General features: G+C 48.3%; 305 protein-coding genes and 1 tRNA gene (2 of these 306 only partly in view). 148 read left to right on the top strand and 158 right to left on the bottom strand.

All coding sequences use genetic code 11. From position 1 onward, the window contains the following. The 10 genes from ACO08K_RS17230 to ACO08K_RS17185 all read left to right on the top strand — a co-directional run. Positions 1-588: the final stretch of a hypothetical protein gene (locus ACO08K_RS17230; RefSeq protein ID WP_421797655.1), read on the top strand. The gene continues 738 nt to the left of window position 1, outside the view; 588 of the gene's 1,326 nt are visible here — the last part of the coding sequence; its start codon lies beyond the left edge, outside the window; it ends in the stop codon at positions 586-588. A 313-nt stretch (positions 589-901) separates the two neighbouring features. Beyond that, positions 902-3,016, top strand: coding sequence for a hypothetical protein (locus tag ACO08K_RS17225; RefSeq protein WP_421797654.1), 2,115 nt, complete (start codon positions 902-904; stop codon positions 3,014-3,016). Between the two features lie 27 nt (positions 3,017-3,043). Beyond that, entirely contained in the window at positions 3,044-3,970 is a 927-nt protein-coding gene (locus ACO08K_RS17220; protein ID WP_421797653.1) for a hypothetical protein, read from the top strand. Positions 3,971-4,092: 122 nt separating this feature from the next. Further along, a complete protein-coding gene (locus ACO08K_RS17215) occupies positions 4,093-4,965 on the top strand; it encodes an OmpA family protein (RefSeq protein ID WP_421797652.1) in 873 nt (290 codons plus the stop codon). Between the two features lie 137 nt (positions 4,966-5,102). Next, positions 5,103-6,173, top strand: a complete 1,071-nt coding sequence (locus tag ACO08K_RS17210) for a fatty acid desaturase family protein (protein WP_421797651.1) — start codon at positions 5,103-5,105, stop codon at positions 6,171-6,173. 26 nt (positions 6,174-6,199) lie between these two features. Then, positions 6,200-6,931, top strand: a complete 732-nt coding sequence (locus ACO08K_RS17205) for a protein phosphatase 2C domain-containing protein (protein ID WP_421797650.1) — start codon at positions 6,200-6,202, stop codon at positions 6,929-6,931. An 11-nt stretch (positions 6,932-6,942) separates the two neighbouring features. Next, positions 6,943-7,449 carry a hypothetical protein gene (locus tag ACO08K_RS17200; RefSeq protein ID WP_421797649.1) on the top strand — a complete coding sequence of 169 codons (507 nt, stop codon included), beginning with the start codon at positions 6,943-6,945 and terminating at the stop codon, positions 7,447-7,449. A 36-nt stretch (positions 7,450-7,485) separates the two neighbouring features. Continuing rightward, positions 7,486-8,040, top strand: a complete 555-nt coding sequence (locus ACO08K_RS17195; RefSeq protein WP_421797648.1) for an NADAR family protein — start codon at positions 7,486-7,488, stop codon at positions 8,038-8,040. 14 nt (positions 8,041-8,054) lie between these two features. After that, positions 8,055-8,258 carry a hypothetical protein gene (locus tag ACO08K_RS17190; protein WP_421797647.1) on the top strand — a complete coding sequence of 68 codons (204 nt, stop codon included), beginning with the start codon at positions 8,055-8,057 and terminating at the stop codon, positions 8,256-8,258. A 163-nt stretch (positions 8,259-8,421) separates the two neighbouring features. After that, complete coding sequence (locus ACO08K_RS17185) at positions 8,422-8,982, top strand: hypothetical protein (RefSeq protein WP_421797646.1); 561 nt, start codon at positions 8,422-8,424, stop codon at positions 8,980-8,982. Positions 8,983-9,073: 91 nt separating this feature from the next. Here ACO08K_RS17185 and ACO08K_RS17180 read toward each other — a convergent pair whose 3' ends face one another. From ACO08K_RS17180 to ACO08K_RS17170, 3 genes are all read right to left on the bottom strand, one after another. After that, positions 9,074-9,829 (bottom strand): hypothetical protein, encoded by a 756-nt coding sequence (locus ACO08K_RS17180; protein ID WP_421797645.1) that lies wholly within the window; start codon positions 9,827-9,829, stop codon positions 9,074-9,076. 268 nt (positions 9,830-10,097) lie between these two features. After that, on the bottom strand, positions 10,098-11,120 hold the full coding sequence (locus ACO08K_RS17175; RefSeq protein WP_421797644.1) for a S41 family peptidase: 1,023 nt from the start codon (positions 11,118-11,120) through the stop codon (positions 10,098-10,100). Positions 11,121-11,125: 5 nt separating this feature from the next. Further along, entirely contained in the window at positions 11,126-12,001 is an 876-nt protein-coding gene (locus tag ACO08K_RS17170; RefSeq protein ID WP_421797643.1) for a hypothetical protein, read from the bottom strand. Between the two features lie 145 nt (positions 12,002-12,146). On the opposite strand from ACO08K_RS17170, the gene ACO08K_RS17165 reads away from it, so the two are divergent. After that, a complete protein-coding gene (locus ACO08K_RS17165; RefSeq protein WP_421797642.1) occupies positions 12,147-13,535 on the top strand; it encodes an inorganic phosphate transporter in 1,389 nt (462 codons plus the stop codon). 114 nt (positions 13,536-13,649) lie between these two features. Here ACO08K_RS17165 and ACO08K_RS17160 read toward each other — a convergent pair whose 3' ends face one another. Further along, on the bottom strand, positions 13,650-14,135 hold the full coding sequence (locus tag ACO08K_RS17160; RefSeq protein WP_421797641.1) for a CBS domain-containing protein: 486 nt from the start codon (positions 14,133-14,135) through the stop codon (positions 13,650-13,652). Positions 14,136-14,438: 303 nt separating this feature from the next. Here ACO08K_RS17160 and ACO08K_RS17155 point away from each other — a divergent pair, with 303 nt between their 5' ends. The 3 genes from ACO08K_RS17155 to ACO08K_RS17145 all read left to right on the top strand — a co-directional run bounded on the left by ACO08K_RS17155 (position 14,439) and on the right by ACO08K_RS17145 (position 18,729). Continuing rightward, positions 14,439-17,021, top strand: coding sequence for a BamA/OMP85 family outer membrane protein (locus ACO08K_RS17155; RefSeq protein WP_421797640.1), 2,583 nt, complete (start codon positions 14,439-14,441; stop codon positions 17,019-17,021). A gap of 102 nt (positions 17,022-17,123) precedes the next feature. Continuing rightward, complete coding sequence (locus ACO08K_RS17150) at positions 17,124-17,909, top strand: 5-oxoprolinase subunit PxpA (RefSeq protein ID WP_421797639.1); 786 nt, start codon at positions 17,124-17,126, stop codon at positions 17,907-17,909. Positions 17,910-18,027: 118 nt separating this feature from the next. After that, a complete protein-coding gene (locus ACO08K_RS17145; RefSeq protein ID WP_421797638.1) occupies positions 18,028-18,729 on the top strand; it encodes a Crp/Fnr family transcriptional regulator in 702 nt (233 codons plus the stop codon). A 28-nt stretch (positions 18,730-18,757) separates the two neighbouring features. Here the strand turns inward: ACO08K_RS17145 and ACO08K_RS17140 are convergent, their stop codons facing one another. Beyond that, positions 18,758-19,396 carry an RNA polymerase sigma-70 factor gene (locus ACO08K_RS17140; RefSeq protein WP_421797637.1) on the bottom strand — a complete coding sequence of 213 codons (639 nt, stop codon included), beginning with the start codon at positions 19,394-19,396 and terminating at the stop codon, positions 18,758-18,760. Between the two features lie 247 nt (positions 19,397-19,643). Here ACO08K_RS17140 and ACO08K_RS17135 point away from each other — a divergent pair, with 247 nt between their 5' ends. The 21 genes from ACO08K_RS17135 (at position 19,644) to ACO08K_RS17035 (ending at position 53,448) form a co-directional block, all read left to right on the top strand. Beyond that, positions 19,644-20,651, top strand: a complete 1,008-nt coding sequence (locus tag ACO08K_RS17135) for a FecR family protein (protein WP_421797636.1) — start codon at positions 19,644-19,646, stop codon at positions 20,649-20,651. A 51-nt stretch (positions 20,652-20,702) separates the two neighbouring features. Further along, on the top strand, positions 20,703-24,131 hold the full coding sequence (locus ACO08K_RS17130) for a SusC/RagA family TonB-linked outer membrane protein (RefSeq protein WP_421797635.1): 3,429 nt from the start codon (positions 20,703-20,705) through the stop codon (positions 24,129-24,131). Positions 24,132-24,150: 19 nt separating this feature from the next. Then, complete coding sequence (locus ACO08K_RS17125; RefSeq protein ID WP_421797634.1) at positions 24,151-26,031, top strand: RagB/SusD family nutrient uptake outer membrane protein; 1,881 nt, start codon at positions 24,151-24,153, stop codon at positions 26,029-26,031. 275 nt (positions 26,032-26,306) lie between these two features. Further along, a complete protein-coding gene (locus ACO08K_RS17120) occupies positions 26,307-27,677 on the top strand; it encodes a 3-keto-disaccharide hydrolase (RefSeq protein WP_421797633.1) in 1,371 nt (456 codons plus the stop codon). A 197-nt stretch (positions 27,678-27,874) separates the two neighbouring features. Then, positions 27,875-30,217: a GH92 family glycosyl hydrolase gene (locus ACO08K_RS17115; RefSeq protein ID WP_421798319.1), complete on the top strand. Its 2,343-nt coding sequence runs from the start codon at positions 27,875-27,877 to the stop codon at positions 30,215-30,217. A gap of 152 nt (positions 30,218-30,369) precedes the next feature. Further along, positions 30,370-31,404: a glycosylase gene (locus tag ACO08K_RS17110; RefSeq protein ID WP_421797632.1), complete on the top strand. Its 1,035-nt coding sequence runs from the start codon at positions 30,370-30,372 to the stop codon at positions 31,402-31,404. A 12-nt stretch (positions 31,405-31,416) separates the two neighbouring features. Next, complete coding sequence (locus ACO08K_RS17105; protein WP_421797631.1) at positions 31,417-33,120, top strand: hypothetical protein; 1,704 nt, start codon at positions 31,417-31,419, stop codon at positions 33,118-33,120. A 117-nt stretch (positions 33,121-33,237) separates the two neighbouring features. Then, positions 33,238-35,235, top strand: a complete 1,998-nt coding sequence (locus tag ACO08K_RS17100; protein WP_421797630.1) for an NPCBM/NEW2 domain-containing protein — start codon at positions 33,238-33,240, stop codon at positions 35,233-35,235. A gap of 253 nt (positions 35,236-35,488) precedes the next feature. Continuing rightward, positions 35,489-37,420: a hypothetical protein gene (locus tag ACO08K_RS17095; RefSeq protein ID WP_421797629.1), complete on the top strand. Its 1,932-nt coding sequence runs from the start codon at positions 35,489-35,491 to the stop codon at positions 37,418-37,420. An 8-nt stretch (positions 37,421-37,428) separates the two neighbouring features. After that, positions 37,429-39,450: an NPCBM/NEW2 domain-containing protein gene (locus ACO08K_RS17090; RefSeq protein ID WP_421797628.1), complete on the top strand. Its 2,022-nt coding sequence runs from the start codon at positions 37,429-37,431 to the stop codon at positions 39,448-39,450. Positions 39,451-39,456: 6 nt separating this feature from the next. After that, positions 39,457-40,497: an NAD(P)-dependent alcohol dehydrogenase gene (locus ACO08K_RS17085; RefSeq protein WP_421797626.1), complete on the top strand. Its 1,041-nt coding sequence runs from the start codon at positions 39,457-39,459 to the stop codon at positions 40,495-40,497. 21 nt (positions 40,498-40,518) lie between these two features. After that, on the top strand, positions 40,519-41,844 hold the full coding sequence (locus tag ACO08K_RS17080; RefSeq protein WP_421797624.1) for a Gfo/Idh/MocA family protein: 1,326 nt from the start codon (positions 40,519-40,521) through the stop codon (positions 41,842-41,844). Between the two features lie 266 nt (positions 41,845-42,110). Further along, positions 42,111-43,706: a glycoside hydrolase family 28 protein gene (locus ACO08K_RS17075; RefSeq protein WP_421797623.1), complete on the top strand. Its 1,596-nt coding sequence runs from the start codon at positions 42,111-42,113 to the stop codon at positions 43,704-43,706. A gap of 139 nt (positions 43,707-43,845) precedes the next feature. Next, a complete protein-coding gene (locus ACO08K_RS17070) occupies positions 43,846-45,792 on the top strand; it encodes a histidinol-phosphatase (protein WP_421797621.1) in 1,947 nt (648 codons plus the stop codon). A gap of 60 nt (positions 45,793-45,852) precedes the next feature. Further along, the gene (locus tag ACO08K_RS17065; protein WP_421797620.1) at positions 45,853-46,938 is read left to right on the top strand and encodes a mannose-1-phosphate guanylyltransferase; all 1,086 of its coding nucleotides are present in this window, start codon (positions 45,853-45,855) and stop codon (positions 46,936-46,938) included. A 24-nt stretch (positions 46,939-46,962) separates the two neighbouring features. Further along, entirely contained in the window at positions 46,963-47,193 is a 231-nt protein-coding gene (locus ACO08K_RS17060; protein WP_421797619.1) for a hypothetical protein, read from the top strand. Between the two features lie 599 nt (positions 47,194-47,792). Next, positions 47,793-49,004, top strand: coding sequence for a glycosyltransferase family 4 protein (locus ACO08K_RS17055; RefSeq protein WP_421797618.1), 1,212 nt, complete (start codon positions 47,793-47,795; stop codon positions 49,002-49,004). Further along, complete coding sequence (locus tag ACO08K_RS17050) at positions 48,961-49,725, top strand: class I SAM-dependent methyltransferase (RefSeq protein WP_421797617.1); 765 nt, start codon at positions 48,961-48,963, stop codon at positions 49,723-49,725. The genes ACO08K_RS17055 and ACO08K_RS17050 overlap by 44 nt, the downstream gene beginning before the upstream one ends. A gap of 9 nt (positions 49,726-49,734) precedes the next feature. Beyond that, positions 49,735-51,006 carry a hypothetical protein gene (locus ACO08K_RS17045; RefSeq protein WP_421797616.1) on the top strand — a complete coding sequence of 424 codons (1,272 nt, stop codon included), beginning with the start codon at positions 49,735-49,737 and terminating at the stop codon, positions 51,004-51,006. Positions 51,007-51,156: 150 nt separating this feature from the next. Continuing rightward, positions 51,157-52,119, top strand: coding sequence for an AAA family ATPase (locus tag ACO08K_RS17040; protein WP_421797615.1), 963 nt, complete (start codon positions 51,157-51,159; stop codon positions 52,117-52,119). A 240-nt stretch (positions 52,120-52,359) separates the two neighbouring features. Beyond that, on the top strand, positions 52,360-53,448 hold the full coding sequence (locus ACO08K_RS17035) for a DUF4837 family protein (RefSeq protein WP_421797614.1): 1,089 nt from the start codon (positions 52,360-52,362) through the stop codon (positions 53,446-53,448). A 119-nt stretch (positions 53,449-53,567) separates the two neighbouring features. Here the strand turns inward: ACO08K_RS17035 and ACO08K_RS17030 are convergent, their stop codons facing one another. After that, positions 53,568-54,260 carry a head GIN domain-containing protein gene (locus ACO08K_RS17030; protein ID WP_421797613.1) on the bottom strand — a complete coding sequence of 231 codons (693 nt, stop codon included), beginning with the start codon at positions 54,258-54,260 and terminating at the stop codon, positions 53,568-53,570. Positions 54,261-54,459: 199 nt separating this feature from the next. On the opposite strand from ACO08K_RS17030, the gene ACO08K_RS17025 reads away from it, so the two are divergent. Further along, entirely contained in the window at positions 54,460-56,010 is a 1,551-nt protein-coding gene (locus ACO08K_RS17025) for a glycine--tRNA ligase (protein ID WP_421797612.1), read from the top strand. A gap of 313 nt (positions 56,011-56,323) precedes the next feature. After that, the gene (locus ACO08K_RS17020) at positions 56,324-58,576 is read left to right on the top strand and encodes a DUF5723 family protein (RefSeq protein ID WP_421797611.1); all 2,253 of its coding nucleotides are present in this window, start codon (positions 56,324-56,326) and stop codon (positions 58,574-58,576) included. A gap of 62 nt (positions 58,577-58,638) precedes the next feature. Here ACO08K_RS17020 and rocD read toward each other — a convergent pair whose 3' ends face one another. The 5 genes from rocD to ACO08K_RS16995 all read right to left on the bottom strand — a co-directional run bounded on the left by rocD (position 58,639) and on the right by ACO08K_RS16995 (position 67,032). After that, positions 58,639-59,874 (bottom strand): ornithine--oxo-acid transaminase, encoded by a 1,236-nt coding sequence (gene rocD, locus ACO08K_RS17015; RefSeq protein WP_421797610.1) that lies wholly within the window; start codon positions 59,872-59,874, stop codon positions 58,639-58,641. Between the two features lie 185 nt (positions 59,875-60,059). Then, on the bottom strand, positions 60,060-61,850 hold the full coding sequence (locus tag ACO08K_RS17010; protein WP_421797609.1) for a SulP family inorganic anion transporter: 1,791 nt from the start codon (positions 61,848-61,850) through the stop codon (positions 60,060-60,062). Beyond that, entirely contained in the window at positions 61,850-64,714 is a 2,865-nt protein-coding gene (locus ACO08K_RS17005; protein WP_421797608.1) for a molybdopterin-dependent oxidoreductase, read from the bottom strand. Before ACO08K_RS17005 ends, ACO08K_RS17010 begins: the two co-directional genes overlap by 1 nt. A gap of 104 nt (positions 64,715-64,818) precedes the next feature. Beyond that, positions 64,819-66,462 (bottom strand): 4Fe-4S dicluster domain-containing protein, encoded by a 1,644-nt coding sequence (locus ACO08K_RS17000; RefSeq protein ID WP_421797607.1) that lies wholly within the window; start codon positions 66,460-66,462, stop codon positions 64,819-64,821. Between the two features lie 237 nt (positions 66,463-66,699). Further along, positions 66,700-67,032, bottom strand: a complete 333-nt coding sequence (locus ACO08K_RS16995; RefSeq protein WP_421797606.1) for a rhodanese-like domain-containing protein — start codon at positions 67,030-67,032, stop codon at positions 66,700-66,702. Between the two features lie 420 nt (positions 67,033-67,452). Here ACO08K_RS16995 and ACO08K_RS16990 point away from each other — a divergent pair, with 420 nt between their 5' ends. The 4 genes from ACO08K_RS16990 (at position 67,453) to ACO08K_RS16975 (ending at position 71,944) form a co-directional block, all read left to right on the top strand. Continuing rightward, complete coding sequence (locus tag ACO08K_RS16990) at positions 67,453-68,517, top strand: c-type cytochrome (protein WP_421797605.1); 1,065 nt, start codon at positions 67,453-67,455, stop codon at positions 68,515-68,517. A 205-nt stretch (positions 68,518-68,722) separates the two neighbouring features. Next, positions 68,723-70,411 (top strand): bifunctional metallophosphatase/5'-nucleotidase, encoded by a 1,689-nt coding sequence (locus tag ACO08K_RS16985; protein ID WP_421797604.1) that lies wholly within the window; start codon positions 68,723-68,725, stop codon positions 70,409-70,411. A 19-nt stretch (positions 70,412-70,430) separates the two neighbouring features. Then, a complete protein-coding gene (locus ACO08K_RS16980) occupies positions 70,431-70,868 on the top strand; it encodes a DsrE family protein (protein WP_421797603.1) in 438 nt (145 codons plus the stop codon). Positions 70,869-71,182: 314 nt separating this feature from the next. Continuing rightward, the gene (locus ACO08K_RS16975) at positions 71,183-71,944 is read left to right on the top strand and encodes a hypothetical protein (RefSeq protein WP_421797602.1); all 762 of its coding nucleotides are present in this window, start codon (positions 71,183-71,185) and stop codon (positions 71,942-71,944) included. Positions 71,945-72,041: 97 nt separating this feature from the next. On the opposite strand, the gene ACO08K_RS16970 is transcribed toward ACO08K_RS16975, so the two are convergent. Together ACO08K_RS16970 and tsaE are read right to left on the bottom strand one after the other, a co-directional pair. Beyond that, on the bottom strand, positions 72,042-73,286 hold the full coding sequence (locus ACO08K_RS16970; protein ID WP_421797601.1) for an alanine dehydrogenase: 1,245 nt from the start codon (positions 73,284-73,286) through the stop codon (positions 72,042-72,044). 65 nt (positions 73,287-73,351) lie between these two features. Continuing rightward, on the bottom strand, positions 73,352-73,780 hold the full coding sequence (gene tsaE, locus ACO08K_RS16965) for a tRNA (adenosine(37)-N6)-threonylcarbamoyltransferase complex ATPase subunit type 1 TsaE (RefSeq protein WP_421797600.1): 429 nt from the start codon (positions 73,778-73,780) through the stop codon (positions 73,352-73,354). A 207-nt stretch (positions 73,781-73,987) separates the two neighbouring features. On the opposite strand from tsaE, the gene gyrB reads away from it, so the two are divergent. Then, positions 73,988-75,952: a DNA topoisomerase (ATP-hydrolyzing) subunit B gene (gene gyrB / locus ACO08K_RS16960; RefSeq protein ID WP_421797599.1), complete on the top strand. Its 1,965-nt coding sequence runs from the start codon at positions 73,988-73,990 to the stop codon at positions 75,950-75,952. A 105-nt stretch (positions 75,953-76,057) separates the two neighbouring features. On the opposite strand, the gene ACO08K_RS16955 is transcribed toward gyrB, so the two are convergent. After that, on the bottom strand, positions 76,058-76,801 hold the full coding sequence (locus ACO08K_RS16955; protein WP_421797598.1) for a hypothetical protein: 744 nt from the start codon (positions 76,799-76,801) through the stop codon (positions 76,058-76,060). Between the two features lie 188 nt (positions 76,802-76,989). Here ACO08K_RS16955 and recO point away from each other — a divergent pair, with 188 nt between their 5' ends. Continuing rightward, positions 76,990-77,715, top strand: a complete 726-nt coding sequence (recO, locus tag ACO08K_RS16950; RefSeq protein ID WP_421797597.1) for a DNA repair protein RecO — start codon at positions 76,990-76,992, stop codon at positions 77,713-77,715. A gap of 84 nt (positions 77,716-77,799) precedes the next feature. Here recO and ACO08K_RS16945 read toward each other — a convergent pair whose 3' ends face one another. The 9 genes from ACO08K_RS16945 to deoC all read right to left on the bottom strand — a co-directional run bounded on the left by ACO08K_RS16945 (position 77,800) and on the right by deoC (position 86,690). Then, positions 77,800-78,492 (bottom strand): LytR/AlgR family response regulator transcription factor, encoded by a 693-nt coding sequence (locus tag ACO08K_RS16945; RefSeq protein ID WP_421797596.1) that lies wholly within the window; start codon positions 78,490-78,492, stop codon positions 77,800-77,802. Then, on the bottom strand, positions 78,471-79,538 hold the full coding sequence (locus ACO08K_RS16940; RefSeq protein WP_421797595.1) for a sensor histidine kinase: 1,068 nt from the start codon (positions 79,536-79,538) through the stop codon (positions 78,471-78,473). Before ACO08K_RS16940 ends, ACO08K_RS16945 begins: the two co-directional genes overlap by 22 nt. A 1-nt stretch (position 79,539) precedes the next feature. Continuing rightward, positions 79,540-80,325, bottom strand: a complete 786-nt coding sequence (locus ACO08K_RS16935) for an ABC transporter permease (protein ID WP_421797594.1) — start codon at positions 80,323-80,325, stop codon at positions 79,540-79,542. 4 nt (positions 80,326-80,329) lie between these two features. After that, a complete protein-coding gene (locus ACO08K_RS16930) occupies positions 80,330-81,235 on the bottom strand; it encodes an ABC transporter ATP-binding protein (RefSeq protein WP_421797593.1) in 906 nt (301 codons plus the stop codon). A 109-nt stretch (positions 81,236-81,344) separates the two neighbouring features. Then, on the bottom strand, positions 81,345-82,880 hold the full coding sequence (gene dnaB / locus ACO08K_RS16925; protein WP_421797592.1) for a replicative DNA helicase: 1,536 nt from the start codon (positions 82,878-82,880) through the stop codon (positions 81,345-81,347). Positions 82,881-82,987: 107 nt separating this feature from the next. Continuing rightward, on the bottom strand, positions 82,988-84,121 hold the full coding sequence (tgt, locus tag ACO08K_RS16920) for a tRNA guanosine(34) transglycosylase Tgt (protein ID WP_421797591.1): 1,134 nt from the start codon (positions 84,119-84,121) through the stop codon (positions 82,988-82,990). Positions 84,122-84,123: 2 nt separating this feature from the next. Next, positions 84,124-85,521 (bottom strand): rod shape-determining protein RodA, encoded by a 1,398-nt coding sequence (rodA, locus tag ACO08K_RS16915; RefSeq protein WP_421797590.1) that lies wholly within the window; start codon positions 85,519-85,521, stop codon positions 84,124-84,126. A gap of 13 nt (positions 85,522-85,534) precedes the next feature. Continuing rightward, positions 85,535-85,942, bottom strand: coding sequence for an SPOR domain-containing protein (locus tag ACO08K_RS16910; protein WP_421797589.1), 408 nt, complete (start codon positions 85,940-85,942; stop codon positions 85,535-85,537). Between the two features lie 73 nt (positions 85,943-86,015). Further along, complete coding sequence (deoC, locus tag ACO08K_RS16905; protein ID WP_421797588.1) at positions 86,016-86,690, bottom strand: deoxyribose-phosphate aldolase; 675 nt, start codon at positions 86,688-86,690, stop codon at positions 86,016-86,018. A 139-nt stretch (positions 86,691-86,829) separates the two neighbouring features. On the opposite strand from deoC, the gene ftcD reads away from it, so the two are divergent. Then, positions 86,830-87,846 (top strand): glutamate formimidoyltransferase, encoded by a 1,017-nt coding sequence (gene ftcD / locus ACO08K_RS16900; protein ID WP_421797587.1) that lies wholly within the window; start codon positions 86,830-86,832, stop codon positions 87,844-87,846. 23 nt (positions 87,847-87,869) lie between these two features. Here the strand turns inward: ftcD and ACO08K_RS16895 are convergent, their stop codons facing one another. After that, positions 87,870-88,187 carry a hypothetical protein gene (locus tag ACO08K_RS16895; protein ID WP_421797586.1) on the bottom strand — a complete coding sequence of 106 codons (318 nt, stop codon included), beginning with the start codon at positions 88,185-88,187 and terminating at the stop codon, positions 87,870-87,872. Between the two features lie 165 nt (positions 88,188-88,352). Further along, a complete protein-coding gene (locus ACO08K_RS16890) occupies positions 88,353-89,804 on the bottom strand; it encodes a hypothetical protein (protein WP_421797585.1) in 1,452 nt (483 codons plus the stop codon). Positions 89,805-89,946: 142 nt separating this feature from the next. Here ACO08K_RS16890 and ACO08K_RS16885 point away from each other — a divergent pair, with 142 nt between their 5' ends. Next, entirely contained in the window at positions 89,947-92,424 is a 2,478-nt protein-coding gene (locus ACO08K_RS16885; RefSeq protein WP_421797584.1) for a T9SS type A sorting domain-containing protein, read from the top strand. A gap of 42 nt (positions 92,425-92,466) precedes the next feature. After that, on the top strand, positions 92,467-93,048 hold the full coding sequence (locus ACO08K_RS16880; protein WP_421797583.1) for a hypothetical protein: 582 nt from the start codon (positions 92,467-92,469) through the stop codon (positions 93,046-93,048). Between the two features lie 97 nt (positions 93,049-93,145). On the opposite strand, the gene ACO08K_RS16875 is transcribed toward ACO08K_RS16880, so the two are convergent. From ACO08K_RS16875 to glgX, 3 genes are all read right to left on the bottom strand, one after another. Then, positions 93,146-93,715, bottom strand: coding sequence for a CAP domain-containing protein (locus ACO08K_RS16875; protein ID WP_421797582.1), 570 nt, complete (start codon positions 93,713-93,715; stop codon positions 93,146-93,148). Positions 93,716-93,754: 39 nt separating this feature from the next. Further along, positions 93,755-94,654 (bottom strand): lysophospholipid acyltransferase family protein, encoded by a 900-nt coding sequence (locus ACO08K_RS16870; RefSeq protein ID WP_421797581.1) that lies wholly within the window; start codon positions 94,652-94,654, stop codon positions 93,755-93,757. A gap of 101 nt (positions 94,655-94,755) precedes the next feature. Then, entirely contained in the window at positions 94,756-96,861 is a 2,106-nt protein-coding gene (gene glgX, locus ACO08K_RS16865; protein ID WP_421797580.1) for a glycogen debranching protein GlgX, read from the bottom strand. Positions 96,862-97,160: 299 nt separating this feature from the next. On the opposite strand from glgX, the gene ACO08K_RS16860 reads away from it, so the two are divergent. The 3 genes from ACO08K_RS16860 (at position 97,161) to ACO08K_RS16850 (ending at position 100,964) form a co-directional block, all read left to right on the top strand. Then, entirely contained in the window at positions 97,161-98,432 is a 1,272-nt protein-coding gene (locus tag ACO08K_RS16860; protein WP_421797579.1) for an FAD-dependent oxidoreductase, read from the top strand. 165 nt (positions 98,433-98,597) lie between these two features. Then, positions 98,598-99,566: a polyprenyl synthetase family protein gene (locus ACO08K_RS16855; RefSeq protein ID WP_421797578.1), complete on the top strand. Its 969-nt coding sequence runs from the start codon at positions 98,598-98,600 to the stop codon at positions 99,564-99,566. Positions 99,567-99,638: 72 nt separating this feature from the next. Beyond that, positions 99,639-100,964, top strand: coding sequence for a Gfo/Idh/MocA family protein (locus ACO08K_RS16850; RefSeq protein WP_421797577.1), 1,326 nt, complete (start codon positions 99,639-99,641; stop codon positions 100,962-100,964). Positions 100,965-101,051: 87 nt separating this feature from the next. On the opposite strand, the gene ACO08K_RS16845 is transcribed toward ACO08K_RS16850, so the two are convergent. The 3 genes from ACO08K_RS16845 to ACO08K_RS16835 form a co-directional block, all read right to left on the bottom strand. After that, positions 101,052-102,218: a lactonase family protein gene (locus ACO08K_RS16845; RefSeq protein WP_421797576.1), complete on the bottom strand. Its 1,167-nt coding sequence runs from the start codon at positions 102,216-102,218 to the stop codon at positions 101,052-101,054. A gap of 97 nt (positions 102,219-102,315) precedes the next feature. After that, complete coding sequence (locus tag ACO08K_RS16840; RefSeq protein WP_421797575.1) at positions 102,316-104,586, bottom strand: aconitate hydratase; 2,271 nt, start codon at positions 104,584-104,586, stop codon at positions 102,316-102,318. 259 nt (positions 104,587-104,845) lie between these two features. Continuing rightward, complete coding sequence (locus tag ACO08K_RS16835; protein ID WP_421797574.1) at positions 104,846-105,241, bottom strand: DUF5684 domain-containing protein; 396 nt, start codon at positions 105,239-105,241, stop codon at positions 104,846-104,848. Between the two features lie 315 nt (positions 105,242-105,556). Between ACO08K_RS16835 and ACO08K_RS16830 the strand changes: the two genes are divergently transcribed. Further along, the gene (locus ACO08K_RS16830) at positions 105,557-106,435 is read left to right on the top strand and encodes a hydroxypyruvate isomerase family protein (RefSeq protein WP_421797573.1); all 879 of its coding nucleotides are present in this window, start codon (positions 105,557-105,559) and stop codon (positions 106,433-106,435) included. A 132-nt stretch (positions 106,436-106,567) separates the two neighbouring features. Here the strand turns inward: ACO08K_RS16830 and ACO08K_RS16825 are convergent, their stop codons facing one another. Both ACO08K_RS16825 and ACO08K_RS16820 read right to left on the bottom strand, forming a co-directional pair. Then, on the bottom strand, positions 106,568-107,449 hold the full coding sequence (locus tag ACO08K_RS16825; RefSeq protein ID WP_421797572.1) for a helix-turn-helix domain-containing protein: 882 nt from the start codon (positions 107,447-107,449) through the stop codon (positions 106,568-106,570). 94 nt (positions 107,450-107,543) lie between these two features. Continuing rightward, positions 107,544-109,970, bottom strand: coding sequence for a zinc-dependent metalloprotease (locus tag ACO08K_RS16820; RefSeq protein WP_421797571.1), 2,427 nt, complete (start codon positions 109,968-109,970; stop codon positions 107,544-107,546). A gap of 218 nt (positions 109,971-110,188) precedes the next feature. On the opposite strand from ACO08K_RS16820, the gene ACO08K_RS16815 reads away from it, so the two are divergent. After that, positions 110,189-111,172 carry a DUF1028 domain-containing protein gene (locus tag ACO08K_RS16815; RefSeq protein ID WP_421797570.1) on the top strand — a complete coding sequence of 328 codons (984 nt, stop codon included), beginning with the start codon at positions 110,189-110,191 and terminating at the stop codon, positions 111,170-111,172. Between the two features lie 45 nt (positions 111,173-111,217). Then, the gene (locus ACO08K_RS16810) at positions 111,218-112,723 is read left to right on the top strand and encodes a DUF3500 domain-containing protein (protein WP_421797569.1); all 1,506 of its coding nucleotides are present in this window, start codon (positions 111,218-111,220) and stop codon (positions 112,721-112,723) included. A gap of 20 nt (positions 112,724-112,743) precedes the next feature. Here the strand turns inward: ACO08K_RS16810 and ACO08K_RS16805 are convergent, their stop codons facing one another. The 10 genes from ACO08K_RS16805 to lspA all read right to left on the bottom strand — a co-directional run bounded on the left by ACO08K_RS16805 (position 112,744) and on the right by lspA (position 122,153). Then, positions 112,744-113,607: a restriction endonuclease gene (locus ACO08K_RS16805; protein ID WP_421797568.1), complete on the bottom strand. Its 864-nt coding sequence runs from the start codon at positions 113,605-113,607 to the stop codon at positions 112,744-112,746. Between the two features lie 16 nt (positions 113,608-113,623). Then, entirely contained in the window at positions 113,624-113,911 is a 288-nt protein-coding gene (locus ACO08K_RS16800) for a DUF2442 domain-containing protein (RefSeq protein ID WP_421797567.1), read from the bottom strand. A gap of 10 nt (positions 113,912-113,921) precedes the next feature. Next, positions 113,922-114,161, bottom strand: a complete 240-nt coding sequence (locus ACO08K_RS16795) for a DUF4160 domain-containing protein (protein ID WP_421797566.1) — start codon at positions 114,159-114,161, stop codon at positions 113,922-113,924. A 143-nt stretch (positions 114,162-114,304) separates the two neighbouring features. After that, the gene (locus ACO08K_RS16790; RefSeq protein ID WP_421797565.1) at positions 114,305-116,122 is read right to left on the bottom strand and encodes an ABC transporter ATP-binding protein; all 1,818 of its coding nucleotides are present in this window, start codon (positions 116,120-116,122) and stop codon (positions 114,305-114,307) included. 97 nt (positions 116,123-116,219) lie between these two features. Continuing rightward, positions 116,220-117,560 carry an acetyl-CoA carboxylase biotin carboxylase subunit gene (gene accC / locus ACO08K_RS16785; protein WP_421797564.1) on the bottom strand — a complete coding sequence of 447 codons (1,341 nt, stop codon included), beginning with the start codon at positions 117,558-117,560 and terminating at the stop codon, positions 116,220-116,222. Between the two features lie 5 nt (positions 117,561-117,565). Continuing rightward, complete coding sequence (gene accB / locus ACO08K_RS16780; protein WP_421797563.1) at positions 117,566-118,096, bottom strand: acetyl-CoA carboxylase biotin carboxyl carrier protein; 531 nt, start codon at positions 118,094-118,096, stop codon at positions 117,566-117,568. A 6-nt stretch (positions 118,097-118,102) separates the two neighbouring features. Next, positions 118,103-118,669: an elongation factor P gene (efp, locus tag ACO08K_RS16775; protein ID WP_421797562.1), complete on the bottom strand. Its 567-nt coding sequence runs from the start codon at positions 118,667-118,669 to the stop codon at positions 118,103-118,105. 75 nt (positions 118,670-118,744) lie between these two features. Further along, entirely contained in the window at positions 118,745-119,773 is a 1,029-nt protein-coding gene (locus ACO08K_RS16770; RefSeq protein ID WP_421797561.1) for a beta-ketoacyl-ACP synthase III, read from the bottom strand. A gap of 70 nt (positions 119,774-119,843) precedes the next feature. Beyond that, entirely contained in the window at positions 119,844-121,355 is a 1,512-nt protein-coding gene (locus ACO08K_RS16765; protein WP_421797560.1) for a sodium:solute symporter, read from the bottom strand. A 195-nt stretch (positions 121,356-121,550) separates the two neighbouring features. Next, positions 121,551-122,153, bottom strand: a complete 603-nt coding sequence (gene lspA, locus ACO08K_RS16760) for a signal peptidase II (RefSeq protein ID WP_421797559.1) — start codon at positions 122,151-122,153, stop codon at positions 121,551-121,553. A 728-nt stretch (positions 122,154-122,881) separates the two neighbouring features. Between lspA and metH the strand changes: the two genes are divergently transcribed. Continuing rightward, positions 122,882-126,562, top strand: a complete 3,681-nt coding sequence (gene metH / locus ACO08K_RS16755; RefSeq protein ID WP_421797558.1) for a methionine synthase — start codon at positions 122,882-122,884, stop codon at positions 126,560-126,562. A 134-nt stretch (positions 126,563-126,696) separates the two neighbouring features. Here the strand turns inward: metH and ACO08K_RS16750 are convergent, their stop codons facing one another. The 11 genes from ACO08K_RS16750 to ACO08K_RS16700 all read right to left on the bottom strand — a co-directional run bounded on the left by ACO08K_RS16750 (position 126,697) and on the right by ACO08K_RS16700 (position 186,668). Continuing rightward, on the bottom strand, positions 126,697-131,349 hold the full coding sequence (locus ACO08K_RS16750) for a T9SS type A sorting domain-containing protein (protein ID WP_421797557.1): 4,653 nt from the start codon (positions 131,347-131,349) through the stop codon (positions 126,697-126,699). A 362-nt stretch (positions 131,350-131,711) separates the two neighbouring features. After that, positions 131,712-135,791 carry a hybrid sensor histidine kinase/response regulator transcription factor gene (locus tag ACO08K_RS16745; protein WP_421798318.1) on the bottom strand — a complete coding sequence of 1,360 codons (4,080 nt, stop codon included), beginning with the start codon at positions 135,789-135,791 and terminating at the stop codon, positions 131,712-131,714. Between the two features lie 75 nt (positions 135,792-135,866). Then, a complete protein-coding gene (locus ACO08K_RS16740; RefSeq protein WP_421797556.1) occupies positions 135,867-136,286 on the bottom strand; it encodes a hypothetical protein in 420 nt (139 codons plus the stop codon). A 273-nt stretch (positions 136,287-136,559) separates the two neighbouring features. Beyond that, positions 136,560-158,066, bottom strand: a complete 21,507-nt coding sequence (locus ACO08K_RS16735; RefSeq protein ID WP_421797555.1) for a hypothetical protein — start codon at positions 158,064-158,066, stop codon at positions 136,560-136,562. Positions 158,067-158,068: 2 nt separating this feature from the next. After that, positions 158,069-163,972 (bottom strand): beta strand repeat-containing protein, encoded by a 5,904-nt coding sequence (locus ACO08K_RS16730; RefSeq protein ID WP_421797554.1) that lies wholly within the window; start codon positions 163,970-163,972, stop codon positions 158,069-158,071. Between the two features lie 250 nt (positions 163,973-164,222). Beyond that, on the bottom strand, positions 164,223-164,831 hold the full coding sequence (locus ACO08K_RS16725; RefSeq protein WP_421797553.1) for a hypothetical protein: 609 nt from the start codon (positions 164,829-164,831) through the stop codon (positions 164,223-164,225). 355 nt (positions 164,832-165,186) lie between these two features. Next, positions 165,187-181,017 (bottom strand): SdrD B-like domain-containing protein, encoded by a 15,831-nt coding sequence (locus tag ACO08K_RS16720; RefSeq protein WP_421797552.1) that lies wholly within the window; start codon positions 181,015-181,017, stop codon positions 165,187-165,189. A 452-nt stretch (positions 181,018-181,469) separates the two neighbouring features. Then, a complete protein-coding gene (locus tag ACO08K_RS16715) occupies positions 181,470-181,880 on the bottom strand; it encodes a hypothetical protein (protein WP_421797551.1) in 411 nt (136 codons plus the stop codon). 317 nt (positions 181,881-182,197) lie between these two features. Then, positions 182,198-183,700, bottom strand: coding sequence for a hypothetical protein (locus ACO08K_RS16710; protein WP_421797550.1), 1,503 nt, complete (start codon positions 183,698-183,700; stop codon positions 182,198-182,200). Between the two features lie 320 nt (positions 183,701-184,020). Beyond that, positions 184,021-185,559, bottom strand: coding sequence for an alpha/beta hydrolase family protein (locus ACO08K_RS16705; RefSeq protein WP_421797549.1), 1,539 nt, complete (start codon positions 185,557-185,559; stop codon positions 184,021-184,023). Between the two features lie 38 nt (positions 185,560-185,597). Then, positions 185,598-186,668, bottom strand: a complete 1,071-nt coding sequence (locus ACO08K_RS16700) for a hypothetical protein (RefSeq protein ID WP_421797548.1) — start codon at positions 186,666-186,668, stop codon at positions 185,598-185,600. Between the two features lie 183 nt (positions 186,669-186,851). On the opposite strand from ACO08K_RS16700, the gene ACO08K_RS16695 reads away from it, so the two are divergent. Both ACO08K_RS16695 and ACO08K_RS16690 read left to right on the top strand, forming a co-directional pair. Continuing rightward, positions 186,852-187,379 (top strand): RBBP9/YdeN family alpha/beta hydrolase, encoded by a 528-nt coding sequence (locus ACO08K_RS16695; protein WP_421797547.1) that lies wholly within the window; start codon positions 186,852-186,854, stop codon positions 187,377-187,379. 31 nt (positions 187,380-187,410) lie between these two features. Then, complete coding sequence (locus tag ACO08K_RS16690) at positions 187,411-188,010, top strand: REP-associated tyrosine transposase (protein ID WP_421797546.1); 600 nt, start codon at positions 187,411-187,413, stop codon at positions 188,008-188,010. A gap of 87 nt (positions 188,011-188,097) precedes the next feature. Here the strand turns inward: ACO08K_RS16690 and ACO08K_RS16685 are convergent, their stop codons facing one another. The 10 genes from ACO08K_RS16685 to ACO08K_RS16640 form a co-directional block, all read right to left on the bottom strand. Then, the gene (locus tag ACO08K_RS16685; protein ID WP_421797545.1) at positions 188,098-188,520 is read right to left on the bottom strand and encodes an rRNA adenine methyltransferase; all 423 of its coding nucleotides are present in this window, start codon (positions 188,518-188,520) and stop codon (positions 188,098-188,100) included. Positions 188,521-188,560: 40 nt separating this feature from the next. After that, a complete protein-coding gene (locus ACO08K_RS16680) occupies positions 188,561-189,865 on the bottom strand; it encodes a glucarate dehydratase family protein (protein WP_421797544.1) in 1,305 nt (434 codons plus the stop codon). A gap of 109 nt (positions 189,866-189,974) precedes the next feature. Then, on the bottom strand, positions 189,975-191,306 hold the full coding sequence (locus tag ACO08K_RS16675) for a membrane dipeptidase (RefSeq protein WP_421797543.1): 1,332 nt from the start codon (positions 191,304-191,306) through the stop codon (positions 189,975-189,977). A gap of 118 nt (positions 191,307-191,424) precedes the next feature. Next, positions 191,425-192,195, bottom strand: a complete 771-nt coding sequence (locus ACO08K_RS16670) for a class I SAM-dependent methyltransferase (RefSeq protein WP_421797542.1) — start codon at positions 192,193-192,195, stop codon at positions 191,425-191,427. Positions 192,196-192,712: 517 nt separating this feature from the next. Continuing rightward, positions 192,713-225,103 (bottom strand): SdrD B-like domain-containing protein, encoded by a 32,391-nt coding sequence (locus ACO08K_RS16665; RefSeq protein WP_421797541.1) that lies wholly within the window; start codon positions 225,101-225,103, stop codon positions 192,713-192,715. Positions 225,104-225,651: 548 nt separating this feature from the next. After that, positions 225,652-226,431 carry a uroporphyrinogen-III synthase gene (locus ACO08K_RS16660; RefSeq protein ID WP_421797540.1) on the bottom strand — a complete coding sequence of 260 codons (780 nt, stop codon included), beginning with the start codon at positions 226,429-226,431 and terminating at the stop codon, positions 225,652-225,654. 37 nt (positions 226,432-226,468) lie between these two features. Next, positions 226,469-227,446 carry a DUF4271 domain-containing protein gene (locus ACO08K_RS16655; RefSeq protein ID WP_421797539.1) on the bottom strand — a complete coding sequence of 326 codons (978 nt, stop codon included), beginning with the start codon at positions 227,444-227,446 and terminating at the stop codon, positions 226,469-226,471. Between the two features lie 159 nt (positions 227,447-227,605). Continuing rightward, a complete protein-coding gene (locus ACO08K_RS16650; protein ID WP_421797538.1) occupies positions 227,606-228,040 on the bottom strand; it encodes a DUF1573 domain-containing protein in 435 nt (144 codons plus the stop codon). Between the two features lie 117 nt (positions 228,041-228,157). Continuing rightward, positions 228,158-229,558 (bottom strand): M20/M25/M40 family metallo-hydrolase, encoded by a 1,401-nt coding sequence (locus tag ACO08K_RS16645; RefSeq protein WP_421797537.1) that lies wholly within the window; start codon positions 229,556-229,558, stop codon positions 228,158-228,160. Between the two features lie 698 nt (positions 229,559-230,256). After that, positions 230,257-232,638: a M1 family metallopeptidase gene (locus ACO08K_RS16640; RefSeq protein WP_421797536.1), complete on the bottom strand. Its 2,382-nt coding sequence runs from the start codon at positions 232,636-232,638 to the stop codon at positions 230,257-230,259. Between the two features lie 451 nt (positions 232,639-233,089). On the opposite strand from ACO08K_RS16640, the gene ACO08K_RS16635 reads away from it, so the two are divergent. From ACO08K_RS16635 to ACO08K_RS16600, 8 genes are all read left to right on the top strand, one after another. Beyond that, on the top strand, positions 233,090-233,674 hold the full coding sequence (locus ACO08K_RS16635) for a DUF1990 family protein (RefSeq protein WP_421797535.1): 585 nt from the start codon (positions 233,090-233,092) through the stop codon (positions 233,672-233,674). Next, positions 233,664-234,584: a YndJ family transporter gene (locus ACO08K_RS16630; protein ID WP_421797534.1), complete on the top strand. Its 921-nt coding sequence runs from the start codon at positions 233,664-233,666 to the stop codon at positions 234,582-234,584. Before ACO08K_RS16635 ends, ACO08K_RS16630 begins: the two co-directional genes overlap by 11 nt. Before the next feature lie 417 nt (positions 234,585-235,001). Beyond that, a complete protein-coding gene (locus ACO08K_RS16625) occupies positions 235,002-235,874 on the top strand; it encodes a hypothetical protein (RefSeq protein WP_421797533.1) in 873 nt (290 codons plus the stop codon). A 19-nt stretch (positions 235,875-235,893) separates the two neighbouring features. Next, positions 235,894-236,808: a hypothetical protein gene (locus tag ACO08K_RS16620; protein ID WP_421797532.1), complete on the top strand. Its 915-nt coding sequence runs from the start codon at positions 235,894-235,896 to the stop codon at positions 236,806-236,808. A gap of 62 nt (positions 236,809-236,870) precedes the next feature. Then, complete coding sequence (locus ACO08K_RS16615; protein ID WP_421797531.1) at positions 236,871-238,061, top strand: adenylosuccinate synthetase; 1,191 nt, start codon at positions 236,871-236,873, stop codon at positions 238,059-238,061. Positions 238,062-238,097: 36 nt separating this feature from the next. Beyond that, positions 238,098-239,147, top strand: a complete 1,050-nt coding sequence (gene rlmN / locus ACO08K_RS16610) for a 23S rRNA (adenine(2503)-C(2))-methyltransferase RlmN (protein ID WP_421797530.1) — start codon at positions 238,098-238,100, stop codon at positions 239,145-239,147. A gap of 82 nt (positions 239,148-239,229) precedes the next feature. Further along, complete coding sequence (locus tag ACO08K_RS16605) at positions 239,230-239,811, top strand: sigma-70 family RNA polymerase sigma factor (protein WP_421797529.1); 582 nt, start codon at positions 239,230-239,232, stop codon at positions 239,809-239,811. A 316-nt stretch (positions 239,812-240,127) separates the two neighbouring features. After that, on the top strand, positions 240,128-240,376 hold the full coding sequence (locus ACO08K_RS16600; protein WP_320030476.1) for a hypothetical protein: 249 nt from the start codon (positions 240,128-240,130) through the stop codon (positions 240,374-240,376). Between the two features lie 28 nt (positions 240,377-240,404). Here ACO08K_RS16600 and nadC read toward each other — a convergent pair whose 3' ends face one another. Continuing rightward, complete coding sequence (nadC, locus tag ACO08K_RS16595; RefSeq protein ID WP_421797528.1) at positions 240,405-241,253, bottom strand: carboxylating nicotinate-nucleotide diphosphorylase; 849 nt, start codon at positions 241,251-241,253, stop codon at positions 240,405-240,407. Positions 241,254-241,372: 119 nt separating this feature from the next. Next, positions 241,373-242,299 (bottom strand): sugar phosphate isomerase/epimerase family protein, encoded by a 927-nt coding sequence (locus tag ACO08K_RS16590; protein ID WP_421797527.1) that lies wholly within the window; start codon positions 242,297-242,299, stop codon positions 241,373-241,375. 236 nt (positions 242,300-242,535) lie between these two features. Here ACO08K_RS16590 and ACO08K_RS16585 point away from each other — a divergent pair, with 236 nt between their 5' ends. From ACO08K_RS16585 to ACO08K_RS16575, 3 genes are read left to right on the top strand one after another with little or no spacing between them, the layout of a single operon-like run. Next, complete coding sequence (locus ACO08K_RS16585) at positions 242,536-243,738, top strand: aspartyl protease family protein (protein ID WP_421797526.1); 1,203 nt, start codon at positions 242,536-242,538, stop codon at positions 243,736-243,738. 52 nt (positions 243,739-243,790) lie between these two features. Further along, the gene (locus ACO08K_RS16580) at positions 243,791-244,339 is read left to right on the top strand and encodes a hypothetical protein (protein WP_421797525.1); all 549 of its coding nucleotides are present in this window, start codon (positions 243,791-243,793) and stop codon (positions 244,337-244,339) included. Positions 244,340-244,349: 10 nt separating this feature from the next. Further along, positions 244,350-244,868 carry a hypothetical protein gene (locus ACO08K_RS16575; RefSeq protein ID WP_421797524.1) on the top strand — a complete coding sequence of 173 codons (519 nt, stop codon included), beginning with the start codon at positions 244,350-244,352 and terminating at the stop codon, positions 244,866-244,868. On the opposite strand, the gene ACO08K_RS16570 is transcribed toward ACO08K_RS16575, so the two are convergent. The 6 genes from ACO08K_RS16570 to lgt all read right to left on the bottom strand — a co-directional run bounded on the left by ACO08K_RS16570 (position 244,845) and on the right by lgt (position 252,062). Continuing rightward, complete coding sequence (locus tag ACO08K_RS16570) at positions 244,845-245,819, bottom strand: biotin-dependent carboxyltransferase family protein (RefSeq protein WP_421797523.1); 975 nt, start codon at positions 245,817-245,819, stop codon at positions 244,845-244,847. The two genes, ACO08K_RS16575 and ACO08K_RS16570, sit on opposite strands and share 24 nt — an antisense overlap. Before the next feature lie 8 nt (positions 245,820-245,827). Then, on the bottom strand, positions 245,828-246,961 hold the full coding sequence (gene bshA, locus ACO08K_RS16565; protein ID WP_421797522.1) for an N-acetyl-alpha-D-glucosaminyl L-malate synthase BshA: 1,134 nt from the start codon (positions 246,959-246,961) through the stop codon (positions 245,828-245,830). 111 nt (positions 246,962-247,072) lie between these two features. Beyond that, positions 247,073-249,160, bottom strand: a complete 2,088-nt coding sequence (locus tag ACO08K_RS16560; protein ID WP_421797521.1) for a molybdopterin-dependent oxidoreductase — start codon at positions 249,158-249,160, stop codon at positions 247,073-247,075. 40 nt (positions 249,161-249,200) lie between these two features. Continuing rightward, positions 249,201-249,887, bottom strand: a complete 687-nt coding sequence (locus ACO08K_RS16555) for a response regulator transcription factor (RefSeq protein ID WP_421797520.1) — start codon at positions 249,885-249,887, stop codon at positions 249,201-249,203. Further along, positions 249,862-251,181, bottom strand: coding sequence for a sensor histidine kinase (locus ACO08K_RS16550; protein ID WP_421797519.1), 1,320 nt, complete (start codon positions 251,179-251,181; stop codon positions 249,862-249,864). Before ACO08K_RS16550 ends, ACO08K_RS16555 begins: the two co-directional genes overlap by 26 nt. A gap of 80 nt (positions 251,182-251,261) precedes the next feature. Continuing rightward, positions 251,262-252,062, bottom strand: coding sequence for a prolipoprotein diacylglyceryl transferase (gene lgt, locus ACO08K_RS16545; RefSeq protein ID WP_421797518.1), 801 nt, complete (start codon positions 252,060-252,062; stop codon positions 251,262-251,264). Positions 252,063-252,211: 149 nt separating this feature from the next. Here lgt and ACO08K_RS16540 point away from each other — a divergent pair, with 149 nt between their 5' ends. The 4 genes from ACO08K_RS16540 (at position 252,212) to ACO08K_RS16525 (ending at position 255,683) form a co-directional block, all read left to right on the top strand. After that, the gene (locus ACO08K_RS16540) at positions 252,212-252,700 is read left to right on the top strand and encodes an RNA polymerase sigma factor (protein ID WP_421797517.1); all 489 of its coding nucleotides are present in this window, start codon (positions 252,212-252,214) and stop codon (positions 252,698-252,700) included. A gap of 5 nt (positions 252,701-252,705) precedes the next feature. Continuing rightward, a complete protein-coding gene (locus tag ACO08K_RS16535) occupies positions 252,706-253,326 on the top strand; it encodes a hypothetical protein (protein ID WP_421797516.1) in 621 nt (206 codons plus the stop codon). A 58-nt stretch (positions 253,327-253,384) separates the two neighbouring features. After that, entirely contained in the window at positions 253,385-254,293 is a 909-nt protein-coding gene (locus ACO08K_RS16530) for a serine aminopeptidase domain-containing protein (protein ID WP_421797515.1), read from the top strand. Positions 254,294-254,549: 256 nt separating this feature from the next. Beyond that, entirely contained in the window at positions 254,550-255,683 is a 1,134-nt protein-coding gene (locus tag ACO08K_RS16525) for a pyridoxal phosphate-dependent aminotransferase (RefSeq protein WP_421797514.1), read from the top strand. Positions 255,684-255,928: 245 nt separating this feature from the next. Here ACO08K_RS16525 and ACO08K_RS16520 read toward each other — a convergent pair whose 3' ends face one another. Beyond that, on the bottom strand, positions 255,929-256,405 hold the full coding sequence (locus tag ACO08K_RS16520; protein WP_421797513.1) for a nuclear transport factor 2 family protein: 477 nt from the start codon (positions 256,403-256,405) through the stop codon (positions 255,929-255,931). A gap of 150 nt (positions 256,406-256,555) precedes the next feature. Here ACO08K_RS16520 and ACO08K_RS16515 point away from each other — a divergent pair, with 150 nt between their 5' ends. Together ACO08K_RS16515 and ACO08K_RS16510 are read left to right on the top strand one after the other, a co-directional pair. Continuing rightward, positions 256,556-257,428, top strand: coding sequence for a helix-turn-helix transcriptional regulator (locus tag ACO08K_RS16515; protein WP_421797512.1), 873 nt, complete (start codon positions 256,556-256,558; stop codon positions 257,426-257,428). 73 nt (positions 257,429-257,501) lie between these two features. After that, positions 257,502-257,903: a nuclear transport factor 2 family protein gene (locus ACO08K_RS16510; protein ID WP_421797511.1), complete on the top strand. Its 402-nt coding sequence runs from the start codon at positions 257,502-257,504 to the stop codon at positions 257,901-257,903. A 112-nt stretch (positions 257,904-258,015) separates the two neighbouring features. On the opposite strand, the gene ACO08K_RS16505 is transcribed toward ACO08K_RS16510, so the two are convergent. The 9 genes from ACO08K_RS16505 to ACO08K_RS16465 form a co-directional block, all read right to left on the bottom strand. Then, the gene (locus ACO08K_RS16505; RefSeq protein ID WP_421797510.1) at positions 258,016-258,690 is read right to left on the bottom strand and encodes a carbonic anhydrase family protein; all 675 of its coding nucleotides are present in this window, start codon (positions 258,688-258,690) and stop codon (positions 258,016-258,018) included. Between the two features lie 16 nt (positions 258,691-258,706). After that, positions 258,707-260,278 (bottom strand): SulP family inorganic anion transporter, encoded by a 1,572-nt coding sequence (locus ACO08K_RS16500; RefSeq protein WP_421797509.1) that lies wholly within the window; start codon positions 260,276-260,278, stop codon positions 258,707-258,709. 110 nt (positions 260,279-260,388) lie between these two features. Then, entirely contained in the window at positions 260,389-260,727 is a 339-nt protein-coding gene (locus ACO08K_RS16495; RefSeq protein ID WP_421797508.1) for a hypothetical protein, read from the bottom strand. A 159-nt stretch (positions 260,728-260,886) separates the two neighbouring features. Beyond that, positions 260,887-261,300, bottom strand: a complete 414-nt coding sequence (locus tag ACO08K_RS16490) for a cytochrome B (protein WP_421797507.1) — start codon at positions 261,298-261,300, stop codon at positions 260,887-260,889. Between the two features lie 106 nt (positions 261,301-261,406). Continuing rightward, the gene (gene mnmG, locus ACO08K_RS16485; protein ID WP_421797506.1) at positions 261,407-263,272 is read right to left on the bottom strand and encodes a tRNA uridine-5-carboxymethylaminomethyl(34) synthesis enzyme MnmG; all 1,866 of its coding nucleotides are present in this window, start codon (positions 263,270-263,272) and stop codon (positions 261,407-261,409) included. A 95-nt stretch (positions 263,273-263,367) separates the two neighbouring features. Continuing rightward, positions 263,368-265,557, bottom strand: a complete 2,190-nt coding sequence (locus tag ACO08K_RS16480) for a DNA/RNA helicase domain-containing protein (RefSeq protein WP_421797505.1) — start codon at positions 265,555-265,557, stop codon at positions 263,368-263,370. Next, positions 265,554-265,883, bottom strand: a complete 330-nt coding sequence (locus tag ACO08K_RS16475; protein WP_421797504.1) for a nucleotide pyrophosphohydrolase — start codon at positions 265,881-265,883, stop codon at positions 265,554-265,556. The genes ACO08K_RS16480 and ACO08K_RS16475 overlap by 4 nt, the downstream gene beginning before the upstream one ends. After that, on the bottom strand, positions 265,880-267,769 hold the full coding sequence (locus ACO08K_RS16470; protein WP_421797503.1) for a tetratricopeptide repeat protein: 1,890 nt from the start codon (positions 267,767-267,769) through the stop codon (positions 265,880-265,882). The genes ACO08K_RS16475 and ACO08K_RS16470 overlap by 4 nt, the downstream gene beginning before the upstream one ends. A 204-nt stretch (positions 267,770-267,973) precedes the next feature. Beyond that, positions 267,974-268,600: a Uma2 family endonuclease gene (locus ACO08K_RS16465; protein WP_421797502.1), complete on the bottom strand. Its 627-nt coding sequence runs from the start codon at positions 268,598-268,600 to the stop codon at positions 267,974-267,976. Positions 268,601-268,727: 127 nt separating this feature from the next. On the opposite strand from ACO08K_RS16465, the gene ACO08K_RS16460 reads away from it, so the two are divergent. Beyond that, positions 268,728-269,537, top strand: coding sequence for an alpha/beta hydrolase (locus tag ACO08K_RS16460; protein WP_421797501.1), 810 nt, complete (start codon positions 268,728-268,730; stop codon positions 269,535-269,537). A 374-nt stretch (positions 269,538-269,911) separates the two neighbouring features. Here the strand turns inward: ACO08K_RS16460 and ACO08K_RS16455 are convergent, their stop codons facing one another. Then, a complete protein-coding gene (locus ACO08K_RS16455) occupies positions 269,912-271,402 on the bottom strand; it encodes a hypothetical protein (RefSeq protein ID WP_421797500.1) in 1,491 nt (496 codons plus the stop codon). A 115-nt stretch (positions 271,403-271,517) separates the two neighbouring features. Here ACO08K_RS16455 and ACO08K_RS16450 point away from each other — a divergent pair, with 115 nt between their 5' ends. The 10 genes from ACO08K_RS16450 to ACO08K_RS16405 all read left to right on the top strand — a co-directional run bounded on the left by ACO08K_RS16450 (position 271,518) and on the right by ACO08K_RS16405 (position 285,029). Beyond that, positions 271,518-272,150 carry a hypothetical protein gene (locus ACO08K_RS16450; protein ID WP_421797499.1) on the top strand — a complete coding sequence of 211 codons (633 nt, stop codon included), beginning with the start codon at positions 271,518-271,520 and terminating at the stop codon, positions 272,148-272,150. Between the two features lie 186 nt (positions 272,151-272,336). Further along, on the top strand, positions 272,337-273,770 hold the full coding sequence (locus ACO08K_RS16445; protein ID WP_421797498.1) for an AAA family ATPase: 1,434 nt from the start codon (positions 272,337-272,339) through the stop codon (positions 273,768-273,770). A gap of 120 nt (positions 273,771-273,890) precedes the next feature. After that, on the top strand, positions 273,891-274,382 hold the full coding sequence (locus tag ACO08K_RS16440; protein ID WP_421797497.1) for a TlpA family protein disulfide reductase: 492 nt from the start codon (positions 273,891-273,893) through the stop codon (positions 274,380-274,382). A gap of 29 nt (positions 274,383-274,411) precedes the next feature. Next, positions 274,412-274,861 carry a peptide-methionine (R)-S-oxide reductase MsrB gene (gene msrB, locus ACO08K_RS16435; protein WP_421797496.1) on the top strand — a complete coding sequence of 150 codons (450 nt, stop codon included), beginning with the start codon at positions 274,412-274,414 and terminating at the stop codon, positions 274,859-274,861. A 72-nt stretch (positions 274,862-274,933) separates the two neighbouring features. Further along, positions 274,934-276,496, top strand: coding sequence for an arylsulfatase (locus tag ACO08K_RS16430; protein WP_421797495.1), 1,563 nt, complete (start codon positions 274,934-274,936; stop codon positions 276,494-276,496). 2 nt (positions 276,497-276,498) lie between these two features. Beyond that, the gene (locus ACO08K_RS16425) at positions 276,499-278,799 is read left to right on the top strand and encodes an alpha-L-rhamnosidase C-terminal domain-containing protein (RefSeq protein ID WP_421797494.1); all 2,301 of its coding nucleotides are present in this window, start codon (positions 276,499-276,501) and stop codon (positions 278,797-278,799) included. Between the two features lie 87 nt (positions 278,800-278,886). Next, positions 278,887-280,212, top strand: a complete 1,326-nt coding sequence (locus ACO08K_RS16420; protein WP_421797493.1) for a Gfo/Idh/MocA family protein — start codon at positions 278,887-278,889, stop codon at positions 280,210-280,212. Positions 280,213-280,346: 134 nt separating this feature from the next. After that, positions 280,347-281,861: a sulfatase family protein gene (locus ACO08K_RS16415; RefSeq protein ID WP_421797492.1), complete on the top strand. Its 1,515-nt coding sequence runs from the start codon at positions 280,347-280,349 to the stop codon at positions 281,859-281,861. 13 nt (positions 281,862-281,874) lie between these two features. Continuing rightward, on the top strand, positions 281,875-283,950 hold the full coding sequence (locus tag ACO08K_RS16410; RefSeq protein ID WP_421797491.1) for an alpha/beta fold hydrolase: 2,076 nt from the start codon (positions 281,875-281,877) through the stop codon (positions 283,948-283,950). 41 nt (positions 283,951-283,991) lie between these two features. Next, positions 283,992-285,029: a uroporphyrinogen decarboxylase family protein gene (locus tag ACO08K_RS16405; protein ID WP_421797490.1), complete on the top strand. Its 1,038-nt coding sequence runs from the start codon at positions 283,992-283,994 to the stop codon at positions 285,027-285,029. A 27-nt stretch (positions 285,030-285,056) separates the two neighbouring features. Here ACO08K_RS16405 and ACO08K_RS16400 read toward each other — a convergent pair whose 3' ends face one another. Further along, on the bottom strand, positions 285,057-286,778 hold the full coding sequence (locus tag ACO08K_RS16400; protein WP_421798317.1) for an ABC transporter ATP-binding protein: 1,722 nt from the start codon (positions 286,776-286,778) through the stop codon (positions 285,057-285,059). Positions 286,779-287,028: 250 nt separating this feature from the next. Here ACO08K_RS16400 and ACO08K_RS16395 point away from each other — a divergent pair, with 250 nt between their 5' ends. From ACO08K_RS16395 to proB, 3 genes are all read left to right on the top strand, one after another. Beyond that, the gene (locus ACO08K_RS16395; protein ID WP_421797489.1) at positions 287,029-288,054 is read left to right on the top strand and encodes a DUF3089 domain-containing protein; all 1,026 of its coding nucleotides are present in this window, start codon (positions 287,029-287,031) and stop codon (positions 288,052-288,054) included. A gap of 7 nt (positions 288,055-288,061) precedes the next feature. Further along, positions 288,062-289,264, top strand: a complete 1,203-nt coding sequence (locus tag ACO08K_RS16390; protein ID WP_421797488.1) for a sensor histidine kinase — start codon at positions 288,062-288,064, stop codon at positions 289,262-289,264. Between the two features lie 93 nt (positions 289,265-289,357). Next, entirely contained in the window at positions 289,358-290,437 is a 1,080-nt protein-coding gene (gene proB, locus ACO08K_RS16385) for a glutamate 5-kinase (protein ID WP_421797487.1), read from the top strand. A gap of 154 nt (positions 290,438-290,591) precedes the next feature. Here proB and ACO08K_RS16380 read toward each other — a convergent pair whose 3' ends face one another. Then, entirely contained in the window at positions 290,592-291,332 is a 741-nt protein-coding gene (locus ACO08K_RS16380; protein ID WP_421797486.1) for a hypothetical protein, read from the bottom strand. A gap of 295 nt (positions 291,333-291,627) precedes the next feature. Here ACO08K_RS16380 and secA point away from each other — a divergent pair, with 295 nt between their 5' ends. Further along, entirely contained in the window at positions 291,628-294,951 is a 3,324-nt protein-coding gene (secA, locus tag ACO08K_RS16375; RefSeq protein ID WP_421797485.1) for a preprotein translocase subunit SecA, read from the top strand. A gap of 93 nt (positions 294,952-295,044) precedes the next feature. After that, positions 295,045-297,447, top strand: a complete 2,403-nt coding sequence (lon, locus tag ACO08K_RS16370) for an endopeptidase La (RefSeq protein ID WP_421797484.1) — start codon at positions 295,045-295,047, stop codon at positions 297,445-297,447. A 115-nt stretch (positions 297,448-297,562) separates the two neighbouring features. Here lon and ACO08K_RS16365 read toward each other — a convergent pair whose 3' ends face one another. Beyond that, positions 297,563-299,326, bottom strand: a complete 1,764-nt coding sequence (locus tag ACO08K_RS16365) for a D-arabinono-1,4-lactone oxidase (RefSeq protein ID WP_421797483.1) — start codon at positions 299,324-299,326, stop codon at positions 297,563-297,565. Between the two features lie 290 nt (positions 299,327-299,616). Between ACO08K_RS16365 and ACO08K_RS16360 the strand changes: the two genes are divergently transcribed. From ACO08K_RS16360 to ACO08K_RS16345, 4 genes are all read left to right on the top strand, one after another. Next, positions 299,617-300,945, top strand: a complete 1,329-nt coding sequence (locus ACO08K_RS16360) for an MFS transporter (RefSeq protein ID WP_421797482.1) — start codon at positions 299,617-299,619, stop codon at positions 300,943-300,945. Then, positions 300,942-303,239 carry a pyridoxal phosphate-dependent decarboxylase family protein gene (locus tag ACO08K_RS16355; RefSeq protein WP_421797481.1) on the top strand — a complete coding sequence of 766 codons (2,298 nt, stop codon included), beginning with the start codon at positions 300,942-300,944 and terminating at the stop codon, positions 303,237-303,239. Before ACO08K_RS16360 ends, ACO08K_RS16355 begins: the two co-directional genes overlap by 4 nt. 240 nt (positions 303,240-303,479) lie before the next feature. Beyond that, entirely contained in the window at positions 303,480-304,436 is a 957-nt protein-coding gene (gene metF / locus ACO08K_RS16350) for a methylenetetrahydrofolate reductase [NAD(P)H] (protein ID WP_421797480.1), read from the top strand. 294 nt (positions 304,437-304,730) lie between these two features. Next, a complete protein-coding gene (locus ACO08K_RS16345; RefSeq protein ID WP_421797479.1) occupies positions 304,731-307,253 on the top strand; it encodes a M14 family metallopeptidase in 2,523 nt (840 codons plus the stop codon). Between the two features lie 111 nt (positions 307,254-307,364). Here the strand turns inward: ACO08K_RS16345 and ACO08K_RS16340 are convergent, their stop codons facing one another. The 3 genes from ACO08K_RS16340 to ACO08K_RS16330 form a co-directional block, all read right to left on the bottom strand. Further along, complete coding sequence (locus ACO08K_RS16340) at positions 307,365-308,969, bottom strand: DUF1501 domain-containing protein (RefSeq protein WP_421797478.1); 1,605 nt, start codon at positions 308,967-308,969, stop codon at positions 307,365-307,367. 32 nt (positions 308,970-309,001) lie between these two features. After that, positions 309,002-310,453, bottom strand: coding sequence for a DUF1800 domain-containing protein (locus ACO08K_RS16335; RefSeq protein ID WP_421797477.1), 1,452 nt, complete (start codon positions 310,451-310,453; stop codon positions 309,002-309,004). A gap of 194 nt (positions 310,454-310,647) precedes the next feature. Further along, a complete protein-coding gene (locus tag ACO08K_RS16330) occupies positions 310,648-313,800 on the bottom strand; it encodes a ligand-binding sensor domain-containing protein (protein WP_421797476.1) in 3,153 nt (1,050 codons plus the stop codon). Positions 313,801-313,995: 195 nt separating this feature from the next. Between ACO08K_RS16330 and ACO08K_RS16325 the strand changes: the two genes are divergently transcribed. Genes ACO08K_RS16325 through ACO08K_RS16315 form a run of 3 tightly spaced genes read left to right on the top strand, consistent with a single transcriptional unit; the run spans position 313,996 to position 316,788 of the window. Next, entirely contained in the window at positions 313,996-315,213 is a 1,218-nt protein-coding gene (locus ACO08K_RS16325) for a Pycsar system effector family protein (protein ID WP_421797475.1), read from the top strand. A gap of 12 nt (positions 315,214-315,225) precedes the next feature. Beyond that, positions 315,226-316,503, top strand: a complete 1,278-nt coding sequence (locus ACO08K_RS16320) for an amidohydrolase family protein (protein ID WP_421797474.1) — start codon at positions 315,226-315,228, stop codon at positions 316,501-316,503. A 6-nt stretch (positions 316,504-316,509) separates the two neighbouring features. Next, positions 316,510-316,788: a hypothetical protein gene (locus ACO08K_RS16315; protein ID WP_421797473.1), complete on the top strand. Its 279-nt coding sequence runs from the start codon at positions 316,510-316,512 to the stop codon at positions 316,786-316,788. A 6-nt stretch (positions 316,789-316,794) separates the two neighbouring features. On the opposite strand, the gene ACO08K_RS16310 is transcribed toward ACO08K_RS16315, so the two are convergent. The 4 genes from ACO08K_RS16310 to ACO08K_RS16295 form a co-directional block, all read right to left on the bottom strand. Next, positions 316,795-318,444: a T9SS type A sorting domain-containing protein gene (locus ACO08K_RS16310; protein ID WP_421797472.1), complete on the bottom strand. Its 1,650-nt coding sequence runs from the start codon at positions 318,442-318,444 to the stop codon at positions 316,795-316,797. 74 nt (positions 318,445-318,518) lie between these two features. Further along, positions 318,519-320,327, bottom strand: a complete 1,809-nt coding sequence (gene uvrC / locus ACO08K_RS16305; RefSeq protein ID WP_421797471.1) for an excinuclease ABC subunit UvrC — start codon at positions 320,325-320,327, stop codon at positions 318,519-318,521. Continuing rightward, a complete protein-coding gene (locus tag ACO08K_RS16300) occupies positions 320,327-321,709 on the bottom strand; it encodes an N-acetylmuramoyl-L-alanine amidase (protein WP_421797470.1) in 1,383 nt (460 codons plus the stop codon). Before ACO08K_RS16300 ends, uvrC begins: the two co-directional genes overlap by 1 nt. 36 nt (positions 321,710-321,745) lie before the next feature. Next, on the bottom strand, positions 321,746-322,822 hold the full coding sequence (locus ACO08K_RS16295; protein WP_421797469.1) for a potassium channel family protein: 1,077 nt from the start codon (positions 322,820-322,822) through the stop codon (positions 321,746-321,748). A 129-nt stretch (positions 322,823-322,951) separates the two neighbouring features. Here ACO08K_RS16295 and ACO08K_RS16290 point away from each other — a divergent pair, with 129 nt between their 5' ends. Continuing rightward, positions 322,952-324,046 carry an amidohydrolase family protein gene (locus ACO08K_RS16290; RefSeq protein WP_421797468.1) on the top strand — a complete coding sequence of 365 codons (1,095 nt, stop codon included), beginning with the start codon at positions 322,952-322,954 and terminating at the stop codon, positions 324,044-324,046. 68 nt (positions 324,047-324,114) lie between these two features. Here the strand turns inward: ACO08K_RS16290 and ACO08K_RS16285 are convergent, their stop codons facing one another. The 3 genes from ACO08K_RS16285 to ACO08K_RS16275 all read right to left on the bottom strand — a co-directional run bounded on the left by ACO08K_RS16285 (position 324,115) and on the right by ACO08K_RS16275 (position 326,971). After that, on the bottom strand, positions 324,115-325,008 hold the full coding sequence (locus ACO08K_RS16285; protein ID WP_421797467.1) for an energy transducer TonB: 894 nt from the start codon (positions 325,006-325,008) through the stop codon (positions 324,115-324,117). 263 nt (positions 325,009-325,271) lie between these two features. Continuing rightward, on the bottom strand, positions 325,272-326,312 hold the full coding sequence (locus ACO08K_RS16280; protein ID WP_421797466.1) for an acyltransferase family protein: 1,041 nt from the start codon (positions 326,310-326,312) through the stop codon (positions 325,272-325,274). Then, positions 326,312-326,971: a peptidylprolyl isomerase gene (locus ACO08K_RS16275; protein WP_421797465.1), complete on the bottom strand. Its 660-nt coding sequence runs from the start codon at positions 326,969-326,971 to the stop codon at positions 326,312-326,314. The genes ACO08K_RS16280 and ACO08K_RS16275 overlap by 1 nt, the downstream gene beginning before the upstream one ends. A 213-nt stretch (positions 326,972-327,184) precedes the next feature. On the opposite strand from ACO08K_RS16275, the gene ACO08K_RS16270 reads away from it, so the two are divergent. Together ACO08K_RS16270 and ACO08K_RS16265 are read left to right on the top strand one after the other, a co-directional pair. Beyond that, entirely contained in the window at positions 327,185-328,006 is an 822-nt protein-coding gene (locus ACO08K_RS16270; RefSeq protein WP_421797464.1) for a purine-nucleoside phosphorylase, read from the top strand. A 264-nt stretch (positions 328,007-328,270) separates the two neighbouring features. Further along, complete coding sequence (locus tag ACO08K_RS16265; RefSeq protein WP_421797463.1) at positions 328,271-330,712, top strand: TonB-dependent receptor domain-containing protein; 2,442 nt, start codon at positions 328,271-328,273, stop codon at positions 330,710-330,712. 272 nt (positions 330,713-330,984) lie between these two features. Here ACO08K_RS16265 and ACO08K_RS16260 read toward each other — a convergent pair whose 3' ends face one another. After that, positions 330,985-331,719 (bottom strand): T9SS type A sorting domain-containing protein, encoded by a 735-nt coding sequence (locus ACO08K_RS16260; protein ID WP_421797462.1) that lies wholly within the window; start codon positions 331,717-331,719, stop codon positions 330,985-330,987. Between the two features lie 228 nt (positions 331,720-331,947). On the opposite strand from ACO08K_RS16260, the gene ACO08K_RS16255 reads away from it, so the two are divergent. Both ACO08K_RS16255 and ACO08K_RS16250 read left to right on the top strand, forming a co-directional pair. Next, positions 331,948-333,297, top strand: a complete 1,350-nt coding sequence (locus ACO08K_RS16255) for an NAD(P)/FAD-dependent oxidoreductase (RefSeq protein WP_421797461.1) — start codon at positions 331,948-331,950, stop codon at positions 333,295-333,297. 3 nt (positions 333,298-333,300) lie between these two features. Then, on the top strand, positions 333,301-334,875 hold the full coding sequence (locus ACO08K_RS16250) for a 4Fe-4S dicluster domain-containing protein (RefSeq protein WP_421797460.1): 1,575 nt from the start codon (positions 333,301-333,303) through the stop codon (positions 334,873-334,875). A 22-nt stretch (positions 334,876-334,897) separates the two neighbouring features. Here ACO08K_RS16250 and ACO08K_RS16245 read toward each other — a convergent pair whose 3' ends face one another. Further along, positions 334,898-335,959, bottom strand: coding sequence for a gliding motility-associated C-terminal domain-containing protein (locus ACO08K_RS16245; RefSeq protein WP_421797459.1), 1,062 nt, complete (start codon positions 335,957-335,959; stop codon positions 334,898-334,900). 120 nt (positions 335,960-336,079) lie between these two features. Further along, positions 336,080-336,532, bottom strand: coding sequence for an Imm44 family immunity protein (locus tag ACO08K_RS16240; protein WP_421797458.1), 453 nt, complete (start codon positions 336,530-336,532; stop codon positions 336,080-336,082). Positions 336,533-336,921: 389 nt separating this feature from the next. Here ACO08K_RS16240 and ACO08K_RS16235 point away from each other — a divergent pair, with 389 nt between their 5' ends. Beyond that, positions 336,922-337,230, top strand: a complete 309-nt coding sequence (locus ACO08K_RS16235) for a DUF4365 domain-containing protein (protein WP_421797457.1) — start codon at positions 336,922-336,924, stop codon at positions 337,228-337,230. Positions 337,231-337,323: 93 nt separating this feature from the next. Further along, positions 337,324-338,466, top strand: coding sequence for a tetratricopeptide repeat protein (locus ACO08K_RS16230; protein ID WP_421797456.1), 1,143 nt, complete (start codon positions 337,324-337,326; stop codon positions 338,464-338,466). A 75-nt stretch (positions 338,467-338,541) separates the two neighbouring features. On the opposite strand, the gene ACO08K_RS16225 is transcribed toward ACO08K_RS16230, so the two are convergent. From ACO08K_RS16225 to rplM, 10 genes are all read right to left on the bottom strand, one after another. Further along, a complete protein-coding gene (locus ACO08K_RS16225) occupies positions 338,542-339,054 on the bottom strand; it encodes a hypothetical protein (protein WP_421797455.1) in 513 nt (170 codons plus the stop codon). Further along, complete coding sequence (locus ACO08K_RS16220; RefSeq protein ID WP_421797454.1) at positions 339,051-340,109, bottom strand: helix-turn-helix domain-containing protein; 1,059 nt, start codon at positions 340,107-340,109, stop codon at positions 339,051-339,053. The genes ACO08K_RS16225 and ACO08K_RS16220 overlap by 4 nt, the downstream gene beginning before the upstream one ends. A 121-nt stretch (positions 340,110-340,230) precedes the next feature. After that, complete coding sequence (locus ACO08K_RS16215) at positions 340,231-340,869, bottom strand: gluconate 2-dehydrogenase subunit 3 family protein (RefSeq protein WP_421797453.1); 639 nt, start codon at positions 340,867-340,869, stop codon at positions 340,231-340,233. 4 nt (positions 340,870-340,873) lie between these two features. Then, on the bottom strand, positions 340,874-342,610 hold the full coding sequence (locus ACO08K_RS16210) for a GMC oxidoreductase (RefSeq protein WP_421797452.1): 1,737 nt from the start codon (positions 342,608-342,610) through the stop codon (positions 340,874-340,876). Between the two features lie 67 nt (positions 342,611-342,677). Further along, positions 342,678-344,105, bottom strand: a complete 1,428-nt coding sequence (locus ACO08K_RS16205; protein ID WP_421797451.1) for a PQQ-dependent sugar dehydrogenase — start codon at positions 344,103-344,105, stop codon at positions 342,678-342,680. A 362-nt stretch (positions 344,106-344,467) separates the two neighbouring features. Next, positions 344,468-345,181: a UMP kinase gene (gene pyrH / locus ACO08K_RS16200; protein ID WP_421797450.1), complete on the bottom strand. Its 714-nt coding sequence runs from the start codon at positions 345,179-345,181 to the stop codon at positions 344,468-344,470. 138 nt (positions 345,182-345,319) lie between these two features. Further along, positions 345,320-346,150, bottom strand: a complete 831-nt coding sequence (tsf, locus tag ACO08K_RS16195) for a translation elongation factor Ts (protein WP_421797449.1) — start codon at positions 346,148-346,150, stop codon at positions 345,320-345,322. 140 nt (positions 346,151-346,290) lie between these two features. Next, a complete protein-coding gene (gene rpsB, locus ACO08K_RS16190) occupies positions 346,291-347,010 on the bottom strand; it encodes a 30S ribosomal protein S2 (protein ID WP_421797448.1) in 720 nt (239 codons plus the stop codon). Between the two features lie 52 nt (positions 347,011-347,062). Next, positions 347,063-347,455 carry a 30S ribosomal protein S9 gene (gene rpsI / locus ACO08K_RS16185; RefSeq protein ID WP_421797447.1) on the bottom strand — a complete coding sequence of 131 codons (393 nt, stop codon included), beginning with the start codon at positions 347,453-347,455 and terminating at the stop codon, positions 347,063-347,065. Between the two features lie 39 nt (positions 347,456-347,494). Beyond that, the gene (rplM, locus tag ACO08K_RS16180) at positions 347,495-347,944 is read right to left on the bottom strand and encodes a 50S ribosomal protein L13 (protein ID WP_421797446.1); all 450 of its coding nucleotides are present in this window, start codon (positions 347,942-347,944) and stop codon (positions 347,495-347,497) included. 284 nt (positions 347,945-348,228) lie between these two features. Here rplM and ACO08K_RS16175 point away from each other — a divergent pair, with 284 nt between their 5' ends. The 4 genes from ACO08K_RS16175 (at position 348,229) to ACO08K_RS16160 (ending at position 351,614) form a co-directional block, all read left to right on the top strand. Then, positions 348,229-349,083: an outer membrane protein assembly factor BamD gene (locus ACO08K_RS16175; protein WP_421797445.1), complete on the top strand. Its 855-nt coding sequence runs from the start codon at positions 348,229-348,231 to the stop codon at positions 349,081-349,083. Further along, complete coding sequence (locus ACO08K_RS16170; protein WP_421797444.1) at positions 349,043-349,387, top strand: DNA-directed RNA polymerase subunit omega; 345 nt, start codon at positions 349,043-349,045, stop codon at positions 349,385-349,387. Before ACO08K_RS16175 ends, ACO08K_RS16170 begins: the two co-directional genes overlap by 41 nt. A gap of 89 nt (positions 349,388-349,476) precedes the next feature. Beyond that, on the top strand, positions 349,477-350,673 hold the full coding sequence (coaBC, locus tag ACO08K_RS16165; RefSeq protein WP_421797443.1) for a bifunctional phosphopantothenoylcysteine decarboxylase/phosphopantothenate--cysteine ligase CoaBC: 1,197 nt from the start codon (positions 349,477-349,479) through the stop codon (positions 350,671-350,673). Positions 350,674-350,684: 11 nt separating this feature from the next. Then, positions 350,685-351,614, top strand: coding sequence for a DUF4835 family protein (locus ACO08K_RS16160; protein WP_421797442.1), 930 nt, complete (start codon positions 350,685-350,687; stop codon positions 351,612-351,614). 132 nt (positions 351,615-351,746) lie between these two features. Here the strand turns inward: ACO08K_RS16160 and ACO08K_RS16155 are convergent, their stop codons facing one another. Next, complete coding sequence (locus ACO08K_RS16155) at positions 351,747-352,472, bottom strand: hypothetical protein (RefSeq protein ID WP_421797441.1); 726 nt, start codon at positions 352,470-352,472, stop codon at positions 351,747-351,749. Between the two features lie 204 nt (positions 352,473-352,676). Here ACO08K_RS16155 and ACO08K_RS16150 point away from each other — a divergent pair, with 204 nt between their 5' ends. From ACO08K_RS16150 to ACO08K_RS16125, 6 genes are all read left to right on the top strand, one after another. Continuing rightward, positions 352,677-353,594: an ABC transporter ATP-binding protein gene (locus tag ACO08K_RS16150; RefSeq protein WP_421797440.1), complete on the top strand. Its 918-nt coding sequence runs from the start codon at positions 352,677-352,679 to the stop codon at positions 353,592-353,594. Positions 353,595-353,624: 30 nt separating this feature from the next. Next, positions 353,625-354,941, top strand: a complete 1,317-nt coding sequence (locus ACO08K_RS16145; RefSeq protein ID WP_421797439.1) for an ABC transporter permease — start codon at positions 353,625-353,627, stop codon at positions 354,939-354,941. Positions 354,942-355,144: 203 nt separating this feature from the next. Next, positions 355,145-355,744 (top strand): RNA polymerase sigma factor, encoded by a 600-nt coding sequence (locus ACO08K_RS16140; protein WP_421797438.1) that lies wholly within the window; start codon positions 355,145-355,147, stop codon positions 355,742-355,744. A gap of 8 nt (positions 355,745-355,752) precedes the next feature. Further along, complete coding sequence (locus ACO08K_RS16135; protein ID WP_421797437.1) at positions 355,753-356,046, top strand: hypothetical protein; 294 nt, start codon at positions 355,753-355,755, stop codon at positions 356,044-356,046. A gap of 30 nt (positions 356,047-356,076) precedes the next feature. Next, complete coding sequence (locus tag ACO08K_RS16130; RefSeq protein ID WP_421797436.1) at positions 356,077-356,928, top strand: mechanosensitive ion channel family protein; 852 nt, start codon at positions 356,077-356,079, stop codon at positions 356,926-356,928. Positions 356,929-356,943: 15 nt separating this feature from the next. Beyond that, positions 356,944-357,978, top strand: coding sequence for a DUF3078 domain-containing protein (locus tag ACO08K_RS16125; protein WP_421797435.1), 1,035 nt, complete (start codon positions 356,944-356,946; stop codon positions 357,976-357,978). Positions 357,979-358,351: 373 nt separating this feature from the next. Here the strand turns inward: ACO08K_RS16125 and ACO08K_RS16120 are convergent, their stop codons facing one another. Further along, a complete protein-coding gene (locus tag ACO08K_RS16120) occupies positions 358,352-358,900 on the bottom strand; it encodes a fasciclin domain-containing protein (protein WP_421797434.1) in 549 nt (182 codons plus the stop codon). Positions 358,901-359,089: 189 nt separating this feature from the next. Between ACO08K_RS16120 and ACO08K_RS16115 the strand changes: the two genes are divergently transcribed. Further along, positions 359,090-360,007 carry a UDP-3-O-(3-hydroxymyristoyl)glucosamine N-acyltransferase gene (locus ACO08K_RS16115; RefSeq protein ID WP_421797433.1) on the top strand — a complete coding sequence of 306 codons (918 nt, stop codon included), beginning with the start codon at positions 359,090-359,092 and terminating at the stop codon, positions 360,005-360,007. 5 nt (positions 360,008-360,012) lie between these two features. Here ACO08K_RS16115 and ACO08K_RS16110 read toward each other — a convergent pair whose 3' ends face one another. Further along, on the bottom strand, positions 360,013-360,549 hold the full coding sequence (locus tag ACO08K_RS16110) for a hypothetical protein (protein ID WP_421797432.1): 537 nt from the start codon (positions 360,547-360,549) through the stop codon (positions 360,013-360,015). A 287-nt stretch (positions 360,550-360,836) separates the two neighbouring features. On the opposite strand from ACO08K_RS16110, the gene ACO08K_RS16105 reads away from it, so the two are divergent. Further along, positions 360,837-362,732, top strand: coding sequence for a CBS domain-containing protein (locus ACO08K_RS16105; protein WP_421797431.1), 1,896 nt, complete (start codon positions 360,837-360,839; stop codon positions 362,730-362,732). A 139-nt stretch (positions 362,733-362,871) separates the two neighbouring features. Here the strand turns inward: ACO08K_RS16105 and ACO08K_RS16100 are convergent, their stop codons facing one another. Continuing rightward, positions 362,872-365,955: a DUF2723 domain-containing protein gene (locus ACO08K_RS16100; protein WP_421797430.1), complete on the bottom strand. Its 3,084-nt coding sequence runs from the start codon at positions 365,953-365,955 to the stop codon at positions 362,872-362,874. A 238-nt stretch (positions 365,956-366,193) separates the two neighbouring features. Between ACO08K_RS16100 and ACO08K_RS16095 the strand changes: the two genes are divergently transcribed. The 7 genes from ACO08K_RS16095 to ACO08K_RS16065 all read left to right on the top strand — a co-directional run bounded on the left by ACO08K_RS16095 (position 366,194) and on the right by ACO08K_RS16065 (position 371,281). Further along, positions 366,194-366,385 (top strand): hypothetical protein, encoded by a 192-nt coding sequence (locus ACO08K_RS16095; protein WP_421797429.1) that lies wholly within the window; start codon positions 366,194-366,196, stop codon positions 366,383-366,385. After that, positions 366,369-367,079 carry an RluA family pseudouridine synthase gene (locus tag ACO08K_RS16090; protein WP_421797428.1) on the top strand — a complete coding sequence of 237 codons (711 nt, stop codon included), beginning with the start codon at positions 366,369-366,371 and terminating at the stop codon, positions 367,077-367,079. The genes ACO08K_RS16095 and ACO08K_RS16090 overlap by 17 nt, the downstream gene beginning before the upstream one ends. A 330-nt stretch (positions 367,080-367,409) precedes the next feature. Then, positions 367,410-369,080 (top strand): amino acid permease, encoded by a 1,671-nt coding sequence (locus tag ACO08K_RS16085; protein WP_421797427.1) that lies wholly within the window; start codon positions 367,410-367,412, stop codon positions 369,078-369,080. A 102-nt stretch (positions 369,081-369,182) separates the two neighbouring features. Further along, the gene (locus ACO08K_RS16080) at positions 369,183-369,719 is read left to right on the top strand and encodes a hypothetical protein (protein WP_421797426.1); all 537 of its coding nucleotides are present in this window, start codon (positions 369,183-369,185) and stop codon (positions 369,717-369,719) included. A 94-nt stretch (positions 369,720-369,813) separates the two neighbouring features. Continuing rightward, positions 369,814-370,578, top strand: a complete 765-nt coding sequence (locus ACO08K_RS16075; RefSeq protein ID WP_421797425.1) for an AraC family transcriptional regulator — start codon at positions 369,814-369,816, stop codon at positions 370,576-370,578. Continuing rightward, positions 370,579-370,929: a hypothetical protein gene (locus ACO08K_RS16070; protein WP_421797424.1), complete on the top strand. Its 351-nt coding sequence runs from the start codon at positions 370,579-370,581 to the stop codon at positions 370,927-370,929. It abuts the gene before it with no gap. 106 nt (positions 370,930-371,035) lie between these two features. Next, positions 371,036-371,281 (top strand): hypothetical protein, encoded by a 246-nt coding sequence (locus ACO08K_RS16065; RefSeq protein WP_421797423.1) that lies wholly within the window; start codon positions 371,036-371,038, stop codon positions 371,279-371,281. 69 nt (positions 371,282-371,350) lie between these two features. Here ACO08K_RS16065 and ACO08K_RS16060 read toward each other — a convergent pair whose 3' ends face one another. From ACO08K_RS16060 to ACO08K_RS16020, 9 genes are all read right to left on the bottom strand, one after another. Further along, positions 371,351-372,988 (bottom strand): S41 family peptidase, encoded by a 1,638-nt coding sequence (locus ACO08K_RS16060; protein ID WP_421797422.1) that lies wholly within the window; start codon positions 372,986-372,988, stop codon positions 371,351-371,353. 75 nt (positions 372,989-373,063) lie between these two features. After that, entirely contained in the window at positions 373,064-373,807 is a 744-nt protein-coding gene (locus tag ACO08K_RS16055) for a hypothetical protein (protein ID WP_421797421.1), read from the bottom strand. A gap of 113 nt (positions 373,808-373,920) precedes the next feature. Continuing rightward, entirely contained in the window at positions 373,921-374,343 is a 423-nt protein-coding gene (locus ACO08K_RS16050) for a YkvA family protein (RefSeq protein ID WP_421797420.1), read from the bottom strand. A gap of 458 nt (positions 374,344-374,801) precedes the next feature. Next, positions 374,802-375,908, bottom strand: coding sequence for a T9SS type A sorting domain-containing protein (locus ACO08K_RS16045; protein ID WP_421797419.1), 1,107 nt, complete (start codon positions 375,906-375,908; stop codon positions 374,802-374,804). 227 nt (positions 375,909-376,135) lie between these two features. Continuing rightward, entirely contained in the window at positions 376,136-377,545 is a 1,410-nt protein-coding gene (locus ACO08K_RS16040) for an MBL fold metallo-hydrolase RNA specificity domain-containing protein (RefSeq protein WP_421797418.1), read from the bottom strand. Positions 377,546-377,732: 187 nt separating this feature from the next. After that, a complete protein-coding gene (locus ACO08K_RS16035; RefSeq protein WP_421797417.1) occupies positions 377,733-378,860 on the bottom strand; it encodes a hypothetical protein in 1,128 nt (375 codons plus the stop codon). Continuing rightward, the gene (locus ACO08K_RS16030; protein WP_421797416.1) at positions 378,841-379,395 is read right to left on the bottom strand and encodes a hypothetical protein; all 555 of its coding nucleotides are present in this window, start codon (positions 379,393-379,395) and stop codon (positions 378,841-378,843) included. Before ACO08K_RS16030 ends, ACO08K_RS16035 begins: the two co-directional genes overlap by 20 nt. A gap of 83 nt (positions 379,396-379,478) precedes the next feature. Next, positions 379,479-380,084 carry an RNA polymerase sigma factor gene (locus ACO08K_RS16025; protein WP_421797415.1) on the bottom strand — a complete coding sequence of 202 codons (606 nt, stop codon included), beginning with the start codon at positions 380,082-380,084 and terminating at the stop codon, positions 379,479-379,481. Positions 380,085-380,223: 139 nt separating this feature from the next. Next, positions 380,224-382,287, bottom strand: a complete 2,064-nt coding sequence (locus ACO08K_RS16020; protein WP_421797414.1) for an alkaline phosphatase D family protein — start codon at positions 382,285-382,287, stop codon at positions 380,224-380,226. Positions 382,288-382,486: 199 nt separating this feature from the next. On the opposite strand from ACO08K_RS16020, the gene ACO08K_RS16015 reads away from it, so the two are divergent. Continuing rightward, positions 382,487-383,284, top strand: coding sequence for a TIGR00266 family protein (locus ACO08K_RS16015; protein WP_421797413.1), 798 nt, complete (start codon positions 382,487-382,489; stop codon positions 383,282-383,284). A 94-nt stretch (positions 383,285-383,378) separates the two neighbouring features. Here the strand turns inward: ACO08K_RS16015 and ppgK are convergent, their stop codons facing one another. The 7 genes from ppgK to ACO08K_RS15980 all read right to left on the bottom strand — a co-directional run bounded on the left by ppgK (position 383,379) and on the right by ACO08K_RS15980 (position 389,895). Then, on the bottom strand, positions 383,379-384,116 hold the full coding sequence (ppgK, locus tag ACO08K_RS16010; protein ID WP_421797412.1) for a polyphosphate--glucose phosphotransferase: 738 nt from the start codon (positions 384,114-384,116) through the stop codon (positions 383,379-383,381). A gap of 79 nt (positions 384,117-384,195) precedes the next feature. Then, complete coding sequence (locus tag ACO08K_RS16005) at positions 384,196-385,083, bottom strand: peptidylprolyl isomerase (RefSeq protein WP_421797411.1); 888 nt, start codon at positions 385,081-385,083, stop codon at positions 384,196-384,198. 130 nt (positions 385,084-385,213) lie between these two features. Beyond that, positions 385,214-385,579 (bottom strand): hypothetical protein, encoded by a 366-nt coding sequence (locus tag ACO08K_RS16000; protein ID WP_421797410.1) that lies wholly within the window; start codon positions 385,577-385,579, stop codon positions 385,214-385,216. Positions 385,580-385,667: 88 nt separating this feature from the next. After that, the gene (locus ACO08K_RS15995; protein ID WP_421797409.1) at positions 385,668-386,912 is read right to left on the bottom strand and encodes an FtsX-like permease family protein; all 1,245 of its coding nucleotides are present in this window, start codon (positions 386,910-386,912) and stop codon (positions 385,668-385,670) included. Between the two features lie 167 nt (positions 386,913-387,079). Then, on the bottom strand, positions 387,080-387,874 hold the full coding sequence (locus ACO08K_RS15990; RefSeq protein ID WP_421797408.1) for an alpha/beta hydrolase: 795 nt from the start codon (positions 387,872-387,874) through the stop codon (positions 387,080-387,082). A 99-nt stretch (positions 387,875-387,973) separates the two neighbouring features. After that, on the bottom strand, positions 387,974-389,080 hold the full coding sequence (locus ACO08K_RS15985; RefSeq protein WP_421797407.1) for an alcohol dehydrogenase catalytic domain-containing protein: 1,107 nt from the start codon (positions 389,078-389,080) through the stop codon (positions 387,974-387,976). Next, on the bottom strand, positions 389,080-389,895 hold the full coding sequence (locus ACO08K_RS15980) for a phytanoyl-CoA dioxygenase family protein (RefSeq protein WP_421797406.1): 816 nt from the start codon (positions 389,893-389,895) through the stop codon (positions 389,080-389,082). The genes ACO08K_RS15985 and ACO08K_RS15980 overlap by 1 nt, the downstream gene beginning before the upstream one ends. 139 nt (positions 389,896-390,034) lie before the next feature. Here ACO08K_RS15980 and ACO08K_RS15975 point away from each other — a divergent pair, with 139 nt between their 5' ends. Then, entirely contained in the window at positions 390,035-390,919 is an 885-nt protein-coding gene (locus ACO08K_RS15975; RefSeq protein ID WP_421797405.1) for an AraC family transcriptional regulator, read from the top strand. On the opposite strand, the gene ACO08K_RS15970 is transcribed toward ACO08K_RS15975, so the two are convergent. Continuing rightward, complete coding sequence (locus ACO08K_RS15970; RefSeq protein WP_421797404.1) at positions 390,908-392,674, bottom strand: leucine-rich repeat domain-containing protein; 1,767 nt, start codon at positions 392,672-392,674, stop codon at positions 390,908-390,910. The genes ACO08K_RS15975 and ACO08K_RS15970 overlap by 12 nt on opposite strands. A 225-nt stretch (positions 392,675-392,899) precedes the next feature. Between ACO08K_RS15970 and ACO08K_RS15965 the strand changes: the two genes are divergently transcribed. Then, positions 392,900-397,630: a two-component regulator propeller domain-containing protein gene (locus ACO08K_RS15965; protein WP_421797403.1), complete on the top strand. Its 4,731-nt coding sequence runs from the start codon at positions 392,900-392,902 to the stop codon at positions 397,628-397,630. Positions 397,631-397,681: 51 nt separating this feature from the next. Here the strand turns inward: ACO08K_RS15965 and ACO08K_RS15960 are convergent, their stop codons facing one another. Next, on the bottom strand, positions 397,682-398,761 hold the full coding sequence (locus ACO08K_RS15960) for an ATP-grasp domain-containing protein (protein ID WP_421797402.1): 1,080 nt from the start codon (positions 398,759-398,761) through the stop codon (positions 397,682-397,684). 338 nt (positions 398,762-399,099) lie between these two features. On the opposite strand from ACO08K_RS15960, the gene pyk reads away from it, so the two are divergent. The 6 genes from pyk (at position 399,100) to hflX (ending at position 406,802) form a co-directional block, all read left to right on the top strand. Then, positions 399,100-400,545, top strand: coding sequence for a pyruvate kinase (gene pyk / locus ACO08K_RS15955; protein WP_421797401.1), 1,446 nt, complete (start codon positions 399,100-399,102; stop codon positions 400,543-400,545). 145 nt (positions 400,546-400,690) lie between these two features. Then, positions 400,691-401,698 carry a sugar phosphate nucleotidyltransferase gene (locus ACO08K_RS15950; protein ID WP_421797400.1) on the top strand — a complete coding sequence of 336 codons (1,008 nt, stop codon included), beginning with the start codon at positions 400,691-400,693 and terminating at the stop codon, positions 401,696-401,698. Positions 401,699-401,718: 20 nt separating this feature from the next. Continuing rightward, positions 401,719-403,407: a tetratricopeptide repeat protein gene (locus tag ACO08K_RS15945; RefSeq protein ID WP_421797399.1), complete on the top strand. Its 1,689-nt coding sequence runs from the start codon at positions 401,719-401,721 to the stop codon at positions 403,405-403,407. Next, a complete protein-coding gene (locus ACO08K_RS15940) occupies positions 403,400-404,218 on the top strand; it encodes a DUF4292 domain-containing protein (protein ID WP_421797398.1) in 819 nt (272 codons plus the stop codon). The genes ACO08K_RS15945 and ACO08K_RS15940 overlap by 8 nt, the downstream gene beginning before the upstream one ends. After that, entirely contained in the window at positions 404,163-405,506 is a 1,344-nt protein-coding gene (locus ACO08K_RS15935) for a murein hydrolase activator EnvC family protein (RefSeq protein WP_421797397.1), read from the top strand. Before ACO08K_RS15940 ends, ACO08K_RS15935 begins: the two co-directional genes overlap by 56 nt. Before the next feature lie 81 nt (positions 405,507-405,587). Next, a complete protein-coding gene (gene hflX, locus ACO08K_RS15930; RefSeq protein ID WP_421797396.1) occupies positions 405,588-406,802 on the top strand; it encodes a GTPase HflX in 1,215 nt (404 codons plus the stop codon). A 39-nt stretch (positions 406,803-406,841) separates the two neighbouring features. On the opposite strand, the gene ACO08K_RS15925 is transcribed toward hflX, so the two are convergent. Genes ACO08K_RS15925 through ACO08K_RS15915 form a run of 3 tightly spaced genes read right to left on the bottom strand, consistent with a single transcriptional unit; the run spans position 406,842 to position 409,905 of the window. Then, positions 406,842-408,407 (bottom strand): TIM barrel protein, encoded by a 1,566-nt coding sequence (locus ACO08K_RS15925; RefSeq protein ID WP_421797395.1) that lies wholly within the window; start codon positions 408,405-408,407, stop codon positions 406,842-406,844. 30 nt (positions 408,408-408,437) lie between these two features. Further along, entirely contained in the window at positions 408,438-409,433 is a 996-nt protein-coding gene (gene mgrA / locus ACO08K_RS15920) for an L-glyceraldehyde 3-phosphate reductase (RefSeq protein ID WP_421797394.1), read from the bottom strand. A 37-nt stretch (positions 409,434-409,470) separates the two neighbouring features. Further along, entirely contained in the window at positions 409,471-409,905 is a 435-nt protein-coding gene (locus ACO08K_RS15915; RefSeq protein WP_421797393.1) for a GlcG/HbpS family heme-binding protein, read from the bottom strand. A gap of 169 nt (positions 409,906-410,074) precedes the next feature. On the opposite strand from ACO08K_RS15915, the gene ACO08K_RS15910 reads away from it, so the two are divergent. From ACO08K_RS15910 to ACO08K_RS15890, 5 genes are all read left to right on the top strand, one after another. Then, positions 410,075-411,088, top strand: coding sequence for a LacI family DNA-binding transcriptional regulator (locus ACO08K_RS15910; protein WP_421797392.1), 1,014 nt, complete (start codon positions 410,075-410,077; stop codon positions 411,086-411,088). A 103-nt stretch (positions 411,089-411,191) separates the two neighbouring features. After that, entirely contained in the window at positions 411,192-411,473 is a 282-nt protein-coding gene (locus tag ACO08K_RS15905) for a GNAT family N-acetyltransferase (protein ID WP_421797391.1), read from the top strand. A 188-nt stretch (positions 411,474-411,661) separates the two neighbouring features. Next, entirely contained in the window at positions 411,662-413,563 is a 1,902-nt protein-coding gene (locus tag ACO08K_RS15900) for a DUF5050 domain-containing protein (protein WP_421797390.1), read from the top strand. A gap of 17 nt (positions 413,564-413,580) precedes the next feature. Continuing rightward, entirely contained in the window at positions 413,581-414,756 is a 1,176-nt protein-coding gene (nagA, locus tag ACO08K_RS15895) for an N-acetylglucosamine-6-phosphate deacetylase (protein WP_421797389.1), read from the top strand. Between the two features lie 290 nt (positions 414,757-415,046). Further along, positions 415,047-416,600 carry a YifB family Mg chelatase-like AAA ATPase gene (locus tag ACO08K_RS15890; RefSeq protein WP_421797388.1) on the top strand — a complete coding sequence of 518 codons (1,554 nt, stop codon included), beginning with the start codon at positions 415,047-415,049 and terminating at the stop codon, positions 416,598-416,600. Positions 416,601-416,725: 125 nt separating this feature from the next. Here ACO08K_RS15890 and ACO08K_RS15885 read toward each other — a convergent pair whose 3' ends face one another. The 3 genes from ACO08K_RS15885 to ACO08K_RS15875 form a co-directional block, all read right to left on the bottom strand. After that, the gene (locus tag ACO08K_RS15885; RefSeq protein ID WP_421797387.1) at positions 416,726-417,967 is read right to left on the bottom strand and encodes a 3-phosphoshikimate 1-carboxyvinyltransferase; all 1,242 of its coding nucleotides are present in this window, start codon (positions 417,965-417,967) and stop codon (positions 416,726-416,728) included. Between the two features lie 126 nt (positions 417,968-418,093). Next, positions 418,094-418,501, bottom strand: coding sequence for an OsmC family protein (locus ACO08K_RS15880; RefSeq protein WP_421797386.1), 408 nt, complete (start codon positions 418,499-418,501; stop codon positions 418,094-418,096). Positions 418,502-418,563: 62 nt separating this feature from the next. Next, entirely contained in the window at positions 418,564-419,583 is a 1,020-nt protein-coding gene (locus ACO08K_RS15875) for a PhoH family protein (RefSeq protein WP_421797385.1), read from the bottom strand. A gap of 196 nt (positions 419,584-419,779) precedes the next feature. On the opposite strand from ACO08K_RS15875, the gene ACO08K_RS15870 reads away from it, so the two are divergent. Next, positions 419,780-420,550 carry an SAM hydrolase/SAM-dependent halogenase family protein gene (locus tag ACO08K_RS15870; RefSeq protein ID WP_421797384.1) on the top strand — a complete coding sequence of 257 codons (771 nt, stop codon included), beginning with the start codon at positions 419,780-419,782 and terminating at the stop codon, positions 420,548-420,550. 5 nt (positions 420,551-420,555) lie between these two features. Then, a complete protein-coding gene (locus tag ACO08K_RS15865; RefSeq protein ID WP_421797383.1) occupies positions 420,556-420,849 on the top strand; it encodes a putative quinol monooxygenase in 294 nt (97 codons plus the stop codon). Positions 420,850-420,862: 13 nt separating this feature from the next. Here the strand turns inward: ACO08K_RS15865 and ACO08K_RS15860 are convergent, their stop codons facing one another. From ACO08K_RS15860 to paaE, 6 genes are all read right to left on the bottom strand, one after another. Then, positions 420,863-421,990, bottom strand: a complete 1,128-nt coding sequence (locus tag ACO08K_RS15860) for a 3-hydroxyacyl-CoA dehydrogenase NAD-binding domain-containing protein (RefSeq protein WP_421797382.1) — start codon at positions 421,988-421,990, stop codon at positions 420,863-420,865. A 4-nt stretch (positions 421,991-421,994) separates the two neighbouring features. Further along, complete coding sequence (gene paaD, locus ACO08K_RS15855; protein ID WP_421797381.1) at positions 421,995-422,495, bottom strand: 1,2-phenylacetyl-CoA epoxidase subunit PaaD; 501 nt, start codon at positions 422,493-422,495, stop codon at positions 421,995-421,997. A gap of 1 nt (position 422,496) precedes the next feature. Further along, positions 422,497-423,279, bottom strand: a complete 783-nt coding sequence (gene paaC, locus ACO08K_RS15850; protein WP_421797380.1) for a 1,2-phenylacetyl-CoA epoxidase subunit PaaC — start codon at positions 423,277-423,279, stop codon at positions 422,497-422,499. Between the two features lie 51 nt (positions 423,280-423,330). Continuing rightward, a complete protein-coding gene (gene paaB / locus ACO08K_RS15845) occupies positions 423,331-423,615 on the bottom strand; it encodes a 1,2-phenylacetyl-CoA epoxidase subunit PaaB (RefSeq protein WP_320028914.1) in 285 nt (94 codons plus the stop codon). Between the two features lie 67 nt (positions 423,616-423,682). Then, positions 423,683-424,630: a 1,2-phenylacetyl-CoA epoxidase subunit PaaA gene (gene paaA, locus ACO08K_RS15840; RefSeq protein WP_421797379.1), complete on the bottom strand. Its 948-nt coding sequence runs from the start codon at positions 424,628-424,630 to the stop codon at positions 423,683-423,685. 6 nt (positions 424,631-424,636) lie between these two features. Further along, entirely contained in the window at positions 424,637-425,701 is a 1,065-nt protein-coding gene (paaE, locus tag ACO08K_RS15835) for a 1,2-phenylacetyl-CoA epoxidase subunit PaaE (RefSeq protein ID WP_421797378.1), read from the bottom strand. Positions 425,702-425,847: 146 nt separating this feature from the next. Between paaE and aroB the strand changes: the two genes are divergently transcribed. The 5 genes from aroB to ACO08K_RS15810 all read left to right on the top strand — a co-directional run bounded on the left by aroB (position 425,848) and on the right by ACO08K_RS15810 (position 433,453). Continuing rightward, positions 425,848-426,912, top strand: coding sequence for a 3-dehydroquinate synthase (gene aroB / locus ACO08K_RS15830; protein WP_421797377.1), 1,065 nt, complete (start codon positions 425,848-425,850; stop codon positions 426,910-426,912). A gap of 39 nt (positions 426,913-426,951) precedes the next feature. Beyond that, a complete protein-coding gene (locus tag ACO08K_RS15825; protein ID WP_421797376.1) occupies positions 426,952-429,519 on the top strand; it encodes a transglycosylase domain-containing protein in 2,568 nt (855 codons plus the stop codon). 139 nt (positions 429,520-429,658) lie between these two features. After that, complete coding sequence (locus ACO08K_RS15820; protein ID WP_421797375.1) at positions 429,659-431,680, top strand: peptidylprolyl isomerase; 2,022 nt, start codon at positions 429,659-429,661, stop codon at positions 431,678-431,680. Between the two features lie 75 nt (positions 431,681-431,755). Next, entirely contained in the window at positions 431,756-432,889 is a 1,134-nt protein-coding gene (gcvT, locus tag ACO08K_RS15815; RefSeq protein WP_421797374.1) for a glycine cleavage system aminomethyltransferase GcvT, read from the top strand. Positions 432,890-432,952: 63 nt separating this feature from the next. After that, the gene (locus ACO08K_RS15810) at positions 432,953-433,453 is read left to right on the top strand and encodes a GbsR/MarR family transcriptional regulator (RefSeq protein WP_421797373.1); all 501 of its coding nucleotides are present in this window, start codon (positions 432,953-432,955) and stop codon (positions 433,451-433,453) included. Between the two features lie 64 nt (positions 433,454-433,517). Here ACO08K_RS15810 and ACO08K_RS15805 read toward each other — a convergent pair whose 3' ends face one another. The 7 genes from ACO08K_RS15805 to ACO08K_RS15775 all read right to left on the bottom strand — a co-directional run bounded on the left by ACO08K_RS15805 (position 433,518) and on the right by ACO08K_RS15775 (position 448,990). Beyond that, positions 433,518-435,095 (bottom strand): DUF1501 domain-containing protein, encoded by a 1,578-nt coding sequence (locus ACO08K_RS15805; protein ID WP_421797372.1) that lies wholly within the window; start codon positions 435,093-435,095, stop codon positions 433,518-433,520. 24 nt (positions 435,096-435,119) lie between these two features. Further along, on the bottom strand, positions 435,120-436,808 hold the full coding sequence (locus ACO08K_RS15800; protein ID WP_421797371.1) for a DUF1800 domain-containing protein: 1,689 nt from the start codon (positions 436,806-436,808) through the stop codon (positions 435,120-435,122). A gap of 62 nt (positions 436,809-436,870) precedes the next feature. After that, positions 436,871-437,092 (bottom strand): heavy-metal-associated domain-containing protein, encoded by a 222-nt coding sequence (locus tag ACO08K_RS15795; RefSeq protein WP_421797370.1) that lies wholly within the window; start codon positions 437,090-437,092, stop codon positions 436,871-436,873. Positions 437,093-437,159: 67 nt separating this feature from the next. After that, positions 437,160-437,798 (bottom strand): hypothetical protein, encoded by a 639-nt coding sequence (locus ACO08K_RS15790; protein ID WP_421797369.1) that lies wholly within the window; start codon positions 437,796-437,798, stop codon positions 437,160-437,162. Positions 437,799-437,924: 126 nt separating this feature from the next. After that, positions 437,925-445,325, bottom strand: coding sequence for a PKD domain-containing protein (locus ACO08K_RS15785; RefSeq protein ID WP_421797368.1), 7,401 nt, complete (start codon positions 445,323-445,325; stop codon positions 437,925-437,927). A gap of 24 nt (positions 445,326-445,349) precedes the next feature. Further along, positions 445,350-447,818, bottom strand: a complete 2,469-nt coding sequence (locus tag ACO08K_RS15780) for a hypothetical protein (RefSeq protein WP_421797367.1) — start codon at positions 447,816-447,818, stop codon at positions 445,350-445,352. 68 nt (positions 447,819-447,886) lie between these two features. After that, complete coding sequence (locus tag ACO08K_RS15775) at positions 447,887-448,990, bottom strand: PorP/SprF family type IX secretion system membrane protein (RefSeq protein WP_421797366.1); 1,104 nt, start codon at positions 448,988-448,990, stop codon at positions 447,887-447,889. A gap of 503 nt (positions 448,991-449,493) precedes the next feature. Here ACO08K_RS15775 and ACO08K_RS15770 point away from each other — a divergent pair. After that, the gene (locus ACO08K_RS15770) at positions 449,494-450,498 is read left to right on the top strand and encodes a hypothetical protein (RefSeq protein ID WP_421797365.1); all 1,005 of its coding nucleotides are present in this window, start codon (positions 449,494-449,496) and stop codon (positions 450,496-450,498) included. A 120-nt stretch (positions 450,499-450,618) separates the two neighbouring features. On the opposite strand, the gene hisF is transcribed toward ACO08K_RS15770, so the two are convergent. The 8 genes from hisF to ACO08K_RS15730 all read right to left on the bottom strand — a co-directional run bounded on the left by hisF (position 450,619) and on the right by ACO08K_RS15730 (position 457,570). Next, a complete protein-coding gene (gene hisF / locus ACO08K_RS15765) occupies positions 450,619-451,371 on the bottom strand; it encodes an imidazole glycerol phosphate synthase subunit HisF (RefSeq protein WP_421797364.1) in 753 nt (250 codons plus the stop codon). 5 nt (positions 451,372-451,376) lie between these two features. After that, positions 451,377-452,096: a 1-(5-phosphoribosyl)-5-[(5-phosphoribosylamino)methylideneamino]imidazole-4-carboxamide isomerase gene (gene hisA, locus ACO08K_RS15760; protein ID WP_421797363.1), complete on the bottom strand. Its 720-nt coding sequence runs from the start codon at positions 452,094-452,096 to the stop codon at positions 451,377-451,379. Positions 452,097-452,151: 55 nt separating this feature from the next. Next, positions 452,152-452,766, bottom strand: coding sequence for an imidazole glycerol phosphate synthase subunit HisH (hisH, locus tag ACO08K_RS15755; protein WP_421797362.1), 615 nt, complete (start codon positions 452,764-452,766; stop codon positions 452,152-452,154). A 123-nt stretch (positions 452,767-452,889) separates the two neighbouring features. Beyond that, entirely contained in the window at positions 452,890-454,026 is a 1,137-nt protein-coding gene (gene hisB, locus ACO08K_RS15750) for a bifunctional histidinol-phosphatase/imidazoleglycerol-phosphate dehydratase HisB (protein WP_421797361.1), read from the bottom strand. Further along, on the bottom strand, positions 454,023-455,057 hold the full coding sequence (gene hisC, locus ACO08K_RS15745) for a histidinol-phosphate transaminase (protein WP_421797360.1): 1,035 nt from the start codon (positions 455,055-455,057) through the stop codon (positions 454,023-454,025). Before hisC ends, hisB begins: the two co-directional genes overlap by 4 nt. 5 nt (positions 455,058-455,062) lie before the next feature. After that, positions 455,063-456,355: a histidinol dehydrogenase gene (gene hisD, locus ACO08K_RS15740; RefSeq protein WP_421797359.1), complete on the bottom strand. Its 1,293-nt coding sequence runs from the start codon at positions 456,353-456,355 to the stop codon at positions 455,063-455,065. Positions 456,356-456,414: 59 nt separating this feature from the next. Next, positions 456,415-457,275 (bottom strand): ATP phosphoribosyltransferase, encoded by an 861-nt coding sequence (gene hisG, locus ACO08K_RS15735; protein WP_421797358.1) that lies wholly within the window; start codon positions 457,273-457,275, stop codon positions 456,415-456,417. 219 nt (positions 457,276-457,494) lie between these two features. After that, positions 457,495-457,570, bottom strand: a tRNA-Phe gene (locus ACO08K_RS15730). A gap of 177 nt (positions 457,571-457,747) precedes the next feature. Here ACO08K_RS15730 and ACO08K_RS15725 point away from each other — a divergent pair. The 5 genes from ACO08K_RS15725 to ACO08K_RS15705 form a co-directional block, all read left to right on the top strand. Continuing rightward, entirely contained in the window at positions 457,748-458,179 is a 432-nt protein-coding gene (locus ACO08K_RS15725) for a hypothetical protein (protein ID WP_421797357.1), read from the top strand. Then, positions 458,180-458,518 carry a CidA/LrgA family protein gene (locus tag ACO08K_RS15720; protein ID WP_421797356.1) on the top strand — a complete coding sequence of 113 codons (339 nt, stop codon included), beginning with the start codon at positions 458,180-458,182 and terminating at the stop codon, positions 458,516-458,518. After that, entirely contained in the window at positions 458,515-459,201 is a 687-nt protein-coding gene (locus ACO08K_RS15715; protein ID WP_421797355.1) for an LrgB family protein, read from the top strand. The genes ACO08K_RS15720 and ACO08K_RS15715 overlap by 4 nt, the downstream gene beginning before the upstream one ends. A gap of 83 nt (positions 459,202-459,284) precedes the next feature. Continuing rightward, a complete protein-coding gene (locus tag ACO08K_RS15710; protein ID WP_421797354.1) occupies positions 459,285-460,325 on the top strand; it encodes a quinone-dependent dihydroorotate dehydrogenase in 1,041 nt (346 codons plus the stop codon). A gap of 173 nt (positions 460,326-460,498) precedes the next feature. Continuing rightward, on the top strand, positions 460,499-461,373 hold the 5' portion of the coding sequence (locus ACO08K_RS15705; protein WP_421797353.1) for an acetylxylan esterase. 403 nt of this gene lie beyond the right edge of the window; the window shows 875 of its 1,278 coding nt (coding positions 1-875); the start codon lies at positions 460,499-460,501; the stop codon falls past the right edge of the window.

Below are 461,373 nucleotides of genomic sequence, written 5' to 3'. Positions count from 1 at the left end.
CTCTACGATCAAGCCATCAGCCTGACTCGTGATATCCATTCCGATTATGAAAAAGCTGGCGTACTCAAGAGTATGATTGAAAAAGGCAAGCTGGAAGGGGAGAACTATCAAAAATTGCTGGATGTGGTCACCTTGATTCATTCAGACTATGAAAAAGCAGGCGTTGCCATGCGTTTGATCGATAAAGGAATCCCCAATAAACAAGCCTATGATCAATTGATCAAGGTGAGTAGTCAGATCAATTCGGACTACGAGCAGGCCCGGGTGCTCAAACGTTTGTTGGATCAGCCCATTCCTGCCGGGGTTGATTTCGAGCAGGTTTTGGGCTTGCTGAACAACATTGCTTCGGATTACGAAAAAGCAGGCGTAATGAAAAAAATCAGCAACAAGGAACTGAGTCCCGATCAGTGGGTGAGCCTCATCCAGGCCACTAGTGGAGTGTCTTCCAATTATGAAAAATCGGGTATTCTCGTGCAGATTGCCCGCTTAATGCCCAAAAACGAAAAAACCGAAGAAGCCTATCGGCAGGCCGCCAAAACAGTGTCCTCCGATTATGAATTTGGCAAAGTGATGCGGGCTTTGGAATAAACCCTCCGAATTTCGGACCTGTTGAGACGCACGGCCGTGCGTCTTTTTAATCCATACCTACACGTACGGCTGTGCGTCTTTCAACCCATACCTAACAGCACCTAGAGACGCACGGCCGTGCGTCTCTACCCTCTCTATCTCATTTTTTGGTAAAAGTCCATTCTCCTCAGTGCCAATACCCTGAAAGTTTGTACCTTCATCCACGCTCATGCGTCCCATATGAAAAATATCACCTATTCCGTCAACGTTAAAGATCTGATTTGCCTTTCAACTGCGTAAGACAAATGTGATCCCACAACAAAACCGATTGACCATGCAGCAGCGCTACCTTATTTGTACCATTGTATTGATTTTAGGGGCAGTAGGACTTTTTGCGCAGGAAACACTCTCCGATAGAAAAAAGCAAGCCACCAATTTTTACTACCTCAATAAGTACCAATCCGCCCAAAGTGTACTACTGGGCATCAAAAAAAGCCGCCAGGAAGACAAGGAGACCAAACTCCTGCTAGCCTTGTGTTATTATCACCTCAACCAGCTCAAAGAAGCGGAACCCATGTTAAAGCACATTCTGGAAACGGAGCGTTCACCCTTTCCCGAAACCTGGCTCTATCTGGGGAAAATTTACCACGATCGCCACGAGTTTAACAAAGCCATTGAGTATTACAAACTCTACCTCAAGGCGATTCCAAATAACCATGCCAATCGCACTACCATTCGGGAAGACATTCGGCGTTGTGCTACTGGTCTGGCCTTACAATACAAAACTCCCCGCGCCATTGTAGAAAACCTGGGCAATACCGTCAATACGCCTTACGACGAGTTTGCTCCCATTATGAGCCCTAATTTTACCGACCGGATCTATTTTTCTTCGGTACGCCCCGGCAACATGGGTGGCTCGCGCAATAATTTTGGACAGCCTGACGAAGTGATGGGCCGTTTTTACAGTGACATTTTTACTTCTCAGGTCAACAAGGGCATCTGGACTCCACCTCAGGCCATGCACCACTTGTTGAATAGTCCCAAACACGAAGTACTCCACGATTTCAGTGCCAATGGCAAAGCGCTTTTTTACTTCAAAGGAAACTCCTACACCCAGGGTGAAATCCTGATCGATACCTTCCGGGTGGGTAGCCGCACCTTGTCTTCAGATCCTTTCATTGGGCCGGTTGAAGCCACGGCGGGGCTGAGTTCCGCTCAATTCATAGGAGACACCATGGTCATTTTTGCCAGCCAACGCCCTGGAGGTTATGGTGGCCTGGATTTGTACAAAACGGTTTGGATGCGGGGTCGTTGGAGCGCCCCGGTTAATCTGGGACCAGACATCAACACCGCTTCTGATGAAACAACCCCCTTCCTTTCCCGCAATGGGCAGGTATTGTACTTCAGTTCCAACCGACCCGATCAAAGTATGGGTGGTTTTGATGTATTCCGTTGTTTGTTGATTCCACAAATCAACCGCTGGACCAATGCCGACAACCTGGGGGTACCCGTCAACTCAGCGGGGGATGACACCCATTTTCGCTTGTCTCGCGATGGTTATACCGCGTATTTCGCCTCCTCACGCAAGGACGGGCTGGGCGAGCGGGACATTTACGCCGCCTATTTCTTTGATTACCTACACGAAATGTCGGCACCGATAAGTGCTCCGGCACCGGTGTATGTACAAACTTCGGCACCACCCAAAATGCCTCGTACCAATCCTGATGGTAGCCTGGCCGAGCCCAACCCAAGCGAAGAAGTTGTACCCCGGGGAAGCCTTAACCTCGTACCTTTTTACTTCAACCAGGACGGCCAATGGACGCAAGGCCCTGATGCCAAACAATTGGACGAATTGGTGGAAGTATTGAAAAAAAATGCACAACTCAAATTGGTCATTACCGCCGCTTCCCGGCAGGAAATGGCGGTGAGTTCTCGCTTATATGGTGGGCTAAAAAGTGCCGAAAATCTGGCACAGTACCTCATTGGCAAAGGGGTTTCACCCACCGCTTTACAACTGCATAGCATACCGCCACCACCCGATTTTACCAGCAATTTTAAAACCCTCACCTTTCAGTTGAGCAGCCTGGGCGAATCGGCCCTCAGCAGCAAAACCGAACCCTGGTTGAGTGGATATACTGAAGACAGCGGACTGGTGTTTCGCATTCAAGTTGGTCAAAGTACCAGCGTATTGCAGAATCCGCTGTTGAGCCAGGATAGATATGCGATGGGTGAAAAATCCCTGTCAAATGGCACCTATTTTTATACCATTGGCCGATATAATAGCTACACTGAGGCAAAAACTGCTTTTAACAAGCTCAGTAACCAAACGGGTTTTGCTACCTTTGAGCTCGTTCCTTTCGTCAACGGCATCAGATTGAGTCGCGAAACTGCGGGCAGCCTGAGCAAAATGTATCCTGATGTTTTGACCTGGCTGGAGACGAAAAACTAAATAGCTAACCAACGAGCAGCAGCAACTATGGAGAACAGCCAAAACAACGGTTCAAAGCGGATTTTACTGATTGTAGCTTTAATTTTAGGACTTGGTGCCCTGGGCGCAGGTGCATGGGGATTCTCGCAACAAAAAGCCAAAGCGAGTCTGCAAGCCGAAAACGAAACCATGAGCCAGGAATTGAGCAGCCTCAATGAACTCAAAGAAGACCTGGCCACTGAAGTAGATAGCCTGGAAAGCGCCTACCAAGCCTTGGCTGGTGAAAATGAGACCCTGCAAGGCTCACTCGCCGATGCCCAAAGTGCCCTGGCGCGTAAAGACGCAGAAATCAAAGCCAACCGCAGCAATCGCCTCAATGAGGTGAACGGCCTGAAGGGCGAGATCCAGCAATTATTGGCCGAAAAAGCCAATCTTGAACAAGTCATCGGTGACCTGCAAGCCGAAAATCAGGAGCTCAAGGAACGTACCGGCCAATTGGAGCGCGACCTGAGCAGTGCCCGCACCGAAAACACCTCGCTGGGCAACCTCAACAAAACCATGCAAAGCGAGCTCAAACGTTTGACCCTGGCCAACTTCAAGGCCTCTGGGTTTCAGGTAGAAGTGGAAGCCCGCAAGCCCAAGGCAACGGCTGCTTCAGGTAAAGCACGCAGAGTTAAAGTGTCATTCGATTTGATCGATGTACCCCAGGAATACCAGGGCCTTCGCCCCGTGTACATGGTCATTACCGACGACAAAGGTGTCCCCATCCAGGGTTCCAATATTCAGGAAAAAGCCACAGTCAATGGTGCTAGCATGGACATTATGGCAGTAAAAGCCAAAGACGTCAACATCACCGCCACCCAACGCCTGAGTTTCAGCCACGAGCTGGAAGAAAAATTGCGCGATGGGTTTTACCGCGTTTCGGTGTTTACGGATATTGGGATGTTGGGCGCCTCTAGTTTTAGACTACAATAAGAAAGATGAAAGATGAGAGATGAAAGAGGCTACCGCAGGGACATGGACAAGGTCATTGTCAATAACGCTGCGGTAGCCTCTTTTATCTCTCATCTCTCATCTCTAATAACTTGTTTTTTCCAATGCGAACCATATACCTCCTCGCCCTTCTCTCCCTACTCTCCGCTTGTGGCATTTCCAATAAAAAAGTGCTGGAGATGGAGCAATCCTATAAAACGGAGATTGGCACCCTCAATGAACAACTGCGCAACAGCCGGGACGAGATCACCCGCATGCAACTGCAAATTGCCGAACGCAAAGGGGAGAACAATGCCCTACTGGCCACCCAGGACAAATACCTCAAGCGCCTGGATGAGTTGGAGGAAGAACTGGACAAAGCCCAAAACCAGGCTTTGAGCAAAGAATCTTCGCTCAGTGACGCATTGAAAAGCAAGAACGAACAGATCAGCAAATTGGAAAACCAGGTTGCTTCCATTCGGGAGGTGTTGAAACAGGAGCAGGAAACCTTGCAGGTTATTGCCAAAGAGTTTCAGGATTCCCTAGCCAAATTCCCGGTGGCCCAGTACAGTGTAGAAGTGCGGAATGGAAAAATAGTGATCGCCCTTACCGAGGCTTTGTTGTTCAAAACGGGGGTCAGCAATCGCATCGAACCCGCTGGCTTAGCCGCACTAAAAACACTGGGAACTTTGTTGAATGCCAACCCGGTTTTGTCCATCCATGTACTTGGTCATACCGACAACCTGGCTGCCTCTCGCAAAAACCTGGACAGCTGGGATTTCACTGCATTGCGAGCTGCTACGGTAGTACGCAACCTGGTAGATAGTCAGGAGCTTGGCCCCAATCGCATCGTTGCCGGGGGGCGGGGAGAGTTTGACCCCAGCACATCCAACGAAACTTCAGAAGGGCAATCGCGCAACCGCCGCATCGAATTCCTGCTCTTCTTCCCAGTCGAAAACCTTCCCCGCAAGATTAGCCAACTGGCTGAGCGAAAGTGACTTTAATCACTTTTGCGCATCACAATAAATAAGCAGCTTTAACAAATTAAGCGCTGAAATGTATTTACCTTTGTTTTTCAAACGATTTCTAAAGCCCAATCCAATCATCATTTAGTCATCAGTTTCGCATCAACTCAATGAAAAAAGTCACTTTTAGTCCTTCGGGAAAATTTTATGCCATTCTGCGCGAAGAAGTTCAGCAGTATTTTGCCAAACAACAAATCAGCCCCAAAGGGGATGCTCGACTTTATACCAAGACCATCATTCTTTTTGCTTCCTGGCTTTATTTGTACGTGCAATTGGTTTTTTTTACGCCTCAATCCATCATTTTAGGGGTATTGCTTTGCCTCCTGTTCGGTTTCAACTGGGCTTTATTGGGCTTTAATGTTTGCCACGATGCCTGCCACAGCAGCTATTCGAACAACAATACGGTCAACAATATCCTGGGCTACACCTTCAATTTTTTGGGGGCCAATGCTTTCTTTTGGAAGACCAAACACAACATCGTCCACCATACCTTCACCAATATTGACGGCATTGATGCGGACATCATCCAAACCAAACTGCTCCGCCTGGCGCCTTCGCAGCACAAAATGGGTATCCACCGTTTCCAGCACCTGTATTGCCTGGTGTTGTACGCTATATCTTACCTGGGATGGGTGTTTATGAACGATTTCCAAAAATATTTCAGCAAAAAAGTCCACGTTACCAACATCAATGGATTTGATGTCAAGGAGCATTTGGTATTCTGGTTGTCCAAGGTCATGTACGTGCTGATCTATCTGGTCATTCCAATTCTGTTTGTACCCAAATTTGTGACCTTTTTGCTGGGGTACCTCATCGCCTCGATGGCTTGCGGCGTTGTACTGGCGATGGTGTTCCAATTGGCGCACGTGGTGGAAATCACTGAATTTGAAGACGCTACCGAGCACGATCTGACCATTGAAAATGAATGGGCCATCCACCAATTGTGTACTACCGCCAATTTTGCGCCAAAAAATAAAATCGTCAGCTGGATTTGTGGCGGCCTCAACTTCCAGGTTGAGCACCACCTTTTTCCCAACATCAGCCACGTACACTACCCGAAATTGCACCAGATTGTCCAAAACGTGTGTGCACAACACGGCGTGGATTACAAGTGTTATGCCTCTATGGGTGAAGCTCTGGTTTCACATTTTAGGAGAATGAAGTACCTCGGGGTGGTTTAATTCCGAAAAAAAGCCAAAATTGGGGCATGAAAATGTCCCAAACCCTGTGCATTGGCCAACACCACACCAACCATTGTGAAGACTACATTCTGAGTGCCCCACTAGGTACGACACGCCACTTGTATGCCATATTGGATGGTTGCACCATGGGCAACGAGAGTTATTTTGCGGCCACTTTGTGTGGCAAAATTTTGAAAAAAATCGCGCTGGAACGAAGTTACCTCGAACTCAAACAGCCTGCCCAGCCTGAGCTACAACTGGAGGTAAAAACGATAGTCCAACGTTTGTTTCAGGAACTCAAACTGATCAAAAACCAACTGCTGCTTGACAAATATGACTTGCTCAGCACCCTGATTTCATTGATTTGGGACGAACTGCAAAATGCCGGGCATGTCCTCGTTATTGGGGATGGTCTGGTGTTTCAGAATGGTCAGGTGCACAGCTTTGACCAGGGCAACCAACCGGATTATTTAGGCTACCACCTGGAGGAGGATTTTGAGGCCTGGTTTGCCCAGCAAAATCAACAACTGCATATCCCCGATTTTCAAGACTTGAGCATTTGTAGCGATGGCATTTTGAGCTTCGCACCTTTTGACAATGGGGTTTATCCAAATGCACCTGATCCCGTCTATTTTTTATTGGAAAGCCGACAACACGAGGAAAAAATAAAGATGCTGGACAAAAAAGTGAGTATTTTGGAAAAGGAATATGGGGTCAAACCGACGGACGATTTGGCAATTATTCGATTGATGAAATAAACTGAAAAGACATGGCTGAAACCTCACCACTTGCTGAAGCTGACCTTGCACTACTGAAAGGCCGTATCAAACAAGATGAACAAGCTACTGCAGCCCAAATACTTGCTTTTTTTTCATTCATCATTCTAATTATTTTTCTACCTGGCAGAGGGAATGACCCTTCACTGTATCAAACTTATGGTTTTTTATGGCCTTTTGTGGTTTCGTTCAGTGCGATGAGTGTTTTTTTTCTTTATTGGAAGTATAAGGTCCAGAAACAGTTAAATGACGATTTAAAACTTGGGGTAAAAACCATTGAGCCATTTCTGATCATTAAAAAGGAAAAATCGTTTGCAAATAAAGGATATTACATTTGGCTGGATTCAGCTGAGAAGAGTTTTGAAAAAATCACTTTCCTGCTCGAAGACGCCCCCAAAATTGATCAGGCCACCCATTTGGTGATTGAATATGCACCAAAATCAAAAACCATTTTTAATAAAGTCCTGATTACGGAGATCGAAGATGAAGAAGGAACCTGAAGGCCCGGATTTAAGTTATGGATAAAAAATACAACAATGACTCAATACAACCTGCCCTGGCTTCTTGAAAAAATCCAAATGGGGGAAACCCCTAAATTCCTCTTTTTTTGGGGCCACCAACCTGGAAAAGACGGCCAGATTACCGCTTCCTGTTTTAGCCAGTGGTGGGATTCTTCTCCCTTTGTAGTAGATGGTGTCACCTACGCCAGCGCCGAACACTGGATGATGGCGCAAAAAGCACTGCTCTTTGATGACCAGGCTACTTTTGACAAAATCATCCTGGCCAAAACGCCTGCCGAGGCCAAAAAGCTGGGCCGTGCTGTACAGAACTTTGAACAGGCGAAGTGGGAGGAAAAGCGTTCTGAATTGGTGACGGCAGGCAATGTGCACAAATTTGGACAAGACTCCGACTTAAAAACTTTTTTGCTCAATACCCAGGATCGGGTACTTGTTGAAGCAAGTCCGCTTGACCCCATTTGGGGCATAGGCCTGGCGGCCAGCGACCCTAAAGCGCAAGATCCTGAGCAGTGGGAGGGCTTGAATTTGTTGGGTTTTGCGTTGATGGCAGCAAGGGATATTTTGAGGGGGTAGTTATAGATTGGAAAATGAAAGAACAACAAATCAATTCAGCCAAACAGGCCTTATTGGGAACGGCCATCGGCGACGCTTTTGGAAATAAAAGCATGACAATGGACTTGAAACTTGTAAAAGGATTAGACTTGAGGAAAAATGATACAATTTTAGAGTCAACGACCTGCGGCAGCGCCGCCAAAACGTCTGTAGCGTTTAGACCGCAGGAGGCTTTTTAGGTGCAGAGCACCGGAACAAAAGGCAACTGTTTCGGTACTACGTACCTTTAAACGATCTTCGTTCCTTGAGCTACAGACGTTTTGGCGGCGCTGCCGCTGGTCGCTATGCCTAAAATCTCCCAATTGATTGATAATCGCATCGCATCAAATCTACGGAGCGAACATGAAGCTTTTCAAAAAACTACTCTTTGGCCTATTGGCCTTAACCATCCTCACCTTTCTGCTCCGCAACTGGTTGTTTTGGCAATTGTTCAGTTATCAGTCAGTGGGGGATAGACCAACTTATGCCATCGAAAACCCGGAGTTGCGTACCTACATCGAAAGCGAATTGCCAGCCAATTCCGTAAAATCGCCCCGAGTCATCTTAAAAAAGGCCTTACAGCTTAGCGCCAAACAACTCCACTTCAGCGCAGCGCGCAACCACAACGACCCCAATCTGCTCATCGACAGCCACAGTGCCCACTGTGTAGGCTACGCTGCCTTTACCACCACGATTTGTAATGAACTGCTGCAACATTACCAATTGAATGCTGAGTGGAAAGCTGAGGCGAGAGTAGGTCAAATCCATTTTTTAGGCATCAATGTTCACCCTTATTTCCAGTCCGCTTTTTTCAAAGACCACGATTTTGTAGTGCTTAGGAACCTGAAAACGGGCGAGGAACTGGCCGCAGATCCGACGGTGTATGATTATTTGGGGTTTGGGATGGTACGGGTGAGAAGGTGATTTGTTTTTCGTAACTATGTTTACCGTAACCGTGGTTACGAAAAATGATCGTCAAAAACTACTATGAATTTATTTCCCGAACTACCTTGCCTCACTCCTCCTCCCTCCATTTCCCAGTCAAGCGTTTTTTATCAATCCAATCCACGAAAGTATTGGAATACACCCGATTTCCCCGGTACACCAGTTTAAGCCGGCATAAGGTTTTGTAATCTCCTTGATAACGCATGAGCTTGGCAACTAGTACCCAGCCTGGCTCCAAAACAACATCTCGATGGCCAGTACCACAAAAATATTGGACAGGATATTCAATGTCTATCCATTCACCCTCAGGGTTTTGGGCTTGTCGGACAGTACACCACAACTCGCTAAAAATTCCCGTTTGAATTAAAGAATCCGAATGGTTGCTTACAATCACTGGGAATGCGCTGTAATGGCGAATGGAATCCCAAATTGGGTCATGGTCAGGGTACTTGGAAAAATGGCCCGTGGCTGCTCGCAGAGCCAGATTTATTGAAGTATCGACGAAAATGGTCAATAAGTTTTCAAATGACATCGCCCAATTTCTGAGTGGACTGTAATCCCTAGCCTGGGCACCCCAATGTCTGGGGATGGGATCTTGCCGCAATACAAAACTATCTGTTGCCTCCCCGATGTAGAAAACTGGGTAATAGGCCATCGTTCTTTCCTGGGAATAAAAATGCAGTTTTTTAGTAAGAGCAGTAGAATCAACAAGCACCAGATCTCCGCTTCGTTGGGTATTGAGCACAGCTTTGTAAGGTTCTTGGCCTTCCAGTAGGATGCATAGCAATAATGGGAAACAAATGTTCAGGTTCAGGATTGTTTGCATAAGCAGTTCATTTATCCAATAACCTTCAGCATCCCACAAAAGCGACATTTTTTTACACAAAGGACACCAAGACACACAAAGGTCATAAAGCTAGATGTTGACAAGGCTTTGTTTGGTGTGCTTTGTGTTCATTTTTTGATAGGCCAGTTTTAGGGCTTTTCTTGGAATCTCTAAACTCCACACCGATCCAGAGCCTTACCTCCCGAAAGTTTTCCACTTTCGGGAGGTTCAAAGCAACGAGCTCATCCCCCAAATTTATCCAGCAAACTTACCTCAACAACCCAATCGCCCTTTCCAAAATGCTATCCACCCCCTTCGCCTCATCCGCCGGGTCCAGATCCACTTTTACATCCGGCACCACTCCGTTTTCAATCTGCTGATTGTCGGGTGTGAGCAACAAGGTGGTGGAGAAAGTATAGGCCCAGCCATTCAACAACTGCCCGGAATACGGCGCGCCACCGCCGCCGCCCGTTTGGTCGCCCAGGATGGTGACATTGTTGAGGGTGGACATGGCGGAGCTGAAAAAATTAGCGGCGCTGTACACCTTGCGGTTGGTCAGCACGATGACTTTACCGAAGAACTTGTTGCCTTTGCTGTCTGGTTTGATCAGGTAGGGAAAAAATTTGCTGAACTCATCCCGGCCAGGGCCTACTTTGTAGCGCACGGCACCCACCTTGGTTTCAGTATCCAAAAAGCCCTTCATGATTGCGTCCACGTTGCCCAGGCTACCGCCCGTATTGTCGCGGATGTCGATGATCCAACCCTTGGCTTTACCGTAATATTTGTACAACTCGCTCATGGATTCGCCCGAAACCACATCACTAAAACTCGAATACCGAATGTACGCCACCGAGCTATCCGCCAGCCACTGCGTCCTGAAGGGGAGAATGATGCGGCGGTTTTCCTGCAGGTAATTGCGGTCGATGATGTTGGCATTGTAGTTGGGTGGGTAATTGAAGTACCAACTGCGGTTGCTGGCCGCGTTGAAGGGCGCAATAAGGGAGACGTGCCCATCCTTCAATTCATTGAGCATGGCGCTGAGTACGTTGAAAAGTGCTTCGTCCGTGGTTTTTTCATTGACTTGGGGCCGGTATTTCTGGTACACCGCCTGCCAATCGATGTTTTTGTACTCAAAAAAAGTGTATTTGGCATTTACTTCGCGCCAGAGCAATTCAAAGTTTTCGACGGGATTATCCGCCGGGTCGGGTTCGATGAGCAATTCCGAACAAGCTGAAAAACTGAGGAACAACCCTAGCAACAATAGAACTGGGTATGATTTATGGATACACATGGTGATTAATATTTGAGGATTCTGGAAATGGTAATGGTTTGCATGGCCGACTGTAAAGGGTTCGGTTTTTTGAACTGGTCGTACTGGAAGCTGTAGCTGATCCGGTAGGGAACCCGCTCGACCACCTGTTTTTTGTGTTTGCGGTTGCGGTACAAGTCCAGACTGGCCTTGTATATCCAGCCAAAGCGGCGGTTGAGGGTGCCCAATTGGAAGATACTTACCTCTTTATCAGTTTCACCAATGATCGGCCCGGTGAAGGTGTACAGCGGGCGCACAAAACCACTCGCCAAGGGTAGACTCAACTGCTGGGTAAGGATGAATTCCCGGCGGCCAGGTTTAAATTTGTAGGCCAAGCGCCCAGTAACCCCCAGGTCCAAACCCGCGTCGTAGCCCAATACGTTGTTCACATTTTGCAGGGCGAAGCGCACATTGCCAAAACCCTGCGCCCAGGGACCTACATAGCCTTGCCAGCCTTTTTTTTCCAAAACCGGAAACTGCCAGCTGTATTGCCCCGAAAAATTGAGGAGCATGAGGGTGAACTCAGTTGACGGATCAGTAGCAAGTCCAGAAAATAACCCGGTACTGTATTCTTTCAGGGCCTGCGGGGTATAGTAGAGGCGGTTGTAACCGAACTTGAACCCAGTGCCGACCAGCCGCAAAGGCGAGACAAAGGCATCGCGCAGCACGATCGAGCCTAACTCCACCGTTCGAATGCGGTAATCGAAATAAGTCTCGGCGTGGGTGGGGTCCACTTCAATTTTTTCGAACAAAGGTGTCCGAAAGACGGCGCTTTTTTCCTCCTGAGCGTTCAGCGGCCGCGAAAACAGGAGTATTACGCTCCAGCTAGCACAAAAAATGGCCAGGGTTTTGGATTTAAACATCTTGTCAATGTAAATTTTAGGTTAATATTTTATCAACAGTTCTAAAACGTAAACATGCCCACTTTGGTCGTACAAAATTAGTGTTATCTTTCAGCGATTTTTTAAATCAGCTGCCAATGTGTGCATTGGCCTCTAATCCAGACACATGAACGTCTTTGACCTCTCTGTTTTAAGCTCCGGAGGAGCAGCTCTGTTGATCTTCTTCCTCATTGCCGTTCTGGCATTTGAATTTGTCAACGGATTTCACGATACCGCCAATGCAGTTGCTACGGTAATTTATACCCACTCTTTGCAGCCCACCGTTGCGGTGGTTTGGTCGGGTATCTTTAATTTTCTCGGAGTAATTACGGGTGGTGTGGGCGTGGCGATGGGTATCGTCAAGCTGTTACCCGTCAACGACATGATGGTGATGCCATTTTTTGAAAGCGCGAGTATCATTGCGGCGGTACTGTTGGCTGCCATCATCTGGAATTTGGGCACCTGGTATTTTGGCATACCTTCTTCCAGTTCTCATACCATGATTGGTGCATTATTGGGCGTAGGTATTGTGTTTTTTTGGATACACGGTGGCGATGGAGTCAATTGGGGAAAAGCCCAGGAAATTGCACTGGCTTTGTTGTTCTCACCTTTCTTTGGGTGTTTTGCAGCAATGTTTTTGATGTGGTTTTTTGCCAAGTTGATCAAAAATAAAGAAATTTTTCATGAGCCAGAACGGGGAAAAGCCCCTCCAATGTGGATTCGGGCTATCCTGATCACCACCTGTACACTGGTGAGCTTTTTCCATGGTTCCAACGATGGTCAGAAGGGTGTGGGCTTATTCATGATCGTCTTGATGATATTTTTGCCAGCTCAATTTGCATTGCATCGAGATTTTGACGCGACTGGACTGCTGACAACGGTGAATAAAGTGGAACAGACCGTAGGCGACGCCATGCAAAAACAAAAATCCAAGCGCAAAAATGAAGCTGCGCAAGAAGTATTAGAGGCTACTGCTGACCTGAAAGTATTGTTGAGTCAGGGCGCGCAAAACCGTCCAGGTATTCGCCAAGAACTTCAAAAATTGAACAAACACCTCAAAACTACCACTACGGTTAGATCTTTTTTCAATCATCAGGATCGAGAGGAGATGAAACATATCGCTGATGACCTTGCCAAAAATTATGAGTTTGCGCCACGCTGGGTTGTATTACTGATTTCTCTGGCGCTAGGCTTAGGTACAATGATTGGTTGGAAAAGAATTGTAGTCACGATTGGTGAAAAAATCGGGAAATCTCACCTGACTTATGCTCAGGGCGCTACGGCCGAGTTGGTGGCCTCGGCGACGATTGCGATGAGTACCATTTTTCATGCTCCAGTAAGTACAACCCACGTACTTTCCTCCGCAGTGGCTGGTACCATGATTGCCAAAAATGGCCGTAAAAACCTGCAAAAATCGACGCTCATCACCATCCTTTCAGCCTGGATTCTCACCCTTCCGGTGACGATTTTGCTGTCGGGAGGTTTATATGCACTATTTAGATATATTTTTCAGTAAGTGAATAATAAGTGATGAATGATGAGTTATGAATGATGAATCTTTGGACTTTCATTCCTTTAGGTTTGATCTCCTCCCATATAAATTCATCACTCATCACTCATCATTCATCATTTATCCCACAATCCCTTCAGTCACCCCGCCCTCATGATGTTGGCTATCCAAAATTTGTTTGGGGGAAACGGGCTCGGTCGCTAGTGCCTTGATGATGTCGTAGGTCGTTAGAATACCTATCAACTCATCGTTTTCTACAACTGGTATAGCGTGGAAGCGATTGACCAAAAAGATCTCCAGGGCCACATTGATGCGGTCATTGGGGTCCAATTTGGCCAAACCTTTGGTCATAATTTCTTCAGCTGAGTAAGACCGCAGCCTTGCGTAGTTCACAAAACGATCTTCTTCATTGGGGGAAAATCCCTGCATAAAATGCATAAAGTCCGTTTTGCTGATGATCCCAATCAACTCCTTGTAGCGCACTACCGGAATGTGGTGGATATTGTGATCGTCAAAAATATCTTTGACAATACTCAGTTTGTCAGAAGGAGCAACGGTGATCAAGTGGCTGCTCATGATGCTTTTAACGGGTGCCAGGACGTTCATAATCAGGACTTTTGTGATTTAATACCGCTAAATTACCCCCTTCAAAAAATCATGGCGTTGATTATACTCAACCTTCTGGAATGATTTTGGTCAATAGGCTTACCAAGTTTTGATAAAAAAGGTGGCGGCATACAACCCAAGTTTCGCTCTCGGCCTCTATTATCCTCAGAACAATCATTTTTTTTGCACGATATTAAAGGGCTGCGAAAAGACAATTTTTTAAAACCTTTACCTATTGTAGCAAAAAAGGAATAATGACGTACTTTTGCGCTCGTTATTGAAAAAAGAAAGAACTGAGGACTAATGAGATACATTCAGTGTAGTATGCTGGCGCTATTGCGCATCACCCGAAACAACGTTTTGCTCCTTGCTGTGGCCATGTTTCCCTTGTGCCTGATGGCCCAGGAAGTACGCGACAGCTTGCCCGTAGTTGACTATTCCACACCAGTCAACTACGAAATTGGCGGTGTGCGGGTCACTGGCGCTCAATTCAGTGATGCCAACGCCATCACCAGTATTTCTGGACTGAAAGTTGGAGCCAAGATTCGTATTCCTGGCCCCAGCATCCCCAAAGCCATCAAAGCCCTGCTCCAGTTGCGCTTGTTCACCAATGTGCAAATCCTGCAGGAAAAAACCATCGGAGACGTAGTTTTCCTCGAAATTCAGGTACAGGAGCGCCCCCGCTTGTCCTTGTACAGCTACAAAGGCGTAGGCAAAGGCCAACACGAAACCCTCAACGAGATCGTGAACCAACACATCACCAAAGGAGGTATTGTAACCGAAAACATGAAATCCAATGCGGCCCGTGCATTGGAGAAAAACTTCATCAAAAAAGGTTGGCTGGATGCGCACGTTGATGTAACCGAAATTGCGGACACTGCCCGCTTGAACTCGGTCAAATTGACTTTCGACATCAACCTGGAGGAAAAAGTAAGAATCAAGGACATCTCCTTTATTGGCGTCACCAATGTTAAGGAGAAGAAGCTTTTGAAAAAAATGGACAAAACCAAGGAGAAAAAACGCTTCCTGGCTGGCTCCAAATTCATTGGCGATGAATATGCCGACGACAAAAAAGAAATTGTCAAATATTTCAATACCGTAGGTTACCGGGATGCACGCGTCATTGGTGATAGCATGTGGCGCGACGACAAAGGGGAAATGCACATCCAAATCAAAGTCAATGAAGGCAATCGCTACTACTTCCGTAACCTGACCTGGAAGGGGAACTCGATTTACGGAAATGAGCAGTTGGATCAAATCCTGGGCATCAAAAAAGGTGACATTTACAACAACGAACTATTGGAAAACCGCCTGCGCTTCAGCCAGGACGGTCGCGATGTAAGTACCCTTTATATGGACAATGGGTATTTGTTCTTCAACGTAGAACCTACGGAAGTATCCGTTGAAAACGACTCCATTGACCTCGAACTCCGCATTTTTGAAGGCCCACAAGCCACCATCGATAAAGTCATCATCAAGGGCAATGACCGGACCCACGAACACGTAATCCGCCGTGAATTGCGCACCTTGCCCGGAGAGAAATTTAGTCGTTCTGAAATCATTCGTTCACAACGGCAAATTTTGGCCCTCAACTACTTCAACCCTGAAAAACTGGGCATCAATACCCCGGTCAACGCAGAGCGAGGTACGGTAGACATCGAATACACCGTGGAAGAACGCCCGGCGGATCAGCTGGAACTCTCCGCAGGTTGGGGCGGTGCCCGGCGGGTGATCGGTACCCTGGGGGTATCCTTCAACAACTTCTCGATGCGCAACGTCTTCAACAAGGAGGCCTGGCGCCCATTGCCTACTGGCGACGGTCAACGCCTTTCTATTCGGGCACAAACCAATGGCCAGTTTTACCAGTCGTACAACGTATCTTTCACGGAACCCTGGCTGGGGGGCAAAAAGCCCAACTCTTTCACCATGGGGGGCTTTTTCAACCGTTTTGCCTATCCACTCTTTGATGGAACTGGTGGTAGCCAAAGTTTGAACATCGTACAGGGATCGCTGAGCTTGGGTACTCGTTTGAAATGGCCTGACGACAACTTCGTAACCAGCACAGCTGTCAATATCCAGTCGCTGCGGCTGAATCAGTGGACCCAGGGCTTGTTCCGCACCGACCAGGGCGAAATCGTCTCTACGGGTAACTTCAACAACTTCAGTATTCGTCAGAACATCGTGCGTTCCACGATCAACGACCCAACCTTCCCACGGGATGGTTCCAGCATCTCCCTGATCATTCAAGCTACCCCACCCTATTCTTTGTTTGCAGACAAAGACAAAAACTACGGTGAACTCTCTGCCAATGAGCGCTTCCGTTATTTGGAATACCACAAATGGCGCTTTGATGTAGACTGGTATACCACCATTGTAGGCAAACTGGTGCTCAAAACCTCTTCACGGATTGGTATCCTGGGCTACTACAACCGTAAAATCGGTACTTCGCCCTTTGAACGCTTTCAGGTGGGGGGTGATGGTTTGAACAACCAGCAATTCGGTTTCCAAGGGGTTGACATCATTTCTTCGCGGGGTTATGAAATTGCCGACTTCGAAAACAACGCTGACCCATCGGGCTCTGGCCAAACGCCAACTCCAATTTTCAACAAATTCACCCTGGAGTTGCGCTATCCTTTGTCGCTCAACCCCAGTTCGACCATCTATGTGCACACCTTCTTGCAGGGAACCAACACCTGGAAAAACTTGCGGGATTACAACCCCTTCGACCTGAAACGTTCTGCGGGTATGGGTCTGCGGGTATTCCTGCCCATGTTTGGTATCCTTGGTTTCGACTACGGTCTGGGCTTCGACAAACCCAACGTTACGAACCTGTTTGCGAAAGGGGTGGCGAACTTTAACATCGTACTTGGTTTCGAACCAGAATAATTCGATTTCGGATTGATGATTTCGGATTTCGGCAGGAGCATCGCAATTGATGCAGCATTGATTTTTTGTGCAATGACATTATCTTTAAAAAAATTTGCTCAAATGTCTGGCAGTCCAATCCGAAATCCGAAATCCGCAACCGGCAATCTCTCAGTTGACCTCAACTGCGATCTCGGCGAGGGGTATCCTGCCGACGCCGCCTTAATGCCGCTCATCACCTCGGCCAACATTGCCTGTGGTTACCATGCCGGGGATAAGGACACCATGCGGCGCACCATTGGTTTGGCGCTGGAGCATGGGGTTGCCATTGGAGCCCACCCAGGGTTTGAAGATAAAGCCAATTTTGGGCGTACAGCTATGTCCCTTTCACCGCAAGCGGTTTATCAATTGGTGCAGGAACAAATCCTGGACCTGGCCAATTTGGCTTACTCCGAAGGAGCTTATTTACAACACGTCAAACCCCACGGGGCCTTGTACAATCTGGCCGCTCAATCCCTTGAGTGGGCCTCCGCCATCGCCGAAGCAGTACGGGATTTTAATGCCGATCTCCTCTTATTCGGGCTGAGTGGTAGTTTTTCCATCAAAATTGCTCAAACACTCGGCTTACGCACCGCCAGCGAGGTGTTTGCCGACCGGAGTTATCAGGCTGATGGTTCCCTGACCCCACGCAATCAACCCAATGCCTTGATTGAAGACACCGAGGCTTGTATTGCGCAAGTCCTTCAAATGGTAGAAGAAAGGCAAGTCACTTCGCTTTCCGGGCAGAACATTCCCCTTACAGCAGATACGATCTGTCTCCACGGCGACGGTATACACGCAATCTCCTTTGCGCAAGCCATACGACATGCATTAGAGGCAAAAAAAATCGTTATCCAGGCACCTTACTAAATTAGGAGCTTTAAACCATTTCAAAGTTTTACTATTTTATTAAGTGTAAAATTCTCTGTAACTTAGGGCTTCTCTAATTTAGGTAGTCGAACTATTTTGGTCCTTTAATGAGCAAACGATGAGCAACGAAGCATCATTTTGGTATTTAGAAAACATTGACGTTACTGGTATTTTTTGCCCTCAGAAGATCCGACGTGGGGATTTGGAAGCGCATTTCCACCGCTGTTACAAGCGGGGCGAATACATCTATTTGCCCGATGAAATGTCGGATCGGGTGTTTTTTCTCACCGATGGCCGGGTTAAAATTGGCACCTATGGTGACTCTGGAAAAGAAATCACCAAAGCCATTCTTGGTAAAGGAGACGTATTTGGCGAACTATCCCTCGTCGGTGAGGACAAACGCCGCGATTTTGCCTACACCATGGAAGAGGCAACGGTTTGTGTGGTCAATGTAGATGAGATGAAGTTGTTGATGCGCGACCACAATGCGCTAGGTTTGTTCATCATGAAAATTATGGGTTCCCGGGTTCTGGAAATGGAAAAACGACTGGAATCGCTGGTGTTTAAAGACTCCCGTACCCGCATTATTGAATATTTGTTGGAAAGTGCCGAGAAAAATGGGCGGCGGGTAGGTTTTGAAACCGAAGTCCGCAAATTCATCACCCACCAGGAAATTGCCAACCTTACCGCAACTTCCCGGCAAACGGTGACCACTCTGCTCAATGATCTGCGGGATCGGAATATCCTGACCTTTGACAGAAGGAGGTTGTTGATCCGGGATATGGAGAAGTTGAAAGGGGAGGCACTACAGGTGAGTTAGTGAGCAGGCAATACCGGATTTCATTTATTTACAACCCCGGCATCCACTCCTCCTTCAATTCACTGCGCAACTTGCTCAGTGCCCGACTGATTAGTCGTTCCACAGCACTAACCGTAATGCCCAGTTCCTCAGCCACCTGAGCGTATTTTTTTCCCTCCAGTCGATTGAGCTGGAAGGCTTTCCGGCATTGGGGCGGAAGCTCCTGAATAACCCGGTCTAGTTTTTGGCACAACTCGGTATAGTGTAATATATCGTCAGCTTGTAGTACAGGAGTCGTTGTGTAATCGGGCTCGAAGGTTTCTGTTTGGTTCAACTCGTATTTGATGTAATTGTAGCTGCGGTAGCGCACCGCCTGGTACAGGTAAGCGCGGTAGGAGTTGTTGATTTTTTCAAAAACCTGTTGCTGCCAAAAATTGGCAAAAACTTCATTGACAATATCTTCGGCTGCTTCTTTGGAATACACGAAGCGCATGGCGTGGTTACAAAGGTTGTTGTAATAGCGCTTGAACAACACCTCACAGCCTTTTCGGGCGTCCTGGGCAAAAATTCTTTGCAAAAAAACTTCGTCACTAATCAGTTTGGGTTCCGCAAACAATTCAGCATCTGCTTTTAATGCAGACAATCTGGTCTCCTTGTCTTTGACTTCGAATTTTGATAGCTTCTCCATGCTGTGAGTGTATTGACTCCCTTATTCAATAGTAGACATAATTTTGGAGTTTTACCCCACATACTACACTAATGTTTTTTGACTTTAGGTCAATAAAAAATAATATTCTGAAAAAAAACCGGCTCATTTAATTTTTTTTCGCCTTCAATGTGGGGTAAAAACCCCTGAATTTGTCTGATACCTTGATGATGCATCTGGCACCTCGATAAACCTCAAGTTGATTTTTTACCATTTCCCGCGAAGCCTTATGAAAGAAATGATGATTCAAAAAATACTGTTCGATTATTTCGATGGAAGAGCAACTTCTCTCGAGCGGAAACTGATTGAGGATTGGTTAAAGGAAGACGTTGAAAATGAAACCTTGTATTACCAGTACCTGGATGAATGGGAAAGCCAAAACCCCCAATATTTTTCCGATGATCAGGAAGCCTGGCAAAAATTCCAAACCGTACTCAGCACCCCCTTGCCCAATGACCAGGAACAACCCACAACCAAAAATAATGCTGTTAAATATGCTACGGTTCGCAGCCTGCGCAAATTTTGGTACGTGGCTGCCTCACTGGCGATATTGATGACTGCGAGCCTATTTTTTTTGCAAAAAACCATCTTGTACCGTACGTACCAAACGCCCTTCGCTAAAACCCAACAACTGATCCTTTCGGACGGCACCGAAGTAGTACTCAATGCCAACTCAACCTTATACGTACCGAGATGGGGGCAATTTAAACGAAACCGCAGAGTGCTCTTGGACGGAGAAGCTGAATTTCACGTCACGCATACCATCGACAATCAGCGCTTTGTTGTCAAAACCAGCAGTGATTTTGAAGTAGAGGTTTTTGGGACAAAATTTGTGCTATACGCCCGCGAGCAGGCCAAAAAAGTAATCTTGAATGAAGGCAAGGTACAGGTCAAATATCAAGGCGGGAAAAAACAAGTTATGAAACCCGGTGATGTCGTGATCCTGACCACCGGCGCCCAAAACCTGGACTTGTCCAAAACCGATGACACCAAAAAATACAGCGCCTGGAAGGATCATCAATTCTACTTTGATGACACCCCACTTGCCCAGGCATCCATTACCATCAAGGAGCATTTTGGATTGCAGCTGGCCTTTGACACGCCAGCATTGGCCGAACGCCGCCTGTCAGGCTATTTCAAAGCCGCAAAATCCACCGAGTTTTTTCAAGCACTATCAGTCCTGCTGAATGTAGATGTACGGCAGCAAGGAGATACCATATACCTTTCAACCAAATAATGGACTTTATGCACACTTCAGTACATAAAGTCTAAAAAACTCACAGGTCGTATGAAACAATATTTTACCAAACACACGTCATTAAGCATACTCTTGCTCTTGCTTTTGGCTTGCCATCCATTACTGATGGCACAAAGTTTGGCTTATGTGCAGCAAAATAAGCCAGACCTGGAAGCAAAAAACAGCCCAAGTTCCAACCTCATCCGTTTGAAAGATGCCCTGAATGAATTGAGCCAGGAATACCAGGTCAGTATTTTATTTGAAGATGTGACCGTAAAAGGTTTGCAGGCAACGGTGGACAAAATCAAAGGGGGAAAACTCGAAAGTAAACTCGAAAAACTGCTCAAGCCCCACCGGCTGACCTTCCAAAAGGTCAATAAAAATGCCTACGTAGTGGTAGCTCCTGTCCAGAAAAATGAAAAATCGAGCACCAGGGAAACGCGAAAAACAGAAAGCAACAGCGTGCCGACTTTGCTAAAAAACACACCGGAAAGAAACAGCCTCTTGAGTGTGGTCAGCCCCCTGCAATCAGCACCCCTGTCGGTAACCATCCCCGACAAAACCATCACAGGCAAAGTGATCGATGACACGGGAGAGGCCCTGCCAGGTACCAACGTGTTGGTCAAAGGCACGACCATTGGCGACATCACCGACGTCAATGGTGAATTCCGGGTAGATGTGCCCAACGAAAACAGCATTCTGGTGTTCAGTTTTACCGGCTTTATTACCCAGGAAATTGTGGTGGGCAACCAGACGACGATCAACGTCACCCTGAAACAAGACGACTTGCTACTGAACGAGGTAGTTGTCGTAGGCTACGGTGAAATCAAAAAGTCCGATTTAACGGGAGCCGTGGCCTCCGTACAAACCAAGGATATTGTGCGGGGCAACCCCATCATCGCGGCTAAAGCCATTCAGGGACAAGTGGCCGGAGCAACGGTAACCAAGCTCAACAACAAACCCGGCACTGGCTACAGCATCACCATCCGGGGGGAAAACACCATCAACAACTCTACCGAACCCCTCATTGTCATCGATGGCTTGATGGGCGGCAACATCAACAACCTCAACCCCAACGACATCCAGTCGATGGATATCCTCAAAGACGCGTCCTCTACGGCCATTTACGGCTCACGTGGGGCCAACGGGGTAATCATCATTACGACCAAAAAAGGCGTTTCCGGAAAACCCAGAATCAGCTATGACAGCTACGTTGGGGTGAAAAATCCAGCCCACCTGCCTGAGTTGATGAATACCGCGCAGTTTTACAAATCCATTTACACCGACCGGGTTTTGGAAGGCGCAACTGGAGCCAGCTTTACGGCTGCCGAAAGAGCGAACATCGACGCGAACCACACCACCGATTGGGTCGACCTGGTTACTGGTCCGGGCATGCAGATGAGCCAGAACCTGAGCATCTCGGGTGGTACCGAAAAAACGACCTATCGCTTTTCAGGTGGTTTTTTGAATGAAGATGGCAACGTACTGTACACTGGATTCAAAAGATACAACCTCAATGCTGGCCTGGACAGCAAAATCGGCAAATACTTCAAGGTTGGCTTCACTTCCTATGTGAGCTATGGCGACATCAATGTAGGTTCCGGCGAATCCCTCCGCAACGCCTACCGAGCTCGCCCTACCGGTACCGTATATTACAAAGACGTGGCCAATCCATCTGAAAACTCCGACATCGATGTGAACGGCTATGCCTTTTGGATGGGCATCAACGACAAACAAGTGGGTAACCCCTTATTGGATATCGACCCCACGGTTTCAAAGTTGCAAACCACCAATGCCTCCATCATCAGCAATACCTACGTTGAGGTGACGCCGCTCAAAGGTTTGAGCATCCGCTCCTCTATTTCTGCTTCCTATACCTCTGAAAGAGCAGGGGATTTTCGAGGTCGCTGGTCCAAATCACAAATTGGTGCCAAACCAAGGGCACAATTCGACAACCGAACCCTGGCCAATTATACCCTGGACAACATCATCAACTACAATGTAGAATTCGGTCGGCACAAAATCAACCTGACCGGCTTGCAGAGTGCTTTTTACCAAAGGAATGAAGCTTATTCTATTTTTGTACGGGACCTTCCTTATGATTCGGACTGGTATGCCCTGGGTACTGCCGCAACCATCGGTAGCATTGGTAGCTCGCTGGTTGAGCGCTCGATTTTGTCGTACATGGGCCGGGTAAACTACTCTTTCAACGACAAATATTTGTTGACCCTGACGGGCCGCTCCGATGGTGCTTCTCAACTTTCTGAAGGCAACAAGTGGGCGTTCTTCCCCTCAGTAGCAGTGGCCTGGCGTTTGGGCGATGAGCCATTCATCAACAACCTGAATGTCTTTTCTAATCTGAAATTGCGTCTGAGCTATGGTGAGGTAGGCAACTCTACCGTGAACCCTTACAGCACTCAGGCCGGCTTGTTGAATACGGGCTATGACTTTGATGGTACTGCGGCTTTTGGCTTTGCTCCAGCGAATTTGGGCAACAAAGACTTGCGTTGGGAACGCAGTAACGAATTGAACCTGGGCATCGACTTTGGTTTCTTTAAAAACCGCATCTCCGCATCCCTGGAATTGTACAACCGTAAAACGGTGGATTTGATCCTAAATCAAAAAATACCTACGGTAACGGGTTTCTCCCAGGTGATCGCCAACGTGGGCCAGATTGAGAACAAAGGGGTGGAGCTCACCCTCAGAACAACCAATGTGGCGACCAAAAACTTCAATTGGAACACCACCTTCGCCTTTACCAAAAACAACAACAAACTGCTGCAATTGTATGGCGATGGCCAGAAGGTGGACAAAGGAAACCGCCTGTTCGTAGGGTATCCCATCCGTGCCAATTTTGACTACGAATTTGATGGAATCTGGCAAACCGTAGACAAGGACCTCGCCGCGAAGTACAAACAAGTGCCCGGTTCCGTAAGAGTGGTTGACCAAAACAACGACGGTGTCATTTCTTCCTCCGATGCCATCGACGACCGCGTTTATTTGGGCACCCAGCTGCCCAATTGGATCCTTGGGGTGACCAACCGCCTTAATTTTAAGCAATTTGACTTTTCATTTTTCGTCTACTACCGCGATGGGGTGCAGTACAACAACAGCACCTTGTCAGGCACCTTTGGTGAAGTATCGGGTACCCGTTATAACCGCCTGGCCTCCCTGGATTATTGGAGAAGCGACAACCCTTCCAATACCTATTTTGGGGTAGTTGCGGCCAACCCTTACCGCAGTGCGATCAACTACCAGGACGCCAGCTTCCTGCGCATTTCCGACATCACACTGGGTTATACCTTGCCACAAGCAGTAATGGACAAGTTAAAAATGGCCAGTGCCCGTTTTTACGGCCAGGTGATCAACCCCTACGTGACGTCAAAATTCACAGGTTTTGACCCCGAATTCAACTCAGCCATTTTCCAGGACGATGTTCCGTCGATGACTTTACTTTTTGGCGTAAACATCAGTTTCTAATCGTTTAACTCTGTATCCAATGAAATCAACAATAATAACTCGTTTCACTTTTTCGGCAATCACTGCGCTATGCCTGATTGCTACAGGCTGTGATGAAGATTTTTTGGTTGAAAAACCCGTTACAACCCTGACCACGGATGTGTACTACAAAACCGAGGCGGGTTTTGAAGACCTGGTGCGCTCTTGTTACTCTTTGCTGCGCAACATTCACCAGAACCGGACCCTTGTGTTGAATGGTACCGACATTTTTACTGCGGGCGGATATGGCGACCCTAAATTTGCCACACCCACCGTAAACACCGGGCCAATTGAGCAATACGATGTGCGTTTCAACGCTTCTTTGGGTGAGCTACAAAGTCTTTGGACCCTTTTATACACCGAGATTGGGCGTACCAATACCGCCATCACTCGTGCCGAAGGCATTACTACCATGGCCGCTGCCCTGAAAGATGCCCGGGTTTCAGAAGCCAAGTTTTTGAGAGCTCTTTGCTATTTCTACCTCGTTCAGCACTGGGGCGATGTCCCCATGCCATTGACTGAAATAGTGAGTCCAACCAAGGAGGCAACCCGGGTGCCTTCAGCAGATGTGTACAAACAAATCATCACCGACTTGCTCGACGCGGAAGCCAAACTTCCGGTTACCGCCACCAATTATGGTCGGATTACGAAAGGGGCGGCTCAGTTTTTGTTGGCTCGGGTTTATTTGACCCGTGGCTGGAATTTCAAAAACTCCCTGGGTGGCTCTCCTGCTGATTTTGATTTGGCGCTGCAATATGCCGACAAAGTAATTGACGTATATCCTTTGGCTACCAATTACAATCAACTGTTCCCAACGCGTTCGGAGAACCCACTGAAACAATACACCGGGGCCCAGAACGACAAAAATCCGGAGATCATTTTTGCAGTGCAGTACAATGCTGATGTGTTGACGAACAAAACCGATCCGGCATTTACCGTTGACGCAGCAGGTGGAAACAACTTACACTCCGTATTCAATGGCAGTGGCGAAGGATTTCCAGGCTCCAAAGGTAGAACGAGTGATTACAACCGCTCCCTGGGATTCCACAATACTACCCCGGCCATGTACCGCTTGTATGACCCCGAGAATGATTCGCGCTACGACCACAACTTTTTGGAGGTAGGCTATGCCATGCAAGCCGTTGCTGGCTTCAAACCCTTACCAACTGTGAATCCCAACCTAAAAATCGACATCAAGGCTGGTGATACCGTGGTCTACTATCGCCCCTGGAATAAACCTGCTACTACATTGGCCGAAAGAGGTGTAGACATGGGCGGCCAAAAGAAATATTCCGTTGTCAACCCTGAAGAATGGGGCGGTGGATACGGGTTCATCAACGGCAGTGCCGTAAACGTGAGCGGATTTCCATCAGGTGAACCCCACATGTGGAAATTCTGGCAGCCAGGTATTCCCTACGGTGATGCCTTTGGCACCTTCAATGAAGCAGTATTCCGCTCCGCTGAAGCCTACCTGATCGCTGCCGAGGCCATCGTCAAAGGCGCGAAAGGTGGCAAATTGGGCGGCGCCGAAGTTTACTACAATCGGGTACTCGACCGTGCACTGGGTGCAAAAAAAGGCAATGATCCTAAATGTGCACTGGTTCCGGAAAATGTTAAGTCGCTGGAAACTGTATCCTACCGCGCTACTGCTGCCAACATTACCATCGACCTGATCCTGGACGAACGTGCCCGCGAACTCATGGGTGAATATTCCCGCTGGTTTGACCTGAAAAGAACGGGCAAATTGGTTGAACGGGTGAAAAAATACAATCCCTGGGCAGCCAAAAGTGGTACCATCAATGATGTACACTATTTGCGCCCCATTCCTCAGGCAGAGATCGATTTGTCTTTCCCAGCCATGACCCAGAACGCGGGGTATTGATGTTGTTAACGATTGGTCGATATTAAATCGAATGCGACATTTTGTGTAGTTTTAGAACCCCGAAGGGGTGACATGATTATAGAAAAATTGAAGGAATATTTGTTTTCAAGAGAAACCCCGAAGGGGTGGCATTTTTAAGGTTGTTAATCATACCACCCCTTCGGGGTTTCTCTTTGAAAATCATTGACATTTTTAATGCTATAATCATGTCACCCCTTCGGGGTTTTAATTCAAAAAATCCGCCGCCATTACTCGATCTCCAAAACCACTGCTCCATGAAGCAAGTACTTCTACTCATAGGTTTCTTTACCTGCGCCCTTGTCTCTTTTTCCCAAACCCAATGGAAATCCCTCTTCAACGGTACCGACTTAAAAGGTTGGGCCAAACGCAATGGCAACGCCGAATACAAAATCATCGATAAAGCCATCGTCGGAGTCTCCCAACTCAATACCCCGAACACCTTTTTGTGTACCGAAGCAACCTATGGCGATTTCGTCCTGGAATTGGAAGTGAAGGTAGAAGTTGGCCTCAATTCAGGCATTCAAATCCGCAGCCTTAGCGACCCCGCCATCATGAATGGCCGGGTACACGGCTACCAGGTGGAAATTGACCCCGCCGAACGCGCCTGGAGTGGCGGCCTTTACGACGAAGCCCGCAATGGCTGGTTATATCCCCTGTCGATCAATCCCCAGGGGCAAAAAGCCTTTAAAAATGGCCAATGGAACAAATACCACATCGAAGCCATCGGCCCTTCCCTCAAAACCTGGATCAACGGCATTCCTTGCGCCAATGTATTAGACAATCAAACTGCCAGGGGCTTCATCGCTCTGCAAGTGCACGCCATCAAACGGGAAGAACAAAATGGCCTGACCGTCCAATGGCGCGACATCCGCATTGCGACCGAAAACCTGGCCGCCTACACCTGGAAAGGAGGCGAAGAAGCGCCCGAAGTCAACTACTTACCCAACCAGTTGTCTGAATTGGAAAAAAGGACGGGATGGCGTTTGCTCTGGGATGGTAAAAGCACCGCAGGTTGGCGCAAATTCAACACCGATGCCTTTCCTCAAAAAGGTTGGGCAGTAGAAGATGGGGTGCTCAAAGTGCTCAGCTCGCACCAGGACAGCACCAGCAAAGGTGGCGACCTGATCAGCAATGAAAGCTTTTCAAACTTTGAACTGGAACTGGACTTTAAAATCACCAAAGGGGCCAATAGTGGGGTGAAATACTTTGTACAGGAAGACCGCAAAAGTAAAGCTACAGCTGGTCTAGGGCCTGAGTTTCAAATCCTCGACGATCAAAATCACGCCGACGCCAAGGCCGGAGTGGGTGGCAACCGCACCACCGGATCACTATACGACTTGATTGCCGCCGAAAATCTCTCCGAAGGCAGCACCGAAAAACGCATGAACCCTCCCGGCAAGTGGAACAAACTGCGCATTGTTTCCAAAGATGGCCACGTTGAGCATTGGTTGAACAACCTGAAAATGGTGGAATACGATCGGCATTCCCAGGTTTTTCGCAACTTGATTGCCAAGAGCAAATACGCGCCGCATCCCAACTTTGCGCAAGCTCCATCTGGTCATATTCTATTGCAAGATCATCATGATGAGGTGCATTTCCGCAGCATTAAAATCCGGGAATTCTGATCCCAATCCAAATTAAAATGAAACGCACAATCTCTAAGATGTCCTTAGGTGGCTAAGGTGGTTCAAAAATAGACCACGAAGTAGTCAGAATGTTTTATTTGAACCACCTTAGACACCTAAGAGCACCTCAGAGGTTAAATAAGCTTAAAATCGTGAAGAGATTTTTTCCTTTAGCAACAAGCCTATTTTTCTTGACTGTGGTTTTTTTTCAACCGCTAATGGTTTTGGCCCAAAATGCCCCCAAAGCCCCCGTCGACCTCGTCTACCCCCTCGTTGACGCGGCCAATTCCCGGTGGTTCTTTTTCAACTCCGCCAGTCGCCCCTTCGGCATGGTCAATCTGAGTCCCGACAATGCCATCAACGCCGACTGGGGGGCCGGGTACCGCTACAATCTGGACAGCATCAAATGTTTCAGCCACATCCACTGTTGGCAACTATCCGGCATTCCTGTACTGCCCACCACTGGTACCTTCAAAGGCCATTTGGGTGCCAATCAATACGGATCCAAATTTTCACACGATAAAGAAGTCATCAAGGTTGGCTACCACAAAGTAGTCCTGGATGCCTACAACATCACCGCTGAATTGACTTCCACCACCCGGGTGGGTTTTCACCAATACACCTTCCCCAAATCCGAACAAAGCCATATCCTTTTTGATTTCTCCGCTTTTTTAGGCCCTTCCGATACGGAAAAGGGCTTTGTTAAAAAAGTCAGCAATCAGGAAATTGAAGGGTATGCGGTGATGGCACCCACCATCCGCCGCCCCAAAACTGTGGCCGTCTTTTTTGTAGCCGTTTTTGACAAACCATTCGATACGTTTAAGGGCTGGCGAAACGGAAAATTGGAGGATATTGGCGACCGCATTGAAGGGGCACGCACTGGGGCCTACCTCAGCTTTACCACCCAGGCTGGTGAAGTCCGCAAAATGAAAGTAGCCATTTCTTACGTCAGCGAGGAACAGGCTCGCCTCAACCTCAAGGCCGAACTGCCCCACTGGGACTTCAATAAAACCGTGCAAGACAGCCGCAGCGAATGGAACCAATGGCTGAGTCGCATCGAAATTGAAGGAGGGACTGAAAAAGAACGCAGCCGTTTTTACACCGACTTGTGGCATGCCTTGCTTGGCCGCCGCATCATCAACGATGTAAACGGGAAGTACTGCGACATGACTGGCCCACAACGCCGCATTGGTCAAATCCCACTCGACGCCCAGGGCAAACCCAAATACAACCACCACAACTCCGACTCTTTCTGGGGCGCACAGTGGACGATCAATAGCCTTTGGCACCTGATGTACCCCGAAGTAACCGAGTCCTTTGTCAACTCCATGGTGATGATGTACCAGGACGGTGGGCTCATTCCCCGTGGTCCTGCTGGTGGCAACTACACCTACGTGATGACCGGGGCTGCCACCACACCCTTCATCGTCAGTGCCTACCTGAAAGGCATTCGCGGCTTTGACATCGAAAAGGCTTACGAAGGGCTCCGCAAAAACCACTTCCCCGGAGGCATGATGAGCAAAGCGGGTTACGAACACAATACCTTCAAAGGTGGGGGCATCGAGTACTACATCGAACGTGGCTATATACCGCACCCTTTGAGTGAAACCCGCTATGGATTCCACCAGGATGGTTCCACCCAAACCCTGGAGTACGCCTATCAGGATTACGGCCTGGCGCAAATGGCCAAAGCCTTGGGTAAAATGGACGACTACAACCTCTTCATGAAACGGGCAGAGAACTACAAAAACATCTGGAACCCCGAAATCGGCTGGATGTGGAACCGCACCCTGGAGGGCAAATGGGGCGAACCCGTCGACATCCTGACTTACGATCACGGTTGGGAGGAAGGTACCGCTGCCCAATACGTCTGGTTTGTACCCCACGACGTGCAAGGTCTGGTCAACTTGATGGGCAGCCGGGAAACTTTCACCCAGCGATTGAACGAATCTTTTGAAAAAGCCCAAAAACACGACTTCGTATCCGGCAAATCCCACGACAAAGAAACCCAGGAGGAATTGCGCCGCGTTTACATCAACTACGGCAACCAACCCAGCATCCAAACCGCCTATTTGTTCAATTATTCCGGCGCACCCTGGCTGACCCAATACTGGTCGCGGCAGGTCGTGGAAAAAGTATACAGCGACTTATCGCCCCAACTGGGATACAGCGGCGACGAAGACCAGGGCCTCATGGGCAGCCTGGCTGTGTTGATGAAAACGGGCCTTTTTTCAGTCAACGGTGGTACTTCGGCAAAGCCATTTTATGAAATCGGTAGCCCCATTTTTAACAAAATCACCTTGCACCTCAACCCCAAATATTACCCGGGTGGAAAGTTTGTCATCGAAGCGAAAAACAATGCGCCTCAGAACTACTACATCCAGTCGGCAACCTTGAATGGGAAAGCGCTGAACCAGTCCTGGTTGTTGCACGAAACCCTGGTGAAGGGCGGAAAGATGACGCTGCAACTTGGCCCCAAACCCAATAAATCCTGGGGAAGTAAACCGGAACAAGCCCCTCCTTCGATGACCGCTAAATAAGCGCTAAGGTGCCTCTTAAGTGCCTTTGGTTTCTTAGGTGGTGAAAAAGAAAAAACCTGCGAAGCAGGGAATTATTTCACCACCTAAGAAACCAAAGACACTTAAGAGGCACCTTAGGATGAAATGCTGGAGCTGAGAAAAATTCTTGCCCTATGAAAAATAGCCTACTCATTTTATTGCTCTTTTTCAGCATTAAACTTGCTGCCCAACCCAAGGTAGTACCCCAGGAAGTAATGGAAAAAACCTACCAGGAAATCCAAACCCCCTACAAATACGGCATTGTATTCAAACACCGCGATTCCACCAAACTGATCGACAGCCCCACCATTTTTCGCAAAAACAACCGCTGGTACATGACCTACATCGTGTTTGACGGCCAGGGTTACGAAACATGGCTGGCACAAAGCAAAGATTTACGCCACTGGCAGGAAAAAGGCCGGATCCTCTCTTTTACCGAAAAGACTTGGGATGCCAATCAAAAAGCGGGCTACCTGGCCCTGGTCAATACCAAATGGGCTGGAGATTATGGGGTAGAAAAATTTAGAGGCAAATATTGGATGTCTTATCTGGGTGGCAATTCCAAGGGCTACGAAGCCGGTGAGTTGGGCGTGGGCATGGCGCACAGCCAAACCCTGAATCCACCCACAGAATGGACGCGACTTGCCCATCCAGTACTCCAGTCCAAAGACAATGACGCCCGCTGGTTTGAAAAAAAAGTCATTTACAAAAGCCTCATCATCCGGGACAAGCAAAAATTGACTGGCCACCCCTTTGTGATGTACTACAACGCCAAGGGCGACACCGCCAACTACGAAAGCATCGGTATGGCCGTTTCAGACGACCTGCTCAATTGGAAACGCCTGGGCGACCAGCCCATCATTACCCGCTATAAAGGCATATGTGGGGATGCCCAAATTGCCCGGATTGGAGAGGTTTACGTCCTGTTCTACTTCGGGGCCTTCTGGAAACCTGGCGCTTTTGAACGTTTTGCCTCCTCCTACGACCTTGTCAATTGGACCGACTGGAACGGCCCCGACCTGATCGCTCCTTCCGAATCCTACGACCAGCAATACGCCCACAAACCCTGGGTCATCAAGTGGAAAAATACCGTGTATCACTTTTACAATGCCGTGGGCAAACAAGGCCGGGTACTGGCCTTAGCCACTTCAAAGCCCTTAAAAGGCTAAAATTTTCAAAAGATGAAACGAAGAACTTTTGTCCATATCGGAGCTACTACGCTGGGCGCTTTGCCCCTGCAAGGCTTCTCAAAGCTTGACATTACCTCCCCAGCCAAACCTCAGTGGATCATCGATCTGATCAAGCTGAATGACCGGGGTTTTGATGGGCTGTTTGCCGCACAAATAGTAGATACCAACAAAAAGGCTTATGGGGCCATCAAAGACGGCGACGAAATCCCCAACGTACAATCCAGCGGGCATTTTATTGCCAAAGCCGCTATCGCCCTGGCCAATCCTGAATCGCAATACTACCAATCTGCTGATTTGTTAAAAAAGGTGGGCTTGGCTGCCCAATATTTGCTCCGGGCGCAGCACGCGGATGGCACCATCGACTTGCTGAGCACCAATTTTCACTCACCGCCCGATACCGCTTTTAGTGTGGAAAAACTGGCGCCCGCTTATGTCTTCCTCAAAACTTCCCAAACCAAAGGCGTTGAACCCGTTTTGACCGCCCTCAAAACCTTTTTGCAACGTGCTGGCGAATCGCTCATCGTAGGGGGCATTCACACCCCCAATCACCGCTGGGTGGTTTCGGCGGCTTTGGTCAAATTGAACGAGCTGTGGCCCGATCCCCGCTACATCAAACGGGTGGAGCAATGGCTGCTGGAACACATCGACCTCGATCCCGATGGGCAATACACCGAAAAAAGTACCGGTGGCTACACCCCTCTGGTCAACCGGGTTTTGATCACCATCGCCAAAGGTTTGAACAAACCCGAAATCTTCGACGCCGTGCGCAAAAACCTCAACATGACCATGTACTACGTGCACCCCAACGGCGAGGTAGTCACCGAGGCATCGAATCGGCAGGACAAAGGAACCATTGGCACTTTGGAAAATTATTACTTCTCCTACCGCTATCTGGCTTTGCTGGATAAAAATGGGGAATACGCCGCGATGTGCCGCTTGATCGAAAAAACCTGTTTCCCCAAAATGGTCGGTTCTTTGGATGCCTACCTGGAAGACCCCAATTTTTGGCGGGAATTACCTGCTAGCAAACCTTTGCCCGACAGCTACGCCAAAGCCTTTCCCCATTCGGGCGTAGTGCGCATTCGGCGCGGCAATTGGGATGCCACCCTTTTGTCCAACAATGCTGGCTTTTTGACTTTTCACAAAGGCAATGCGGTATTGCAAGCGTTGCGCGTCGCTGCGTCTTTTTTTGGCAAAGGCCAATTTCAATCCGCGGAAATCAAACAGGAAGGTGAGGCCTGGGTTTTGCGCAGCAAATTGGATGGCCCCTACTACCAACCTTACCCCGTTGATCAGATTGACCCTACTGGAAACCTGGACAAAATGCCCCGCAGCAATCGCCAAAAAAGTGAAGTGCAATACCTGGATTATACGGTCAAAGTCACTGAACTCAAGGACGGCATTGCCGTCGATTTTGACCTAAGTGGGACGGATGGGGTGCCCGTTTCACTGGAACTCATCTTCCGCCCTGGCGGCGAGTTCAGTGCGGTAAAAGCCCATGCTTCCAAACCCAAAGCGTTTTTGCTGAGTGCGCCCACTGGTACATACACCCAAGGTGGAGACAGCATCCAATTTGGTTCTGGACTGGTCGAGCACCAGGCGGTGCAATTGCGGGGAGCGCTACCTGCAATGGATGCACCCACGGTGTACGTGACGGGTTTTACACCCTTTAAACACCGCATTACGTTAACCTGATTTTCACAATCTAATCTAGCGCATATGGCTCCCGTAGAGACGCACGGCCGTGCGTCTCTACAAGCCGAAAGTTGCCGAAAACAAACGATTCCATCCACTATTTATGGATTTGAAAAAATGAAAACCAATCTAATCGTAATCTGTCTCTTTATAATTACTAACCTTCTCTTGGGCCAAAGTACCCGCCCCATCTGGCTCGACGACCTCCCCATCAAATCCTTCTCCGAAGGTATCCCTGCCGTATTGGGCAAAACCAATGCCGCAGGCGACCCTCTGCGCATTGCTGGAACCACCTACCCGCACGGAGTCGGCGTAAACTCCACCAGCATCCTGGCTTTTTTCCTGGATGGCCATGCCCAATCTTTTTCGGCATTGGTTGGCGTTGACGACTTGGGCAATAAAGATTTGCCCCACAAATTCTACATCATCGGCGACCGCAAAATCCTCTTTGAAAGCCGGGAATTGAAATGGGGCGAAGCCGCCCAAAAAGTGGAAGTCGACCTGAGGGGCATCAAACGCCTGGGATTACTCGTAAAAGTCAACGATCAGGGGATGACCCGCACCTACAGCAACTGGGCCAATGCTCAAATCCTGATGCAAGGCGAACACCTGCCGCGTACCATGCCCAATACCGCTGAGCGCTACATCCTGACTCCACCTGCACCCCAGACTCCACGCATCAACTCACCCAAAGTTTTTGGAGCGCGACCCGGCAATCCTTTTATGTACACCATTGCCGCCAGCGGGCAAAGACCGATGACTTTTTCGGCCAAAAAATTACCCCGAGGTCTTGCCTTAGACCCTCAAACGGGCATCATCACCGGAACTGTCACCCAACGCGGCACCTATCCAGTGACGCTTGGGGCAAAAAACAAATTGGGCTCAGCCCAACAAACCTTGACCATCAAAATCGGCGACACCATTGCTCTCACCCCGCCCATTGGCTGGAATGGCTGGAACTCCTGGGCGCGCAACATCGACCAAGGCAAAGTGATCGCCTCCGCCGACGCCATGGTCAAAATAGGCCTGAACCAACACGGCTGGACCTACATCAACATCGATGATGCCTGGCAAGGCCAGCGTGGCGGACCGTTCAACGCCATCCAACCCAATGAAAAATTCCCGGATTTTAAGGGTATGGTGGACTACATCCATAGCCTGGGCCTCAAGGTGGGTGTTTATTCTACACCCATGATCACCAGCTACGCAGGTTACGTGGGGGGCTCCTCCAATTTTGAAAAAGGTGAATTGCCCGACTCGATTGTGCAAAACAAACGCGCTTACCGCTACGTCGGGAAATACCGTTTTGAAAACAATGACGCCCGCCAATTCGCCGCCTGGGGCATCGATTACCTGAAGTACGACTGGCGCATCGAAGTTGAGTCAGCAGAACGGATGTCGGAAGCCATCAAAAAATCGGGGCGAGATATTTTTTACAGCATTTCCAATTCAGCCCCTTTTGCCAATGCCAAAGACTGGATGCGCTTGTGTAACTCTTGGCGGACTGGCCCGGATATTCGCGATTCCTGGCACAGCCTTTTTGTATCGGCCTTTACCCTCGACAAATGGAGCCCCTACGGCGGCCCCGGCCACTGGAACGACCCCGACATGATGATCCTGGGCAACGTGACCACAGGCTCCCCCATGCACCCTTCGCGTCTGACTCCGGACGAGCAGTACAGCCATGTGAGTTTGTTCAGCCTGCTTTCGGCGCCCTTGCTCATCGGTTGCCCCATCGAACAATTGGACGCTTTTACCCTGAACTTGCTGACCAACGACGAAGTCATTGCCATCAATCAGGATCCGCTGGGTAAACCCGCTCGCCTGATTGCTACCGAAAATGGGGTGCAAATTTGGCTCAAATCGCTTGCCGATGGCTCCCATGCCCTGGGGTTATTCAATGTCGGCGACTTCGGCCAAACCCCTCAATCCTACTTCCGTTGGGATGACGAACAGCCTGTGAACTTTACCCTCGATTTGACCAAGCTAGGCTTGAATGGAAAATACCAACTGCGGGATGTGTGGCGGCAAAAAGACCTTGGGGCATTTAGTGGAAAGTTTCCGACTACGATCCGGCACCACGGAGTTTTGATGCTGAAGATAATTGCTAATTGAGCGCCCGAAGAGGTATAAACTCAACGATTTTTTGATTTGGCTGCGCCAAATTTTTTATAACCGCGACGGCACGACGACGCGACGATTTTTGCGCTTCGCGCTCTGTGGACGACGCAAAGCGTCGTATTGAGGCGGTAGCCATAACGTCGTGTCGTCGCGTCGTCGCGGTTACAAAAAAGCAGCGAAGCTGCTTCAAAGAGTTACACCGTGTTTCGAAGTCAAACTTCACCTTTTAATCAGAACAATTTCAGCGATGGGTAAATTTTCAAATTTGTTGATTGTACTGAGCATCTGCCTGGCTACCCAGGCCTATGGCCAGACCAACTTTGCCGTGCCCCCTTTACCCGACCCCGCCGAACGGATGGCCAACCTGAAACGCGAATGGACCGCCCTGCAACAAAGCCCCCCACAACTAGCCGTGCGGGACTGCTTTCTGTTTTTGCTCGATGCCCTGGATACCCAATTCCTGGAACCACAACAAGTGGAGTGGGTATTAAAACTGGTGCAAACCCGGATGGTTTCCAATCCCGCCGCGGGCAGAAGTTATGGCAACATCTTTTGGGGCTGGCACGAAACCGGAATCGACGTTGGCGACGGCAACAACATCGAATTTTGTATGCAGTACGGCTTACCCATCAAATTGCTTTTTAACGATCGCCTCTCGCCAGCTGCCCGAAAAACCCTCGACGAAATTTTCACCCTCGGCCTCAAAGGCGCCCGAAACCAGGTCGTACGCATTTCCTACACCAACATCTACTTAATGAAAATCTGGAATTTTGTGGCGTTTGGGCAAGTGTACCAGCAGCACGAGATTCTGGAAGAAGGCCGAAGGTATTTTGACCTTTGGCTGAATCACCTGGCGCGTTACGGCAACCGGGAGTACGACAGCCCGACCTATTGCGGAGTTGACCTCGAATCCCTCTTGCTGCTTTGCCGTTTTTCCACCGATGCCGATATTCAGGCCAAGGCCAGAGCGGCGCTGCGGTTTTTTCTCGACGACCTCTCGGCGCATTATCTGCCTCGGGCGGGCATCCTGGGTGGGGCGCACAGTCGCGACTACAACCGGGTGTTCAGTCGGGATTTGTTGGAGGAAAAATACTTCAATCCCCTGCTGGGCGGGCCCAATCGTAATGTGCATTTGTTTCACGAGTTGTGCTTGTCCACCTTGAAAGAAATTGGCCTTTCCACGGAGCAAAAAGGGTCGATGCAGCGCAAAAACCGCTTCATCGTCCAACGCTGGGATAGCCTGGCCCATACCTTCGCCTGTGATTTTGTGGGTGATAAATTCTCAATGGGTTCCTCCAATCAAGCCTATAGCCCCGACGACAAACCCTTCGTGATTTACCTCAACAGCAAACGAATCCCCGAAATGCCCAATATCGCTTTTGTGATGGAAGGCCGCAACGACCATTACGGTACCTGGTCGGCGGAAGGCATGGGTGAAAAAATGCGCCACCTGATCCCGGCGAATTACCCCTCAAATGGTGGCTGGGGCAAAGCCCGGCACCTGATGCCTTTTATGCAATCCGCCCAAAACAAGGGCGAGATGGTCATGCTGGTATCCGGCAACAAAGACCACAATTGCATCTTCGAATACCTGAACTCCACCATTATTTTGCCCAATACTTTTGATGAAATCTGGCTGGGCAATCAGCCAACTGTTGTGCCAGCACCAGGTGCCAAAACCGATTTTGACGGCACTCAAACCCTGTTCGCCCGCTTCGAAGACGTGGTGATTGCTTTCCGCTTCCTGTGGTCGAATGCGGAGCAAGGTGCTAGGCCAGCCTTGTACAACGATGGTTTCCAATTCATCGCCACCCGCGAAAAATTCCCGCTGGAACACAATGCTGCCTTACGCATCACCCTCCAGCACCCCGACAATGGGAAAGCCGATGTGGCCATGTGGTGGAAAGTGGCGGAAGGCATCAAAACCGATCGTGCTTTTGCCGCTTTTCGGCAGGAGGTTTTGCAAGCTGAGGTGGCGGTGAAAGCGGAAAATGGCCTGTTGGATGTGGCGGTGATGACCAAGGCAGGCAAACTGGGCCTTCGTGCCGATTTGCCCAACAAAAAACGCCTGGCCTATTACAATCCCCAGCCTTTGCCCGCGGATTTTCTGCTGAACATTGATGGCGTAGAAATTGGAAAACCCATTTTGGAACAATACAAGTCAGTGGTGAAAAAATGAGCACACTTATGCACACAAGAAATTTCAATTTGCTGTTTTGTTTGTTGGGACTGGTGATCAGCTGTCAAGTTTTTGCCCAGTCCAGCACTACCGTTTGGCTCGATGACTTACCCATCCAGACTTTTTCCGAAGGTTTGCGCCCGGTGGAAGCCAAGGCAAGTTATGCCAAAGACACCATTCGGATCCAGGCTCAGCGCTTTTTGCGCGGCATCGGAGGGCAATCGCCGATGATTCTGGCTTTTTACCTCAATAAAAAAGCTGCTCGTTTCACTGCCTTGATCGGCCCCGATGACAGTGGCAACCAGGACATTCCTTTGAGTTTTTACGTAGTGGCCGACCACAAAGTGCTCTTTGAAAAGCTCGACATGAAACACGGCGACGCCCCAGTAAGTGTAGATGTCGACCTCCGCGGCGTCGAGCGCTTTGGACTATTGGTGACCGACCGGATAGGAGGTTCCAACAACAAAAGAACTTACGCCAATTGGGCAAACGCCAAACTGGAAATGTTGGACGGCAGCAAACCTGGATACATTCCCAATGAGGATGAAAAATACATTTTAACACCAGCTCCCGGCAAAAAGCCACGCATCAATTCTGCTAAAATATTCGGTGCTAAGTCGGGCAACCCAGTTTTGTACACCATTGCCGCCACGGGTGAAAGACCCCTGCTTTTTTCAGCTACCCCTTTGCCCAAAGGTTTAAAACTCGATGCCAAAACTGGCATCATCTCTGGCCGTGTTGCCCAACGTGGCACGTACGAACTGGCCTTGAGCGCGAAAAACAAATACGGCAAAACCCAACAAAAACTCCTGCTCAAAATCGGAGATACCATCGCGCTCACCCCGCCCATCGGTTGGAATGGCTGGAATTCCTGGGCACGGAACATCGACCAGGGCAAAGTCATTGCCTCCGCGGAAGCCATGGTCAGCAAGGGTTTGCGCGACCACGGCTGGACTTACATCAACATCGACGACGCCTGGCAAGGCATCCGCAGCGGGCCCGACACCGCTTTGCAAGCCAATGAAAAATTCCCGGACATCAAAGGCATGATGGATCGTATTCATGCACTGGGTTTAAAAGTGGGCTTGTATTCCACCCCTTACATTGCCAGTTATGCTGGTTTCATTGGGGCTTCATCGGATTATCCGGCGGGTGGGGAAACCCAAAAACTGTTTGTCCCCAGCCGTCAACCCTACAGCCGGATTGCCAAGTACCGCTTTGAGCGCAACGACGCCCGGCAAATGGCTGCCTGGGGAACCGATTTCCTCAAATACGACTGGCGAATCGATGTGGTTTCGGCGGAACGGATGTCGGAAGCTTTAAAAAAATCGGGTCGGGATATTGTTTTTAGCATTTCCAACAATGCCCCTTTCGACAAGGTCAAAGACTGGAATCGGGTCACCAATATGTACCGCACCGGCCCCGACATCAAGGACAGTTGGACCAGTTTGTACCACACTTCTTTTACCCTGGATCGCTGGGCCCCATACTCTGGCCCCGGCCACTGGCTCGACCCAGACATGATGATCCTGGGCGAGGTTTCCATTGGCCCGATGATGCACCCGACCCGTTTGACACCAGACGAGCAGTACAGCCACGTGAGCATCTTCAGTTTGTTGGCCGCACCCATGCTGATTGGTTGCCCGATTGAACAATTGGACGCTTTTACCCTTAACTTACTGAGCAACGACGAGGTAATTGCCATCAATCAGGACCCATTGGGCAAGGCAGCGCGATTGGTTTTGGAAGAAGACGATGTACAGGTCTGGCTGAAACCACTGGAGGATGGCTCTTTTGCCGTAGGCTTATTCAATATTGCGGGTTATGGCAAAACGCCGGAATCCTACTTTCGCTGGGGCGATGAGCCGCAAAAAGTATTCACCCTCCACTTCGATAAGATTGGTCTTAAAGGCAGATATTTGATACGGGATGTTTGGCGGCAAAAAGATGTCGCGGAATATACCGGATCATTCCAGGCAGATATTCCTTATCATGGGGTTATGCTGCACAAATTTACACCCATCAAATAATTCAACATGCAAGTAAATGGTTATGGTGCCCTGAGCAAAACAGCTCCCATTGCACCCATTGATTTTGAGAGAAGAGAAGTCGGCGCGGACGATATTTTGGTCGATATCATGTATTGTGGGGTATGTCACTCCGACATCCACATGGCCAGAAGCGAGTGGGGCCCCTCGGTTTATCCGATTGTACCTGGGCATGAAATCGTTGGTCGAGTATCCGCAATTGGCAACAATGTCACCAAATTCAAAGTGGGAGATCTGGCTGGTGTAGCGGTTTTTGTTGATTCTTGCCGTACTTGCCCTTCCTGCCAAAGCGGAATGGAGCAGTATTGCGATGAAGGCATGACGCCGACCTACAATGGGTTTTACCGAGACGGGGTTACGCCGACTTTTGGTGGGTATTCTTCAAAGTATGTCATTGATGAAAAATACGCCCTGCACATTCCCTTTACCGATCAGTTGGAAGCAGTCGCGCCCTTGTTGTGTGCCGGGATCACGACGTATTCTCCACTGCGTTTTGCCGGAGTAGGCAAAGGGCACAAAGTAGCGGTACTGGGCCTGGGCGGATTGGGGCACATGGCCGTTAAATTTGCCGCATCCTTTGGGGCCGAAGTAACCATGTTGAGTACTTCTCCCTCCAAAGAAGCCGATGCCAGACGCTTGGGCGCGCAGCATTTTGTACTGACTACGGATGAAGCACAAATGAAACCGCTGAAAAATCATTTTGACTTCATTTTGAACACCGTTTCAGCCGTTCACGACCTAAACAGCTTTCTCGATTTGCTCAAAGTAGAGGGCAAAATGCTCCTGGTCGGCATCCCGCCTGAAGACCATAGTGTAGCTGCGGAAAAGCTCATTTCGAAACGCCGCAGTATTGTCGGCTCCATGATTGGAGGCATCCAGGAAACCCAGGAAATGCTGGACTACTGCGCCGAGCACAACATCGTTTCAGATGTGGAGGTCATCGCGATGAAAGACATCAATGAAGCCTACGACCGCATCCTTAAATCCGATGTGAAATACCGCTTTGTGATTGACATGAAAACCCTTTAGAAACACCAATTAACCAACATCATGAAAACACGCAGGACTTTTATCAAAAATACCGCCACGGCCCTAGGCGGCCTCGGGCTCATGGAGTTTTTACCCCTGGAAGCCATTGTTTCCATGCGCAAAGCCGTGGCTCCAAGTGATAAAATCAACGTTGGCCTCATCGGGCTTAGAAACCAGGGCTTCGGCAACGTTCGGGCCTTTCTGAAAGTTAACGAAGTCAACCTCATGGCCATTTGCGACATCGACGATGCCCAACTGGCCAAACGCAAAGAAGACCTGGGCAAAGCTGGCGTCAGCAACTTGCTGGAGTACAAAGACTACCGCAAGATGCTCGACAACAAAGACCTCGACGCGGTCATCGTCGCCACCCCCGACCATTGGCATTGCCTGCAACTCACCGATTCCCTTTCGGCGGGCAAACACGTGTACGTGGAAAAACCGGTAGCCAACTCCATCGGCGAAGCCAAAGCGATGATCCGCGCCACCGAAGCCTCGGGCAAAGTGGTGCAAGTCAACCAATGGCAACGCAGCCAAAAGCACTTCAAGGACGCGATTGCCTTTGTCAAATCCGGCCAACTCGGTCCCATCATCAACACCAAAACCTGGATGTATCGGGGTACTCAGCCCTTGCCCGTGGTGCCGAATAGCCCCGTACCCGAAGGTGTGGACTACAAAATGTGGCTCGGCCCCGCGCAAATGCGCGACTTCAACGCCAACCGCTTCCACTACGAGTTCCGCTGGTTTTGGGACTACGCAGGTGGCCTGATGTGCGACTGGGGGGTGCACCTGCTCGACATCATGCTTTGGGGCATGGGCGTAAACGAACCGCTATCGGTATCGGCAGTAGGTGGCAAACGCCTCTTCCCCACCGATGCCCGCGAAACGCCCGATTACATCCATGTCACCTACGATTTTGGCACCTTCACCAATACCTGGGAACACTACATGGGCACTGGGGCGGGCCAGTACGGCAAGGGCCACGGGATCGCCTTCATCGGCACCAAAGGCACCCTGGTGGTGACCAGAAACGGCTGGGAGGTCATCCCCGAAAAGGATGGCGAAAAGTTCCGCATGGAAGGGGTCGCCTTGCAAAACCGGGTGGACAATGGCCTGGAACTCCACGCCCAAAACTTCGTCGACGTGATGAAAAGTGGCAAACTGGCTGATCTCGCTTGCCCCATACACGCGGGCGCTACCGTGGCCGTCAATGCGCACATGGGCAACGTGGCTTATCGCACGGGGGAGAAAATTTATTGGGATGCGGCGAAGGCTAAATTCAACAGTAAAAAGGCGAATGCCTTGATTTTGCCGACGTATCACAATGGGTTTGATTTCCCGAAGGTGTGAGGTTGGTCGTGCCGTAGCAAGTTTTGATCAAATACGAGGACAAAACTTGAAGGATAATGTACCATTTTGCACAACCGACCAGCGGCATTAGCCGCCCAACGTCTGTAGCACATAGGTCTACCTATTTTGGGTAAAGGTGCAGCGCACCGCAACAATGGCCTTGAATGGTTTCGGTGCGCTGCACCTTTATTTGACACTCGTGCTTTACGTCTACAGACGTTTCGCGGCTAATGCCGCTGGTCGGCTACTTCTAAAATTCAACCATCATGTTCCTGAAAAACCTACCACTCTATCTCTTCTTCCCGGTGCTTTTGTTGTTGTCCAGCACGGCAATTGCCCAAACCAAATCCCTTAAAATCACCTCCTTTGGCGCCATCGCCGACGGCATCACCAACAACGCCACCACCATTCAAAAAGCCATCGATAAAGTGTCCAAATCGGGCGGCGGCAAGGTCATCGTTCCCCCCGGAAATTTCATGACGGGTACCATTTGGTTAAAATCGGGCGTGACACTGCACCTCGAACTCGGTGCCCGCCTACTCGGCCCTACCAAGCGCAACGATTACGCCGTAGTACCCGACCGCCCCGCCGTGGTCATGGCCGAAAACCAGCAGCACATCGGCATCAGTGGTCAGGGCATCATTGACGGGCAGGGGCAGGAGTTGATGTTGGACATTTTTAAAAAACTGCGCAGCGGTGAAATGGTGCAAGACACCATCTGGAGGGTAAAGCGCCCCGGCGGCCGCGCAATGGTCTTGAATTTCAAATCTTGCAGCGACATCCACATTTCCGGGGTCACGCTCAAAAACGCCACTGATTGGGTGCAGGACTACCGGGAATGTTCCAACCTGGTCATCGACGGCATCACGGTCCAAAGCACCGCCTACTGGAACAACGACGGCCTCGACATCACCGATTCCAAAAACGTGCGCATCAGCAATTGTTTCATCAATTCTACCGACGACGCAATCTGCCTCAAATCCGAAAACCCTGCGCTGGGTTGTGAGAACGTCTACATCGAAAACTGCACCCTGCGCTCCAGTGCCAATGCACTCAAGTTTGGTACGCGTAGCGACGGTGGTTTCCGCAAGGTCACCGTGCGCAACCTGACCATTTTCGACACCTACCGCTCGGCGATTGCCCTGGAGTCGGTTGATGGCGGCGATTTGACGGGCATCGACATTCAACACATCAATGCCAAAAATACGGGCAACGCCATCTTTATCCGCTTGGGCCAGCGCACGGAAGGCAAGGCGAGCACACTCAAAGGGGTGTACATCGCTCACGTCAAAGTGGAAGTTCCCCTCTACAAACCCGACCAAGGTTACCCCATCGAAGGGCCGCCCGACCACCTGCGCCCGGGCGAAGACAAAATGCCCAAACGCCCCTCGCATTTCCACATTTATGGCCATCCTTTTTTGCCCTACAACCTGATTCCTTCTTCCATTGTGGGCCTGCCTGGCCACCCCGTACAGGATGTGACCCTGGAAGACATCGAGATCACCTACGGCGGCCGCGCGAAAAAGGAAATCGCCCAGATCCCCCTGGACAAAATCACAAGCATACCGGAAAATCCCAAGGCCTACCCCGAATTTTCGATGTTTGGGGAGCTACCCGCCTGGGGCTTTTACCTGCGCCATGCGGAAGGCATCAAAATCAAGGGCATGAAATTGAGGTATGTGGACGATGATTTTCGGCCTGCGCTGGTGCTGGATGACGTGAACAATTCGGAGTTTGATGGGGTGGAGGTACTGACGGCGAAGGAGATGCCGGTGGTGCTGTTGAATCGGAGTGAGGTGGTGTTGAAGGGGTTGAAAATGCCGGTTGGGGAAGAGATGGGGGTGAGGAGGAGTGGGTATTAGTAATAATCCATTTGCCGGATTCCCAACCCTATAAACAACCAAATTCCACGCTTTATGAATGTGGTCTCCAAAAAATACCAGCCACAGGGAGCACCTTCCGAGCCTCCTCCGTATTTTACCCCCACCAAACACCAAACCAATGAAAAACCACTTCATCCTTTTCTGCCTACTCTGCATAACCCTAGCCCCCCTCCAGGCCCAAACCTGGCTCAAGGGCAACCTCCACACCCACTCCCTCTGGAGCGACGGCGATGATTACCCCGAAATGATCATGGCCTGGTACAAGGCTTCCGGTTACCATTTTGTTGGGTTATCTGACCACAATACCCTGCAAGAAGGCGAGCAGTGGCGCTGGGTTCCGCGGGCACCCGAACGGCGGCGGGCCTTTGACCGCTACCTGCACACCTACGGCAGCGATTGGGTGGTGTATGAAAAACGCGGCAAAGACTCCCTGCGGGTGCGCCTGAAAACCTTCAAAGAATACGTGCCCTTGTTTGAAGAAAAAGGGCGTTTTCTCATTTTACCCAGCGAAGAATTATCGGCCAGCTACGCGGGTAAACCCTTGCACCTCAACGCTACCAATATCAAAGGTTTTGTACACGTCCAGCGCGGCAACAGTGTACGTGAGGTACTGCAAAGCAACATCGACGCGGTGATGGCGCAACGCCGCATCAGCGGACAACCCATGTTTCCCCACATCAACCACCCCAATTTCCACTTCGCCATCAGTCCCGCCGATATGCTGGCCCTGAAACACGAGCGCTTTTTTGAGGTGTTCAATGGCCACCCCGCTGTGTTCAATTATGGCGATAGTACCCACCTGGGCATGGAGCCACTTTGGGACCAGATCAACCTGCACTACGCACAAATCGGACAACCCTTGATGTATGGCCTGGCCACCGACGATAGCCACAATTACCATTTTTTTGGTTTGCAATACGCCAACACGGGCCGGGGTTGGGTGATGGTGCGGGCCGATTCCCTGCACGGAGGAGCCATTGTAGAAGCGATGGAAGCCGGACAGTTTTATGCCAGCACCGGAGTTGAACTAGCCGACCTGCAACAGTCGCCAAAAGCCATCGCCCTGCGGGTCAAAACCGAGCCCAATGTGAAATACACCGTTCAGTTCATTGGCATCAAAAAAGGCAAACAAGCTTCCGAAATCCTGCGCGAAGTGACCATAACTCATGGCGACACCAGCCTGATTCGTTACACCTTGCAGGGCGACGAATGGTTTGTCCGCGCCAAAATCAGCTCGAACAAGGAAAAATTCAACCCTTATTTCCCCAACGACAAAGAAGTGGCCTGGACTCAGCCCGTTGCCCCTACGTTTTGGCCAACTATCAGCAATGTATCTGCTTTGCCCAATGCTCACGCCCACAACGATTACGAGCATAACCGCCCATTATGGGATGCTTTGGAACAAGGGTTTACCAGTGTGGAAGCCGATGTGTATCTGATGCAGGATTCCTTGTACGTAGCGCACAATCGCCCCTATTACCGCGATCCGGCCCGTGGCCTGGAGCAATTGTACCTGCGCCCCTTGCGGCAGCGCATCCGGCAAAACGGAGGAAAAGTTTATCCCGATTTCAGCCAAACTTTTTATCTGTTTGTCGACATCAAAACCGGAGCAGAGGACACCTACACTGCCCTCGACAAAACCTTCCAGCGCTATCGCGACATCCTGAAAGCTTGTACTCGCAAAAACTGCAATCCCGCACCCGTGCAAATTGTGCTTTCCGGCAATCGACCCATTGAAACCATGAGCAAACAAGCGGAAAGGCTGGCTGGACTGGATGGCCGCCCCGGCGACCTCGGCAAAAAGATTTCGCCCCAACTCATGCCCATCATCAGCGACAACTACCGCAATCATTTCAAATGGTTGGGGCAAGGAGAAATGCCCGCCGATGAAAAAACCAAATTGTTGGACATGGTCAAAAAAGTCCATGCGGAAGGTAAAAAGCTGCGTTTTTGGGCTTCGCCCGAGAATGAACAAGTGTGGCAAACCCTGCGCAGTGCCGGGGTAGACCTGATCAATACCGATCGTTTGGAAGAATTGCGCAAGTTTTTGAGCACAAGCAAATAAAAGGCACACTACCACAACAATTTTCTCCGTTATTTTGCTCTACTAAACTTAGTACAATAAATGCCCAATAACAACAACTACGTAGCCATCATGGCAGGGGGCGTTGGCTCCCGTTTTTGGCCCGCGAGCCGTACCGCTCGCCCGAAACAATTTCTGGATATCCTGGGAATCGGCAAATCGCTGCTGCGCATGACCTTTGAGCGCTTCTTGGCCCTTTGTCCGGCGGAAAATATATTCATCGTCACCAATGGCATTTACCGCGATTTGGTCAAGGAACACCTGCCAGAATTGAGCGACAACCAAATCCTCTGTGAACCTTCGCGCAACAATACCGGCCCTTGTATTGCCTATACCGCTTTGAAGTTACAGGTTTTGAACCCCGAAGCAAACCTGGTGGTGGCCCCTTCGGATCACATCATTTTGCAGGAGCTCAACTTTATCCAGGCTTTACAAACCGCATTGGATTTTACAGAAAAAAACAATGCCCTGTTGACCCTGGGTATTCAACCCACCCGCCCGGATACGGGGTATGGCTACATCAATTTTGATAAAAAGGCCACAGAAGGGAATGTACATCAGGTATTGAGGTTTACCGAAAAACCACCTCTGGAGCAAGCCCAGGCTTTTTTAGCCAGTGGTGATTATTTGTGGAATGCGGGCATTTTTATCTGGAAAGTCAAAAACCTGATCGAAGCATTTGGGCAACATGCTAACGAAATCCTGGACGTATTGTGGGCTGAGCCCGAGCATTACAATACTCCTGGTGAACAAGCGTACATCGATCGTGTTTACCCCAACACACTGAGTATTTCCATCGACTACGCCATCATGGAAAAAGCCAACAATGTGTATACTATTCCCTCCAGTTTTGGTTGGTCGGATTTGGGTACCTGGGCTTCTTTACATGCCGAGGCAACGCAAGATGCCCAGCAGAACGTCATTAATCTGGGACCCAATTTGTTGTACAATGTCAACAACTGCTTGTTGCGGGCACCAAAGGACAAACTGGTGGTCATCAAAGACCTGGAAGACTATATTGTGGTTGATGAAGGTGACATTTTGCTCATCCATCCGAAGGCCAAAGAACAGGAGATCAAGAAGATAACTGAAGCAATTGGCAAGCAATTTGGTGAAAGTTTCCTTTAAACAACTTCCCATTGGCCTTGGAACTTGCGCTGGCAAAACGGCTACGTATTGGTATTTGATCTTTCTGGTAAACTGGTCAAAAAGCAAGATATTGAAGTATTCCCCGGTAGATTGATTGATTTGGCGATGTCCAAGCAGGTACCCGGATTGTATCAGGTAAAAATATTGTTAAAAGACATCAAACCCTTGGTGGTCTCTTACTACTTCATTTACATTATTTTATTTTTTTCATATATAAAAGATGCTGTTTTTTAGATAGATTGGGGTGTTTAAAAAATAGGGTGAATAGTCAGGGCAGTAAAAACCGTGTCTGCAAAATTCAGCATTTTTTTACTTCGACTATTGATGTTTCATAAAAAAGTGCGTATAATTGCTGGACTATTTAACTGATAAAACAACGATGATTGAATTCCTTTAGACATCACACTGTTTAATTTACCTTGATGAATCTACTGCCCCAATTGTTAAATTTCACACTTCCCTCTATACTCTTTTTTCTAGAACACTTCAAATAAATTTTCATACGCAATTTATTGATAACGAATTGCGTAGGCTCTTGGCGTTTTATGCAAAATACTAATTAGTCTACTGGCTTCCAGGGCTTCTTATGTAATATACTGCATAAAATCATGCCATCATTCGAGCCATTTCGTATTGCCTAAAGGATTAACACTCCTTGATGGCTTGTATTTCTTTTGTTTTAATTCATCCTCCTTTAGAAACTACCTTCATTTGTTGCCAGCAATGCCTGTCTAACAACTTATAAGGTATTGGTTTTTTAATCACTTTCTTAAGAGCCCGTAAAAAAATTATGATAATTTTTTACAGGCTCTTAAGCTAAAATAAATCCCTGTATGCAGGGAGCGATACTTAGTATTATGAGCACAAAACAAGCTCAACAAATAATCCCTAAAGTAATCCTGATTGCAAACTCTGGTTGGAATGTTTACAATTTTAGGATGAACTTGATCGAAAGCTTGACCTTGCGAGGTTATTCAGTAACGGTATTGGCTCCTGAGGATGAGTATTTCCATTTGATCCACCAAAGTGGACTTTGTGATTTGATTCCTTTGATCCATTTGAAGTCGACGGGTACCAATCCAGCGCAAGATTTAATGCTCCTGCGAGAATTGCAGCACCTTCTCAAACGAGAAAAGCCTGATGCCATTCTTACTTTTACCCTTAAGCCAAATATTTTTGGTAGTCTGGTTGCCAAACGTTTGAACATTCCAGTTATTCCAACCGTAACCGGATTAGGGTATTCTTTTTTGCGCAAGAACTGGCTCAATTGGGTCGTTCAACAGATGTATGCCCGAGTTTTTCGGGGCCTGGATAAAGTGTTTTTTCACAACCAATCCGACTACGAACTACTTAAAAATCTTCGAATCTTACAGCCTGGCCAAGGGGTCGTTGTAGGCGGTTCCGGGGTAGATACCAATTATTTTCAGGTCAGTGCAGTGCCTAACCCAAAACCTTTTGTTTTTCTCTTCCTGGGCCGTTTGTTGTACGACAAAGGGCTCGCAGAATTTGCCCTGGCGGCAGAACAAATTCAACGCAATACCCCCAACGTGAGGTTCTGTGTTGCTGGCAGCCATCAGCCAGAGCACCCGGCTGCCATTCCTGCAGAAGAATTTCAACGTTGGGTGAACCGAGGGGTTATTGAGTATATTGGACAAGTGGAAGATGTCCGTCCTTTGATCAGCAAAGCTCAGGTGGTGGTGTTGCCTTCGTACCGCGAGGGAATGCCCCGAGCTATTTTGGAGGCCATGTCGATGGGCCGTCCGGTAATCGCTACCGATGTACCCGGCTGCCGGGACGCTGTACAACACGGCTGGAATGGTTGGTTGAGTAAACCGCGCAGTGTGGAACACCTGGAGCAATGTTTGCGTCATGCCATGCGACAAAACCAGGAAACGCTACAAGAAATGGGCAGCAATGGGCGCGAGCGGGTGCTGGATTTTTTTGATTTGCACCGGGTTCAACAACAGTATCTGAACAGAATACAAACCATACATAGCTTCTATGCCAAAGCCTCCACAGTTGGAAAGCGTACGCCAGTACTTTGATGGATTGGCAGCACATTATTCAAGGCGTTACTCTACTCAGCGACCCTATTTGTCGTATTGGTTTCATGAGCGCTGCGATCAGGCATTAGGGAAAAAAAACTATACCAATAAGCGAATTTTAGACGTAGGTGCAGGCAATGGGGCCTTGTATACCCTCCTCCAGCAAAATTTTTCCACCTTTAATTATTGCGCTACGGATACGTCTTCCGCAATGTTGGCAGAAAGTACGATTCCCAATGAGCAACGTTGGGTTGGGACTTTGCATAACTGGGAAAGTGCACCAGCGCAATTTGACCATATTTTTATGCTGGGGCTGGTGTCTTATCTGGAACCAGAAGATTTTTTTAATCACTTGGACTGGGCTCAAAAACATTTGGCGCTAGGTGGAAGTTTGTGCATCAGTTTTACCAATCGGGCGTCCTGGGATTATCAATGGAGGCGAGCACTCAAACCTCTGCTTCGCCTGATGCCGGGCCAGGGTGTTGTCCAGCAAGTATTTTCGGTTGAGGCGCATAAGTTAGAAACAATTTCCGGCGATCTAAGTCACCTGGGCTGGAGGATTGATCAGGTCGGGTACATTGCCGCCAGCATTCCATTTTTGCAGCATTTTTCGGAAGTTTGGGCCGCAAAAACCGGAAGATGGCTCAATAGAAGGGTTCGTTCCAAATGGTGGCGAAGGCGCTCATGTCCAGAGTTTGTGCTACATTTAGAACGAGTTTAAATTCGAGGAATGCGAACCATGCCTAAAGCGGGAATCTTGCAAATTGCCTACTATTTCCCACCGATCAAAGCAGTGGGTACCTTGCGCAATGACCGCTTTGCCCAAACAGCCCAGCTCCATTGGCCAAAGGTACATGTGTTGAGTACCAGCCATGCTCATGTTTTTGACCATGAAACGGGTCAAGCTACCGACGTGACCATTTTACGTGTACCCAGTTATGATTTTCGCTGGTTGATCTGGTTTTTGCGGCGCAAAAAATCAACTCATTTTTCCCCACAATTGAAGCAGCAGCCGGGTGTCTCTTGGATACGCCGGGCTGTGGACAGTTTTCCACTCAACATCATCCTGGGGGACGGTGGTTTTTTTTACCTGCTCATCGGCTACTGGCGCGCTGCAACTTTGATCAAAAAAGGCGAAATATCCCACTTGTATTCCTCTTTTCGCCCCATGTCCGATCATTTTTTGGCTTATTTGCTGGTTCAGCGTTTCCCCTTTTTGATTTGGATAGCCGATTTTCGGGATGTACCAGTAGATCCCCTGTTGCAAAATGTGTGGTGGCCTGGTTTCCAACATTGGATCCTTCGCAAACTTTTAGGTCGTGCACAATATTTGACCACGGTTTCAGAGGGTTTGGCGCAACACCTGCGCACCCATTATGGACGACCGGTACAAGTCATACTCAATGCGCCGATGCGCCAGCAAGGTCTGGAAGTACAAGCTCAAAATTTTGAACAATTTACCATCGTGTACACCGGATCACTGTATCCGCAACAACAAAGTGCAGGGCCATTGTTTCAGGCCATTAAAAACCTGCTTGATGAGGGCGTACTAAAAGAATCAGCGTTTAAGCTACTGGTTTGTGGCAAAGATGGAGCACTGTGGCAAAGTTGGGCGATGGAGTTTGGCCTGGCAAATATACTGGAAGATCAGGGCATGCTCAGTCAGGCAGAATCCCTTTCATTGCAACATGGGGCTCATGTGAACCTTTTACTGAGCTGGAATAGCCCCGGCCTCCAGGGTATCCTCAGCGCCAAGGTGTTTGAATACTTACAGGCCAAAAGGCCTATTTTGACCATTGTCAATGGTAGTACGGACCTTGAGTTGGAAAGCCTGATCCATACCTATTCCCCAGGAAGTTTGCTTGTTTATCCAGATCAATCACTTCATACGCTGATTGGTTTTTTAAAGAAGCATTATCAAGATTGGCAACAAGGGAAAAATGATTATTTAAGTTTACCTGATGCTCCGAGTTGGGAAAATGAAATAAAAAAGGCGTTTTAAAGCTGAGTTTTTGTCGAAAAGGCATTATTTATCGAGTCAAATCCGCTATTTAGCGACCTCAGCGCTTTTTTTTACCCTCAACCTATGCAAGATTTCAACAAAGCAGTATTTTCGTTCGTTCTTGGTGAGAATACTTAAAGTTTTAGCTTAATGGAATATAAATCCGACGTTGAAGCCGTTGACGCAATGGCACAATCTTATAAGGATCTGAAGAAAGAGATTGGCAAAGTGATTGTAGGACAAGATGACGTGGTGAAAGCCGTAATCATCGCCCTGTTTAGCAATGGACACAGCCTGTTGGTAGGGGTGCCAGGATTGGCCAAAACCCTGCTGGTAAGCACGATCGCCGAAGTACTTGACCTCGACTTCAAACGTATCCAATTTACTCCCGACTTGATGCCTTCGGACATCACTGGTTCGGAAATCCTGGACGAGGATCGCCACTTCAAATTCAACCGTGGCCCTCTGTTTTCCAACATCGTTTTGGCTGACGAAATCAACCGTACGCCGCCTAAAACCCAGGCTGCGCTTTTGGAAGCCATGCAAGAAAGATCGGTGACGGTGAGTGGTACCCGCCATGAACTACCAAAACCATTCTTCGTGTTGGCGACCCAGAACCCCATCGAACAGGAAGGTACCTACCCCCTGCCCGAAGCCCAGCTGGACCGTTTTATGTTCAACGTTACCCTGGACTATCCTTCCTACGAAGAGGAACTGGATGTAGTACGCGGCACTACGACAGCTCAAAACATCCAGCTGAACCATATTCTGACGGGTGCTCAGATTTTGAGCTTCCAACAGTTGATCCGCAAAATTCCAATTGCTGACAACGTATTGCGCTATGCCGTAAGTCTGGCGACCAAAACCCGCCCCAAAACTCCGATGGCAACGGATATGGTCAACAACTACATCTCCTGGGGTGCAGGGCCCCGTGCCTCACAATACCTGGTATTGGGTGCCAAGTGCCATGCAGCTATCAGTGGGAAATACTCACCAGACATCGAAGATGTTCAAACCATCGCCAATTACGTACTGCGCCACCGGATTGTGCGCAATTACAAGGCGGAAGCGGAAGGCATCAGTGAGGAGCATGTGATTAAAAGTCTGTTTTAAGAGTTGAGAAGTTGAGGAGTTGAGGCTACCGCAGAGGCTTAGACCGTGTCAACTTCTAAGTCGTTGCGGTAGCATCAACTTCTCAACTTCTCAACTCCTCAACCCCTCAACTACGCTTTCAAGTATTATGACGCCATAATTTTTCTGTAATTGATTTTAAAACGGCGCGGAGCTTTTCTGCGCCGTTTTGCATTTTAATCCAGCCAAATCCGTACATTTCCGTTTTGAAATTAGTCCGTCATGGCTCGTAGAAGATTTTGGGAACTGCTGCTTTTTTTGGGATTGTGCCATTTCCTTGGCTCAGGTTGTGTCAAAGATAGCCCTGAAAAACCTTTACCACCAGCTTTGGGGAAACTCAATGAGTTGACCATTGTGATGGATACTGTCTGGTGGCAGGGAAAAATTGGCAGCGAGGTAAGGGCGCGCTTTTCGGCAGCTTTTCCCTTTGTGACTCCGGCAGAACCCTGGTTCAAAACGCAGTATTTCTCTCCGAAACGTTTTTTGACCAATCCGAGTTTTTTGGCTCAACGCAACTGCCTGATCATCATCCGCAAATACTCTTCCAATGCTCAGGAGCAAGCTTTGGCCAAAATCATCGAAAGCCGACTCAGTCAGGAGCAACTCAAACAATGGCGAGACAATCAGGTTTTTGCCATGGACAAAGTTTGGTCGAATCCACAGCGGGTGATGGTTGTAGCTGTTAATGATGAAAAACAAGCCTTGCAACTTTGGGAGCAATATTATCCCACCATTTATCAAAAAATTCGGGAAAACGAGGCTCATTTGCACGAATCAACCTTGTTTAAAAAGAAACAGGACGATGCCATCAATCGCAAACTCTGGGAAAACCATAAAGTAGACCTGGATTTGCCCCGTGGAACCCAGATCGTTAGCAGTACCGACTCAGTTTCCTGGTTGCAATATCCTTATCCCGATGGTGGAGCCTTGTGGATCCTCATTCGCCGTACTACCGTGGCTGAACTGGCCAGATCCGCTCAGGCTCCTGAAGCAACGCTACAAGGCGTTTTGCGGCGAACGCCTGCGCCTGCGGCGATGTACGGAGGAGGAGGTATTCGCCTGGAAGAAAAAAATCCACCCCTGTTCGCCTCGACCATCCGTTACCAAAAAACAATCCCCGCCACGGAATGGCGAGGATTGTGGTTGCTCGGTACCAGGACCGGATCCTTCATTTGCCAGTTGCCCAACTTCCCACCAGACGCTCCGGTCTTATTGGCGGGTTTTGTAGAAGGTACTTTATCCAATAAGGTGGAAAAATTATTGGAATTGCAATTCTTGTTGCAGCGGCAAAGGACGGAGATGAAACCGTAAGAAAGAGATGAAAGATAAGAGATGAAAGAGGCTACCGCAGCATTTTTGACAAGAATCTTGTCTAAGTCCCTGCGGTAGCCTCTTTCATCTCTCATCTTTCATCTCTCATCTCTCATTACTTACCTCATCTTCCGCACATCGCCCCCCAAAAATTGCTTCACCCGTTTTTCTTTGGGTTCGTTTTCGTATAAAATTTCGCCTCCGACGTTGGCCGCGGCTTCTAATAAGTCGGTTACCTGGACTTCGGCGCGGCCACCGGTGCTGGTTTTAACCGTAGCTTTTTCACCAATCAAATCCGAACAGCGGCATACGCCACCGGTGCTGGCATTGATGTCCTGATTTGTGGCAGTGCCTTTCAGGTTCAACTGGCCACCTTCCGAAGCAGTGGCATCCAGGCTTTTGACGTTGAGGCTCAAATCCATTTGACCACCTGCGGCCACACTGGCTGAAAACAAATCTGCGCTGAGGGTTTCTTTACAATCCACTTTTGCTCCGGCGCTGGCCCTCACGCCACGCAAACTTTTGTAGGTCACATAGGCTTTGACAATTTCGTTTTTGTACAAAAAGCCATTCAAAACCTGAATGCGCAGCACGCCTTTGACCACTTTTATTTCAATTTCTTTTTCAGGAATACCGTCAATGTACAGCACTACCTTGTTGGCATCCCCTGCTTCCAGGTGCATGGTGATGCTCCCAATGGCGCTGACCTGGTCAAAATTTTCCACCTGCACTTCCTTTTGAGCGTGTACCTGAGTCGTAAAAGCCAAACAGTACAATCCCAGCAGTAGTCCGATTTGCATCAATCGTTTCATATTCTTTTGTTTTTTTGAATTCGTGATTGGGTGATACTCCTGTAATAGGATGCTAAGAACGCCCGCTGCCCCTATTTTAGCACCCAGATAAAATATAAACAGGGCTGTAAACCAAAAAAATCGGGTTTTACCCGGCAACAAACCCGAATTTTTGCCATTTTTGCACCCTAATTCAGTATTACTCAAACAAGCATTTACAATGACCCAGCAAGCGGATCTGTTCAAGAAGTTGGTTGCACACAGCAAAGAGTACGGTTTTATCTTTCAATCGAGCGAAATTTACGATGGTCTTGCTGCCGTGTATGATTACGGTCCCTATGGTGTAGAACTCAAAAATAACATCAAGGATTACTGGTGGGCGGCAATGGTGCAGATGCACGACAACATCGTCGGACTGGATGCTGCCATCTTTATGCACCCCAAAACCTGGAAGGCTTCCGGGCACGTGGATGCTTTCAACGATCCTTTGGTAGACAACAAAGACAGCAAAAAACGCTTCCGCGCCGATGTGTTGATCGAGGAAGAAATTGATAAAATATTGGGCAAGGCGGATAAAGAAGTTGAAAAAGCCAAGAAAAAATTTGGCGATTCCTTCGACGAAGCCCTTTACCGCACCACCAACCCACGGGTACTTGAATATACCCAAAAAGCCCAGGCAGTAACCGATCGGCTCACCGCAGCGATGTCGAAAGGAGACATGGCCGAGATGAAAACCATTATCGAGGATTTGGACATCACCGACCCCGATACCGGCTCGCGCAACTGGACGGATGTACGCCAGTTCAACCTCATGTTCAATACCCAATTGGGCAATATTGCTGGGGAAGAAGGCAAACTCTACCTGCGCCCGGAAACTGCGCAGGGCATTTTTGTAAACTTTTTGAATGTACAAAAATCGACGCGTCAGAAAGTTCCTTTTGGCATCGCCCAAATTGGCAAAGCTTTCCGCAATGAAATTGTAGCCCGGCAGTTCATTTTCCGCATGCGCGAATTTGAACAAATGGAGATGCAGTTCTTCATTCGCCCTGGCGAAGAAATGAAGTGGTACGACTACTGGAAACAAACCCGGATGAACTGGCACCGCAAAATCGGTACCCCTGAGTCCAAACTGCGTTTCAAAGACCACGACAACCTGGCTCACTACGCCAACGCTGCGGTAGACATTCAGTACGAATTTCCTTTTGGTTTTAAAGAATTGGAGGGAATCCACTCCCGCACCAATTTTGACCTTAGCAGTCATCAAGAACTTTCTGGAAAAAAATTACAATATTTTGACCCAGAGCTCAATGAAAATTACGTACCTTATGTGCTCGAAACATCGGTTGGCGCCGACCGAATGTTCCTCGCCATGATGAGTGAATCACTCCAAGAAGAAACCGTACCAGATGCTGATGGCAATGACTCGACCCGGGTGGTAATGAAATTGCATCCAGCTTTGGCACCTATCAAGGTTGCAGTGTTGCCCTTGTTGAAAAATCGTGAAGAACTGGTAAAGGCAAGCACCGATGTATTCAACAAGTTGAAGTTCTCCTTCCAGTGTCAGTACGACGAAAAAGACGCCATTGGTCGTCGTTATCGCCGTCAGGATGCCATTGGTACACCTTATTGTGTGACCATTGATTTTGAGACCTTGGAAAACAATACTGTGACCATCCGTGAACGCGATAGTCTTAAACAAGAACGTGTCCACATTGATAAGATTGAAGAGATTGTTCGCCAGCGAGTTGATATGAAAACGTTGTTGGGGTAACCCTACGTGGTTACCCAACAAGGGCGGTCACAGAGGATCGCCCCTACGGAAAACCGCTGCACAATTCAATGTCGCAGCGGTTTTTTTTATATACAAAATCTTGTGACGTTCTTTTGACTTGAAGAACAGGCGAATCCAGTAAATTCCTCGTTAAACTAAAATGCGTAGTAGTGGGGCAAAAATAAGTTTTCATTTTTTTCTGAGTCAAAGGATTAGATAAGGCATTTGAAATGAAACGTTTACTTATCTAATCCTTTGACAAAATGGAATACTTGTTTTTCAGCGCCCCGCAGCATCCAAAAACCGAGCATTCATGAGTAACTTTACAAAACAACCTTCGATGCAAGCTACCCCCAGCCTACGGATTCGTTCCTTATTTTCCTTTTCCCAACCGCTTTGGTTGGCTTGCAGCTTCTGGCTGCTCGCCAATCCAATTTTTGCCCAGCGCAACCTTACTTTGTCCCAATTGACCTTTGCTCCACAGTCTTATCTGGTCAACCCTGGACGAATTCCGCTGTCTAAATACAACATTGGTCTGCCCCTGATGAGCGGGGCCAATGGGGCAGTGAGCAGTTCTGGCTTCCGTTTGGGTGATTTCCGGGAGGGCAGCAGCAATGTTGAAGGTGGCCCCGACAACCCCTACAAAAGATTCCTGGACAACCTGGATCAGCAGAATTACGCCCAAATGGACGTCAGCGTGAACTTACTGGATTTGGGCTTCCGCATTGGTTCCCGCAATTACATCAATGTTTTTGCCAACGAAACCATGAACGCCTTGATGAAGTACCCTCGGCCACTGGCTGAAATGTTGTTCAATGTAGGCAACAGCAAAATTGTCAACCGCACCTACGACATTCAGGATTTTCAGTACAACGTATTGCAGTATCGCTCTATTGGCATTGGTTACACCCGCCAAATCAACAAAAAACTTTCCATTGGGTTTCGGGCAAAGTCTCTGATGGGCATCAGCCAAATCCAAACCAACAATGACTCGATGCGCTTTGTCAGCGATGCCGATGATCGTTTTTTTGGCGTTTTGGGCAACCTGAGTTTTATGAGCTCGGGGGTTCAGAATTTGAAGCCCTACTATTCCATCCTGGGCAATTTGAATTTTGGCAGCTTGGCCACCCAAGCGCTCCAACGGAATCCATCCAACTACTTGCAGAATACGGGCAACAATGGCTTTGCTTTTGATCTTGGCCTGCAATACAATGTCAACAAGGAACTAGATTTATACGCCAGTTTGCTCAATGTAGGCAGCATCACCTGGAAAAATGACGTCACCATCAACCCGCTGGCCGACGACAACATCGAATTCCCTACCCAGGATCTGGATTACTTCAATTCCGAGGTATTGGAATTTGTGGATAGCCTGGGGCGTAAGGCAACCATCGACACTACCTTCAAAACCCGTTTGCCCGCCATGTTGTACGTAGGTGGCAGCTATTTTGTGACGCCCAATACGTCTATTGATGTGGTGCTCAATCCACGTTTTTACCTGGGGGAGGTGGATTTTGGCTTTGGAGTAGGCATTACCACCCGGGTAAATAAAATCTTACAGTTTGGAGGGAATATCTCCTCATTCAACAAATCAACCATCAACTTCGGTGCAGGCGCCGCACTAAACCTTGGGCCTGCCCAGATATATTTGGCTTCAGACAACATCATCCCCATCTTTGCTTTTAGCAGTTCCAAAACCGCTCATTTCAACTTGGGGCTCACCTTCAACTTTGGCCGCCAAACCCGCGACGAACGCTATGCGGAGTTAAACCCAAAGAAAAAAACTGACCCCAAGAAAAAGGAAGAACCTAAAGAATTACTGGCCAGTACCAAACCCAAAGAAAACGATAAAAAATCCAACAACCCGCCGGGTACCACTTCTCGGGCACCAAGTGAATTACCTCCTTCGGTCTCATTGGTGGGCACCGTTTTTAATGGGATAAGTAAAGAACAATTGACGGGAGTCGCGCTGGAGGTATACATTCAAAACAATGATGGTACTGAGGCATTGCTCACCAAGCGCACCTTTGGCAACGGCATTATTTTGCTCTCATTGAGACGTGAAAACAACCACCGATTGGTACTCCGTAAGAATGGTTTTTCACCCAATGAGACCATCATCAGCACCGATGAAATGGGCGGACAGCTGCAATTGAAAAAAGAATTTGAACTCAGTACCGGCGTTCAGGCACCGCCAACTATTGTTGCTCCGGTAACAGAGGAGGAGGAAGTAAGGGTGCCCGAGCGGGTACTCATCCCCGAGCGCAAGGTCGAAACGCCGCCTGTTGAAGAAAAACCTGCTCCAGTGGTTGAAACAACTCCGCCACCTAGTACTTCCAAACCATCCGTGAGTGTGTCCACTCGCCCTGGACGGGTGATCGTTTACCGGGTTTTGGAAAATTCTACCATCCGTCAAAACCCGGATGAACGAAGCCTGGAACTTTTACCCGTAGTGATTGGCCACCGTTTGGAATTGTTGGAAAAATCCAATGATGACTGGTGGAAAGTGCGTTTCCGAGATTTCGTGGGGTATTTGCCTGCGCGGATTTTGGAGTTGGAAGAGTAATAATTTGTAGTAATAGACTTGTGGTAATTGACTTACCACAAGTCTATTGATCAATCTTCGTGCTAAAATGACAGCAGGGTCTCCCGTATAATCCCCACACAATCCCACAACTGCTCCTCCGTGATCACCAATGGTGGTGCCAAGCGAATTTTGTTGCCATGTGTGGGTTTGGCCAACAAACCCTTATCCCGGAATTGCAAACAGATTTTCCAGGCCAAATCCGAATCTTCGTCGGTATTGATCACGATGGCATTCAGCAAGCCCTGGCCCCGGACAAGGGTAAGCAGATCCGTTTCTTTCCGTAGCTCATTCAGTGCTCCCCGAAACATTTCTCCGAGCTGCTGGGCATTGTCTGCCAGTTTTTCATCCAAGACCACTTGTAATGCTTCCCGAGCAACCGCACAAGCGAGCGGGTTACCCCCATAAGTAGAGCCATGCTCACCCGGACGAATACACAACATGATTTCATCATTGGCCAATACTGCCGACACAGGCAATACCCCACCTGAAAGTGCCTTGCCCAGAATCAGGATGTCTGGCTTGATGCCATAGTGGTCTAGTGCAAGCATTTTGCCCGTGCGTGCAATCCCCGTCTGGATTTCGTCACCGATGAATAGCACTTGCTTTTCCCGACACATGCGGAAAGCCGCAGATAGATAGCCTGGGTCAGGAACCACTACTCCGGCTTCCCCTTGAATGGGTTCAATCAACAAGCCTGCTACATGGGGATCCTCCAACGCAGCCTCCAATGCTGCCAGGTTGTTGTACTCTACCATTTCCCAGCCCGGCATGTAAGGGCCAAAGCCTCCCCGGCTGGAAGGATCGGTCGAGCCAGAAATAACGGAAAGGGTACGCCCGTGGAAGTTACCGGTAGCAAAGAGGATTTTGGCCTGATTGCCGGGCACCCCTTTTACTTCGTAAGCCCACTTGCGACAAAGTTTGAGGGCAGTTTCAACGGCCTCTACCCCTGTGTTCATGGGCAGCACTTTATCGTAGCCAAATAGTTTGGTAATGTATTCTTCGTAAGGCCCCAATTCGGAATTGTAAAAAGCCCGGGAGATCAAGGTGAGTTTTTGGGCCTGGGTGGTCAAAGCCTCAATGATTCTGGGATGGCAATGCCCCTGATTGACCGCCGAATAAGCTGAAAGGAAGTCATAATACTGCTTTCCATCAACATCCCACACGTGTACTCCCCGCCCCCGTTCGATGACGGCCTCCAGTGGGTGGTAATTGTGTGCACCATATTGTTCTTCCTTGGCAATGAGGAACTCACTGCGGGTTGCGGTCATTGTTGCCATAGCTGAAATGCTTTGTGGGTTGAGAGAATTGAACCAGAAATCGGTTATAAAATTAAGGCATTGACTTTTTTTGATTTCAATTTACGTTAAATTGACTACAATAATGACTTTTTGAGTTAAAATAACTTTATCCGCTTTTATAAAATCTTGTTATGTAGTAATTTGACATAAGGAATATTTCATATTCATCTTGCTGGTTCTGTTTTGAGCAATTCCATTGGTTGTTCCGCTGCTTCAGCTTTGATGCGACACTCCCGGAAAACCCGCTTTTCACAAGTCCGACAAGCCTCATCCGGGATCAGGGTATAGATGTATTCAATGGCATCTTTTTTGGCAATAAAAAAGTGATTTTCGCCAATTAAGGCCTTAAATCCACTGTGGATCAATACGTCCTGCGCCACCACTTTAAGGTTGGACAGATACAGCCCTCCCTCTCTTGCCTTCCAACGTTCGGCTTCTTCATACAACCAATGCGCGCCCGATAAACCAATAAAGTTGACCCCTTCGCACAAGATGAGGCAATACTTGTGTTTACCCTCGCGTACCTGATCAAAAAAATCCGAGATATGATCTACTGCACCATAAAAAATGGGGCCGTCCAGGCGGATGATTTTGATTTGGGAACATTCCCGTAATTCCGGCTTACGCTTGATGTACGTAAGGCTGTTGTCTGGCTTGGTAGGATCAGGGGCCATTGTAGCAATATGCGGGGTAGAAACCTTGTACAAAAAGAAGGCCAGCGAAACCATAATGCCCAGAAAGATGGCGTATTCCAATGAGAACAAAAGGGTGGCAATAAACGTGATCACAAAAACACTTGCCTCCAGGCTACTGGCCCGAAAGATGCGTTTGATTTCGTCAGTATCAATCAAATTAATCGATACCAGTAGAATAATTCCGCCCATACCAGCAATGGGCAAATAGCTGGCCAAGGGAGAAATGAACAGCAAGATCACCAGTAAAATCAGGGATGCAAACACCGCTGAGAGTGGCGTGCGGGCGCCCGCCTGGTAATTGACCCCTGAACGGGTAAAAGACCCGGAACTGGCGTATGCTGAAAAAAAACTCCCCACGATGTTCGACAAGCCCTGCCCCACGAACTCCCGGTTGCTGTCAATTCGTTGCCCCGACTGGCTCCCGATGTTTTTTCCAATGGCAATGGCTGAAATGAGTCCAATCATGGCCACCGCAAAAGCACTGGGAAAAAGTGTAGAAAACTCCGAGATCGAAAAACTGGGCCAACTCATCGGAGGCAAGGCATGGTCGATGTCTGCTACAAAATGAATGCCTATTTCCTCCCCTCCAAAAGCCACTGCACACAAGCTACCCATGATCAAACCGCCGATGAGATTGGGCCATTTGGGCTTCCACAATTTGAGTGCTACGGCACTACAAAAACTAATCACCGCCACCGAAAAAACCTGAAAATTGAACTCGTGAATTTTTTCAAAAAAAACGTAGACAACTTCAAAAGCATTCAGGCCATTTTTAATGCTTACCCCCGAAATATTTTTCAATTGGCTGATCATGATCAACAGCGCTGCTCCGGTTGAAAACGCCGTGATGACCGTACTGGAGACAAAGTTGACAAAAATGCCCAGGCGGGCCAGGCCAAAACCCAATTGAATAATGCCTACAAAGAGGGTGATGGAAAAAGCCAGGGTGACATATTCATTGGTTCCCGGCACTGCAAGCTGGCTCAAGGCAGCAAAAACAACCAGTGAATTGGCCGTGGTCGGCCCCGATACCATGTGCATGGAAGAACCAAAAAGCCCGGCAATAATCGGTGGAATAATGGCGGTATACAAGCCATAAACTGGCGGCAATCCCGCAATCATGGCAAAAGCCAAACCCTGTGGCAATACAATAATGGAGCCCGTTAACCCAGCCAAAAAATCGGCTCTCAGCGTCCGGCGGTTGACCTGTTTGAACCAGTTTGGGTAAGGATTAATCGTGTTCCAGTATGACTTTGCCATTATTTGATGTAAAAAGTTTCTTCAGCTGGTCGTAGTGCCCGTTTAATCCAGAGGGGCCTGCGCAGGCCCTTGGGTCCGGGGGCAGGTCGCGCCATTTCCATCCATTTTTTGTACACTTCGAAGGACTTCTTCGTGTCTACAAAAATGTCGCCATATTCATCTCCTGCCTGCGCCCGTTCAATGCGTACTTTCTGGTGCCAACAGTGCATGCCCGAAATTGGGTCGGGGTGTACGGGGAAGGTGATGTTTTGGTGCACTCCGCCATCACTCCAAAAAATGCGCGAACTATCGGCATCTTTACTGGTAAAGGGTTGTATGCCCTGAATTTGTTTCATTTTCCAGGCACCATTACCATCGGTTTCAATGTTCACTACCGCGGTAGCCCAACGGTTGCCTGCCGGATCGCTCAGTCGCCGCCAGCGCCCCAGGTGGTGCGAGCAAGCGACTACTCCGGGTTTCATGCCTTCCGTCACCCATACCTTGTCCACAAAATAACCAATTTCAGTATTGATGCGCAACAAATCGCCGGTTTCAACGCCAAATTTTGCGGCGTCTTCGGTATGCATCCAAATCGGATTGTGGTTGCTGAGTTCGTACAGCCATTTGGCGTTGCCGGAGCGGGAGTGGATCAAAGTTGGGATGCGGAAAGTGGGCACCAGCGGGTACTCTCCTTTTTCCCGATCCATCGTTTCCTCGTGGATATGGCTCTTGATGTACACCGGGATGGCGTATTCAGGCCATTTCCAGTCGACCATGGTTTGGCTAAAAAACTCGTTTTTGCCCGAGGGCGTTGGGAAGCCTTCCACGGGTTTGCCCTGGTGCATCAGGCCGACAGTTTTGCCCTTTTTCTGAATGGTTTGGGTCAAAGGATTCACCTCTGTACCTTCCAATTCTTTGGCACTGAGTTCGCGGAGGTTCTTTTCGTATACGGAGGGCTCTACCAGAAAAGCACCATACTTGCGCATGTAATCCAGCGCGCTAAGCCCCTCTTTGGCTGCCGCTTCAGGCAAGCCCTTGGTATGCTCAAAAATGTATTGATAATATTCGTCTACAGTGATTTTTTCACCAGGCCGATAAGGTGAAATGAAGTGTTCCTTGATGCCCAATGAGCCATCAGGGTCGATGCGCCAGGAAAGTTCGATCCAAAATTCATCTTCTTCCCAAACTTCGCCAGGGTTTGATTCATAAGTAAAGTTTACAGGCTTACCGTCGCGTCGGGCTTTTTCCCGCAAGACGGGTTGGCGGAAGGCAATCCATACTCCAGCGTGGGTTTCATAGGTATTCAAATCATGCCGCTCGGAGGCCAAGCCCATTGGCAGCACGTAATCCGCAAAAAAAGCGGTTTCGCTCCAGATTGGGGTCAGGGCAGCGTGCAGGCCAAACTGCTTTTCATCGCTAAAACTCTCAATCCAAGAAAAGCCATCTGGGTAGGTCCAAACGGGGTTGAACACCCTGGAAAAATACACATCCATAAAGCCTCGGCCTTCTTTAAGCATGTGGGGCAAGAGGAAGGACATTTCAAAAAAGGCCAGGGGATATTCTTTGGGGAAATGCAACTCGTTCCAAAACTTCTGGGCAGGTGGATGGTCAAAAAAATGGGGATGGTACTTGTTCCAGGTATTCGGAGAAGTCCCCCCTTCGGTGCCCACTGCCCCCATCAGCACATTCAAAAAATGCAAACAACGCGCCACCGCCCAGCCCCCCAGATTGCCCGAGCCCGCCGAACGCCAGTTGTGGGTAGCAAAACGGGTACCCGCTTCGGCAATCACTTTGGCTACTTCCCGGGTGGTGGTTGCAGGTACACCCGTTTCGGCTTCAGCGTATTCGGGGGTGTATTCAGCGTAAACTTCTTTCAGGGTTTCAATAAAGTTTTCAAAGGTACATTCCTTGTCGGGGTATGCTGCTTTGAGGTATTCGTCCCAATTGACCCAGTTTTCGACATAATCCCGATTGTACCAGCCGTTGATGATCAATTCTCTGGCCAAAGACAACAATATTGCAGCCTCTGAACCGGGATAAGTTGGCAACCAATAATCCGCCATACTCGCGGTATTGGACAAACGGGGATCCATCACAATCAACTTGGCCCCCTTCATTTTTGCCTCAATAATGCGTTGGGCATGGGGGTTAAAATAATGCCCACTTTCTAGGTGCGCCGATAGCAGCAACATCGCTTTGGCGTTGGCGTGATCGGGAGAAGGGCGGTCGTGCCCATACCAGATGGCGTAGCCAAAACGGGCACCCGAGGAACAAATGTTGGTATGGCTGTTGTGTCCATCCACTCCCCAGGCTTGCAGTACCCGATCCATGTAGCCCTCGTGGCCAGGCCGGCCTACGTGGTAGGCAATTTCGTTGTTTCGGCCTTCTTGCAAGGCTTTGCGCATGCGTCCAGCGATGTCATCCAGCACCTCATCCCAGCTTACGCGATCCCATTTGCCTTCACCTCTTTTGCCACTGCGTTTGAGGGGGTAGAGAATACGGTCAGGGTCGTTGATTTGGTTGATGGTAGCCGGGCCCTTGGCGCAATTGCGGCCCCGGCTGCCAGGGTGCCAGGGATTGCCTTCAAACTTGCGCACCTCGTTGGTCTCCTTGTCGATGTAACTCAACAAGCCACAAGCACTCTCGCAATTGAAGCAGGTGGTAGGTACTATGGAATAAGTCTTTTTTTGCTTTTTGGGCCAGGCTTTGGCCTCGTATTCGGTCCAATTGTCCCATTGGTCGGGGGGCGGAAATTTGGTCAGGTCGCCGGGCTCAGTCAGGCTGTTTACCTTGGGCGCATAGTCCTCTTCCTGGTGCAAATTGGGGATGAGCCCGATGCCTTCAGCAATGCGTTCGATGAGGGAAGGTTTATGTTTGTAGGCCATATTGGTTGGAGTTGAGAAGGTTGAGGGAGGTCGATGAAGGTTGAGGCTACCGCAGCGACTTGGACAAGGTCTTTGTCAAAAACGCTGCAGGAGCCTCGACTTTCTCAACTTAGTGGTATCCGTTGTGGTGCTTCCACCCAAATTTTTTCCGTATAAAAAATACCAATCAAACTGAGCACAGCTGCTCCGAGATTGGCCCAAAAGTCGCCACCTGCCAGATTGATCAACAGTACGGGGACAAAAATGCCCAGGCCAATGCTGACGAACCAAAACAACTTGCGGTACTGCCCTTTCAAGATCATTTTGACCACCAGTTTGGCATCCTGGGTTGGGTGCGTTATGCTCAGTTCCAGGAAAACCAAAATCAGGTTGAGCAGCAGGGTAAAACTGAGGATAGCCCCCATTCGACCCGCCCAACTTATTGCTTGCTGATCCAAAGAAGCGAGCACCAACAGTACCGCTGCGCCAGCTGCAAAAGAGTGCCCCAACATGTGCAGTACCAGCATAGGGCTTTGCCAAAAATCCCGGCCTTTGGCTTGGGCAAATAAGAAGGCGGTATACACAGCAGTCACCAAAGCAGCCAATCCGGCAAACCACATCAGGCTTGCCATAACGATATTGGACACTTGGATTTTTAACATAAAAATGGCCAGCAAAGCGGTCAGCAGGCCACCGTACAGACTCAGAGCATATCCACCTTTGACCAACCATGAACGCCACTGCGGCCGCAAAATCACGTATAAAAACCGCATGGGCTGGTCCAGATCTTTAACCAACAAAGCAGTAGTTGCCAAAAGAAAAAACAGGGCTGTACCAAGCATCACCACGAATTGCTGGGTGGTGATCACATCGGTTTCACCGAGTATCCAGAATAAAAATGGAATCAAAAACACACCCGCTGCAACCGCTTTAGTGGTCACGTAACTCCATACTTCCCAGCCCCACATGATGCCTTTACTTGGCGCATCATAATATCGTTTTGCTTCGCTGCCCATCAGTGCTTCAACTGATTTGACTGCTTGTCCACGTTGTTTTAATTCTGAAGTTTCGTAAGTATTGCCTTGAGCCTCCAGCACAGTAGCGATGAGATCGCTACCATTGTAGGCCATTTTTTCGGTGTTCTTGGCGTAATGGCCTACCCCACGTGCCTGGGCACTTACCCCCATCGTTGCCCCTTTGTCGACTGCGGTGGGAATGAGGTTGTGGTCGTCGCCATTGATGTAAAACAGGTTGGGGCGGGTGCCTTTGGACACTTTGCGGGCAGTGACTTGTTCGCGAGACAATAGTTGGGCGATTTCCGAAAGGGGATCTTCCATATCGCCAGAAATGATAGCATGCTCTGGGCAAACATTCACACAGGCAGGTTCCAGGCCCACATCCACACGGTGGGCGCAGTAGTTGCATTTGGCGGCGGTGCGGCTTTCGGGATCGATGTACAGGGCATCGTAAGGGCAGGCTTGCATACAGGATTTGCAACCGATGCAGCGGTTTTTGTCAAAATCCACGATTCCATCTTCCCGAAAATGCAGGGCTTCCACTGGGCAAATTTCCACACAGGGGGCATCTGTGCAGTGGTTGCAACGCATAACGGAGAAGACGCGCCGGGTATTGGGAAAAAGCCCTTTTTCAACCTGTTTGACCCAGGTCCGGAATACCCCGACGGGTACTTCGTGCTCCTGCTTGCAGGCTGTGGTGCAGGCGTGGCAACCAATACATTTGCGGTTATCGATGACAAATCCGAACTTCATGGCATCTGGTTTAGGAGTTCATCAATTTACTTCAAATAAACCAGCAAATTCAAATTTTTACGTGTGCACGATTCTTTGATGCACTTCTTGTGCTGACCTGAAGCGCTGATAACAAATATAATTTTAATTTTTCAAAACATGAAAAAATGTTCATGTATTCATAAAAAATAAGCCCGGAATTGAAATAAAACTCCGAGCCAATCTTTGAAAATAAAACCCAACCAAATCTTGTGATACCTACATGCCAGTTATCCCACCCGACAAATTGTACAACTTGGTAAATCCACGCCCTGCCATAATGTTGCAGGCCTGCCCACTCCGATTGCCACTGCGGCAATAAACGAGATAAGTTTTCTCTTTGTCCAGCTTATCGATATTGGCCAGAAAACTGCGCGAAAAAATGTCAATGTTCATTGAACCAGGCAGTTTTCCACCAGCAACTTCTGCAGGTGTACGTACGTCCAGGATTATCGCATCCGTAGTATTTTCGGCAATTTTTAAAAACTCCTCGGCTTTAATATTTTGGTACTTGCTGTTCGCTGTACCAAAAAGAGATTGAAAAAGACTCATTGTGGTCAATTTTTGATGGTGTTCAACTAATGGTACAAAACTCGGAGGCTTTGACAAGCTGTTCTGTGAAACAGATCACTTTGCAAAAAAAATCGCCAGCGCTATTTTGTAGATTAAGGTTTATTCAAAATAAAATTTCAGCTCTTTGTGACCAGCGTCACATTTCTTTCAAGCCCAAGCGAATACTTTTAACAAAAATTTCATCCACCTCTTTTGACCCAAACAAACCTACTGCTTAAAAAAAAGCGCTGTACACGCCATGCAGCTCCTAGTAGTGGGGCAAAAATAAGTGCTCATTTTTCTTGAGCCAAGAATTAGATAAGGCACTTAAAATGAATCGCTTACTCATCTAATCCTTTGGCAAAATGAGCACTTATTTTTTATCGCCCTACTGAATTTTTGATCGCACAAAATGGTTTTATGAAAAACGAAGGAAAAGATTCATTCGACCGAGGGATGTTACAAACCATCCAGCTTTTGACCAATGCTGTATCCATCCTATTTGTAGGCATGATTTTAATGACCCTGGTTTTTGTGTTTAACGATGATCTGATGACTTTTTTTGATCGGGTGACCACTCCTAACCCAAAGGTGGAAATGCCTGATGAGAAACTTGTATTGGCCAGTGCTGCAAGCAGTACCTTTTGGACTGCGCCCAAATTGAGTGAAATCAGCGACTCTAAACAGCGTGAACAGGTCAATTATGGTCGACAACTGATTGCCCATACTGCCAGATACTTGGGGCCAAAAGGTTCAGTCAAAGCCATGAGCAATGGCATGAACTGCCAAAACTGTCACCTGGATGCGGGCACCAAAGTTTTTGGCAACAACTATGGCTCGGTCGCCTCTACCTACCCAAAGATGCGTGCCAGAAGTGGTAGTGTCGAAAACATTTACAAACGGGTGAACGACTGCTTTCAACGCAGCCTCAATGGCATGGAACTCGACACGCTCGGTAAGGAGATGCAAGCCATCAAAGCCTATATTGAATTTTTGGGCAAAGAAGTCCCCAAAGGTGAAAAAGCAGAAGGCTCGGGGCTCAAAGAACTTTCTTTTCTCGATCGGGCTGCTGACCCGGCCAAAGGCAAGCTGGTCTATGTCGACAAATGTCAAAGCTGCCATCAGGCCAACGGCGCTGGTCTGAAAAATACGCCCCGTAACGAATACGTATACCCGCCCTTGTGGGGAAAAAACAGCTACAACGACGGGGCCGGATTGTACCGCGTTAGCAATTTTGCCAAATACGCCAAGTACAACATGCCGCTTGGAGTGAGTCACACCTCAGCCCAGTTGAGCGACGAAGAAGCCTGGGATGTGGCCGCCTTTGTCAACTCCCAAAGTCGCCCCCACAAAGATGTGCCGCAAGACTGGCCGGATATTTCCAAAAAGCCCGTTGATCATCCTTTTGGCCCTTACACGGATGGATTTTCAGAACAGCAACACAAATTTGGGCCTTTTCAACCCATATTAAAGCAGAAAAATTAACTTCCCGATTTGGGTTTTGAATAGGAAGTCGAACGCTTCATTTCAAGTGAGCTTCCTATTCAAAACCCTCTAAAAAAATCGGGAAGTAATTTTTTGCGTCATACAAAGCGGCAGCTCAGCCTAAGCCAGGTAAAACCAAATAATCATTTTTTAACGCAACCCTAAATGCCCTCCAGACGAGGCAGGGTCTACAATCAACCGCATTATGTTGGAGCAAAGCAGAAGAAAATTTTTACGGCAAGTAGGTGCCTTGAGCGCGGGGGCGGGCTTGATTGGGGCCACGCCAATTGCTGTTCAGGCAGCAGAATCTACAAAAAGCGACTTGCCCGAAGCCGATAAACCGTTCACCATCAGCATCCTGCAAACCACCGATGTGCACTGTCAGGTACATCCACACGATGAGTTGTTTTGGGAAAACAACCAGATCACTTTTCGCAAAACTGGTGGTTATGCCCAATTGGCAACTTACCTGAAAAAAGAGCGCAAGAAGAACTCCTACACCTTTGTGTTGGATACGGGCGACATGTTTCAGGGCAGTGAGCTGTCCATCAAAACGACCGGAAAAGCAATGGTTCCCATTTTGAACCAGTTGGAATACGACCTGTATCTGCCAGGAAACTGGGAGGTGATTTACCATAAAAAAATGATGCAAACGCTGCTGGGCTCGCTCAATGCACCCAAGGTTTGCGCCAATATGTACCACGACCTCGGCGACAAAAAAAAGGGTGAACTGATTTTTCAACCCTATCATATCTGGAATGTGGCGGGGGTAAAAATAGGCTTTTTGGGGTATACCGACCCCCTCGTTCCCTTGCGCCAGTCGCCGATCTACAGCAAAGGGATCCTTTATACGCAACCTGAAGAAAACCTGGCTCACTACGTAGACGTGTTGCGCAATCAGGAGCAATGCGCTTATGTGCTCATCATTGCACATCTGGGGCTCTCACAGCAGATTGCGCTGGCCAACAAGCCAGAATGTGAGGGTGTCGACTACATCCTGGGGGGTGACACTCACGAACGGGTGCGCAAGCCCATCCAGTGCAAGTACTCAAAAGTGGTGGAACCAGGTGCTTTTGGCTCCTTTGTTGGCAGGTTGGAACTCACGATCCAAAATGGAAAAGTGATTGCGGATCAATACAGCCTGGATGAGGTTGATGCCAACAAGTACAAGGCGGATAAAGAAATGAACGCCTTGGTAAAAGCCAATGAGCAGCCTTTTTATGATGATATTTATAAAGTGGTGGGCTACAGTACCATTCCACTCTACCGGTATTTTGTGGTGGAAAATCCTATCGATACCATGGTACTCGATTCCTTGAAGTGGAAATTGCCAGAGGTAGATGTGGTGTTGTCGAATGGATTCCGCTTTTGCCCGCCCCGGGCTACACCTGACCAAACGGGAAATATCCCGATCACCAATGGCTACATTTATGATATGCTCCCCGTAGATAGTACGGTGCGCACCGCAAAGGTGAGTGGGCAACAAATCATCAATTGGCTGGAGAGTGAGCTGAACAATGTTTTTGCCAAAGATGCTTCCCAGCGTTTCGGTGGTTGGTTGATTAAATTTAAAGGGATGGAAATCTCTTTCAATGCTTTTGCGGACAAAGGCAAACGGGTTCAGACGGTGGAGATCGGCGACAAGCCACTGGATTTGAATAAGATGTACAGCATTTGCGCCTGCGAGCGGGAAGGAGACCCCATGGACATGCTTTGCCGCATCAGGAATGTGGTAGACGCTCAAAATACGCCTTACACCTTGCATTCGGTCATGCGGGAGTACCTCAGCAAACATTCGCCAGTAACGCCGACGCCGCCACTGAATGCAAAAATATTGGATGCCCCCCAAACCCTCTTGACTCAGGTCAGTGGTGTGGATTATCAATTTACCTAAAGAAATAAATACCGTGTTGATGAAAAAAATATGCTTGCTCCTGCTATTACTGCCTGCCTTACAATTTGTACAGGCGCAAAACCACCAAACCCTCAGCGACGAGGGTTACCAAGACAATAAAATTGTGTTTCAAGTAGTGACTCAGGATACCGTAGCGCATAAAGCCTTGATGAAACAGCTGAACAACATCCGCTCCGTAGCACCCAACACGCCTATCGAAGTAGTCTGTCATGGCCCGGGATTGTACATGCTGGTTACCGAACGCTGTGTCATCCAAAAACAGATCAAAGAACAGGCCGCCAAAGGCATCAGCTTTGTAGCTTGCGAATTTTCCCTCAAAGAACGGAATGTATCCAAGGATGCCGTGGTGCCAGAAGCCGACTTCGTGCGCTCGGGGGCACTGGAGATTGCCAATAAGCAACGCCTGGGCTGGAGCTACTTGAAAGCAGGGTTTTGATATTGGAGGCTGCGCACATGCTTTTAACGTCCAACAAAAGTATGTGCGCAGTCAACAAACAGCTCTCTACGATTTTTAGTGCCATAGGTTTCATTTTAGCCTACTTCTTCGACGAATATTTTAGCTCTTGTCAAAAGCCCGACGCTGGTTCTTTTTTCACTCAAATTACGCCGCTTAAAAATTAGGGATATTCCTTATTTGACTATCTTAGCCATCAATTCCACCAAGAGCCGAATTCAAGTTATCTCCACTACCAAGCGCATGTCTCTTCGCGCCTTTGTCATTTTTCCCAATACTATAATAATTTTTCAGCAATGAAAGTAGTGAATGTAACCGTACGTGGTGGCAACACCACAGAAGACGCAACGGGGGTATCTTTCTCCGTATTGCCCTACGAAGTAGTCGTACAAATCCCCGGTAGCCGCGAGTCGGTGCTGAGTGTGCCCATTGTAGACAATCCTTTGCTCAATCGCCAGTCCTACAGTTTTGCGGTGGACGGCTTTGAGATCGATCTCGAAGTTCAGGAAATTTATGACGAATGTGGTGATGGTGTGGATTTGGAAGAACTAAACGCCTACGAAGAGGCCGAAGCCCAAGCTGCGTTGGATGAGGTGCTGGGGGAGCCAGAATTGGAAGAAGCTTTTGCACCAGAAGTAGAACTTAGCCCTGATAACGGATTGGATACCGGGTATCAGGAAGAAGTGGAAAATGCTGCTGCAGAAGCCGTACTTGAGGCCTCGGAATTAACAGGGGAGCCTGAAGACAGCAGCATTGAAGCCATTGCAGCGGAGCCTGAGACAGTAGCAGCAATTGAAGCAGCCGAACCCGAAGCCCTTGCCGAAATACCTGATATCATCGAAATTACATCTTCCAAGCAGGAAGCTCCAGTGGAGGAGGAGGCCGAAACGGCCTTTTTTCAGCGTGATGAAGGAGGATCTGAGCCTATTATGGATGCAGATGAAGCTTTGGTTCCGGTAGCAGAAGAGCAAGAAAACAACGCAGAGGATTTGAAAGTGCTTTTAGCGCAGACCCAGGAGTTGTTGAAGAAGTATGATTTGAATAGTGTGGAGCATTGAGGTAATGCCTACAAGGCATATATTTAGCCACGAAGGCACTAAGATTCAAAGAACGAAGTCTTTTTGATCCAGGTTTTGCGTCTTAGTGCTTTTGTAGTTAAAAATGCGACGTAATCAACAAATCCAGGTTCGTGTACTTGATTTGAAAACGTTCGCTCAAATATTCATTGCACAAACAGCCTTTGTAAGTGTATACCCCGTGCCGCAAGCCCGGATTGCTGAACAACAAATGCTCAATGCTATTCGTAGAACCTGAGCGCAACAAAATGGAAGTCAGAATATTGCTAATCGCCATCGACGCCGTACGCGGCACCTGGGAGGCAATATTTGGCACACAATAATGGATGATCCCGTGTTCGATAAAAGTCGGTTTATCCAGTGATGTCACCCGGGAAGTTTCAAAACAGCCACCCTGATCGATGCTCACATCTACGATCACCGCCCCTGGGCGCATCCTCGATACCATCTCTTCACTTACGATTACCGGTGCACGACCACTTTTGGAATGGATCGCTCCGATGGCCACATCCGCTGTAAGCAGTTCTTCACGTAAGTAAAAAGGGTCGATAGAGGAGGTATACAATTGGCGGCCCACCTGGTTTTGCAGGCGTTTGAGCTTGTAGATGTTGTTGTCAAAAATCCGCACTTCTGCACCAAGCCCCAAAGCTACCCGGGTTGCGTTTTCAGCAACAATCCCTGCACCTAAAATGACCACTTTGGCACTGGGCACCCCGGAAATTCCTCCCAATAGGATACCCTTACCCCCGCCGGTGCTGGTCAACAATTCCGCCGCTGTCAACATGGCCCGAATGCCTGCCATTTCGCTCATGGTGCGCACCACCGGGAAGTTATCCAGATCGTCCTTGATGTATTCCATAGCCAGGGCGATGACCCTTTTTTGGCGAAGCTTGTTGATGTATTCTCCGGAAATGATCGGCAAGTGGAGCGGCGAAATGAGGATCTGATTGGGGTGCATCAACTCAATTTCTGCCAGGGTCGGCGGGGCTACTTTCAACAATATTTTGGCACGGAACACCTCTTCCTTGCTATGGGCTATTTCTGCCCCGGCTTCTGAAAACTGGTGGTCGGTGAAATGCGCTTTCTCCCCTGCACCAGCTTCAACCACTACCCGGTGGCCATACCCGGTCAGAATCGCTACCGAAGAAGGGACCAGCGCTACCCGGTTTTCCTGGAGCGTACTTTCTTTAGAGATACCAATGAACAACTTCTCCGACTTTTGCTGTACGTCCAGCGTTTCCGGTTGGGTCTGGTATTGGAAGTCTGTTAAAGACTTGGGTATAGCGATGGCCGTTCCGCCATTTCCTTCTTTTCCACCACTCATAGTTCAGGAAGTAAACCGAGTTGAGACCCAGCTGATAATTGCCTGGCTTTACCTCGCTTTTGTTTTTACAAAATTAGCATTTTTCGTTGGGAATCACTTAGCATTTCGAAATGAATCCGCAAGGTATCTTCAGGCAACAAGGGTTCGACGATTTCCGGCCATTCCACAAAACAGTAATTGTCGCTGTACAAATAGTCCTCTACCCCTATGTCCAAAGCCTCTTCAATGCTGCGCAAACGGTATAAATCCAAATGATAAGCCGAACGCGTTTCACCACTCAATGCCTCCGTGTAGATGTATTCATTGACCAGCGCGAAAGTGGGACTACTCACTACTTGAGTAACCCCCAGGTGCTTACAGATGTTTTGAATAAAGGTCGTTTTTCCTGCTCCCACTTCACCCGTAAAGGCAAAAACCCGCCGCTCAGGAAAATTTTCCAGCAGTTTTTGACTGTAGTGGGGAAGCGCTGCCAAACTTTCAATCTGCCACTCCATCTATCTATTTTTTGGTCTTGCACAAAAATAAGTAATTATTAAACACCTCATTTCAACCATTAGAAAGCAATGAAAAAGAATCAAGAATATCTGACACATAAATAAAACACATAATTAATTGATTTTCTTTTATTTAAAATTGTAGAAATCCGAATTTTTGTTCATTTTTTTCTTCTAAATCCCGTAGTTTTTCCGTATCTTTGCAGGATGGATATGGTAAAAGAGACGCAAGAGAATCTACAGGATTCAAATAGCGCCGATGATTACGGCGCGGATAACATCCAGGCACTCGAAGGTTTAGAGGCCGTCCGCAAAAGGCCTGGAATGTACATTGGTAGCACCGATACAAAGGGATTGCACCACTTGGTTTGGGAGGTTGTCGACAACTCTATCGACGAGCACCTCGCAGGTCATTGTAGCCACATCGAAGTGATTGTACACACCGATAACTCGGTTACGGTAAAGGACAATGGCCGGGGTATTCCCACGGGCATGCACCACAAGTTGCAAAAATCAGCATTGGAGGTGGTCATGACCGTGTTGCACGCTGGTGGAAAATTTGACAAAAACACCTACAAGGTATCAGGTGGTTTGCACGGCGTGGGGGTTTCCTGCGTTAACGCACTTTCTGATCACCTGAGGGCTGAAGTGCACCGGGAAGGCAAAATTTTTGTACAGGAATTTGCCAAAGGTAAACCACAAGGCGATGTAAAAGTAATTGGTGAATCTGATAGAACAGGTACCACCATCACCTTTACACCGGATGCGACCATCTTTGAAACCCTCATTTACGAGTACGAGATATTGGTACGCAGGGTCAAAGAATTGTCTTTCCTGAACAAGGGTTTGCACATTAGCTTGTTGGATGAAAGAACGGGTAAAAGTGAATCATTCTTCTCCGAAGGTGGTTTGCAGGAGTTTGTACGGTATCTGGATGGCGCGAAAAAGCCATTGATCGAACAACCCATCTACGTGATGACACGCCGGGACGATGTAGAAGTGGAAGTAGCCATGATCTACAACGAGTCTTACCAGGAGAACATTTATTCTTACGTCAACAACATCCACACCCGGGAAGGGGGTACGCACGTGCGTGGCTTCCGTTCGGCTCTGGCAAGGGTGTTCAAGCAATACGGGGAAGATTCCGGGGCTTTTAAAAAGCTGAAGGAAGAAATCTCTGGCGAAGACTTCCGCGAAGGTTTGACCGCGGTGGTGTCGGTAAAAGTCCCCGAACCACAGTTCAAAGGCCAGACCAAAGGTGAATTGGGCAACTCCGAAGTTACCTCTATCGTCTCTCAATGTGTAGGTGACGTGCTGAAAAACTTCGTAGAGGAAAACCCACGTGAAGCCCGACGCATTGTCGACAAGGTCATCCTGGCGGCTACCGCACGGCACGCTGCGCGCAAAGCCCGTGAGATGGTTCAGCGCAAGAACGTACTTGCGGGGGGAGGTTTGCCCGGTAAATTGGCGGACTGCTCCTCCAAGGACCCACACGAAAGTGAGGTTTTCCTGGTCGAGGGCGACTCGGCGGGTGGTACCGCCAAACAAGGCCGCAACCGCCACATCCAGGCTATTTTGCCACTACGGGGTAAAATCCTGAACGTGGAAAAGGCCATGGAGCACAAAATTTACGAAAACGAGGAAATCAAAAACATTTTCACCGCTTTGGGCGTAAGCATCGAAGAGGATGACAATGGAGATCGTGTCCTCAACATCAATAAGCTGCGCTACCACAAAGTGGTCATCATGACGGATGCCGACGTGGACGGTAGCCACATTACCACTTTGATCCTGACCTTCTTCTTCCGCTACATGAAGCCCTTGATTGAAAACAGCAACATTTACATTGCTGCACCACCATTGTATTTGATCAAAAAGGGTAAAAATGAGCGTTACTGCTGGAATGAGGAAGAGCGCCGCGCTACGATTGAAGAATTTGGCGGCAACAATGAAAGCAGTGTAAAAGTACAACGCTATAAGGGTTTGGGTGAGATGAACGCCGAGCAGTTGTGGGAAACTACCATGGACCCCGAGCGCCGTATGTTGCGCCTGGTTACCATCGACGACGCCATGGAAGCCGACCGCGTATTCTCGATGCTGATGGGTGATGAAGTACCACCACGTCGTCAGTTTATTGAGGAAAATGCGAAATACGCGAATGTAGACGCGTAACCGTAGAGACGCACGGCGGAGTCTCTGTTCTCATTTTAAAGCAACAGAGACTCCGCCGTGCGTCCTTATAATTTTCCTATAACCGAGCCGCACGGCCGTGCGGCTCTACAGTTTATTAAAGAACATATTCTTCACTTCCTTATTGACCACCAAGCTTCCTTTGGTGACTACCAGTTGTTCCACTACCATTTCGTCGGCACTGATCAAACGCACCTTTGCGTATTCCAGCGTATCGCTATCTTCTGGCATCAAGATGATGAAGTCGCTACACTTGGACAGCATCCAACGGCCAGCTTCACGTACTTTAGCGGAGGTGTTGATGACGCCCCAAGACAAGGCATAAGTTCCATCTGGATTGAAGCGCAATTGTGGCACTTGGCTATTTGCTGCGGTGGCTGCAATGGTGTTTTCCCAGGAACCAAATAATGTTTGTTGTATTTTGGTCCATTGGACAGGGTTCACCCGATTGCCGGTGCTCAAGTGGATCACTGTACGCATTTCGGAATCGAAGGGCAACAAATCCAATCCACGTAAGGTTTGTACTGCGGAATAACGAAAAGTACTTCCTGTGTAATCCCGGAAAGAAATGACTGGCGTTTCGCGTTGCAAATCGACCGTCCAGGTGTAGCGGGCCATGGCAGGCCATTCGGCATGGGTATTGTTGATGACAGTCGCTACTCCGTTATCGTTAAATTCCATCATTAATCCAAAGCCGGTCCATTCATTCGCGTCGGTCTCCCGCCAGGTATTGGTAATTAAATTGCTGCGCAATTGTTCGGTAGTTAAGGGACCAGCCCAAGCAGTGTTCAACAAACAAGTCAGCAGCAGAGCAGAGAACAGGGTTTTCATGACAATAGGTTTTTAAAGTCGGGTAGAAAAATTTAAAATTTTATTTCTCCCAAGGACAAAATTATGGGCAAAAGGATGCCTGTGTCAACTAGAAATCGATGACTTTCTTGAAACTTTAGATTAAATTTAACATTTGGAGATAAATTGATGTTTTACTCCTGCTGTCAACTGCTCTAAATCCACCGCGCATGCTTATCGAAACCCGTGGTATTGTTTTTCGCACCCTGAAATATTCTGAAAGTAGCCTGATTGTCGACATTTTCACGGAGGCAAAAGGCTTGCAGAGTTACATTGTTAATGGGGTGCGGAGTCAAAGATCCAAGCAGAATGCCAGTATCTATCAGGTCATGACTTTGGTGGATATGGTAGCGGGTGTACGGGAGGACAAAGGGCTCAGCCGGATCAAAGAGATCAAGTCGGCTTTTGTATACCGCGCGATCCCCTTTGATGTGCGCAAGAGTGCAGTAGGTTTGTTCATGGCTGAAATCGCCCGCAAAACCATTCGTGAAGCCGAAGCGAATCCAGAATTATTTAATTTCTTGTACCAAACTTTTCAGTTTCTGGATCAAACCCAACAGCCCATTGCCAATTTACATTTGCATTTTTTAGTGGAGCTCAGTGCTTACCTGGGTTTTATGCCGGGAGGAGACTTGACTTTGGACACCCCGGTATTCGATCTTCAAGAAGGTGTTTTTTCTGATAATTCTCCCGCTGCTGCCTATTGCCTGGATCTGGAACTGAGCAAGGCTTTTTATGCTCTGTTGAACAGCAACTATACGGAATGCCATCTTTTGCGCTTGCCTGCCGGGCAGCGGCGACAGTTGTTGAGCAAATTATTGGATTATTATCGACTGCATTTGGAGCATTTACCAGAGATTCATTCGCATCAGATTTTGCAGGAGGTGTTGGGGTAAGGCGTCAACATCTAACTTTGTGTCCTTTGTGTCCTCTTTTTTTCTTTGTGATAATAAAATGCAGCTTTGGTAAAAAGCTCAGAACTACTCCTTCCCTTGTATCAGTCTCCAAAACCCCTTCTTATACGTCTCCGAAACCGGCACATACTTCTCCCCAATCTTAATCACCTCTTTTTCAATAGACTCAATTTTATCAATCGCCACCATGTAGGATTTGTGTACCCGACAAACCTGATGGCTCGGGATTTCGCGCTCCAACTCCCCAAAAGTTTGTAAAGTCATGATCCGTTTATTCAGGGTATAGATGCAGCGGTAATCGCGCATCCCCTCGATGTACAAAATCTCGTCCAGCATCACCTTTTCCAAACGGTACTCGGTTTTGACAAAAATGAATTTTTTATCCGGCAGGGCTTCAGGTTTCATCAGGTTGTTGCGCACTTTATCCACTGCCTGCACAAACCGTTCAAAACCGAAAGGTTTCAACAAATAATCACATACATTCAAGTCAAAACCCTTGATGGCATAATCCGGATAGGCCGTAGTGATCACCACCTGGCTATTAATTTTGGAAGTCTCCAAAAGCCGAATACCCGATACTTCTCCTAGGTTAATGTCCAAAAAAATCAGGTCAACAACTTCAGTTTGTAAAAAAACCAGCGCATCGGTAGCATTGTCAAAGGTGGAGAGCAGGCTCAAAAAAGGCAGTTTTTGCACATAGCCTTTGGTACGTTCAAGTGCCAGCGGTTCGTCTTCAACTATGATGCAGCGGATTTCCATGTTTGGTGCAGGGTTAATTTGACATGGTAAGTATCGCCATTTTTTGAGACTTCCAGCTGGTGTTTTTTCGGGTAAAGGGACAACAACCTTTTTTGGATCAACGAAATACCCAGTCCGCCATACTCCTGGGGGTACTGAGCACCTTCTTTGTATTTGTTGGTACAGTCAAAAACAAGTTGATTGTCGGTAATGGCAATGTGAATTTTCACCGCGTTTTCCTTTTCGCGTAGCGCCGAGTGTTTGAAGGCATTTTCCACCAGCGGGATAAACAACATGGGCTCAATCAGCCGATCGTGCACCTCTCCCTCCACCACATACTCCACATAATTGGGCGTAGCCGTGCGGATGCGCTGCAAATCGATGTATTTTTCAATGTAGGCCAATTCTTTGGACAAGGGAATTTTTTCCGTTTTGGTTTCATACAACATGAAGCGCATGATGTCCGACAACTTGTTCAGGTAAGTAGAGGCCCGCCCTGCATCCTTCCCGATCAGGACATCGATGTTGTTGAGGGTATTGAACAAAAAATGGGGGTTGATTTGAGACTTCACGAGGGCCAATTCCATTTCAAAGTTCTTTTGCATCAAACTTTCTTTGAGTTTGGTTTCGTTGTACCAACTGATGAATCCCTTGATGACCAGTCCCACTCCGCCATTCAAAAGGGAGATGATGGTCAAGGCCATCGTGATTGCTCCTCCGGAATTGAGTCCATCGTTAAAAAAGGAAAAATCCGGAAACAATATTGACATGATCGCTGCACTCAATACCCCACAACCAATGGCCGCGGCAAATCCAACCAAAAAAAAGGCTAGAATTTTTCCCCGCTGCAAAAATTGTGGAAACAGCCAGGTGTAAAAAGTATAAAAGCCCAGAACTGCCGGAATGGTGCCAAAAGCGCTAATGAAATAGACAAAACGCCAGGTTTGTAAAGGGGTATTGTTTCCTGAACGGGTTGCGGCAGCCACCAAGAGGATGATCAGTGCCCACAGCAAACCGTACAAGAACCAATACCCTACATGCAACAAGGCGATGATTGATCTGTGCATGTTATCCCTTTTCTTTTTTGGTAAGATAAAGAATATAACTAAGCAGGCTGAATCCAGCGAAATAAATCAAAGCTAGATAGTGGATGTCGAGGATGTTACTCTTGAAACGCATTTTACCCTGCAATTGCAAAAAATGGATTGCTCCATACGTGTATGGAAAAAGGTATACATAGCGCCAGGAAAGCGCGATGATGGCCCCAACAACCAGTGCAACCCCGGCACCCAAGGATACCATGAAGTTTTTGAACTGGATGCTCAACAAGTACTGCAAAGCCACAATGGGCAGGGCCAACACATAAAATGAAGCATTGATTTGGATGAATTTGACCCAGGGAAAAACCTCAGAGGGGTACTGAATATGCCCGTAATACCAGGCAGGAATGGCCCCAGCCAGATACATACCCAGGCCAAACAGCACAAACAATTGTAACATCAAAAGCAATACCACGGTGTACTTGGCAAAAAAAACGATGGTCAAACTTTGGGGCGTGGTATGTACCTGTTTCCAGGCGTTGTTTTTGTACTCCAATTGAGCGATTAAACTGGTGGCCAAAACAATCCCCATGGGTATAAGCAGGATCGACATGGATTCCCAGCCGTTGATGAGCCATTTTTCCCAAAAGGGTGTTGTCTCATAAATTTTACCCAACCGTTTGATGTAAACGAGGTGTACCAAAGTCAGGATTGCCGGGATAAAAATACCACCGACCAGGACCAGCCAAAATGCCGCACTGCGTTTGGTTTTCATCCATTCACTTTGAATGCTATTTAGCAGAATCGTTGCCATGTTTTTAGTTGTTTACCAATTCCATAAAAATACTTTCCAGATCATTTTTTTCTACCGCCAGGTGGTACACGTCGATGCCATTTTGCACAAGGTGGCGGTTGAGTTGGGCAATTTGCTCCGGGGGCAGCAGGGGCAACTGGAGTTTGCCATTTTGTTGCTGTGCTTCTGGTTGTAGACTTTGAAGCAATTGTAAGGAGCGGGTATTGTCGTTGGTGATAAGGCTTACGCGAGAGCTTTCCTGCTGTTTGTGTATCAAATCGGGCAAGGTGCCTTCGAATAAGAGCTGCCCTTTGTGGATGATGCCTACATGAGTAACCAGTTTTTCAATCTCGGCCAGCAGGTGACTAGAAATCAAGATGGTGATTTGATGTTCCTGATTGAGTCGTTTGAGCAACTCGCGCATTTCGATGATGCCATTGGGGTCGAGACCATTGGTGGGTTCATCCAGGATGAGTAAGTCGGGTTGGTTGAGCAAAGCAATGGCAATACTCAGGCGCTGCTTCATGCCCAGGGAAAACTGGCTGACTTTTTTATTGGCGGTATTGGGCAAACCGACCAGTTCCAACACCTCCTGGATGCGCGCTTTGGAACACTGGTAGATTTTTTGCAGCAGCAGGAGGTTTTCGGCGGCAGTCAAATGCCCGTACAAGGAAGGGGTCTCAATCAGCGAGCCTAACTTGCGCAGGATGGCCACCCGGTTTTGGGCCAGGCTTTGGCCAAAGATGTGGATTTCCCCTTTTTGTTTTTTGAGTAGGCCTAAAATCAGGCGCAGCGTCGTGGTTTTGCCGGCGCCATTGGGACCCAAAAAACCGTAAATGCTACCTGTAGGCACCTGGAGATTGATGTCGTCCAGGATGTTTTTGCCCGGGGCAAATTGGTGGCTTAAGTGGGTGGTTTCGATACAGTACATGATTGCTTGGTTGTGATGAACCAAAAATACTGCCTCTAAAAATCCTCCACCCAAACGATTGGCAAATCGAGAGGCTTTGTCTGCAAAATGGGTGTTTTATCCTGTGAAATCAGAATGGAATATCCTCCTCATCGTTGAAACGTGAGGGCATGGTAATGATGTTGCTGGGCAGTGGGTTGCTGAACACGTCGCTGGGGAAACTGCCAAAGTCAGGGTCGTCCAGGTTGCTGAAGCGTGCAAATTCGCCGGTGAATTTTAGTCGCACCGTATCCTGGGCCCCATGGCGGTTTTTGGCGATGATGATTTCGGCGATGCCTTTGAGGGATTGGCCTTGTTCGTCTTCGAGGATCTGATAATATTCTGGTCTATATATAAATGTCACCATATCAGCATCTTGCTCAATACTCCCGCTCTCTCTCAAGTCCGACAACTGCGGCCGCTTACTCCCGCCCCGCGTTTCCACCGCCCGGCTCAACTGCGACAGAGCGATTACGGGTACACTCAATTCCTTCGCCAGGCCTTTGAGCGCACGCGAGATGGCGGAAACTTCCTGTTCGCGGTTACCCCCTTTGCTTCCTTCGCCGCCACCACTCATCAACTGCAAGTAGTCGATGATGATCATTTGGATGTCGTATTGCATCTTCATCCGGCGGCATTTGGCGCGGAGTTCAAAGATGTTGATCCCTGGTGTATCGTCGATGTATACAGGCGCATCGCTGATGCGCTCGATGGCCTCCTTGAGGCGCTTCCATTCGTCTTCTTCGAGTTGGCCGTTGCGCATTTTATGGAGCGGCACTTCCGATTCCATAGAAATCAAACGTTGTGCCAACTGGATCGAGGCCATTTCCAGGGAAAATACGGCTACCCCTTTTTGGTAGTCCAAGGCGGCATTTTTAGCCAAAGAAAGTACCAAAGAGGTCTTACCCATACCGGGGCGTGCCGCCATGATGATCAAGTCAGAAGGTTGCCAGCCCGAGGTAATCCGGTCCAAATCCACAAACCCTGTGGGGACCCCGGTAAGACCATCTTCCTTACCCTTGAGTTCCTCCATTTGTTTGAGGGTCTTGGCTGCCAGGGAACTCATGGTATCATAGCTGCGGCTCATGTTTTTTTCAGCAATGGAAAAGAGCCCTTGCTCGGCATCATCCAGGAGGTCAAATACATCGGTGGTATCTTCGTAAGCATTGCGGATGATGTCGTTGGAAACCCGGATCAATTCCCGCTGGATGAACTTTTGGGCGATGAGTCGCCCGTGGTATTCGATGTTGGCCGAAGAAGCTACTTTGTTGGTCAATTCCACCAGGTAATAAGGGCCACCAATGGCTTCAAGGTGGGCCGTTTTTTTGAGCTCCTCAGTAACGGTAAGCAAGTCAATCGGTTGTGAGCGTTCGAACAAACGCAGCATGGCCCGGTAAATCAACTGATGTGCATCCAGGTAAAAACTTTCGGGCTGGAGAATGTCCAATACAGCAGTCAAGGCATCCTTATCAATCATCAAGGCCCCCAATACGGCTTCTTCCAGAGGAATGGCCTGTGGCGGCACTTTGCCGTAGACAAAAGTCGATAAGTCCTCGTTTTTTCCACGGGGTTTCCGACCTGTCAAGCCTACATTTTTTTTGATCGATGGATCTTTGGGTTCTGCCATGATGGTGATATTCGCTGCTTACGGACAAACGACAAACTTAAAGCTTTTATCGCGGAAAAACCAGTGTGTGGAAAACTTAAAGTTTTTATTATTTGAGCAAAAAAATACTATAACCTTGCCTCCAATCTCGGCACCATTCCTTCTTTCCATTCCCTAAAATCACCCGCCTGAATGTGCGCCCGTGCCTCGCCCACCAGCCACAAGAAAAAGGACAAATTGTGCAGCGTTGCAATCTGCATCCCCAAAATTTCATTGCTGTGGATCAAGTGCCGCAGGTAAGCTTTGGAGTAAAAGCGGCTGCTGTGGCAGGGACTATTCGCATCGATGGGTGAAAAATCGTCTTTCCACTTGGCATTGCGCATGTTCAGGATACCGTCGGCGGTGTAAAGCAGGCCATGGCGGGCGTTGCGGCTGGGCAAAACACAATCGAACATATCGATGCCCAGGGCGATACTCTCCAGAATATTGACCGGAGTACCCACACCCATCAGGTAACGTGGCTTATCGGCTGGCAAAATGCCACAAACCAACTCGGTCATGGCGTACATGTCTTCAGCAGGCTCACCTACTGAAAGGCCACCGATGGCATTGGCAGGTCGGTTGAAAGAAGCGATCGCCTCGGCGGATTGGATGCGCAAATCGGGGTAAGTGCTGCCTTGTACGATGGGGAACAAGGTTTGTTCGTACCCATACAAACCCTCCGTGCTGTCAAAGCGGGCACAACAACGCGCCAGCCAGCGGTGCGTCATTTCCATCGACTTTTTGGCGTAGCCGTATTCACAAGGGTAAGGGGTACATTCATCAAAAGCCATGATGATGTCGGCACCAATGATGCGTTGAATGTCGATGGCCCGTTCAGGGGAGAAAAAATGTGGTGAGCCATCGATATGGGAACGAAAAGTGACTCCGTCTTCTTTGATTTTGCGGGTATTGCCCAAAGAATACACCTGGTACCCTCCACTATCGGTGAGGATGGGGTGGTTCCAGCCATTAAATTTGTGTAAACCGCCTACTTGCTGCAAAATATCGATCCCTGGCCTCAAATAAAGGTGGTAAGTATTGCCCAGAATGATTTGTGCCTTTATCTCTTGCTCCAATTCGTGTTGGTGCACGGCTTTAACTGTACCTGCGGTACCCACGGGCATAAAGATGGGGGTTTGAATGGCCCCATGCGCCGTTTGAATGAGTCCGGCCCGCGCCGAAGATTGTGGGTCTTTATGTTGGATGTCGAATGAAAACATAACTATAAACGGTAACGATCCCGGTCCATCTTTAAAACAATGGCCATCATGGCTGAAAAAGCCAACAAAGATGAACCACCTCTACTGATGAACGGGAGAGGAATACCGATCATGGGCGTCACCCCGATGGTCATTCCGATGTTGATGAAAAAGTGGATGAACAATATGCCAACAAAGCAATAAGTATATACCCTGGCGAAATTGGAGCGCTGTCGCTCAGCAATCACCGTCAAGCGCAACATCAGGACCAAAAACAGCCCGATGATCCCAATCGCCCCGATAAACCCTTGCTCCTCACCCACCGTACAAAAAATAAAGTCGGTAGGTTGTTCTGGCACATAACTGTAACGGGTCATACTGCCCTGCAAAAACCCTTTACCCAATAAACCGCCCGAAGTAATGGCCGTTTTGGATTGCATGAAGTTGTACATCGACTTACAATCGGCACAAGTTTCGGGTTTTAACCACACCAGAATCCGGTCAGCCTGATGGGGTTTGAGTACTTTAAACACCGCATAGTTGGCCGAAAAGCACATGCCAACTGCCAAAACAATGGCCAATGCAGCGGTCCCTACCTCTCGCACGCCCTTGCGGCTGGCGTAGATCAAACCCCAGATCAAATATGCTGAAGCCAGCACGGCCAAACTATACAATCCTTTATCAAACCACCAGGCGCTTACGGCAGCAATAAAAACGCCTGAGATGATCCTTTGAGAGAGAATTTGTTCTTTGTATAAGGTACTCAAGTACCACAAACCTAAGCTCATGATAACAATGGAAACGATCACAGGGTCGAACATCAAACCTAAAAGCAGGATGGCTAAAATCGCAAAGCCTCCAATGTAATAGTTGGGCGACAACCCTTCACGGTACATTGCTATCAAAAAGGAACTAAACACAATGGCCGAGCCAAGGTCACCTTGCAGCAAAATCAAACCCATCGGGATCAACAACATCCCAAATGCAATAATCTGGCTGCGGAAACTTTTTAAATTGGTACTGGGCGTACTCAAGAACGAAGCCATTGCCAATGCAGCGGTCAATTTGGCAAGCTCGGAAGGCTGAAATGACATACCCCCAATGATATACCAGGAACGGTTACCATGAATCTCCGTACCAAAAAATGGCACACCAAGTAGCAAAACCATGGAGATGGTATACAAAGGATAGGCCAGGAGCTGCCAGATTTTCCAGTCAAGGGTAAGGATAACGCCAAAAGCCACGGCCGAAATGACCATCCAGATCAACTGCCTACCCACCGAAGAGCGCATGAATCCATACTTCTCGTACTCGATATAGGTGGAGGCATAAATCATCAATACCCCAAAGACAACCAGCGTCAAATAAACGGAAAAAGCAACCCAATCGATTGTTTTTGTCCCGGTGAATTTACCCAGCATAACTCAAGTTCTTCTAATATCCAATGAAATCAATGGGACTAATTTGACTGTCTTGCACCAAGTAAGATCCAGGATAGGGGCCTTTCAATAGTTGTTGCAAACTCATTGCTTGTAGTTTGCTGTGATAGGCACCTACCCGCAACAAATAATAAGGCCGTTCGTGCAGCCAGGTCACGGGTACAAACGGATATTGGGCTTTGAAATTGTTCAAGGTTTCATCCAGCTTAGGCCGGTCGGTAGTTGCTAAAATTTGCAATCGCCACCCATTGATGTAAGGTCTTTGCTTATTGCCCTCTACATACTGGCTCATCAAGTTACTAATGGCTGGATCTTCTTTGATTTGGATGTTTTGCAGCCCCTGTGCTTTCGCTGCACCGAAGCTCATTATCAGCATGAACAAAGCAATAAGGATGCGTTGCATGTCTTTTTTTTGCAAAAGTACAAAAACTTAGGGCGAAAAAAATAAGTGTTTCATTTTGCCCAAGGGGCTAAGGCTAGTAAGCCCCTTCGCCAGTCTCTCCTTTGACAATGGCAACACCCGATGAAGTCCCAATCCGGGTAGCCCCCGCCTCGATCATGGCCTTGGCGTCGGCAAAGTTGCGAATCCCCCCTGATGCTTTGATGGCGATTTTGTGTTGGAGCAATTCACCCATGCGCTTTACTACTTCAATGGTAGCGCCACCACCATTGAATCCAGTGGAGGTTTTGGCAAAATCTGGTCCCAACTCCGCCATCACGGCACAAGCTTGCTCCAATTCCGCAGGGGTAAGCATCGCCGTTTCGAGGATGATTTTAATTTTTTTGCCCTTCATACGGCTAGCAGTGATCAGGCTGTCTACATCGCTGCGCACGTGCGACCACAATTGATTTTTCACTGCACACAAATTGATGACAGCATCTATTTCATCCGCACCATCATCGATGGCACGTTTGATTTCTTCTACTTTTGCAATGGTACTGGAATAACCAAGTGGAAAGCCAACTACGGTCGCAACCTGAATTTTTTCGGGCGCATCTTCCAACCAACGCGCAGCGTCGTGCACATAATAAGGTGGAATACATACGGCGGCAAAACCGTATTCCCGCGCCTCAGCACAGAGTTGGCGAATATTGTCCAGGGTCGAATCCGGTTTCAGTAGCGTGTGGTCGATGTATGCGGCAACGTTCATTTCAGGATGTATAATTTGTCCGGTGAATTTGTTAAAGTAGGGGTATGGGGCAATATTAATTTGGCGAAAGATAGGTCAAATTAACTTATATAAACAGATATTTAACATTTAATTTGAGTCCACCCAAATCCTGCTGGATATGCAACAAGTCTATGAACAACCACTGTTAGAATGTGTACCCAACTTCAGTGAAGGCCGCAATCCTGAACGGATCGAAACAATTGCTGCTTCTATCCGCCAGGTGGAAGGAGTAAATCTTTTGCATGTTGATCCAGGGTTTGATGCCAATCGTACGGTGATGACTTTTGTTGGTGCTCCCCTTGCAGTTGTTGAGGCCGCTTTTCAGGCTATCAAAACCGCCGCACAGGTCATCGACATGCGCCAGCACCAGGGTGCTCACCCCCGGATTGGGGCAACGGACGTATGCCCGCTGGTCCCCATCAATGGCTTGTCGATGCCAGAAGTAGTAAACCTGGCCCAGCAATTGGGGCAAAGGGTTGGAGCTGAACTGAGCATTCCCGTGTATTTGTACGAATACGCAGCGACCGCGCCCCATCGACGCAATTTGGCCCATATCCGCCAGGGCGAATACGAGGGCTTGGCGACCAAAATTGTGCAGCCAGAATGGTATCCTGACTACGGGCCGACCGAAGGGCCATTCCCCGCCGGGGCTACCGTATTGGGTGCCCGTAAATTTTTGATCGCCTACAACGTCAATCTGAACACCAAAGATCAAAAAGTTGCCCAACGCATTGCCGAAAAAGTAAGGGAAAGTGGCTATGTTCAGCGCGACGAGAATGGGATCAAGCAGCGCTTTCCTGGCCGCTGCCCGGGGGTGAAAGCAATCGGGTGGTACATGCCCGCTTACGGCAAAGCCCAAGTATCGATGAACATCACCGACCTGGATCAAACTCCACTACATCTCGCTTTTGAGGCTTGTCGCGAGGAAGCCCAGCGGCTTGGTTTTGAAGTTACTGGTTCTGAGTTGATTGGTTTGGCACCGCGCCGGGTATTTCTGGAAGCTGGGCAATATTTCGCCCCTTACGAAACCGACCCGGATCGTTTGATTGAAGTGACTATAGCTCATTTGGGCCTACGGGAACTTGGAGGATTTGAACGAGGTCAAAGAATCTTGGAAGATCGATTTAAAAAATAGAGGGAAAAAAACAAGATCCAAGGTTACCAAGAAAAAAACTTAAGACTTCCTAAAGAATTTTTTTTGGTTTCCAGCTTTGTTCCGGAGCTGGCGGTGATTTTGAAAGAACTCATCTTGGTCTTGTCTGCATAGTGCAGCCATACAAAATAGGTTCCTGCTTTTAAATCGGCAATTGGGAACTGCAGGCTATGTTTGCCGAGTTCCAATGTCCATTGCTGTTCATAACAAGGCTTTCCCAGCTTGTCCTGTACAATTAAGCTAACTATCTGTGGTTTGTCATTCTTCACGTCTAGTAAAGCTCGTCCTTCTTCTGGCTGAATGTAGATTTCTCCTACTTCCATCACGTGTTTTTTTATTTGTGACGAAAAAACTGGTAAAAGGTCATGCTTTTTGGGAAAAAGAAGAAATGGTTAAGAATATAAATGTGTAACAAATATAAAAAATGATATTTGCATTGATTCGGGAAACAGTAAAACTACAAGACCCTAATTACAGCACACAAGTTATCAATGTTTTGTTGCAAATGAAAAATTTTGCTCAAATACTTCTTCCAACCATTGTTTGTTGGCTAGTGGTTGCAAGGCTTCGAGGTCATTTTCCAATTGTTTTTTAAATTTTCCCGCGTCTCTAATATTCATAGCGGCATAGTATAACTGGCTCAACCGCTGTAAAATATGTAAAAAATTGAGGCTGGATTTTTTTTGATAATCTGACAATTGCCGATTGCGTTGCACAAAACGACGCGTAGCATTGATGAGCGCCAGCAGCGCTTCATGTTCGGCCAATAAATAATAAGTTTTGAGTTGAATCAACTTGGCAGAAAGGTGATAAAAGGCATCTGTAAATTCTACATTGTGCAATTTACGCAAAGCGGAATGGTAATCTTTTTTTTCAAAATATAAATTAACCAGATTGTATGTGTAAACATTTTGGCGTAGATCGGGGGCCAGGTAGTGCTGGTAATCTTCGATAAAACGTTCGGTCCATTCGTAATCCCTGGTGCGGATACCTGCAGTAATAATGTTGGTAAAAGTCCATTGGGTGAGGGTGCCATTTTTAAAAATGATTGCTTCGTCCAGGAGCAGTTTATACAATAGCAGGATTTCCTGATAGTACTTGGTTTCTCCAGAATTGATGCGCAACACTGCAAAATTGAGCACGTAGGTATACAAGAGGCGAAGCTCTTGCTGTGGAATCAGTTTAAGATGGGTTTGTAACAAATTTTTGAGTTGCAAATAAGCTCCCTCGTCATTGCGCGTAAACATATTGAAAGCCGCCAGATAGAGCTGAAAAGCAGGGAAACTGGCCAATTCCTGCGGATGATCCTGGTACCAATGGATGATGTCATCAATAAAAGCACAGTGATAATTTGCCTTTACTGCAGTGCTGCGACTGGCCATATCACAGGCGATTTTTATTTTTTCGAGTTGATAATACCGATCCAGGGCATCACTACGCGATTGCAGGTGAGGAGTATAGGTTCTTTTTTCCTGGCTCATCAAGTGCTGATCCTGCAAGTCCTGTAGTTGATAGGCAGCATACCAATAATTGCTGTCTTGCCAGCTCTGAGCCTCTTGCAGTTGAGCATAACGTTCCAAGTGCATGACACAGGGCTCCAAGCATTCCTGATCGAGCAAGGTGCGAATCAGCAATTGTTTTTGCAGCACCTTTTCCCGGGTGTAGCGACTTTGGGCTAAAAAATCGTAAAACAGGTACAACAAGTCAGAAACAAGGTTATTGTATTTCAATTCATTGTAAGCTTCTTGAGGAAAACATAGGATATACACTTCTCGCTTATCTACTGCCTTTTTGGTCTTTATACATTGCTCAATCACTTCTATTAAGGCTTGCAGGTTTTTATTTTGGTTAAAAAAAACCGAGTGCACGTACAAAACAAATTGCTTTCGTTCTTTTGCAGGGAAATTTTGGTACAAATCGAGGAAACGGTTCTTTTTCATTCTTCTATAATTATTTTAATATAAAACTGATTTACAAAGTTTTAATTGTTTATTACTATTTTTTTGTGCTATAATTTCATTTTTTTGTCCTTTACCGCCAAACACTTTGCCCCTAACTTTGTCCCAACAAAAGAAAGATCTCATGCAACGTTTTTATGCATTATTCACCTTCCTGGTTTTGTTCGCCGTACAATTGAGTGCCCAAAGCGCCGATTGTCTGAACATTTACCTGACCCGAACCGATACCAGCAGCAATGATACTGTGTTGCTGGACGTCAGAGTGCGCAACTATGCAAACACGATTGGGCTGCAATACACTACCCAGTGGGACACCAGTGTGTTGCAATTGCTGGATGTGCGCAACTTTGGCCTTCCCGAATTGAAAAAAAGCAATTTCAGCTTTGGCTCACCAAACATCAGTAAGGGGCTACTGAGCCTTTCCTGGACTCGGTTGGACAGCTTTTATCTTCCCGACGGCGCCCGTTTGTATTCCTTACTCTTTGTAGTGAAAAACAAAACTGCAGCAACCACTACCGTAAGTTTTAGCAATGCTCCTGTACCTAGTGAAGTAGTATACCGGAACAATCGATCCCAAGCAATCACAGGTTTGATTGGCCTTAAGCTCAATTTAAAAAGCCATTCTGCTCCAAACCCATTGCGCTTTACCCAAATTTGTTCGGCTATGAATAGCTGCAAGGATTCATTGGCTAGTGCAAGCGTAAGTGTAAGTGGAGGTGTGCCGCCTTACCGATATTTTTGGACGGGCAAAGGCATGACTTTTCAAACAGCGAACATCAGTAGTGCCCTTCCGGGTGACTATCAGTTGTGGGTAAGCGACCAGAATCGGGATACCATTCCCGCTTTGGTAGCGGTGTCCGTCAACGCTCCTGGCTCTGGAGCAATCTATCTTTACTCCAGGGTCGTTTGTGACGACAGCAGCAAACAAAGCGCCACCATTATCGTAAGTAGTATAGATGTGCCCGGTGGATATGTCTTTCAGTGGAGCAATGGGTTTAAACAAACCAGCGTCAACTCCAGCTCCATCCGCATGGCCAAAGACAGCCTGTATAGCTTAACCGTTACGGATTCCAATGGCTGCATCGGTTCATTGTTCGGCTTGAGCGCCACCAACTGCTATCCGGTACCGCAGGACACCATTCCGCAGGACACCATTGTATATCCTGATCCCTTCAAACCCCGTCTGCTTGTGCAAAGCACGATAGCCAGCACTGGTGAGGTTTTTTGTACTCCGGTTATTGCAGACAATTTTAAACAATTGTATGGCCTACAATTTGGGCTGCGTTGGGACCCTCAGGCGCTTAGCTTCCAAAGGATCAATTACACCATGCCCAACATCATTGACATCAACACCCTTGGATTAGGCAATGTGACCAATGGAGAATTGCGATTTGTAAAAGTGTTCAGTCCAAGTGCAATCGCTTTTTCAGGAGAGACCTTGTTTGAGGTTTGTTTCACGCCCAAATTCAGTGGCGATTCTACTCAAATAACCTTTGGTCCCGGCACCTTACCTCCTTTAGCAGTGGATGCCCAACAAAACCTCATTCCCTTCCTGACCTACGGTGGAGCAGTCATTACTGCGCCAAGCATCTGGCCTGGCGACGCTGATGGCAACGGAGTTGTAGATCAATTCGACCTCTTACCACTGGGCCTCGCGTATGGTACCCGTGGAACTGCCCGCCCCAATGCCCAAATCACCTGGGAGCGCCACAATACCCAGAAATGGGGGACTACCCTCATCAACACCAATATTGACCTCGCTTTTGTGGACGCCGACGGCAATGGCCAGATCGACGCAGCGGATACCACTGCCCTGGCCCGCAACTGGCAGCGCGAGCACGGCGATGGTTTGCCCAAGTTGTATCAACCCGAAATTCGCGGTAGTGGTGCGTCCTTATTCATCGACGCAGACACAGTACTGAGCGGCCCAGGGCAATGGTTCCCACTCGAATTGGGTACAGCAGATAAAGTGGCTGAAAACGTTTATGGGCTTGCTTTCAGCGTCAGTTACGACCCTGCCCAAGTGCAGGAAACCGAACTGAGTTTTAGCGCAGAAAGCTCCTGGCTGGGCACTCTGGGACAAAACCTGATTGCCTTTCAGCGCAACAACCCTGTTGAAGGCCGCATTGATGTTGCTTTAACCCGTACAGATGGCCGCAACGTAAGTGGTTATGGCCGCATCGGCAAAGTAAAAATAACCATCGAGGATGTCATTTTGAACCTGCGGGAGGAAGAAAACCCTAAAATTCAGTTGGGCATCGAGAATGTTCGATTGATCAATAACGCTGATCAAATCATCCCGGTGACGCCTTTGCCCAGTACGCCAACGGCTAAAAAAGGACTTAGCACCTCGGTTTATGATCCGTACCTGGATGCACGTATTCGGGTATATCCCCAACCTGCTCGTGATCAATTGTTTCTCGACTATGGTGATTTACCCTTGCGCAGCGTGCAGCTTTTGCAGATAGATGGAAAAGCGCTGAGTGGCGTTTTGGTGCCTCAACGCAGCCTGAGCCTGGCTGGTATTCCCAACGGGATTTACCTCCTGAAAGTGGTCGCTGAAAGCGGCGTGGTTATGAAAAAAGTGTTGGTGGCTCGTTGAGGCACCACACATTATTTTAATCAACATTTAGCATAAGGTATTATGAAAACAATATTGAGCTTTATCATCTCTTTTTCCCTATTGAGTACTGTATCTGCACAGGTGGATTCCAGTAGAATCATTAGCGGAAGCCTGCAATGTTTCAATTTTTGGCCAGTTTCAGGCCAAACCGTGGTTTTGACCGATACACTAAATGGCCAAACCTTGGAACAAGCAGTAGATTCCTCTGGTTTTTTTACTTTCCGAAATGTTCCAACGGGTCGTACCTATCAGCTGAGTCTCAAAAACAGTTTGCCAACCATCGATACCTTTCGTGCTGTTTCGGTGCTGGATATGGTCAAAATGAATCATCACATTCTTGGTATTCGCCAGCTTGAAGGCCTTGCTTTAAGCGCCGCTGATATGAACCAGTCTTTTGGAGTAACCACCTTTGACATAGTGCTGGTCATGCGCGCACTGCAAGGCAAAGGGGGTGCACTCTCTGGAATTCGACATGCGACCCTATTGCAAGGCAATGGCAAAATATATTCCCATAACATTATCCCAAATTTCAGTACCAGCCTTTGGGGACTGCAACTTGTTTATTTCATCAAAGGTGATGTGGATGGATCGGGTTGTCCCTGATTGTGTTAATCCCTGATTTTATGCAGGGGCTGTTCTTAGCAAAAGAGCGGCCCCTGTTTTGTCAAAGTTGCTTGCAGTTGCCTCAACTTCTCAACTTTTACTGGCATTTTTTAGCCTCACCGGCCGGGTCAACTTCGCGCCCAAACCACACCACAGCGTAGTTTCCATACAAACCAACCCCACAGGCATTCCAGCTTAGTTTTTTCCAAATGTCGCGGTTGATCATCATGTTGTTGTGGGGCGTACTTTTTTTCCAACCTGCTATGGCTGCGTTTGCATTTGCACCATCGCTCTGCCAGTAAGAAATTTCAAAACCATCGCCCTTGTACTTGCTCAGTTCCCGGGGTTTGTCCCACATACATTTGGCCTGAGCGTGATCGTTGGTATAGCAGCAAGCCGTCCACTCCCCTTTGTCCGACCAACTGTGCAGGTTGCAATTGCCTTTGACGGGTTGGTTGTCCTGCAAGTCTTTAGCATGGGCCTGAGCTACAATGGTCATAGAAGCAGAGAGGGGAATTTTAGGCAGTTTGTACAGCTTGCGGTAAGCATTGAGTTGCTCGTAAATTTTGAATTCTTCGGCAGAGAGGCAGACCTCCGGTTGGGTTTTTTCAGGGGTAACAAACACCAGGGTCAGTGCCACCACAACATAGAGCAAGAGACTTTGCATAGGGATTTTTTTGCAAGCTAAAACGATAAATACAGGCGATTAATTATCCGCTTGTTGAAGCCCATGTAGCGGCACATCATCCGGGCGGGTACGTTTCCAACGACGGTGTGTCCATAGCCAGTATTCTGGCCGTTCCAGGATGATCTTTTCCAGAATCCGAGTATGCGCCTCAGTGATTTCCCCTTCAGGCATGGTTTGTGAGTCGGTACAAACCAGTTCCGCATTCACCTTCAAATACCCACGTTTTAGCCGAGTAACCTTGAGGAAGATAACTGGACAATTGTACTGCTTTGCATACCGCTCTGTACCCCAAAATATTGGAGTTTCCTGGCTTAAAAACATCGTCCAGTAGGCATTACGCTCATTGGAAGGTGCTTGATCCGTTCCAAAAATGGTAGCAATAGTACGCTGATGATTTTCAGCATAAAAGTTTTTTACATCCCTAGTAGGCACCATTTCCATACCAAAGCGACTACGGGATTTCTGCAGTTTATCGTTCAAAAATTTATTCTTCAATGGGTGGTAAATGGCCACTCCCGTATGAGGAATTTGATAACAAATGGACATTGCAGCCAATTCCCAATTGCAATAATGCCCACCTGCAATGATGACCTGTTGGCCGTTTTGGGCAAAACGATCAAACACATCGATGTCGTTCACAATGCAGCGTTCCAACAATTCGGCTTTTGGCATGGAGAACAAACGAATGGTTTCAACCATCAAATCAAAAAAGAAACGGTAAAATTCGTCAGCCATGCCCTTAATTTCATTGGCACTTTTATTGGGGAATGAATTGCGCAAATTGCTCAACACTACTTTTTTACGGTAGCCCATGCCACGGTATAAAAAAAGATACAAAAAATCGGAAAGCCGATAAAGCACCGCCAAGGGCAGTTTGGACAAGGGCAACAGAACCAAATAGTATAAAATCCGACTCATGTGTTCGTGGTATTTTTGAGCGCTTATTTAATTTTTTTGTTCGGGTTATAAACAAGCCAAAAAAACTTAAATAAGCTTGAGGCAAAAATAGGTTTAATTGCTCATTCATCCCTCACCAAGCGGTCATAAGTCAATTCTTGCCCAAAGGAATTGACTGGGGCAAAAGCACCCTTGGACTGCAACACCAATACCGAACGTGCTGCCACTTCGTAAATGCTTTTACTCAAAGGTTTTTTTGGAGGGATACTGTTGATGTCCTCCGGGCTCTGCAAAGCGGTATCCACCAAACGGTACCAGCCCTTACTTTGGGGGCTGGAAGGTGGCGGCAATTCAAAATCCAGCGGCTCCCAATAAGCATTCAGGATTACATAAATTTCTTCCTCGTAATCCGGATTGTGTAGAGAGAAAGCCAAACTGCGCGAATCTTCACCCCAATCGGGTTCCCCAGGCATGGTCCCATGCCAACGTACGGTGGTATGGTGACTGTTAAGGAAGTGGGACTCCTGAAAATAAGGCGAACTCATGTTGATCTGGATCATCTCTTTTACAAAACGCAAGAGATCGGCTTCTTTTTCTACCTGAGTCCAGTCAAACCAGCTGGTTGGATTGTCCTGGCAGTAAGCGTTGTTGTTGCCGCCTTGGCTGCGCCGCACTTCATCCCCCATCAGGATCATGGGGGTTCCCTGAGCCAGGAGGAGGATAGCAAAGCAGTTTTTGATTTGCCGCAAACGCAGGGCGTTTATCTCCGGATTGTCAGTGGGGCCTTCCTCTCCACAGTTCCAGCTGCGGTTGTCGTTGTGTCCATCCCGGTTGCCCTCACCGTTGGCCAGATTGTGTTTCTGATTGTAACTCACCAGGTCATTCAGGGTAAAACCATCGTGACAGGTGGTGAAATTGATGCTGCGGTTGGGGTTGCGCTCCTCGGTGCGGAACAGATCAGGACTGGCCGACAAGCATTGCACAGTAGCCTCAGCATAACCAGGATCTCCCTTGATAAAAGACCGGACCCGGTCGCGAAATTTTCCGTTCCATTCTGCCCAACGGTCACCCACAAAATTGCCGACCTGATACAATTCCACATCCCACGCCTCGGCAATGAGCTTGCTGGAGGCCAAAACCGGATCGGATTCTATTTCCCACAAAAGAGGGGGATTGGCCATAGGCCGACCATCACTATCGCGACTTAATACGGAAGCCAGGTCAAAACGAAACCCATCTACCCGCATCACACCCGCCCAGTAACGCAAGCAGTGCCGGATCATCCGCCGCACCACGGAGTGATTGCCATTGATGGTATTACCAGTACCGCTGAAATTTTTGTAGTGCTTTTTATCGTCAGACAACATGTAATAGGTGCGATTGCCCAGGCCTTTCAAGGAAAAAGTGGGGCCATTTTCATCACCCTCGGCGGTATGGTTGAACACCACATCCAGAATCACTTCGATGCCCGCTTTGTGCAGCGCTTTGACCATATCCCGAAACTCGTCCAGCGCACCCAGTGGGTCTTGACCAACCGCGTAGCCGTTGTGGGGGGCAAAAAATGAGATTGGACTGTAGCCCCAATAATTGAGTCGTCCTGCGGGCGCATCATACAAATCAAACTGTTGGATGGGCAAAAGTTCAACTGCAGTGATCCCTAATGATTGCAAATACGGGATTTTTTCAATCAAGCCCCGATAGGTGCCCCGCATTTCAGTAGGCAAACCCGAAGAAGGATCTTTGGTAAATCCACCCACGTGCAATTCGTAAATAATCGTCCGCTCAAACGTGTGATTGGGCGGCGTATCGTCTTCCCAATCGTAGAGGTAAGGGTCCACCACAACTCCTTTTAGGGCAGTTGCACAATTGTCACCAGCGTGGCGGGCTTTTTCCCGATCCCAGGTATCGGTGACCACCGCCAGAGCATAGGGGTCGAGCAATACTTTTTGGCTATCAAAACGCATCCCAATTTCGGGATTGTATGGTCCGTATACCCGATAAGCATACACTTGCCCATGCTCAAGGCCAGGGACAAAGCAATGCCAGTAGTAAAAAGTTTTGTTGAACTTGGGCGAAAGGGTAATGATTTGCTTCGGTCGGTGATGATCCTTTGCATCAAACAGCAGAAGTTCCACTGCTGTCGCATTTCGAGCGTACAAGCTAAAATTAACACCTTCAGGATGTACAGTAGCACCCAAAGGGTAACTTTTGCCGGGTAGGACTTGCATGAGTGGTCTTATTTGCGAGCGTAAAAGTACAGTCTTTACCGGGATCTTAGCTGCCTCTTTACTAAGTTATTTTCAGCTTGTGTGACCGAGGTCACGGATTGGGCTTTTCATTAGGGGTAATTTTATACTACAAACGCAAGAAGCACTTCATTCACGCACACAGGGGCGATAAAAAAATAAATTGTTCATTTTGCCATAGGATTAGATGAGTAAACGTTTCATTTCAAGTGTCTTATCTAATCCTATGGCTCCAAAAAATGAACATTTATTTTTGCCCCACTATACAACACATTGGCTTTATGGAAAAGCATCATCAAATCGTCATCATCGGTGCCGGAACAGCAGGAGTTACCGTGGCTGCGCAACTTTTGCGGAAAGACCGCAAACTGGACATTGCACTGATCGACCCAGCTCAAAAACACTATTATCAGGCCGCCTGGACCCTCGTTGGGGCTGGCACCTACAACTATAAAGCAACCGAACGCGACATGGCGTCGGTGATTCCATCCGGCGCAACCTGGATCCAACAAGGGGTACAGGAACTTGATCCCGATGCCAATAAAGTGACATTGCAGGACGGCAGTATTGTAACTTACGACTACCTGGTGGCTTGCCCTGGCATCCAGATGAACCTCAATGCAGTGGAGGGCCTAGCCGAAACCATCAATAAAAACAACGTTTGTAGCAACTATGTCAACCCGAACTACACCTGGGAAGTATTACAAAACTTTCAAGGTGGTACGGCTCTTTTCGTATCGCCAGCTACTGCAATCAAATGTGGCGGCGCGCCCCAAAAAATTATGTACCTGGCCGACGATTACTTCCGTCGTACCAAGAAGCGTGATAAAACCGACATCACCTTTATCACTCCCGGCAGTGTTATTTTCGGCACAGAGCCATTCAAAAGTACCATTATGGAGGTGGTCAAACGCAAGGATATACAACTGCGCTTTTTCCATGCACTGACCAAAGTAGACGGCCCTAACCACAAGGCAACCTTCAAAATCATGGCCCATCAGGACGAACCAGACGTATTGTACTACCAGCACCGGCCTTTACGGGAAAAAGTAGTTGCAGAAGCGGAAGTGGAGATCGAGTTTGATATGTTGCACCTGGCTCCCCCTCAATCAGCTCCTGATTTTATCCAACGCTCCAAAATTGCAGCAGCGGATGGGCCACAAAAAGGCTGGATCAACGTAAATCAATACACTTTGCAGCACAATGTGTATGCCAATGTATTTGCTTTGGGTGATGCCGCAGGCTTGCCTACCGCCAAAACGGGCGCCGCGGTGCGCAAACAGGCACCAGTTTTGGTCGAAAACCTGATGCACGTCATCCGTCATGATGGTGCAGCGATGCAGCCCGATTACCATGGGTATTCTTCCTGTCCGATTGTGACTGGGTATGGCAAAATGGTATTGGCAGAGTTTGACTACGACAACAAACGGGCGAGTGATCCCATGATCACCAGGTTTTTTGATACTTCCAAAGAGCTGTTTGCCATGTGGATTCTGAAAAAATACGGCCTGCCCTTTATGTACTGGAACTTGATGTTGAAGGGTAAGGCTTAAAAATGATATCATTAATTCATTCTTGCGATAGCACTTGAATTTCCCACAGTGGGGTTCAAGTGCTATTCATCTTTTGGAGCAGGCAGGTCTTTTTATCTATATCCTTGCACTCTTCCAGCTTTTGTTTACCTTTATCCCAGTACTTTATCTTCCGTACTTTGGGATATGTCGCTGGATACCATCAAGAAGCCAATCGATCAGGAACTCACCAAGTTTGAGCAACACTTCAAACAATCCATGCGCAGCTCAGTTCCGCTGCTGGACAAGATCACTTATTATATCGTGCGGCGCAAAGGCAAGCAGGTACGTCCGATGTTTGTCTTTTTGGCGGCCAAGATTTGTGGCGAAATCGGCGAGCCGACCTTCGTAGCAGCTTCTTTGATCGAACTACTGCACACTGCCACCCTCGTGCACGACGATGTGGTAGATGACTCGATGGAACGCCGGGGCTTTTTTTCCGTAAATGCCCTTTGGAAAAATAAAATTGCAGTGTTGGTTGGCGATTTTTTGCTTTCCCAGGGCCTCTTGCTCGCTGTCCGCAACCAACAATTCAGGGTATTGGAAATCGTATCCAATGCCGTTAAAGCCATGAGTGAAGGCGAATTGCTGCAAATTGAAAAAGCCCGCCGCCTCGACATCAAGGAAGAAATTTACTACGAAATCATTCGCCAAAAAACCGCCTCGCTGATTTCTTCTGCCTGCGAAGCTGGTGCCGCTTCTACCACTACCGACGACGACGCCATCGAACGGATGCGTATTTTTGGGGAAAAAATTGGCCTGGCCTTCCAAATCAAAGATGACCTCTTCGACTTTGGCACCGACGACGTCGGCAAACCCCTCGGCATCGACATCAAGGAAAAAAAGATGACGCTGCCCCTCATCTATGCGCTCAATCAGACAGATGCCAATACCCGTCGCCACATCATTGGCCTGGTGCGTCGCCACAGCGAAAACCCGGAAAAAGTTAAAGAAGTGATCGATTTTGTCCGCCAAAGCGGCGGCATTCAATACACAGAGCAGGTGATGCTGAAATTTCGCCAGGAGGCTTTTGAGATTCTGGATGGTTTCCCGGAATCAGAGTCAAGAACGGCATTGAGGGAGTTGGTGATTTTTGTGACCGAGCGGAAGAAGTAGCTGAAAAATGAAGTGCTTATTTTCTGGAAATAGAATGGGTTTAATTTTTTCCTACATCAAATCCAAAAAGCCATGTCCAAGCGTCGCGATTTTATGAAAAATACGGCTCTAGCCGGAGCGGGGATCCTGCTCGCCCCCGAATTGTTTCCCTTCAAGGGCTTTTCACCCAATGAAAAAGTCGTTATCGGTGCCGTTGGCACCAACAGCCGGGGTTTCTTTCTGGCGCGTATGTTTGCCAAAATGCCCAACGTGGAAGTGGGTTTCGTTTGTGATGTTGACGAAAAGGTATTGGAAAAAACCATCGCTGAGATTGAAAAAGTCAGCGGAAAGAAACCAAAGGGGTACAAAGATGTGCGCAAAATGCTGGAGGAAAAAGACCTTGATGCCATTTTTATCGCAGCTCCCGACCATTGGCACGCGCCAGCAGCCTTGATGGCGCTCCAGGCGGGCAAACACGTGTACGTAGAGAAACCTTGTTCCCACAACCCCGCAGAAGGTGAAATCCTGGTGCAAGCCATGGCCAAATACGGCAAACTCGCCCAAATGGGCAGCCAACGCCGCTCCTTCCCCAAGGTACAGGAGGCCATGAAAGCCTTGAAGGACGGCATCATCGGACGGCCTTACTTCGCCCGGGGTTGGTATGCCAACAACCGCAAGCCGATTGGTGTTGGCAAAAAAGTAGCAGCACCTGCTCATCTGGATTTTGAGCTTTGGCAAGGCCCGGCACCACGCCGCGAATACCAGGACAACCTTGTGCATTACAACTGGCACTGGTTTTGGCACTGGGGTACTGGTGAAGCGCTCAACAACGGCACCCATGAGCTGGACGTGATGCGCTGGGGCATGGGCCTGGATTATCCGGTAAAAGTGGTTTCTGCTGGTGGCCGTTTTGCCTACAAAGACGACTGGGAAACACCCGATACCCAAACCATCACCTTCGAATTTGCCAACAACACTTCCATCACCTGGGAGGGGCGGAGTTGTAATGGTTTCAACAGCGAAGGGGTCGGCCGTGGCGTCATTTTTTATGGCGACAAAGGTACCATGACCATTCCCGGCGGCGACGACTACAAGGTATACGACCTGGAGAACAAACTGATCAAAGACGTTAAAACTGAACTGCAAGAGGCCCAACGCACCAATACCATGGGCATGGGAGAACTGCTGGACAGCCTGCACCTCAATAATTTTGTCGAAAGCATCCGGGGTAAAGAAAAGCTCAATTGCCCCATCATCGAAGGCCACAAGTCAACCCTCCTACCCCAACTTGGCAATATCGCCCTGCGCAATGGCGGCGTCCTGAACTGCGACTCCAGCAATGGCCACATCCTCAAAAACAAAACGGCCATGAAGCTGTGGGGAAGGGAGTATGAGAAGGGCTGGGAGATGAAACTTTAATTTTAATGATGAATGATAAGTGATGAACGATGAATTGTTCACCATTTGCGGTTTTACAATTCATCGTTCATCACTTATCATTCATCACTACTGGAACTGTACACACACCGGCGTAAACACCTTCTCTTCCTTCCGGTATTTAAGCTCACCATCCTTGCCGATGCTCAGAATAACAATGTTGTCGGAGTTCTGGTTGGCGGCGTATAAGAAGCGAGCGTCGGGCGAAATGGCAAAGTTGCGGGGTACTTCACCCTGGGTGGAGGCGTGACCAATCAAGCTGAGCGCGCCAGTATTGGGGTCGATGCGGTATCCCACGATGCTGTTGTGCCCACGATTGGCGGCGTATAAAAACTGGCCGTTGGACGTGATGTGCAAATCGGAACAGGTATTATCGCCTTTAAAATCGGCGGGTAGGGTGCTGATGCTTTGCACCGTATCCAGTTTACCCGTGTTTTTATCCCAATTCATTAAGGTTACGGTGCAGCTGAGTTCGTTGACCACGTAGGCTTTGGGCAAGGTGGGGTGGAAGGTAAAATGGCGAGGCCCGCTGGTCGGATGCACCTTGGTCGCTCCGATTTTGGTCAACGGCTTTTGGGGCGTATCGTAATTGATTTTATAAGTGTAGATGTTGTCAGTGCCCAGGTCTGGCACATACAAATATTGCTCATCAGGCGAGAGGTTGACACTGTGCGGATGTGGGGCATCTTGCCGGGAATGCGGCCCCTTACCCTGGTATGCTTCGTGAAAAGTAGCCGCTTCGAGCCCACCATTTGCCGCAACGGGATACACGGCGATCACTCCTACATAGTTGGCAACAAATACGTAACGGCTTTTGCTATCCGTACTGACGTGGCAAGGCGCAAAGGCAAAGGTGGGTTGTTGGTTGATTTTTTCGAGGTGATCATCAGCCCGGCGATAAGCCACTACCCTGCCTGCTTCATCTACATCGGAACCAATTTCTTCCACGGCATACAAGTATTTGCCATTGGCACTGAGGGTCAAAAAAGAAGGATTGACGATGCCATCCTGCACGCCAATTTTGTCCAGATAGCCCGTAGCACTATCCAATTGGTACAAATAAATGCCTTCACCCTTGCCATCCACGTGCCCTTCCTTTTTGGAATAGGTGCCAATGAACGCGGCGTAGGTTTTGGCGGCTTTGGTGTTGCTGTTTTGTGTCGTTTTGCTTCCAGATTCACAACCTAGCAAAACGCCCAGCGCCAGCAGGAATGTGCAAAGTTTTAAGTACTGCATGTTTTTATTTGTTTGCAGAAAGATAGAATTAAAATGGAAAAGCCCCCCAGTTTCCTGAGAGGCTTTCCCTATATATTCGCTTAGATGGAATGAGTGCTTACGCCACGCCCATTTCCTGACGAATTTTATTCAAGGCTGAACCTGCGCGCAACCAGTCGATTTGTTGCTCGTTGTAGGTATGCAGCAGTTCGATGCTTTCAGAAGTACCATCCGAGTGGTTCAGAACCATGGTGATGGATTTTCCGGGTGCCATGGTTTCGAAGCCTTCGATATCGATGGAATCATCCTGGCGGATTTTTTCGTAATCTTCTGGATTAGCGAAAGTCAGTGCCAGCATGCCCTGCTTTTTCAGGTTGGTTTCGTGGATACGTGCGAAAGATTTAACCACTACCGCTTTCACACCCAGGAAGCGAGGCTGCATCGCCGCGTGCTCGCGAGAAGAACCTTCACCGTAGTTTTCTTCCCCGAATACCACCGTGCTAACGCCAGCGTCGCGGTAAGCCAAACCGGAATCAGGTACCGCATGGTATTCATTGGTCACCAGGTTCAACACCTTATTGGTTTCGCCGTTGAAGTAGTTTATGGCACTGATGAAGGTATTTTTAGAGATGTTCTGCAAGTGTCCGCGGAACTCCAACCAAGGACCAGCCATCGAAATGTGGTCAGTGGTACACTTCCCTTTGGCCTTGATCAAAATGCGCATCCCTTTTACCTGATCATTGGTGATTGGCTTAAATGGAGTGAGCAATTGCAAACGGCTGGAAGTAGGCGATACACTAATCACCACCTGGCTGGAATCAGCAGCAGGGGCCTGGTAGCCAGCATCCTCTACCGCAAAACCTTTAGCTGGCAATTCTGCTCCACTTGGTGGATCAAGTTTTACAGCTACACCATCCTCGTTGATCAAGGTATCGGTCAGTGGGTTAAAAGTCAGGTCGCCCGCAATGGCAAATGCAGTTACGATTTCTGGTGAAGCCACAAAAGAACGGGTTTGTGGGTTACCATCGTTGCGCTTAGAGAAGTTGCGGTTGAAGGAAGTGATGATCGAGTTGGCACGGGTTGGATCATCGGTATGGCGCGACCATTGACCGATACAAGGACCACAAGCGTTGGCCATTACTACCCCGCCAATTTCTTCAAAAGTAGCCAATTGACCATCGCGGTTAACGGTGTAACGGATTTGTTCCGAACCCGGAGTGATGGTGAATTCTGCTTTGGCCACCAGTTTTTTGGCTTTTGCCTGCCGCGCCACTGAAGCAGCACGGTCCAAATCCTCGTAAGAAGAGTTGGTACAAGAGCCAATCAAACCTACTTCCAATTTTTGTGGATAGCCATTGTCTCTTACCGCTTTCGCAAACTCAGAAATTGGCCAGGCCAAATCTGGAGTGTAAGGGCCGTTGACGTGTGGCTCCAGGGTATTCAAGTCAATTTCGATCACCTGATCGAAGTATTTTTCAGGATTGGCGTAGCACTCAGCGTCGCCAGTCAGGTATTCTTTTACTGAATCACACAAATCGGCTACATCATCACGCTCGGTAGCGCGGAAGTAACGAGCCATGGATTCGTCGTAGCCAAAGGTAGAAGTGGTTGCACCAATTTCTGCGCCCATGTTGCAGATGGTACCTTTACCCGTACAAGACATCGACTGTGCGCCTTCGCCAAAATATTCCACGATTGCACCCGTACCACCTTTTACAGTCAGGATACCGGCTACTTTCAGGATTACATCTTTAGGAGAAGCCCACCCGCTCAGTTTGCCGGTCAGTTTCACACCGATTTGCTTGGGCATCTTGAGCTCCCAAGGCATACCTACCATCACGTCTACCGCATCGGCACCACCTACACCGATGGCCAACATGCCCAAACCACCTGCATTAGGCGTGTGAGAGTCGGTACCGATCATCATCCCGCCTGGGAATGCGTAGTTTTCGAGTACAGTTTGGTGAATGATCCCCGCACCTGGTTTCCAGAAACCAATGCCGTATTTGTTGGATACGCCGGAGAGGAAGTCGTATACTTCGGAGTTGACGTCAACTGCCGTTTTGAGGTCGGTATTTGCGCCATCTTTGGCCAAGATCAAGTGATCACAGTGTACAGTACTGGGTACAGCTGTTTTGCTGCGGCCACACATCATAAACTGCAACAAAGCCATTTGTGCCGTTGCATCCTGCATGGCTACCCGGTCTGGAGCAAAGAAAACGTAATCCTTGCCACGGGCATAACTCTGCAACGGAGAATCGGCGTGTAAGTGGGCGTAGAGTATTTTTTCGGTGAGCGTCAGGGGACGTCCCAACGCTTGCTTAGCCGCATTTACTCTTGCGGGAAGCGACTCATAATGAGCCTTCAGCATGTCGAGATCAAATGGCATGGCTGCTGATGAGTTTTTATGGTAGTGAAACAAAAGTAATCTTTGGTAAAGAAGGGAAACGTAACTTTATTTCATTTCCCTCCCTAAGGGCGGTGCAAAAGTACAATTTTCTCCGAATCTTTGATGGTTCAGCCCAATTATATACACGTTTTTGCAGGATTTTGTTCGGCCTTTAAAAAGAAAGAGGTAGTACAGCCATTGCGATTTCGCCAGCCATACTACCTCTAAGAAAAAGATTCAAAAGTTTATTCAGCAAAAATTAAATTGGATCATCCAGTAAGTCATCGTTAGAGTCAACGCGGGCAGCTGCAGGTGCACCATTCAGCCCAATAAATTGGGTGTCCTTGCTAAAAGCCAACATTGGTAGGAAAATAAAGGGCAAAAGAAGACAACCAATGGTATAACCTTCACTTTTCCCAAAACTTTTCACAAACAGGTTCAATGCCCAGATACCCCAGATCATGCCTACATAGGGGATAATCATCAACAGTATCCACCACCAAGGTTTGCCAACAATTTCCAACAGGGTCAGTTGGTTGTAAATGGGAACAATGGATGCCCAGCCAGGCTTACCAGCCATTTCATACAGTTTCCACATACTCGCAATCAGTAATACTACCACTCCGAGTACGAATAAGATTCCAATAAATGCCATAGCAGTTGAGGGTTTTAAGTGCCTAGATTTAATTCGGGTTAAGGCTTTACCCGTGCATACTCTAATGGATTTTCTGCTACCTCCTTTATTTCGTCAATTTTTATACAAACTTATCTAATGTGTTTTTAGTTCCTTATAACGTGCCATAAATCAGGCTTTAAGTACTCTGCTAATTTAACCAATGTCCATGAAATTTCAAATTATTTTTTTGTTGCCCTTTAAACATTCTTTTGACCTTTCATTTGCTTAATTTGCCCAAACATTGGGTTAGCCCCATTTTATTTCAACTTTGTTCCAAACTATAAATCAAAAAGCATGAATCGACGAGAAGCCATCAACACGGGTTTGCTGAGTTTGGCAGCCTTACAAGCCCCGGCTATGGGTGCCATGTTGGGGAGCAATCAACAAAATGAAAACAACATGGATACTAAAGCACCTTTCCAGCACTCCGTATGCAAGTGGTGTTTCAATGACCTTTCACTAGATGCCATGGCCGAAAAGGTCAAAGACATGGGCATTACTTCCATTGAATTGGTTGGCGTAAATGATTGGCCCATTCTGAAAAAGCACGGCATGACCTGCGCCATAGGCAACGCCCCTTTCATCAGTCTTACGGATGGCTTCAACGACATCAACAACCACGCCAAGTACCAGAGCATGTTCCCCGAACTGCTGCAAAAAGCGGCGGACGCAGGCATCCCCAACATCATTGTTTTTTCGGGCAATCGCCGTGGAAAAAGTGACGCTGAGGGGCTGGAAAACTGTGCGAAGGGGTTGGATCCCATCGTTAAACAAGCGGAGAAACTGGGCGTAAACATCGTGATGGAACTACTCAACAGCAAGGTGAACCACAAGGATTACCAATGCGACAAAACGGAATGGGGGGTAGCATTGCTTGAGAAAATGGGGAACCCCAACATGAAGTTGCTTTACGACATCTACCACATGCAAATCATGGAGGGTGACGTTATTGCCACTATCAAAAAATACAACAAGTACTTTGGCCATTACCATACTGCGGGAGTACCTGGAAGACACGAAATCGACGATAGCCAGGAGTTGAATTACCCTGCAATCATGAAAGCGATTGCGGCAACGGGTTTTAAAGGTTTTGTGGCGCAGGAATTTATTCCGGTTGCTCAAGATAAATTAGACAGTTTGCGCAAAGCGGTGGCGCTTTGTGATGTTGCTTAAAAATAAAAGGGGAGCATCGGCGCTCCCCTTTACAAAACCATTACTGTAAATTCTGTTTCATACATTATTAGGTGCAAAATTGGCGAATATTCGCCCTACAGGATTGTATATTTTGGACAAATAAGAATCAGCTTAATAAATTTTGACCTCATAATGGAGCAAGTGCTCAAGCGATAAAAAATGCTGAAAATCGCGATGCTGCGCTTCTTTTTCAACTGGCCGAATACTTTCCCGGTAAGCCATCGGGGTTTTTAGGGCAAATCGTTTGAACTCCCGGATAAAATGCGCCTGATCGTAATACCCCAAATGATACCCTATTTCGGTACAAGTCCATTCTGGCTTGGCAATGAGCAACTCAAGAGCCCGTTCAAAACGCTGGATTTGGGCAAAGTGTTTAGGCGGTATACCAATCACTTCATTAAAGCCCCGGGATAGGGCTTTGTAATTGCTGTTCAATTGTTCAGCCACATCGGCAATGTCTGCATCCACATGTTGAGTAGCCAACAATCGGGTGCCCGCCTGAATAAAATGGAACTTTTGCAGGCGAGAGGCAATGAGTTTTTTTTGCAAAAAACGCTCCACTCGTTCCACCCGTGTTTCAAAGTCGGGCAAATGATAGAGCTCCTCCGCCAGGAATTGAATGTCGGAGCCAAAAACAAGCGCCATGTCTAAACTGACATTGGCCAAAGTGGCAAAATCAAAATTGACAAAGGGATAAAGCCCTCCGGGCAAAAATTTGATGCCGAAAATATGGTTGTCTGATTGGTGTTTGTAAAAATTATGCCCCGTATGTAAGGTTTCCAATTGGGGTGTATTCAGGGCAGTAAAAGTTCCATTTTCCTCCAAAGATCGGAAATAAGGTGAGCCGAGAGAAAAAGTGAGATTGAGGTAATTTTCAGGCAAAACACATTCTGTATCGTAGGCAATGGTTTGGTTGGGAGGGCTATATTTTTCCCAAAAATGTGCCACGAAATTTGAAAGGGAATGGGAAGGTTTTTTGTACTGTATCAGCATTTCCTTGCGATCAAGGATGCTAAGTTAAGCGTTTTGGTGCTTTGGGGCGCTTATTGGAGCAAATTAAAATGTCCAATAAGCGCCTTATCTCATTTTATTCCCAGTCACAACCAATCGGTGCTCCATCCGGCATCGCCGGGCCAGCAGGCACTTTAAAAGTAGCCGGATCAGCACGGAAGGTGCGCAATTGCTCCCGAAGGTACTCATTGTGTGCCCGCTGGTTGACGTCGCCCAAGGCGCGGGTGTTCAAATCTTCCTCCAACTTGCGGATGCGCAGCAAAGCATGGGCCGCCACTTGTTGGTTGATCTCCTTATCGCCAGCCAGGTTGAGGAGGTGATGCAACAGTGACTTTTCCACCACACGGTTCAGCTCTTGCAGGTAAGTATTCGGACTACGGTCCTTCTGGGTTGCTGAAAACAGAGCATCAAACAAATCAGCCAGGTTCATCCGCTTGTTGTCGCGGGCACTGTGCTCAATCAAGCGGGCCAACCTTTGAGGATGCAACAACAAATCCAGGGTATGTTCCACCGAACTTTCGGCAGCAGCAAGGGGGTCAAAAGTCAAGCCCGTGTTTACTTTGAACAACTCGCGATCGCGGCGGTACCCACTTGGCTGAGGTGGAATCAGGGCAATCACTCTCTCCGGAATTGCCAAAAACTGCGGATCGAGGGTAGCAATCAAGGCATTGAGGGCATCACGCTGCGCGGCATCGTCGATCATTTGATTGGTTGCCTGCCCGTCGCCACGTACGGCATAAGTATAGTTCACTCCAGCCACCAGCTTGGCCGTTGCTTCCACCTGATAGCGGTGAGCGAGGTAAACGGGAACGAGGACACTTTCCAAAGTACCCATCGGTGCCCCTACGGGAATATTTTTTTCCGAAAAACCACTCAAGGCTTTTTGGCGGAGCTGCATGATGCGGCGCAATTCTTCAGGTGCAGATTTGCCTTCATCCCAAAGGTGGGAAGCTGGATGAGCACCACCGGGTGCGCGCGAATCTTCGTCGGTGATGTACTGGAAGCCCATTTTGATGTTGTCTTCCAGGATTTTTTTCAGCCCGGCTGCTTCGTCCACACCATCGGGAAAGTCCTGATAGCCATAGGTGATGCTGCGTTTGTCCCAGTCACCAATTCCTACGGCGTAAGCTTTGGAGAAGTCAACTTTGCCTTGATTGTCCAGGGTAATCAGCGGATGCGGATAATCCATCACTGAGGAGCGGTCTTTTACGCTGGCTGCAAAGTTGTGCGCCAACCCCAGGGTATGCCCTACTTCATGAGCTGACAATTGCCGCAAACGCGCCAGGGCCATTTCTTTCAGACGTGGATCTGGGTTCGTACCATTTTCATACGCTTCGATCATACCTTGCGCAATCAGGAAATCCTGCCGCACCCGCAGTGAGCCCAGCAACACATGTCCTTTGATGATCTCACCCGTACGTGGGTCAGTCACCGAACTGCCGTAGCTCCAGCCCCGGGTAGAGCGATGTACCCAGTTGATGAGGTTGTAACGCACGTCCATGGGATCGGCGCCTTCGGGGAGTACTTCCACCCGAAAGGCATTGCGGTAGCCCGCAGCTTCATATGCTTGGTTCCACCAGCGGGCGCCTTCGAGCAGGGCCGATTTGATGGGTTCCGGTGCACCACGATCCAGGTAATAGATGATGGGTTCGACGGGATCGCTGATTGCAGCCTTGGGATCTTTTTTCTCCAGGCGGTGGCGGGTAATGAAACGTTTAAACACAGGTTGCTCGATCGGCGTAGCGTAATCGCGGTAACCCGTCATAAAGTAGCCCGCACGTGGGTCGTAGATACGGGGCTTGTAGTTGGCATCGGGGAGTTCGATCAAGCTGTGGTGCATACGCACAGTAACTGCGTCCGGGCTAGGGGTTACGGAACGAATCCACTCTCCTTGTGGGTCGCCCGAGAAGGTGATGATGGCTTCAAACTCGCTGTTTTTGGGAAAGTTTTTGGTGCGTTCCAGGAAAATAGCGGAACGGGTAGCGTCCACATTGTAGCTGCCCTGGCGAGCCGTACGCAGGCGGTTGGCTACGCCGTGGGCGTCGCGCAGGAGGAAAGGAGTGAAGTCCACCAGCACTTTGCCGTTTTCTTCAGCTTCCACTTTGAAGCCCCAGAGGGTGGAACTGGCAAAAGCCTCGGCCACTGAGCGGGCTTCGTCAGGGTTGTTGCTGATGGCGCGATAGTCGTAATTGGGCTGTATCATCAGCACTTTGGGGCCAATGCGTGTAAAGCGCACGATGCGATCGCTGCCCAGTTGGTTGCGGTCCAGGCCGATGTCATTGGAGCCCACCCCGGCGGAAAGGCCATTGACGTAGAGGATTTCCTGGTCCCACTTGTCGATTTCAAGCCAGATTTTGCCGTCTTTTTCATCCCAATAAAAATTGAAATAGCCGGTATAGGCTTTGCTATTTTTGGTTTTGTCGGTGATCGTGGGCGTTTTGTCCTGGCCCCAGGTGGTGATGGAGGCCAACGCCAACAGGAGTAGTAGGGCGTATCGTTGCATGTTTCGTCGCTTGGTTTGGTGAGTGATGGGTAAAAATAGGAAATAAATGCACCTTGAAAAACTGCCAAATGCCGATCCGCAGATTTTTATACCTAATTGGTTTTAGTCGCCCAATTCAAACGATTTTGGTAAGTGAAATGACGCGGTTTTGGCGCAAACTTATTTTGATCCTTGTTGTTCTTCTGCTTTTGCTACATTTCACCCTAAATCCATACACCATGAGAAACCTACTATTTTTTTTATTCCTATTCACCAGTAGCCTTGTGCATGCCCAATTTTTCAAACAAGACAATGGCCTGGCACATACCTTCTCCATCGTAGCCCGCGATGAAAAAACGGGGGAAATGGCTGTTGGGGTGCAAAGCCATTGGTTCAGCGTGGGTACCTCCGTTTCCTGGGCTGAAGCGGGCGTAGGTGCTGTTGCTACGCAATCTTTTACCAATAAGTCTTTCGGCATTCGGGGTTTGGCATTGCTCAAGGCGGGAAAGACTGCTCAGGAAGCACTTGATATTTTGTTGTCTGACGACCCCGGCAGAGAAGTCCGTCAGGTGGCCATCGTGGACAGCAAAGGCAATGCGGCCAATTTCACTGGCAAAAATTGTATAGATTTTGCCGGGGATTTGAAAGGAAAGGGCTACGCCGTCCAGGCCAATATGATGCTGAACAACGAAGTTCCCGCCGCCATGGCCAAAGCGTATGAAGCCAATATGAATCTGCCCTTGGCCGAACGGGTTTTGGCGACCCTCAAAGCCGCGCAAAAAGTAGGCGGAGATATCCGGGGCAAACAATCGGCGGTCATTTTGGTGGTCAAGGGAGAAGCGACGGGCAAACCTTGGGATGACAACCACCTGGTGGATCTGCGGGTAGATGATCATACTGCTCCCTTGGTCGAGTTGGAGCGCCTCCTGACCCTGCACCGCGCCTACGAACACATGAACAACGGCGACTTGGCTACAGAAAAGAACGACATGCCCCTGGCGATGAAAGAATACGAAGCGGCCATGAAGATGTTCCCTAATAACCTGGAGATGCAATACTGGACGGCGATTACGCTGGCGAACAATGGGAATGTGGCCAAAGCGGCTAAAATGCTCAAAGGAGTTTATGCTAAAGATCCCCTGTGGCGAGAATTGACGAAACGATTGCCGAAGGCGGGGGTGTTGACGGTGAAGGCGGAGGAGATGGGGGTATTGGTGAAATAAAGGAGGTTTCTGGTTTTTTGCTTATTTTCACAAAAATTGACCTCCATGAAAAAAGCGATTTACCTGCTCTTGTTCCTCTCTTGGCCGCTTGTTGCCGTTTATGCACAATCAAATCCAGATAAAGGAGGATATACCCTTTCTTTTAGGCTTCACCTTTCAGAAGTACCTAGCCCCGATTCTGTTGCCGTTGCTTGTTTGCTGTTTCCCTCGCCAGAAACCAGGCCAATCAAAATGAATGGCCCCAACTCCGATGGTTACTACAACGTAGAGGTCTCCTTTCCCGATTCGGCCAGGGGCAAAACTTTGTTGTATCGGTATCGATCGGGTAGTCAATTCGATATTCGCCGCAACTTCAAATTTGATAAAAATGGGCCTCAAATTTTGATGGACCGCTGGGGTTATCTGGATGGCCTGGCGGGTAAGGTCAAACCAGCTCAACCCATTGTAGTGTTCCAAGCCAACACCGCACCAGAGACGGCAGAACTGGCCAAGCCGTTTGTAGGCATTACCAATACTGGAAAACCAATTGAGCATTTGTTTCCCATCAAGAGAAGCGGGGCAAGTACGAAGCCCATTAAAAAAGCAGTAACTGCATTTCTCGACGCCCTCAGTCCTACGCAAAGGTCAAAATGTACCTTCCCCATCGAATCAAATGAATGGCGACGCTGGCACAACATCGAATTTTACCAAAGAACGGGTATTGGCTTGGAAGAACTGAATGCCCAGCAGAAAGAACTGGCCTTTGGTATTTTGAAAGAAAGCCTCAGCACCAAAGGGCTGGAAAAGTCGAGGTCTATCATGAAAATGGAGGCCCATTTGGCCACTTTACGGCCCGACAACAAACTATTGGGTGGCGAAAAGTACTGGTTCACGTTTATGGGTACCCCCTCCGCGAAGGGGCCCTGGGGTTGGCAAATTGACGGGCATCATTTGGTCATCAATTATTTTGTATTGGGAAGCCAGATCGTGATGACGCCTACGTTTATGGGTTCAGAACCCACTTACGCTTTATCAGAACCCAACAAAGGGCTGCGGACGTATGAGACTGAAGAGCGCAAGGGTTTGAATTTTTATCAGTCGCTCAATGCGGAACAAAAAGCCAAAGCCCGACTCTGGGACAAAAAAGAGATGGATTTCAACCGGACCGAAGCCTTTCGAGACAATGAAATCATTCCCTTTACAGGCATCTCTGCGCAAGAACTAACGGCTTCTCAACAGGAGGACTTGCTCGATTTGATCGCCGAGTACGTCGGTGACATGAGGGATGAACATGCTAAAATCAAGATGGCGGAAGTGCGCTTGCATCTAAAGGAGACTTATTTCACCTGGGTGCAAGGCGAAAAAATGGAGGACCCGTTTTATTACCGCATCCACAGTCCGGTTATCCTGATTGAATTTGACCACCAAACTCCGGTGGCCATCTGGGACCGTTCCAAACCTAGGCCCGGCCCGGTTAAAACACATATTCATACGGTGGTGCGTACGCCGAATGGGAATGATTATGGGAAGGATTTATTGCGGGAGCATTTGGAGGAGAAGCATAGGGAGTAGGAAATATTTAAAACCACATATTAACCATGACTAATGTTGACCTTGAAGGGTAAAGCATTTTTTAGAAAAACATGCGTCTTTCTAAGGTTCCTTTTTTCATACAATGGTAATGAATTGCACACATAAAAAAATATCGAATCTGAAAATTTTATAAAACCCGTAATCTCAATGAACGGATAGTTTGCGGTTTTGATAATTCTTATTTTTGCATCTTGACCAAATTTGCACTCTGCATCATAAAATTCAACTTTGTCAATCTTTTGATTGTAAATATTTAATATGTTTTTTTCTTGGATTCTGCTCAACTCTTCAATTGAAAAATTAGGATCATCAGACTTCCAAAAATTAACGTAGGCAAATTCCCCCGATGCTAAGGCTTCTTCAAAAGTCAATCCTCTTTTGTAAAGATGGCACACCGCAGGTATGTCCCTTTTTTTGCCATCTACAATCCAACCAAATGGAGCTAAAATTAGCGCCATGTTATCCCCGGCATAAGGCATTGCGCTTTCTGCATGCATATAGTCATATAATTCGTTAAGACTAAAAATATCTAACTCTACTCCTTTTGGGTTATTAAAAGCTCTATGAATAGCACTTTTTGTATATCCAAGATCAGAAATTATGATCCCATAATCAGCACCAATATCATCAATCATGGAGATAAATGATTCAACAGTCTTGATATTTATCTTTTTGTTATAATGTTTGCAGTCTACAACTATAGTGGAATCTCCTACTTTAGTATTAATCTTTATGAAAATATCTATTTGCCTTGATCTATTGGAGTATCTCCCTTTTATCTTGTAGTTTTTAGTTATATAATCATGCCTATGTTGAGTACTTAATATTTCAAAAACTTGATCTTCATAATCTTTCCAATCCATTTTATTTTTTTTGACCTTAAAAAGCAGGCACCTTTTCGACTAGTTCACTCACCTTAGATACCTCCACACCCTTTATCCAAAGTTCGTACTCACTTAAATCAATTTCATCGTTCCAAATTACGCCATACCCACCATTAGCGATGTGGGCTTTATTAAACAGTTGTTCATCTTGCAATACCTTGAAAGGCTCTGATTGTAAGCGTTCAGCGAGAGAGTATACTTTGATATCACCTGTGTCGAAAATGACAAAAAGGCGATAATTAGCAAGCGGTTCGAGGTATTTAATACGTGGATAACTTTCCATGGCGGATGCTTTAATCGATGTTTTGAATGTCTTGGGTATCCCACATATCCTTTAACTTGGACTGGCGAGATTTTGCCCATTTTTTTACTTCCTTTTGGTCTTTTGAGCCAAGATCACCCTTGAACATTTCCAGGTCATTTATGTCAAATAAACCTTCACGTTCGTTATTACTAGCATGAAAATGTGGTGGAGGGTGATCCCCAAAGAACATTCTTAGAATGATTCCTTTGATTTTCCCAATAACTGGCATCTTTATGAAGGTTTAGATCAAGATAAAATTAATAACCTGAATATGCAAATTTAACTCAAATCAAGTCACAAGGCAAGCTAAACACCAAATTCTGGATTACAAACTAGTGCGCTCACTGCGTCGGGCAAGCGCAATACCTGCCCCTACGCCATCGCCTGCAATTCCACCAATTTCCGGTACTCCCCATTTTTCTCCAATAACTCCGCATGACTCCCCCGTTCCACAATCTGGCCGGCACGCATCACGATGATTTCGTCGGCATGCTGTACCGTAGACAAGCGGTGGGCAATAACCATACTGGTGCGGTCTTTCATTAGATTCAACAGGGCTTCCTGAACCAGTTTTTCCGATTCTGAGTCGAGGGCAGAGGTGGCCTCGTCGAGGATGAGGATGGGCGGGTTTTTGAGTACTGCCCGGGCGATGGTCAGGCGTTGGCGTTGGCCACCGCTGAGTTTGCTGCCGCGGTCGCCGATGTTGGTTTGGTAGCCGTTTTCGGTGGCGAGGATGAAGTTGTGGGCGTTGGCGATTTTGGCTGCGCGTTCCACATCTTCGGGGCTAATGTTTTCCATGCCGAACACGATGTTGTTGTAAATCGTGTCGTTGAACAGAATGGCCTCCTGGGAAACGATGCCCAATTGCTGGCGCAAATCGCGCAAAGAGATGTCTTTGATGTTGATGCCATCGATAAAAATACCGCCTTCGCTCACGTCGTAAAAGCGGGGCAGCAAGTCGGCCATGGTGGATTTGCCTGCGCCTGAAGCACCCACCAGGGCAATGAGTTTTCCTTTGTGGATATTGAGGTTGATGTTTTTCAGCACAGGTTCGTCACCCCGGTAGTTGAAACTAACGTTGCGGTATTCGATGGATTTTTCAAATTGCGTAAAAGCTTGAGCATCGGGTTTTTCTTCAACAACAATGGGCGCGTGGAGAATGTGTTCCACCCTCTGCATGGCCGCGATGCCCCTTTGCACGTCGTACAAGCCACGGGAAAAAGCTTTGGCTGGGTTCAACACACTAAAAAAGGCATACAAAAAGGAGATAAAGGTACTGGCTTCGATGCTGCCTTTAAAAACCATCCGTGCCCCAAACCACAGCAAAACCGACACTACCGCAATACCCAAAAACTCGGACAAAGGTGAGGCCAAATCCCGCCGCCACAACATGCGGGTCTGCATGCGGCGGTAGTCGTTGTTTTCGCGGTTGAATTTGTTTTCCTGGTATTTTTCGGCATTAAAACCCTTGATGATCCGCAGGCCGGAAATTGCTTCTTCTACGATCGACACAATGCTACCCAAACGCTCCTGGACCTTGGAAGAACTTTTGCGCAGCGTCCGCCCTATTCCCCCGATGATCACTGCCGAAAACAGCATGAGCACAAACACAAAGCCCGTCAAAGTAGGGCTCACGTAAAGCATAAAAATCAAACTCAGGATGATGATGATGGGCTCGCGAAAAAGGGACTCCAGGGCATTGAGGATGCTCCATTCGATTTCCTGTACATCGGCGGTGATGCGCGACATAAGGTCTCCCTTGCGCTCTTCCGAAAAGTAGCCGAGGGGCAGGATCATAATTTTGCTGAACAGCTGTGCCCGGATGTCCCGCACAATGCCATTGCGCGCTGGGGCCATAAAAAACATGGCGAGGTAATTGAACAGGTTTTTACCCAAAAAAACCAATAGAATCACTGCACAAATCCGAATCAAGGCAGCTTCCTGTCCCTGCGTCTGAATCAAATGGCTGATCTGGTAATTGAGTTGCGCCTTTAGCCCATCGGCAGTCCAACTCCAGACCGGTTCAGGCAATGTCTGGACGTTTTTTTGGAAAATAATGTCGAGTAGTGGAATCAGTAATGGAATGCTGGCTACGTTGAACACGGCCATCAGGAGATTGCTCAAAACACTCAGCGCAACGTTGGCGCGGTACTTGTGCAGGAAGGAAAGTAAACGCCAGAAACTCTTCATTTCATAAATGATAAACGATGAGTGATGAGTGATGAATTAGGCTAAGAGGGCACTCTATTCATCACTCATCATTCATCACTCATCATTAAATAAAAAATCAGTCCTTAAAGTTGAAATCATTCAAAAAGCTCGTATTGAAATCGCCCTTGCGGAAGTTTTCGTCTTTCATCAACTTCTGATGGAAGGGCACTGTCGTCTTTGGTCCTTCAATGATGAACTCGTCCAGGGCGCGCTCCATTTTGCGGATGCACTCCTCGCGGGTGCGGGCGCGGCAGATGAGTTTGGCAATCATTGAATCGTAGTAGGGGGGAATGGTATAACCCGCATAAACGTGGGTATCTACCCTTACCCCATGCCCTTTAGAGCTATGGAAAGAGGTGATTTTGCCGGGACTTGGCCGGAAATCAAAATTCGGATCTTCCGCGTTGATGCGGCACTCCATGGCGTGCATCTGTGGGTAACGGTTGCCTCCGGTAATTTTTTCACCCGCTGCAATTTTGATTTGTTCTTTGATCAAGTCAAAATCGATCACCTCTTCAGTCACGGGGTGTTCCACCTGAATCCGGGTGTTCATCTCCATGAAGTAGAAGTTGCGGTATTTGTCCACCAGAAACTCAATGGTACCTACCCCTTCGTAATTGATGGCTTCACCTGCTTTAACGGCAGCATTGCCCATTTTTTCGCGCAGTTCATCGGTCATGAAAGGCGAAGGACATTCTTCCACCAATTTTTGGTGCCGACGTTGGATGGAGCAATCGCGTTCCGAAAGATGCACGACCTTGCCGTATTGGTCACCAGCAATCTGAAATTCGATGTGGCGTGGCTCTTCCACATATTTCTCCATGTAAATGCCATCATTGGAGAAGGACGCTTTGGCCTCCATACGGGCGGTATTCCAGGCGGATTCGAAGTCTTCTTCTTTCCAAACGATGCGCATACCCTTACCCCCACCACCGGCAGTAGCTTTGAGGATAACGGGGTATCCCACTTCTTTGGCTTGCTTTTTCCCTGCAGGAACATCTTGCAACAAACCGCCGGAGCCTGGCACTACAGGTACACCTGCTGCAATCATGGTTTCTTTGGCGGTAATCTTGTCCCCCATTTTGCGGATCTGCGAGGGAGTTGGGCCAATGAATTTGATGCCGTACTCCAGGCAGACCTCAGCAAAATCGGCATTTTCAGCCAAAAAACCGTAACCTGGATGGACTGCATCTGCATTGGTGATCTCTACCGCAGCCATGATGCGAGGAATACTCAAGTAGGATTCCGATGATTGGGGCGGACCAATACAAACCGCTTCATCGGCAAACCGCACGTGCAGGCTTTCCCGGTCGGCAGTAGAGTATACTGCTACCGTTTTAATGCCCATTTCTCGGCAGGTGCGGATGATACGCAGTGCAATTTCACCGCGATTGGCTATGAGGATCTTGTTGAACATTCTTTTTATTTCGGATCTACCAAGAAAAGAACCTGATCGTACTCAACGGGTTGAGCATCATCTACCAGCACCTTAACCACGGTACCACTCAGATCAGACTCAATCTCGTTGAACAGTTTCATTGCCTCTACAATACAAACCACGGAGCCTGCACTGATGCTATCGCCAACTTTGACAAAAGCTGGCTTATCCGGACCTGCTGAACGGTAGAACGTTCCAACAATAGGCGATTTAATGGCTTTGTAGCGGCTCTCATCTCCTCCGGCAGCTGGTGCGGCGCTAGGCGCAGGGGCAGCTGCTGCTTGTGGCGTAGGAGTAGCTACTGGCGTAGGTGTTTCCACGCTGGCTGGCGTAGACGCAGCCGGAATAGCAGTTGGCAAGGTGGCTTGAAGTGAAGGCACCAGGATTTGCTGCCCGCCTTTGCCAAAGTATTTGGTGCGGATTTGCAGTTCGAACTCACCGTCTTTCATTTTGAACTCGGAGAGCTCCAGCCGGCTGACCAGCTTCAGTAGTTCTTGAATCTCCTTTGCATCCATGAGTTGCTATTGTTTAATACGTTCCATATAAGCCCCGGTCTGGGTGTCGATCTTGATTAGGTCACCTTCGTTAATGAACAAAGGTACGCGTACTTCTGCCCCTGTTTCTACCGTAGCAGGCTTAAATGCGTTGGTAGCGGTATCCCCTTTCAAGCCTGGCTCGGTGTATGTAACCTGCATAATCACCGTTTGGGGCAGTTCCATGGTCAATAATTCGTTTTTGGCAGCGTGGTACAAAATGTCCACTTCCATTCCTTCCTTAATCAGGTCAGGACGGTCAATCATCTTCTTACTTAGAACAATTTGATCAAAGTCCTCATTGTTCATGAAGTTTAACCCAGACTCATCTTCATAAAGGTACTGAAATTTACGACGTTCAACTCTAACTTCGTCAATTTTAGCACCAGCAGGAAAAGTGTTGTCCACTACTTTTCCGTTGGTCATACTTTTAAGCTTGGTGCGCACGAATGCTGCACCGCGGGCTGGTTTGACGTGCTGAAACTCCACGACAGACCAGGTGTCCTTTTCCCAATCTATACAAAGTCCGTTGCGGATATCGGATGTCGAAGCCATGAAAGTTTTATTTTTAAGTTAACGTTTTATATTTTTTCTCCCACGAAGCTCCCACGAATAAATTCGTGGGTTGGATCATATGTTCCCTCCCACGGATGAATCCGTGGGAGGGGTATCGTAGGCCCACTTGATGTAGATGGCACCCCAGGTGAAGCCACCACCAAAGGCAGTTAGGATGATGTTGTCGCCTTTTTTGAGTTGACTTTCCCATTCCCATAAACACAAAGGCAGGGTTCCTGCCGTGGTGTTGCCGTATTTTTGGATGTTGATCATGACCCGTTCCATCGGAAACTTGGCCATGTCGGATACCGTTTCAATGATTCTACGATTGGCCTGATGGGGTACCAACCAGGCAATATCATCAGCCACAAGCTTGTTGCGTTCCATGATGCGCAGCACCACATCCGACATTCCCGAAACCGCTGCTTTGAACACTGGTTTACCGTTTTGGTAGACGAAGTGTTCACGATTAACGACCGTATCAATGGTAGCTGGATGGCGAGAACCACCTGCTTTTTGGTACAGGTAGTGTTGACCAATCCCGTCGCTATGGTGTAAGGAATCCATTACACCAACTTCTTCCTCAGTAGGTTCCAACAAAACGGCCCCTCCACCATCTCCAAAGATGATACAGGTAGTTCGATCTGTATAGTCGATGATAGAAGACATTTTATCTGCACCGACCACAATGACTTTTTTGTGTGAACCCGATTCCACAAACTTACTAGCAGTGGTAAGCGCATACAAAAAGCCTGAACAGGCGGCATTGATGTCGTAGCAAAAAGCATTTTTGATGCCCACTGCATCAGCAATGATATTGGCAGTATCTGGAAATGGCATATCGGCGGTTACCGTAGCACAGATCAAGAGGTCAATTTCTTCGGGGAGGGTATTGGTTTTGGCCAATAGCCCTTTAACGGCGTTGATGCCGATGATTGATGTGCCCTGCCCCTCGCCTTTGAGGATGCGGCGTTCGTGGATTCCCGTACGGGAGGTGATCCACTCGCTGGTGGTATCCACCAGATTCTCTAGCTCTTGATTGGTCAGTACGTACTCAGGAACCCAGCCCTGCACGCCTGTAATCGCAGCACGAATTTTAGACATAGCGTTGGATTTGAATCCAGTTGGCAATTTGCGAGCGCAAAAATATCAATAATCTTTTGCTTGTTAACATTTAATTTAAAACCGCAGTGCTTTTACGGTAGGAAATCAGCCAGAGCCCCAGCATAGTCAAGAGTCCATTGACGGCGATGTTGAGGAATCCGAACTTGAAACCATACAGTTTTTCGGCGTACACGTCGATGGTATAGGTCAAAACCGGGGCAATGATACAAACCAGCACAACCCACTGATCGCGCACGGCCCGTTTGGTCAGTATCCCAAACATGAATAAACCAAGCAATGGGCCATAAGTATATCCCGCAATTTTGAACAAACTACTGATGACCGCATCATTGTTCAGCCATTTAAATACGATGATTTGCACCAAAGTCAAAAGCGAAAAGCCAACGTGAACCCATACCCGGGTCTTTTCTTTTTGCTGTTCAGAAACATTGGACTTGTCAAAATTGAGGAAGTCAATGCAAAAAGAAGTAGTTAGGGCCGTTAATGCCGAATCTGCACTGGCGTAGGTACAGGCAATGATACCCAACATAAAGCAGATGGCAGTGGCCACCGACATATGGTTCAGGGCCAGAGTGGGATAAACCAGGTCAGAATTGAGTTTACCACTGGCATTCATTGGCAATTGAATCCCTTCCTTAGCAGCGTAGAGGTACAACATTGCCCCTAAGGAAAGAAACAGGATATTGACCAAAAGGAAAATGGAAGTAAAAGTCAACATGTTTTTTTGAGCATCCTTGATGTTCTTACAACTCAGGTTTTTTTGCATCAAATCCTGATCCAGTCCCGTCATAGCAATCGCGATCAGGGCTCCACTGATGAACTGTTTAAAAAAGTTGTTGGGGTCACCGATGCCACTGTCGAAGAAAAAGACCCGCCCGTATTCACTCCGGCTGATTTCCCCAAACATTTCTATCACATTCCAACCCAATGCACTACTGATGGTATAAACACTGAGTGCGAGTGCGGATAGCAAAAAGATGGTTTGTAGGGTATCTGTGTAAATAATGGTGGCCACCCCACCTTTAAATGTATACACCCAAATCAACCCAATGGTGATAACCACCGTCAGCCAGAAGGGGATACCCATCGGGCCAGTCACAAACATGTCCACCACATTTGCCGCCAAAAACAGGCGAAAAGAAGAACCAATCGTGCGGGAAATCAAAAAATAGGCTGCGCCGGTTTTGTAGGAGTAAAAACCCAGGCGCTCTTCCAAATAGGTATAAATGGAAGTCAATTGTAAACGATAATATAAAGGCAGCAACACAGTAGCAATGATGAAATACCCAAAAAGATTTCCCATCACCAACTGTAGGTAAGAAAAAGCCTGGTTGTTGCCCCCTGCCCCTACTACACCCGGAATAGAAATAAAAGTAACTCCCGAAATGGAAGTGCCAATCATACCAATAGCGACCAAAATCCAGGGTGCCTTGCGCCCCGCCAGAAAGAAGGAGCTATTGTCGGCGTTGCGGCTGGTGCGCCAGGCTACCACAATGAGCATCGCGAAGTACGCAATGATCAGGGTAGCAATCAATCCGGGAGAGAGTACGGCTGCGAACATATGTGAAGGGTCGTTGGGGCAGCCCTTGCGGTTGCCCTTTTTTATAAATTAATTATTCTTGAGCACCTTCTTTCTTAGGGGCGATAAAAAAATAAGTGCTCATTTTGCGAAAGGATTAGATAAGCAAACGATTCATTTCAAGTGTCTTATCTAATCCTTTCGCTCAAGAAAAATGAGCACTTTTTTTTGCCCCCACTACTTAGTCGGTGACTGATCGGCATCTTCAGCAGGTTCTTCCTGAGCAGCCGATTCTTCCACTTCGGTTGCTGCTGCTTCGGCAATTTCCGCTGCTGCTACGGGTGTTGTTGCTGCTTCTACAGGTGCCTGTTTTTGGAACAAAAAAGGAACCATCAAAAACAAACCTAGCATAATGGACATATCGGCCACATTAAAGATGCCTGTACGCAGGGTGCCGAAGCCCATGTTCATAAAGTCGACCACCCGGCCTTCCATGATGCGGTCGTAGATATTGCTCAAGCCGCCACCCAAGATAAATCCAAAAGCGGCCTGTTGCACGATGTGCAGGTTTTTGGCAGTCAGTACATGGAAAAAAATGTACAGTAAAACCAAAACAGGTACCACCGCCAATACCCAATAGCGCAAGTTGTCGTTCATGTCAGAACCCAAACTTAAAAATGCACCGGTATTTTCGGCATACACCAGGCGGAATATGTCATTGAGGTAGGACTTCATGGGTTGCTCCTTCAGAGTATTAACCGCCCATATCTTCGTGAGTCGATCCAATACCGTAGCCAATAGTCCGGGAATCAACAGTACGATGAGTCTTTTTTGCCACATGTCTTATACTTTCTGTTCGTTAGCGTTCAACGCTGGTTAATCTTGAATGGGGTGAAGATAAGCAGGGTCGTTGAAAAATTTAAAAAATACTTGATTATCGCAAAATGAGATATAAGGCGTTTTCAAAAAAATCGCTTTTTTTTACGAAAATGAAAAATTTTGAGAAATTTCTTTAAAAAATTAGCATAAATGTAGAGATGTTTTTAACTTTGCTTCATCAAAGCGAACGAGCTTAGCGATTTTGGGCAGCAAAGATGCAAAGAATCGTGAGAAAAACAAATTTCTTTGGCCATACTCTTTGCCAAGGAACAACATTGTGAGGTGATGAAATTTTTGGCAGCCATGCCCTCTTGTCTCGGGGGTAGGGAGTCCGGAACAAACGTAGCATAGGGCCAGGAAACGACCCAGGGGTTGACCACCATTCTGTGCTATGGCTAACCGCCCTGTGAAGGTTCGAGTCCTTCCCTCACAGCAGAATACAGAAAAGCACTATCGATTGAGTTCGGTGGTGCTTTTTTGTTTGGGGGAAATTGATCTATTATTCTGCCATCTACATGGCCTGGGTCAACAATTTGCCTAAAGAGAGCAGCCACATAGGGCTGCGGCTACATTAACTGGTCCATATCATCAAATAAATCTCTATTTTTGCAACCCAAAATCAATCCTGAGGTGTTTGAATAACCCAAACCCCTGTTACTGATTTTAGTAAGCACAAAAACGGAGAAAAGATGAAGCCAGACATTAAAGAACTCCTCAAGCAGCGCATTCTCGTCATTGATGGCGCGATGGGTACCATGATTCAGCGGTACAAGCTCAGCGAAGCGGATTATCGGGGCGAGCGTTTTGCCAATTTTCACCGCGATGTGAAGGGAAACAACGATCTATTGTCCATCACCCAGCCACAGATCATTGAGGAGATCCACCGGGCTTACCTGGAGGCGGGGGCAGACATCATCGAAACAAATACTTTTTCCAGTACTTCGATTGCTCAGGCTGACTACGATATGCAGCCTTATGTATACGATCTCAACTATTATTCGGCAGTAGTTGCTAAAAAAGCCGCTGATGATTTCACCCAAAAGGACCCCAGCAAACCTCGCTATGTAGCCGGGTCGATGGGGCCAACCAACCGTACAGCTTCCCTCTCCCCCGATGTGAACAATCCTGGTTATCGGGCGGTCACCTTTAAAGAGTTAAAAACCGCTTTTTACGAACAGGCAAAAGGTTTGGTGGAAGGTGGTGCAGATCTATTGCTGCTCGAAACCATCATTGATACCCTCAACGTCAAGGCAGCCCTTTTCGCCATTGAGGAATTGTTCGATGATTTGGGTTACCGCGTGCCCGTGATGGTATCGGGCACCATTACGGATGCCAGTGGGCGGATTCTTTCAGGACAAACGGCGGAAGCGTTCTGGATTTCGGTGAGCCATATCCCACTGCTAAGTGTCGGGTTGAACTGTGCACTCGGCGCCGAAGAAATGCGTCCACACGTAGAAGCCCTTTCCAACATCGCCGATGTTTTTGTGAGCGCTTATCCCAATGCGGGTTTGCCCAACGAGTTTGGCCAATACGACCAAACCGCAGAAGAAATGCAAACCTATATCCGCGATTTTGCGGCAAGTGGTTTTGTGAACATGATCGGCGGTTGTTGTGGTACTACCCCTGAGCACATTCGGGCTATGGCCGAAGCCGTGAAAGGTTTGCCTCCCCGGCAGATTCCTCAAGTGCCAGGGTATACCATGCTGAGTGGCCTGGAGCCCCTGATTATCCGGCCTGAGACCAACTTTGTCAATGTCGGTGAACGTACCAATGTGACGGGCTCCCGTCAGTTTGCCCGCTTGATTCGGGATGGCAAATACAACGATGCCCTGGTCGTAGCCCAGCAGCAAGTGGAGGCTGGGGCCCAAATGATCGACATCAACATGGACGAGGGCATGCTGGATTCCGAAAAAGCCATTGTGGAGTTTCTGAACCTGGTAATGTCGGAGCCCGAAATTGCCAAATTGCCCATCATGATTGACTCCTCCAAGTTCAGCGTGATTGAGGCGGGTTTGCAATGTGTACAGGGCAAATGTGTGGTCAACTCCATTTCAATGAAAGAGGGCGAGGCAGAGTTTATCCGCCAGGCCAAGCTGGTGCGGCGCTACGGCGCAGCAGCGGTAGTGATGGCTTTTGATGAACAAGGCCAGGCTGATACGATCGAGCGCAAAGTAGACATTTGTGAACGCGCTTATAAAATCCTGACCCAGCAGGTTGGGTTCAAACCTCAAGACATCATTTTTGACCCAAATATTTTTGCGGTAGCTACCGGGATTGAAGAGCACAACGATTACGCCATCTATTTCATTGAAGCTACCCGTCTGATCAAACAACGTTGCCCCGGAGCCAAGGTCAGTGGTGGCGTGAGCAATATTTCCTTCTCTTACCGGGGCAATGATCCCGTGCGCGAGGCGATGCATTCCGCGTTCCTGTACCACGCCATTCAGGCGGGTATGGACATGGGGATTGTGAACGCCGGGATGATTGAGATTTATGAGAACATTCCCAAGGATCTCCTGGAGCGGGTAGAAGATGTGCTGTTCAATCGGCGGGAGGACGCAACCGAGCGCCTCACCGAATTTGCAGAGAGTATCAAAAATGATGGCGGTAAAATCATTCAAAAGGACCTGGCTTGGCGCGAAGGTAGCCTGCAAGACCGGATTACTCATGCCTTGGTTAAAGGGATTACCGACTTTGTTGATGAAGATACTGAAGAGGCTCGAAAGTTATATCCCAACGCATTGGGGGTGATCGAAGGCCCATTGATGAACGGGATGAATGTGGTGGGTGACCTGTTTGGTGCAGGTAAAATGTTTTTGCCCCAGGTAGTCAAAAGTGCCCGGGTGATGAAAAAGGCTGTTGCCTACCTCACTCCTTATATTGAAGAAGAAAAAGCAGCCAGTGGCGGTAGCTCCAAAGGCAAAATCCTCATGGCTACGGTAAAAGGTGACGTACATGACATTGGCAAAAACATCGTAGGGGTAGTATTGGCCTGCAATAATTTTGACATTGTGGATATGGGCGTGATGGTTCCGGCCGAAAAAATCCTCAAAGCGGCCAAAGAAGAAAATGTTGACATCATTGGGTTAAGTGGTTTGATTACCCCGTCACTGGACGAGATGGTGCACATGGCCAAAGAAATGGAACGCCTGGGCTTTACCATTCCCTTGATGGTCGGAGGAGCAACCACTTCCAAAACACATACAGCTGTCAAAATTGAGCCTCAGTATTCCGGGCCAGTTATCCATGTACTGGATGCTTCGCGGAGTGTAGGCGTGGCTGCGGCTTTGTTGAGTGAAGACCAGGATTACCGAAACAACCTCATCATCGATACCCGCCAGGATTACGAACGCATTCGGGAGCAACGCGCCGGTAGGCAGTCTTCCAAAGCATTTATCGACCTGGCTCAAGCACGGGAAAACAAAGTGACTATTGATTGGCAACAATACACTCCTCCTGTTCCTAAAAAACAAGGAATTACGGTTTTTGACAATTACGATCTGGAAGAATTGAGTCAATACATCGATTGGACCCCCTTCTTCAGCAGTTGGCAGTTGGCGGGTAAATTCCCGGCCATTCTCAAGGACGAAATTGTAGGTGTTGAAGCTCAGAAACTCTACAATGACGCTCGAAGTTTGCTACGTCGAATCATTGACGAAAAATGGCTGAGTGCCCGGGCAGTAATTGGTCTATTCCCGGCCAATGCTGTCAATCATGACGACATTGAAGTATACGAAAGCGACGATCGACAAGAGGTAAAGGCAGTACTCCATCAGTTGCGTCAGCAGTTGCGCAAAGCAGCAGGGCAACCCAACTTCTGCCTGGCCGACTTTGTGGCCCCTAAAGGTACTGCACAGGATTATGTGGGAGCCTTTGCCGTTACTGCTGGAATTGGGATTGAGAAATGGGTGGCTAAATTTGAAGCTGAACTCGACGATTACAACGCCATCATGCTCAAAGCCCTGGCTGATCGCTTGGCTGAAGCCCTGGCTGAGCGCATGCATGAGCGTGTTCGCAAAGAGTTTTGGGGTTATGATGATCGGGAAAGTTTATCTCCGGACGAGCTGATCAAAGAAGTTTATCGTGGTATTCGTCCGGCACCAGGTTATCCAGCTTGCCCGGAACATACGGAAAAACGTACGCTCTGGCAATTGTTGGATGTGGAAAACAACACCGGAATGATCCTCACTGAAAGTTGTGCCATGTATCCCGCAGCTTCGGTAAGTGGCTGGTATTTGGGTCACCCCGACTCCAAGTATTTTGGATTAGGGCAAATTGGGAAAGATCAGATTGTGGATTACGCACAGCGCAAGGCGATGAGTGTTGAAGAAGTAGAACGCTGGTTATCTCCTGTTTTGAATTACCAATAGGCTCAGCATTCTGATAAAACACCATTAAAAACGAAGAGGCTGCCCATCTTAGATGAGCAGCCTCTTTTAGTTATAATCCTTTATAAGAGTAGTAGAGACGCAAGATCTTGCGTCTCTACTATCACCCCTATGGGTTATTCAACAATAATCATCTTCTTGGTAGCAGTGAAGTCATCAGCTTCCAGGGTGTAGTACAACACACCAGTAGCGTTCAAATCAGCAGCTTTCAAAGTGATTTGGTTGAAACCTTTAGCATAATCAGCACGAACGGTCTTCAACACACGGCCAGTCACATCGCTAACAGTCAGGGTAGCAGCAGCAGCCTTTGGCAGGTTGAAGCTGATCACTGTTTCTGCATTGAATGGGTTTGGCGTGTTTTGCTTCAGTTCGAAACCTTGAGCAGCTACATCAGCACCTTTGAACTTCAGGGCAACATTCAGTTGCTCGTTGTTCTGGTTGTAAGCTTCAGCAGAAACTACGCGGTTCAGGCTCAAAGCGTTGCTCAATTGAGCATCAGCTTTTGCACGCAACACCAAAGTGAACAGTGCACCTTGCTTAGCTTCACCGTTCCAGGAAGTAGTGATTACACCTTCGTTGGTGAATACACCAAAGTTTTCTGCTTTTGCAACACCGTAAACGATGTCAACCAGCTCAACTTTGCTCTTGTCCAGGTTCAATGAGAACTGGTAGCCTTGGATGTCTTTCAACTCAGCAGCATTGAATTCAACACTGTATTCCTGACCAGCCTTCAGGGCAGCATCAGCAGCATTGATGTCCAATGTTCCAGCAGTACGAGCTTCTGCAGCAGCAGCAGCACTTACCGTTGCACTGGCGTTAACGTCACCCACTTTAACAGCTACGAAGTTTGCAGTTACGTTAGCAGCGATGTCGTTGATGTTCACAACTTCTGGGAACGCAGCAGCCCATGGGTTGCTTGGCGTTGGGAAGCTGTAAGCAGCATCTACGAATCTCCAGGAAGTGTTGTTCTGGAAAGTTTGATCGATGTTCAGGATCAACTTACGCAGGGCAATCAAGTCCAGAGTAGTGATTGACTTAGAGTTGTTCACGTCAGCAGCAATCATTTTGTATGGGCTGTTCAAAGCCTGTACATTCAAGATGTGCTTTTGGATCAATACCAGGTCAAAAGTAGATACACCATTCAGGTGGTTTTTGTCCAATTGTGGAGTTACCGTGAAGTCAGCTCCTTTGCTCAGGTTAACGAAAGAGTAACCACCGTTAGCCGTAGAAGTAGCAGCCTGAGAAGCAGCACCACTCAAAGTGATGGTTGCACCTTGCAGGTTAGCATTGCCTTCAGTTGCGATAGTACCTGCGATTGCAGCAGCAGAACCAACTGTTGGGCAAACGCCACGGTTGTCCTGAACTTCAACATAAGTTACGCAGAAGTCATCCTTACCTGCTTCATCCCATGCGTGCAATTCAACCAGGATTACTTTGCCTTTGTCTGCACAAGTCAGGTTCAAACCAGTTTGAGTAGAAACTACTGGCTGACCTACGCGGTTCAGCGAGTACTTGGTAACCAGTTTCAAACCATCTTTGGTTTCTGGGCCTTGGCCGTTGCAATCGTAAATCTTAGAAGCAACGAAGTCAGATGCCCATACTGCCATCATACCACCACCGTTGCCGTCAGACATCAGTTCAGTGCTCAAGCCGTTGATACAGATTGGTGCTGGACCTTTGCAGTCTTCAACTGTGAATGGAATGCGGGTTGCAACACTCAAGTTACCACACTCGTCACGTACAACTACGATCAGGTCATGCTTGCCTTGTGGCAAGTTAGCAACGTTGATCTCGAACTGGCCGTTGCCCAAATCTTTGGTGCTCCAGCGTGGAGTAGAGTACAGGATCATTTTGCTGGCATCCAAAGTCTGACCAGGAGCAATCATCAGGTACTGAGTTTCCAGGGTCACTTTGTCAGAACAGTTGTCCTTACCAGTGATCACCATTTTCAGGTTGGCCAAACAATCGCCACCCTCACGGATGCAGAATTTGCCTGGGTCACCAGTTACAACTGGACGAGTGTCATCGTATACCTTGATGATCTGAGTATAGATGAAGCTGTGGTAGAACTCACCAGCTACACCGCAATATGGTGGAGTGAAGCGGATGTCAGTAGAAGGACTTACGGTCAAGTCCTTAGAAATGTAGAACTCTTCAACGCCATCACGACGGTTGTCTTCGCGGTCACGAACCAATACATAGATTGGGTCTTTGCCATAGTTGCCAAATACGTCACGAGGAATGATCGAGATGTTGGTTTGCAGCAGTGGGTCACCACAACGGTCGTCGTAAGTACACCAGTTGATTACAGAGTAAGTACGGAACAACTTGTAGCACTCATCGTCAGATGCATCGTAACGCTTGTCGCTTACGTTTACAGCCAAGATGTCACAAGCCAATTCGTCGGTGATAACGGTATCAATGATTGGCGTTTTGCAATCGGTAGATACGTCTTTAGGGAAGCAGATGTTGTATTCGTGTACTGGCAGAATGTTGATGCGTTGCTTGCAAGTTACGCTGATTGGGCCTTTAACTGTTTCTTTGGTCAAAGTCCAGATCCGGTCGATCCAGCCATAGCCACACTTCAATTTCTTCTCAGTAGTGTAAACAGTATCCAGAGCAGCACAATCGTTGCCAGAAGGAATGATTACATCACCGAATGCAGCAGCAGATGTTTTGATATCATCGATCAAAGCCAGGTTTTTGTCATCGCAATAAACGGTAACATCCCATGGAGCCAAACAAGTTGGAGCCACTTTGTCTTCGATCAACACATCATCCCAGCAGTAGTTGGTGTTGCCATAGATGTCAGCACCCCACAATTCGATCGTTACGCGCTCTGCCAAATCGCAGCAGAAGAACTCAACGATGTCTTGTAGTGGAGTCATCAACTTGCCACCCTTCAGGATGAAAGTTTCGCCGAAGTCAGCCAAATCGCCGTCGCCGTTGCTGTCAAAACCGTCAGCTTTGGTCCAGTCGCCATCAGCTGGCAGAGGGTCCAATTTGCCGTTGTTGTTGGTGTCGTATCCTTTAGCAATGAAGCTAGCTGCACAAGCAGTTGGTACGTTGCGACGTACTGCAATCCAAGCCAGTTTGCAGTTGTCCCAAGAACCTTCGTCGATGTCGTCAGCGCTAACTTGTGCATAACCGTTGGTGTAACCATTGGCGTTGCTCAAAGTGATGTGCAGGTCATCGTCACACTTCATTACAGGTGCAATCTTGTCCTTCACGTCAAACAGGAAGCAGCAAGTAGAGGCATTGTAGCAACCATCGAAAGCGTCGATCACCATCAGGTGACGACCTACTGGAAGGCCGATCATCATGCCGTTCATTACAGCATACTCCACTTTGTCCCAGCAGATGTCTTCTTTGTCGCAAGCGCCCAATTGGTAAGCATCGTGGTCACCGCGCAGGTCAGCACCATCCTTGCGTGCATTATCACAGAAAGGATCTTCTGGTCCTTCGTAAACCAAAATACCTTTTACATAACGATCTTTGGTGTAAACACTTACACTTACATTACCCAGTGCACAGTTGTCCTTGATGGTTACACCAAAGGCAGTTTTGATGCCAGCAACAGTTACTGGAATGGCTGCAGTGCAATCCATTGGGCCAGTAGAAATGTCGTAAGGAGCACCATGTGCATACTCACAAGTTGGAGCAGTGAAATCACCGATTTTGATCAGGATGTGGAAAGTATCTACGATACCACCTGCACACCAGTCAAATACATACAGTTCACGATCGATTTTCACACCTTTGCCACCACAGATTGGGAACTCAGTGTCTTTGATCGATACAGAATAGTTGCACTCAACCTGGTCGATGAACAAACAACGTGGGTTAGAAGGAGGATTGTTGAAGTAGCTGCATACATATGGAGTTACATCTTCCTTCTTGATCAGGCTCTTGTCTGGAGTACAAGAGTTGTACTCAACAACATGATCGTACTTGCCTTCTGGATTCTCATCCTTGAACACAAAATCGCTCAGGTCTGGACGAGTGAAGTGGATTTTCTGTGTGTAGTCAGAACGCATGCCGTTGCAATCAGTAGCTACCCACTCGCGAGAGATCGTAGCATAGATGCCGCCATTAACCTTCATGTCATCACAGTTGTAGAAAACCACTTTGTCGCTCCACTTCAGGGTTACCCGGCAACCACAGTTGTAGCAGTTGTCTTTGAAGTAAGCATAACCCAGGTTTTTGATGTTGTCAGAGGTCAAACCTGGAGGAATCAAGCCCAATTGGCAGTTGTCACCAGTTCCAGCAACACCTTCAGCGTTGTTGATGGTTTGGCTACCCGTTGCAGCAGGACGTGGAGAGCTAAATGCACCTACGTTACCAATCGTCAAACGATTGTTCAACACGTAGTTTACATCGTAGCAATCCAAAGTGAAATCAGCAGGAGCACACACCAGAGCTGGTGCAGTCTTGTCTTCTGCAGTTACTTTACCCCAGCAAATTACAGTTGCATCTGGAGAGGAGCTTGAGAACAAGCCGTAAGTCCAAACACCAGCACAGTCGATAACTGCACCGTTGCTTTGGTTGTTGTCCATAACACGTACCACTGCGCCGGTGCAAGAACCGTCGGATACCAGGTTACGGGTAAGAGTGAATTGGCAATTGGCATCCAAGGTAACTGTCACATTGTAACAACCGCAATTGGTTGACTGTGCAGTCAGGTTGGAACCAAAAACCAGAGAAGCCAAAACCATCAAGCATGCGCTTGCTGTTCTGGTCATCCAGCTAGTAAAGGTCGTTTGTTTCATAAGAAAATGATTGATTAGAAACAATTAAGTCTTAATTAAGTAGGTTGAACTTGTACTCAACATTAGGTCAACGACAAATTTACAAACATTCCTCCAAATTCCAGTCATCTTTTGTCATTCTTAATTTTAAGAAGCCTTTTTTTGACTTAAAAATGAGCTTTTTAAAAAAAAAGTGCCAGTAATAAGGGTACTACTGGCACAACAAATATTATTGACTCCTTCTATTTTTCTTTATGGGCTCAAGGGTTTTTCTTGCTCAAAGATGGGAGAAAAAGGCAAAATCGAGGTTTGCTGACGTTGCAATTGGGTTTGCTGACGTTGCATTTTGAGCAATTGTGGGTTCCTTTAAGGAAAATTCGGCTTTAAATTTCACTAGGTGACTTTCCAAAATGTTCTTTAAAGGCGGTGGAAAAGTATTTGACATTGCGGAAGCCTACCCTTTGAGCAATGTCCGAAATTTTGCCTCCCTCTGTTTTAAGCAATTGCCAGGCATGCTCCAGTCGGGATTTGCGGATGAATTCAGTACTGGACAAACCCGTCAGGGCAATAATCTTGCGGTGCAATTGAGAGCGGCTGATGAACATCAAGCGGGCCAGGTCTTCGACATTCAGGTTTTCATTTTCCAGTTCCTGACTGATAATTTGTTCAAGGCGTTGTAAAAAATCCTGGTCCAGGGCATTTAAGTTTGTTTGTGTCCCAAGGTCTTTTATTTGTTGATCTACTTCGACCCCATTCGAAGAGTGTTTAAATCGAAGTTGTAATTTGCGGCGATTTTCTAAAATAGTATCAATCCAGGCTTTCAATTCTTCAGTATTGAAGGGCTTGGGGAGATAGGCTTCTGCTCCATGTTTTAGCCCTTTGATCCGATTTTCCAGGCTGGATTTTGCGGTGAGCAGTAGAAGTGGGATATGACTGGTTGTTTGTTCATTTTTTAATAGTTGTAGTAATTCCAATCCATCTACATATGGCATCACCAAATCCGAAATAATTACATCTGGAATGTGTTTACAGGCCATCTCAAAAGCGATTTTTCCGTTGATGGCACTGATTACTTCATATTCTCCATGCAGGGTTTGTACCAGGAATTCGCGAAGATCATCGTTGTCTTCTGCTACAAGAATCAATGTGCGTTCTGGTGGAGAAGCCTCATGTTGAGCAAGTTTTTGGGGAAGGTCTTCTACATTCTGTACAGGGGTTATTTGGTTCACCGAGGTAGATACCTGCAGAGGCAAACGAAGCCGGAATAAAGCTCCTGCCCCTAAGGTACTTTCTACCTCAATTTGTCCGCCCATTATTTCAGCCAGTTCTTTACACAAAGACAACCCTACTCCGGTACTGAGCTGAGCATCGAAGCCAGTTCGATCCAAGGTATAAAAGCGCTCAAAAATGTACTGCTGGTGCTCAGGAGAAATACCAGGGCCTGTATCTCTGACTTCTACACACAGCATTTTTTTCCCTTCTTGTAGCAGTTCGGCATACCATTGCAAGTGAATCTTCCCCCCTTCAGGAGTATACTTCAATGCATTAGCCAGGAGATTACTGATGATTTTTTCAAGTTTGTCGGGATCAAAGAAGCTTTGCCCCACATTGACTCCACTTGAATTTACCGCTAGTTCGATGTGTTTGCGCAGCGCTGCCTCTTTAAAATCGGTTGCGATTTGGATGATGGCGTCATCTAGAGAACCCCAGGAATTTTCGGGCTTCATTGCCCCACCCTCTAACTTGGCCAGATCAAGTAGTTGATTGACCAAGTGTAATAGTTTACTACCACTACGTTCAGCAACTTGCACTTTACTCAGCCAGTTTTCCGCTGTAGGCTGATTCACAATTTGGCGTAATGGTTCAATCACCAAGGTAAGAGGGGTGCGTAATTCATGGGTAATATTGGTGAAAAAATTGCTTTTCATTTGCTCCAGCTCTTGAACACGTTCCAGTTCACGTTTTTCAAATTCACGCTGGCTTCGGTTTTTTTCCCGGCGGACCCGCCATTTAATGTATTGATACCCGCCCCAAACAATGGCAATCAAATAAAATAGTAAAGCAAATGAACTAAGCCACCAAGGGGGCAACACCCGAATTTGAAGGGTTCGGCTAGGTTGACTGGGCCAAACGCCATGCGTTCCGCCCGAAGACACCTCGAAGGTATACCACCCAGGAGCAAGATTGCTATAATTGACACTATGTGCGGTGCTTGACTCAACCCAGTCTTTGTCCGCTCCTTTCAAGCGGTATCTAAACTGATTTTTGTGCGCCTCCGCAAAATCCATGGCTACAAAATCAATGGTGATATGGTTTTGATAATGGCGAAGCTTGATGACCTTGGTCTTTTCGATATTTTGCGTTAAAATTCCTTCCCCCGGCAAAGTAATTTTGTTGTTGATTTTTAAAGCAGTAACAAATACTTTAGGGGGCTGAGCATTTGGGGAAATTTTTTCAGGAAAAAAAACGGTAATGCCGTTCACCCCGCCAAAAAACAAACGACCATCATAGCCTTTGGCATAACTTACCGTATTGAACTCATTGTCTTGTAAGCCATCGGTGGCCGAATAGTTTTCGAAATGCTCACTTTGTGGCGTAAATTTGGACAAACCAGAGTTTGTACTCAGCCACAAATTGCCACGCTGATCTGGAAGAATACCGTAAATCACGTCATCTGGCAACCCATCTTTGGTATTGTAGTGCCGACACTGCCCAGTTTTTTTATCCAATGCATTGAGCCCGCCTCCCCGGGTACCCACCCACAACAGTGTTTCAGGATTATGCGGATCATCACAAACAGAGAGTATGACATCATTACTCAGGCTATTGGGTATGGCAGGGTTGCAGCGGTATATGCTAAAGGCCATTTGGCCTTTTTTATCCAAAACTCCACGAACCAGTCCATGCGGTGTGCCCATCCAGAGCTGTCTATTGTGGTCTTCAATAATGGAGTAACTCGCTTCTTTTATACCCGTCAATGTTGAAAAACTATAGGTACTAAAGGTCTGTTTGCGCACATCAAAACGAGCTAAAGTGCTTTCCCAGCCGCAAATCCAGATGTTGCCGTTTCGATCCTCTATAATTTGGCTGAAAATTCCCAGGGCAATTGGGGAAGGGTAACGTTGGACAACTCCGGTTTTAGGGTTTTTTCGAATCAAAAACCCTGTTCCCGAAGGTCCAGATCGCAACTCTCCCAAAAACCAGTAGCTGCTGTCCTTTGCCTGTAATAAATCGTGATTGTAAAACTCATTAACAGACAAAAAAGGTTCTACTGCAGTTTTTGATTGTTCATCAATGCGACTGATGACTGCATTGCTCTGCCAGGCCCAAACCTGTCCAAAGCGATCAGCATATATTTTACGCGTACTGATTCCGGGGATCAAATGCTGAAAGAATTGATTCACCAGGTTGTACTTGCGAATCCCATACCCGTTCGTGCCAATCCAAATCAATCCATTCCGATCGCAAAGAATTTCTGTAGAGCCAATTACTCCTGTAGGAGGAAAAGAGGTGAAAATTTTGGGCCCCACTTTGCGGTTTTGCGCCAAATCGGATTTTGAAAAAAAATAAACCTGCTTGCGTCGGCCCACATACAAATTGCCTTGTTGGTCAAAAGCAAGGTAGGTTTGGTAGGGAGCTTCAGCAACCGGAAAAGTAAACAGATCCCTGTTTTTGCCTTTTAATCGAATAACTCGGGTGTTTTGCCCCAGCCAGATATTGCCTTGTGGATCCTGGGCAAAAACATTGGTTTGCCAGGGTGAATTAGGGTCAGGCTCATAAGTCGGGAGTATTTCCTTCGTGCCCTTGTTGAGGTCGAAACGATACGCTTGATGCAGTGTTCCAACCCACAAGATGCCATTCTTGGTACACAATAAGGATTGGTAAATGTTGCCAAACGGAACTTTACCGGGAGATTGCTCCCAATTGTACACTGTTACTTTTGCGTGTCTACTCAGGTCAGCAGATTGATTAGGCAAGGCTTTTAACTCAACTTTATTCAGGCCGTCACGAGTGCCTACCCAAATAGAACCATCCGGTGCTTCGGCCAAAGAAGCTACATTCCGATTAGACAAGCCATTTTTGTCCGCCTTTAAATGGTAAAAACGACCACTTTGGGGATCATACACATCAACACCATTGCTCTCCGTACCCAGCCATAGGCGCCCCTGACGATCTTCGAGAATAGCTTGAATGGTATTATCAGAAATAGAGAAAGGGTTAAAAGGGTCGGGTTTAAATGCTTTGAAGTTATAGCCATCGAAGCGATTGAGGCCACCTCGCGTTCCGTACCACAAAAAACCCTGTTTATCTTGCAATATGTCGTAAATCATACCCTGAGATAAACCATTGGCACTGTTCAGTACTTCAAGCTGAACTTCTTGGGTATGTCCGGTGGGAAGAAGGAGCCCACAACAAATTAACACACAACAAATTGTCTTTATCAAGGTTTTGAGAGCCGCCATCATAGGCCACAAAAATAATTTTTTTTCGCATTCTAGATGGAGAAAGAAAAAAGGGGGGACAAAATACCTTTAAAATTAGTGGTGGAGAAAAGTAATCGGCAGCTTCAACCAAATGAATCCGTTTTTGCGCTGGATCAGGTATCCTCCCGCGGGAATAACCGCGGCAGGGATGTTTAATTTTTGAGTCAACCAACTTGGCAATTGAAATGCTTCTTCTACCAAAAAATGCAGACCTTTAAACTGTTTTTGCCTCAATGATTCGGTGCAATCTGCTTCTGAGAAAGAAAGGTATAAATCCTGGTCGGAAACAGCGAGACGAGTGGGCACTATTTCACAAGCAATCTGGAGGTGCTTTGCTGCATGAATGGTATAAAGTTTACAAATGCCCGACCCTGAACAATCCCGACTGGGTGTGCCAAAAACCACCTGACTATCGATAATTTTTGGCCTTTTTTGAACAGCAATTGGTTCATTGCTGTGGAAAGGAAGTACCATTAGTTCGCTTTTAAAATGTTAGGAATCAAAACTATTGATTACCTATCAACCGGCATTGGAAATAAAGCTGTAAAAATAAGCATTAATTTTAATACTTCATGGGCACTTAGCCGGTAATTCCGTACTCTATTTGGTGTATTTTTTGGTTTTTTTTCTATAAAAGAGACCTGATAATCAAAATAATCCACTACATCAAAATAAAAAAGGGCTCCCGTTTTACGGAGAGCCCTCGTGCATATCTGTATATAAAAATTATCTGGAAAAAATCTAGGACTACCGGTTCAGCAGCACCATTTTTTTGGTGGTAGTGAACTCACTTGTCTCCAAAGTGTAATACATCACTCCACTGGCCCGTAGTTGCTCCTTCCTGAGGATCACCTGGTTGTTGCCTTTGGTGTAATTGCCTTCCACTTTGTAAATCAAGGCACCTTTTACATCTCTTACGGTCAGTACAGCACGGGTTGCGCTGGGCAGGTAAAAGCCGATCTGCGTCTCATCGGTGAAGGGGTTGGGCGTGTTTTGGTACAATGCTGCACGATCCTCTACAGCTTTGCGGCCAAAGCTCAACTGCACACCCATCACTTCATTTTGCAGGCTGTAGGCTTCGATGTTCGTCCGGCGACTGTTGATGGTCAATACTTCGCTCAAGTTGCTGGCCTTGTTGGCTTTTAGCTTGAGGGTGAAGAGGATTGCATCATCTGCCAAGGCCGCAACGCTATGGAACGACGTGGTGAGGATGCCTTCATTTTGGAACAAACCAAAGTTTTCAGCTTTCATCACACCGTAGTCTAAGCCTACAATCTCGGCCTGCTCAGCCACCTGGAGGGTAAACTGGAAGCCTTGTAGTTGCGCCAGGTCTTTGGCCCGGAAAGGTACTTCGTAGGTTTGGCCAGCTTTCAGTGTTTGTTCGGTCGTATTCAGGATCATGTCCTTCGCTCCACGAATTTCACTTGCTACTGCTCCGCTTGCACTGGCATTGCCATTCACGTCACCCATTTTGATCGCAATGAAGTCGGCCTTCACTTCACCCACCAAGTCATTCATGTTCGCTACTTCAGGTATCAATGCTGACCAGGGATTACCCGTTTCTGGGAAAGTGTAGCTCGCATCTACAAACTTCCAACTCGGTACATGGGTATACTTGGTATCTATTCCCAGAATCAATTTCCGAATTTGAATCATATCCAGTGTGGAAATTGTCTTGGAATTATTCACATCTGCCGCAATTAAACGATATGGATTGGTAATCGAACCAATGCCCAGAATGTGTTTTTGGATCAGCAATATATCTAAAGTAGAAACTCCATTGATGTGGTTTTTGTCCAGTTGTGCAGTTACGGTATAGTCGCCTCCTTTGGTCAGGTTGTTGAACAAATAGGCACCATTGGTACTTGTGGTTTGGTTCATCTGCATGGTTCCACTCAGATCCAGGTTGACACCATTTAGTGGTTCCAACTCATCCGTAGTGATTACACCGCTGATCTTAGCAGCAAGTGGATCTACCCCTGGACATACTTTGCGATTGTCCTGAACTTCGATGAAGGTCACACAGAAATCGTGATTACCGGCTTCGTCCCAGGCATGCAGTTCAGCTAAGATCAATTTACCCGCATCAGCACAAGTCAGGTTCAGGCTAGTCTGAGTGGGTATCACTGGAGCCCCAACCCGGTTGATCGAGTACTTGGTAACCAGTTTCAAACCATCCTTTGTTTCTGGCCCCTGGCCGTTGCAATCGTAAATCTTCGAGGCTACCAGGTCAGTTGCCCATACGGTCATCATACCTCCATTGTTGCCATCAGGCATCAAATCAGTGCTCAATCCATTGATACAAATTGGTGCCGGTGCCTTACAATCTTTCACCACAAATGGCAGGCGGGTAGCTACGCTCAGATTGCCACATTCATCACGGCCAACCACAATCAGGTCGTGCAGCCCTTCTGGCACGTTGCTTACACTGATTTCAAACTGGCCATTGCCCAAATCCTTCACACTCCATCTTGGGGTGCTGTACAAAATCATTTTGCCAGCATCCAAGGTTTGGAAAGGTGCAATCATCAATTGTTGACGCTCCAGTTCGACCAGGTTCGTACAGTTGTCTTTCAGTGTAACCACCTTGGTGATGCTGGCGGTACAAGCTGTTGGGCTGGTACAGAAGGTATCACGGGTAGCTGTTACCACCGGACTTTCACTGTCGTACACTTTGATGATCTGGGTGTACATGAAGCTGTGGTAGTATTCATCCGTAGCGGTACACTTGGCCGGGAAGAATCTTTCATCGTCCGCATTCTTTGGCGTCAGGTCTTTCGACAGGTAGAACTCTTCGACTTCATTGCGGTTTTCATCGCGTACCAATACGTAGATCGGTGCCTTGCCATAGTTGCCAAAGGTTGCCCGGTTCACCACGTATACATTGCCTTCTGTCATTGGATCACCACAACGATCATCGTAGGCACACCAGTTGATCACGGTATACGTACGGAAAATCTTGTAGCACTCGTCGTCCGAAGCATCGTAACGTTTGTCAAATACATTCACCGCCAGGATGTCGCAACCCAATTCATCGGTGAGTACTGTATCCACAATTGGTGTCTTGCAATCTGAAGAAGCATCTTTGGGGAAACAGATGTTGTATTGGTGAATGGCTCTGATGGTAATTTTTTGGCTACATTCTACCGTGATCGGGCCTTTGGCTGTTTGTTTGGTCAAAGTCCACTTGCGGATGATGTAACCTGCGCCACACTTCAGTTTCTTCTCTACCGTATAAACCGTATCCAAAGGTGCACAATCATTGCCACTCACAATCGTCACATCGCCAAAGAAGCGTGCTGATGCCGTTTTGGAATCAATCAGGCCCAGGTTCTTGTCGTCACAATCGATCACCATATTCCAGGGTGCGGCACAAACGGGAGCAACTTTGTCTTCGATCGCCAGATCCATCCAGCAATAGTTAGTGTTGCCGCTCTCGTCACCGCCCCACAATTCTACCGTTACCCGTTCGGTAAGATCACAGCAGAAGAACTCGACGATGTCAGCTAGTGGTGTCATCAATTTTCCACCCTTGATGATGAAGGCTTCGCCAAAGTCGGCAATGTCCCCATCTCCATTGATGTCAAAACCGTCGGCTTTCGTTACATCCCCGGAAGCAGTAGCTGCATCCAGTTTACCGTTGCCGTTGGTGTCATAGCCTTTAGCGATAAAGCTCGCAACACATGCATCGGGTACATTACGGCGAACCGCGATCCAGGCCAGTTTGCAGTTGTCAGTTGAGTTCTCATCAATGTCTGCTGCAGATACCTGGGCATAACCGCTGGTATAGCCATTGGCGTTGCTCAGCGTTACATGCAGGTCATCGTCACACTTCATTACAGGTGCAATCTTGTCCTTAACTTCGAAGATGAAGCAGCAGGTAGAAGCATTGTAGCAACCATCGAAAGCGTCAATCACCATCAGGTGCTTGCCCACTGGAAGGCCGATCATCATGCCGTTCATTACAGCATATTCAACTTTGTCCCAGCAGATGTCTTCTTTGTCGCAAGCGCCCAATTGGTAAGCATCGTGGTCACCACGCAGTTCGCCTTTGCGAGCAACATCATTACAGAGCGGATCTTCTGGTCCTTCGTAAACCAAAATACCTTTTACATAACGATCTTTGGTGTAAACACTTACGCTTACATTACCCAGTGCACAGTTGTCCTTGATGGTTACACCAAAGGCAGTTTTGATGCCAGCAACAGTTACTGGAATGGCTGCAGTGCAATCCATTGGGCCAGTAGAAATGTCGTAAGGAGCACCATGTGCATACTCACAAGTTGGAGCAGTGAAGTCACCGATTTTGATCAGGATGTGGAAAGTATCTACGATACCACCTGCACACCAGTCAAATACATACAGTTCACGATCGATTTTAACACCTTTGCCGCCACAGATTGGGAACTCAGTGTCTTTGATCGATACAGAATAGTTGCACTCAACCTGGTCGATGAACAAACAACGTGGGTTAGAAGGAGGATTGTTGAAGTAGCTGCATACATATGGAGTTACATCTTCCTTCTTGATCAGGCTCTTGTCGGGAGTACAAGAGTTGTACTCAACAACATGATCGTACTTGCCTTCTGGATTCTCATCCTTGAACACAAAATCGCTCAGGTCTGGACGAGTGAAGTGGATTTTCTGTGTGTAGTCAGAACGCATGCCGTTGCAATCAGTAGCTACCCACTCGCGAGAGATCGTAGCATAGAGGCCGCCATTAACCTTCATGTCATCACAGTTGTAGAAAACCACTTTGTCGCTCCACTTCAGGGTTACCCGGCAACCACAGTTGTAGCAGTTGTCTTTGAAGTAAGCATAACCCAGGTTTTTGATGTTGTCAGAAACCAGGCCTGGAGGAATCAAGCCCAATTGGCAGTTGTCACCAGTTCCAGCAACACCTTCAGCGTTGTTGATGGTTTGGCTACCCGTTGCAGCAGGACGTGGAGAGTTAAATGCACCTACGTTACCAATCGTCAAACGATTGTTCAACACGTAGTTTACATCGTAGCAATCCAAAGTGAAATCCGCAGGAGCACACACCAGAGCTGGTGCAGTCTTGTCTTCTGCAGTTACCTTGCCCCAGCAGATGATCGTGCCATCGGAACGGAACAAACCATAGGTCCAAACGCCCGCACAATCAATAATAGCCCCATTGCCTGGGTCATTGTCCATTACTCGTACATAGGATCCTGGGCAATTACCATCTGACACCAAATTCGTAGTCAGTAAAAATTGGCAGTTAGCATCCAAGCTTACGGTTACATCTTGGCAAGCACAACTATAGGGCAGCAGGTTGTCGCTATCTGTAGCCGTGTTGTTGCCTGGAGTTGGATCGGTCGTGCCGCTCGGTACACTTACCGTGGCAGTGTTCACCAGGTTACCCGTTTGGCTGGAAGGTACCGATACATTGATCGTATAGGTAATCGAGCCATTCACCGGAATGTTCACCAACTCGCTGATGTTGCCTGTGCCATTGGCGGCACCAGTGGCACCTCCGGCAAAGCTCGCTGACCAACTCGTGATCGTTGTGCCCGCTGGTGCGTTGTCCACTATCGTGGCTCCAACCACATTACTTGGACCTGCATTGCTTGCCACCACGGTGTAGGTCACACCTACCCCAGGGGTGTAGGTTGCACTGCCATCCGTTTTGGTAATTACCAGATCAGCCGATGCTGCTGGAGTATCCGTATCTGTTGCCGTGTTGTTGCCCGGAGTTGGGTCTGTTGTGCCGTTCGGTACACTGACTGTGGCGGTGTTCACCAGATTACCCGTTTGGCTGGAAGGTACCGATACATTGATCGTATAGGTAATCGAGCCACCAGAGGGGATGTTCACCAGCTCGCTGATGTTGCCTGTACCATTGAAAGTACCCGTAGCACCTCCTGCAAAAACTGCACTCCAAGAGGTAATGCTGGTACCTGCTGGCGCACTGTCTGTAACAGTGGCTCCCACTACATTACTTGGACCTGCGTTGCTTGCTACCACGGTGTAGGTCACACCTACTCCAGGGGTATAGGTCGCACTACCGTCCGTTTTAGTGATTACCAGATCTGCTGATGGAGCAGGAGTATCCGTATCTGTAGCCGTGTTGTTGCCCGGCGTTGGGTCGGTCGTGCCGCTTGGTACACTTACCGTGGCGGTGTTCACCAAGTTGCCCGTTTGGCCGGAAGGTACCGATACGTTGATCGTATAGGTAATCGAGCCCTTCGCTGGGATGTTCACCAGCTCGCTGATGTTGCCTGTGCCGTTGGCGGCGCCGGTAGCACCGCCTGCAAAAACTGCACTCCAGGAGCTGATGCTAGTGCCCGCTGGCGCACTGTCTGTAACAGTAGCTCCCACGACATTACTTGGACCTGCGTTGCTCGCTACCACGGTGTAGGTCACACCTACCCCAGGGGTGTAGGTGGTACTGCCGTCCGTTTTGGTAATTACCAGATCAGCCGATGGAGCCGGAGTATCCGTATCTGTAGCCGTGCTGTTGTCTGGAGTTGGATCCGTCGTGCCGCTTGGTACACTGACCGTGGCGGTATTCACCAGGTTACCCGTTTGGCTGGAGGGTACCGATACAGTGATCGTATACGTAATCGAGCCATTTGCTGGGATATTCACCAACTCGCTGATGTTGCCTGTACCGTTGGCGGTGCCTGTAGCTCCGCCGGCAAAGCTCGCTGACCAGCTCGTGATCGTTGTGCCCGCTGGGGCATTGTCCACTACCGTGGCACCCACTACGTTACTTGGACCTGCGTTGCTTGCCACCACGGTATAAGTCACAGCTACTCCAGGGGTATAGGTCGCACTGCCGTTCGTTTTGCTGATCGACAAGTCTGCAGATGGGGCCGGAGTATCCGTATCTGTTGCCGTGTTGTTGCCCGGAGTTGGGTCGGTCGTGCCGCTCGGCACACTGACTGTGGCGGTATTCACCAAGTTACCCGTTTGGTCGGAAGGTACAGATACATTGATCGTATAGGTAATCGAGCCATTTGCCGGAATGTTCACCAGCTCGCTGATGTTGCCTGTACCGTTGGCAGCACCTGTAGCGCCTCCTGCAAAGCTCGCTGACCAACTCGTGATCGTCGTGCCCGCTGGGGCACTGTCTGTAACAGTAGCTCCTACTACATTACTTGGACCTGCATTGCTTGCTACCACGGTGTAGGTCACGCCTACCCCAGGAGTGTAGGTTGCACTGCCGTCCGTTTTGCTGATTACCAGATCAGCCGATGGAGCAGGAGTATCCGTATCTGTTGCCGTGTTGTCGCCCGGCGTTGGATCGGTCGTACCGCTTGGTACACTGACCGTGGCGGTATTCACCAGATTACCCGTTTGGCTGGAGGGTACCGATACATTGATCGTATAGGTAATCGAGCCATTCGCCGGGATGTTCACCAGTTCACTGATGTTGCCTGTACCATTGGCGGTGCCAGTAGCTCCTCCGGCAAAAACTGCACTCCAGGAGCTGATGCTAGTGCCCGCTGGCGCACTGTCTGTGACAGTAGCACCCACGACATTACTTGGTCCTACGTTGCTCGCTACCACGGTGTAGGTCACGCCTACCCCAGGGGTGTAGGTCGCACTGCCGTCCGTTTTGCTGATTACCAGATCAGCCGATGGGGCCGGAGTATCCGTATCTGTGGCTGTGTTGTTACCTGGCGTTGGGTCGGTCGTGCCGCTCGGTACACTGACCGTGGCGGTGTTCACCAGGTTGCCCGTTTGGCTGGAGGGTACCGATACAGTAATCGTATACGTAATCGAGCCATTTGCAGGAATGTTCACCAGCTCGCTAATGTTGCCTGTGCCGTTGGCGGTGCCTGTAGCGCCTCCGGCAAAAACTGCACTCCAGGAGCTAATGCTGGTGCCCGCAGGAGCATTGTCTACTACCGTGGCACCCACTACATTACTTGGTCCTGCGTTGCTCGCTACCACGGTGTAGGTCACACCCACTCCAGGGGTGTAGGTTGCACTACCGTCCGTTTTGGTAATTGACAAGTCTGCCGATGGGGCTGGAGTGTCCGTATCTGTTGCCGAGTTGTTGCCCGGAGTTGGATCAGTCGTGCCGCTCGGTACACTGACCGTGGCGGTGTTCATCAGGTTGCCCGTTTGGCTGGAAGGTACCGATACATTGATCGTATAGGTAATCGAGCCATTTGCAGGGATGTTTACCAGTTCGCTGATGTTGCCTGTACCACTAGCGGTGCCGGTAGCGCCACCTGCAAAGCTCGCTGACCAACTCGTGATCGTCGTGCCCGCTGGGGCATTGTCCACTACCGTAGCACCCACCACATTACTTGGGCCTGCGTTGCTCGCTACCACGGTGTAGGTCACACCCACCCCAGGAGTGTAAGTCGCACTGCCATCCGTTTTGGTAATTACCAGATCAGCCGATGGAGCCGGAGTATCCGTATCTATTGCCGTGTTGTCGCCCGGAGTTGGATCAGTCGTGCCGCTTGGTACACTGACCGTGGCGGTATTCACCAGATTACCCGTTTGGCTGGAGGGTACCGATACAGTGATCGTATAGGTAATCGAGCCATTCGCAGGTATGTTCACCAGCTCGCTGATGTTGCCCGTGCCGTTGGCGGTGCCTGTAGCTCCACCTGCAAAAACTGCACTCCAGGAGGTAATGGTGGTACCAGATGGAGCACTGTCCACTACAGTTGCACCTACTACGTTACTTGGACCTCCATTGCTCGCCACAACGGTGTAGGTCACACCTACCCCAGGGGTGTAGGTTGTACTGCCGTCCGTTTTGCTGATTACCAGATCAGCCGATGGAGCAGGAGTATCCGTATCTGTTGCCGTGTTGTCGCCCGGCGTTGGATCGGTCGTACCGCTCGGTACACTGACTGTGGCGGTGTTCACCAGGTTACCCGTTTGGCTGGAGGGTACCGATACGTTGATCGTATACGTAATCGAGCCATTCGCAGGAATGTTCACCAGCTCGCTGATGTTGCCTGTACCGTTGACAGTGCCTGTAGCTCCACCGGCAAAAACTGCACTCCAGGAGCTGATCGTCGTGCCTGCTGGAGCACTGTCTGTGACAGTAGCACCCACCACGTTACTTGGTCCATCGTTGCTTGCTACCACGGTGTAGGTCACACCTACCCCAGGGGTGTAGGTGGTACTGCCATCCGTTTTGGTAATTACCAGATCTGCCGATGGGGCCGGAGTGTTCGTATCTGTAGCCGTGTTGTTGTCTGGAGTTGGATCGGTTGTGCCGCTCGGTACACTGACCGTGGCGGTATTCACCAGGTTACCCGTTTGGCTGGAAGGTACCGATACATTGATCGTGTACGTAATCGAGCCATTTGCCGGAATGTTCACCAACTCGCTGATGTTGCCTGTACCATTGGCAGTGCCTGTAGCTCCACCGGCAAAGCTCGCTGACCAACTCGTGATCGTCGTGCCCGCTGGTGCACTGTCCACTACCGTGGCACCCACCACATTACTTGGACCCGCGTTGCTTGCTACCACGGTGTAGGTCACACCCACCCCAGGAGTGTAAGTCGCACTGCCATCCGTTTTGGTAATTACCAGATCAGCCGATGCTGCCGGAGTATCCGTATCTGTAGCCGTGTTGTTGCCAGGCGTTGGATCAGTTGTGCCGCTTGGCACACTGACCGTGGCGGTATTCACCAAGTTGCCCGTTTGGCTGGAGGGTACCGATACAGTGATCGTGTAAGTAATCGAGCCATTTGCTGGGATGCTCACCAGTTCGCTGATGTTGCCTGTACCATTGGCAGTGCCTGTGGCGCCACCGGCAAAAACTGCACTCCAGGAGCTGATGCTGGTACCTGCTGGAGCACTGTCTGTAACAGTAGCTCCTACCACATTACTTGGACCTGCGTTGCTCGCTACTACGGTGTAGGTCACACCCACCCCAGGGGTGTAGGTTGCACTACCGTCCGTTTTGCTGATCGACAAGTCTGCCGATGCTGCGGGAGTATCTGTATCTGTTGCCGAGTTGTTGCCCGGAGTTGGATCAGTCGTGCCGCTCGGTACACTTACCGTGGCGGTGTTCACCAGATTACCCGTCCGGCTGGAAGGTACCGATACATTAATCGTATAGGTAATCGAGCCATTCGCAGGAATGTTCACCAGCTCGCTGATGTTGCCTGTACCGTTGGCGGTACCTGTGGCCCCTCCGGCAAAGCTCGCTGACCAACTCGTGATCGTCGTACCCGCTGGTGCGTTGTCCACTACCGTAGCACCCACCACATTACTTGGACCCGCGTTGCTTGCTACCACGGTGTAGGTCACGCCTACCCCAGGGGTGTAGGTTGTACTGCCATCCGTTTTGCTGATCGACAAGTCTGCCGATGCTGCCGGAGTGTCCGTATCTGTTGCCGTGTTGTTGTCTGGAGTTGGATCGGTCGTACCGCTCGGTACACTGACTGTGGCAGTATTCACCAGGTTACCCGTTTGGCTGGAAGGTACCGATACAGTGACCGTATAGGTAATCGAGCCATTTGCAGGGATGTTCACCAGCTCGCTGATGTTGCCTGTGCCATTGGCGGTGCCGGTGGCGCCTCCTGCAAAAACTGCACTCCAAGAAGTGATCGTCGTACCAGCTGGCGCACTGTCTGTGACAGTAGCTCCCACTACGTTACTTGGACCTGCGTTGCTTGCTACCACGGTATAAGTCACACCCACCCCAGGGGTGTACGTCGCACTGCCGTCTGTTTTGGTAATTGACAAGTCTGCAGATGCTGCGGGAGTGTCTGTATCTGTAGCCGTGTTGTCGCCCGGAGTTGGATCGGTTGTGCCGCTCGGTACACTTACCGTGGCGGTATTCACCAGGTTACCCGTTTGGCTGGAAGGTACCGATACATTGATCGTGTAGGTAATCGAGCCAGTTGCCGGGATGTTCACCTGCTCGCTGATATTGCCTGTGCCATTGGCGGTGCCGGTAGCACCTCCGGCAAAAACTGCACTCCAAGAGCTAATGCTGGTACCTGCAGGCGCACTGTCTGTGACAGTAGCTCCTACCACATTACTTGGACCTGCGTTGCTTGCTACCACGGTGTAAGTCACACCCACCCCAGGGGTATAAGTCGCACTGCCATCCGTTTTGGTGATTACTAGATCAGCCGATGGGGCTGGAGTGTCTGTATCTGTTGCCGAGTTGTTGCCCGGAGTTGGATCAGTCGTGCCGCTCGGTACACTGACCGTGGCGGTGTTCACCAGATTACCCGTCCGGCTGGAAGGTACCGATACATTAATCGTATAGGTAATCGAGCCATTCGCAGGAATGTTCACCAGCTCGCTGATGTTGCCTGTACCGTTGGCGGTACCTGTGGCCCCTCCGGCAAAGCTCGCTGACCAACTCGTGATCGTCGTACCCGCTGGTGCGTTGTCCACTACCGTAGCACCCACCACATTACTTGGACCCGCGTTGCTTGCTACCACGGTGTAGGTCACACCTACCCCAGGGGTGTAAGTCGCACTGCCATCCGTTTTGGTAATTACCAGATCAGCCGATGGCGCCGGAGTATCCGTATCTGTAGCCGTGTTGTTGTCTGGAGTTGGATCGGTCGTGCCGCTCGGTACACTGACCGTGGCGGTGTTCACCAGGTTACCCGTTTGGCTGGAGGGTACCGATACAGTGATCGTATACGTAATCGAGCCATTTGCAGGGATGTTCACCAGCTCGCTGATGTTGCCTGTGCCATTGGCGGTGCCTGTAGCACCTCCTGCAAAGCTCGCTGACCAACTCGTGATCGTCGTGCCCGCTGGGGCACTGTCTGTAACAGTAGCTCCTAATACATTACTTGGACCTGCATTGCTTGCCACCACGGTATAAGTCACACCTACCCCAGGGGTGTAGGTGGTACTGCCATCCGTTTTGGTAATTACCAGATCAGCCGACGGGGCCGGAGTATCCGTATCTGTTGCCGTGTTGTTGCCCGGAGTTGGATCAGTTGTGCCGCTCGGTACACTGACCGTGGCGGTGTTCACCAGATTCCCCGTTTGGCCGGAAGGTACCGATACATTGATCGTGTACGTAATCGAGCCACCAGAGGGGATGTTCACCAGCTCGCTGATGTTGCCGGTACCATTGACAGTGCCCGTAGCGCCTCCGGCAAAGCTCGCTGACCAACTCGTGATCGTTGTGCCCGCTGGGGCATCGTCCACTACCGTGGCACCTACTGCGTTACTTGGACCTGCGTTGCTCGCTACCACGGTGTAGGTCACACCCACCCCAGGGGTATAGGTTGTACTACCGTCCGTTTTGGTAATTACCAGATCAGCCGATGCTGCCGGAGTATCCGTATCTGTTGCCGTGTTGTTGCCCGGAGTTGGATCGGTCGTGCCGCTCGGTACACTGACCGTGGCGGTATTCACCAGATTACCCGTTTGGCTGGAAGGTACCGATACGTTGATCGTATACGTAATCGAGCCATTCGCAGGGATGTTCACCAGCTCGCTGATGTTGCCTGTACCGTTGGCGGTACCTGTGGCCCCTCCGGCAAAGCTCGCTGACCAACTCGTGATCGTCGTACCCGCTGGTGCGTTGTCCACTATCGTGGCTCCAACCACATTACTTGGACCTCCGTTGCTCGCTACCACGGTGTAGGTCACACCTACCCCAGGGGTGTAGGTCGCACTGCCGTCCGTTTTGGTAATCGACAAGTCTGCCGATGGAGCGGGAGTATCCGTATCTGTTGCCGTGTTGTTGCCTGGAGTTGGATCGGTCGTGCCGCTCGGTACACTTACCGTGGCAGTGTTCACCAGGTTACCCGTTTGGCTGGAAGGTACCGATACGTTGATCGTATACGTAATCGAGCCATTCACCGGAATGTTCACCAGCTCGCTGATGTTGACTGTGCCATTGGCGGCACCAGTGGCGCCTCCGGCAAAGCTCGCTGACCAACTCGTGATCGTCGTGCCCGCTGGGGCACTGTCTGTAACAGTAGCTCCTACTACGTTACTTGGACCCGCGTTGCTTGCTACCACGGTGTAGGTCACAGCTACCCCAGGGGTGTACGTCGCACTGCCATCCGTTTTGGTGATCGACAAGTCTGCCGATGCTGCGGGAGTATCTGTATCTGTTGCCTTGTTGTTGCCCGGCGTTGGATCGGTCGTACCGCTTGGTACACTGACTGTGGCTGTGTTCACCAGGTTACCCGTTTGGCTGGAGGGTACCGATACATTAATCGTATAGGTAATCGAGCCGTTTGCCGGGATGTTCACCAGCTCGTTGATGTCGCCTGTACCATTGGCGGTACCTGTAGCACCTCCAGCAAAGCTCGCTGACCAACTCGTGATCGTCGTGCCCGCAGGAGCACTGTCTGTAACAGTAGCTCCCACCACATTACTTGGACCTGCGTTGCTTGCTACCACAGTGTAGGTCACACCTACCCCAGGGGTGTAGGTCGCACTGCCATCCGTTTTGGTAATTACCAGATCAGCTGATGGGGCCGGAGTATCCGTATCTGTTGCCGAGTTGTTGCCCGGAGTGGGGTCGGTCGTGCCGCTCGGTACACTGACCGTGGCGGTATTCACCAGATTACCCGTTTGGCTGGAAGGTACCGATACCGTGATCGTATACGTAATCGAGCCATTTGCCGGGATGTTCACCAGCTCGCTGATGTTGCCTGTACCATTGGCCGTACCAGTAGCCCCACCTGCAAAAACTGCACTCCAGGAGGTAATGCTCGTGCCCGCAGGAGCGTTGTCCACCACCGTGGCACCCACTACGTTACTTGGACCTGCATTGCTCGCCACCACGGTGTAGGTCACGCCTACCCCAGGGGTGTACGTCGCACTGCCATCCGTTTTGGTGATCGACAAGTCTGCCGATGGAGCAGGAGTATCCGTATCTGTTGCCGTGTTGTTGCCCGGAGTGGGGTCAGTCGTGCCGCTTGGTACACTGACTGTCGCGGTGTTCACCAGGTTACCCGTTTGGCTGGAGGGTACCGATACAGTGATCGTATACGTAATCGAGCCATTTGCAGGGATGTTCACCAGCTCGCTGATGTTGCCTGTACCATTGGCAGCACCTGTAGCGCCTCCGGCAAAGCTCGCTGACCAACTCGTGATCGTCGTGCCCGCTGGGGCACTGTCTGTGACAGTAGCTCCCACTACGTTACTTGGACCCGCGTTGCTTGCTACCACGGTGTAGGTCACAGCTACCCCAGGGGTGTACGTCGCACTGCCATCCGTTTTGGTGATCGACAAGTCTGCCGATGCTGCGGGAGTATCTGTATCTGTTGCCGTGTTGTCGCCCGGCGTTGGATCGGTCGTACCGCTTGGTACACTGACTGTGGCTGTGTTCACCAGGTTACCCGTTTGGCTGGAGGGTACCGATACATTAATCGTATAGGTAATCGAGCCGTTTGCCGGGATGTTCACCAGCTCGTTGATGTCGCCTGTACCATTGGCGGTACCTGTAGCACCTCCAGCAAAGCTCGCTGACCAACTCGTGATCGTCGTGCCCGCAGGAGCACTGTCTGTAACAGTAGCTCCCACCACATTACTTGGACCTGCGTTGCTTGCTACCACAGTGTAGGTCACACCTACCCCAGGGGTGTAGGTCGCACTGCCGTCCGTTTTGGTAATTACCAGATCAGCCGATGCTGCCGGAGTATCTGTATCTGTTGCCGTGTTGTTGCCCGGCGTTGGATCGGTCGTACCGCTTGGTACACTGACCGTGGCGGTATTCACCAGGTTACCCGTTTGGCTGGAGGGTACCGATACAGTGATCGTGTAGGTAATCGAGCCATTTGCAGGAATGTTCACCAGCTCGCTGATGTTGCCTGTACCATTGACAGTGCCTGTGGCACCTCCTGCAAAAACTGCACTCCAGGAGCTAATGCTGGTGCCCGCTGGTGCATTGTCTACTACCGTGGCACCCACTACATTACTTGGGCCTGCGTTGCTTGCTACCACGGTGTAGGTCACAGCTACCCCAGGGGTGTAGGTGGCACTTCCGTCTGTTTTGGTAATTGACAAGTCTGCAGATGCTGCGGGAGTGTCTGTATCTGTAGCCGTGTTGTTGCCCGGAGTTGGGTCAGTCGTGCCGCTTGGTACACTTACCGTGGCGGTATTCACCAGATTCCCCGTTTGGTTGGAAGGTACCGATACATTGATCGTGTAGGTAATCGAGCCGTTTGCCGGGATGTTCACCAGTTCGCTGATGTTGCCTGTACCATTGGCGGTACCTGTAGCTCCACCAGCAAAAACTGCACTCCAGGAGCTAATGCTGGTGCCCGCTGGGGCACTGTCTGTAACAGTAGCTCCTACCACATTACTTGGTCCTGCGTTGCTTGCTACCACGGTGTAGGTCACACCCACCCCAGGGGTGTAGGTCGCACTGCCGTCCGTTTTGGTAATCGACAAGTCTGCCGATGGAGTCGGAGTATCCGTATCTGTTGCCGAGTTGTTGCCTGGCGTTGGGTCGGTCGTACCGCTAGGTACACTGACTGTCGCGGTGTTCACCAGGTTACCCGTTTGGCCGGAAGGTACCGATACGTTGATCGTGTAGGTAATTGAGCCATTCGCCGGAATGTTCACCAGCTCGCTGATGTTGCCCGTACCGTTGGCGGTGCCTGTGGCCCCACCTGCAAAAACTGCACTCCAGGAGCTAATGCTGGTGCCCGCTGGTGCGTTGTCCACTACCGCAGCTCCTACCACATTACTTGGTCCTGCGTTGCTTGCCACCACGGTATAAGTCACAGCTACTCCAGGGGTGTAGGTCGCACTACCATCCGTTTTGGTAATCGACAAGTCTGCCGATGCTGCCGGAGTATCCGTATCTGTAGCTGAGTTGTTGCTTGGAGTTGGATCGGTCGTGCCGCTCGGTACACTGACCGTGGCGGTATTCACCAGATTACCCGTTTGGCTGGAAGGTACCGATACATTGATCGTGTAGGTAATCGAGCCATTTGCAGGGATGTTCACCAGCTCGCTGATGTTGCCTGTACCATTGGCGGTACCTGTAGCTCCACCAGCAAAAACTGCACTCCAGGAGCTAATGCTGGTGCCCGCTGGTGCACTGTCTGTAACAGTAGCTCCTACTACATTACTTGGACCTGCATTGCTTGCTACCACGGTGTAGGTCACGCCTACCCCAGGAGTGTAGGTTGCACTGCCGTCCGTTTTAGTGATTACCAGATCAGCTGATGGAGCAGGAGTATCCGTATCTGTTGCCGTGTTGTTGCCCGGCGTTGGATCGGTCGTACCGCTCGGTACACTGACCGTGGCGGTGTTCACCAGATTACCCGTTTGGCTGGAAGGTACCGATACATTGATCGTATACGTAATCGAGCCATTTGCCGGGATGTTCACCAGCTCGCTGATGTTGCCTGTGCCATTGGCCGTGCCTGTAGCGCCTCCAGCAAAGCTCGCTGACCAACTCGTGATCGTCGTGCCCGCTGGTGCACTGTCTGTAACAGTAGCTCCTACTACATTACTTGGACCTGCATTGCTCGCTACCACGGTGTAGGTCACGCCTACCCCAGGAGTGTAGGTTGCACTGCCGTCCGTTTTAGTGATTACCAGATCAGCTGATGGAGCAGGAGTATCCGTATCTGTTGCCGTGTTGTTGCCCGGCGTTGGATCGGTCGTACCGCTCGGTACACTGACCGTGGCGGTATTCACCAGATTACCCGTTTGGCTGGAAGGTATCGATACATTGATCGTATACGTAATCGAGCCAGTTGCAGGGATGTTCACCAGCTCGCTGATGTCGCCTGTACCATTGGCCGTGCCTGTAGCGCCTCCGGCAAAGCTCGCTGACCAACTTGTGATCGTTGTGCCCGCAGGGGCACTGTCTGTAACAGTAGCTCCTACCACATTACTTGGTCCTGCATTGCTTGCCACCACTGTGTAAGTCACGCCTACCCCAGGGGTGTAGGTTGCACTACCGTCCATTTTAGTGATTACCAGATCAGCTGATGGAGCCGGAGTATCCGTATCTGTAGCCGTGTTGTCGCCCGGAGTTGGATCGGTCGTGCCACTCGGTACACTGACTGTGGCGGTATTCACCAGGTTACCCGTTTGGCTGGAAGGTACCGATACAGTGATCGTATACGTAATCGAGCCATTCGCCGGGATGTTCACCGTCTGGCTGATGTTACCTGTACCATTGGCGGTGCCTGTAGCTCCACCTGCAAAGCTCGCTGACCAACTCGTGATCGTCGTCCCCGCAGGTGCATTGTCCACTACCGTAGCACCCACCACATTACTTGGACCCGCGTTGCTTGCTACCACGGTGTAAGTCACACCTACCCCAGGGGTGTACGTCGCACTGCCATCCGTTTTGGTAATTACCAGATCAGCCGATGGAGCAGGAGTATCCGTATCTATAGCCGAGTTGTTGCCCGGAGTTGGGTCAGTCGTGCCGCTTGGTACACTGACCGTGGCGGTGTTCACCAGGTTACCCGTTTGGCTGGAGGGTACCGATACATTGATCGTATACGTAATCGAGCCATTTGCTGGGATATTCACCAACTCGCTGATGTTGCCTGTACCGTTGGCGGTGCCTGTAGCTCCGCCGGCAAAGCTCGCTGACCAGCTCGTGATCGTTGTGCCCGCTGGGGCATTGTCCACTACCGTGGCACCCACTACGTTACTTGGACCTGCGTTGCTTGCCACCACGGTATAAGTCACAGCTACTCCAGGGGTATAGGTCGCACTGCCGTTCGTTTTGCTGATCGACAAGTCTGCAGATGGGGCCGGAGTATCCGTATCTGTTGCCGTGTTGTTGCCCGGAGTTGGGTCGGTCGTGCCGCTCGGTACACTGACTGTGGCGGTATTCACCAAGTTGCCCGTTTGGTCGGAAGGTACCGATACATTGATCGTATAGGTAATCGAGCCATTTGCCGGAATGTTCACCAGCTCGCTGATGTTGCCTGAACCGTTGGCAGCACCTGTAGCGCCTCCGGCAAAGCTCGCTGACCAACTCGTGATCGTCGTGCCCGCTGGGGCACTGTCTGTAACAGTAGCTCCTACTACATTACTTGGACCCGCGTTGCTTGCTACCACGGTGTAGGTCACACCCACCCCAGGAGTGTAGGTTGCACTGCCGTCCGTTTTGCTGATTACCAGATCAGCCGATGGAGCAGGAGTATCCGTATCTGTTGCCGTGTTATTGCCCGGAGTTGGATCGGTTGTACCGCTCGGTACACTGACTGTGGCGGTGTTCACCAGGTTACCCGTTTGGCTGGAAGGTACCGATACAGTGATCGTATAGGTAATCGAGCCATTTGCAGGGATGTTCACCAGCTCGCTGATGTTGCCTGTACCATTGGCCGTGCCTGTAGCGCCTCCGGCAAAGCTCGCTGACCAACTTGTGATCGTTGTGCCTGCAGGTGCATTGTCTACTACCGTGGCACCCACCACATTACTTGGACCTGCATTGCTTGCCACCACGGTGTAGGTCACAGCTACCCCAGGGGTATAGGTGGCACTGCCATCTGTTTTGGTGATTGACAAGTCTGCAGATGCTGCTGGAGTATCCGTATCTGTTGCCGTGTTGTTGCCTGGAGTTGGGTCGGTTGTGCCGCTTGGTACACTTACCGTGGCGGTGTTCACCAGGTTACCCGTTTGGCTGGAGGGTACCGATACATTGATCGTGTACGTAATCGAGCCGTTTGCCGGGATGTTCACCAGTTCGCTGATGTTGCCTGTACCATTGGCGGTACCTGTGGCGCCACCTGCAAAAACTGCACTCCAAGAGGTAATGGTGGTACCAGATGGAGCACTGTCCACTACAGTTGCACCTACTACGTTACTTGGACCTCCATTGCTCGCCACAACGGTGTAGGTCACACCCACCCCAGGGGTGTAGGTTGCACTACCATCCGTTTTGGTGATTGACAAGTCTGCCGATGGAGTCGGAGTATCCGTATCTGTTGCCGAGTTGTTGCCTGGCGTTGGGTCGGTCGTACCTCTAGGTACACTGACCGTGGCGGTGTTCACCAAATTGCCCGTCCGGCTGGAAGGTACCGATACATTGATCGTATAGGTAATCGAGCCACCAGAGGGGATGTTCACCAGCTCGCTAATGTTGCCTGTACCGTTGGCGGCACCTGTGGCTCCACCAGCAAAAACTGCACTCCAGGAGCTGATACTGGTACCTGCTGGAGCACTGTCTGTAACAGTAGCTCCTACCACATTACTTGGACCTGCATTGCTTGCTACCACGGTGTAAGTCACACCTACCCCAGGGGTGTACGTCGCACTGCCGTCCGTTTTGGTAATCACCAGATCAGCTGTTGGGGCTGGAGTGTCTGTATCTGTTGCCGTGTTGTTGCCAGGCGTTGGATCGGTCGTGCCGCTTGGTACACTGACCGTGGCAGTGTTCACCAAATTACCCGTTTGGCTGGAAGGTACCGATACATTGATCGTATAGGTAATCGAGCCATTTGCAGGGATGTTCACCAGCTCGCTGATGTTGCCTGTGCCATTGGCGGTACCTGTAGCTCCTCCTGCAAAAACTGCACTCCAGGAGCTAATGCTGGTGCCCGCGGGAGCACTGTCCACTACCGTGGCACCCACTACATTACTTGGACCTGCGTTGCTTGCTACCACGGTGTAAGTCACACCCACACCAGGGGTGTAGGTCGCACTACCATCCGTTTTGGTAATCACCAGATCAGCGGATGCTGCCGGAGTATCCGTATCTGTAGCCGTGTTGTTGCCCGGAGTTGGGTCAGTCGTACCGCTTGGTACACTCACCGTGGCGGTGTTCACCAGATTCCCCGTTTGGCTGGAAGGTACCGATACAGTAATCGTATACGTAATCGAGCCATTCGCCGGGATGTTCACCAGTTCGCTGATATTGCCTGTGCCATTGGCCATGCCCGTAGCGCCTCCTGCAAAGCTCGCTGACCAACTCGTGATCGTTGTGCCCGCTGGGGCACTGTCTGTAACAGTAGCTCCTACCACATTACTTGGTCCTGCGTTGCTCGCCACCACGGTGTAAGTCACACCTACCCCAGGGGTGTACGTCGCACTGCCGTCCGTCTTGGTAATCACCAGATCAGCTGTTGGGGCTGGAGTGTCTGTATCTGTTGCCGTGTTGTTGCCAGGCGTTGGATCGGTCGTGCCGCTTGGTACACTGACCGTGGCAGTGTTCACCAAATTACCCGTTTGGCTGGAAGGTACCGATACAGTAATCGTATACGTAATCGAGCCATTTGCCGGGATGTTCACCAGCTCGCTGATGTTGCCCGTACCATTGACAGTGCCTGTGGCACCTCCTGCAAAAACTGCACTCCAGGAGCTGATCGTCGTGCCCGCTGGTGCATTATCCACCACTGTGGCACCCACTACATTACTTGGACCTGCGTTGCTTGCTACCACTGTGTAGGTCACACCTACCCCAGGAGTGTAGTTTGCACTACCGTCCGTTTTGGTAATTACCAGATCAGCTGATGGAGCCGGAGTATCCGTATCTGTAGCCGTGTTGTCGCCCGGAGTTGGATCGGTCGTGCCGCTCGGTACATTGACCGTGGCGGTATTCACCAGGTTACCCGTTTGGCTGGAGGGTACCGATACAGTGATCGTGTAGGTAATCGAGCCATTTGCAGGAATGTTCACCAGCTCGCTGATGTCGCCTGTACCATTGGCCGTGCCTGTAGCGCCTCCGGCAAAGCTCGCTGACCAGCTCGTGATCGTTGTGCCCGCTGGAGCATTGTCCACTACCGTGGCACCCACTACATTACTTGGACCTGCATTGCTTGCCACCACGGTGTAAGTCACACCTACCCCAGGTGTGTACGTTGCACTGCCGTCCGTTTTGGTGATTGCCAGATCAGCCGATGGCGCTGGAGTATCCGTATCTGTAGCCGAGTTGTTGCCCGGCGTTGGGTCAGTCGTGCCGCTCGGTACACTGACTGTCGCGGTGTTCACCAAATTACCCGTTTGGCTGGAGGGTACCGATACAGTGATCGTATAGGTAATCGAGCCATTCGCAGGGATGTTCACCAGCTCGCTGATGTTGCCTGTACCGTTGGCGGTACCTGTGGCTCCACCAGCAAAAACTGCACTCCAGGAGCTGATACTGGTACCTGCTGGAGCACTGTCTGTAACAGTAGCTCCCACCACATTACTTGGACCTGCGTTGCTTGCTACCACTGTGTAGGTCACACCTACCCCAGGGGTGTAGGTCGTACTGCCATCCGTTTTGGTAATTACCAGATCAGCCGATGGAGCCGGAGTATCCGTATCTGTAGCCGAGTTGTTGCCCGGAGTTGGGTCGGTTGTACCGCTCGGTACACTGACTGTGGCGGTGTTCACCAGGTTCCCCGTTTGGCTGGAAGGTACCGATACATTGATCGTGTAGGTAATCGAGCCATTTGCAGGGATGTTCACCAGCTCGCTGATGTTGCCCGTGCCGTTGGCGGTACCTGTGGCTCCACCGGCAAAAACTGCACTCCAAGAAGTGATCGTCGTACCAGCTGGCGCACTGTCTGTGACAGTAGCTCCCACTACGTTACTTGGACCTGCGTTGCTTGCTACCACAGTGTAGGTCACACCTACCCCAGGGGTATAGGTCGCACTGCCGTCCGTTTTGGTAATTACCAGATCAGCCGATGCTGCCGGAGTATCCGTATCTGTAGCCGAGTTGTTGCCCGGAGTTGGGTCAGTCGTACCGCTTGGTACACTCACCGTGGCGGTGTTCACCAGGTTGCCCGTTTGGCTGGAAGGTACCGATACAGTAATCGTATACGTAATCGAGCCATTCGCAGGAATGTTCACCAGCTCGCTGATGTTGCCTGTACCGTTGGCGGTACCTGTGGCTCCACCAGCAAAAACTGCACTCCAGGAGCTGATACTGGTACCTGCTGGAGCACTGTCTGTAACAGTAGCTCCTACCACATTACTTGGACCTGCATTGCTTGCTACCACGGTGTAAGTCACACCTACCCCAGGGGTGTACGTCGCACTGCCATCCGTTTTGGTAATTACCAGATCAGCTGATGCTGCCGGAGTGTCTGTATCTATAGCCGAGTTGTTGCCCGGAGTTGGGTCAGTCGTGCCGCTTGGTACACTTACCGTGGCGGTATTCACCAGATTCCCCGTTTGGTTGGAAGGTACCGATACATTGATCGTGTAGGTAATCGAGCCGTTTGCCGGGATGTTCACCAGCTCACTGATGTTGCCGGTGCCGCTGGCGGTGCCCGTGGCGCCTCCTGCAAAAACTGCGCTCCAGCTCGTGATCGTTGTGCCCGCAGGAGCATTGTCCACTACTGTGGCGCCCACTACGTTACTTGGACCTACGTTGCTTGCTACCACCGTGTAGGTCACAGCTACCCCAGGGTGTAGGTGGTACTGCCATCCGTTTTGGTAATTACCAGATCAGCCGACGGGGCCGGAGTATCCGTATCTGTTGCCGAGTTGTTGCCCGGAGTTGGATCAGTCGTGCCGCTCGGTACACTCACGGTGGCGGTGTTCACCAGGTTACCCGTTTGGCTGGAAGGTACCGATACAGTGATCGTGTAGGTAATCGAGCCACCAGAGGGGATGCTCACCGTCTGGCTGATGTTGCCTGTACCGCTAGCCGTGCCGGTAGCGCCACCTGCAAAAACTGCACTCCAGGAGATGATCGTCGTACCCGCAGGAGCATTGTCCACTACCGTGGCACCCACTACGTTACTCGGACCTGCATTGCTTGCCACCACGGTGTAAGTAACACCTACCCCAGGAGTATAGGTTGCACTGCCGTCCGTTTTGGTAATTACCAGATCAGCTGATGGGGCCGGAGTATCCGTATCTGTTGCCGAGTTGTTGCCCGGAGTTGGATCAGTCGTGCCGCTCGGTACACTCACGGTGGCGGTGTTCACCAGGTTACCCGTTTGGCTGGAAGGTACCGATACAGTGATCGTGTAGGTAATCGAGCCACCAGAGGGGATGCTCACCGTCTGGCTGATGTTGCCTGTACCGCTAGCCGTGCCGGTAGCGCCACCTGCAAAAACTGCACTCCAGGAGATGATCGTTGTGCCCGCAGGAGCATTGTCCACCACCGTGGCACCCACCACATTACTTGGACCTGCATTGCTCGCGACCACCGTGTAGGTCACAGCTACCCCAGGAGTGTACGTCGCACTGCCATCCGTTTTGGTAATCGACAAGTCTGCCGATGCTGCCGGAGTATCCGTATCCGTAGCCGAGTTATTGCCCGGAGTTGGATCAGTCGTGCCGCTTGGTACACTTACCGTGGCGGTGTTCACCAGGTTACCCGTTTGGCTGGAAGGTACCGATACATTGATCGTATAGGTAATCGAGCCACCAGAGGGGATGCTCACCGTCTGGCTGATGTTGCCCGTACCGCTGGCGGTGCCTGTGGCTCCACCGGCAAAAACTGCACTCCAGGAGCTGATCGTTGTGCCCGCAGGAGCATTGTCCACTACTGTGGCGCCCACTACGTTACTTGGACCTACGTTGCTTGCTACCACCGTGTAGGTAACGCCTACCCCAGGGGTATACGTTGCACTGCCGTCCGTTTTGGTAATTACCATATCAGCCGACGGGGCCGGAGTATCCGTATCTGTTGCCGTGTTGTTGCCCGGAGTTGGGTCAGTCGTGCCGCTTGGTACACTTACCGTGGCGGTGTTCACCAGGTTGCCCGTTTGGCCGGAAGGTACCGATACATTGATCGTATACGTAATCGAGCCACCAGAAGGGATGCTCACCGTCTGGCTGATGTTGCCTGTACCGCTGGCAGTGCCGGTGGCCCCACCGGCAAAAACTGCACTCCAGGAGCTGATACTGGTACCTGCTGGAGCACTGTCTGTAACAGTAGCACCCACCACATTACTTGGACCTGCATTGCTCGCCACCACGGTGTAGGTCACGCCTACCCCAGGGGTGTACGTCGCACTGCCGTCCGTTTTGGTAATCGACAAGTCTGCCGATGGAGCCGCAGTATCCGTATCTGTAGCCGAGTTGTTGCCCGGAGTGGGGTCGGTCGTACCGCTCGGTACACTGACCGTGGCAGTGTTCACCAAATTACCCGTTTGGCTGGAGGGTACCGATACATTGATCGTGTAGGTAATCGAGCCACCAGAGGGGATGCTCACCGTCTGACTAATGTTGCCTGTGCCGCTGGCGGTGCCCGTGGCCCCACCGGCAAAAACTGCACTCCAGGAGCTGATCGTCGTGCCCGCAGGCGCACTGTCTGTAACAGTAGCACCCACCACATTACTTGGACCTGCATTGCTTGCTACCACGGTATAAGTCACACCCACCCCAGGGGTATAGGTTGTACTGCCGTCCGTTTTGGTGATTGACAAGTCAGCTGATGGGGCCGCAGTATCCGTATCTGTTGCCGAGTTGTTGCCCGGAGTTGGATCGGTCGTGCCGCTCGGCACACTAACCGTGGCGGTATTCACCAGGTTACCCGTTTGGCTGGAAGGTACCGATACAGTGATCGTGTAGGTAATCGAGCCACCAGAGGGGATGCTCACCGTCTGGCTGATGTTGCCCGTACCACTGGCAGTGCCAGTGGCGCCACCAGCAAAAACTGCACTCCAGCTCGTGATCGTTGTGCCCGTTGGTGCATTGTCTGTGACAGTAGCTCCCACTACGTTACTTGGACCTGCATTGCTTGCTACCACAGTATAAGTCACAGCTACCCCAGGGGTGTACGTCGCACTGCCGTCCGTTTTGGTAATTACCAGATCAGCTGATGGGGCCGGAGTATCCGTATCTGTTGCCGAGTTGTTGCCCGGAGTTGGATCGGTCGTGCCGCTCGGCACACTGACCGTAGCAGTGTTCACCAGATTGCCCGTCCGGCTGGAAGGTACCGATACATTGATCGTATAGGTAATCGAGCCACCAGAGGGGATGCTCACCGTCTGGCTGATGTTGCCCGTACCGCTGGCAGTGCCAGTGGCGCCACCGGCAAAAACTGCTGACCAGCTCGTGATCGTTGTGCCCGTTGGTGCATTGTCCGCTACAGTAGCTCCCACTACGTTACTTGGACCTGCATTGCTTGCCACCACGGTGTAAGTCACACCCACCCCAGGGGTGTAGGTTGCACTACCGTCCGTTTTGGTAATCACCAGATCAGCCGATGGGGTCGCAGTATCCGTATCTGTTGCCGAGTTGTTGCCCGGAGTTGGATCGGTCGTGCCGCTCGGTACACTGACCGTGGCGGTGTTCACCAGGTTGCCCGTTTGGCTGGAAGGTACCGATACAGTGATCGTGTAGGTAATCGAGCCACCAGAGGGGATGCTCACCGTCTGGCTGATGTTGCCCGTACCGCTGGCGGTGCCCGTGGCCCCACCAGCAAAAACTGCTGACCAGCTCGTGATCGTTGTGCCCGTTGGTGCATTGTCCGCTACCGTGGCACCCACTACGTTACTTGGACCTGCATTGCTCACCACCACGGTGTAGGTCACACCTACCCCAGGGGTGTAGGTTGTACTACCGTCCGTTTTGCTGATCGACAAGTCTGCTGATGAGGCGGGAGCGGCAAGTAAATAATCTTCGACTTCGCCAGTGGAAGCTACAGCTGTGGACCTTTCATCCACAGCTGTGGTTCCGGTATCATCTGTTAAAGAGGATGTCGTCAATCTAATCCTCATATAATGCTGGTCCAAAGCACCGCTTACCGAAACACCTGTCCAGGTCAAGGTTTTAGTTCCGGTGAACCCGCTTGCTACGGAAACTGTAGCAACTTCGTTTGCTTCGAACTGGCCATTACTGTTAAGATCGATCCAGCCGTACAGCGTGGCCGCGGAACCTTCATTATTGACGATATTGTTTACATTGACCGAAACATTCTGAGGGCCCCCCGCTGTAAGGGTTGGCAATGTACTTACCCCATCTTCATCATCGAGGCCTGCTATATCGTCCCCAGTAGCCAGTGCATTGGGTGCAGCGGCCGTTTCCGCATCCAACAAGTTGCCGATATGAAGATTCATACAATCAAGAATGTGCGAAGGAGTACCATAAGAACTTGGAGCATCACCATAATCCACTTCAACCAAGGAAGTGAATTGAATGGCCAGAATTATATGAGAATCGTTACCCCCATTTGACTTGCTTGAATCAAAGCCGCCGGATACAAGCGTTGGGCTAAGCGAAGAACTGTGAGTCGTGGTTCCCAGAAATACTGAGCCATTATTTACCCACAAGTGGTTGGCACCTCTTGGTGCACCAGTATCACCGAGGTAGTCATCCGCATTACCGCCCATATAGGTTCCGTATAGCAGCGTATTCAGAGAACTATTAAATCCGGCAAAGAACATGTCGTAGTTAAAGTTTCCTCCGCTGGTATGGGAACTGTTAAAAAAAGACTCGCCATTGATATTTTGGGTTGGAAGACCTGAGCCAGCCACTACGCCGAAAACCATTAAGAGTACGGATTCGTTACCTTCGCAATCTGTTTGTGAAACAAGACGTATACCACTGCCGATATCTGTCGCACTGGTACCATAGAAGGTAGCTGCGTAGCCCGATGATCCTCCTGCGTTTACCTTACCAACTACTACATCTATACCACCATTATCTGTGGCATCGTAAACGCCTACACCGGTTGGAAAGTCGTTCGCTGTTCCAGACACAGTAGTGGCGCTGCCAGTCCAATAAAGCACCTCGCCCACAATCTCCACATCATTGATGCGGTCGTCGCCAGTGCCACCAATTTTATCTAAATAGTTAAAACTGGTAGCAGTAGAATTGAGCACGCCTAAAACGCCATCCGAATCAGAGCCAGTGCTATTTCCCGCTGCACTGTTAACCTGTGTAATCGTACCGGTTGTTGAACCAGCAAACGTTACGCGTCCATTTGCAAAAACTTCCAGGTCGTTGAATACTTCAGTGCCGGAGCCGCCCACATAAGTCCCCCAAGTGAGGGTATTATTGCTGCTGAATTTGGCGATATACATATCGCTACCACCACCGAAAGTGGTTTGTGCAACACCTGCCGAGATGTACGTGCCCGGCAATGCAGCAGCAGCCGTCAAGCCTACTACAAAAGAGTTATCACTCAAGGCGCGAATGGAAGTAACGCCAACATTTTCATCACCAGTGCCTCCCAGATAGGTTGCATAGTGTAGGGTTCCCAGATCGCGGGAAAACACAGCGACAAAACCATCTGTACCGCTGCGGGCATTGTCAAATGGCGACCCTGTCGTCGGAATGTCTACGGTTGTCGCCCCACCAATAAATACCCGACCACTGGAAAGGCTGAGTGCCTGTGCTATCACCCTATTGGTACCGCTTATAGTACTAGGGCCGTAAAGTGTCAAGTCCAAGAGGTCGGTGCCATTACTATTCATTCTATAGACGATAGCGACATTGGGCAAAGAACTAATGCCTGTACCTCCGGAAAGTCCGCTTACACTATTGAGGTATCCGTTGGCATCATATGGTGCGGTGCCCGTTGGAAAATCCCGGTTGGTTCCACCGGCACAATACACCGTTCCATCATCCGGATCCACCTGGATGGCATAGAGGTAAGCATCAAAATTCGAGTTTGCTCCATCGACAAAAGTACCCCAGGACAGGGTAGGGTCAATTACCAATGGAAAATCAGGATCCAGGTGATCGTTTGTGGTGAACGCAATCTGGTTATCGCTGTATTTATTGAAGTTGAAATGCACCTGCACCTTGCCTGCATCGGTAACCTGGTAAGATTCCGGGATGTTGAGTTTAACATCCGTAAAACGCAAGCCAACCTGCAGGCTTCCATCTGCATTAACGACAAGCTTATCCTGGCCGTCAAACTGCATTTTAACCTGGCTGTAATCAGCACCTGCATCAAATATCCAGTCAAACTCAAGAGCGCCCCCCTTTGTACTGTACAGACGCAAGTCAATACCCGGATAAACATCCTCCAGCGTTAAATCCTTAGCCGCCCGGACAGATGAGACCCATTTATTGGTATCCTCTCCAAAGAAATAGTTGTATTTTGTATTAAAAGCCTGCCCCAATTCAATATGTGGGTTAGGGTTAGAGCCATCTAAATAAATGGAAAACGTATGCGTTCCTTTAACGCCTGGAAGCAATTTAGTTTTTCCGGGCAAAGGCTCGAGCAGTGTATGATCTATTGCAACAAATCGAATCCGGTTGTGCTCTATGTATACGGAGCCATTCTTGGATTCGAAATAATACAACACATCATTGTTGGCGATCTGCCCCTTATTTTCGATAAATCGGATTGTTTCAGCATTTTTTTTCAAGGTCTGCTGAACACGTTCCTGCATTTGAGATTCTTGAGTGGGTAAGCTTTGCGCGAAGGCTGTTCTTGTACCTACAAGAGATAGCAACGTAACCAGTATAAATGCGAATTGCTGTGAAAATGCAAATACCCGGCTACAAAATTTTGTGTAAAGTGAAAATGATTTATTCATGATGGCGTGGAAATCTGTTAGTATTGTTTGAATTGCGCCTGCCATTATCAGGCTGTACTGGGGTTGTTATGCCGCAAGAAGTTGCAAGCACATGACATGCGGCTTAGGTAGTATTGTTATCACCTCCGGATTGAGTGTTTGAAGCCTTGCCAAGGCGAACAATTCCGCCAAGTGCCTCACCGTCATCAGCACCGACACAAGCTGAACCCGACCAGGCTTCTCCATCATTCCAACGAAAGGTATTGCAGGCGTCACCAAGCGCCCAGGGTGCTGTTTTTTGAAGTTTTTTTGGTGTTTTACTTGACGAGTAGTTTGTTTTAACAGTTATATTACGTGACAAGATTTTTTCAACAACATTTTTGCTAGAGAACTCGCGGCGGATACTGATCGTTCTTTTTACAATTGGATATTTAGGTAAGTTATGAGGAATATTGTGTCGGATATTGACTACATCTTCTGCCCTAATGTAAGATTGTAGCATTACCCCTCCGCACCAGGCTTCAAGGCTATTCCAAGTGCAACGGGCAATCGGAAAACAACCATAAGCATAAGATAATGAAGGCGATAGAGCCAACAAAAAGAGCAGAACACAACTTGACAGGAGCCGTAAATAGCTCGGTGGTAAAAGACAGAAACGCTGCTTTTGAGGCTGTTCAGTTAAGCCCAAAAGGATCCCCTGTCGCCTACGGTCGATGGTAAGCGCTTTTTTCATGAGAATTTGAATTATACAATGGTGTGTGTGCCTGTTGCCATGTCGCAAGTGACATAACACAGAAATTTTAAATGCAAAAAATCACATTTTGAGGGAGCTTACAGCGTTTTGCGTTCTTTAGTATAACTATAGAGGGGATACAAGGTAGTAGATATAAAAGGCGTGTTCCTAGTCAATAATGTAGCAAAGGTAATATTTTTTTACTATTCGCAAATTTTTTCATAAAAAAAGGGTGCCCCATAAATATGGAGCACCCTGTATATAGTGCTAATAACTTTTTAGAATCAATACCCAATACTACATTGCAGGGAAGCTTTTCAACTTCCCCACTGTAGCTGAATCATCATGAAAAAATCTATTTGTTCATCAGGACCAATTTCTTGGTCGCAGTAAAGTCGCTCGTTTCCAAGGTGTAGTACATCACGCCGCTGGCTCGCAGTTGTTCCTGTTTGAGGATCACCTGGTTGTTGCCTTTGGTGTAATAGCCTTCCACTTTGTAAATCAAGGCACCTTTTACGTCTCTCACCGTAAGTACAGCGCGGGTTGCGCTGGGCAGGTAAAAACCGATCGAGGTGGCATCAGCAAAAGGGTTCGGTGTGTTTTGGTACAAGGCCGCCTGATCGTGGCTGCTGCTGTTGCCAAAGCTCAATTGAACACCCATTACTTCGTTATTCTGGTTGTAGGCTTCGATGTTCGTGCGGCGGCTGTTGATGCGCAATACTTCGCTCAAGTTGCTGGCCTTGTTGGCTTTTAGCTTGAGGGTGAAGAGGATTGCATCATCTGCCAAGGCAGCAACGCTATGGAACGAAGTAGTGAGGATGCCTTCATTTTGGAACAAACCAAAGTTTTCAGCTTTCATCACTCCGTAATCCAGGCCTACAATCTCGGCCTGCTCAGCTACCTGGAGGGTAAACTGGAAGCCTTGTAGTTGCGCCAGGTCTTTGGCCCGGAAAGGCACTTCGTACGTTTGTCCAACTTTCAGTGCTTGTTCGGCCGTATTCAGGATCATGTCCTTCGCCCCACGAATTTCACTGGCTATGGCACCACTTGCACTGGCATTGCCATTCACGTCACCCATTTTGATGGCGATGAAGTCGGCTTTAACCTTACCTGCCAGGTCGTTCACATTCACCACTTCAGGGAAGGAATCGGCCCAAGGATTGGCGCTAGTTGAGAAGCGGTAGTTGGCATCAACGAATTTCCAGCTCGGTACACTTGTGAATTTGGTATCAATACCCAGGATCAATTTCCGGATCAGGATCATGTCCAGGGTGGAAATCGACTTGGAATTGTTCACGTCTGCGGCAATCAAGCGGTATGGGTTATTGAGCAACTGTGAGCCAAGGATGTGCTTTTGCAGCAGTACCAGGTCGAAGGTAGATACACCATTCAGGTGATCCTTGTCCAATTGAGCAGTTACAGTGAAGTCGCTGCCTTTGGTCAGGTTGCCGAAGGTATAGCCGCCGGTGTTGCCGGTGCTGTAAGCCATTTGAGCGCCACCACTCAGATCAACACCAACACCAAGTACTGGTTCCAGGTCGTCGGTGGTGATCAAACCACTGATTTCGCCAGCATTGATATTGCCAGGCTCGCACAAGCCGCGGTTGTCCTGAACTTCTACAAAAGTAACGCAGAAGTCGTGGTTACCCGCTTCATCCCAGGCATGCAATTCTACCAGAATTAATTTGCCTGCATCGTTACAGTTCAAGGTCAAGCCAGTTTGGTCTGGGCGAGCTGTTTCGCCAACACGGTTGATGGAGTACTTGGTGATGACCTTCAGGCCGTCCTTCGTCTCTGGACCTTGACCGTTGCAATCGTAGATCGGTGATGCAACGAAATCTTTAGCCCACACTGCCATCATACCAGCTCCGTTGCCGTCGGGCATCAGTTCGGTGCTCAAGCCATTGATACAGATCGGTGCTGGTGCCTTGCAGTCTTTCACTACGAATGGGATCCGGGTGGCTACACTCAGGTTTCCACATTCATCGCGACCTACTACTACCAGGTCATGTAACCCTTCGGGTACGTTGCTTACCGTGATTTCGAACTGACCATTGCCCAATTCTTTGACGCTCCAGCGTGGAGTAGCATACATGATCATCTTACCAGCATCCAGGGTCTGGAATGGTGCAATCATCAACATTTGACGCTCCAATTCAACCAGATCGGTACAGTTGTCTTTGATCGTCACTACTTTGGTCACGCTGGCTACACAAGCCGCTGGGCTGGTGCAGAAAGTATCGCGGATACCGGTTACTACTGGACGCTCGCTGTCGTACACTTTGATGATTTGGGTGTACATGAAGCTGTGGTAGTATTCTCCACTTGCTTCGCAGAACGGTGGCGTAAACTGGATATCACCGGTATTCTTTGGTATCAGGTCTTTCGACAGGTAGAACTCTTCGTTTTGATCACGGTTGGCATCGCGTACCAGTACATAGATTGGTGCTTTGCCGTAGTTTTCAAAATTAGCACGATCTACCACGTATACATGGCCTTCCGTCATTGGGTCACCACAAACATCGGTGTATGCACACCAGTCGATCACGGTATAGGTACGGAAGATCTTGTAACATTCGTCGTTAGAAGCATCGTAACGTTTGTCACTTATATTGACAGCAAGGATATCGCAAGCCAATTCATCGGTTACAACCGTATCAATGATTGGTGTTTTGCAATCAAAGTTCGCGTCTTTAGGGAAGCAGATATTGTATTCCCGTACAGGCAGAACCCGGATGATTTGTTTGCAAGTCACACTGACTGGGCCTTTACCGGTCTCTTTGGTGATGGTCCAGATCCGCTCAATCGTTCCTGCACCACACTTCAGGTTTTTCACTACAGTATAGGTTGTATCTACCGAGAGGCAGAGGTTACCGCTGGAGATGATCACATCGCCAAATACTTTAGCTGAAGCGGTTTTGGAATCGATGAATGCCAGGTTCTTATCGTCGCAGTGGATGGTTACTTCCCATGGAGCGATACACACTGGTGGTGTTTTATCCTCGATGGTGATGTTGTTCCAGCAGAAGCTGCGGTTGCCCATCCAGTCTTGGCCCCAGAGTTCAACCATTACGCTGGCTGGGTCACAACAGAAGAAGGGTACAGAATCCAACATTGGCGACATCAGTGCACCAGCAGTAGAGATGCGGAAGTATTCCAGTTCATCCGCTACTTTGTTGCGGTTTTCGTCGATGTAATCCTGTGGCTTCGTGGAGTTTGGATCGTAAGCGTCAATCTTTCCGTTGCCGTTGGCGTCCACAAAGCGAGGCATCCGCATGAACGATGCTTCACAATCACCCACTGGGCGGCGAACTTTCATCCACAGAATTGGTCCACAGTTGTCGGAGCTACCTTCGTTTACGTCTGCCGCAGCTACTTTGGCGTTGCCCAGGTTGTCACGAGTGATGACCAACTTGTCGTCACAAACCATTACCGGAGCGATCCGATCTACGATGCGGATAGGAACCAAAATGGTCGTTGAACCGTAGCATACGTTGGCAACCGTTACCTGGATGAAATAAGCACGAGCGCTGTCTTTCAACATTGGCAAACCAGTAATCGAGTAACCCTTATCACTGTCTCCAGTAACTTTTACGCCCAGTGGCGTTTTCATTTCGTATTCTCCAGTTGGCAGTCTGTCCAGATCGTAGACTGGCTTGCGCTCAAGTACCACGATGCTGAAGTTCCACTTGCTTGCTTCTTCTACAATGAAGTCAGCTTTGCTAAACAGGAAGCTTGCTTCGCAGTTCATCGGGCCAACCGAGTATTCCAGTACGTCGCCAGCGTCGTAGCCTTTGGCCAGGTTGTCGTCGTTTGGATCCGCTTTAGGCGCATTGGCGTAACCTGTTCCGATGTATTTGTCGTGATCCAGGTCTTTAACTTTCACCACTGGCGCGGAAGCATCACCTACTACGATGATTTGATCCCAGGTGTAGATGTGGTTGTTCCAGCTAGCATCAGCGTAGCAGTCACCATCAGCGATCAGGTAGTCTGGATAATCATCACCAGTTCCGTAGCACCAGTCGATGATCGACCAGCGGCGAACGATCTTGCGACCACACTCTCCGATGTTGAACACACTTTGATCGGTATAATTCATTGCAAATCCGCAGTAGTCTTTACCGGTCAGGTAGATGCGTTTGCCCGCGCCATTGAGGTAATAAGGTACAGACTCCAGGAGTTTGTACTTGTTCACCATGTCAATTGGCTTCAGTTCATTGTCACCAACAGCAAGGTTGGCAGGCAATTCGATCTTACAATCCGGTAAAACTATCGTTGGACGCTTGAAGTAGATGTACTGCGTACAGTGGCCTACATTGCCAAACTCATCACGGAAGTAGAAGGTTCTGGCAATTTGAGCATAAACGTAGTCGTGATCGGCTTGCTCGTTGCAATCAGCAAAGATGGACAATACATCGCTCACTTTGTCCAGTACAGGGGTGCCGCAATTGTCGGTAGCTGTAGCCAGACCAGTGAAGTAGGCATAGTTCACATCCGTCCAGGACTTTTTCACGTTGAGTACACTATCCACATCGGTGCATACAAAAGTGTAGGTACCGCTTGGGTATTTTTTACTGGTATTCGGTGGACAAGTTACTACAGGTACACTCTTGTCTTCGAAGTTCAAGCGACCCCACAGTGGGTTACAGTGGTTAGCCACACTTTTCACTTCGTAAACCAGCTCCCGACCAAGGTATTCGGTAGCGTTGAATGGTGTCCGCCATGCGGAAGACCAGAGCGTCTTTTCTGTCTTCTTGTCGATGATGATCACGCGGTAATAGCTGCCTTCTGGATATTTGTCAAATCCACAAGCATCTTCGTGACCAGGTACCAACATGCTGGCAGTCACCAGGGCTTGACAGTTTTCATCCAAACGGATGTTCACGTCTCTTACCCCGCTGTTCCACTTGGTTTTCAGCCAGCACTCATCGTTTTGGATCGTCTTGTCGTTTTCATCAAGATACTTGTCACGTCCAGTTACGTTTGGTGCAGAGAATGGTGCAAGATAAGTACCATTGAATCCACGGTCAGCCACCATTCCTTCGAAAGCGATGCCATCGCCACCATCAGGATAGTTCAAACCGATCATGTTCATTGGATCGTCAATCTCGTCACTCAAGTCACCTACTACGATGGATTTGCCAAAACGTGGGCTCTTCACAAAGTAGTCAGTCAATGGCCGCTTGGCACCCGTTTGTTTGTTGAATCCAACCGCACGGGCCGTTACACTGGCTTGAGAAGACCAAGGATATTTGTTGGGCTTGGTCGGATCAATTTCAAATTCGATGCGTACACAGATGATCGAATCACCAGGCATGTAGAAGCTGCTGTTTTCCTGCGTTGGCACCAACAAGCTGGTGTTGGCATTACCATCGTAAGCGGAATTCACCTTCAGTGCAGCAATTGCCGCCGTCATGGCTTTTTTCACTTTCACTCCGGCAGGTGAAGTCACGTAGGAGCTATCGATGATGCTTACCTTTGGTTTTGTCGCGGTGTACAGCGCATCACCGTAGGCATTTTTCAGGTTCAAGAATGCTTGCAAACTATCGAGTGGCACTTCTTGTGGGTTCTTCATGCACAGGTGCATGATCACGTTGAAGTTGCCGCAGATCTGGCTCGTTGGGTAGTTCACCCCTACGATGTCCAGGTTGGCTTCGATGTTTGGTTCGTCTACCCAGCCGAAGTCGATGGTTTGGTTGTACAGACTATCTGGAACCGGATAGGCAGACATCAGCTTCATGTTCGCAGCATCCAGGGAATCCAGATTGCCACGCTCACCCTTAGGTTGAGGGGTAATACATACCTCTGGTTCGCGACTGTTGCCATCGTTGAAGCGGATCAGCGCTCCAGGCATGCCGTCACTGTCATTCTGATCATTCACCCCTGGGTTGTCCTTGAGGGTCAACACGCGGTGACGAGGCCAGGCATTGACAAAGCTAGCGCTGTCTGGCTGGAGGTACTTCTTCGGTATCAAATAGTAGTTACCAGGAATCAAACCAATGAACGAGTACAAGCCCTGCGCATTCGTTCTTACGATTTGTCCGGGGGTATCATTGCCTGCAGGAGGCATTACAGGATTGAGGTGTGGTACGATCGACAGGTTGTACAATACATCGGTCACTGCTCCAGCAGAACCCATGGTGCTTTGGTACCCAACGGTATCAAATTTACCTGTGGTTTCTTCCAATCCACCCCAAACCAGTACCAACTGGAGGGTATCTACAAAGTCGTTTTCGTTTTGGTCACCTTTCACATCGTGGTCGAACCAGGCCAGGTTACCTACTTTAGCAATAGGCACTGCATAATCTTCCACTTCACCACGTGGATACGCCAAGGCAGTATTCACATAAGGCGAGGTAGTGGTGTGGTAAGCATTATTGTCTGGACCAACGTTGACTTCCCAACTCAGGCGGTAACGCATGAAGGCTGTTCCATCGCGGTATACGGCATCCAATGGTACACGGAAGGCGAACACTTGCATTTGGTTCACACCACCGGGCATGAGTGGGTTATTGTTTGCCGCAATGGTTGTCAAAGCAGACTGGCTAGTACCAGAGGCAACAAAGGTCAGAAGATCAGAAGCATCATTCAGGTCGCCATCGCCATTGAAGTCGATGAAGGCGCGCAAGTATGCAGCTTTATCTACATAACCAGTAGCAGTTGGATTGCCAGCGTTGGCAGCGGTATCCTGAGAAGTGTAGGTTACTTTGATGTAAGCCAGTTCTCCAGGGATCATTGGGCTCAAGAGGCGTACACCAGATTCATCATCGGTGGTGAGGCCTTTTTTGAACTTGCCTTGTCCATCGTCGTCGCCACCGTTTTTGCTACCTGCGTCTGCATCTGGCTGGCCGTTCAGCTCGCCGTCGACACCTTCACCCAGGTACAACTTGGGCTGGATGGCATGGCGTGGGCCAAATTTGTTGGCAAACAATGCAGAAACAGAGTCACGCAAGGTCAGGTAGCTGGTTCCAGCTACGGGTAAGTCACCGTAGTCGAAGCCAACGTAACCAAAGTCGCGGGTTTCGTCGTATTGGTTATCGGGGAAACCGTTAACTGTAGTCTGGTCGTTGATGCCATTAGGATGCGCTTCGGTGGTGCACAAGCCCATTGGATCAAAGATCATAAAGGTATCGCGGGTAATCCGGTCATCAATCAGCAGATCGTCGCCATTGCTGTTGTTTTTCACACAAGCATCATCGGATGGATCAGGATTGTTGAAAGTAGCGGTCATCCCTTCTGGATCGGACACGATCAGGCGGTAGGTTGGTTTAGCTACTCCGGATGGATCCAGGTTACCAATCAAGCCGCAGAAATAGTAGCGACCGTTTACATCGGTAGTATCGTGATAAATGAACTCCAAGTCACCCGTACCGAAGATGCCGTCAGGGCCAGCGTATTCCAGCTTGATTGGCACCTTAGGAATAACCGGTTCGTTGATATCCTGGATACCATCGTAATCGCGATCTTCCCATACCAGGTTGCCCACTTTGGAGAGTGGCATGTAGTAATCTTCCACTTCCCCACAAGGGATACGACCTTCGGTGTAATTGGCCTCTGGAGCCAAAATTCCATCGGGGCCCAAACGTGGGTTTTCACTCAAGCGGAAGCGGGCGAACATGTCTCCCTCGAAGTATTTCGCATCAGCAGGCACTTTGAAGCAAACGATTACTTTGCCATTGCCTTGAGTCATGTATACTTTTTCCAGTTCAAGTGCACCAGTATTGGGTTCGATTGGAGCAGCAGCACCGTTCAGTTTGGTCCAGGCGAGTTTTTCACCTGCGTCCAAAGTACCGTTGCCATTGTAGTCAATCCAGGCATTCAAGTAGCCATCAGGGCCATTGAAGTTGTCTGGCAAAGCATACTTGATTTCGATACAAGCCTCATAGCCCGGAATCAGCGGAGTCATGAAGCGGATGCCGTCGCCGTCATCGTTGCCCATGCCTTGTCTCCAGCTGTTTGGATCAGTGTCAGTTGCATCATCTCCCTGGTCGTTGCCATAGGCTTTGGAGCCAGCTTCGTCGTCGGGGTTGCCATCCAACTCAGCGTCGGCTACCATACCCAGGAAGAAATCAGGTTTCACAATGTGTCGAGGGCCGTTTTCGGCGATGGTCGTATTGTACTTCACCCCTGGGCGATCGGTTTCCTGTGGTAAGTCGCCAAAATCGAGGGCTACAAAACCAAAGTCGAAACGCTGATCAACCTGATCATCGGGGAAAGTACCCACGTTGTTTACATCAAGGAGGTTAGCCAGATCCTGGTCACCAATTCCTTCTTCACCCTCGGCTTGCTCACAGATTTCCTTCTGATTGTCAATGGTGAAGGTGCCACTGTGGGACAAGGTCCGTTGAGTAGTGAGGTTGCGGGCAGTTTCCAGGCCGTCGCTGTCTTTGTCTTCATCCTGTGAATTAGTCACGAGGTTTGGACGGGTTGGCGTCAAGTCTTTTGGTCCCAAAACCACTACGTCATAAGTCCCTTCGATCAAACCACAGAAGTAGTAGAAGCCAGGCTTGGTGCTCGCATCTTTATAGGTATAATTGCTAGTGGTATCGTAATAAATGCGGTCGTCACCTACAGCAGTCAGCGGGAAGCTAACATTGCTCAAGGAGGTTTCAATGGTACCATTGGCACCTGCATACACCAGTGCAACGACTACATTGTTGATGCCCAGGTCTTCTTCCAGGTCATCTTGCTGGCCATTCCAGTTGCGGTCTTCCCATACGAGGTTACCCACTTTGGCCAATTTCACCATGTAGTCCTCTACTTCCCCTTGAGGAACGATGGTTGCTTCGTCAAACTTGGCAGGGCCATCGGCAGTAAGTCCACCCGTTGGGCTAAGACGAACCCGCACGAAAGCAGTACCATCGTTGAATACTGCATTGGATGGCACTTTGAAGCAAAGGTTCACCACTTGATTGGTACCGGCAGCCAATGCGCCTCCACCAACAAAGCTAACTTGCTCCCCAGCTTCCAACAGGCCATTGCCGTTGAAGTCAATCCAGGCTTGCAGTACTGCGCCACCTGCGGGGGCGGAGTAAGTCACCTCGATACAAGCGTCAAAGCCAGGTACGAGTGGAGTGATGAAGCGGATACCGTCTTCGTCGTCGGCGCAATCCTCACCTACACCAAACTTGCTGGTGCGGCCATCGTCGCCAACACCCTGGTCGCCGTCTTTGCCGTCGAATACGCCAGCGTCGTCGTCGGGAGTACCATCGCGTTCAGCATCAGCGCATTTACCCAATACGAGTTCATCCACCAATACGTGTACCGGGCCATTTTCAGCCATGGTGGTATTGAAGTGTTCGCCCTGTGGTTCTTGTGGCAAGTCGCCATAATCCAGACCAGCAAAGCCGAAGTCGTGGGTTTGATCGGTTTGATTGTCGGGGAAGGTGCCCACTACGTTGGGGGTATCTTCCAAACCATTCTCACCGGTTGGCAAGTTGGTTACATCCACAATCGTCAAGGTCTCCATCACCATCGTCAGGTCCATACCGGTAATGCTGCCGTCGCTGTCGATGACATCAACAGTATTGCCAGCAACATTGGCGCGGGTTGGCGTCATGTCTTCCGGTGTGGGTACGATGATTTTATAGTTGCCAGGGATCAAACCACAAACGTAGTATTCACCATTGGCGTCGGTTACCGTTGGATAGGTCTTGTTGTCAGCAGTGGTGGTGATGTCACCATCTTCACCTGCCCAAAGTACATTCACTGGCTGATCGGCGATGCCTTCTTCTCCTGCGTCCTGACGGCCGTTGAAGTTTTCGTCATTCCAAACCAGGTTGCCAATTTTAGCCAGGTTCACCTTGTAATCTTCCACCTCACCATCGGGTGCCTGGCCCGTAAAGCCAAGACCACGGATGGTGCTGATCCGCCAGCGCATGAAGGCCATCCCTTCGTTGAAGGTAGCATCTGCTGGTACATTGAAACATACTTTGGTTACTACGCCGTTTCCACTTACAAGGGCACGATCGGTGGTTACTTGCTCGTTGGCGTCAAATTTGCCATTGCCATTCCAGTCGATCCAGCCTTGCAGGTAAGCAGTAGTGCCTGCAGGTACATTGCTGATTACTTCTACACAAGACTCTGACCCAGGCACCATTGGGCTCAATACCCGGATGCCATTTTCATCGTCAGTGCCGTTGTTGTCGTCACCGTTAGCCATTGCCGCAGGCTGACCGTCTACGTCTATATCCACGCTAGGGCCCAGGTAGATCAAGGGGATCTCCGGAGTCAGGGTTGGATCAGGTACGGTGTGGGTCGCGCCATTGTTGGCGATGGTAGTTGGGAACATTTCCCCTTGTGGCATTTCTGGCAAGTCGCCAAAATCGCGGCTGATGAAACCGAAGTCAATCGTTTGGTCAACTTGGTTATCGGGGAAGTTTTTCACCACATTGGTTGAGAAACCATCGATCAATTCCTGATCTTCGATGCCGTCTTCACCAATTGGGTTGTCCAATACGTCCTCTATCGTAAAGGTTTCGACTGATTTATTTGCACCAGCAATTTGAGATTGATCCCCATCGCTGTCGCGATCATCTTCCAAACCTTGGTTGGCGGTAGTCGTAACCATGTTCGTTGGATTCATGGCGATGATTTTGTAATCACCTTCAATCAATCCGCAGAAATAGTACTCACCACGCTTGTCATCGGGGCCAGGAGCACCTACGACAGGGTTACCAAATTTGTCCAAAGTAGCAGTTTGGGTCGTATACAGTCGATCGTCGCCAACGAGGTTAGCAGGATCAGTCGTTTGTACCCCATTGGCACCGCCCCAAATCAGACTTACCATTACGCCATTGATGCCGTAATCTTTTTCTGACTCATCCTGAATGCCGTCGGCATTGCGGTCAAACCAAACGATGTTACCAACTTTGGCCAAATTCAGTTTGTAATCTTCCACTTCACCAATTGGCATCGGTGAAGCTGGATTAAATTTATCTGGTCCATCTACACCCAAACCTCCAGTGCTGCTCAAGCGGAAACGAATGAACGCCATACCCCGATCGTATAGGGCAGTAGAAGGTACTGTGAAGCAATATTGTGTAGTTTGGGTTCCGGCAGTAACCAGGCCACCATTGCTCAGCGTCAATTGCTCGCCAACTTCCATGATGCCGTCGCCGTCGAAATCGATCCACCCTTGCAAATAAGCGTTGCCACCAGTGGTATTGGTCGTTGTCGCTTCAATACAAGCCGTAAAGCCAGGTACAAGTGGAGTGATGAATTTGATACCATCTTCATCAGCGCCATCGCCACCGCCGTTTTTACCCGCATTGGCATCTGGTTGACCATCGCGTTCGCGGTCAACGGTAGCACCCAAGCGCAGGTCAGGCGTAATTGCGTGGATTGCGCCACCTTCGGCCATGGTGGTATTGTAGTTTTTATCTTGTGGTAAATCACCATAATCAAGGCTACCAAATCCAAAATCATGGGTTTGATCGAATTGATTGTCAGGGAAACCATTCAGGGCATTCGGGCTGTCCTGCAAACCGTTTTCACCGGTAGGTAAAGTCAGGACATTCCCCAAATTCACGGTTTCCATCACCATGGTAAGATCCATTCCGGTAATGGTACCATCGCTATCAATCACGTCATTGCCTCCCTGGTTGGCGCGGGTAGGCGTCATATCCGCAGGGGCGATTACGGTGATTTTGTAAGTTTCGTCACTCAATAAACCACAGAAATAGTAAGTTCCGTTGGCAATGGTTGTGGTGGAGTAGACTTGATTGTCGTTGGTAGTTGCCAGATTGCCATCCAAACCAGCCCAAGTCAGGGTAACTGGTACATTGGCAATACCAGGCTCACCTGCATCTTGCTGACCATCAAAGTCGTAATCTTCCCAAACCAGATTACCCAACTTGCCCAGTGGCAATTTGTAATCTTCAATTTCACCAAAAGGCACTGGTGCAGTTTGGCTGTTGGCAGTCAAACCACCCGTTGGGCTCAAACGGAAACGTACAAAAGCGTTGCCCGCAGCAAAAGTTGCGTCTTCAGGTACGGTAAAGCAGAAGGTCTGAGTAGACATGCCTGCATTCGGAATGATGCCACCGCCGTTCAGGAAGCTAACTGCCTCTGATGCGTCAAAAATGGTATTGCCATTCCAGTCTACCCACATTTGAAGTACGGCAGCACCAGCCGAGGTATTCATGGCCGTTACTTCGATACAAGCTTGGTTGCCGGGAACCATCGGAGTGAGGAAGCGGATTCCGTCTTCGTCATCGCCATTGACACAAGTTCCGAAGGTGGCCAAGCCAGCGTTGCCATCATCACCAGCACCCATCAATCCAGCCATAGGATCAGGGTTGGCGTTTACTTCGCTGTCAACACAAGTACCCAGTTTCAGGCTTTCTGATACAATGTGTTTTGGTCCATTCGGATCAGTTGTACCATAAGTATTGGGCAAGTCACCATAATCAAAACCAACTACTTGCACGGTGTAGTCTTCCACCTCCCCGCTTTGTGCAGGGCCGTTGGGCGACATGGGTTCGTCGGCATCAGCAAGACGCAAACGCAAGCCCAAATCTTGTCCCACCACGGCATTAAGTGGCACTGCAATTGGTACAGTTACAGTAGTTGCTCCATCAGGAACAGTTACAAAGAACATTTCACCTGCACCAAAGTCGCCATTTTTGTTGAAGTCGATGTAAACGGTCAACTTGGCATCCTGGTCAGTCATGTTCATTACAGCTACCTGAAGTTGGGTAGTTTGTGACAAGATGAAAAGAGGTAGGTTGCTTACATCCAAACCATCTTCGTCATTGGCACCGCCAACTGGTGTAGAGTTGTTATCGTCACCGCCGGTTGTTTTTCCAGCGTCTACGGAAGGTTGTCCATCCAATTCGTCATCTGCAAGTGCACCCATTTTCAAGATCACCTGGTCACCATTCGTGTTGGTTGTCAGCTTGTGGCTTGGGCCATTGTCACTCGTCAGGGTACGGTGGTCTGCAGGAGTAGTGGGCGCTCCAGGATTGCCAGACGTATTCGCAAGAAGATCATTCAAGTCGCCGTAGTCAAATGCCATTACGGTGGCTACGTAATCTTCTACTTCCCCGTCGGGCAGTGGGCCGTCTGGAGACATATTTGTTGCAAACCCAGCATCGGTACTGATCCGGAAACGAATACCAATGGGGCGGTTCAATACAGCAGTAGGAGGAGGGGTTATCCCAGTCAGGTTCACACTGGTAGCATTGTTAGCTACATTGACGAAGTACATTTCATTGGTATCGCCAAAATCTCCATCACCATTCCAATCGAAGAAACCTACCAACTTAGCAGTAGAACCAGTCATATTCATCACGGGAATCGTCAGGTTTTCTGACTTGTTGCGGATGAACATGGGCAGGGTTACGCCGTTTTCATCATCACCCGCATCGTAATCATTTGCATCGTCCGCTTCAGTGTCGTCACCAGTTGCATTAGCATCTGGAATACCATTGCTGTCGTAGTCTACACTAGCGCCCAGTTTCAGAACCGACCCCATCCGGTGAGATGGCCCGTTGTCGGCTACTGAAGTATGGTAAGGAGCAGGCAGGTCGCCATAATCAACGGGAATAAAGCCGAAATCGAAAGTGTGGTCGTTTTGACCAAAATCGGCAAGAGTCACCAAAATTTCAGCAACACCAGCGTTCAATACGGCGTCGTTGTCGCTGTAATTGGGCAAACCTGCGCCACCCACATTGGAGCCAGTCAGTACCATTCTTTGCAATGGTGTGCCGTTGACACCGCCATTGTTGTACTGCGTAGCAGGAATGCGGACGGTATAGATGACACCAGGCCGCAAACCAACTCCAACATTGTCGTCGTTGAAGTAGTAGTTGCCTGTGGCACTGGTGACTGTGGTACCAATGACCGCATTGTTGAACAACAACTGTACAGTCACTCCAGCGATGCCTCTTTCATCCCCGTCTTGTACCCCATCGCCGTCTTTGTCGGCCCACACGAGGTTACCAATTTCCAGGGGAGCGACAGAGCCACTCAACTCTACGTCGCCCAAAGCGTTGGCCTTACTGGGGGTAGCATCAAAATCGATGCCCGCATCCGTGGTAAAGCGGTCGTCGGTGACCTCATAAGCTGAGCCAGGGACTTGAGCACCCGTGGTGTTGTTGAGGCGGATGGTACCACCCGAACGGATGTGGATGGGGTCCAACCATACTGCGATTGCATCACCACCGCCCGGCAATACCGCGAGGGGTCCTTGCACCGATTCGCTGTGGATCAGGTTATCGTTGTAATAGTCGGCGGTACCTGGACGAGTGACAATAGAGTAAACACAATTGCCATTCGTTTCAGTAACATTAGCCCGCAATAATTCACCCGCGGAGGAGTATTCATAGTCGCGAATATTGCCATTGTAATCATTGTTGTTAATGGCGTATTGATGGCCTTTACGGTCCAACAAACCAATCAACATACTGCCCGAATCGTCAAATTCGATGTCGGCGATAATGGGTTCAGCTACCTCACGCTGATCTCCCGTAAAGTGGCGGGATGGATGCGCAGGGTTCGTGCTATACCCCCAGGGAATCCAGGGGCGTTCACGGCCGTAGTTGAAACTAAAATCGAGTAAAGGGGTTGTATTAAAAGTTCCACCACCACTAGGGTTGAACTCATACACGTAACCGCGCAATTGAGCGCCGTTGCCATTTGCGGTGATGTCACTCACTACTTCACCAGCTGCATCTTGTCCGCTGAGTACAAGCCCCACAAACAATTTACCCCGGTAAAACTTCAAACCCCAGGGACGGTGTTCACCAGATTTGGCATCGACACCTGGATCTGGAATAGCCCAGCTGCGTACCCGGGTAGCCACTTCGGCCATAGTTGGCGCAGTTGGATTTAATGGATCACCCAGATCAATTTCGTACAATCTGCGGTCCAATAAGTTTACCACATACAAATAGCGACCATCGTCAGAAATGTCGATGTCGCCGATGGATACTTTTCCCACCTGGTCGCCGGCCGCGAGGTCGGTGCTGGGGGTAAAAGCAGTCAAATTCAAACCTCTTTCGGTGTTGGTACCAATCACGGTGCTCACCGGACTGGTGTTGTTACCAGGGTTAGCAGGATATGCTCCTGCTCCACGGGTAGCAATACCAATGGCATCCAAATCCAAAAAATTATAGGTAGGTGATCCTGCTGCATAAGGATCAACCATATAAATACCGCCCGAACCCAAAGGTCCAAAAGCGCTATGGCGCCGCATCACTGCGGAAGTAAATATCTTTTGAGCCTGACGGGAAAAAGCTACCCCGTACAAAGCTCCTACTTCTTCATAAGTTGAAAGCATTGTTGGTGGGTTGGCACCAGTGCTATTGGAATGCCCGGTAGGCACCCCATTATCCAAAAACTTGTACTGCACCAAACCTGCAGCATTTTTGATGTCAGAATTCCCATTGACGTTGTCCCCAAAGAAATAACAGGGCAAAAACACGTCCGGGTTATTGGTTTCTACCCATTGACCTGGGTAGTTGATGGCAAAATTGATGTTGCTTTGCTGGCCCGTGATGAATTGTACACTGGAGCCGTAAACCGCACCAGCAACACTGGTATAGTCCACTGGATTGGCCAGGTTACATTCGTGTGATACGGGAATTTCAAATTCGACCCGCAGTTTCTCACCAGCAATGGCCGCCCGGCCACTGGTTACAGAAGTTGCAAAATTATAGGTACCATCAGCAGCAGTTACGGTGGTACCAATCAATTGATCGGCGAGGGGTGCGGCGGCGTTGCCATACAATTTGACAATAATGCCTTCTACTCCGGGCTCTGCCCCCGTTTGTAGGCCGTCACCGTTAAAATCGCGGAAAGCTGTACCCGACTGGGACTGGGCTGTTTCAGCTAAAAAAAGGAATAAAACGACAAAAGCCGTGCTCAACACCGTCATCAAAGACTTGGCAGGAGCAAGGCTAAACCGCGCAGAACGAGGCATGAGTTGGTCATGCTCGCTTGTTTCATCAGCGTGGTGCTGATAGGCCATTAGGTGTTGCTGCATAGTGCTACTGCGTGGGACGACTCCCAACCAGAGTGGACGATGCCACAAAGCGGCAATGCCTCCGGGCAGAGCAGTGTTCATGGGCCGTTTTTCCGGCGCATGCCCAGGAGACATGGGGGAGAAAGCGTGCAACAAAAAATGGAGGCATTGCTGCATCCTTTTTATTGCCCACTTCAAAAGTTTTGTAGATTTTTTCATGAGAAACAATTAATTAAATTATCAGGAACTTAAAAGTTGATGCGTACCTGCCTTTAAGGCGGCCACAGGAAGCTATACCACGGTGGTATCAATGGTGATGACTTTGGCTACTTGAGCCAGGCTGCGTTGTGGAGTGTAAAGTGCTTTCATAGTGTGGTCGTCTTAAAGAACAAATAATAAATTTATCGATGTAAAAATGCACGCTCGCTGTTGAGAAGAGGCTAAAAAAAAAGCGGGAAACAATACCTGAAATGCAGGACAATGGAGTAAAAAATAATATTATAAAAATCTAATAATCAATTATTTATTTCCTTTCTTTTTTCTTTGTTTTGTTACATCAAGACTGTTCTTTTAGGGAAGGCTTTATTGGGGCAAATTAGTAATTGAATTGTTATAAATTGAGTAAAAAAATTCTGCCTCTTAAAAAAGAGGCAGAAATTAAAACGCTATTTTTAAAAAACGATATCCATCCAATTGCCTCTGGCTTGCAGAGGATAAGCTCCAGCAGGTACCTTGTACTGCACTACGCCCAGTTTGCGGGCGAAATACTTGGGTAACATAAACTGCTCTTCCATCATAAAACCTGATCCTTGAAAGAGCTCCCTGTGAAGTTCCTCAGAGAGGTCATTTTTGTTCAGTCGAATGCCCAGGTTGCCCTTGGAGTTGATCAACAAGATCACTGGTACGCGGCGAGGATGCGGGTCAAGGCGCTTTGCACCAGTCACTGTGTAAATTCGACAGAGCCCCGATCCTTCACACCGCTTACCTGGTGTTCCAAAAACGACCTCACTAAACAGTATTTTTACATTTCTTAGCAGCCTTATCTTGGCCGCCAAATTGCCCTCCGGATGTGTCTTTACCATTGTTTTTGGCTTATACCACTGTAACATCAACAGTAATGATGACAGCACACCCTGACTCGCCTTCAATTGGAATAGAAAGCCATTTACATACACTGACCAATGCCATAGCATGTGGTATGTTTTCGCTGTACTGCAACATACACTGCTTTTTTAATAATATAAAATTATGACAATCCGTGTGGGAATGGGCTAAAAAAAAAGCGGTAATCATTACCTTCAAAAATGTGTAGAGAGAGGGAGTGGAAACGAATAGGAGACTGATAATCAGCTCAAAAAAACATGCATTTTTAGTTCAAAACATTACAAAAATAGCACAATTAACGCAGCTGGCTTTCCAACATTTGGTACAATTCCTCAAAAGGAATGATCTCAATTTCATTGGTTTGATTGGCTGCCTCGCTGGGCACTGCACTCATTTTTTCCAAATAAGTCCGGGTTTTAGCCAAAAAAGTGCTCCTGTCAAAACCAGAGAGTGGAATCTGCAACAAAATTTTGATGAAGTAGTGGCTGCGCAGGGTATGATCGTTGCGCAAGTACTTATAGGTATACTGCTCCAATGATTCCACTTTGTCAATGAACTGCGATTTTTTCCCTTCTGACAACAAGTGCAGCAATTGGGCTACCAAGATGCCAATATTCATGCCTTTTTTGTCTTTGGAAAAAACGGGCGTTTCATTTTGAAAACGGCTGAGTTTGAAATTTTTGAGGCTATCGTTAGCGGAGGATTTGATTTTTTCAAAACGGATCAGGTAAGCCAGGTATGCGGCAAAGATTTTCCAGATTTCCTTGACATTGTCAGGCAACAAATTGAACCGTTTGTTTTTGATGACCTCGGTGTAAATCTCGTAAGCAGCCTGGTATTCGCTGGTATGCATCGCCAGCAGGAAGATCGATTCTTGGTATTTGAACCAATTGTAGCTGCCCTCGGCCAGAAGTTTGCAACAATTTTCGGCAGCAGTTCGCCCTGCCTTGAAGTTCTTTAATTGCACATGGCAAAGCAATTCCTGGTAGTACAAAATCTGGAGGGGCACATGCGCTTCATACTCTTTTTGCAAAAAGAACTGGATGTAACGTTCACAAACTTTTAAGGCGGTTGTGTAATCGTTGATGGAAGTATGACAGGCCAATTCAATCAAAGCCCCGTAGAAATGCAGGCGGTGCGAATTGAATTTTTTAAGCGCAGGCAATAATTCGTCGTGAAAATCCCTGGCTTTATCCCGAATGTCCTCCTTGGTTGATTTGTTGTTGACAAAACCCGAACTCAAAATGATGTAAAACTCCTCAGCTCGGTTTTCCGCCTGGTAAATTTCCTGATACTCGCTGAATAGTTTGTTGAACTCTTCAAAACGAACCATATCCCCCATCCGCGCCCCATAGTACAAACGCAGCACGCTACAAATGTCCATGGCTAAGCCACTGAAATCAAATTGGCGGGCCTGGCGCAAGAGTTTGGTAGCCAGATCTGCGGCCGCATCGTTGGCATTTTGCCCCAACAGGATTTTAGCAGCAGCCCATTCGCGATGGCTGCGGTAATACGCCTTTTGGTAGCTATTGTACTTGTTGCTATTGAATTTCAGGGTGAGGATGGTATCGACCAACCGTTCCTTTAAATCCGACTTTAGCTTGCGGTAAGAAGAATGCGAGCCTTCCCCAGGATATAAGGCTTTGGCTGCATTGTCATCAGATTCCCAACTGTTTTGTGAGATGCCCTTGTAAAAGACTGACAACTTTGATGCGGTTCCAGAGCTACCGTTGAACATAGCAGTGGCGCCACAGCCATTGTTCTCCATTACAAGAACCAGTTCCCGTAATTCTTTCATGAGATGTATTTCGTTATTAGCACAAAGAATATTCCAAAGTCAAATATAAGGCAGGCAGATAAGAATAAAAGGGACAAACAGGCCATATTTTTTTTTAAAAAAAGGAAAACCAAAACCTATAAAAAATTCGCAAATCCCTGGTATTCTTCTTTTTACAACACTCAATTTACTCAATAAATTCAAAGCAAATTAATTTTATATATGATTCCAGGCAAGACAAAACCCAAAAAAACCATGCACAGAGGCGTGTCACAAAGAGGTAAACATCACCTCTGTACAGATTAAGATAAAGTTGATCAGTAAGAATATTGTGTGGTTGCTTACTGTGCATCCTTCCGCTCATATTTCAATAAACGGGTCGCCCAAGGGATAAAATGTTTAAAATTGGGTCCATCAGTATGACCTCCGTCGTGCTGGCGCCAGGCTAGTTCGCCGTTCAACATATCGGTAAGCATAGGCGGCATTTTTTCCGTTTTGTAATCATTGGAAACGCCCAGGTCTTTTGCGCCCAATAATTTATATACAGCTCCCGCAGCAATGGTCGCCATGTAGCTGCCTTTTTGATCGAGCCAGCGGGCGTCCCCTTTTTCGGGAATGCCATAACTGATAAAGGCCAGGCGTGGCGCACAAAGTGCAATCAATTCATGGGAATCGACCGAGAGGTCACAGCCAGTTTTAGTGCCAAACGACGATTCTTCAGTGCCGTATTTCAAGTAATTGCCCGCCATCCAATGGTATTCGCCACTCCCGGTCAGGCTTTCCACGGCTTCGCCAAAGACGCGGCGGTGTAAGGTAGTGCCACCTTTACCGGAAGAGCCGATCAAACCCACTGCAAAACGCGGTTCAAAAGCCAGGGTAACCAGGGCCGCTTTTCCATAGCGGGAAACGCCTTCAATGCCTACTTTTTTCGCATCTACCAAAGGATCGGTTTCCAGGTAATCGAGGCCACGGGCAGCTCCCCAGGCCCAGGCGCGCAGGGCGCCCCAGTCTTCGGGTTTGCGGGCTTGCCCCTTGTTGGTCAGTCCGATGATCCCTCTGGTGAGCCCGGCGCCATTGTCGGCCTGGATACTGGCAGGGTCGATGGTGGCATAGCCCCAACCTGCTGCGAGTAGCTGTTCAGTAGAAGGCAGATCACCTGCAGGAGGTGGAGCAAAGGGGTTAGGTGCAGGCAATCTCGTGATGGGCATATACGCCGGGTATTTGTCAAAAATGGCCTTCATCTCGGGGTTTGCCTGGATCATCATCTCCTTGAAGCTGGTGTTGATTTTTTCCAGGTCATCAGGTGAAGGTTGAGCAGGTGCCGGGAATGCGGGGCGACCATACATCATCAGCACGGGTACCGGGCCTTTGACATTGGTGGGCACCACCAGCATCATGTTGATGTTCACGTTGATCAGAGGGTAGGCGCTGTTGTCCACATTTCCGATGATTTGTTTGGCTATCACCGGGGTACGGCCCACAAATTCCCGGTCGGTGATTTTTACCGTCCAGGTCACTTTGGGCACATTTTTCGGAATACGGCCGTATACTTCTTTTTCAAAGGCTTCGATCAACTCCGGGCGGCGTTGGTTCCACCACATCTCGGGAGTGGTGACTTTTTTGCCATTTTGGGTGCTTAGTACATCAGGCAGTTGTGGGCAAGGGTCGGCGATGGCGTCGTCGTAGTTGGCGTGGTTGGGTGCGGATTCGTTGCCACTGGGCCCGGGTCGCAATTTTTTGATGCCCAGTTGCTGCTTCATGTTGTCGTGATCCTGTTGGGTCGTCCAGGTGAGCAGGCGTGGGTATTTGGTGCTGTCAATTTGCGCCAGCAGGCTTTGGGTGACGCACACACAAAGCAGCAGTAGTGTTTTTGTTTTCATTGTTGTTTATAGTTTCACCTCAAGATAGGGATAATCCCTTACTCCTTTTGCTTAGGATTGAGGAAAAATTGGATCCCCAGGTCCAGGCCTGCTTGCAGCGATTTGGCGTCAAAGTTGTAGTTCACATTGGGCGCCAGCTCCAGTGCAAGATTTGAGTTAAAGAAGCTGTTCAAACCCAGTGCCAGAATGGCTCGTGAAGTTTTTTCATCCAGCTCCTGCTCATTAAATTTGACCTTGACCCTATCGTATTGATAAGCACCACTCAAAAACAAGAGGCGGTGCCGATCCGTATTGAGGTAATACCGAATCCGTGGGCTAAGCCCGATTAGGGTTGTGCTAAAGTCCTGATTTCCGGATAGCCCCAAAGCTGCTGCGCCACCCAGGCCCAAACGATTGTTTACAAAGTAGAGCAAATTCGGAGCAATAGTCAAAGCGTTAAGATTAGCGGCTCCTGGCCTTGGAGAACTGATGCCAAACTGAGCCCTGGCGCTGGTTCCTCCAATCATTAAGGTTCCTGCTTGCAAATTCGGTAGAGCGGTTTTGCGGGTACCTCTCATTTCAGGATTGAGGTAAACATTGAGGCTGGTGGATAGACCAAGTTGGGTGTTTCTCCTGATTTGGAAATCGGGCTCTATCACGGCCAGATAAGCATCAAGGCCAATGCCCGGGGCCAAAAAGTGGGTCATGCCTACACCTGCGTTGGCCCCACCAAAGTTGTTGTCACTGGAAAAGAGCAGATTGAATTGGGCATTTACAAAAAAATGATTGTTGGTCGATTGTGGATTCAAGTAGTAGCGGGCAAATGGGGCAATACCAATGGCATTGCCATCAAAAAGGTCATTTTTGCTGTACAGAGTTGCAGTTACCCGACTTCCGACCAATAGCCGTTTGGAAAAAAAATAACCAAATTCAGGGGAAAGGTTAAACCTGAATTGGTCCTCTATGGGTCCAAATTTTTCGAAATAGCTTAGGCCTGCTAAACCTTGAGCTGCGGGTAAACCACTATAAATAGACCCACTGGCATACCAGCTGCCTTTAATGAGTTGTGCTTGCACCCACATCGGGCAACTAAGCAATAGGATAAGTAAAAACAGTGTAAATCGTTTCATGAGTTAATTGTTTAAATGTTGTTCAATTAGATGATATCGAATAGTTGACACGGTTCTTTTATCTATAAGTTTGGGCTTTTAAATTTAGATATTCAAATGAGTGTAAATTGTTGCAATTAGTTGGCTATTTCTTTTTTTTTTGCTCGTTTATTTTGTCTTTTTTTGTCAAAACATTATTTACCAATGACCCATTACTTCATTATCCCCGGCTTGGGGAACTCTGGCCCCGAACATTGGCAAACCTATTTTGAAAAAACCTTGCCCAATGCGCAACGCATCCAGCAAAAAGAGTGGGATGCCCCCGATTGTGCCGATTGGTTGGAGGCAATTGAAGCGGCAGTACAAGGTTATGATTTAACGCAAGTGGTGTTGATTGCACATAGCCTGGGCTGCGCTACGGTTGCACATTGGGCGAAACGTTATGGACATAAGATAAAAGGTGCATTCCTGGTAGCTCCGAGCGACATTGAACAGCCCGTGTATACTTTCCCATCGACGGGATTTACTCCCATTCCGCTGGAGCCTCTTGGCTTCAAAAGTATTGTAGTGGCGAGTAGCAACGACGAATGGGTCGACCTGGAACGGGCTCGTTTTTTTGCAACTCATTGGGGCAGCGAATTTATCAATATTGGTGATGCCGGACATATTAATGCGCAGAGTGGGTATGGGGATTGGAAGGAGGGGTTGGAGATTTTGGAACGATTGGGGTGATGGTTAAAATTTGGGCATTAAACAAAGCCTTGTGGCTCGCTACCGTATCCTTGACCAAAAAGGTCTCAATTACCTCACTTGCACCATTGTTGGATGGGTAGACATTTTCACTCGTGCCACCTACCGCGACATCATCATTGAAAGCCTTTCTTACTGCCAAAAAGCCAAAGGCTTACGCATATTCGCATACGTACTCATGAGCAATCACCTGCACATGATCGTAAAAGCAGATGGGACGCAACAGTTGTCTGCAATCCTTCGCGATTTTAAAAAATTCACTTCTCGTCAAATTCTGGAAGCAATTGAAAAAGGGAATGAAAGTCGCAAAGATTGGTTGCTGCATGTTTTCAGCTATTACGCCAAGTTTAATACCAATAACCGCTATTATCAAATGTGGATTCAGGATAATCACCCTATTGAGCTGGTTTCACCTAAAGTAATTTGGCAAAAGGTGGAATACATCCATAACAATCCAGTCAGGGCAAAATGGGTAGAAAACCCTGAACATTATCTGTATAGCAGCGCGCGGAGTTATGCTTTTGACAACCGAGATTGTTTGTTGGAAGTGGATTTATTGGAGCCATTTTTGCCGGGAAGTGGATTTGTGTATGTGCCGGGGTTTGAGGAATAAATGTGGTTTGGGGCACGTCAGGAGACGTGCAGATACTGGTACAAGTCTGGAGACTTGTACCAGCGGGAGACTTGTACCAGCGGGTGATCATTTCACCCGCTCAATCCCGTTCAATATCCCCCCTTTTATCAACTGCCCATAGCCGTCCTCAGGAAGAAAGGCTGTGAATGAAAGCGCCGTGGCATAATTTGCTTTAGCACTTTCAAAATCGTTTAAGTCTTCATATCCCTTGCCAATGTTCAAATACAAAGAAGGGTAAGTGCTTTTCATCCCCTCATCATTGATTTTCAAAGCGTGATGTAAAGCTCTTTGGTCCCAATCCAGTTTTTCAGCAATACTTTTTTGCTGCCGGGCGACATAGTGCGCCGCAGTGAATTTTTCAAAATCGTTGCTCGCTTCTCCCCAGGCTTGTTCGAATAGTTGGAGCGCTGCTTCTTTTTTGCCTTCACCTTCCAGACTCATGCCCTCGGCGCAAAGTTTTACAATGTTGTTGTTTGGATCGAATTGCATGGTGGTGATTTTTTGCTGTTCAATTTTCGTTCCAACTCCCCTACCACCTTACCGCCTCAAACTTCCACCCTGGCTGCACCTTCTGCATTTCCACTTCATCATTCCGCTTGGTCAATCCGCAGGCTTTGTAGTTTTTGTGCAATTTGGCCAGGGCTACCCGATCCAGTTCCACGCCCAGGCCCGGTTCGGTGGGTACCATCACGGAGCCCTCCTCAAATTTCAGTCGCCCACCGATGATGATTTCGTCCGATTGCCAGGGGTAATGTGTATCCAGAGCGTAAGTCATATCCGGCAAAGCCGCGCCCAGGTGTACCATCGCTGCCAGTGAAATCCCCAAATGGCTGTTGGAATGCATGGACAAACCCCGGCCGAAGGTTTCACAAATGCCCGCCAGGGTCATGGAGGCACGCAATCCGCCCCAAAAGTGGTGGTCGCTCAGGATGATGTCTTCCGAACCGAGTGTGATGCTACGGGGAATTTCTTCAAAAGAAGTGGTACACATGTTGGTGGCCAAGGGGGTTTTCAGGGCTTTTCTGACCAGGGCCATGTTTTCCTGGCCACGTACGGGGTCTTCCAGATACTCCAGCACGGGTTCCATTTCCTGACCGTATTGAATGGCTGTTTCTACCTGCCACAGGGCGTTGGGATCGATCCGCAGGGGAACATCGGGGCCAAAAGCTTCGCGTAGGGCAAAAATGGCGTCCACTTCCTGGCGGGGCGGAAAAACGCCCCCCTTGAGCTTGATCGATTGGAAGCCAAACTCGCGACACATGGCCTGGGCCTGGGCGACTATTTCTTCAGGGTTCAGGGCACTTTTTTGACGGGCTGCGTCCCAGCCGCTGGCATTGGGGTCCAGGTCAAAACCCAGCTCGCCACCCGCACCAGCGTATTTGTAAAAGAGGTAAGCCGCAAAGGGTACCCGATCCCGCATTTTGCCACCCAACAAGTCGACAACGGGTTTGTTCGTGACTTTGCCGATGATGTCCAGACAAGCTACTTCCACCGCGCTGAAAATATGCACCAGTTTTCTTTGGTCCCAGGGTGCCAATCCTCGATCTGCGCTTGAGTCTTTGCCAAACGCCTGCACCAGCATCTGGCGGATATGGTTCAATTGAAAAACATCCTGGCCTATCAGCAGTTTTTTGGAATCCTCCAAAGCTGCGTCGATGTCTTTGGTACCGGGGATCTCGCTGATGCCGGAGATGTTGTCTTCGGTGACGATCTCCAATACGGTGCGCAAGGCGTAAGGCGCGTGTAAACCCGCTGCGTTCAGCAAGGGAGGGTCTACGGTGGCGATGGGGGTGATGTGGATGTCTTTGATGCGAGGGCCAGGTGTGAATCCCATATGGTTGATTATTGTGATTTCCTAATTAACTCAAAGGGAACAGTTTTGCTCCAATCAATATGACGATTAATTCGGTCAATCCCATTACAGTCAATTGGAGAAAAGTGGTCTAATTCTCTACCTTCCGATGATCCAAAAAATACTGCCACAGCTGCAAAAACTTTTCCGAGGATCTTTTGATGGGTTCTAAATCCACTCCTTCCCGCAGCAACAGGTTCCAATGCTCGTTCAGCAGGCCGGGATGCGCCAAGCCTTTTGTTTCGATGTCCTCGTAAGTTCGATCTTCAGCCATTTCGTAACAGCCTTCTTTACCGTAGCGCGGGCGATTGTGGCTCAGCCAACCATTAAAATCGGTCTGAAATCCGATGGAATATTTCACCTTTTGGCGGTCGTCCAAAGCCTCAAAAACGAGGCTTGAATCCTGGGCGATACGCGCCACATTACCTTCAATGAATTGCTTGACGGCCTGATAGGTGATTTTATAATCGTCGACAGAACCTTCACAATAACAATCCACCTGGCTCAAACTATCCAGCAAGTTTTGATAGGGGGCTAAAGATTTGTAGGGTTTGATCGCCCGGCCGCTGAGGGGCAAAGCAACAAAGCCATTGTGCTGGTAAATGCGGATGATGTCCTCGGGGGAAAGGCCCCGGGAATTGTTTTGAATGGGTTTAAATGCATCATGGGTTGTAATGGGCGGAATCTGGTGTTCGATCATGTAATCGAGGGCGTCTTGCCTGGTCAACTCCGACATGTGAGTCAGGTCGATCATGACGCCCGCATTGGCCAGGTACTGGATGGCGTCTTTGCCGTGTTCGCTAAGTCTCCGGTTTTTTTCTTTGCGCAGGCCTCCTTTCAGATTCATTAGGCGAGTCATCAAACCCGGGGTGATGGCGGAAGCTCCGTTTTCATCGTCCAGCAAATGCACCAGGGTAATGTAGGCTACGCCTTGGCTGGCCCAAAAGTCGGCGTCTTCCTGGCTGTTGATCAATCTGCGCCCTCCCTCAATGGAATGGATGACAATGGTTTTATTGGTATTGTGCACCAGGTCGCGCACTTCTTGTGGGGTTTTGGCCAGGGCAAATTGGTCGGAGTGACTTTTGATGAATTCGTTTACGTACTCAATTTGCTCTACAATCATGCGCCGCGCCTTTTTTTTAGAGGTCACCCATTCCTTGCTCAGCGCACCATTGATGATGATCCGGGCACCCTGGTTGTGCTCCAAAAAATTGGCGTGGTTCACATTTCGAAAGGTGTGTTTGTAATTGACTGGAGGGGGCTTTTCATCTGAAAAATAGGTCAGGCCCTTGCCAAAAAAAGGATAGGGGATGTGTACGGTCATGTGGCTTTGCAGGTCCATAAATTCCCGGATCTCCTGGGCCTGTACGGATGGCAAAAGGATGAAGTAAATGAGGAGCAGGGGTAGTGATAGTTTTCTCATGTTGTGTCGGTTAGACAGACAGAGTGGTAACGATTTGGTGGGGGGGAATATTGGGTGGGCAGTGGATCGGCTTATTCCAGTGGGTTTAATCGAATCATTCCATTTTTGCCTTTCGTCCTCAATCTATCCGTTGAATGTATTTAATCCAATTTCCATAGTTGATGGTCTGTGTTGTTTCATCATTGTCAAAAAACGGAGCAAGTGCTTGGTCTAACCAATTTTCAACTTGATCATAGGTCGTTTCATGGTTCTCTACTGCGGCTATGATATTGCTCTGGGTGGTGAAGTACAATGCCAATTGTTTTTTGTTAAAAACGATTGCGTTCTTGAATGTTTCTTCTTTTACCAGGTAAAAATTCTTGGCATTTAGGTTTTCATTTGTCCAGGAGTATGCATGATTACGCGGTGGCGAAGGATATTTTTTAAGGTAAACATTGGGAATCCAATTGGAGAAGTTGCTATTGCCCAGCATTTCAGAAATAAAATGATTCTCATAAAGTACCAGCCACGATTTACTCCTTAATAGTCGGTTCGCCTCAATTAGGAATTGGTCAATGTCAAACCAATGGACACCTGAACTAACCGTAATTAAATCAAAACTATTGTCGGCAAATGGCTGCTGCTCTGCCGGAGCAATGGAATAATGAATTTTGTCAGGTTGTAATGCAAAATTCAACATCTCTTGCGAAATATCCGTTCCGTAAACGTTTGTTGCAATTTCCAAAAGCGCTTTGGTTGAAAGGCCCGTCCCGCAGGCGATATCTAAGGCGTCATCAAGTTTTTTGTCAAGATGCAAATAATCTTTGATGTGCTTTATGGTGTTGGGGTGGAAATCGGGGCGACCTTTTGAATAGCGTTCTGCGGCGGTACGTGGGTTAAAGTAGTTCATTTTTGGTGTCTGTTTTATTTTGTCGATAAGGCGAAAATATGCACACTTTCGCCCCTCTCCATAAATATAAGCCAACCACATCAAATCTTCAATTCATCCACAGGCGCTTTTGAATTCCCATATACAGCCCAATTGGGCTCTCACCGATGGGCTGATCACAATTGATACCCCCATAAACAAAGAAAGGGAAGCTCAGCTCCCCTCTCAAAATTGTGTTCTAAACCACAATACGCTATTCTTATCGAAGGTTCCGGGTATCCCGAAATTCCATCGTTTGTCAATAAGCGCCAGGTTTACCAAGTGATTATGACAAAAAATTGTATTTATTTCATCGATCAAGGTTGCTCCGATCAACGGCATTAGCCGCCAAACGTCTTAAACATGAGATCGTGCAAGGTTGTTCAGTTTTTGTTCGTAGTATCAGTTAAAGTTCGAGGGTTCCAACGCTCGCTTCGACTCACTTCGACTTAGCTCAGTGACCAACTCACGACCATTGGAACCCCCAAAACCTTTATCCTTACTTCAGTACACTCATCTTCTTCGTCACCATTTTTCCATCCACCTCCAAAGTATAGAGCAGCAAGCCACTCGCCCCTTGCAGGTTTTCACGCGTTACAGGTACTTCGTTGATGCCTTTTTTGAACTCACCGTCCACTGTGTACAACAGGCGACCATGAGCGTCGAAGAAGCGCATGCTACCCGCTGATGCTTTGGGCATGTGGAAGCGGATGATGGTGCTTTCGTTGAATGGGTTCGGAGCGTTTTGGTACAGTACAAACTCAGGGTTGACTGTGCTCAATTCGCCGAACTTCAATTTGACATCCATCAGATCCAGGTTCTCATCGTAAGCTTCGGCAGTGGTCACTTTAGAGTTGATCTGCAAGAGATCGCTCAGTTGACCATCGGCGATGGCTTTGAACTTCAGGGTAAACAAGGTACCACTGTTGGCGGTCAGGCCCTGGAGGGCATTCCAACTGGTGGTAATCATACCCTGAGTTGCGCGGCGGACACCGATGTTTTCCTTGCCAGCCAGGCCGTAAACGATGTCGGCAAATTGCAGTGTGCTTGGATCAAATTCGAGGGTGAATTGGTACCCTTTCAGTTTGGCCAGGTCGGCTGCGGTAAATGCTACTTCGTAAGTATTGCCAGCTTTCAGGTACTGATCGAGGGCTTTCACTTCGAAGCTGCTGCCCATGCTGCGTGGTACGGCTACGGTATTTGAGTTCGGTTGTACACTTTCGTCAACGTCACCTACCTTGATGCCCACGAAGTTGAGTCCGATCATCGCTCTTTCCAGGTTGTCGATACCGATTACTTCTGGATAAGCCTCTTTCCAAGGTGCCTTGGCGTTGGCGAAGCGATAAGTAGAGTCAATGAATCTCCAGCTGGTATTGCTATGGAACAGCTCCATGTCACCCAGGACTACCCGGCGCAGTTCGAGGATGTCCATCGCGGTAATCTTACCGTTGTTGTCCACGTCGGCAGCCAGCAGTTTGTATGGGCTCTTCAGGGCGTTGTCACCCAGGAGGTAGCGTTGGATCAAATAAGCATCACGGGTAGACAAACCATTTTTGTGTCCTTCATCGTACAACGGTGTGATCGTGTAGTGATGGTTCGGTTTCAATGGATTGAATTCGTACTTGCCTTTGATGTTCGTCTTCAGATCCTTGTGCTCGTCGCCACTCAGGTATACTTCAACAAACTCAACTGGCTCGCCCCATTCGGTACGGATAACACCGTTGACAAATGGTTTGGCATCACATACCTCGCAGATCTTGCCGTCTTTGGTGGTCAGCACGATGCGTTGCTTGAAGGTATCTCTGGATACGTTGCCGTGGATGTCCTTGGCAATGAAGCGGCGTGTGATCAGGCAGTTTCCATCGGTAGTTTTGCCCACAATTGGGGTCAACTCACGGGCGGTGCCTTCACAGTTGTCGATTACATGAGCCAGGCCAAACACTTGTTCCAACTTCTTGGTGTCGAACGGATTGAAGCCGATTGGCAGTGTTGCACAATCCATGGTTTTGTCGGCCAAGCCGCCACAGATTGGAGCAATTTTGTCTTCCACCAGCACCCGGGTCCAACACATGTTGCGGTTGCCAGAAGAGTCGATTACTTCCATTTCTACTTCTACCAAACCATCACCCTGTGCGTCGAAGCAGTTGAACTCAACGTATGGTCCCCAGTTGGAGTAGTATGGCTTGGCGAGTTTTTCACCCGTTTCAGTATCGTAAATGTGCAAGCGGCGTACGTTGATTTTGGCAATGCCACAGTTGTCGTAGCTACCCCAATCGATGTGGCGTACGTAAGCTCTGGCCAGACCTGAAGAACCGAGCGAGAAGTTCGGTTTGTCGATACAGATCGCGATCGGAGCTTCCTGATCTGCCACGCGGAAGCGGCAGAGTTGTACAGTTTGGTTGCCACAACCATCGGTTACCGTATAGCGGAAGTAGTAGTCGCTGAAGGTCAACCCGGCCAACTTGCGGCTTTCACCTGGCAAGAGGGTATCGATCACAACGGTCGTTTCTACGGTATCGATTGGTCGGCCCTGGCTGTTCAGGATCACCCGGCGGGTAATCTTGAGTACTTCAGTCACGATGTACAAGCTATCTGAGCAAGCATCTTTCACCAATGGCAGCGGTGCGTTGATGGTGGCAGCGCAATCGAATGGATCTGCACTGAACATCATCACATTGGCGTCAACAATTGGGCAGTAGTGCTGGTCGAGTGGGCACTCTACAATTGGTGCAGTAAAGTCACCAATCTTGATGTGCTGTTCGAAGTTCAGGATGCTGTCTGGGTAACACTTGTCGGTGATGCTCCAGGTACGGCGGATCACATAGCTACCTGCACAAATCGTATCCACGATTACATCGCGGTAAGTTGCTTTCAGGTTGCAATAAGCGTTGTCCAGGTTGTGGGTACCGAAGGCACTCACCACGAACGGATAACCCGTTACTTGTGGGTGTGGGTGGCCATTGGCGTCCAACTTGATGTCATCGAGCTCCTTACATTCGAAGGTGTAGTTGCACAATGGCTGACTTACGTGTTCGAAGCTTGGTTTGCTGATGATGATCAACTGGCTGCAGTAGTTGATCGTAGAGTCTACATGGTAAATGGTAAACTCACGAACAATGGTATCTGCGGCACACTCACCACCAGTGATCAGGCGATCCTTAATGGTCACCTCGTCGATTTCAGCGCAAGTTTCGGTCTTCTTCGGTTTGCCGAGGTATTCCATACTTTCGGCTACGTTGAAGATGTCAGCGATGTCGCTACACAGGATGTCGCGCTCGAACACCACTGCCTGGCTTGGGTAAGGCTGACGGGTAGCAGGGTTCAACAACAAGTGTTTGCCTGTTACTTCGTTGTAGACCACCCAAACGTAGCCACCGGTTTTCTCTGGAGACAAGGTTGTAGCCAGGAGTGTGTAAGTTGAATTGGAATCCAACTCAGCACTAAACTGCATGGCCATTTTCCAGGTCTCGCGAGGATAGCCAGGTACCACCAAACGGAGGGTGCCTTCGAGCACTTCGTAAGACAGTGGGTTATTGCATGGTACGGCTACGTCGCCACAAGCCAGGGCCTTATCGTACTCGTTGCCCAGGAAGAGGGCACCGTGTGCGTCAGGAGCACCCGCTGGTACACCAGGTACTTTATCGGTAGTCAACATATTGGTCAGCAGTACAAACGTGTACTTCTGTTTGCGCGCCGTATCCGTTTTGAAAGTCTGTGTTTCATAGTAACGTTTGCCGGCAGGCAGCGCAAATTCAGGCAACCAACATTCTTTTCCGAGGTCACTGAAGTTCTTATCGTTGGTATTCAAATTGCCGGTGAAGACTTGGGCTGTGCGGGTCTTACGCACTGCGGTTACATCTTCTGGGCATTCTGGCAAGCCTTGATTTACAGGAGGCTCTACCTTCACGGTGGTGCGGCAGTCAGCATCCAGGAGGTCGCGGAAGTTCACCGTTTTGGCGCCGCCGCTTACTGGGTATGGACCAAACTCTACCGTAGTGCCATAGAAGCCACGGATTGGGTTGAGCATACCATCGTCGGCAGTCCAGGCAGCCGAGCTGTGGCGGCCATCTACTTTCACGGTGAAGCTGAAGCTATCGTCTTTTGGATCAGCAGTACCTTTGTTGTCCACTTTTACATCCACCACCGTTGCTTTGATGGCGCAAGTTTGAGAACATTCATCAGGTACACCTACCAACAAGAGCGTGTAGCAAGTGGTATCCTGAGCATCGCGAACCTTGAAGCTCACCTGGCCATCGGCGATGCGGTATGGGCCAAATTTCACCACTTGTCCGTAGTCACCGATGCTGCGCTTGTTGTCTTCAGCTTTCCAGCCTTTGTTGCCCGCATTTTTACCCGTAACAATCACTTCAAAGGTGAAGGTATCGTCACTTGGGTCATCAGCGGTACCGTTGCTGCTGCACTTCGCGTTCTGGATCTTGGTTACAATTTCACACTTGGGCACTGAAGAACAAGCTGCTGGTGCAGTTACCGTTACTTCGGTAGCGCAAGAGTTGAAGCGCAACTGATCGAAGATGCTGAATTTAACCGTTGCATTGGTCTTGATCCGGTATGGGCCCATCACTACGGTTTTGCCGTATTGACCTGTGCTCAGGTTCGGATCATTGGCAATCCAGCCAGTGCTGGCGTTGCTGCCGGTTACGGTCAATTCAAACGTGAAGGTATCATCGTCGTTGTTCTCTGGTGTGCCGTTGTTGTTGCACAAAATGTTCTTCACTTCGGCTTTCACCGCGCACTCGTTAGAGCAAGCTTTTGGCGCAGGCACATAAACTGTAGCCTTACACTCGGAGTTGCCTGCATCGCGGATCAAGAAGGTCTTGTCACCATCTTTGATCAGGAATGGTCCAAATTTAACCACCTGGCCATACTTACCACTGGTGTTTTTGCCATCTTCAGCTACCCAAGTGTTGGTGCTGCTGCTACCAGAGATTTTCAGTTCAAATGTATAGGTATCATCACTTGGGTCACTCAGGGTACCCATTGGATTACAAACTACGTTAAGCAGTTCAGCCTGGCCGATGTTGCAAGGTTCGGTGCTACCAGAGCATGGTCTTGGAGGGAACACACTCAATGGATCGCTTACACAAGCAGCGTTGCTTGCATCCGCAATTGTGAACTGCAATACGCCGTCGCTAATCTTGAATGGTCCGAGTACTACTACCTGACCGTAGCTGCCAGTGACTGCTTTGCCCGCGATGGTCGCTTTCCAGCTGGTGCCAGTACCCAATACCAGGAGACGGAAGGTATACACGTCATCGAGGGTATCTTTGGTACCTAAGCCGTCGCAGCTTACTGCGCTTACCGTGGCAGTGAGGTTACAATCCTGTGGAAGGTCACCACAAGCAGTGGCTTCCTTGTCAGCAGTGCCATCGTTGTTCAGATCCAGCAGAGCCTTGTTGAACAAACCTTCGCCTGCTTTTGGTGCCCCTGGCGTAGACTGACCACACTTGGTGTAAATGTTGTCACCAGTTGCATCGCTCAGGTTCAAACTTACGTTCACCGTCAGGGTGTAGGTATGGGTTTGACCTGCACTGATGGCCTGGTCGTTTGCCAAAGTCCATGGTCCGGTTCCAGCCAGGTTACCGCCAGCGGATACGCTGCTGGTGTAGGATGCGCTGTTGATCGCTACATCGGTATCGAAGGATGGTTGGTCAGACAAGTCGTAAGTGCTGCTCAGGCTACCAGCTGGTGCTGTTACGGTGATGCTGTACACCACATTGTAGCTGCCATTGGCTTGCTTGGTTGCGCTTACGAAGGTCTTGGCCAGATTCAGGTCGCTTGGTGTCGAGCATGGTGCAGGTGCGGTTACACTTGCTGATGCTGTACAAGTTGCATTGTTGGCATCAGTTACGGTGAACTGTCCACCACCCAGGCTGATCAGGCGTGGGCCAACCACTACGGCCTGACCGTAGCTACCGGTTACCTGCTGACCGAAGATGGTCGCTTTCCAGCCCGTGCTGGCGTTGCTGCCCGTTACGGTTACGGTGAAGCTGTAAGTATCGTCGCTTGGTGTGGCGGTGCCTTTGTTGTCACACACGATGTTGCTCACTTGAGCTGTCAGTTGACATTCAGGCAGATCACCACAAGCGGTAGCTTCTTTATCGGCAGTGCCGTCGTTGTTCACATCCAGCAGAGCCTTGTTGAACAAGCCTTCACCTGCTTTTGGTGCCCCTGGCGTAGACTGACCACACTTAGTGTAGACGTTGTCACCCGCAGTATCAGTCAGTTTCAAACTTACATTCACCGTCAGGGTGTAAGTATGGGTTTGACCTCCGCTGATGGCCTGATCGTTTGCCAAGGTCCATGGTCCGGTTCCAGTCAGATTACCGCCAGCGGATACGCTGCTGGTGTAGGATGCACTATTGATCGCTACGTCGGTATCGAAGGCTGGTTGGTCAGACAAGTCGTAGCTGCTGGTCAGGCTACCTGCTGGTGCTGTTACCGTGATGTTGTACACCACGTTGTAGCTGCCGTTAGGTTGTGCCGTTGCGCTCACGAAAGTCTTGGCCAGGTTCAGGTCGCTTGGTGTCGAACAAGGAATTGGTGCAGTTACACTTGCTGATGCTGTACAAGTTGCGTTGTTGGCATCAGTTACGGTGAACTGTCCACCACCCAGGCTGATCAGGCGTGGGCCGATCACTACGGCCTGGCCGTAGCTACCCGTTACTTCCTGACCGAAGATGGTCGCTTTCCAACCTGTGCTGGCGTTGCTGCCAGTGACGGTTACGGTAAAGCTGTAAGTATCGTCGTTTGGTGTGGCGGTGCCTTTGTTGTCGCACACGACGTTGCTCACTTGAGCGGTCAGTTGACATTCAGGCAGATCACCACAAGCCGTAGCTTCTTTATCGGCAGTGCCGTCGTTGTTCACATCCAGCAGAGCCTTGTTGAACAAGCCTTCGCCTGCTTTTGGTGCGGCTGGTGTGGACTGACCACACTTGGTGTAGATGTTGTCGCCGATTGCATCACTCAAGTTCAAACTTACATTCACCGTGAGGGTGTACGTATGGGTTTGACCCGCGCTGATGGCCTGATCGTTCGCCAAAGTCCATGGTCCGGTGCCAGCCAGGTTACCACCAGCGGATACGCTGCTGGTGTAGGATGCAGCGTTGATTGCTACATCGGTATCGAAGGATGGTTGGTCAGATAAGTCGTAAGTGCTGCTCAGGCTACCTGCTGGTGCGCTTACCGTGATGTTGTACACCACGTTGTAGCTGCCATTAGGTTGTGCCGTTGCGCTCACGAAGGTCTTAGCCAGATTCAGGTCACTTGGTGTCGAGCATGGAATTGGTGCAGTTACACTTGCTGATGCTGTACAAGTTGCGTTGTTGGCATCAGTTACGGTGAACTGTCCACCACCCAGGCTGATCAGACGTGGGCCAACCACTACGGCCTGGCCGTAGCTACCTGTCACTTCCTGACCAAAGATCGTCGCTTTCCAGCCCGTGCTGGCGTTGCTGCCCGTTACGGTTACGGTGAAGCTGTAAGTATCGTCGCTTGGTGTAGCAGTGCCTTTATTGTCACACACGACGTTGCTCACTTGAGCCGTCAGTTGACATTCGGGCAGGTCACCACAAGCAGTAGCTTCTTTATCGGCATTGCCATCGTTGTTCACATCCAAGGTCGCCTTGTTGAACAAGCCTTCACCTGCTTTTGGTGCTGCTGGGTTGGACTGGCCACACTTGGTGTAGACGTTGTCGCCCGCAGTATCAGTCAGTTTCAAACTTACGTTCACCGTCAAGGTGTAAGTATGGGTTTGACCCGCGCTGATGGCCTGGTCATTTGCCAAAGTCCATGGTCCGGTGCCTGCCAGGTTACCGCCAGCGGATACGCTGCTGGTGTAGGATGCAGAGTTGATCGCTACATCGGTATCGAAGGATGGTTGGTCAGACAAGTCATAAGTACTGCTCAGGCTACCTGCTGGTGCGCTTACCGTGATGTTGTATACCACGTTGTAGCTGCCGTTAGGTTGTGCCGTTGCGCTCACGAAGGTCTTGGCCAGGTTCAGGTCACTTGGTGTCGAACAAGGTGCAGGAGCAGTTACGCTTGCCGATGAAGTACAAGTGTTGCTTGTTGCATCCGTTACGGTGAACTGTCCACCACCCAGGCTGATCAGGCGTGGGCCGATCACTACGGCCTGGCCGTAGGTGCCCGTTACTTCCTGACCGAAGATGGTTGCTTTCCAGCCTGCACCGGTATTGCTACCCGTTACAGTGAGGGAGAAGCTATAAGTATCGTCGCTTGGTGTCGCAGTGCCTTTGTTGTCACAAGTTATATTGCTCACCACTGCATTGATCGAGCAGGTAGCGGATGGGTAAATACCGGCGTCAACGGTGTTGTTGATTTGGCCGGAAGTCAGGGTATAAGTACCTGTTTTACCTGTAGCTACGTTTGCGTCGCTGTCTTTGCTATCGTCGCCAGTATTGGCTGCTGTACGAGTGTAGCCATTTGGCAGTACAAATTCTACCTGATAATCGCCAGGGCGCAGGTTCGGGAACATGTACATACCGTTGGCGTCGGTGGTTGCGAATTCCTGACCCGCGAAACGGTTGCTAGTCAATCTTACGCTTACGCCTTCTACTCCTTTCTCATCCGCATCCTGAACACCGTTTTTGTTGGTATCCAACCAAACGAAGTCTCCGATTTTGGCAGGGATGTAGATACCCGCATCAACGGTGGTTTCATTTTCACCTGAGCTGATATCGTACAAGCCGGTCATACCCGTGTTAGGATCAGCGTCGCTGTCGCGGAAATCATCATTTAGAACGGCATTTGGCGCAGTGAAAGCGTAATCTGGATTGCTCAATACGAAGGTTACTTTGTATTTACCAGGAGCCAGGTCGGTAAAGTTATAGCCCCCGTTGGCGTCGGTAGTGGTGGTAGCCAATACGTTGCCCCCTGCATCCATCAATTGTACTTCAACTCCAGGTACGCCCACTTCGTCGATGTCGAGGAAACCGTCGCCATCTTTGTCCAACCATACATAGTCGCCCAAGGAAGCTGGGCGATAGAAGCCCGCGTCGATGGTGAGGTTGGTACCACCAGCAGGCAGTACAAATGTAGCCGTTTTGCCACTTCCATCGGCGTCACTATCGCGTACATCACTACCCACATTTGGCGTAGTCGAAGTGTAACCATTAGGTTTCACAAACTCAACGCTGTAGGTTCCACTAGGCAAGTTGGTGAAAAGGTATGCACCTCCTCCGGCGGTAACCGTCGTTCTGATGATGTTGCCTGAGCCATCCAGCAAGTTGACCGTTACCCCATTGATACCAGGTTCGTTGGAATCCTGGATACCATCGAGGTTGAGGTCTTCCCAAACGTAGTCTCCAATTGCAGAGGTTACTTCGTAAAGGCCTGCGTCGACAGTGCGGTTAACTTCACCACTGGTCAAGGTATAGATTCCGGTTTGACCACCCAGGTCGGCGTCGCTATCAGATGCATCGTCTGACTGATCCTGACCAGTGCGGATGAATCCGGTTTTGCCACCGAATACCACCTTGTAGTCTCCTGGAACCAGGTTGGTAAACTCGTATTTACCGCTACCATCGGTAGTTTTGGTACCTACGGTATTGCCATTGCCATCCAGCAAAGTAACTACGATGCCGCCGATACCAGGTTCATTGCCATCTTGGCCACCATCTTGGTTAAGGTCATTCCATACATAGTCACCCAAGGTGGCGAAGCGATAGAAGCCTGCGTCAACCGTAGAGTTGTTTTCACCCGAAGTCAACACAATTGGCCCAGTCATTCCTCCAGTGTTGATGTCAGAATCACTGCTATCGTCACTATTGTTTTGCTTAGTAGGCGTATATCCACCAGGGAGGTTAACCATTACAGTGTAAGTTCCTGGTGCAAGGTTGTTGAAGGAGTACAAGCCGCTGCCATCGGTAATATCTGTGGCGATGGTGGTTCCAGCAGCGTTCAGCAATTTCACGGTTACACCGCTGATTCCTGGTTCGCCACCGTCTTGTTTGCCATTTGCATTTTTGTCCTCCCACACGAAGTCGCTGATCGAACCGTTGCGGTAGATACCTGCGTCGACAGTGAGGTCACTTTCTCCTGACTCCAGGGTATAAGTTCCAGTCCGGCCATTGCCAGTGTTGGCATCGCTGTCAGCTGCATCATTAGATCCCTGGTTTGCGGAAGTGCGAACATAACCCGTAGGCAGAGCAAACTCTACCGAGTAATTGCCAGGTACCAGATTGCTGAAGAGGTAATTACCGCCACCATCCGTCACATCAGTAGCAATGGTAGAGCCACCAGCATTCAGCAGTCTTACGGTTACCCCGGCTACGCCAGGTTCACCACCATCTTGTATGCCGTTGGCATTGGTGTCTTCCCAAACGAGGTCGCCCAATTCCGCCAATTTGTACAGACCTGCATCTACACTGCTGTTGTTTTCGCCAGAAGTTAGGGTAATGGTACTGGTCATACCGCCGGAGTTGATGTCACTGTCTTTGGTGTCATCTCCACCTGCGTTAGATGGGCTGGTGCTGTAGCCACCTGGTACGTTCACCATTACGGTATAGTTACCAGGTTTCAGGTTATTGAAGGAGTACAGGCCGCTGCCATCGGTAACGTCAGTTGCTACGGTAGCACCTGAAGCATCCAGCAGTTTAACGGTTACGCCAGATACACCGGGCTCACCACCATCCTGAACACCGTTGGCATTTTTATCTTCCCAAACGAAGTCGCTGATGGAGCCGTTGCGGTAGATACCTGCGTCGACGGTGAGATCACTTTCACCATTGGTCAGGTTGTACAAGCCAGTTTGGCCACTTGCCCCTGCGTCGCTGTCTTTGGTATCGTCACCACCTGCGTTGGCAGAAGTGCGGGTGTAGCCAGACGGCAGTGCAAATTCCACTTTGTAATCACCAGGGATCAAACCAGTGAAGAGGTAGCTGCCTCCACCGTCGGTTACATCGGTTGCGATCTGTGTTCCTGCACTATTGAGCAGGCGCACGGTTACGCCAGAAACGCCTGGCTCGCTACCATCCTGAACACCATTTGCATTCAGGTCTTCCCAAACCAGATCACCCAATTCAGCACACTGGTTGCTGTTCACGGTTACGGTTACCTGATCTGTTGCTCCAATTGAACCAATCTTGATGGTGTTGTTGGGGTTATCAGGATCTGGAGCCCATACGTCGGCCATGTCCATAGCCGTGTTGGTGATGGTACTGGTGATGTTCATGGTGTAAATCCACACGAATTCTTCACCGAAGTCGAGGAAACCATTGCCGTTGGCATCACTAGCCGCCTGGAAGTATTGTCCACCAGGTACCAGTGCGTTAGGCAGGTTATTGTCGGTTACGCTGATGCCGCGGAACTGGATACCAGGAGCACCACCTTTCATGCGCATGGTCAGCGAGAAGGTAACGGGCTCTCCGGCACAAATCACCGTTTTATCCGCTTCTTTGTCAATGTTGATGTATACACCCGTGTAGTTGGCTGGATCCTTGTCGGATACTGGGCTACCTACTGGATTATTGGTATTGTCAACGGGTTGGCCCGTTGCGGTTGCTTCGTTTACATACGATCCCAAAATGGCTGGCCGGGTCAAGGTACAGGTTGTAGACTGGCCTGCCGCGAGTACTGGAATGGTACATACTGCGCCTTCCTTGTTGTCAACTACAGCAACGTTGGTCAGGTTGAGCGTACCCGTGTTGGTCACCACGTAAGTCCAGGTTACATTGACACCAGCATCGGGTACAAAGACGATCACCCCTGGTGCAGTATCGGCATCTTTGCCATTCACCAGTTTTTCAACATCGATTTTTCCAGTTTGGCCGATCTGGATAGGTTCATCATCCTGATCGTCTTCATTTGGATTGTCGTTGTTTGGTGTAGAGTCTTTGTCGTTGCCGTCATCGGTAGTGATTTCAGCTTCGTTGGTCAGGCTTAAGCCCTGGAAGTTGGCCGCAATCGAAGTTACGATGGTGAAGGTCTTAGTTTGACCAGAAGCAATGCTTGGGATGGTCACTACACCACCACCATTGCTGATGGCTCCGCTGGTACCAGCTTCGATGCTTACGAAGTTGAGGCCAGAAGGCAAGCGGTCGGTTACTACCACATTGCTGGCATTCAAGCCGCCCTCGTTGGTTACACTGATGTTGAACTTCACGGTGCTGCCAGGTGCAAATGGACCAGGAGTACTACTGTTCAAGGACTTGCTCAGCGCCAGATCGTATTGGGCATAGCCCGCGTCGATGCTGGTGTCGTTTTCGCCACTTGACAGGTTAACGGTTCCGCTCAAGCCAGTAGTTGGGTTGGCATCACTGTCGGTATTGTCGTTGCCACCTTGATTTGGAGCTACGGTTTCGTAACCATTAGGCTTGGTGAACTTCACAACATAGTTTCCTGGCTGCAATCCGGTAAAGGAGTAGAAGCCCGATCCATCTGTAGTTGTGCTGCCAATTGAGCCCCCATCAGGATTGCCATCGCCATTGGTATCAGCAAAAAGCATTACGGTTACTCCGGAGATACCAGGTTCGGTGCCGTCCTGTGTACCATTGCCATTTTGGTCTGCCCAAACGTAGTCGCCCAAAGAAGCTGGTTTGAACAAGCCTGCGTCAATGGTCTGGTTGGATTCACCTGAATTCAGTACGATTGGGCCAGTCATGCCACCAGAGTTGATGTCACTGTCCTTGGCATCGTCACCACCAGCATTTTGAGGCGCAGTAGTGTAACCTGAAGGTGTATTCACCATCACGGTGTAAGTACCTGGCGTCAGGTTGCTGAATCCGTACAGACCGCTGCCGTCGGTTACGTCAGTTGCAACGGTAGTACCACTTGCATTGAGCAGTTTAACGGTTACTCCACTAATGCCTGGCTCACCGCCATCTTGTACACCATTGCCGTTGAGGTCTTCCCAAACGTAATCACCAATGGATCCGAGGCGGTAGAAACCTGCATCATTGCTTAAATCTGTTTCGTTCGGACTCAGATCAATGCTGCCTGTGCGGCCATTGCCGCTACCAGCGTCGCTATCTTTGGTGTCATCCCCGCCAGCATTGGCTACAGTAGCTTCGTAGCCAGCAGGTTTCACAAATTCTACAATATAGGTTCCTGGGGGCAGGTTCTCGAACAAGTAAGCTCCACTGCCATCGGTCACATCGGTCTGCAAGGTAGAACCTGAGCCATTCAAGAGGCGGACGGTTACTCCAGCGATACCGGGTTCGTTGCCATCCTGAATGCCATTGGCATTGAGGTCTTCCCAGACGTAATCGCCCAGAGAAGAGGTAACCGTATACAGACCTGCATCAATGGTGAGGTTTTGCTCACCAGAAGCCAATACTATGGTTCCAGTACGGCCCGTTGCAGTGTTGGCATCACTATCGGTTGCATCAGTTCCTGCATTGGCTGTAGTAAAGACATAGCCAGTTGGCTTGCTGAATTCTACAGAATAGCTGCCTGGTTTGAGGCCAGTGAAGCTATAGCTACCATCAGCTGCGGTAGTCGTTGTACCTGCCAGTGTGTTGCTCGCATCGTACAACTTGACGGTTACACCGCCAATTCCACTTTCAGTACCGTCCTGAGTACCATCACGATCCAGGTCTTCCCAGACGTAATCGCCCAGAGAGGCATTGCGGTAGATACCGGCGTCGACGGTATTGTCGGTTTCACCAGATTCCAGGTTGTAAATACCGGTTTGACCATTGCTGGTGCTTGCATCACTGTCGGCAGCGTCATTTCCACCTGCATCAGTTGCGGTACGGATGTAACCGCCGGGCAATACAAATTCTACTTTGTAATCACCAGGAGTCAAGCCATTAAAGCCGTACAGACCGCTACCATCGGTAATGTCAGTTTGCAGCAATGTACCTGCTGGGCTCAACAAACGTACGGTAACACCAGAAACACCTGGCTCAGCGCCGTCTTGAACACCATTGGAATTGAGGTCTTCCCATACATAGTCGCCCAGGGCAGCCAAGAGGTAAATACCTGCATCAACGGTAAGGTCGCTTTCACCAGATTCCAGGGTATAGGTTCCGGTGCGGCCATTGCCAGTATTTGCATCACTGTCTGCAGCGTCATCCCCTCCTGCGTTTGCAGTGGTGCGTACATAGGTTGCAGGCAATGCAAATTCTACAGTGTAAACTCCAGGTACCAGGTTCGAGAACAAGTAGTTGCCACTTGCGTCGGTAACATCAGTTGCGATAACGGTGTTGCTGGCATTCAGCAAACGAACAGTTACGCCGCCTACACCTGGTTCGCCACCATCCTGTACGCCGTTGGCGTTTTTATCCAACCAAACCAAATCGCCCAATTCGGCCAATTTATACAGACCTGCGTCTACGGTTTGATCTGATTTGCCGGAGGACAGAACGATGGTTCCAGTCATGCCACCACTGTTGATGTCACTGTCTTTGGTGTCATCACCTCCGGCATTTGCAGGTGAGGTATTGTACCCGGCAGGTACGTTGAACATAACAGTATAGCTGCCTGGTTTCAGATTGCTGAATCCATATAGGCCGCTAGCATCGGTTACATCAGTTGCAACAGTAGTACCATTGGCATCCAGCAATTTCACGGTTACGCCCGAAATTCCAGGTTCGCCTCCGTCTTGAGTACCATTGGCATTTTTATCTTCCCAGACATAGTCGCCCAAGCTGGCAGATTTGTAAATACCTGCATCCACGCTCAGATTGGAATCTCCACTATTCAAGGTGTAGTTTCCGGTGCGGCCATTGCCTGTACCGGCATCACTATCGGTATTGTCGTTGCCACTGGCATTGGGGTTCGTAAACTCATAGCCAGTAGGTTTCACAAATTCTACTTTGTATACTCCAGGAGCGAGGTTGTCAAACAGATAAGCCCCACTACCATCGGTTACATCGGTGGCAATTACATTATTGCCAGCGTCCAAAAGGTTAACGGTTACTCCAGCTACGCCGGGTTCGCCATCCTGAGTACCGTTGCCGTTGAGGTCTTCCCAGACAAAATCGCCCAATTGCGCAGGCCTAAAGAAGCCTGCGTCCACGGTACGGTTGTCATCACCAGCCAGCAGGGTATAGGATCCGGTTCTGCCGGAAGCATCTGCATCACTGTCTTTGGTATCGTCTCCAATGTTTACCTGAGTTGGTGTATAACCGCCAGGAGCAACAAATTCAACAGTATAAATTGCTGGAGGCAGGAGGGTAAACAAGTAACCGCCATTGGCATCCGTTGTACGAGTCGCTACAACCATATTGGCTTGATCGTACAAATTCACGGTTACGCCAGGGATGCCGGGTTCACCACCATCCTGAACACCGTTGCCATTGAGGTCTTGCCATACCAGGTCACCCAGTTTAGCGAAGCAATTGTTCACTCTTACCGTTGCGGTATACGTGCGATCGTTGCAATTACCAGTGCCTGGGCCATCTACACCTGAAATTTTGTAGGTGAAGGTGATGGTTTGGCCTTCGAGTGCTTTCGTTGCAGTAAAGAAGGAACCGGAAAGGTTGATACCAGCCGTTGCTGTAGACCAGGTTCCGCCCGTAAATCCGCTGGTGATCAAGGTATTCAGGTCGATTACATTGTCACTTGGGATCGTGATTGGGCTATTTTCAGAACAAACGTTACCGTTGGTCAAGCTGGCCGTTGGGGTAGCTGGACGAATCGTCAAGGTAACCGCAGTACGGGTTGCACTCTTACAGTTTGTGGTGGTATTGCGGGTTTCAGCATAATAAGTACCAGCAGCAGTTGGTGTGTAGCTGACTGAACCAGCCAGAAGCAGGTTGCCAGCAGCATTGTACCAATCCGCAGTTTCACCGGCTTTTACAGTAACAGTCAAAGCAGGAAGTGCTTCTCCGGTACAGATGGTTTTATCACCACCGCTCACAGGTGCGTCTACCACTGGGCAGGAGCAATCTGGTGCGGTCACATTCAGGGTAGCTTTACAAGCTGTTTGTGAGTTGGTAACGGTGATGACGATATTTTGTCCGGCAGTAATACCTGTAATGTTAAAGTTACCAGCGCCCAGGCTTACCACTGTACCTAGCGTTGACTCCACTACGTCGGCATTGGTGTTCAAAGTCACCACATAAGTCAGCAAGTTTGGAGCACACAGCTTATTGTTGACGATAAGGGTCGGCAGTGGGTTAACATTGACTACCACCTGATCGTTGGCTACACAACCTTTGGAGTCGGTAACGGTGACAGTGTAAGTGGTAGTTGTAGTTGGGCTAACGCTGATGCTGGAAGTAGTTGCACCGTTGGACCAGTTGTAAGTGTAAGGCTGAGTTCCCTGAGTTGCAGTAGCAGTCAGCGGAGTGCTTGCACCTACGCAGATGGTTACATCGGGGCCTGCGTTCACCACTGGAGCATCATTGACATTGACTACTACCTGATCCGTAGCTACACAACCTTTAGAGTCGGTCACGGTAACAGTGTAAGTAGTAGAAGAGGTTGGTGCAACATCGTGTTGTGCACCAGCGCCCAGGCCATTGCTCCAGTTGAAGGTGTAAGAAGGTGTACCGTTGCTGGCGCTGGCCCGCAGACGAGTTGTTTCCCCTTCACAAGTAGTTACATCAGTTCCGGCATCGGCAACAGGATTTGGATTCACCGTAATCACGACTTCGTCGATGTCGGTACAACCTTTGCTATCAGTTACAGTAACAGTATAGGTAGTAGTTGCAGTTGGGCTAACGCTGGTGGCAGCAGTAGTAGCGCCATTCGACCACTTGTAGGTAAATGGTGCAGTACCACTGGTAGCGCTGGCGCTCAAGCTAGCGCTGAATCCAGCACAGATTTCCTGGTCCGGACCAGCGTTCGCAATTGGATTAGGATTCACGATAACTACGGCATTATCTTGAGCAACACAACCTTTAGAATCGGTCAATGTCACAGTATAAGTAGCCGTAGCCACTGGCGAGGCAGTGATAGAAACAGTTGTTTCGCCTGTATTCCAGGCATAAGTATAGCTTGGCGTACCACCGCTTGGTGAAGCAGTGAGGGTAGCGCTTGAGCCCGCACAGATTTCCTGATCTGGACCTAAAGCCACGCTTGGTTTTGGATTGACGGTAATAACTACCTCATCTGTACCTGTACAACCTTTGCTATCGGTCACAGTGACCGTATAAGTTGTTGTAGTTGTTGGATTAACGTTGATGCTAGCTGTAGTTTGGCCGCTGCTCCACAGGTAAGTGAAGGCAGGAGTACCATTGCTGGCTGCTGCAGTCAAGGCCTGCGTTTGGCCTTCACAAATCGTCTGATCAACACCTGCATTAACGGTCAGTGCTGGGCTAACGGTTACAACCACCTCATCCACACTTGTACAACCTTTAGCATCGGTGATGGTAATGGTGTAAGTAGTGGTGACGATTGGGGAAACACTAATGCTGGCTACAGTAGCACCTGTTGACCATTTGTAAGTGTAGGCCCCGGTGCCAGAAGTGGCACTGGCGTTGAGGTTGGCTGCGATTCCAGCACATACCGTTTGGTCTGGGCCAGCATTGGCAATCGGATTCGGATTAACGGTGATTACAACATTATCTGTAGCCTCACAACCTTTTGCATCTGTAACAGTAACGGTGTAAGTAGTCGTTGCTGCTGGGCTGACACTGATGCTGGCAGTAGTTTGGCCGCTGCTCCATTTGTAAGTGTATGGTGCAGTTCCAGCGCTACCTGATGCTATCAGAGAAGCGGTGCTGCCTGCGCAAATTTCCTGGTCCGGGCCAGCGTTTGCCACTACAGCAGGATTCACAATCACTACTACTTCGTCAGTAGCGGTACAACCTTTGCTATCCGTTACTGTAACGGTGTAGGTGGTTGTTGCACTTGGGCTAACACTAATGCTGGCAGTAGTTTGGCCGCTGCTCCACTTGTAGGTAAATGGTGCAGTTCCGGCACCTGGTGTTGCGATCAAGTTAGCGGCTAGGCCGTTGCAAATTTCCTGATCAGGACCAGCATTTACTGTGGGCAGTGGGTTCACCGTTACGGTTACTTCGTCGGTATCCGTACATCCATTGGCATCGGTTACGGTAACTTCAAAAGTAGTAGTGCTGGACAAAGTAATCTGCTTGGTAGCTCCTGAACCAAGGCCCAAACTCCAGGCAAAGGTGTAAGGTGTAGTACCAGCAGTTGCAGTAGCTGTGATGGTTGCCATTGTGCCGAAACATACCTCCTGGTCTGTACCAGCATTGGCAATGGGCAATGGATTCACGGTAACTACTACCTGATCTACATGTGAGCAGCCTTTGCTATCAGTTACCGTTACCGTGTAAGTGGTAGTGGCAGCTGGGCTAACACTGATACCAGCAGTAGTTTGACCACTGCTCCAGTTGTAGTTGTAAGGTGCGGTACCAGCCGTAGCGCTAGCCAACAAGTTTGCACTTGTGCCCGCACAAATGGCCTGATCAGCACCAGCATTGGCAACCGGCTGAGGATTGATCGTGAGTACAACAGCAGTGCGGGTTGAACTCACACAACCGTTGATGGTATTGCGTGCCTCTGCGTAGTAAGTACCAGCAGCAGTAGGCGTATAAGTCGTTGAATTGGCTTGTAACAAAGTCCCATTTACTGGTGCAGAGTACCAGTCTACGGTAGTATTGGCACCAACGGAAACACTCAAAGTAGGAATGGCATCAACTGCACAAATCACTTTGTCACCTCCACTAACTGGAGCATTGACGGTAGGACAAGCACAGTTTGGTGCAGTTACCGGTGCATCCGTCTTACAATTGGTAGCAGTGAAAGTAGAAGTAATGTTGATGTTTACACCAGCTGTGATGCCGCTCACCGTGTAAGTACCCGCACCTGTGTTGGTTACGGTTCCTGCGCTTGAGCTTACCTGGGTACCATTGGTGGTAATGAACACGCTGTATGTCAACAAGTTTGGCGCACACTCAACCTTGGTGATGGTCAGGGTTGGATTTGGATTAACCGTCAACACCAGATCATCCGCATCCTGGCAACCTTTGGCATCGGTCACCGTCACAGAGTAGGTAGTTGTTGCACCTGGGCTAACACTGGTGCTAGCGGTGGTTGCGCCATTGCTCCAGGCATAAGTATAAGGAGCAGTACCACCTGTTGCTGTAGCAGTAAAGGTAGCAGTAGCACCTGCACAGATCGTTTGATCTACCCCTGCATTGCCAATTGGCAATGGGTTAACAATAATGGTGAGGTTGTCACTATTGGAACAGCCGTTATTGTCGGTAACCGTTACAGTATAGGTAGTAGTCGCTGTTGGGCTAACAGTTTGGTTGGCTTGGTTTGGCAAACCATTGCTCCAGGCAAAGCTGTAAGGAGCAGTACCGCCAGAAACGGATACAACCATGCTGGTAGAACCACCTACACAAATTTCGGCAGGGGCGTTGGCAGCGAGGTTCAGGTCAACCGTTGGTTTTGGATTGACTGTAACAACCACCTGATCAATGTCGGTACAACCTTTGCTATCCGTTACAGTAACGGTATAAGTAGTAGTCGCCGTTGGGCTAACACTGGTTGATGCAGTCGTTGCACCGGTTGACCATTTGTAAGTGTATGGAGCCATACCACCCGTTGCAGAGGCGCTAAGGGTAGCGGCAGCATTGATACAGATGGCCTGATCGGCACCAGCGTCAGCAACTGGATTTGGATTGACAGTCAGCACCATTTGGTCGATGCTGATACAACCTTTGCTGTCGGTAACAGTAACAGTATAAGTGGTAGTCGCCACTGGGCTAACACTGGTCGATGCAGTCGTAGCACCATTTGACCAGTTGAAAGTGTAAGGAGCAGAACCACCAGTAGCACTGGCCAACAGAGTGGCGCTTGAACCCTCACAAATGGCTTGATCTGGGCCCGCGCTGGCAATTGGGGTTGGATTCACTGTCACAACCACTTGGTCAATTGCAGTACAACCTTTGCTATCGGTAACGGTAACGGTGTAAGTGGTAGTCGCCACAGGACTTACACTGGTCGATGCAGTCGTTGCGCCATTTGACCAGAGGTAAGTGTATCCTGGTGTTCCAGCAGCAGCAGTAGCACTCAAATTAGCGCTCAGACCAGCACAAATGATTTGGTCAGCACCTGCGTTGGCGGTTGGAACAGGGTTAACCGTAACGACCACCTGATCGATAGCGGTACAACCTTTGCTGTCCGTAACCGTAACGGTATAAGTAGTTGTAGCCACTGGGCTAACACTCATGTTGGCCGTAGTTGTGCCGTTGCTCCAGGCGTAGGTATAGCCAGGAGTTCCTGCACTACCGCTGGCAATCAAATTGGCAATTTGACCCAAACAGATGGCCTGATCGGCACCTGCATTGGCCACTGGGAGTGGGTTAACCGTGATCACCGTTTGATCCACACCAAAACAACCACGGTTATCCGTGATGGTCACGGTGTAAGTGGTGTTTGAGCTTGGGTTTACAGTCAAACTTGCGGTAGTCACCCCAGTATTCCAGGCAAAAGAATAGGGGGGCAAACCGTCGTTGGCAGTTGCATTCAAAATGGCAGGCTGGCCGAAACAAATGGCTTGATCGGGGCCAGCATTGGCAGCTGGATTTTTGTAAACCGTAACAACTGCTTCGTCGATCCCTTTGCAACCATTTGCATCGGTAACAGTCAATGTATAAGTAATGGTAGACGCGGGTGCTACCGTAATGTCTGCGGTAGTTGCGCCATTGCTCCATGCGTAAGTATAAGGTGCGGTGCCACCAGTTACTTTTCCATTCAGGGTAAAGTTGGTGCCTGCACAGTTGGCCTGATCTGGGCCTGCATTGGCGGCAGGTTTAGGATTGACACCTACCCGAACCTGGTCGATTGCTTCACAACCTTTGCTATCACTAACCGTCACGGTGTAAGTGGTAGTGGTGGTTGGCGTTACAGAAATGCTGGAAGAGTTTTGTCCAGTTGACCAGAAGAAGCTGTAAGCAGGTGTACCACCATTGGCAGTTGCAGCCAAGGTTGCACTTTCACCTGAACAAACGATCTGGTCAGCGCCAGCATTCACACTTGGAATCGGGTTAACCGTTACTACCACCTGATCCGTAGCCTGGCAGCCATTGATGTCGGTTACTGTCACGGTGTAAGTTGTAGTGGTTACTGGAGTCACAGTGATGGTACCCGTAGTAGCACCAGTGGACCAGTTGAAGGCCACACCACCCGTTGCGGTCAAAGTTGTACTCGTTCCGGCACAAACAACCCGATCTGCTCCTGCATCAGCATTTGGCAGCGGATTGACGGTAATGACCACATCGTCAACATCGCTACAACCTTTGGAATCCGTTACCGTAACGGTGTAAGTTGTAGTTGAGGTTGGGGCAACGGTGATGGAAGCAGTGGTTGCATTGTTGCTCCACTGATAAGTAAATGGTGCGGTTCCGCTGCTTACTGCGGCGCTGATGGTGGTGTTTTGATTTTGGCAAATGGCCTTGTCTGCACCCAGATCAGCGATTGGTAATGGGTTCACAACTACCACCATTTGATCTACATCTGAACAGCCCTTGTTGTCGGTCACTGTTACAGAATAAGTAGTGGTGCTCAATGGGTTGACGGTAGTGCTGGCAGTTGTTGCACCAGTTGACCACAAGAAGCTATAAGGTAACTCACCGTTATTGGCAGTAGCTACCAAGGTTGCTGAAGTGCCATAACAAATGGCCTGGTCGTTGCCGGCGTTGGCCTTTGGTTTTGGATAAACGGTGATGTTCATCTGATCGCTGTGCACACAACCATTGGCATCCGTTACCGTCAAAGTGTAGGTGGTAGAAATCACCGGATTGACGCTGATGTTAGCAGTTGTTGCGCCGTTTGACCAGGCAAAAGTATAAGGTGTGGTACCGCCGTTGGCTTTCCCGTTGATGGCAAAAGTAGTGCCTTCGCAGCCTGTGAGATCGGGGCCTGCGTTGGCTACTGGTGCTGGGTTAACATTGACGGTAACTTGATCTGTATTGCTACAACCGCGCGCATCGGTCACGGTTACGATATAGGTAAAGGTATTCGATGGATTAACTGTAGTACTTGCAGTGGTAGCACCATTGTTCCAGATGTAGGTATAAGGAGCCTGACCACCGCTCACTGCTGCAGTAAGCGTAGTTGAAAGTCCCTGGCAAATGGTTTTATCAGCGCCCAAATCCACGCTTGGCTTTGGATTCACGGTTACAACCATTGCATCAGTACCTGTACAGCCTTTACTATCCGTTACCGTCACAGTGTAGGTAGTTGTATTGCTTGGGCTCACTGAAGTAGAAGCAGTAGTGGCACCGTTGCTCCAGAGGTAAGTATAAGGTGCAGTTCCGCTAGTGGCACTTGCGCCCAAAGTTGCGCTGCTACCCACACAAATGGTTTGGTCAACACCTGCATTGGCATTTGGTTTTGGATTAACCGTTACTACTACCTGGTCCGTACCAATACAACCTTTGCTATCAGTAACAGTTACTGTGTAGGTGGTTGTGTTGGATGGGCTCACTGAAGTAGAAGCCGTAGTGGCACTGTTGCTCCAGAGGTAAGTGTATGGCAGCATACCGCCAGTAGCATTCACGCTCAAGGAAACCGATCCGCCAACACAAGTTTCTTTGTCGGCGCCAGCATTGGCTACTGGATTTGGATTAACCGTTACCACCACCTGATCAACATCGGTACAACCTTTGCTATCCGTCACTGTAACGGTATAAGTTGTGGTGGCACTTGGGCTCACCGAAGTAGCTGCGGTATTGGCACCATTGCTCCAGGCATAGGTGTAGGGAGCCATGCCGCTGGAGGCGCTTGCACTCAAGTTGGCGCTGCTGCCTACACAAATCGCTTGATCTAAACCTGCATTGGCAACAGGCAGTGGGTTTACCGTCACAACTACCTGATCAACTCCGGTACATCCTTTGCTATCGGTAACGGTAACGGAATAGGTCGTTGTAGAAGCAGGGCTTACTGAGATGTTTGCGGAGGTTGCACTATTGCTCCAAGCATAAGTATATGGGAAGGTACCAGAGGTAACCAGGGCAGAAAGTGATTTGCTATCACCTGCACAAATGGCTGCATCGGCTCCCAAGTCAACAATTGGTTTTGGATTCACAGTTACTACAACTACATCTGTTCCTACACAACCTTTGCTGTCGGTAACAGTAACGGTGTAGGTAGTTGTATTTGTAGGGCTAACTGTGGTGCTGGCAGTAGTTGCACCGTTGCTCCAGTTGTAAGTATAAGGAGCCATGCCGCTGCTGGCACTGGCGCTCAGGTTGGCACTTGCGCCTACACACACTGCCTGGTCGGCACCTGCATCGGCAATTGGTTTTGGATTAACAGTTACAACCACCTCATCAGTATCGGTACAACCCTTGCTGTCGGTTACAGTAACGGTGTAAGTTGTAGTACCCGCTGGGCTTACTGAAGTGCTAGCTGTAGTTGCACCATTGCTCCACAAGTAGGTGTAAGATGGAGTACCACCCGTTGCACTTGCACCCAAAGTAGCACTTGATCCGGCACAAATCGCCTGGTCGGTACCTGCATTTGCGGTTGGTGTTGGGTTTACCGTTACTACTACCTGGTCGGTTCCGGTACAACCTTTGCTGTCGGTAACGGTAACACTATAGGTAGTTGTAGCGCCTGGGCTAACCGAAGTGGAAGCCGTATTGGCACCACTGCTCCAGGTGAAAGTATATGGTACTGTGCCACCAGTCACATTTGCATTCAAGGTAACTGAAATGCCCTGGCAAATGGTTTGATCGGCACCAGCGTTGACATTCAAATTTGGATTGATGCTGATTACCACCTGATCCGTGCTGGTACAACCTTTGCTATCCGTAACAGTAACGGTGTAAGTTGTAACTCCAGCCGGGTTCACTGAAGTGCTGGCGGTCGTTGCGCCATTGCTCCAGATATAGGTGTAAGGAGCAGTACCATTGGTTGCGCTGGCAATCAAGCTGGCAGAAGTTCCGGCGCAGATGGCTTGATCGGCACCGGCGTTGGCAACTGGATTTGGATTAACTGTAACCACCACCTGATCAACACTGGTACAGCCTTTGCTGTCGGTAACAGTAACCGTATAAGTTGTCGTTGTTACTGGACTTACCGAAGTGTTGGCGGTATTGGCTCCGCTGCTCCAGGCATAGGTATATGGTGCGGTGCCTCCGGTTGCGCTTGCACTCAAAGATGCAGATGTACTTGCGCAAATGGCTTGGTCAGCACCGGCATTGGCAGTTGGGGTTGGGTTAACGCTCACGACCATCACGTCGGTATCGGTACAACCTTTGCTATCGGTAACGGTAACTGTGTAAGTAGTAGTAGTTACTGGACTTACCGAAGTATTCGCCGTAGCAGCACCATTGCTCCAAGCATAAGTATAAGGAGCAGTGCCACCCGTTGTATTTGCGCTCAAAGAAGCAGAAGTACCTGCACAAATCGTCTGATCAGCACCGGCATTGGCAGTTGGTGTTGGGTTAACGGTCACTACCACCTGATCAATACTGGTACAGCCTTTGCTGTCGGTAACGGTAACGGTATAAGTTGTCGTTGTTGCAGGGCTTACTGAAGTATTGGCGGTATTGGCTCCGCTGCTCCAGACATAAGTAAATGGAGCAGTTCCTCCGGTAGCACTTGCACTCAAGGAAGCCGAGGTACCGGCACAAATCGCTTGATCTGTTCCGGCATTGGCGGTTGGATTTGGGTTCACCGTCACCACAACCTGATCAACACTGGTACAACCTTTGCTATCCGTTACGGTCACGGTGTAAGTTGTGGTCGTTGCAGGGTTTACCGAAGTATTCGCTGTATTGGCACCGCTGCTCCAGGCATAAGTAAATGGAGCAGTGCCTCCAGAGGCGCTTGCGCTCAAAGAGGCGGAAGTACCTGCACAAATCGCTTGATCCACTCCGGCGTTGGCTGTTGGGTTCGGGTTCACCGTAACCACAACCTGATCAACTCCCGTACAGCCTTTGCTGTCGGTGATCGTAACCGTATAGGTAGTTGTATTTGCAGGGCTTACTGAAGTAGATGCAGTAGTAGCACCGTTGCTCCAGTTGTAGGTGTAAGGAGCTGTGCCACCTGATACACCCGCACTCAAGGAAGCAGAAGTACCTGCACAGATCGCTTGATCGGCTCCGGCATTCGCATTCAGGTTTGGATTGATGGAGACAACTACCTGGTCAGTTCCGGTACAACCTTTGCTGTCGGTTACTGTCACGGTATATGTAGTAGCCACGCCTGGGCTAACTGTAGTGCTGGCCGTATTGGCACCACTACTCCAGGAATAGCTGTATGGTCCAGTGCCATTGGTAGCACTTGCAATCAAAGTCGCTGAGCTTCCAGCACAAATCGCCTGATCTACACCAGCATTGGCAACTGGGTTTGGATTAACCGTTACCACCACCTGATCAACGTCAACACAACCTTTGCTGTCCGTTACCGTAACTGCATAAGTAGTGGTATTGCCTGGGGAAACAGAAGTGGTAGCCGTAGTGGCGCCATTGGACCAAAGATAAGTATAGGGGAAAGTACCTGAAGTAGTACTAACCAACAAGTTGGTGCTGCTTCCTGCACAAATCGCACGATCAGCACCGGCATCAGCAATTGGATTCGGGTTCACGGTTACAACGACCTGATCGGTGTGGCTACAACCTTTGCTGTCGGTAACAGTAACGGTATAAGTTGTGGTGGTTGCAGGACTTACCGAGGTATTAGCCGTATTGGCACCGCTGCTCCAGGCATAAGTATAAGGAGCCGTGCCACTGGTTGCACTGGCGCTCAAGCTGGCCGAAGTTCCGGCACAAATCGCTTGATCGGCACCGGCATTGGCAATTGGTTTTGGATTAACTGAAACAACTACCTGATCCGTTCCGGTACAGCCCTTGCTGTCGGTGATCGTAACGGTATAAGTTGTATTCGAAGCTGGGCTTACTGAAGTAGATGCAGTAGTTGCACCGCTGCTCCAGGAATAGGAATAGGGCGCAGTGCCGCCACTTACACCAGCGCTCAAAGTTGCAGATGTTCCTACACATATTTCCTGGTCTGTACCAGCATTGGCATTCAAGTTAGGGTTGATGTTCACTACGACATTGTCGGTTCCAGTACAACCTTTGCTATCGGTTACGGTAACCGTATATGTTGTAGCCGCGGCTGGGCTCACCGAAGTGGTAGCGGTAGTTGCACCATTGCTCCAGGAATAACTGTATGGAGCGGTACCACTAGTAGCTGTGGCAGTGAGGGTAGCAGAGCTACCTGCACAAATCGCCTGATCGACACCGGCATTGGCACTTGGTTTTGGATTAACCGTAACTACCATATTATCAGTATCAACACAACCTTTATTATCCGTCACTGTCACCGTGTAGGTTGTAGTAACGGCTGGGCTCACACTTGTGCTGGCAGTGTTGGCTCCGCTGCTCCAGGCGTAGGTATAAGGGGCAGTGCCACCCGTTGCACTGGCGCTCAACGAAGCTGAAGCTCCGGCACAAATTGCTTGATCAGTACCTGCATTGGCACTTGGCTTTGGATTAACGGTAACCACCACCTGATCCGTACCAGTACATCCTTTGCTATCGGTAATGGTTACAGTGTAAGTAGTTGTGGCAGATGGAGAAACGGAGATATTTTGAGTCGTGGCATTGGTACTCCAGACATAAGTGTAAGGTGCAGTACCACCGGAAACACTTGCACTCAAGTTAGCTGTAGCACCAACACAAATGGTTTGGTCGGTTCCAGCATCGGCATTGAGGCTTGGGTTAACGGTTACTACGACTTGGTCGGTCTGGAAACAACCTTTGCTGTCGGTTACAGTAACAGTATAAGTAGTAGTGGTTACAGGGCTTACGGTAGTATTGGCCGTCGTTGCACCGCTGCTCCAGGCATAGGTGTAAGGAGCAGTTCCACCTGATCCGCTAGCAACCAAATCTGCTGAGCTACCGGCACAAATGGCCTGATCTACACCTGCGTTGGCAGTTGGATTTGGGTTAACCTTTACAACCACCTGATCTGTTCCGGTACAACCTTTGCTATCGGTGATCGTAACGGTATAGGTAGTCGTTGAAGCTGGAGTTACAGAGGTTGATGCAGTAGTTGCGCCGCCAGTCCAGGAATAAGTGTAGGGTGCAGTTCCGCCCGTTACACCAGCAGTCAAAGAAGTAGAATTTCCTGCACAAATTTCCTGATCTACGCCAGCGTTGGCATTCAGGTTAGGATTGATGTTTACTATTACCTGATCGGTTGCGGTACATCCTTTGCTATCGGTCACCGTTACTGTATAAGTGGTAGCCACTGTTGGGCTAACTGTAGTAGAAGCGGTAGTTGCGCTATTGCTCCAGGAGAAGCTATATGGAGCAGTACCACCTGTACCACTTGCAGTTAAGATAGCCGAACTACCTGCACAAATGGCCTGGTCGGCACCAGCAAATGCGTTTGGTTTAGGGTTAACGGTAACCACCATATTATCAGTATCCACACATCCCTTATTATCGGTAACTGTCACCGTATAAGTAGTCGTAACAGTTGGATTGACTGTTGTAGCAGCTGTACTTGCACCATTGCTCCAAACATAAGTATAAGGTGCAGTACCTAACGTAGCCGTTGCGCTCAAAGAAGCTGTGGCACCATTACAAATGGCCTGGTCTACTCCTGCATTGGCGGTTGGTTTTGGATTAACGGTCACCACCACCTGGTCAGTGCCGGAACATCCTTTGCTATCCGTGATGGTTACCGTATAAGTTGTAGTCGTGGTGGGGGAAACAGAAGTATTTTGAGTTGTAGCACTATTGCTCCAGGCATAAGTATACGGAGCGGTGCCACCAATAACACTGGCACTCAAGGAAGCAGAAGTTCCACGGCAGATCGTCTGATCGGTTCCAGCATTTGCAGTAAGACTTGGATTGACAGTTACAACTACTTGATCTGTAGCAGTACAACCTTTGCTATCAGTGACAGTAACCGTATAGGTAGTAGTAGCCACTGGGCTAACACTTGTACTTGCAGTTGCTGCGCCACTACTCCAGGCGTATGTATATGGAGCAGTACCACTTGTAGCACTGGCGCTCAAGGAAGCTGAGCTTCCTGCACAAATTGCTTGGTCCGTACCTGCGTTGGCAGTTGGCTTTGGATTCACAGTAACCACAACCTGGTCGGTATGGGTACAACCATTGCCATCAGTAACTGTCAATGTATAAGTGGTAGTGTTGCTTGGGTTGGCCGAAGTACTGGCTGTAGTCGCACCATTGCTCCAGTTGTAGGAATAAGGCGCTGTACCGCCGGATGCACTGCCACTTAATAAAGCGGTAGCGCCTGTACAAATCTCCTGGTCTGCACCCGCATTGGCAGTTGGTTTAGGATTAACCGTAACCGTGATGCTCTCTGCATCCGAACAGCCACCAGAAGTAACCGTCACAGAGTAAATTTGGGTACTAGTTGGGGAAACGGTAATGCTGGCAGTAGTAGCACCCGTAGACCAAGCATATGTGTAAGCCGAACTTGACCCGGTTGCACTAGCAGTCAACTGGGTATTTTCACCTAAACAAATATTATTGTCCCCTAAGATACTTGCAGTGATCGATCCCAAATTGCTCAACTGGACGTTGGTCGTAGCAATATTTGAACAACCATTCGCAGGGTTGGTAACGGTTACAGTATAGTTACCTGGAGCATTTACGGTAGCCTGATTGGTTGAGCCAATTGCGGTGGCACCGGCACTCCACTGGTATTGCAAACCAGCAGGCAATGCGGTTAAAGTCGCTGTTGGATTCACACAAGAAATATCGCTGCTCGCAGAAAGAGAAGCGGAAGGGGCAGTTTTATCCTCAATTACCGTAACGTTTGCTACACCTGAACAGCCCGTAATGGTGTTGGTAACGGTAACAAAGAATTGACCCGCAAGGGTTACTTTAGCCGTATTGGTTCCAGAAACAGGCATAGCACCTGCGCTCCAGGCATAGGTATAATTGGCACCTACCGGAGTAGCGGTCAAGGTAGCAGGCATGTCTCCAGTGTAACAGGTCCAGTCCATATCCTTGGTCAGGCCAGCATTGATGGGATCGCCAGCGGAAACCGTTTTGCTGGCTGTAGCCGTACAACCGTTGCTGGTAACAGTTACACTATAGGTGTTTGCAGTGGTGACACTGATCGAAGAAGTGGTTGCTCCGGTACTCCAGTTGTAGGTCCCCCCCCCAGTAGCAGTGAGCGTAATGCTTTGGCCAGTGCATACAAAATCAGCTCCGGTAATGGCTGCGGTTGGTTTTGGGTTGATGGTCAAAGTTATCGCGGTGCGAGAACTGCTTTTACAACCAGTAATAGTATGTCTGGCTTCGGCATAATAAGTGCCTGCCGCAGTTGGGGTATAGCTCAAAGAGCCAGATTGTAATAAAGTTCCACCTGATGAAGCAGAATACCAATCCGCAGTAATCAACGTACCAGCCGTTACTGTCAATGCTGGGATAGTTTGATCAGAACAAATGACTTTGTTGCCACCACTCACTGGTGGATCGATGTTAGGACACAGACAAGAAGGCGCTGTAACTGAAGCAGTCAAATTACAACCCGTCGCAGTTATGGTGGAAGTGATGGTGATGTTTGTTCCGGAAGGAATGGCACTGATGGTAAATGAACCACTGCCATTGTTGGTCACAGTACCTGCAGTGGCGGTGACCTGAGTACCCGTTGTAGTAAGGCTGACGGAATAGGTCTGAAGGTTATTCGCACAATCAACACTGCTAACCGTTATGGTAGGCTTAGGATTCACGGTCACGACAGCCTGATCCGTATTGGTACAACCCTTATTGTCTGTAACCGTCAAGGTATAAGTGGTGGTTACAGTTGGGCTAACCGTAGTACTTGCTGTAGTGGCCCCACTGCTCCAGTTGTAAGTGTAAGGAGAATTACCGCCAGAACCAACTCCAGTAAGTGAAGCGGTAGCACCCGCACAAATCACCTGATCGGCTCCAGCGTTGGCATTAGGTTTTGGGTTAACCGTAACAGCTTTGGAAGCAACGGCGGTACAGGTTGTACCTGCTCCGGTTACGGTTACCGTATAAGTTGTATTGACGGTGGGGTTTACTGTAATGGTATTGGTTGTAGAATTATTGCTCCAGAGGTAAGTACCACCTCCTGTAGCAGTAAGGGTTGTGCTTTGCCCGGAGCAGATGGTCGTTGTTCCGGTAATGTTAGCCGTTGGGTTAGGATTAACGGTAACTACGTATTCAATAAATGGCTGACAGAACCCAGTTTGTGGGTTGGGTTTAACACAAGCATAAACGTAATAAGTTTTTGCAGTAGCGCCTGCGGGAAAATCACTGGTAGTGATTGATCCGCTGGTAGCTGGCAGCGCAAACTCGCCCATCCAGGTGTAAGCCGCAACAGCTGTATATGGATTGGTTTGACGCGTATCAAACCTTACAAATTCAATCGCAGTATAGGGAGGATTGGTTGCATTGGTCGTTGCCGAGAGGGTAATCGATTGATTGGGGCAAATACTGAAAGTGCTTTGTCCTGTTAGGGTAATTGTGGTATTGTCCACTTTAACCACTACCTGATCCGTTGCGGTACAGCCCTTGCTATCAGTAACCGTTAAAGTGTAGGTCGTTGTAGTGGTGGGGTTAACCGTTGCACTGGTCGTAGACGAGCCCGAGCTCCAGGCATATGTATAAGGTGCGGTTCCACCCGAAGCGCCACCCGTAATGGTTGTGCTGCTTCCTGTACAGATTTGTTTATCCGCACCTGCATTGGCAGTTGGTTTGGGGTTTACAGTAACCACCACATCGTCGGTGTCAAAACAGCCTTTGCTGTCCGTAACCGTCAGCGTATAGGTTGTAGCCACAGTCGGGCTAACCGAAGTTGTAGACGTCGTCGCTCCAGTGCTCCAGAGGTAGGTGTATGGAGGAAAGCCTCCTGTAGCACTTCCGGTCAAGTTAACAGATGAGCCCAAACAATTGGTAGCGTCTGCACCTGCGTTGACGATTACTTCACCGACCACTACGGTAAAGCTGATGGTTGATGAACATCCATCTTTAGTATATACCAAGGTATAGGTACCCGCCTGAGCAGGTTGGATGTTAACGATGAAAGGTTCTGCATCAGTAGAGCTAAATCCAGCCGGGCCACTCCAGGCATAGGTGCCGCCAGTTGGTGTAGGATTACCACTGAATACAATTTTGGTGCCTTTACAAACACTGATGCTGTTGCCAATGGTCCAGGTACCGTGGTTGATGTTCCAGCGGGCTTGCAGGGTTGGACCGGATGAGGTGCTTACCGTGATGGTTGCCGTGTTGACACAGCCATTGGCGTCTGTCAGGGTGGCCACGTAATTACCTGCTTTGGCGGCAGTGTAACTGGTTGTGATCAAGGCATCATTTCCTGATGCTGTAAATCCACCAGGCCCTGTCCAGGTAACGGTACTCACCTGAGGATTGACGCTCAGCATCAGATCATTGCCAGGACAAACTGCTACCGCGCAAGTTGGCAAAGTCTGCCATACCCCATTCACTCTGGCTTCACATTCCAGGGTAGGTTTAGGATTCACTGCGATTGCTTTGGAGGCAGTCGTTGAACAAGCACCACTGGTTACCGTAACGGTATAAGTGATATGGGCGGTTGGCGCAACCGTAATGCTGGAGGTTGTCGCTCCAGTTGACCATAAATAAGTATAGCCGCTTCCACCAGTAGCTGTAGCAGTCAAAGTTGTACTGCTGCCACTACAAACGGTGTTGTTGGTAGCGGTGACACTCACTGATGGGCCGGCAGGCGCACTATTGATGGTAAAACTGCGGGAATAATCACAAATTACATTCCCGGCCGCGTCATACCCCGTTACACAAAAGCAATAAGTACCAGGAGACAAGTTGGTCACCTGAGCCGTATAGTTGGAGGCGTTGTAGGCGACGGTATTCCAGGTAGCCGACGAGTTATTACAATCGTTATTGGCCGAGATAGAAACTTCTACATTGGGTACGTTGCTAAAATTGGCAACGTTTAAAGTTCCTTTGGGGTTGGAACAAGTCGGTTGAGTTACCGTGTAGGTTGTCTTATTGCAACCATCCACAGTAAAGGTGTAGGTTTTTTCGTCACAAAGAATCCCGGTGCCTCCATCCTGAGAATACGCTTTTACATTAATGGTGTAGGTACCGTCGCTGGGTACCCAAGGAGTGGTAGAGGTTCCCGGATAATTAAAAGGAGCGGTATTTTCAGTATTGGAAGCTGACTGTGCGCCAGAAACAGTAAAAACTACACTTTCAACATTGCCGCTTACATTTGCCGCAATCAGGTATTTATCGATCAAGTTTTTCAATGCATAAGTTCCTCCATTGCTAAAGGATAAATCAGCTCCACCTACAATGTTTTCAAAAACCAATCCCGTGATTGACCCTGTACATGCTTGGGGGCCAGCCAAACATACAGCATCCAGTTTCAAATAATCTCCAGTTGCCCGGCCGATTACTTTTAGGTAGGAAGTACCAGCTGGAGCAGTTGCTGTTAAGGTATAACCTTGCAGGCCAGGAGCATTGTCTACATCAAAGTTGATCTCTCCAGAGTTGGTGCCACTGATGAGCCCCCCCGAGGCATTGTAAAACTCGAAACGCATGTAGTGGCTGAAAGAGGGTTGGTGGGTACCCGCCGCAAAGCTCAAGGTATAGGAGGCACCAGGCACAATATAGTCCACCTGCTGTTCTACCTGCGCATAACTGCCCCCGGTATACTGCAGGAAGAAGTTGTAGGTACCATCCACCGCAAAACCCGTACCGACGCTACCCGACCCTGCGGTGACTGCCCAGGGGGATTGGCCAGATTCAAAACTTCCATTTTCAGTGATACAGGTGAAAACGGGATTATCGTAAACAAAGCTTGATTTCGCTTGAACAGACGGCTCGATTTTGATGCTATCCACATCCGAATGTAAACGGGGATTAGCCATTAAAGTAGTTGCTGTTACAAAAAGCATAAAGCTTGATACCAATGCAGTTTTTAGATTGGCAACAGGAAGTGTGGAGTAGATATTCAAGCGCATGTTCAACAATTTTTTCTCCGCAGAGAAAGTGGTTTTAAAAACACAATAGGTTTATTATCGGATTCCATAGCGTTAGCTATGTTCCGTGGCAATTTTTTAGCGAACTTTTTGTAAAATCGGATGAGCAAAACAGGGGATGGCTATATCATTTCGTGTAGAAAAGATATAGCAAACGAGTTGCTAACACCAATTTTGTTGTCTAGTACAAAAGGGAAACAAGTACGTCACGTTGCAGCGATACAACGAGTAGTTTAATGGAGGGGACCTTAAACAAAAAACAAATGTTCAGTACTTACAGAGGAATTTGAATTTGCTCGATTGAGCATCAAGATAACAGTGTGCGTTCTTAGATTATAGAAGGAGATGGGGCAAATGTATGATGGCAATTTATTATAACCAAACATACTTCAAAAAAATATCACTTTTTTTTCTAAATCGACGAATATTTTTTCTGGCGAGGGGGTTTTGAGAACTAATACAGTCCAAAAAAAATGACGAAGCACAAATCTCCATTCGTACTTCGTCATTCACCCATCCTACCTTATTACCTACAGGTCCTTATTTGACTTTTGTAAGTAATTCTCCAAGGCTTTGGTCATGGAGGGCACTTCTGGTGCTGGCGCATTGATGTTCACGTTCAGGCCCCGATCTTCAACAGCCTGACGGGTCAGGTTACCAAATACGGCAATACGAGTTTCGTTTTGTTTGAAATCCGGAAAGTTGTCGTAAAGGGATTGAATACAGAGTGGACTAAAGAACACCAGCACATCATACGTTACGTCGCTGAGGTCGGACAAGTCCGAGCTCACGGTGTGGTACATGATCGCGTCTTTCCAATCTAGTTTCATGTCGTCCAGATACTTGGTAATTTCCTTCGCACCTAGATTGGAACAAGGGAGTAGAAATTTCTCACCCTTGTGTTTTTTCAAGTAAGCCCCCAAATCTTCGATCGTCCGCGTACCTACAAACACTTTGCGCTTTCGGTACAGGATAAACTTTTGCAGGTAATTGGCAATGTTTTCAGTCAGGCAGAAATATTTGGTTTCTGGTGACATCTTTACCCGCATCTCCTCGCAAAGGCGGAAGAAGTGATCAACCGCATTTTTACTGGAAAAAATCACCGCAGGGAATTCGTCGGGACGGATCCGCTGCTTTCTGAAATCCTTGGCTTCCAGTCCTTCAACGTGGCTGAAAGGCCTCCAGTCAATTTGTAGGTTGTACCTTTTCTCCAACTCGTAGTACGGAGAACGTTCAGGTTTGGGCTGCGAAACAAGGATGGTCTTTACTTTTTTGAAAGTTTCCTCCTTGGCTTGTCCGTTTGCTGCCATTCACGATTATTTTGGTAACCTACTTTCGTTTTCCTACTTACTGTTGGTTCAAGATTAATTTTACCACAGTGAGTACAGGAGCGATTTCGACGGTGCAAATATACAACAAAAAGTGAAATAGATGTGATGCAAAAATTCGGCCTGCCAGCCAGAGGCTGCGTACCGATCTAAATGCATAAACCAATCCAATCACCGCAATAGTTCCCCAGATAAAAATTTTGTGCCACTCGGGGCTGCCGTAAGCCAATAAAATATTGATTGGCCCCAACAACAAACCCAGCGCTGCACCAAACACCAGCATGATGAAATTGTAACGCGAGATTTCACGGCCTACCGGAAAAATAAGGCCGATCAGCCCCAGTACCAGGTGTTTGAGTCCAAAACCCGCAATCACCCCGCCAACACAGATACCCAACTGAGTGACGTACCCCATGCCAAAATCAACCTGCAAATCGTGGAGGAGATAAAATAAAAAGAACCCGAGGTTGATTAAAAACGAAAGATACAGTACAGCATACACCCCCACTCCACGTCCTTCACGTTCGCGAAAAATCTGATTAAAAGCATTTTCATTGGCAAAAGCCTGAAAAACTTTGATAATCGGCCCACGCAATAAGGTCATAAAAAACGCCAAAGTGAGCAAAATAAAGGTAGTTACGCCAAAATCAAGGCGCTGTAGGATGGCTGTAGGAGTAAGATTGGATTTGAAATCAAATTTTGGAAGGGTCCACTCGCGACGCTTTTTGGCTGGTTTTGCCTTTTCCGTTGCAACCAGCAAAGCACTGGCAGAAGGTCGGGCCAAAAGGTCGAATGGATTGTTGAGTACAGCGGAATCTACAGTTGGTGCACCGGGTTTAATGCCCATTCGATGCAACAATTCAAAAGGGTTGTCACTGCTTTGCGCCAAAAGATTATTCGGAACAAGTGGCAATAGCAAGAAATAAAAAAATATAAAAACAATCTTCCGCTTCAAGTTTTCTACCTTTTTCTTTTCAGCTGCAAAGGTAGCAAGCATTTGTGAATGATTGGGTATGTAATGCTGAAAAGTTTAGAAGTTGAGGAGTTTAGAAGTTGAGGCTATCGCAGCGACTTGGACATGCCATTTGCACACGCACACCCTCACACACAAACTCACACCCTTTCTTGTGGTAGCCTCAACTTCTAAACTCCTAAACTAATTCGCCGCTTGCTCCACCTTCCCTTTCAAGCGCAATACCACTTGTTCATCGCTTAGACTGGTAATAACGGTCACCTGCTTGGTGAATTCACCTGGAGCCAAAGCATTATAGGTAGCAGTGATTTCGCCAGTTTTGCCAGGAGCAATGGGTTCTTTGGTGTAATTAGGGGTGGTACAACCGCATGAAGCGTTCACAGAAGTGAAAATCAGGGGTGACTTGCTTTTGTTTTTCACTTTAAAAACTGCAGTAACGGGTTTCCCCTGAGGGATGGCGCCAAAATCGTGCTCGATTTTGTCCCAAATCAAGCTGGGCGCTTTCTTTTTGCTCTTCGCCGAAGCTTCAGTTTTTTTAACAGTGGCTTCAGCCGTATTTTGAGCTGAGAGGGTTCCGATTGTGCTCAAGGCCAATAGGGCAAGGATTAAATATTTCATGGCAAATTTGTTTTTTACTCCGTGTGTTCACGGAGTTTGTGATAACTTATACAAAAGTACTACACCATATTATATAGTGCTGTTAACAGGATTCAAATGATTTTACAAAGTCTCCTGTTATTCCAAGCCAAATTTGTCTAATAGATACACCAAGGCGGTCATAGCCGCAGTACCCAGTTCTAATTCGCGTTTGTTGACGGCATCAAAGGTATCGATAGCCGTATGGTGGTAATCAAAATACCGTTGAGAATCGGGCTCAAAGCCAAACAAAACTCCTTTTTGAGAACGCAGCGGGCCAATATCTGCCCCAGAACCACCTTTTTTAAAGGTTAGTCCATAGGCTTCCAACAAAGGCGACCAATCCATGATTTGTTTGTACTTTTTGTCAAAAGCCCGGTTTTCCGATTCGCAGGTAAAACCTCTGGGTGTAAACCCACCACGGTCCGATTCAATAGCGGCCAGGTGAAATTCCTTGTTGCGGTTAGAAATTTCGGCATAAGCTTGCCCACCTTTCAGTCCATTCTCTTCATTCATAAACAAAACACAACGAATGGTGCGTTTTGGACGGTAACCCAGGCGTTTGAGTACCTGTAGCACGTCCATCGCCTGCACACAACCTGCACCGTCATCGTGCGCGCCAGTGCCTACATCCCAGGAGTCGAGGTGACCACCAATCAGAATGATCTCTTCCGGTTTTTCGCTGCCCCGGATTTCACCAATCACATTGTGCGACGGTTCCATACCCATCATGTGGCTGGTATTGCGGATAAACACCCGCACGGGTTCGTCTTTGAGCAGGCGACTGAGCAATTCGGCATCATTGGTACTGATGCCCAAGGCTGGAATGGGCGTAACGCCGGGCTCATAAGAAGTACTACCCGTATGGGGCACATCGTCGTGGCGGGTGGTCATCGAACGTACCAAAACGGCCAAAGCACCGTACTTTGATGCCCGGGAAGCACCCAGCCCCCGTTGATCAACAGCGCCCCCATAAGCCGCAAAAGTGTTGAGTTGGGTCGGGTCCATGGGGCGATTGAAGAAAACAATTTTCCCCGCCAGTTTTTCCCGGCCCAGGCTTTCAAGTTCGTCCAGGCGTTTGACTTCGATGACTTCAGCGCTCAGGCCATTCGGTCCGGTGCCTTCGGAATTGCCCAACGCCAGCGCTTTGAGGTCAAAACTTCCCATTTTGGAGTGGACTACCCGCACCACTTCTTTTTCCCCCCGATTCCAGTGGGGTACCATGCAGGGTTGAATCCAAACTGAATCCAATCCCATTGTATCCAACATTTGGCGGGTGTACTCCACCGCGGCGGCGGCTTGGGGAGTGCCACTCAGACGGGCTCCAATCCGGTTACACAGGTAGTCCAACCAGGGGTAAGATTTCCCTTGGGTGAGGGCCTTATTGTAAATTTCACGGATGTAAAATGCATCGGCATCCGATTTTGCATTGGCTTGGGCGTGCAATTCTTGCAATTGACATCCGAGTAAAAGCAATAACGCAAACAATTTCAGCTTCATGAGTAAGTTGTATTAACGGTACGGGGCAATAAAAAATAAATTTTCATTTTGCCCAAGGATTAACTAAGTAAACGCTCCATTTAAAGTGTCTTAGCTAATCCTTGGGCCTAAAAAAAAATGAACATTTATTTTTGCCCCACTACTACGTTACGTGAATCAAAAAAAAGTTCAAAAAAGGGCAAAAAAAGTTTTTTTCGCTTTTTTGGAAAAAAATTTTCTATTTCTCGAAAAAAGCAAATTTTTATCGCCAAAAAGGGGGTTTTGCTTAGTATAAAATCTAATTGCGCAAAATGAGCTTTGTTTGTAAATCAAACAAAGTATCCTTTTTGGAAAAAAGATTTGATATTTTCAAAAAAAGGCCATATTTTAGCGCTATCAATTAAAAAGAACAAAGAGTTATTGAAAAATTTGTAATTGTATTTTTTACAATAACTTCATTTGTTTTTTAGGGTTTGAAGAAGTTTTTCGAAAAATATAATTTGGTTTTATTTGGTTAGGGCTGAGGTAGTGCTGTGGTAGCGCTGCCTCCTTTTTTTTGCCCCTACCTGAAGGTAAGGGCAAAAAATCCACGACTAAACCCACGACTAAAGTCATGGGCTCTTTTTTTGGGTGGCCTCCCACGGATAAATCCATGGGTTGGCGGTGTACTCCCGGATTTTGGGCAGCCACGTAGGGCTGCCCCAACTCACGCCCCTTCTTCACGGTCTTGCCTTTTTCGCCTTTGCCTTCTGCATCGGATTTGGACCTTCCTCAAATTTATGGGCTTTGAACACCTGGAAGCGGGTTGGCACCTGTTTAACTGGCCAGTTGTTGTTGCTTTCGTCGATGTCAGCGGTTTCACGGAAGGGATCGAGCTTCACAGCCTTTACCATCTTGTCTTTGACGAAGACCTTTTTGAACTGGTTTTCATTTTTGCGCCAAATTTCAGCGGGAAGGCGATCGATCTGGGTACTACCATCCGCAAAAGTCCATTCCAGAATGATCGGCATCACCAGGCCGCCCTTGTTGCTGAACTGTAGTTCGTAGTAGTGTTTATCCCCAAAACGCTTGGTCTTTTCGTCCTTGCTATAGGTTTCATTGTAGAGGGAGACTTTGGTTTCTGCAATGGAGTCCGCAGTAGCCCAGGGCTGATAGGTTGTGTAAAAATCCTTCAGACTAGTATCCCGTTCGATCAAAGGTACTTTGCCAGCTTCTTTATTGCGCACTTTGTTGATGTCATAAAAAGGTTTTTCAACCTTATTTTTTGCGACAAATTCCTCCTTTTCCGGGTTGCTGTCCAAATCCACCCGGTAGTACTTGATGCTGTCCAGAGAAATATCCACTGCATCGGTCGTGAAAAACCAGCCTCGCCAAAACCAGTCCAGATCCACACCACTTGCGTCTTCCATGGTGCGGAAAAAGTCAGCTGGAGTGGGATGTTTAAATGCCCAGCGGCGGCAGTACTCTTTAAAGGCGTAGTCGAATAGTTCCCGCCCCATTACGGTTTCACGTAGAATGTTGAGGGCGGTAGCGGGTTTGCGGTAGGCATTGGCAAAAAAATCGACGATGTTGTCGCTATTGGTCATGATGGGCTCCAGCTGGTCTTTGGGCAACTTCATGTAATCCACAATTTGGTGCGCCGGGCCAAACCAAGGTTTGTAGTCGTTGTCCATTTCCCGTTCGGCCACAAATTGTACAAAACTGTTGAATCCCTCATCAAACCAACTCCATTGCCGCTCATCGCTATTGATGATCATTGGGAAATAGTTGTGGCCTACTTCGTGAATGATGGTAGAGACTGCATCAATCTTGGTCGATTCCGAATAGGTGCCGTCTGGCTCGGCTCTACCTGGATTGAAACAAATCATCGGATACTCCATGCCGTTGGCTGCCTCCACCGAAATGGCGGTGGGATAAGGGAAGGGAATGGTGTATTTGGAATAAGTATTAATGGTGTGTTGAATGGCCTTGGTGGAAAACTTTCGATAGATTGGATAGGCTTCCTTGGCGTAATAACTCATGCACATTACCTTTTTGCCCTCTTCAGTAGTATTGGCTAAGGCATCCCAGACAAACTTGCGGCTGGCACCCCAGGCAAAATCGCGGACATTGTCAGCTTTGTAAATCCAGGTTTTGAGCTCGCTGGCACGTTTGGCTTTTTCGGTTTTTTTGGCCTCTTCGAGCGTGACAATTTCAATGGGTTCTTTGGATTTTTGGGCTTGTTGCCAACGAGCGTATTGGGCCGGACTGAGCAGGGTGGAGTAATTGAGGCATTCTCCGGTTGCAGCAACTACGTAATCGGTAGGCAGGGTCATTTTAACCACAAAATTGCCGAAGGTCAGTGCAAATTCAGCCCGCCCGGTGAATTGTTTGTTTTGCCAACCCGCAAAATCACTGTACGCACAGAGCCGGGGATACCATTGGGTGATGGTAAAAATGTAATTGTCCTCCTCCGGGAAATATTCGTAGCCGCCTCGGGCCAGATTGGTCGCGCTATTGCTCATGATTTTGGCAATATTGATGCGATCCACCAGATAATAATGCCACTTGACGCGGAAAGCAAAAGAACTGCCTGGTTTGAGCGGTTCAGGTAGCTCGATGCGCATCATGGTTTGGTTGATGCTGTATTTGAGCGCCTTGCCATTGGCGTCGACCACTTCTTCGATTTTGCAGCCAAATTTCTCTTTGCCTTTGGCTGGTTCCAAACCTTGCATCTCATTTTCACTCATCGCCGCGTTGATGTTGGTCGGGTCAAAAACCTGATTGGGATTATCCGCTGCGTGTTGGTTTTCGTCGAGTTGCAGCCAGAGGTAACGCAGCGGCTGGGGGGATTGGTTGAAATAAGTGATGCTCTCGCTGCCATTGAGGCGCAGACTGTTCACATCCAGGGTGCATTCGATGTCGTAATCACAACGTTGTTGCCAGTACTGCGGGCCTGGTGCGCCGTCGATGTTGCGGTAATTGTTGGGATCGGGAAGCAGATCGGTGATTTGTTCAAATTTGTTGCCGTGGTTAGAAACAGACTGGGCAAAAAGGCCCAAGCTAAACAACAAAAGACTAAGGCTAATCCAGCTGCGCTGAATGGAGGGCGGTTGAAACATAAACAGTGGTTTTAAATGGGAAAAGCGTGCTTAGTAGTGGGGCAAAAATAAATGTTCATTCTTTCTGAGCCAGAGGATTAGATAAGACACTTAAATTGAACCGTTTACTTATCTAATCCTCTGGCAAAATGAACATTTATTTTTTTATCGCCCCTTAGTGTAAAGTTCAATAATTTCTGGACTTTTTAGGACAAAACTTGCCAATAATTATGGTGGGAAAATAAAAAGGCCCGCTAGAGCAATTCTTCTAGCGGGCTACTAAGCCGTTTTACCTCATCTTACTTCATCCAAAATGGAATCAGGATGATCCCGATCACAAAAGGATGTGTTTGGGGCCATTTGCTTCGTTCCACGATGAGGATATTTTTTTTAATTATTTTTTCATCCAATCGAAACAAATCAAAAAAGTGTGGCGTTTAAATTTCAATACTTTCAAAATATATTGAAAATAATGAACCCTTCTTTTACTCTTCCTGACGCAAACGCATTGGCCAGCCATTGGCAAAGCCAACAAAACCAATCTTTTGCATATACCGAAGTAGGCAGTAGTGTAGGTAAGCCTCCCAAAGGATACGATCATGATCACGAATCCACCTTGCTGGGTTTTGGCGATGGGGTGTTTCGGGCAGCAACTCAGGCCTTGCGCGAATGGGCCATGTTCCCGCCAAGCTGGACCCAAATTTACCCGAATAATGCCACAATAGAAAGGGGTAGCGTGGTACTGGTTTTATTCAGGTTATTTGGATTGTGGTGGTGGCGCAACAGCTCACGGATTGTCTACCTTATCGATGAGCCTGCCCGTTTTGGTTTTGCTTATGGAACCTTGCCTGCGCATATCGAGAGGGGTGAGGAGATTTTTTGGGTCGAGCTCAGGGATGATGGCAGTGTCTGGTATTCCATTCGTGCTTTTTCCAAGCCCAATCGCTGGTATGTGTGGCTGGCCTATCCTTTGGCTCGAGCTTACCAGCGGAAGTTTCGACGTGATTCGTTTGCGGCAATGGAAAGAAAAGTGAAAAGTGAAAAGTATGACAAATGAATTAAAATATAGAGAGCTGGTTTCCGGAAGCCTGGGTGTTGGGCTGTATTGGCTGTGGAAGGGTAGCTTTTACTATGAGGATGAATGGGTGGAGTTGTTGTTGTTATTGGGTGCGATGGTATTCGTGCCTTTGGCCATGCGGCAGTCGGGGACCTTGAAGACAAAAGCGGAGCGTGGGGTGGTAATCTGGTCTACCTGGGCCTTGCTTCTGGCTTATTTGCAGGAGCCAGGGTTAGTGGCTGCATTATTCGCATTGCCCTGGTTAATGGTTTCTCTGTGGTTGTTTGATCGGGCCCTAAAAAAACTATTGTTATCTCCCCTGGCTTTGGTAGACAAGGTCCATTTTGCAGCCTACCTGTATTTTCCGATTGGCCAGCTCGCCGCATTCAGCGACCGTTTGGGCTGGGCACCGCTGGGTTTTAGTCCGATCATCATTTTGCTGACGGCTGCACATTTTCACTATGCTGGTTTTTTGTTGCCCTGGGTATTGGCAAATTTACTGGGTCGCAAGGTACCCTCATATTGGCAGCGTGGAGTGGCCTGGGCAGTATTGTTGGGCATCCCGGCAGTGGCGGTGGGGATAACTTCCTCACAATTTGGAGTTGATCCCTGGGTTGAGACTTTGGCAGCTACTATAATGGCCTTGGGTGGCTTGGGTGTAGCATTTTGGCATGCGAGGCTGGCTTTGGAGGCTGGTCAGGTTTTGACTCAAAGATTGGCTAGCTTAGGGCTGTTTTTGTGTTTGGGTACAGGCATGATCCTGGCTCTTTTGTATGGCTGGCGCAATTATTTTCCCTTATCATTTTTATCCATCCCCTGGATGTATGAGGTACATGGCACCATGAATACGCTAGGAGTAGGCGTGTTTGGAATCTTGGTTAATCGAAAAACTTCAGCAGACAAGCACTAATCCAAACTACTGGACATTTTTGTTTATTGGAATCGGAGGACATGAATTGCCACGTGCTTTAGCGCGTGGGTGGAGATTGCCTCTTTGATGGACTTTAGTCCTAGGACTAATTTTTTAGCTGGGGCTAAAGCCCGTCTTGAAGAGACTACCCGAGTCCACCAGCTGAAGCTGGAGGCAATTCATGTCCTCCGAGCAAGCGGCCTATCCGATTCAGCCTAAATTTCTGATTTCCTGCTTAATAATTTTCCCCGCCCAAGCATAACCTTTCCACCACCCTTTCCGTATATCCTAAAAAAGAGCCTTTTCCTCGTTTTTCCTTCTTTTTTTATCGAAAAAAACCATACTTAGTTTGACTTTTAAACTAAGTCTTTGTATATTTGAATCATTGAAGGTTATTTTAGAATCAAAACTAAGTATATGTCACCACAGGAACTCATCGACAAAATCAACAATGCCAGTCACTTGGGTGAAGTACTGGAGTTGAACGACTGGAAAAAACAATACGGAGAAATGGCCCGTTTGTTGCATCCAGACCTGTGCAAAATCCCCGAAGCGGCTGATGCTTTTGCCCGTTTAAATGCCTTAAAAGAAGGTTGGGAAAAAGGTTACCGTTTCAGTGATGATGCGGGTGCAGTACGGGCTCAAAACACCACTGTTACTTTTGTAGGCGACCCAAAATTGTTGTTACAATCCTACCGCAATTATGGCTACCTCAAAAGTTTGCGCCACCCCGCCGCCCAACACTTTCACCGCTACCTGCCCGAATCCATGGCATTGGATGGTGAAGTACTGACGCTTCAACTCCACCATCGGGCTGCACCCCTAAGCGGGCTGACTTTGCAACAAGGTCACACCAACTGGATTTTGTCCCGCCTTTTGGAGTTCAGTGCCTGGCTGGCCCAGGAAGGCTGGACGCACTGTGGCATCAATCCCGAAAGTGTATTGGTGGTACCTGAAACCCACGGCATTATTTTGAGTTCTTTTTACCACCTCACTCCATTGGAAGGAGCGGTAAAAACGATCTCCGCCAAGTACAAACACTGGTACCCCAATGCCCTGTTTGTGGACAAAAAAGCGGTGCCGATGATCGACTTGGAACTGAGTAAACGAACCATTGCCACCCTGCTCGGCGACCCCTCTGGGATGGGAATCAAGCTACAAAAAACGCACAACCCCGCGATGATTGACTTTTTACTTACCGCACACAGCGACGCATTTGAATGCTACGACAAGTACCGCAAGTTGCTGGACAAGCACTTCCCGAAAAAGTTTTTACCCTTAAATCTATAATCCTCAAAAATAAACAGCTATGGGCTACACTTCATGGTCTAGCGATGCTTATTCGCACTTAAAAACTTCCTACTCCGGCAAATCTGCTGATCAAATTTTCAGCAGTGGTATGAACCCCACGATGGACCCGAAAGGGCTCGTTTTCCGCGAAAGCCGCGATTCCGACGCACACCCCAATTCTATTGCAATTGCTGTATTCCTGGATGTGACGGGCTCGATGGGCCAAATCCCCGAGATGTTGATCCGCCACAAACTGGGTTCTTTAATGGACACTTTGCTGGCACACGGCGTGGAAGATCCACAGGTGATGTTTTCTGCCATTGGCGACCACCACACGGACCGTGCTCCCCTGCAAATTGGCCAATTTGAATCCGGCACGGATGAACTGAACGACTGCCTTTCCAAGGTGTACATCGAAGGAGGTGGTGGTGGCCAAAACATGGAGTCTTATCTCCTGGCCTGGTTGGTTGCAGGCCGCCATACCAGTATCGATTGTTTCGAAAAAAGAGGCAACAAAGGTTTCCTGTTCACGATTGGTGATGAAAAAAGCTGGGATTCGGTTGCTGCGCCTCGTTTGAAAGAGCTGATGGGTTATGCCCAAACCGACCCAATTACCGATGCTCAGGTATTGGCCCAAGCCCAACGTATGTACCACGTTTTCCACATCCACATCAATGAAACGGGTTATAAAGACAACCCAGATGTGATTGGCTACTGGAAAAAACTGCTGGGTGAACGCGCCTTGATTTTGGACCAGCACATGGCTGTGGCGGAATTGATTGCCTCCACTGTTGCAGTCATCAATGGTGCAAACCTGGACAAAGTGGCCGCAGAATTTGATGATGCAACGGCTAAATCCGTGAAAAACGCCTTGATGTTGGTGAAAACGGATGTCATCAAAGCAGGTGGGACTAGCGGAGTGGTCAAACTTTAAGGTGAAACATGGGTCATCCCAAAAATTTGGGATGACTCATGTTTTTTCAAAATTGGCAAATTATGAAAACGCAAATTGTAATTGGTTTAGGATACGGTGACGAAGGCAAAGGTTTGACCACCGACTACCTGTGTCGCCAGGCCAATTGGCCACTGGTGATTCGTTTTTCAGGTGGCCACCAGGCCGGGCATACTGTGGTTACTACCGAGGGCCAAAGGCATGTGTTTTCAAGCCTGGGGGCGGGTAGTCTGGCAGGTGCAGCCACCTACTGGAGCCGCTATTGTGCCTTTGCTCCCGAGAATTTTTGGAAGGAATACCAGGCTCTGCAGGCCAATTCTGCTGGCTTTGTACCCAAAATTTATGTTGATGCCCTGGCTCAGGTAACCACTCCTTACGATGTATTTCACAATCAGTCTTCCGAAAAAATCAATGCACACGGAAGTTGTGGAATGGGTTTTGGCGCAACGATGGAGCGCAATGAACTAAGCCCTTACCGCTTGTATGTGCGAGACCTTTTTTACCCAACAGTGTTGGAGCAAAAATTGCTGGCCATTGGTGAATACTACCGCCGAAAAGTGCACAATCCTATGCTGATGGTGGATTTGCAAGAGATCGTAACTGAGTTTAAAAGCGCTGTTCAAGCCATTTTACCGCTGATTGAAGTGGTGGAAGAAAAAGTTTTTTTGGAAAAACGCATTTACCAATTGGGCTTTGATGCCCTCGTTTTTGAAGGCAGCCAGGGAGTTTTACTGGATCGCGATTTTGGATTTTTCCCAAACGTAACGCGTGCCTACACCACTTCGCGCAATGCGATGGAGCTGATCCAAAACTACCAATTGCCCCTGCCTGAACTGTTTTACATTACGCGGGCTTATCAAACCCGCCACGGAAAAGGTTTTTTGTCGAATGAAGGCCTTAAGTTGAGTTATACCCCCAACCCCATTGAAACCAATGTCTACAACGAGTGGCAAGGCCATCAACGGGTGGCTCCACTTGATGTAGATTTGTTGAACTACGCCCTGGATTGTGACCGCAATTTTTCTGGCACTGCGCCTAAGAATTTAGTAATTACCTGCCTGGACCAATTGAATGACAAGATGGAAGCTAGTGTTGCCGGAAAAATGATGACGTTTGCCAAACCCGAAAACTTGTTGCGTCAACTCAATATAAAGCCAGGCAATTTGCTTTTATCCTATTCCGATCGTGCGGAAGGAATGGTAAAATTATCGCAGGTGCAGATGGTAAAAGTTTAGTTTTCAACATGTCAACTTATCCGTATCTTTGCCCCCATGAACGGAAAAGAACGCATGGATATCCGACAGCGCTCATTGGTAGATTTAGAGGAGCTGTTCAAAGAAATGGGGGAAGCCAAATTCCGGGCCAAACAGGTCCATGAATGGTTGTGGCAAAAAGGGGCGCATTCCTTTGAGGCAATGACCAACTTATCCAAAGGACTGCGGGAAAAACTGGCCGAAAATTTTGTCATCAATGGCATCGTGGAAGACAAAGTTCAGCGCAGTGCCGATGGCACCATCAAGTCACGCTTTCGCCTGCACGATGGGCACCTCATCGAATCGGTGCTGATTCCAGTACCCGAAGACAAACGATTTACGGTCTGTGTATCCTGTCAGGTGGGCTGTAGCCTGACCTGCAAGTTTTGTGCAACCGGGCGCATGAAGCGCGTGCGCAACTTGGACGCCGCCGAAATAGTCGACCAGGTCGTATTGGTCAACCAGCAATGCCTCGACACCTTCGGGCATCCCTTGACCAACATTGTATACATGGGTATGGGTGAGCCATTGCTGGCTTACAACAATGTGATGGAAAGTGTAGAGCGCCTCACCGCCCCGGATGGGCTCAACATGTCGCCCCGCCGCATTACCATCAGCACAGCGGGCATTGCCAAAATGATCAAAAAATTGGCCGATGATGGGTGCAAAACCAATCTGGCCCTTTCCCTCCACGCCGCTGACGACATCAAACGCGACGAACTAATGCCCATCAACGAGCAGAACAACCTCGCCGTGTTGATGGAAGCGTTGGAATACTTCTACCGCAAAACCCACAATCGCATCAGCTACGAATACATTACTTTCCAAAACGTCAACGATGGACTGGAAGACGCGGCCAAACTGGCCAAACTCTGCCGTCGTTTCCCCGTGCGGGTCAACATCATTGAATACAATCCAATTGGCGATGTACCCTACCTCAAATCGGAAGAAGACCGCATCGACGCCTTTGCGCGCTACCTGCGCGAACGCGAAATTATGGTGACTGTACGGCGAAGCCGGGGCAAGGATATTGACGCGGCTTGCGGGCAGTTGGCGAATAAAGAATAAAGGCTAAAATAAATTTTCTGATCCGGGAACTTTTTAATTTAGGATAAGGTTGATGCATTGAAACCTAAAAAATCCTAACTTTATGGTAGCACAAGCAACGCAAAGCATGAATTACGATCGTATCCTGGAGGAGGAGTTGCTGCCTCAGGCGGAGGCGCTGCTTACTTTTGCTTACCATCTGACCTACAATCAGCAGGATGCTGAAGATTTGGTGCAGGAAACGTACATGAAAGCGTACAAGGCCATCGACAAATACATCGAAGGCACCAACGCTAAAGCATGGCTGTTCAAAATCCTGAAAAACACCTTCATCAACGACTACCGCCGCAAAAGCCGAGGTCCTGCGATGAAAGAGTTGGATGAGGTCATTGCCTACCAAAATCGTGAAAACACGCCTTACTCCAGCGCACATGCGGGTTTGGCCGTGGAAAGCTATGAATCGGCAATGGGTGACGAAGTCACGATGGCCATCAACAAACTCTCGATGAACTTTCGGGAAGTATTGCTGTTGAGCGATGTGGAAGATTTTTCTTACGAAGAAATCTCCAAAATTTTGGATATTCCCATCGGAACGGTGCGTTCGCGGCTGAACCGGGCACGGAATGCCGTCAAAGAAGATTTGCAATTGTACGCCCAGTCCATGGGTTTCAAAGATAATCGATAAACCCCAGCTTCGGCTGGGAGCAGGCCTTTTCTTCTGCTCTATACCTGGGACGGTGCGAAGAAGGGGCCTTTTTTTTAGCCTTCGGCTAAAAAACCCACGACTAAAGTCATGGGTTGGTTTTCTGGGGTACCCTCCCACGGCTAAAGCCATGGGTTGGGTAAAAGGATGAAAACTTGATGAATTGTTATCCGAGGCTAAAGCCCCGGTTCACCCCACGGTTAAAACCATGGGTTTTAGTTAACCTTAATTAAATGCTACCGGGATCTACGACCCACGAGTAAAATCAGGTTGGAGGTCACCACAAAAAAACAAGGCTATGGTAAAGAGTCCGATCACCAATGATGAGTTCATTAAAAAGGTGGGGTTATTCCTGGACAACGAACTCAGTGACAAAGAAAGCCGCGATCTCCTGCGCGAGATTCAAACAAACCCGGCATTCATGCATATTTTAAAAGAAGAGCAAACTTTTAGAGAGTTTATAAAGACTAAAATAGACCGACGAAAACCTTCTCCTGCCTTAATAGCTTCGATAAAAGATAAAATAAAATCTTCTTCGCCGATCTGATAGGTACAGCAGATCCTTCCGAAAACCACTAGTCCTTCAACACCTTTAAACTCAGATCCAGACTTTGGGCGGAGTGCGTCAGTGCACCTACCGAAATGTAATCTACACCTGTGAGTGCAATTGCACGAAGTGTGTCTAGAGTTACTCCGCCCGAAGCCTCGGTCTCGAAGCGATTGCCCACTATTTTTACGGCTTCTTGCATGGCCTCCAGCTGGAAATTGTCCAACATGATGCGGGTTATTTTTCCTGTATCCAGTACTTGCTGAAGTTCCTCCAAATTGCGCACCTCTACCGTCACATTGAGGTTCAGTCCCTTTTCCTGCTGATAGGCATATACTCGTTCAATGGCTGCTTGAATGCTGCCACAGGCATCGGTATGGTTGTCCTTGATCATGAACCAATCGTATAGCCCGTCGCGGTAATTGTGGCAGCCCCCAATGCGCACGGCCCATTTTTCCAAAAAGCGGATCAGGGGAGTGGTTTTGCGGGTGTCCAGAATTTTGACGGGTAGATCGGCCACGGCATCGTGGTATTGTTTGCTGATGGTGGCAATGCCACTCATGCGCTGCATGGTATTGAGGGTGAGGCGTTCTCCCTGTAGCAGGGCTTGAGAGTGACACTCCACAAAGAACGCTACATCACCATATTTGATGTTGGCTCCGTCGTCAAGGATTTTTTCAAAATGGGCCGTAGGGTCCAGGGTTTTAAAGATGCGCTCGGCAATGGCTACTCCGGCTAGTACACCTTCGTCTTTGACGAGGAGGCGGGCGCGGTTGCGGGCAGTGGCAGGAATGCAGGCGAGGCAAGTGACATCGCCGGTACCAACATCTTCTTTTAGGCCGGCAGCGATAAAGGCGTCGATTTGATCTAAATTCATGGGTTGTTTTATTTTGCACCACCTTAGGAACCTTAGGCACTATATAGCATCACCTCTGGTGTTTCACCTCTTGAGTGATGCTATAATACCTAAAGTTTCTAAGGTGGTGCAATTTTGTATTATATCATCTTGCCCACCTTTTCCAGCAGGGCTTTAGTCAATTTAATCCCTTCTTTTTCAGGCGTTTTTTGCCCCTCGTACTCGATGCCCACATAACCTTTGAACTTCGCTTTTTTCACGATTTTCATCATTTTAACATAGTCGGTATGGGTTTCATTGCCGGAGGCATCAAAGTCGTGGGTTTTGGCACTCACGCCTTTGGCGAAAGGCATCAATTCTTCCACGCCCATGTAGCGATCGTATTCTTCCGCACAATCCCAGGAACCTTGCTTGCGGGTAATGCAGAAGTTTCCAAAATCGGGCAGCGTACCAACGTTTTTCATGTTGACCTGCTTCATCACGCCGGATAGCCATTTGCCATTGGAAGAGTAGCCACCGTGGTTTTCAACAAGGACGTTGATGCCCATAGTCGCTCCAAATTCTCCAATTTTACTCAATCCTTCCACGGCAGCTTTGCCCACTTCTTCGGCAGTGCCTTTGCCCGCAGCATTCACGCGAATGGTGGCGCAGCCCAGGTATTTGGCACATTCTACCCACTGCTTGTGTTGGTCTACTGCTTTGTTGAGCTCGGCAGCATCGGTGGCACCGAGGTTACCTTCACCATCGATCATGATGAGGTGGTTTTTGATGCCGTTGTCCTTACAACGCATCAGCAGCTCATTGAGGTACGTGGTATCTTTGGCTTTGTCCTTGAAAAACTGGTTGACGTATTCAACAACCCCAATGCCAAATTCTTTGCGGGCCATCACCGGAAAGTCCAGGTTGGTCATTTCTTTTTTGAACAAGGCATTGTGCAGCGACCACTCAGCCAAGGAAATTTCAAAAAACATTTTTTTGCTGCTGTCCAGGTCCATGCTGCTCAACGGCAGCACGGCCAAACCCGCCGCAGTATAAGTCATCTGATGGAGGAAATCACGACGTTTCATGTGATGGAAGAATTTTGCGTGAATAATGGTGAGCAAGATAGAAGTTTTGAAAGATTCTGGATGAGCCGGGCGAGAAAATAAAATGGCGGCAAACTGCCACCAATTGGAAAAAAAGCATCCCTGAGATTAAACTTAAACCCTGAAACGATCAAAATTCTTAGAGACCTTGTAGCAAAAACAACCTTTCTACCCACCAAAACGCTCCTTTACTGCATCTATTCTTCAAAATTGGCTTTATGATGTGGAAAGAGTTACGCCATTTTTTGCTGTGGGCGATCCTCAGCACACCTTTTTATGTCCTGGCCCAAGTTCAAGCAAACCTCGGAACGGTGGAACCTGTGCAGTTTCTCAGTGAAACCAACTTCGATTTTCAGCAAAACCACATTTATTTCAAAGCCAAAATCAATGGCATTGAAGGCATATTTATATTTGATAACGGTTTTACTGTCACTGGATTAGACAATGACTTTGCTGCGCGTTGTGGCATTGTAGCCGATTCCAGCATCACCCTTGCCGATGCCAATGAAGCGGAGGCTCAGGGAAAAATGGGCAGCGCAGGTTTGATCCAAATCGCGGAGGTTAATTTTAAAAATACCCGGGTGGCCATCATCGATACCGATGGGTTACCCGCTTGCCAAAAAGTAGACGGTTTTATCGGCAGTTCCGTCATCAACAAAGCCAATTGGAAGATTGACTTTGTTCAAAAGCTCCTGCAATTTTCTTCCCGCCCTTTTATAGATCCGGGCTTACGGTGTTCCTACACCATAAGCCGCAGCAATCGCCATTTCATCGAATTCAAGTACGAAGGAGTACCTTTTTGGGTACACATCGACCTGGGTTCAAGTGGCGAACTAGAGTTGAACAAGGAAGCATTTACTCCGATTTTTGCGGGCTTACCTGCCCAGATGAACATAGGGGCTTCCAGTTTGGCACTTTTTGGCCTGAATGCAGTGGATACTTTTTACACGCTCAATCGCCCCTTTAAGTTTGGCTACGACAAATACCAGATTACCAATTCACCCCGCATTGAACTTCAACGCGATGTGGAATATGCCCGTCTGGGCTTAGGTTATCTGCACCAATTCAATCTTATCATCAATTCGGATGCCAAGGAGTACATCCTCAGTCCCAATAAATTATTGAGCTCGATCCGGGAAGAAAAGGACTATGGAGTAGTGTTTTATCCGGTAGAAGGCCAGCAACGACTGGTGCGTTTGAGTGCCTGTGAAAATGTGGCCAGATTGGGACTTACGTTAGGTGAAGTAGTAGAAAAAGTTGATGGCCGTGCCGTAGAAAGCCTGGGCGATTGGTGTGCCATCAAAACCTACATCCGTGCGAAGGCCAATCGGGGTGAAGCCCTGCGCCTCAAAATACGCGGCAGGAAAGAAGAATGTGTGTTACAAGCAGATTATCATCCGGCACACAGCATTATCCGCTGATAACCTTTGAACTACCTCTCAGGCTTGTTATCTTGTGGCAAAATTGTGCGTTATGTTTAAACCCTTGATGATTCCTTCCTTCCTTACTGTTTTGTTGATGAGTGCATTTTCTTGTCAGCCCAACGGGAACAATACCAATGTCCTGGATCCAGAAACTGAAAAACTACAACGCGAGGTAGACAGCCTACGCCGGGTCAAAGAAGCATTAAAAGATGAACTGAACGACGTAAAAGAGGAGGATGGGCCTCAGATAAATACACCCGAAGTGCCAAGCAACGCTGCGGACGGCCCCTTGGATGGTCTGACCGTACTTTCCGCCAAAAAGCAATTTGATGCCAATTTTAATCCGATCCTCCGCATTACTTTTCGCAATTACGATACCAAAAGCATCAGTTCGGCAAACATTGCCATTGACTTTAGCTTCAACAGCGACGAACTTTCGCCAAATTGCCATTTTGAAAAAAAAATCAGCCTGAGTCTGGCGCCGGATGCCAACCAAACCATCGCCCTGCCGATTCCCGCTGAATATGGCAAGAACTGTGCAGATAAGGCCTGGGTCGTGGTGAAAGAAGTGTTTTTTAGTGACGGAAGCAAAAAATAAACCAGTCCAAATGTTAATTACTCAACAGAATTTCAAGCAATATTTTTCCATCTTACGCCTCTTGCATTTGTCCATGACGGCAGCAGTGATCATTTTTGGGCTAGTTACCCATTTTGTGTTGATCCCGGTTCCAGATTTCAAACCCAATGACAATGCAGCCCTTTTCGTCAATATCGCGGCGGTTTATTTGGCCATTGCGGTGGCGATTAGTTATTGGCTTTTTGGGCTGCGCGTCCAGGCGGCAAAGCAGCAGAACAGTTTGAGTGACAAGTTGAATACCTATCGCGCAGCTACAATCATTCGTTTTGCTTTGATCGAAGGTGCCCTCCTGCTAACGGTCGTTTTTTATCTGCTCACGGGCAATCTGGTGCTTTTGGGTATTGCAGGGATTGGATTAGTGGTTTTGGCACTGCTTCACCCCAGCTCAGCCAAACTCAAAGTGGATTTAGATTTGAGTCCTACTGACCTTGCCCGACTGGAAGATGATTCGGATATGATCGTACAATTACCGCGATTGAAAAGGTTTTAAAGCCAAGCTGGCACCCCACCTAATTTGATTCAATCCCATGATTTGTCGCTGAAGTGCATGCGCAGCGTAGGCCAGCGTTGTTGGCTGAAATTGAAAATTTTGCCCCGGCCCCTTTTGTGCCAATTTAGGCCAATCCGCCTGAATTATCTGCCCTAAAATCGGATAGCCGCCCGTAGTTTGATGATCCGCCATCAATACAATGGGCTGACCATTCGGTGGCAGCTGAATGCTGCCCCGGCTTAACCCTGCCGACAGTAGGGATTGCTCCTGGATCAATTGTAAGCGTTCTCCTTGCAGGCGGTACCCCATCCGATCGCTGGCTGGAGTGATTTTCCAATTTTGGGTTGACAATAGCGCCTGGCTTGCCTGAGTCAGCACTTCAAAGTGTTGACCGGGAATAAAGCGAATGGATTTTGAGTCGTAGAAGGGTACCAGCTTAGCATAATAACTGGCTATTCTTGTCTCTTCTGCAATGGATGATGCTGTTTTTATCAAAGGCAAAACATCTCCTTTTTGCAGACCTCTGCCTTGCCAGCCACCTTGTGTAGCCTTGAGATTGGTGCTTTGGCTACTCAGCCAAGGTTTCAAGTCAAAACCACCATGTACACATAGGTAGGCGTATTGCCCCCAATGTTTGTGTTGAAAATGCAATTCTGCTCCTGTCCCTACCCAGGCTGGTTGGTAAGGTCTAATTGGTTTTCCGTCAATGCTGGCTCCAAAATCGGCACCCGCCAAAACCATTAGAGTGGGTTCAAGGAATAAAAAACCGGAAGCGGGGAAACAAATTTCCAGTGCAGCTTCTGAGCCCTCGTTGTGTACCAGATAATTGCCTGCCTGTAAAGCCAAGGGGTCCATCGCACCTGAGCGGTTGATGCCGTATTGGGCATAGCCTGGTCGCCCCAGGTCTTGCACCGTAGTCAACCAACCTTTGTTCAAAACCAGGATGCTCATATGAAAAGCTAATACACTGCAGCTTTTAAAATAGACTCATAATAAGCCTCATAAAGCGGAAGGATCTCTTCAATGTCAAAACGTTTGGCTTGAGCCAGGGCATTGGCTCGGAATTCGGCCAATACTGCGTCGTCACTCAGAATGGTAATCGCATTTTTAGCCATATCATCCACATCTCCAACATCGCTCAAAAAACCAGTGACCCCGTGAATGTTCACCTCAGGCAAGCCGCCAGCGTTGGTTGAAATCACCGGGACTTCACAGGCCATGGCTTCCAATGCAGCCAAACCAAAACTTTCACTTTCAGAGGGCATGATGAATACATCCGCCACTGCCATCAGTTCTTCAATCGCATCCTGTTTGCCGAGGAAACGAACGTCGTCAATAAGGTCGAGTTCCCGACAGAGGTCTTCGGCAACGCGACGCTCAGGGCCGTCGCCAATAAACAGCAACTTGGAAGGCATCTGTTGATTGACACGATGGAAGACCTGCACCACGTCGTTGATGCGTTTTACCTTGCGGAAATTGGATACGTGGATGAGGATACGTTCCCCTTTTGGTGCAATAGCTTTTTTAAAGTGGTCTTTGTTGCTTTTGCGGAAGCGGGAAAAATCAATGAAGTTGTAAATCACTTCGATTTCCCGGGTCAAATTGAAGGTGTCGTAGGTTTGTTGGCGCAGGCTATTGGATACGGCAGTTACGCCATCCGATTTGTTGATGGAAAACTCCACGACCGGGGCAAAAGATTTGTCTTTGCCCACCAGGGTGATGTCCGTACCGTGCAAGGTGGTTACCACCGGGATGTAGCGCCCCTGGGTCAAGAGGATTTTTTTGGCCATGTAGGCTACGGCAGCATGGGGGATAGCATAGTGCACATGTAGTAGGTCTAACTCTTCGTGTTGCACTACATCGACCAGTTTGCTGGTCAATGCCGTATCGTAAGGGGTATATTCAAAAAGAGGGTATTGCTCGGTATCAACTTCGTGGAAATATACATTTTCGTGGAAATGGGTAAGCCGGGCTGGGCGTTTATACGTGATGAAATGGATTTCGTGTCCATTTCTGGCCAGTGCTAAACCTAGTTCAGTTGCCAAGACGCCGCTACCACCATATGTGGGATAGCATACAATGCCAATTTTCATGCCTATCAGGTTTCTATGCTCGAACGACTACAGTCGTAATTAGGCTTTATGATGGAAGAATGTTCGGTTCATAAAGTCTAATCTATGGATACAATTGAAAGAATAAAAAGTTTAAAGGCTGGTCACCCTGACTTTTGCTCCACTAAAGGCTGAATTTCCAGTCAACTCATCCAAAACATATTCATCGGTAAGGTCGTTGATGCTGGCTCCCGCGTATTGTTTGGCTACATCGAGTTGTACCCCCTGTCTGGAATGCCCGTATCCATGCGGCATACTGACTACCCCGGGCATGATGGAGGTGCTGATTTCCAATGGCATCTCGATTTCACCCACCCGGGAGCTAACTTTGACCACCTGATGGTCTTGCAACTGGAGCTGCTCCGCATCCTGTGGGTGCATTTGCAGGGTACAGCGATTGCGGCCCCGCATCAGGCGTTCGGAATTGTGCATCCAGGAGTTGTTGTCGCGTAGGTGCCGCCTGCCGATGAGCAGAAATGGAAAATCAGTAGCTGCTTGAGGCTCGCTCAACAAGACCTCGACACGTTGCAAGTCTTTAACCAAATCTGCTGGGGCCAGGGGAATACGTTTTCCTGGAATGAACAATCGTTGGGGCAAACTAGGCTCCAACGGCCCCAGATCAATCCCGTGTGGGTTGGCGATTAGTTGATCCAGCGAAAGACCATAAGGGCCAAACATCAAGCCAAGATTCAACTTCTCCTCTGGTGGCTCGGCCTGAAAAGACTCAGAATTGCCACTCAGTCGATGCGCCAATTCCTGATAAATTTCGTAATCATGCCGGGCATCCGGGCTTTTTTCAAACAAAGCTGGAGAATATTTTGCTGTATTGCGCACGGCCAGCACGTGGAAAGTCAAGTCGTAATGGGGAACTTCCAAACCCGTCGCTGGCGGCAAAATGATGTGCGCATGGCTGCTGGTTTCATTGATGTAAATGTCGATGCTCACCATAAAATCCAGGCCAGCCAGTGCTTTTTCCAGTTGGGTTCCATTGGGTGTGGACAGAACTGGGTTGCCGCAGCTGGTGATCAAAGCGCGGATTTGGCCCTCTCCGGGAGTCAACATTTCTTCGGCCAGGGCAGCAACGGGTAATTCACCCAATGCCTCAGGCAAGCCCCTTACGCGGGAGTACCAGCGCGCAAAACGCTGTTCGTATTTGCCTCGGGCGATGAAGTCCACCGCGGGTTTGGTGAACAAGGCTCCTCCTACCCGATCCAGATTACCGGTGAGAATGTTCAAGACATTGATCAACCACTGACAAAGTCCACCGTACACTTGTGTGGACACTCCTACCCGGCCATAACAAACTGCGCTTTCTGCTGCTGCAAAATCGCGGGCCAATTGCCGAATTGCTTCCGCAGGAATTCCGGTGGCTGTGGCCACCCGTTCCGGGGTAAATGCCGCGCTGGCTTCTTGGATGTCGGCGACACCATCAGTAAAGTCTTCAAGCTGCTTCAAGTTTACCTTTTGCTCCGCAAACAAAACCTGGATCATGGCCAGGAGCAGCAATACATCGGCATTGGGCTTGATGAAATGGTGCAGGTCGGCTATTTCCGCCGTTTCGGTGTAGCGGGGATCGATGACGACTACTTTGCCTCCACGCTTTTGGATGGCCTTGAGGCGATGCGCTACATCGGGCACGGTCATCATACTTCCATTGGAGGCGATGGGATTACCGCCGATGATCAGCATAAACTGCGTATGGTCAATGTCTGGAATGGGAATCAACAAAGGGTGCCCAAACAACTGCCAGGAGGCATAATGATGGGGCAGTTGATCGGTAGAGGTGGCGGAGTACAGGTTTTTGCTGCGCAGCGATTTGGCAAAAGCCGGAGAGTTCAGGGTGGTACCCAGGTTGTGGATCGAGGGATTGCCCTGGTAAAGCGCCACAGCATTGTTGCCATATTTTTGTTGAATGGATTGGATGCCTTCCACGACGGCATCCATCGCTTCCGTCCAGGAAATGGCCTGCCAACCCTGCGGGGTTCTTTTCATCGGGGTTTTGAGCCGATTGGGGTCTTCGTAAATGTCTTTGAGGGCAACGGCCTTGGGGCAAATGTGGCCACGGCTGAAGGGGTCGTTCTTGTCGCCAGCAATGCTGGTAATCTGGCCATTTTCGAGTTTGATCTCAAGGCCACACATGGCTTCGCAAAGGTTGCAGTTGCGGTAGTGTAGTTGCGACATGATGGAGGATTTGGGGTAAGTTAAGGGTTTTCTGGGAAACTTACTCTGGACACACAAACTGAAACCCAATCCCGTGCACATTCTCAATTTTGATCCCTTCATCCTTTTGCAGGTACTTGCGCAAACGGGAAATAAACACATCCAGGCTTCTGCCCAAAAAATAATCGTCTTCGCCCCAGATCTGTTCCAGAATGGCTGAGCGGCGAATGACCTGTCCCCGGTTACTCATCAGGTAGCGCAGTAAGTCAGCTTCGCGTTGGGTGAGGCGGCGCAGTTCTCCGTTTTGTTCCAGGGTGAGGTTGGTGTAGTCAAAGAGGTATTGCCCGATGCGGATCATCTTGGGCATTTGAGGCGCCACCATGTGCCGACGGCGCAGAAATATTTCCACTTTCAGCAGCAGTTCTTCGATGCTGAAGGGTTTGGTCAGGTAATCATCGCCACCAATGCGCAGGCCTTCGATGCGGTCTTCTTTGAGCGATTTGGCACTCAGGAACAAGATGGGCACTTCAGCGTCGTACTTGCGGATTTCTTTCGCGATGGTAAAACCATCCACTTCGGGCAGCATCACATCCAGGATACAAAGGTCAAAACGTTCATTTTTGACCACCTCCATGGCCTGGCGGCCATCCATACAACAAGTGATTTTGTACCCGTTCATCTCCAGGTTGTCGCGGGTCACAAAACTCAAACTGGCGTCGTCTTCAACGTACAGCAGGTGCGCTTTCATAAACGGGTGTGTTTTTGGGATGGGTTCTGGGAATTTGGATGGCCATACAGGTGCCTTCTCCAGCATCACTGTGCAAGCGGATTTTCCAACCATGGGCTAAACAGATGCGTTGCACATAGTACAAACCCAATCCAAATCCTTTGACATTATGTACGTTCCCGGTAGGGACGCGATAGAATTTTTCGAATATTTTGGCCTGGTATTCCTTGGCGATACCAATGCCGTGGTCCTGTATTTTGAGTTGCATAGTAGATGCCCCCAAATTCTGCAGAGACAACTCAATTTGTGGCGCCTCCTTGCTGTATTTGATGGCATTGTCGAGCAAACTGTGCAACAGATTGGTCAAATGGAAACGATCGGCCCAGATGGGTTCCAGGTTTTGATCCAAATTCAAGGTCAAAGTACCGCCTCGCTCCTGTACCCGCAATCGAACACTGCCACAAACGGTCTGGATCAAATCTGGTAAATCCAGCCATTCCTGATGCAGGTCAAAATTGTCTTTTTCAAAACGAGCAATGTCCAGAACCCGCTCTACCTGTTGGTTAAGGCGAGAGTTTTGCTCTTTGATGATGCCCGCATACTGAACCAAACGCTGGTCTTTTTGAACTTCTTCGTGTCTGAGAAAAACGTCGGCAGCAATTTGAATGGTGGAAAGGGGCGTCTTGAACTCATGCGTCATGTTGTTGATGAAATCCTTCTGCATTTCCGAAAAACGTTTTTGCCGGAAAATCACCCACAAGGAATACGCAAAAAACAAAACGGTAATGAACAGAATCCCCGTCATGATCAGGGCAATCTGCATTTTCCCAAACAGGAAATTGTTGCGGGTAGGAAAACGGACACCAAAGTAATAGGTAAACTCATGATCGAAAGGTAAATTCTGCTGTACAGCCTTTGAAGATTTACAATCCTGCCCATAGGCACAATAGTTGCCGTACACCATCTGGCGGTTGCTGCAATCAAAAACCGCATATTCAAAGTCAATGCGCAGTTGCTGCTTCTCCAGTTCTTTTTGCAAGTAAAATTCCAGTAAAGAAGGGTTAATCTCGGTTTCAGTATTGACGATATAATAATTGCCGCTGCGTTGCTTGATGAGGTTACTGGCAGGCAGAATAATGTCGTTGGTATCAGCAATAGCGTGGGCTACACGATACAGAGCCCGATGAACTTGCCCATTGAACTCCTCCTCGTTGATGTTCCAGGTATTGACCACCCAGTATGTCTGCAAAGACAAGATCCCGATGATGGCCATCACCCCCAGGAAAAACACGCGGAGAATTTGAACGTCCTTCATCTTGATGATTTCGGATTTCGGGATTTTGGATTTCGGGTAGTGTTTTGCGCCAACCGAAATCCAAAATCTGCAATCCGCAATTACGCCACCTTTACCGGCCTGAGCACAAAGTACAACCCGATCAACACAAAGGGGATACTGAGCAACTGGCCAGTAGACAAAACATTATTAAATGCGGTTTCAAAGCCGCCCTGGCTGGTTTTGAAAAACTCCATGACAATCCGGATGCCCCAGATAAAAATCATGAACAAGCCGAACATGTAGCCCGGCTTGTGGCGTTTTTCGGTGCGCCAGTAGGTATAATATAGAACAACAAAACTGATCAAATAGCTCAATGACTCATACAATTGCACCGGATGCCGGGGCAAACCATTGGGCCCATCTACCCGCTCGAAGATAAATCCCCAGCTTGCAGTGGTGGGATTACCCAGAATTTCAGAGTTCATCAAGTTGCCCAATCGAATGAAACAACCTGCCAGCGCCGTAGGCACCACTACTTTGTCCAGAATCCACAACACGGATTTTTTGGACACCCGTTTGGAAAAAATCCACAGTGCCAAAATCACCCCGATCGCCCCACCGTGACTGGCCAAACCACCTTTCCACACCATTGGAATTTCGCTCAAATGTTGGCTGTAATAAGGCCAGTCGTAAAAAAAGACATGCCCCAAACGTGCACCCACGACTGCGCCCACGACTACATACACAAAAGCTTTGTCCAGCCATTCTTCCGGAGCCTTTTCCGCTAAAAACATCTTGCGGACAATGAATAAGCCGAGCAAAAAGCCGGAGGCAAAAAGCAATCCATACCAACGCAGGGTAATGGGGCCAATCGAAACAATTTCTGGAGAAGCATTCCAGTGAATGTAATTCAAGAGCATAGGTTCTGGCATTGTTGATTAACGCGCTCAATGATACTGCAAATCGCGCAAAAATTTGGCAGTTGTCGTAATTTTTTACTTTCATTGACAACTCATTAACTTGTCTTCATTTAACTAAAAATATTTCAGCCCAGGCTTAATTTTTTTGCGTGGAAAAAGAATTTGTCCAATTGGTGCAACAAAATGCGGGGATCATCCATAAGGTCATTCACTTGTACGTGGATCACCCTGAGGATCGGCGTGACCTGTATCAGGAAGTCTTGTTGCAGGCCTGGAAATCCTATGCAGGCTTCAAAGGTGAGGCAGCTTTTTCCACCTGGTTGTACCGCATCAGCCTCAATACGGTGCTTACTTTTCGCCGCAGGCAACGGGTGCCCATCAGTGAATTGCCCAGTCAATTGGATCTGGCTTCAGAGCCTGCCAGGCAAAACTCCGAAGACAGCGAACTATTGTGGTTGGCCATCAAACAATTGAACGAAATAGACCGTGTGATCATTACCCTGCATCTGGATGGATACGACAACGAAGAAATTGCCGAGGTGACCGGGCTGAACAAAAACAACACAACCGTGCGTTTGCATCGTGCCAAACAAAGTGTGGTGCAACGTTTAAAAAACTGGAGCAGCTCCAAAATATAAGTACTATGGATTTGCAGCAAGAATGGAACAAATTGCAGGAAACCAATCTGGCCGCGCCTCCGCTTTCAGAACTTGAAATTATGGAGGCCTTGCAGCATGGCTCTCGAGCCCCCCTGGCCGGGGTAAAGCGGGTCATTCGATTCAGGCTTTATGCAGTCATTGTTTATCTATTACTGGCTCTAGGGTTCATGGGGTACAACTGGAATTATCCCGAAAAACTGCCCATTGCCCTTAGCATTTTGTTGTACTATAGCCTGGCCCTCCTGTTTAGTGGCTGGCAACTTTGGCAGCTTCAGCGAAAGGCCGTTGACATGGATGGAAATTTGTTACAAACCTTGCAGACTTATTATCAAACCGTCAAAAGTAACATCCGCATTGATGCCATTCTTGGTTGGTTCATTTACCCAATGTCTTTTGCGTTGGGCTTTTTTTATATGCTGATCCGCCCGGATCGGGGGATCATAGATATTCTACAAACCCAAAGCTTCATGCTTCCATTGCTGTTGGGAATGGTAGTGGTGACGCCCCTGTTTTGGTGGTTTACCAAATTGGTGAATCGCAGATTGTTTGGGGATTTGTTAGAACAGTTGCAGGAAAATATCCAGGCTTTGTCGGAAAAGGACTGAGTGCGCCGCGAATTGAGGAGATTCTTATACCTTTGCCCACCCAAAACCCTCAATTTGTATGGAAATTAAAAATCGCTCTTCTTTCAAAGATCCCGAAAAAGACCTTTTGTGGTTCAAGCAATGGGTATCCGAACTGGAACAAAGCAACAATCGCCAATACCAACGCATCGAACTCGCTACCTCCCTTGGCAAAACGCAGGTTTGGGGACTCAATCTGCAGCGTACCGATTTGGAGCCATTGGTCATTTTTCCTGGCGCACGTACCACTGCCTTGTTTTGGGATTTTGACCGGGGTTTGGATCAGCTCGGCAAGGACATGCGCATTTACCTCGTTGAAACCAATGGCCTGCCCAACCTCAGTGATGGCAATTCGCCGGATATCAAAGGATTGGGTTATGGTGAATGGGCGGTGGAAGTGCTCAATGGCCTGAATATTGAACAAAGCTATGTAGCGGGAGCCTCTTTTGGCGGTTTGATTTGTATGAAACTGGGCATTGTAGCTCCAGAAAAAATCAAGGCCGCCTTCCTGCTCAATCCAGGCTGTTTACAAGCTTTTTCTCTTACTTTAAAAAACCTTTATTACAATTTATTACCCATCCTTTCGCCCAGCCGAAAAAACGTAAGTAAGTTTTTAGATAAGGCAGTGTTTTGCAAACCCACTCACCAACTCTCGCCAGCTTCCGAAAAACTCATTATCGACTATGAAGTGTTTGCCTTGACTCGTTACCTGGACAAGACTCAGAAACCTTATTACATGGACGATCAATTGGAACAGGTGCAGGTTGCTACTTACTTGCTCGAAGGAGATCAGGACTTGCTCTTCCCCTTTGAAAAATCCATTAGCAATGCCCAGGCAAAATTGAGCAACTTAAAGGAGGTCAAAGTTTTCCCCAATGTTGCGCATGGAATTGAGACTTACGCTGAAGCCATCCACCACATTGGAGAGACCATCCAAGGCCTTACCTAATCGACCTGAATCGAAGTAGTTGATGGAAAATATTGAGAAGTTAAGTGAGAGAAGAGCGTAAAAGTGAGCAATCCTTCAAAATTGTTAATTTGCACGCTAAGTAGTGCGGCAAAAATAAATGTTCATTTTTCTTGAGCCAAAGGATTAGATAAGACACTTAAAGTGAAACGTTTACTCATCTAATCCTTTGGCAAAGTGAACAATTTATTTTTTATCGCCCCTATCAGCTTCTAACTTAACCATAAAACCATCACCTATGTCCAATCTCTCTCGCCGTCAATGGCTCAGAACCGCGGGTCTGGCTTCCAGCGCCTTACCTTTGATGAGTGTTGCAGGAAAAGCTGCTTCTTTTGAAGGTTTTTTAGCTTCCCTGAACCACCTGCCACCAGGCATCATCGCCAAACTGAATTCCAACGAGAATCCTTATGGCCCATCAGAATTCGTACGCAAGGCCATCACGAATGCTTTTGACAAAGCCTGTCGGTACACTTTTACCGAAACAGGGTCTATAGTGGAAAAAGTAGCGGCCAAAGAAGGGGTTAGCCCCGACCAGGTACTCCTCACCGTCGGTTCCACCGAAGGGCTAAAAATCACCGCGATTGCGCTACGCCTTTTCGAAGGAGAAGTCATCGCCCCTGCCCCTACTTTTGATGCCTTGATGACTTACGCTGAAGCGATGGGTGGCTATGTGAATCGAGTTCCGGTGATGAACAATGCCGATCTTTCGATTGACCTCGAAGAGATGGAACGCCGGGTGACGGCCAATACCCGTCTGGTATTCATCTGTAATCCCAACAATCCCACCGGAAGTATCCTGCCTGCTGCCAGGATGAGGGATTTTTGTGAAACAGTTTCCAAACGTACGGTAGTGTTCAGTGATGAAGCTTACTTTGATTACATTACTGAGCCGGGTTACCCCAGCATGGTGGAGTTGGTCAAAAAGAACGCCAACGTGATTGTTTCGCGCACCTTTTCAAAGGTCTACGGCATGGCGGGTATGCGCATTGGCTATTTGATTGCACGTCCAGATCTCATCCGCCGCATCCGGGCAGTACAGATCGATCAGCCCAATATGCTGGCGCTACACGCTGCCAGTGCGGCTCTCGCCGATCAGGACTTTTACCGCTTTAGCCTGCAGAAAAACGCTGAAGGTAAGTCATTGATTTGCCAAACCCTTGATTCCCTGAAATTGCCCTATGTGCGGAGCCACACCAATTTTGTGTTTTTTAAAACCGGCAAAGACATCAACGGCTTTATCCGCGACATGCGGACACAGGGCATTGAGGTGGGCCGTCCGTTTTTACCCCTTTCAGAATGGTGTCGGGTCAGCACCGGAAAAATGGAAGAACTGGAGGTGTTTAAAAAAGGGCTGTTGAAGGTGATGGGATAGGCATAGAACCATTTGCAAAAGACAAAGTCGGGGAGCTCCATAAGAAAGAGGGGCGATCAGTTCTAACTTCAGGCACTTAGCTGGTACAAGTCTCCAGACTTGTACCAATATCAGCACGTCTCTGAAGTGTACTAGCTCAATATTTTTGCGCTGCTTGTGCGTCAGAGACGCGAAAATGTTGGTACAAGTCTGGAGACTTGTACCAGCTAAGCAAAAACCCTCCTTTAAAGAGTTGACAGCACCCACTACCTCACTGGTGTCATGTGCGCTTGTACGCAGCGCCATTTTCCGTCCTCCTTCAGGTAGGTATCGGTGTACACTGAGTAGCCAGTCAGGGATTGCCCATCTTTTTGGTAAGTGTATACAGATTTGGAACGAACCAGGGCCACATTTCCAAAAATACGGATGTGCTCATCGGTGTAGGTAAACGAGTCTACGCCGCTATTCTGATAATCGCTTGCCCAGTTTTTCAAGTATTCATCCCGCCCGATGACCTTTCCGCTGTTTTCGATGCACACAAAATCTTCGTGAATGATCTCACTATGGGCCTTTACATTCTGGGTAACATAATTTTTGATGAATTGGGCATTGAGTTGGCTCAGCATTTCCCGGTCCTGGGTCAGGTTCGCATCAGTCATTTTTGCTTGCTTTGGTGCTGGTTTATTGCATGCATTCAGCGCCATTACCAGCAAAAGGTTGAGGAAGATTTGTTGATTTCGCATCATATATTGATTTGATTCGACGCCAAAAGTATCGTAATAGCTGGCGAAGAACCTTTGATTTCTTGCTCATTTTCAAAAACCCAAACCCACTACATCTAAAAGCAGTTTTGGTGCTGCATAATGCCCTATATTTGTTAAAAAGACTGGCTTATGGTCGAGGTTGAAAAAGTGACTGGGCAGCATCTTTTCAGTTCCGATTTTTACGAAATCAAAGCCTTATCCTGCGACTTTTCACAAGACAAGGGCCCCCTTAAAGGGTATAATGACTGCTTTTGCCTCATGTTGGTAAAAACGGGTGGTGTGCAATTCGAGGTAGCGAAACAATCCTTTGATTTGCACACTGGGCATATCCTCGTTGACAAGCCGGATTACGAATACCGGATGAAAGCAACATCAGCCCAGTGCACCGTGCTTAATTTTTCAAATGATTTTTACCTGCGTTTATTGGAAGAACTACAATTGGATTGTACCGGATTTTTCGCCAATCAAAATGCCCTGACTCAGTTGCTCAAGGCTGATCCGGTGGTAGAATACCTGCACCATCAGTTGTTGCAATACCCTTTTTTGAGCCAGATTGAGTTGGACGGCCTGGTCTTTGAATTGGTGGATTGTATGGTAAAAAAGGCAACAGTGAACCAGCCGGATGTTACTAACTACACGCCGAAAAAATTCCATTTCCCCATCATCGAACGGGCCAAGGATTACATCCACCAACAGTTTCACAACGACTTTTCACTGTTTGACTTATCCAGTTTTGCTTATGCCAGCCCCTTTCACTTCAGTAGGCTTTTTAAGCGCTACACCTCGGTATCGCCCCACCAGTACGTGCTCAATGTGCGACTCAAACACAGCGAAATGTTGTTAAAGAACACATCAAAACCCATTGCCGACATTGCCTACCAATGCGGCTTCAACAACGCTGAATATTTTGCTACAGCCTTTAAACAGAAATATGGACTCAGTCCCAGCTTGTACAAGCAAAAAAGTCATTCTCCCCTTTTTCAGGGATTACAAATTCCCTAGTTCAGCGGATTGCGACGCCTGGTGTTTAGGTTGAACTTTGCTCCATCAAAGAACAACACCTAAATCAACAATCATGGCAAACAATCTTGCAACCGTACAACAAATCTACTCTTGTTTCGCTCAAGGCGATGTACCAGGAATTTTGGCCCAATTGGCCGATGACGTTACTTTTTTCAATGGTGCCGACCCAAAAGTAGCGCCCTCTGGAGGTACTTTTAAGGGCAAGGATGGAGTACTACAGTTTTTCATGGCCCTAGGTAGCACAACCCAAACCATTAACTTCCAACCTTCAAATTTCAAAGAGGAAGGCAATCAGGTCATCAATGAGGTTCAACACGATGGCATGAACAATAGCACGGGGAAATCTTTCAGTGTAAAGGCTTCCTTTGTTTGGACTTTCAACGAAGCTGGTCAGGTTATCGATTGGAAAGGAACTGGAGATTTTGGGAGTTTCAATGCTGCTTTTATGAATTAGCAACGTGCAGTTTACATAGAGGTCAAAATAAATTCCGGCAGTCGACCAGAAGTCGAGCTGCCGGATTTGTATTGGAATAACATAAAACAGCCTTATAATAAAAGAGCGTACTTTAAGCAAGCTGGGCCATGACCTCAGTTTTGCAGGATACCAGCGTATCTTCCAGAAAATCCACATGTCCTGTATCCAAATTGTGTTTGGCTCCGATGATCGCAATTTCACCCGCCTCGATCATTTGCTCCAGAATGTAACTGCGGTTCACGATAGCTTTCACCGAACGCCGAATGTTGATGGTGGCCACATTTTCCACAAACTCCGGGTTTTTTGAATTCCGCTTGGATTTGTCGTTGGTGGAATCTTCCTCGTAAACGGCAGGCTGAATTTTAGACAAGAGCTCCGTCAAGTTGCCCATTTCCACATGGTCGCAGGCACCTTTAATGGCCCCACATTTGCTGTGGCCCAATACCACAATCAGTTTTGAACCGGCAACTTTGCAGGCGAATTCCAAACTACCAATGATGTCGGTATTGACCACATTGCCAGCAATCCGTATGGAAAAAATATCGCCTAAACCCTGGTCAAAAATTAACTCTGCCGAAGTACGACTGTCTATACAGCTCAGAATTACCGCAAAAGGCCATTGCCCATCACGGGTTTCGTTGGCTTGCTGAAGCAAATCACGGTTGGCTTTTAGATTGTTGACAAATCGTTCATTGCCCTCCTTTAAAAACTCGATGGCTTGTAGGGGAGTGATTGAAGATTGAGTGACTGATGTATGTGCTTTCATGTGTCTTTTCATTTTTTTAGTTGGACGAAACGTGGGTCGAAAATTCCATGGTGTATTCATCTTTGAACCCGACCAATGATACCTGAATGTTTTTATCCTTCGAACCGATGTTCAAAAAATCCTTGATCAACTGAACTACATCATGGTCAATGTAAAAGGTATCTGTTGCATCGATTACCACTTTACTTTGAGTAGGCAAATGGTTTAAGGTTTGTTTGATGGCTGCTTTGTTCAAAAAGGAGACTTCCTGAGCCAACTTGATGGTGATGACTTCGCCTTGGTGATATTCTTCTTTTTTGAAAAAATAAGCAAGCTTCAGGTTAGCTCTCAAAATGAAGAACACACTGACGACCAGGCCAATCGCTACACCTTCCAACAAATCGGTAAAAACCACAGCCACCACAGTGATGATGAAAGGGATAAACTGGTATTTGCCACTCTTCCACATGTGTTTGAATACGGTGGGACTGGCTAATTTGTAACCAATCATCAGCAATACCGCTGCCAAACAAGCCAGAGGGATTTTATTCAGAATCATGGGAATGCTGAGCACTGCCAGTAAAAGCAGAATTCCGTGGGCAATGGTTGCTGTTTTGGTCCGCCCTCCGGAATTGATATTGGCAGAGGTTCGTACAATCACAGAAGTCATTGGCAGGCCGCCCAATAAGCCACTCAGGATGTTACCTGTGCCCTGGGCCAACAATTCCCGGTTGGTATCTGTGTAACGTTTCAAGGGGTCTAGTTTATCGGACGCTTCAATACACAACAGCGTTTCAATACTTGCCACCACCGCAATGGTCAATGCGACTATCCACACATCAGGCCGGGTAATTTCTGCAAAATTGGGTAGAGAAAACTGCCCGACAAAATCATCAAAAGATTTGGGCACGGGTAAACTGACCAAATGTTCTTGTCCAATCGCCAGGTTAGACCCGGAAGCCTTAAAGAACTCATTGATCAGTACCCCTACAACAACTACCACCAGCGCACCGGGTAATGCTTTCAATTTTTTGAGAAAGGCCACCCGATTAAAAGCAATTAAAATGGCGAGAGAAACCAAAGTAATCACGATTGCTCCCAGATGCGCGAAGTTAATCGCATCAATCAGCGCTGAAAGCGTGTTGTGGCCCGTATTTTTTTCGATAAAAAAGAAGTCCCCCTCATTGTCCACATCGTACCCAATGGCATGGGGCAATTGTTTGAGAATAATGATGATGCCAATTGCTGTCAACATCCCTTCAATGACATTGGATGGGAAATAATTGGAAATGGTACCTGCCTTGACTAAGCCTAAAAGAATTTGAATGGCGCCCGCCAATACAACTGCCACCAAAAAAGTTTGGTACGAGCCCAGCGTCCCGATTGCGGCCAAAATAATCGCAGTAAGCCCTGCGGCAGGACCGGAAACACTCAATTGTGATTTACTGAGGAGGCCCACAACGATCCCCCCAATTACCCCGGAAATGATACCTGCAAAAAGTGGTGCCCCACTAGCCAGGGCAATCCCCAGACACAGGGGCAATGCGACCAGAAATACTACTACCCCGGCCTGGATATCCGTTTTAAAATACATTGATCTGTTACTCATGTTGCAAGCAAAATTTGACGTGCAATGCACGCTTAGGAACCTGGGTGATTACAATACCACCCAGCTAGGAATTTTAGATGAAGTCTATTAAATGGAAACTGAGGCGCAAATTAGGCCTCGGGAGGTAATTCGAGCAGTGAGGTGTAAAGCTCAGATTCAGGCAATTCGTTTAAAGGAAAAATTGATCTATTGAACCGTTGAAGTTGGTAGTCATCATGTCTGACCAATAAATAAGCAGGCAGCGTAATTGATTTTTTCTCTAATTCTTGTTCTTTTTCACCCTCTTTTTCATTTTCGCCTTCTTTTTCGCTCTTGTTTTCGTCATCGGCATCATCTCCTCCAGCCTCGACCAATTCATATAAATCCTTACTTTGCAACTGCTCTACCAATGGCAGCGTTGCATTCAGGATCATGATGATCAAGAAAAAGATGGAGGCAAAATGCTTCATCAAATTTTTTTTGCTGTTTATGCTCGCTAAGATAACTTTTATTTTTGAAACAGGTTTATTCCAAAAAAGTTTCTTTCTAGGCGAAAAAACGAGCCAGGGCATTTTGGTATCTAGTCCAAAATGCCCTGACTTTCATTCATTAAGCTTCATGTAGTGGTGTTAAAACCACGCACTTCCATAACCCATAAACGGCCACGGAATCCCCGCCAAAATAGCCAGCAAAGCGATCAAATAAAACCAAAAGGTGGTTTTGAATTTACCAGCATCATCAGCCTTGCGCTTGGCGCGACTGTAACCAACCGTAATCAGCGCAATGGCAATAATCATCATCGCCAAATGCTCCATTCTGAAAAAACGGAAAGTCTGCACCTTGGGGCTGATGAAATAAAGGGCGATCCCAATCACCAATTGGATGTGGCTAAAGATCAGGGCAAACAAACCCAGTTTTTTGTCTTTATCGGTATAGCTGGCTTTGCCTCCCATCTTGGTTCCGGCATTAAAAATGGCGGCCAGCAACAATACTAAAACCACCCAGCGCAAACCAGAATGGGAGTGTACAAGCATTGGATACATAACGGTATTTTTATTTAATGAAAAATCTCCTCGTTGGGGCAACCCTACGTGATTGCCCTTTATTGCAGGCCTCCGGTGTGGTAGGGGCAACCACCTAGGATTGCCCCTACCGCCCCATGTGCACCAACAACACGGAAATATCCGACGGCGTAATCCCGCTGATCCGACTGGCCTGCCCGATCGTACGCGGGCGCATACGCGTCAATTTTTCCCGGGCTTCTATGGACAAGGAAGGCAGGGTATGGTAATCCAGCGTCTCCCACAATTTCACTTCCTCCAGGCGATTCATTTTATCCACCAGCTCTTGCTCCTTACGGATGTAGCCTTCGTATTTCATGTTGATTTCGGCCAGTTCAATGTTCCTTTGGTCGTGGACTTGCAGGAACTGATCCAGATCGGGCACGACGTTGCGGAGTTCGTCCAAACCAATGTTGGGGCGCAGCAGAATGGTAGAGAGCTTCACCTTTTGCCGGGTAGCTGAACTTTCTTTCGACTCCAGATATTGGTTGATTTGCTCCGGCGCAATGCTGTATTCTTCCAAAAAGCGCTCGATGGCCTGAGCGGCGGCTTCTTTACTGCGTACCTTTTCCATGCGCTCTTCGGAGCCGATTACGCCCAGTTTGTGTGCCAGAGGCGTCAGGCGCAAATCAGCGTTGTCCTGGCGCAGCAAAATGCGGTATTCTGCCCGGGAGGTAAACATGCGGTAAGGCTCCTGGGTGCCTTTGTTCACCAGATCGTCGATGAGTACACCGATGTAACCCTCCGAACGTTTGATGATCAGCGGCTCCTCTTCCTGGATGGCCAAATGGGCGTTGAAGCCAGCCATCATGCCCTGGCAAGCAGCCTCTTCGTAACCCGTAGTGCCGTTGATTTGCCCGGCAAAAAACAGGTTTTTCACCAGTCGTGTCTCCAGCGTCAATTCCAGTTGGGTCGGCGGGAAATAATCGTACTCAATGGCGTAGCCGGGCCGAAACATTTTGGCGTTTTCAAAACCCGGGATCAGGCGCAGTGCCTTGTATTGCACATCTTCCGGCAAGGAAGAAGAAAAACCGTTGACATAAATTTCGCAAGTATCCCAACCTTCGGGTTCCACAAACAACTGGTGCCGATCTTTATCCGAAAAACGGTTGATTTTGTCCTCAATTGAAGGGCAATAACGTGGTCCCAGGCCCTGGATGCGCCCGTTGAACATCGGTGAGCGATCAAAGCCCGTTTTTAACATCTCGTGTACCTCCGGACTGGTGTAGGTCACGTGGCAAGGCAATTGTTTGGTGATCGGTGGTGTGTCAGTGTAGGAGAATTTGCTGGGTTGTTCGTCGCCAGGTTGCACTTCCATCACATCGTAGTTGAGCGTGCGACCATCTACGCGGGGCGGAGTGCCGGTTTTCATGCGGCCAGCTTCAAAACCCAGTTCGACCAATTGTTCGGTGATGCCTTTGGCGGCACTTTCACCTGAACGGCCACCGCCGAGCTGTTTTTCGCCAATGTGGATGATACCATTGAGGAAGGTGCCATTGGTGAGCACCACCGCTTTGGCCGGTATTTCAAGGCCCATGCTGGTGACCACGCCGCGTACAATGCCGCCACGAATGACCAGCCCTTTGACCATGTCTTGCCAAAAATCTACATTGGGATGTGCTTCCAGCATGTTGCGCCATTTGCGCGCAAACAACATGCGGTCGCTTTGTGCGCGCGGGCTCCACATGGCCGGCCCTTTGGAGCGATTGAGCATGCGGAACTGCACCATGGTATGGTCGGTCACAATCCCGGAATAGCCCCCCAAAGCGTCGATTTCCCGCACAATCTGCCCTTTGGCTACCCCGCCCATAGCTGGATTGCACGACATTTGGGCGATGGTTTGCATGTTCATCGTCACCAGGCACACTTTGGAGCCCAAATTTGCTGCGGCCACCGCGGCTTCACAACCGGCATGGCCCGCCCCCACTACTATCACATCGTATTCGGGAAACATCAATCGCTATTTTTCAGGACGCAAAGTTAATAAAAGGTATGGTTTTCATGCCATAGAACAGTAAAATGGGGGAAAACGTTCGCACGATATGGCTATTACAACACTGATTCAAATACACCTATCACTTTCAGCAGGTTCAAATCATCTTCATCGTTAAAATCAATCTCTTTATAGTTTTGATCATACGATAAAGGCTTGAGAATAATATTTTTATGTTTCCAATTCTCCCCATCAGTTGTTTTTACGCTCTGGTACTCTTTCACTGTGTAGCAAGATCCTGTATCAGCATCAAGCATATCCGTTAATTCTACAAGAACAATTTTACCATTGCGAGAACCTCCTGTATATCTACGAAAAAGGCAAATGGAGCCATTTGGAATAACCTTATTCATCGAGTCGCCAATGATTGTGCATGCGAATAGGTCTTGTGAGGGTTTGTACCTCGTTGGCAACTCAATCCAAGTAAAATCACTTACTTCTTGAACTTCACTAAAAGCTCCGGCTGCTGCTTTTAAACTGAAAAGAGGCACCGAATTTCGGAAAGGAATTACTGAATCTGAAGAGAGTATTTTGGGTTGATTTTGAATTTTAAATTTCCCAATAAACTGAGCCAAATATTCTTTTAAATGCTGATCACAAACGTAAACATAAGTCCCTTTTATGCCCCTTAGCATAATTGTTTTGTAAATATTAATCACATATTCCTTGAGTTGATTGGGGTCTTTTATTGATTGTTTTCCATATTTATCAAAGTAATTCTTCTCGATAATGACGATTTCATTTTTGGCCTTGTCATAAGATATTTCATTGCCAAAAATGACCCCAGCGTAGTTCAAATCGTAACCTTGAGTTGTATGTATACACCCAACCTCGTTGACCGCATTTGGAGAATTGATCCAGTCATCAGCAACATTGTTCCACTTTAACTCGGTATTTTCTATTTTGATGTCGAATAAAGATTGATCTTTTTTTGAAATCCATTCCCATGAATAACCTGCGATCATTCTGGATAATCCATTTTCTTGATCTCTCTGTTTGATTTCATCAACCATATCCTCGATTGAGTCAAACAGGAGAAATTCATATTCTTTTGAGTCAAAAAGCTGTTGATTTTTGACTTTTTTACACCGAAGTAAGTCGTCAACATACTGAATGTAATCATTTCCTCCCTTTACTCTAAATTGAGATTTCAGGCGTTCAATTTTTGTTTTTTTATCTGCTTTTAGCTTGTCAAATGACTCCTTTGTTGTGTCTGATGGCTTAATTGACTGGTTCTCATCGTAAAACAATACGAGTTTTTTCGATTTTTGTACCATCCAGTCCAGTTCACTACAATGGTTGTTATCCAAACCTAATTTTTTACAGGCTGCATCAAATGCCCCAAAATAGGTTCCTAAGTTTACCCTTCTTCTCAATCGATGAGACTCATCTACTATAACTATGTCATAAAACTCATTAGCGACTTCTGAAGGGCCAACCACCATTTTTGCGTGCAAATCTTTTACATTTCGAAATACTTTTTTCAAGGTGTTCCTGAATGACGACATCGGGACCACCAAGGCCATTTTTGGATTCGGAAATGCTGTTTTTAATGCTTTGACGAGCTCAATAAAATCGTTTTCCTCCTCTCCAAACTCTTTGAAATTAACTTCTTGAAGACTAGAATTCAACAGTTTGAATAAAAAAACAGCCAAAATTGTTTTGCCTGTACCCGCTCCCCCTTCAATGATAAAATTCCGACAATTGTCATTCAGTAGGTTTTGCATAATGATTTTTAGTCCATTCTTCTGCTCACTAGACAATGTTTTGTAGGGAGAGTATTTGAATAAATCCGAGTTGTCAATGTAATCAATGGCGTGTCTTGCTATGCCTTTGGCTCGCAGTCCATTCCAGATTGATTTGAAAAGCTCCCAATAAATTTCCCTTTTCTGGTAATAGTTATGATTGGCTAGTCCAAGGTTACCGTTGAGGAGTTTAAACTGGCCATCTCCTGATATGTATTTGATGAGGTTTGATTCTATGTCTAAAGTTGCTGATTTGTTGAATTTATCGCTAGAGATAAGGTGTACTGAGGTAAGCGTGCTCTTTATATCATTTTTTAAATGGCTGCTCATCCTGGCGTAAGTATCTGTGGTTTCGCCAACATAAGCCTGTTTTATTTCTGAATTGCTTAAAATGTAAACAATAGGCCAATTATCTTTTGCATAATGAAGATCTCTGAACTTATCGAATAGATCGAAATTGAACTCATAATTTCTGATCTCAAATAAGTCTCTTTCTTTCATAATTCATCGTATTTTTTTGCACTTCCTTTTGCCTTTTCGACTGGGTATTTTTCGGCATTTTTAGCTATCTTATCAAAAATGATTTGCTTGACATCAAAGCCATATTGATGAGCCAACAAAAAAGCAAATGAAAAAACATCTGCCAGTTCTTCTTTGACCTTTTCCTGATCAGCAGCATCAGCACTTTTCCACAAATAGAGTTCCAGTAATTCTCCAGCTTCAATATTTATTGCCAGAGCCAAATCTTTGGGATTGTGAAATTGTTCCCAGTCCCTATCATTTCTAAACGTTATTAGCCGATCAATGATTTCTTGGAGGTCGGTCATGGCTTATTGGGTTTAAAAATGGTCAACGCCACTTGATATTCACTGTCGTAGGGTAATTGTAATTGGGTAAGCATCTCCGGGATAGCCTGAGCCCAACTTACGTAGTAATAAGCCAGAATATGGTAGCCCGAAAAGACTTTGTTGGGTATGAGGGCAATGCGGTAATCGTTTCCATCAGGTCTAAAACCTTGGGCACCTTTCATCGCAATTTCAAAAGCAATTTCTTTGACTTGTTTTTGAGGCATTTTTTCAAAGAATTGCAATGCTTCCACCATAAACATTACTACCGCCATGTTGGTCCCCATCGCTTGCTGCGACTGCTCAAATTTTTTTATTTCCTGGTCTTTGGAGTCATTATTCGGCAAGGTTGTTTCTAAAGCCGTAGGATTAGTCTTAGTGTCTTTATTTCGGTATTCCGATTCGTTTACCAACTCAAAGTATTTATCTAGTTTCAAGTCTTCAGCCCAATGCAAAACCAATTCATACTCTTCCGCAGGTTCTTTGTCCTCTTTGTATTCCAGGTATTCTTCATAAAATTGATTGGCCTGCTTTAGCTCGGAAGGAGTAGTTTGGAAATCTTTGATGAAGTCTAAACCAAACAAATCTCTGAATTGAAGCGCACTCACTACATTGTACACTTTGCTTTTTGAAAGAATATCCTTGGGGGACAACTCAACTATTTTTTTGTCGGTTACAGCTTTTAAACTCTCTTGCACAAGATTGTAGAGGGAAATAAATTGGTAGGGTCTCAACTTAGGGTGTTCTGTGTAAAGGAAATTCTCGATGAATAAATCGATTGGAGCGTTGAAAGCTTGACGATTCATCCCGTCAAATAGGCTAGAACAATAATCTGCGATCATTTGATCGGCAACTCCCATCTTATTCAATTTTTTAACCGTCTGTTCTAATCCTTTGATAAAAAGATTTTTATGCTCCTTTTTCGAAATAAATAGCTGGTTTAACTCTTCTTTTCTGGCCTCAACAACCAAGTCCAAATGAACAAGTTCGTGCATGATCAGGTGCTCTACAGCAGGGTAGTTCGATTTGTATCTTAGTACATGATTTGGCCGATCATAATTTTCAGCAAATTCAAATTTTGCAGCCGTAGGAATCGTATCATCACGATGAATTTCTATTTTTCTCTTGCTCTCAAGTTCAAGTGTATGGAGGTAGTTTTGATAAATTTCCTTACCTGTATCTGTTTCAATTATCTTCTTGGCAAAATTAAATGCCTGTTTAACTGAATTTTGATAAAGACCATCTTTCTTTTTGTTTACTTTAATTGCCTGCACCGTACTCAAAAAAGCGGCGAATAAATCATGCTCCATTTCAGCAATGATGGCCAATGCAAAATGAGTATTGGGGTACTGCTCATCTATTTGTACTGCTTTTAGGAAATACTTCTTGGCTTCCTCAATTTTACCTTGTTGAAGTAAATTAGCGCCAATATTATTTACAGTGATGTTATCATCCGGGTTGACCAGAAGGGCTTGATCATAGTACTTCATTGCAGTGGGGAGGTCATTCTTAAATTTTGCGAAGATGTTCCCCATCATTAGCAATGCCCAACTGTTCTTAGGGTTCCATCGAAGTGCATCAATCAATGAATTAATTGCTTGTTCTTGATAACCCTGATCTGAAAAAATTTGCCCCATAATTCGGTGGTACTCCGAATTAGTAGGGTTCTTTTCTATAAGTTTTTCCAGAATTATTTTTGCCTCTGCATAGTTTCCCCTTTCGCATAAAGCGACAGTCTTTCGGTAATCGGCTTCTTGGTTCAGGATTGTTGGAGTATCTATCTCAATGTTTACCCAGCCATCTTCAATATTAACTTTGGGCCTAAAAGGGCCAAAAGAATAATAATCTTTTAATTTATTGATAATCAAAGAATTACCCCCCCATTTTTTAACTCAGGAAAGATCGTAAACAGAAAATCATCTAACTTGTGGAAAATGTTCATCAGGTTGCTTCTTCTAGATAAGAACAAATATAGCTGGATTTCTATTTCATCACTCAATTTGACAGGAACAAATCTGACAGGTATCCTTTGCTACAGCCCTTAACAGTTTTGGCCTATTGCTATTTTGCCCCTACGCAAACTCCGACCCCTCCTCTTTCAAATACCTTCCAATACAAAACCCAACTCCATCCACTACCTCAATGTCCTTGTGCCAATCAATCATCTGCCAATTGTCATGAGGTGTTGCCACAATGACTTTTTTACTATCCGAAAGCACCCAAATGACTTTTTCAACGCCAAAGGTCAGAAGTTTGTCCGTTTTTTGCTGGATGTAGCTGGTTTCGGAAAGCTCTTCATCCATATCGGCATTGATGTCTACTTCGATTTGGATTTTTGGTGGTAGTGTTGCGTAATGCTTGTCCGCTTGAGCGGCTGAAAGCTTCGTTTTTTCGTAAATCGCAATATCTGCAGATAAGTTATTCTTTCGATTCAGGTGTAGGCCTTGTTCGTTGGTTAGAATATTGTAGAGGTTATCATCAAGATTTCTGTACAAGGTTTTTAAAATGTATGCAACGATAAAACCTTGTAGTGTACTTGCACCCATAACTTCTTCCAACGTTTTTTCATTATTTAAAACCTCCCGATAACCTTTGTAATAAACAGGCTTGCCGTCCATGATCTCATAAATCAAGGCAGCGGGTATATCTTTTGCGGGAATCCTGGGCAATTTTTTGCGTGGACTTTTAGTAGCATTCATGGATAAACAGTTCTATCAACAAAAATAAGGCAATTCAGCAGCAATATCAACTTTTGTTTTCAACCACATTTTTTATCTTTCTCCCCTCACAATCCGACCAAACACCACCACCCCAAAACCTCAACCCATGTACATCTACAAACTCCTGAAAAAGCCATTCTTCGGCAATTTTATGGTGAAGTGGAGAAACCCTCTTCCTGAAGCCGAGCAAAAGCAGTGGCAGCCCATCCAAAGTACCAGCAAATCCGGAGGAACCCTCTTCGGCCTTTTTGCAGCAGCCCACTCCCAGCCAGCCAAAGCCACCATCGTCCTGGGACATCCCATGGGCAAAGAAGCCAAAGGCTATTTCATCAAAAATGGCTACACGGAATTGTTGAGAAACAACCAATACAACGTCCTCGTCTTCGACATCAATGGCTTTGGGGAAAGTACCCACGGCAATTTTTCCTATTTTGACGACATTGTGGCCATCAGTACCAAAGCCAAAGAATTGACCCCGGATTTGCCCATCGGCTACCACGGCATTTCCTTAGGGGCACAATGGGCCACCATCGCTTTTGCCGACCCTGCCCACCAATACAATTTTGCCATCATTGAAAGTGCCGCCACTACCCTAGATGAATTTTGGATCAATTTTCCCTTCGCCTACCGAGTATTGAAACTGATGAATAGCATCATGCCCGGCTACAAACGAAAAATCACTATGGTGGAGCGGATCAAGGAAGCCAAAAATTTGGACTCTGTTTTGTTCATTTATTCCAAAGCAGATACCTGGACACCACCGGAAATGGGCAGAAGATTCCAGCAAAATTGCCCGGTGCCCTCCGAATTCTGGGAAATTGAACACGCTCAACATGCCAGCATCATGAAATCGGAACACCGGGAGGAGTACGTGCAAAAAATCCTGGATTATTTTGATGAGGCTACCCGGCTTTAATTCACTTTATTAACTCACATCACGCATTTTATTTACCACAGAGTTTCACAGAGTACACGCGGAGTTTCACGGAGTTTTTTTAGGATCACCTGCGGTGCAGAGAGTCCACGGAGGTCGCCTTTACTAAAGTTTGGAGCCTTACCTTTTATCCAGTCCGATTATCCTTGGCTTGACCTTAAGCAAGATTTTCCGAGAGCACAAACTCCAGCCACCGCAGGTGGCAAACTTCTTAAAACTAAAAAACTCCGTGAGACTCTGCGTGTACTCTGTGAAAGTCTGCGGTAAAAAACTACGGTTGGATTGAAATCGCATTGTATATCAGAGATGATCATCGTCACTCTCATCAGAAGTAGATGAATATGAGTTATTAAAAATCACCCGCCCCGTTTCGCCCACAAAATGGAATACAGCGGCTGCGGCTTCCCCTGATTGATCAAGTTGTACAGCACAGTTCGAGTAGTCAAATTGAGCGTGATCGCCATATTCCGCGAAGCATCTTCGAGGTAAACCGAACTTTGGTCCCGGCGAATTTCTTTAAACGTAAAATTGGTCTTACCCAAGAGGTCGGTTTCTTTCCATTCACCACTTGACTGCTTCACAAAAGCCCCCTTGCCTCCACCTTGGGCATAGTATTCTACCATCACAACATTGGTGGCCGTGGCCAATTTATTGGCTTGCACCTGCCGGGAACGCAGGTAACGAGAAGCCGCTGGCCTGTTGCCGCGGTCGATCAAACAATCCTGACAAAAGGTCGAATCCAGCAGCATTTTGATTTCGTATTTGTGGAAAGGATAGTCGTAAAGCAAGGGATAAGCTTTGCTTTGCTGCATCAACAAGGAGGGTAAGGTGCCCATGTCGATCCCGCAATTTTTCATTAAACAAGCCTTGGTCTCTTCTCCGGTATGTTCCAAGCCCAGTGCGTGCCCCAACTCATGCGACCAGCCTGCCAGGATCGTGGCCAGGGCATTGGTTCGATTGGCGTAGGTATTGTATACGTCTCCCCAGAAAGATTGGGGCATTCGGACCATCCCTGGAGTGCCAAAGGCGGGCCCGCCCAAACCACCTTCCACCACCGTAAACAGGATATTTTTATTCCCCTCGTAATCTTTGTTCAAGGCTTTTTTACCCAATTCAAGGGCAATGTCCAGTGTGGAAGCGGCTGACGCATCCGCATTGGTGCGAATGACGGCGACTTCGGGCTCGTATTCAAAAGTGACCCCGATTTGTTGCAAAAAATGCCACTGCATCATCGCCAGAATGGCAGCAATGGCCTCCTTTCCTTGGGTTTTTTCCTGCTGGCCACTGGGCACAATGTATACACCGCGCACTTTTAAGCGCCCCGTGGGTGGGTTCGCTGTAGTTGTTGCGATCATGGAGGCTGGCGACATGTACAACCATTGGCCACCCCACCAGCCGGGCTGAGATTCCCCCAATTCCACCACCCCGGTTTCGTTGCGCAAGTAAGTGCCCCGCCACTTGTTTTTGATGCGGTAAAATGCCTCATCGGTTTGTTCGATCAGCCATTTGGCACTCTCCCAACCGGGTTGGATGGCCCCAATAGTGGGCGTTTGGGCACTGGTCTCTGCGTGTAGGTACCCGCCAGTGGGCAGGTGTTTGATGCGCACCTCGGCACTATTGGCTATTTTTTCGATTGCCCAGATGGGTTTGCTCTGGGTTGTTAAGCTTGGCTTGCCATTGACCATCTGTAGCGAGCCTTTTTGGTAGCGATTGTACAACTCGATGGGCTTTTGGGCAGGGAGTGAGGAGCTCAACAAAAGGAGGAGACTAAAAAACAGCCATGGAATCCTTTGTAGCGATTGGGGCTTGAGGCAGGAGTTTTGTAGGGCTTTAAAGTGTTGAAACATGGCTTGATGGTTTTAGCTATTTGCCGCTCAAAATAAAGCACTTCTCGGCTAATCAGTAGGGAAAATATTGGGGTAACGCCGTATTTTGTAGTTTCAAGCAATAAATCGTTCAAACATGTTTAAATCCTGGAATTTTACACTTGTTCTAATCGCCTTTTGCAGCCTGGTCTGGATCAGCTCCTGTGGCAACTCCACCGATTCCAACACCACCGATGAAGCCAGTACCGAGGCGACCGAAAGCGACACACCTGTAGCCCTGGACACCCTCCGCGAACTGGGCCTCATCAAAACCGTTGAAGATGCTGGCTACCCAATGTACAGCCTGGAAATCGAATTCCCTGAAAGAGGATTTTCGGAAGGTTTCCTGCTCAACGCCGAAGACATTCAAGGTCTCGATCTGGCAAAACTGGGCAGTTCAGCTGGAAAATACATCGCCTTTGAGTACACCAGCGCGCTGGAAAACGCGCTGCTGGATGTGAAGTTAAACGGCAAATCGGTTTACGCTGAAGGTGAGGCTTTTGAACCTACCCCCGAAACCAAAACCTTCGAAGGCATCCTCAACAATGCTGGCGAACCAACGACCAGCGATCTGCCCGACCAAATCAGCATCAGCGGAGCAGGTGGGAAAACCGAAAAATTTGATTGTTACATCACCCCCTTGATGGCCAAGGCCAATGGCAAAAAAGTAGTGGGCTATTATGAGGTGAGAACGGCGAATAGGATTATTGGATTGGAGTTTACGAAATAGACTTTTTTGCCACAAAATGAATGCTTCGATTAGGTGCAAAAAGACTCAGCAGATGAGTAAATACAACGAATGATCTGGATTTGACCGCACCCAATCAGCCAAAACTACCATTTTTACTTCCAAATTGGCTGCAACTATTGATTCTTGCAGCCAAAATCCCTATTTTTACCCTCAAATTGGCTGATTGTGCATCCTGAAAGCGCCATCATTGGCAGAAAAAAAGAACTACTACGGCTGGACAACATCGTCCAAAGCAAAAAATCGGAGTTCCTGACCGTGTACGGGCGCAGGAGGGTAGGAAAAACATTCCTGATTCGCGAGTATTTCGATTACCGCTTTGATTTTCAAATCTCTGGTTTGGCCAATGCCGATACTTCCCAGCAGTTGTTCAATTTCGATACAGCTTTGAGCAAGCAGTCCAATCTGGTGTATGAAACCTCATCTGGCAATTGGCTGATTGCTTTCCAACGTTTGATGGCGCATTTGGAGAATAGTCCAAGAGCTGGAAAAAAGGTCATTTTTTTTGACGAACTCCCCTGGTTTGACACCCCTGGATCGGATTTTATGATGGGGCTGGAGCATTTCTGGAACAGTTGGGCCAGCAACCGCAAAGACGTTTTATTGATCGTCTGCGGCTCTGCCGCTTCCTGGATGATCAATGTGTTGATCAACAACGATGGGGGCCTGCACAATCGCATCACCCAAAAGATGAAGATTGAAGCCTTCAACTTACAGGAGGCCGAGGAGATGTTGATGGCCCAAAACAGCGTGTTGGACCGTTACCAAGTCGTCCAGTTGTACATGGCCTTGGGTGGCATTCCCTATTATTTGGAGGCAGTTCAGCCCAATTTAAGCGCAGCCCAAAACATCCAGCAGCTGTTTTTTGACAGCTCGGGCTTGCTCAAAAACGAATTTTTCAATCTCTACCGCTCCCTTTTCCGCAAGTACGAGGTGTATGAAAAAGTGGTGGAAGCACTGGCGACCAAAACGGAGGGTTTGCAACGCGCCGACATTATCAAACTATCCGGAGTAGCTTCCGGTGGCACCCTCTCCAAAGTACTGGCTGACCTGGAAGAAAGTGGGTTTATCGCTTCCTATGTTTCTTTGGACCAAAAGAAGCAAAAAACCTTGTACCGCCTCTCCGATTTTTACACCGCTTTTTATTTTCGCTTCCTCAAAAATGGCCAGTACCAGGGCGAAAACGCCTGGCTCAACCTGATCGATAATCCGGTTCAAAGAAGTTGGCAGGGCTTTGCCTTTGAGCAAATTTGCATTGATCACATCAGCCAGATCAAAAAAGCCCTGGGCATCAGTGGCGTTCAGTCCAATCACGCTTCCTGGAAAGGGCGCACGGAGGAGAAAGCGGCTCAAGTTGATTTACTTATCGATCGGCGGGATCAGGTCATCAACTTGTGTGAGTGCAAATTTTCACTGGATACCTTCGCCATTGACAAGGAATACGCCGAAAAACTGCGTTCAAAAATCTCCACTTTTAAAACCGTGACCAAAACCAGGAAAGCAGTGTTTTTGACCATGATTACCACCTACGGGCTTGAAAAAAACAAGTATGCCACCCAACTGGTCCAGAACGAAGTGACGATGGATGATTTGTTTGTTTAAATTTTCTCAGCCCTCCCTTTTGCCCAAAAAATAGAATAAACCGTCTACGGCTTCCCCAACCACTCAGTTTCTTTTCCACCCTCCTCAGCAACCACCTGCCCTCCAAAACGTTATTAAAGCATGCACAATCGATTAGATCTAAGTTTACTCCGCGTTGGGTCGCCTTTACCCGATTGGTCGCTGGAAAAGATTTTTGAGGAAGAGCCCCCTCAGAAGGAAGCATTTTTGGGCAAGCCCCTGCTGATCTTGTTCTTCAGCCTCGGTTGCCCGGGTTGTTTGGGGCGTGCCATTCCCTACGCCAATCGGATCGTGTACGAATTAGGCGATCAAATTCAGGTATTGGGCATCCATACCAATTTTGAGTCCCTTGATATTTCTACCGAAAAATTCGCCAAAGCGCAGGAGGAATTTGCGATCCGTTTCCCTTTTTTCAAAGATAAAAATTACGACACCACGTTTTTGAATTACGGTGCCGGAGGAACCCCGCACTGGATTTTAGTGGACAAGGATAATGTGGTAGTGTATTCCATTTTTGGTTCGGATCCCAACAATGCCTTGCTTCGTCTGGAACTCAAAATGCGGGAACTCGGGCAGATTTCGTTTGCGGAATAACATTTCCACCATTTAATAACCAAATTAGTATGCTCAATTGGCTGAATGTTTTAAGATTTGCCAACAATGGCAACCCCACACCAGATCAGCGTGTGGAAAAAAGTGAAGCAGAGTGGAAAAACCTGCTGAGCGAGGAAGCGTTTCGGATTACCCGGCTAAAAGGAACCGAACGCGCCTTCAGTTCTGAAATGTGCAGTCTGTTTGAGCCCGGAGTTTATGCTTGTGTGTGCTGCGACAGCCTGCTTTTTGACTCGGCTGAAAAGTACGAAAGTGGCACCGGTTGGCCTTCTTTCACCCAAGCGATTCGCGAAAATGCGATCAGCTACCACAAAGACCGTGGCTTTGGCATGTACCGCATCGAAACGCTTTGTAACACCTGTGATGCCCACCTCGGGCACGTTTTTCAGGATGGCCCACAGCCCAGTGGGTTACGGTACTGCATCAATGCCCTTGCCTTGAAAAAAGTGGAGGCTAAATAATTTGCGGGTTAAGGGTGCTTTTTAGCAGGGCCGTCTTCAATGAATAACCCTAAGCGCAGCAACCTTATGATCATGAGCCGTAAAAAACCACGAAGTATTTTTCTGGGCCTACTTGCCCTCAGCACTCTATGCTTCGGGCACAAGTTGAGAACCAGCGATCCGCGCCCCAACATCATCTTCATCATGGCCGATGATTTAGGTTACTCCGACATCGGTTGTTACGGCGGCGAAGCCAAAACCCCCAACCTCGACAAACTCGCCGCCAATGGTCTCAAGCTGCGCAATTTTTACAATGCCGGGCGCTGTTGTCCCACCCGTGCTTCCTTGTTGACAGGGAACTATTCCCACGCGGCAGGAATGGGCAATATGGTGTCGTTTGATGACCAAAAAATATCCCCTGGGCCGTATCAGGGTTTTTTAGACCCCAACACCCCCACCATCGCCGAACACCTCCGCCGGGCGGGCTACCACACCTACATGACGGGCAAGTGGCACGTAGGCGAGCGCCAGGAGCACTGGCCGCTCAAACGGGGTTTTGACAAATATTTCGGCCTGATTTCCGGCGCTTCGAGCTTTTTTGAGGTCCTGCCCGAGAAGCGCAAGCGTTACATGGTGTTGCAGGATCAGGAATACGTGCTCCCCAAAGAGGGCTATTACGCCACGGATGCATTTACCGACAAAGCCATCGAGTTCATCCAAGGGCAGGCGCCGCAGTCCAAACCTTTCTTTTTGTACCTGGCCTATACCGCGCCCCACTTTCCGCTGCACGCTTACGAGAGCGATATTGCCAAATACGAGGCCCTCTACCTGCAAGGTTGGGACGTACTCCGGCAACAACGTTTTGTCAAAATGCAAGCACTCGGGCTATTGGACAAACGCTACCAGCTCAGCCCCCGGCCAGCTGACATTCCCGACTGGAACAGCATCAGCGACAAAAAAGACTGGGCCAGAAAAATGGCCGTATACGCTGCCATGATCGACCGTATGGATCAGAACATTGGCAAATTAATCCAGACCCTGGAAGCCCGTCAGGAATTGGACAATACCCTGATCGTCTTTTTGTCCGATAACGGCGGCACCTCCGAAAACGTCGACGATCGAAAGCTGGGCGAACCAGGCAAAAGAATTGGCGAACGCGGCTCATACGGCACTTACGATGCCCCATGGGCCAATGTGTCCAACACCCCCTTCAAACTGTACAAGAGTTACATGCACGAAGGTGGCATCATCAGTCCTTGCATCCTGCATTGGCCTGCCAAAATCAAGCCTAAGACTGGCTATCAGAACACCCCCGGCCACGTAATTGACCTGCTACCGACTAGCCTTGAACTGGCACAAGTTCCCATCCCAAAAGAATTGCCCGGCCAAAGTCTGAGCCATTTTTGGAAGGCCAAAAAGCCCAAAACCCGCTCCTTGTTTTGGGAACACATCGGCAACAAAGCCCTCCGTCACGGCAATTGGAAGCTGGTCAAAGAGCACGGTGATGAGGACTGGGAACTCTACGACCTGAGTGCTGACCCCAGCGAAAGTGTAAACCTCGCGCCACAAGCCAGTGATAAAGTGGAGGCATTGAAGGCGGAGTATGATACCTGGGCGAAACAAGTGGGGGTACGTGAACTTCCGGCAAAAAAATGAGCATGAACAATTGTCCGTTTGGTTTTACAATTTGGCAAATTCTAGTCTTGCTAGGAATGGTTTGCCCTACCTACGCCCAAATCCGTCCCGCGCCACTGGATTTGCGCTGCGACCTACTGCGCCATACCGATCAGGTGCGACAAAACGGGCTACCCCTAACTGTCTCTCTCGAAACGGCTAGCCAACAAGCGGAAACCTACCAATTTGCCCGCATTTTTAGCTCTCGCCCCCAGTTCAACTGGGCACTCGACACCTCCATCCGCCGGGCCAGCGCCTACCGGATTTTATTGGCTTCTTCCTCCCAATTGCTCCAACAAAACCAGGCAGATTATTGGGATTCAAAAAAAATAAAGTCCAGCCAACAGCAGGCCACTTATGCGGGCAAGGCACTGATTCCTGGCAAGGTTTATCATTGGAAAGTGCAGGTCTGGGATCAAAAAAATCAGCTCAGCGCCTTTTCAGCGCCCGCTGCGTTTTATTACAGCCCTCCCGATCCGGCGGGAGTTTTTTCCCATCAGCCCCTCGCGGCGGAAATCCAAAAACCCGTGGCACTAATCAAAAGAGCAACGGGAAGTTATTTTCTCGATTTCGGCAAAGACGCTCTGGCGCAATTGCGACTAAAACTGAGCAGTGAAAAAACCGACACGGTCTGGATCGAAGTGGGGGAGTTACTGCAAGCGCCACAAGTAATACACAAAAATCCCGGGCGCAACATCCGCTACCTGAAAATCCCCTTACTGGTGCAAAAAGGCACCTTCGACTACCGCATCACCTGGCCAGCTAATCCCCGGCGCGATAGCCGCAACCCCATCCCAATGCCCGGCTACATCGGCGAGGTGTACCCTTTTCGCTATGTGTCCATTGAAAATTTTGCAGGCGAACTCAGCCTGGAATCGGTGCAGCGCAAGATTGTTTTTTATCCTTTTGATGAAAATGCGGCTTCATTCCACTCCAGCGATACCATCCTGAATCGGGTCTGGGACTTGTGCAAATATTCCATCAAAGCCACCAGTTTTACGGGCTACTACGTGGATGGCGACCGCGAAAGAATCCCCTACGAGGCCGATGCGCTCATCAATCAACTCTCTCATTACGCCGTGGATGCCGAGTACAGCATGGCCCGCCGCAGTTTGGATTACCTGATTTTTCACCCCACCTGGCCCACGGAGTGGAGCTTGCAAAACATCCTGATTGCCTGGTACGATTACCTCTACACGGGCGATATCCGCGCCATACAAAAGTACTACCCCGATCTGCAACACAAAACCCTCCAGGCTTTGGCTGGCCCCAATGGCCTCATCAGTACCCGCACCAATTTGCAGAGTGACGCCTTTTTACAATCCATCCATATCACCAAAACCTTTGATGGTCGTCGTGGCTTGCACGACAATGTGGATTGGCCCCAAACTGGCAATTACATCGGGTCGGAAAAGGAGCACCCGGGTGAAACCGACGGTTTTGTGTACAACCCTTACAACGCTGTGGTCAACGCCTATTACTACCACAGTTTACTCTTGATGGCAAAAATGGCCCGCCTGTTGCAAAAGCCAACAGATGCTCAGCAGTATCAAAGTAAAGCGAAACAGGTTTACCAAGCTTTTCAAACGACCTTCCGCGACCCCGCAACAGGTTTGATCAAAGACGGCGACAGCACCAGCCATAGCTCCCTGCACGCCAACATGTATGCCCTGGCTTTTGGCCTGGTTCCGGTTGCTGATCAGGAAAAAGTATTGCAGTTCATCAAAAGTCGGCGTATGGCCTGTAGCGTGTACGGCGCCCAGTTTTTGATGGATGCCTTGTACGAGGGTGGCTATGCCGACTATGCGCTGGAATTGCTCACTGCCACCACCCAACGCAGCTGGTACAACATGATCCGCAGTGGCTCGACCATCTCGATGGAAGCCTGGGACATTGTATACAAACCCAATCTCGATTTGAACCACGCCTGGGGAGCTACCCCCGCCAACACCATCGTGCGCAAACTCATGGGCGTGGAACCATTGAGCCCAGGTTTTGATACCTTTCAAATCAAACCACAGGTGGGAAAATTGCAGTTCGCTCAATTGATACACCCCACCTTAAAAGGCAAGGTGGAAGTTTTTTTTCAACAAAATCCACAGGAGAACAGGCTTGAAGTTACCATCCCCGGAGGAAGCACCGCGCAGGTGTACATGCCCACTGCAGAAGGGAAAACCCAATTGTGGGTGGATGGAAAAAAAAGTGCGGCGCGCTTGCAAGGTGGATTTTTTGAACTAAAAAATATGCCTGCGGGTAAGCATCTCATTGTTTTAAAAGGTCAATAAGGCCAGGATTTTTTATCTTCAACAGATCTAAGTAGTGGCTCAAGAAAAATGAATAATTTATTTTTCACCGCCCATAAAACCACAAATATGACCAACAAAAAACCTACATCAACTTCCCGGCGCAATTTTTTGAGCAACAGCGCCAAAGCCGCAGCGGGGCTCATGATCGTCCCCCGCTTTGTGCTCGGTGGTACCAGCCCTAGTGGCACTCGCTATTTACCACCCAGCGATATGATCAATTTTGGCCTGATTGGCACGGGCAAACAAGGCAAGGGCTTAGCTACTTCCTTTATCGGCACGGGGGAAGCCCGCATTGCCGCCATCAGTGAAGTGTACCAGGCCAAGGCCCAACAAATGATGGAGCGCACCAAAGCTTACTACGAAAAAAACACCCAATTTGGCCAGTATTCCGACATCGCGCTGTATACCGATTTTCGGGAATTACTGAGTCTCAAGGACATCGATGCGGTCATCATTGCCACGCCCGACCATTGGCACGCGGTGCAAGCCGTCAAAGCTGCCGAAGCAGGCAAGGACATCTACTGTGAAAAACCCCTCTCGCTCACGGTTAAGGAAGGTCGGGCCATGGTCAATGCGGCTCGCGAGCACAATCGGGTGTTCCAAACGGGGAGTATGCAGCGCTCCTGGCCGGAATTCCGTCAAGCCGCTGAATTGGTGCGCAATGGCTACATCGGCGAGATCAAACACATCAAGGTCAATGTGGGGGCACCTCCGGTGAAGTACAACCTGGCCGCGGAAACCATTCCCGATGGGCTGAAATGGGATTACTGGTTGGGGCCCAATGAACCCGTTCCCTTCAACTCCGAACTGGCGCCACCACTCAGCAAAGATGTATTCCCAAACTGGCGTTTGTACAAGGAATTTGGCGGTGGCATGGTCACCGACTGGGGTGCCCACATGTTCGACATCGTACAATGGGCCCTGGACATGGACAACAGTGGCCCGGTGGAAGTGATCCCTCCCGATGGCGGCGAATACAAAAACCTGACCTTCCGCTACGCCAACGGCATCACCATGACCCACGAAAAATGGGAATGGAGCAATGCCATTCACTTCATCGGCAGCACGGGCGAGATCAAGGTGCAGCGCCGCAAAATTGAAACGACGCCTGCGGAATTGGCGACCCGGATCATCGGCGAAACCGAAAAACATGTCTACAAAAGTGAAAACCACTACAAGGATTTCCTCGAGGCCATGCGCAAACGCAGCAAACCCGTTTGTGATGTGGAAATCGGGCACCGCACCGCCTCGGTGTGCAACATCGCCAACATCGCCTACGAATTGAAACGCCCGCTGAAGTGGAATCCAAAAAAGGAGAGTTTCAAAAAGGACAAAGAAGCGAATGCACTTTTGGGCCGGACGATGCGGCCAGAATGGGCGATTAAATTATGAGCTATTGGACATAACGCGGTGTAGAGACGCACGGCCGTGCGTCTTTGCCATAATGAGCCTTTGACAAGATCGCAACCCTTAGAGACGCACGGCCGTGCGTCTCTACAAGCGCACCTCTCAACCTTCCTCAACACATGCACCCTTCCTTCAAATACTTTTTTTTCCTTGGCGGCCCTTTAGTCGCCTTTGCACTATGGGGTTTAAAGCAACCACTACAAAAAACTGCCCCCCCCAACATCGTCTACATCCTGGCCGATGACCTGGGCTACGGCGACCTCTCGGTGTACAACCCCGACGGAGGCATCAAAACGCCCAACCTGGACAAATTGGCCAGCCAGGGCATGCGATTTACCGACGCCCATTCCCCTTCGGGCGTATGTACACCCACGCGTTATGGCATCCTAACTGGGCGTTATCCCTGGCGCAGCCGCCTGCCAGTTGGGGTCTTACGCGGGTATAGCCGCACCTTGATCGAAGCCGATCGCCCCACAGTGGCGTCCATGCTGAAAAGCCGAGGATACAGCACTGCCGTGGTTGGCAAGTGGCACCTGGGCCTGGATTGGGTGCCTACCGCAGCGCATCGCGATTCCTTGCAAAAAAGAGATTACGGCATCCACAATGAGATGTTGCCCGACCAAATTGATTTTACCCAAAAAGTCAGTCAAGGGCCTGGTACGGTGGGTTTTGATTATTCCTATGTGCTTCCCGCTTCGCTGGATATGCCCCCTTACTGCTACCTCGAAAACCATCAACTGACCGAATTACCCAGCGGCCATACCAAGGGCAACAAACCCGAGGCAGGATACGCCGGAGCATTTTGGCGCGAGGGCGCCATGTCGCCTTCCTTTGACTTTTTTGGCGTTTTGCCCCGCTTTGTGGAAAAAGCCACTGATTTTTTGAAAAAACAAAGCAAACAAAAGCCCTTTTTCCTGTACATCCCCTTTGCTGCCCCGCACACGCCATGGATGCCTACCCCGGAATATACCAGCAAGTCCCGGGCGGGTGAATACGGCGACTTTGTGCAACAGGTGGATGCCTCAGTGGGCGAAATTCTGGCTAAGCTGGATCAACTGGGCCTGGCTGAAAATACCATCGTCATTTTCACCAGCGACAACGGCCCCTATTGGCGCGAAGATTACGTGCAACGCTTCAATCACCAGGCTGCCGCTGAGTTTCGCGGTATGAAAGGGGATGCATTTGAGGGTGGGCATCGGGTGCCTTTCATCGTGCGTTGGCCGGGTAAAGTGGCCGCTGGCAGCAGCAGTGCCGCCACCACGTGTTTGACCAATTTGGTGGCTACAAGTGCGGAAATAGTTGGCTTAAAATCCTCCAAATTCAAGGTGGAAGACAGCTACAGCATCTTGCCCGTTTTGTTGGGCAAAAGTGCTCAGGTTCCCAATCAGCCTGCGGTTGTACACAGTTCTTCCATCGGCTTTTTTGCGATTCGGAAGGGGGATTGGAAGTTGATTGAGGGCCTAGGCTCCGGTGGTTTCACCCAACCCAAAGAAATAGCACCCAAGCCGGGCGAAGCCCCAGGGCAGTTGTACAACCTGAAGGAAGATGTTGGTGAAACGCGAAATTTATACAACCAGGAGCCTGGGAAGGTGAAGGAATTGCGTAAATTGTTGAGCGAGATTAAGGGGCGATAAAAAAATAAACCGGATGAAAAAACTGCTCTCATTTTCATTGTGGCTGCTTGCCAATGGACTCTTTGCCCAACCCAGTATCAAGCTCTTGCTGGCCCAACCTTTTCCCAGCAACTTGACGGCAAGTGCCGATGGCAAAAGTATAGCCTGGGTGTTGAATGACAACGGCAGCCGTAACGTATACTCGGCCAGTGGAGACAACTTCAAGGATGCTGCACGCATTACTGGTTTTGAAGAAAGCGACAATGGCATTGACATCTCTGAACTCAGCTTTACACCTTCCGGTAAACACGTCGTTTTTGTCCGCGGAAATACCCCCAACACCCAGGGTTACGCAGCCAATCCTGCTCAGTTACAAATGGAAACGGGCAGGACATTATACATTACCGACCTGGAGCATGGACGCGATTTTCGCAAAATTGGGGCGGGGTATGCTTTCAAAATTGCACCCGATGGCCGCAGTATAGCGTACCTGAATGCGAGCCAGGCCTGGACGGCATCCCTGGTGGACACCACGCTCAAGCCCCAGCCCTTGTTTAAAGTGCGTGGAACAGTGGGGAGCCTGCGCTGGAACCTCGCTGGCAGTAAACTAGCTTTTGTCAATACCCGTGGGGATCATTCTTTTATCGGCATTTACGACCTGGAGAGCAAAAGCATCAACTTTCCTGATCCCGGAGCAGATAAGGATCAGGAGCCAGTGTGGAGCCCGGATGGCAATTATTTGGCCTACATCCGCAATCCACTTCAAATCAACGACTTTCTTTTTGCGCCCCGCCGTACGGGCTTCCCCTGGAGCATCCGAGTGATCAATGTTCAGACAGGTGAAGCCAAAGAAATTTGGAAAGCCGATGAAGGCAAAGGCTCGGTGTTGGTGGGCGACCTTCCGGCGATGGAGAATAAACTGCTATGGGCCAAAGGGCAGCAGCTCATTTTCCCTTGGGAAAAAGATGGTTGGGTGCACCTGTACGCTCTGGATTTCACAAAAAAAACGGTCCGCCCCTTCACTCCCGGCAATGGGGAAGTAGAAAATGTGACCCTTGCCAACGACGGCGAAACCTTGTACTACGCCTGCAACATCGGCGACATCAACCGCCGTCACATCTGGAAAGTAAACATCAATACAGCCCAGTCTGAACAGGTCACCAAAGGGGACGGCATTGAGTGGAGTCCAGTGCCCACTGCGGTGGGACTGATGTTGTTGCACGCTTCAGCCCAAAAGCCCGCCTGGCCAGCTTTGCACAGCAATGGCAGTTTTAAGGACTTAGCAACTGCTTTTTCCATTTCAGATTATCCTACCGATCTGGTGCAACCACAACAGATCAGCATCAAAGCTACCGACGGGATGAGCGCACCCGCCCAGTTGTTTTTGCCACCCAATCACAAAGCGGGCGAAAAACACCCCGCCGTTATTTTTTTGCACGGAGGCAGCCGTCGACAAATGTTACTGGGTTTTAATTACAGCCAATACTACTCGAATGCCTATGCGCTGAACCAGTATTTTGCGCTCAAAGGCTACGTGGTCATTGCCCTAAACTTTCGGAGTGGAATTGGCTATGGCCTTGATTTTCGCGAAGCACTCAATTACGGAAGAACGGGGGCTAGCGAGGTCAATGACCTGATTGGTGCTGGCGAATACCTGAGAACTCGCGCTGATGTTGACCCCAAACGCATCGGCCTTTGGGGCGGTAGTTATGGTGGCTACCTCACCGCTCACGGCCTGGCGCGGCGCAGCGATTTGTTTGCGGCCGGGGTAGATATCCACGGGGTGCACAACTGGAACAAAATCATTCCAACTTTTAACCCCGGCTACGACCCACTCAAACACCCCGACATTACCCAAAAAGCCTACGAATCCTCACCAATGTTTTTCGCAGCAGGCTGGAAAAGCCCGGTTTTGTTCATCCACGGTGATGATGACCGCAATGTCATTTTTAGTGAAACGGAGGACATGATCAAGGTTTTGCGCCAGCAGAAGGTGCCTTTTGAGCAGTTGATTTTCCCGGATGAGGTGCACAGTTTTTTGCTCCAGCGCAGTTGGGTAAAGGCGTACGAGGCTACTTTTGAGTTTTTGGATCGGCATTTGAAGAAATAGGAACCGTTATTTTTTATCCAAAATCCTAACAAAAAACACCTATGCAAAGACGTAAATTCATTCAATCCACCTTATTAGGCGCTGGCACCTTTGCTCTTGGTCATCAAGCCTGGCCTGCGATTTTTGGCACGCCCCCACTAAACAAACGGGAGCGCATGTTGCGCTGGCTGGAAGGAAAAACCGAGGCCTCATACCGGCCCGCCGCCTTTTTTCTACACTTTGACGAAAAACATAAAGTAGGCTCGGCTGCCGCCAAAAAGCACCTGGAATATTTCCGCTACACCGAAATGGATTTTGTCAAAATCCAATACGAGCAGGCTTATACGCCGCTGGATTTTCTGCGTACCCCCGCCGATTGGGCCAAACTCGTGCCCAACCGTTTGGATTTTTACGCCCCCCAGCTGGAAACGGTGCGGGAAATTGTAAAGGCGGCCAAAAAGGAAGCCCTTATCATCATGACCCTGTATTCCCCTTTCATGTGGGCGGGGCATTGTGCGACCTTGCCCGTGTTGCTGCGCCATATGGAGGAAGACCCGGATGCCGTAAAAAAAGGCCTGGACGCCCTGACCGAAAGCCAATTGCTCTTCGTGCGGGCTTGTATGGAAATAGGAGTGGATGGTTTTTACATGTCTACCCAGGGCTCAGAGACCAATCAACTCAGCGATCCCCGTTTGTTCAAGCACTACGTCAAGCCCAGTGACCTGGTGGCCATGCAGGAAGTAAGTGCCAAATGCCCCTTCAACATCCTGCACGTGTGTGACTACAATAACATTTATGCCAATTATGACGCGGTGCTGGATTACCCGGGGCAAGTGGTGAATTGCAATCCACAGTTGACGGATCGAAAACTCTCCTGGGAGGAAATTTCAACCCTGTTCAAGCGGCCAACCATGGGTGGTTTGCAAAAAAATGGCGTGATCAGTAAGGGAAGCCCTGAAGAGATTGAAGGTGCGGTAGCCAAGGTGATAAAAGATGCACCCAGACAGTTTATCCTGGGCGCGGAGTGCACGGTGCCTGGGACAACGGATTGGAAGAATTTGCGGACGGCGATCAGGCGGGCGCATGGGGTGAAGAAATAGTGAAGTTGTGGTGGAGGGAGTAAAATTTTATTCCTCCTCCACTGCCGCCACCTGCAAAAACTGCATCTCGTACAACTGCTTGTAATGCCCGTTTTCGTTGCGCAGCAACTCCTCATGCGGCCCGTATTCCTGCACCTCCCCTTTGTGCAACACCAGAATATTGTCCGCATGGCGGATCGTCGACAAGCGGTGTGCAATGATGATCGAAGTGCGTTTGGCGATCATTGTTTCGATGGCAAACTGGATCACCCCTTCCGTTTCAGGGTCGATGGATGAAGTAGCCTCGTCCAAAATCAGGATATCGGGATTGAATACCAACGCCCGCACAAAGGAAATCAACTGCCGTTGCCCCATGGAGAGGGTAGCGCCCCGTTCCATCACCTGATAATCGTAGCCACCGGGTAATTTTTCGATGAATTCGTGCGCGCCGATCATTTTGGCGGCTTCAATTACCTGTTCACGGCTGATGCTGTCGTCGCGCAGGGTGATGTTTTCCAATACCGTTCCAGCAAACAAAAACACGTCCTGCAATACCAGCGCCACCCGGCGGCGCAGCGAATAAAGATCGTACTCTCGAATATCGACCCCATCCACTTTGATGGCCCCTTTTTGTATTTCATAAAAGCGGTTGAGAATGTTGATGATGGTGGATTTGCCCGAGCCCGTTGCGCCCACGATGGCCAAGGTCTCGCCGGGGTTGATGTGGAAACTCACGTCTTTCAGCACATATTCTTCCTCGTTGTAGGCAAACCACACTTTTTCAAAATCCACTTCACCCTTCAATTCGCTCGGCTTATAGGTTCCGTTTTGCTCCAGGTTTTCGGGGTCGTCCAGCAAGGCAAAAACCCGCTCGGCGGCCACCAAACCCATCTGCAGGGTGTTGAAGCGATCGGCCAGGGTGCGGATGGGGTTGAAAAGCATATTGAGGTAGATCGGGAAAGCCACCAGAGAGCCCATGGTCACCTCATCGGCGATGACGCCCCTTGCGCCCCACCAGATCATCAAACCCAGGGTAGCCGCAGCGATGATTTCTACCACGGCATAAAAAACAGCGTAATAAAACACCGAATCGAGGTTGGCCTTGGTGTAATCGCGATTGACTTCGCGGAATTTTTCCCCTTCCTGTTGTTCCGCATTAAAAATTTGCACGATGCGCATCCCAGTGATGCGTTCCTGTAAAAAGGAGTTCATCCGCGACACCTGCGTACGGACGTCCTGGAAGGATTTTTTGACGTTTTTTTGGAAATAATAACTGGTCGCCACCAAAAAAGGCAGGGTCAACAAACAAGCCAGGGTCAATTTCCAACTGGTGTAAAACATAATGCCCAGCACCACCACCAAGGTCAAAATATCGGCAATCATGGTGATCACTCCCTGCGAAAACACCGTATTGATGGTTTCCATGTCGCTGATGGTCCGCGTGATGGAGTTCCCAACCGGAGTGCGATCGAAGTAACGCAGACGCAAACTGGTGATGTGTTTAAAAATCCCCACCCGCAAATCGCGTACCACACACTGGCCCAGCCAGCTGGTGGCGTATTGAAAAATGTATTGCAAAAAGGCATGGAACAACAAAGAGACCAGAAAAATAATGGACATAAAGCCCAGACCTTTGATGTCGAGTTTGAAGATGTGTTCGTCCACCATAACTTGCACCAACCAGGGGCGCATGGTGCCCAGCGGGGCCAGCACAATGGCCATTATGGCCGAGGCGATCAGGACACCCTGGTAGGGTTTGGCTTGTGCCATCACCCGCCGCAGGAGGTAAAAGTTGAACTTAGGTTTGGGTTGCGCTGTAGCCAAGGTTGTATCGGGTTGGTGAACAAAATGGATAGGGCAAAAATAAGGACTCATTATTTATCGCCCCAAAGGGTAAAATTACAAAGGGAAACAGTTTTTTTGTGATAAAAGGTTGCCTAAGAGGGCAGTTTTGTTTATTTTTTACCACATCTTTCAATTTTAATGTCAAAATTTGCTTTTCAATAGACCTTACGATCCGATGAAAACAACCCGAATTTTTGGTTTGGCCATTACTCTCCTGGCGATAGCCTGTTCAACTCCCAACGACACGATGGTGGCTTCCTCTGCCAATAGTGGAGTTCCCGCTGCTCCCGACTATTCCAATGCAGATACCTGGGCGGCCTTGCCGGATCGGGTAGATGCTGCCGATGTCTTTCCAAAAGGCATGGAGGACCGCCAGAAAGACGGCGAAGTGGATGTGTTTTTTGTCCATCCCACCATTTATACCCAGGATCGCGAACAGACCGACCCCTGGAATGCCGATGTGCAGGATGTCAAAATGAACAAAAAGGTAGACGAGAGCGCCATTCGCTTTCAGTCCAGCATTTTTAACGGTGTAGGGCGGGTGTATGCGCCCCGCTATCGCCAGGCACATATCCGCGCTTATTGGTTGCAGGATCGGGACATGCAAAAACGCATCTTTGACCTGGCTTATTCCGACGTGCGCAACGCCTTTCAATATTACCTCGATCACTACAACCAGGGCCGCCCGATCATCATCGCTTCGCATAGCCAGGGCACGACCCATACCCAGCGTTTGTTGAAAGATTTTTTTGACAACAGCAACCTGCGCAATCGACTGGTAGTAGCCTATTTGGTGGGGATGCCGGTCAAGCGGGATTTGTTGGAAAACATCCCTCCTTGCGACCGTCCCGAGCAGACGGGTTGTTTTTGTTCCTGGCGCACCTTTCTAAAGGGACATTACCCCGAGTTACACCAGCCAGGGAACAATATTGTGAGTACAAATCCGTTAAATTGGTCAAGTGATACCCTCTATGCCGCCCGCGATTTGAACAAAGGGGCAGTACTGCGCAGTTTCAACAAAGTAATCCCAAAAGTATGTGATGCCCAGGTGCACGATGGTGTGTTGTGGGTCAACAAACCAAAGTTCCCCGGTAGTTTCTTGTACAACAACCCGAATTACCACATTGGAGACTTCAATCTCTTTTACAGCAACGTTCGGGAAAATGCAGTAGCACGAGTAGGGTATTTCTGGAAACGATAAAAGGTTTATGGACATTTATAGCCGAAAATCGCGGTGGAAAATTTACATGGCAGGAACCGGGGTGGTCATCCTGCTGATCTCGATTTTTTATACCACTTATTTGTCAAAACAATTGGCAGAAGGAGAACAATATCGGGTCGAAAATTTTGTGCTGGCCCAAGACCAATTGAACTCTGACAAAGAAATTGAAGATGTAACCCTGCAACTGCAAATTTTACAGCGCAATACCACCATTCCCGTCATCATTACGGATGAAAGGCTTCAAATTGTAGATGCCATCAATTTTGGAGAAGAAAAGGATGCTGATAAGAAGTACCTGCAAGAGGTCATCCAAAAGCTCCAAAAAAGTGGTTTCGAACCCATTGTCAGCAATACCACTGGCAATAAAATCTTTTATCAGGAATCTACCCTCCTGCGCCAGCTCCGCTATTTTCCACTCATCCAATTGATCCTGATTGCTGCTTTTGTTGCATTGGGTTATGTCAACTTCAGCTCCGCCCGCCGCAGTGAACAAAACCGGGTGTGGGTCGGCATGGCCAAAGAAACTGCCCATCAGTTGGGTACCCCCATCTCAGGGATCGTAGCCTGGTTGGAAAACTTACGCGCCATTCGGGAAGATGATGAAGAGGTTATCGAAATAGTGGATGAACTGCGCACCGATGTCAGTCGTCTGGAACTCATCGCAGAACGTTTTTCCAAAATTGGCTCCATTCCTTCTTTGGAGCCGGTCAATATTTACACGGAATTGGAAAAATGCCGGGCCTATATGCAACGCCGGGCTTCGCGTAAAGTACAATTCAATTTCCCTGATCCCGATAGTTCGCCCCTCAACGTACGCCTCAATCCCCCCTTGTTTGATTGGGTGATCGAAAACCTTTTGCGCAACGCCCTCGATGCCATGGATGGGCAGGGGAGTATTCAGGTGGAGGTTTCGGAGGAAGATCACATGGTCAACATTGACGTAACCGATTCGGGTAAAGGTATTCCAAGCTCCAAGTTCAAAACCGTTTTTCAACCCGGCTATACCACCAAAAAACGCGGCTGGGGCCTGGGTTTGTCTCTATCCAAACGCATCGTAGAGGAATACCACTCTGGCAAAATCTTTGTGAAACGTTCGGAAGAAGGCAAAGGCACCACCTTTTCTATTCGCTTGATTAAGGCTTCACACGAAAAACCAGTGGCCCAACCGGTGGAAGAACTTCAAGCATAAAACCTATCTTTGGGGCGATAAAAAAATGAACATTTATTTTTGCCCTACTGCTTTGCAGTCCCGCCAAATAAATACCGCAACTGGTAAAAAATCATGTCTACTGTAAGTTATCACCGCATTGTGGTGAAAATAGGTTCCAACGTATTGACCGATGAACAAAGTCGGCCAGATGAACAACGCATTGCCCATCTGGTGGAGCAAGTAGCCTGGCTGCGCAGTCAGGGTGCTGAAGTCATTCTGGTTTCTTCTGGTGCAGTGGCGATGGGGCGTTCTACCTTGCCTCAGCTGAGCCACGTCAATCCCGTTTTGCGCCGCCAGGTTTGGGCCTCAGTGGGGCAACCCCGCCTGATGCAGATCTACCAGCACTTGTTTGCGGAAAAAGGTACCCATATCGCCCAACTACTCGTCACCAAGGAAGACTTTCGCGACCGCGAGCATTACCTCAACATGAAGGCTTGTCTGCAAGGTTTGCTCCGCGACGAAATTGTGCCGATCATCAATGAAAACGATGCAGTGGCGGTCACCGAATTGATGTTTACCGACAACGACGAACTGGCTGGTCTGGTGGCCGCAGCAGTAAACGCTGATGTGCTGGTGATCCTGAGCAATGTGGCGGGCATATACGACGGACATCCCAGTGACCCGAACAGCCGCCTGATTCGGGAAATTGATCCCAACGATGGCCAATTTCAACGTTTCATCCTGCCTTCTACCTCTTCTTTTGGGCGGGGCGGCATGAACACCAAGTATCGCATTGCTCGCAAAGCTGCGGTTTTGGGTGTACATACCATCATTGCCAATGGCAAAAAGGACCAAATCCTACACGACATTTGGGAACAGACCGGAGAATACACCCTTTTCCCTAGCCAAAAAAAGACCTCCAATCTTAAAAAACGCCTGGCTTATCAAGGAGCAGAGCCCAAAGGCAAAATCATCATCAATGATGGGGCTGCACTGGCGCTTCGCGCTGAGGAACGGGTATCAAGCTTGCTCCCCGTAGGTGTCACTGCCATCGAGGGAGATTTTGAGAGAGGGGATATTGTAGCTATTTTTTGTGGCGCCGAGGAGTTAGGCATTGGTATGGCGCAGTATGGTTCTGCTACGGCGCGGAAGTATGTGGGGCAAAAAGGAAAAAAGGCACTGGTACACTACGATTACTTGTTGATTGGTTGATCTCATGACCAAGGATCACAAACATTTTTAGCACAAAGAACACAAAGGAGAGCACAAAGGGCACAAAGTTAGACGTTGACAGTTCTTTGTGCTCTTTGTGCTCTCCTTTGTGTTCTTTGTGCTAAAAAAATGTCGCTTGTGGTAGCCTCAACCTTCACTGCATCTTCTTAAACTTCTTCTCCAACTCCGCCATCGGGTACCGCTTGACCAGCTTGTATTCCAGCGACAGGTCGCCCACAAACTTGCGGTAGTGCACCCGGCCAATACCTTTAGCGTAGGTTTCATCGCCAGGATAAGGCGGTGGAGCAAGAATGCCGTTTTTATGCATTTCGACGGCTTCCTTAAGTCCAAATTTAATCGCCTCGTATTTTTTGCCCTCTACCTCAATATTGGTTGAGCCTGCATAGCGGCGGTTTTTGATCAATACCGTTTTATCCAAGGTGTCTTGTTTCCAGGTCCATTCCAGGCGTACCAAAAATACCCCTCCTGGGTCGTGGACATAAAAAGGGTACACATTTCCTGCTACAATTTTGACAGGTACCGTCAATTGTTCCGGTTTGCCGCTGGTATCCTGTTCATAAAAATTGATTTCCTCCAGCAACATGCCATTTTTGACCATCACTTCCCGTGCGTGAATTTGAGGGCTCAAATCCCCCGGGCGATACAAAGTACTCGTCAGGTATTTTTTTCCATCCTGGATCAAACTGCGGTAATACCAATAATCCGGGGCAACGGTATCATTGCCTACAAACGCATATTCGTAGACCATACCTTCTTCCAGTTCTTTCAGCGGAAAATAGTAATTGCGGATGTCAATGGTGTCATTTTGGCGGGTACAAGTGAACAACAAGCTGCCAAGCAGCAAAAAAATGGCCAAAAACAAACTTCTTTCCATGATGGTATCGTTCTTATAGATAAAAAAACGGCATTTCTGCCAATATGGCTTAGCTCCCAGTTTTGTGCAAATTTGGTACAAAATTGGGCATAAAAAAAACACCCCCAAAGATAAAGCGAAAATTGTATCAAATGATTTATGGAAAATAGGCTTCTTTTTTAGTCCAGATGTTACCAACATGTATTATTCGCCATCCATCATTCGTTAATCCGCCGTATCTTTGGGAGAATTTTGAGCTAATTGGAGTCAGCATAGGCTCTATTTAAAATAGCTCCTAACGTACAAATTACCCAACATGTTTGGCACTATTGGAAAAGCACTAACCAAGATTCTCGGAGGCACAAAGCACGAGCGGGATGTAAAGAGTCTTGCGCCTATTGTGGAACAAATCAACCATATTGGCGAGCAACTCCGTCAAATCAGCAATGACGAGTTGCGCAACAAAACCCTGGAGTTTCGGGCCTACATTGCACAGCAATTGAGCGCCATCGATGAAGAGATTCAGGGCCTTCGCAATGAAGCCCATGAGGAAGAAGACCTCATCAAAAAAGAGCAACTTTTTAATGAAATAGACGAAGCCATCAAGGATAGGGACAAACAATTGGAGCTTGTCCTGAAAGAAATACTACCCGAGGCTTTTGCCGTTTGTCGGGAAGCTGCCCGCCGTTTTAAAGAAAATCCTACGCTGGAAGTTACAGCTACCGAACACGACCGCAACCTGGCCGCCAAAGGCAAACGCTACGTCATCATCGAAGGCGACAAAGCCACCTGGAAAAACCAGTGGACTGCTGCCGGAGGGGACATCACCTGGGACATGGTTCACTACGATGTACAGCTCGTAGGTGGTATGGTGCTCCACGAGGGTAAGATTGCGGAAATGGCTACGGGGGAAGGTAAAACCCTGGTGGCAACTTTGCCCGCTTACCTAAACGGCGTTGGTGGTCAAGGCGTACACATTGTGACCGTCAACGATTACCTGGCTCGACGGGACTGCGAATGGGTAGGCCCCCTTTATGAATTCCTTTTCCTGACCGTTGATTGTATCGATAAATACCAGCCCCACTCGGAAGAGCGCAATGCCGCCTACCAGTGTGACATTACCTTTGGTACCAACAACGAATTTGGCTTCGACTACCTGCGTGACAACATGGTCCGCTCCGTAGAAGAAAAAGTACAGGCCAAACACCACTACGCAATTGTGGATGAGGTGGACTCCGTATTGATCGACGATGCACGTACGCCGCTGATCATTTCTGGCCCCGTTGGCTACACCACCGAAGACCAGGATTACGTAGACCTCAAACCCGCCGTAGAACGCCTGATCAACATCCAACGCAAACTGGCCACCGATTATCTGGCCCAGGCCCGCAAGTTGTACAACGAAGGTAAAATCGGAGTTGAAGAAGGTCAATCCGGTATGGCGCTCTTGCGCTCCTACCGCGCTTTGCCTAAATCTCGTCCCTTGATCAAATTCCTGGGCGAAGAAGGGGCTAAAGTCCACTTACAAAAAACCGAAAACCACTACATGCAGGAGCAATCCAAGCACATGCATTTGGTGGATGCCGAGTTGTATTTTACCATCGACGAAAAAAACCGTCAGGTCGAATTGACCGATAAAGGGGTGGAATACCTGACTCAGGGTAGTTCCGATCCCAACTTTTACATCCTCCCTGATTTGGCAACGGAGTTGATGGAAATTGACCGCAATACCGAACTGAGCAAAGAGGAAAAAGCGGAAGCCAAAACCAAATTGTCGCAGGATTTTGCGGTTAAATCCCGCCGTTTGCACGCCATCAGCCAGTTGTTGAAAGCCTATACCATTTTTGAAGCCGACGAAGACTACGTGGTGATGAATGGCGAGGTGAAAATTGTGGATGAACAAACGGGCCGGATGATGGAAGGCCGTCGGTATTCCGATGGTTTGCACCAGGCCCTGGAAGCCAAGGAAAACGTAAAAGTGGGCGAAATCACCCAAACTTACGCAACCATCACGCTCCAGAACTTTTTCCGCATGTACCACAAACTGGCTGGTATGACGGGTACTGCCGAAACCGAAGCCAAAGAATTGTGGGACATCTACAAATTGGAGGTAACCGTTGTTCCCACCAATCGCCCGATGACCCGTAAGGACATGGACGACCTGGTGTTCAAATCTGCCAAAGAAAAATACGACGCGGTCATTGAAGAAATTGTCCAACTTAGTAATGCTGGCCGCCCGGTACTGGTCGGTACAACTTCGGTGGACATTTCCGAAAAACTGAGCCGCCTCCTGCGCATGCGCAACATCGACCACAACGTGCTCAACGCCAAGCAACACCAACGTGAAGCAGAAATTGTAGCCGAAGCGGGTCGCCCAGGTAAGGTAACCATCGCCACCAACATGGCGGGTCGGGGTACCGACATCAAAATTTCGGCAGAGGTAAAAGCTGCGGGTGGTTTGGCCATCATTGGTACCGAGCGCCACGAATCACGCCGGGTAGACCGCCAGTTGCGTGGTCGTGCCGGACGTCAGGGAGACCCAGGTACCTCTCAGTTCTATGTGTCCTTGGAAGACAACCTGATGCGTTTGTTCCAATCGGAGCGCATCGCAGGTTTGATGGACCGCATGGGCCACAAAGAAGGCGACGTGATCCAGCACAGCATGGTCACCAAGTCGATTGAACGAGCACAGAAAAAAGTAGAAGAAAACCACTTCGGGGTACGTAAACGTCTGTTGGAATACGACGACGTGATGAACGTACAACGGGAAAGCATCTATAAAAAACGCGACAACGCACTATATGGCGAGCGGCTTTCGGTCGACCTCAACACCGGTTTTGAATCCATGATTGAAAACCTGGTGCTGATCCATCGCCAGGGTGGAAATTTTGAAACTTTCCGCCGTGAAGCCATCAGTCAATTGGGTATTGATCCCGAGATTGATGCAGCGTTCTTCCGCGATGCACCCGTCAACGATGTGGTGAATACCTTCTACACCCAGTTTTTTGAGGCGTACCACCGCAAGGCCGATCAGATCATCGACCTGTTGTTGCCACAAATCGAAGAAGTGTACCACAATCAGGGTCACATCTACAAACGCATCGTGATTCCGTTCACCGATGGTAGTTCACACCCTTATGTGGTGACTGCGGATTTGAAAGATGCAGTAGAATCCAAAGGCAAAACCATCTTGCGCGACATCGAGCGTACGGTGACCCTGGCCATCATCGATGAGAAATGGAAGGAGCACCTGCGTAACATGGACGAACTGAAAGAGTCGGTACAAGCCGTGTCTTTTGCTCAAAAAGACCCACTGGTGGAATACAAACTCAAGGGTTACGACCTGTTCCAGGACATGTTCATGGAAGTGAATCAACTGGTGACTGGCTATCTGTCAAAAGGTACCCTGGTATTCTCCGACGGTACAACCCTGGAGCAAGCCCGGGAACAACGCGCCCTGGAAACCACCCGTACCCAAACCAGCCGCTCCGAAGACGATCAACGCCGCCGCGAAGCTGCTGAATCGGTCAGTGCACCACGCGAAAAAGTAGCACCAATTCGTCGCGACCCCAAAATTGGGCGCAACGACCCCTGTCCTTGTGGCAGTGGGAAGAAGTATAAACAATGTCATGGAAAGTGATGAGTGATGAATGATGAGTGATGAATTGGTTTTACTGGTTCATCATTCATCCATTCATCATTCATCATTCCTCACTTATCATTAAAAAAATTTATGTTCGACGCGCTATTGGTTAACCGAGAACTAGACGACGACAGTGATTTCCTCCCCATGCTTTCCATGGACGAGGGCCAGGATACCATTGCCGACGATCAATACCCAGGCCATTTGCCGATATTGGCACTTAAAAATACGGTACTATTCCCCGGAGTAGTCATTCCAATTACAGTTGGGCGGGACAAATCCATTCGCGCCATCAATGAAGCTTATGAGTCCAGCAAATTAATCGGGGTATTGTCCCAACGTGATGTAAAGGTAGAAAACCCTGGAGCTGAAGACTTGTACCAAATTGGTACGGTGGCGCAAATCATCAAGATCCTGCGCATGCCGGATGGCACTACGACAGCGATTCTGCGGGGGCAAAAGCGCTTTGAGTTGGGCAATATGCTCCAGGAAAGCCCTTTTATGGAAGGCTCGATTCGGGTATTACCCCATCCAGAAAACATCGATACCCTGGAGTTTGAAGCACAGATTTCCACCATCATGGATCTGTCGCAACGGATTGTGGAGCTTTCCCCCAACATCCCGCAGGAGGCCATCGCCATGCTGCGCAGCATCCAGGACAATTCCTTTTTGCTCAATTTCATCTCTTCCAACATGAATTCCAAGGTAGAGGTGAAGCAGCAAATCCTGGAATACCACGATCTTGGCCAAAAGGCTGCCCTGGTCATCCACGAAATGAGCACCCAACTCCAATTGCTGGAGTTGAAAGATAAAATCGAGACCCGCGTACGCGGCGATCTGGAAAAACAACAACGCGACTATTTCCTCAGCCAACAGCTCAAAACCATCCAGGAAGAGCTGGGACAAAACCCGCAGGAAGAGGAAGTCAACACCCTGGAGGCACGTGCAAAAACCAAGGTTTGGTCGGAAGCTGCGGCCAAACACTTCGATCGGGAACTGACCAAGTTGCGGCGTATGAATCCGCAGGTAGCTGAATACTCCATCCAGTTGAACTACCTGGAGTTGATGATCGACCTGCCCTGGCAGCAATTCTCCGAGGACAATTTTGACCTGAAACGGGTGAAAAAAGTGCTCGATCACGACCATTTTGGCCTCGAAAAAGTCAAAGAACGGATCCTCGAACACCTGGCCGTACTCAAGCTCAAGGGTGATATGAAAGCGCCAATCTTGTGTTTGGTAGGCCCTCCGGGGGTGGGAAAAACCTCCCTGGGGCGCTCGATTGCTACGGCACTGGATCGGGAGTTTGTACAGATGTCGCTCGGTGGTTTGCACGACGAAAGTGAAATCCGTGGTCACCGCAAAACCTACATCGGCGCCTTGCCTGGCCGCATCATTCAATCGATGAAAAAAGCGGGGAGTGGCAATCCAGTATTTTTGCTGGATGAGATCGATAAAGTAGGCCGTGATTTTCGGGGCGACCCCAGCTCGGCATTGCTCGAAGTGCTGGACCCCGCTCAAAACGACCATTTTCACGACAATTACCTGGAAGTGGACTACGACCTGAGCAAGGTCTTGTTCATTGCCACCGCCAATAGCCTGAGTACCATTCAGGCGCCCCTGCTCGACCGCATGGAAATCATCGAAATTGGTGGTTATTCGATGGAAGAAAAGGTAGAAATTGCCAAACGCCACCTGATCCCGGATCAGTTGAAAGAGCATGGTCTCAAAGCCAGCCAGGTTAAAATTGGCAAAAAAGCACTGAAAAAAATCGTGCAGGAATACACCCGCGAGTCGGGCGTACGTTCGCTCAACCGGCAAATTGCCGCCCTGATGCGCCACGTCGCCAAACAAGTGGCCATGGACGAAACGCCTGATGCCAACATCGACGAAGCCGAAGTGGCCAGCGTGTTGGGTATTACGCCTTTTTCGCCGGAAATGTACCAGGAAGTGCCTTCACCCGGCGTAGCAGTAGGCCTGGCCTGGACCCAAATGGGGGGCGAAATCCTCTTTGTGGAATCCAGCGTAAGCAAAGGCACCGGGCGCATGATCCTAACGGGCAACCTGGGCGAAGTGATGAAAGAATCGGCGACTACCGCCATGAGTTTCATCAAAGCCCACGCGGATGAATTGGGTGTGGATACCGAAAAACTGGAAAAAAGCGACGTCCACGTACACATTCCCGAAGGCGCCATCCCCAAAGACGGCCCCTCCGCAGGCGTGACCATGCTGACGGCACTGGCATCCGTATTCACAGGCAAACCCGTACGGCCTTACCTGGCCATGACGGGCGAGATCACCTTGCGCGGCAAGGTATTACCAGTAGGTGGTATCAAGGAAAAAATCCTGGCGGCTAAACGGGCGGGTATGAAGGAAATCATCCTGTGCAAGGAAAACCGCCGGCACGTGGAGGACATCAATGCGGACTACATCACTGGATTGAAATTCCATTATGTGGGGAATATGCAGGAGGTGTTGACTAGGGCGATATCGTAGGGAATTGCGAGTTTTGAAGATCAACATGGGCATTCTCTCATTTGCTGAAAGGATGCCCATGTTGTTTTTAACACCCCGCGTAGGTGCACTGGGCTACGTACTCCAACCCACTTCCCTACCTCAACCAAGATGCAATAAAACGGCTCTCAAAAGTCCGCTTGGGATCAAAAAACTCCTTGACCTCAATCCACTTGTCCATATCCGGATAAATCGATCGCAAGTACTCAAGCGTAAAAGGAAACTGAACGTTGAGTCCCCAGTGTGGCCTGCCGCCCTTCAGCATGAGCATCTTTTGTAAATGGGCGTAGAGCTCCAATTCTTTTTGATCATCCTCCGGGTCGCAGCTGTTTACCCGAACAATCTCGATAAAACACCACCAATCGTGTTCCTTGTTTTTAAATTTGGCACAATTGGGGGCCATAAAAGCACGGGATGACCTTACAAAACGTACCGCGATCGGTCCATTTACGTAGTAGCCAGGGCTTTTCTTCTCTAACTGATTCAAGTGCCCGATGAGCAATTTGATGATTTCGGTGACTTTATTCGCTGGAAAGGCAAATTCAATACCCGTACCAATGGTCATCAAGCGACCACTTGTTCCCGCATTCCAAATTTTGTAAGCAACATCTTGCCTGCCGTTGTCTTTTCTTTGTGTTTTGAGGACTGCTTCAATGAGCCTACGGGGTGGTGTAGAACGATGGTTGGCCAAAAAAGCAACTACATCGCCCACCCAAGGCAGTCGGGTGAAAGATGTTGGCCACTTTTGAACGCTTTCATCATTGCCAACAACGTCTTTAGTATCTACCAGGCTCAGGGATTTGGTCAGGTAGGAAGGGTGCTCGTTTTTCCCAACGGGGTAAGGATTAAAATACAGGTAGTGAAAGATTTCCTCCTGATCATTCAGGCTGCTCATGAGGTCATTGATTGTGGTTTTGACCACCGTGGAGCTCCATCCTCCCGATTGGTACTTGATCTCCTTGTTTAAAAAACACATCGGCCTGGTTTCGATGATGGCGGAATAGATGATGCCAAAACAACCAAAGCTCACCAGGGTAGCGTAGAATTGAGCATCATCCTGGATTAATTCAACTTCAGGATGGGTTTGAGGGCCGGCGTAAAACTGAGCATGCTTATTCGGGTCGGTGATGCCATCACTGGGTTCGATCCGGTAGATTTTTCCGCCACTAGCCACCAAAAGAATAGAGCGAACCATATCGTGATACGCGCTGTATTTCCCGCCCGAACCATGCGTCCCGGTAGAAAAAGCCCCCGCAAAAGACTGTACATCGCCACCGCCCATATTGAACAGGCGGCGTTTGCCAAAATGAGCGATATCCCGCTCATCCTTGGGGCAGAGGATTTTGTTGACCATAAAAATCTGCATCCCTCCGGGCACATCAAAATAACTTCCTACCTCCACGGTGTCTTTGAGCAAGGACAAAGCGGATTGGTCAAGTTTCCCAATGGTGTTATTGTGGTCTTTAGGATTATAAGGATGGGCTTTGCACAAATCTATCAAGGCGCCATCCGTTAAGCAGGTTTGAGAGAAAGAATGCCGTTGCCCAATCGCTCGTATTTTTTTATTCTCCGCTTCGGCTAGTTTTACCAGTGCTGCTGTTGCTTCCAAATTGAGCGGGAAGCAGTATTCTGATGTATTGGTTTTCCAGGTTTTGGATGGGTTAAAAATGGTGCAGGGCTGGGTATCCAGGACCAATACATTGGGGATTCGCTCGTGGTTTTTCGTTTTATGGATGCGTGGGTCGACAGGGTCGGGATCGGTGATATGTTCCCCAGTCTGGTTTTCTAATAGGCCTTGTTCAAATTCATCGAAAAATGTTTCGTCATGGTTGACGTCTGGATCTAGGTTAAGAAAAGACATGGTACTTGGGTTTTAGTGTTAATGAACTCTATAAATCTGCTTGTCTCTAAGCTTATTTCAAATTGCTGGTTTAAATTAGTCTTTTTTACCCAATTTTACAAGCCATTCCAATAAATTCTACTGATAAACAACACAATATACCAATTGCAACATTTGCAGTCCTGCCCTAATTTTTCTTCTTTGACGAATATCATTGGATCAAGTGATTAAGGCCTGAACAGGTCTACTAAGCTTTCACTAACTTATTAAGCGATACTTCTGCTTACTATTCAGTCCTTAAATGATTCAATATGGCTATCCACTCCTCATCCAATAGGGTGGTCAAAAACGATCCCAAGACCATCAATGCATGGGCCATGTACGATTGGGCCAACTCCGCTTATGCCTTGGTGATCGTCTCTGCCATCTTTCCAGCCTTTTACAACACCATAACCAGTGCCAACGGCACTTCAAAGCTTGATGTTTGGGGATTCAGCATCGAAAACACCGCTGCTTATTCCATCAATCTCGGCATTGCCTTTGGGCTGGTCGCCCTGATTTCTCCCTTGCTTTCCTCCATGTCCGATTACAGTGGCAATCACCGGGCGTACATGCGGTTTTTCTGTTACCTGGGTTCCATTGGATGTATGCTGCTGTTTTTTTTCAGCAAGGCATCAATGGTGCATTTGGCCCTAGCTGGCATGTTGTTGGCAACGGTTGGCTATTCCGGCAGTATTGTTTTTTACAACTCCTACTTGCCGGCCATTGCTACCGAAGACCAGCAGGACAAGGTGAGCGCCCGGGGTTATGCATTCGGTTACCTTGGCGCAACCACCCTACTCCTGCTCAACCTTGCTTTTATCCTGAACCAAAAAGCGCTGGGGGTTACGGATGATACCTTGTTGCCCCGTTTATCTTTCCTGTTCACGGGGATTTGGTGGCTGGGTTTTGCCCAAATTCCTCTGCATGTCTTGCCCGCCGGGCTTTATGCGCCCAAATCAACGGGTCATAGCTTCCTGAATGGTTATAAAGAGCTTTTGAAAGTATGGAACCAGCTAAAAACATTCCAAAAGCTCCGCACCTTTTTGTTCAGCTTTTTCTTTTACATCATGGGGGTACAAACCGTGATGTTTATGGCCTCTTCTTTTGGGGAAAAGGAAGTGCACCTCGGTTTGACTCAACTCATCATCACGGTGCTCTTGCTGGAATACCTGGGATTGGGTGGGGCTTTTCTTTTTGCCTGGATTTCTAAAAAACTGGGCAATATCCCCGCCTTGATCATTGCGGTATTTTTGTGGATTTTGATTTGTATCGGCAGCTATTTCATCATCACTCCCTTGCATTTTTACATTGCTGCTTTCTTCATTGGTTTGGTCATGGGGGGCATTCAATCCCTTTCCCGCTCCACCTACGCCAAGATGATTCCGGAAACTGAAAACAACGCCGGATACTTCAGCTTTTACGATGTCTGTGAAAAACTGGCCATGATGTGTGGTTTGATTATGTTTGGTTACCTCGATAACCTGACGGGCAGTATGCGCAACTCCATCATGGCATTGGGAGTATGGTTCACCATCGGATTGATCTTGTTGTTCGTGGTACAGCGCAACAGATCAGCCCGGCAAATGCTCGCGTCATGAAAAAAAATCATTTGCCTATAGCCATTCCGCCAGAGGGGGAAAAACCCGAGGCCATCCTGCAACAAATCGATAGGATGAAGACAGAGGACGTTGCCTGGAAAGAAGGCAAAGCCTGGAGTCTGGTTTATTACGTTGATGAAACCCACGATCAATTGCTAAAGGCCGCCAGCAGCGAATTGTTCAGTGGCAATTACCTCAATCCGCTGGCCTTTAAAAGCTTGCACCACATGGAGCAAGAGGTTGTGCACATGACCACGAACTTATTGCATGGTGGTGAGGCTGCCGTGGGCGTGATGACCACCGGAGGCACCGAAAGTATCCTGCTGGCGATGTTTTGTTACCGCCAACGCGCCAAAAAAATACACCCCCAGATTACCCAACCTGAAGTAGTGGTCCCCGTAACCATCCACCCAGCTTTTGATAAAGCGGCGGTGCTTTTTGGCTTGCAGTTGCGTAAAGCGCCCGTGGACGAGTCCCGCAGCGTCATCCCCGCAGAGGTTGAAAAACTCATCACCCAAAATACCATCCTGTTGGTTGCTTCTGCGCCCAGTTATCCCAACGGCGTTTTGGACCCAATCGAAGCCATTGCGAATATTGCGGTCAAGCATCGTTTGCCCTTCCACGTGGATGCCTGTGTGGGTGGATTTATGTTGCCCTGGCTGGAAAAATTGGGCTACTCTATTCCCGCCTGGGATTATCGGGTTGCAGGGGTGACTTCCATTTCAGCGGATGTACACAAATTTGGCTTCGGTGCCAAAGGGGCTTCGGTTGTGAGCTATCGTAATATGGACTATTTGCGGCATCAGTTTGTGGTCACTACCGACTATCCCGGTGGGATTTACATTTCTCCAACCCTCCTGGGGACGCGGGCGGGCGGGCCAATTGCCGCAGCCTGGGCAGGCTTGAAACATTTGGGTGAAAATGGTTACCTCGCGCTGGCAAAAAAACTGATGGCCGGGGTAGAAAAACTGCACCGTGGCCTGGAGGCAATGCCGGGTATCCACGTAGTGGGCAAGCCTTGTATGAACCTCATTTCTTACACCACCAATGAGAACAATCCGGATATTTTTGTCATCGCTGATCAACTTGAAGACCGAGGATGGATGGTCGAACGCCAACAATTTCCGAACTGTATTCACCTCACCGTACTACCAACTAACGTGGAGGTCATTGATCAGTACCTGCAAGACTTGCAGGCTGCTTACACCTATGCCAATGCGCACCCTGGCGCAACTGCCAAGGGTAATGCTGCGGTGTATGGCCTGATGGCCAGGATTCCATTCCGGGGCATGGTGGAAAAATCAGTCGAAAAGATCATGACGGATATGTACGGTGCCCACAGCACCGACGACACAGAAGGCCAGGATCAAGACATGGTCAAAAGCCCATTTTGGATGGGTGCCCTGAATCGAATCCTCATCACCTGGGCACGCTGGAAACAACGCATCAATAAGGCGGCTATGCACATTTGGCTACTCTGCCTGTTTGTTGCTGGATTGCTGCCCCCCCTGGAAGCTCAGCCCTACATCGACCCCTTCCAGGTCCGTTACATGGATGCTTTTAATAGCCCCAAAGGCGAAGCAACACCTTTCAAACACCTCTGGGCTGGCAGTGATTTGCCGATCAAGCTCAAAGAAAATTCGTACCTGATCCTGAGCCCTACCTACGAGCGCTGGGAACTCGATCTGAACAATCCAGAGGAAGTTTATCCGGCTGTAGAGGGCTTTTCGTTTCCGGTCGCTTTAATGTTGCCGATTCAACAATCCAAATGGTCGCTTACCTTAATCCCGATGGTGCGCTGGAATGGTGAAAAATTGTTTGGGGAAAATACCTTCCAGTTTGGAGGAGTTACTTTGGCGACCTATGCCCGAAAACCGACCCAAAAGTTTCGCTTCGGGGTGTATACCAGTGGGGAATTTTTTGGCCTGTTTGTTGTACCCTTGTTGGGAACGGATTGGCGCATCGATGAAAAAAACTACCTTTTCGGCACGCTACCTGGTCGTTTAACTTTTGAACACCAATGGAGCAAAAAATGGTACGCCGGGGCTACTTTCCGGGCACCAACCAGCAGTTACCGGCTTCCCAATGGTCAATTCCTGCGCATCGACGACAACCAAATCTCCTTGTACCTGGATTATTACCTCAGCAAAAACTTCTGCATCACCCTGGAACCGGGTTATGGGATCATGCGCAGGCTCCGAACGGGGATCAACCAAACCGAATACCTGACCGATGTCAAATGGGGCGATGGGCCATTTATCAAGTTGAGTACGGAGTATCGGATTCGGTTTTAGGAAAGGGAATGGCTAACTGATTTACCATTTCACCAGTATTGCTTTGGCGAAAAAGAGTGCCGAAGCAATACTGGTATATGAAAAGTAAGCCTGCTTATCAAAAAACTCCCCCCAAACCTAGCATTTCCCCTCAAACCTGCCTAGTTTTGCCGCGCTTTGAAACGGAAACAAAATGTACCTTTATTGCGTTTCCGTTTCTCATGACGGTATCGTCAGGCATCACCGACACTTGTACCACCGATGAAAGTCACCGAGTACTTCGAAAAAGCGCAGGGGCAAACCCTCATCTCTTTTGAAATTCTTCCTCCCCTCAAGGGCGGTAGCATGCAGGACATCTTTAAAGGCTTGGATCCCCTCATGGAATTCAAACCGCCTTTCATTGACGTGACCTACCACCGCGAAGAATACGTTTACAAGCAGAATCCGGCAGGTTTTTATGAAAAAGTTGCCATCCGCAAACGCCCTGGTACCGTAGGGATTTGTGCGGCGATCATGAACCGCTATGGTGTAGACGCCGTGCCCCACCTGCTATGTGGGGGCTTCACCCGCGAGCAAACCGAAGACGCGCTCATTGACCTCAATTTCCTCAATGTGCAAAACGTGCTGGCCTTGCGCGGAGATGCGCGACAGTTCGATACCAAGTTTGAACCCGAGCCAGGCGGCCACGAATACGCACTGGAGCTGGTCAAACAAATCGACGACATGAACCACGGCAAGTACCTCGATACCAACATCGAAAATGGGCAGCGCACCAATTTTTGCATTGGCATAGCGGGCTACCCTGAAAAACATTTTGAGGCACCCAATATCGAATCCGAATTGGCCTGGATCAAAGCCAAGGTAGACGCCGGAGCGAATTACATCGTCACCCAGATGTTTTTTGACAACAAGCACTACTTTGATTACGTGGCCAGTTGCCGGGCGGCGGGCATCAATATCCCCATCGTTCCGGGGTTAAAGCCCATTACCAAGCAGTATCAGTTGAGTTCCATCCCCCGACATTTTTTCATCGACTTGCCGGAGGCACTGGTGAAAGAGTTCTCCAAAGCAGAAACACCTGAGGCTCGCCGTCAGGTAGGCGTGGAATGGTGTTCGGCACAGTCCAAAGAATTGAAAGCTGCTGGAGTGCCTTGTTTGCACTACTATACCATGGGCGATGCACCAACCATTCGGAAGATTGTAGAAAGTGTGTACTAGGTTCAAAAAGCAAAATAGAAGTCATTTCTAATATTTAGCCACGAAGACACTAAGAAACAAAGCGAAAAATGCTTTGCTTAGTGTCTTTGTAACTATTTAGCAGCCGCCTGCGGCGGATTTTTTTTACCACAAAGGCACAAAGACACAAAGACATTAAGCTCTAAAATGTTGTGTCTTTGTGTCTTTGTGCCTTTGTGGTAAAAAATTGAATATAAAATCCACCGCAGGTGGATGGGTGCTAAATAGTTACGTGTCTTCTTTATTTGTGGCATAACCAATAAATCCAACATTCGTATGAGACCACTTCTCCTCCTCCTGTGTTTTTTCAGCCTTCTCCAGGTTTCACAGGCCCAGTTACAATCTCCCGATCAGTTTTTGCCCCACAAATGGGGTGAACATTTTACCCCCCACGAAATGCAGGTTAGCTACTACCAGCACGTAGCGGCCAATAGCAAAAACATCATCCTGCAACCCTACGGCTATACCAATCAAAAACGCCCCTTGCAATTGGCGTTTATTTCTACTGAAGCCAATTTGGCCAAACTGGAAGCCATTCGCCAAAACAACTTGCGCCGAGCGGGCTTGCTGGAAGGCAACACCGATCCAAGTTTGGACAACCTTAGCATCATCTGGTTGAGCTACTCGGTACATGGCAATGAAGCTGCTGGCGCCGAAAGCTGCCTGAAAGTGGTCTACGAATTGGTCAATCCCCAAAACCGTACCACCAAGGATTGGCTCAACAATACCCTCATCATCATCGATCCCTGTATCAACCCGGACGGCAACTCGCGTTATACCCACTGGTACCGCAATGTAGTGGGCACCTCCCCCAATGTTAGCCCCAATGCCCGTGAGCACCAGGAGCCCTGGCCGGGTGGCCGGGTCAACCACTACAATTTTGACCTCAACCGCGACTGGGCCTGGCAAACGCAAATAGAAACCCGCCAGCGCCTCCTCAAGTACAACGAATGGATGCCCCAGGTGCACGTCGACGTACACGAGCAAGGCCCCAATAACCCTTATTATTTTGCGCCCGCAGCCCAGCCATACCACCGTTACATCACCCAGTGGCAGCGCGATTTTCAGGTACAAATTGGTAAAAACAACGCCAAGTACTTTGATCAGGAAGGCTGGTTGTATTTTACCAAAGAAGTATTTGACCTGCTGTACCCCAGCTACGGCGATACTTATCCGATGTACAATGGCGCCATCGGCATGACTTACGAGCAAGGCGGCATTGGTGCGGGTTTGGCGGTAACGCTGCGCAATGGCGACACCCTCACGCTGAAAGACCGGGTGATGCACCACTACACCGCTTCTCTGGCTACGATTGAAACGGCTTCAAAAAATACCACCCAGTTGAATAAAAACTTTGCGGACTTCTTCCAGCGGGCTCGCACTAACCCTCCCGGGCAGTACAAAAGTTTCGTGATCAAAGGAACCAATGCCAAAGAGCGGATCAAAACCTTCTGCGAATTGCTCGACCGCAACCAGGTCAAATACGGCAAGGCGGGCAAAACCAGCAGCTTGAGTGCCTACGATTACCAAACTGGCAAAACGGTCACCTTGAAGGTAGAACCCAATGATTTGGTGGTTAGTGCCTACCAAACCCGGGGCACCCTGGCCCAAATTCTGCTGGAACCAGCTGCCGAATTGGTCGACTCCCTGACCTACGACATCACTGCATGGGCGCTGCCCTATGCCCACGGTCTGGAAGCCTACGCCAGCACCCAACGCTTGGACCCGGATGGCAACTACCCATTTACAACGAACAGCATTCCTGCCAACGCCAAACCTTATGCCTACCTGGCCTCCTGGCAAAGCAGCACCAATGTCAAGTTTTTAGCAGCGATTTTGAAAAAAGGGGTGAAGGTGCGTTACGCCCAGGAGCCTTTTAGTGTGGAAGGTAAAAGTTATGGCCGGGGCACTTTGGTGATTTCCGAAGGGGACAACCGCAAAATGTCGCCCGCCTACCGCCAGATTGTAGAGGCCACAGCGCGCCAATTCAACCAAGAGCTGAGCACCGTGAGTACGGGTTTTGCCGACAGTGGCAGCGACTTTGGTTCCAGCAATTACACCTTCATTCAGCGCCCTGAAGTGGCCATCCTGAGCGGAGATCAAACCTCCAACAACGAATTTGGACAGGTCTGGTATTACTTCGATCAGGAGTTGCAATACCCACATACTGTACTGGACGCCAACCGCCTGGATCGCCTGGATTTGAGCGCCTACAATACCCTCATTATGCCTGAAGGCCGTTACCGTTTGACGGATGCGGTTTTGGAAAAAATCAATACCTGGGTCAGCGCTGGGGGCCGTTTGATTGCCATTGGAGATGCCCTGGCCAGTTTGCAAGAGCGTAAAGGTTTTGCCCTGACCCGCTTTGCGAATGAGGATGACAAGAAAAAAGCCGACCGGGCTGCCGACGATGCTGCCCTCGCCGCACGTTTGCTGGACCACGCTGGTGAAGAGCGCCGTGCCCAAAGCAGTAATATTCCGGGAGCGATTTTTAAGGTAAAAATTGACAATACCCACCCATTGGGCTTTGGCTTAGCCGATACTTATTTTTCCCTCAAAACGAATGACCTCGCTTACCAACCACTCAAGGGTGCAGCCAACGTGGGTACCATTGGCGGCCAGTTGATGGTTTCGGGTTTTGCGGGTGCAAAAGCGAAGGAAAAGCAAAAAAATACCGTTGTTTTTGCGCAGGAGCAAAAGGGTGCGGGTGCCGTGGTGTACCTGGTGGATAATCCGCTGTTCCGGGCTTTCTGGGAGAATGGAAAGCTGGTGATGGGGAACGCGGTGTTCATGCGGTAAAAAGCGACCTCCCTCTTTGGTGCCTCTTAGGTGCCTGAAGTTTCTTAGGTGGTGAAGAATGTTTTTTTACCACCTAAGAAACCTCAGGCACTTAAGATACACCTCAGGGATCTAGTGCAAGAACACCTTCTCCGTTCCTACCCAATTACCCGCCGCCAATTGCACAATATAAATCCCCGGCAAGATATTGTCTTTCAACCTCAGTGCACTTTGCTGCAGGCCCGCCATCCGCAAGCCCAGGTTTTGCTCCTGCAACACCTGTCCGGTCACACCCACAATCCGCAACTGCACATTGCTACTCTCTGGCAGTTCATATTGCAAGCGCAATTCCCGAGGCGCAGTACTGACTTTAAGGGCGAGCCGACGCGTCTGGACGCTGGTTGTTCCAGTACTGACCGAACATTGAAGCCCCAGCCCAGGCAGTCGATTGAATTTTCGGCCCATCACATTGTCTACTTCTGTCCCATCGATGCACAACCAGCTTTCCAGTACGGTGGCATAAATCTGCCGAAAATCGGTAGAGAATTTCAGGTTGCCGTCGCGATCGAGGTCTTTCAGATTGGGATTTTGCCCCACAAAACCATTGCCGTTCAAACCTGGGCCAAACAATAGCAAAGGTGAAGCCGCGCCGTGGTCGGTGCCCTGTGAAGCATTCTGCTCGGGGCGGCGACCAAATTCCGAAATGGTCATCGATAACACTTTGTCGGCCCAGCCCCCAGCTTGTAAGTCCTGATAAAAAAGGCTGACTGATTGAGCTATGTTTTCCAGCAAAGCGGGGTGGTTTTGGTTTTGATCGGCGTGATTGTCAAAACCATCGAGGGTGACCATGTACAAACGGGTACCCAAGCCCCCCTTGATCAAACGAGCTACCAGTGCCAGTTGTGCCCCCAGATTAGCGGGGTATTGCACGGTATTTTTTCCCGTTTTATAAGCCGCTTCAATGCCTTGAGCGTACGTGAAAGTCGCATTGGTAAGGGTGCGCAGGTAAGTCAATTGCTCACCGTAATAACATTCGGGCACATCAGTGGGATCGTACAGGCGACCACTTTGGGCAATTTTGGCCAATTCTTCCGGGTCGTTCACCACCACTGCCATGTTGTCATTTTTGGTGTTGGTGAAGGCCAGGTTACCAGCACCACCGATTTGAATGGCCGGCGGCATTTTGGGCGGCTTGGTCAGATAATCGGGGTTGACATCCTCCAGCCAACGCCCCAGCCACCCGCTGGTTTCCACGACCTGGGAGTCACTCGACGTAGCCCAAATATCAGAAGAGCGAAAATGGGAAAGGTTTTGCTCTGGATACCCTACACTGTGCACCACTTTCATATCCCCATCTTTCCACATTTTTTCCAGTGCACCCATGCGGCTTTGAATACCGAAGGAAGCATTGAGGTTGATGATCTGGTTGTTGGGAATGGCAATTCCGGGCCGCAGGGTTTTATAGGTGCCGTAATCAAAAACAGGAATGATCATGTTAAGACCGTCATTTCCCCCTTTGAGGCGGATGAGCACCAAAATCCGATCACCTTCCATCGAGCTGATCAGGGAAGCCAATTTGGAACTTGCCAGGGCCGTGACCGGGTTGCCGCCCAGCAATATAGAGCCAGCACCACTCAGTCCCAACATACGCAGGAAAGTGCGGCGATTCCAGGCTTCGTGAGAAAGGGCATGCGCCTGCGGATCGTTCAGCGAAGTGCCTTTTTTATGATTGAGCATGTGAATTCGTTTTGAAGAGCATTAACAAACGCTTAGGTCAATTGAAACTCCGGCAATCTCGAAATGTGTTGGATCAACAAGGCGACTTGAGCTGGCACGTATTCCCAATCCAGGTTCCATGACCCGCTTGCGTAATAGGTCTCAGGTACTTCCCATTTGAAGGTTTTGATGGCCGAGTCATAATCCGCATCACGGTACAAGCCTCTGGGTAGCCAAAAATCAACAATGGCCTTCGCGGTGAGTACCGGGTCATCGTGTTTGGGGCTGAGGGCTTTGGCCAACTTGCGGTAAGTTTCTGGTTCGGAATTGTACAAACCGTACAGGCCCAAATCCATGGAGGCCCAGCGCCCGGTCAAGGTTGCACTGGTTACCCAACTTCGGTTGCCTGGCCAGCCCGCCACATCTACGGGTTGGAATATTTGTTGGCCCAACTCACCGGCCAGATACACCACACCAAGGGTTGTGTCCTGAGCCTCAAAAGCGAAGCCCCCTTGCCGGAAAAAGCTGACCATCATCTCGATAGGGCTTTTGATGATGGTGCCAATGACCTCATCATCAAAAAAATGTTCACTTTTGAGCAATTGGCGGAAGACTGGGGCTATTTGAAAGTTGTTGTCGCGGAAGGTTTTAGCCAGGCCTTCCACAATGCTCTCATCGGCCTCGGGATGCACAAAATGACGGTAAATTTTGCGGCAGATATAAGTTGAGATTTGTACGGCCCGTTCCTGAAAGAGCAAGTCGTGCAGGGTATCGTAATTAAAGGCGGCTGTTTTGCCAAAAATGGTTTTGTTACCAGGATCAAAGCCGAGGTTGGTAAATCCAATCGGGGCACAAATGAAAGTAAAACCATTCCAACCGGTTAGGGCTCGGGCCGTTTCCACGATGTCCTGTTGGGTGTAGCCATTGTCGCGCCCTAGCGTGAACAATTCGTACAACTCCCGGGCGTAGTTTTCATTGGGTGAAAAACGGTTGTTTTGCACCCCGTTCAAATAAATCAACATCGCGGGTGTGGTTCCAATGGCTTTGACGAAGGCTTTAAAGTCGCCCAGGCAAAATTGCTGCAAAATTTTGTGATAGGCGTACAAATAAGAGGGGCACACGTAAGTTTCTCCTTGAGTTACAAAGTGGTTGTGCCAAAAAAGCGCCAGTTTTTCCCGGAACCCATTTTTGTACATGTCGCGCATCCAACGGGTAGTCCACTCAATGTACTGCGGGCCAACTTGTTGATCGAAGTTTTGGTAGTCGCTGTATTGCATGTTGGCCCATGCAGGAGCAGGAGGTAGGGCGAGATTGAGCGCGCTGCTGACCAGCTCATCAACCAACTCGGCGGGTTTTCGCTTGAGGGCTGCTTCAATTTCAGAAGGCTGGGCGCCGAATCCCATCCTGCGGAACAGGTGTTGCACCCGACGGCGATCCCAGGGCTTGGCTGTGCGGGGAGCATAAATACTCAGTGTTCCCACCGCACAATTGACAAGGGTATTCATAGGCAATAGGTTGGTATTGAATCGATTGATTTAGAAACGGTAAAGGTTCTATTTGTATTTTACGATTAAAGCCATTGTTCTATTAAAAAAGAGACGAAATGCGGCAGGGAAAAAGTTACCAAAATTTTGTTAAATTATAAAATTCCTTTGCTCGGGCACCTTAAGGCTTCAGGGGGATACCACGGTCGGTGTACTTATTTTTTCCGCATGGTTACAAAATACATATCAATCGTATCCTTATCCCGATCGGTAAACTGGCCGTGGTGTTCCCCACTGAACTCACCATTCAATAATCGGTATGAGGTTTCCGATACATTGACTTTCCCGGCTGCCCCTTCCGACTCCATCCGGGATGCAATATTGACGGTATCGCCCCAAATGTCGTAAGCGAATTTTTTGGTACCCACCACCCCGGCCACTACCGGCCCGGTATGGATGCCGATTCTTGCTTCAAAGGCAGGTAGGTTTTGTTCGCGGCGCTTGATGGCCGTTTCATTCAAAAACTGCTGAATGTCCAGGGCAGCCTTGACTACCCGGCTCACACTCTCCCGCGGACTGCTGTCCATACCTTCCTCCATACACATGTAGGCATCACCGATTGTTTTGATTTTTTCTAAGCCATATTGGTCAATGATGGCATCAAAAGCCCGGAAACAATGGTCAATTTCTTCAACCAGCTGCTCGGGCTCCATTTGCTCCGCAATGCTGGAAAAACCTTTAAAATCGGTAAACATAACCGTTACATTGTCGTAGCGGCGGGCGCTGGCTTTGCCTTTGGTTTTGAGTTCTTCGGCGGTTTCAGCGGGTAAAATATTAAGCAGGAGTTGATCCGATTTGAGTTTCTCATCCTCCAATTCGCTGGTGCGCATGCGGACAAGGCGCTCCAGGGCCTTCTCCCGTTTGCGAATGGTGTAAATGCGATAGCGCATAAAGGCATAAAGTCCTCCAAAAAACAATACAATACAGGTAATGATAAAAGTCCAGGACTTGTAAAAAGCCTGCTCGATGATCATTTCGATCTCCATTTCACTGGCCTTGTTCAGGCTGCCTGCGGTAATGGCTTTGACCTTAAACACATATTTCCCAGCGGGGATATTGCTGTACATCACCATGTGTTCATTGTCGAAGGGAGTCCAGTTGCGCTGGTAGTTTTCCAGCATATAGGCAAAGCGGTTTTGGTTGGGTTCACGGTAGTTGGCCACTGCAAAACTCAGGGTGAAATAACGATCGCGACTCCTCAAAAAGACCGAACGTTGTTTGTTGATCCCAGCTGTTCGGGTGAAAATGGTGTCCCGTTCGCCACTGTAATGGGTGAATTTGGTAAAAAGCATTGGTGCTTCGTACGCTTTACTTTCCTTACGCCAAAACTGTGGCCCGGGAAAAAAGGCATTGACCCCGTCCAGGCCCCCAAAATAAAGGCGGCCATTGCTGGTTCTTAAGGCCGCAATCCGGTTGAATTCGTTATTGGACAAACCATCTTGTTCCATAAAAGACAAAAACTGCTCGCGTTTGATGCTCAAGCGGTTCAGACCAAGGTAAGTGCTGATCCACAGGCAGGAATCTCCTTCTGGCAAAATGGCGGTTACGATGTCGTTGGACAAGCCAGAGCGTCGATTGTAATTGGTGCTCTGGGCAGTTTTGAAATTGATTTTTTGCAAACCTTGGTCGGTCCCAATCCACAATATCCCACGCCGATCTTCGTAGATGCAATTGATCCGACGAGGATATACTTCTACCGGGCTGCCTTTGCCCGTATAAAAATGTTTGCGCTTTCCGGTTTTGAGGTTCAGTTGATACAAGCCCTGGTCTGTCGTTCCAACCCATAGGATATCTGGATTGCGCCCGGGATGCAAAAAACTGATTTCACCCAAGCGTTCTGACCAAGGCCCTTGTTTAGTACGGTAACTTTGTAGCTTTTGTTTTTTGGGGTCGTATTGGTAGAGTTTGGCACCATAGCCGAACCAAATCATGCCCCGGCCTGTAACGGCTACCACCCCTCCTATTTCTCGATCGGCATCGGGAAATAGTTTGCTTTGTTGCAGGGTTTTGGGATTGATTTTCCAACCGTTACCCGTGTATAGATGCCCCTGGTGGTACACCAAGCCAAAAGGCAAATTCGAAAAATTGTGGTAAGGGAAAAGTGGTTTCAGCGCATTGGAACGCGGATCCAGAACATGAATGGAGTTGTAGTAGGACAAATAAACCCGGCCTTCCTCATCTTCTGCCATACCCCGGACGCTGCATTGCAAGTCCCGGCAGTCTTCATTCCCGCCACTCAAATACTGGGTAAATAACTTTTCTGATTCCACAATTTTGATGACCCCATAATCACTGGCCACCCAGATCACTCCCGATTGATCCCGGAAAACCTGGCGGTAATTGGGCATGGATTTGAGCAAAAAGCGCACCCGCTCATCGTAGTTTTCCAGCACATTGCTTTGGGTAATGAAGTGCCAGAGTTTGCCCTGGCCAGCCAACCAAATGTTGCCTAGCGGGTCAATGAGCATGGAATTGTACAAACCACCTTCTGGAATGTATTGGTTGATGGGATGCAATTCCAGCGCAGCCTGTGGGTTGCTTAGGGTATACACTTTACCGGTTGCGGTCAGAATCCAGAGGCGCCCACCCGTGGCGTGCAGGTGTACCGCACGGTTGCTCTCAATTGCGGGGCCGGGCAGGGTGATGACTTTTTCTTTATTGCCCGTTTGGGGCGATAGCAGCCACAATTCATTGTTTTGTGCTCCCACAAAAATATAGCCATTGAACTGAATAATGGGGCGACGGGGAGATTTGCCTTTCAAGTCAGACACCTTGTGCAATTTGCCGTATTCATCCAGTCGTTGTAGCGATACTTGGCCCGTTTTATCTTCGAGGGCGGCCATCCACAGCGCGCCTTGGGTATCGTGAAAGAGGTTGTGGGGGGTAAGCGAGGAATTGCTGGCCGAATTTACCTTGTCTTGGGTATGTTGGTGCAGGTGGTGGGTCTGAATTTGATGAAATTCGGTGTAAAAGGCGCTTACGTGGTTCTGCCCGGCCAGCCAAAGTTCGTTACTCCGGCCTATGGTCATGTCGGAAATGGCATCCAGGGGGAGGGAACGTTTGCTGTCTTTGCGGCTACTGTAACGCTCGAATTCGTAACCGTCGAAACGGTTGAGGCCATCCATGGTGGCCACCCAGATGAAGCCGCTGTTGTCCTGCGCAATTTTGAACACATCGCGGTGGCTAAGGCCGTCTTCGAGGTTGTATACTTTGAATTGGTATTGGGCGGATTGGGCGATGAGAGAACCAATTGTTCCACCGCAACAAATCATCCATCCCCACCATACAAATCGTATACAATTTCTCATCATCAAAATAACTCAATAGCTGCCAAGCTAAGGATTTTTTCTAGTAACGAAGTTTTGGGCATAAGCTTTTTATCAATATGTCTAAAAAGGACTAAAAAGTTTACATCAGGAGGAATAATTTAAACAACAAGCCAAAACCCTATGCTTTCTTTTTTCCCAAAAATATTCTACTTTGGTCGGAGGAAGCGCTATAATATGGAAACCACTCAATCTCCGCCACAAAACCTGATTTCAGCCGCCGAAAAATACGTCAAGCAGTATTTTCGCGATCACATCGACGAAAAATACTTCTACCATAATTTTCAACATACCTGCGATGTGATCGAAGCAGCACAACGTTTGGGAGCCGGTTATGCCTTATCCAGCAATGATACCGAAGTTTTGATTATCGCAGCCTGGTTTCACGATACTGGTTACGATCAAGGGGCTGCTGGTCATGAATCAAGAGGCCAAACCAATGCCCGGCGCTTTTTGGAGCCACTTGGTTACCCTGAACAAAACATCCAGAGGGTAGAACACCTGATCGAAGCCACCCAAATCAAGTTTCAGCCGCGCAACTTGTTGGAAGAAATCATCCGGGATTCGGATTATAGTCATCTGGGCTCCGAATTGTATTGGGACCGTTGTAGCCGGGTGCGGCAGGAGCTACTCATGACCCGGCAAAGCTTCATGAATGAAGAGGAATGGGTCCAAAATGAACTGGATTTCATCACCAGTCACCATTATCATACCGAACTAGCGCGCCAGTATTACGACAACGGCAAGTTCAAAAACATCAAGCAGCTCAAAAAATACCAGCAGCGCATCGTGCCATCTGAGGAAAGTGAGGAGGAGCGTAAATGGAAAAAACAAAAGAAAAAAACCGAAAAGGAGCTAAAAGAGCTCAACCTGGGACGGGGTGTTGAAACGATGTACCGTAACACCTACCGCACACACTTGAACCTGAGCGCTATTGCCGACAATAAGGCGAACATCATGCTCAGTATCAATGCCATCATCATGTCGATTGCCATTTCGAGTTTGATTCCCAACTTTAATAGCCATCCGGAATTGATTCTGCCTACCTTTTTATTGTTGGCGGTTTGTTTGAGTGCTTTGGTTTTTGCCATTTTATCCACCCGGCCAAAAATTACCAAGGGCGAATTTACCCGCGAGGATATTGCCAAAAAACAAACCAACCTCCTCTTTTTTGGCAACTTTTACAACATGAAGCTCGAAGATTTTGACTGGGGCATGAAAGAAATGATCCAGGATCGCGATTTTTTATACAGCTCGATGACCCGCGATATCTATTTTTTAGGCAAGGTACTCGCCCAGAAATACCGCTTTCTTCGCATTTGTTACAGCATCTTCATGTTTGGGTTGATCCTGGTGGTTATCGCCTTTGGGCTGGTGTTGTGGCTCAATCATTAGTCTTTGTGATCTATGAAATGGAAAATTCAGCTTCTTGTTTTGGTTAGTAATCTGACATGGTGTTTTTTACTCTCTGGGCAAAACAGTCCTCCTCTTTTGATCATTCCCGACCGGGTATTTGATGGCCAGGTGGTGCACGAATCCTGGGTAGTTTTGATTGAAAAAGATAAGATCAGTGCAGCAGGCCCAATTGCTTCTATCAAGGTTCCTGCCAATGTTCGACGTTTAGAACTACCAGGGACTACCCTTTTGCCGGGCCTCATCGAAGGCCATTCTCACCTTTTGTTGCATCCCTACAATGAAACTTCCTGGAACGATCAGGTATTGGTAGAGTCGGAAGCGGAGCGGGTAGTCAGGGCAACAGTGCATGCGCGCAAAACCCTCGAGGCAGGTTTCACCACCGTACGCGACCTGGGCTCTGAAGGGGCAGGATACGCTGATGTGGGATTGAAACAAGCCATTGAAAAAGGCGTCATCCCCGGCCCACGAATGTTGGTAGCCGGGCCGGCCATTGTTGCTACCGGGAGTTATGGCCCCAAAGGATTTGCGCCCCACGTGGATGTGCCACTGGGTGCAGAAGAGGCCGATGGGCACGATAACCTGATCAAAGTTGTGCGTGAACAAATGGGCAAAGGCGCCGACGTAGTCAAAGTGTACGCAGATTACCGTTGGGGTGTACGCGGTGAAGCCCGCGCTACCTTTTCGCTTGAAGAGTTACAACTGATGGTCAAAACCGCGGCTAGTAGTGGTCGTGGAGTGGTTGCCCACGCGGGTACCGAGGAAGGCATGCGCCGCGCTGCGCTGGCAGGAGTGGTCAGCATCGAACACGGCGATGCCGGAACACCCGAAGTTTTTAAACTAATGGCCGAAAAAGGCGTTGCATTATGCCCTACTTTAGCGGCTGGAGATGCCATTTTGCAGTATCGGGGCTGGCGCAAAGGCGTTGACGCGGAGCCGGAGCGCATCGTACAAAAACGCAAAAGCTTCAAACAAGCCCTGGATGCCGGAGTAACCATTTTAGCGGGCGGTGACGTGGGCGTATTCACCCACGGCGACAATGCCCGGGAGCTGGAAATGATGGTGGACTATGGCATGAAGCCCCTGGAGGTGTTAAAATCAGCCACTTCCATCAATGCCAAAGTGTTTGGTCTGTCGGCTGAATTAGGGGCCATCCGCCCCGGTTTATTGGCCGATCTGTTGATTGTAGAAGGCCGCCCCGATCAACAGATCAGCGATTTGCGCAAAATCCGACTGGTGATGAAAGGAGGAGTAATCGTCGTTGAAAAATAAACACAAATGAAAAATAGCAACTTGTGGATCAAGCGCTTGTTGTACACTGCCGCTATTCTGGCTTCTGTTTCCATGGCGGTGCGCATGGCCGGAGCTAATCCACATTTTTCAGCCTCGTCCAAAGAGGCTTTTTTACTGGTCAATCTTTCCTGGGGTTTTGGCCTCAGCATTGTCATTGTGTACGTGCTGAGTACTTTTGCACTTAAGCGGCCACTGGCGGCGATTGCATTGCTGGGTTGCTTGATGATGTTGGTCCTGGGGGGATTTTTGTATTGGGTGGGGTAGTTCAGGTTACTTCACCACCTTGACTTGCCCATAATGCTTTTCTCCCAAGATCAGGACCTGATAAGTACCTCTGGAAAAATTTGTTGTTGGGATACTCACTTGATTGGCCCCTGTGCCAAGCGTTTGTTTACCATTCCACACTTTTCTACCCAACATATCCCAAATCTGAATCTGTACTTCATCTACCTCAAGGGCACTCAACTCTAGTTCCAGTCGAGATTGAAAAGGGTTGGGGTATGCAATTACTTTGAGGTTGGCCTGGATTTCCTGGCTACTTACCAGTGGGCTGGCCAAAGTGACATCTAAACTGGCCAGGCCGTTGGTGGCCACAAAAAATGAATTTCCCAGATATGTTGAGAAGCCTTCCCTGGCTGGGATGGGCACTTTGGAGTCTGCTCTTTGGGTCATGAAGTGGTAGTAGGCCAATTCGTCAGCAGTCATCAAGCTATCCGTAATAAACAAAGTGGCTACCTTGAATTTTTTCTGACTTACTGAACTATTGGGTGCCCGATTGCCATATTTGCTGACAAAATCATCGATGGAATACAAATAAAAAGCCGAACTGGCATAAAAGCCGTCGGTGGGATATTTGCTCTGGTCTTTGAACACAATGGCTGGGTTTTTTATCTCGGTTTTGGGAATCAAACCCAGATAGTACAACTCCCACTCATTGAATTTAGGCGAAGCTGTAGAGATGATACTGCTTTGATTGTAGCCACCCGTAGCAGGAGTCAAGGTTTTGGAAAAACTACCACCGGCTCCATTGCGCCCTCCAATTGAAATACCCATGACTCCCGCTCCAACGCTGGAAAAGGGCCAGTGCGGGATACCATCGGCGAAAGGGCTGTCATCAGCAAAATTGATCCACTGATGACCGAATTCGTGAACAAAACCATTGGTCACTGGGTCGTAAAAACCTGCTAATGGAAATGCGTTGAAACCTTTGAGTTGACCACGGCTGCCAAAATTGGAAGAATTGTCGAAGCGACTGGTTCCAATACCTTGCACTGTGGTTTTGACGGTGGAATGGAAACGATTGCCGATGTATCCCGGAATGTGCACAAAATTGATGAAATCAAAACGATCGTCGTAGTGCTGGTAGAATTTTTTAGCAACCGTATTGTATTCAACCGTTTTATCATTTTGGGCTACTATATTGACCAGTACATCGGTTGCCTGCACGGTAGCTTCTTTGCGTTGCACGGTTACATTCGCCATTTCAGCAGTACGTACGGGTACAAACAGGTTGTACTGGCTGGTTTTGGTACTGCCTTCATATATTTCCACAAAACCTAAAAAAGGCCTGAATGCATCACTGACTTGCAATTTTGTCACTACCTGTTGAATGGGATAACGCAAGGTAAAGATGTTGTCGCCGGATTTTTTGTCTCCATCGCGGCCACTGTCATTAAAGTCGCTGATGACTCCCCCTACATTTAAAGCCAGACGAGTAGTAGGCCCAGACATATAAACTTCAAGCAAAAATGTTCCAGTGGCGTCGTAACGAATAACCGATGGAGTCAGTTTTAGTCGATCTATGGTGACCGCCAGATTTTCAATTGCGCAGTCGTCAAAATCCTGAATGCACTGGTAGTGCAAGGATTGGGAAAAGAGCATGCTACTGTAAAACAGGAATAAGATACTTAGTCTTTGCATAACCTGAAGTCTTGGGTATTTTATGGTAATAGCGCTGTAAAATAAGGACTTAAAAAATAATACCTGCAAAAAAACTACTCCCCCTCCTTATCAAAATACGCCTTCACCACCTTCGCCTTCGCCATACCCAATACCTCAATCAATTCCGAAGCCAGGGCTTCCCGCACTTTTCTCACCGACCCAAAATGTGTCAATAGTTTTTGTGCGGTCTTTTCCCCAATGCCGGGAATGTTGTTTAATTCCGTATCGATGAAATTTTTGGAGCGCTGATCCCGATGAAAGGTAATGGCAAAACGGTGTGCCTCATTGCGGGCCTGTTGGATCAGTTTGAGTGATTCTGATTTTTTGTTGATGTAAAGTGGCACCGAATCTCCGGGGAAAAAGATTTCTTCCAGGCGCTTGGCGATGCCCACAATGGTCATTCTTCCAGCCAGGCCCAATTCATTGATGCTTTCCATGGCCGCACTGAGTTGTCCTTTACCCCCATCAATGAGTACCAATTGGGGTAAGGGTTGGTTTTCGTCCAAAAGTCTACGATAGCGGCGATAAACCACTTCTTTCATGGTGTCAAAATCGTTGGGACCGATCACGGTTTTGACCTTAAAATGGCGGTAATCCTGTTTGGACGGTTTGGCATTTTTGAACACCACGCAGGAAGAAACCGGATTCGTACCCTGAATGTTCGAGTTGTCAAAACACTCGATGTGCATGGGCAAGTCGTTCATTTGCAGGTCAGCCTTCAGGGTGCGCAGGATACGTTCGGCGGGCGTTTGGCGCTTGGTTTTGCTGGCTTCGTCGCGTTTTTTCTGGGCGCGGTAGTACTGTACGTTTTTGAGGGAAAGCTCCAGAAGTTTGCGTTTTTCGCCAATTTTGGGCACCGTTACCAGCAGGTTTTTATCGGTTACCGCTACGTCAAAAGGCAAGATCAGTTCCGGCGCGATGCTGTTGAAACGCTCGCGGATCAGCGGGATGGCGTAGGCCAACAAATCTGCCTCCTCCTCTTCCATATTTACGACCAACTCCTGCATATGGGTATGAATGATCACCCCATTGACCACCCGCAGGTAATTGACATAAGCCTCTTTTTCGTCGCTGGCAATCGAAAACACATCCACATCCCGGATGCTGGAACTCACCACGGTGCTTTTTGCCTGATAGTCCTCAAAAGCGGTCAATTTCTCCTTGATGGCCTGGGCTTTTTCAAACTCCATTCGCTCAGCGTATTGGTGCATCAAACCCTTGAAGTGTTGAATCACTGCACCAAAATTCCCTTTGAGAATGTTCTTTATTTGTTCAATTTTGGCATTGTAGCTAGCCTCATCCTCGTGGCCTTCGCAGGGGCCCTGGCAGTTTTTGATGTGGTATTCCAGGCATACCTTGAACTTGCCAGCGGCAATGTTTTCGGGGGCTAAATTGAGTTGACAGGTACGCAAGGGAAAGAGCTGCCGCAGCAAGTCCCAAATGATTTGCACCCGCCCCTTGTTGGTGTAAGGTCCAAAATAAGTAGAGCCATCCCGGATGACCCGACGGGTGAAAAACACCCTGGGGAAATGTTCTTTTTTGATACAAATGTAAGTGTAGGATTTATCGTCCTTGAGCATCACGTTGTACCTCGGCTGGTGCTCTTTGATAAAGGCACTTTCGAGCAGGAGTGCGTCGGTTTCGGTTTCAACGATGGTGAATTCGATGCGGCTGGCATTTTTGACCATCAAGCGGGTGCGAAAGAGCCGATCTTTCCGTTCGCCAAAATAACTCGATAAGCGGTTTTTCAGGTTTTTGGCCTTGCCGACGTACAAAATGGTGTCCTCATCGTTGATGAAACGATAAACCCCGGGATCTTTGGGGACGGTATCGGAGATTTTTTTGAAGTCTTCAGTCGTCATTATTGCAATACAATTTGCCGGGCGCTGCTCCGGTTTTGTGCATCAAGCATTCTTACAACATAGGCACCCCGAGGCAGGTTCCCACAATTGACCTGCAAAGTGTTGGCATCAAATTGTATGCCACCCATCCTTTGCCCCATCAGGTTGTACAGCTCCAGTTGGGTGATGCGCAGGCCATTGCTGACTTGCAGGCGGAAGCTTTGCTGAGCCGGATTGGGGATGATGTCGATGCGGTAATCTTCCGTTGTTGGGTCATCAATACCCACTGTAAAGTTACAAGCCTGGATGTTGCTGACCACTTTGCTGCGCACATTCGCCAACTTGTTGTAAACATTGGTACCAGGGCATTCGGTTGCACAACCGTCGCGGTGGCCACAGACGTGGTTTAGATCCAGCGTACTCCGGGCATGGATGGATTTGGCCAAAGGGTCAATATTCGAGTTACAACTTTTCCAGGCCAATACTGCGGCCAGGGTGTTCAGCATAGCATCAGTCGGTTGTACTTCCTGAAAGTTACCGAGTAGGCACACCCCCATGGTACCAGTATTGGTGCTGCAAAAATGGGCGCCAACGACATTGTTCCCACCACCGCGACCTTCGTATAAGACGCCATTGGGATCAATAAGGTAATTGTACGCTACATCACAATACAGGCGGGTATTGACGTGGAAATCCCAAATACTCAACACCACTTGTGCCCAGTTGCTGGAGGTATTTACCCCCGCTGAATGATGCACGACCAGGTGGGTAACTGTGGCATAACCCGGTGACGGGCAGGCGCCTGGTGCACCCCAGGTATTCCGAGATACCATTGAGGGTAGAGGGCAGGGGCAGGAGCGCAATTCGGGTAGCACAGGTCCGAGTTGGGTCGGTTTTGCATTCAATGAAGCTGAACCGGAATTTTGGGGCAATACCGGATTGAACAAGTTGATTTGGATGCCTGCTGGTAAGGCTTGGCCCGCAGGTTGTAGCACCCGGATTTGAATGCTTTTTACCCGAGCGTCTACTTGTTTCATTTCGGTAGCTTCCACACTGGATTCTTCTTCTCCGTGCCGATCCACGGGTAAGGCTTTCCAATCACTCCATTTGCTGCGTTTTTTTTCGCGGTATTCGAAGTTCAAATTGGTGCTGCTACTGAGCGTTTTTGGCCAATTGAGTGCCAGAGTGAAGAAGTTTTCTACGGGATCGGCGAATTTAATCTTGAGGGGTTTGAGGGTAGAAATGGTTTGAGCGCTGCGTAGCGAGGATTCCGCCGCTACAGTATTTTGAATCTGCTCGGAGGTAATGGTGATTTTTTTGCGGTTGGGGCTGGTTTCTTGTGCAGTACTCCAAAACGGGATTACACAAGCAAGTAATAGGGAAAGGAGAACGGTTTTTTTCATGGTTAGGCATATTAAAGGCACGAGAAAACTCCAAAGTTAAAACTCCCGCAAGTATTCTTTCAATTTATTCAACTGCCGTTTGTCGCCCAAAACGATAAAGCTGGTGTTGGGCAAAAGGGTGGCATCGGCAGAAGGATTAATGTGGTAATACCCGGTGGCATCCCTAAAGCCAATGACATTGGCCCCGGTACTTGGCCGGATTTTCAACTCACTCAGCGTAAGGCCCCGACACTTGGCTGGTGCATTTTCATAGGACAATTCTTCAAACCCAATATCCGAACTGTGCTCCGTGGTGATGAAGGAAAAAAACTCTACCGCGCCCGGTTTGGACACCAGCGTAGCCATGTAAAAGCCCCCAATTTGTTCGGGCATCACCACGTGGTTGGCGCCAGCCAGCATGAGTTTTTTTTGCGACTTAGGGTCTTTGGCGCGACTGATGATGTCAAGCTGCGGATTGAGTTGTCGGGCCGTCAGTACGATGAACACATTGTCGGAATCTTCGGGCAAGGCAGCAATGAGGGACCGCGCGCGGGTGATCCCCGCTGCAACCAGGGCCTCATCATGCGTAGCATCGTCTTCGACATACAAGATATTTTGCTCGGCGCCCTGGATAGCAGCAATCCGATCCGGGTTGATATCGATGATGACAAAGGGGATTTTTTGTTGCAAAAAATGCTGGGTAATCTCCTTTCCGTATTTGCCAAAACCACAAACAATCACGTGGTTCGACAATTGCTCAATGGCGTTTTTGACTTGATTCAAATGCATGGTTTTAAAAATTTCTCCCTGAATGACATAGTAGGAAATGACCGATAAAATGTAGGCAAATACCCCAATGTTGAATAAAATGTAGACGGAAACGAAAATTTTCCCAGTGTCATCCAATTTTTTTACCTCGGTAAAGCCAACCGTAGAGATGGTAATAACTGTTTGGTATAGGGCGTCGATGAATTCAAACTGCTCCAGCCACATAAACCCGGTAATCCCGACCAGCAAATCGATAAAAAAAATGGCGATGGCGAGGTTGAAATCAAGAATAGTACCTGGAATCGGATTCAGCCTCCAGGGGATCCATTTGTTGGTATTGCCAGCTACACGGTTCAAAAACGCCATGGATTCGTTTGGGTTAATACTCCAGTAATGTAAAAAAATGGCAGAACATTAGAGTTAAAAAATTCTGGATTATTTTGTAGTCTTGAACAAACTCTAATCATTCATTCACACCTGAGTAATACGACATCAATGAAGCATTTGTTTTACCTGTGTTTTTTTATGGCCTTCCTGCCACTGGCAGCATCGGCCCAGACCCAAACCATGGATTTCGAAAAATACGATCCACCCTCATCCCTGGTTGTACCGGAGCACAAAATCACCCGCTCCAAATTTCCGTTCCTGGACGTGCATAGCCACCATTGGAACATGGCCACCCAAGACCTAACTATTCTGGTCCGCGAAATGGATTCGCTCAATATGGGCATTTGTATGAACCTGAGTGGGCGGGGTGGTGCAGCCCTGAAAGCCATCACCGACAACGTCAAAAAGTACAACCTGGAACACCGGATTGCTGTTTTTACCAACTTGAGTTTTAAAGGCATCGACGAGCCAGATTGGACCAGCAATGCTGTCAAACAAATTGAATTTGACGTTAAAAATGGCGCGAAAGGTTTAAAAATTTTTAAAAGTTTGGGCCTGTCTGAAAAAGACAGCAAGGGCAATTACATCCACATCGACGATCCACGGATCGACCCGGTTTGGGCCAAGTGCGGCGAATTGGGCATCCCTGTGCTCATCCATACTGCTGACCCCAAACAATTCTGGGAGCCACTGGATGAGAACAACGAACGTTGGTTGGAGCTCAAACTCAATCCCGGCCGCAAACGTGGCGACGACAATCCCGCCCCCTTTGATACCCTCATCAAACAGCAGCACCACATTTTTAAAAAACACCCCAAAACCACTTTCATCAACGCACACTTCGGCTGGTACGCCAACGACCTGACCAAACTTGGGCAGTTGCTCGACATGTACCCGAATATGTACGTGGAGTGTGGCGCAATCATCGCAGAATTGGGCCGCCAGCCCCGGGCTTCAGCGGCGTTTTTTGAAAAATACCAGAATCGGATTTTGTTTGGAAAAGATGCTTATCACCCTGAAGAGTATCCCACCTATTTCCGGGTGCTGGAAACGGCGGACGAGTATTTTCCCTACCACAAGCGTTACCACGCTTTTTGGCGGATGTATGGTATGGCTCTGCCGGATAAAATTTTGAAGAAGGTGTATTATGAAAATGCACTGCGGATTATTCCGGGCTTACAGCGGAAGGCGTTTGAAAAGTAAAATAGAGGTTCCTAGTTCCATGGTTCAAAGACTGGCTTTGAACCTGGAACTTTGGAACCCCGGAGCTTTCACTCCAACACGAATCTAATTGGTAAATTCATTTGTACTTTTACTGGCACACCACGCTGTGCACCAGCCAACCAGGGGGGCATTGAGCGAACCACTCGTAGTGCTTCTTCCCCACAGCCACCTCCAATGTCTTTCAAAATAAAAGGATTGGTTATCTCTCCTTTTTCATTGATGACAAATTGAATGACTACGGTTCCTTTTACACCATTTTCTTTGGCAATGTCTGGATAACGTAGTTCTTTGGCCAAAAATTCACCCAGGTTTCCACGAAACGCGGGCATTTGTTCAACAAAGGTGAAGATTGGTTTTTCTTTTGGCTTTTTTTCTTCCTCCAATACCACTGGTGGCGGGGTGCTTTCTACGGGCTCATCAGGGAGGTAATCTGGTGCATCAGGGTCTCCCTCAGTAGTCACCGTTCCTGGGTTTTTATTCTCCATGTCTTTTTGGGTCGGTGGTTCGTATTCTTCGATAACCTCTTCATCGATGGTCACCTTGGGCACCACAAAAGCAATCGTTGGTCGGGCAGGTGGTGGTGGTGGTGCCACTGGCGGTGGCGGTGGGGTTTCCTCTTTTGCTGGTGGTGGTGGCGGCGCCATATCGGGTACCTTATACTCCAGCATCAAAATCATTTTTTCTTGCAGTGCCTGGGCCAGCAAAGAACCACCATAGAGCAATCCAATCAAGCTGATCGACAACAAACCGCCCCACATCATGTTGCGTGAGTATTGTTGGCGAAGAGCGTACGCGCCGTACTCCTGGTTGCGGTAACGAAACACTTCGCGCAGCCAGGACAGTTGAAACAAGGGACTAGCGCCGGGAAGAGTGCTTATTGCGAGATTAGATTGCACATTTCCCCCTTCCTGAGTCCCTTGCATTGGGTCAGTTGCATTCATACGAGTCATCATTTTTTTGGTTTTTACAAAATCCTCTCAGGATTGCTTCGGGGCGCCGCCGAAGCAATTACCTGAGTGGCTAATTGGCTTTGTTGTGGAAAAAGATGATGTAATAAAAACTACTTGGTAGATGCAGGTGGAGGGAAAAATGGTGGGTGGGAGGGGAAAAAAGTGAAAAGTGAAATGTACTTCGTTCGTAAATCCAAACTTTAAACTCAGAAAAATCAATCCAAGCAGTTGAAAACAGCTGGTGTACCTGCTTTTCACTTTTCACTTTTCACTTTCCTCTCCCCGTAGTGTACCAACTTAGACCAACGCATGGCAGGTCGCTCGATAAGTTGATAAAAACCATAAGCCAACAGGAGGGTGAAACAAAAAAGGAAAACGACAAAGACCAAACGTGGGCCATCTCCCTCAATGTAGCGGGCCGCCAGGGGGATTAATTTTTTGCCAAGTGGCAAATGGATCAAGTACAAGGAGTAAGAAATCATACCCAACCAGCGCAAGCCACGTACCTTCAAATCTGGCCAAAAAGCAATCAGCAACCAGGGTGCAAACCCGGCCACCAAATACTGTATACTGAACTTGTAGTCGATCACCCAAAAAACGATGGCAGAAAAAAGGTAAAACTCCCAGGGTTTCAGCTGGCCATCAAAACGCCGAAACAGCGCAAAACCCAGGATGAAGAACATACTGTAATCGAAAAAAAAGGCCGGTTGATTGGTAAATATGGTAACAGTAAGGAGTGCCCCTGCCGTAAGCCAGAAATACAAACTGCGCTTGTGGAAGAGCAAGGGATATAAAAGTGCAACCAGGATGTAATATTGAAACTCCACCCCCAAAGTCCAATACACCCCATTCAGCCATTGATAAGGGGGGAAAAACGGGATCAAATACCCAAAATGTAAAAGTACACGCGGCCAGGACACACTGAAAGATGGTACCAACCACAAAGTAGCCAAGGCATTTAAACCCAATACAAACAAAATACTCAACCAAAAAGGAGGGTCAATCCGGGCCCAACGTTTCAGCATAAACAGTGGGAAATCGCGCCAACGGTAGTTGCTCCGCGCCATGGAATAGGGAATGATGAAACCCGAAATGACAAAGAAAATTTCTACCCCCAACCAGCCCTTGCCCGCAATGGCTTTGATCCAGTTGGCTTCGGAAATGAAGTTGTTGTTGCCATTGGTAAAATGATACAAACAAACCACCGCAGAAGCGAGGCCGCGCAGTAATTCAATGCTGGCAATGTTGGCGTTTTGACGCAGGGTTGCTTGGACAGTTATAGCGTTTTGAGGCATTATTTCAATTCCAGCGAAAAACGAATCTTTATTTCAGGTTCATCCTCGCCACGGGTGCGCACTTCGGACAACTTTTCCACGATGTCCATACCTTTGGTTACTTCACCGAATACAGTGTATTTTCCATCCAGGTTGGGAGCACCACCGATGGTTTCAAAAATTTTGAGCTGCTCGGGGTTGTACTTTTCGGCCAATTCTTCGAGGTCTTCATTCAAAAAACGCCGACCCCGTACAATGTAAAACTCAGTGGCAGAAGAGTTGTTATTGGGGTTGCCCTCGTCGAAATGCGCCATGGCCAAGGCCCCGTATTTGTGCAGGCGTTCAGGACTGATTTCGTTGGGAACCAGGTATTGGTATTTGCCTTCGGTTTCGCTGCCACCTTGCACCATAAAACTACCAATGATGCGGTAAAAATGGCTTTTTTTGTAGTGCCCAGCCTTGATCATGCGTACAAAATTGGCGCGATGCAAGGGCGTTTCGGTATACAAGCGCAGGTGAATATCACCCTGGTTGGTGTGGATAACGGCTTCAGTTTCGGGATTGGTTTTACCATATTCCGTCAATACCTGAGCAACCTGATCCTGGGGGATTTCCAGATTTTCGGTTTTGCAAGACCAAAAACAACAGCTGATGCAAGCAAAGATCAATAGTACTCTCATGGATGCTACCAAATTTGGCTACAAAGTAACGCAGAAAAATTAACTTCCCGATTTGGGTTTTGAATAGGAAGGTGAACACTTCATTTCAAGTGAGCTTCCTATTCTAAAAGCCTCAAAAAAAATCGGGAAGTAATTTTTTGCTTCATACAAAGGTAAGTAAAGCAGCTCTTCCCTGTGATGATTTGTTATCTTTGGGCTTCAATTTTTACGATTATGCAGCTCTACGATCAAATTCAGGAAGCACTTTCTTATTTGCGTTCAAAAACGGATTTTGAACCCGATTTTGGCATCATTCTCGGTACTGGCCTCAGCGATCTGGCCCAGGAGATCGACCGGGTGGCCGTTTTCTCTTACAAAGACATCCCCCATTTCCCCATTTCCACCGTGGAAAGCCACAAGGGTGAACTGGTCTTTGGCTATCTGGCTGGTCGTAAAGTGGTCGCCATGGCTGGCCGTTTTCACTACTACGAAGGTTACAGCATGCAACAAATCACCTTCCCGGTGCGCGTGATGAAATTTCTGGGCATCCAGCGCCTCTTCATCAGCAATGCGGCGGGGAGTGTCAATCAGCATATTTATGCAGGGGATCTGGTGTTTTTGAAAGACCACATCAACCTGCAAGCCGATAACCCGCTGCGCGGCCACAATGACGAGCGCCTGGGGCCACGTTTTCCCGATATGCTAAATGCTTATGATCGTGCTTTGAATACGCGTGCACTTGAAATTGCCCGCACTCAAGGGGTTGCGGCACACGAAGGCGTGTATTTAGGTTTGCAAGGGCCTAACCTGGAAACGCCTGCTGAATACAATTTTGCCCACATCATGGGCGCCGATGTGGTCGGGATGTCTACTGTGCCAGAGGTATTGGTAGCTCGCCACATGAGTTTGCCAATTTTTGTGGCCAGTGTGGCGACGAATCGTTGTTACCCGATTGAGGACATCCGGGAGACGAGTTTGGAGGATGTGGTAAATGTGGCGAAAGGGGCGGAAAAAAGATTGTCGGGAATTATTAAGGTGTTGTTGACTGAGTTGTAAAGTTTATGCCTCTCTCTCCCACCACCCACGACTAAAGTCATGGGGTGATGAAGTTGGTGGCCTCCCACGGATGAATCCGTGGGTTGGCAGAGGCCTCGGGAATACAGAAATCACTTAGTTTGGGCTGCATCATCAGGTTCGTTCAGCCCCAGACTTATCCCATTTCATCTCTAGTTTGCTTGTGCTCATCGAAAAGCAGCGCGGCTAATGCGACCTGCGACATAGCTTTGGCGTCTATTTCGCATTCAACCGACTGTTATTCACATGAAGACACAACACGCACTCATCCTTTGGGTGGTGGCCACGCTATTGTTTGGCGGGAAGGCCTTTGCCCAAAACTCAAGCGCCCATATCAAGGGCCAGGTACTCAGCAGCAGCGCACAAGCCTTGGAATATGCCAACGTACTGCTGCACAAAGCTTCCGATTCAACGGTCGTCAAACTGGAATACACCCAGGCCGACGGCACTTTCCACATCGCCAACGTAGAACCCGGTCAATACCGCATCGCCGTTTCTTTTGTGGGGTATCCAAACTACCTTTCCCAAATCCACGAATTACAAGCTGGACAAGAATTGAATCTCCCTGCCATCAAATTGCAGGAAGCTCCGGCTGAATTGCAGGGGGTTACGGTAAAAGCACAAAAGCCATTGCTGGAGATTAGACCCGACAAAACGGTGTTCAACGTAGAAGGAAGCATCACCGCCTCGGGCAGCAATGCTTTTGATCTTTTGCGCAAATCACCTGGGGTAGTCATCGACAACAACGACAACATCACCATGCTGGGCCGGGCGGGCATCCGCATTTACATCGATGGTCGGCCTTCACCAATGCAAGGCAACGATCTGGCCCAATTCCTGCGCAGCTTGCAAAGCAACGAAATCGAAGCGATCGAATTGATCACAAACCCTTCGGCCAAATACGACGCGCAGGGCAATGCCGGGATCATCAACATCCGTTTGAAAAAAGACAAAAAACTCGGTGCGAATGGCAACGTCAACCTGGGTTATTCCACCGGAGAAAAAGCCTGGTACAATGGCGGATTCAGTGCCAACTACCGCAACAAAAAAACCAACCTCTTTGGCAGCTACAACTACTCCGACAACGAGTTTTTGAACTACATGACCATGGACCGCAACCAGCTGGGAGCTCGTTTTAATCAAAAAAGCGACATGGGCAATGTGTCCCAAAACCACAACTTCAAATTGGGAGCTGACTGGTTTTTGAACAAACAGGAAACCTTTGGGGTGTTGGCCAGCGGATTCCTGGGCAACAACAGCTACTACTCAGACGGTCGTACCGAAATCAGCCGCCTGGGGCAAAGCAAGCTGGACAGCATCCTGGTGGCAAAAAGCGACAATAGCGGCCAGCGCAACAACCTCAATTTTAACCTCAACTATCGCTTTGACAATGGCAAGGGCAAAACCCTGAACCTGGATGCCGACTACGGTCTATTCCGCAATACGGGCGAGGAATTCCAACCCAACTATTACTACGATGCAGCCGAAAAAGTGAAATTGTCTGAGCGCATTTTCGCCAACTCTACCCCTACCAACATCGACATCTACACTTTCAAAGCGGATTTTGAAAACAAACTTTGGGGTGGCCAGTTGGGCGCCGGGATCAAAGCTTCCTACGTACGCACCGACAACACCTTCGACTTTTTCAACGTGCTGGACAATGTAAAAGTACTTAATATCGACCTGAGCAACCAGTTCATTTACACCGAAAATGTCAATGCTGCTTACGTGTCCTATTCCCGTCAGTTGAAAAAATGGGGCTTCAATGCGGGCTTGCGTGCTGAACAAACCAACTCGGAGGGTGACCTACAAGCCTACAAACCGGTCAACGACGACAACGTGCAACGCCATTACCTCGATTTCTTCCCCTCAGGTGGGGTTACTTACAACCTCAACCAGAAAAACACCTTTGCCCTTAATTACAGCCGCCGCGTGAATCGGCCTTCGTACCAGGATTTAAACCCATTCCAAAACCGCCTGGACGAATTGACTTACGAACAAGGCAACCCATTCCTGAAGCCGGAGTATGCACACAACCTCCAGTTGCGCCATACCTTCAGCTCCCGCTTCAACACCACATTGAGCTATAGCCACACGCAGGATCAAATCACCCGCTTTTTGGACACAGCAGGCACTAAGGCGAACTACATCACCTGGTTGAACCTGGCCAATCAGTACGCCTACAGCGTGGCTTTCAGCGCTCCGATCCAGATCAAAAAATGGTGGAACAGCTTCACCAACATGACGGGCTCGCACGTACGCAATCAGGCCGATTTTGGGGAGGGAAAAATTGTGTCGCTGAATGCATCCACCTTCAACGTGTACAGCCAACAAACCTTCACATTGCCCAAAGGTTGGACCGCCGAAGTATCAGGTTGGTACAATTCACCCAGCCTGTGGGGTGGGACTTTCAAGATGAACGCCATGTGGAGCGTGGACATGGGCATCCAGAAAAAGATCCTGAAGGACAAAGGGAACATCAAACTGGGTGTGAGTGACATCTTCAAGAGCAACAAGTGGACAGGGATCAGCCGCTTTGGGGCCTTGAATCTGGACATCGCCGGAGGTTGGGATAGCCGCCGCCTCAAGTTGAACTTTACCTACAATCTAGGAAATTCTGAAGTGAAAGCGGCACGCCGTCGGAGCACGGGATTGGAGGATGAGCAGCGACGGATTAAATCAGAGTAAGGCAATAACTCCGATTTTCAATAGGAACTAAAATAAAAAAATTAGTAACTATTTAGTGCCCATCCACCTACGGTGGATTTTATATTCAATTTTTTTCACCACAAAGGCGCAAAGACACAAAGACACAAAGACACAACATTTTAGAGCTTAATGTCTTTGTGTCTTTATGCCTTTGTGGTGAAAAATTCCGCCGCAGGCGGCTGCTAAATAGTTACAAAAATTAGCACAAAGAAAAAAATGTCGCTTTGGTGTAAAATATTGTCTTTGTGAACCTAAGGTCTTGCACTCCGCTTGTGCACCCGCAAAGTCCGCAGCACCCCTTTTTGGTCATTGACCAGCGCCGCCAGATAAAGCCCATCTGGCAAACCTGCTACCCGGTAACGCGCACCTTCCTGCGCATCAAATTCGCGCATCTTACGGCCAATCACATTGTACAAAATCACCCGATCCACATTGTCGATGCGGCTGATTTGAAAATAATCGGTGCTAGGGTTAGGAAACAATTGGACGTTTTCCAGGCGGATATCACGAGTACTAGTCGTTACGCTACGGATATTGGCTTCAAAATTCAAAGTAGCAACTACGGTATCTGGTTTAGCCGCAAAAGATAAAATCACCGGAATTTTCCCTGTGCCTGCCGTACCATAAGGCAGGAAGTACATGATCAAATCGGCCTTTTTACCCGGAGGAATCACAAATGGCTCGTTCAATCTCAACTTGGGATCGAGGTTGGAAGAAACAATCTCGTCGTAGCAATTATTGTTGTCGCACACCCGGGTTCCCCACTTGCTGGGCCCAGTCAGCGCCATCCGGCGCCAGATGATTTTAGCTGTATCTTTCGAAGTATTGGTAATCGTGATAGGTACCTGCACATCCAGGAAAGGATCAGTCAGGTCAACAGCAGCATCTTTTTTGGCTGAATTGGTCGAAAAGGTCAAACCACTCGTTTGGGCAAAACAGCCCAGGCTGCAAACAAAAAAGCAAATTAAAAGTAAATTATGTTTCATGGGTTATGGTTTGTTACTGTCTGGATTAAAAATAACTTACTGCAAAAATACAAGTAAAGCTATCAAAGGTCAAGACTTACCCCCAGGTTTAGGAGTAACTTAACACATGACTTGTCCCCAATAGGACAATTACATCGTATATTGTAGTGTGTTTGATACGGGGGATCGTGACAATAACGTACTTCGTAAGCTATTTTTATCGCCAAAGCAAATTTTAACCTAATTCCTATGCACATCGCCATCATCGGCAACGGCATCAGTGGCATTACCGCAGCGCGCACCTTGCGGCAGCTCAGTTCAGATTGCCAGATCACCGTTATCTCCGCCGAGTCTGACTATTTTTTCTCCCGTACGGCGCTGATGTACGTGTACATGGGGCACCTGCGCTGGAAGGACATCCAGCCTTATGAGGATTGGTTTTGGGAAAAAAATCGAATACAGCTTAAAAAAGCCAAAATACAGTCCATCGATACCCAGGCAAAAATCTTGCACAGCGACAGTGGTGAACAATTCAGCTACGATAAATTGATCATTGCCTCCGGCTCCCAGCCCAACAAATTTGGCTGGCCAGGGCAGGATTTGCATGGTGTGCATGGTTTATACAGCAAGCAAGATCTGGAGGCAATGGAAAAAGGAAGCGTCGGCTTGCAACGCGCGGTCATTGTAGGAGGCGGGCTGATCGGCATTGAAATGGCTGAAATGTTCCACTCCCGCCACATTCCGGTGACCTTTCTGGTGCGGGAGTCTAGTTTTTGGAATGCGACCCTCCCCGCCGAAGAATCGGACATGATCAACCGGCACATCCGGGAGCAGGGCATCGACTTGCGTTTGAATACAGAATTAAAAGAAATCATCGACGATGGCACGGGCAAAGTTGGAGCGGTCATCACGAGTACGGGTGAACGCATCTCCTGCGGCTACGTCGGCCTCACCGCCGGAGTCAGTCCCAACATTGGCTTTTTACAAGGGAGTGGCATTGCTACCCAGCGGGGAATACTCATAGACGCCTACTTACAAACCAGCGCCTCCGATGTGTACGCCATTGGCGACTGCGCTGAATTGCAGCAACCCGACCCCGGTCGCCGCGCCATCGAGCCCGTTTGGTACACCGGAAGGATGATGGGTGAAAATGTGGCCCACAATATTTTGGGCAAAAAAACGGCCTATCAGCCCGGCATCTGGTTCAATTCCGCCAAGTTTTTTGACATCGAATACCAGGTCTATGGCCATGTCCCAGCGCAGTTAAAGGCAGGTGAAGCGAGTTTGTATTGGGAGCACCCGGATGGCAAAAAGAGCATCCGCATTGTGCATGATCAAGCAAGCAATGCCGTGTTGGGCTTCAATCTCATGGGTATTCGTTACCGTCAGGAGGTTTGTGAGCGTTGGATTCAGGGCAAAACGCTACTTGAAACCGTTTTGCAAGACCTTTCGTTGGCCAACTTCGACCCCGAATTTTTTCCTGAATACGAAGCCGCATTATTGGAAAAATACCGCGCCGAAACCGGCAGAAGTATTCAACGCCGCGCCAAACGTAGCCTCCGTTCTGTCCTTCAATTCCTAAAATCAAGCCAAGCCTAATCCATGGAACCAAATTTGTCGATCATCAATCAAAGCGCCCATTACGGGTTGAATCTGGGGCAGAAACTGGGCTCTATCCTGGCTGGGCTGGGTATGTTGCTGCTGAGTCTTGGCCTCTTTGGGGTACAATTCCCTTTTTCATTTGGTTTCCTGGTTTTGTCCTTGGTACTGACAAGTGGGGGAATTTTAACCTACGCTTGGTACACCTATACCGGACATACTGCGGGCATCAAAAACAACGGGGTTTGGTTTAATTCCCTATCCAATCGAGGCTTCTGGGGTATGCTCAGTGCGGTGCTCATCACGGGTTTTTACGTGTTCCTTTACTTTATGCCACAATACCTGGGGCAGGGGCAAAACGGTGCAGCCAATTCGGGGCTTATCGCTTTTTTTGACCCCTTGAGCCAATTCCTGAAAAAGCAACCAGCCAGCCAGTGGTTTGTCTACGGTGTTTTGTACACCCTAAGCATCCTGGCGATGGGCATCAAATTCATCTGGAAATACCGCCACAACCGCTACCAGGTTTTGCGGACCTGCTCGGTAATGTTTTTCCAAACGGGCATTGCTTTTTTGCTCCCGGAATTCATGCAGCGACTCAATCAGCCCTACTACGACTTCAAAAACATGTGGCCACTGGACTATGATTTTTTTGAAAAGGGGCAAATGGATTATTTGCTCAATTCCGGTGGTGTGGGTCTGTTTATGATCGTTTTTGGCGTAGCCATGATCTTCATCATATCTCCTGTGCTGACCTATTTTTATGGCAAACGTTGGTATTGCTCCTGGGTTTGTGGCTGCGGGGGCCTGGCCGAAACGGTGGGCGATCCTTTCCGGCAACTGAGTGACAAATCATTGCGAGCCTGGAAAATCGAACGCTGGATGGTCTATAGCGTTTTGGTTTTTGTGGTGATCATGACGGTGGCGGTGCTCTTCGCCATTTTTCACGAAAACCCGGCGGGATATTACGTCACGCGGGATTTGTTTTTGGTGCTGGTTCTGGCCATTTTTGCGGGGTTAGGGCTGATCCTGTGGCTGCGCTCAAAGTACGTGCAGCAAATCCCCCGCTCGGTCAAAATCACCGCCAGCAGCATTTTTACCCTGATCATTGTATTGACCACTCTGGCTTATTTCACCAATAACCCGAACGTATTTTTCATCCCTGCCGATTGGCTCAAGGCCTGGTATGGCTTCTTCATCGGGGCGATTTTTTCCGGGGTGATTGGCGTAGGATTTTACCCATTGATGGGCAGCAGGGTTTGGTGCCGTTTTGGTTGCCCGATGGCGGCGATTTTGGGCTTGCAACAAAAGTTTTTCAGCCGTTTCCGCATCACCACCAATGGCGGCCAATGTATTTCTTGCGGCAATTGCTCCACCTACTGCGAAATGGGCATTGATGTGCGGGCCTACGCGCAAAAGGGGCAGGACATTGTGCGGGCTTCTTGTGTGGGTTGTGGCATTTGTGCAGCGGTATGCCCCCGCGGAGTGCTGAGGCTGGAGAATAGCGCGATTGATGTGCATACCAGGGCAGAAGCGGTGCGGGTGATCCGGTTGGATGTTGAAAAAGGGGCAACACTTTAGTCAAATTACGTTTATAGGTTCTTCAGCGTAGCAACTGAATCAAACCGGCAGATTGGTTCGTTGGAGCATCCTTGTCCAGGTTTTTAAAACGGTAACGAACGCGGTAGGCATAGATGCCATTGGGTGCATTTTGCCCCCGAAACTGACCATCCCAGGGTTCACTGATTTCTTGACTTCGAAAAACCATACCTCCCCAGCGGTCAAAAACAAGTACTTCGTAGTCCAGCAATTCACAAGGAGACACTGGGCCCCAGGTGTCGTTGTGTTGGTCCCGATTGGGTGAAAAAATATTGGGGATATACAGGTTACAGTTGCAAAGCGTAGGTTTTTCCAGCAATTCAATGCTGTCGCGGAGGGTGCAGCCACCCAATTTGGTTTCGACCCAGTACAGCCCGGGGTCTTGCACCACAATTTTGGCGGTAGTCTCACCCGTACTCCATTGATAGGTATCAAATTTTGGGGAAGCATCCAAAGTCCTGCTTTCCAATTCACAATAGGTGGTATCTCTACCCAATTGAACAGTCGGGCAGACCAATGAAAAATCATCCACAAAAACCCAGGCTTCTCCGGCACATTCTACAATCACCGTGAGATAGGCGGCCCGAATGGGTGGCTTGAACTGAAACTGGCGGCGGGTCCAATCGTTGTTGAGTTCAAATACCGTATGCAACAACTCCCCATGTGAATTGGGGCTACTGGCTACCCCAATGGACAAACGCGCCGGGCCATTCACAATTCGCCCAAGTTTGAAGTGGAATTGCAAGGTGTAGGTTTGGCCGGGTTCCAAGGGCTCCGACAATTGTAAGCCGATGGCGTCGGTAATCCCCGCGATCGCCGTCAACGCCACGAAGGTATTTCCTCGATAGGCTGGCCCATAGTTGCAACTTGCATTGAGAATGTCTAGTTCATTTTTTTCGCCAAAACCTACCACATTGAGCATCTGGGCCGTAAATGCCGAATTGCTGAGGTTGTACCCACAGGTGTTGCCTGCGCCTTCAAAACTGCCGTTGAGGATACGTTGAGCCATGCCGTAGTGGGGCAAAGCCAGGGCAATGGCAAGGAGGAGGAGGGCCAATCGCTTCATGGTGTGGTGCTTGTGATCTTGGGGGAAGGTACGGGAAGTTTGGGGAATTGTTGGGGGGAAAAATGGTCACTGTCTGGTCCTAAAATCACTTTACACATAAAGGCTTGTCCTAAAATGGGTTTACATTGCTTGTGTTGCTAACACATTCAACCATCCTTTTGCTTCAAACAATTGCTGAACATCAGTATACAGTTGTTTAGTATCGAAATCGCTGATTTTGCGCTTGGTCAAATCTTGCAGGCTTTGTATGTAGGTATTGGCCATTAAAGTGAGGACTTCGGCTTCGGAGTATGCTTCGACCAATTCAAAAGGTAGTTTTTTCTGAATGAAGACTTCCTTTTTGGCTTTGTAGTACCGCATCATTTCGCCGTGACGAGTGTTAGTAGGGCGAATAGCTACAAAGATATAGGCAATTTCGTGAACGCCTGTGCCGTAGGAACGCAGTGAAATATTCTGGTTGAGGGCTTCGCGGATTGTATTGAGATTTAAACGTACGACTTTGTCACTCACTTCATGCCATACAATGGCGGTGAAGTAGAAATCTTTAGTATCCTGTGGATTTGGTTCTTGCATGATTTTCCTATCAGTTATTGATCAACTTTGTTCCCAGGGGGTCGCTTCAACGGTTTAGATCAAATTGAGTTAGCTAAAAAGCTTAACCTGAGTGAGCCGGTAATCAGTTCCGCATTAAATGGGAAAAATGAAAAATCCTTTCAACGTATTGTTGACCTGCTGATGCGTGAATACAATTTTACGCATGAGGACATTTATCAGCAGAGTATTACTTTGACACAAATGATTCAAGAAGGATTGGGAAGGATAGAGACCAGGCTTGATGAAATGCAGGAAATGATTAGGAGATTGGATGAGCGATTGAAGTAGGTTAAAGAAGGTGAGTTGTTAGGGTCAAAAAGTAATAAATTGCAGTATATGTTTATTCAAAAAATTAATGCCATTAAGATATGAACCAATTTCCGCAAAGACCTGATCAACATGTACTAGATTCTAAGGCTTCAAAGTACTTGAAGGCTAAACTACCGGATGAATGGATTTCTGACCCAATAAGCAGCGATTATGGAATTGATTATTCTGTGAATATTGTAAATAAAGGAAATGTGCTCGGGCCGAACTTTTCAATCCAGTTAAAAGGGAAACAGGATATTTCAGGAAAAGTAAAGGCAACAACACAATTGAAAAAATCTACTTTAAACTATTGGAACAATCGCTTTGAGCCAATATTGGTGGTTATTTATTGCGATACTGATAAATAGGCTTATTACAGATGGTTCGATAAAAATGAATTTGATTTAACTTCTTCACAATCAGAATTCACGTTCAATATTGACAAATCTAATGATTTAGACATGATAGATTGGTACCATATTAAGCAAGAAATACTGGAATTATTTACCTTAAAACATAGATTATACCACTTATATAGTGCTTCATTATCAAGGCTCAACAATCTTGAGTTTGAACATATTTGGTCTGTGTATATTAGCGGAAAATTTGAAGACACCATCGAATACTGCAAGACTAAAATAAAAGAAGAAGAAAATATTTTATGGCATGCCATCATTTCTCACGCTTACTATATTACTTATCAATATAAAATTGGATTATTTCATGTTCAAAAGGCATTGTCAATGATTCATTTAGAATCTAATGAATCTATAAAGAAAGAACTTTACCCTGACCTTAAAATGAAGCATGCCTCAATTCTAGCAGAGTTAGGAAGAACAAGCGGAAATGAATTTTACCTTTTTGAAGCTTTTAATATCTGGATAGCCTTGATAGAAACTGAGCAAAGAATAGATAGCAGTTTATTTTATAACTTTGCAAACACATGCCTGCTTCTGAATAAGCTTGATCTAGCTGAAGTATATTTTTTAAGAGCATTAAACTTTGATAAGAATAATCCGCAGGCATGGACCAACCTTGCTGATGTTTATGGTTTAATAGGAAATTTCAAAAAAGAGTTAGACTGTTATAAGAAAGCGATCCAAATTGATCAATCGCTCAAGAACGCCTTAATCGGCGAAGGGATAGCTCTTTATCATCTTAAGGAGTATAAAAAGTCTTTGAAAATTCTATTAGAGTTAAAAGAATATGAAAAAGACTGGAGAATTAATTATAGTGATTACTACTATTATTTGTCTGAAGTCTATGATAAGCTATGCCAACCAGATAAATCCATTGAAGTGGCGGAAGAGGGTTTATTTTATGATCCTGGAAACATAAAAATTATCAACAAACTTTGTGAACTGTATTCTTCTCGGTGGGAATCCAGCGAAATCATTAAAGGGAAGGCTAAAAAACTCTATTTGATGAGGTTACAAGTATGTACCGACGATTTAAGGACAATTGGAGAATTAGTCAATATAAAAATAAGTGACGGGTTCTCCGTTAAAGAAATAGCAGAATTTGTAAAATCTCATATTTCAATTGAACATGAAATGACTGATGAAGATATTGTTACAGCTCTCACAAAAAAACGATCAAATTGAGCGGTTAAACCTCATAAATTTCCCTAATGCCTACTTGAATGATGTTCAACTCATCACCTATAATTCGCTTTCCCCTCACACCACACTCCCCTCCAATCTTTCCACCATTTCTTCCATCTTCTTCTTCGGCAAGCGCGGATTACAACGCTCCAGCCTCCTAATCAGCGCAATCGCCAATTGGGGTGTACAAATCTGTTGTTCTACGAGTTGATTGATGACCCAGAGGGAGCCAAAAACGGTGAGGCCATTGTCCTGGGCTTCTTTGCGGAGGTCGCCATCCCCACTGAGCAGGGGACATTGGCGCTGGACGGCGAGAAAAAGAACCGACTTATCGGTGAGGCGTTTGAGGTTGCGGCGGGTGCGGAAGCGGAGGATATTGAGCATCTCCTCGCCGCTGAATTCGATGATTTCGACCCGTTCGGGTGTCAGGCAGCGCTCCAATGTGGCTTTTTGATCGGGGTGGTTGATTTCATTCACCACAAAGCCTGTTGTCAGGATGTGGTAATCCAGTTGCATGAAGTACTCCAGCGCACCCGCTTTGATGAGGTCGATGAAGACGTTGGTGTCGGTGATGATGAGGTCCTTCATGCCAGTTGTTCCAATTTGTCCCGAAATTCGCCCAAATTCATTTCAGCCAGATGGGCGGCATGATTGATCGAAATGACCTCCTGGCCAATGGCCCGATAGAGCAGTTGGATGAAGCGCCGGGGGCGCTCACGACCACTGAAATCACCCGGCTCGTCGCGGTGGTAACCTTTGACTCGGTAATTGGTATTCAGCCGTCGATACGTATTGGCGTTGATGATCCCCAGGTGGAGCGCACGTGGAAATAGCGCCGCAATGGAAATGCCCCAGCGCTCTTTGATCAACTCCAGTTCCTGCAAGAAAAAATGAAAACGCTCCTGTGCCATTTCGCCCCGGGCCATTTCCGCAGGGTAAAGCACTGCCGAGGCAAAGGTATGGCAAAGCCGTTCTACGTCCTTTTCTTCCAGTCGCGTATCAAAAGTCAGGCTGTGGTGTGCCAGTTCGTGCAGGGCGGTGAAGCGTTTGCGCACCGCGTTGTGTTTTTTGTTGAGCACAATGATGCGATGCCCTTGCACCAGGGCTTTGAGCCCGTCAAAAGCATCGTCGGCATCCACTTCGAGCACTTTGAAGCCCTTGTCTTCCAGCATTTCGATCACACTGGGGATGGGGTCATAGCCCAGGTTCCATTGTTTGCGCAGGGCTTCGGCGGCGGCTTCAGCATCAGTGCCATTGCGAACGGCCAATTCGTAGTGGAAATCGTGACTTTGAACGGGCAATTGCAACAAGTGTTCCAATTCCAGATATCTTTCCAAAAAAGCGCGGGCCTTTTCGATAACCGCTACTTCGGCAGTTTTACTCAATCGGGATATTTTTTTGCGAAACTCAATGCCCTTCAGCTCAACCTTCACTTCTGGTTCCGAAAAAAAGAAATCAACCGTAACACTCAAGGCATTGGCCAAAAGAATCAATACGGCACTACCCGGCATCATTTCCCCTTTTTCATACTTGTTGAGGGCTTGCCGGGTCACGGCATTCTCCATTTTGTTCGCCAGGTCCTGTAGCGACAATCCCGCCATTTTTCGGGCGTTGGTGAGCCGTTGTCCAAATAAATTTTCCATCTTAATACTCCTTTCCCAGTTTGAGATAAATTTGTGGTGGTTTTACAAACTGGGTTTTGGTTGACAAATTTACAAAATAATTTGTTTTTGTCAACCAAAACAGGAAAGTATTTTTGGCGCCTTACTCTTTTCCCGTCAGCCCATACTGCTTCAGCACATCCTCCGGCACGCCCAACCAGGTATTCGGCTGATTACCCACATAACCCAAATCTTGAAAGCCCATTTCCGTGGTATAAAACCCGGTCATGGTCAAATCGCGCATGAGGTTGAAGAAGGATACCCCTTGTTTCATGGCGGGTTTGGCTTGCTCTGGGTAGGCGATATCGTCTACGATTTGGATGCGTTCGGTGGCAGTGCAAGCCACAAATTTTTTGCCAAAACGTTTCATCGCCTGGTTGTCGATCCACATCAGGCCACCGCGTAAGGGCGTTTGTTGGTAGGGCATGTCCTTGGCGATGAACTCGATAAAGGCCGGTACTCCCGCTTGGGATGCACTGCCCGAGGTTGCATCCGCGGGCAGAATGATGTCACAAATGACCGTAATGGTGGCCATTTCGTGCGGCGTGAAGAAGGTTTCCGCCATCAGTTTGGCGTCGCGTTCTACCTCCTCCGGGGTACGCCCGGGAGCCGCCTTCTTTTTTTTCTTATTCCCCGCTTCCAGTTCTGCATCCTGGGTTGGACTGGCATTGATCCCGGTGGCCGCCGTAGCTACACCCACTGAAGTCAAAGCGATATTTTTGAGCAAATCTCTTCTTTTCATTGGATCAAATTTTATTGGCCTTCACCTGTTCAATAATGTATTCAGAAGTGCGCATCGAGGAAGCCAGGATCGTCCAGGTTACGTTTTTGTCACCTTGTGATACGAAAGGTGCGGCATCCACCACAAAGAGGTTTTTCACGTCGTGCGCTTGTTGCCACTCATTGAGGGCCGACTTGTTGGGGTCTTTGCCCATGCGTACGGTGCCGATCTCGTGAATGATTTGCCCAGGTTTGGCCAGTCCGTAATCATTCTCCGGACCTGGTTTTCTGCCTTGCGGAATACCCCCCATTTCAACGATGAGTTGTTCAAAGGTATCCTGCATGTGTTTCGCCTGCTTGATCTCGTGATCCGACCATTTGTAATGGAAACGCAGCACGGGGATGCCATACTTGTCCACCTTGTCGGGATCGATCTCGCAGTAATTGCTCTCGAGGGGGATGGGTTCGCCGCGACCAGCCATGTTGATGTAGGCACCAAAGAAACGGCGGGCATCTTCCTTGAGGCGGGAACCATAGCCACCGGCCGGTTTGGTCGATCCATCCGCGTAAGGGTACTTACCATTGGAGTTTTGCATGCCCATGCCGAAGCCATAGCCAGGCATATTCATACCCCCACCGTATTCGATGTGGTAACCACGGGCAAAGTCCAGTTTATTGTTGTTGAGCCACCAGGGCGTATACACGTGCATGCCGCCAACGCCGTCTTCGTTGTAGCGCTTGCGGTCCATCAAGGCGGGAATAAAGCCCGAGCGGCTGGCACCAGTTGAGTCATTCAGGTATTTACCAATCACTCCACTGCTGTTGGCCAAACCCTGAGGGAAACGCCCACTTTTGGAGTTGAGCAACAAACGAGCCGATTCGCAAGCTGAAGCAGCAAGCACCACCACTTTGGCTTTGACGCTGACTTCCTCACGGGTGAGGGTATCTACGTAGGAAACCCCGGTAGCCAAACCTGTTTGGGCATCGGTGAGCACTTCGCGCACCATGGCCCCGTTGACCAAGGTAAGATTACCTGTTTTTAGGGCAGGAATGACCAAGACTGAGGAAGATGAAAAATCGGCGTATACCGCACAACCCCGGTTGCACTGGTGGCAATTGAAACAAACCCCACGTTCGTCGTTGATCTTTTGGGTGAGGATCGACAAGCGGGAAGGAAAGACCGGAATCCCGATGTTTTTGCCCGCTTTTTTGATCATCAACTCATGCAAGCGTGGCTTGGGAGGCGGAAGGAAGATCCCATCGGGTTCGTTGGGAAAGTTTTCCACCGATCCAAACACCCCGATTAGTTTATCCACGCGATCGTAATAGGGCTTGAGGTCGTCGTAGCCAATGGGCCAGTCGTCGCCAATGCCGGAGATCGAGCCACGGCGGAAGTCGTCGGGCCCAAAACGTAGGGAAATGCGGCCCCAGTGGTTGGTACGGCCACCCAACATCCGGGAGCGGAACCAGTGGAACTCGGTGCCCGCCACAGCAGTGTAGGGTTCCCCTTCAATTTGCCAACCACCCCAGGCAGCGTCGAAATCACCAAACGCACGGGTAGTGCCTGCACCACGGCGGGGCGACTCCCAGGGGTATTTGAGCTGGGTAATGTATTTGGGGTCGGCAGGGTCGTAATAACCACCTGCTTCTAAAAGGCATACCTTCGCGCCCGCCTTGGCGAGCATGTACGCGGCCATGCCACCTCCGGCACCGGAGCCAACGATGACGACGTCGTAGGTTTTGGGTTCTTCTTTGATCTGCATGAATTGTATGGGTTGTGGGGCAAAAATAAGTGCTCAAGAAAAATGAGCACTTATTTTTTATCGCCCCTTAGTTAGCTGCAACAGGTACAATGCGGTTGATCATCCCGGGTTGTTCGGTAGCAATATAGATGTAGCCATCCGGGCTCATTTCTACGTTGCGCAAGCGGCCCATTTTTTGCAAAAGGATTTCTTCTTTCTGGAACTTGCCGTCTTTGAGAACAACACGGCTCAGGTATTGGAAGCGCAGGGAACCCAACAAAAGGTTACCTTTCCAGGCTGGATAACGGTCACCTTTAACGAAAGTCATCCCGCTCGGACCGATGGAGGGCGTCCATTGGTGGATGGGTTGTTCCATACCTGCCTGGGCAGTTTTGGGCGTCATGATGGTGCCATCGTAATTGATGCCATAGGAAATGGTCGGCCAGCCGTAATCGGCGCCTTTTTTGATCATATTGATTTCGTCACCACCGCGGGGGCCGTGCTCATGGGCCCAGATTTGGCCAGTGCTTGGGTCCATACACAAACCTTGTGGATTGCGGTGACCATAGGAATAAACGGAGGCAGTTTTGCCAGCCTGGCCTACAAAGGGGTTGTCGGCAGGAATGGAGCCATCGTCCTTGATGCGGTGGATTTTGCCTCCCCCAGCATCCAGTTGCTGCGAGGTTTTGTAGTGGTTGCCCCGGTCGCCTACGCTGAAATACAGGTAGCCATCGCGGCCAAATTCCAAGCGGCTACCGTAGTGGTGGCGGGTGCTGAAATAAGGCTGGGCGTCGAAGATCATTTTTTCATCCAGCAATTTTGTTCCCTCCAAACGGGCGCGGGAAATGGCGGTGCTGGTCAATACCTTATCACCTTCTTTTTTACCGATGGAATAAGAGAGGTAGATCAGGTTATTTTGGGCAAATTGCGGGTGGAGCTCCACATCCAGCAAGCCGCCCTGGCCTTCCGCTACCACTGCTGGTACACCACTGATGGGTTGTAGGTCGCCAGCGGCGCTGCGGCGGTACATTTTGCCATTGCGGTCGGTGATGAGCATGTCGCCACCGGGCAAAAAGGCCATGCCCCAGGGGGAATCCAGCCCTTCGGCTACTCTTTCGATTTGAAATTTCATGCCCTCCGAAGTGAAGGTTTCACCGGGCCGGGGATGGGTCACTTTGGTCACATCGAACTTGCCCATGTTGGCAATGTTCTGGAGGATGTAGTCGGCCATGCCCTCAATTTCTTTCTTCTTGAGGGTTTTACCGAAGGATGGCATGCCATTGTCGGCCCAACCATTGGTGATGGTGGTGATGAGTTCAGCGCGCGAGTTGCCGTGTTTCCAACGGCGGTCTACGAAGGTTTGGGCAGATGCACCGTGGCAGGAAGAGCACAATTCATTAAAAATTTGCTCGGGACTGCGTTTTTGTTGGGTGATCTTGTCGGTTTGATTAGAATCAACATAGGCCAGGCCCAGGGCCAGGAGCACTAGTGTCGTAAAGGAGAAATACTTGGTCATTGCGAATACTTTTGGGTGCAGCCACGAATATAAAGAATTGTGTTGGCCAAAAGGGCTTTGGGCAAATAAAATTGCCGAATAACGGGTGAGAGGGGCGAATGGTTTTTGACGATGGAGAGGGGTAGATTGGTAGGTTTGCGTTTTTTTTATGCGACAGCAAAAAGTTATCTTTTATTGAGTTACGAATTCAGAATACATGAGTCGCGAGTTTTGAAGTGAGCTACCGCAGCGATTTAGACGCAATCCAGACCTAAGTCGTTGCGGTAGCCCCACTTCAAAACTCATAAGTCATGTATTCTTAACTCTTCACTCAAAAGAGACTTACACCAAAATCATTAGGGATTAATTCAATTACCAGATAATCACCCTTCCACCAGCGTCCCAATATTTTCTCCCTTCACGATCCGCATCAAATTCTGGTCATCACCAATGTCAAAAACGATGATGGGCAGGTTGTTTTCCTGGCAGAGGGTAAAAGCGGTCATGTCCATGACTCCGAGGCCGAGGCTGATGACTTTGGCGTAGGTGAGGGTATCAAATTTGGTGGCAGTGGGGTCTTTTTCGGGGTCGGCGCTGTAGATGCCGTCTACCCGGGTGCCTTTGAGGATGACGTCGGCGTTGATTTCGTTGGCGCGGAGAGCGGCTGCCGAGTCGGTGGTGAAGTAGGGGCTGCCGGTGCCCGCAGAGAAAATCACCACCCGGCCTTTTTCAAGGTGGCGAATGGCGCGGCGGCGGATGTAGGGTTCCGCAATTTGTTTCATCTCGATCGCCGAGATCAGGCGGGTATAAATGCCCGAACCTTCGAGGGCGCTTTGCAGAGCCATGCCGTTGATGACGGTGGCCATCATACCCATGTAATCGCCTTGAACGCGCTCGATTCCTGATTTGCTAGCAGATAAACCCCGGAAAATATTCCCACCTCCGATGACTACGGCGATCTGTACGCCAATGTCGATGAGGCCTTTGATTTGATCGGCGTAGTGCATCAACATCTTGGCATCGATGCCGAATTGTTGATCACCCATTAGTGATTCTCCACTGAGTTTAAGCAGGATACGTTTGTATTTGAGCTGCATGCGCCAAAGCTGATTTTTAATTCAAAATCGAAGATAGTAGTTTTAGTGAAAAACACCTAATGGCATTCTTTCGCTAAAATCAAAATGAGTATAAATGAAAAAGGCGAACCGGAAAGTTTTCCGATTCGCCTTTCTGGATTAACCCAGTTTCACGTGTTTGAAGCCCGTGGCGACCAAGTCTTTATCGATGGACTTGAGGTAAGCGCCGATGGTCAGTTTGTTGTCCTTCACGAAATCCTGGTTGACCAAGGTATTTTCTTTGTAGAACTTGTTCAAACGGCCCAAAGCGATTTTTTCAAGCATTTCTTCTGGTTTGCCTTCGTTGCGCGCCAGTTCTTTACCGATTTCAATTTCTTTTTCAACTACACTTGCATCAACATCGTCCTTGTCCAGGGCGACTGGGTGCATGGCAGCAACCTGCATGGCTACGTCGCGGCCAGCATCGTAGAAATTGTCTGCAGATTTGTTCAAACCTACGAGAACACCCGCTTTGTTGCCCATGTGGATGTAAGGACAAACCATGGCTGCTTCCAGGCGTTGGTATACTAGGTCAAGTTTTTCACCAATTACGCCGACCTGCTCGGTTACTTTTTCACCAATGGTAATGTCTTCGAAAGGCAAAGCCAACAGTGCTTCCTGGCTTTCTGGAAACGCTGCCAGAGCGAGTTCCGCAAAACTACGGGTCAGTGCGACGAAATCTTCGTTTTTGGCAACGAAGTCAGTTTCACAACTCAGTTTGACGATGACCCCACGGGTTTTGTCTGCTGATACAAGTGCCAGCACACAACCTTCGGTAGTCTCGCGATCGGCACGCTTCAGGGACAATTTTTGTCCTTTTTTGCGCAGCAAATCGATCGCTGTATCGAAATTCCCTTCAGCTTCGACCAACGCGTTTTTGCAATCAGACATACCGGCACCGGTCATGTCACGCAACTTCTTAACGTCAGCAGCAGAGATGGTAACGCTCATGGTAAGTGTTGATTTATATGTTGATGAATGGTTGGAATGGGAGCTGTTGGCAATGAGCCTTCAGCTTTCAGGGGCAATCTCATCAGCAGTCAGTTTTCGGCGCAGGATCTGGCTGAAAACTGACTGCTGATAGCCGATTGCTATCTTACTGCTTCCTTCTCCGCTTTCACGGCTTTGCGCTCTTCCAAACCTTGGCGGATGGCTTCTACCATATAATCAGTGATGATTTTTACGGATTTAGAAGCGTCATCGTTGCCAGGGATAGCGTAGTCCACCTGATTTGGGTCAGAGTTGGTGTCTACGATACCGAAAGTGCGGATACCCAATTTGTGGGCTTCAGCAATTGCGATGTGCTCGTGAGAGATGTCTACTACGAAAATAGCAGCAGGCAGGCGGTTCAGGTTAGCGATACCACCCAGTACTTTGTCCAGTTTGTCGCGTTCACGCGTCAAAGTCAGGCGTTCTTTTTTGGTTACGCTGGTGAGCGTACCATCAGCAAGCATGCGGTCGATGGTTTGCATCTTCTTCACCGAACGGCGAATGGTTGCAAAGTTGGTCATCATACCACCCAGCCAACGGTCGGCGATGAAGGGCATCCCTACCGTCTTTGCTGCTTCAGAAACGATGTCGCGAGCCTGTTTTTTGGTCGCAACAAACATGATTTTTTTACCACTTTTGGCCATTTGGCGCATCGCATTAGCGGCGCGATCCAAGGCATCAAGCGTGCGGTTCAGGTCGATGATGTGAATGCCCTTGCGCTCCATGAAGATGTATGGAGACATTTTAGGGTTCCACTTCTTTTTTAAGTGACCGAAGTGAACGCCAGCATCCAAAAGTTCTTTATAAGTAGGCTTGTCCATTATTCCGGATTGAAAAATTAGAAAGAAAACTTTTCCACAAATACAAGTTCCATTAACGCTTGGAGAACTGGAAGCTCTTGCGCGCCTTTGGCTTACCGTATTTCTTACGTTCAACCTCGCGGGCGTCACGGGTAAGGAACTTACGGTCTTTCAATGGCTTGCGGAAGTCTTCGTTCAATTGAATCAGGGCGCGGGAAATGGCCATACGCACTGCTTCAGCTTGGCCTTTAAAGCCGCCGCCAGAAACGTTTACTTTGATATCGTACAGGTTGACTACTGCTACTTCTTGCAGTGGTGCCACAACGGCAATTTGTACGTGAGTTTGTGGGAAGTACTCTTTATAGTCACGACCATTTACCTCGATCTTGCCTTCACCTTTTTTCAGGTAAACACGAGCTACAGATGACTTTCTCCTCCCGGTGGCATTAATTTGTTCAGTCGTCATGTTGACTTGATGTTCCCACGGCTAAGCCATGGGTTGTGTTTACTTCTTAAAATTCAATTCAATCGGCTGTTGAGCTTCGTGTGGATGATTGGCACTTTCGTACACAAACAATTTTTTCACCATCGCACGACCCAAGCGGTTCTTAGGCAACATACCTTTGATGCCACGCTCTACCAAATAGATGGGTTTGCGCGCCAACAGGTCTTTTGCTACCATGCGCTTCTGACCACCCTGGAATCCGGAGTAAGTCTGGTATTCTTTCTGGTTCAACTTATTGCCGGTAAAGCGTACTTTGCCTGCATTAACGATGATCACATAGTCACCCGCATCAAAGTGTGGGGTGTAAGAAGGTTTATTCTTGCCACGCAAAATGTGCGCCACCTGGGAGAACAAACGTCCAGCAACCTCGCCTTCCGCGTCGATCACATACCACTTGCGCTCTACAGTTGCCTTATTCGCATGAACCGTTCTATAACTTAACGTATCCACTTGACGATGTTTTTGTAAAGTCAATTAAAATTCAGTTTTTCAATGCTTTCTAGCTCAGCTGGCATCACGCCTCCCCTTAAAGCGGTGCAAATGTAAAGTGCTTTTTTTCTTCTTCCAAGCTTTTTTCAAAAAAAAATTCCAAGATTAAATTCATAAATGCCTGAAAAACAGTAAAAATTTTGAACACTAATTTTATTTACCTCCAACCAACCCTCTGTACGGTAATTGATTCTTTATCCAATTGAATTGCGCAATTCACAAGAATAGAGTAATTTTGCAGCCCTATGGAGAAGAAAACCACCATTTTACCAGTTTTGGCGTTGTTGTTGATGAGCATTTTGTGGCTAAATGGCTGCAAAAGTGAGTTTGAACAAATTCGCACCAGTGGCGATGTGAAAAAGATTTATGCCAAAGCTCTGGAATATTATCAGGCGGAAGAGTGGCAAAAGTCCCAAACCCTATTGGAGATGATCATCCCCAACGTGCGTGGAACAAAAGAGGCAGAGGACGTGTTTTACAAATACGCTTACACCTTTTACAATTTGCGGAGCTACACATCGGCTTCGTACCACTTCAAAACTTTCGCCAATACTTATGGTGCCAGCCCATTGCGCGAAGAAGCAGAGTTTATGTCTGCCTACGCGCAATACCAGGAGTCCCCTACTTTTCGTTTGGACCAGGGCAACACCAATCAGGCGATCGAAGAGTTTGAATTTTTTGTCAATACCTATCCAGACAGCAAACGGGTGGCGGAGTGCAACACGCTCATCGACCGCTTGCGCCTGAAACTGGAGATCAAGGCATTTGAAGAAGGAAAATTGTACTTCAATTTGCGCTACTACCAATCGGCAGTAAGCTCTTTTGAAAACCTGCTGAAGGATTTTCCAGAAACCAAAAATGCCCAGGAAGTGCGTTTAATGATCCTGCGTTCGTACTACGATCTGGCGCTCAACAGTATTCTGGACAAAAGGGAAGAGCGATTTAAGGAATGCCGCCGTTTGTCGGCTGAGTTCCTGGAGCGTTACCCCAAGTCTGAAAACTTGAAAGAAGTACAAAACATCCAGGATAATTCCAATAAACAGTTAAAATTATTGACCAATGTCCGATATCAAAACCAAAGTGCAAGGTCTGGATCCTAACGTGCGTGCCCGCAACATGGACGCAATGGCCCGCAAATCGGCTAACGTATACGAATCACTGGCCATCATCACCAAGCGTGCCCGGCAACTGAGCGTAGACCTCAAGCACGAGTTGCACAACAAGTTGGAGGAGTTTGCGGTGAATTCGGATACCATCGAGGAAATCAGCGAAAACAAGGAGCAGATCGAAATCTCCAAGTTTTACGAGCGTTTGCCGAATCCGGCCATCATTGCTACCGAGGAATTCCTCAGCAACGAAATTGCTTTCCGTTATGTAGAGCGGAAGAAGCGCCCTCAAGAGTGATAAGTGATGAATGATGAGTGATGAATCGGGAGATTTGAATGCCAAGCAAAGATCCATCACTTATCATTTATCACTCATAATTAAAGATCGTGTTGCAAGGCAAAAAAATCATCCTCGGCATCTCCGGTAGTATTGCTGCCTACAAATCCGCCTTTCTCACGCGCCTACTGATCAAAGCCGGAGCCGAGGTCCAGGTGTTGATGACACCCTCCGCCCAGGATTTTATAACCCCACTTACCCTTTCCACCCTCTCCAAACGTCCGGTATACAGCGAAGTCAGTTCTGAAACGGGTTGGAACAACCACGTAGAGCTGGGCCTATGGGCCGATGCGATGCTGATTGCGCCAGTAACTGCGACTACTTTGGCGAAATTGGCCAATGGGCTTTGTGACAATATTCTGGTGGCGGCCTATCTGTCGGCTCGTTGCCCGGTCTTTTTTGCACCAGCCATGGATTTGGACATGTGGCATCATCCTGCCACCCGGCACAACGTAGAGCGTTTGATCAGCTATGGCAACCAACTCATTCCAGTAGGCGTTGGAGAATTGGCTAGTGGCCTTTCGGGCGAAGGGCGGATGGCTGAACCTGAGGATATTGTGGCCTACCTGGAGCGTTTTTTTGCCCAAAAACAGGATCTGGCGGGTAAAAAAATCCTGCTTACCGCTGGCCCTACCTACGAGCCCATTGACCCGGTACGTTTTATTGGCAATCGTTCATCCGGCAAAATGGGCATCGCCCTCGCCGATGCGGCAGCTCGCCGTGGTGCAGAAGTTACCCTGATATTGGGGCCATCCAAATTGACCCCACAAGAAAAAGCGGTGAAACTGATCAAGGTTGAAACCGCTCAGGAAATGCATGACGCTGCGGTGCAATTGTTCCCTCAAATGAACGCAGCTATCCTGGCTGCCGCCGTAGCCGATTATCGCCCAAAAACGGTAGCTACGGAAAAAATCAAGAAAAAAGGGGAAGAGCTGCAATTGGACCTGATCAAAAACCCCGATATCGCCGCCGATTTGGGCAAAATGAAACAGGCAGGTCAGTTGCTGATTGGCTTCGCCCTGGAAACCAATGATGAAGAAAGTAATGCTCAGGGCAAGCTGGAAAAAAAGAATTTCGATTGCATTGTCCTGAATTCATTACGCGATGCCGGAGCCGGCTTTAACCACGATACCAACAAAATCAGCATCTTGTTCAGAAACAATAAGAAACGCGATTTTGAGTTAAAGTCAAAGAATGCGGTTGCGGAGGATATTCTGCAAGCAATGATCGATTTATTCAATGTTTAATAGCTGCTGCTATGAGAAATTTTTTCATGCCCTTTGTATTGGTTTTTGTTGGTTTGAGCATGATTCAAGCCCAGGAATTGAATTTTACCACCAAAGTGAACATCCAACGTTTGCTTACGGCTGATCCAGCGGTATTCAATGGTTTGGAACAGTCGCTGAGAGAATTTGTCAACAGCAGCAAGTGGACCGAAGACGATTTTCGTCAGGAAGAGCGCATCAAAGGCAATATTTTGTTGACCATCACCGGTGAAGCCACCGACGACAGCCAAAGACCCATCCCCAACGTGTACACTGCGGAATTGGCCATTCAGGCCTCACGCCCGATTTACGGCACCAACAATGAAACCACTCTTTTCAATTACATCGACCGCGAGGTAACTTTTAAATACGAACAGTTTCAACCCTTGCAATTCAGCAAGTCGGTATTCAACGATAACCTTTCGCAGGTGGTGGCTTTTTACATCCACATCATTCTGGGTATGGATTATGATTCCTTTTCTTTGAACGGCGGCTCGGATTATTTTCAGGCTGCCCAACAAATTGTGAATGTGGCACAGAGTGCTTCTGCGGTAAAAGGGCGGGGTTGGAGCTCTATTGAAGGCAACAACCGCAACCGTTTTTGGATCAGCGAAAACTGGTCTTCGCCCCGGATGAAGCCGATGCGGGAGTTGCAATACGCTTACCACCGCTTGGGGTTGGATCAAATGTCGCAAGATCCCGCTAGAGGCCGTTCGATCATTTCCCAGACCCTGGAAAACGCGCGTAAATCTTTTGATACTTACCCGAATACGATCCTGATGCAATTGTTCCTCAGCTCAAAATCAAAGGAGATTACCGAAATTTTCAAAGTGGGTTCGCCCGCTGAAAAAGATAAGGTAGCGGACATCATGTCGCGGATCGATCCAACCAATGCGAATAATTATCGGCAATTGCGGCAGTAATTGTGTTTCATTTTTTGAACTAAGCTAAAATAAAAAGACCTGTCCCGGTGAACCCGAACAGGCCGAACGTAAAGTTCTCTCTTAATACATTGTATGAGGGTAGATGCCTGCCGAAGCTACATCTTAGTAGAATTAAATGCTACTCATTTTACGCTTCACTGCCTCAACCATCTTCTGCTGATCCTGGAGCTTTCTCTGGGTATCCATCTGATCTTTCTCATTTTGAGAAATGTTGGATTTCGCTTTTGCGATCCGTTCTTCCGCCTGTTTGATTTCCTGGTGGTAACGGGTATTCGCATTTTTTAAGGTGCGCAACTCGCTTTCCATTTTTTTCAGGTTCTTCTCTTCGTTCACCAGTTCGAGACGGGTTTGTTCGCGGCGTACTTCGCGGGCAAAATCAGTCAATACATCTTTGGCAGCACGGTTGCGTTGCAGATTGGTCGCATTGATGCTGCGTTGCTGCGAAAAGCCACCAACTTCCATTTCAACATAGTTGTTTTCGCGGAAGGTAATTTCAAAATTGACGTCCTTGCCCGATTGGCGGCTGGCGTACTCCAGATTGGTTTCGCCATAAGATTTAATCTGCGCCTGATCAGCCAAGTGTTGTTTGGTCTTACGGTCATAGCGCACTTTGCTGCGCAGTTGAGTACGGGCAAAAGAAGACCACACCCGCTTCACCAGTTTTTCATCTACATTGGGTAGATTGATGCGCAAAGTATTGGATTGAGCTATATCATAATCTTCAGGGATATCGATTCCCTTCGGGGTTAAACTAGACTGGGGGGTGATATCCTGACCCTGCATAGGGATGAAATTGGCAAAGGAACAGATTGCACAAAGCAGCGCAATTTTTTTCATAGCAATGATGGGTTGGATGAAATAATCAATTGTTTTTTTATACTTATTTGACGCAAACCCGGGGGTGGGGTCACGAAGATAAAATGTACTTTTGTCCTCTAAACAGGGATGTACATCCGAAATTCTGCACTACTGCCTCCAAATATACTAATTTCCTGATTGATTTTAACTAGGCTTTTTCAAATAGTTCTCATCTAGCAGCACATGGATTTGATTCTCGACTTACAAAACGTAGTAAAAACCTACGACAAAAAAATTGCGGTCAACGACGTCAGCTTCGGAGTACCTCGCGCTTCGATTTTTGGCTTATTGGGACCCAATGGAGCAGGCAAAACCTCGCTGATTCGCATCATCACCACAATTACCCGAGCGGATAGCGGCAGGGTTTTCCTGGATGGTCAGGCGCTCAATAGCCGGCACCCCGAACAGATTGGCTACATGCCCGAAGAACGTGGCCTCTACAAAAAAATGAAAGTGGGCGAACAACTCACTTATCTGGCTCGATTAAAGGGGCTTTCCGCCAGCGACACCAAACAAGCGCTCAAGTATTGGATGGAAAAATTTGAAGTGACGGATTGGTGGGGCAAAAAAATTGAAGAACTATCCAAAGGGATGCAACAAAAGATCCAGTTCATCTCCACCGTACTGCACAACCCCAAGCTGATTATCCTCGACGAACCTTTCACTGGGCTGGACCCCATCAATACCAATTTGCTCAAGGACGAAATTGCTGATTTGCGAGCCAAAGGGGTCAGCATCATCTTTTCGACCCACCGCATGGAGCAGGTTGAAGAAATTTGTGACAACATCGTACTGATCGATCAGGGCCAGAACATCCTCAATGGCCCGGTCAAAACCATCCGCAACAGTTTTAAACAGAACCGCTTCAAGGTTGACTTTGCTGAAGAATGGAAAGGGACTCTGCCGCCGGGATTTGAAGTGGTTGATCAACAACCTCACTCCCTAATAGTTGGTTTGGCTGAAGGAGGCAACTCCAGCGCTTTGCTGCAACACCTCCTCGGACAAGGGGTACAGATCAGCGCATTCAACGAAATTATGCCTTCCCTGAATGAAATTTTTATTCAAGCAGTGGAAAAAAACCACCAACCAGCTAAGGCTTAATCCTATTTTCCATTATTCAAATCAACAGTCATGAATAAACTTTTTCTCATCATAAAACGGGAATACCTCACTCGGGTAACCCGACCTTCTTTCATTATCGCCACCCTGGTTACTCCCTTGGCTTTTGTAGCCTTTTTTGTAGTAGCGAGCCTCATTTTTTCTTACGAAAGTGATGATTCTAAAAAAATTGCGGTCATCGATGACAGTGGGATCCTCAAGGGAGCACTAAAGGATGAAAAAGGTCTGTACTTCAAATTTGAACAAAAGCCGCTGGCCCAGTTGCGCAAAAACTTTAAAAACAGTGGCTATGATGCCATTTTAGTTTTACCCAAAATTGACGACTTGTTTAGCAAAGATTACCAGGTGTTCTACTACACCACTGGACAATCGACGCTGGAAACCGAAGATCACATCGAAGATAGGGTCAGTGACGCCCTGCGCGACTACAAAATTGACGCACTCAAGCTGGAGCGCAAACAACTGGAGGCGCTCAACACTTCAGTAGATGTAGAACCCGAACCCATCGAAGAAGGGGGCAAGGATGCTACTAAGCTTACGAGTGCCATTGGTGCTGGTATAGGTTTTATCATGGGATTCATCATGTACATGGCCGTTTTTATTTACGGCACAATGGTGATGCGTTCGGTGATGGAGGAAAAAACCAACCGCATCGTGGAAGTGATGGTTTCTTCGGTAAAACCTTTCCAGATGATGTTGGGCAAAATCATCGGAGTCGGTGCAGTGGGGCTTACCCAGGTGCTCATCTGGGCTATCCTGATTCCGCTGCTGATCACCATTGCTCAGGTTACGATGGGCTTCAATCCTGAGCAACAAATGCCAATGGGCCCCGGAGCACCTGCCATTAATCCTGATGATACCCAAGCGCTGGTGATGGCCGCAATGAATGAGGTCGGCAATATTCGCTGGAGTTTGATTTTGCCGCTGTTTATTGTTTATTTCCTGGGGGGCTATTTCCTGTATTCCTCCATGTTTGCTGCAGTGGGCTCTGCGATTGGTGATGATATGGGGGAAGCTCAAACACTAACGATTCCGATTGTCATTCCAGTTGTACTCGCCATTTACATCATGATCAAGGCAGTTGAAACACCAACCTCCAGTTTATCAGTATTCGCTTCGATTTTCCCCTTGTTTTCACCCATTGTGATGCCAGCCATTTTAGCCAGTAATCCACCGGCATGGCAAGTCATTACCTCAGTATTGGTTTTGATTGGCACTTCCGTATTTTTTGTATGGCTCTCTGGTCGTATCTATCGGGTTGGGATTTTGTTGTATGGAAAAAAAGGAACCTTCAAGGAATTTGCAAAATGGATATTTTATAAAGAGTGAGTAAGAGATGAAAGATGAGAGATGAAAGAGGCTACCGCAGCGCTTTTGACAAGGACTTTGTCTAAGTCACTGCGGTAGCCTCTTTCATCTTTCATCTCTACTGTTTTAGTTAAAAATTTTAAGATTTTTTAGATTCATAGCGTACCTTTTTTCAGTTCTTGACGTCTAAAAACACAAATCACGGTTTTTGTTTATCTTCGCAGGTGAATCAACACCTATGGAAATTGAGTGCTGTTACCTGTAACAAAGAAATGCGGGATTTTGAAGTGATCCATGTTTACCTGCAAACCCAGGCAAACCCCTGTTTCACTTTGTTGTACAACCGGTATGTGAGTAAGGTGTATGCCAAGTGTATTTCTATCCTCAAAAACGAGGAATTGGCTCACGACGCTACCCAGGAAATCTTCTTGAAGATTTTCCTCAACCTTGCCAAATTTGGGGAAAAAGCACAGTTTTCTACCTGGGTGTATTCCATTACGTACAACTTTTGCATCGATTATTTGCGAAGAAATAAAAAACACGGTGAGTTGTTTTCCGACGACATCGAAAAAGCACCCGATACGGCCGACGAGGTGCCTGATGAGGCTTTGCTTCAGCTAGAAGTCGATACATTGCGCAAGGTATTGGATGAAATTCCTACTCCCGATCGCATCATTCTCCTGATGAAATACCAGGATGACATGCAGATCAAAGACATTGCCGAAATTTTGAACAAAACCGAAAGCGCGGTGAAAATGCAAATAAAACGTGCCAAAGAAAAGGCCCAAAAGGTCAAGGAAGATCTGATGCCGGCCACAAACTAATTCGGCTTATGAATCCTAATAACTTCCAACGGATGCTCGAAGAAGACGTCGAGCGCATCGCACCCGAAAAGTACGAACGCATTGTCAGCAGTGTGTGGGGCAACCTCGGTTTTTTGCGCATGCTCGGCGACGTCGCCGACCTGTACATGTCCCAAATGGTTGGGGTCATGGTTATGGCGGCTGGCGGCAACGACCCCGATCATTCCCAAAATCCCAACCACATTCCACCCAACACCCCGGATCGGCCAGACAACCATGGCCCCGCTGGTGTAGGCCCTCAAAGTCCTGAGGTTATTCGTTAAACAAAAATCCTTCAATCTAACCCATTGATTATGAGCCTTATTCTACTAAGCTTTATGGACTGGTTCAACAACCTTTACAATAAGTATAAACCTGCGTTTGACAAGTATTCAAATGACTTGATTGCTTTTGTACCTAAATTTATAGGTGCATTGCTGTTGTTATTTTTGGGCTGGTTTTTGGGTAGAATGATCTCCCGGTTTTTCCAAAAATTGTTGGAGCGCATCGGCGCGGATAAATTGGGAGATCGGCTCAATCAAATTGATTTTATCGCTCGTTCTCCCGTAAAACTCAAGCCCTCCATTATGGTAGGCAAGTTTTTTTATTACGTGATTTTTATTTTCTTTTTTATGGCTGCAACCGATACCTTGGGCATTACGGCGGTGTCGGAAATGATCAGCAAAATATTTGAGTACCTGCCACGTATCCTCTCCGCATTGGTGGTTTTTGTGATTGGTATCCTGTTTGCCGATATGCTCAAAAAACTTGTGCATACTGCTTGTGCTTCACTGAATATTCCTGCGGCTGGCTTGATTGCCAATTTTGTCTTTTATTTCGTCTTCATCAATGTGGCCATGATCACACTGTCGCAGGCGGGCATTGACACCAATTTTATCCAGGACAATCTTTCCATTATCCTAGCAGGTATTGTGGGCGCTTTTGCAGTGGGCTACGGCTATGCTTCGCGGCCTTTGGTTGGCAATTTACTGGCAGCCTATTACAACAAGAATAAAGTAAAGGTGGGTGACATCATCTCTATCGACGGCGTAAAAGGTAAAATCGTTGCGATGGACAATTCCACCATGACCCTCGATGCTGATGACCGCAAAATTGTGGTACCCCTAAATAAATTATCCAGCGAGAAATACGAAATATTCAAATAATCCAAACGACCAACAATGAAACGATCACTTCGCTACAAACTGCTTCTCCTGTTTGTATGGGTAGCCTTTGCCAGTTATGGACAAGAAGCAGCCGTGAAAGACACTTCTTACTGGAAAAGTGGCGCTGGCCTGGCGCTGGCTTTCGATCAGTTGCTCAACATTAACCCCCGGCAGGGTGCTGCGCAAGACCGCCTGGGCTTTGGCGGCGGCATCAACGTATTTGGGAACTATCAAAAAGGGCGCGTCGCCTGGAGCAACCTGGGTCAATGGAATTTTGGTGTACAACGCCTGGGTACCGGGGTAGTGCGCATCAATAACACTGCGGCGAACGTACCTTTCCAAAAATCGCTGGATGAATTGGTGCTGAACTCGAAGCTGGGCTTCAAAACTGCCGAAAAATCCAAGGTATTTTATGCCGCAGACTTCAACTTTTTGAGCCAACTGACGCCCACTTATCAGGGGGGCAGCAGTTTTCCCGGCCTTTTTCTGAACAATGTAGAAGGTTCTTCTCGCCTGGCCCAGCTGTTTTCACCTGCAATCATCAACCTTGCGCTAGGGGTAGATTATAAGCCTAGTGCCAAGTTTTCGCTATTTTACTCGCCATTGGGTGCCAAGTGGGTAATCGTGAGCAGCGATGCCATTGCCCTGCGCGGCGTACATGGCAACCCGGTGACCAAAAATGCCCAGGGCAACATCATTGCTGCTGAGAATGTGGATGCACAATTGGGTAGCCAGCTGCGGGCAGTGTACACCAGCAAATTTTTGGGGGATAAACTGGCTTACACCTCCAACCTTTTGTTGTTCAGCAATTACCTGAAGAACCCGCAAAACGTGGACATGGATTGGCGCAACAGCTTGTCCTGGACCCTGTTCAAAAACTTCCAATTGGGACTGCTCGTCAATTTCTTCTATGACGATGACATGAATATGTTCACCTCCGACTTCAACGCCATCAATGGCATTGAGGTAGATGGCGGCGGCAAACCTGTAACCGGGCCTCGCTTGAGTGTTACACAACAATTGTTGTTGAAGTACGCGATAACTTTTTAAGCAAAAACCGGATTTGGTTAAACAAGAAAAGTCCGATTGGCAATTAAGCTGATCGGACTTTTTCATTGGTCGTTTTCTCAATGACTAACAGGCACATTTATTCATAAGGCTCAGCGTAAAAAGAGAAGTATGTCAAAGGGAAAATGCTCAGGCTACTCAATTCATCAAAACCTCGTATCCTGAGCTTGCATATCTACAGACTTCACGAGGAAGCCTGCAGAATGCTAATGAAAGTTCCCCCTATTTACATTTTAGTATGACGCAAAAAATTACTTCCCGATTTTTAAAGAGGCTTTTGAATAGAAAGCTCACTTGAAATGAACCGTTCGACTTTCTATTCAAAAGCCAAAATCGGGAAGCTAATTTTTCTGCGTTACTTAGGCAACAGCACTGCATCAATAGAGTGAATAACACCATTGGATTGGTACACATCATAAGTATTGATGTTGGCCATTCCACCGTTTTCATCCATGATTTGAATGTTGTGCATGCCATTCATTTTTAGTTGGAGTTTGCCTCCGCTCACCGTGCTGAGGGTAGTATTGCCCTTTTTGATCATTTTGGACAAGGCTTTAAAATCGTACTTGCCTGATACTACATGGTAAGTGAGCACTCCGGTAAGCGACTTTTTGTTTTCCGGCTTCAATAGCGTTTCAACCGTGCCCGCTGGCAGGTTTTCAAAAGCGTCATTTACTGGAGCAAATACGGTAAAAGGACCAGCGCCTTTCAGGGTTTCTACCAAACCTGCTGCGCCTACTGCAGCGACCAACGTGGTATGGGCTTTGGATTTAACGGCATTTTCAACCACATTTTTGGTTGGGTACATTGGTTCGCCACCAACGTCTACCGTTTGGGCATTCAAGGAAAGGTTCACACAAACAAATGCCAGGGCCAATGTGGCCAGTTTCATACTGTTTTTCATGTTTTCAAAAAAGTTATCGGGTGATTTTGTAAATCAGTTACAGAAGATATTACGGAGGCAGGTGGGGAATTGGATTTTGAATCCTGAAAAAAATTTATTCTTTTTTGATTTTCTTTGCACCTAGCAGCTAGGTCCTGTTTAATTTATTTGTTTTAGGCGAAAATTGGACATGATCAAAAAACAGCATCCATGACATTCGACCAACCCATTCCAATCCAGGAAATCGCCCAAAAGATCAATGCCGAAATCATTGGCGACGCCACGGCCATTGCCACTGGCATCAATGAAATTCACCAGGTACGCCCCGGAGACATCACTTTTGTAGATGTAAAAAAATACTTTGAAAAATCGCTGAGTTCGGCTGCCACTTTTGTGATCCTGAATGAACGGGTGGAAGCCCCGGCAGGCAAAACCCTCTTATTTTGTGCAGACCCTTTTGCAGCCTACAACAGCATTGTGCTGGAGCATCGGCCTTATCAACACCTACAGAACAGCATCAGCCCCTTGGCTGAAATTCATCCCAGTGCCATCATCGAGCCCAATGTGGTAATTGGACCTCATGTAAAAATTGGTGCCAACAGCCACATCATGGCCAACGTCACCATTGCCGAACATACCCTGATTGGGGAAGACGTGATTGTTCAGCCCGGCGCAATCATCGGCACCGAAGCCTTTTATTTCAAGCGCAGCGCCGAAGGTTTTTTCAAATGGCGTTCTGGTGGTCGGGTGATTCTGGAAGATCGGGTAGATGTGGGCGCTGGTTGTACCATCAACAAGGGTGTCTCTGGCGATACGTTGATAGGTGCAGGAACCAAACTGGATAGCCAGGTACACATTGGTCATGATGTAGTGGTAGGCAAACGTTGCCTCTTCGCGGCTCAGGTCGGCATTGGAGGCAATTGTGTGGTTGGCGACGATGTCATTTTGTATGGCCAGGTCGGCATTGCTCAAAACCTACACATAGGGGACAAAGTGGTCGTTTTGGCTAAAAGTGGGGTCTCCAAGGATTTGGAAGAAGGTAAAGTTTATTTTGGCTATCCTGCCCAAGAGGCAAGGGCCGCGTACAAAGAGTTGGCGACGCTCAGAAGGATTACCAACGAAAAATGAAAGGGCTATTTTACCGCTTCAAAAACCATATCTAATCTGGTCGGAATAGCCGTAGGCGATACCGCACCCGGTTTTAAATAAAACAAAATCTCCAGCTTGTACCGTTCCCGAATTAAGGTACGCCGCAGGTTGGGCAAGGAAGGATTCAGATTGATGCGTGAACCAATCTTCCGCTCATCGTAATACACAATACTGAACGCTTCATCCGTAGCATAACAAACATTCGAACCACTTCGACACACCCGAATCACTACCTCCTGCAAAAAGGAATAATCGGCATTGCCTTGAATCGCCTGTAAAGTAGCCGCACGTGGCCGGATTTCCACAATTGTCGCCGTATCGATGCCCGCATTTTTAGCCAGGGCGACTACACTGGAACTCAAGTTGTCCAGGGCAAATACCCGTGGTAAGCCGCCGCTCAAGCCCGCCGGAATTTCGAAAGTAATATTGGGGACCAGGATTTCAAAAAGGCGTTCCCGCTTGTCTTTTTGGCAAGTGGCCAAAAGGAGCGGAAGGAGGATAAAAAGGCAAATTTTACGCATAGCTGGAAGATGTTTTCATCCCTTGTCAAACGTGGATTAGGCATTAAAATTTTTGCATGAACAAGGAATAACAACAATCCTTATTTTGCAGCAAAACGTAACTATTTAGCAGCCGCCTGCGGCGGTTTTTTATTTTATACCACGAAGACACTAAGGCACAAAGACATTAAGCGCAAAAATGTTGTCTCTTCGTGTCTTTGCGCCTTAGTGTCTTCGTGGTGAAAAATCCCGCCGCAGGCGGCTGCTAAATAGTTACAGCAAAACAAATTACGCTCAATGGCCACCACATGGACTCTACACCAATGCTAAACTTTATGCGGGCCCTACTGGCCGACATTGAGGCCGTCGAGTACATGCTGGACCACCAGTGGTTTGAAACCGGAGTTGCCCGCATTGGAGCTGAACAGGAAATTTGTGTGGTAGATGCCAAAACCTACAAACCGCTACCCCTCGCCGTTGAAATTTTGGAAAGTATGCCCAATTGCCCCTGGTTGGACAACGAACTAGCGCGCTTCAACCTCGAAATCAACCTCCAACCTCAGGACTTTACGGGCGCTTGTTTTCAAAACATGGAGCAGGAAATCCTGCAACGCCTGCAAGAAATTCGCGACAACCTAGGGCCTTTCAACGCCGAACTCCTGCTCACCGGTATCTTACCCACCATCCGCAAACACGACCTGGAACGGCACAACCTGACCCCACGTGAGCGCTACAACCTCCTGATCGATGCCATGACCGCACAGCGCAATGGACAAGCCTTTGAGTTTCGCCTGCGCGGCATCGATGAACTTCAAGTGCGGCATGACACCCCCTTGTTGGAGGCCTGCAATACCAGTTTCCAAATCCACCTGCAAGTCAACCCCGGGGAATACGCCCGGATGTACAATTTTGCGCTGGCGCTGGCTGGACCCACTTTGGCATTGGGGGCCAATTCTCCAATCGTTTTTGGGCGCAGATTGTGGCACGAAAGCCGCATCGCCCTCTTTCAGCAGGCCCTGGACGTGCGCACCACCCACGACCACCTGCGCGAACGCAGTACCCGAGTCAATTTTGGCAACAATTGGGTGGAAAACTCCATTTTGGACATTTACCGCGAGGACCTGGCGCGTTTCCGCACACTGATCGCCCGTGAAAGTGAAGAAAATGTGGAGGAAAAAATCCGCCGGGGTGAAACGCCCTTGCTACTCGCGCTCCGCCTACACAATTCCTCCATCTACCGCTGGAATCGGCCTTATTACGGCATTAGTCCGAATGGGAAACCCCATTTGCGCATCGAAAACCGGATTTTGCCCGCTGGGCCCAGCGTAGTGGATCAAATGGCCAATACCGCGTTTTGGACGGGCGCGATGATTGGTTGCCAACTCCATTACCCCGATGTGCGCCAAAAAATGAGCTGGGAGGATGTGCGTTCCAATTTTGAAAAAGCCGCCGCATTTGGATTGGATTCTAAATTTTCCTGGTTTGATGGGCAAAAAATCAGTGCCCGAGACTTGTTGTTGCAAGAGTTGATTCCTTTGGCCCGTTTGGGCCTTCAAGCCCGCCAAGTGGCCAGTGCCGACATTGATCAATACCTGGGTATCGCCGAAGCGCGCATGAAAGGCCATACCAATGGCGCCATCTGGCAACTCAAAGGTTACTCCAGTTTGCGCCGAAAATTGCGCGAGGACGAAGCCCTCGTAACCCTTACTGCCGCTATTCACAACCGCCAAAAACAAAACTTGCCTGTGCACGAATGGACCCCACCCAGCGCTCAGGACTTACCACATTATCGGGCGAACAGCCTCAAAGTGGAAGAGTTCATGACCACCGATCTCTTTACGGTGCAAAAGGACGATCTGATTCAGTTGGTCGCCAAATTGATGGACTGGCGGCGCATTCAGTACCTGCCCGTAGAAGACCAAAAAGGTCATTTGTGTGGTTTGATTACTGCCCGTCTGGTTTTGCGGCACCTGGCCAAACAAACCGAACTGGAAGAGCCCAGCCTTCAACGGGTACAGGACATCATGATTGCAGAACCGGTTTCGGTGCACCCATCCATGCTCATTCTGGATGCCATTAAATTGATGCGGGACAAAAAAATTGGCTGCCTGCCCGTGGTTCAAGATGGCGAACTGGTGGGCATCATTACTGAAAATGACTTTTTGGACATTACTGCACGATTGATCGAGCAGTGGGAGGCTTAGTGGCGATAAAAAAATAAGTGATCATTTTTGCCCCACTACTTGGTATAACGCAGAAAAATTAAGGTAGGAAGCCCCTGAGAAACTACATTCCTCAGGGGCTTCCTATTATCAATCTATTCGAATCAAGCGCGGAAATTTCCTACTGCCCCTGCGGTTGGAACAAGGAGTTCTCCGTTGGTGCAGCTTTGAATGGCGCGAATTTCTTGGTCAAATCATCCACAAATTTCTGATCCTTATTCTCTTTGGCGTCGCGCAACAGCGTTTCCATAGTTTGCTCAGCCAAACGTTTTTGCAAATCATAACTGGATGCAATCACATCAGGATCCTGCGAATTGATGAACTTCAGCTGCTCCAAGGTTTCTTTGGCCAAAATTTCCATGTGCGGTTTGGCCTTTATGTAAGCACCTGCCCTTACATAAATTTCCAGCATGTAGTTGGTGCGGTAATCGTAAGGGAAGTTGAAGTTGGGGAATGACTTGAAGTATTGATCGGTCAGTGCGATCGCTTTGTCATTTTTACCTTCAGCCAAAAATGCTCCAGCGGCACGGCGCATCACCAACTGCATACTTTGTAAACTTGGCGCATAGCTGTTGTCCACAAAAGTAGGCTCCTTGTCGAAGTTACCCCAGCGCCATTTTTTCATTACGTTTTCGTACACTTTATCTGAATCAACCTTTCCGCTACCAATCAAACCATAGTTCGGATCGCTAGGCGTGCGAGTAGGTACGATGCGCAGGGCCAAACCTTCCAGTTCCATATAGTCGTCCAGGCCAAAAAACTTGCTGGCCTGAGTGGTTACTGCAAAATAGATCGGGCGATCCCAGAGGTTGGAAGTGATCACGTCCAATACTGCGATGTCATCTTTGGTCATGTACTGCTGGGCAGGCATTTTCAGAGGAATCCGATCCACCAAAGTAGTATCCCCGGCTTTGGCCAGACCCATCTGAATGACCTTGGCTTTAGGCACTGGCAAGTAAACACTGCGGGTTGGCAGGTAGGACTCGGTAGAGCCACCGTTGCTCAACTGCTGTGGGTGATCCTCGCTCACAAATCGCATGAAGTCTTGAGCGCTCATTTCGCCCTGGCTACCTTGTTCAACGAAGAACATTTGATTGCGGCGGTCGCCCTGGTAAGCAGCGCTGCTCAGGGTGAGTTTTAATGCCGGAGAATCATTGATTTTGCGGCGCAGCAAGTCGATGTACCAGTCTACGGCAATCAAGCTGAGGTTGACCACCCGTACGTCGCGGCGAATGCCTTCTACCTCCTGGGCGTACCACAGTGGGTAGGTATCGTTGTCCCCATAAGTGAAAATCACGGCGTTTTTCTCCACTGAATTCAGGAAGTTGGACGCGTAATCGCGGGAGGCGTAGTGCCCGTTGCGGCTGTGATCATCAAAGTTTTGGGTACCCATCAGGATCGGCGCAATCATCACCAGCGCACCTGCCAAGCCAGCACCTACCGGGCCGCTCAATTTGACCCGATCGCGCAAGAGCTCATAAATGGCCAGTACCGCCATCCCCATCCAAATACAATAGACGAAGAAGGAACCTGCCAAAACGTAGTCCCGCTCGCGTGGCTCATTGGGAGGCTGATTGGAGTATACGATGATACCGATACCGGTGATGACAAAAAGCGCGAGCAGTCCCAGAAAATCATTGCGGCGTTTGCCAAAATGATAAACTACCCCCAGCAAACCAAAGATGAATGGCAGCAGGTAGTATTTGTTTCTCGCTGGATTGTTTTTTTGTACTTCGGGCAGTAAGGCCTGGTTGCCCAAACGAGCATTGTCTATTGCAGAGATGCCTGAAAACCAGTGCCCAGCCGATTTATCCCAGGGGTAAAGGCCTTGCTCGCCATTTTGGCGTCCGGCAAAGTTCCACATGAAATAACGCCAGTACATCCACTTGATCTGGTAGTTCCAGAAAAAGCCGAAGTTTTGGCCCTGGGTTGGTTTCCAACCTTCGGGCAATTGTTGATTTGGATCCATGCCCATCCACTGCATGTACAAAGAAGGACGCCCTTGAGAGGGATCCGCCATACGTGGGAAGAACATTTTATCGGCGTCATTGTAGACATAGTCTACTTTGTCAGAAACATGCTCGTAACGATTACCTACCCGACCATAGCGCTTCTCTGTGGTAACATCGGTAGGTTGGGCTGCAAAGTGTGGCCCACGCAACAAGGGTCGGTCACCGTACTGCTCCCGGTTGAGGTAAGGCAGCAGGCTCAAGGCATCCTTGGGCGCGTTCATATTGATTGGCGGGTTGGAGTTGGCCCGGGTAACCACCATGCCGTAAGTAGACATGGCCAAAACCATCAGGGCGAATGCCACCGCTACATTTTGTACAGTAGATTCCTGGTTTTTGTGCGCGTAACGGATCCCAAAATAAATGGCCGCCAAAATGATCAGTACGGTCGGAATGATCCCCGAGTGAAATGGCAAACCAAAAGTATTGACGAACAACAATTCAAAATTGGCCCACAAACGGGGTAGTCCGGTGATGATGAACATTTGCACCAAACCCACAATCACCACCCCTACAAAAGCAGCAATGCCCGTACCGAGGAACGTGACGTTTTTGGAACGTTTGAAGTAAAAGAACATCGCCAAAGCCGGGAAGGTCAGGATACTCAACAAGTGCACCCCAATCGACAAACCAGCCATGTATACTGCAAAAATTAACCAGCGATCGTTTTGGTGGTCATCCGGTAAAGCGTACCATTTCACCGTAGCCCAGAGGGTAAGTGCGGTAAAAAAAGTAGACATCGCATACACCTCGCCTTCCACTGCTGAAAACCAGATGGAAGTACAAAATGCAGTACCCAGACCCGCTACTAAACCAGCAGCACCCAGTGCAATCTGGTCTCCGGAGCTGGGTTCGCCATCGCGCCCAACCAGGGCCAATTTGCCCAAAATAATGGCCACCCAAGCCACAAACATGGCCGCAAATGCCGTACAAATACCCGACATCAGGTTGACCGCAAATGCAATATTTTCAGGATTGCTGGAGAAAATGCTGGCCACCCAGGCAAACATCCGGCCAACCAACAAAAACAAAGGTGCGCCAGGGGGGTGCACAACTTGGAGTTTGTAGGCACCCAGGATGAATTCGCCGCAGTCCCACAAGCTACCCGTGCGTTCGGCAGAGAGATAATAGACCACTGTCGCTACCGCGAACACCAGCCAACCAACAATGTTTGTTGTACGCTTAAAAGAACTCATGCGTTCGTTGTAATTTTTCTAAATTTAGTAATACACTATTAACCAAAGATTTAGCTTAGCTTCTTATTTTGACCTGCAAAAGTAATAAAATATTGAGCATTACTGCCGAACCGGGGAATGGGAATGTGGAAAAAACTATACTTTTGCCACATTCTTACCTCTTAGATGTCCATTTGGTGCAAAAAGTTTCCTGCAACATCAAATAATAGCACTTACCTTTGTAGCAAATTTTACCGCCATGCTGAAAATGCTTTTCATGCTTGCCGTGATCTACATTGCGTATCGCCTCTTTACCTATAAGCCGGCTTTACCTGGGCGAAAGCCGCAAGATCACATCCGCAATGCGCACCAGAATGAACCAGGTACGCAGGGTAAAAAAGCGAATTCCAAATACGACGACGATTACATCGATTATGAAGAACTCAAGTGACGGCCCAACACCCGACAATGCTCAAGAACGCATCGGAGACTGGGTACTGTATAAAAACAACCAATTAATTGCCTTCAACAAGCCCGCAGGGATTCCAGCCCAGGCCGACAAAACCGGGGATAAATCGCTGTTGCAACTGGCAGAGATTTTTACCAAATCCTCGGTACAATTGGTTCATCGATTGGACCGCCCGGCCAGTGGGGTTGTGTTAGTAGCCAAAACGCCTAAAGCCTTAGCCAACCTCAATGAACAATTCCGCAATCGGCAGGTACAAAAAACTTACCTGGCGGTGGTAGAGGCCATGCCTGCAGAACCCAATGGCCGCCTTGAGCATTGGATTTGGAAAAACGGCCAAACCAACCGCTCCGTGATCAGCACGGAAAAGGGTCATGCCAATGCAGAACAAGCTATTCTTGAATACAAGCACCTCGGCAGCAGCGAGCGCTATCACTTACTGGAAGTCAATTTATTAACCGGGCGCCACCATCAAATTCGGGCGCAACTTGCCGCCATGGGCTGCATCATCAAGGGCGATGTAAAATACGGCGCTCGCCGCAGCAATAAAGACCGTTCTATTCACTTACATGCCTGGAAACTGAGCTTTCTGCATCCTGTAACCCAGGAAAACGTCATTCTTACTGCACCATTGCCTGTGGATCCGGTTTGGGATGCGATGGCAGCTTACTTGGGTTGAGATAAAAAGTTTAAATGTTGAAGTGTTGAAAAGTTGGGGCTACCGCAAGAATGGGTGTGAGTGTGATGTGTGGGTGTGAAGGTGTGTATGTCACTGCGATAGCCTCAACATTTCAACTTTTCAACTGCAAACTTTTCAACTCTTCAACTTTTTAGGTAATTTTCGCAAAATACCTAACCACTGCTATTCACAGTATGACGCAAAAAATTACTTCCCGATTTTTTTGAGGCTTTTGAATAGGAAGCTCACTTGAAATGGAGCGTTCGTCTTCCTATCCAAAACCCAAATCGGGAACTTCATTTTTCTGCGTTGCACAGTAAACCTTATCACATGGATTTTAAGTCATTGTTTCGCCAAAAACCCATTCAATCCGTTCTTCAAGACCCTGACAGTAGTGCCCACGATTCGATGAACCGGACCTTGACTGTTCGTGACCTCACGTTTATGGGGGTGGCGGCAGTGATTGGCGCGGGAATTTTTTCGACCATTGGCAGTGCGGCTTATTCAGGTGGTCCTGGGGTAAGTTTACTGTTCATTATTACAGCGGTTACCTGTGGCTTTACCGCTCTTTGTTACGCCGAGTTTGCAGCCAGAGTACCCGTTTCGGGAAGTGCTTATACCTATTCCTATGTGACCTTTGGGGAAGTCGTTGCCTGGATCATAGGCTGGGCGCTGATTCTGGAATACGCCATTGGCAACATTGTAGTCGCGATTTCCTGGAGCGCCTACTTCAATAATATTTTGCAGGCCATCGGGATTCATTTACCCGCGTGGTTGACCATCGGTTACCAATCTGCAGTAATGGAATATCAGGATGCTTTGGAAACGGGGAAAGCAGTAGAGGACCTGGCTTATTCCCTTGCACCGGGCATTTCAGGTTTCAAGTTCATCATCAATTTGCCTGCTTTTGTCATTGTGGTATTGGTGACTTGTTTGGTTTTTATTGGGATCAAAGAGAGCAAAAGGATGGCCAATGGGATGGTTATGCTCAAAATTGCTATCCTGATTTTGGTGGCAGCAATCGGTATCTGGTACATCTTTTCAGAAGGAACCACTTCCAATTGGACACCTTTTTTACCCAATGGGATGAAAGGAGTATTGGCGGGAGTTTCCGCAGTGTTTTTTGCCTACATCGGTTTTGACGCCATATCCACTACTGCGGAAGAGTGCAAAAACCCACAGCGGGATTTACCACGAGGGATGATTTATTCCCTGATTTTGTGTACGGTGATTTATGTGGTCACAACCCTGGTGATTACCGGGATGGTCAACTATTCCGAATTTGCCAATGTAACCGACCCGCTGGCCTATGTGTTTGAAAAAATCAACATGAAGGCGGTAGGATTTATTGTTTCGGTAAGTGCCGTAGTGGCAGCAACCAGTGTATTGCTCGTTTTTCAACTGGGCCAGCCCCGGATTTGGATGAGTATGAGCCGCGACGGATTGTTGCCCAAACGTTTTTCCAATATACACCCTCGGTACCGCACACCTAGCTTTGCTACATTTGTTACCGGTTTATTGGTAGGTCTTCCAGTACTGGTGATCGACGATGGTCTGGTGACTGATTTGACCAGCATCGGCACTTTGTTTGCCTTTGTGCTGGTTTGTGGTGGGGTACTTTTGCTGCCAGCAAGACCCAAGGAGGCTGGGAAATTCCAATTGCCTTACATCAATGGCAAATTCATTGTGCCCGCTTTGGTGGTTTTATTCATCATTGGGGCCAGCAAACGCCTCGGGGCTGCTTTCAGCAACATTGGAAACGAGGGGTATCAGGAAGTACTGTTTATCGTATTTGTTGCGCTGGCTTTGTACATCGCTGTAATGTCCTTCCTGCGCAATTATTCCTTGATTCCGGTATTGGGAATGTTGTGCTGTGCCTATCTGATGATCGAGATTCCGGCCAAAAGCTGGCTGGTGTTTTTCCTTTGGATGGGTCTTGGACTGGTTATTTATTTCTTGTATGGTGCGAAGAATAGTAAATTGAGTCAAGGGGCCTCATAAAAGGTTCCAGGGTTCGGGGATTTCAAAGTTCCCGCCGGCACTTCGACTACGCTCAGTGACCAGCAGGAACTTTGAAATCCGGGAATCTTAAACCGACAAAGCATGAAAATCACCCTTTCCACCCTCCTCTTTTCTGCCCTCTTTCTGGTGCAGGGTTTTGCCCAGGAAATTCCATTGCAAGTGCAGGATTTCCTCAAGCGTACGGGCAGTATGTTGTCTTTACCGCTCGATTCCGATTACAAATCCCTTTACATTCCTGAAGTGCTTTTCCAGCACTATGATTATGCCATTCGTTCGGGAAAAGATGAGGTAGAAATCCGGTTTTTATTCCTTCCCGAGATGGGCAACGAGCCCTTTGCCCAGGTCAACAGCTACCGCATGGCCTTGCACATTGGCGACAATGAAAGCAACACCAGTTTCACTGCCCGTGAATTGACTGAACGGGAATTAAAGGAGGTGTTTAACGCCGATTGGGGCCGGGTTTATATCCTTAAGCCCAAAGCATCTTTTTCCATCCAGCAACATTGCCGTTTTTTGTGCCTGCACAAACAGGATCAGGGGATGATCTGTGTTTTTTATCTTTTTGACAAGCCGAGTATGGCGATTGATCAGCGATTGCATATGGTAAGGTATCAGTGATCAATCAGCTGTGAGCTGTCAGCAGCCTGAAAGGGTTGCCAATTGCTGATAGCTGACCGCTGACCACTTTTGGATGACTCCTTAAATCTCGCACATGAGTTATCATCAATTCGAGCCTCATCGATTGTTGAGCCCCTATATTGATACCTATTGGGCATTCAAGGGTCATTGGGACATTGCAGAAACCATTAAATTATTACCAGATGGCGCTTTAGACCTCATCATCAATCTGGGTGAAGACATTCATGGTGTCAACAATGAATTCCTTGTGAAACACGAGAACCCATATTTGATTGGTACCACGACCCAGTTTAAAGAGCACTTTCTCCAGGGTACGACTTGTTTGTATGGAGTTCGCTTTCGACCGGGAGCTTTCGGCTGTTTCTTTTCCTATGACTCCCTGCATCTTTTTGTCAATCAGGTGAATGAATTTGATCCAAAACTTTTTCCCGATATTCAAAAGTTGAGCCGATTATTTGTGCCTTACCTCGATCAGTTTTTTTTAGATCGACTGCAACCTGCGAAGTACAATTTACAAGCCATTGTGGCGAATATTCATCAGCAAAAAGGGCTGATCCAAGTAGATGAATTGTTAAAGAAACACTTTATTTCTGAACGAAAGCTCGAACGGCTGTTTCAAGCTCAAATCGGAATTTCACCCAAGGCTTTTATTAAATTGCTCCGATTTACCCATACGCTCGCTCAAATTCAAAACAAGCTTAGCAGTAAGAGCTTCATGGAACTGGCTTTTGAATGTGGTTATTACGACCATGCTCATTTGGCCAATGAAATCAAACATTACACGGGCATCAATCCATCGTCCATCATTTTGTCGGATTTTTCCAAAACAGGTGGCTAAATGAGCCATTATTTTTGCATTGTGCTTTTGCAAAAATGCAATTCAAAAGACCATGGAAAAACCGCATCGAAAAATTGCCTTTTTATTCGTTGGAATACTGATTACCAGCTTTTTGGGGTTTTACAAAACCTATTTCAGTTTATTTCCAGAGTTTGCTGGAACAAGTATAGTGGTGCATTTTCACGTAGTGACCATTCTTTTGTGGTTTGGATTGTTGATCGTGCAGCCCATTTTGATTTGGAAGCAAAAAATGGCGCTACACCGAAAACTTGGGCGCTTTTCTTACCTTTTGGCGTTACTGATTGTGCTTGGTTTTGGATTGGTTATGAACCACGGGCAGTTAAAACATAAAGATACAGGCCTATTTGGGGCTACCATTTTTGATGGATTGTTATTCATCTTATTCTATGGTTTGGCCATTTTTTACAAAAAAAATCCAGCCTATCATTCCAGGTTTATGATCCTTTCTGCGCTTCCGTTTATCAATCCAGGTTTGGGAAGATTTATTGGACCCGAGGTCAGTTTGCCGGTAGAGCTACTAATCATTTTGACCTTACTCGTTTTGGAATATTTTAACCAGAAAAAATACAAACCTTATTGGATTGGATTGGGCGCTTTTTTTGGCGCTTTGGCTTTTATTGTCTATATCTCTATGTTGAATCCCTCTGTTATAGAATGGGCCTGGCAAATGATTTGGGGGTAGAGCGGTCAGCTATGAGCTATCAGCAGTCAGCTAAGGAGCAACCTACGCTGATAGCTCATAGCTGACTGCTTATGACTTCTTCAAAATACTCTTATATCTTGGCTGATCCCGCATCACCTTCACTGCTTCCTGCACTTCAGGATCACGCAAAAGACCAATCTGGGCGCGGCCATTGGCGTAGTAGTAACGCCCGGCAATGTCTTTTTCAATCAATTTGCTGATCAGGTCTTTGTGCTTGCGGATGAGCTCAAGTTGAGCATTGCTCAGGGCAGTTTCCATAGCCGTAACCGAGGAGCCCAAAGCGTAGCCTTCATCCGTAGCTTTTTGTTTAAACTGTTCCAGCAGTTTTTCACTTTCGGTGCGGAACACAAAGTTTTCCTTTTGTACAAAAGCGAGGAAAGCGTCGAAATCTGTAAAACGCAAATCCTTCACCTCGGGCATTTTTTCTTTGCCTTTGCAAAACTCGGTCACAAAGCGGAAAATGATATCCTGGTCCTGCAGTGCTTTTACTACTGGGATATTGCTGGCTTGTTCAATTTTGATATCGGGAGCTACACCACCACCATCCAACACCGTACGGCCATTGCGGGTTTTGAAGGTAGCACGGCGGCTATCCTCAATCTCGATGGGCTCACCATTGCGGTATTGCACACTTTGGATGCAGCGTCCACTGGGGATGTAATATTTGGCAGTAGTGAGTTTGAGGCGGGAGTTGTAGCCCACTTCCACGGTGTTTTGCACCAAACCCTTGCCATAAGAACGTTGGCCGATGAGCACGGCCCGGTCATAATCCTGAAGGGTTCCACAAACAATCTCGGAGGCAGAGGCAGAGTTTTTATCAATCAATACTGTCAGTGGTAAATCTTCGGAAACCGGGGAGGTTTGGGTACGGAAGCTGCGATCTTGTTCTTTGAGCTTGCCCCGGGTGGTGGTTACCAATTCATTTTTGGGGATAAACACATTACACAAGTTGACCGCTTCGATCAACAAACCGCCACCATTGCCCCGCAAATCCAGAATAATGCCTTTGGTGTTGGGATTTTCTTTCAGCAGTCCGCGCAGGGCAGTAGCAATGTTTTTGCCCGCCTCTTGTGAAAAAGTTGAAAGAGAAACGTAGGCGATATCGCCCTCCACCATTCCTGAATAAGGCACGTTGGGCAACTCCATCTCTTGGCGATTGATTTTAACTTTGATGTCACTGCTTTGACCCGGACGGCGTAAGGTCACATCTACTGTGGTTCCAGCGGCACCACGCAGGATATAGTCCACCTCATCAGTGCTTTTGTTTTTGGTGTCCTTGTTGTCGACAGCCACAATTTGGTCGCCGATTTTCACCCCGGCCTTATCCGCAGGCAAATCCTGGAAAATCTCGGTGACAGTGGCAAAGTCACCGATTTTTTTGAATTCAAAACCTATGTTGTCGGAAGTGCCTTCGCGCAGCAGGCGGTAGCCTTCAATGTCGGCTTCAGCGATGTAGTTGGTAAAAGGGTCGAGGTTATGGAGCATGGCCTCAATGCCATCGCGCATCACCTTACCCGGGTCGAGCTCGTCTACGTAACCAGTATTGAGCTCTTTGTACATATTGGCAAAAATTTCGAGGTTTTTGCTAATTTCAAAATCCTGCCGTGTGCTAGGATATTCGGTGAAGGCCACCGTCATCAAAACCAATGGTAACAGCCAAAGGGTGTATTTCGCAATTCTTTTCATTGTTGGATGATTTAAAAACCTTCAATGATAACAGTTTTTGTGAAGATTTGGTGTATGCCAAATGGGTGATTTAGCTTAAAAAGTGCCAATCTTCTCATTTAGAGGTGGAAACAGCGCTTTTTCAAGGGATTTCCCCTGCCAGGTACCTTCCACACGAAAAGGGTGAAAGCGGGCAAAAAGTTCTTCTTTGTACCAACCCAATTCCCGGGTTTTTTTGACCACCGCACTGTGAAATTTGCCCTTGTAGGCATAGGTTTGCATGAGGTCACTGTTTTTCCACAAACTAAAAGTGGCTTGTTGCACCAAGGGCACTTCGCCGATGCCGATGGAAAACACCAGTCCTTCCTGGTGTTCGCGCCACATGGCTTTGCTCACGCCGGGTACAAAGCGCCAAAAGTGCCACAGGTATTTGCTGCGGATGGTAGCTCGGGTCAATACGGCCAAAGGAGCCTCTGGCTGGTAGGTTACATTTTCTATAAAAGGAGTGCCACCATCCCAGGTTCCATGCACCTTGGCAGTTTTGAGGTAAACCGTAGAAATCTCGGTGGATTGTGCTCTAAAACTTTGAAAAAAAGGACTTTGTTCGAAAAAAGACTGAGCGGATGTTTCATTTTCCCAAACCCCTAGCAGGCCATATACACCAAAGTTCGGCCAGATGCTGAAGCCGTTGCCATTGCCACTACCCAGCATTTTGAAGAAGGTCAAGCCTGGAACTTTCGCCAAGCTCCTAGGGGCAAGACCCATTTGTTTGAAGCCCCACCATTGTTGGCGAGCCCCGGTGTAGCGAAAAAAAGTAAGGGTGACAATTTGTGGATCCATAAAGTGAAAAGCGAAAAGTGAAAAGTGAATAATTAACATAAAAGCGAAACAAAGGTTGGAGTCTTATCCATTTCTTGCTTGGCTTAATTGCTATTCACTTTTCACTTTTCGCTTTACAACTTACTTTCCACCTCTTTCAAATCTTCCTCCTGAACCGAGGGGAACCATTTGCCCAATTGAGTCCGGGCCTTTTTGCGCACCTCTTCATTGACAAAGGCAGCAATGGTAACGAGGCCAAAACTCAAGACCCCCAAGTCGTCGGTATAGCCAATGATAGGCGATAAGTCAGGTAAAAAGTCGATCGGGCTGATCAGATAGCCCAATACACCAATGACAATTTTTTTGGCCCAACTGGGTGTATCTTTCCGCTTGTAGGCATAAAACATCAACAAGGCGGCGTACACAGTTTTAGCACCAATTTTTTGCGCGAAGCGCGTGATTTTGTGCCAAAGCTTCTTCTCCGTGAATTTTTCAGCGTATTGCTCCAGGTTTTCATCTGGATTTTCAGCTTGATCTTTCTTGTTCTCTGGTTTCATAGACTGTTTAACTTGGTTCAAAAGTGCGGTTTTCTTGCACATGATGCAAGGCACTGCCGATGAATACAAGTAAAATTAAGACAGAGGACGAATTTTAAGGAGAGATGAGAGATAAATGATGAGAGATGAGAGATGAATGATGCTACCGCAGAGACTTAGACAAGGTCATCGTCAAAAACGCTGCGGTAGCATCATTCATCTCTCATCTCTCATCATTCATCATTCATCTTCCAGGTTTAATTCAAAAAGATACTTCCCCCGATCAATGCCAGGGACAGAATTGCCAGCCAAAGGCGCAGGTCTTTGGAGTAGTGATTTTGTTTAAGGTTCCCCACATTCGTTTTTGGTTTTATGAATAAAATACTGTCCCTTTCCCTAAACCAAAAAGAATGCCATATCGACAAATTGAGAAAAAAATAATTGAATTTTTATTATATATACTTGTAATCAATTGACAATTAAGATTTTTGAACCCTTATGGTACCTGAGCGATCATTGGACTTCCAGAGCAATAAATAAATACCAATGGGTAAAGCCACCAAACTCAATTGATTGCCCTGGCGCTGAATGGGCCAGTTTTTGCCCCGGAGGTCCATCAACTTAAGCTGCGTTTGCTCCAGATCGATGGGCAGCACCAGATGAAGTTTATCATTGGTTGGGTTCGGATAAACTTTGGCATAAAAAGAGCTGCTTTTTTGTAAACAGACAACCCGGATTTCAGACCAGCGTATACTCCCATCCAGATCGGCAATTTTTAAACGGTAATAATTACAATTCTCCAGAGGTGTTGAATCTTTGAATTGATACGTTCGGGGTTCAAAACTATCCCCTTGCCCAAACAAGCGGGTAATCTCTGCAAATTCTTTAGCATCTCCACTTCTTTCGACCGCTACATAAGCGATGTTGCGTTCCATTGCAGTTTGCCAATTGATGGCAATGGTATGATCTGTTTCTTCCTGAGCATTAAAGGCCAGGAGTTCCAGCGGCAAAAACTGAGCACCGGAGATTTCGACGTTGTCAACGCGCAAAGTAGCAGCCATTGCGTTGGGGTCTTGGGCAAATGGATGAATCCGGATTGCCACGCTTTCACCTTGGGGCAACAAAATGCTACAATCTACACCATAACTTACACACCATCCGGCACCGAATCCGCCATTGTTCAACAAGCCCCAATCCCCGGTACTGGTATAATAGGAGAGCATGTATTGCTGAGGGCCACTACCGGAGGATAAATTGGCCGAAAAACTAAAACCGGAAATGATCAAATCCATGGTGCGTGCAGTAAGGGAAAACTCCATATAATCCCCATCGGAATGGGTATCGGAGGTGGGCCAAAAATTGGTCGCCCAGGCGTTTTCCCCACTACAAGCATTGGGGGTTCCTACATTATTGCCCCCCGAAAGAGAAGCTTCGGCATTGCTGCAAGATGAAGCCGTATAAGAAGCCCGTATGGGCAAGGAAGCAACTGCGGAACTGACGTTTTCAAAGGTCCATTTGGCCAAGGTTTGTCCATACAAGGCACAACCCACCCCCAGCATGCCCAAGGCACACCAAATTTTTTTCATGGCACTCTTTTTTGAAATGAAAAATGTGGGTGAGCAACAAAACTGCTACGAATATACAGCATCGCCAGCCCTGAAACAAGTACTGAGCTGGCGATGAGTCATGGGGCGGGGATTAGCCCAGTAATTTTTTTAAAAAATACCAGGCTGATTATTAGTTGTTTATAAAGATTCGATTTTCAAATTATTCCAAATCTGCGGAGGAACATTATGCCTAGGTTTGTCCCCAATTAAAGCTCAATTTCCTGTCCCAATTCCGGTATTTCTACGTCAGCAAAACCAACCCCGAGTAAAAGCCCCCGGAATGCAATTTGTGCTTCGTAGTCGCCATGCACCAGGAAGATTTTTTTCGCGCTGTCTTTTTGGTTGCGCAAAAAATCCGCCAGTTCCAGTTTGTCCGCATGCGCCGAAAAGGAATCCATGATTTCAATGTCGGCTCTTACTTCCTTAAATTCGCCAAACAATTTGATCTCTTTAGCTCCATCTCGCAGACGACCTGCGGGCGTATAGGGCGCAGCATAACCCACAATCAACACGGTGTTTTTGGGGTCGTCAATGCCATGAAACAAATGGTGTTTGATGCGACCGGCATTGGCCATACCCGATGAAGCGATGACGATACAGGCTTCGGTGGAATAGTTCAGCTTTTTGGAATCTTCGGTTTTGCGCACGTAACGCAAACCATTAAAACCAAAGGGGTTTTCATCGATGCTCAGGTATTCCGACAATTCCTCGTCGAAACATTCCGGGTGAGACCCAAAAATGGTGGTGGCATTCACGGCCAATGGGCTATCCACAAAGACCGGAATCCGGGGTAAAAGATCTTGATTGGCCATCTGATCCAGGAGGTAAACTATTTCCTGGGTGCGCCCTACACTAAAAGCAGGAATGAGCAATTTCCCCCCTTTTTCCACACAAGTATGCCGAATGATGTTGAGCAGGTGGGTAGTTTCGGCGGGTAATGCCTCGTGAACCCGGTCGCCATAGGTAGACTCGCAGATGATGTAGTCCATCTCTGGCATCGGGAGCGGATCACGCAGAATGGGTCGATGGGGGCGCCCAACGTCTCCAGTGAACCCAAAATGGATCATTTTGCCCTTTTCCTGAATTTTTAAACTTATGCTGGCACTGCCCAAAATATGCCCGGCATCTCGAAAGAGTACTTCTACTTGTGGATGGATTTTAAACCATTTTTCATAAGTATAAGAGGTGAATAACTCCATCGTATTGTGCACATCCTCGCGGGTATAGATGGGTTCTTCGTAGGCGATATCGTCAAAATGGTGGTTTTTACTTTGCCGCTTCCGCTTGTAGTCAACTTCCCGCTCCTGGATCATGGCGCTATCCAGCAGCATTAAGCTACACAGGCTGCGGGTGGCGTGGGTGGAGTGGATGGTGCCTTTGAACCCGTCTTTAACCAATTTGGGGATGCGCCCGGCGTGGTCGATGTGGGCATGGGAGAGCACCAGGCAATCAATTTCTGCCGGATCAAAGAGCCATTGGGCATTAAAATCCTCCAGGTTTTTGTCGGCCCCCTGGTATAAACCGCAGTCCAACAAAATTTTGAAGCCATCTTCCAGGGTAATCAAATGGCAACTTCCGGTGACTTCCCGGGCCGCGCCGCAGAATTTTATCTTCATTTGACCTGATTTCGTTTTTCAGGTCCAAAGTAAAATAAAAATGCCATTCCAGCGGAACTTACGTTCGCTAAAATGGCGGATGTGGAAATATAGATCAGTAAAATTGGAAACGAATTGAGAGAGATGAAAGATGAGAGATGAAAGATGACAGGGTAACCAGTTATTTTTCATCTCTCATCTCTCATCTTTAATTACTCAACACCTTAATCCCCCCATAATTTACACTTGCCTTGATCATTGGCGCATCGCTGCTGCCCACATGGCCTTTGACAACGTGAGAAGTGGGCTTTTGCACCTCATAAGTAACATTCATGGCTTGGGGGTAACGCACACCAGCATAATTGGCGGCGGCATCGAGCTGGTAGCAACAGAGGTCAGGAAGTACCTTCATGGTTACGTCGGTATAATTGGCCCTGACGGAAGCATTGGTCAAACCCTTGGAGAAGGACACATTACAGCTGCCGTAGTTGAGATCGAGATCCAAACTTTTGGAAATCTCACCCATCGATACCGAGTTGTATTGGCCACTGATGGCGACACTGCCCGCATTGGTGGCGGCAAATTTACTGTACATCCCCGTGGCCTTCAGGCTTTTGATGGTACCGAGGCTGTAATTGTCGTATTTCGCGGTAGTAGTCAATGAATTGAGCTTAGGCGCGTTCAAGCCGGAGTAAGCACTATTCAAGGTCAAGTCATTCGCTTCTGTCACCGTTAGTTTGGAATAACTCAGTGCAACCGAGGCATTCTGCGCATGACCAATGGTACCATTGCCATAAGCCAATTCAAAATTGGAGCCATCACCCACCGATTCGGTTTTGAAATTACCATACTTGACCGATAATTTGGCTTTGCCACTCACCGAAGCGAGGTATACATCGCCATAACGTTGGTCTACCTGGAGGTTGATGGTCGCAGGAACATACACTTCGTAATTGATCTTGTAATCGGCTTTGCCATCGTCCCAGATCCAGGAACGGCGAATTTGCTCGATAGCGGTTTCGGCTTTTACATAATCGGCGCCGTTGGAAAAATTAACGGTGATGGCATTAAAGACTTTTTGGGCATCTTCCTCCGAGCCTTCCTTCACCACGATGGTGACGGCGATTTTGACTCGGTTTTTGTCCCAGGTTTTGACTTCAATTTTTCCATACTTGTTGCTCAAGTAAGTAGTGCCATTGGCCGAAATGTCAAACTCTCTCTTGATGGTTTTGGTAAATTCACCGAAAGTGGTAAAACCACAAAGTGAACAGGCAATCATCGTAAATACCAACAACATCGAAAGAGGTTTTTTCAAATCATAAGCTGACTTCCTCATTGCTCGTGGTTTTTTTGGGTTGCGGTTTGGACGTCCGCATCTGCTCAAGAACGCGCTCCAGAATAGCGACTTTGGTTTGATAAGTCTGGATCATGGTGGCAATAATTTCCTCCTCTTGCCCTTTGGGGGCTACGCGGAGTTCTTCCTTCAGCTCATCCATCACCTTGTCCATTTTTTTCATGTCTGACATGAAAGTGCCATTGGGCTCATAACGAGCCAATTGCTGCACCTTGGTGTTGATTTGCTGGCGGTAATATTGCTCCAGTTCCGGGTATTCGGGGTTGACTTTTTCCATGATGGCTACAGGGTCCGCTTTTTGCCAGCGGGTTATCATACTGCCACCAAAACCACCAACTACCAGAATAACTGCCACTGCGGCAGCTACCTTAAAAAAGCGCTGGAAAGTGAGGGGTTGACTCACGGAGGGCTTGTTCAGTGCCCGGTCAATGTCTGCCCACACCTTTAAACTGGGAATCGCGTCATCAAAAGCTTCGCGTTTGTCCAAAACAAAGTTTTCTAATTCATCTCGTTGCATAACAAAAAAAGATTTCAGAGATTCCAACAATTAGTCAATGCCCAATTGCAGATTGCTGACAGCTGTTTACTGGCAGCTCCCTGTCAAGAACGTTTATACAGTCCCAGATTCTGCTGGGTTAAAATGTCTTTTAGTCTTTGTTTCGCCCGACTGTACTGGGATTTGGAGGTCGCCTCGCTGATGCCGAGTACTTCTCCAATCTCCTGATGGTCGTAGCCCTCCAACATGTAGAGGGAAAAAACCACCCGGTAGCCGTCGGGCAATTCAAAAAGGGCTCGTTTTACTGCTTCTACACTTAGTCCTTCTGTCGCTGTATCCTGATGGCTATCATCTTGGATGTTGCCATGTTTGTCTTCCAGTTCGCTAAACTGCAAGCGCCTCTTTTTTAGGGCATTAATGCAGTTGTTGATTACGATGCGTTTGATCCAGGCCCCAATTGCTGATTCAAATTTGAAGGTGTTCAATTTGGTAAACACATCCAAAAATGCGTTTTGCAACACGTCCTCTGCCTCAAATTCGTCCTTCACCATCCGCAAACAGACGTTGTACATCGACTTGGAATACAGCCGGTACAACTCGAACTGCGATTGTCGGTCGCCTCGTTTACACTTTTCTACCAGGTCGCGGTGTGTGTTAACGTAATCCAATTTTACGATCTTATAGGTTTCAAGAGCTAGGTTTCCTCTCATCTCTTTGGGCTTCCACGCCTATTTCCACTTGTTATAACGGGAAGGACAAGGAGTGTTAAAAAGGGTTGCATGTAAAATAAAAAAAATTGGGTAGAAAAACTTTCTGCCCAATTTTTCCCCATTTTCAATCCAGGCAGTTTTATTTTTTGATGATGACTTTTGCGGTAATTACTTCCTGATTCACCAGGATTTTATAAAAATATTGTCCAGCTGCCAAGTTCGAGCCATCCAATACTGTAGTATAAACACCAGGGATGGCTTTATCGTTTTGCAATACCTTGACAAGTTTGCCATCGGCACTATACAAGCTGATGTTCAATTGGGCCGCTTTGGCCAGGGAGTAATGCAAGGTGCTGGTTTGGGCAAAAGGGTTGGGGTAAAGTCCAAGTAAACTAAAGTCGGAAGTCTTTAATTTACTACTCCGCAAAGAAGTAGCCATGGGTGGCTGCGCCGGTGCCGGTACATCCAACTGTGCTTTATTGTTACTGGGCTGGGCTGCTTTCCGCAAGTGGTTTTCGGCATTGCGGGTGTACCAGGCCTCAGCAAATTTCTCGGTGTTGTTGGGACGCAAAATTTCGCTGAAATAGTAGTTGGCTTGTACACTATCGGGTCTGACATCCAGGATAAAATGGCCATTTTGGACCAAATCGACAAACTTCAGGTGGGGATTCGGGTTGCCCAGGTTTATTCCCGGAAAGGGAGCAATTGGGGTGTTGATCTGTTTTTGTAAGGTCAAAGCAGTACTGAGGTTTGCCAGGTTTTCATCAAAATTGGCAGAAGTAATACTAGGCGTCATAAATTCAACAGCCAGAGATCCCTTTCCCGTAGCTGCGTTGTAACTGGTGTCGGCGGTATAATTGGGTATTTTGCCCAGGCCGGGGAAATCCAACAAACTTAGGTTCACCGGCTTCAAAGGCACATCGTAAGCAAAAGCGCAATGAAAATCTCCACTGAGCATCACGACATTGTTGATCTTATTTCGTTTTAAATGCTGCAAAATCTGTGCCCGCTCGGCCGGGTAACCATCCCAAATATCCAGGAATAAACCCTCCAGGTTGTCGAAGGTAAAGGAGGGGTCATTGAGCCCAAATGCCGCCCAGCCCACGTTAAACTCTGCAAACATTACCTGTTGACCAATCACTTTCCAGCGTGCACTGGATTTTGACAGTTCGGAAAGCAACCATGCTTTTTGGGTCGCACCCAAAATCGTGCGATTGGTATCTTGTAATGCTGGACTGGAAATGCTTTCAATCTGGAGTTCGCGGCCTTCTAAACGAGTATCCAACATGAACAAGTCCATCAGATTGCCATAGCTGAGTTTGCGGTAAACCGAACGTGTAGCGTTGTCCCGAATCGGCATCCATTCAAAATAGACCTGTTTTGCGGTGGCTTTGCGCTCGGCCCAGTTGCCTTCGTTGGCCTGGTGGTTTTGAGCACCATCCTTGTAAGAGTCATTGGCACTTTCGTGATCGTCCCAAACGGTGATGAAGGGGTGTTGTTGGTGTATCCGGATCAAACTAGTATCCAATCGATACAAAGAGTACCGAGTACGGTAATCTTCTAGCGACAAAATTTCAGTTTTGGGTTCCAGGGTACGCGTTTTTGCCAGCGTACTATCGCCATAACTACCTTGTTCATACTCATAAATGTAGTCACCAAGGTGAATGATTGCATCCAAATCCCGGCGCTCCGCAAGGCGTTGGTACACGTTGAAGTAACCAGCCTGGTAGTTGGAACAGGTAACAACCCCAAATTTCAGGTGATTCACCTGTGCCTCTGTAGGCGTCGTTTTGGTTTTGCCCGTCAGGGAATTGCGGCCAAGTGCAGTAAATCCATAGTAGTAGGTTGTCCCGGCTTGTAACCCGGTAACATCCACTTTAACGGTGAAGTCTCGTTCTGCATCCGTAGTTAAACGTCCATTGCGGACTGTATTTTTTAAGGCGGGGTCGGTAGCAACTTTCCAGTTTACTTCAATGGGTGCCCGATCGGCAGACTCCGGCGTGACCCGTGTCCAGATGATTACCCGATCTTGCAGCGGATCGCCACTGGCTACCCCGTGAAAGAACGGCGCCCATTGTGGGTTGGCTGCATTCAACTCAAAGCGGTTTTTTACATCTGCTCCGTGAAAAGGATTGAGGCCGTTTTGCCCCCAAGCCAATTGGAGTGAAAAGCAAATCCAGAGTAAGAAAAAACTTGGTCGCATGTTTATGGGTATTTTGTGTGTGATTCATTGGCCCAAAAAAAGAGAAGTAGATAAACTGCGGATAAAAATGGCATTAATTCTGTGTTTTGCATTTAATCCTCCGTCTATTTAAATCCAATCAGGGTCTAAAAGCTAAGTTTATCCATCTGAGAGTGTGTTATTTTTGGATTAGGTATTCATCCAAAAAACAAAATTTCTTATGAGCGCACACGACATCGATTACCACATTTACGGCGAAGAAATGCAGTTTGTGGAAATTGAACTCGATCCCATGGAAACCGTCATTGCTGAAGCTGGTAGCTTCATGATGATGGACGATGGCATTGAAATGGCCACTATTTTTGGCGACGGTAGTCACTCGGAGGGTTCGGGCTTGTGGGGGAAATTACTCTCAGCTGGCAAAAGGCTGGTCACTGGCGAAAGCCTCTTTATGACTGCTTACACCCACGCTGGGGAGGGCAAAAAACGGGCTTCTTTTGCTGCACCTTATCCGGGCAAAATCATCCCTCTGGACTTAAGCCAAATGGATGGCAAAATCATTTGCCAAAAGGACGCCTTTCTGTGTGCAGCCAAAGGTGTTTCGGTCGGTATTGAGTTTTCCCAAAAATTGGGTCGGGGCTTTTTTGGCGGCGAAGGCTTCATCATGCAAAAACTGGAGGGCGACGGCATGGCCTTTGTACACGCCGGAGGCAGCATCATCGAGAAAAAACTGGAACTGGGCGAAGTGCTCAAAATTGATACAGGCTGTCTGGTGGCCTTCACCCGCGACGTGGATTATGACATAGAGATGGTGCGCGGGGTGCGCAACATGATCTTTGGCGGCGAAGGCATTTTCTTCGCCCGTCTGGAAGGCCCGGGTACGGTTTGGATCCAGTCTTTGCCATTCAGTCGCCTGGCGGATCGAGTGCTACAGGCTTCACGGCATTATGGAAAAGGGGGAAGCAAGGATGAGGGTAGCATTTTGGGGACTTTGGGGAATTTATTGGATGGGAATTGATGGGAGGTAAAATTATTGCCCCGACATCCTGCTTTATGGATACCGGGGCAATAATTAGCTTCTTGCTATGATTTGGGTACGACTTAACCTCAACCTACCTCCCCGCGTACACCGCAGCGCCCACAATCCCTGCATTGTTCAACAACTTGGCAGGTTTCACCGGCGTATTCACCTTGAGCAAATGCCCAAAATCTTTAAACTCCTTGCTCACACCGCCGCCCAGAATGAACAGGTCGGGAGTTAGCAGGCGTTCCAGATGGCGCAGGTACTCGCTGAAGCGATGCGCCCAATCGGCCCAGCTCAGGTTTTCTTCTTCGCGGATGCGGTTGGAGCAATAGTGTTCGGCGATGCGACCGTGCAAGTAGAGGTGGCCAAATTCGGTATTGGGCACCAAAGTTCCATCCACAAACTGGGCGGTACCCAGGCCTGTACCAATGGTGATGAGCAGAACTACGCCTTCGACGCCCTGGCCTTGCCCGAAGGTCAATTCTGCCAAACCCGCAGCATCGGCATCATTCAGGGCTTTGACCGGATTGCCACAAGCTTCGCTGAATTCTTTTTCAATGTTATGTCCAATCCAGCTTTTATCAATGTTGGCTGCCGATTTGGCGACCCCATGTTGAACAATTGCTGGAAACCCACAACCAATTGGGCCCTTGTAGCCAATTTTTTTGATCAAACCGGCAAAAGCTTCGGCAATCATGTTGGGGTTGGCCGGGGCGGGTGTTTCCACCCGAATGCGATCGCCGACGAGCGCACCCGTTTTAATATCGACCAATGAGCCTTTGATGCCAGAGCCACCTACGTCGACTCCGAGGATGTGTTGAGACATGGTATGTTGTTCAGGACGGGTGGGGTGAAGCGGCCACTTAGACTTCGCTCAGTGACCATTTCACTTCCAGGATCCTACATTATTTAATCACTTTAACTTTCATCTTGACGTCCTTCACCGGGCGGTCGCCAGGGCCAGTTTGCTGCGCAGCAATTTTGTCGATGACATCGAGGCCTTGAATGACCTGGCCAAAAACGGTGTATTCGCGGTCCAACATGGATGTACCACCACTCTTTTGATAGGCATCGCGTTGGGCCTTGCTGTAGCGGAAATTGCGGGCGCCTTCGATCTGGTTGAGTTGAGCATCACTGGTTGGGCTGCCATGTACAATGTAAAACTGCGAACCTGAAGAACGTTTTTGTGGATTGTTGGTGCGTGCAGCGGCCAGCGCCCCTTTTACGTGTACCAGCGAGTCGACAAATTCGGCTTCAATGGTATAACCGGGATCGCCCATGCCCAAGGCCTGACCAGGTTTGGCATTTTTGGAATTAGGATCACCACCCTGAATCATAAAGCCGCTAATGACCCGGTGGAACAGGGTGCCATCGAAATAACCTTGCTCAGCGAGTTTGAGGAAATTATCGCGGTGTTTGGGGGTGCCGTCCGACAAACGGACCAACATATTGCCAAAGTCGGTTTCAATCATGACCAAACAAATTTTTGGGGCTTTGATCGAAACTTTGTCTTCATAGGTTTTGCTTTTGCTTCCCGATTTGGCGGTCAGTTTGACGGTATAAGTGCCCGAGGCCAAAAAGGCATGCACGGGGGAGGCTTCATCGGAAGTATTGCCGTCGCCAAAATCCCAATGGTAAGTTTCGGCGGGTTTGGCGGTAGTATTGGTAAAGGTGACGGGTGAAGGCGCCTCCGTGGCACCAGAATACATAAAGGAAGGTTTGAGGCTCGCACAGGAGCTCAGGGCTGCGAGTAGCAGCAGGATGAGGTAATGATTGAGTAGGTTCGATTTCATAGGTATAATTTGGTTTAGGAGTTGAGAGGTTTAGGAGTTGAGGCTACCGCGAGCGGCTTAGACAAGGACATTGTCAACATCGCTCGCGGTAGCCTCAACTCCTCAACCTCTCAACTCCTCAACTTTTTCACTATTCCAAGCCTCCATTCTCCGCTTCCAATTCCCGGAAATACTGGATTACTTTAGATTTGAGGTATTCTTCTTGTGCTTCTACCCCACGGGTTTCGAGGGGCATTACCAATTCGTAGTGCGGCCAGCCATCGGCATCCCGCCCTACAAAGCGATAGTATCCGTCATACGTCAACAGGCGACAAACGGCGATGTGCATCAAATCCTGTTTTTCTTCCTTGGTATAGGTTTTTTTCCAACGGCCCTGCTCCTGGATGCCAATGAGGAACAATACTGCATTCAAATCGGGTAATGCCTCTTTGCCAAAAGTTTTTTGGACCAGATTTCGGACCCGCAACCACTCAAACTCCGCTTCCCAATTGCTCATGATGATTTTTTTCAGCGGCGCAAAGGTAAGCACCAAATCACAATTAATCAATCTTAATAATTGTAATCCGATACGGAAGAGCGTTTACTCACTCTTCACGCACAACGGTTGGAATTTGACGGGCTCTTAACGCAGGAGGAATGGAAGCAAGCCCGCCAATGGTCAGCACAGTAATGCAGACTACTACAAAGTCGATAAATCGTATGCTGACCGGATAGGCATCTACGGCAAAGGTACCCGGCATGGAGACTATGCCGAATTGTTTTTGCAAAAAATAAATCGTCAAGGCTAGCACAAAACCAAGGACTACTCCCAAAATAGTGAGCAAAAGGCCTTCGGCCAAAAAGATGTTGCGGATGGTATTGTCACGGGCTCCCATCGACTTGAGGATGGAGATGTCTTTCTTTTTTTCCAGTACGATCATCCAAAGCGCGCCAATCATGTTGAAGGCTACCATGAGCAACATCAGGCTGACGATGGCAAAACTCATCCATTTTTCCAGGAGCATGAGTTTCATAAAAGCCTCTTGTTGTTGGTAGCGGTCTTTGACCACAAACTCGGGGCCTAATAAACCGGAAATGACTTTGACTACTTGCCGGGAATTCGCCTCAGGCTTGATTTTGATTTCCAGGGCGCTGATGGCGTCGGGCATGTTGAGCAAGGCTCGGGCAAAATCCAGGGTGGTAAGTACATACTGGCCATTGTGCTCCTGCTGAACGGCAAAGGTTCCAGAGGGATAGGTAATGTCGCGGCGAAATTGTTGATCGAGTGCTCCGGCTTCCTTGCGTTTGGGCATGTACACCACGAGGGGCGAAATGAAGTCATCGATGTTGATGGCCAGCTGATTGCGCATTTCCATACTGACTACGGCCATGTCTACATCGCCATTGCGGAGTTGATAGCTGCCTTCCCGTACGGTGGAATCCAGTTGGGTAACTTTGACAAAATTGTCGTCTACCCCCTTGAGGTTGCCAAAATCCTGCTTGCCGTCGTATTCAAAAAAGGCCACTTCTTCCAGGGTTTGGGAAACAAAAGCCACCCCCGGAATTTTTTCCAGTTTTTTGTACAACTCGCCTTGAATGGTGAAAGTTTTGCCCTGCGCAGGGGTGATTTTAATGTCAGGATTAAAACTGCTGTACAAGGAATTAATGACTTCTTCAAACCCATTGAATACAGAAAGAATCAGCACCAGCGCTGCTGCACCTACCGCCAAACCAAACACTGCAATGCCCGTGATGAGGTTGATGATGTTCGTGGATTTTTTGGCAAAAAGATAGCGCCGGGCTACCCGCCAAATCAATCCCTGGTTGTGTAATCGAAAAGAAAAGGGCATGTGCAGTACAATTGTGGGGCAAAGTTACAAAGTGGAGGTCAACTTAGGGGCGATAAAAAATAAATTGTTCATTTTGCCAAAGGACTAGATAAGTAAACGTTTCATTTTAAGTGGCTTATCTAGTCCTTTGGCTCAAGGAAAATGAATATTTATTTTTGCCCCACTAATTAGCGATTTAAACAAGCATTAAAAAAAAGCAAGGTTTTGACAATGTGGGTTTGCCAGTATTCCCAGGAATGCCCGCCAGGAAATTCTTCGTACTGGTGTGGAATATTCAACGCCGTCAAATCCTGATGCAAACGCCGGTTGTATTCGATCAACAGGTCTTCCGATCCACAATCAAAGCGAAAAGGAGCAATTTTTTCTCGATTCTTTTGCAACCAATCAAATACGCCATCTTGTTCCAAAGCTGCGGATTGCAGCGCCGGGAAATCGGCTACAAACAATTGGAGTTGCTCAAAATGAGTAATGGAAGACAAACCGGAAAAAGCGCGGAAAAGCCCAGGGTATTTGGCTCCCAGACGCAAGGCTCCAAAACCACCCATTGACAGCCCGGTGATGAACAGCGGCGACTCGGCAGTGAGCACCGGGAATTGTTCGCGCATGACTTGTACGACATCCTCCACAATCCAGCTTTCGTAATTTTCCTGTTGGTGGGGCACGTAAGCACTGCCATCGCCGAACAAGCCATCGGAAGGCATGGCCAGAATCATGGGGGCAATCTCGCCGCGGTCGATCAATTGCTGGGCGGTTTCATGCACCTGGCCGTAAGCCGTCCAGGCCCAGTGGCTGCCGTATACACCGTGCAGAAGAATGACCAGAGGCAGTCCCGGTTCAAGGCTTACGCCTTTAGGTACAAACACCGAAATGTCGGCGCGTTTCTGTAGGGCGTTGCTTTTGACGGTAATCCAGTGAAGGCCGACGAGTTCGGCTATTCTGGTGGTAAAAAATTGGGTTTCCATGGAAGGATTTTTGAAGATTCTAGAGTTTCAGGCTTCGGGGTTGTCACCCGACTCTACGTTTTATAAAGGCGAAGCGACAAAAAATTATAACCTTCAAATTCAGTCGAAAACAATCACCCCTTTCGCATTCTTCCCTGCGTGCATGTCTGCGAAGGCCTGTCCGAGATCTGCGAGCGGATAGGTTCGGGTGACCATTTCATCCAGCAGCAAAACTCCGCGGGCGTACAAATTTTGCAAAATGGGAAAATCCACCTGTGGGTTGCACTTGCCGTACAAGGGGTTGAGGTAGAGCTTGTCCCATTCAAACAGGTTCATGTCGATGTTGATTTCTTGCTCAATGCCACTTACCTGGATAGCCATACCTGCGTTACGCACCATGGCCAGGGGGGCAGCACCCAGTTCCGGAATGGCAGTACACTCAAAGGCGTAATCCGCACCGCGCCCCTCCGTCATGGTTTTAACAGTTTGAGCGGTTTGCAACAAACCAGTATCGGCTTTGTCGGCCAGCAGGAGATGGGTCGCACCGTAGGTTTTAGCCATTTCGAGCCTTTCGGGATTCACGTCGATGGCGATGATTTTTCCTGCTCCGGCGATACGGGCACCCTGGATTACGTTCAGACCAACCCCGCCAGTACCCAATACGACCACCGAAGTTCCTGGTTTGACTTTTGCAGCATTGATCACCGAGCCGTAACCAGTCATTACCCCACAGCCCACTATAGCCGCAGAGGGGAAAGGAATCGGTACTTGGATTTTGACACAAGCGGCTTCGCGAACCAGGGCATACTCGGCCATCGTGCCCAAGCTAAAGGCACGTTCGATGGATTGCCCCTGATAGGTCGTTGAACTAAAGGTAGCATGCCCACCGCTGATTTTGTTGCCTGCCGTTACGGCGGAATTACGTTCGCAGAGGTGTTGGTTGCCTTCCAGGCACTGAAAACATTTGTAGCAGGGAATGGCCCAGTTGAGCATTACTGGATCACCAGGCCTTAAGGTGCTTACAGCTGGGCCACAAGCGGCTACAACACCTGCACCTTCGTGCCCCATCACCAGGGCCTTGCCCCAGGATTGGGAATCCCAATCGGTATGACAAATTCCGGCAGCCTTGATATCAATCAGGACTTCGTCCCCCTGAGGCGGCTGAATCTCGATGGTATCGATGACAAAATGGCCTTTCCCATCCGCAATAGCGGCCTGACAGCGCATCAGATCAATGGATTGAGCGGTGAATCAATGAGGCTACCTACGGGTTTGGACATCAACCAACGTTTGAGATCTGCTTCCTGGTGTTGATTTTTAGGCTGGGTTACTTTACAGCCATCGGCCAGAAAAATGACGGTCATCACTTCGCGCATGGTTGGCGAGTTGTTGCCCGGTGCTGAGTGCAAGGTCCAGCCAGCGTGGAAGGTGGCATCGCCAGCTTTCATACTGGCAGGCTGGGAGATGGGGTAACCTTTTTCTTTGACCAGATCGCCCAGTACCACTTCCGAATCGTCGGAGATGGCCAGGTTGCCCAGGAAGCCCAATTCCTGAGACCCCGAAGCAAAGGTCAACATGCCCATTTCCACGGTAATGTCCACCAGGGGCATCCACATGGTGATGGTGTTGTTGGTATCGATGGGCCAGTAATATTGATCCTGGTGCCAGGGGGTATGGCCGCCAAAGGGTTCTTTAAACAGGGCTTGATCGTGGTACAGGCGCACCCGTTCTACCCCCATCAAGTCGGCAGCAATTTTGGCGAAGCGTTTGGCCAAGGTATATTGACGTACGGCCTCGTCCACTTCCCAGAGGTTCATGATTTGTAAAAAGGCTTTGCCGTAGGTGTCGCGTTCTTCGAACTTGCGCTTTTCGGTATTGAAACGTTCGGCAGCGTCTACAATGACTTCGCGGTAAACGGCCATTTCCTCTTCAGAAAGGATATTGCGTAGCAGGATGTGGCCATTTTTTTGGTATTCGGCTTGTTGTTGGGCTGAGATAGCATAAGTTGAGTCCAACTTAGGCAGGGTACTGACTTGCGACATATGGATGATTTTGGAAATTCACGTTGAACAAATTTACCATGGCCAAGCTGATTTGACTTTGTCATTTTTTGCTAAAAATGGTGTAATTTTAGCCAATTATTAGAGTTTGCAAGTAAATAGATGCTAATTCTCTTTTACCATGAAAGCGTTTTATGAAAAAGTGAGCCATGCTGGGATCAACTCTTTTGGGTACAGTAGTTTTAGTTTGCCCCGCTTCAATGCACCTTTTCATTACCATCCTGAACTAGAGTTGACCTTGATTGAAAAAAGTCAGGGCAAACGTCTGGTGGGTGGGCATGTCGCCCATTACGAGGCGGGAGACCTGGTATTGCTGGGCCCCAATGTTCCCCATTGTTGGCTCAATGCCGAGGCGGAGCCTCCCGAAGTGGATGCTGCGCAGGCAATTGTGATCCATTTCAGGGCTGATTTTGCGGGTGAAACTTTTTTGGCCTTACCAGAGCTATTGGCCATTCAGCAGCTGTTCCAAAAAGCCCAAGCTGGCCTTTTGATCAAGGGAAAAACGCGGGATATTGCTGCGGAAAAAATGCGCGCGGGTCTGCATTTGCAGGGCTTTCCCCGCTTGTTGCTCCTGTTTGATTTGTTACATGGCATTGCCATTTCCCCGGATACGGAGCGAATCGACCTGCTTTTTTCCCAACAAGTTTTGTCGCCTATCGAAACCGAACGTTTCCAAAGGATTTATACTTTTTTGATTGAAAATTTTCGAGAGAACATCTCTTTGGAGCAGATGGCCCAAATCGCCAACCTCAGCCCCACTGCGTTTTGTCGGTACTTTAAAAAAATCACCCGCAAAACTTTTGTGGATGCGCTCACTGAATTTCGCATCAAACACGCCTGCCAGTTGCTGGCTGCGGGTGAAAAACCAGTGCAGGAGATTTGTTTTGAAAGTGGTTTTGGGAATGTATCTTATTTCAATAAAGAGTTCAAAAAAGCATTGGGGCAGACTCCCTTGCAGTACCGTAAGTACCATCTGTCCTTGCCACTTGTGGCTTCAAGATCCTGAATGCTGCTGCAAAACTTCCAGAATTTCATTTGCCCTTTTTTCTACCATTTCCATAGCGATTTCCCGGTCAATTTTTTCCCGGCTGCGCAACATATCCAGTAATTGAGTGGGCCAGTAACGTTCGAGCAAGGCCCGTAAATCTCGGCGAAGTTTTTCAGCCTTGGTCCAGCGCCAAACCAGATACAAGTAGGGCAAAATGGGCAACGGAACTCCATGCTGGCTCAACAATTGCAGCGCAAGTTGTACATATTCAGGGTCTTGGTGTAGCAAGAGTTTTAACAGATTTTGCTGCTCTGCCGCATCAAAATTTGGGGTGTTTGCACCGAGCAATTGCTCCAGCCCACGCTCATCCAGCCAGTGAATAGCCTGTGCAGCAGGTAAGGTAGCCGGATAAGGACCTTTCCCCAAAACCCAAAAATTACACTGATCCGCTTTCACCAATTGAATCCCTTTTTGCTCCAGGCGCATTTTTAACTCCTGTACGGTTTGAGTGCTGCGCCCGATGATGGCAAGGGCACTTATCGATGAGGCATTTACCGGATGAGAACGCTCCTCCAGTAAGTGTTTGCGAAGTTGCTGCTGGAAAGTGGGAATCCCCAGGTTCATGCCCTGCAATACAAGATTCAGCGGCAAATTACCCAGTGGAGTTTTTCCTTCGTGCGCCTGCCAAAGCAAGGAGCGGTTCTGGAGTAGAATTTGTTTACGCTGGCAGGCCCGCACAAAGTTTAACAAACTTGCCCACTGGGGGGTACTACTGCTTTTTATGGCTATTTGATCCGAAATCACCAGCAAATCCTGCGCTAAATCATCAGCAATCAAACCCTTAAGCCCTAAATGAGTCAATTGACTACATTTCTCCAGCCCTTTAATATTATTGAGTGGGTTGTGGCTGAGGTCCAATTGCCGCAAGGCCGCAGGGAGGAGGGGACTGGCTGGAATTTGGGTCAATTGATTGTAAGCCAGATCAAGTTTACGAATAGAGGCGGGCAAACGGGGTAGTTTGGCAAAGGCATTCCCACTTAAATCAAGGTCCTCCAGGCGCTGAAAGGCCATGAAATAATCAAGCAGATTATTGAGCTTATTTTTGGCGAGGTGACAGGTTTTGAGCCAATTACAATGGCTAAGTGTAGCAGGTAATTGCTTCACTTGATTGTTGTTTGCATAAAAATGCCTCAGAAAAGGTGTTGCCATCCAATTGTCTGGTAAAATACTCAGGTAATTGTTGGCAAGATCAAGGGTGTCCAGGGATGAAAAAACACCTTCAATTTCCAAGTTTTCCAGGCAATTGCCGGGTAGGTATAGTTTCTCTAATTTGGGTAAAAAAGTGGCTGAAAGTAAAAAAGTGGCTATTTTATTGCCTGACAAATTCAACTCTTTGAGTGCTGGAAAAGTTAAATTTGGGAACTTGTGCAGCCTGTTTGAACTAAAATTGATCTTTTGAAGTAGATTCAATTGGGCTAAAGCCGCAGGAAAGTGGGAAAAACGATTTGCGCTCAAGTCGATTTGGACCAAATTGGGTAAGGACTCAGGGATTTGTCGCAACTGATTTTTTCCCAGCAATAAAAATTTCAGGGCTTTGAGTTCTCCTATTGTTTCGGGCAATACCTTTATCGCATTGCGCCTTAGATCCAATGTTTCCAACTGAGGCATCTCCCATACTTCAGTTGGGATTTGTTCCAGTTGTTGGCCATCCAGAATCAAGGCAGTAACCTGTGCAAGGTGTTGTCTGGCTGTTGTTAAGTTATAACAGCGCATTGATAAGGTTGCTTTTGATGGTGTACAGCTTGTAAAAAAGTCCAACAAGCTCCAAAATTCAAAAATAACATTATTCCACGCGTATCCTTAAATTGGGTATATTTGTTTATTAAACTTGTAGCAAGTCTATCAGAGTTTGAATAAGCTCCTAGAGTCAGGAACATGCAGAAACGCTATCTTTATACCTCACGCTTTATTTTTTCCTGCTGCTTGTGTCTGTTCACAATGCACCTGTTTGCTCAGTTTGCTCCGGGTTACCACGTCATTCCATTGGAGCTACCCGGAGATGTTGCGGGGAATAGTGTCAACAACATTATCCAGGATAAGGAGGGGTACATTTGGTTTTCTTCCCATGATGGTTTGCACCGCTTTGATGGATTCCAATACAAGAGTTGGTACCACGACCCCCAAAACGCCAACTCTTTATCCAGTTCCTACATTGAATGGTGTTTGGTTGACAAAAATAACAACCTTTGGGTAGGCACTTATGAAGCGGGTTTGAATTTATTTGACCGCAAAACAGAAACCTTTACTCGTTTTGTTCACGAGCCCAATCGCGTCACCAGTTTGAGCAACAACCTGGTGACTTGTATGGTGCAAGACAATGTGGGCAACATTTGGGTGGGTACTGAAGATGGCCTCAACCGCCTTGACCCGGTTACCAAACGTTTCACCCGCTTTATGCACGATCCCAATGATCCCAAAAGTGTCGGGGCAAAGAACATCAAGTCCTTGCTGATTGATCAGAATGGCATCCTTTGGGTTGGCGGCAGTGGAGCGAATAGCCTTACCCTCAGCCGCTATAGTCCGGGCAATAGCACCTTTACCCGCTTTGACCTAAACCTTGGCAATAACCCCTCTAATGCGATCATGGCGCTAGAAGAAGATTCAAAAGGCCAGTTATGGGTAGGCACCAACAACAATGGACTTTATACCTTCGATCAAGCCAAACGCCGCTTTACCCGACGGGATATTGACCCCCTGAATTGGAAGGGAAAAAGCTCCAACGACCCGGCCGAACAGGTTTTGTCTCAGGTGAGTTTCATTCACGAAGACCAGCATAAAAAACTGTGGATTGGTTCCTTTGGCGGTGGCCTCAACATCTATGACCCTGCCGATGGAAGCATTGTCGCCTTGCAGGAAGGCCGCCACCCTATGCAACGCCTGCCATCCAGATATTGCTTTCGTCTTTGTGAAACGCGCGATGGCACCATTCTGGTCTCTACGGGTGAGCGAGGGAAGATCGTGTATAAAATCCGCCGCCATTCCGACCGTTTGCAACGTTTCAGCCTAAGTGATCGACCCGATCAGCGTATCAATTTTGTGTTCAACTTGGTGGGCAATAGTCCCAATCAGGTGGTGATGAGAAGTGAAGAAGGTTTTTTTCAATACCGTTTGGATCAAAAAACGTTTGAACACTGGCCTTCGGATGCCGAATCCCGCAAATTGGCCGAACTGGACCTCCGTAATATTTTTAAGGATCGCTCTGGCAACATTTGGATTTTATCCCCCAATCGCATCCTGAAATATTCAGCGGGTGGCACTTTACTCGCGGATTTGGGCCGCAATAAAATAAAATTTCCTACTGGCATGTTGCAAACCAAAGATGGCTCTTTGTGGATTTCCACTGGGTTTCAGGGTTTGGCACGCCTTTTTCCCAAAAACGATTCTTTGGCTTTTTATGATTTTCCCACCTTCCCTTTGTCCAAACCCATCCAGCGGGTGCTTAGAGAGAAGGAGGATTTAAAATTGAGCCGGGGCACTTTTCTCAGTAATCCAACGGTTGATAAAAATGGAAAAATCTGGGTAGCTGCCGGGTTTAATTTTGGCGAAAGAACATTTCAAATCAACGAGGGTGGAGGCTTTTTCCGCTTCGATCCGAATACCGGCGACATTGCTTCTTTTTGGCCCAATGAGGTGCCACGGAATATGTTGAGTGCATTTTTGCAGGATCAGGAAGGCAAATTCTGGCTGGCTATTCGGGATGTTGGAATTTATACCTTTGACCCCAAGACGGCTCAATTTGTTGAAATCAAACCATCCGGTGCATTGGGTACTGCTACGCTCGGGAGGGTCAATTTTATGGAAGCAGATCCCGAAGGCCACATCTGGATGTCCACTTCCAGCGAACTCATTGAATACAACCCTCAACTGAAGGCCTTTTCGTATTACAGCCGCAGCAATGGTTTGTTTGCCAGCACCCTATATCAATTGACCAGCTTAGACAAAGGTCGGCTGGGCCTGGGCACCAACAATGGCTTTTTCGTTTTTGACCCGGTCAAAATGCGCAAAAATGGCATCCCCCCGGAATTGAGTTTTAATGAACTAAGTGTTGGGGGTAAAATAGTCCAGCCAGGCACCGACGATATTCTACCTCAGCCACTGGAACAAATGAACCAGATTCGGCTCAGCCACCGCGCCAATGTATTCAGCATTGGTTTTTCGGTTTTTCACTACGACGATCCCGTCCACAACCGGGTACAGTTTTACCTGGAGAATTATGATCTGGATTGGCGAGAGATAAAAGGAGAGCAATCGGCGCAATACGTCAATGTCCCACCAGGCACCTATACCTTTAAAGTGCGGGCTGCCAATGCCCAGGGCTTGTGGATGAACAACCCCAAATCGCTCAAAGTCGTGATTACCCCACCCTGGTGGCGAACGGCTTGGGCCATTTTGCTTTTCGTAGTCTTGCTGGCAGGTATAGTGGGTTTGGTTTACCGCTGGCGTATGGCAACCCAGCGCCAACACCTCAAACAACGTGAAAAAGAACTCCAGCAGGAGCGCGAACAATTGGAAAAGGAACGCCGCATGAATGAGCGTTTGCAACAAGTGGATAAACTCAAGGATCAGTTTCTGGCCAATACCTCGCACGAGTTGCGCACTCCCTTGCAGGGCATCATTGGTTTGTCGGAAGCGCTGCTTGAGGAAGAAAAAGACCCTGAGCGCAAGGCCAATTTATTGATGGTGGTTTCTTCGGGCAAACGCCTGAACAGTTTGGTGAATGACATCCTGGATTTTTCCAAACTCAAAAACGCTGACATTGAACTCGACCAGCGCCCCATCAGTTTGCACAGCATGGCCGATGTGGTACTCAAAAACATCTCGCCACTGGTAGCTGGCAAGTCCATCGAGTTACTCAACAGTGTACCTATTGATTTTCCCTCAGCGCTGGCTGACGAAAACCGCCTGCAACAGATATTGTACAACCTCTTGGGCAACGCGGTGAAATTTACCGAAACGGGTTACATCAAAATCGAAACCAGCGAAAAAGACAATAACCTGGTGGTTTGTGTAGAAGATACTGGCTCGGGGATTGCACCAGATAAAATGGATGCCATTTTTCAGGAATTCACCCAAGGCGATGCTTCCACCACCCGTGCTTTTTCAGGCACAGGCCTAGGCTTGTCTATTTCCAAAAAACTGGTGGAATTGCACGGTGGCACCATGTGGCTGGAATCTGAATTGGGCAAGGGATCCAAGTTTTTCTTTAGCCTGCCCAAAGCCATTTCTGAAGGTGAAATGCCTGTTCAAAAAGTGGAAGCACCAAACCTCAAAGAAAGTAAAGGAACCCTGCGCAATCTGTTGAGTGAAGTACAAAAGGCCCAGGAAGAAACAGTAGCTACGCTGATTGGGAAAAAAGAAAACGTTCCTAGCTCAACTGTACCCAAAAACGGAGCTGGAGCCCTCATTATTGATCACAGCGAAGCGCTCGTACACATTTTAGTTGTGGACGACGAGCCCATCAATCAGCAGGTATTAAAAAGTCACTTAAGCGCCTTAAAATACGAAATTACTTCTGCCCTCAACGGGGAAGACGCCCTCAAAGCCCTGAACAATGGCAAACATTTTGACCTTGTGCTGCTGGATGTGATGATGCCCCGCATGAGTGGCTATGAAGTATGTGAACAAATCCGTAAAAAATTCCTGCCTTCGGAGCTGCCAGTGATCATGATTACGGCTAAAAACCAGGTGCAGGATTTGGTGCATGGCCTCAATACTGGCGCCAATGATTACATCACCAAACCTTTTACCAAAGACGAGTTTTTGGCCCGGGTAAATACCCACCTCAATTTGCACCGCATACATACCGCAACTGGGCGTTTTGTGCCGACTGAATTCATTCACTCCCTCGGGCGAGAGAGCATCATCGACGTACAATTGGGTGACCAAACGGAGAAAGAAGTAACCGTACTCTTTTCCGACATCCGTGATTTTACGGGGTTATCGGAAAAAATGACGCCTGAGGAAAATTTCCGTTTTGTCAATGCCTTTCACGGACGATTGGGACCCATTGTACAGGCCAATCACGGCTTCATCAATCAATACCTGGGCGATGGCATCATGGCCATTTTTACCCAGAAACCTGAAGATGCCCTCAAAGCCTGCATCCTGATGCAAAAAAACATCCGGGCCTACAACCTGACTCGCCTGACCAAGGGCCGCTCCCTAATCCGCACCGGTATGGGCCTGCATACTGGCCACCTGATCATGGGGATCATTGGCGATGACAAACGGATGGATGCTGCTACTATTTCAGATACGGTGAATACGGCCTCCCGCATCGAAAGTTTGACGAAGTTTTATGGGGCAAACATCCTAGTGAGTGAAGATTCCTTGCGTGGCATTGAAGACAAAAGCCCCTTTAATTTACGGTTTTTGGGTAAGGTGTTGGTCAAAGGAAAGCAACATGAGCTGGGCATTTACGAATGTATCGACGGCGATGAGCCAGAAATGTTGTGGTACAAACAATCCACCTTGGAGGACTTTTCAAAAGGAGTAAGCCTGTATTTTGAACGTGAATTTGCGGCAGCAGCGGAAGTATTTAAAGACAAGGTATTGCGACGCAATCCGCGGGATACGGCTGCAAAAATTCTCCTGGCTAAAGCACAACACCTGGCTGAAACGGGTGTACCAGAGGATTGGACAGGAGTGGAGAAGATGGAGTCGAAATAAGGAATAGGGTTGAGCAGTTGAGGGTGCGGCAGCTTCAACTGCTCAATTCAACTATCCATTGAATTCAATATCCCGAGTTGAAACCGCCAATACATTTTGCCGATGTCGGATGGCCAAGTACAGCAATTCAAGGACACTCAAACCTTGCAGAAAAAAAGGCCACGGGTCTTGTGGTTCCCAAATGACATCTTCCAATTTTGAAAAATCTTTGGAAAAAATCGACTTTGGCTGGTTCAGTAACCAGGCCAATTTGATGGCTTTGGTTTTAGCGGAACGCAAAACGACCTGTTGATCAGACAAAAAACAAGTCGCCAGATCTTCGCCTAGCAAATGCGCACCACTCGTTGAGCGTGGGTTACATTCTAGTACATACACTTTATCCCGACAGAGCATCAGGTCAAAACTCAATTGCCCTTCGATTTGGTAATGTTCCCCAAATCTTTTCACCGCTTCAAAAATGTCTTGTCGAAAAAAGCTCTCGAAATAAACGCTGGCACCTTTGCCCGCTCGTTGCATGGGCCGATACGCTGCAAAACCTCCCATTTGACCTTGTCGCCAAATGGAATACACACAAATTTCCTGCCCGATCAGGCGTTCCTGTGCAATCCAATCCTGCGGTTTTTGGCGAGGTGCCTGGCATTTGCTTTCTGGCTGCCCAATGATGACTTGACTGGCAAAACGGGAAAAAACGGGTTTAAACACATAAGCTTCCGCATTTTTCCAATCTTTAAACTGGGTACAGGAAAGAGTAGCTGGAATTTGAAAAAAGTTTTTGGCCAAATCCAAAAAACGCTGTTTATGGTGCAATTCCACCATGAGTTCAAAGTCGTTGGTCCACACCTTACAAGGCAATTCATCCTTGATTTTGCTCACATAAAAAGCCTCTTCGCAGGTGGGAATCAGGTGCTCGATTTGGTAGCGCTCCACCAGGTCTTTTAAGGCTTGTTTAAAAGCCGTAAACTCCTGAACCGGAGCTGGAATCCGCAGGTATTGCTCCACGAATCGACTCCAGCGCGCAATCGGCAGCAAGTTCATATCTGCCAAATAAACCCGATGCCCTTGTTGTGCAAAGGCCCGGCACAACTCCAGGGTTACTGGCGCTCGTGCACCTGTCAGCAGGATGGAACTCATGATCTTAGCTCGTGAATTAAAGTGCTAAGGAACGGAAATAAAATAAAGTAAACACTTGACCGGCTCTTTTTTGATTTTGCTGCGTTACTCGTCAGTTGCGTAGGCTGGCTATGCGCCTTCCTCGCGCCTTGCCAAATCAAAAAATAGCTCAGCCAACTTGTTTGCTTTATTTCATTTCCGTTCCTAATCATTGCAAGTGTTTTTGTTTTCTCCAATATAAACGTACTTTTACACCAAAGTTTATTGTAAAATTTACACTTAGTTTGCCTTAGATAATTTTCTTTGTGCAAGCACCCTTTTAACCAATTTTTATTTTCATCCAACCTTTAACGCAAACGATGGAAGCTACTGCGCACCCAATCAAAAACACAAAAATCGTAGCTACGGTCGGCCCGGCCTCCAAAACCTACGAAGCTCTGCTCGATTTGGCCAAGGCCGGGGTGAACGTGTTTCGCCTCAATTTTTCGCATGGTACCCATGACGATCACCTGCAGGTCATCAACCACGTAACATACATCAACGAGAAATACGGAATGCACATCGGTATTCTCGCCGATTTGCAAGGCCCTAAATTGCGCGTGGGCGAAATTGAAAACAACGCACTCGAGCTCAAGCCCGGCGATGTGGTCACTTTTGTCAACGAAAAATGTGTGGGCAATATGGAAAGAATCTACATGAGTTACCAGGATTTCCCCAAAGATGTAAAAGCGGGCGAAACGGTACTTGTAGATGACGGTAAACTGGTCTTTGAAGTGGTGGAAACCAACTCAAAAGACACCGTTAAGCTGAAAACCATTTACGGTGGAATCTTGTCCTCACGCAAAGGGGTTAACCTCCCAAACACCAAGGTGTCACTGCCTTGTTTGACTGAAAAAGACCTGGCAGACTTAGACTTCATCATGACTCAGCCAGTCAACTGGATTGCCTTGTCCTTCGTTCGCCGTGCCTCTGACGTGAAACAGCTGCGTGAAATTCTGCATGAGAAAGGACACCCTGCCAAGATCATTTCCAAAATTGAAAAACCTGAAGCCATTGAGCGCATCGATAAAATCATCAAAGCATCAAATGCCGTGATGGTGGCTCGTGGTGACCTCGGGATCGAATTGCCGATCGAACAAGTGCCGAACATCCAAAAGATGATCATCCAGAAGTGTTTGCAACGCGCTCGTCCCGTGATTGTGGCTACTCAAATGATGGAGAGCATGATCACCAATCCATCGCCAACCCGTGCCGAAGCTACCGACGTAGCCAACGCCGTATTAGACGGTGCAGACGCAGTGATGTTGAGTGGCGAAACCGCTTCAGGCATGCACCCAGTCAAGGTGGTGGAATACATGACAAAGATTATTGTGGAAGCGGAAAAGCACTTCGTTATTGGATCACGTCGTCCCTTACCTTCTCCTCAATCCCGTACTTTTCTTTCCGATGCGGTATGTTTGAACGCTGCCAAAACTGCAGAAGACATTCATGCCAAAGCGATCGTCGGGATGACCAGTTCAGGGTATACGGCTTTCAAGGTATCGAGCTACCGCCCCAAGAATACCATCGAGATTTATATTTTTTCCGATAGACACCACATGTTGTCGACACTAAACCTGGTTTGGGGTGTTCGCTGCTACTATTACGACCAGTTTACGACCACCGATGAAACCATTACCGACGTAACCGATATTTTGAAGCAAGACGGTGTCATCAAAGAAGGCGACATCATTGTCAACACAGCTACTATGCCCCTGCACCGCCGCCATCGAACCAATATGTTGAAAGTGACGGTTGTGGAGTAAGCTGCGTCTACAGGTTAACCAAGCGCTCAATGCGGCGCAAAAGAGTCTACAGGTTTGTATCATTTGAGGATGAAAACGTGTTGAACATTGTTCACCCGTTCAGCTTCCTTAAACTACAAACTTGTAGGCCTCAAAAGTTTATTCCATGAAAGTGATTATCCCAATGGCTGGACGAGGTTCTCGCCTACGCCCACACACGTTAACCATTCCAAAACCACTTCTTCCTATTGCAGGCAAACCAATCGTGCAGCGGATTGTTGAGGATTTTCATGCATCATGTTCAGAAGATATTGAAGAAGTTGCCTTTGTTGTCGGCGATTTTGGAAAGGAAGTAGAACTACAACTGGAAGGTATTGCCGCTTTAATCGGTGCCAAATGTTCCATTTACAAGCAGGATTTGCCGCTTGGACCTGCTCACGCCATTTACAAAGCGCGCGAAAGTTTAGATGGCCCCTGTATCATAGCTTTTGCCGATACTTTGTTCAAGGCTGATTTCAATTTTGACATTTCACAAGATGGATTGGTTTGGGTCAAACAGGTAGAGAATCCGGCTTCCTTTGGTGTAGTAAAAACCACTGAGGACAACATCATTACCGATTTTGTAGAAAAATCCCCTGTCTTCATCTCTGATCAGGCCATAGTGGGCATTTATTATTTCCGTGATGGGGCCTATTTTCGGAGCCAGGTCGAGCGCCTCATCAACCAAAACATCAAGGATAAGGGAGAGTTTCAGATCACCTCGGTACTCGAATTGATGAAAAACCAGGGAACCAAGTTTCGCAAGGCGACTATTGAGGAATGGCTCGATTGTGGTAACATGGAAAATGTACTGGAGACCAACCGAAGGGTCTTGGAACTGAAAGAAAACCTTGAGCAGTTGGTCGATCCCAACATACAATTGTACAACAGCAAAATCATCCCCCCTTGTTACATTGGGCCAAACACTCAAATTCGCAATTCAGTGATTGGTCCTTTCGTTTCAATTGGAAGCAACTGTTCGATTGAAAATGCTGTTATTGAAAATAGTGTCATTCAAAATGAAGCCATTGTACGTCATGTATCCATGACTCAATCCATGATGGGCAATCAAAGTGAATACGCCGGAGTTCCAAAAGCATTAAATATGGGTGATTTTACTTTCGCTAAAGGGTAGTCGCCCCAAATCATTGGTCTATGAGGAGTTTAATTTTCACAGTACTATTTTTGGGCGCAATCAGTTTGTACGCTCAAGAAACAGTAGGCAATAAGGAAATAGATCGTGAGGCTATGCTCATTGAGGCCAGCAAAGAAAAAATGCTGGGCCGACTGGACAAAGCCAAAGAATTGTACAAAAAACTCCTCACTGAATACCCCAATACTGAAGCAGCTGCTTATGAATTGGCTCGAATTCTAATGCTCCAAAATCAACCGGAAGAGGCTGTAATCTGGGTCAGCAAAGCCGTGACCGCTAATCCCACCAATGTTTGGTATGCCATACTCAAGGCCGATGCCTTACAAGCAATGGGGCAATACAAAGATGCTGCGGCCATCTATGAACAATTGACCCGCCAGTACCCCACCCAGTACAATTATTTTTACAAATGGGCTTTTTACCTGGTCAAAGCCAATGAGCTCAATGCTGCGCTCAAAGTGTACGATGACCTGGAGCGCCGCAGTGGCATGAATGAAAACCTCATCCGCCTCAAACACGGCCTTTATGTAGCCCAGGGAGATCAGAAAAAAGCCACCCGTGAATTGTTGCGCCTGGCCGAAGCTCATCCCAACAACATCGACTATTGGCACAAGCTGGCCGAATACTATACCCAAAACGGTGAAAAAGAACAAGCGCGCGGGGTGTATCGAAAAATATTGACCCTGGATGCCAACGATGCCAAAGCCAATCTAGCTCTGGCGGGAGGAGATGTCAACAAGCAAAATGATGCCCAGTATTTGGGGTCCCTTCGCCAAACCTTCGAAAGTCGTGATGTTTCCCTCGAAGTAAAGTTGGGTAAAATTTTACCCCTCCTTGAAAAGTTCAAAACCTCCAATGATGCCACTTCTGGCAAAGAAATAGTACAACTTTCCGAGATTCTGGAACAACAGTACCCCAAAGAAGCCAAACCCTTTGCCATCAGTGCTACCGTATTGAGCAAACAAGGCAAAAAGGTTGAGGCTGTTGAAAAAATGCGCCAGTCGCTGGCCCTGGATGATACCGACTTTAGCCATTGGGAAACTTATTTTGCCGATCTCGAGTACCTGGGAGACATGCCTGCACTGCTAAAAGCCAGCGAAAATGCGCTGGATGTATTCCCCAACAAACCTGAAGTATACGTGTATGCTGCAAGTGCTGAACTTGCCCTACACCACCTGAGCAATGTTGAAGACCTCGTGGCTCAAGCATTACCGATGTCGGCCAAATTCCCTACTGTTCGTCAACACTTGTTGAGCCTGTTGGCCATGGCACAAACCCAGGAAAACAACATTGCCGGGGCAGATCAAAATTTTGTCGAAGCGCTCAAAATCAATGCCAATTCGGCCACTGTACTGGCCTGGCAATCTCTAAGCTTGGCCCAGCGCAGCAATGGAGCTGCCCAAGCGCTGCAATTGGCGCAAAAGGCTCTACAAAGCGAACCACAATCTCGCCTCGCTACTTTTGCACTCGCTCGCGCTCAATTCCGCAGTGGCAACAATGGTGAGGCAAAAAGCAAGCTAGAATCCTTGTTGCCCAGTGCCAATCCCCTTTACCTCGAACAATACGGCGATGTACTTTTTAAAAGTGGTGATACCGCCGCCGCTGTACAACAATGGGGCCTGGCCGTAACAAAAGGCAGTGTTTCTCCGTCTTTGAAGAAAAAATTCAATGAAAAACAATTGCATGAATAAGGGCTCAAATACGTTTAGTTGGGATTCTTTTGGGGTAAAAAACTGGATTGCTAGCCCTCAATTGTTTTTGCTACTGCTGCTGGCCAGTTTCAATTTCGCTTGCAATACCTCCAAAAAACTGGGTAAGGGGGACGCCAACCTCAGCTCCACCGAATTGTTGGTACGCCGCATCGAAACCAATCAGATCAAAGCCAAAACCTTTGATGCCAGAGCTAAAATTGATTTTCGCAGCCCAGACATGTCTGCTTCGGCCACAGCGCGGATCAAAATGCAAAAAGACAGTTCGGTGTGGGTTACCCTCAGTAAACTGGGTTTTGAAGTAGGTCGCGCCCTGATCACCAAAGATTCGGTACATATTCTCGATCGCATCAACAACGAATATGCCGTATATGGCCTCGATCACCTGAGTAAGGAGTACCAGCTACCAGGTAATTTGTTGCTGATTCAGCAGGTTGTATTGGGCAATCCCTTTTTTTTGTCGCGCAAGTTTACCAGTACTTCCACCGAAGACAGTTACGTGCTGAGCGATTCCGGTTCGGGGAAAGAAGTGAAAATGTCGCTTGAAAAAGCGGCTTTGCGGCTGCGCAATTTGCAATATTTGGAGCCAGGAGCTTCCCGCAGCTTGAATCTGGACTTGGAAGAATACAAAGCGGCTAACGACAAACAAGATTTTTCGTATCTTCGTAAATTCGTGGTGGACAGCCGCGAAACAGGAAAAGTTGAAGTCAACATTCAATTCACACAGGTAGAACTCAATGTCCCTATATCGATGCCATTTGATGTTCCACAGCGCTTCAAGAGGATCAAATAAACGAATCATTGGTCGGGTGCTGTTGTTGCTACTGGGTTTGTCCTTGTGGACGCATGAGGGTTTTGCCCAAACGCGGAAAGACCTGGAGGACAAACGCCGCAAGTTGATCGAAGAAATTGATCAAACCAACACCCGTTTGTCGGCTACCCGCAAGGATAAAAATGCCACCCTGCAAGTCTTCCTGACCCTGCAATCACAAGTTAAAAAGCGCGAGCAGCTCATCAATACCCTCCACCAGGAAATAGCTTTTAATGAAGAAAGTATTCTGCGCACCAATGATGTTTTAGTGGCCTTGCAGGATGATGTCAAGCTCCTGAAACAGGAATACACCCAAACCCTACGCCTGGCCCTGCGCCACAAACTCAATCAGAGTTACCTGGTCTTTTTGTTGTCCGCAGAAACCCTAAATACCGCCATTCGCCGCTGGCAATACATTCGGCAATACCAGCGCTACCGCAAGCGTCAGGCCAAAATGATCGCCGAAACCCAAAAAACCTTGCAGGCCAAAACGATCCAGTTGGAACGCCGCATTCGGGAAAAAGAAAAACTCCTGGGTGGCGTAGAACAACAAAAACAAAACCTTACTGTAGAACTCCAGGACAAAGATAAAGCCCTCAAAAATTTGAAGGCGGATGAAAAAGTTTTGCTCAAGGAATTGACCAACCGGCAAAAATCCCACAACCAACTCAATCGGGTCATTGAAAATGTGATTCAACAAGAGATGTTGTCCCAACGCAAAAAAGCCCGTAGCACTGAGGCACTAACCAATGCGAATAATCCTGCACCAGTTACAGTATTGCCTCCCACCAAAACGGATCGTGCCACGGCCAAAGCTACCCTAAAAGAAACTGAGCCGCCACCCTCTGCGGAAGATGCGTTGGCCACAGGTTCTTTTGGCGCCCGGCGGGGCCGGCTCGGCTGGCCGGTAGATCAAGGTCGCATTGTGCAGGGTTTTGGCACCTTTCAGCACCCTAAGTACAAGGATGTAAAAGTGTCCAATAGTGGCCTCGACATAGGGACTGTACCGGCAGGAAAAGTGCGCTCCGTTTTTGAAGGCAAGGTAGTCGGCGCTCAATTCATCAATGGTTATCAATACACCGTGATTGTACAACACGGCACTTATTACACCGTGTACTCCAATCTTGCTTCAGTGAGCATAAAAAGAGGCGATACGGTGGGCAGTGGCCAAGAAATTGGTCAAGTGGGAACTGAAAAGCCCGAAATGCACTTTGAAGTATGGCGGGACAAACAAAAACTCAACCCCGCAACTTGGTTAGAACGAAAATAGTAACTATAAAGCGCAGCATGGCGAAAAATTGACCTTTTTTGCTCAAAATGTGCGGGTTGTATAGTTACCGAAAACAGACATATGGCAAACGAGTGGAACATCGGAGAACAGCGGAAAAAAGGCATCAAACAAGAGGCGGAGTTCGCCCTGTTGGTGGGAGTTATCCACAAATCGCAAACCGAAGAACTAGTTGAAGAATACCTGGATGAATTGGAGTTTCTGGCCCTCACGGCCGGGGCAGTAGCGGTAAAACGCTACACCCAAAAACTGGTTGCTCCCGATTCCCGGACCTACATTGGCAAAGGTAAACTGGAAGAAATTGCCGAGTACATCGAGCGGCATGAAGAAATTTCGATGGTCATTTTTGACGATGACCTTACGGGTAAACAAACCAATGCACTGGAAGAAGCACTGAAAGTCAAAATCATCGACCGCAGTAGCCTTATCCTGGATATTTTTGCGACCCGCGCCCAAACCGCACAGGCCAAAACCCAGGTTGAACTGGCCCAAATGCAATACCTGCTGCCGCGCCTGCGGGGGCTCTGGACGCACTTGGAACGCCAGCGTGGGGGTATCGGGATGCGGGGCCCTGGGGAAAAAGAAATTGAAACGGACCGCCGGATCATTCGCGACAAAATCGCCTTGCTGAAGGAAAAGCTCAAGGTAATCGACCGCCAGGCAACTACCCAACGCAAAAACCGGGGTGAATTGATCCGGGTTTCGTTGGTGGGATATACCAACGTAGGTAAGTCGACCTTGATGAACCTCTTGAGCAAATCCGAGGTTTTTGCCGAAAACAAACTTTTTGCGACCCTGGACACCACTGTGCGCAAAGTAGCCTGGGAAGGGGTACCTTTCCTGCTTTCCGACACGGTAGGGTTCATCCGCAAATTGCCCCACCACCTCATCGAAAGTTTTAAATCTACCCTCGATGAAGTACTTGAAAGCGACATTTTGTTGCACGTGGTAGACATCTCGCACCCCCAGCACGAAGATCAAATCCGCACCGTCAACAATACCCTGGACGAATTGAAGGCCTTACAAAAGCCCACCCTCTTCGTCTTCAACAAAATTGACCGTTACCGCGAATTGCATTACGATCCATTTTTGGAGGAAGACGCCAAGGAGGAAATTGAAGTAGGTATTCGTGGCAATCTAAAGCACTTGTTTACCCATGATAACGTGCTGATCTCCGCCATGAGTAAGGAAGGAGTAGATGAGTTGCGGACGAAGGTGTTGAAAATGGTAAAGGAGCAGTACCATATTCGTTATCCTTACCAATCCAGGCAATGGTAGTGGATCATTGGAAAGAATCAAGTTGGCCCTAATAAACGCTTAGCGTGGCTTTAGGGTCAACTCCAAATAATCGTAATTCATATTGCCATTGGCGACTGTCTTCAAAGTTAAGACATGTTCTCCCTTTTTTAGTTTAAAGGTAGTCATGGCACTGAGGCGGTTCCAATGATGCCATTGCCGCCAAGCGATGGTTTCCTGGTCATTTTTGGTAGAAGGAACCAACAGATCCGCAGTCAATGGTTTTCCGTCCAACAGCAAGGCAATTTTTCCATCCCCACTGGCCGTATACATCAGTCCCAGGGTGTAGTTCCCACTTTGGGTTACGTTGACGGTATAGTTGATCCATTCTCCCGGGCTGGTCCATCCGGTGTACAATTCCCCCATTTTGGGTTCAACCAGGTTGAAAGGTGAATTGTCGATGTCCCGTGCTTTGGTATACGAAATATCTACACCTTCAAACATTCTGAATTCATTGAGTGCCGTGCCATTGGCAGGGTTCAGTTTTCCGCTGCCATTGTTGATGCTGTCTTCGTCATGGTAAGCAACACCTTCTCCACCCAGGTCGTACCATTCACATTGAATTTTGCCAGGGATTTGCTGGGGCTGTTGGTTCCAGGGCTTGCCTAAGTAGGTTTTTGATCCCTGGTATACTTCCTGCATGGCTGTGGTCAAATCATTCAATATCTCCGGCACCAATGCAAAAGGATCATAAGGTTTGCCCCGTACCAGCAGGGTTTCGACTGGTAAATAGCCCCGGTATCCCGTCTTTTTTAAAATGTTCATCAGCCGCACAAAATCCGTTCGCACTGGATTTCCGATGCCAAAAGCGCTCTCTTTCACTTGCCAATTGACGGCATATGGCACTACCGCTTCGATGTCCACATAAGGATCTGGGGTTTTAAAATTGCCAGTATCCACGATTAATCCCGCCCATTTGCTGTCTACTGCTTTTAGGACCTTGATGCATTGCTCCGCCGTTTGCAGCATGTCGCCATGGTTTTGGATGCCAATTTTCACCCCAAATTTTTCCCCATGTGCGGCGCACTCTTTGTAACAGGCTATCATCCAAGCCGCTACTTCGTCCCATTTGTTTTCATAACCCTTGGGGATTTCACCTGCGAATACCCTCAAAACTGGTGCCCCCAGCTTGGCTGCCACTTCAATCCATTTTTTGGCCAAAGCCACATCCGCTGCCCTAACTGCGGGGTCGGGGGACGCAAAATTGTTGCGGATACCCGTTCCACTGATGACGATGCCCAATTGTTTCGCCTTGTCGCGCACCTTTGCAATGTATTCATCGGAGGGAAGCTCGGGATAATTGGGAAAGTAATATCCGGTGAGGTCCACCGCAGCTATTTTTTGTACCGCACACCAATCCATTAAATTGAATAGGCTGTACAAAGTTTGTTTGTCCCTGGGGTCTTTAGCCAAAAGCAGGTCATTAAAGGAGTAAGCATTCAGTGCCAGGGTTATTGGCGACTTCGTGCTTACTCCTTTTCCATTTTGCGCAAGCGCTGCATCGCTACCACAGAAAGCGATTAAAACAGTAACAAAAACAAAGCCCCACAGGCATTTGAACTGACTTGTTTTTTTGTAGTGATGCATGGCTTGCGGTATTTTGATCTGATAAAAAGATTATTGCAAAATGGTGTTGATCCGCTTCAATTCTTCCTCGCTGAAAGCATAATTGGCGAGGCAGCCGATGGAATCTAGTACCTGGGCGGGTTTGCTGGCGCCAATCAGCACCGAGGTGATGCGGGGATCTTTCATGATCCAAGCCAGCGCCATTTGAGCCAGGTTTTGCCCACGCGCTTCGGCTAGCACATTCAGTTCGCGGACTTTATTGATTTTGTCTTCAGAAACAAAATCTTCTTCAATGGCACCATTGCCCCGGTGGCTGGACGCTCTGGAATCAGCGGGAATCCCTTTCAAATATTTATTGGTCAGAAGGCCTTGTTCCAGAGGTGAAAAGGGGATACAGCCTACGCCGTTTTCCTCCAGTACATCCAACAAACCATCTTCCACCCAACGGTCGAACATGGAATACCTGGGTTGGTGAATCAAACAAGGGGTACCCAGTTCTTTCAGGATTTTAAAAGCTTGGGCTGCTTCGGCTGGTTTATAGCTCGAAATGCCTACATACAAGGCTTTGCCCTGGCGAACCATCAAATCAAGGGTAGCCATGGTTTCTTCCAGCGGTGTTTCGGGGTCAGGACGGTGGTGGTAAAAAATATCCACATAATCCAGGCCCATTCTTTTTAGGCTCTGATCCAGACTGGCGACGAGGTATTTTTTGGAGCCCCAATCGCCATAAGGCCCAGGCCACATGCCCCAGCCAGCCTTGCTGGAAATGATCAGTTCATCCCGGTAAGGGACAAAATTATCCTTGAAAATTTTGCCGAAATTCTCTTCTGCTGACCCCGGTGGTGGGCCATAATTGTTGGCCAAATCAAAATGGGTAATGCCATTGTCAAAGGCAACTTTCAAAATATTGCGGGCATTGTCCAGAACATCGATGTGGCCAAAGTTGTGCCACAGGCCAAGCGAAATGGCTGGCAGTTTTAATCCACTGTTGCCACAGCGGCGGTATTCCATAGATTGGTACCGTTGGGGACTTGGCAAATATTGCATAATGAATTCATTTTGAGTATTAAAATCAAAACCACTGCTAGGCTTGTTCAACCATTGCAAGCGCTTTTACCATTATTTCCAAATCGGTCACGCCTCTGAAACCGCTGAAGCCAACCGCGAGGGTACTTCCATTTTGCAAGGTCAGTGGTTGCCCTCCTTCCCAACCAATCAGGTCGGGAGCTTCAATCCCATTGGCATTTTCGTCGACCTCCTTGTTGAAGACCATCTTTTCGTAAGCCCCCGTTTTTACGCCCGTAAGCCAAACCTGGCTGGCTTTGGTCCAGGCCACTTTGTACGATTGCCGAAGTCTGGGGCGATTGGTACCGTACATTCGCCCGTGTACAAGTCCAGCTCCATCAATGATACAGACCGCCAGGTTCCCGTGCGAAATACATTCATCCTCGGGGATTTCCATGTACTGGGGAATCAGGGTTTCGATTGCCGAAAATAATTGATTGATGATTTCAGCCATGACTTGCGTTTGATTTTAGGTTTTTTATTGCTACTGCTGCTGTAAATTTCAAGAAAAACGACATGCCCTCAGCATTTTGACCGGGATTTATTTGCGACAACGTTGTAGGAGCTCCTCAACAAATTACCCAAATCTTACCTACCTTTGGAATGCCCATCAATCCTAGACCATGACGCTGAAAGAACTTGCCAAAGAGCTGAACTTGTCTTTTTCGACGGTGTCAAAAGCACTGCGCGATAGCCATGAAATTAGTATTGAAACCAAAAATCGGGTACTGGCCAAGGCAAAATCATTGAATTACCAGGTCAATCCGCTCGCCAGCAGTTTGCGCAAGCAAAAAAGCAAAACCATCGCCGTGGTCATTCCAGAGGTAGTCAACGACTTTTTTGGCCCGGTCATCAATGGCATCGAATCGATTGCTCAGGAAAAAGAGTACCATGTGTTGATTTACCTGACCCACGAGGACATGCAAAAAGAAGTAGCCATCACCAAACTGCTGCAAAACGGACGGGTGGATGGAATCATGATGTCCTTGTCAGAACAAACTTCTGGCACTTCCCACCTGGAAGCCTTACAAGAAAAGGGGATACCGCTGGTTTTTTTTGACCGCATTGCCGAGCAGATGGACGCGCCTAAAGTAACCACAGATGATTACAACTGTGGTATCAAAGCAACCGAACACTTGCTTAAAAATGGCTGCAAACGCATCGCTTTTTTGACCATAGCACCCAATTTGTCGATCAGCAACAAAAGGATGAATGGTTATCTGGACGCCTTAAAAAAGCACAACATCGCACTGGATGAAGGCCTGATTTTGTATTGCACTGGTGATGACAACAAAAATAATGACCTGATTCGACACTTGTTCAGTAGTCCGAAGCGGCCTGATGGGATATTTGCCTCGGTAGAAAAACTGGCGATTTCGACCTATGCGGTTTGTGAAGAGCTAAACTTGCAAATCCCCCAGGATTTGAAAGTGATCTGCTTTTCGAACATGCAAACCGCCGCCTTTTTAAATCCATCCCTCAGCACCATCACCCAACCTGCTTATGAAATTGGTCGGGAAGCAGCGGCAATCCTGTTTGATTTGGTGGAAAAAAAAGGGCAGAAGGGGCAAATTGAAAAACGAGTATTGAATTCTACATTGGTGGAAAGAAATTCTACTAAGGGCGATAAAAAATGAATGTTCATTTTTGCCCCACTACTAAGAATTAGCTGATTAACTCGTAAGTTGTGATAGGAATTGTGTAAAATTGGTTACCTAAACTTTAAATTTCAGACACCCAATGGCAAACGTCCAACTCCACCTCACCGAAAAAAACGGCTACTTCTACATCGAAGACCAAGGCATGATCCAGGCCCAAATGACCTTTGTATTCGCTGGCCCCGAACGCATCATCATTGACCACACCGAAGTACAACCCGGCAACGAAGGCAAGGGCTACGGCAAACAAATGGTCAGCGCAGCGGTTGATTATGCCCGCGAAAAGCACATCAAGATCCTACCACTCTGCCCATTTGCAAAGAGTGTATTTGATCGGACGCCGGAATTTCGGGATGTGCTGTAACTACTAAAAAATCGCCAAAATTTATTGATTTCATCTACACACGAATCGTACAGATGTGGGTAGTATTGCTTTTTGATTTTACCGCTAACTTAAATAAAAGCAAAAATTTTGACATTCCCCTAAATTTAACACAGCATAGTCATATTTCTTTTTGAGCCGCCTGTATATTGTGGTAAAAACAAAGATTTATGCAAATTAAACATTCCTCATCTTCAGTAAAATGGGCTTTATATCTATTGACCTTATTGCCCTTTAGCCTTCACTGCCAGTCTAAACTTATTTGGTCAGATCTGGCTGGCAACATTTCCAAAGCAAATGCCGATGGCACCAAAATTGAAAAGATTTTGGGCCGTCAGATTCCTCTTGATTTGGAAACCAACGTAAGTGAGCAAAAACTGTATTGGTCTGAATCTGGTGGCAACGCTATTTGGCGCATCGGACTAAGTGGTGGTGTCCCAGAATTGGTGTACAAAAGCACTGATAAACTCCAGGGTATAACCTTCAATCAAAACAAGCTCTACTTCATTCAGGGAACTTCCATCTTAAGAATGAATACGGATGGCACTCAAATGGAAAACATCGTAACCGCAGTTTCCGATGCCCGAGATGTTGTAGTCATCAACGGTTTGGTCTATTGGAGTACTATTTCAAATAGCAAAATCCTCAAACAAAACGCCAACGGGAAGGGAGGGGTAGCCATCTTAAGCGATTTGGCCAGTGCCAATAACCTCATTTACCATCCCCGTGAAAAAAAGCTCTACTGGCGTGAGTATTGCGGGGCTTCAATTTGTTCTGGAGTGCGTAAAGCAAATCCAGATGGAAGCAATAAGGTAAATGTTATCGATGCTTTTGTGGGTGGATTTTCATTTTCCAGCGATAGCGCTAAACTGTATTGCACTTACGACACCTTTGATGAAATATTCTCCATCAATACCGACGGCACCGGGCGGGTAAAACTGGCTGGCATAAGCTCCTCGCCTACAGGTATAACCCTCTTGGGGAATAAGTTGTGTTGGTTGGATTTGGCTTATGGTGACTACCTGTACACCGCTGATCTGAATGGAAGTAACCGCAAAGTATTGGCAACAACCCCCGTTTATCAACCCACCAGATTTGCCATTGACACTGTAGACAAATGGATTTATTGGGTTAACCAGCACAGTAGTTTTTCAGAAGACCGCTCCTCTTCTACTTCAATTAGAAAAGCAAAATTGGATGGAAGCCAACAGCAAGTGATTATTCCTTCCAGTACGGTGAAAAGGCCATTTGGAATCGGTCTTGATTTAAAAAACAAAAAACTGTACTGGACAGATAGAGAAAATTCAGGGTTGTATCGTTCGAACCTTAATGGTACCAATGTAGAAAAGATCGTGAGCGGAGCTTCCAACCCTGCTGATCTGGCACTAGATGTTGAAAGGGGCTATTTGTTTTGGTCAGATTGGGGAACACAAAAAGTGATGCGGGCCAATCTGAGCGGAGGTCAGCAAAAAACGCTGGCTCAAAATTTGAGTACCCCGATAGGTTTGGCACTAGATAAAACTGGTGGTTACCTCTACTTTGCTGAGCGAAGCACTCCTAGAATCAAAAGGGTCCCCATTGATAGTGGGAAGGTGGATACAGTATTGGTTAGGCCAACTGTTTTTGACCGTGTAGAAGGGATTTGGATTGACAATTCCAAGGGGCATTTGTACTGGACTGATGACGGTTCTGGCATCCTTTATCGTACCAACTTGGATGGGAGCAATATTACCAAACTTGCCGACAAATCCTCTGGTTTGAGCTCCCCCGCTGGAATCCAGGTGTTTAATTCCAGCTTCATCGTACCCACAAAAAATCCGAATAAGGTTGGTACACTCAAAATATATCCTAATCCATTTAGTGCAAGTTTTCAGGTCCAAGGGCTTAAAGCTGGTGACGAGTTGGTTCTTTTTGATCAATTAGGCCGTCAAAGTTTGCAACAAAAAGTAACTTTGGATGGCGCAACCTCCATCACTTGTGCTAGATTGCCTGCTGGCATCTATTATTTGACTGTTAGACATAAAGACGGTCAAATTTCGGTGGAAAAACTTTACAAATATACTGACGAATAAACGCCAAACAGTCCAATATGAGCTCCCTTATCCTCAGCAACGGCACCATCTACCAAGCCCATCAAATCATCCAGGGCGGCCATATCTGGCTGGAAAACGGCCGCATCAAGGCCATTTCGGCCGAGCCTTTCCAGCAGATTAGCCCCGACACGAGGGTTATTGATGTAAAAGGGCAGATTATCTCCCCGGGGTTTATCGATTTGCACATCTACGGAGGGGGTGGGGCTTCAGTATTGGACGCTGATCCCGCGTCGGTAGAAACCGTTTTACATACCCACGCCCAATACGGCACCACGGGGATGTTGGTTTCTACCGTCACGGCTGAAATTCCCTTGTTGCATCAAGCCCTGCGGGCGGTTGATGAGGCTGCGCAAAAAAGCCCGGCTCAAACCAAAGGTGCAAAAGTTTTGGGTGTTCACCTCGAAAGTTGTTTTTTAGCCCCCGAACGGCGGGGCGCACACAAACTGGAATGGCTTCAAACGCCCAGTATTGAGCTGTTCCAACCTCTACAAGATTCAAGTGGAGGAAGGATAAAACTGATGACCATTGCCCCCGAGCTACCAGGTGCTGCGGCATTGATTGAATACGTTTGGCAACAGGGAGTAGTCGCCAGTTTTGGCCACTCTGCGGCTGATTACGATACTGCTACCCACTGGATTCGCAAGGGTATGCACATTTGCACTCACCTGTTCAATGCCATGAATGGTTTTGGGCACCGGGCACCCGGTGGTGCAGGCGCATTTTTGACCGAACAATCGGCCATGGTGCAGATCATTCCCGATGGTGTGCATGTACATCCTGCTGGTTTGGAACTGGCCTATCAGGCAAAAGGCCCCAACAAGATTTGCCTGGTTACTGATTCTTTGTTGCCTGCTGGCACCGATATTAAGGAGTTTTACTTTTTTGATCGACTGGTTAATGTGACCGATCGCGCCTGTTTTTTGCCAGATGGTACCTTATCAGGCAGTCGTTTGACCATGAATCGGGCAGTGCAGCTGTTTGTGGAATACACCAGTGCTACCTTACAGGAGGCGCTGCACATGGCTTCGCTCAATCCAGCCAAAGCCATTGGTTTGGATCAACAAAAGGGCTCGCTGGAAGTGGGCAAAGACGCGGATGTATTGGTCTTGGACCAAGACTTGAATGTTCAGTTGGCCTTGGTGGAAGGAACTGTGGTGGCTGGTGGATTGTAAGCTAGCAAATTATTTGAGCGCCTGACAAAATCGCGCAACTCAAAATGATGGATGATGCCGGGTTGTAGAGACGCACGGCCGTGCGTCTCTACGGTACGCTACCCCGATTTTGTCAGGGCCCAAATAATTTTTTGACCAAATCGAAAAAAGGTTTATTTTTACCACTGCCTTACCTTTGGCCAATGGATCAACCCATCGGCTTTATGACAATTTCCACACCTTTTTTTGAAACAGCATTTGTTCAATGGATTAATCACCTGTTGAGCCATCACTTATTTATGCCTTAAAACATGTTGGTCAAAGCATTTGCCAGTGCGGTTCATGGAGTGGACGCCCGCACCATTACAGTGGAAGTGAATTCGGGCGGGCAGCCCGTAGTCGGCACCAATTATTACCATTTAGTGGGTTTGCCCGATAGTGCCATTCGTGAAGGATTTCAGCGCATTGAAGCCGCCATTTTTTGCAGGGGTTACCGCATGCCCCGGGCGAAAACCGTCGTAAACCTGGCCCCTGCCGATATCCGCAAAGAGGGCTCTGCCTACGACCTGCCCATCGCCATGGGCGTTTTGGCGGCCAGTGGGCAAATCAACGGAGACCGTCTGGGAGAGTTCATCATCATGGGCGAATTGTCTTTGGATGGTTTGTTAAGACCTATCAAAGGCGCTTTGCCCATTGCCATTCAAGCCCGCAAGGAAAAATACCGAGGCATCATTTTGCCCAAACAAAACGCCCGAGAAGCTGCCATTGTCAATGACATTGAAGTATACGGTGTGGAAAACCTGGAAGAAGCCACCGATATTTTGAATGGGCATTCCAGTTTGGAGCCAGTGGTGGTAGAAACCCGGGATGAGTTCTTCGACAATCTCAGCAATTACGAAGTAGATTTTTCGGATGTTAAAGGCCAGCAAAACATCAAACGTGCCCTGGAAATTGCCGCAGCAGGAGGCCACAATGTCATTTTGATCGGGCCTCCGGGGGCAGGAAAAACCATGTTGGCCCGGCGTTTGCCAACCATTCTGCCACCGCTGAGTTTGCAGGAGGCCCTGGAAACAACCAAAATTCATTCGGTCGCGGGTGTGCTGGCCAGCAACGCTGCGCTGGTAACCACCCGCCCCTTTCGTTCACCGCATCATACCATCAGCGATGTGGCACTCGTGGGTGGAGGGTCAAACCCGATGCCAGGAGAAATTTCTTTGGCACACAATGGGGTGCTTTTTTTGGACGAATTGCCCGAGTTTAAGCGCAGCGTTTTGGAAGTCATGCGCCAGCCCATGGAAGAGCGGCGAGTCACCATTTCCCGTGCCAAAAGTTCGGTGGATTACCCTTCCAGTTTCATGCTGGTTTCTTCCATGAACCCCTGCCCTTGTGGGTATTACAATCACCCGGATAAAGAGTGTGTTTGTGGCCCCGGTGTAGTGAAACGCTATTTGACCAAAATCTCCGGCCCCTTGCTGGATCGGATTGACTTGCACGTGGAGGTTACGCCCGTCAGTTACGATGAACTGGCCAGTGACGAACGCCCTACCGAAACCAGCAAAGACATTGCTGCCCGGGTGGTATCAGCCCGCGAAATTCAGGCTCAACGTTTTGTGGGGATGAACATCCATAGCAATGCCCAAATGCCGGGTCGGATGGTGCAAGAGGTATGTAAGATTGATCCTGCAGGGCAAATTTTGGTGAAAAAGGCGATGGAAAAACTACAACTTTCGGCGCGGGCTTATGACCGGATTTTGAAAGTGGCGCGCACCGCGGCAGACCTGGCGGGCTCCGAAAAAATTTTGATTGAACATCTGGCGGAGGCGATTCATTTCCGGAGTTTGGATCGGGAAAGTTGGGCGGGGTAATTAGGCAATCTTCTGAGGTGAACCCTTTGGTGCCTTAGGTTTCTTAGGTGGTAAAATAATTTCTTTTTCACCACCTAAGAAACCTAAGGCACCAAAGGGTTCACCTCAGAAGATAGTACAAGAATTTATTCAATTATTTCAAAACCTACTTGTTTCAAATCCCTCCAGAAATCGGGGTACGACTTCACCACCACTTCTGGCTCATGGATTTTTATTTCCCCAAAATAAGCCAGTGGAGCAAAGGCCATGGCCATCCGGTGGTCTTCATAGGTTGCAAATTCCGGTGCAGGATTAGGTATCTGAGCCTTCCCTTCAATGCGAAAATATTCCTTGCCATCATTGGCCACCCCTTCTTCAATCACTTTAACCCCCACTTTTGCCAATTCCTGATCCAGGGCAGCAATTCGATCTGTTTCTTTGATCCGTAGTGTTTCCAGTCCGGTAAAGCGGCCAGTTACGCCCAAGCCAGCACATACCACCGCAATGGATTGAGCCAAATCGGGGCACAATAAAAAGTCGTATTCAAAAACGGCCGGGAGCGGTTGGCCACTTTTGCTCAAGTGAATGCCTTTGTCGTTAAAGGTTGTTTTTACCCCCAGCTGTGACATGATCTCCGTCAACGCTGAATCCCCTTGCAAACTTTCCGCAAACAAGCCATTGAGCTGTAAATCCACTTCCTTGGCAAAAGCAGCCATGATGTAATAGTACGAAGCTGCTGACCAGTCGGCTTCGACCACAAATGGCCGTGCCTGGTATTGCTGGGGTGCCACCCAAATGAACTGCCCGTCCCATTCATGTGCTACCCCGAAATAAGCCATTTGTGCCAAAGTCATCTCGATGTAGGGCCGGGATACAATTTTACCCACCAATTCCAGCTCCAGGCCATTGGGTAAAGTAGGTGCAATCATCAATAGGGCAGAGATGTATTGGCTGCTGGTGCCCGCCGAAATTTGCACTTTGTTATTGATGCCGAAATTGTCCGGCGGACCAATCAGCAAAGGCGGGTAACCTTCCTTCTCCAGGTATTCGATATGAGCGCCTAAGGTCCGTAAGGCATCTACGAGTACTCCGATTGGACGTTGCTTCATCCGCTCGGTACCCGTCAGGGTTTGGGTGCCGGGTTGGGTAGCCAGGTACGCAGTCATGAAACGGAAGGTGGTACCTGCGGCGCCTGCATCCCGAATGGGGTCGCTGCTAGCCAGCAGGCTTTGCAAAAGGTCCGTGTCTTTGGCATTGGCCAGTAAGGCGATGGGGAAATTTTCGCTGCACAAGGCTCGGATGATGAGGCTGCGGTTGCTGATGCTTTTGGACCCAGCGAGGGTGATTTCGCCAGATAAAGTAGCGTTGGTTTTGTGTATAGCGTACATGATGCTTGGGTGTTCTTGCTCATCACCCACGATTAAAATCGTGGGATGGGGCGAAGTGTAGCCTCCCACGGATGAATCCGTGGGTTGGCAGTACTCTAATGGCTAAAGCCATTGAACAGGTTAGGCTTAGGGCCAGATGAAGGTGATGGCCTGCTCTATGTCGGGGTGCAAACTTTTGGCAACGGGGCAATTGTAGCCGATTTGCTCTAAAATTTGCTTTTGTTTGTCGTCGTAGCTTTTACCCTCGGGAAAAGTAATGGTCATTTCGATTTTGGAAATGCGCCGAGGGTTCGCGGCCATGTGTTTGGTGATGCTGGCATGTGCACCGTCCATATCAATTCCTCGCTCCCGAGCTCCAATGCCCATCACCGTGAGGGCGCAATTGGCCAGTGCGGTAGCGACCAGGTCGGTTGGAGAAAAAGCTTCTCCTTTGCCGTGGTTGTCCACCGGTGCGTCGGTGATGATGCTGTTGTTTGAGGCCAGGTGGGTGGCAGTGGTGCGTAGCTCGCCCAAGTAGGTAACTGTTGAAGTCATGTTGTTATTTTTTAACATGAGTCATCCGGAATTTTTGGGATGACTCATGTTAAGTCCAATCGTTATTCCTCTTCACTGGGTAGTTGTGCTTTCTGCGCCGCTTTTTCTTCCCGCTCGGCTTTTTCCCGCATCGCCTTGTCTGATTTCTCATAGGCATTGATGATTTCCTTAACCAGGCGGTGGCGAACCACATCATCGGCGTTAAGTTCAACTTCGGCAATGCCGTCTACATGGCGCAAAATCTGGAGTGCCCGGTACAAACCCGATTTTTGGTTGAAAGGCAAATCGATCTGCGACAAGTCGCCCGTTATGATGCATTGAGCACTAGGCCCAAGGCGCGTCAGGAACATCTTGAGCTGGAGCGTGGAGCAGTTTTGGGCTTCGTCCAGGATGATGAATGCATTGTCGAGGGTACGCCCACGCATAAAGGCCAAGGGGGCAATTTCGATGATGCGATTGGTCATGAATTGCGCCAGTTTGTCCGGTGCAATCATGTCATCCAGCGCGTCATACAGCGGGCGCAGGTAAGGATCGATTTTTTCCTTGAGATCACCAGGCAAAAAGCCCAGGCTTTCCCCTGCTTCTACTGCGGGGCGGGTCAGGATGATCTTTTTGACCTTGCGGTTTTTGAGCGCTCGCACAGCCAGTGCAACTGCAGTATAGGTTTTACCCGTACCCGCAGGACCAACTGCAAACACGATATCATTGTGCTCGGAAGCCTCAACCAGCTTTCGTTGGTTCACCGTTTTTGCCCTGATGGGTTTGCCATCGCGGGTATGCAGGATAGTGCGGTTGTTGTCCGACTCCGGCAAGCGGGTTTCCCACAGGTTTTCCCCCAGCAATAAGTCCTCTACTGCTTGTGTCGAAAGGGCATGCTGCTCTTTGAGCAACTTGACCATCATTTCGAATTTGGCTTTGGCAGCCTGGGTGAATTTCTTCTCGCCGGCCAGTTTCAGGTTATTACCCCGTGAGGTAATGGTGATTTCTGGAAATGCCTTGCGTAAGAGGTTCAGTTTTGCGTTGTTTTCCCCGAAAAGTTCCAGTGGATCAACGCCGTCTACGGTTAAAATGATTTCGCTCAATAGTCCCTCCGTCGTTTTAGTGTATGAGCAAAAAGGTTTTGGAAAAGGATTTATATACAAGCAAAGGTTTGAAACAATATTTTTGTTCCCGTACTCGCTCAAATCTTGGGTAAAATTAAGATTTTAGCAGCGATCGAACTAACTCAAGGCCGGATAAAATCATTTTTGTGCCTAAATAAATGGAAAACGCTCTAGGATGGCTATTGTAACTTTGACCACCGATTTTGGCTTGCAAGACTACTACTCCGCACTGGTCAAAGGTGCTCTGTTGTGTGCGAAACCCGACCTGATGATTGTGGATGTGTCGCACAACATCAACAATTACGACATTGTTCAGGCTGCTTTTATCTTGCGCAATACCTGGAAAAATTTCCCCGAAGGCAGTATTCATTTGATTGGGGTCAATGATTTGGCAAGTACTGAACAACGCTTTTTAGGGCTGGAACACGCTGGCCATCATTTTATCGCACCAGATAATGGCTTATTCGCCTTGTTGTTTGATCAATTGGAAGAGACTATCTATTCCTTACCCGTGCCTGAGGCCAGTGTTTTCCCTATCAAAGATGTCTTTGCTCAAACGGTTTGGTACCTAACCCAAGGTCAAAAATTGGAAGAATTCGCCGAGCCAATTACGGATATGGTCCAACGCATCACCTTTCAACCCGTGATCAGCCCCAACCGCATCCGTGGGGCGGTCATTTACATCGACCAATACGAAAATGTAATCAGCAACATCAGCCGGGAATTATTTGAACGGGTGGGCAAAAACCGGGAATTTGAATTGTACTTCAAACGCCATGACCCTATCCTCAAATTGAGTCGCAATTATTTTGATGTCGCAGTAGGTGAAACCCTCTGCCTGATCAACTCTGCCGAATACCTGGAATTGGCCATCAACATGGGCAAAGCGAGTAGTATGCTGGGTTTAAAACTGGAAGATACGATCCAGATTGACTTTAAAAACTAAACTTTATGCTGAAACGAATGGTAAAAATGACCTTCCAAAAGGACCGCATTGCGGACTTCCTGGCCATTTTTGAAGACAGCAAAAACCTGATCCGCAATTTCCCTGGTTGCCAACATCTGGAACTTTTGCACCTCGAGAACCAGCCAGAAGTAATGTTCACTTTTAGCCTCTGGGATAGCCCGGAGGCATTGGAAGCGTATCGGCATTCTGACTTGTTTCAAAATACCTGGAGCAAAACGAAGGTTTTGTTTGCGGGAAAGCCAGAGGCCTGGAGCATGAGGGTTGCGGCCGAGGTGTGAAATCTAGGCTAACCTATTTCATCCGCCGAAGCCCCGCACTACAACGATACCGTCCCTCATGGTAATAGGCGAATAAATCATCCATTGATTGTACACACTGGGCAATGCCCCATTCTTCAGCCCATTCCAGAAGCCCTTTAGGAAAATTCATACCTTTCATCATAGCCAAATCAATGTCCTCCCGGGAAGCAATATTCCAGTGCAATGCGTCCGCTGCTTCATTAAAAAGCATCATCAGGATCCGCTCAAAAATTTGTTGCAATAAAGCTTCATCGGTACTGGCCTTGGGTATACCTCGATTGTAATCATAAAAGCCCCGACCGGTTTTTCTGCCCCAATAGCCCGCCTCAAACAGACGCTTTTGGGTAAACGATGGCCGATAACGTGGCTCTTGGTAGCAGCTTTGGTACAAACTCTCGGTTACCCTGAAATTCACATCGTGACCAATGAAATCCATCAATTGAAAAGGCCCCATGCGAAATCCACCCAAACTAGTCATAGCCGCATCAATGGTCGCACAATCGGCAATGCCTTCGTCCAAGATGCGTAAAGCCTCTGTATAATAAGGCCGGGCAATGCGGTTAACGATGAAGCCCGGGGTGTCTTTGGCTACAACGGGCAATTTTCCCCAGCGCTCCAGTTCTTTTTTTATCAAATCCAGCCATTGCTCATTCGTCTGAACAGCGGGAACCAACTCTACCAATTGCATCAGAGGAACCGGGTTGAAAAAATGCATCCCCAAGACTCGTTCTGGATGCTCACAGCTGGCGGCGATCGCACTCACCGAAAGGGAAGAAGTATTGGTGGCCAAAAGACAGCTGGGACTGACCACTTTTTCCAAACGGCTGAACAATTCTTTTTTGATGGCTAAATCTTCGACAATGGCTTCGACAACCCAGTCGCAGGGACGGAATTTTTCCAACTGATCCACCCAGGCGATGCGTTGCAAAGTAGCCATCACTGCAGTGGCACTGGAACGGCCTTTCTCCACTTCTTTCTGTAAACTCTGGTCAATTCGTGCCAGCGCTTGTTGGCCAACCTGGGGTTGCGCGTCGTATAAAAACACTTCATGTCCAGCTTGGGCTGCTACTTGCGCAATCCCAGCGCCCATGGTTCCAGTTCCTACAATTCCTATTTTCATTCTTCTAACGTAGGCATTTGAAATAATCGAAAGGCTCCAGGCATTCCTCGCAGCGGTACAAGGCCTTGCAGGCCGTGGAACCAAAGCGACTCAGCATAGTGGTATGTTGGGAGCCACACTGTGGGCAAGATACGATTGGCTCCGCACCAAACAAAGCTTTGGTGCTGCTGAGTGGTTCAACCGGGGGAGCAATGCCATAGGCCAGGAGTTTTTGTTTGCCTGCTTCGGAGAGCCAATCGGTGGTCCAGGCAGGTTGTAGTACCAGATTTACTTTTACTGCAGTATATCCCGCTTGTTCCAAAGCTGTTCGGATGTCCATCGCAATGGTGTCCATTGCTGGGCAGCCCGAGTAGGTAGGGGTGATTTTGATTTCCAGACCTGTCTCATTTTGTTCAATGCTGCGCACTACACCCAGGTCTACTACACTCAGGACGGGGATTTCCGGATCGTGGACGGATTCGAGGATTTGCCAGATGTGGTGATCGTTTTGCATTTGGTTTTCCATATCACCATTGGCAATTGGGATAAGCCCGTTGTAAAAATTGCATTTCGGCCAACAGATAGCCCAGATGCTCAGTATGTACACCGTTTTTACCACCTTTTTGCATCCAGGTTTGCTTTGGAATTTCAAGCGTGGCTTCCGTCAAAACGGTTTGGACTTGTTGTTCCCACAAAGGGCGAATCAAACTCAAATCAGGAGCAAGGCCCATGATGGTCAATAGCTGATCAGTTGCATTTGGGGTAGTCAATTCTCCGGTGAATTCCCACAATTCGTTCAGTGCATTTTCCACCCGCCGATGGCTCTCTTCGGTGCCATCACCCAGGCGGATTACCCATTCCGAAGACCATTTCAAGTGATAGGTTGCTTCTTTGAGGGACTTAACAGCGATGTTGACCACGTTTTCGTCTCCCGATTCTGTAAGGGCCTGCAAATAATGGTAATGATAGGCATCGAAAAAAAACTGACGCAGCACGGTCTGCCCAAAATCGCCATTGGGCAGTTCTACCAACAAAACATTGCGGTACTCGCCTGCATCGCGTAGGTAAGCGAGATCGTCTTCGCTTTGCCCCTGACCGAGTTGTGCAGCGGCCAATTGGTACCAGTTGCGCGCTTGCCCGATCAGGTCAAGTGCCAAATTGGATAAGGCAATGTCCTGCTCCAGAATCGGCCCATGTCCACACCACTCTGACAAGCGATGGCCCAGCACCAGGCTGGTGTCCGCCATGCGCAGCAAAAAATCATTCAGTGCCGCATTTACTTCCTCAGGATAATGATTCGCCTCAAACATAGTCCAGTTTTTGTAGTGGGACAAAATGATCACTTATTTTTTTATCGCCCCTTAAATATGGGTAAGAGAATCGGGTACTTCGTAAAAAGTCGGGTGCCGATAGGCCTTGTCGTCGGCCGGGTCAAAAAAGGCTTCCTGCTCATCGGGGTTCGATGCGTGGATGTGCTTCGACTCCACCACCCAAATGCTCACACCTTCCCGGCGGCGGGTATACACATCTCTGGCATTTTCCATTGCCATTTGTGCATCGGCAGCATGCAGGCTCCCCACGTGTTTGTGGTCAAGTCCTTGTTTGCTGCGGATGAAAACTTCCCAGAGGGGCCATTGTGTGTCCATGTCTACTGATTATAATGACGAATAATTCGAATGACGAATGACGAATTTTAGGCAGCCGGCAAATTCGTCATTCGTCATTCGAATTATTCGTCATTCTTTTTTTAGCATAAGCGGCAGCCGCCTCCCGCACCCACGCCCCTTCCTCGTGCGCCTTGCGGCGGGCTTCGAGTCGTTGGCGATTACAGGGCCCATTGCCTTTGACTACCTCCCAAAATTCATCCCAGTTGATGGGGCCAAAATCGTAGTGTCCTCGCCCTTCATTCCATTTTAATTCAGGATCAGGAATGCTCAGCCCGAGGTATTCGGCTTGAGGAACGGTAACATCGACAAATTTTTGGCGGAGTTCATCATTTGTAAAACGTTTGATTTTCCACTGCATCGATAAGGCTGTATTGGGGGATTCATCGTCCTTGGGCCCAAACATCATCAGTACTGGCCACCACCAGCGGTTGAGGGCATCCTGGGCCATGGCGCGTTGCGCTTCTGAACCCTTGGCGAGGGTCATCATGATTTCGTAGCCCTGGCGCTGATGAAAACTTTCTTCCTTACAAATCCGCACCATCGCGCGGGCGTAAGGGCCATAGGAGGTACGGCACAAAGGCACCTGATTCATAATGGCGGCCCCATCTACCAACCAACCAATTGCCCCCATGTCTGCCCAGGAGAGGGTGGGGTAATTAAAAATGCTGGAATATTTGGCCTTGCCACTGTGCAGGTCATCGATCATTTGTTCCCGGCTGGTGCCCAGGGTTTCGGCGGCACTGTAGAGGTAAAGGCCATGCCCGGCTTCGTCCTGAACTTTAGCCAGGAGTACGGCTTTTCGCCGTAGCGATGGCGCACGAGTGATCCAGTTACCCTCTGGCAGCATCCCCACAATTTCCGAATGGGCATGTTGGGAAATTTGCCGAACCAGGGTCCGCCGATAAGGCTCAGGCATCCAGTCTCTGGGCTCGATGCGTTGGTCTTCGGCGACCCGCAGGTCGAACTGGGTTTGTAAATCAGGATGAGCTACCATAGTCATTTATTTTGCATCAAAATCCAATGTCACTTGTGCTGAACGAGGATGGCTTTGACAGGTTAAGACATATCCTGCTGCAACCTCGTCCGCTTCAAGTGCATAATTGACCTGCATTTTTACATTTCCGGACAACACCTTGGCCCGGCAAGTGCAACAAACGCCACCTTTGCAGGCGAATGGCAAATCAGCACCACTGCGCAAAGCCACATCCAGTACACTTTCCCCGTCGTAGGCAACAGGGATTTCAAAGATGCCGCCGTCCAGGTGGATTTTGACCTTACTTAAAGGGCCTTTAATCTCGTTGTCAAGAGTGGGTTTTGGAGCTTTGTTTTTTACACCAAATAACTCAAAGTGAATTTTTTGGGGATCAAAAGCTGCTTCAATCAAGGTCTGTTTTACGGTATGGATCATGTCCTCCGGGCCGCAGATAAAACATTGATCGATGCGCTCGACAGGGATGAGTTTTTGTAAAAAAGAACGACACTTTTCAGCATCGATTCGCCCGTGGAACAAGGGCGCATCTACCATTTCCCGGCTCAAAACGTGGTAAATGCTTAACCGCCCCATGTGACGGTTTTTCAAAGCTTCCAATTCCGCTTTAAAAAGGATGGAATGCCGGTTTTGATTGCCGTAAAGCAAAATGAACCGGCTCTGTGGCTGGTTAGCTAGAGCTGTTTTGAGGATAGACAGGATAGGGGTGATGCCACTTCCTGCGGCAAAGGCGATATAGGTTTGGGCATCCTGGCTTTCAATTTGCTGCCCAAATCTGCCCATTGGAGGCATCACATCGATCGTATCTCCCACTTTTAATTGCTCATTGGCAAAGGTGGAAAACAGGCCTCCGGGTACTTTTTTGATGGCCACCCGCCATTCCTGCTCCAAGGGACTGCTGCATATGGAGTAAGAGCGCCGGATTTCCTGGCCCTGGAGATTCACCCTAAAAGTCAGGTATTGCCCTGCTGAAAATCGGAATTGTTCCTGTAGTTCAGCAGGAATATGTATGGCAACGGAGATACAATCAGTGGTCTCACGGCGGATATCGGCGACTTTTAAGGGATGAAATTTCATAGTTCTTTTCCTAATGCAGCAAAAGTACAGGGATTTTACAAACTAACAAACGTTAGTACGTTTTTGTTTTTGGTAAAAAAAAGACCCTTGGGTGTGTGAAAATGAGAGAATGGCCTACTTTTATTTTTTTAATTTCATTTAAGCACATGCAAACAATAGCCCTTAGCGACTACAACATTTACGTTGGCCCGATTGAAACGGGATGGCAGCATTTTTTGGCGCAGAAAAAATACGGCCAGATTTTGGTCATTGCGGATGAGAATACGGCCCGGCATTGCCTGCCTCGTTTAACGGCTGCTTTAGGAAATCAGCACTACCTACTGATCAAAATCCCGCCTGGTGAGCAGCACAAACACATCGGAACTTGTCAGCACATCTGGCAACAAATGTTGGATGCTGGGCTAGATCGGAAAGCTTTGGTCATCAATCTGGGAGGTGGCGTGATTGGTGATATGGGTGGCTTTTGTGCGAGTACCTACAAAAGAGGTGTGGATTTTGTACAAGTCCCAACCACTTTACTTTCCCAAGTAGATGCATCGATCGGAGGCAAGTTGGGCATTGATTTTGGCATGATCAAAAACAGCATTGGGGTATTCTGTAACCCGCAGGCGGTTTTTGTTGATCCGGCATTTTTGACTACCCTATCTGCCCGCGAGATCCGCAGTGGGTTTGCTGAGATCATCAAACATGGCCTGATCCAAGATGTGGAACAATGGGATAAAATCAAAAACATCAGCGATTTGAGTGGAGTCAATTGGGCAGAATTGATTGTGCCCTCTTTGCTCATCAAAAAACACGTGGTTGAGGAAGATCCCTTTGAGCGAGGCTTGCGCAAGGCGTTGAACTTTGGTCATACCATCGGTCATGCGGTGGAAGGATTTGCACTGGAAACAGATCGCCCCTTGCTGCACGGTGAAGCCATCGCCATAGGGATGATTACGGAAGCCTGGTTGTCTCAGCAACAAGGGTACCTCACAGCAGCGGATTTGGCAGAAATCAGCGCATTTTTTATCAAAATTTATGGCCATTACACCCTGCACGAAGAAAATTTTTCAGCGTATTTCCGTTTAATGGGAAATGATAAAAAGAATGAAGGCCAAAAGATCAATTTTTCCCTGATTGGTGCACCCGGCCAGGTGCACATCAATTGCCATGCGGAAGCCCCTGAGATTATGGATAGCCTACGCTATTACCAGCAATTGAGTCATTGAAAATAATTTGTATCTTTGGGTATATATTAGCCAAAGCTTATGCGCACAATCATCGAATATCTTTTTAGTGGAGCCAACCATCCTACCCACTTAGTCATCGTAAAATGGATGTGGCGACTGACCTTGTACGGGTTGCTTTTTGGATTTTTGTTTTTTGTGCTGTTGTCTTTCACCAACTTGCCCTCCTTGCAGCAATTGGAGAACCCGCGCAGTGAGTTAGCTACCCAGATTTTGGCCGACAATGGCGAATTGTTAGGAGTGTATGCTGCTGAAAACCGTATTCCAATCACCTACGATTCTTTATCCCCATACCTCGTCCATGCGCTGATTGCTACGGAAGACAAACGGTATTACGAGCACGCTGGCATCGACTTTGAAGCCTTAGGCCGGGTATTGTTCAAAACGGTATTGCTGCAAAAACGCAGTTCGGGGGGTGCCAGTACCATTACCCAACAGCTGGCCAAATTGTTGTTTACCCAAAAACCAGGCTCTGGTTTGGCGCGGGTGATGCAAAAATTTAAGGAGTGGATCATTGCGGTACGCTTGGAGCGAAAATACACCAAAGAGGAAATTTTGTCGATGTACCTGAACAAGGCAGAATTTGTCAATAATGCCTACGGCATCAAGGCTGCCGCCGATACCTATTTTAGCAAAACGCCCAAAAATCTGGAGCTTCAGGAAGCCGCCATGCTGATTGGGATGCTGCAAAACCCTTCCTACTTCAATCCAATCCGCCGGCCAGAGCTGTGTAAAAAACGCCGGGAAATCGTGTTGAACCAAATGGTGAAAAATGGCTCACTCACCGAAACCCGCTACAACGAATTGCGGACAACCGATCTGGGTATCAAATTTCGCCGCAAATCCCATATCGATGGCATCGCTACTTATTTCCGAGAGGAATTGCGCCAAGACCTCAAGGTGATTTTAGCCAGTAAGGAATGCCAAAAACGCTCCGATGGTACCCCCTATGATTTGTACCGGGATGGTCTAAAAATTTATACCACCATCGACGGTGAAGTACAAAGGCTGGCCGAAAGAGCCATGATCAAACACATGTCCAGTTTGCAGAAAGCCTTCTGGAATGAATGGCGGGGAAAAGACCCCTGGAACTACAAAGGAGGTTCGGACGCCAATATTCCCCAAGTGCCTACTCGCCAGGCTGCACTAGAAAACAACATTCGGGCAACAGATCGCTACCAGGTGCTGCGCGATTTGTACCTGGGCGAGATCACCCGGCGCATTGAGTCTGATGCGATTGGGGAAGGTTTTTTCCATGAGGACGATCGTGAAATTGACCGCATGGAAAAAGAAAATCAGAAAGCTGGCTATCTGAATCAGTTGGTAGAGGAACAAATTATCGGGGTCAACCTGGCGGCCCAATACCGCAAGGTGATGAACCATCAGGATTTCCCCCAATTGCTCACCCAATGGCGGCGTTTGCAAGAGGTGGTCAAACGGGATTTTCGTCGCCCCGTGCGGATGAAAGTTTTTACCTATGAACCCGGGCGCAATTTTGAAAAAGACACAGTGATGTCGCCGCTAGACTCTATCAAATACCACCGCATGTTTTTGCAAACCGGTATTTTGGCAGTGGAACCCCGCAGCGGTTACGTCAAAGCCTGGGTAGGCGGTATCAACTCCAAATATTTCCAATACGACCATACCCGGATCAGCCGGCAGGTAGGTTCTACCTTCAAGCCATTTGTATATGCAGCGGCAATCGCGCTCAATCGACTCTCCCCCTGTTACACCGTTTACGATGTCCAGCAGACCATCGAACCAGGTGATGGGGATTTCAATTTGTACAGCCGGTGGGCCCCCCGCAACTTTAACAATGAATATTCCGGTCGTTTGATCAATTTGAAAGAAGGGCTGCGCAAGTCCAAAAACTCGGTATCAGTCCAACTGGTCAAAGAACTCAAGAGTACACTACCCATCCGCACCCTGGTGCATGCAATGGGCATCGACAGCAGTACCCGTTACCCCAATGGGCAGTACCGAGTGCCTAAAAGCCCGGCAATTTGTCTTGGAGCTGCTGATTTGAGCGTGATGGAAATGACAGGTGCATTTTCCACCTTTGCCAATAACGGCCTTTATGTACGCCCCACCACCGTTTTGCGCATCGAGGACAAAAATGGTAAGGTGATTTACGAATCCGAGATACGGGAGGAACAAGCCATTCAGGCTGCCCCCAACTATGTAATGGTCGAACTATTGCGTTATGCGGCCAATATCAGTGGAGTTAAAAGTGATGTGGGTGGTAAAACTGGTACGACCAACGACTTCGTGGATGGCTGGTTTATGGGTATGACGCCCAATCTGGTGGTTGGCACCTGGGTAGGTGGTGAAGATCGTTGGGTTCACTTCCGTTCTTCTACCTATGGTCAAGGGGCACGGATGGCCAAGCCATTTTTCGTAGAATTCATCCGCCAATTGGAAAGTGCCAAAGACTTGCGCTTCGATGCTTCCAAACGTTTTTATCGCCCTCCGGGAGACTTGGGCATCGAACTCGACTGTTCTAAATACACCCAGGGTGGTCTAAATTTGAATGATCCGGGCGTAGGAGCTGGTAAGGAAGATCAGTTCGGGGATGAGTTGAATAATTAAGCGGGGTCTTTAAATCAAATTTTGAGGCAACACCAAAAGCATTCCTTTTTTTTTACTTTTGCAAAAACATACTAGTGTCCCGAGCATTACTTCATGCCCGGGACACTAGTGTTTCTCAAAGGATTAAATGACCGCGCTAATGCCATACCAACGCATCGCTTACTTTGTTTTCATCGGGATTTTCTTGGGGCTGCAGGCTTGTACGCCTCCTTCTGATAAAAAAGTTTCCGCTGTAGTACGTACCAATATTTTTGAGGATGCTACGGCCCAGGAAATTTACCAATTGCAAGACGCCCGCAACGTTGATAGTTTGCTCTTTTACTTGCGCGATGCAGATCCCAGCTACCGTTACGCTGCGGCTATGGCTTTTGCCTCCATTAAAGACAGTACAATTGTAGAGCAGTTGGGCGAATTGCTCAAAGATGAATCGCCCGATGTACGGTATGCAGTGGCCTATGCATTGGGGCAAACTCAGGCCAAAGCGGCAGAACCCTTGCTGATTGCAGGCTTCGATCGTTTTGACAGCACCGGTACTTCCATGAAAGTCAATGCTGCAATTTTGGAAGCCATTGGCAAATGTGGATCCAAAAAAGCGCTGCAACAAATGAGTGCCGTGAGCACTTACAAACCTAGTGATTCAATTCTGGTAGAAGGTCTGGCCTGGGGGATTTACCGCTTTGGACTCCGGGGCATTACGGATAGCACTGCCACCAAACGTATGGTGGAAATGCTCCTGAATAAACAGTTTACACCCCGCATTCACTACGTTGCTGCTTATTTTTTAGCCAGGGCCAACGTACGATTGGATACTTTTGCGTCCCAATTGGCACCATTGGCTCCTAAGGCGAGTAACCCATTTATTCGGATGGCTTTGGCCAGCAGTCTGGGCAAAACCTACAAGCCATACGCAGTAGATACCCTGGCACACTGGTTACCCAAGGAGCCTGATTATCGGGTGCGCATCAACATTGTGCAGGCTCTGGGAAAACTGGACTACAAACTTACTCGGATTGCGCTGTTTAATGCCTTGCGAGATCCCAATAGCCATGTGGCTGCCACTGCGGCCAAAACCCTGGCGACCTATGGACAAGGCCGCGATGCCACCTATTACTGGCGGCTAGCCAAAGATTCTACCCTCAACTGGGCGGTGCAAGCCAATTTGTATGCTGCGGCCCAACGTTTGCTCCCACCTTTGTATGCTGACTATCGGGAAACGATGAATTTCCAGTGTCGCCGACGTTACGAACGGAGTCAAACTGCTGAAGAAAGAGCGGCCTTTCTGGACGCACTCAGTGAATTTGGCTGGAACTACCGCTACATCCAACAACAAGCTGTTGCGGTAAAAAGCCCGGTAGTGCGCATAGCCGCCTGGAATGGTTTGAAAAAAATCGCCACACGTCCCGATTTTGAACGTTTCTTTGGCCTGGGCTGGCGAAAAGTAGGCAAGGAATTGTCGATTTTTTTCAAACAAGCCTCACTGAGTAAAGATCCGGGCTTAATTGCCGTAGCTGCGGAAGCCCTGCGGGTGCCTCAACGCAATTTTGGACAATATTTTGCCCAGGTGGGCTTTTTGGATACTGCGCTGGCAAGCCTCAAATTGCCCCGCGACATTGAAACCCAATTTGAAGTACAAAAAACGATCAGCTTCCTGAAAGGCCAGCCAGAACCCAAGCCTGGCAAAACCGACCCCAGGAAACACCCCATCAATTGGGAAACCCTGGCTAACTTGCGCGAACGCCCGGTGGCCATCATCAGCACCAGCAAGGGTACGATTCGGGTACAGTTGATGCCAGAGATCGCTCCCGGTTCGGTAGCCATGTTTGTGGAACAGGCTCGTAAAGGGTATTACAATGGCAAATCTTTCCATCGGGTGGTTCCCAACTTTGTCGCGCAGGGGGGTTGCCCTCGGGGCGACGGCTATGGTAGCCTCGATTTTACCTTGCGCACCGAAGTGCCCGCCCCTATGCGTTATGACAACGAGGGCTTGGTAGGCCTCGCCTCAGCTGGACTGGATACCGAAAGTGTACAGTTTTTCATCACCCATTCCCCTGCACCTCATCTTGACGGAAATTACACTATCTTCGCCACTGTAATCGATGGCATGAGTGTGGTCCACGACTTGCATGTCGGCGATGTGATCAATAAAATCAGCATTCAATAGTGATACAAGTTTGCAGGGTGTAATCCAAAAAACTACGAACTTGAAACCCCGGAACCTTTTCAAATAAACGCACACATGAAAAACACTCCACTCACTGAAAAACACATTGCACTGGGCGCCAAGATGGCCCCATTTGCAGGCTACAACATGCCGATTTCCTACACGGGTATTCAGGAAGAGCACCATACCGTACGCAATGGAGTGGGCGTATTTGATGTGTCGCACATGGGCGAGTTCATTGTAAAAGGAAAACAAGCGCTGGAGTTAATCCAACACATTACCACCAATGATGCGTCCAAATTAGGCGTTGGCCAAGCACAATATTCTTCCTTACCCAACGACAAAGGTGGGATTATTGACGATTTATTGGTTTACCGTTTGCCCGAAGACAATTGTGCGGAAGGTGAGCGGGCCTACATGCTGGTAGTGAACGCTTCCAATATTGAAAAAGACTGGAATTGGGTCAATGCACACCTGGAACCAACAGCTGAGTTCGCGCGTGGTTTTGATACCCGGGTGATCAACATTTCTGATCAAACTTCATTGATTGCTGTACAAGGCCCCAAAGCTTTACAAACCCTACAACCATTGACTGGCATCGATTTGGGCCGGATCAAGTACTACAACTTTGCCAAGGGTAAATTCGCAGGATTTGATAATGTTATCGTTTCAGCCACCGGGTACACTGGGGCGGGTGGCTTTGAAATTTATGTAGACAGTAGCCATGCTGCTGCGATTTGGGATGCCATCTTTGAATCCGGCAAACCGCTGGGGATTGCTCCCATTGGTTTGGGTGCCAGGGATACCCTGCGCTTGGAAATGGGCTTTTGTTTGTACGGAAACGACATCGACGATACCACCTCTCCACTTGAAGCCGGCTTGGGTTGGATAACCAAACTAGCCAAACCCAGTTTCATTGGAAAAAATATCTTTGAAGCACAAAAGGCAGCTGGCGTCAGCCGTAAGCTGGTTGGTTTTGTACTGGAAGACCGCCGCATTCCTCGTCACGATTATGAAATTCTGGATGCCCAAGGCCAGGTCATTGGCAAAGTAACTTCGGGCTCGCAATCGCCAACCCTGGGTAAACCCATTGGGATGGGCTATGTCAAAACGGAATTTGCTGCACCTGGAACCGAAATTTTCATTTCGATTAGTGGCAAAAGCCTCGCAGCCACAGTGGTTAAAACGCCATTTTTAGTACATACGTAAACAAAAGTGCCTGCTTTTACATTTAATTATGTACTTTCAGGAAATTTTGAAACTATTGGACAAATGAACCTGCCCGAAGGAAAAGATAAATTTTTACAGTCTTGGGGAGCTTTTGGCTCTAGTTGGGGTGTCAACCGCACGATGGCGCAAATCCATGCCCTTTTGATGATCGCTCCACAAGCGCTCAGTGCCGATGACATCATGGAGGAGCTGAAAATTTCTCGTGGCAATGCCAACATGAATTTGCGGGCCTTGATCGACTGGGGTTTGGTATTCAAAGAACTCAAGGCTGGAGAGCGCAAGGAGTTTTTCGTGGCAGAAAAAGACATGTGGAAGGTGGTCAAAAACATCATCATCCAACGCAAAAAGAAAGAATTGGAGCCCATGCTCAAGGTTCTGGACGAATTGTCCAGCGTAGAAGGGAGCGACCCGGAAGCCGAAGAATTCGTCCGAATGATTAAAGAAATCAAACTCTTTTCCAGCAAAGCCGATTCTACCCTCGATACTTTGGTGAAAGCCGATTCCAATTGGTTCGTGGGAACATTTATGAAAATGATTAAGTGAAAAGTGAAAAAAAATACACCAAACGGTGAAATCCAAATGATGAACTAATTTTTCACTTTTCGCTTTACATCGCTACTATTTTTCGTACCCCAATCGTTCCATTGACATTCACCTGGCAATAATACTGACCCATCGGAAGGTTTTGGCGTTGGAGCACAAACTGATGGGTTCCCGCAGGATAATACCCTTCTACCACCGTTTGAACCACTTTACCCAAGCCATCCAACAAACGTACGGATATCTGACCACCATTGGTTTGTAGGCTGATGGTGCTGCTTTCCCGGAAGGGATTCGGCCTGAGGTTTAGGTCAAATGATTCCGCCGTCTGCAAATCACGGGTGGGGGTAGAAATAGATTTAAAGATGGGTAAAATGGGAAATTTTTGCCCCAAAATAGATTCTGGCTGTTCCAAGCCAAACCAGTCTTTCAGTATCGTGGCATAAATGGCGCGAAAATCATTTTCCATAGGCAAATCATCTGATTCTCCCAAATCAGTAGGAACCTGTGGATTTTTGCCGATGATGCCCGGATTGACCGCCTTGCCAAAAACGAACAAAGGAGCAGCTGCCCCGTGATCCGTACCAAAGCTACCGTTAGAACCAATCGTACGGCCAAATTCTGAAAAAGTCATCCCGACCACCCGATCATCAATACCCATAAGTTTGAGATCGTCCTGAAAAGCAAAAATGGCTTCCGACAGCATCTGCAACAATTCGGCATGGTTGCCCTCCAGAGGGTTCCCAGATGGATTGATTTGCTCACTATGGGTATCAAAACCATGTAAAGTACAAATGTAGATGGGTGTTTTTAGCCCCCCTTTGATCAACTGCGCAACAATTTTAAGCTGGTCAGCCAGGTAGTTTTTTTCATCGGGAGGATAGAGCGTGGATTGGTTACGGCCTTTGTCAGCTGCACCTTTTACGGATTTAAAGTATTGTTGCGCCTGTTGGGTAACCAGTCGAATGTACTCCAACTCATCACCAAAAGGGCCATCGGGTGCGGGTTCTACCACACTGTTGACAAACTCATAGTAGGCCTTCGGATCCGTAATCGCCATACCCATGGGCCATTGGCTGCCGACCAAAGCCAAAGACATCACGGCGCCCAACTGAATGGCCAAAGGGTCAGGGTTCGCGTCGCTTGGATAACCGGTAGGAAAGCCCGGGTAGCGCTGTTCCAGGTAGCGGCCAGCCCAGCCATTTTCAATGTTCACATCCGCATCGGAAGCCGACATCCAAATGTCCGCTGAGCGAAAATGGGAATAATCTTGTTCGGGGTACCCTACATTTTGCACTACTGACACCAGGCCGTCATTGTACATTTTTTGAAAGGGGGTCATCGCAGGGTGAAGGCCGTTGACCTGAGTTCCTTGCAAGCGCAGTACATTGCGCTCGGGGATCAAGAGGTTGCGCCGGAATTTGCTCAGGTTGCGGTATTGATCCAGCGGGATAAAAGTATTGATCCCATCGTTGCCACCATTCAGTTCAATGAGTACCAATACCCGGTTTTCGGGATTTCCGTTGAAGCTTAGGGCGTCCAAAAAAGACCTTTGTGGCGCGGTATTTAAGGGCATGCCCTTTAAAGAAAAGGAAGCCCCTGCTGCGGCGGCACAACTATGATAGAGGAATGATCTGCGTTCCATAAAGCATTAATTTTGGGAAAAGGATTAAATCAACTGGTATTCGGGTTGACCCATCAAGTACTTGTGCAAGGCCGCCAGGCGGTACCAGACCGTATCCCGAGCCGCTTTATCCCGGGGGTTAGCGGTGTAGTTTTTCCAGGCCACGGTCCAGTAATAGTCCTGGGCTTGGCCCGACAGCAAAATGCTCTTCAGTACTTGTTTTTTTGCTGTGGAAAAAGGCATGGGCATCAACACTTGTAAGATGCCGTCGATCAGCAAATTTGGATCATCGGGGCGAGGAAACTGGTTGGCAAAAGCAATGTGATCGATAAAAACCTTATACCCTGAATCCGTTTCATAACGCCAATAGGTCATCACATCGGAGTAAATGTTGCGGTTGCGCAAAGTATCGCTGTTGATCCAGGCACGGTAATACTTGGGGGCTTGTCGAAAAGCTGGCCATCCTGCCACATTGGGCGGATCACCCGGCAGCATTTGTAAGTCGTTGCAAGTCCAGCCCAAGCTGGTCAGAATTTGGTACTGGTCATATAAGGTAGGTCCGTTGATGTAGACGTTGAAATTGCGCAATACGCCAATGACCAAATCCAAAGGGGTTTTGATAAAACAACCTTTATTCACTGCATCAAAGAAATGTTCGCTGCGCAATAAGGCCGAGATGACGGGTAAAATCTGGTACTTGTTTTGGCGCAGGATTGCCGCCAAGGGTTGAATCACGTTTTTTTCTACCTCTTCATCTATCTGATAATACACAAAGAAGCGGTACAACTTCCGGCAGATGTAAAGAGAGACTTCATCCTTTTGGAAAATCATATCAATTAACTCCCGAACTTCACGCTCTGCATCAGCCCCACCCTTGATGACGCGATTGTTGTAAAAAGCGGAGAATTGTTTGTCCGTTTGGTCGTGCGACCAGGGGTCTAAGAAAACTTTATTGGTTTCGTATTCCAGTCGCCAACCCGTCAACACTTTTGCGGCAGCTACTACATCGGCCTCGGTATAGTGATCGGGGTTGTCTTTTCCGATGGTGAAGAGTTCCTGCAATTCGCGGGCATAGTTCTCATCTGGCGCATTGACTCCGTTGTACAGGCCGTTGAGGAAAAAAAGCATGTGTGGGTCCACCGTTACATCATACACCAGCTGTTTGAAATCACCCAATGCATGTTTGCGCAGGATCATGTAATGTTTGTAACAAGCCTGGCCACTAAAGGAAATATCGGTGCGGGTGGCAAAATGATTGTGCCAAAAAAGGATGAGTTTCTCCAGAATATTGGCTTCGGAAGTAATCATCCGTTCCATCCACCAGCTGCGCCAGGAGGTGATGCGGAAAAACTCCCCGTCGTTGTTGCGTCGGGCGTTAACCCAAGTTTTGCCTAAAGGGACATCCGGGTCGGTAAATTCTTCGTTGTTGTAATTGTTGACGGGCGGGGCAGGCTCGGCTTTGGGGATGGTTAAAACATAGTCCACGGCTTTTTGGGCATCCCCCAGGTAATAGAGTTGATCAATTTGTACCTGGCTACAGCCAAAAGTAGCGCGCCGCAGCAAATGGGCGGCTTGCTCCCGGCCCCAAATGCCCGTATATGGAGTTAGCCCTCCTTGAAGGGTAAATGCGGGCGGGGCAGTGGGTATTTCTGGTTCAATGTAGGGCGTTTCCACCAGCAAACCCTCAGTTGGGAGTTGGAGGAAAGTCCGGCGGGAAGAGGAGAACTCGGCCATAAGGGATTGATTTGCTTAGAGTATTAACGAATATAAGCAAGATCAATTTTACAGCCAATCGATTATTCACACTCCACCAATTCCACAATCTCAAAACCTGCATCTTTCACTGCTTCCAGCACCAATTCCGCATCCACTCCCTCTCCTTCTACACTGAGGATTTTATCAGGATTTTGCGTATCAACCTCCCAATTGCTGATGCCTGGAACCTCATTAATAAATCCAGTAACCGCCTTTACACAGCCACCACAATTGATATTGGTTTTAAACTTTAGGGATTCCATGCTTTGTTTTTTTTGCAAAAGTAAAATCAAGCTTGCGTTCTGCCAGTGACAATCGTCACTTTAAGGTTTAAGGTTTGATTGGAAACAGCTTCATGGCCTCCGCCACACACTGCACCGCTTTTTTGATGGAAGCTTGTTGGTCTTTGTTCAGCGTAATGGTATGGCGGCTGTTCTTATAATTGATCCGAATTTTTTCAATGCCGGCATAGGATAAAGTAAAGACGTGATCCAAAGGCACCAGACAGGTAAGGGTGTAAAGCCGCATGTTGGTGTTTTTGTCAAAATTACCCCGGTCAGGCACGGTATAAAGGCCAATCAGGTCGGAACCCTTGGTATCATCAGCAGGGTCAACTTTGGGTACATCTTTGCCCAGATCCACAGTATCTTTTAGGGATTCCACTTTCAGGATCACGCTAAAGCCTTCCTCTATGGTCAAAAACTCTCTCTCGGCGAGCCCCAAAACCAGGAAAAAAGCGTTCAGGGTATCGTTTTGGGAAAAAGTAAACATGGCCTTTGCCTCTTCGATCATTTTGTAGCCATCCGCGGTTTGAAAATTACTGGGGATCATGTAGCCGATATTGATGGCTTTGGTGACCACACTATGGGTACTATCGAAATCATCAACTTCATTGATGGCAAAATCACATTGGGCATTCAGGCTATATAATCCAACACTGAAGAGGAAGAAAAAAAACAAATGCTTCATAATTACAGATACTGATGAAGTACAAAAATAGAGCATTATACCCTAAAAAGAAACCCCCTGACCGGATTACTCCAGCCAAGGGGGTGATTAGATCATGATGTCGAGGCCGTCGTGACCCGAATCAGGTTAACGAATCAAAGTCACGTTGCCTTGTTTGCGGTACGTGGTACCATCAATACAATTGGCAAGTAAATAAAATCCATATACATCAGCAGGCAATTTTTTGCCCCGGAATGTACCGTCCCAACCCACTCTGGGGTCACTGGTTTCAAACATTTTTTGCCCCCAGCGATTGTAAATGATGAAAGTCATTCTATCAATACCGCGGCCACGTACATACAGCACGTCGTTCACGCCGTCGCCGTTAGGTGTAAAAGCGGTGGGTACAAAAATGTAAGGCTCTACGCAGTATGGCCCTGAAACATTGATGGTGATTTTGAGTTCAGCCATACAACCATTGCTGGTCACTTTTACGGTATACTCGGTAGTATCTGTAGGAGACGCAATTACGGTGCTACCAGTAGTTGTATTCAGTCCAGTAGCAGGGCTCCAGGAGTAGGTGCAATCTGGGCAATTTTCCACCCGAATGGTAGTCGACTCTCCATTTTTAATGGTTGTCGGATTGGCGGTTACACGCACTTTGTTGGCCAAATCTACTATGTTCACCGTAGTGCGCAAGGTGGCGGTACATCCATACTGGTTGGTCAGCAAGACTTGCGGTTGGGCGCCATTTTGAGCTACAATAGTTGCCGAAGGGCCAGTGCGTACATTTGTGATGAACAGATTGGCGGGTGACCAGAGATAGGTCAAATTCTGGCGCCGATCGTTATTGGTCACAATGAGCGTCACTTCATCACCATTTTCACAGGCGCTAACCGTAGCTGGCAGGGTAGCTCTAACCGGGCGGGCAATGACCGTCACGGAATCGGTTTCCACACAACCTGCCGCATTGGTAATGCGTACATAGTAGGTTTTCGCTACGGTATCCGGTGTAATGGAGAACTGCGCCCCTTGTCCCAGAACCGGGCTAAAGTTGCGGTTGTTGGCCCATTCAAAGATTGCAGCTCCATTGCCACTTGCGACCAGGTTAAACGGATTCAAAGAACACAAGGTCGTATCTTTTCCTGCATCCGCTCGGATCGGTTCTGCGGCCATGACTACCACCTGGCGCACGATACTACAGGCACCAAATGCATCCGAAATGGTAACCGTATAGGTTGTGGGCACCGTAACAATCGTTGTAGGCGTAGCAGAAGTAGAATCATTCAAGCCTGTTGAAGGAGACCAACGGTAAACCAGATTTGGTTTGCCATTTGGATTGATCGGAGTAGGTCGGCCAGCACAAGTCGTAATCATGCTTGGTGGAGCCCCCTTGGTAATGTCTACCACGTCGACCACTGCTGAATCCAAAGGTGCACCTTCAAATGGCCCACCCTTGCCGATGGTTGGGCCGCCACCCGTTCCAGTACCGCCGCCATTTCTGGCCGCGTCGATTTGTGCACGGATACACACATCATTGGTATCGGTTGCCACGGCATAAAAGACCGTTTTACCAGCTGCCACGGTGACACTGATCCGGTTTCCAGTTCCAATCTGGTTTTTCAAGGCGGCATCACTAAACCAGGTAATTGGCGTTGGCCGTGAGGTGGTCGCACGCAAAGTCAAACGCCCGGGTTCACACAGGGAGGTATCCGGCAATGCAATCACCGTAATCGGCTGCGTAACATTGACCACTATATTTTTGGTAACGGAACACCGGCTCACAGGGTCAGTCACCGTAACAGTATACGTTGTTGTATTTGTTGGTGAAGCAACTGGGTTGTAAGGTTTGCTCAAATCAAGACCCCGGGTTGGTGTCCAAACATAAGTATAAGCAGGGTTACCGTTCGGATTCAACTCGACTGAACTACCTACACAAATATTTTGCGGCGATTTCAAATCCCCTGGCTTGAAGTCGCTGAGGCGCACCCGCGCAGTGTCTCTTTTGACACAAGAACCCAAAGTCGCTTCTACGATGTACAAATTAAGCCCCACCGCAGGCGTAACCGAAAGGTTTCTGCCATTAAAAATAACTTGTCCATTGGCATCCAACCAACGGATAGTAGCTCCCTGTGCCCCCCTCGCGGTGAGCAACACGAAGTCAGGTTGGCAAAGAACTGTTTCAGAAGGAATGGCCTCCAGATCGCCCAGGTCAGTTACATTGACCCGAATTTCTTTCTCGATGCTACAGCCCGTTGCTGGATCAGTTACCGTTACTGTATAGGTGACGGAGGCGATCAAGGTGGCTATTGGATTGTGTGGGTTGGTCAAATCCAAACCTATCGTTGGTGACCAGGCATAAGTATAAGCTGGATTACCTTTAGGATTCAACGGTAGTGGGCTTCCTGCACAAGCTGCTTGTGGGGAGCTCAGATCACCAGGTTGGAAATCCACGCGGGTCACCCGGCTGGTATCCCGAGCGGTGCAAGAACCCACACTAGCCTCAGCGATGTACAGGTTCAAACCCACATTGGGGCTTGGGGAAATGCTACGACCTGTACCAATTTGGGTCCCATTTGCATCGAGCCAACGGACGTTTGCGCCTGCTGCACCAGTCACCCGCAGGTTCACACCACCAGGTTGACATACGGTAGTATCCGCCGGCACAACGGCGAAGTCACTCAGGTTGATTACATTGACCCGAATTTCTTTTTCCAGCCTACAGCCGCTCGCTGGGTCAGTCACTGTAACGGTATAAGTAACCGAGGCATTAAGTGTAGCAATTGGATTGTGTGGATTCGTCAAATTGAGTCCAGTAGTTGGCGACCAAGTATAGGTATACGCAGGATTACCATTCGGATTCAGTGCCAAAGGTTGTCCGGCGCAGGCCGATTGAGGAGAAGTAAGATCACCTGGTTTGAAGTCAGCCAGGGTCACTTTTACCGTATCCTTTTGGGTGCAAGTGCCATTGCTGGCTTCTAGGATATAAAGGTTTACCCCAACTGCCGGGTTAACGCTTATGGTTTTACCCGTGCCAATTTGAGTACCTGCAGCATTCAACCACCGGAAGGTAACATTGTTGCCATTTGCATCTGCGCGCAGGGTTAAGCCCCCCGTAGCCGTACAAATACTCGTATCATTGCTGGCTTTGAAACCTTCAATAGCATTTACATTCACAACGATAGCCCGTTCCTTAAAACATCCGGTGACAGGGTCGGTGATGGTAACATCAAACCGAGTAGTTTGGCTCAGTATAGCCACCGGATTGTAGGGCTTGGTTAAATTCAATCCTGCACTTGGCGACCATTGGTATTGGAATGCGGGGTTACCCGTTGGGTGTAATTCGATGGTATCCCCTTTGCAAATGCTCAACGGTGTGGTGAATTGGCCAGGGTTAAAGTCGACAAAGCGAACCCGAATGCCTGAAATGGTATCGGTACAGCCTAATTCATTTCGGCCAATTACAGTATAGCGGAGATCAGTACCTTCAGTTGCCGATACCGCGAGCCCTCCATTAGTTTGGATTGGCGGGGTTGAAGGGCTATCGTTAATGATCCATGTATATCTGCTGGCACCCGTTACATCAAGGATTATCGTTCTATTTGCACAGGCAAGGGTGTCCATTGTAGAAACCTTTATTTCAGGTTTTAAACCAATGGTAACCACGACTGTATCTACAACCTGGCAAGAAATCCCTCCGCTGTTTTTGGTCACCGTTACCAGGTAGGTTACAGGAGCAGTCCCCGTAAAGCTTGGATTGCGAACATTGGTAGCCGATAAGTTTGTTCCTGGCGACCATTGATAAGTAAACTCCGAGCTGGCATTGGGGGCTAGTTGTGTCGCTACCCCGGGGCAAACTTGGACCGTATCGGGTAAGCCGGAATCCAAAGCACCTAGGTTGATGGTCACCGTTAGGGTATCTTCACATTCAAATTGATTGCTGACAATACCTGTGATAACATTGACACCAATATTCGTTGGACGCAACACTGGAGTTGCCGTATTTCGACCAGATACAACATTGAACACAGGGGTCCAACTGTAGGTCAATTGCTGGCCTGGCGCGTTGTTGCGCACTTCTACTTGTACACTTTCAGCATCACATTGATCAATGCGGTCGCTACCTGATGGTGTAATGAGGGTAACATCTACTCCATTATCAGTAACACTCACACTGTCGGTTTCGGTACACCCAGGTGCTTTCGTAGCCGTAACATAATACACCGTAGTTCCCGGTGGTGGATTAACACTTACGGATGCGTTAGAGCTCAACAATTGGCCTTGTTTGGTTGTCCATTTGAAGCTGGTTCCAGGATTTCCCTCTGCAGTAAGTGTTACGGTTTCTCCACAAGTTGTCAAGTTGTTGGGTACTTTGAGTCCGATGGAGGTCCCGGTGGTGATGTTGATTGCTTTACTCACCGTTTTACGGCAGGTTACATTATAACTTAAGGTAAGCGTTACGGTATAATCCCCAGCTGCTGCATATTTATGGGTGGGGTTTTCTTCGGTAGAAGTTGTCCCGTCTCCAAAGTTCCACAGATACCCAAAGGCATTCGTGCTGGTATTTCGGAACACTACGGTATTGCCGTCGCATTGAATTTCAGGAGTGAAATCCAGGTTGTGGTTGGCATCGATGATGATCACCTGCACCGAATCGGTCAATGTACAGCCTGAGGCATTGCGCACCTGCACAAAAACCTCCTTGATGCCTGGTGTTGCTGCCAAAACAGGATTAGCCGTCAATGCCCCCGATTCAAAAGCAGCAAGTGGGGTCCAACTGTAGGTAAGAATTTGACCAGGCCCCTGAGTAGTATTGATCCGCAGTGATTCATTGGTACACAGAATGACCGAATCAGGTGCTGCAAAAACGATGGGTTGGCCAAGCAGGCTTATTTCCAGTTTTTCTTTGCAACCATTTTCATCTGTGGCTTCTACGGTCAAATTGCGCTGAGTTGCTACAGTAGCTGTAAACGTAGCCCCTTTGCCCAATTCATTGCCGTTGGCATCCAACCAACGGAAAGTAGCCGGGCGGTTAGTCGAAGCAGTCAGTGTGGTTTGAGGCGTACAAACGGGCGTGCCATCTGCTCCTGCGCCAAGTACTGTGATGCCCATATTACCTGGCACCACGGTCATCATCGTATCATTGGTCTGGCAGGCGGGGATACCTGGCACCGAAATATTAACGGTGTATAATGTGCTTTGCTGCGGGGAAAAAATCGGATTGCCAACGGTTGGATCATCCAGTCCAGTATCGGGCAACCACATGTACACCAGGTTGGGATTGTTATTGCCAGGGATTTGTAGCGGCATTCCTCTACATACAACGATGGTGTCGGGAAAGTCCACCCCGGAAATTGGTGCTTTGACAATGCTTTGTGAAGCAGAGTCCAAACAACCTTGGGCAGTTCGAATCACCAAAGTGATGGTAACCCGGCCCGTATCCGTGAAACTAAAACTCGGAGAGTCCTCATTAGAGGTACGGCCATCTGACAATTTCCAGGTCCGACCGGCAATTTGAACGCCAGGATTATTGGATACATCCACCAATTTAATGGTAGACCCATTCAGGATACAACTGGTATAATTGAAGGTGAAATTGACATCGGTTTCCAATTTGACCAGGCGGATGTTTTTTTGCAAGGTATCCGTGCACTCCCCATAAGCGATCAAGGTCAGTGTGTAGGTTCCGGTATCCCCCAAAGTCAATGTTGGATTGTTTTCTTTTGACACCAAAAGAGGGTTGTTGATATCCCCGATGATCCATTTGACTGAGTCTGCATTGCTTGATTTGTTGATCAAACTCAGCGTCCGGCCATCACAACTACTGGCCACTCCATTGCCACCGTCATTACCAAGTCCAAAATCTGCCACCGGTAGGGGGATGGCTATAATGGTGATGGTTTTGGTCAGAGTACAGGTTTGAGCCGTATTGACTGTAATGGTCAAAGTGACTGTAGCATTTTGTGTGACCTTATATTTGGGATTGACCGCATTGGGGTTATCCATCAGGCCGGCTGGCTCCCAGCGGTAAGAATAAACAGATGTAGCCGTCCCATTTGGATTAAGCGGGATCGTGGTACCTGTACAAGCACGGATGGTATCTGAGATGCTATCAGTGGGATTTTCGCCATTCGCAGAAAAGGATTGTGTGATCGTTTTTTCACAACCATTCGCGTTGACAACGGTAAGGCTGATGGTGCCCGAAACGTTTGCAGGCAAGCGCACCAAGGTATCTGCACCAGTAGCAAGGATTTGGCCAGCAACCCCGAAGGTAACTTTCCAGTTTCGTTTGACAATAGCCGCACTTGAATCGGTAGACAGATCTTGTAGCCTAATGATGGTTTCGGCACCACAAGGCAATATTTCGGCCTTAAAATTGGCTTTAATGCCCGATTTGACCAGTTTCACCTGTCGCGAAGCGGTATCCGCACAAGTGGTATTCGGCTCAGCAATCAAACTTATGGTGTAAGTATTGTAAGCAGGAAAGGTGTAAATCGGGTTGGCTACCGTAGAATTCGGAGTTGTACGGGGAGGGTCAAACAGCCAGAGGTAATTGCTGGCACCCATACTTTCATTGCGAAAATTCACTTTTAGAGAATCACATTGGATTTCTGGTGCAAAAAACTCTGCGACTACCTCTTCACAATTCTGAACGTTGTACTGAAAATCGCGACGAGTGGAAGAAATGAGTTGTTTGGTATTACGGTCATATTCATCCACACAAATCCCTACTACAAATTGCCCCAATATACCAGGTCGGGCAGTCAACAAGCCGGAAGTGGAGTTGATACGCAATGGTTGACCTACGGTCCCCAGCATGTTGTACAGATTATACAGCGGCTTTACCCAAATCAGTGTATCGTAAGGTGGAAAATTAGGTGGCTGTGGTCTTGGGTTAGCAAATGTCGCACCTTGTAAGGGCGTACAAAGCCGGTACACCAGGGAATCTCCATCTAAATCAAATGCGGAGTGGTCAAAATCCAGTGGGCGATTGTTACAGATGTAAATATCTGGCCAACGACGGAAAGTAGCACTGTTATTGCGGCGGCGCATAGCTGCTTCAGTCAACCATATATCGTAGGTCGCCCCGGTTTCCAACGGGCTTACAATGTTTTTAATGGTCGCATTGCGGCAACAACGCTGGTATACAATTTGATACCCCCCCGTTCGGAATGGCAAAACCACCGTGGCTTTGTACGTCATGGTTTCTACACAAACCTTGGTCTGAGCCAGGATACACGCATCGAGGTTATTATCGAGAGGGGTTGCCGAAGTAGCGTCAATGCGTACATCTTGGAGCAATAACCCACTGCGGTCAAAAATCCCAACTGAGGCTACGGGGTCAAAAGGTTCAGTTTTGGGCGCACAATCGCGATAAACCCGAACGATTATTTCATAGCGGTCGTTGCCCAGGCTAAGATAACCTACCTCTCCCCCAACGATATGCGTGGCGTAGCTTAAACCTGGCGCGCCGAGCAGTACCAGAATCAAACGCCACAAATTGAGCTGCTTTGCACCGAAATGCTGAAATGTGTTGTAAATGTTCATAAGGTATTTCATTGGGCGTGAGGATTACTTGAATGGTTTTGTACTGACGTCAATCCGGAAAATTTGCACTTTGCGATCCAGTGAAGGCTGAATGCCGAAAATTTCACCTTTGACATTTGACAAAGCAGTTGGGATATCTGGTTTATTGGGATCTTCACCAACTGCTTCAAGATTAAAAGAAAGCTGACCCGATTTGATGTATTTTTCCATGATCCCATTTTTAGCTAACTTTAAATGGTTGATCACTGAAACCATCCTCCGCTCTCCAAGTCTTTTGTTGTAATCAGCATTGCCAAGTGGACTGGCAAAACCTGCCATGTATATCTTGATGTAGGATCCACTTTCAAGCTCTCTGATGATTCCTGGAATCCGTCTTTCAAGGCTATCGTAACCTAGTTTCACCGTGTTTTGGAAAAATGAACGCATTACCTGTCCTGCAAAACCTGAAAATTCAGGCTCTCGTTTGATGTAATTGTTGTACAGGTTTCCATAATTTTCAGTAGTGGTCACCAGGTTTCCAGGTCCGGGTTTGGCATTGTCAAAAAACAAATTAATCGCCAATCTAACGGGCTCCAAGTACAAATCAACCGACACGTCATAGCCGTATTCTTTCACAGTGGCTTCATTAATGGCCACTTCCAGTGTATCCGTACTGTGACCAGGCTTAGTTGCCTTTACAAAGTATGTTTTGCCAAGGTCGACAGCATAATTGTATTCATTTCCATTGGGGTCGTTTTTGGTTCCCAACAGTGTTCTTTTACCATCAATCCCCACTTCATAAAAACTCACTTCACAATCGTTAAGTGGTGGGTTTCTGCTGGGGTCTTGTTCATTTAGAGGCCCAAGCAGGGTGAACACGTCCAATCGTAAATTGGGCAGGTACAAATTGACAACCAGGGTAGATTCCTCTTCCCCCAAATTGGCCAATACCAGAGAATCTTCAGCAATAAAGCCTTGTTTCTGCGCCTGGATGTAGTATTTTTTGTAGCGCTCAATCAGGGTTGAGTAGTTATTGGTATCCGCTTCGGTTTTATTCAATAACTCCTTGCGGGTACCGTCGGGAGCTTCTTCAAAAATTTTAACCGTTGTGCCATTTAATGCCAGGGAGTCTCGTAACTTGAAGGTGTTCACCTCCAGATTGACCAATTTGTAAATCCCTGCTTTGTACAGGTCATGACAGCAAACTTCTACTTCCTGTTTATCCTCTTTTTTGGCATTTTCAGCGAACAAACGGATCGAGCCGACACGATTGGAGCTGAATACCAGGGTATCTCCCTTGGGGTCGCGGATGTAACCAAAATCATCGTAAGAGGAGTTGATATTGACCCCAAGGTTGTAAGGTTCAATCCAGCGTTTTGTTTGGTTCAAACGGGTACCATAAATGTCAATCCCCCCGAATGTTTTCCGTCCATCCGTAGCAAAAAACAACAACTGAGCTTTCCCTGGAATTTCCTGGTAAAAGGGGCTGATGTCATTTGCAATGGTATTGATCTCTGCAACTGGAGAAGCACTAGTTACATTGCCATCAGCTTGGATGGCTCCCATCCAGATGTCGAGTTTTCCTTTACCTCCTGGGCGGTCGGAAGCAAAATACAGCACTGTTTCGCCCTTGGTGTTTTTGCCCAACGCAGGTGAAGTGCTGGTATACTCAGGCAGGTTGATGCCTAGTTTTATGGGCGTAGCCCCTGGCACATCCAAAGGGCGGTAAAAAATATCGCAGCGCAAATCCGCCGCATTTTTAGCCACACAATTGCAATAATACACCCCTTTATTGTCTGGCGTAAATACGGAGTAAGCGGTATGTTGATCGGTAGCATTGAATGAAGAAGGTAATTCTTTGGCCTTACCTGAATAAGTCCTGACTACTTTATTGAGGCGACCCGCTTTGTTTTTTGGGTCAGGAAATTCATAAGAAGTATGGTACAAAGTATCACCATGAAAAGAGGCTCCATAGTCAGTGAAAGGTCCATTGATTTCCGGCCCCATATTGACCGGTTGGGGGTAATAGTTGGCATTGCGTTGCGCGCTTGCCTCACTTTGGATGCTTTTTAGGGCAAAATCACAGTCCTCCGCCCCCTTTTTAGCCAATTGAAGCAACTCTGGAGTAATCCCTTGAACACCCTGTTGTTCCTGGATAAATTGAAGATAGGCCGACTTTGCATTGCGGTAATCAGCCAGTTTGTGCAAACATTCTCCCAAGCGCAAGCGGGCATCAGGATATTGAGCTTTTTCTTTACTACCCAATACCTTTAAATAGGCTCTTGCCGCGGAGGCATAAGAATTAAACTGCCGGGCAGATTCTCCAATTTTGTACTGGATATCCATACGGTTAGTGTCCAGTTTTAGTGCATCCCGATAAGCAGTTAGGGCAGTATAAAAGTCTTTTTTTGCGTATGTACTGTCAGCAATCTTCAAAATTTGTTTTAAAGATTGGCCATAACCCTGTTGAAACAGCGCTATAAATAAGGCCAGTATAAGCAATGTTTTTCTCATGGTAAATTACTTTGGCTGATTGGAGTTACAATACCCTCAACGAACCCAATGGATTGGATCCATCGTGTTTAAATCAAGGGGCAATTGGGTTTGAAACTTACCGGTTTGTAAGATTTAAAAATGTAGTGGATAAACAATTCGGGGCCACCGACTCCACCCTCTACACTCGTATTAAATTTGGAGAGGTTCACATCGTAACTGAAACCTGCGCGTATTTTTTTGTAACGTGCCTCTACTGCAGGGTAGATTGCGGAATCATTGGTTAGGGCATCAAAACGCATTGTTCCTCCCAATTGAATGGAAAATTCTTCATTGCGTTTTGGGTTGATGTAGTAACGCAGTCCCAAACCGCCTAAATACTGACGGTATGAACTTTGAAACTGAGCTGCAACGTTGGCAATCAAGTCAAAACGTTTGCTGATCTGCAAATCTGCCAGGATGTAAGGCGTAAGCCGCATGGGGAGCTTAATCGGACCCGAGGACGTAAAAAATTGATTGGGCCGATTGAGGTGAAACAAACCCATTCCAAAGTCAAGTTTAGTGCGTTGCCCCGTAGAGGTGTCGATCTGTTCATAGGACTCTTTGACCTGGTATCGCAGGTTAAAACCCAGACCAACATCACCAAAATTCAATTTTTGCTGGGAAGGAGCCTCTCCATTAGGATTATCCGGGTTGAAAGTTCCTTGTTGGGCATCGTACTGGTTGTCATAAGTCACCTGATCAGCTTCCCATTTGCGCGCGCCGAAGCCAAGCTGCCCACCTAAGGAGCCATAAAATCGATTGCTCAATCTTTTGGTGTAGGCACCATTTAGATTAAAATTACTCAGTCGAAGATCTGCAAGGCCCGCTTGGTCATGGTTGTAACCAATACCAAGTGCCGCAAAACCATCTGACACATTCTTATTGAAAAACTTGACGTCTACAGCACCTGTATAGGTTGTGTACCCCACTGGAACTTGTGCCCACTGGTTGCGGTACTGTCCCATCAGCCGGACATCCCCGTCAAAAATCCCGGTTAATGAAGGATTAAGATGAAGGGGGGCACCATAAAATTGCGAATAGTGCAAATCCTGGGCGAGTCCGGCTACGCCTGGAAAAAAAAGCGCCACCCAAACAAAGATGTTTCGGCTCCACAACAGGAATTTGGCTTTGGGTAGATGGTCTCGATTCATTTGGAATGAAGTTATTTAAGGTTGTATGTTGCCGAAAAATAAGCATTCTTTTGCTTAGAGTCGGTTCGTAGCTTTCTTTAATTTTGTAGATAACCCCAAAAATCGTGGATTGGTACTCTAGCCAACACAATAATGAGCTCTTTTGAATGTGATATGACGCCTACATGAGCTTGAACATACCCAAAGGGGGAGGAGAATTTGTGAAGGGACTGCGCAAGATAACATTTTTTTATCAATTGTGTCAATTCTAGGTAAAATACACCTAAAAAAAAGACAAATGAGAAAAAAAATCAAGTACACCTTGTTTGGTTCAGATAATTTATATTACCTTGTGCTAAGTTTTGACAAAGTATCCTAATGCAAATGTTTCCGGTTGTGTGCCGGAGATCCCGTTATCCAAAATTTGTTACGTTCGTTTGGCACACCTGAGGTGTGACCAAGCGTGAAGCTCGGTTGCACTCGCTGAAGTACAGATATTTTCTGATCTTACAAATGCGGGCAACGTGAAAAGGGCAATTTTTACAACTTTAGTTTTGGCAGGTTTTTTCCTGCAGATGAACGCACAGCAGATTCTGTTCGTGAAGAAGGGAGCACAAGGTAATGGCTCATCTTGGAGTCAGGCTTTTGGTGACCTTCAACAAGCTTTGCAAGTTGCAAAGCCAGGAACAAAAATCTGGGTGGCTGCTGGTGTTTATACACCTTCGCAGACTGGCAATCGGAATGCATCGTTTGTAATCAACGAGGGCATTACACTACTTGGAGGTTTCGTAGGCAACGAAACATCTGAGCAAAATCGCAATTGGGAATCCTACCCAACTGTACTTTCCGGCAATATTGGTGACATCAATTCCGCTGAAGACAATTCTTTTAATGTGGTTTACACACGGAATGTTTCTCAAGTAACTGTTGATGGCTTCTTCATCTGCCACGGAAATGCTTCAAACTCCAATGAAAAAGAGCAGGAAGGACACCGCACCAGCACTGGAGCGGCCTGGTACAATGAAGCTTCTGCAGGTACTCATGCAGTACAAATCAAAAACTGTACTTTTCAGGACAACAAATCCAACTATGCAGCAGGCATTTACAACCTTGCTACTACTGGCGCAGTAAATGGATCAGAAATCACAAACTGCAAGTTCTTCCAAAACAATGCCCAAGTTGAAGGTGGAGCAGTAATGAACGTAGGCAATGGTGGTACCTGCAATGTAAAAGTTGAAGGTTGCATTTTGAAAGATAACTTCGCTTTGTACGGTGGTGCGTTTTTCAGCCGGGCGATCAATAATGGCTTGAATCAGTCATTGATCCGTTCCAATACACTACAAAACAATAGCGCATACATCGATGGTGCAGATTTTTTCACCAATCGTGACAATTCCAGCGTTAACAGATCTGTGTTTTCCGGAAATGTATCTTCAAATTCTCCAACTCAATCAAATATTTTGGATGAAGTAAAAATGACTCCTAATACTGTTACAAGAATGAGACCTTCTAGTTCCAACCGCCACTAATTGCTCGCAGTGCCGCCGCAGGAAGATCTAAGATATTGACACCTAAACTAATCAATAGAGGGCCAGTACGATTCAACGTCTGGCCCTCACCATTTTTATCACTTCCCTTATTTTAAGTGCTTACCGCACCACAACATTTTTCTCCTTCAAATATCCTTTCAAATCTGGAATAGCTATTTCATTAAAGTGAAAAATGCTCGCAGCAAGTCCCGCATCGGCTTTCCCTGTAGTAAAAACATCGTAAAAATGTTCCATATTGCCCGCACCTCCGGAAGCGATGACTGGAATAGACAACAATTCGGAAATATGGGCGGTAGCCTCCAGTGCAAAACCCGCTTTAGTACCATCGTGATCCATGGAGGTAAACAGGATCTCTCCTGCTCCGCGCGATTCAGCTTCTTTCACCCAATCAAATAGGCGAATCTCCGTGGGAATACGTCCACCATTCAGGTGTACGATCCATTCGCCGTCAATCTGACGGGCATCAACGGCCAGAACTACAAACTGGTTACCAAAATTCAGCGCCAATTCATCGATCAATTCAGGGCGGCGTACTGCAGCAGAGTTGATTGACACTTTATCGGCTCCGGCGGCCAGCATGGCATCCGCATCGTCAATAGAGGTAATGCCACCACCAATGGTGAAAGGTATATTAAGGTGTCGGGCAATGGATCGTGCCAGTTCCGACATGGTTTTGCGCTTTTCATGAGTCGCTGTAATGTCCAAAAACACCAGCTCATCAGCTCCTTTTTCACTGTAAGCCGCGCCGAGTTCCACTGGATCACCGGCATCCCGCAGATTGACAAAATTAACCCCTTTGACGGTTCGCCCATCTTTGATATCGAGGCAGGGAATGATTCGTTTAGCTAGCATAGGTCTTAGGCGTTAAAGGCCATTAAATCATTTAAACTGATCTTGTTTTCGTAGATTGCCTTGCCGATAATGGCCCCATAGCAACCAATTTCCCGCAAGCGTTCCAGTTCTTTCAGGGTAGTTACTCCGCCACTGGCAATGAGTTTGAGTTCGGGAAGCTCTTCCCTGATGCGTTGGTAGGTATCAATGGCACTTCCTTGCAACAACCCATCTTTGGATACATCTGTAGAAATGCTGTATTGGACACCTTTGCTGATGTAGTCTTGCAAAAAAGCAAACAATTCCAATTGGCTTTGCTCCTGCCACCCACTTACAGCAATGTTCCCATCTTTAAAATCAGCCCCCAAAATGATGCGCTCCCCGCCGTATACTTTGAGCCAATCCAGGAACAATTCTGGTTCTTTTACCGCTACTGTGCCTCCTGTCACTTGTTGGGCACCCGATTCGAAAGCGATGCGCAAGTCTTCATGCGCCTTGAGGCCTCCACCAAAGTCGATGGTCAATTTGGTGGCCCCGGCAATCCGTTCCAGTACTCGATAATTGATGATGCGTTTGGCTTTGGCTCCATCCAAATCGACGAGGTGCAGGCGCTGCAACCCGGCATCTTCAAATTGTTTGGCTACCTCCAGGGGGTCTTCATTGTAGACCGTTTTTTGGGCGTAATCACCCTGGGTAAGGCGTACACATTTGCCTTCAATTATATCTATCGCGGGAATGATTTGCATGAGAATGGTTTTGTTTGGGTTTGATTGTCCGGATTCCCTCTCTCTGGAGCTTAGGTTATAGACTCAAAAAGTTACGGAGGATCGTCTCCCCCACTTTTCCCGATTTTTCAACGTGGAACTGGGTCGCGTAAAAATTGTCTTTGTGCAAACCCGCACTAAAGGGCAGGGTATATTCACTCAATGCGCTGGTGTACGGCCCCTGTTCTACGTAGTAGCTGTGAACGTAGTACACGTATTCGCCGCTGAGTTCGGGTATAAAAATTTCATCCGCACAACGTGACAATGAATTCCAACCCATATGGGGTACTTTCTCCCCATTGACCGGGATAAACTTTCTGACTCGTTGTGGAATGACACCCAGGCAAGGGGTGTCGTTTTCCTCCGAATGAGCACAAAGCAACTGCATGCCTACACAGATGGCCAAAGTTGGCTGAGTCAGGCTTTTGATGACCTCATCCAGGCCACGTTCGCGTAAAAAGTGCATGGTGGTGCTGGCTTCTCCAACGCCAGGAAAGATGACTTTTTCGGCGGCACGGATTTGGGCATGGTCATCGGTGAGGATGGCCGGGGCGCCTAGTCGCTCCAGAGCGAAGAGGACGGATTGGACGTTGCCAGCGTTGTAGTCGATTACGGCGATCATAGCTACTCTTTTTCCCACGACTAAAGTCATGGGTTCTTTTTTATGGTTGCCTCCCACGGATAAATCCGTGGGTTGGCGTAGTTTCTAGGGAATGAAAGACCATCACACCCACACTTTCACACATCACACCCACACCCATTCTCGTGGGTTGGCTTACAAAACACCTTTGGTAGAAGGCAGTTCCTGGCTGTTTACATCTCGTTTCACGGCCATCTTGATGGCTTTCGCTACAGCTTTGAATGTAGCTTCGATTTTGTGGTGTTCGTTTTCGCCCTCGGCTTTGATGTTAAGGTTGCAAAGGGCGGTATCACTGAAAGACTTGAAAAAGTGGTAAAACATCTCGGTAGGCATTTGACCGACCTTTTCCCGACGATACTCAGCACTCCAAACCAGCCAGGGACGGCCACTAAAGTCGATGGCAGCGGTAGCCAGGCAGTCGTCCATGGGTAGAATGCAAGACCCGTAGCGTTCCATTCCCCGCTTATCACCTACCGCCTGGCGGAAAGCTTCACCGAGGGCAATAGCTGTATCTTCTATGGTGTGGTGTTCATCGATGTGCAAATCGCCTTGTACCCGTACCTCCAGATTGGCCCCGCTATGTTTGGCCAATTGATCCAGCATGTGGTCAAAAAAGCCCAGCCCGGTGTGATTGTTGTACTGCCCCTGACCATCCAAATCAAGCTTTACCAGTACATCCGTTTCTTTGGTCACCCGGTGCACTTTTCCAGTGCGTTGACGGCCTTTGAGGAAGCGGTAAATTTCGCCCCAATCGGTGGAGTTCAGGGCGATCACCTCCTGCAAACTCCGCGCATCGTTGTTGATTTCGTCGGCGCCCAACTGGGGGTCGGTTACCATCCAAATCGCTTTAGCCCCCAGGTTTTTGGCCAATTGTACATCGGTAATGCGGTCGCCGATTACAAAAGAATTGGCCAGGTCCACACTTCCATCCATGTAATGGGTCAGAAGGGCAGTGCCAGGTTTACGAGTGGGCTTATTTTCATGGGGGAAAGTACGATCGATGACCTCTTCGGCAAAAATAATGCCTTCATTGCGAAAGGCTTTCATGATCGCATTGTGGGCAGGCCAAAAAGTATCTTCGGGATAAGAATTGGTACCCAGACCATCCTGATTGGTGACCATAACCAATTCATAATCCAACTCCTGCACAATTTTGGCCAGGTATTGAAAAACGAGGGGGTAAAACTCCACTTTATCCAAAGCGTCCACCTGATAATCGTGGGGTTCTAAAACCAGGGTTCCATCCCGGTCAATGAAGAGTACTTTTTTCATGGCCTCTTGTTCAAAGCAGTTAACAATGCATCGTTTTCTTCGGGACGCCCCACGGTGATGCGCAGGCTTCCGGCACAGAGGTGTACCGAGTTGCGGTTGCGCACGATGATCCCTTCTTCTACCAAATATTGATAGGTGCCGTTGGGATCATCCATTTTCACCAGGATAAAATTGGCATCCGAAGGGAATATTTTTTCAACAAACTTCAATTCACCCAATCCATTGATCAAACGTTCACGTTCATTCAGCAGGGTCGATAGCAATTGGCGGTAATCATCCTGGCTGGTTTCCAGTGCCTCCAAGGCAATTTGCTGGGTTAGTTGATTGATGTTGTAAGGCGGCTTCACCTTATTAAACAACTGAATGATTTCAGTCGAAGCAAAAGCCATACCCAAACGAATGCCCGCCATACCCCAGGCTTTGGAGAATGTTTGTAAAATGATCAGGTTGGGAAATTCAGCCAACAATGAGGTACAACTGGCTTGATTGGAAAAATCGATGTAAGCTTCATCTACTACCACAATGCCTTTGAATTGCGCGCAAAGGCTGCGAATGCGCTCCAATTCTACATCGTTGCCCGTTGGGTTGTTGGGGCTACAAATGAACAGAATTTTGGAATGTTCATCCGCCGCCGCCAAAATGGCCTCAACATCAGGCTGAAAATCCGGGGTGAGCGATACACTTCGAATGCCCACATCGGCAATATCGGCTGAAACCTGATACATGCCATAGGTAGGTGGCAAAATCAGGATGTGGTCCTGGCGGGGTTCACAAAAAATCCGTACCACGAGGTCAATGGCTTCATCGCTGCCATTGCCCAGAAAAATTTGCTCGGCAGGTACAGCCTTTAATTGGCTGATCGCTGCTTTGAGTTTCCATTGCAAGGGATCGGGATAGCGGTTGAGCCCGGTTTCAAAGGGGTTTTCGTTGGCATCGAGGAAAACCTCGGCCTTACCTTTGAATTCGCTGCGCGCCGACGAATAGGGCACCAGTTTACGGATATTGGGACGAACCAAATTGGCTATTTCCATTGTTGCTATTTTTGGCTTTTCATCTTTTCCAATCGAATACTCACCGCCCGTTGGTGTGCGACCAGCTCTTCCGCTATCGCCATAGTCTCCACGGTTGGACCGATGTTTTTTAAACCCTCCTCCGTCAAACGCTGGAAAGTGATTTTTTTGACAAAAGAATCCAAAGATACCCCGCTGTAGGCCCGGGCATAACCATTGGTGGGCAAGGTGTGGTTGGTTCCCGAGGCGTAATCACCTACCGATTCAGGGGTGTAATTCCCGATGAAAACCGAACCCGCATTTTGAACTTGATCTGCAAAAGCCTCAGCGTCTTCCATGGCCAGGATCAAGTGCTCGGGTGCATAATCGTTGATCAAAGTCAAAGCTTCTGCGGGGGTGTTTACCAAAACCGCTACACTGTTTTCCAATGCCTTGCGGGTGATTTCTGCCCGAGGTAGCAATGCAACCTGGCGTTCTACCTCTTGCAAAATCGCTTCCAGCAATTCAGCCTTAAGCGCCAATAACACCACCTGACTATCTATTCCATGTTCCGCTTGGGCCAATAAATCAGCGGCAACAAAGGCGGGATCAGCTTGGGCATCTGCACAAACCAGGACTTCGGATGGGCCTGCAGGCATGTCAATGGCGACTGTTTCCCGGCTAACCAGTTGTTTGGCCGCAGTCACGTATTGATTGCCAGGGCCAAAAATTTTGTATACCCCTGGAATACTTTCCGTACCGTAAGCCAAAGCCCCAATCGCTTGTACACCGCCAGCCTTAAAGATTTTGGTGACCCCAACTGTTTGGGCTGCATACAAAATGGCAGGGTGTATTTTGCCGGCTTGGTTGGGTGGAGAACACAAGATGATCTCTTTACAACCTGCCAATTTAGCCGGTACGCCTAGCATCAATACAGTAGAAAAAAGTGGTGCGGTGCCCCCAGGAATGTACAAGCCCACTTTATCAATCCCCACGTTTTTGCGCCAGCAAAACACCCCAGGCATGGTTTCTACCACTTCCGGCTGGCTCTGTTGGCGGGCATGAAAGGTTTCGATGTTGCTCTTGGCGGTTTGAATGGCTGCTTTCAAAGCTGGGTCAAGCAAAGCTTCTGCCTCTGCTAATTCTGTTGCGCTTACTCCCAGATAATCCAGCTTCACTTTGTCAAAACGTTGGGTGTACTCTTTCACCGCAGTATCTCCACGCTCACGGATGTCTTGGAGGATTTGCCCCACAATGGCGTCCAAATTGGCGGCAGTCATCGCTGGCCGCGCCAATAAAGATGGAGTAGAGATGATATCTTGATAGGTGTAACTTTTCATATTTGCTTAAATTCCATAATATCTGAAGCCACTGATTGCTAACTGCTCATAACTGATGGCTAAAGAATCATCTTCTGAATTGGAATAATCAAAATCCCCTGCGCACCCACCGCCTTAAGCTGGTCGATGATTTCCCAAAACCGATCTTCGCTGATTACGGTATGTACACTGCTCCAACCTTCGGCGGCTAGCGGCACTACTGTTGGGCTTTTCATGCCGGGCAAGATATTGATGATGGCCTCCAGGGCTTCGTTCGGCGCATTCATCAGTAGGTACTTGTTATTGCGGGCGGCTAGAACAGATTTAAAGCGGAAGAGTAATTTATCCAGCAATTCGCGGGCTTCGGGCTTCATGTTGCGGCTGGCAAAAATGGCTGCTTCAGATTTAAGCAGCACTTCTTTTTCTTCCAGGCCATTCATAAATAAGGTGTTGCCCGAGCTAACCAGGTCACAAATTGCGTCAGCCAAACCAATATTTGGGGCAATTTCTACCGATCCGGCAATTTCATGGATTTCCGCCTGGATGTTTTGCTTTTTCAAAAAGGCGCGGAGCGTATTGGGATAAGAGGTGGCAATTTTTTTACCCTGCATCCAATTGATGCCCGTATAAATGGTGCCTTTCGGAACTGCCAGCGAGAGTCGGCAGCGGGCAAACCCCAGGGGAAGCACTTCCTCCAGGTCTTTTTCTTTTTCAGTCACCGTATTTTGTCCCAAAATCGCTACATCGGCAACTCCGTCGGCGACGTACTGGGGGATATCTGAATTGCGGAGAAAAAACAACTCCATCGGAAAACCAGAGGCGGATACTTTGAGTTGATCGCGGCCATTATCGACCCGCACCCCACATTCTCGCAGCATTTCCAGCGAGTCCTCTTGCAGGCGCCCGGATTTCTGCACGGCAATTTTGAGTTTGGTTGACATCGTGTTTTGTGCTTGGGAGCGGTGAAAAAACAACTTATTTCTTCATCGTCCTTTGTTTGGATAATTTGGGACAAAAAAAAAGAGGTCTACCGACAAATGGTAGACCTCTTTTGAGATTTAATACTGACTTAACGCAGCATACTCATCAGCCATTTGCCTTACGAGGGTAAGCCATGATGATGATGAGTATGTGCGAAAACAGTATTCATAAAGTATAAATGGTGGTGCGGGCAGGAATTGAACCAGCGACACCAGGATTTTCAGTCCTGTGCTCTACCAACTGAGCTACCACACCATGTAAAGAACTTGCCCTTTTTCGAAGGCGTGCGCAAATATACAGCGATGTTTTTCTTTTATCCAAACGGCTGCATCACTTTTTTCAAAAAAAAACACAAGTAGGCCACTAAAAGTTCCCTTGAACTGGATTATGCGTCTCAATAGTTGTAATTTTATCACTCAAAATCATTTAGTCATGAGCGAATTCGAACAAGTTGTCAAAGAAGGTGCCCAAAGCATTGGTAAAAAACTCCGCCGCCTCCTTTTGTGGGCTTTGTTGCTGGTTTTTGTCGGTTTACTGGGTTATATATTTGTTTATTGCAATTTTACCTTGAGTAAAGGAACCACTAGTGGCACTTTGACCAACGTCACGTACAAAGGTATTTTGTTCAAAACGCACGAAGGAAACCTGAATACAGGGACCATCACTTTGAACCCCAACATTGCGCCGGATAGCAAAACCCAGGCGATGAATGGCTGGAATTTTTCTGTACCAAATGCTGAAGTAGCCCAAAAACTGGATGAGTTGCAAGGCCAAAGAGTCAAACTTTTTTACCGTAAAAAAGTAAAAGCGCTGCCTTGGCAAGGCAAAACCAACTATCTGGTTTACGACGTTAAAAAGCTCTAAGTGGACATTTTACGGGGCTTGTTCCTGATTTTTGTGTTTTGGGCGCTGGGTGAAACCACCTCCCAACTGGCAAGGCTACCTATACCTGGTGCTGTGATCGGCATGCTGGCATTGTGGGTAGCCTTGCAATTGAAATGGGTTTCGTACGCCTCGGTACAAACCACTGCCAAAGGCTTTTTAGGCATCATGGGGGTGTTTTTTGTGCCGCCTAGTCTGGGCATTTTGTTGCACGCCGAACGGATGTTGCAATACGGCTGGAAACTAGCACTCCTGGTAGTCTTCACTTCCGCACTCAGCGGATTGACTACTGTTTTGGTATTCAAACTGCTGAATCGATGAATCTTTTTCGTGAACCCGCCTTGATGATTGGTCTCACCCTGGGTGCTTACTTGTGGGGGCAACAGCTTTTTTTGAAATACCGCAAATCCTGGCTGAATCCGGTTTTGGTAGCCATTATCCTGATTGCAATTGTACTACAAATTGGTCGGGCAAAAGTGGAAGACTATCTGGAAGCTACCCGCTCCCTGGTGTTTATGCTTTCGCCCACAGTCATTTGTCTTGCTCTGATTTTGTACGAACAAACGGCAGCCTTGAAAAAAAAGGCATTGTCCATTGTTGTAGCGGTTTGTGCGGGTGGCCTGGTCAATGTAGTAGTGGGGGTATATCTGAGCCGTTGGCTGGAATTGCCCGAGCCCTTTGTACAAGCAATGTCTACCAAAGCCGTTACTACGCCGATTGCGCTGGAGTTGAGCAAAGCCCTTGGAGGTGAAGCTTCACTGACTGTAGCCTTTGTATTGCTAAGTGGAATCATGGGGGCAGTGTGGGGTTTGCCTTTTCTGCGCAGGGTAGGCGTAAAGGATGAAATGGCCAGGGGTTTGGCAATTGGCACCGTTTCGCATGGCATCGGCACGGCCAGAGCGCAGCAAGAAAGCGACCTAATGGCGGCAGCTGCAGCCCTGGCAATGGCTTTAAATGGCCTATTTACCGCTTTTTATTTGCCGTATTTGTACTTTTGGCTCTGATGTGTATTTGGGTGGCCACACCGATGGAAAGGGCAACCACGTAGGGTTGCCCCAACAGGGTTGCCCGTAAGAAAATGGATGATATGAATTTGTACCAAAACCTGCTGAAACCCCTGCTTTTTCGCATTGCGCCTGAACGGGCGCACCACCTCACGGTTGCTTTGCTCAAACTGGGCTTGGCGATACCTGGCCTGAGCGGCTCTTTACGCAAAGCGTATCAAGTTGACGATGCCCGGCTTGAGCGGCATTTTTTGGGTTTAAAATTCAAAAATCCGGTGGGTTTGGCGGCTGGGTTTGACAAAGATGGTCGGCATTACCACGCGATGGCAGCGCTGGGTTTTGGTTTTGTGGAATTAGGAACGGTAACCCCGAAACCGCAAGATGGCAATCCCCTGCCCCGTTTGTTTCGACTCCCGACCGATGAGGCCTTGATCAACCGCATGGGCTTCAACAATGCCGGGGTGGATGCTTTGGTGGAACAGCTTAAAAAGCCCCGCCCGGCTGGATTGATCATTGGTGGAAACATTGGCAAAAACAAATCGACCCCCAACGAACTGGCCATCAACGATTACCTCTATTGCTTTGAGCGCCTCTTTCCCTTTGTGGATTATTTTGTGGTCAACGTGAGTTCGCCCAACACCCCGGATTTAAGGGCCTTGCAAGACAAAGAACCCTTGATGCAGCTCTTGTCCACTTTACAAAAAAAGAACCACGATTACCGCGTCCCTACCCCCATTCTGCTCAAAATAGCGCCGGATTTGAACGAAAAACAACTGGACGACATCCTGGAAATTGTACAAGAAACAGCCATTGCCGGGGTGATTGCGACAAATACCACCATCAGCCGGGAAGGACTGGTCGCTGGCCCGATTGAACTGGAAGAAATTGGTGCAGGCGGCTTGAGTGGTCAACCATTGCGGGAACGCTCAACCGAGGTGATTCGGTATTTGTATGAAAAATCGGGTAAAAAATTGTTCATCATAGGCGTGGGAGGAATCGCCTCCGCACGGGACGCACAGGAAAAATTTGAAGCTGGGGCCTCACTGGTGCAAGTGTATTCGGGGTTGGTGTACGCAGGTCCAGAATTGGTTAAGGAAATTTGTGAGGGGATTTTAGTAGGGTAGCAATGTTGTAGGTAAAATTTAGTAAATTCCCTAATTAGTATGACGCAAAAAATTACTTCCCAATTTTTTTTGAGGCTTTTGAATAGGAAGCTCACTTGAAATGAAGCGTTCGACTTCCTATTCAAAACCCAAAATCGGAAAGTTAATTTTTCTGCGTACTCAATCAAGTCCTTATGAAAACAGCACTCCTCCTGATCAGCCTGAGCCTTTGTGGCATCCTGGCCACGGCTCAGCAACCCTTCGTCGCCAATATGGACGAAAGTAAGGTCGGCAACTTTACCCTTCCCAATCCGCTCCAAAAACCGGATGGCACCATCGTCAAAAACAAAAAGGCCTGGGAAAAGCAGCGCCTGTACTGGCTGGATCAATTCCAAAAAGTGATGTATGGAAAAATGCCCGGCAAAAAACTTCCTCAAAGCAGCCAACTGGTTTCACGAACCGAAATTATGGGCGGCAAAGCCATTCAATACATCTGGACGCTTACGTTTGCAGGAAAACACAGCGTCACCGTTTTAGGCGTTTTACCCAATAAAGCTGGCAAAGTCCCAGTGTTTTTGGGTCTCAACTTTTGTGGTAACCAAACCACCAGCACCGAGCCCAGCATTCCGATTTTTGAAAAATATGTCATTTGCAACGAAGCTGGTCAATTCAAAAACAACCTCGGACAAGCTGAATCCCGAGGGGTTTGGGCCTCGCGCTGGCAATTTGAAAAAGTGATCGCTGCGGGTTATGGAAGCATCACCGTGGCTTGTGGTGACTTTGAAGAGGATTTGCCAACGGGCTATCAAAAAGGTATCCGCAGCACTTTGGCGGATCAGCTGGGCTTGAAAGCCGAAGAATGGTCCTGCATTGGCGCCTGGGCCTGGGGCCTCAGTCGTACCGCCGATTTTCTGGAAACCCTCCCACAGGTAGATGCAAAAAAAATCATCGTCCACGGCCACTCCCGGCTGGGCAAAGCCGCCTTGTGGGCGGGTGCCAACGATCAACGCTTTGCCGCTATTATCTCCAATGAATCCGGCGAAGGCGGTGCCGCACTGAGCCGCAGGAA

This window comes from Haliscomenobacter sp. (assembly GCF_965225875.1).
Taxonomy (GTDB): Bacteria; Bacteroidota; Bacteroidia; order Chitinophagales; family Saprospiraceae; genus Haliscomenobacter.
This window is presented reverse-complemented; position numbering and strand designations above follow the sequence as displayed.

Coding starts and splice junctions, on each gene's coding strand:
- ACO08K_RS16710 (WP_421797550.1), bottom strand. CDS start 183,700: ATGAAAGAATTACGGGAACTGGTTCTTGTAATGGAGAACAATGGCTGT.
- tsaE (WP_421797600.1), bottom strand. CDS start 73,780: ATGGAGTGGCAGATTGAAAGTTTGGCAGCGCTTCCCCACTACAGTCAA.
- ACO08K_RS17095 (WP_421797629.1), top strand. CDS start 35,489: ATGGGTAAATTTTCAAATTTGTTGATTGTACTGAGCATCTGCCTGGCT.
- ACO08K_RS16955 (WP_421797598.1), bottom strand. CDS start 76,801: ATGAAAACCCTGTTCTCTGCTCTGCTGCTGACTTGTTTGTTGAACACT.
- ACO08K_RS16340 (WP_421797478.1), bottom strand. CDS start 308,969: ATGCTCAATCATAAAAAAGGCACTTCGCTGAACGATCCGCAGGCGCAT.
- ACO08K_RS17205 (WP_421797650.1), top strand. CDS start 6,200: ATGAAAATGTCCCAAACCCTGTGCATTGGCCAACACCACACCAACCAT.
- ACO08K_RS17020 (WP_421797611.1), top strand. CDS start 56,324: ATGAGTAACTTTACAAAACAACCTTCGATGCAAGCTACCCCCAGCCTA.
- ACO08K_RS17070 (WP_421797621.1), top strand. CDS start 43,846: ATGAAAAACCACTTCATCCTTTTCTGCCTACTCTGCATAACCCTAGCC.
- ACO08K_RS17160 (WP_421797641.1), bottom strand. CDS start 14,135: ATGAACGTCCTGGCACCCGTTAAAAGCATCATGAGCAGCCACTTGATC.
- ACO08K_RS16290 (WP_421797468.1), top strand. CDS start 322,952: ATGAAGCATTTGTTTTACCTGTGTTTTTTTATGGCCTTCCTGCCACTG.
- ACO08K_RS16215 (WP_421797453.1), bottom strand. CDS start 340,869: ATGAAAAGAAGAGATTTGCTCAAAAATATCGCTTTGACTTCAGTGGGT.
- ACO08K_RS17120 (WP_421797633.1), top strand. CDS start 26,307: ATGAAGCAAGTACTTCTACTCATAGGTTTCTTTACCTGCGCCCTTGTC.
- ACO08K_RS16935 (WP_421797594.1), bottom strand. CDS start 80,325: ATGGCAACGATTCTGCTAAATAGCATTCAAAGTGAATGGATGAAAACC.
- ACO08K_RS15885 (WP_421797387.1), bottom strand. CDS start 417,967: ATGTACGCTATACACAAAACCAACGCTACTTTATCTGGCGAAATCACC.
- ACO08K_RS16025 (WP_421797415.1), bottom strand. CDS start 380,084: ATGAGAGGAAACCTAGCTCTTGAAACCTATAAGATCGTAAAATTGGAT.
- ACO08K_RS16560 (WP_421797521.1), bottom strand. CDS start 249,160: ATGTCGCAACTACACTACCGCAACTGCAACCTTTGCGAAGCCATGTGT.
- nadC (WP_421797528.1), bottom strand. CDS start 241,253: ATGAATTTAGATCAAATCGACGCCTTTATCGCTGCCGGCCTAAAAGAA.
- ACO08K_RS16415 (WP_421797492.1), top strand. CDS start 280,347: ATGCACCCTTCCTTCAAATACTTTTTTTTCCTTGGCGGCCCTTTAGTC.
- ACO08K_RS16400 (WP_421798317.1), bottom strand. CDS start 286,778: ATGGCACAAGCCAAACCCTACCAGGGTGTCCTGATCGCCTCGGCCATA.
- ACO08K_RS16230 (WP_421797456.1), top strand. CDS start 337,324: ATGATAGATTGGTACCATATTAAGCAAGAAATACTGGAATTATTTACC.
- ACO08K_RS17030 (WP_421797613.1), bottom strand. CDS start 54,260: ATGAAACGATTGATGCAAATCGGACTACTGCTGGGATTGTACTGTTTG.
- ACO08K_RS16310 (WP_421797472.1), bottom strand. CDS start 318,444: ATGCAAAGACTAAGTATCTTATTCCTGTTTTACAGTAGCATGCTCTTT.
- ACO08K_RS16880 (WP_421797583.1), top strand. CDS start 92,467: ATGAAAACAATATTGAGCTTTATCATCTCTTTTTCCCTATTGAGTACT.
- ACO08K_RS17090 (WP_421797628.1), top strand. CDS start 37,429: ATGCACACAAGAAATTTCAATTTGCTGTTTTGTTTGTTGGGACTGGTG.
- ACO08K_RS16420 (WP_421797493.1), top strand. CDS start 278,887: ATGACCAACAAAAAACCTACATCAACTTCCCGGCGCAATTTTTTGAGC.
- ACO08K_RS16660 (WP_421797540.1), bottom strand. CDS start 226,431: ATGGCAGCAAACGGACAAGCCAAGGAGGAAACTTTCAAAAAAGTAAAG.
- lgt (WP_421797518.1), bottom strand. CDS start 252,062: ATGCTCTTGAATTACATTCACTGGAATGCTTCTCCAGAAATTGTTTCG.
- ACO08K_RS16625 (WP_421797533.1), top strand. CDS start 235,002: ATGTCACCACAGGAACTCATCGACAAAATCAACAATGCCAGTCACTTG.
- ACO08K_RS15925 (WP_421797395.1), bottom strand. CDS start 408,407: ATGCATCACTACAAAAAAACAAGTCAGTTCAAATGCCTGTGGGGCTTT.
- ACO08K_RS16015 (WP_421797413.1), top strand. CDS start 382,487: ATGAGCGCACACGACATCGATTACCACATTTACGGCGAAGAAATGCAG.
- ACO08K_RS17150 (WP_421797639.1), top strand. CDS start 17,124: ATGTCTGGCAGTCCAATCCGAAATCCGAAATCCGCAACCGGCAATCTC.
- ACO08K_RS16390 (WP_421797488.1), top strand. CDS start 288,062: ATGGACATTTATAGCCGAAAATCGCGGTGGAAAATTTACATGGCAGGA.
- ACO08K_RS16575 (WP_421797524.1), top strand. CDS start 244,350: ATGTTAATTACTCAACAGAATTTCAAGCAATATTTTTCCATCTTACGC.
- paaC (WP_421797380.1), bottom strand. CDS start 423,279: ATGTTTGAGGCGAATCATTATCCTGAGGAAGTAAATGCGGCACTGAAT.
- ACO08K_RS15715 (WP_421797355.1), top strand. CDS start 458,515: ATGAATCTTTTTCGTGAACCCGCCTTGATGATTGGTCTCACCCTGGGT.
- ACO08K_RS16160 (WP_421797442.1), top strand. CDS start 350,685: ATGAGAAATTTTTTCATGCCCTTTGTATTGGTTTTTGTTGGTTTGAGC.
- ACO08K_RS15960 (WP_421797402.1), bottom strand. CDS start 398,761: ATGAGTTCCATCCTGCTGACAGGTGCACGAGCGCCAGTAACCCTGGAG.
- ACO08K_RS16845 (WP_421797576.1), bottom strand. CDS start 102,218: ATGCAGTACTTAAAACTTTGCACATTCCTGCTGGCGCTGGGCGTTTTG.
- ACO08K_RS16825 (WP_421797572.1), bottom strand. CDS start 107,449: ATGCTGATACAGTACAAAAAACCTTCCCATTCCCTTTCAAATTTCGTG.
- ACO08K_RS17145 (WP_421797638.1), top strand. CDS start 18,028: ATGAGCAACGAAGCATCATTTTGGTATTTAGAAAACATTGACGTTACT.
- ACO08K_RS15945 (WP_421797399.1), top strand. CDS start 401,719: ATGAGGAGTTTAATTTTCACAGTACTATTTTTGGGCGCAATCAGTTTG.
- ACO08K_RS17010 (WP_421797609.1), bottom strand. CDS start 61,850: ATGGCAAAGTCATACTGGAACACGATTAATCCTTACCCAAACTGGTTC.
- ACO08K_RS16530 (WP_421797515.1), top strand. CDS start 253,385: ATGGAAATTAAAAATCGCTCTTCTTTCAAAGATCCCGAAAAAGACCTT.
- ACO08K_RS16040 (WP_421797418.1), bottom strand. CDS start 377,545: ATGAAGATAAAATTCTGCGGCGCGGCCCGGGAAGTCACCGGAAGTTGC.
- ACO08K_RS17195 (WP_421797648.1), top strand. CDS start 7,486: ATGACTCAATACAACCTGCCCTGGCTTCTTGAAAAAATCCAAATGGGG.
- ACO08K_RS16770 (WP_421797561.1), bottom strand. CDS start 119,773: ATGTCTAAAATTCGTGCTGCGATTACAGGCGTGCAGGGCTGGGTTCCT.
- ACO08K_RS17175 (WP_421797644.1), bottom strand. CDS start 11,120: ATGTGTATCCATAAATCATACCCAGTTCTATTGTTGCTAGGGTTGTTC.
- ACO08K_RS17170 (WP_421797643.1), bottom strand. CDS start 12,001: ATGTTTAAATCCAAAACCCTGGCCATTTTTTGTGCTAGCTGGAGCGTA.
- mnmG (WP_421797506.1), bottom strand. CDS start 263,272: ATGTTTCCCGAATACGATGTGATAGTAGTGGGGGCGGGCCATGCCGGT.
- ACO08K_RS17165 (WP_421797642.1), top strand. CDS start 12,147: ATGAACGTCTTTGACCTCTCTGTTTTAAGCTCCGGAGGAGCAGCTCTG.
- rpsI (WP_421797447.1), bottom strand. CDS start 347,455: ATGACGACTGAACAAATTAATGCCACCGGGAGGAGAAAGTCATCTGTA.
- ACO08K_RS16210 (WP_421797452.1), bottom strand. CDS start 342,610: ATGCAGATCAAAGAAGAACCCAAAACCTACGACGTCGTCATCGTTGGC.
- accC (WP_421797564.1), bottom strand. CDS start 117,560: ATGTTCAACAAGATCCTCATAGCCAATCGCGGTGAAATTGCACTGCGT.
- ACO08K_RS16890 (WP_421797585.1), bottom strand. CDS start 89,804: ATGAAAAAGAACCGTTTCCTCGATTTGTACCAAAATTTCCCTGCAAAA.
- paaD (WP_421797381.1), bottom strand. CDS start 422,495: ATGGAAAACCAAATGCAAAACGATCACCACATCTGGCAAATCCTCGAA.
- gcvT (WP_421797374.1), top strand. CDS start 431,756: ATGAAAAACACTCCACTCACTGAAAAACACATTGCACTGGGCGCCAAG.
- ACO08K_RS16520 (WP_421797513.1), bottom strand. CDS start 256,405: ATGCGAAATCAACAAATCTTCCTCAACCTTTTGCTGGTAATGGCGCTG.
- ACO08K_RS16680 (WP_421797544.1), bottom strand. CDS start 189,865: ATGGGATTCACACCTGGCCCTCGCATCAAAGACATCCACATCACCCCC.
- ACO08K_RS15810 (WP_421797373.1), top strand. CDS start 432,953: ATGAACCTGCCCGAAGGAAAAGATAAATTTTTACAGTCTTGGGGAGCT.
- ACO08K_RS16095 (WP_421797429.1), top strand. CDS start 366,194: ATGCTGAAAATGCTTTTCATGCTTGCCGTGATCTACATTGCGTATCGC.
- rlmN (WP_421797530.1), top strand. CDS start 238,098: ATGAACGGAAAAGAACGCATGGATATCCGACAGCGCTCATTGGTAGAT.
- ACO08K_RS15785 (WP_421797368.1), bottom strand. CDS start 445,325: ATGAACATTTACAACACATTTCAGCATTTCGGTGCAAAGCAGCTCAAT.
- ACO08K_RS16740 (WP_421797556.1), bottom strand. CDS start 136,286: ATGGTACTTCCTTTCCACAGCAATGAACCAATTGCTGTTCAAAAAAGG.
- efp (WP_421797562.1), bottom strand. CDS start 118,669: ATGGCTTCGACATCCGATATCCGCAACGGACTTTGTATAGATTGGGAA.
- ACO08K_RS17045 (WP_421797616.1), top strand. CDS start 49,735: ATGCGAACCATGCCTAAAGCGGGAATCTTGCAAATTGCCTACTATTTC.
- metH (WP_421797558.1), top strand. CDS start 122,882: ATGAAGCCAGACATTAAAGAACTCCTCAAGCAGCGCATTCTCGTCATT.
- ACO08K_RS15910 (WP_421797392.1), top strand. CDS start 410,075: ATGACGCTGAAAGAACTTGCCAAAGAGCTGAACTTGTCTTTTTCGACG.
- ACO08K_RS17135 (WP_421797636.1), top strand. CDS start 19,644: ATGAAAGAAATGATGATTCAAAAAATACTGTTCGATTATTTCGATGGA.
- ACO08K_RS16410 (WP_421797491.1), top strand. CDS start 281,875: ATGAAAAAACTGCTCTCATTTTCATTGTGGCTGCTTGCCAATGGACTC.
- ACO08K_RS16000 (WP_421797410.1), bottom strand. CDS start 385,579: ATGAGCAATTGGGAAGCGGAGTTTGAGTGGTTGCGGGTCCGAAATCTG.
- uvrC (WP_421797471.1), bottom strand. CDS start 320,327: ATGACGACTGAAGACTTCAAAAAAATCTCCGATACCGTCCCCAAAGAT.
- dnaB (WP_421797592.1), bottom strand. CDS start 82,880: ATGGCAGAACCCAAAGATCCATCGATCAAAAAAAATGTAGGCTTGACA.
- ACO08K_RS16500 (WP_421797509.1), bottom strand. CDS start 260,278: ATGAGTAACAGATCAATGTATTTTAAAACGGATATCCAGGCCGGGGTA.
- ACO08K_RS16255 (WP_421797461.1), top strand. CDS start 331,948: ATGCACATCGCCATCATCGGCAACGGCATCAGTGGCATTACCGCAGCG.
- ACO08K_RS16800 (WP_421797567.1), bottom strand. CDS start 113,911: ATGGAAAGTTATCCACGTATTAAATACCTCGAACCGCTTGCTAATTAT.
- ACO08K_RS15985 (WP_421797407.1), bottom strand. CDS start 389,080: ATGCGCTGTCAGGCCGCTATTGCGGATGGGAAAGGCCATTTTGTCATC.
- ACO08K_RS16600 (WP_320030476.1), top strand. CDS start 240,128: ATGGTAAAGAGTCCGATCACCAATGATGAGTTCATTAAAAAGGTGGGG.
- ACO08K_RS16490 (WP_421797507.1), bottom strand. CDS start 261,300: ATGTATCCAATGCTTGTACACTCCCATTCTGGTTTGCGCTGGGTGGTT.
- ACO08K_RS16300 (WP_421797470.1), bottom strand. CDS start 321,709: ATGAAAAAAACCGTTCTCCTTTCCCTATTACTTGCTTGTGTAATCCCG.
- ACO08K_RS16450 (WP_421797499.1), top strand. CDS start 271,518: ATGTTTAAATCCTGGAATTTTACACTTGTTCTAATCGCCTTTTGCAGC.
- ACO08K_RS16495 (WP_421797508.1), bottom strand. CDS start 260,727: ATGAAGCATTTTGCCTCCATCTTTTTCTTGATCATCATGATCCTGAAT.
- ACO08K_RS16885 (WP_421797584.1), top strand. CDS start 89,947: ATGCAACGTTTTTATGCATTATTCACCTTCCTGGTTTTGTTCGCCGTA.
- ACO08K_RS16945 (WP_421797596.1), bottom strand. CDS start 78,492: ATGGAAATCCGCTGCATCATAGTTGAAGACGAACCGCTGGCACTTGAA.
- ACO08K_RS16870 (WP_421797581.1), bottom strand. CDS start 94,654: ATGAGTCGGATTTTATACTATTTGGTTCTGTTGCCCTTGTCCAAACTG.
- ACO08K_RS17225 (WP_421797654.1), top strand. CDS start 902: ATGCAGCAGCGCTACCTTATTTGTACCATTGTATTGATTTTAGGGGCA.
- ACO08K_RS16745 (WP_421798318.1), bottom strand. CDS start 135,791: ATGGCGGCTCTCAAAACCTTGATAAAGACAATTTGTTGTGTGTTAATT.
- ACO08K_RS16930 (WP_421797593.1), bottom strand. CDS start 81,235: ATGTACTGTATCGAAACCACCCACTTAAGCCACCAATTTGCCCCGGGC.
- ACO08K_RS17080 (WP_421797624.1), top strand. CDS start 40,519: ATGAAAACACGCAGGACTTTTATCAAAAATACCGCCACGGCCCTAGGC.
- ACO08K_RS17210 (WP_421797651.1), top strand. CDS start 5,103: ATGAAAAAAGTCACTTTTAGTCCTTCGGGAAAATTTTATGCCATTCTG.
- ACO08K_RS16285 (WP_421797467.1), bottom strand. CDS start 325,008: ATGAATGCAACTGACCCAATGCAAGGGACTCAGGAAGGGGGAAATGTG.
- ACO08K_RS17025 (WP_421797612.1), top strand. CDS start 54,460: ATGACCCAGCAAGCGGATCTGTTCAAGAAGTTGGTTGCACACAGCAAA.
- ACO08K_RS16380 (WP_421797486.1), bottom strand. CDS start 291,332: ATGGAAAGAAGTTTGTTTTTGGCCATTTTTTTGCTGCTTGGCAGCTTG.
- ACO08K_RS15825 (WP_421797376.1), top strand. CDS start 426,952: ATGCGCACAATCATCGAATATCTTTTTAGTGGAGCCAACCATCCTACC.
- ACO08K_RS16440 (WP_421797497.1), top strand. CDS start 273,891: ATGCACAATCGATTAGATCTAAGTTTACTCCGCGTTGGGTCGCCTTTA.
- ACO08K_RS16995 (WP_421797606.1), bottom strand. CDS start 67,032: ATGAGTCTTTTTCAATCTCTTTTTGGTACAGCGAACAGCAAGTACCAA.
- hisH (WP_421797362.1), bottom strand. CDS start 452,766: ATGACTTTAGTCGTGGGAAAAAGAGTAGCTATGATCGCCGTAATCGAC.
- ACO08K_RS17050 (WP_421797617.1), top strand. CDS start 48,961: ATGCCAAAGCCTCCACAGTTGGAAAGCGTACGCCAGTACTTTGATGGA.
- ACO08K_RS16590 (WP_421797527.1), bottom strand. CDS start 242,299: ATGAAACGTCGTGATTTCCTCCATCAGATGACTTATACTGCGGCGGGT.
- ACO08K_RS16940 (WP_421797595.1), bottom strand. CDS start 79,538: ATGCACAGATCAATCATCGCCTTGTTGCATGTAGGGTATTGGTTCTTG.
- hisC (WP_421797360.1), bottom strand. CDS start 455,057: ATGGAAATAGCCAATTTGGTTCGTCCCAATATCCGTAAACTGGTGCCC.
- ACO08K_RS16005 (WP_421797411.1), bottom strand. CDS start 385,083: ATGAAATCGAACCTACTCAATCATTACCTCATCCTGCTGCTACTCGCA.
- paaA (WP_421797379.1), bottom strand. CDS start 424,630: ATGGTAGCTCATCCTGATTTACAAACCCAGTTCGACCTGCGGGTCGCC.
- recO (WP_421797597.1), top strand. CDS start 76,990: ATGCTTATCGAAACCCGTGGTATTGTTTTTCGCACCCTGAAATATTCT.
- ACO08K_RS16665 (WP_421797541.1), bottom strand. CDS start 225,103: ATGCGCTTGAATATCTACTCCACACTTCCTGTTGCCAATCTAAAAACT.
- ACO08K_RS16055 (WP_421797421.1), bottom strand. CDS start 373,807: ATGGATCCACAAATTGTCACCCTTACTTTTTTTCGCTACACCGGGGCT.
- ACO08K_RS17075 (WP_421797623.1), top strand. CDS start 42,111: ATGTTCCTGAAAAACCTACCACTCTATCTCTTCTTCCCGGTGCTTTTG.
- ACO08K_RS16990 (WP_421797605.1), top strand. CDS start 67,453: ATGAAAAACGAAGGAAAAGATTCATTCGACCGAGGGATGTTACAAACC.
- ACO08K_RS16580 (WP_421797525.1), top strand. CDS start 243,791: ATGTTTAAACCCTTGATGATTCCTTCCTTCCTTACTGTTTTGTTGATG.
- ACO08K_RS17085 (WP_421797626.1), top strand. CDS start 39,457: ATGCAAGTAAATGGTTATGGTGCCCTGAGCAAAACAGCTCCCATTGCA.
- ACO08K_RS16130 (WP_421797436.1), top strand. CDS start 356,077: ATGAGCCTTATTCTACTAAGCTTTATGGACTGGTTCAACAACCTTTAC.
- ACO08K_RS16910 (WP_421797589.1), bottom strand. CDS start 85,942: ATGCAACGCATCCTTATTGCTTTGTTCATGCTGATAATGAGCTTCGGT.
- hisF (WP_421797364.1), bottom strand. CDS start 451,371: ATGCTAGCTAAACGAATCATTCCCTGCCTCGATATCAAAGATGGGCGA.
- rodA (WP_421797590.1), bottom strand. CDS start 85,521: ATGCTGGGTAAATTCACCGGGACAAAAACAATCGATTGGGTTGCTTTT.
- ACO08K_RS17040 (WP_421797615.1), top strand. CDS start 51,157: ATGGAATATAAATCCGACGTTGAAGCCGTTGACGCAATGGCACAATCT.
- ACO08K_RS17105 (WP_421797631.1), top strand. CDS start 31,417: ATGAAACGAAGAACTTTTGTCCATATCGGAGCTACTACGCTGGGCGCT.
- ACO08K_RS16235 (WP_421797457.1), top strand. CDS start 336,922: ATGAACCAATTTCCGCAAAGACCTGATCAACATGTACTAGATTCTAAG.
- ACO08K_RS16325 (WP_421797475.1), top strand. CDS start 313,996: ATGGAAACCACTCAATCTCCGCCACAAAACCTGATTTCAGCCGCCGAA.
- ACO08K_RS15805 (WP_421797372.1), bottom strand. CDS start 435,095: ATGGAACGCAGATCATTCCTCTATCATAGTTGTGCCGCCGCAGCAGGG.
- ACO08K_RS16635 (WP_421797535.1), top strand. CDS start 233,090: ATGAACCCTTCTTTTACTCTTCCTGACGCAAACGCATTGGCCAGCCAT.
- ACO08K_RS16335 (WP_421797477.1), bottom strand. CDS start 310,453: ATGAATACCCTTGTCAATTGTGCGGTGGGAACACTGAGTATTTATGCT.
- aroB (WP_421797377.1), top strand. CDS start 425,848: ATGCAAACAATAGCCCTTAGCGACTACAACATTTACGTTGGCCCGATT.
- ACO08K_RS15860 (WP_421797382.1), bottom strand. CDS start 421,990: ATGAAAATAGGAATTGTAGGAACTGGAACCATGGGCGCTGGGATTGCG.
- ACO08K_RS17155 (WP_421797640.1), top strand. CDS start 14,439: ATGAGATACATTCAGTGTAGTATGCTGGCGCTATTGCGCATCACCCGA.
- ACO08K_RS16620 (WP_421797532.1), top strand. CDS start 235,894: ATGGGCTACACTTCATGGTCTAGCGATGCTTATTCGCACTTAAAAACT.
- ACO08K_RS17125 (WP_421797634.1), top strand. CDS start 24,151: ATGAAATCAACAATAATAACTCGTTTCACTTTTTCGGCAATCACTGCG.
- ACO08K_RS16645 (WP_421797537.1), bottom strand. CDS start 229,558: ATGAAGCTGAAATTGTTTGCGTTATTGCTTTTACTCGGATGTCAATTG.
- hisB (WP_421797361.1), bottom strand. CDS start 454,026: ATGAAAAAAGTACTCTTCATTGACCGGGATGGAACCCTGGTTTTAGAA.
- ACO08K_RS16110 (WP_421797432.1), bottom strand. CDS start 360,549: ATGCGTAAAATTTGCCTTTTTATCCTCCTTCCGCTCCTTTTGGCCACT.
- ACO08K_RS15915 (WP_421797393.1), bottom strand. CDS start 409,905: ATGGCTGAAATCATCAATCAATTATTTTCGGCAATCGAAACCCTGATT.
- ACO08K_RS16270 (WP_421797464.1), top strand. CDS start 327,185: ATGCAGCTCTACGATCAAATTCAGGAAGCACTTTCTTATTTGCGTTCA.
- ACO08K_RS16475 (WP_421797504.1), bottom strand. CDS start 265,883: ATGACCGACCTCCAAGAAATCATTGATCGGCTAATAACGTTTAGAAAT.
- ACO08K_RS16715 (WP_421797551.1), bottom strand. CDS start 181,880: ATGGTAAAGACACATCCGGAGGGCAATTTGGCGGCCAAGATAAGGCTG.
- ACO08K_RS16175 (WP_421797445.1), top strand. CDS start 348,229: ATGGAGAAGAAAACCACCATTTTACCAGTTTTGGCGTTGTTGTTGATG.
- ACO08K_RS16120 (WP_421797434.1), bottom strand. CDS start 358,900: ATGAAAAACAGTATGAAACTGGCCACATTGGCCCTGGCATTTGTTTGT.
- ACO08K_RS16170 (WP_421797444.1), top strand. CDS start 349,043: ATGTCCGATATCAAAACCAAAGTGCAAGGTCTGGATCCTAACGTGCGT.
- ACO08K_RS16115 (WP_421797433.1), top strand. CDS start 359,090: ATGACATTCGACCAACCCATTCCAATCCAGGAAATCGCCCAAAAGATC.
- ACO08K_RS16725 (WP_421797553.1), bottom strand. CDS start 164,831: ATGAAAAAAGCGCTTACCATCGACCGTAGGCGACAGGGGATCCTTTTG.
- ACO08K_RS15995 (WP_421797409.1), bottom strand. CDS start 386,912: ATGCCCTTTTCTTTTCGATTACACAACCAGGGATTGATTTGGCGGGTA.
- ACO08K_RS15990 (WP_421797408.1), bottom strand. CDS start 387,874: ATGGAAACCCAATTTTTTACCACCAGAATAGCCGAACTCGTCGGCCTT.
- ACO08K_RS16225 (WP_421797455.1), bottom strand. CDS start 339,054: ATGAAGGACCTCATCATCACCGACACCAACGTCTTCATCGACCTCATC.
- ACO08K_RS16295 (WP_421797469.1), bottom strand. CDS start 322,822: ATGGCGTTTTTGAACCGTGTAGCTGGCAATACCAACAAATGGATCCCC.
- ACO08K_RS16670 (WP_421797542.1), bottom strand. CDS start 192,195: ATGAACTACTTTAACCCACGTACCGCCGCAGAACGCTATTCAAAAGGT.
- ACO08K_RS16835 (WP_421797574.1), bottom strand. CDS start 105,241: ATGGCATTTATTGGAATCTTATTCGTACTCGGAGTGGTAGTATTACTG.
- ACO08K_RS16050 (WP_421797420.1), bottom strand. CDS start 374,343: ATGAAACCAGAGAACAAGAAAGATCAAGCTGAAAATCCAGATGAAAAC.
- ACO08K_RS16430 (WP_421797495.1), top strand. CDS start 274,934: ATGAGCCGTAAAAAACCACGAAGTATTTTTCTGGGCCTACTTGCCCTC.
- ACO08K_RS15940 (WP_421797398.1), top strand. CDS start 403,400: ATGAATAAGGGCTCAAATACGTTTAGTTGGGATTCTTTTGGGGTAAAA.
- gyrB (WP_421797599.1), top strand. CDS start 73,988: ATGGATATGGTAAAAGAGACGCAAGAGAATCTACAGGATTCAAATAGC.
- ACO08K_RS16705 (WP_421797549.1), bottom strand. CDS start 185,559: ATGAAAACAAAAACACTACTGCTGCTTTGTGTGTGCGTCACCCAAAGC.
- ACO08K_RS17000 (WP_421797607.1), bottom strand. CDS start 66,462: ATGAAGTTCGGATTTGTCATCGATAACCGCAAATGTATTGGTTGCCAC.
- ACO08K_RS17220 (WP_421797653.1), top strand. CDS start 3,044: ATGGAGAACAGCCAAAACAACGGTTCAAAGCGGATTTTACTGATTGTA.
- ACO08K_RS16360 (WP_421797482.1), top strand. CDS start 299,617: ATGGCTATCCACTCCTCATCCAATAGGGTGGTCAAAAACGATCCCAAG.
- ACO08K_RS16105 (WP_421797431.1), top strand. CDS start 360,837: ATGGACTCTACACCAATGCTAAACTTTATGCGGGCCCTACTGGCCGAC.
- ACO08K_RS16320 (WP_421797474.1), top strand. CDS start 315,226: ATGAAATGGAAAATTCAGCTTCTTGTTTTGGTTAGTAATCTGACATGG.
- ACO08K_RS16065 (WP_421797423.1), top strand. CDS start 371,036: ATGATCCTTTCTGCGCTTCCGTTTATCAATCCAGGTTTGGGAAGATTT.
- ACO08K_RS15965 (WP_421797403.1), top strand. CDS start 392,900: ATGCACCTGTTTGCTCAGTTTGCTCCGGGTTACCACGTCATTCCATTG.
- ACO08K_RS16570 (WP_421797523.1), bottom strand. CDS start 245,819: ATGAGCATCCTGGTTTTGAACAAAGGTTGGTTGACTACGGTGCAAGAC.
- ACO08K_RS16465 (WP_421797502.1), bottom strand. CDS start 268,600: ATGAATGCTACTAAAAGTCCACGCAAAAAATTGCCCAGGATTCCCGCA.
- tsf (WP_421797449.1), bottom strand. CDS start 346,150: ATGAGCGTTACCATCTCTGCTGCTGACGTTAAGAAGTTGCGTGACATG.
- ACO08K_RS16875 (WP_421797582.1), bottom strand. CDS start 93,715: ATGCAAAGTCTCTTGCTCTATGTTGTGGTGGCACTGACCCTGGTGTTT.
- metF (WP_421797480.1), top strand. CDS start 303,480: ATGAAAGTCACCGAGTACTTCGAAAAAGCGCAGGGGCAAACCCTCATC.
- ACO08K_RS16205 (WP_421797451.1), bottom strand. CDS start 344,105: ATGACCAAGTATTTCTCCTTTACGACACTAGTGCTCCTGGCCCTGGGC.
- ACO08K_RS16035 (WP_421797417.1), bottom strand. CDS start 378,860: ATGAGGAAGTCAGCTTATGATTTGAAAAAACCTCTTTCGATGTTGTTG.
- ACO08K_RS16820 (WP_421797571.1), bottom strand. CDS start 109,970: ATGCAACGATACGCCCTACTACTCCTGTTGGCGTTGGCCTCCATCACC.
- ACO08K_RS16150 (WP_421797440.1), top strand. CDS start 352,677: ATGGATTTGATTCTCGACTTACAAAACGTAGTAAAAACCTACGACAAA.
- ACO08K_RS15900 (WP_421797390.1), top strand. CDS start 411,662: ATGCAAATTAAACATTCCTCATCTTCAGTAAAATGGGCTTTATATCTA.
- ACO08K_RS16365 (WP_421797483.1), bottom strand. CDS start 299,326: ATGTCTTTTCTTAACCTAGATCCAGACGTCAACCATGACGAAACATTT.
- ACO08K_RS16720 (WP_421797552.1), bottom strand. CDS start 181,017: ATGAAAAAATCTACAAAACTTTTGAAGTGGGCAATAAAAAGGATGCAG.
- mgrA (WP_421797394.1), bottom strand. CDS start 409,433: ATGCAATATTTGCCAAGTCCCCAACGGTACCAATCTATGGAATACCGC.
- glgX (WP_421797580.1), bottom strand. CDS start 96,861: ATGCAAGTCCTACCCGGCAAAAGTTACCCTTTGGGTGCTACTGTACAT.
- ACO08K_RS15775 (WP_421797366.1), bottom strand. CDS start 448,990: ATGAATCGAGACCATCTACCCAAAGCCAAATTCCTGTTGTGGAGCCGA.
- ACO08K_RS16750 (WP_421797557.1), bottom strand. CDS start 131,349: ATGAAACAAACGACCTTTACTAGCTGGATGACCAGAACAGCAAGCGCA.
- ftcD (WP_421797587.1), top strand. CDS start 86,830: ATGCAACAAGTCTATGAACAACCACTGTTAGAATGTGTACCCAACTTC.
- ACO08K_RS15890 (WP_421797388.1), top strand. CDS start 415,047: ATGTTGGTCAAAGCATTTGCCAGTGCGGTTCATGGAGTGGACGCCCGC.
- accB (WP_421797563.1), bottom strand. CDS start 118,096: ATGGATGCAAAGGAGATTCAAGAACTACTGAAGCTGGTCAGCCGGCTG.
- ACO08K_RS16815 (WP_421797570.1), top strand. CDS start 110,189: ATGAGAAACCTACTATTTTTTTTATTCCTATTCACCAGTAGCCTTGTG.
- ACO08K_RS16405 (WP_421797490.1), top strand. CDS start 283,992: ATGCAAAGACGTAAATTCATTCAATCCACCTTATTAGGCGCTGGCACC.
- ACO08K_RS16550 (WP_421797519.1), bottom strand. CDS start 251,181: ATGAAGGACGTTCAAATTCTCCGCGTGTTTTTCCTGGGGGTGATGGCC.
- ACO08K_RS16515 (WP_421797512.1), top strand. CDS start 256,556: ATGGTCGAGGTTGAAAAAGTGACTGGGCAGCATCTTTTCAGTTCCGAT.
- ACO08K_RS15865 (WP_421797383.1), top strand. CDS start 420,556: ATGCTGAAACGAATGGTAAAAATGACCTTCCAAAAGGACCGCATTGCG.
- ACO08K_RS16795 (WP_421797566.1), bottom strand. CDS start 114,161: ATGCCAGTTATTGGGAAAATCAAAGGAATCATTCTAAGAATGTTCTTT.
- ACO08K_RS16090 (WP_421797428.1), top strand. CDS start 366,369: ATGAAGAACTCAAGTGACGGCCCAACACCCGACAATGCTCAAGAACGC.
- ACO08K_RS16695 (WP_421797547.1), top strand. CDS start 186,852: ATGACCCATTACTTCATTATCCCCGGCTTGGGGAACTCTGGCCCCGAA.
- ACO08K_RS15800 (WP_421797371.1), bottom strand. CDS start 436,808: ATGGCCGAGTTCTCCTCTTCCCGCCGGACTTTCCTCCAACTCCCAACT.
- ACO08K_RS16555 (WP_421797520.1), bottom strand. CDS start 249,887: ATGAAAGCGCACCTGCTGTACGTTGAAGACGACGCCAGTTTGAGTTTT.
- ACO08K_RS16830 (WP_421797573.1), top strand. CDS start 105,557: ATGAATCGACGAGAAGCCATCAACACGGGTTTGCTGAGTTTGGCAGCC.
- hisG (WP_421797358.1), bottom strand. CDS start 457,275: ATGTCAACCAAACTCAAAATTGCCGTGCAGAAATCCGGGCGCCTGCAA.
- ACO08K_RS15870 (WP_421797384.1), top strand. CDS start 419,780: ATGGCTATTGTAACTTTGACCACCGATTTTGGCTTGCAAGACTACTAC.
- ACO08K_RS16855 (WP_421797578.1), top strand. CDS start 98,598: ATGTCGCTGGATACCATCAAGAAGCCAATCGATCAGGAACTCACCAAG.
- deoC (WP_421797588.1), bottom strand. CDS start 86,690: ATGAACGTTGCCGCATACATCGACCACACGCTACTGAAACCGGATTCG.
- ACO08K_RS16030 (WP_421797416.1), bottom strand. CDS start 379,395: ATGCAACGAGATGAATTAGAAAACTTTGTTTTGGACAAACGCGAAGCT.
- proB (WP_421797487.1), top strand. CDS start 289,358: ATGTCTACTGTAAGTTATCACCGCATTGTGGTGAAAATAGGTTCCAAC.
- ACO08K_RS15935 (WP_421797397.1), top strand. CDS start 404,163: ATGTCCCTATATCGATGCCATTTGATGTTCCACAGCGCTTCAAGAGGA.
- ACO08K_RS16135 (WP_421797437.1), top strand. CDS start 355,753: ATGAATCCTAATAACTTCCAACGGATGCTCGAAGAAGACGTCGAGCGC.
- ACO08K_RS16085 (WP_421797427.1), top strand. CDS start 367,410: ATGGATTTTAAGTCATTGTTTCGCCAAAAACCCATTCAATCCGTTCTT.
- ACO08K_RS16060 (WP_421797422.1), bottom strand. CDS start 372,988: ATGAAAAGAATTGCGAAATACACCCTTTGGCTGTTACCATTGGTTTTG.
- hflX (WP_421797396.1), top strand. CDS start 405,588: ATGGCAAACGAGTGGAACATCGGAGAACAGCGGAAAAAAGGCATCAAA.
- ACO08K_RS16790 (WP_421797565.1), bottom strand. CDS start 116,122: ATGAAGAGTTTCTGGCGTTTACTTTCCTTCCTGCACAAGTACCGCGCC.
- ACO08K_RS16045 (WP_421797419.1), bottom strand. CDS start 375,908: ATGAAAAAAATTTGGTGTGCCTTGGGCATGCTGGGGGTGGGTTGTGCC.
- ACO08K_RS16250 (WP_421797460.1), top strand. CDS start 333,301: ATGGAACCAAATTTGTCGATCATCAATCAAAGCGCCCATTACGGGTTG.
- lon (WP_421797484.1), top strand. CDS start 295,045: ATGTTCGACGCGCTATTGGTTAACCGAGAACTAGACGACGACAGTGAT.
- ACO08K_RS16860 (WP_421797579.1), top strand. CDS start 97,161: ATGGAAAAGCATCATCAAATCGTCATCATCGGTGCCGGAACAGCAGGA.
- pyk (WP_421797401.1), top strand. CDS start 399,100: ATGGAAGCTACTGCGCACCCAATCAAAAACACAAAAATCGTAGCTACG.
- ACO08K_RS16260 (WP_421797462.1), bottom strand. CDS start 331,719: ATGAAACATAATTTACTTTTAATTTGCTTTTTTGTTTGCAGCCTGGGC.
- ACO08K_RS15975 (WP_421797405.1), top strand. CDS start 390,035: ATGAAAGCGTTTTATGAAAAAGTGAGCCATGCTGGGATCAACTCTTTT.
- ACO08K_RS16275 (WP_421797465.1), bottom strand. CDS start 326,971: ATGAGAGTACTATTGATCTTTGCTTGCATCAGCTGTTGTTTTTGGTCT.
- ACO08K_RS16975 (WP_421797602.1), top strand. CDS start 71,183: ATGAAAGTAGTGAATGTAACCGTACGTGGTGGCAACACCACAGAAGAC.
- ACO08K_RS15790 (WP_421797369.1), bottom strand. CDS start 437,798: ATGAAGCATTTGTTTTTTTTCTTCCTCTTCAGTGTTGGATTATATAGC.
- ACO08K_RS15950 (WP_421797400.1), top strand. CDS start 400,691: ATGAAAGTGATTATCCCAATGGCTGGACGAGGTTCTCGCCTACGCCCA.
- ACO08K_RS17005 (WP_421797608.1), bottom strand. CDS start 64,714: ATGGCCTACAAACATAAACCTTCCCTCATCGAACGCATTGCTGAAGGC.
- ACO08K_RS16615 (WP_421797531.1), top strand. CDS start 236,871: ATGAAAACGCAAATTGTAATTGGTTTAGGATACGGTGACGAAGGCAAA.
- ACO08K_RS16220 (WP_421797454.1), bottom strand. CDS start 340,109: ATGGAAAATTTATTTGGACAACGGCTCACCAACGCCCGAAAAATGGCG.
- ACO08K_RS17180 (WP_421797645.1), bottom strand. CDS start 9,829: ATGCAAACAATCCTGAACCTGAACATTTGTTTCCCATTATTGCTATGC.
- rocD (WP_421797610.1), bottom strand. CDS start 59,874: ATGGCAACAATGACCGCAACCCGCAGTGAGTTCCTCATTGCCAAGGAA.
- ACO08K_RS16345 (WP_421797479.1), top strand. CDS start 304,731: ATGAGACCACTTCTCCTCCTCCTGTGTTTTTTCAGCCTTCTCCAGGTT.
- ACO08K_RS16330 (WP_421797476.1), bottom strand. CDS start 313,800: ATGAGAAATTGTATACGATTTGTATGGTGGGGATGGATGATTTGTTGC.
- ACO08K_RS16980 (WP_421797603.1), top strand. CDS start 70,431: ATGAAAAAAATATGCTTGCTCCTGCTATTACTGCCTGCCTTACAATTT.
- ACO08K_RS16265 (WP_421797463.1), top strand. CDS start 328,271: ATGAAGACACAACACGCACTCATCCTTTGGGTGGTGGCCACGCTATTG.
- ACO08K_RS16675 (WP_421797543.1), bottom strand. CDS start 191,306: ATGAGAAAACTATCACTACCCCTGCTCCTCATTTACTTCATCCTTTTG.
- ACO08K_RS17100 (WP_421797630.1), top strand. CDS start 33,238: ATGAAAACCAATCTAATCGTAATCTGTCTCTTTATAATTACTAACCTT.
- ACO08K_RS16240 (WP_421797458.1), bottom strand. CDS start 336,532: ATGCAAGAACCAAATCCACAGGATACTAAAGATTTCTACTTCACCGCC.
- ACO08K_RS16605 (WP_421797529.1), top strand. CDS start 239,230: ATGGTAGCACAAGCAACGCAAAGCATGAATTACGATCGTATCCTGGAG.
- ACO08K_RS16650 (WP_421797538.1), bottom strand. CDS start 228,040: ATGAAATATTTAATCCTTGCCCTATTGGCCTTGAGCACAATCGGAACC.
- ACO08K_RS15970 (WP_421797404.1), bottom strand. CDS start 392,674: ATGCGCTGTTATAACTTAACAACAGCCAGACAACACCTTGCACAGGTT.
- ACO08K_RS16280 (WP_421797466.1), bottom strand. CDS start 326,312: ATGCCTCAAAACGCTATAACTGTCCAAGCAACCCTGCGTCAAAACGCC.
- ACO08K_RS16810 (WP_421797569.1), top strand. CDS start 111,218: ATGAAAAAAGCGATTTACCTGCTCTTGTTCCTCTCTTGGCCGCTTGTT.
- msrB (WP_421797496.1), top strand. CDS start 274,412: ATGCTCAATTGGCTGAATGTTTTAAGATTTGCCAACAATGGCAACCCC.
- paaB (WP_320028914.1), bottom strand. CDS start 423,615: ATGGACACACAATGGCCCCTCTGGGAAGTTTTCATCCGCAGCAAACAA.
- ACO08K_RS15980 (WP_421797406.1), bottom strand. CDS start 389,895: ATGTCGCAAGTCAGTACCCTGCCTAAGTTGGACTCAACTTATGCTATC.
- ACO08K_RS16505 (WP_421797510.1), bottom strand. CDS start 258,690: ATGAAAGCACATACATCAGTCACTCAATCTTCAATCACTCCCCTACAA.
- ACO08K_RS17185 (WP_421797646.1), top strand. CDS start 8,422: ATGAAGCTTTTCAAAAAACTACTCTTTGGCCTATTGGCCTTAACCATC.
- ACO08K_RS15725 (WP_421797357.1), top strand. CDS start 457,748: ATGAGCGAATTCGAACAAGTTGTCAAAGAAGGTGCCCAAAGCATTGGT.
- ACO08K_RS16805 (WP_421797568.1), bottom strand. CDS start 113,607: ATGGATTGGAAAGATTATGAAGATCAAGTTTTTGAAATATTAAGTACT.
- ACO08K_RS15795 (WP_421797370.1), bottom strand. CDS start 437,092: ATGGAATCCCTAAAGTTTAAAACCAATATCAATTGTGGTGGCTGTGTA.
- ACO08K_RS16895 (WP_421797586.1), bottom strand. CDS start 88,187: ATGGAAGTAGGAGAAATCTACATTCAGCCAGAAGAAGGACGAGCTTTA.
- hisA (WP_421797363.1), bottom strand. CDS start 452,096: ATGCAAATCATTCCCGCGATAGATATAATTGAAGGCAAATGTGTACGC.
- ACO08K_RS16850 (WP_421797577.1), top strand. CDS start 99,639: ATGTCCAAGCGTCGCGATTTTATGAAAAATACGGCTCTAGCCGGAGCG.
- ACO08K_RS17055 (WP_421797618.1), top strand. CDS start 47,793: ATGCAGGGAGCGATACTTAGTATTATGAGCACAAAACAAGCTCAACAA.
- ACO08K_RS16315 (WP_421797473.1), top strand. CDS start 316,510: ATGAAAAATAGCAACTTGTGGATCAAGCGCTTGTTGTACACTGCCGCT.
- pyrH (WP_421797450.1), bottom strand. CDS start 345,181: ATGCAGCTCAAATACAAACGTATCCTGCTTAAACTCAGTGGAGAATCA.
- ACO08K_RS16245 (WP_421797459.1), bottom strand. CDS start 335,959: ATGAAGCGATTGGCCCTCCTCCTCCTTGCCATTGCCCTGGCTTTGCCC.
- ACO08K_RS16640 (WP_421797536.1), bottom strand. CDS start 232,638: ATGTTTCAACCGCCCTCCATTCAGCGCAGCTGGATTAGCCTTAGTCTT.
- ACO08K_RS17130 (WP_421797635.1), top strand. CDS start 20,703: ATGAAACAATATTTTACCAAACACACGTCATTAAGCATACTCTTGCTC.
- ACO08K_RS16525 (WP_421797514.1), top strand. CDS start 254,550: ATGTCCAATCTCTCTCGCCGTCAATGGCTCAGAACCGCGGGTCTGGCT.
- ACO08K_RS16700 (WP_421797548.1), bottom strand. CDS start 186,668: ATGAAACGATTTACACTGTTTTTACTTATCCTATTGCTTAGTTGCCCG.
- ACO08K_RS16685 (WP_421797545.1), bottom strand. CDS start 188,520: ATGCAATTCGATCCAAACAACAACATTGTAAAACTTTGCGCCGAGGGC.
- ACO08K_RS16075 (WP_421797425.1), top strand. CDS start 369,814: ATGAGTTATCATCAATTCGAGCCTCATCGATTGTTGAGCCCCTATATT.
- ACO08K_RS17065 (WP_421797620.1), top strand. CDS start 45,853: ATGCCCAATAACAACAACTACGTAGCCATCATGGCAGGGGGCGTTGGC.
- ACO08K_RS17215 (WP_421797652.1), top strand. CDS start 4,093: ATGCGAACCATATACCTCCTCGCCCTTCTCTCCCTACTCTCCGCTTGT.
- ACO08K_RS16730 (WP_421797554.1), bottom strand. CDS start 163,972: ATGCAGGAACGTGTTCAGCAGACCTTGAAAAAAAATGCTGAAACAATC.
- ppgK (WP_421797412.1), bottom strand. CDS start 384,116: ATGTCTCAACACATCCTCGGAGTCGACGTAGGTGGCTCTGGCATCAAA.
- ACO08K_RS16155 (WP_421797441.1), bottom strand. CDS start 352,472: ATGAAAAAAATTGCGCTGCTTTGTGCAATCTGTTCCTTTGCCAATTTC.
- ACO08K_RS16020 (WP_421797414.1), bottom strand. CDS start 382,287: ATGCGACCAAGTTTTTTCTTACTCTGGATTTGCTTTTCACTCCAATTG.
- ACO08K_RS15780 (WP_421797367.1), bottom strand. CDS start 447,818: ATGAGAAAAACATTGCTTATACTGGCCTTATTTATAGCGCTGTTTCAA.
- ACO08K_RS16840 (WP_421797575.1), bottom strand. CDS start 104,586: ATGCCATTTGATCTCGACATGCTGAAGGCTCATTATGAGTCGCTTCCC.
- ACO08K_RS16480 (WP_421797505.1), bottom strand. CDS start 265,557: ATGAAAGAAAGAGACTTATTTGAGATCAGAAATTATGAGTTCAATTTC.
- tgt (WP_421797591.1), bottom strand. CDS start 84,121: ATGTTTTCATTCGACATCCAACATAAAGACCCACAATCTTCGGCGCGG.
- ACO08K_RS16070 (WP_421797424.1), top strand. CDS start 370,579: ATGAGCCATTATTTTTGCATTGTGCTTTTGCAAAAATGCAATTCAAAA.
- ACO08K_RS16145 (WP_421797439.1), top strand. CDS start 353,625: ATGAATAAACTTTTTCTCATCATAAAACGGGAATACCTCACTCGGGTA.
- ACO08K_RS16765 (WP_421797560.1), bottom strand. CDS start 121,355: ATGTTCGCAGCCGTACTCTCTCCCGGATTGATTGCTACCCTGATCATT.
- ACO08K_RS16655 (WP_421797539.1), bottom strand. CDS start 227,446: ATGCTTGCTACCTTTGCAGCTGAAAAGAAAAAGGTAGAAAACTTGAAG.
- ACO08K_RS15820 (WP_421797375.1), top strand. CDS start 429,659: ATGCCATACCAACGCATCGCTTACTTTGTTTTCATCGGGATTTTCTTG.
- ACO08K_RS17200 (WP_421797649.1), top strand. CDS start 6,943: ATGGCTGAAACCTCACCACTTGCTGAAGCTGACCTTGCACTACTGAAA.
- nagA (WP_421797389.1), top strand. CDS start 413,581: ATGAGCTCCCTTATCCTCAGCAACGGCACCATCTACCAAGCCCATCAA.
- ACO08K_RS16985 (WP_421797604.1), top strand. CDS start 68,723: ATGTTGGAGCAAAGCAGAAGAAAATTTTTACGGCAAGTAGGTGCCTTG.
- bshA (WP_421797522.1), bottom strand. CDS start 246,961: ATGAAAATTGGCATTGTATGCTATCCCACATATGGTGGTAGCGGCGTC.
- hisD (WP_421797359.1), bottom strand. CDS start 456,355: ATGAAAAGTTACACCTATCAAGATATCATCTCTACTCCATCTTTATTG.
- ACO08K_RS17110 (WP_421797632.1), top strand. CDS start 30,370: ATGAAAAATAGCCTACTCATTTTATTGCTCTTTTTCAGCATTAAACTT.
- ACO08K_RS16395 (WP_421797489.1), top strand. CDS start 287,029: ATGAAAACAACCCGAATTTTTGGTTTGGCCATTACTCTCCTGGCGATA.
- ACO08K_RS16125 (WP_421797435.1), top strand. CDS start 356,944: ATGAAACGATCACTTCGCTACAAACTGCTTCTCCTGTTTGTATGGGTA.
- lspA (WP_421797559.1), bottom strand. CDS start 122,153: ATGTGGCAAAAAAGACTCATCGTACTGTTGATTCCCGGACTATTGGCT.
- ACO08K_RS17190 (WP_421797647.1), top strand. CDS start 8,055: ATGAAAGAACAACAAATCAATTCAGCCAAACAGGCCTTATTGGGAACG.
- paaE (WP_421797378.1), bottom strand. CDS start 425,701: ATGAAATTTCATCCCTTAAAAGTCGCCGATATCCGCCGTGAGACCACT.
- ACO08K_RS16425 (WP_421797494.1), top strand. CDS start 276,499: ATGAACAATTGTCCGTTTGGTTTTACAATTTGGCAAATTCTAGTCTTG.
- secA (WP_421797485.1), top strand. CDS start 291,628: ATGTTTGGCACTATTGGAAAAGCACTAACCAAGATTCTCGGAGGCACA.
- ACO08K_RS16630 (WP_421797534.1), top strand. CDS start 233,664: ATGACAAATGAATTAAAATATAGAGAGCTGGTTTCCGGAAGCCTGGGT.
- ACO08K_RS16080 (WP_421797426.1), top strand. CDS start 369,183: ATGAAAATCACCCTTTCCACCCTCCTCTTTTCTGCCCTCTTTCTGGTG.
- ACO08K_RS16355 (WP_421797481.1), top strand. CDS start 300,942: ATGAAAAAAAATCATTTGCCTATAGCCATTCCGCCAGAGGGGGAAAAA.
- ACO08K_RS17035 (WP_421797614.1), top strand. CDS start 52,360: ATGGCTCGTAGAAGATTTTGGGAACTGCTGCTTTTTTTGGGATTGTGC.
- rpsB (WP_421797448.1), bottom strand. CDS start 347,010: ATGGACAAGCCTACTTATAAAGAACTTTTGGATGCTGGCGTTCACTTC.
- ACO08K_RS15710 (WP_421797354.1), top strand. CDS start 459,285: ATGAATTTGTACCAAAACCTGCTGAAACCCCTGCTTTTTCGCATTGCG.
- ACO08K_RS16455 (WP_421797500.1), bottom strand. CDS start 271,402: ATGTTTCAACACTTTAAAGCCCTACAAAACTCCTGCCTCAAGCCCCAA.
- ACO08K_RS17140 (WP_421797637.1), bottom strand. CDS start 19,396: ATGGAGAAGCTATCAAAATTCGAAGTCAAAGACAAGGAGACCAGATTG.
- ACO08K_RS16535 (WP_421797516.1), top strand. CDS start 252,706: ATGGATTTGCAGCAAGAATGGAACAAATTGCAGGAAACCAATCTGGCC.
- ACO08K_RS16100 (WP_421797430.1), bottom strand. CDS start 365,955: ATGAGTTCTTTTAAGCGTACAACAAACATTGTTGGTTGGCTGGTGTTC.
- ACO08K_RS16585 (WP_421797526.1), top strand. CDS start 242,536: ATGATGTGGAAAGAGTTACGCCATTTTTTGCTGTGGGCGATCCTCAGC.
- ACO08K_RS15905 (WP_421797391.1), top strand. CDS start 411,192: ATGGCAAACGTCCAACTCCACCTCACCGAAAAAAACGGCTACTTCTAC.
- ACO08K_RS16510 (WP_421797511.1), top strand. CDS start 257,502: ATGGCAAACAATCTTGCAACCGTACAACAAATCTACTCTTGTTTCGCT.
- ACO08K_RS16970 (WP_421797601.1), bottom strand. CDS start 73,286: ATGAGTGGTGGAAAAGAAGGAAATGGCGGAACGGCCATCGCTATACCC.
- ACO08K_RS15880 (WP_421797386.1), bottom strand. CDS start 418,501: ATGACTTCAACAGTTACCTACTTGGGCGAGCTACGCACCACTGCCACC.
- ACO08K_RS16460 (WP_421797501.1), top strand. CDS start 268,728: ATGTACATCTACAAACTCCTGAAAAAGCCATTCTTCGGCAATTTTATG.